The organism is Pseudomonas sp. 21LCFQ02 (assembly GCF_024129895.2).
Taxonomy (GTDB): domain Bacteria; phylum Pseudomonadota; class Gammaproteobacteria; order Pseudomonadales; family Pseudomonadaceae; genus Aquipseudomonas.
On sequence record NZ_CM178749.1, the window covers coordinates 5,149,178 to 5,482,500 of the forward strand.

At 61.4% G+C, this 333,323-nt stretch carries 296 protein-coding genes, 3 tRNA genes, 2 rRNA genes, 5 pseudogenes and 1 riboswitch (2 of these 307 running past the window's edge); of the genes and pseudogenes, 158 read left to right on the forward strand and 148 right to left on the reverse strand.

What is annotated here, in order from left to right; genetic code table 11:
* Together NJC40_RS23255 and NJC40_RS23260 are read right to left on the reverse strand one after the other, a co-directional pair.
* Positions 1-515 carry the 5' portion of a manganese/iron ABC transporter ATP-binding protein gene (locus NJC40_RS23255; protein ID WP_253142478.1) on the reverse strand. The gene continues 373 nt to the left of window position 1, outside the view, so 515 of the gene's 888 nt are visible here — the first part of the coding sequence; it begins with the start codon at positions 513-515; the stop codon falls past the left edge of the window.
* Positions 508-1,446, reverse strand: coding sequence for a metal ABC transporter substrate-binding protein (locus NJC40_RS23260; protein WP_253142479.1), 939 nt, complete (start codon positions 1,444-1,446; stop codon positions 508-510). Before NJC40_RS23260 ends, NJC40_RS23255 begins: the two co-directional genes overlap by 8 nt.
* On the opposite strand from NJC40_RS23260, the gene NJC40_RS23265 reads away from it, so the two are divergent.
* Positions 1,445-1,648, forward strand: coding sequence for a DUF1073 domain-containing protein (locus tag NJC40_RS23265; protein ID WP_253142480.1), 204 nt, complete (start codon positions 1,445-1,447; stop codon positions 1,646-1,648). The two genes, NJC40_RS23260 and NJC40_RS23265, sit on opposite strands and share 2 nt — an antisense overlap.
* A gap of 10 nt (positions 1,649-1,658) precedes the next feature.
* Here the strand turns inward: NJC40_RS23265 and NJC40_RS23270 are convergent.
* Positions 1,659-2,099, reverse strand: a pseudogene (locus NJC40_RS23270) (methyl-accepting chemotaxis protein); the annotation flags it as partial.
* A gap of 17 nt (positions 2,100-2,116) precedes the next feature.
* Entirely contained in the window at positions 2,117-2,323 is a 207-nt protein-coding gene (locus NJC40_RS23275) for a hypothetical protein (protein ID WP_253142482.1), read from the reverse strand.
* A gap of 102 nt (positions 2,324-2,425) precedes the next feature.
* On the opposite strand from NJC40_RS23275, the gene yghU reads away from it, so the two are divergent.
* Both yghU and NJC40_RS23285 read left to right on the forward strand, forming a co-directional pair.
* Positions 2,426-3,265 (forward strand): glutathione-dependent disulfide-bond oxidoreductase, encoded by an 840-nt coding sequence (gene yghU, locus NJC40_RS23280; RefSeq protein WP_045492329.1) that lies wholly within the window; start codon positions 2,426-2,428, stop codon positions 3,263-3,265.
* A 251-nt stretch (positions 3,266-3,516) separates the two neighbouring features.
* Complete coding sequence (locus NJC40_RS23285; protein ID WP_045492330.1) at positions 3,517-4,068, forward strand: ATP-dependent Clp protease proteolytic subunit; 552 nt, start codon at positions 3,517-3,519, stop codon at positions 4,066-4,068.
* Positions 4,069-4,120: 52 nt separating this feature from the next.
* Here the strand turns inward: NJC40_RS23285 and NJC40_RS23290 are convergent, their stop codons facing one another.
* From NJC40_RS23290 to NJC40_RS23305, 4 genes and pseudogenes are all read right to left on the reverse strand, one after another.
* Positions 4,121-5,077, reverse strand: coding sequence for a GGDEF domain-containing response regulator (locus NJC40_RS23290; RefSeq protein ID WP_253142483.1), 957 nt, complete (start codon positions 5,075-5,077; stop codon positions 4,121-4,123).
* 17 nt (positions 5,078-5,094) lie between these two features.
* A complete protein-coding gene (locus NJC40_RS23295; RefSeq protein WP_253142484.1) occupies positions 5,095-9,150 on the reverse strand; it encodes a CHASE domain-containing protein in 4,056 nt (1,351 codons plus the stop codon).
* Between the two features lie 174 nt (positions 9,151-9,324).
* Positions 9,325-10,272, reverse strand: a complete 948-nt coding sequence (locus NJC40_RS23300; RefSeq protein ID WP_231906511.1) for a LysR substrate-binding domain-containing protein — start codon at positions 10,270-10,272, stop codon at positions 9,325-9,327.
* A 57-nt stretch (positions 10,273-10,329) separates the two neighbouring features.
* Positions 10,330-11,003, reverse strand: a pseudogene (locus tag NJC40_RS23305) (proline racemase family protein).
* 369 nt (positions 11,004-11,372) lie between these two features.
* Between NJC40_RS23305 and NJC40_RS23310 the strand changes: the two are divergent.
* From NJC40_RS23310 to NJC40_RS23320, 3 genes are read left to right on the forward strand one after another with little or no spacing between them, the layout of a single operon-like run.
* The gene (locus tag NJC40_RS23310) at positions 11,373-13,622 is read left to right on the forward strand and encodes an ATP-binding protein (protein ID WP_253142485.1); all 2,250 of its coding nucleotides are present in this window, start codon (positions 11,373-11,375) and stop codon (positions 13,620-13,622) included.
* Positions 13,623-13,634: 12 nt separating this feature from the next.
* Positions 13,635-14,093, forward strand: coding sequence for a response regulator (locus tag NJC40_RS23315; protein WP_045492339.1), 459 nt, complete (start codon positions 13,635-13,637; stop codon positions 14,091-14,093).
* Positions 14,094-14,106: 13 nt separating this feature from the next.
* Positions 14,107-16,473, forward strand: a complete 2,367-nt coding sequence (locus NJC40_RS23320) for a hybrid sensor histidine kinase/response regulator (protein ID WP_253142486.1) — start codon at positions 14,107-14,109, stop codon at positions 16,471-16,473.
* 159 nt (positions 16,474-16,632) lie between these two features.
* Here NJC40_RS23320 and NJC40_RS23325 read toward each other — a convergent pair whose 3' ends face one another.
* A complete protein-coding gene (locus NJC40_RS23325) occupies positions 16,633-17,562 on the reverse strand; it encodes an IS110 family transposase (RefSeq protein ID WP_253143071.1) in 930 nt (309 codons plus the stop codon).
* A gap of 305 nt (positions 17,563-17,867) precedes the next feature.
* Positions 17,868-18,248 carry a RidA family protein gene (locus NJC40_RS23330; RefSeq protein ID WP_045492343.1) on the reverse strand — a complete coding sequence of 127 codons (381 nt, stop codon included), beginning with the start codon at positions 18,246-18,248 and terminating at the stop codon, positions 17,868-17,870.
* A gap of 154 nt (positions 18,249-18,402) precedes the next feature.
* Here NJC40_RS23330 and NJC40_RS23335 point away from each other — a divergent pair, with 154 nt between their 5' ends.
* Positions 18,403-18,930 carry a peroxiredoxin gene (locus tag NJC40_RS23335; protein WP_253141859.1) on the forward strand — a complete coding sequence of 176 codons (528 nt, stop codon included), beginning with the start codon at positions 18,403-18,405 and terminating at the stop codon, positions 18,928-18,930.
* Between the two features lie 14 nt (positions 18,931-18,944).
* Here NJC40_RS23335 and NJC40_RS23340 read toward each other — a convergent pair whose 3' ends face one another.
* The 9 genes from NJC40_RS23340 to pdxY form a co-directional block, all read right to left on the reverse strand.
* Positions 18,945-19,406: a nuclear transport factor 2 family protein gene (locus NJC40_RS23340; protein WP_253141856.1), complete on the reverse strand. Its 462-nt coding sequence runs from the start codon at positions 19,404-19,406 to the stop codon at positions 18,945-18,947.
* A 141-nt stretch (positions 19,407-19,547) separates the two neighbouring features.
* Entirely contained in the window at positions 19,548-21,272 is a 1,725-nt protein-coding gene (gene ggt / locus NJC40_RS23345) for a gamma-glutamyltransferase (protein ID WP_492180588.1), read from the reverse strand.
* A 114-nt stretch (positions 21,273-21,386) separates the two neighbouring features.
* Positions 21,387-22,100, reverse strand: coding sequence for a histidine utilization transcriptional repressor HutC (hutC, locus tag NJC40_RS23350; RefSeq protein ID WP_045492348.1), 714 nt, complete (start codon positions 22,098-22,100; stop codon positions 21,387-21,389).
* Positions 22,101-22,166: 66 nt separating this feature from the next.
* Positions 22,167-23,549 carry an amino acid permease gene (locus NJC40_RS23355; protein WP_253141853.1) on the reverse strand — a complete coding sequence of 461 codons (1,383 nt, stop codon included), beginning with the start codon at positions 23,547-23,549 and terminating at the stop codon, positions 22,167-22,169.
* 76 nt (positions 23,550-23,625) lie between these two features.
* Entirely contained in the window at positions 23,626-25,158 is a 1,533-nt protein-coding gene (hutH, locus tag NJC40_RS23360) for a histidine ammonia-lyase (protein WP_045492352.1), read from the reverse strand.
* Positions 25,159-25,161: 3 nt separating this feature from the next.
* Positions 25,162-26,844 carry a urocanate hydratase gene (gene hutU / locus NJC40_RS23365; protein WP_253141850.1) on the reverse strand — a complete coding sequence of 561 codons (1,683 nt, stop codon included), beginning with the start codon at positions 26,842-26,844 and terminating at the stop codon, positions 25,162-25,164.
* Between the two features lie 67 nt (positions 26,845-26,911).
* Positions 26,912-27,856, reverse strand: coding sequence for a formimidoylglutamase (gene hutG / locus NJC40_RS23370; protein ID WP_253141848.1), 945 nt, complete (start codon positions 27,854-27,856; stop codon positions 26,912-26,914).
* Positions 27,846-29,063 carry an imidazolonepropionase gene (hutI, locus tag NJC40_RS23375; protein ID WP_253141847.1) on the reverse strand — a complete coding sequence of 406 codons (1,218 nt, stop codon included), beginning with the start codon at positions 29,061-29,063 and terminating at the stop codon, positions 27,846-27,848. The genes hutG and hutI overlap by 11 nt, the downstream gene beginning before the upstream one ends.
* A gap of 175 nt (positions 29,064-29,238) precedes the next feature.
* A complete protein-coding gene (gene pdxY / locus NJC40_RS23380; RefSeq protein ID WP_253116004.1) occupies positions 29,239-30,108 on the reverse strand; it encodes a pyridoxal kinase PdxY in 870 nt (289 codons plus the stop codon).
* Positions 30,109-30,324: 216 nt separating this feature from the next.
* Between pdxY and NJC40_RS23385 the strand changes: the two genes are divergently transcribed.
* Complete coding sequence (locus NJC40_RS23385; protein WP_253141845.1) at positions 30,325-30,741, forward strand: carboxymuconolactone decarboxylase family protein; 417 nt, start codon at positions 30,325-30,327, stop codon at positions 30,739-30,741.
* 56 nt (positions 30,742-30,797) lie between these two features.
* On the opposite strand, the gene NJC40_RS23390 is transcribed toward NJC40_RS23385, so the two are convergent.
* The 3 genes and pseudogenes from NJC40_RS23390 to NJC40_RS23400 all read right to left on the reverse strand — a co-directional run bounded on the left by NJC40_RS23390 (position 30,798) and on the right by NJC40_RS23400 (position 34,639).
* The gene (locus tag NJC40_RS23390; protein WP_492180589.1) at positions 30,798-31,511 is read right to left on the reverse strand and encodes a methyl-accepting chemotaxis protein; all 714 of its coding nucleotides are present in this window, start codon (positions 31,509-31,511) and stop codon (positions 30,798-30,800) included.
* Positions 31,512-31,703: 192 nt separating this feature from the next.
* Positions 31,704-32,657, reverse strand: a pseudogene (locus tag NJC40_RS23395) (cache domain-containing protein); the annotation flags it as partial.
* Between the two features lie 401 nt (positions 32,658-33,058).
* Positions 33,059-34,639, reverse strand: a complete 1,581-nt coding sequence (locus NJC40_RS23400; protein ID WP_253141842.1) for a phage tail sheath family protein — start codon at positions 34,637-34,639, stop codon at positions 33,059-33,061.
* Positions 34,640-34,792: 153 nt separating this feature from the next.
* On the opposite strand from NJC40_RS23400, the gene NJC40_RS23405 reads away from it, so the two are divergent.
* Positions 34,793-35,545, forward strand: a complete 753-nt coding sequence (locus tag NJC40_RS23405) for a hypothetical protein (protein WP_253116014.1) — start codon at positions 34,793-34,795, stop codon at positions 35,543-35,545.
* 154 nt (positions 35,546-35,699) lie between these two features.
* Here the strand turns inward: NJC40_RS23405 and NJC40_RS23410 are convergent.
* Positions 35,700-35,775: transfer RNA gene (locus NJC40_RS23410), tRNA-Asn, on the reverse strand.
* Positions 35,776-35,948: 173 nt separating this feature from the next.
* Positions 35,949-36,024: transfer RNA gene (locus NJC40_RS23415), tRNA-Asn, on the reverse strand.
* 162 nt (positions 36,025-36,186) lie between these two features.
* Between NJC40_RS23415 and NJC40_RS23420 the strand changes: the two genes are divergently transcribed.
* The 3 genes from NJC40_RS23420 (at position 36,187) to NJC40_RS23430 (ending at position 39,647) form a co-directional block, all read left to right on the forward strand.
* Complete coding sequence (locus tag NJC40_RS23420; protein WP_253141840.1) at positions 36,187-37,812, forward strand: NADP-dependent glyceraldehyde-3-phosphate dehydrogenase; 1,626 nt, start codon at positions 36,187-36,189, stop codon at positions 37,810-37,812.
* A gap of 196 nt (positions 37,813-38,008) precedes the next feature.
* Positions 38,009-38,521, forward strand: coding sequence for a sigma-70 family RNA polymerase sigma factor (locus NJC40_RS23425; RefSeq protein ID WP_253141837.1), 513 nt, complete (start codon positions 38,009-38,011; stop codon positions 38,519-38,521).
* Positions 38,522-38,630: 109 nt separating this feature from the next.
* Positions 38,631-39,647, forward strand: coding sequence for a FecR family protein (locus tag NJC40_RS23430; protein ID WP_253141834.1), 1,017 nt, complete (start codon positions 38,631-38,633; stop codon positions 39,645-39,647).
* Here NJC40_RS23430 and cuyB read toward each other — a convergent pair.
* Both cuyB and NJC40_RS23440 read right to left on the reverse strand, forming a co-directional pair.
* Positions 39,573-41,090: a cysteate racemase gene (gene cuyB / locus NJC40_RS23435; protein WP_253141831.1), complete on the reverse strand. Its 1,518-nt coding sequence runs from the start codon at positions 41,088-41,090 to the stop codon at positions 39,573-39,575. The genes NJC40_RS23430 and cuyB overlap by 75 nt on opposite strands.
* Positions 41,091-41,102: 12 nt before the next feature.
* Entirely contained in the window at positions 41,103-42,383 is a 1,281-nt protein-coding gene (locus NJC40_RS23440) for a dicarboxylate/amino acid:cation symporter (protein ID WP_253141829.1), read from the reverse strand.
* A 209-nt stretch (positions 42,384-42,592) separates the two neighbouring features.
* On the opposite strand from NJC40_RS23440, the gene NJC40_RS23445 reads away from it, so the two are divergent.
* On the forward strand, positions 42,593-43,528 hold the full coding sequence (locus NJC40_RS23445) for a LysR substrate-binding domain-containing protein (RefSeq protein ID WP_253141827.1): 936 nt from the start codon (positions 42,593-42,595) through the stop codon (positions 43,526-43,528).
* Between the two features lie 81 nt (positions 43,529-43,609).
* Here NJC40_RS23445 and dctA read toward each other — a convergent pair whose 3' ends face one another.
* Together dctA and NJC40_RS23455 are read right to left on the reverse strand one after the other, a co-directional pair.
* Positions 43,610-44,911, reverse strand: coding sequence for a C4-dicarboxylate transporter DctA (gene dctA / locus NJC40_RS23450; protein WP_045494962.1), 1,302 nt, complete (start codon positions 44,909-44,911; stop codon positions 43,610-43,612).
* A 70-nt stretch (positions 44,912-44,981) separates the two neighbouring features.
* Positions 44,982-46,337: a class-II fumarase/aspartase family protein gene (locus NJC40_RS23455; RefSeq protein ID WP_253141825.1), complete on the reverse strand. Its 1,356-nt coding sequence runs from the start codon at positions 46,335-46,337 to the stop codon at positions 44,982-44,984.
* Between the two features lie 117 nt (positions 46,338-46,454).
* On the opposite strand from NJC40_RS23455, the gene NJC40_RS23460 reads away from it, so the two are divergent.
* The 6 genes from NJC40_RS23460 to NJC40_RS23485 all read left to right on the forward strand — a co-directional run bounded on the left by NJC40_RS23460 (position 46,455) and on the right by NJC40_RS23485 (position 52,138).
* Positions 46,455-47,186 carry a GntR family transcriptional regulator gene (locus tag NJC40_RS23460; protein WP_045492381.1) on the forward strand — a complete coding sequence of 244 codons (732 nt, stop codon included), beginning with the start codon at positions 46,455-46,457 and terminating at the stop codon, positions 47,184-47,186.
* Positions 47,187-47,357: 171 nt separating this feature from the next.
* On the forward strand, positions 47,358-48,251 hold the full coding sequence (locus NJC40_RS23465) for an ABC transporter substrate-binding protein (protein ID WP_253141823.1): 894 nt from the start codon (positions 47,358-47,360) through the stop codon (positions 48,249-48,251).
* Between the two features lie 119 nt (positions 48,252-48,370).
* Positions 48,371-49,372 carry a FecCD family ABC transporter permease gene (locus tag NJC40_RS23470; RefSeq protein WP_253141821.1) on the forward strand — a complete coding sequence of 334 codons (1,002 nt, stop codon included), beginning with the start codon at positions 48,371-48,373 and terminating at the stop codon, positions 49,370-49,372.
* Positions 49,369-50,412 (forward strand): FecCD family ABC transporter permease, encoded by a 1,044-nt coding sequence (locus NJC40_RS23475; RefSeq protein WP_253141819.1) that lies wholly within the window; start codon positions 49,369-49,371, stop codon positions 50,410-50,412. Before NJC40_RS23470 ends, NJC40_RS23475 begins: the two co-directional genes overlap by 4 nt.
* A complete protein-coding gene (locus NJC40_RS23480) occupies positions 50,409-51,239 on the forward strand; it encodes an ABC transporter ATP-binding protein (RefSeq protein ID WP_045492389.1) in 831 nt (276 codons plus the stop codon). The genes NJC40_RS23475 and NJC40_RS23480 overlap by 4 nt, the downstream gene beginning before the upstream one ends.
* Before the next feature lie 80 nt (positions 51,240-51,319).
* On the forward strand, positions 51,320-52,138 hold the full coding sequence (locus tag NJC40_RS23485) for a class I SAM-dependent methyltransferase (protein WP_253141817.1): 819 nt from the start codon (positions 51,320-51,322) through the stop codon (positions 52,136-52,138).
* A 367-nt stretch (positions 52,139-52,505) separates the two neighbouring features.
* On the opposite strand, the gene NJC40_RS23490 is transcribed toward NJC40_RS23485, so the two are convergent.
* The 4 genes from NJC40_RS23490 to NJC40_RS23505 form a co-directional block, all read right to left on the reverse strand.
* Entirely contained in the window at positions 52,506-52,655 is a 150-nt protein-coding gene (locus NJC40_RS23490; protein WP_253141815.1) for a DUF2790 domain-containing protein, read from the reverse strand.
* Positions 52,656-53,241: 586 nt separating this feature from the next.
* Positions 53,242-56,385, reverse strand: coding sequence for a CusA/CzcA family heavy metal efflux RND transporter (locus NJC40_RS23495; RefSeq protein ID WP_253141812.1), 3,144 nt, complete (start codon positions 56,383-56,385; stop codon positions 53,242-53,244).
* A gap of 20 nt (positions 56,386-56,405) precedes the next feature.
* Positions 56,406-57,743: an efflux RND transporter periplasmic adaptor subunit gene (locus NJC40_RS23500; protein WP_253141809.1), complete on the reverse strand. Its 1,338-nt coding sequence runs from the start codon at positions 57,741-57,743 to the stop codon at positions 56,406-56,408.
* A gap of 57 nt (positions 57,744-57,800) precedes the next feature.
* Positions 57,801-59,003: a TolC family protein gene (locus tag NJC40_RS23505; RefSeq protein WP_253141866.1), complete on the reverse strand. Its 1,203-nt coding sequence runs from the start codon at positions 59,001-59,003 to the stop codon at positions 57,801-57,803.
* A gap of 246 nt (positions 59,004-59,249) precedes the next feature.
* Here NJC40_RS23505 and NJC40_RS23510 point away from each other — a divergent pair, with 246 nt between their 5' ends.
* The 3 genes from NJC40_RS23510 to NJC40_RS23520 are packed head-to-tail and all read left to right on the forward strand — an operon-like array spanning position 59,250 to position 61,817.
* Positions 59,250-59,924 carry a heavy metal response regulator transcription factor gene (locus NJC40_RS23510; RefSeq protein WP_045492402.1) on the forward strand — a complete coding sequence of 225 codons (675 nt, stop codon included), beginning with the start codon at positions 59,250-59,252 and terminating at the stop codon, positions 59,922-59,924.
* A complete protein-coding gene (locus NJC40_RS23515) occupies positions 59,921-61,381 on the forward strand; it encodes a heavy metal sensor histidine kinase (protein ID WP_253141807.1) in 1,461 nt (486 codons plus the stop codon). The genes NJC40_RS23510 and NJC40_RS23515 overlap by 4 nt, the downstream gene beginning before the upstream one ends.
* 4 nt (positions 61,382-61,385) lie before the next feature.
* Positions 61,386-61,817: a DUF411 domain-containing protein gene (locus NJC40_RS23520; protein ID WP_492180590.1), complete on the forward strand. Its 432-nt coding sequence runs from the start codon at positions 61,386-61,388 to the stop codon at positions 61,815-61,817.
* A gap of 30 nt (positions 61,818-61,847) precedes the next feature.
* On the opposite strand, the gene NJC40_RS23525 is transcribed toward NJC40_RS23520, so the two are convergent.
* Together NJC40_RS23525 and NJC40_RS23530 are read right to left on the reverse strand one after the other, a co-directional pair.
* Positions 61,848-63,326 (reverse strand): MFS transporter, encoded by a 1,479-nt coding sequence (locus tag NJC40_RS23525; protein WP_253141804.1) that lies wholly within the window; start codon positions 63,324-63,326, stop codon positions 61,848-61,850.
* Between the two features lie 66 nt (positions 63,327-63,392).
* Complete coding sequence (locus NJC40_RS23530) at positions 63,393-65,417, reverse strand: ATP-binding protein (RefSeq protein WP_253141801.1); 2,025 nt, start codon at positions 65,415-65,417, stop codon at positions 63,393-63,395.
* A 219-nt stretch (positions 65,418-65,636) separates the two neighbouring features.
* Between NJC40_RS23530 and NJC40_RS23535 the strand changes: the two genes are divergently transcribed.
* From NJC40_RS23535 to NJC40_RS23550, 4 genes are read left to right on the forward strand one after another with little or no spacing between them, the layout of a single operon-like run.
* Positions 65,637-68,465 carry a TonB-dependent receptor gene (locus tag NJC40_RS23535; protein ID WP_253141797.1) on the forward strand — a complete coding sequence of 943 codons (2,829 nt, stop codon included), beginning with the start codon at positions 65,637-65,639 and terminating at the stop codon, positions 68,463-68,465.
* 60 nt (positions 68,466-68,525) lie between these two features.
* Positions 68,526-71,345: a M16 family metallopeptidase gene (locus NJC40_RS23540; protein ID WP_253141793.1), complete on the forward strand. Its 2,820-nt coding sequence runs from the start codon at positions 68,526-68,528 to the stop codon at positions 71,343-71,345.
* Positions 71,342-71,881 (forward strand): ATP-binding cassette domain-containing protein, encoded by a 540-nt coding sequence (locus NJC40_RS23545; protein ID WP_253141790.1) that lies wholly within the window; start codon positions 71,342-71,344, stop codon positions 71,879-71,881. Before NJC40_RS23540 ends, NJC40_RS23545 begins: the two co-directional genes overlap by 4 nt.
* 40 nt (positions 71,882-71,921) lie before the next feature.
* Positions 71,922-72,062 carry a hypothetical protein gene (locus NJC40_RS23550; RefSeq protein ID WP_253141787.1) on the forward strand — a complete coding sequence of 47 codons (141 nt, stop codon included), beginning with the start codon at positions 71,922-71,924 and terminating at the stop codon, positions 72,060-72,062.
* On the opposite strand, the gene NJC40_RS23555 is transcribed toward NJC40_RS23550, so the two are convergent.
* The 4 genes from NJC40_RS23555 to NJC40_RS23570 all read right to left on the reverse strand — a co-directional run bounded on the left by NJC40_RS23555 (position 72,053) and on the right by NJC40_RS23570 (position 77,393).
* Positions 72,053-74,440, reverse strand: coding sequence for a TonB-dependent receptor (locus tag NJC40_RS23555; protein WP_253141861.1), 2,388 nt, complete (start codon positions 74,438-74,440; stop codon positions 72,053-72,055). The two genes, NJC40_RS23550 and NJC40_RS23555, sit on opposite strands and share 10 nt — an antisense overlap.
* A gap of 120 nt (positions 74,441-74,560) precedes the next feature.
* Positions 74,561-75,400 carry a FecR family protein gene (locus NJC40_RS23560; RefSeq protein ID WP_253141784.1) on the reverse strand — a complete coding sequence of 280 codons (840 nt, stop codon included), beginning with the start codon at positions 75,398-75,400 and terminating at the stop codon, positions 74,561-74,563.
* Entirely contained in the window at positions 75,397-75,921 is a 525-nt protein-coding gene (locus NJC40_RS23565; protein ID WP_045492420.1) for an RNA polymerase sigma factor, read from the reverse strand. The genes NJC40_RS23560 and NJC40_RS23565 overlap by 4 nt, the downstream gene beginning before the upstream one ends.
* 737 nt (positions 75,922-76,658) lie before the next feature.
* On the reverse strand, positions 76,659-77,393 hold the full coding sequence (locus NJC40_RS23570; RefSeq protein WP_045494978.1) for a FadR/GntR family transcriptional regulator: 735 nt from the start codon (positions 77,391-77,393) through the stop codon (positions 76,659-76,661).
* A 149-nt stretch (positions 77,394-77,542) separates the two neighbouring features.
* Here NJC40_RS23570 and NJC40_RS23575 point away from each other — a divergent pair, with 149 nt between their 5' ends.
* From NJC40_RS23575 to NJC40_RS23585, 3 genes are all read left to right on the forward strand, one after another.
* Positions 77,543-78,268 (forward strand): FadR/GntR family transcriptional regulator, encoded by a 726-nt coding sequence (locus tag NJC40_RS23575; RefSeq protein WP_253141781.1) that lies wholly within the window; start codon positions 77,543-77,545, stop codon positions 78,266-78,268.
* Between the two features lie 177 nt (positions 78,269-78,445).
* Complete coding sequence (locus tag NJC40_RS23580; RefSeq protein ID WP_253141779.1) at positions 78,446-79,468, forward strand: FecCD family ABC transporter permease; 1,023 nt, start codon at positions 78,446-78,448, stop codon at positions 79,466-79,468.
* The gene (locus NJC40_RS23585; protein ID WP_253111695.1) at positions 79,465-80,256 is read left to right on the forward strand and encodes an ABC transporter ATP-binding protein; all 792 of its coding nucleotides are present in this window, start codon (positions 79,465-79,467) and stop codon (positions 80,254-80,256) included. Before NJC40_RS23580 ends, NJC40_RS23585 begins: the two co-directional genes overlap by 4 nt.
* Here NJC40_RS23585 and NJC40_RS23590 read toward each other — a convergent pair.
* Entirely contained in the window at positions 80,253-80,927 is a 675-nt protein-coding gene (locus tag NJC40_RS23590; RefSeq protein ID WP_045492429.1) for an RraA family protein, read from the reverse strand. The two genes, NJC40_RS23585 and NJC40_RS23590, sit on opposite strands and share 4 nt — an antisense overlap.
* Positions 80,928-81,157: 230 nt before the next feature.
* Here NJC40_RS23590 and NJC40_RS23595 point away from each other — a divergent pair, with 230 nt between their 5' ends.
* Both NJC40_RS23595 and NJC40_RS23600 read left to right on the forward strand, forming a co-directional pair.
* A complete protein-coding gene (locus NJC40_RS23595; protein WP_253141778.1) occupies positions 81,158-82,132 on the forward strand; it encodes a hydroxyacid dehydrogenase in 975 nt (324 codons plus the stop codon).
* 83 nt (positions 82,133-82,215) lie between these two features.
* A complete protein-coding gene (locus NJC40_RS23600) occupies positions 82,216-83,544 on the forward strand; it encodes an MFS transporter (protein ID WP_045492433.1) in 1,329 nt (442 codons plus the stop codon).
* 42 nt (positions 83,545-83,586) lie between these two features.
* On the opposite strand, the gene NJC40_RS23605 is transcribed toward NJC40_RS23600, so the two are convergent.
* Together NJC40_RS23605 and NJC40_RS23610 are read right to left on the reverse strand one after the other, a co-directional pair.
* Complete coding sequence (locus NJC40_RS23605; RefSeq protein ID WP_045494983.1) at positions 83,587-84,276, reverse strand: IclR family transcriptional regulator; 690 nt, start codon at positions 84,274-84,276, stop codon at positions 83,587-83,589.
* Positions 84,277-84,521: 245 nt separating this feature from the next.
* Positions 84,522-85,532 carry an AraC family transcriptional regulator gene (locus NJC40_RS23610; RefSeq protein ID WP_253141777.1) on the reverse strand — a complete coding sequence of 337 codons (1,011 nt, stop codon included), beginning with the start codon at positions 85,530-85,532 and terminating at the stop codon, positions 84,522-84,524.
* Positions 85,533-86,091: 559 nt separating this feature from the next.
* Between NJC40_RS23610 and antA the strand changes: the two genes are divergently transcribed.
* The 4 genes from antA (at position 86,092) to NJC40_RS23630 (ending at position 91,317) form a co-directional block, all read left to right on the forward strand.
* Complete coding sequence (gene antA / locus NJC40_RS23615) at positions 86,092-87,492, forward strand: anthranilate 1,2-dioxygenase large subunit (protein WP_253141775.1); 1,401 nt, start codon at positions 86,092-86,094, stop codon at positions 87,490-87,492.
* Between the two features lie 2 nt (positions 87,493-87,494).
* Positions 87,495-87,986 carry an anthranilate 1,2-dioxygenase small subunit gene (gene antB / locus NJC40_RS23620; protein ID WP_253141774.1) on the forward strand — a complete coding sequence of 164 codons (492 nt, stop codon included), beginning with the start codon at positions 87,495-87,497 and terminating at the stop codon, positions 87,984-87,986.
* Between the two features lie 19 nt (positions 87,987-88,005).
* Positions 88,006-89,031 carry an anthranilate 1,2-dioxygenase electron transfer component AntC gene (gene antC / locus NJC40_RS23625; protein ID WP_253141772.1) on the forward strand — a complete coding sequence of 342 codons (1,026 nt, stop codon included), beginning with the start codon at positions 88,006-88,008 and terminating at the stop codon, positions 89,029-89,031.
* Positions 89,032-89,307: 276 nt separating this feature from the next.
* Complete coding sequence (locus tag NJC40_RS23630) at positions 89,308-91,317, forward strand: peptidase U32 family protein (protein WP_253141771.1); 2,010 nt, start codon at positions 89,308-89,310, stop codon at positions 91,315-91,317.
* A gap of 168 nt (positions 91,318-91,485) precedes the next feature.
* Here the strand turns inward: NJC40_RS23630 and NJC40_RS23635 are convergent, their stop codons facing one another.
* Both NJC40_RS23635 and NJC40_RS23640 read right to left on the reverse strand, forming a co-directional pair.
* Positions 91,486-92,118, reverse strand: a complete 633-nt coding sequence (locus tag NJC40_RS23635; RefSeq protein ID WP_253141769.1) for an HD domain-containing protein — start codon at positions 92,116-92,118, stop codon at positions 91,486-91,488.
* Positions 92,105-92,620, reverse strand: a complete 516-nt coding sequence (locus tag NJC40_RS23640) for a GNAT family N-acetyltransferase (protein WP_253141764.1) — start codon at positions 92,618-92,620, stop codon at positions 92,105-92,107. Before NJC40_RS23640 ends, NJC40_RS23635 begins: the two co-directional genes overlap by 14 nt.
* Before the next feature lie 377 nt (positions 92,621-92,997).
* On the opposite strand from NJC40_RS23640, the gene nirB reads away from it, so the two are divergent.
* From nirB to NJC40_RS23655, 3 genes are all read left to right on the forward strand, one after another.
* Positions 92,998-95,559 carry a nitrite reductase large subunit NirB gene (gene nirB / locus NJC40_RS23645; RefSeq protein ID WP_253141753.1) on the forward strand — a complete coding sequence of 854 codons (2,562 nt, stop codon included), beginning with the start codon at positions 92,998-93,000 and terminating at the stop codon, positions 95,557-95,559.
* Positions 95,559-95,942 carry a nitrite reductase small subunit NirD gene (gene nirD, locus NJC40_RS23650; protein WP_045492451.1) on the forward strand — a complete coding sequence of 128 codons (384 nt, stop codon included), beginning with the start codon at positions 95,559-95,561 and terminating at the stop codon, positions 95,940-95,942. Before nirB ends, nirD begins: the two co-directional genes overlap by 1 nt.
* A 415-nt stretch (positions 95,943-96,357) precedes the next feature.
* Entirely contained in the window at positions 96,358-97,683 is a 1,326-nt protein-coding gene (locus NJC40_RS23655; RefSeq protein WP_253141743.1) for an OprD family porin, read from the forward strand.
* A 5-nt stretch (positions 97,684-97,688) separates the two neighbouring features.
* Here the strand turns inward: NJC40_RS23655 and NJC40_RS23660 are convergent, their stop codons facing one another.
* Positions 97,689-99,029 carry a sensor histidine kinase gene (locus tag NJC40_RS23660; RefSeq protein WP_052483537.1) on the reverse strand — a complete coding sequence of 447 codons (1,341 nt, stop codon included), beginning with the start codon at positions 99,027-99,029 and terminating at the stop codon, positions 97,689-97,691.
* 1 nt (position 99,030) lies between these two features.
* A complete protein-coding gene (locus tag NJC40_RS23665; protein ID WP_045492457.1) occupies positions 99,031-99,720 on the reverse strand; it encodes a response regulator transcription factor in 690 nt (229 codons plus the stop codon).
* 402 nt (positions 99,721-100,122) lie between these two features.
* Between NJC40_RS23665 and NJC40_RS23670 the strand changes: the two genes are divergently transcribed.
* Both NJC40_RS23670 and NJC40_RS23675 read left to right on the forward strand, forming a co-directional pair.
* Positions 100,123-101,448 (forward strand): OprD family porin, encoded by a 1,326-nt coding sequence (locus tag NJC40_RS23670; RefSeq protein ID WP_253141735.1) that lies wholly within the window; start codon positions 100,123-100,125, stop codon positions 101,446-101,448.
* A 190-nt stretch (positions 101,449-101,638) separates the two neighbouring features.
* Positions 101,639-103,642 carry a DNA topoisomerase III gene (locus tag NJC40_RS23675; protein WP_253141728.1) on the forward strand — a complete coding sequence of 668 codons (2,004 nt, stop codon included), beginning with the start codon at positions 101,639-101,641 and terminating at the stop codon, positions 103,640-103,642.
* A 26-nt stretch (positions 103,643-103,668) separates the two neighbouring features.
* Here the strand turns inward: NJC40_RS23675 and NJC40_RS23680 are convergent, their stop codons facing one another.
* The gene (locus tag NJC40_RS23680) at positions 103,669-105,693 is read right to left on the reverse strand and encodes a sigma-54 interaction domain-containing protein (RefSeq protein WP_045492465.1); all 2,025 of its coding nucleotides are present in this window, start codon (positions 105,691-105,693) and stop codon (positions 103,669-103,671) included.
* 194 nt (positions 105,694-105,887) lie between these two features.
* Between NJC40_RS23680 and NJC40_RS23685 the strand changes: the two genes are divergently transcribed.
* The 5 genes from NJC40_RS23685 to NJC40_RS23705 all read left to right on the forward strand — a co-directional run bounded on the left by NJC40_RS23685 (position 105,888) and on the right by NJC40_RS23705 (position 109,291).
* On the forward strand, positions 105,888-106,910 hold the full coding sequence (locus NJC40_RS23685; RefSeq protein WP_045492467.1) for a Gfo/Idh/MocA family oxidoreductase: 1,023 nt from the start codon (positions 105,888-105,890) through the stop codon (positions 106,908-106,910).
* A complete protein-coding gene (locus NJC40_RS23690) occupies positions 106,907-107,692 on the forward strand; it encodes a TIM barrel protein (protein ID WP_045492470.1) in 786 nt (261 codons plus the stop codon). Before NJC40_RS23685 ends, NJC40_RS23690 begins: the two co-directional genes overlap by 4 nt.
* A 44-nt stretch (positions 107,693-107,736) precedes the next feature.
* Entirely contained in the window at positions 107,737-108,663 is a 927-nt protein-coding gene (locus NJC40_RS23695) for a sugar ABC transporter substrate-binding protein (protein WP_045492473.1), read from the forward strand.
* A 72-nt stretch (positions 108,664-108,735) separates the two neighbouring features.
* Positions 108,736-109,104, forward strand: a complete 369-nt coding sequence (locus tag NJC40_RS23700) for a hypothetical protein (protein ID WP_045492476.1) — start codon at positions 108,736-108,738, stop codon at positions 109,102-109,104.
* A 1-nt stretch (position 109,105) separates the two neighbouring features.
* Complete coding sequence (locus NJC40_RS23705) at positions 109,106-109,291, forward strand: DUF1289 domain-containing protein (RefSeq protein ID WP_045492479.1); 186 nt, start codon at positions 109,106-109,108, stop codon at positions 109,289-109,291.
* Between the two features lie 211 nt (positions 109,292-109,502).
* Here the strand turns inward: NJC40_RS23705 and yghX are convergent, their stop codons facing one another.
* The 4 genes from yghX to NJC40_RS23725 all read right to left on the reverse strand — a co-directional run bounded on the left by yghX (position 109,503) and on the right by NJC40_RS23725 (position 114,422).
* A complete protein-coding gene (gene yghX, locus NJC40_RS23710) occupies positions 109,503-110,390 on the reverse strand; it encodes a YghX family hydrolase (protein WP_045492481.1) in 888 nt (295 codons plus the stop codon).
* A gap of 55 nt (positions 110,391-110,445) precedes the next feature.
* Positions 110,446-112,830 (reverse strand): TonB-dependent siderophore receptor, encoded by a 2,385-nt coding sequence (locus NJC40_RS23715; protein ID WP_253141726.1) that lies wholly within the window; start codon positions 112,828-112,830, stop codon positions 110,446-110,448.
* Between the two features lie 109 nt (positions 112,831-112,939).
* On the reverse strand, positions 112,940-113,896 hold the full coding sequence (locus NJC40_RS23720; protein WP_253141723.1) for a FecR family protein: 957 nt from the start codon (positions 113,894-113,896) through the stop codon (positions 112,940-112,942).
* Positions 113,886-114,422: a sigma-70 family RNA polymerase sigma factor gene (locus NJC40_RS23725; protein WP_045492486.1), complete on the reverse strand. Its 537-nt coding sequence runs from the start codon at positions 114,420-114,422 to the stop codon at positions 113,886-113,888. The genes NJC40_RS23720 and NJC40_RS23725 overlap by 11 nt, the downstream gene beginning before the upstream one ends.
* A gap of 197 nt (positions 114,423-114,619) precedes the next feature.
* Here NJC40_RS23725 and NJC40_RS23730 point away from each other — a divergent pair, with 197 nt between their 5' ends.
* From NJC40_RS23730 to NJC40_RS23740, 3 genes are all read left to right on the forward strand, one after another.
* Complete coding sequence (locus tag NJC40_RS23730) at positions 114,620-116,722, forward strand: TonB-dependent siderophore receptor (protein WP_045492489.1); 2,103 nt, start codon at positions 114,620-114,622, stop codon at positions 116,720-116,722.
* Positions 116,723-116,746: 24 nt separating this feature from the next.
* On the forward strand, positions 116,747-117,478 hold the full coding sequence (locus NJC40_RS23735) for a DUF4198 domain-containing protein (RefSeq protein WP_253141720.1): 732 nt from the start codon (positions 116,747-116,749) through the stop codon (positions 117,476-117,478).
* Positions 117,479-117,717: 239 nt separating this feature from the next.
* Positions 117,718-118,446 (forward strand): DUF4198 domain-containing protein, encoded by a 729-nt coding sequence (locus NJC40_RS23740; protein ID WP_253141716.1) that lies wholly within the window; start codon positions 117,718-117,720, stop codon positions 118,444-118,446.
* A 259-nt stretch (positions 118,447-118,705) separates the two neighbouring features.
* On the opposite strand, the gene NJC40_RS23745 is transcribed toward NJC40_RS23740, so the two are convergent.
* The gene (locus tag NJC40_RS23745; protein WP_045492498.1) at positions 118,706-119,146 is read right to left on the reverse strand and encodes a thiol-disulfide oxidoreductase DCC family protein; all 441 of its coding nucleotides are present in this window, start codon (positions 119,144-119,146) and stop codon (positions 118,706-118,708) included.
* Between the two features lie 139 nt (positions 119,147-119,285).
* Here NJC40_RS23745 and NJC40_RS23750 point away from each other — a divergent pair, with 139 nt between their 5' ends.
* The 3 genes from NJC40_RS23750 to NJC40_RS23760 are packed head-to-tail and all read left to right on the forward strand — an operon-like array spanning position 119,286 to position 121,374.
* Positions 119,286-119,780: a MarR family winged helix-turn-helix transcriptional regulator gene (locus NJC40_RS23750; protein ID WP_253141713.1), complete on the forward strand. Its 495-nt coding sequence runs from the start codon at positions 119,286-119,288 to the stop codon at positions 119,778-119,780.
* A complete protein-coding gene (locus tag NJC40_RS23755; RefSeq protein ID WP_253141701.1) occupies positions 119,770-120,516 on the forward strand; it encodes a class I SAM-dependent methyltransferase in 747 nt (248 codons plus the stop codon). The genes NJC40_RS23750 and NJC40_RS23755 overlap by 11 nt, the downstream gene beginning before the upstream one ends.
* Before the next feature lie 51 nt (positions 120,517-120,567).
* Positions 120,568-121,374: an AraC family transcriptional regulator gene (locus NJC40_RS23760; protein WP_253141698.1), complete on the forward strand. Its 807-nt coding sequence runs from the start codon at positions 120,568-120,570 to the stop codon at positions 121,372-121,374.
* Here NJC40_RS23760 and NJC40_RS23765 read toward each other — a convergent pair.
* The 3 genes from NJC40_RS23765 to NJC40_RS23775 all read right to left on the reverse strand — a co-directional run bounded on the left by NJC40_RS23765 (position 121,326) and on the right by NJC40_RS23775 (position 124,213).
* On the reverse strand, positions 121,326-121,985 hold the full coding sequence (locus NJC40_RS23765; RefSeq protein ID WP_144403339.1) for a LysE family translocator: 660 nt from the start codon (positions 121,983-121,985) through the stop codon (positions 121,326-121,328). The genes NJC40_RS23760 and NJC40_RS23765 overlap by 49 nt on opposite strands.
* Before the next feature lie 131 nt (positions 121,986-122,116).
* Positions 122,117-122,974: a transporter gene (locus tag NJC40_RS23770; RefSeq protein ID WP_253141695.1), complete on the reverse strand. Its 858-nt coding sequence runs from the start codon at positions 122,972-122,974 to the stop codon at positions 122,117-122,119.
* Between the two features lie 279 nt (positions 122,975-123,253).
* Positions 123,254-124,213, reverse strand: a complete 960-nt coding sequence (locus tag NJC40_RS23775; RefSeq protein ID WP_253141689.1) for an AraC family transcriptional regulator — start codon at positions 124,211-124,213, stop codon at positions 123,254-123,256.
* Positions 124,214-124,523: 310 nt separating this feature from the next.
* On the opposite strand from NJC40_RS23775, the gene NJC40_RS23780 reads away from it, so the two are divergent.
* The 4 genes from NJC40_RS23780 to NJC40_RS23795 all read left to right on the forward strand — a co-directional run bounded on the left by NJC40_RS23780 (position 124,524) and on the right by NJC40_RS23795 (position 129,821).
* Positions 124,524-125,783 carry an MFS transporter gene (locus tag NJC40_RS23780; RefSeq protein WP_253141685.1) on the forward strand — a complete coding sequence of 420 codons (1,260 nt, stop codon included), beginning with the start codon at positions 124,524-124,526 and terminating at the stop codon, positions 125,781-125,783.
* 82 nt (positions 125,784-125,865) lie between these two features.
* A complete protein-coding gene (locus NJC40_RS23785) occupies positions 125,866-127,491 on the forward strand; it encodes a GMC family oxidoreductase (protein WP_253141680.1) in 1,626 nt (541 codons plus the stop codon).
* 162 nt (positions 127,492-127,653) lie between these two features.
* Positions 127,654-128,469, forward strand: a complete 816-nt coding sequence (locus tag NJC40_RS23790) for a hypothetical protein (RefSeq protein WP_253141677.1) — start codon at positions 127,654-127,656, stop codon at positions 128,467-128,469.
* A gap of 338 nt (positions 128,470-128,807) precedes the next feature.
* Positions 128,808-129,821, forward strand: a complete 1,014-nt coding sequence (locus NJC40_RS23795; protein WP_253111855.1) for an alpha/beta hydrolase — start codon at positions 128,808-128,810, stop codon at positions 129,819-129,821.
* A gap of 52 nt (positions 129,822-129,873) precedes the next feature.
* Here the strand turns inward: NJC40_RS23795 and NJC40_RS23800 are convergent, their stop codons facing one another.
* Positions 129,874-130,767: a LysR family transcriptional regulator gene (locus tag NJC40_RS23800; RefSeq protein ID WP_045492527.1), complete on the reverse strand. Its 894-nt coding sequence runs from the start codon at positions 130,765-130,767 to the stop codon at positions 129,874-129,876.
* 156 nt (positions 130,768-130,923) lie between these two features.
* On the opposite strand from NJC40_RS23800, the gene NJC40_RS23805 reads away from it, so the two are divergent.
* Positions 130,924-132,162, forward strand: coding sequence for an MFS transporter (locus NJC40_RS23805; RefSeq protein ID WP_253141674.1), 1,239 nt, complete (start codon positions 130,924-130,926; stop codon positions 132,160-132,162).
* Here the strand turns inward: NJC40_RS23805 and NJC40_RS23810 are convergent.
* Together NJC40_RS23810 and NJC40_RS23815 are read right to left on the reverse strand one after the other, a co-directional pair.
* The gene (locus NJC40_RS23810) at positions 132,133-132,459 is read right to left on the reverse strand and encodes an AzlD domain-containing protein (RefSeq protein WP_045492533.1); all 327 of its coding nucleotides are present in this window, start codon (positions 132,457-132,459) and stop codon (positions 132,133-132,135) included. The genes NJC40_RS23805 and NJC40_RS23810 overlap by 30 nt on opposite strands.
* Positions 132,456-133,190: an AzlC family ABC transporter permease gene (locus tag NJC40_RS23815; protein ID WP_253141671.1), complete on the reverse strand. Its 735-nt coding sequence runs from the start codon at positions 133,188-133,190 to the stop codon at positions 132,456-132,458. The genes NJC40_RS23810 and NJC40_RS23815 overlap by 4 nt, the downstream gene beginning before the upstream one ends.
* Positions 133,191-133,368: 178 nt before the next feature.
* On the opposite strand from NJC40_RS23815, the gene NJC40_RS23820 reads away from it, so the two are divergent.
* Positions 133,369-134,322, forward strand: coding sequence for a LysR substrate-binding domain-containing protein (locus NJC40_RS23820; protein WP_045492539.1), 954 nt, complete (start codon positions 133,369-133,371; stop codon positions 134,320-134,322).
* Between the two features lie 21 nt (positions 134,323-134,343).
* Here NJC40_RS23820 and NJC40_RS23825 read toward each other — a convergent pair whose 3' ends face one another.
* Together NJC40_RS23825 and NJC40_RS23830 are read right to left on the reverse strand one after the other, a co-directional pair.
* Positions 134,344-135,159, reverse strand: coding sequence for a protein phosphatase 2C domain-containing protein (locus NJC40_RS23825; RefSeq protein ID WP_253141668.1), 816 nt, complete (start codon positions 135,157-135,159; stop codon positions 134,344-134,346).
* Positions 135,160-135,225: 66 nt separating this feature from the next.
* The gene (locus NJC40_RS23830) at positions 135,226-136,044 is read right to left on the reverse strand and encodes an isocitrate lyase/PEP mutase family protein (protein WP_253141666.1); all 819 of its coding nucleotides are present in this window, start codon (positions 136,042-136,044) and stop codon (positions 135,226-135,228) included.
* A 297-nt stretch (positions 136,045-136,341) separates the two neighbouring features.
* On the opposite strand from NJC40_RS23830, the gene NJC40_RS23835 reads away from it, so the two are divergent.
* From NJC40_RS23835 to NJC40_RS23850, 4 genes are all read left to right on the forward strand, one after another.
* Positions 136,342-137,037, forward strand: a complete 696-nt coding sequence (locus tag NJC40_RS23835; RefSeq protein WP_253141663.1) for a hypothetical protein — start codon at positions 136,342-136,344, stop codon at positions 137,035-137,037.
* Between the two features lie 203 nt (positions 137,038-137,240).
* A complete protein-coding gene (locus NJC40_RS23840) occupies positions 137,241-137,669 on the forward strand; it encodes a DUF2231 domain-containing protein (RefSeq protein WP_045492549.1) in 429 nt (142 codons plus the stop codon).
* Complete coding sequence (locus tag NJC40_RS23845; RefSeq protein ID WP_253111651.1) at positions 137,666-138,958, forward strand: PQQ-dependent sugar dehydrogenase; 1,293 nt, start codon at positions 137,666-137,668, stop codon at positions 138,956-138,958. Before NJC40_RS23840 ends, NJC40_RS23845 begins: the two co-directional genes overlap by 4 nt.
* Before the next feature lie 373 nt (positions 138,959-139,331).
* Positions 139,332-140,261, forward strand: a complete 930-nt coding sequence (locus NJC40_RS23850; RefSeq protein ID WP_253143071.1) for an IS110 family transposase — start codon at positions 139,332-139,334, stop codon at positions 140,259-140,261.
* 295 nt (positions 140,262-140,556) lie between these two features.
* Here NJC40_RS23850 and NJC40_RS23855 read toward each other — a convergent pair whose 3' ends face one another.
* The 6 genes from NJC40_RS23855 to NJC40_RS23880 all read right to left on the reverse strand — a co-directional run bounded on the left by NJC40_RS23855 (position 140,557) and on the right by NJC40_RS23880 (position 146,863).
* A complete protein-coding gene (locus NJC40_RS23855; RefSeq protein WP_253111649.1) occupies positions 140,557-141,306 on the reverse strand; it encodes a CerR family C-terminal domain-containing protein in 750 nt (249 codons plus the stop codon).
* A 287-nt stretch (positions 141,307-141,593) separates the two neighbouring features.
* Positions 141,594-143,432: a hypothetical protein gene (locus tag NJC40_RS23860; protein WP_253141138.1), complete on the reverse strand. Its 1,839-nt coding sequence runs from the start codon at positions 143,430-143,432 to the stop codon at positions 141,594-141,596.
* Between the two features lie 118 nt (positions 143,433-143,550).
* On the reverse strand, positions 143,551-144,501 hold the full coding sequence (gene lhpI, locus NJC40_RS23865) for a bifunctional Delta(1)-pyrroline-2-carboxylate/Delta(1)-piperideine-2-carboxylate reductase (RefSeq protein WP_253141137.1): 951 nt from the start codon (positions 144,499-144,501) through the stop codon (positions 143,551-143,553).
* Between the two features lie 51 nt (positions 144,502-144,552).
* Complete coding sequence (locus NJC40_RS23870; RefSeq protein WP_052483541.1) at positions 144,553-145,113, reverse strand: pyridoxamine 5'-phosphate oxidase family protein; 561 nt, start codon at positions 145,111-145,113, stop codon at positions 144,553-144,555.
* A gap of 46 nt (positions 145,114-145,159) precedes the next feature.
* On the reverse strand, positions 145,160-145,864 hold the full coding sequence (locus tag NJC40_RS23875; protein WP_045492563.1) for an SDR family oxidoreductase: 705 nt from the start codon (positions 145,862-145,864) through the stop codon (positions 145,160-145,162).
* A gap of 99 nt (positions 145,865-145,963) precedes the next feature.
* Positions 145,964-146,863, reverse strand: a complete 900-nt coding sequence (locus NJC40_RS23880; protein WP_253141136.1) for a LysR substrate-binding domain-containing protein — start codon at positions 146,861-146,863, stop codon at positions 145,964-145,966.
* On the opposite strand from NJC40_RS23880, the gene NJC40_RS23885 reads away from it, so the two are divergent.
* The 6 genes from NJC40_RS23885 (at position 146,862) to NJC40_RS23910 (ending at position 153,336) form a co-directional block, all read left to right on the forward strand.
* Complete coding sequence (locus tag NJC40_RS23885; protein WP_253141135.1) at positions 146,862-147,239, forward strand: hypothetical protein; 378 nt, start codon at positions 146,862-146,864, stop codon at positions 147,237-147,239. The genes NJC40_RS23880 and NJC40_RS23885 overlap by 2 nt on opposite strands.
* Before the next feature lie 70 nt (positions 147,240-147,309).
* A complete protein-coding gene (locus NJC40_RS23890) occupies positions 147,310-147,927 on the forward strand; it encodes a glutathione S-transferase family protein (RefSeq protein WP_253141134.1) in 618 nt (205 codons plus the stop codon).
* A 32-nt stretch (positions 147,928-147,959) separates the two neighbouring features.
* A complete protein-coding gene (locus tag NJC40_RS23895) occupies positions 147,960-150,011 on the forward strand; it encodes a 2Fe-2S iron-sulfur cluster-binding protein (protein ID WP_253141133.1) in 2,052 nt (683 codons plus the stop codon).
* Positions 150,012-150,039: 28 nt separating this feature from the next.
* A complete protein-coding gene (locus NJC40_RS23900; protein ID WP_045492576.1) occupies positions 150,040-150,504 on the forward strand; it encodes a nuclear transport factor 2 family protein in 465 nt (154 codons plus the stop codon).
* 37 nt (positions 150,505-150,541) lie between these two features.
* Entirely contained in the window at positions 150,542-151,432 is an 891-nt protein-coding gene (locus tag NJC40_RS23905; RefSeq protein ID WP_253141132.1) for a LysR family transcriptional regulator, read from the forward strand.
* Positions 151,433-152,034: 602 nt separating this feature from the next.
* On the forward strand, positions 152,035-153,336 hold the full coding sequence (locus NJC40_RS23910) for an MATE family efflux transporter (protein WP_253141131.1): 1,302 nt from the start codon (positions 152,035-152,037) through the stop codon (positions 153,334-153,336).
* Positions 153,337-153,450: 114 nt separating this feature from the next.
* Here the strand turns inward: NJC40_RS23910 and NJC40_RS23915 are convergent, their stop codons facing one another.
* The 4 genes from NJC40_RS23915 to folE2 all read right to left on the reverse strand — a co-directional run bounded on the left by NJC40_RS23915 (position 153,451) and on the right by folE2 (position 156,611).
* On the reverse strand, positions 153,451-154,611 hold the full coding sequence (locus tag NJC40_RS23915; RefSeq protein WP_253141130.1) for an acetyltransferase domain-containing protein: 1,161 nt from the start codon (positions 154,609-154,611) through the stop codon (positions 153,451-153,453).
* A gap of 97 nt (positions 154,612-154,708) precedes the next feature.
* Positions 154,709-155,116: an RNA polymerase-binding protein DksA gene (gene dksA / locus NJC40_RS23920; RefSeq protein ID WP_253141129.1), complete on the reverse strand. Its 408-nt coding sequence runs from the start codon at positions 155,114-155,116 to the stop codon at positions 154,709-154,711.
* 18 nt (positions 155,117-155,134) lie between these two features.
* Positions 155,135-155,695 (reverse strand): gamma carbonic anhydrase family protein, encoded by a 561-nt coding sequence (locus tag NJC40_RS23925; protein WP_253141128.1) that lies wholly within the window; start codon positions 155,693-155,695, stop codon positions 155,135-155,137.
* Positions 155,696-155,705: 10 nt separating this feature from the next.
* Positions 155,706-156,611 (reverse strand): GTP cyclohydrolase FolE2, encoded by a 906-nt coding sequence (gene folE2 / locus NJC40_RS23930; protein ID WP_253141127.1) that lies wholly within the window; start codon positions 156,609-156,611, stop codon positions 155,706-155,708.
* Positions 156,612-156,835: 224 nt separating this feature from the next.
* Between folE2 and NJC40_RS23935 the strand changes: the two genes are divergently transcribed.
* Entirely contained in the window at positions 156,836-157,735 is a 900-nt protein-coding gene (locus tag NJC40_RS23935) for an AEC family transporter (protein WP_253141126.1), read from the forward strand.
* A 182-nt stretch (positions 157,736-157,917) separates the two neighbouring features.
* Here NJC40_RS23935 and phnN read toward each other — a convergent pair whose 3' ends face one another.
* The 4 genes and pseudogenes from phnN to NJC40_RS23955 form a co-directional block, all read right to left on the reverse strand.
* Positions 157,918-158,469 carry a phosphonate metabolism protein/1,5-bisphosphokinase (PRPP-forming) PhnN gene (gene phnN, locus NJC40_RS23940; protein ID WP_253141125.1) on the reverse strand — a complete coding sequence of 184 codons (552 nt, stop codon included), beginning with the start codon at positions 158,467-158,469 and terminating at the stop codon, positions 157,918-157,920.
* Positions 158,470-158,552: 83 nt separating this feature from the next.
* Positions 158,553-159,545, reverse strand: a complete 993-nt coding sequence (gene phnD, locus NJC40_RS23945) for a phosphonate ABC transporter substrate-binding protein (RefSeq protein WP_253111607.1) — start codon at positions 159,543-159,545, stop codon at positions 158,553-158,555.
* Positions 159,546-159,710: 165 nt separating this feature from the next.
* On the reverse strand, positions 159,711-160,541 hold the full coding sequence (locus NJC40_RS23950; protein WP_492180591.1) for a methyl-accepting chemotaxis protein: 831 nt from the start codon (positions 160,539-160,541) through the stop codon (positions 159,711-159,713).
* A gap of 75 nt (positions 160,542-160,616) precedes the next feature.
* A pseudogene (locus NJC40_RS23955) lies at positions 160,617-161,603 on the reverse strand (cache domain-containing protein); the annotation flags it as partial.
* A 343-nt stretch (positions 161,604-161,946) separates the two neighbouring features.
* On the opposite strand from NJC40_RS23955, the gene NJC40_RS23960 reads away from it, so the two are divergent.
* The 3 genes from NJC40_RS23960 to NJC40_RS23970 all read left to right on the forward strand — a co-directional run bounded on the left by NJC40_RS23960 (position 161,947) and on the right by NJC40_RS23970 (position 165,209).
* Complete coding sequence (locus NJC40_RS23960) at positions 161,947-162,771, forward strand: HDOD domain-containing protein (RefSeq protein ID WP_253111603.1); 825 nt, start codon at positions 161,947-161,949, stop codon at positions 162,769-162,771.
* 173 nt (positions 162,772-162,944) lie between these two features.
* Positions 162,945-163,877, forward strand: a complete 933-nt coding sequence (locus NJC40_RS23965) for an aldo/keto reductase (RefSeq protein WP_253141123.1) — start codon at positions 162,945-162,947, stop codon at positions 163,875-163,877.
* A 3-nt stretch (positions 163,878-163,880) separates the two neighbouring features.
* Positions 163,881-165,209 carry an NTP/NDP exchange transporter gene (locus NJC40_RS23970; protein WP_253141122.1) on the forward strand — a complete coding sequence of 443 codons (1,329 nt, stop codon included), beginning with the start codon at positions 163,881-163,883 and terminating at the stop codon, positions 165,207-165,209.
* Here NJC40_RS23970 and NJC40_RS23975 read toward each other — a convergent pair.
* Both NJC40_RS23975 and NJC40_RS23980 read right to left on the reverse strand, forming a co-directional pair.
* Positions 165,160-166,317 carry an HPP family protein gene (locus NJC40_RS23975; protein WP_084710143.1) on the reverse strand — a complete coding sequence of 386 codons (1,158 nt, stop codon included), beginning with the start codon at positions 166,315-166,317 and terminating at the stop codon, positions 165,160-165,162. The two genes, NJC40_RS23970 and NJC40_RS23975, sit on opposite strands and share 50 nt — an antisense overlap.
* 187 nt (positions 166,318-166,504) lie before the next feature.
* Positions 166,505-167,509: an alpha/beta hydrolase gene (locus NJC40_RS23980; protein WP_045492617.1), complete on the reverse strand. Its 1,005-nt coding sequence runs from the start codon at positions 167,507-167,509 to the stop codon at positions 166,505-166,507.
* Between the two features lie 242 nt (positions 167,510-167,751).
* On the opposite strand from NJC40_RS23980, the gene NJC40_RS23985 reads away from it, so the two are divergent.
* Complete coding sequence (locus tag NJC40_RS23985; RefSeq protein WP_045492620.1) at positions 167,752-168,660, forward strand: LysR substrate-binding domain-containing protein; 909 nt, start codon at positions 167,752-167,754, stop codon at positions 168,658-168,660.
* 105 nt (positions 168,661-168,765) lie between these two features.
* Here the strand turns inward: NJC40_RS23985 and pstB are convergent, their stop codons facing one another.
* The 4 genes from pstB to pstS form a co-directional block, all read right to left on the reverse strand.
* Positions 168,766-169,545: a phosphate ABC transporter ATP-binding protein PstB gene (gene pstB / locus NJC40_RS23990; protein ID WP_045492623.1), complete on the reverse strand. Its 780-nt coding sequence runs from the start codon at positions 169,543-169,545 to the stop codon at positions 168,766-168,768.
* Positions 169,545-170,426, reverse strand: a complete 882-nt coding sequence (gene pstA / locus NJC40_RS23995; RefSeq protein WP_045492626.1) for a phosphate ABC transporter permease PstA — start codon at positions 170,424-170,426, stop codon at positions 169,545-169,547. Before pstA ends, pstB begins: the two co-directional genes overlap by 1 nt.
* On the reverse strand, positions 170,423-171,418 hold the full coding sequence (gene pstC / locus NJC40_RS24000; RefSeq protein WP_045492629.1) for a phosphate ABC transporter permease subunit PstC: 996 nt from the start codon (positions 171,416-171,418) through the stop codon (positions 170,423-170,425). Before pstC ends, pstA begins: the two co-directional genes overlap by 4 nt.
* A gap of 81 nt (positions 171,419-171,499) precedes the next feature.
* Complete coding sequence (gene pstS, locus NJC40_RS24005; protein WP_045492632.1) at positions 171,500-172,516, reverse strand: phosphate ABC transporter substrate-binding protein PstS; 1,017 nt, start codon at positions 172,514-172,516, stop codon at positions 171,500-171,502.
* Between the two features lie 453 nt (positions 172,517-172,969).
* Between pstS and NJC40_RS24010 the strand changes: the two genes are divergently transcribed.
* Positions 172,970-173,284 (forward strand): hypothetical protein, encoded by a 315-nt coding sequence (locus NJC40_RS24010; protein WP_052483543.1) that lies wholly within the window; start codon positions 172,970-172,972, stop codon positions 173,282-173,284.
* A gap of 102 nt (positions 173,285-173,386) precedes the next feature.
* Here NJC40_RS24010 and NJC40_RS24015 read toward each other — a convergent pair whose 3' ends face one another.
* Complete coding sequence (locus NJC40_RS24015; RefSeq protein ID WP_253141121.1) at positions 173,387-175,105, reverse strand: VRR-NUC domain-containing protein; 1,719 nt, start codon at positions 175,103-175,105, stop codon at positions 173,387-173,389.
* Between the two features lie 146 nt (positions 175,106-175,251).
* Between NJC40_RS24015 and NJC40_RS24020 the strand changes: the two genes are divergently transcribed.
* A complete protein-coding gene (locus NJC40_RS24020) occupies positions 175,252-175,761 on the forward strand; it encodes a nucleoside 2-deoxyribosyltransferase (RefSeq protein ID WP_045492638.1) in 510 nt (169 codons plus the stop codon).
* On the opposite strand, the gene NJC40_RS24025 is transcribed toward NJC40_RS24020, so the two are convergent.
* Together NJC40_RS24025 and NJC40_RS24030 are read right to left on the reverse strand one after the other, a co-directional pair.
* Positions 175,754-175,984, reverse strand: coding sequence for a hypothetical protein (locus tag NJC40_RS24025; RefSeq protein ID WP_257105274.1), 231 nt, complete (start codon positions 175,982-175,984; stop codon positions 175,754-175,756). The genes NJC40_RS24020 and NJC40_RS24025 overlap by 8 nt on opposite strands.
* A gap of 115 nt (positions 175,985-176,099) precedes the next feature.
* Positions 176,100-177,002 (reverse strand): LysR family transcriptional regulator, encoded by a 903-nt coding sequence (locus NJC40_RS24030; RefSeq protein WP_253141120.1) that lies wholly within the window; start codon positions 177,000-177,002, stop codon positions 176,100-176,102.
* A 120-nt stretch (positions 177,003-177,122) separates the two neighbouring features.
* On the opposite strand from NJC40_RS24030, the gene NJC40_RS24035 reads away from it, so the two are divergent.
* Entirely contained in the window at positions 177,123-178,199 is a 1,077-nt protein-coding gene (locus tag NJC40_RS24035; RefSeq protein ID WP_253141119.1) for an AbrB family transcriptional regulator, read from the forward strand.
* A gap of 104 nt (positions 178,200-178,303) precedes the next feature.
* Here the strand turns inward: NJC40_RS24035 and NJC40_RS24040 are convergent, their stop codons facing one another.
* From NJC40_RS24040 to NJC40_RS24060, 5 genes and pseudogenes are all read right to left on the reverse strand, one after another.
* The gene (locus NJC40_RS24040; RefSeq protein WP_253141118.1) at positions 178,304-179,560 is read right to left on the reverse strand and encodes a D-mannose isomerase; all 1,257 of its coding nucleotides are present in this window, start codon (positions 179,558-179,560) and stop codon (positions 178,304-178,306) included.
* 282 nt (positions 179,561-179,842) lie between these two features.
* Positions 179,843-180,706: a methyl-accepting chemotaxis protein gene (locus NJC40_RS24045; protein ID WP_442965485.1), complete on the reverse strand. Its 864-nt coding sequence runs from the start codon at positions 180,704-180,706 to the stop codon at positions 179,843-179,845.
* 42 nt (positions 180,707-180,748) lie between these two features.
* Positions 180,749-181,468, reverse strand: a pseudogene (locus NJC40_RS24050) (MCP four helix bundle domain-containing protein); the annotation flags it as partial.
* 181 nt (positions 181,469-181,649) lie between these two features.
* Entirely contained in the window at positions 181,650-182,786 is a 1,137-nt protein-coding gene (locus NJC40_RS24055; RefSeq protein WP_253141116.1) for a glycerate kinase, read from the reverse strand.
* Positions 182,787-182,876: 90 nt separating this feature from the next.
* Positions 182,877-183,956, reverse strand: a complete 1,080-nt coding sequence (locus tag NJC40_RS24060; RefSeq protein WP_253141115.1) for a CdaR family transcriptional regulator — start codon at positions 183,954-183,956, stop codon at positions 182,877-182,879.
* Positions 183,957-184,115: 159 nt separating this feature from the next.
* Here NJC40_RS24060 and NJC40_RS24065 point away from each other — a divergent pair, with 159 nt between their 5' ends.
* Positions 184,116-185,258 (forward strand): alpha/beta hydrolase, encoded by a 1,143-nt coding sequence (locus tag NJC40_RS24065; protein WP_253141114.1) that lies wholly within the window; start codon positions 184,116-184,118, stop codon positions 185,256-185,258.
* A 5-nt stretch (positions 185,259-185,263) separates the two neighbouring features.
* On the opposite strand, the gene NJC40_RS24070 is transcribed toward NJC40_RS24065, so the two are convergent.
* On the reverse strand, positions 185,264-185,977 hold the full coding sequence (locus tag NJC40_RS24070) for a FadR/GntR family transcriptional regulator (RefSeq protein WP_045492662.1): 714 nt from the start codon (positions 185,975-185,977) through the stop codon (positions 185,264-185,266).
* Between the two features lie 434 nt (positions 185,978-186,411).
* Here NJC40_RS24070 and NJC40_RS24075 point away from each other — a divergent pair, with 434 nt between their 5' ends.
* The 6 genes from NJC40_RS24075 to NJC40_RS24100 all read left to right on the forward strand — a co-directional run bounded on the left by NJC40_RS24075 (position 186,412) and on the right by NJC40_RS24100 (position 193,315).
* Complete coding sequence (locus NJC40_RS24075; RefSeq protein ID WP_253141113.1) at positions 186,412-187,758, forward strand: MFS transporter; 1,347 nt, start codon at positions 186,412-186,414, stop codon at positions 187,756-187,758.
* A 47-nt stretch (positions 187,759-187,805) separates the two neighbouring features.
* On the forward strand, positions 187,806-189,149 hold the full coding sequence (gene gudD / locus NJC40_RS24080; RefSeq protein WP_045492666.1) for a glucarate dehydratase: 1,344 nt from the start codon (positions 187,806-187,808) through the stop codon (positions 189,147-189,149).
* Between the two features lie 481 nt (positions 189,150-189,630).
* On the forward strand, positions 189,631-190,602 hold the full coding sequence (locus NJC40_RS24085; RefSeq protein WP_253141112.1) for a DUF1852 domain-containing protein: 972 nt from the start codon (positions 189,631-189,633) through the stop codon (positions 190,600-190,602).
* A 191-nt stretch (positions 190,603-190,793) separates the two neighbouring features.
* The gene (locus NJC40_RS24090) at positions 190,794-191,828 is read left to right on the forward strand and encodes a methionine synthase (RefSeq protein WP_253141111.1); all 1,035 of its coding nucleotides are present in this window, start codon (positions 190,794-190,796) and stop codon (positions 191,826-191,828) included.
* Positions 191,829-191,920: 92 nt separating this feature from the next.
* The gene (locus NJC40_RS24095; RefSeq protein ID WP_253141110.1) at positions 191,921-192,856 is read left to right on the forward strand and encodes a LysR family transcriptional regulator; all 936 of its coding nucleotides are present in this window, start codon (positions 191,921-191,923) and stop codon (positions 192,854-192,856) included.
* A 129-nt stretch (positions 192,857-192,985) separates the two neighbouring features.
* Positions 192,986-193,315, forward strand: coding sequence for a DHCW motif cupin fold protein (locus NJC40_RS24100; RefSeq protein ID WP_045492678.1), 330 nt, complete (start codon positions 192,986-192,988; stop codon positions 193,313-193,315).
* A gap of 180 nt (positions 193,316-193,495) precedes the next feature.
* Here the strand turns inward: NJC40_RS24100 and NJC40_RS24105 are convergent, their stop codons facing one another.
* The 3 genes from NJC40_RS24105 to NJC40_RS24115 form a co-directional block, all read right to left on the reverse strand.
* Positions 193,496-193,777, reverse strand: a complete 282-nt coding sequence (locus tag NJC40_RS24105) for a hypothetical protein (RefSeq protein WP_045492681.1) — start codon at positions 193,775-193,777, stop codon at positions 193,496-193,498.
* A gap of 150 nt (positions 193,778-193,927) precedes the next feature.
* The gene (tenA, locus tag NJC40_RS24110; protein WP_045492690.1) at positions 193,928-194,593 is read right to left on the reverse strand and encodes a thiaminase II; all 666 of its coding nucleotides are present in this window, start codon (positions 194,591-194,593) and stop codon (positions 193,928-193,930) included.
* Positions 194,594-194,596: 3 nt separating this feature from the next.
* On the reverse strand, positions 194,597-195,244 hold the full coding sequence (locus NJC40_RS24115; protein WP_253141109.1) for a TenA family protein: 648 nt from the start codon (positions 195,242-195,244) through the stop codon (positions 194,597-194,599).
* A gap of 89 nt (positions 195,245-195,333) precedes the next feature.
* Positions 195,334-195,444, reverse strand: a riboswitch (TPP riboswitch).
* Positions 195,445-195,672: 228 nt separating this feature from the next.
* Between NJC40_RS24115 and NJC40_RS24120 the strand changes: the two genes are divergently transcribed.
* Both NJC40_RS24120 and NJC40_RS24125 read left to right on the forward strand, forming a co-directional pair.
* Positions 195,673-196,524, forward strand: a complete 852-nt coding sequence (locus tag NJC40_RS24120) for an urea carboxylase-associated family protein (RefSeq protein WP_253141108.1) — start codon at positions 195,673-195,675, stop codon at positions 196,522-196,524.
* A 263-nt stretch (positions 196,525-196,787) separates the two neighbouring features.
* Positions 196,788-197,534: a 5-oxoprolinase subunit PxpA gene (locus NJC40_RS24125; protein WP_253141107.1), complete on the forward strand. Its 747-nt coding sequence runs from the start codon at positions 196,788-196,790 to the stop codon at positions 197,532-197,534.
* Positions 197,535-197,543: 9 nt separating this feature from the next.
* Here NJC40_RS24125 and NJC40_RS24130 read toward each other — a convergent pair whose 3' ends face one another.
* The 4 genes from NJC40_RS24130 to NJC40_RS24145 all read right to left on the reverse strand — a co-directional run bounded on the left by NJC40_RS24130 (position 197,544) and on the right by NJC40_RS24145 (position 202,758).
* The gene (locus NJC40_RS24130; protein WP_045492701.1) at positions 197,544-198,797 is read right to left on the reverse strand and encodes an OprD family porin; all 1,254 of its coding nucleotides are present in this window, start codon (positions 198,795-198,797) and stop codon (positions 197,544-197,546) included.
* A 92-nt stretch (positions 198,798-198,889) separates the two neighbouring features.
* Positions 198,890-200,194, reverse strand: a complete 1,305-nt coding sequence (locus tag NJC40_RS24135; RefSeq protein WP_045492706.1) for a CitMHS family transporter — start codon at positions 200,192-200,194, stop codon at positions 198,890-198,892.
* A gap of 120 nt (positions 200,195-200,314) precedes the next feature.
* Positions 200,315-201,622 (reverse strand): dicarboxylate/amino acid:cation symporter, encoded by a 1,308-nt coding sequence (locus NJC40_RS24140; protein ID WP_253141106.1) that lies wholly within the window; start codon positions 201,620-201,622, stop codon positions 200,315-200,317.
* A 59-nt stretch (positions 201,623-201,681) separates the two neighbouring features.
* Positions 201,682-202,758, reverse strand: a complete 1,077-nt coding sequence (locus NJC40_RS24145; protein WP_253141105.1) for a 4-oxalomesaconate tautomerase — start codon at positions 202,756-202,758, stop codon at positions 201,682-201,684.
* Here NJC40_RS24145 and NJC40_RS24150 point away from each other — a divergent pair.
* Together NJC40_RS24150 and NJC40_RS24155 are read left to right on the forward strand one after the other, a co-directional pair.
* Positions 202,757-202,942 carry a hypothetical protein gene (locus tag NJC40_RS24150; protein WP_253141141.1) on the forward strand — a complete coding sequence of 62 codons (186 nt, stop codon included), beginning with the start codon at positions 202,757-202,759 and terminating at the stop codon, positions 202,940-202,942. The two genes, NJC40_RS24145 and NJC40_RS24150, sit on opposite strands and share 2 nt — an antisense overlap.
* Positions 202,906-203,796, forward strand: a complete 891-nt coding sequence (locus NJC40_RS24155) for a LysR family transcriptional regulator (RefSeq protein WP_045492714.1) — start codon at positions 202,906-202,908, stop codon at positions 203,794-203,796. The genes NJC40_RS24150 and NJC40_RS24155 overlap by 37 nt, the downstream gene beginning before the upstream one ends.
* Before the next feature lie 4 nt (positions 203,797-203,800).
* Here the strand turns inward: NJC40_RS24155 and NJC40_RS24160 are convergent, their stop codons facing one another.
* On the reverse strand, positions 203,801-204,712 hold the full coding sequence (locus NJC40_RS24160; protein ID WP_253141104.1) for a LysR family transcriptional regulator: 912 nt from the start codon (positions 204,710-204,712) through the stop codon (positions 203,801-203,803).
* 116 nt (positions 204,713-204,828) lie between these two features.
* On the opposite strand from NJC40_RS24160, the gene NJC40_RS24165 reads away from it, so the two are divergent.
* The 5 genes from NJC40_RS24165 to NJC40_RS24185 all read left to right on the forward strand — a co-directional run bounded on the left by NJC40_RS24165 (position 204,829) and on the right by NJC40_RS24185 (position 208,849).
* Entirely contained in the window at positions 204,829-205,749 is a 921-nt protein-coding gene (locus NJC40_RS24165; protein WP_253141103.1) for a carbon-nitrogen hydrolase family protein, read from the forward strand.
* A 115-nt stretch (positions 205,750-205,864) separates the two neighbouring features.
* Positions 205,865-206,446 carry a hypothetical protein gene (locus tag NJC40_RS24170; RefSeq protein WP_253141102.1) on the forward strand — a complete coding sequence of 194 codons (582 nt, stop codon included), beginning with the start codon at positions 205,865-205,867 and terminating at the stop codon, positions 206,444-206,446.
* Between the two features lie 283 nt (positions 206,447-206,729).
* The gene (locus NJC40_RS24175) at positions 206,730-207,383 is read left to right on the forward strand and encodes a DUF1345 domain-containing protein (RefSeq protein ID WP_253141101.1); all 654 of its coding nucleotides are present in this window, start codon (positions 206,730-206,732) and stop codon (positions 207,381-207,383) included.
* A 67-nt stretch (positions 207,384-207,450) separates the two neighbouring features.
* Positions 207,451-207,816, forward strand: a complete 366-nt coding sequence (locus NJC40_RS24180) for a hypothetical protein (protein WP_253141100.1) — start codon at positions 207,451-207,453, stop codon at positions 207,814-207,816.
* 76 nt (positions 207,817-207,892) lie between these two features.
* Complete coding sequence (locus tag NJC40_RS24185) at positions 207,893-208,849, forward strand: D-2-hydroxyacid dehydrogenase family protein (RefSeq protein ID WP_253141099.1); 957 nt, start codon at positions 207,893-207,895, stop codon at positions 208,847-208,849.
* A gap of 86 nt (positions 208,850-208,935) precedes the next feature.
* Here NJC40_RS24185 and NJC40_RS24190 read toward each other — a convergent pair whose 3' ends face one another.
* Positions 208,936-211,068, reverse strand: a complete 2,133-nt coding sequence (locus NJC40_RS24190; RefSeq protein WP_253141098.1) for a TonB-dependent siderophore receptor — start codon at positions 211,066-211,068, stop codon at positions 208,936-208,938.
* A 244-nt stretch (positions 211,069-211,312) separates the two neighbouring features.
* Between NJC40_RS24190 and pncA the strand changes: the two genes are divergently transcribed.
* The 4 genes from pncA (at position 211,313) to NJC40_RS24210 (ending at position 215,180) form a co-directional block, all read left to right on the forward strand.
* The gene (pncA, locus tag NJC40_RS24195; protein WP_253141097.1) at positions 211,313-211,960 is read left to right on the forward strand and encodes a bifunctional nicotinamidase/pyrazinamidase; all 648 of its coding nucleotides are present in this window, start codon (positions 211,313-211,315) and stop codon (positions 211,958-211,960) included.
* Between the two features lie 91 nt (positions 211,961-212,051).
* Positions 212,052-212,957 (forward strand): formate/nitrite transporter family protein, encoded by a 906-nt coding sequence (locus tag NJC40_RS24200; RefSeq protein WP_253141096.1) that lies wholly within the window; start codon positions 212,052-212,054, stop codon positions 212,955-212,957.
* 439 nt (positions 212,958-213,396) lie between these two features.
* Entirely contained in the window at positions 213,397-214,299 is a 903-nt protein-coding gene (locus tag NJC40_RS24205) for an aspartyl/asparaginyl beta-hydroxylase domain-containing protein (protein ID WP_253141095.1), read from the forward strand.
* Between the two features lie 14 nt (positions 214,300-214,313).
* Complete coding sequence (locus NJC40_RS24210; protein WP_253141094.1) at positions 214,314-215,180, forward strand: DMT family transporter; 867 nt, start codon at positions 214,314-214,316, stop codon at positions 215,178-215,180.
* Positions 215,181-215,189: 9 nt separating this feature from the next.
* Here the strand turns inward: NJC40_RS24210 and NJC40_RS24215 are convergent, their stop codons facing one another.
* Positions 215,190-215,966 (reverse strand): NYN domain-containing protein, encoded by a 777-nt coding sequence (locus tag NJC40_RS24215; protein WP_253141093.1) that lies wholly within the window; start codon positions 215,964-215,966, stop codon positions 215,190-215,192.
* 129 nt (positions 215,967-216,095) lie between these two features.
* Here NJC40_RS24215 and NJC40_RS24220 point away from each other — a divergent pair, with 129 nt between their 5' ends.
* From NJC40_RS24220 to NJC40_RS24230, 3 genes are all read left to right on the forward strand, one after another.
* On the forward strand, positions 216,096-216,779 hold the full coding sequence (locus tag NJC40_RS24220) for a response regulator transcription factor (RefSeq protein WP_045492740.1): 684 nt from the start codon (positions 216,096-216,098) through the stop codon (positions 216,777-216,779).
* Entirely contained in the window at positions 216,757-218,142 is a 1,386-nt protein-coding gene (locus NJC40_RS24225; RefSeq protein WP_253141092.1) for a sensor histidine kinase, read from the forward strand. Before NJC40_RS24220 ends, NJC40_RS24225 begins: the two co-directional genes overlap by 23 nt.
* Before the next feature lie 113 nt (positions 218,143-218,255).
* On the forward strand, positions 218,256-219,458 hold the full coding sequence (locus NJC40_RS24230; protein ID WP_045492746.1) for an MFS transporter: 1,203 nt from the start codon (positions 218,256-218,258) through the stop codon (positions 219,456-219,458).
* 15 nt (positions 219,459-219,473) lie between these two features.
* Here NJC40_RS24230 and NJC40_RS24235 read toward each other — a convergent pair whose 3' ends face one another.
* Genes NJC40_RS24235 through hpxX form a run of 4 tightly spaced genes read right to left on the reverse strand, consistent with a single transcriptional unit; the run spans position 219,474 to position 223,088 of the window.
* Positions 219,474-221,075 (reverse strand): gamma-glutamyltransferase family protein, encoded by a 1,602-nt coding sequence (locus NJC40_RS24235; protein WP_253141091.1) that lies wholly within the window; start codon positions 221,073-221,075, stop codon positions 219,474-219,476.
* Positions 221,076-221,125: 50 nt separating this feature from the next.
* Complete coding sequence (gene hpxZ, locus NJC40_RS24240; RefSeq protein WP_045492751.1) at positions 221,126-221,509, reverse strand: oxalurate catabolism protein HpxZ; 384 nt, start codon at positions 221,507-221,509, stop codon at positions 221,126-221,128.
* Positions 221,506-222,903: an AtzE family amidohydrolase gene (locus NJC40_RS24245; protein ID WP_253141090.1), complete on the reverse strand. Its 1,398-nt coding sequence runs from the start codon at positions 222,901-222,903 to the stop codon at positions 221,506-221,508. The genes hpxZ and NJC40_RS24245 overlap by 4 nt, the downstream gene beginning before the upstream one ends.
* A complete protein-coding gene (gene hpxX, locus NJC40_RS24250; RefSeq protein WP_045492757.1) occupies positions 222,900-223,088 on the reverse strand; it encodes an oxalurate catabolism protein HpxX in 189 nt (62 codons plus the stop codon). Before hpxX ends, NJC40_RS24245 begins: the two co-directional genes overlap by 4 nt.
* A gap of 95 nt (positions 223,089-223,183) precedes the next feature.
* Between hpxX and NJC40_RS24255 the strand changes: the two genes are divergently transcribed.
* The 7 genes from NJC40_RS24255 (at position 223,184) to hpxK (ending at position 229,601) form a co-directional block, all read left to right on the forward strand.
* Entirely contained in the window at positions 223,184-224,023 is an 840-nt protein-coding gene (locus NJC40_RS24255) for a MurR/RpiR family transcriptional regulator (protein WP_253141089.1), read from the forward strand.
* 217 nt (positions 224,024-224,240) lie between these two features.
* The gene (locus tag NJC40_RS24260; protein WP_373568417.1) at positions 224,241-225,035 is read left to right on the forward strand and encodes a transporter substrate-binding domain-containing protein; all 795 of its coding nucleotides are present in this window, start codon (positions 224,241-224,243) and stop codon (positions 225,033-225,035) included.
* Positions 225,036-225,045: 10 nt separating this feature from the next.
* On the forward strand, positions 225,046-225,711 hold the full coding sequence (locus tag NJC40_RS24265) for an amino acid ABC transporter permease (protein ID WP_253141088.1): 666 nt from the start codon (positions 225,046-225,048) through the stop codon (positions 225,709-225,711).
* A complete protein-coding gene (locus NJC40_RS24270) occupies positions 225,711-226,367 on the forward strand; it encodes an amino acid ABC transporter permease (protein ID WP_045495024.1) in 657 nt (218 codons plus the stop codon). The genes NJC40_RS24265 and NJC40_RS24270 overlap by 1 nt, the downstream gene beginning before the upstream one ends.
* Positions 226,348-227,085 carry an amino acid ABC transporter ATP-binding protein gene (locus tag NJC40_RS24275; RefSeq protein ID WP_253141087.1) on the forward strand — a complete coding sequence of 246 codons (738 nt, stop codon included), beginning with the start codon at positions 226,348-226,350 and terminating at the stop codon, positions 227,083-227,085. The genes NJC40_RS24270 and NJC40_RS24275 overlap by 20 nt, the downstream gene beginning before the upstream one ends.
* A gap of 33 nt (positions 227,086-227,118) precedes the next feature.
* A complete protein-coding gene (locus tag NJC40_RS24280) occupies positions 227,119-228,357 on the forward strand; it encodes a pyridoxal-phosphate-dependent aminotransferase family protein (protein ID WP_253111477.1) in 1,239 nt (412 codons plus the stop codon).
* The gene (gene hpxK / locus NJC40_RS24285; RefSeq protein ID WP_253141086.1) at positions 228,354-229,601 is read left to right on the forward strand and encodes an allantoate amidohydrolase; all 1,248 of its coding nucleotides are present in this window, start codon (positions 228,354-228,356) and stop codon (positions 229,599-229,601) included. The genes NJC40_RS24280 and hpxK overlap by 4 nt, the downstream gene beginning before the upstream one ends.
* Positions 229,602-229,761: 160 nt before the next feature.
* Here hpxK and NJC40_RS24290 read toward each other — a convergent pair whose 3' ends face one another.
* Entirely contained in the window at positions 229,762-230,490 is a 729-nt protein-coding gene (locus NJC40_RS24290) for a glycine-rich domain-containing protein (RefSeq protein WP_253141085.1), read from the reverse strand.
* Positions 230,491-230,677: 187 nt separating this feature from the next.
* On the opposite strand from NJC40_RS24290, the gene NJC40_RS24295 reads away from it, so the two are divergent.
* Positions 230,678-232,261 carry an aldehyde dehydrogenase (NADP(+)) gene (locus NJC40_RS24295; protein ID WP_253111469.1) on the forward strand — a complete coding sequence of 528 codons (1,584 nt, stop codon included), beginning with the start codon at positions 230,678-230,680 and terminating at the stop codon, positions 232,259-232,261.
* A gap of 50 nt (positions 232,262-232,311) precedes the next feature.
* Here the strand turns inward: NJC40_RS24295 and NJC40_RS24300 are convergent, their stop codons facing one another.
* From NJC40_RS24300 to NJC40_RS24350, 11 genes are all read right to left on the reverse strand, one after another.
* On the reverse strand, positions 232,312-232,611 hold the full coding sequence (locus NJC40_RS24300) for a DUF971 domain-containing protein (protein ID WP_253141084.1): 300 nt from the start codon (positions 232,609-232,611) through the stop codon (positions 232,312-232,314).
* Entirely contained in the window at positions 232,608-233,600 is a 993-nt protein-coding gene (locus NJC40_RS24305) for a HEAT repeat domain-containing protein (RefSeq protein ID WP_253141083.1), read from the reverse strand. The genes NJC40_RS24300 and NJC40_RS24305 overlap by 4 nt, the downstream gene beginning before the upstream one ends.
* On the reverse strand, positions 233,597-234,457 hold the full coding sequence (locus NJC40_RS24310; RefSeq protein WP_253141082.1) for an ABC transporter ATP-binding protein: 861 nt from the start codon (positions 234,455-234,457) through the stop codon (positions 233,597-233,599). The genes NJC40_RS24305 and NJC40_RS24310 overlap by 4 nt, the downstream gene beginning before the upstream one ends.
* Positions 234,457-235,239, reverse strand: coding sequence for an ABC transporter permease (locus NJC40_RS24315; RefSeq protein WP_253141081.1), 783 nt, complete (start codon positions 235,237-235,239; stop codon positions 234,457-234,459). Before NJC40_RS24315 ends, NJC40_RS24310 begins: the two co-directional genes overlap by 1 nt.
* A gap of 48 nt (positions 235,240-235,287) precedes the next feature.
* Positions 235,288-236,694 (reverse strand): ABC transporter substrate-binding protein, encoded by a 1,407-nt coding sequence (locus tag NJC40_RS24320; RefSeq protein ID WP_253141080.1) that lies wholly within the window; start codon positions 236,692-236,694, stop codon positions 235,288-235,290.
* 130 nt (positions 236,695-236,824) lie between these two features.
* Positions 236,825-237,070 carry a 4Fe-4S dicluster domain-containing protein gene (locus tag NJC40_RS24325; protein ID WP_253141079.1) on the reverse strand — a complete coding sequence of 82 codons (246 nt, stop codon included), beginning with the start codon at positions 237,068-237,070 and terminating at the stop codon, positions 236,825-236,827.
* Between the two features lie 103 nt (positions 237,071-237,173).
* Entirely contained in the window at positions 237,174-238,904 is a 1,731-nt protein-coding gene (locus NJC40_RS24330; RefSeq protein ID WP_253141078.1) for a fumarate reductase/succinate dehydrogenase flavoprotein subunit, read from the reverse strand.
* Positions 238,901-239,659 carry a GntR family transcriptional regulator gene (locus tag NJC40_RS24335; protein WP_253141077.1) on the reverse strand — a complete coding sequence of 253 codons (759 nt, stop codon included), beginning with the start codon at positions 239,657-239,659 and terminating at the stop codon, positions 238,901-238,903. The genes NJC40_RS24330 and NJC40_RS24335 overlap by 4 nt, the downstream gene beginning before the upstream one ends.
* Before the next feature lie 165 nt (positions 239,660-239,824).
* Positions 239,825-240,388, reverse strand: a complete 564-nt coding sequence (locus tag NJC40_RS24340; RefSeq protein ID WP_253141076.1) for a GNAT family N-acetyltransferase — start codon at positions 240,386-240,388, stop codon at positions 239,825-239,827.
* Positions 240,388-240,942 carry an RNA polymerase sigma factor gene (locus tag NJC40_RS24345; RefSeq protein WP_253141075.1) on the reverse strand — a complete coding sequence of 185 codons (555 nt, stop codon included), beginning with the start codon at positions 240,940-240,942 and terminating at the stop codon, positions 240,388-240,390. Before NJC40_RS24345 ends, NJC40_RS24340 begins: the two co-directional genes overlap by 1 nt.
* Positions 240,917-241,120: a hypothetical protein gene (locus NJC40_RS24350; RefSeq protein ID WP_253111467.1), complete on the reverse strand. Its 204-nt coding sequence runs from the start codon at positions 241,118-241,120 to the stop codon at positions 240,917-240,919. The genes NJC40_RS24345 and NJC40_RS24350 overlap by 26 nt, the downstream gene beginning before the upstream one ends.
* Before the next feature lie 82 nt (positions 241,121-241,202).
* On the opposite strand from NJC40_RS24350, the gene sctW reads away from it, so the two are divergent.
* From sctW to NJC40_RS24415, 13 genes are all read left to right on the forward strand, one after another.
* Complete coding sequence (gene sctW / locus NJC40_RS24355; RefSeq protein WP_253141074.1) at positions 241,203-242,312, forward strand: type III secretion system gatekeeper subunit SctW; 1,110 nt, start codon at positions 241,203-241,205, stop codon at positions 242,310-242,312.
* Positions 242,309-244,402, forward strand: a complete 2,094-nt coding sequence (gene sctV / locus NJC40_RS24360; protein ID WP_253141073.1) for a type III secretion system export apparatus subunit SctV — start codon at positions 242,309-242,311, stop codon at positions 244,400-244,402. Before sctW ends, sctV begins: the two co-directional genes overlap by 4 nt.
* A gap of 13 nt (positions 244,403-244,415) precedes the next feature.
* Positions 244,416-245,345, forward strand: a complete 930-nt coding sequence (locus tag NJC40_RS24365) for an FHA domain-containing protein (RefSeq protein WP_045493020.1) — start codon at positions 244,416-244,418, stop codon at positions 245,343-245,345.
* Positions 245,342-246,700 (forward strand): FliI/YscN family ATPase, encoded by a 1,359-nt coding sequence (locus NJC40_RS24370; protein ID WP_363321689.1) that lies wholly within the window; start codon positions 245,342-245,344, stop codon positions 246,698-246,700. The genes NJC40_RS24365 and NJC40_RS24370 overlap by 4 nt, the downstream gene beginning before the upstream one ends.
* Positions 246,687-247,151: a type III secretion protein gene (locus tag NJC40_RS24375; protein ID WP_045493024.1), complete on the forward strand. Its 465-nt coding sequence runs from the start codon at positions 246,687-246,689 to the stop codon at positions 247,149-247,151. Before NJC40_RS24370 ends, NJC40_RS24375 begins: the two co-directional genes overlap by 14 nt.
* Positions 247,148-247,705 carry a type III secretion system HrpP C-terminal domain-containing protein gene (locus NJC40_RS24380; protein ID WP_253141072.1) on the forward strand — a complete coding sequence of 186 codons (558 nt, stop codon included), beginning with the start codon at positions 247,148-247,150 and terminating at the stop codon, positions 247,703-247,705. The genes NJC40_RS24375 and NJC40_RS24380 overlap by 4 nt, the downstream gene beginning before the upstream one ends.
* Before the next feature lies 1 nt (position 247,706).
* A complete protein-coding gene (locus tag NJC40_RS24385; protein ID WP_253141071.1) occupies positions 247,707-248,765 on the forward strand; it encodes a FliM/FliN family flagellar motor switch protein in 1,059 nt (352 codons plus the stop codon).
* A gap of 26 nt (positions 248,766-248,791) precedes the next feature.
* Positions 248,792-249,415 (forward strand): type III secretion system export apparatus subunit SctR, encoded by a 624-nt coding sequence (sctR, locus tag NJC40_RS24390; RefSeq protein WP_373568421.1) that lies wholly within the window; start codon positions 248,792-248,794, stop codon positions 249,413-249,415.
* A 12-nt stretch (positions 249,416-249,427) separates the two neighbouring features.
* On the forward strand, positions 249,428-249,688 hold the full coding sequence (sctS, locus tag NJC40_RS24395) for a type III secretion system export apparatus subunit SctS (RefSeq protein ID WP_045493033.1): 261 nt from the start codon (positions 249,428-249,430) through the stop codon (positions 249,686-249,688).
* A gap of 1 nt (position 249,689) precedes the next feature.
* Positions 249,690-250,487 (forward strand): type III secretion system export apparatus subunit SctT, encoded by a 798-nt coding sequence (gene sctT, locus NJC40_RS24400; protein WP_045493034.1) that lies wholly within the window; start codon positions 249,690-249,692, stop codon positions 250,485-250,487.
* A gap of 18 nt (positions 250,488-250,505) precedes the next feature.
* Positions 250,506-251,600, forward strand: coding sequence for a type III secretion system export apparatus subunit SctU (gene sctU, locus NJC40_RS24405; RefSeq protein WP_253141070.1), 1,095 nt, complete (start codon positions 250,506-250,508; stop codon positions 251,598-251,600).
* A gap of 413 nt (positions 251,601-252,013) precedes the next feature.
* On the forward strand, positions 252,014-257,056 hold the full coding sequence (locus NJC40_RS24410) for an AvrE-family type 3 secretion system effector (RefSeq protein ID WP_253141069.1): 5,043 nt from the start codon (positions 252,014-252,016) through the stop codon (positions 257,054-257,056).
* Between the two features lie 77 nt (positions 257,057-257,133).
* Positions 257,134-257,739, forward strand: coding sequence for an aspartyl/asparaginyl beta-hydroxylase domain-containing protein (locus NJC40_RS24415; RefSeq protein WP_045493037.1), 606 nt, complete (start codon positions 257,134-257,136; stop codon positions 257,737-257,739).
* Positions 257,740-257,830: 91 nt separating this feature from the next.
* Here the strand turns inward: NJC40_RS24415 and NJC40_RS24420 are convergent, their stop codons facing one another.
* The 14 genes from NJC40_RS24420 to NJC40_RS24485 all read right to left on the reverse strand — a co-directional run bounded on the left by NJC40_RS24420 (position 257,831) and on the right by NJC40_RS24485 (position 268,793).
* Positions 257,831-258,160 carry an HrpW-specific chaperone gene (locus NJC40_RS24420; protein ID WP_253111450.1) on the reverse strand — a complete coding sequence of 110 codons (330 nt, stop codon included), beginning with the start codon at positions 258,158-258,160 and terminating at the stop codon, positions 257,831-257,833.
* 1 nt (position 258,161) lies between these two features.
* Positions 258,162-259,775: a pectate lyase gene (locus tag NJC40_RS24425; RefSeq protein ID WP_290447674.1), complete on the reverse strand. Its 1,614-nt coding sequence runs from the start codon at positions 259,773-259,775 to the stop codon at positions 258,162-258,164.
* Between the two features lie 262 nt (positions 259,776-260,037).
* Positions 260,038-260,436 (reverse strand): type III secretion system chaperone, encoded by a 399-nt coding sequence (locus tag NJC40_RS24430; protein WP_045493042.1) that lies wholly within the window; start codon positions 260,434-260,436, stop codon positions 260,038-260,040.
* A 95-nt stretch (positions 260,437-260,531) separates the two neighbouring features.
* Positions 260,532-260,885 (reverse strand): hypothetical protein, encoded by a 354-nt coding sequence (locus NJC40_RS24435; RefSeq protein ID WP_045493044.1) that lies wholly within the window; start codon positions 260,883-260,885, stop codon positions 260,532-260,534.
* A 449-nt stretch (positions 260,886-261,334) separates the two neighbouring features.
* Positions 261,335-263,356, reverse strand: coding sequence for a type III secretion system outer membrane ring subunit SctC (sctC, locus tag NJC40_RS24440; protein ID WP_253141068.1), 2,022 nt, complete (start codon positions 263,354-263,356; stop codon positions 261,335-261,337).
* The gene (locus NJC40_RS24445) at positions 263,338-263,772 is read right to left on the reverse strand and encodes a type III secretion system chaperone (RefSeq protein WP_253141067.1); all 435 of its coding nucleotides are present in this window, start codon (positions 263,770-263,772) and stop codon (positions 263,338-263,340) included. The genes sctC and NJC40_RS24445 overlap by 19 nt, the downstream gene beginning before the upstream one ends.
* Positions 263,759-263,980 carry a serine kinase gene (locus NJC40_RS24450; protein WP_045493049.1) on the reverse strand — a complete coding sequence of 74 codons (222 nt, stop codon included), beginning with the start codon at positions 263,978-263,980 and terminating at the stop codon, positions 263,759-263,761. Before NJC40_RS24450 ends, NJC40_RS24445 begins: the two co-directional genes overlap by 14 nt.
* Positions 263,981-264,083: 103 nt before the next feature.
* Positions 264,084-264,662: a type III secretion system stator protein SctL gene (gene sctL, locus NJC40_RS24455; protein ID WP_253141066.1), complete on the reverse strand. Its 579-nt coding sequence runs from the start codon at positions 264,660-264,662 to the stop codon at positions 264,084-264,086.
* A 14-nt stretch (positions 264,663-264,676) separates the two neighbouring features.
* Complete coding sequence (locus NJC40_RS24460) at positions 264,677-265,255, reverse strand: hypothetical protein (RefSeq protein WP_045493053.1); 579 nt, start codon at positions 265,253-265,255, stop codon at positions 264,677-264,679.
* On the reverse strand, positions 265,252-266,046 hold the full coding sequence (gene sctJ / locus NJC40_RS24465) for a type III secretion system inner membrane ring lipoprotein SctJ (protein ID WP_045493056.1): 795 nt from the start codon (positions 266,044-266,046) through the stop codon (positions 265,252-265,254). The genes NJC40_RS24460 and sctJ overlap by 4 nt, the downstream gene beginning before the upstream one ends.
* A gap of 9 nt (positions 266,047-266,055) precedes the next feature.
* A complete protein-coding gene (gene sctI, locus NJC40_RS24470) occupies positions 266,056-266,415 on the reverse strand; it encodes a type III secretion system inner rod subunit SctI (protein ID WP_253141065.1) in 360 nt (119 codons plus the stop codon).
* Positions 266,416-266,463: 48 nt separating this feature from the next.
* Complete coding sequence (locus tag NJC40_RS24475) at positions 266,464-267,498, reverse strand: DNA-binding protein (RefSeq protein ID WP_084710168.1); 1,035 nt, start codon at positions 267,496-267,498, stop codon at positions 266,464-266,466.
* Positions 267,499-267,562: 64 nt separating this feature from the next.
* A complete protein-coding gene (locus NJC40_RS24480) occupies positions 267,563-267,769 on the reverse strand; it encodes a type III secretion system major pilin HrpA (RefSeq protein ID WP_045493062.1) in 207 nt (68 codons plus the stop codon).
* Between the two features lie 97 nt (positions 267,770-267,866).
* Positions 267,867-268,793 (reverse strand): sigma 54-interacting transcriptional regulator, encoded by a 927-nt coding sequence (locus NJC40_RS24485; protein WP_045493065.1) that lies wholly within the window; start codon positions 268,791-268,793, stop codon positions 267,867-267,869.
* Positions 268,794-269,980: 1,187 nt separating this feature from the next.
* Here NJC40_RS24485 and solA point away from each other — a divergent pair.
* Positions 269,981-271,150 carry an N-methyl-L-tryptophan oxidase gene (gene solA / locus NJC40_RS24490; protein WP_253141064.1) on the forward strand — a complete coding sequence of 390 codons (1,170 nt, stop codon included), beginning with the start codon at positions 269,981-269,983 and terminating at the stop codon, positions 271,148-271,150.
* Between the two features lie 51 nt (positions 271,151-271,201).
* Here the strand turns inward: solA and NJC40_RS24495 are convergent, their stop codons facing one another.
* Entirely contained in the window at positions 271,202-271,876 is a 675-nt protein-coding gene (locus NJC40_RS24495) for a Bax inhibitor-1/YccA family protein (RefSeq protein ID WP_045493070.1), read from the reverse strand.
* Positions 271,877-272,009: 133 nt separating this feature from the next.
* Here NJC40_RS24495 and NJC40_RS24500 point away from each other — a divergent pair.
* Positions 272,010-272,097, forward strand: a tRNA-Ser gene (locus NJC40_RS24500).
* A 123-nt stretch (positions 272,098-272,220) separates the two neighbouring features.
* Here the strand turns inward: NJC40_RS24500 and NJC40_RS24505 are convergent.
* A complete protein-coding gene (locus NJC40_RS24505; protein WP_253141063.1) occupies positions 272,221-272,943 on the reverse strand; it encodes a DUF4198 domain-containing protein in 723 nt (240 codons plus the stop codon).
* Between the two features lie 167 nt (positions 272,944-273,110).
* Here NJC40_RS24505 and NJC40_RS24510 point away from each other — a divergent pair, with 167 nt between their 5' ends.
* Positions 273,111-275,216 (forward strand): TonB-dependent receptor, encoded by a 2,106-nt coding sequence (locus tag NJC40_RS24510; protein WP_253141062.1) that lies wholly within the window; start codon positions 273,111-273,113, stop codon positions 275,214-275,216.
* Positions 275,217-275,498: 282 nt separating this feature from the next.
* Positions 275,499-277,331: a bifunctional diguanylate cyclase/phosphodiesterase gene (locus NJC40_RS24515; RefSeq protein WP_253141061.1), complete on the forward strand. Its 1,833-nt coding sequence runs from the start codon at positions 275,499-275,501 to the stop codon at positions 277,329-277,331.
* 9 nt (positions 277,332-277,340) lie between these two features.
* Here NJC40_RS24515 and NJC40_RS24520 read toward each other — a convergent pair whose 3' ends face one another.
* The gene (locus tag NJC40_RS24520) at positions 277,341-277,958 is read right to left on the reverse strand and encodes a LysE family transporter (protein WP_253141060.1); all 618 of its coding nucleotides are present in this window, start codon (positions 277,956-277,958) and stop codon (positions 277,341-277,343) included.
* Positions 277,959-278,131: 173 nt separating this feature from the next.
* Here NJC40_RS24520 and NJC40_RS24525 point away from each other — a divergent pair, with 173 nt between their 5' ends.
* From NJC40_RS24525 to NJC40_RS24560, 8 genes are all read left to right on the forward strand, one after another.
* Positions 278,132-278,845, forward strand: coding sequence for a response regulator transcription factor (locus NJC40_RS24525; RefSeq protein ID WP_253141059.1), 714 nt, complete (start codon positions 278,132-278,134; stop codon positions 278,843-278,845).
* Entirely contained in the window at positions 278,842-280,179 is a 1,338-nt protein-coding gene (locus NJC40_RS24530; protein ID WP_253141058.1) for a HAMP domain-containing sensor histidine kinase, read from the forward strand. Before NJC40_RS24525 ends, NJC40_RS24530 begins: the two co-directional genes overlap by 4 nt.
* A gap of 67 nt (positions 280,180-280,246) precedes the next feature.
* Positions 280,247-280,639, forward strand: coding sequence for a sulfurtransferase complex subunit TusD (gene tusD / locus NJC40_RS24535; RefSeq protein WP_253141057.1), 393 nt, complete (start codon positions 280,247-280,249; stop codon positions 280,637-280,639).
* Position 280,640: 1 nt separating this feature from the next.
* Positions 280,641-280,997: a sulfurtransferase complex subunit TusC gene (gene tusC, locus NJC40_RS24540; protein WP_253141056.1), complete on the forward strand. Its 357-nt coding sequence runs from the start codon at positions 280,641-280,643 to the stop codon at positions 280,995-280,997.
* Positions 280,997-281,281, forward strand: a complete 285-nt coding sequence (gene tusB, locus NJC40_RS24545; RefSeq protein ID WP_045493088.1) for a sulfurtransferase complex subunit TusB — start codon at positions 280,997-280,999, stop codon at positions 281,279-281,281. Before tusC ends, tusB begins: the two co-directional genes overlap by 1 nt.
* Positions 281,278-281,613: a TusE/DsrC/DsvC family sulfur relay protein gene (locus NJC40_RS24550; protein WP_253141055.1), complete on the forward strand. Its 336-nt coding sequence runs from the start codon at positions 281,278-281,280 to the stop codon at positions 281,611-281,613. The genes tusB and NJC40_RS24550 overlap by 4 nt, the downstream gene beginning before the upstream one ends.
* The gene (locus tag NJC40_RS24555; protein WP_253141054.1) at positions 281,610-282,611 is read left to right on the forward strand and encodes a glycosyl transferase family protein; all 1,002 of its coding nucleotides are present in this window, start codon (positions 281,610-281,612) and stop codon (positions 282,609-282,611) included. Before NJC40_RS24550 ends, NJC40_RS24555 begins: the two co-directional genes overlap by 4 nt.
* A gap of 104 nt (positions 282,612-282,715) precedes the next feature.
* Positions 282,716-283,708: a glutathione S-transferase family protein gene (locus tag NJC40_RS24560; protein WP_253141053.1), complete on the forward strand. Its 993-nt coding sequence runs from the start codon at positions 282,716-282,718 to the stop codon at positions 283,706-283,708.
* 120 nt (positions 283,709-283,828) lie between these two features.
* Here the strand turns inward: NJC40_RS24560 and cysG are convergent, their stop codons facing one another.
* The 6 genes from cysG to NJC40_RS24590 form a co-directional block, all read right to left on the reverse strand.
* Positions 283,829-285,223: a siroheme synthase CysG gene (gene cysG, locus NJC40_RS24565; protein ID WP_045493098.1), complete on the reverse strand. Its 1,395-nt coding sequence runs from the start codon at positions 285,221-285,223 to the stop codon at positions 283,829-283,831.
* Entirely contained in the window at positions 285,224-286,504 is a 1,281-nt protein-coding gene (serS, locus tag NJC40_RS24570) for a serine--tRNA ligase (RefSeq protein ID WP_045493100.1), read from the reverse strand. It abuts the gene before it with no gap.
* A 16-nt stretch (positions 286,505-286,520) separates the two neighbouring features.
* Entirely contained in the window at positions 286,521-286,895 is a 375-nt protein-coding gene (crcB, locus tag NJC40_RS24575) for a fluoride efflux transporter CrcB (RefSeq protein ID WP_045493103.1), read from the reverse strand.
* Positions 286,892-288,217, reverse strand: coding sequence for a replication-associated recombination protein A (locus NJC40_RS24580; RefSeq protein ID WP_045493106.1), 1,326 nt, complete (start codon positions 288,215-288,217; stop codon positions 286,892-286,894). Before NJC40_RS24580 ends, crcB begins: the two co-directional genes overlap by 4 nt.
* A gap of 25 nt (positions 288,218-288,242) precedes the next feature.
* The gene (lolA, locus tag NJC40_RS24585; RefSeq protein ID WP_253141052.1) at positions 288,243-288,866 is read right to left on the reverse strand and encodes an outer membrane lipoprotein periplasmic chaperone LolA; all 624 of its coding nucleotides are present in this window, start codon (positions 288,864-288,866) and stop codon (positions 288,243-288,245) included.
* 73 nt (positions 288,867-288,939) lie between these two features.
* Positions 288,940-291,423, reverse strand: a complete 2,484-nt coding sequence (locus tag NJC40_RS24590) for a DNA translocase FtsK (protein WP_045493112.1) — start codon at positions 291,421-291,423, stop codon at positions 288,940-288,942.
* A gap of 410 nt (positions 291,424-291,833) precedes the next feature.
* On the opposite strand from NJC40_RS24590, the gene aat reads away from it, so the two are divergent.
* The 3 genes from aat (at position 291,834) to infA (ending at position 293,601) form a co-directional block, all read left to right on the forward strand.
* Positions 291,834-292,523 carry a leucyl/phenylalanyl-tRNA--protein transferase gene (aat, locus tag NJC40_RS24595; RefSeq protein ID WP_045493114.1) on the forward strand — a complete coding sequence of 230 codons (690 nt, stop codon included), beginning with the start codon at positions 291,834-291,836 and terminating at the stop codon, positions 292,521-292,523.
* A 50-nt stretch (positions 292,524-292,573) separates the two neighbouring features.
* Positions 292,574-293,281: an arginyltransferase gene (locus tag NJC40_RS24600; protein ID WP_045493118.1), complete on the forward strand. Its 708-nt coding sequence runs from the start codon at positions 292,574-292,576 to the stop codon at positions 293,279-293,281.
* Between the two features lie 101 nt (positions 293,282-293,382).
* Positions 293,383-293,601, forward strand: a complete 219-nt coding sequence (gene infA / locus NJC40_RS24605; protein WP_002553999.1) for a translation initiation factor IF-1 — start codon at positions 293,383-293,385, stop codon at positions 293,599-293,601.
* Between the two features lie 131 nt (positions 293,602-293,732).
* Here infA and clpA read toward each other — a convergent pair whose 3' ends face one another.
* Together clpA and clpS are read right to left on the reverse strand one after the other, a co-directional pair.
* Positions 293,733-296,006: an ATP-dependent Clp protease ATP-binding subunit ClpA gene (gene clpA / locus NJC40_RS24610; protein WP_045493120.1), complete on the reverse strand. Its 2,274-nt coding sequence runs from the start codon at positions 296,004-296,006 to the stop codon at positions 293,733-293,735.
* 30 nt (positions 296,007-296,036) lie between these two features.
* On the reverse strand, positions 296,037-296,399 hold the full coding sequence (clpS, locus tag NJC40_RS24615) for an ATP-dependent Clp protease adapter ClpS (RefSeq protein ID WP_045493123.1): 363 nt from the start codon (positions 296,397-296,399) through the stop codon (positions 296,037-296,039).
* Positions 296,400-296,639: 240 nt separating this feature from the next.
* On the opposite strand from clpS, the gene cspD reads away from it, so the two are divergent.
* Positions 296,640-296,918 (forward strand): cold shock domain-containing protein CspD, encoded by a 279-nt coding sequence (gene cspD, locus NJC40_RS24620; RefSeq protein WP_045493125.1) that lies wholly within the window; start codon positions 296,640-296,642, stop codon positions 296,916-296,918.
* A gap of 83 nt (positions 296,919-297,001) precedes the next feature.
* Here cspD and icd read toward each other — a convergent pair whose 3' ends face one another.
* Positions 297,002-298,264, reverse strand: a complete 1,263-nt coding sequence (icd, locus tag NJC40_RS24625) for an NADP-dependent isocitrate dehydrogenase (RefSeq protein ID WP_253141051.1) — start codon at positions 298,262-298,264, stop codon at positions 297,002-297,004.
* A 602-nt stretch (positions 298,265-298,866) separates the two neighbouring features.
* Between icd and NJC40_RS24630 the strand changes: the two genes are divergently transcribed.
* From NJC40_RS24630 to nuoN, 22 genes are all read left to right on the forward strand, one after another.
* Positions 298,867-301,092, forward strand: coding sequence for an NADP-dependent isocitrate dehydrogenase (locus tag NJC40_RS24630; RefSeq protein WP_045493129.1), 2,226 nt, complete (start codon positions 298,867-298,869; stop codon positions 301,090-301,092).
* Positions 301,093-301,333: 241 nt separating this feature from the next.
* Positions 301,334-301,780 carry an NUDIX hydrolase gene (locus tag NJC40_RS24635; protein WP_253141050.1) on the forward strand — a complete coding sequence of 149 codons (447 nt, stop codon included), beginning with the start codon at positions 301,334-301,336 and terminating at the stop codon, positions 301,778-301,780.
* Positions 301,781-301,840: 60 nt separating this feature from the next.
* A complete protein-coding gene (gene mnmA / locus NJC40_RS24640) occupies positions 301,841-302,971 on the forward strand; it encodes a tRNA 2-thiouridine(34) synthase MnmA (protein ID WP_045493133.1) in 1,131 nt (376 codons plus the stop codon).
* A complete protein-coding gene (hflD, locus tag NJC40_RS24645; protein WP_045493135.1) occupies positions 302,971-303,591 on the forward strand; it encodes a high frequency lysogenization protein HflD in 621 nt (206 codons plus the stop codon). The genes mnmA and hflD overlap by 1 nt, the downstream gene beginning before the upstream one ends.
* 117 nt (positions 303,592-303,708) lie before the next feature.
* Complete coding sequence (purB, locus tag NJC40_RS24650; RefSeq protein WP_045493138.1) at positions 303,709-305,079, forward strand: adenylosuccinate lyase; 1,371 nt, start codon at positions 303,709-303,711, stop codon at positions 305,077-305,079.
* 81 nt (positions 305,080-305,160) lie between these two features.
* Positions 305,161-306,327 (forward strand): ribosomal protein uL16 3-hydroxylase, encoded by a 1,167-nt coding sequence (locus NJC40_RS24655; RefSeq protein ID WP_253141049.1) that lies wholly within the window; start codon positions 305,161-305,163, stop codon positions 306,325-306,327.
* The gene (locus tag NJC40_RS24660; RefSeq protein ID WP_045493144.1) at positions 306,320-306,745 is read left to right on the forward strand and encodes a GNAT family N-acetyltransferase; all 426 of its coding nucleotides are present in this window, start codon (positions 306,320-306,322) and stop codon (positions 306,743-306,745) included. The genes NJC40_RS24655 and NJC40_RS24660 overlap by 8 nt, the downstream gene beginning before the upstream one ends.
* 260 nt (positions 306,746-307,005) lie before the next feature.
* Positions 307,006-307,746 (forward strand): secretin N-terminal domain-containing protein, encoded by a 741-nt coding sequence (locus NJC40_RS24665; protein WP_253141048.1) that lies wholly within the window; start codon positions 307,006-307,008, stop codon positions 307,744-307,746.
* A gap of 573 nt (positions 307,747-308,319) precedes the next feature.
* Positions 308,320-309,645: an isocitrate lyase gene (gene aceA, locus NJC40_RS24670; protein ID WP_045493151.1), complete on the forward strand. Its 1,326-nt coding sequence runs from the start codon at positions 308,320-308,322 to the stop codon at positions 309,643-309,645.
* Between the two features lie 462 nt (positions 309,646-310,107).
* The gene (locus NJC40_RS24675; protein WP_045493154.1) at positions 310,108-310,521 is read left to right on the forward strand and encodes an NADH-quinone oxidoreductase subunit A; all 414 of its coding nucleotides are present in this window, start codon (positions 310,108-310,110) and stop codon (positions 310,519-310,521) included.
* A gap of 10 nt (positions 310,522-310,531) precedes the next feature.
* Positions 310,532-311,206 (forward strand): NuoB/complex I 20 kDa subunit family protein, encoded by a 675-nt coding sequence (locus NJC40_RS24680; RefSeq protein WP_045493157.1) that lies wholly within the window; start codon positions 310,532-310,534, stop codon positions 311,204-311,206.
* Positions 311,207-311,279: 73 nt separating this feature from the next.
* Positions 311,280-313,061 carry an NADH-quinone oxidoreductase subunit C/D gene (gene nuoC / locus NJC40_RS24685; RefSeq protein ID WP_253141047.1) on the forward strand — a complete coding sequence of 594 codons (1,782 nt, stop codon included), beginning with the start codon at positions 311,280-311,282 and terminating at the stop codon, positions 313,059-313,061.
* Positions 313,062-313,063: 2 nt separating this feature from the next.
* The gene (nuoE, locus tag NJC40_RS24690) at positions 313,064-313,561 is read left to right on the forward strand and encodes an NADH-quinone oxidoreductase subunit NuoE (RefSeq protein WP_253117534.1); all 498 of its coding nucleotides are present in this window, start codon (positions 313,064-313,066) and stop codon (positions 313,559-313,561) included.
* The gene (nuoF, locus tag NJC40_RS24695) at positions 313,558-314,916 is read left to right on the forward strand and encodes an NADH-quinone oxidoreductase subunit NuoF (RefSeq protein WP_045493166.1); all 1,359 of its coding nucleotides are present in this window, start codon (positions 313,558-313,560) and stop codon (positions 314,914-314,916) included. The genes nuoE and nuoF overlap by 4 nt, the downstream gene beginning before the upstream one ends.
* Positions 314,917-315,062: 146 nt before the next feature.
* Positions 315,063-317,786: an NADH-quinone oxidoreductase subunit NuoG gene (nuoG, locus tag NJC40_RS24700; protein ID WP_253141046.1), complete on the forward strand. Its 2,724-nt coding sequence runs from the start codon at positions 315,063-315,065 to the stop codon at positions 317,784-317,786.
* Positions 317,783-318,790 (forward strand): NADH-quinone oxidoreductase subunit NuoH, encoded by a 1,008-nt coding sequence (gene nuoH, locus NJC40_RS24705; protein WP_045493172.1) that lies wholly within the window; start codon positions 317,783-317,785, stop codon positions 318,788-318,790. Before nuoG ends, nuoH begins: the two co-directional genes overlap by 4 nt.
* 12 nt (positions 318,791-318,802) lie before the next feature.
* Positions 318,803-319,351, forward strand: coding sequence for an NADH-quinone oxidoreductase subunit NuoI (nuoI, locus tag NJC40_RS24710; RefSeq protein WP_045493175.1), 549 nt, complete (start codon positions 318,803-318,805; stop codon positions 319,349-319,351).
* 10 nt (positions 319,352-319,361) lie between these two features.
* Positions 319,362-319,877, forward strand: coding sequence for an NADH-quinone oxidoreductase subunit J (nuoJ, locus tag NJC40_RS24715; RefSeq protein WP_045493178.1), 516 nt, complete (start codon positions 319,362-319,364; stop codon positions 319,875-319,877).
* The gene (gene nuoK / locus NJC40_RS24720) at positions 319,874-320,182 is read left to right on the forward strand and encodes an NADH-quinone oxidoreductase subunit NuoK (RefSeq protein ID WP_003317980.1); all 309 of its coding nucleotides are present in this window, start codon (positions 319,874-319,876) and stop codon (positions 320,180-320,182) included. The genes nuoJ and nuoK overlap by 4 nt, the downstream gene beginning before the upstream one ends.
* On the forward strand, positions 320,179-322,029 hold the full coding sequence (nuoL, locus tag NJC40_RS24725; RefSeq protein WP_045493186.1) for an NADH-quinone oxidoreductase subunit L: 1,851 nt from the start codon (positions 320,179-320,181) through the stop codon (positions 322,027-322,029). The genes nuoK and nuoL overlap by 4 nt, the downstream gene beginning before the upstream one ends.
* Positions 322,030-322,068: 39 nt before the next feature.
* Positions 322,069-323,601, forward strand: a complete 1,533-nt coding sequence (gene nuoM, locus NJC40_RS24730) for an NADH-quinone oxidoreductase subunit M (protein WP_045493189.1) — start codon at positions 322,069-322,071, stop codon at positions 323,599-323,601.
* Positions 323,602-323,608: 7 nt separating this feature from the next.
* Positions 323,609-325,078, forward strand: a complete 1,470-nt coding sequence (gene nuoN / locus NJC40_RS24735; protein ID WP_045493192.1) for an NADH-quinone oxidoreductase subunit NuoN — start codon at positions 323,609-323,611, stop codon at positions 325,076-325,078.
* Positions 325,079-325,134: 56 nt separating this feature from the next.
* On the opposite strand, the gene NJC40_RS24740 is transcribed toward nuoN, so the two are convergent.
* The 6 genes from NJC40_RS24740 to NJC40_RS24765 all read right to left on the reverse strand — a co-directional run bounded on the left by NJC40_RS24740 (position 325,135) and on the right by NJC40_RS24765 (position 330,662).
* On the reverse strand, positions 325,135-326,199 hold the full coding sequence (locus tag NJC40_RS24740; protein WP_045493195.1) for an AI-2E family transporter: 1,065 nt from the start codon (positions 326,197-326,199) through the stop codon (positions 325,135-325,137).
* Positions 326,200-326,292: 93 nt separating this feature from the next.
* On the reverse strand, positions 326,293-327,972 hold the full coding sequence (ctpM, locus tag NJC40_RS24745; protein WP_045493198.1) for a methyl-accepting chemotaxis protein CtpM: 1,680 nt from the start codon (positions 327,970-327,972) through the stop codon (positions 326,293-326,295).
* A 92-nt stretch (positions 327,973-328,064) separates the two neighbouring features.
* Positions 328,065-329,381 carry a sensor histidine kinase gene (locus tag NJC40_RS24750; protein ID WP_253141045.1) on the reverse strand — a complete coding sequence of 439 codons (1,317 nt, stop codon included), beginning with the start codon at positions 329,379-329,381 and terminating at the stop codon, positions 328,065-328,067.
* Positions 329,378-330,046, reverse strand: a complete 669-nt coding sequence (locus tag NJC40_RS24755; RefSeq protein ID WP_045493204.1) for a response regulator transcription factor — start codon at positions 330,044-330,046, stop codon at positions 329,378-329,380. The genes NJC40_RS24750 and NJC40_RS24755 overlap by 4 nt, the downstream gene beginning before the upstream one ends.
* Positions 330,046-330,354 carry a PepSY domain-containing protein gene (locus NJC40_RS24760; protein WP_253141044.1) on the reverse strand — a complete coding sequence of 103 codons (309 nt, stop codon included), beginning with the start codon at positions 330,352-330,354 and terminating at the stop codon, positions 330,046-330,048. Before NJC40_RS24760 ends, NJC40_RS24755 begins: the two co-directional genes overlap by 1 nt.
* Positions 330,354-330,662 (reverse strand): PepSY domain-containing protein, encoded by a 309-nt coding sequence (locus NJC40_RS24765; RefSeq protein WP_253141043.1) that lies wholly within the window; start codon positions 330,660-330,662, stop codon positions 330,354-330,356. Before NJC40_RS24765 ends, NJC40_RS24760 begins: the two co-directional genes overlap by 1 nt.
* 171 nt (positions 330,663-330,833) lie before the next feature.
* Here NJC40_RS24765 and queD point away from each other — a divergent pair, with 171 nt between their 5' ends.
* Positions 330,834-331,190, forward strand: coding sequence for a 6-carboxytetrahydropterin synthase QueD (gene queD / locus NJC40_RS24770; RefSeq protein WP_144403353.1), 357 nt, complete (start codon positions 330,834-330,836; stop codon positions 331,188-331,190).
* Positions 331,191-331,315: 125 nt separating this feature from the next.
* Here the strand turns inward: queD and rrf are convergent.
* Positions 331,316-331,431: ribosomal RNA gene (gene rrf / locus NJC40_RS24775) — 5S ribosomal RNA — on the reverse strand.
* A 133-nt stretch (positions 331,432-331,564) separates the two neighbouring features.
* Positions 331,565-333,323 (reverse strand): 23S ribosomal RNA (locus NJC40_RS24780); it runs 1,133 nt beyond the window's last position.

Sequence of the window (333,323 nt, forward strand, 5' to 3'; positions counted from 1 at the left end):
TTGCTGTCCTGAGCCAGCGCACGGGCAAGGAACACGCGTTTTTTCTGGCCACCGGACAACTCGCCGATCTGACGCTTGGCCAGGCGGGTCATGTCGACCCGCGCCAGTGCTGCTTCGACGGCCAGCCGATCGGCCTTGCGCGGGATGCGCAGCATGCCCATGTGACCGTAGCGGCCCATCATCACCACATCTTCGACCAGCACCGGAAAGGTCCAGTCGACCTCCTCGGCCTGCGGCACATAAGCCACCATATTGCGCTTGAGCACCTGGGCCACCGGCAGCCCCATGACCCGGATCTCGCCCTTGGCCAGCCTGACAAAGCCCATCAAGGCCTTGAACAAAGTGGACTTGCCAGCACCATTGACGCCGACCAGTGCGGTGATGGTGCCAGCTGGAATGCGAAAGCTGGCATCGTGTAATGCCGTGTGTCCATTGCGATAGGTGACCGTGACATCGGTCACCTCAATACCCCAGTGCTGCGGGGCCGGGTCCGCTACGGCGGTCGATTCAGTCATGGCTCAGCCCGGCCTGCAGGCCTTTGGTCAGGGTGTCGGTGGTCACGCGCAGCAGATCGAGATACGTCGGCACCGGGCCATCAGGCTCACTGAGCGAATCAACATAAAGCACTCCACCGTAATGCGCCCCGGTCTCGCGGGCAACCTGGCGAGCCGGTTTGTCCGACACAGTGCTCTCACTGAACACCGCCGGAATCTGCTGCGCCTTGACCTGATCGATGACGTTGCGCACTTGTTGCGGCGTGCCCTGTTGATCGGCGTTGATCGGCCACAGGTACAGCTCTTTGAGGCCCAGATCGCGAGCCAGATAGGAGAACGCGCCTTCGCTGGTGACCAGCCAGCGCTGCTGCGGGGCAATCTGCTCAAGCTGGGCGTGCAGCGGCGCGACCGTGGCCTGAATGCTGGCCTTGTAAGTCTCGGCATTGCGACGATAGGTGTCGGCATTGGCCGGGTCGTATTTGACCAGCGCATCGCGGATGTTATCGACGTAGATCTGCGCATTGGCCGAGGACATCCAGGCATGGGGGTTGGGCTTGCCGGTGTAAGGCCCTTCACCGATGCTCATCGGCTGCACGCCGTCGGAAACCGTCACACTGGGCACATCCTTGAGGTTCTGGAAAAACTTCTGGAACCACAACTCAAGATTCAGGCCGTTCCACAGAATCAACTGCGCGCCCTGAGCCCGACGCAGGTCGCCAGGGGTTGGCGAATAGTTGTGGATCTCGGCACCGGGCTTGGTGATCGACTCGACCGTAGCGGCATCACCGGCGACATTGCGCGCCATGTCGGCGATCACCGTGAAGGTGGTGACCACCTTGAATTTTTCTTGCGCCGGATCTTGAGCAAAGGCCGTAACGCTGCAGCTTAAGGCCAGCAACGTGCCCGCTAAATGGGCTGACAGGCGGCTCCATCGAGTGTCGCGTTTTCGCATGTACAGCACCTCCGGACAACAGGGCCAAGACGGCTTGCACGGTGATCGCCTGACAAATCAACAACCTGCGACGACCGGCAAGGTAGATAAGATTGATTTGCATTATGATTTCATCCGTCGCATCCAGCAAGACGAGTTTACTCCCGGCCTCGCAGCCAGACAGCTTGCAGACAGTAAAGGCCAGGTTCGGGAGTCGCGCTGAAGAGGCCGGGTTACATACCGAACGCTCCGACCAACCGGTGCAGCTCACGCGATGACTCGGCCACTTCGTTGCTGGCGGTGACCATATGACCGGCAGATTCGGCGGTCGATGCACTCAAGGTACGAATCTGCCGGGTGTTGCGCTCGACGCTCTCGACCACGCTGGTCTGCTGTGCGGCTGCAGTAGCGATCTGCACGTTGTGCTGGACGGTCTCGCCCATGCCTTGGGTGATTGCTTCGAATGCCCCGACAGCCAGGCGTACTTCGCACATGACGTCTTCGGCGCTGACATGGATGGCTTGCATGCGCTGCGCCGCGTTGTCGACTTCCAGGCGCAACCGCTCGATGGTGTTGTGCATCTTGCCGGTCAGCCCCTGCGAGTGAGTGGCCAGGCTGCGCACCTCGTCGGCAACCACGGCAAAGCCCCTGCCCTGCTCGCCGGCCCGTAACGCCGGTGCACAATGGCGGGTCATCGATCGGTCTCTTTGAGCGCGTTGTTTTTACAGGCAGATGAGCTCGGCGGAACAGCATTTTCGACGAAATTGTATTCAGCCTGTATACAGGTCAGGCGCAACGAATTATTCATTTCAACAAGACATAGCCGGCTGCCTTGGGTCGTCTGCCTTAATATCTGTATCGCCAATTGGGCCTGCAATCGGGAGGGGATCTGGGTCATGATGCGCGTCTGTCCAGACCGCCATACGGTTTGATCCTGACCCTGAACATTTTGGTTTTGCGCCCGGCAAAGGGCGCTGCATCGCTCCAGGAGGTTATCCGCATGACCCAGGCTGCATACGTTCCGCCCAAGGTATGGACCCACGAAGCCCCGTCCGGCGGCGAGTTCGCCAATATCAACCGTCCGGTGGCCGGTCCGACCCATGACAAGGCCCTGCCGGTCGGCCAGCATCCGCTCCAGCTGTACTCGCTGGCCACGCCCAATGGTGTCAAGGTCACCATCCTGCTAGAAGAACTGCTGGCGCTGGGCATCCACGAGGTCGAGTACGACGCCTGGCTTATCCGTATCAATCAGGGCGAGCAGTTCTCCAGCGGCTTCGTCGAGGTCAATCCCAACTCCAAGATCCCGGCCTTGCTCGACCGCAGTGTCGAACCGCCAATCCGGGTGTTCGAGTCGGGCTCGATCCTGCTGTACCTGGCAGAAAAATTCGGCCACTTCATTCCGGCCGATCCTGCCGGCCGCGCCGAGACACTGAACTGGCTGTTCTGGCAAATGGGCTCGGCGCCTTATCTGGGCGGTGGCTTCGGGCATTTCTACGCTTATGCACCGGAAAAACTCGAATACCCGATCAATCGCTTCACCATGGAAGCCAAGCGCCAGCTGGATGTGCTGAATCGGCGCCTGGCCGAGAGCCCTTTCCTGGCGGGCGAGCAGTACAGCATTGCCGATATCGCGGTCTGGCCATGGTACGGTCAGCTGGTGCGCGGCAATCTGTACTCGGCAGCAGAGTTCCTCGCGGCACACGAGTACCCGCATGTCCAGCGCTGGGCTGAAGTTATCGCCCAGCGCCCGGCGGTCCAACGCGGCCAGCGGGTCAACCGGACCTGGGGGGAAGAAGCCAGCCAGTTGCCAGAGCGTCATCAGGCCAGCGATCTGGATTGAATCCAGGCTTCAGCAGGGGGCTCACCGCCCCCTGTAGGGTGACTCTAAAAACGCAGGCGATGGCAACGCAGCTCGTTTTTTTCCTGATAACGCATCAATCAAGCGCTGATCCGCGCGTCACGATAACGCCCGTGAATCATAAAGGCTTGTCTACCGATCGACGGCTATAGTTAAGTCACCCGGTATCGATACAAGATACCTACCCCGTCTGTAAGCCTTATGTTTACGTCAGCGTTCAAGAGGTGCTGAACATGGCGACCCACGTGATCAACTTCACCGCCCCGGTCAACTCCACCACCTGCGGCCAGCTCATCGAAAAGGCCTCACTCGCAGCCCAACAGCAAGCTTCCAGCCTGATTCTCAATATCGCCACCATGGGCGGCGAATGCAGCTATGGCTTCACCCTGTACAACTTTTTACTGACCCTGCCGATGCCGGTGCATACCCATAATCTGGGTACGGTCGAGTCAATGGGCAACGTAATTTTTCTTGCCGGCGAACGGCGCACCGCCTGCCCGCACAGCAAATTTCTGTTCCATCCCTTTCACTGGCACCTCAACGGCGCAGTGGACCACTCGCGAATGTCCGAATACGCCATGAGCCTGGACCACGACATGCACCTGTATTGCCGCATTGTCGCCGAACGCACTCAAGGGGCAGCACAGGCCCTGGAAACAGAAAAGTACCTGACCGCCGCGCCGCGCATTCTCGAACCCGACCAGGCGCTGGAGTGCGGAGTGATTCATGCGGTGGAATCGCCAGGGTTGAGTGGTGAGTTCGTGACCCATTGCGTGCACTCCTAGCGCCTGCTGCTCAGCCGACAGCACACACCTGAGACCACGCTGCCCGGAACGTCTAAAGGCCCAACTGAATCGGCACAAAGCGGCTGCAATTGCGGCCGTCATGTTTAGCCTGATACAACGCGCGGTCGGCTTCGGCCAGCAGTGCCTGGGCTAGCACCGGGGCGCCTTTTGCGCCAGTAGCGCCTGACTGCGCGTGTGGCAGCGCACCAGCCTCCAGGCTCGCCACGCCCACCGAAACCGTCACCCGGCCGTAGTCGCTGGTTTCATGCGGACGGTTTTGCGCCCGCACATGCTGGACTATCTCTTCGCCGAGTTGGCAGGCGCCTTGTGCTCCGGTGCCTGGAACAAGCACGGCAAACTCTTCGCCACCATAACGGGCAACCAGATCGGTAGAGCGCTGCACGCACGCCTTTACGGCATGGGCCACAGCGATCAGGCATTCATCGCCTTGCAGATGCCCATAACAGTCGTTGTAGCGCTTGAAGAAATCGATATCGAGCATTAACAACGAGAAAGCCTCTTGGTTGCGCCGCGCGCGCGACCACTCACGCTCGATGTTCTGGTCCAGGAAACGGCGATTGGCCAGGCCGGTCAGGCCATCGGTCTGAGCCAGCAGGCTGAGCTGGTCGATGGCCATTTTCAGGCGCAGGTGGGTCTTGACCCGGGCAGTGACAATCGCCGGCTGCACCGGCTTGCCAATGAAGTCTACCGCGCCCAGCGCCAATCCGGCCTCCTCCACGCGGGCCTCGGTGTGGCTGGTGATGAAAATGACCGGCACATCCTTGAGCAGCGGGTCGGCCTTGATCGCCTCACACACTTCAAAGCCGCCCAGATCAGGCATTTCAGCGTCGAGCAAGATCAGGTCCGGGCGCATCTGCTGAATCATCTTCAACGCTTGGGTACCGCCGGTGGCAAAGCGGATTTGCCCCAGGCCATGCAGGATCTTGCTCAGCACGCGGATAGCGGAAATATCATCATCGACAATCAACAAGCTGGGTATCGGTTGCATCGCGCACGGTTCTCCGTTCATAAATCGGCGCGTTCGAGCAGTTGTAAGGCGCGCTCGAACTCCAGCCCTTCAATGGCCTGCCAAAGCTGCTCGACCAGTACCTGGCCGGCAGCCGCCTGAAGCGCTGGCGCGGCCAGTGCAAAATGGTTAAGCGCATCAATGTCATGGTTTTCCAGCAGCCGGTGCAGGCTCGCAAGAGCCTGACGAGCCGTCGTCGGATCAGTATCGGCACAAGGCACTGGAGCAGTTGAGGCCTGTACGCTGGCAGCCTGTTGCTGCAGGGCGACGAATGCTTCGCTCAATTTACCCAGCGTCTGCCTGGCATCACCGCCATTGCACAACATGGTCTCGGCCTGCCCGGCCAGTTGCGCCAGCGCCTGGGCGCCCAACAGGCTGGCGACACCGCGCAGCTTGTGCAGCTCGGCGATCAATGGGTCACATGGCAAGTCTGTACGTCGTACCACCGCATCCGCCTCGGCAAAGGTGCCAAATTCTGAAAAAAACCGCCGCAGTGACGACAGGTACAACGCTTTGTCGTGACCAAACCGGCCGGCGGCCTCACGTACATCAATACCTTCGATCAGCGGCCAGTCCTCAGCATCCAGTGCCTGGGTCGACGCGATGTTGCTGACCGCCAGAGGCGATCCACGTACCCGCTCGACCGCCCTGCGGATCGCCCGGATCAGTGCCGTGGGTTCAAGCGGCTTGGTAAGGAAATCATCCATGCCGGCCAGTTCTGCCTGGCGGCGTTCCTCGGCCAGTGCCCCGGCGGTCAGGGCCAGCACCGGCAAAAGGGTCAGGCCCAGTTCGGTGCGTAACCGGCGCGTGGCTTCATAGCCATCCATTTCCGGCATTTGCACATCCATCAGTACCGCATCAAACAGCGCGGGCGCCTGCCGCAGCCGCTCCAGAGCCTGCAAACCCGTGGCACAGGTCTGCACGCTCGCCCCTTGCTGTTGCAGCAACAGGCTGGCTACCTCCAGATTGATTTCGCTGTCATCCACCAACAGCAGGTGCAGACCGCTCAGCCAGCGGGTCATGGCAGTATCCAGGCGCGTAGTGTGCAGGACCCGCTCGGTACTGCCGTGATAGCGGGCAATACAGGCATTGACTGCATTGAACAATGCCGAACTGTCGAGCGGCTTGAACAGCACATTGTCGACCGGCCATGATGGCTGGACTCCTTCTACCGGACCGGTCACCAGAATGACCGGCAACCGGGTAACCTCGCGCAAGCGGTGCAGGTCTTGCAGCGCCGGACGCTGCCAGTCCACCAGCAAGAGGTCGGGCAGCGGACTACCGGTTTGCTGGCGCTCCTGCACGATCAGACACAGTGCCTGCAGATCAGCACAGTTGGCCACCCGCCAGCCCAGACCACGGCACAGACGCTGCAGGTTCGGCACGCCTGACTCATCGCTGAGCACCAGTACTTCAAGGCTGCTACCCAGCGCAGAAGGCTCCAGTTCGCCAGGACACAACTGAAAAGGCAACGCTACCCAAAAATCGCTGCCCATGCCCGGTTCGCTGTGAACCCCCAACTGCCCATCCATCTGATCTACCAGCCCACGCACTACCGACAGCCCCAGCCCGGTGCCGCCAAACCGCCGGGTGGTGGAGGCATCAGCCTGGGTGAACGGCGAAAACAGCCGGTCGAGCACCTCGGCAGCAATACCGCAACCGGAGTCCTGCACAGAGAAGCGCAACCAGCAGCGCTCGGCGCTTTGTTCCTGGTGACTGACACTCACCTCAACACCGCCCTCGGTGGTGAACTTCAATGCGTTGCCCACCAGGTTCATAAGGATCTGATTGACCCGCAGGGCATCACCGATCAGCAGATCGGGCATCTGCATCGCACCATTGACGGCAAAACGCAGGCCTTTTTGCTGGGCCTGTGCGGCAAACAATTCGCCTAGCTCAGCAAGCAGTTGCCGAGGACTGAACGGCTTGTTTTCCAGACGCATCTCGCCGGCTTCGATTTTGGCGATATCGAGGATGTCGTTGATGATCCCCAGCAAGGTCCGACCGGCGATCTGCAACTTGGTCAGCAGTTGTCGCTGCTGCTCGTTCAAGGAGGAGTTCTGCAAGAGATGAGCGATGCCGATCACGGCATTCATGGGCGTACGGATTTCGTGGCTCATGTTCGCCAGGAACAGGCTCTTGGCGGCGTTGGCAGCCTCGGCACTGGCTTTGGCCGCCTGCATGTCAGCGCTGTGACGTAGCCGTTCGGTAATGTCCTGAGCAATCCCAAGGTGGCCGATAAGCTCACCATCGGTGGTGCGGATCGGTGTGATAACCATCGATATCGGCACCCGTGAGGCATCCTTGCGCACGTAGGTCCACTGCCGGGTTTCGGCGCCCTCCAGTGCCGCCTTGTAGCAAAATACGTCGATACCTTCGATGGGGATGCCATACTCGCGGCTCAGTTCGGCAGAGCGCAGATCGACTTCTTCGGGCAGGTGAAAATCCATCGGCGTCTTGCGCCTGACCATTTCGGCGTGACTGTAACCCAGCAGTATTTCGGCACCGCGGTTGAAGACCACGATCTGTCCGTCAGTGTCCGTGGCGATGATCGACACCTCCGATGATGCATCAAGCACCGCCTGCAGCAGCCCGGCAACTCTGGACAGCTCGGCAGTGCGCTCACTGACCTGTTGTTCGAGTTGCGCATTGAACTCCACCAGGTAGCGCTCGACCCGCTTGCGGTCGGTGATGTCGTGCATCATCTTTGCCGCCCCCAGAATGGAACCATCAGCCTCGCGGATCAGGCTGCAGGTAATAGTCACATCAATCAGTCGACTGTCTTTATGCAGACGCTGGGTTTCCAGGGTTGAACCACGCTCGCCACGTGCCACTCGCTCCAGCAGTTGCTCATCCTCATGAATCCGCTGCAACGGCACCAGCAAAGGAGCCAGCGGACGGCCCAGTACCTCATGTTCGGCATAGCCGAACATCTGCTCAGCGGCGCGGTTCCAGGTAATGATTCGGCCGTTCAGGGCTTCACCGATGATAGCGTCGCTGGAGTTTTCAACGATGGTTGCCAGCCGGGCCTGACCGGCAATCACCTCCTGCTGACGCTGGCGCGACAACAGCAAGGTGCCGACCATAGCGGTCAGCAACAGGCTGGCCAGCACGCCAATGACAAACACCCGGCTGGGCGACACTGGATCCAAAGCTTCGACGAACTGCGGATGGGCGCCGACTTCCATGCGCCAAATCCGGCCATAAATCTCGCGCTCGAAGGTGTGCACATGAAGAACTTCCGGATCAGGGCCGTTTTCCGGGGTCTGGTAGATCAGTTGCCGGGTATCACTGACGTCATAAAGCCGCAGATGCAAGCGGTGGTTGGCCGGGTCCAGACTGGACATCACCTCAAGCATGGTCAACGGCGCATAAGTCCAGCCGATCAGGTTGGTCTCTCGTTGTGTGGTGTCGGTCGGGGTTTCCGGGGTGTTGTAGACTGGCAGCAAAAACAGGAACGCCCGCAAACGCTCTTCGCTGCTCTGCTGCAGGGTGATCGGCGCAGACAGGGTTGCCGCACCGCTGCGCATGGCCTGGACGGCCGCTTCGCGGCGGCGCGGCTCCGAGGCGATATCCAGACCCACGGCCTGAGCATTACGCGCCGGCGGGTCGATGAACTGGATAATGTAGCGATCGCCCTGATTGACACTGAGCCGACTCAACGTGAACTCAGGCTTGCCGTCAGACCTGACCCGCCGCAGGAAATCAGCCTCATCAGCAATCGCTACCCGGCGGATGAAACCAAAGCCACGCGCACCGGGATACTCTTTCTCGATATTGCGCCCCTGACTGTAACGGCTCATCTGACTAATACTGATATAGCTCAGGTCAAGCATGTGAATGGCGCCGCGCAGACCGCGCAGCCGATACTCATAGACCCTCAACCGTGCTTGCAGACTGTCGCCGATGCCCTCCCCGGCATCCCTAAGCGCATCCTGGACGTGCCGGTCGATTGCCTTGCCCTGCTGGTAACTGGCCAGGTAGCTGACCATTAAACCGGCCAGCAGCACCAGCGCCATCCAGCCACCAAGCCCTGTCAGAGAATTCGTCTTCATCGCCCGCCCCGCTATCCCTGCCGCTCAAACGACCGCCACTGACTCTGTCGAAATCCGTTACACCCCGGCAGACCGCAGGACACACGAACCACACAGTATCAGGGTGATAGCACCGATCAGGGTTCCGTTTTCCAGCGTAGATCGTCCTGCCTTATATGCCAGCCAATATGAGGCTCAGGACTGGCTCAACACCCACTTCCTGAACTCGCTCACCACCGGTTCCTCGGCAATCTCTTCGCGAATGGCCAGGTAGTGAAAGGTCTGCGGCTGGACCACGTCGAAGCCCACCAGGCGCACCAATTGGCCTTGCCTGATCAGATCGCTGACCAGATGGTGCCAGCCCAGCGCCAGCCCTTGGTCGCGCAGGGCCATCTGGATCAGCATGCTGTAGTCGTTGGCCTTGACAATGCCGGGTGCACTGAGCGAACGCCCGTCCAAGGTCACGCCCTGCAGGGCGAACCAGATTTTCCAGTCAACATATTCGGCCAGCGAGGGTCGGCCGTAGGGGCTGAGATTGAGCAGTGCCAGGTCGCGCAGCCCTTCAAGGCTCATGTTCTGGGGCAACTGGCTGAAATAGCCGGGGCTGCACACCGGGTAGATCAATTCGCCGAACAACCGGGTGCTGACATACCCTTCGCGAATCCGCGCCGACTGGGTGATAAACGCATCCGGTCGCACATCGGCTTCCAGACGATGAAAATCATGGGTCGCGACCACGCTCAATTCGATGTCCGGGTACAAGCTGGAGAAATGCGCCAGGCGCGGCGCCAGCCACAGGTTAGCGGTGCCGGGCGAGCAGCAGATGGTCAGGCTTGGGCGCTGGTAATCCTGCTCGCGCAACCGCTCGGCGGCCTGGGCGATGTTCATGAACGACAACTGCGCCACGTTGAAAAACAGCGTGCCGGCGGTGGTCAGTTCCACCGCGCGGCCAGAACGGTTGAACAGCTCGGTGCCCAGCGCATCTTCGAGTTCCTTGATCTGTCGGCTGATGGCCGCAGGCGTTACGCACAATGAATCGGCAGCACGGGTGAAACTCAGGCACTTGGCCGCTGCTACAAAAGACCGCACCGCACGCAGTGATGGCATCTTGATCAGCAGTTGATCGGGTTCGGTCTTCTTCAATCTTGTGCCTTAGAGGTTGCAAGACCGCCCGGCCCAACCCGGGCGGCGACTGTATATTTATATCAGCAAGCCATGCGCCAGCGGGTCGTTGTCATCAACAAAAATGGTGTTATGACCAATGCCCCTGGCCCAACCGGTGACAGCGGGTTCGATGGCCTGGTCACCATGGAACACCGCGCAACGACCATCGATGTCAGGAGTCGGCAGCTGGTCGCACCAGATCCCATGATGAACACCGCGAATGCGCGAATCCTCCGGGTGCACCGGTTCAGGCAACTGTGCCAGAGCGCTGCGCAGGTTCTGGCTCAGTTCAACGATGCGTTTGGTCGGCATGCCGTCCAGACCGGCCCACGTCGCCTGAGGCTCGACCACTGCGTAATAGTTGCCGCCATAGGCGATGTCGGCACTCAAGCGACCGAGCCCCTCGACGTCCACGACCACGTCCTGGGCATGCAGGTAGCTGGCGACACTCAGCATCTTTACGCTGGTGACCTGGTCGCCTTCGCGGGTGTAGCGGATATCGACCCGGTCGGCGTCTCAATGCTCAACTGGCCTGGCACCTGCGGCGTGACCAGCCCCGCCTCCAGTGCCGAAGTCACCAGGCCAATGGTGCCGACGCCACACATCGGCAGGCAGTCGCTGACTTCGATGAACAGCACAGCGAAGTCGCAGTCTTGCCGGTAAGCCGGGTAAATGATGGCCCCGGACATCACGTCACAAGAGACTGGCATGCAGCAAGAGGCCCGTCAACGAATTGTATTCTTTATGTAGACACATTAAACCCATAAGAAATACATTTTTCCAGCGGCGTTATCCTTGTAAAACATGAGGTTAGAGGATTGAACGAAGCGGCCAATACGGTCGCAGGTAGATATGCAACTGTCGTATACAAGCAAATACTCACCCAATGTATGCGAACCTCAAAACCTGAGCGGCGCATCAAACCTTGCCTGAGTCGATGATTGACAAAAATACGGCGCAATTGACCCAGATTGCGATTACAAAGACGCGCAAGCAGTAACTTTCTGATACCGTTCGCTGATTCATCCTGTGCCCAAAAATCCGGCCTCGATAGAACGGACCCTACAGGAGAGCCACTTTTGCCTATTGCCGACAATGCCCTGGATCAAGCCATCGAGCGTTGCAGCCAGGAACCGATCCAGATCCCTGGCAGCATTCAGCCCCACGGGTTTTTGCTGGTGCTCGACGAACCCAGCCTGCAGATCCTGCAGGCCAGTGAAAATACCGAGCAGTGGCTGGGCGTGGCTGCTGGCGACCTGATCGGCAAGGATTTCCCCGGCTGGGTGGATGATAGCTTTGATCTGGCCGGCCATCTGCAGGAACTGCCGGCTGACGAAATCTTTCCGTTTCATATCGGCGACGTGCACCTGCGCCGGGGTCCTTGCAGCGACCAGCGCATGACCCTGCTGGTGCACCGTCATGATCAGGTACTGATCGCCGAATTCGAGCCTGTACCAGAGCAATCGGCCCGCCGCAGAAACGACTTCTATCCGTTGATCCGTGGTTTCGTCAGTGGCTTGCAGCAGATTACCGATATCGAAGAGCTGCTGCGCCGCTCCGTGCAGCAGATCAAACAGATCACCGGGTTTGGCCGGGTCAAGGCGTACCGCTTCGATGCCGATGGCAACGGCCTGGTACTGGCCGAGGCCGTCGACGCGGGTTATCCGCAATACCTGGGCCTGTGTTTTCCAGCCTCGGACATCCCGCGCCAGGCACGAGAGCTGTATCGCACCAATCGAATCCGGTTGATCCAGAGCGCCAGTTACCAGCCCTCGGCGCTCATACCTGCCAACAACCCGCGCACCGGTCAGCCGCTGGACCTGAGCTATGCCTCGTTGCGCAGCGTCTCGCCCGTGCACCTGCAGTACATGCGCAATATGGGCACACTGGCCTCGATGTCACTGTCGATCGTGGTCGACGGCAAACTCTGGGGGCTGATTTCCTGCCATCACCAACAGCCTCGCCCGGTGGACTTTCAGACCCGTACGGCCTGCGAACTGCTCAGCAGCCTGCTGTCGTTGCAGATCGAGTCTCTGGAGTCTCATGCCAGCACCCGGCAATTACTGGATTTGCGCAAACGCATCGTGCAGATGCTGTCGTCGATGGCCGATCATGACAGCGTCAGTGACGGCCTGCTGGAACTGCCTGAAGTGCTGCTGGCCTTCGCCGGCGCCCAGGGCGCGGCGATCATTTCTGCCGGGCGCTGCGAACTGATCGGCGCCACGCCGCCCGAGTCGATGGTCAATGCACTGGTGCACTGGCTGGGCCAGCAGGATGCCGAGCAAGTCTTCCACACCGACAACGTGCAGCGCGACATCGACGAACTCCCGGAGCTGGGCCAGTACGCCGCGGGGGTCATGGCGGTGGCCATCTCGCAAATTCACTCACACTATCTGGTGTGGTTCCGTCCTGAACAGGCGCGTACCGTGAACTGGGCCGGGCGCCCGGAAAAAGACATCAGCCCACAGGGCACTCTCAATCCCCGCCACAGCTTTGACCGCTGGCAACAGGACGTACGTGGTTTTTCCGCGCCCTGGAACCCGCTGATCATTGAAGGTGTGGTTGAGCTGCGCAGCGCGGTATTGGGTATCGTGATGCGCAAGGCCGAAGAGCTGGCGCAACTGTCTGGCGAGCTGCAGCGTTCCAACAAAGAGCTTGAAGCGTTCTCTTACAGTGTCTCCCACGACCTGCGCGCGCCGCTGCGACACATTGCCGGCTATACCGAATTGCTCAGTGAAATCGAAGGCTCGGTGCTCAGCGAGCGCGGCAAACGCTTTTTGCAGCACATCGAAGACGCCGCGCGCTTTGCCGGGACACTGGTCGATAATCTGCTGAATTTTTCCCAGATGGGCCGCTCTGCGCTGCGCTTGTCGGATGTCGACCTCAATGCCCTGATCGACAATATCCGCAGCGACCTGCAGCCTGATTATGCTGGCCGCGAGGTTGTCTGGGAAATTGCCCGGTTGCCTAAAGTGATTGGCGATCCGGCCTTCATTAACCTGGCCCTCAACAACCTGATTGCCAACGCGCTCAAATATACTCGTGGGCGCACCCCGGCGCGCATTGAAATCGGCGCCCGGCAGACCGAGAATGAAACCGAAGTGTGGATCCGCGATAACGGCGTGGGTTTCGACATGGCCTATGCCAACAAGCTGTTCGGGGTTTTCCAGCGTCTGCATCGCATGGAAGACTTCGAAGGCACCGGCATTGGCCTGGCCAGCGTGCGGCGCATTATCGAGCGCCACGACGGCGAAGTCCGCGCCGAGGGCGAAATCGACCGTGGCGCGACCTTCTACTTCACCCTTCCTCGTCACCTTTCGCATAGCTGAGAACCACCGATCATGCTCAAACCCATTCTGTTGGTCGAAGACAACCCCAGGGATCTGGAGTTGACCCTTGTCGCGCTGGAGCGCAGCCAGTTGGCCAACGAAGTCATTGTGCTGCGTGACGGTGCCGACGCTCTGGATTACCTGCTGCGCCGTAACGCCTTTGCCGAGCGTGACGACGGCAACCCGGCGGTGCTGCTGCTGGACCTGAAACTGCCCAAGGTCGATGGCCTGGAAGTCCTCAAAGTGGTGCGCGACACCCCGGAACTGCGCAGTATCCCCACGGTGATGCTGACCTCCTCGCGAGAAGAGCCAGACCTGCTGCGCGCCTACGAGCTGGGGGTCAACGCCTACGTGGTCAAACCCGTCGAGTTCAAGGAGTTTGTCGCGGCCATTTCCGACCTCGGGGTTTTCTGGGCCGTACTGAATGAACCTCCACCAGGTTCTCTGCGTCTGAACCGTCGACGCAATTAATGACGGAGCCCGGATGTTGGCCAAGCCAATGAATTTGCTGATGGTCGAAGACAGCTCGATGGACGCCGAGCTGACCCTGTTGAGACTTGAGCGCAGCGGCATGCTGATCCAGGCCCGGCAGGTGTTCGACCACTGGGGCGCGGAGCGCGCCCTGCAAGAGCAAAGTTTCGATCTGATCCTCTGCGACTGCGTACTGCCTGGCTCTTCAGGCAGCGACGTGCTGGCCATCGCGCGGCGCCTGGCCCCGGATACGCCCTTTATTTTCCTGTCCGGCATCTACGGCGAAGAACACGCGGTGGAAATGATCCGCCTGGGTGCGACCGACTACGTCCTGAAAAAGAACCTGTCATTGCTGCCCAAGGCGGTGGGCCGCGCGCTTACCGAAGTCCAGGAACGCCAGCGCCGGCGCCGGGCCGAAGAAGCACTGGCGGATGTAGAAGCGCGTGCGCGGATCGCGATTGACGCGGCAGGCATGGGCAGTTGGGACTTTCGCCCGCAGGACGGCCTGTTGCTCTGGGACGATCGCTGCAAGGCGCTGTTCAGCCTGCCCGCAGATACCGAGATGGATCTGCCATTGTTCTATGCCGGCCTGCATCCCGATGATCAGGGCGCTGTCCGTGAAGCCGTGGAACAGGCCATGGCACCGGACAGCGATGGCAGCTATCGCATGGAGTTTCGCTGTATCAATGGCAAAGAGCCGCGCTGGCTGCTGAGCAGTGGCCAGGCGCGGATCGTCGATGGCCAGTGCGTGCGTTTCTCCGGTGTATTACAAGACATCCATCAACAGCGTCAGGCCACCCAGGCACTTAAACAGCTCAATGAAATCCTTGGCGAACGGGTCGAGCGGCGCACCCGCGAGCGGGATCGTGCCTGGGAGTTGTCGCAAGACCTGCTGGGCGTATTCAATAAGGATCTGACGCCGGTGGCGCTCAACCCGGCCTGGGAACAGGCGCTGGGCTTTAACCGCCAGGCCCTGGCGCAGATTTCACTGATGCAATTGCTGCCCGAAGATGACCGCCAGGCGTTCTGCAGCGAGCTGGCGACCCTGGCGCGCAACGGCGCCAGCGTGCGTTTTACCGGCCGGATCCGCCATGCCAATGGTCAGCAGCGCTGGCTGTCATGGGTGGTGGTGCCGGAAGACACTCTGCTCTATGCGGTGGCGCGGGACATTACTGGCGAGCGTGAGGCGACCGAAAGCCTTGCCGAAGCCAATACCCGGCTGCGCGATCAGATTGCCGAGCGCGAGCGGATCGAAGCCGCCCTGCAACAGATGCAGCGCCTCGAAGCGGTCGGCCAATTGACCGCAGGCGTGGCCCACGACTTCAACAACCTGCTGACCGTGATCCTCACCGGCTCCAGCTTTCTTGAACGTGAGCTGGACAAACCAGATCTGGACAAGGCGCGGCGGCGCCTGAAGCACATCCGTGAAGCGGGCGAGCGCGGTGCCAAACTGACCTCACAGTTGCTGGCCTTCTCCCGGCGCCAGCGCCTGGAGCCGGTGCCGCTGAACCTCAACGACACCTTGAACGGCCTGGAAGAACTGCTGCGCCGCACCCTGGGCGGAAGCATTCTGGTTCGCCTGGATCTGCACGCTCAGTTGTGGCAGGCGCTGACCGATCCGACCCAGACCGAGATGATCATTCTCAACCTGGCGATCAACGCCCGCGACGCGATGCCGGCCGGCGGCCTGCTGATCCTGCGCACCCACAACACTCGCGTGCGGCAAGCCGCGCAACGGCCGGAAGATCCCGAGCCTGGCGACTACGTGATGCTGTCGATCCGCGACACCGGCTGCGGCATGAGCCAGGATGTGCTGGCCAAAGTGTTCGAGCCGTTCTTCACGACCAAGGACATCGGCAAAGGCTCCGGGCTGGGCCTGGCGCAAGTGTTCGGGTTTGCCAAACAGTCCGGAGGCGGCGTGCGCATCGACACCGAGCCGGGCCGTGGCACGGAAGTCAGCGTCTATCTGCCGGCGGTGCAGCAGACCGCAACACAGACCGAGCAGCCAGTGCCCGCTCAAGAGCCACAGAACAGCGGACATAACCGCTGCATCCTGGTGGTCGACGATGAACACCTGATCCGCGACATGCTCAGCGAAATGCTGGTGCTGCAAGGCTATCGGGTCCGTCAGGCCAACAGTGGCGAACAGGCGTTGCAATTGCTTGACGATCAGGTCGATCTGCTGCTCACCGACTTCGCCATGCCCGGCTTCAACGGCGCACAGTTGGCCCGCGCGGCGCGCGACCGTTATCCACAGTTGCCGGTGGTGTTTCTGACCGGCTATGCCGAACTGCAAGGCCTGGAATTGCCTGAAAGCCTGGTGCTGCAAAAGCCGGTCAAGCCTGATGAACTGTTCCGGGCGCTGAGCCAGATGCTCTGATGACGCTGGGGTGGCGGTCGCGGCCAAAGCCAATACTGTTCAGACAAGCACTGCGGACCAGGTGGGAGCCAACTGTCTTTCATCATCCCCCGATGAATGGGCATTTTATAATGCCATCGCGGATAGATTCCGCGATGGCGGGCAAAGCCCGCCCCCCATTCAAACCACGTGATCACGCCATGGTGTTCCGTCGCGCACCATGGCGTTCAGACGTATCAGCAGCACCCGCATGCAGGCCACCAGGGCCACTTTCGCGCACTTGCCTTTGGCACGCAGCCTCGCATAGCGCTCCTTGAAATCGGCGTTGTAGCGCACCATCACCAGCGCACACATGTAGGTCGCACGGCGCAGTTTCGTCCTCCCACCGTAGATCTGCCGCTTGCCGGCCTTGCTACCGCTGTCGTTGTTATACGGTGCCACACCGGCCAACGCTGCGATTTGTCCACGACTCAGATCACCCAGCTCTGGCAGGTAGCAGAACAGGCTGGCGATTGTCACTGGGCCTACGCCCTTTACGGCATGCAGCCGCTGCAGCAGTTCTGAGTCGACCTTGCGCGCTTGTGCATCGACAAGTTGATCTACCGCTTTGATCTGCACTTTGAGGCTGGCTTCCAACGCGAGGTAGATGTCCACCACGCTGGGCACTATGGTCTGTTTGATACGGCGCCGGTTGTCGTCACGTTGTTGAAGCAGATTGTTGCGCAAGTTGACCAGCTCAAGCAGGACTTCGCGCTCCTCGTCAGGCTTTGCGAAGCCCTTTGCCTCCAGGCTGGAGGCGAACATGGCCAGCATTTGCGCGTCGATTGGATCGGTCTTGGCACGCTTGCCCATGGCCAGAGCGAACTGACGTGAACGAACAGGGTTAATACGCTGGATCTTGAACCCGGCATTAGCCAGAAGCTTTACCGACAGTTTCTCGTAACCACCGGTGGCTTCAACAAGAACTCGTTCAACCTGATGGGCGCTGAGGTACTCAGCGATGCTGGCGAGACCTTCTTCAGTATTAGGCACACACAGCTCATCGGCTTTGGGAAACAGCGCAACCTGCAGCGTGGCCTTGGAAACATCAATACCGGCATAGGCGGACATGAGTAAAACCTCTAGGATAAAGAGTGAGAGGCGCTTTGGCCTGACTCACGCTTGTTGTTCGAGGTCGGACTCAGTCAACTGTTCGAGCTTTGAGCCAAAGCGGAAGAGTGGATGGCAGCTTGGCTCCCACACGTGCTCTAGGCACCGCGATTTGTCAGCTTGCCATCCACCCCTCTCACCCCAGACTTTACCTTGATCAAAGACACAAGCGAGCTTGCTCGCGAAGAGGCCGGTAAACGACCTCTGCTGCGGGCTATTTCTCAAGATTCAATAGCAACGGCGACCTTGCTCTGAGCGGCACACACTCAGCGTTTGGCCGCCATTGCGGTCACTTCCACGCGCATGCCCGGCACAGCCAGCGACGCAACGCCAACGGCGGCACGGACCGGCCAGGGCTTGCTGAAAAAGCGTTGATAGACCTCGTTGAAAGCGCCGCGCTCATTCATGTCGGTGAGGTAGATGGTCAGGTGCAACACGCGATCCAGCGAACTGCCGGCGTTTTCCAGGGCGACCTTGAGCGCCTGCAGGGTGCATTCGCTTTGCGCAGTGATGTCACCCAGTTCCAGGCTGCCATCGGCACGGGTCGGGATCTGGGTGGACACCAGCAAGCCAGCGAAACCGGCGACGTCGCTAGAGATGGACTCCGGGTCTGGATCGGGCAGGAAATCGATATCAGAATTGGCCATGTGAATCTCTGGTCAGGTGAATGAAGGCCGACCAGTGTAATGCCCTATCGCGGCTAAAGGCGAAAGCGATTTGCCGGTGAAGCGCCGCTGCCCGTTACGCCTGAACAATACCGCGAGCGCCTGGTTGGCGCTTGCCCCCTGAACCGGAGCCCTGATGAATACGCAAGACACCCTGCGCCAGCAACTGATTGGCCAACCCCTGCCCTCTTTGACCCTGACCGCCACTGACCACTCCAGTGTCGACCTCAGCACCCTGCCCGGCCTCAGCGTGGTGTTTATCTACCCGCGCAGCGGCAACCCCGAACTGCCCGCCCCGGCAGAAATGGCCAGTGTGCCTGGTGCCAAAGGCTGCACCCCGCAGGCCTGCGGCTTTCGTGATGCGTTCGATGAATTCGCCGCCTTGGGCGTACAGCGAATCTTCGGCCTCTCGTCGCAAGACACTGCCTACCAACAGGAACTCAAGGAGCGCACGCAACTGCCCTACCAGCTGTTGTCCGATCAGGACTGTGCATTAGGCAAAGCGTTGGGCCTGCCGGTGTATCAGGCCGGGCCGCTGCAAGTGTATGGCCGCGCCGCACTGGTGATCGACGACGGCCGGCTGGCGCAGCTGTACACCAAGATCCCGGAGCCGGCGCGCAATGCCGAGGACATTATTGGCTGGTTGCGCCAGGCACAGAGCTGACGCAAACCGCTGCTTCAGAACATGGTATTGGTGTTGGCCGCCTGCTGCGGGACGTTCTGGATCACGTCCCAGTGCTCGACGATCTTGCCATTGGCAACCCGAAAGATGTCCACCACGGCCTGACCCGGATCCTTGGCGCCATTGGTGGAGTGCACGTGCAGGTACACCAGGTCACCATCGGTGGCGCTGTGCACGACACGCGCCCTCGATTGCGGGTTTTCCTTGAAAAAGCCCGCAAAGAATTCCACGAACGGCGCCTTGCCATCCGGCACCTCAGGGTTGTGCTGCTTGTAGCTGTCCGCAACCAGCTGCGCGGCACCGGCTACGTCATGTTTGTTGAAGAAGCGTTCGTAAAAATCCAGCACCAGGGTGCGGTTGGCCTCTTCCGCTGCCAGGTTGCGCGGGGTAGCGGCGTGACTGGTCGCTGCCACAACAACGAGCAGCGCGGCCAGCGCCAGACCAGCCAGGGTTTTCAAGAAAGAGTCATAAGGCTTCCTGAGAGAATGAATGAGGCGCTGATAGTAGTCTGTTGGGCGGCTACGAAACTATCACCAGCCTGACATGTGAAACGATTGTCGAGGGGGCCGTATGCTCTCGCACCCGGCCCCGCTGCGGGATCAATAGCCCAGCGACAACCCGGTATTGCGCCGTGGATCGTTGGCGCCGTAGTACTTGTTGTTACCCACCGGTTTGCCGTCCAGCGAAGGCGCGCCGACCAGAATCGCCGCTACGTGATTGAGCGGTTGCGGCCCGGTGAACTTATGGCCCCAGCTTTCGAGGATCTTGCGCGTATCAGGGCTGATCGCGAAATCTTCCAGGTGGGTTTCCTCAGGCAGCCATTGCTGGTGGAAACGGGTCGCGTCGGTGGCTTCCTGGATGTTCATGCGGTAGTCGATGACGTTGAGCATGGTCAGCAGGGTCGCGGTAATGATCCGGCTGCCGCCGGGCGTACCCACCACCATGACAGTCTTGCCGTCCTTGGTGACGATGGTCGGGCTCATGGATGACAGCGGGGTTTTACCGGGGGCAATGGCGTTGGCTTCGCCCTGCACCAGGCCGTACATGTTCGGTACGCCGACCTTGGAAGTGAAGTCGTCCATCTCGTCGTTGAGGATCACACCGGTCTTGCTGGCCATCACCCCGGCACCGAACCAGTCGTTGAGGGTGTAGGTCACCGACACCGCATTGCCCCATTTGTCGACGATGGAGTAGTGCGTGGTGTTGTTGCCTTCATGGGGCGCGACGCCAGGTGCCAGGTCTTTGGAGACTGCGGCTTTCTGTGGGTCGATGGCAGCGCGCAGCTTGGCCGCGTAGTCCTTGTCGAGCAGCCGCTCGAGCGGGTTCTTGACGAAATCCGGGTCGCCCAGGTAGCTGTTGCGATCGACATAGGCATGGCGCATCGCTTCGATCTGGTAATGCATGGCCTGGGCGGAACGGAAGCCCAGATCCTTCATCGGATAGCCTTCGAGAATATTCAGGATCTGGCAGATCACTACCCCGCCAGAGCTCGGTGGGGGCGCCGAGACGATGTGGTAGCCGCGGTAATCGCATTCCACCGGCGCCAGTTCACGGGTCTTGTAGCGGTCCAGGTCGGCCTGGGTAATGATGCCCTTGCCGGCCTTGCTGGAACTGACCAGGGCATCGGCCACCCAGCCCTTGTAAAAGCCGTCCTCGCCCTTGGCGGAGATTTCCCGCAGGGTGCGCGCCAGGTCTTTCTGCACCAGCTTCTGGCCCACCTGCATTGGCTTGCCGTCATCGAGGAAGATCGAGCCGGAATCCTTGATGTCTTTCTTGAAGTCTTCGGTGGCGGTCCACAGCAGGTCCACATCGCCCTGCTCCAGCACAAAGCCGTCATCGGCCAGCTTGACCGCCGGGGCGATCATCTCGGCGCGCGGCTTGCTGCCGTACTTGCTCAGTGCATACTCCATCCCCGAGACCGTGCCCGGCACAGCAACCGCCAGGTGGCCGCGCGAACTCAGGCCAGGCACCACGTTACCGTCCTTGTCCAGGTACATATCGGCGGTGGCGGCCAGCGGCGCCTTTTCGCGGAAGTCGAGGAAGGTTTTCTTGCCGTCAGCCATCTGAATGGTCATGAAGCCGCCACCGCCCAGGTTGCCCGCCGCCGGGTAAACCACCGCCAGCGCGTAACCCACCGCCACCGCCGCATCCACGGCATTGCCACCGGCCTTGAGCACGTCCACGCCCACATGGGTGGCCAGATGCTGGGCAGTGACCACCATGCCGTTCTCGCCGGCCACCGGGGCTTGCGAAGCGGCCAGGGCCAGAGGGGTTTGGGTAAAACAGAAGGCGACAGCGACAAAGGCCGTCAGCTTGCGGTACATCATGAGCCAGATTCCTTGTTCAGTTTTCTGATTGTTTGCGGGTGTCTGCCACCCTTGGCATATGGCCTGCAAGAGCATAGCGCTAAATCAGCAAACGAAGCGAACCAGGCTCAATCAACGGTGGCGGGTGGTCGAGCGCAGCTTGTAACGCTCGCCGGGGTGAGTCAGGCGCACATAGCTGACCAGATTTTCGCTGGACCAGGTTCGCCGCACCATGCACAGGCAGGCCGCACCGGGGTCGATTTCCAGCCACTGAGCGGTCCGCGCATCGGCGTGGATGGCTTCGACCACATGCTCGATATCGCTGATCGGGCAACTGGCAACCAGCACCTCATTTGGGGTCTGCTTCGAGAAGTCGCTGGACAGGTAGTGCGGCACCCAGCGCGGGTTGACGTAGCGGTCTTCGAGCTGGATCGGCAAACCGTTCTCGCGATGCACCAGAATGCTGTGAAACACCGGGCTGCCGATGCGCAGGCCCAAACGCAGGGCCACTTCATCGTCGGCGGTAATGGCTTCACTGCGCAGCACATCGTTGGAGTAATGATGCCCGCGGGCGCGGACCTCTTCAGCGATGTTCATCACCTCCTGCAACGAAGACTCGGCGCGTGGGTCGGTGACGAAGGTGCCCAGCCCGGCCTGACGCACCAGGTAGCCCTGCTGCACCAGGTTGGTGATCGCCTTGTTGGCGGTCATACGGCTGACGGAAAAATCCCGGGCCAGTTGCTCTTCTGGCGGAATCTGGTGATTGACCGGGTAGTCGCCTTCGCGGATATGCGTCAGCAGGAACTCTTCGATCACTTTGTACCGAGGGGGTTTCGGGGTACTCACCAGTTCTCCGGAAGTGTGGGCAAGGAGTCGAATAATACCCCGCAGCCCACACCTTGCCACCCGTTTTCAGTCACTGCTGGCCAGTGCCCGGCCCTGTGCCTGCGGTTTGACCCAGATCCAGTACGCCAGGACCAGCAGGCCGAGCCACACCACCCCGACCCACATGGCCGGACGGCTGTTCGGGAACCAGGCCAGCACGCCGAACACGAACAGCATGAAACCGATGGCCGCCGCCGGGGCAACCGGCCAGAACGGTACCCGGAACTTCAACTGCGCAACCTCGGCGCTGCTCATGCGGCGGCGCATGCCCACCTGGGAAACCAGAATCATCAACCACACCCAGACAGTGGCGAAGGTGGCCAGTGAAGCGATGAGCAGGAAGATGTCTTCCGGGATCAGGTAATTGAGCACCACGCCGATCAGCAACGCAGCGGCCATCACCAGCGCCGTGAGCCACGGCACGCCATTGCTCGACACCTTGGCAAAGCCGGCCGGTGCCTGACCTTGCAGCGCCATGCCGTACAACATGCGCCCGGCACCGAAGACATCGCTGTTGATCGCCGAAATGGCCGCCGAGATCACCACGATATTAAGCAGCGCGGCAGCAAAGCCGATGCCCAGGTTATCGAAGATCTGCACGAACGGGCTGCCTTGGGTGCCGATCTGCGGCCACGGGAAAATCGACATCAGCACGAACAGGGTCAGCACGTAGAACAGCAGGATGCGCAGCGGCACGGCGTTGATCGCCTTGGGCAGCACCCGTTGCGGGTCCTTGGCTTCGCCGGCAGTGACGCCAATGATCTCGATACCGCCAAAGGCGAATACCACCACGGCAAAGCAGGCGATGAAGCCGCCAATGCCGTTGGGCATGAAGCCGCCGTGCTGCCACAGGTTGTGGATGCCGGTGCCGCCGTCACTCAGGCCGAAGCCGTAGAACATGATGCCCAGGCCGCCCAGAATCATCGCCACGATAGCGCTGACCTTGAGGATCGACAGCCAGAACTCCATTTCGCCGAAGACCTTGACCGTACACAGGTTCAGGGCGCCGATGAAACAGATGATCGACAGCACCCAGATCCAGCGTGGCACATCGGGAAACCAGAAGCCCATGTAGATGCCAAACGCGGTGACGTCCGCCAGGCAGACGATGATCATCTCGAAGGCGTAGGTCCAGCCGGTGATAAATCCGGCCAGCGGCCCGACATAGGAGGTGGCGTATTCACCGAACGAGCCGGACACCGGATTGTGTACGGCCATTTCGCCCAGGGCGCGCATGACGATGTACACCGCAGCTCCCGCGATCAGGTAGGCCAGCAGTACCGACGGGCCAGCCAGCTTGATGGCCGAGGCCGAACCGTAGAACAGCCCGGTGCCGATGGCCGACCCTAGCGCGATAAAACGAATATGACGGGCACTCAGACCCCGTTTGAGCCCAGTATGGGTACTCATGTCAGTGCATCTCCGATTGTTTTTATAGTGCAGAGATGGCCGCCCGCGTGCCGGGCGGCCTGTGCTCAATCGAGCGTCAGAGGCTAGGCAGCAGGCGCGGCGGCACCAGCGCATTGAGACAACCGCTGGCCAGCAGAGCACTGGCGGTCTCGATGTCAGGGGCGAAGAAGCGGTCTTCCTGATAGTAAGAAACTTCGGCGCGCAACAGGCTGCGGGCTTTTTCCAGCTTCTCGGAGCTCTTGAGGCCGTTACGGAAGTCCAGGCCCTGACAGGCACCCAGCCATTCGATAGCCAGGATGCCACGCACATTGTCGGCCATGGCCCACAGCCGCTTGCCGGCATTGGGCGCCATCGACACGTGGTCTTCCTGGTTGGCCGAGGTCGGCAGGCTGTCGACGCTGGCCGGGTGCGCCAGCGCCTTGTTGTCGCTGGCCAGGGCCGCTGCGGTGACCTGAGCGATCATGAAACCGGAGTTGACCCCGCCGTTTTCCACCAGGAACGGCGGCAACTGCGACATGTGGCGGTCCATCATCAGCGAGATGCGGCGCTCCGACAACGAGCCAATCTCGGCAATGGCCAGCGCCAGGTTGTCAGCGGCCATTGCCACGGGCTCGGCGTGGAAGTTACCGCCAGAGATCACATCGCCCTGCTCGGCGAACACCAGCGGGTTGTCCGACACGGCGTTGGATTCGACTTCCAGCACTTCGGCGGCCTGGCGCAACTGGGTCAGGCAGGCGCCCATCACTTGCGGCTGGCAGCGCAGCGAGTACGGGTCCTGGACCTTGTCGCAGTTGGCATGCGAGCGCGACACTTCGCTGCTGTCGGTAAGCAGGTCGCGGTAAGCGGCAGCCACGTCGATCTGCCCGCGCTGGCCACGCGCGGCATGAATGCGCGCATCGAACGGCGCCCGCGAACCCAGCATGGCTTCGACGCTCAGGCCGCCGCAAACAGTGGCGGCAGCAAACAGGTCTTCGCCTTCGAACAGCCCGCGCAGCGCATAGGCCGTGGACACCTGGGTGCCGTTGAGCAGCGCCAGGCCCTCCTTGGCGGCCAGGGTCAGCGGCTCAAGACCTGCCACCGCCAGCGCTTCGGCGGCTGGCAGCCACTGGCCTTTATAGCGCGCCTTGCTCTCGCCGATCAGTACCAGCGACATGTGCGCCAGCGGTGCCAGGTCGCCGGAGGCACCCACCGAGCCCTTGAGCGGGATGTGCGGGTAGACCTCAGCGTTGATCAGGGCGATCAGCGCGTCGATGACCTTGCGGCGAATCGCCGAGAAACCACGGGCCAGGCTGTTTACCTTGAGCAGCATGATCAGGCGCACCATCGCATCATCCAGCGCCTCGCCGACACCGGCGGCGTGAGACAGCACCAGCGAGCGTTGCAGCTTTTCAAGATCTTCAGGGGCGATGCGGGTCGAGGCCAACAGGCCAAAACCGGTGTTGATGCCATAGGCAGTACGGCCTTCGGCCAGGATACTCTCGACACAGGCGACGCTGGCGTCGATGGCGGCATGGGCGCCGGGGTCCAGCTCGACGCGCACCGGTTGCTGGTAGGCCTGACGCAACTGGGTCAGGTTCAAGGTGCCGGGTTTGAGGGTCAGGGCATTCATCAATCAGGCTCCTTTGTTGTTCTTGCTGCCGATCATCGGCAGGTTCAGGCCCTGTTCATGGGCGCAGTCGATTGCAATCTGGTAACCGGCATCGGCGTGACGCATCACCCCGGTGCCCGGGTCGTTGGTCAATACCCGGGCAATACGGGCCGCGGCATCGTCGGTGCCATCACAGACGATGACCATACCCGAATGTTGCGAAAAGCCCATGCCTACGCCGCCGCCATGGTGCAACGACACCCAGGTTGCGCCGCCGGCGGTGTTGAGCAGCGCGTTGAGCAGCGGCCAGTCCGATATAGCGTCGGAGCCGTCACGCATGGCTTCGGTCTCGCGGTTAGGGCTGGACACCGAACCGGAGTCCAGATGGTCACGCCCGATCACCACCGGCGCCGACAGTTCGCCAGAGCGGACCATTTCGTTGAACGCCAGCCCCAGCTTGGCACGCTGGCCCAGGCCGACCCAGCAGATCCGTGCTGGCAGGCCCTGGAAGGCAATGCGCTCACGGGCCATGTCCAGCCAGTGATGCAGGTGGGCGTCGTCAGGGATCAGTTCCTTGACCTTGGCGTCAGTCTTGTAGATGTCTTCAGGGTCACCGGACAGCGCCGCCCAGCGGAACGGGCCGATGCCGCGGCAGAACAGCGGACGAATGTAGGCCGGCACGAACCCCGGGAAGTCGAAGGCATTGGCTACGCCCTCTTCCTTGGCCATCTGGCGGATGTTGTTGCCGTAGTCGAAGGTTGGTACGCCGGCTTTCTGGAAGTCGAGCATCGCCTGTACGTGCACGGCCATCGATTGCTTGGCCGCCTTGATCACCGCTGCCGGGTCAGTCTTGGCACGGTCGCGGTACTGCTCCCAGCTCCAGCCGATCGGCAGGTAGCCATTGAGCGGGTCGTGGGCGCTGGTCTGGTCGGTGACCATGTCCGGACGTACCCCAAGACGGACCAGTTCAGGGAGGATTTCAGCCGCGTTGCCGTGCAGGGCGATCGACACCGCTTTGCCTTCGGCGGTGTATTTGGCGATGCGTGCCAGCGCGTCGTCCAGGTCAGTGGCCTGCTCATCGACATAACGGGTGCGCAGGCGGAAGTCGATGCTGGTCTGCTGGCATTCGATGTTCAGCGAGCAGGCACCGGCCAGCGTCGCCGCCAGTGGCTGCGCGCCGCCCATGCCGCCAAGACCGGCGGTCAGTACCCAGCGCCCGGTGAGGTTGCCGCCAAAGTGCTGGCGACCGGCCTCGACGAAAGTCTCGTAAGTGCCCTGAACGATGCCCTGGCTGCCGATGTAGATCCAGCTGCCAGCGGTCATCTGGCCGTACATGGCCAGGCCCTTGGCATCCAGTTCGTTGAAGTGCTCCCAACTGGCCCAGTGCGGCACCAGGTTGGAGTTGGCAATCAGTACCCGTGGCGCGTTGGAGTGGGTCTTGAACACCCCGACCGGCTTGCCGGACTGGACCAGCAGGGTTTCATCGTCGTTGAGTTCCTTGAGGGTCTCGACGATCTTGTCGTAGCACTCCCAATTGCGTGCCGCACGGCCAATGCCGCCATACACCACCAGCTCTTTCGGATTTTCCGCCACCTCGGGATCGAGGTTGTTCATCAACATGCGCAGCGGCGCCTCGGTCAACCAGCTCTTGGCGTTGAGGGTGGTGCCGCGGGGTGCACGGATTACGGTGTCACGAAACGTCGTCATGGTCAGGTCCTGATACAGGGTGTTGTTCTTGTTGAAAGGGTGTTCTTGAAAAACTTGCCGTCAGCGTTCAGCCGCCTAGCGCCAGGGTATGAATCAGCCGCGCCGCCGCCTTGGCGGTGTGGCTGTCGATATCGAACGTGGGGTTGAGCTCCGCCAGGTCGATCAGCCGCAACCGACCGCTGTCACGCAAGCGCTCGATCAGCGGTTCGAGCAGGTGCATGGGCACGCCCCGCGCCGCCGGCGCGCTGACGCCTGGCGCTTCGCTGGCCGGCAGTACATCGATGTCGATGGTCAGGTACAGCGCGTCACAGCTGCGGGCAAACGCGTGCAGCTCATCACCGATCACCTGCAGCGTGGCTTCGCGGATCTGGTGATCCTCACGGACCAGCACATCGAGCTCGGTTGCGCGGTTGAACAACGCCTGGGTATTGCTGGCGCGGCTTACACCGACACAGGCATACAAAAACGGCCAGCCACGCGCGGCGCATTGCTCGGCGATCTGTGAAAACGGCGTGCCAGAGGAACGGGTCTGGCTGAAATCTCGCAAGTCGAAGTGCGCATCGAAGTTGACGATGCCGATGCGTGGGGTGTCCGCCCGCCCGGCAAAGTGCTGCGCCAGTCCCGACCAACTGCCGTACGCCACTTCATGACCGCCACCGAGCACCACCGGCAGGTGGCCGTCGTCGAGCAGCCGGCACACACCGTCGGCCAAACGTTGCTGCGCGGCCTCCAGATCAGCGTCATCACAGACCACGTCACCGGCATCGTAAGCCGGCCCCTGGCGATGCCAGGCCAGATTGGCCAGCGCCTTGCGCATCGCCAGCGGCCCGGCCGCTGCGCCGGTACGGCCGTGGTTGCGGCGCACACCTTCGTCACAGGCAAAACCCAGCAGCGCCAGACCAGGGACCGCGCTCGCAGCCCAGGGCTGGATGCGCTGGTGCCAGCGCGCGCTGTCCTGCTCCGGATCGACGCGCCCGCTCCAGGCGTCCAGGCTCTGACGATCAGCGAACATAAGTAACGACTCCTGCAAAAACGCGCTGGCGCAGACGGCCAGCCTGAATGGCATAGGCAAGTTCGGCCGGGTGACGGACATCCCACAGGCACAAGTCGGCCGGTGCGCCCACGGCGATCCGACCCAGCTCCTTGTGGCCCAGCGCATAGGCCGCATGGGCGGTCATGCCGGCCAGGGCTTCGGTGGGGGTCAGACGGAAAAACGTGCAGGCCAGATTGGCCATCAGGGTCGGCAGGCAGATCGGCGAGGTGCCGGGGTTGGCATCGCTGGCCAGGGCCATAGGGATGCCGTACTGGCGCAACAGGGCAATCGGCGGCTGCTGGGTCTCGCGCAGTACATGGAAGGCACCCGGCAGCAGCACCGCAGCGGTGCCGGACTCGGCCATGGCACGTACGCCGGCCTCGTCGAGGTATTCGATATGGTCCACCGACAGGGCGCCATAGCGTGCGGCCAGCGCGCTGCCACCCAGGTTCGACAACTGCTCGGCATGCGCCTTGATCGCCAGGCCATGGGCGATGGCCGCCTGGAATACTCGCTCACATTGCGCCGGTGAAAAGGCGATACCTTCGCAGAACACATCGACGGCATCGGCCAGCCCCTGTTGCGCAGCGGCCGGGATCATCTGCTGGCAGACCAGATCAATGTAGCCGTCACTGTTGCCGGCATATTCGGGCGGCAAGGCATGGGCGCCGAGCAAGGTGGTGACGACCCGGACCGGTCGCAGCGTACCCAGGCGGCGCGCCACACGCAGCATCTTCAGTTCGTCTTCAAGGGTCAGGCCGTAGCCGGACTTGATCTCGACGGTGGTCACACCATCGGCCAGCAAGGCGTCCAGACGCGGCAGGCTGGCCGCGATCAGCTCATCTTCCGTGGCAGCGCGGGTGGCACGCACGGTGCTGAGAATCCCGCCACCGGCGCGGGCGATCTGCTCGTAACTGACGCCCTGCAAACGCTGCTCGAACTCCACTGCGCGATCACCGGCATACACCAGGTGGGTATGGCAGTCGACCAGCCCCGGCGTCATCACCCCGCCCCGCCCTGCCTCTTCGGTGCCTACAGCCAGCACAGGATCAAAGTCCTTCTCTGCCCAGAGCGCCGCAACGCGGCCTTGCTCGACCAGCACGGCCATGGGCTCAGGCAGTTGCTGCTGCCCGTCAAACAGGGTGACCTCGCGCCAGAGCAGGCGCCCGGATGCAGTGGAGAGCATTTGTCATGCCTTTTCTTGTTTAATGTATATACATTTAGCGCTCATCCCGCGAAAAGGTCAACCTCCAGACAAAAGAAAGCCCGATAACTGCCACATCAGGCACAGTTAACGGGCTTATTGTATATACATATCACTAGGCATGACGCTCAATCTGCCGCTGGTTGCGCTGTTTCGGCTAGAGCGCCACCGCCGGATAGGCCTCCAGCGGCGCCACGATCTGCTCTTGCGCCACCACCAGCGGCAAGTCACGCGAGCCTTCGGCGGTGGCCTTGACCAGCCCGAACAGCGTCGCGGTGGCCAATTCCAGCGCACGCGGCAGCGGCTGGCCGCTGAGCAGGCGCGCCAGCAAGGTCGCCGAGAACACGTCGCCCATGCCGTTGGGCAGTGGATGCAGGGCCAGACGCGGGGTGTTGACCAACCAGGCGCCCTCGCCGTTGACCGCCAGCGTACCGAGCTGATCGGCAGGAATATCCGGCGTGGCCAGGCTGGTGATCACCACCACATCCGGCCCACGGCCGCGCAGTTGCCGCGCGGTGCGCACTGCATCTTCAACACTGACAAGCCGGCTGCCGGTGAGCAGCTCGAACTCGAACTGATTGGGCGTGACAATCGTCGCGTGAGGTATGGCCAGGTTGCGCAGAAAATCCGGAATCGCCGGGTTGACGAACACCCCACGCCCCACGTCGCCCATCACCGGGTCACACAGATAACGCACCGCCGGGTTGTCGCGACGAATCTCGTCGACCGCCTCAAGGATCACTGCACCGATCCCCGCATCGCCCAGATAACCCGACAGCACCGCCGAGACCCTGGACAACACGCCCCGGTCACGCAACCCGGCGAGCACCTCGCGAATGTGCTCGGCATCGAACACCTGACCGCGAAACTGACCGTAACCGGTGTGATTGGAAAACTGCACGGTGTGCACCGGCAAGACTTCGAACCCCAGGCGCTGTAACGGAAATACGGCGGCGTCGTTGCCGACATGGCCTAGAGCGACATGGGACTGGATGGACAAAACGTACGGCGGATGACTATGGGGCATGGCAGCAAGTGGTCCTATTGTTCAGACGTGCGGTGAGCGCAATCAAGCCATCATACCGGCATGCCTGCCACTGACCACATTCCAGGCAGGAATGCACTGGATAAAAACTATGACTTTTTCGTCATTCGAAGAAGCGGCTAAAGTAGAGCCTGATGTCGCTGGTATACCAGCGACCGACCCACCGTGACCTGAAGCCGCCGAGAAGAGGACCGCACCATGCCGTTGCGCGATGAGTTCGATAACCCGCAATTCAAGAAAGGCCTGCAAGTACGCCGCGAAGTGCTGGGCGCTGAATATGTGGATCGCTCGGTCAATGAGGTTGAAGACTTCATGATTCCGATGCAGAAGATCACCACCGAATGGTGTTGGGGCGAGGTCTGGACCCGGCCGGGCCTTGAGCGCAAGACCCGCAGCATGCTCAACCTGGCCATGCTCACCGCCCTGAACCGCCCCAATGAAGTTCGCCTGCATGTGCTGGGCGCGCTGAACAACGGCGTCACCCCGGAGGAAATCCAGGAAATCCTCCTCCAGGCCTGCATCTATTGCGGCGTGCCTGCGGCGCTGGACAGCTTCAAGATCGCCCACGAAGTGGTGAAGAAGTTCCAGGCTGATCAGGCCAGCGAGCCGAAGTAACCGCTATGGCGCCGTTTACGCGCGGCGTCGCTCGCGCAGTGATTCAAGCCTAAGCGTCACACGTTGAAACGCCCCAACAACTGCCCCTGCTGCTGCACCTGCTCGACCATCATCGAGCACTGGCGCACCTGCTCTTCAGTACCGGCCGCCACTTCGTGGCTGAGGTCACGAATGTTGGTGGTGTTGCGGTTGATCTCTTCGGTGGTCGCGCTTTGCTCTTCGGCCGCCGTTGCGATCTGGGTGTTCATGTCGTTGATGCGCACAATCGCCTGACGGATTCGCACCAGCATCTGGTTGGCCGCACCGGCCTGTTCGGCGGTTCTGCTCGCGCTATCGCGGTTTTTTTGCATGCGTGACTCGGCTTGCTGCACGCCAGACTGCAACTGATCGATCATCTGGCGGATTTCCTCGGTCGATTGCTGGGTGCGCGACGCCAGGGTCCGCACCTCATCGGCCACCACGGCAAAACCACGTCCTGACTCACCGGCACGGGCGGCCTCAATCGCCGCGTTGAGCGCCAGCAGGTTAGTCTGCTCGGCGATGCTGGTAATGACCCCCAGAATCGACTCGATGTTGTCGCTGAACCGCGCCAGCTCCAGGATCGCCTGGCCGGTTTCCTCCATTTCGACCGCCAGATGTCGGATCGCCTCGGTTGAACGCTGCACCACGTGTTCGCCGCTTTCCGCTTCCTGGTTTGCCGCCAGTGCCGCCTGCGCGGCGGCCTGAGCGTTGTGGGCCACGTCATCGGCGGTCGAGGACATTTCCTGCATCGCAGTGGCCAACTGATCGAGCTCCTGCAACTGACGCTGCAAGCGGCTATCGGCCTGGGTCGCTTCGCGAGAGGTTGCTGCGGTGCTCTCGCGCACTTGGCGCGACGAGCCCAGCACCTGACCGATCAAGCCTTGCAGGGTTTCGAGAAACAGGTTGAATTCCCGAGACACACTCGCCACTTCATCGTTGCCATGGGCAGGCAAGCGGCGGGTCAGGTCGCCCTCGCCGCTATTGACCTCTTTGATCGAACGTTGAAGCAGGTCAAGCGGCTTGAGCAGCTGCTTCATGAAGGTACTCAACAGCAGCAGGCTGATGATGACCCCCAGCACGGTGGCGATGATCGCCCACTTGCTCAGGTTGTCGGCCTCGGCCATGACGATCTTTTCATCAAGCACAACCCCGATGTACCAGTCAGCACTGCGCAGGTTGGCCAACGGGGTGAAGGCCACCAGCAGGTCCTTGCCATCAACCTGAACCTCCTGAAGTTTGCCGGTCAACGTCGGCTGCTGGCCGGCAAACAGTTCACTGTAGTTTTTGGCGTTGAGCTCTGTGTTGGGGTGCGAAATGATATTGCCGTTCTTGCTGAGCAAAAACGCGTAGCCCGCCCCGTTGAAGTCCAGGGTGTTGACCGCATCACTGATCGCCTTCAAACGAATGTCACCGCCCATCACCCCCAGGAACTGGCCTTTATCACGCAGCGGCACCACGGCGGAAATCAGGGTTTCCTGGGTCGTTGAATCCACATAGGGATCGCTCAGCACGGCTTTGTCGGCTGCCTTGCCGGTTGCATACCAGGGCCGTGTGCGACCATCCCAGTCGGCCTTGGGCTTCCAGGACGAAAGGTTGGAAATGGGTTTGCCATCACTTTGCAGCGCGCCGAAGATCATGATGAATTCATCGCTGAGCATCGGGCTGTGGATGACGCGTAATACATGCGCGGGGCTGTAATCGCTGTCGATGTTCTGCGCCACCAGATCGATGAGTTTGAGCTTGGCTCCCAGCCAGTTTTCAATCTGCCGGGCCAGCGCACCACTGGACTCGGCAATGCTGGCAGAGACCTGACGATCCAGCGAACTGCGCACCTGGGTGACCTGAGAAACCGATAACAGACCGGTGGTGAGAAACAATACAGCTGCAGCGGCCATGCTGACTTTATGGACGATTTTCAACGGCACACTCCCTTGACTAGCCGGACAACAAAATCTGTCGCGCAAGGTAATGGCGATTTGAAATCAGCACAATCCACTTACAAACAAACTTAATGCTCACAAACGGTACTTTACACTTTCGTTACATTATGACGCGCAACGAATAGGATACCGTTGAAACGCAGCCAATAGCTGTTGGAACGCTCTGCGTCGCGGGTTACCGCGGCGCATGAGACGTTTGGAGGATGGACGCTGCGCGGCTGAGCCTGACAGTGCCGCGCATTGGCAGGACGAGTGATCAGATTTTTGAAACAGGCGCTTGTTGTGACATTTTGTAAAATCCAGGCTGAAAATCTGCTCACCACGCTCAGCGATTCAACCATCCGGACACCTTTGAGTCAGCCGGATTTGGCCTGTTGCTGCTGGAAGCTGATGACCAGAAACTCTGTCGGATGCACGACTGCGACCTTCACGGATACGTTCAGGTAGCCGTTGAGTAAATCGTCGGCGGTCATCGTGCTTCCCAAACCTACATCGACTTGAAATGCATCCGCTGGTGAGGCTCCTTGCAACCCGCCCTCCTGCCAGACCTGGGTCAGGAAACTGGTAATCATGGATTTCACTGCAGCCCAGGTGTTGGCATCGTTGGGCTGGAAAACATAGGACCTGACGGCCTGTTTTATCGATTGCTCCAGGAAAATCACGGTGCGCCGTACTGAAATGTAGCGCCAGTCCTGGCTGTTGCCGTCCAGCGTACGCGCGCCCCAGACCAGAATGCCCTGGCCGTTGAAAAAACGGATGGCATTGATCGACTCACCAGACACCGCGTCGATATTCAGATAGGCCTGCTGATCGTCCGTTAAGCAGATCGGCAGGTCGATGGCGCCCACGATCCCGACGTTGGCCGGCGCTTGCCACACTCCGTTGTTGTTATCGTTAACGGTGTAGACACCGGCCATCGCACCACTGGGCGGCAGCAGGTTGGCGCACGCCAGTACCTGAGTGACGATCTGGCTGTAGACCGCACTGGCACTGAGCAATGCGGCTTGCAACTGGCTATTGCTCATCGGGTTGGCCGGCGGATTTTGAATCATCTCCAACAGCTTGGCCGCCGCCGGATTGGGTGCCGAAGGCGGGTTGAGCAGCGCAGCCAACCGGCTGACATCACCACCGAACAGGTTGGTGAAGTCGATATCCGCCTGCTGCATGATGGTAGTGCCGATAAACGGATAGTAGGCCACGCCGTAGCTCAAGCCATTGCTGCCCGTATTATCGCGGAAGGTCTGGATGTCTTGTGTGTACAGAACCGGGTCCGGATTGGCGCCACCAATCACGTCGAAAACACACACTGCCGTGCCCATCTGCTGAGCCTGCAACAGCATCCCTTGCATCAGCGTGCCGTTGTCGGCAACCGACAGCAGTGTGGCTTCAGGGCAGATGTACAGGGTCGGTTCCGGTTCGTTGCGCAACAAGGCCAGACCGCGTTGCAGATCAGTCAGTTGCACATTGGGATTGACCACCGCAGCGGCCGGGGCTGCCAGCGGCTTGTGGCTGGCAGGGCCATAAGTGCCCACAGCCACGATGTAGGCATCGCCGCCACCATTCTGGTAAAACAACTGCACACTGTTGTACAGGTAATAAAGGGTGTTGGGGTCAGGCAACACCGCATAACACTGGCCGTTGAGGGTCAGGGCGTCTGCGGGCGCGGGTTCCGACGACTGCGGCACCAGATAGTACTGCGGGCTGTATTGCCGTGCCGGGTCCGCCGGTGGCGGCGGATTATCAAGCATGAACAACGCCTGAAACTCGGCGAACGAGGAAATTTTCTGCGCCTTGTTATAGAACGACTGGCCTTGATAGTCCGCCCGTGGCGTGTAACCGATGAACGCCGGTACCGCCGTGGCTACCGGCACCACAGAATTGGGGAAGGCGTTGACTTCATTGATGTACACGCCGGGTGTTGAGTAGCTGGTAGCCATTGCTCGTCCTTGAAAGGTCATGAATGGAGTGGACGTATGGGCGGAGTCGGTACGTGTGACTGCACATCAACTACAGACTTGCACACCCTTAAACACAATTTGAATGCCTTCGCTGTTTTTGATATTACGACAATATCACTCAGGACGCTGCGAATGGATAACACGCAACAACGCTTGGCCAGTGCCTACCACGAAATACTCAAAGGGCTGCCACAGCACTGGCTTGATCGTAGCCGATCCCACGAAGCGCAATACGCCAAGCTTTCTGGCCTGTTCCTGCCGGGCACCTCGCCTGACTACCAATGCGCACCGCAAAAAATTCTGGTGGTCGGGCGTGAAACCCGCCGCTGGGACGTGCTTAAAGGCGAAGAAACATTCGAGAGCCTGGAAACGTATATCTGCAAAGCCATGGCGACCCAGCAAGACCACCTTGCCAGGTTCATAACCCGCCCCAGAGACCGGGGCGAAAGTTTCTTCAATCTGCTGCGCGATCTGGCCGACCAACATGGTTCTGCAGCTATCGCCTGGGCAAACCTGTTCTGCTTCGCCTGGAACAAGAAGTCTCCGGTGCGCTGGGAGCACTTCAAAAAACTGTTGGCAATCTCAGAGCAGTTGCTTAAAGCCCAAGTAAAGATCCTGCAGCCCGACATCATTATTTTCGCGAACGGTGCCAGCAGTGCAAAGTTTCGCCAAGGCTACTTTCCTCACAAGGGCGAATCGAGTGTATGCAGCGAGCTGGGCGATTTCTGCGAGCAGGGAATCGCGCTTAATCAACTCTGGCGATTCAAGCTACAGCAGCGTATTCAATGCTATCGAATTCAGCATCCAAGCAGCATCAGCACGGCCTCTCGCGCTGCGCGTCGTTTTTTGCTGGAGCAGTTACGCATCAGTACAGAAGGCAGATGAACGCTATCGGGCACCATCAAGAACGTCAGCGAGGCAGTCAGCGCCAGACATCCAGACCAGCCCTGCGTGAATGCAGACATGAAGCGGTGAACGACAGAAACCTGCAAAAACGAAAAAGGGCGACTACCTCTCAGTAGTCGCCCTTCTCTTGGTCTGGCTCCACGACCTGGACTCGAACCAGGGACCCAGTGATTAACAGTCACTTGCTCTACCAACTGAGCTATCGCGGAATGGGTGCAATCATACTCCGCTCGTTTTACAAGTCAACACCCGGCCAGAAAAATTTCAGAAAAATCAGCAACTTCGCATCAAGGCCGTCAGACCTGTCTGCGCCGCTCACGCCCACAACGCGCTGAAACGAAAAAGGGCGATTGCCTCTCAGCAATCGCCCTTTTCTTTTATCTGGCTCCACGACCTGGACTCGAACCAGGGACCCAGTGATTAACAGTCACTTGCTCTACCAACTGAGCTATCGCGGAATGCGGGCTATCCTACTGATTTCAAAACGCAAGTCAACACGTCCCGAGAAAATTCCGGAAAAACTGCCAGCCAGCCCCAATCCGGGCTTCTTCCACTCAGCCAGCTGGCGTAGTGTGGCCTTGGCCCATCCCTTCCCAAACGATCACAGCGAGGTGAATGTCATGCCGCAGGATAGCCGTCTTCAATCCCTGTTCCCCACCGCCGAACAGATCCCGGAGGTCTGGCGTCCGGGCCCGGCCATTGAGCAGCGCGAGTATCTGGTCGATGGCATTCTGGAAACCTGGCCCGGCGTTCTGGCCCCGGTGCGCAGCCCGATTTCGGTGCACCGGGGCGACGCGCTGGAGCCGGTGATTCTCGGCAGTACCCCGCTGATGGATGCCGATACGGCGATGACGGCACTGAATGCCGCGGTGCGTGCCTATGACCGGGGTCAGGGCGCCTGGCCAACCATGCGGGTGGTCGAGCGGATCCAGCATGTAGAGCAGTTTCTCAAGCGCATGCGCGAGCAGCGTGAGCCGGTGGTACGGCTGCTGATGTGGGAAATCGGCAAGAATCTCAAAGACTCCGAGAAGGAGTTCGACCGTACCTGCGACTACATCACTGACACCATCAATGCCCTCAAGGAGCTCGACCGGCGTTCGAGCCGCTTCGAGCTGGAGCAGGACACGCTGGGCCAGATCCGCCGGGTACCGCTGGGCGTGACCCTGTGCATGGGGCCGTACAACTACCCGCTCAACGAAACCTTCACCACCCTGATTCCGGCATTGATCATGGGCAATACCGTGGTGTTCAAACCGGCCAAGTTCGGTGTGCTGCTGATCCGCCCGTTGCTGGAAGCGTTCCGCGACAGCTTCCCGGCCGGGGTGATCAACGTGATCTACGGCCGTGGCCGGGAAACGGTCAGCGCCTTGATGGCCAGCGGCAAGGTCGATGTGTTTGCCTTTATCGGCACCAACAAAGCCGCCAGCGATTTGAAAAAACTGCACCCGCGCCCGCACCGCCTGCGCGCGGTGCTGGGGCTGGACGCCAAGAACCCCGGGATCGTGCTGCCGGATGTGGATCTGGATAACGCGGTCAACGAGTCGATCACAGGCTCCCTGTCATTCAATGGCCAGCGCTGCACGGCTCTGAAGATCCTGTTCGTGCATGAGGACGTGGTCGAGGCGTTTCTCGACAAGTTCCAGAGCAAACTGGCCCAGCTCAAGCCCGGCATGCCCTGGGAGCCAGGGGTTTCGCTGACGCCGTTGCCGGAGCCAGGCAAGACCGAGTATTTGCAAGGTCTGGTCGCCGATGCCGTGGCCCAGGGTGCGCGGGTCATTAACGAGGGCGGTGGCGAAGTACTGGAGAATTTCTTCTACCCCGCCCTGCTCTACCCGGTGACCCCGGCCATGCGCGTCTATCACGAAGAGCAGTTCGGCCCGGTCGTGCCGGTGGTGGTCTACCGCGAGCTACAGACAGTGATCGACTACGTGCTGGACTCCGACTACGGCCAGCAGTTGAGCATTTTTGGCAACGACTCGGCGCAGGTCGGGCGGCTGGTGGATGCCTTTGCCAATCAGGTCGGGCGGATCAATATCAACGCCCAGTGCCAGCGCGGCCCTGACCAGTACCCGTTCAACGGGCGCAAGAACTCGGCCGAAGGCACGCTTTCGGTACACGATGCGTTACGGGTGTTCTCGATCCGTACCCTGGTGGCGACCAAATTCCTGGAAAGTAACAAGGCACTGGTCAGTGACATCATCCGTAACCGCGAGTCGAGCTTTTTGACCACCGATTACATTTTCTGATGGCAGGGGTCGGCATCGGCATTGCAGTGCCTGTGCCGGGCCGCTCACCTGCAAGCAGGCTCTCACGGGCCCGATGCGGCCTGCTGAGAGCAGCGACGACACCCCATAATTGATAATGATTATCGAAGACAGGTAGGATACGCCGCTCAAGGCAGGACATACCGCCACTTGCCCAGCTATTCGAGCACTCATCTTCGTGGATTCGTCCGCCAGCAAACTTGACCTCTACCTGACCCATCGCGCCGCGCTGGTCGATTACGCCGCGCCTATTGTCGGCTGCCGGGCGCGTGCCGAGGATGTGGTGCAGGAAGCCTGGCTGCGCTTCAATGCCCGGCAAACCGGCGATCTGGAGATCATCCATCCGTTAGGCTATCTGTATCGCATCGTGCGCAATCTGGCGCTGGATCAGACCCGCAGCCTGGCCACCGAACGGCGCCAGCCCGACGGTGATGCGCTGCTGGCCGACTTGCCAGCCAGTACCGCGTCGCCCGAGCAGCAGGTCGCCAGTCAGGATCAATTGCAGCGGCTGGCCGATGCGCTGTTGCAACTGCCTGAACGCACCCGCATCGCGTTCGAGATGCATCGCCTGGGCGGCTACACCTTGCAGCAGGTCGCGGCGGCGATGGGCATTTCAGTGGGCCTGGTCCATCAACTGGTTCATGACGCCTTGAGCCACTGCGCGACCCGTCTGGAACGTGGTCATGACTGAAGGCGCAGAAAAAAATCTGAAAAAAATCGCCGCACATCCGTCCTTTGCCTGCCAGGGTCACTCTGTGCCACCCTCGCCCACCCCGCCAACCGCTGGAGCCATGCCGGATATGTCCCACGCCGAACCTCGCCAGGCCCGTCTGGATATCGCTCTGGACTGGCTGCTGCGTGTCCGTCAGACACCGCAAGATGCCCAGTTGCAGGCGCAATTTCGCCAGTGGCAGCAAGCCGATGCGCAAAACGCCGAAGCCGCGCGCAAGGCTGAGCAGGTGTGGCAGTTGACCGGGCAAATGCAGGCGAGCACCGCGCATTTGTGGCCAGCAGTGCCGCCTGCTGCCAGTGCTGCGCCCATAACGCCGCTCTCTATTACGCCTGCCGCTCCATTGCCAGCCCGCCCGCGGCGCCGGCGCACGCTCGCCTGGGCCGCCAGCGCGGCATTGGCCGCGTGCCTGACGGTGATGATTGCGCCTGAGCTCGGTACCCGCCTGCAAGCCGATTACCTGACCGCCCAGGGCGAGCGCCGCGAGGTGCAATTGCCTGATGGCAGCCTGGCGGTGCTGGATTCGGGCAGCGCCCTGGCGGTGGACTATTCGGCTGAGCGGCGGAGTATTCACTTGCTCAGCGGCCAAGCGTTTTTTCAGGTCAGGCCCGACTCCGGCAAGCCCTTCACGGTGCACGCCAAAGACCTGGACGTGACCGTGACCGGCACGGCGTTCAATGTCGATGTGGACGGTAAGCACATCGAAGTCGCGGTCCAGCACGGCTCGGTCAAGGTCCAGGAGCCTGGCTCGCCGCGCCTGCTCAGCGCCGGCCTGACCGTGGGCCAGCGGCTGGTGTTCGACCGTGACAAGCATCTGGCCCAACTCGACACCCTGCCTGCCGGCCGGATCGCCAGTTGGCGCAACGGTCAGTTGATTGCCGAAAACGCCCGGCTGGGCGATGTCGTCGAGCAACTGCGCCGCTACCTGCCGGGCAAGGTCTGGTTACGAGATCAAGACTTGGCCGAACAACGCATCACCGGGGTTTACGACACCCGCAACCCGCACGCGGCGCTACGCGCCATGGCTCAGCCGCATGGTGCGCAATTGAGCCAATGGAGTCCCTGGCTGTTGGTGATCAGCCGCTAGTGCCACGCAGCGCCGGGCCAGCACCGTGGTCGGATCGACCAGCGCCACACTGACGCCGTCAATCAAGAAGTCATCAGCCTGGGGCAAAATCAGCGGCAGCTCAGTGCAGCCCAGAATCAGCACCCGCGCGCCCTGCTGCACCAGATGCGCGGCGGCCTGCAACAACTGTTCGCGACACACACCCAGGGTGTAACCGGCCTTGACCCCGGCCGGGCCGTATATCGCGTTCATCACCAGCGCCTGATGCGCCGGGTCGGGTAGCATCAGCGCCAACCCCAGACGCTCGGCGGCGTCATGGTAGACGCGGCTCTGGACCGTCCCGGAGGTCGCCAGCAGTCCGACCTTGGCGTCCAGCCCGCAGGTGCGGCCGATATGCCCGACGGTCTCGTCGAGCATGTTGATGATCGGCACCTGCAAGTGTTCCTGGATGCGCTGCACATAAGCGTGGGCGGTGTTGCACGGAATTGCGATGGCCTGGGCGCCCTCTTCCTGCAGGCGTTTGCAGGTGGCATACATTGCCACCGTCGGGTCAGTGTCCTGATGCAGCAGGTTGGCGGTGCGGTCCGGAATCTGCGGGTTCTGCTCCACGACCAGCTTGATGTGCTCCTGATCCTTGCCGGCCGGGGTATGGCGCACCACCTTGCCGATGAAGTCCACCGTGGCCGCCGGCCCGACGCCGCCGACAACCCCCAGCTTGAATGGCGCCCGGACTGAGACGGGTTCACTGCAAGCGGCAAAGTCGGCATACAGCCGGTTGATGTCCAGCAGTTGCAGGCCGCGCTGTTGTAGTGCTTCGCTGAGCAACGACAGCTCGGTCATGCCCGGCAACAACAGTTGTGCGCCCTGCCCGACCAGCTCCAGACCTGCCTGATACAGCAATTCCTGGGCGCTACCGTCCAGCTGTCCGGCCTTGATGCCGTTACGGCCATACACCGCCTCCATCAGCGCCGCCTGGCTCTGCACCGACGGATAGACAAGCACGTATTGCTCGCCCAGGAACCGCTCAAATAGCCCCGCAGCCCGCACATAATCGGAAGCCAATATCCCCAGGTGGCTGCCTGGGCTGAACTGGCGCGCCAGATACTGGCGCAGCGCATCGAACATATTGATCACCGGCACCTCCAGTTCGGCGGTCAGCTCATCGAGAAAGGTATGGCTGGCGAAACAGGGCACCAACACCGCGTCAGCCCCCTGTTCGGCGAAGCGCTGGCAGGCCTGGAACACATACAGCTTGCGTGAGGTCATGCTGGCCCCGGCATCCAGCGTGCGCTTGAGGTCCTTGAACGGGCGCTGCTCGAACAACAGGTGATAACGACCCTGATCGGCCAGCAGCGGCTGGCTCTTGAGCAGTTTGAAGAACAGGTCACCACCGGCCAGAGCACCCAGCCCGCCGATGATGCCCAGGGTGCGGCCCTTGCCGGCCGCCGGGTTCAGAGAAGTCATGATTAGCCTCGATCAGGCGCGGGCCGCGCCGGGTTGGGAGTCCGCTTGCGGTGGCGCTTGCAGGTCGCGGCGCTCTTCGAGTTTGGCGATCACCGCCGTGGCGATGCTATTGCCCACTACGTTGGTGGCGGTACGGCCCATGTCGAGAAACTGGTCGATGGCCAGAATCAACAGCAGGCCGGCTTCAGGCAGGTTGAACATCGGCAAGGTCGCCGCCACCACAACCACCGAAGCCCGCGCCACACCGGCCATCCCCTTGCTGGTGATCATCAGGGTCAGCAGGATCAACAACTGCTGGGTAAAGCTGAGGTCGATGTTGTAGGCCTGGGCGATGAACATGATGGCAAAGGCCTGATACATCATCGAACCATCAAGGTTGAACGAATAACCCAGCGGCAGCACGAAGCTCGACACCTTCTTGGACGCGCCGAATTTCTCTAGGGCATCAATGGTCTTCGGGTAGGCCGACTCGCTGCTCGCCGTCGAGAACGCCAGCAGCACCGGCTCGCGAATCAGCTTGCCGAGGGTCAGCACCGGCTTGCCCAGAAACACATACCCCACCGCGAACAGCGTCGCCCACAGAATCAGGATACCCAGGTAGAACTGGCCGATCAGCTTGCTGTAGTCCAGCAACAGACCAATCCCCTGAGTGGTGACTGCCGCTGCCAGTGCTGCAAACACGCCGACCGGTGCAAACAGCATCACATAATCGGTGATGCGGAACATCACCTTGGCCAGTTCATCCACCGCCTGACCGATGAACGAGTGGCCCTGGTTTTTCAGGTAGGCCAGGCCCAGACCGAAGAAGATCGAGAACACCACGATCTGCAGGATTTCGTTGTTGGCCATGGCTTCGGCAATGCTGCGCGGGAACACATGGCTGATAAAGGTCTTGAGGCTGAAGTCACCGGCATTGACCACTGCACCCGCCTGGCTGACCTGCGCGACGGTCATGTTCAGGCCCGCGCCAGGCTGGAAGACGTTGACCAGCAGCATGCCCAGTGCCAGCGAGAACACCGAGGCGCTGACAAACCAGAGCATTGAGCGCAGACCGATGCGGCCGACCGAGCCGGAACTGCCCAGGCTGCTGATGCCGCCCACCAGCGTGGCGAAAACCAGCGGTGCAATGATCATCTTGATCATGCGCAGGAAAATGTCAGTCACCAGGCTGAAGTAGCCGGCGATGCGTTTGGCGCTCTGCTCGTCCACCGCATAGCGGTTGCAGATCCAGCCCACGATGATGCCCAGCACAATGGCGGCGGCGATGTATTTCGGCAGATTCTTGTTGTTCATAGGCCCCTCGGTCGATGGCGGCGGCCCGTAAGGATCGCCGGATTGGACACAGGCTAAGGGCGCCGGCAAGGCGAGGTGATGAGATCGCACCATAACCTGATGCAAAATCGGAATAGTTGGCCAATGGCCGCAAATCGGAGGTCATAATCGTCAAGCCTGCCGGCATAACGCTGCCTCCCAAAAACGCTCCTGTACACAACGAGCCCACCATGCACACCAAATGGATCGACGACCTGCTGGCCGTGGCCGAGACCAAGAACTTCTCCCGCGCCGCCGACCAGCGCTGCATCACTCAATCGGCGTTGTCGCGGCGTATTCGTTCGCTGGAAGAATGGGTCGGTGTGGAACTGGTCGACCGCAGCACCTACCCGGTGCAGCTGACCCGCGCCGGGCGGACGTTCTGCGAGCAGGGCAAAGAAGCCCTGGCGCTGTTCATGGAACTGCGCTCGGACCTGCGCCGTGGCGACCGTATGCCGGGGCGCTCGCTGCAGGTAGTGGCCGGGCATACCCTGGCGATGACCTTTGTGCCCAAATGGCTGGTCAATCATCGCCAGCAACAACCGGCGCTGAACGCACGGGTGTTGTCGGCCAACGTCCACGATGCGGTGATTGCCCTGGCCGAAGGGCATTGCGACCTGATGCTCGGTTACAGCCACCCGCAGGCACCGATCTTTCTCGACCCGGACAAATTCGTCGGCCTGCGCCTGGGCCATGACGCGCTGGTGCCGATCTGCAGCCCGGACCGAAGCGGTCAGCCGCTGCATGCCCTGCCAGGCTCGGTAGAGGCGCCGCTGCCCTATCTGGCCTATACCGCGACGTCGTTATTGGGCAGGGTCACCGATCTGATCCTGCGCAACGCCGCAACCCCGGCGGCGCTTGAGCGTTGCCATGAAGCCGACATGGCCATGCACCTGGCAAAGATGGTGCACGGCGGCTATGGGGTGGCCTGGTTGCCGGAATCGGCGGTGGCGGACGAGTTGGCCAACGGTACGCTGGTGCGCGCCGGCGACCAACGCTGGAGCACCGAACTGGAGATTCATGCGTTTCGGCGTATTGGCAACCACAACCCGGCACTGCTGGAGTTGTGGCGTTCGCTTGAGCTGCCGCATTCGTCGGCCAAGCCAACTCCCAGCGTGTCTGCGTAGTGCTCAGCTATGTGAGCACTACGCAAATCCGCTGGGAGTGGCCGGCCGGCGCTCCGGTTGCTGACCAAGCTTTTAAGCTGACTACAAAGCGGCTTGCGGACTACGCCCCAGCACGCGGGTGTATTCAGCCCTGGCAGTGTCCTCGGCAAACTCGCCGGACCACTTGGCAACCACCACGGTGGCAACGCTGTTGCCGATGGTGTTGCAGGTTGCAATCGCCATGGACATGAAGCGGTACACACCAAACAGCAGCGCCAGACCCTCGGCCGGCAGCACGCCGATGGCGGTGACGGTGGCGGCGAACACCACGAAGCTGCCGCCCGATACCGCCGCCGCGCCCTTGGAGGTCACCAGCATGATGGCGAGAATCCCCAGTTGCTGCTCCCAGCTCAGCGGCACGCCGTAAGCGTTGGCGATGAACAGCACGCACAGCGACATGTAGATCGAGGTGCCGTCGAGGTTGAAGGCATAGCCGGTGGGCAGCACCAGGCCGACGCTCTGCTTGGAGCAACCGAATTTTTCCAGCTTCTGCAACAGGCGTGGCAGCGCGCTTTCCGAAGACGCCGTGCCCAGCACAATGAACACCTCATCCTTGATGTACTTGAGAAAACGCCACAGGCTAAAGCCTGACAACCGGCACACCGTGCCCAGCACCACGATGATGAAAAACGCCACACAGACGTAGAACATCAGCACTAGGTTGGCCAGTGACATCAGCACGGCGGTGCCGTTGCTGCCCACCGCGTAGGCCACCGAACCGAAGGCGCCCAGCGGGGCGAACTTCATGATCAGGTTGATGAATTCAAAGAACGCTTCGGAAACCCGGTTCAGGCCATCCTCAATGACTTCCCGGCGCTCTTGCTTCAGGGCCAACAGGGCAAAGCCGAAGAAGATCGAGATCACCAGCACCTGCAGCAATTGCCCGCCGGCGAATGCGCCGACGAAATTGTCCGGGAAGATGCCGTAAATAAAGTCCATGGTCGAGGTCGGCGCATGGCCCTTGGCAACCGCTGCCGCGGAGGCAGCCGCGGCGGCGCTACTCGGATGCGCATCGTGCATGCCCGACCCGATCTGCAGCAGGTTGCCCCAGATCAGACCAATGGCCAGAGCGACGGTCGAGACGATTTCAAAGTAGAGCAGCGCACGCCAGCCGACCTTGCCCACGCGCTTGATATCGCCGGCCGAAGCAATGCCATGCACCACGGTGAAAAACACCAGTGGCGCAACGGCGGTCTTGATCAGCTTGAGGAAAATGTCGCCAAGGATCTTGAACTTGGCTGCCAGCTCCGGTGCGATGAAGCCAAAGGCGATACCCAGGAACATAGCCGCGACGACCTGAAAGGTAAGGTCCTTGTACAGCGGTTTTTTCGCAGTTGCAGACATGATTGCGTTCTCGTTGTTGTTATAGATCGGCAATAAGTCGGGCCCCGCAGGCAGCAGGGCCCGCAAGGACTTAACGTGGCACGGCGCCGGGCCGCGCCAGGGCCAGGTCGACCATTTGTGGCGCCAGGCCCAGGTAGTTGGCCGGGTCGGTCAGGCGCTTGAGTTCTTCGACGTCCAGTTCGGCAGTGGCCTCGCCCTGGGCCAGCAAGGCATCGAGCAGGCTGATGCGCTGATCGTTGGCCAGGCGGCAGGCGGCGTACACCACATCGTGGGCAACCTGACGACCCAGTGCCGGGGCCAGGCCCATCATCACGGCTTCAGCGACGATCAGGCCCTGGGTCATGTCGAGGTTCTCGCGCATCCGCTCGGTGCGCACATCTAGCCCTGCCAGCATGAATCTGGCCTGGCCCAGCGAGGCGGCGCTCAGCGCGAAGGCTTCCGGAATGGCAATCCACTCGGCCTGCCAGGGACCTGTGGAGCGCTCGAAGTCCTGGATCATCGCATCGAGCATCAGCCCGGCCTGCTGGCGCACACCTTTGGCGGCGGCGTACATCAATTCGCAACTGATCGGGTTGCGCTTCTGCGGCATGGTGCTGCTGGCGCCACGGCCCTTGACGAACGGCTCATAGGCTTCGCCCAGCTCGCTGGTCATCATCATCATGATGTCCAGGGCGATCTTGCCCAGCGAGCCGGTAACCAGACCGAGGAAGTTCAGCGTCTCGGCCAGGCCGTCGCGGGCCACGTGCCAGGTCGCCTGCGGCACACCCAGCCCCAGTTCGGCCATCAGCGCCTCTTGCACTTCCAGGCCCTTGTCACCCAGCGAAGCCAGGGTGCCGGCGGCGCCGGCGAACTGCCCGACTTCAACCCGCGGACGCAGTTCCAGCAGGCGCTCGGCGTGACGGTCGAACATGCTCAGCCAGACTGCGCACTTGTAGCCGAAGGTGATCGGCAAGGCGTGCTGCAGGTGGGTACGGCCGGCCATCGGCGTGTCGCGATAGCGCTGCGCCAAACCGGCCAGCAGGCCTCGCACCGCCTGGATGTCGCGTTCGACGATGGCCAGCGCGGCGCGTACCTGCAACACCACGGCAGTATCCATGATGTCCTGGGTGGTCGCGCCCCAGTGCACGTAGCGGCCTGCCTCACCGCAGAGTTTCGACAGTTGCTCGACCAGCGGCAGGATCGGATAGCCGACGATCTCGGTCTCGTGCTGCATCAGTGCCAGGTCAAGGGACTCGTAGCGCGACAGCGCGGCGATCTGCTCGGCGGCTTCGACCGGCACTACGCCGCAACGCGCCTCGGCACGCGCCAGGGCCACTTCGACCTCGATGTAACGCTCGATCAACGCCTTGTCGGAGAACACCCCGCGCATCTCGGCAGTACCGAACATGTCGCGAAACAGAGTGGAGTCAAAAACGGTGGTGGACATGGGGCAGTATCCTGAAATGTTGTTATTGGCCGTACATATTTATTATGTCCGTACATAATTGTTGCCAGCACACTGATACACTGTCAACCGGTTGATCTGACGAGGCTGACAAAAGGCATGAACGAAACGCGCTATGCGGTGCTGGCAAGGGACTTGATGGAGGGCATCGGGTCAGGGAAATACCCGGTGGGCAGCCTGTTGCCGACCGAATTCGAGCTGTGTGAGCTCTATGAAGTCAGCCGTCATACAGTGCGGGCCGCGATCAACCAGTTGCAGACCCAGGGTCTGGTGTCACGGCGCAAACGGGTCGGCACCCGGGTCGAAGCCAGCTCGCCACGCGGCGGCTATTCGCACTCACTGGCCACGGTGTCGGACCTTGCCCATCTGGCCGAGACCCAGCAGCGCGATATTCAGGATGTCCGCCACTTTGTCGCCGACATTGCCCAGGCCAAGCGGCTTGGCCTGCAACCGGGCGAGCATTACTTTTGTGTGTCCAGTGTGCGGATCGACCGCGAGCACCCCAATGCGCCGTTGTGCTGGACCGATGTCTACGCCCAGGACGATTACGCCGACGTCATCGAGCAGGCCCGCGAGCAGCCCGGCGTGCTGATCGCCACCCTGATCGAGGCCGGTTTTGGCCGCTATATCGACGTCATCGACCAGCAGGTACGCGCGGTACTGCTTGACGCCGCGCTGGCGAAAAAACTCAACGCCGAACCGGGCTCGCCGGGGCTGAAGATTCTGCGCCAGTATCGCGATGATAGCGGCGAGTTGATTGTCGCTTCGGAGACGATCCACCCCGATGACCGCTTCACTCTGGTGTTGCAGATGAAGCGCGACCGCAGCTGACCCGGCCCGTAGCGGCCAATGTATAAAATGTAAAAACGCTTTACTCTCAAATGAGAAAAACTAGCATCCAGCGCCTGACTGATGCGTCAAGCGCTCTGGATTTGCTGTTTCTCCCTATCCTGTTGCAGCTATGGCGCCGACGTTTCTCTTTGCCTTGAAAGGACGCCCGCCATGCTCAAAACCCTCAGCCTGCTGATGCTTGCCTTTCTGGCTGGCCCGTTGCACGCCGCCGAGCGCATTGTCGACACCGCTTATGGGCCGATCAAACTGCAAGGCACCGCGCAGCGGGTCATCACCCTCGATGAGGACAGCTTCGATACCGCCCTGGCGCTGGGTATCCAGCCGGTCGGCACGGTCTCCACCCGTGGCAGTGACCAGGTCTCCAGCTACCTGAAAGACAAGGCCGGCAATCCAGCTATCGTCGGCACCAGCCGGGCGCCGAATATTGAAGCGATTTTCAAGCTCAAGCCGGACCTGATCCTGACCTCCAGCACCATCAACAAAGAGCTGTACGCCGCCTACAGCCGCATCGCGCCCACCGTGGTGGCCAAGGGCAACAGCAGCGCCGGCTGGCAGGACGGTACGCGGTTCTACGCCAAGGCACTGGACCGTGAAGCGCAAGGCAAGGCCGTGCTGCAGGCCATCGACACGCGCATCGAGGTACTCAAAGCCAACGTCCCGGCCGGGCAAAGCGTCTCGGTGGTGCGCTGGAACCCGCAGGGGCCGATGACCATGTCGAGCAAGATCTTTGCCGGTCAGTTGCTGAGCGCCGCCGGCTTCAAGAGCACTGAGCTGGCCAGCAGCCTGAGCAAGCCGCACAGCGACATCCTGAGCCTGGAGAACCTGAGCAAGATCGACGCCGACTGGCTGTTCGTCGCCAGCCTCAACAGCGATGGCGCCAAGACCCTGGCAACAGCACGTCAGCAACCGGCTTTCGAGCGTCTGGGCGCGGTGCGCAACAAGCAGGTGATCGATGTCGACGGCCAGGTCTGGTCCAGCGGGTCCGGCCCGCTGGCCGCCAATAAAGTGCTGGATGATCTGGAGAAGGTGTTCCTCAAGCCTTGATCTACAAGGCATAAGAAGCTTCGCGTAGGAGCAGCTTTAGCTGCGAAGCCTTTCGCGGCTAAAGCGGATCGCCGCCCGACCGCGCCTACGGGATAAAGACTCCCTCTTCAGACGTAACGATGACTGCAATCAACCCGCCCTACCGCACCACCCTCCTGGCCTGCGCCAGCTTGCTGGCGCTGGTCACCCTCGCCAGCCTGTTGTTCGGCGCGGGCGACACCAACCCGGCATCGGCCTTGCGAACCTTGCTTGGCCAAGGCAGCGCAGAACAACGCTTCGTGGTCTTCGAACTGCGCTGGCCACGCACCCTGCTCGGCCTGTTGGTCGGCGCAGCGCTGGGCGCGGCCGGGATCGTCTTGCAAGCCACCACCCGCAACCCGCTGGCCGAGCCGGGTCTGCTCGGCGTCAGTGCCGGGGCGTCGCTGGCGGTGGTGCTGGCGGTGGCCTGGGGCGCCAGCTCGGCGACGGTCAATCTGGGCGTGGCGGTCACAGGAGCACTGGTCGGCTGCCTGCTGGTGCTGCTGGTCAGCCGGGTCGCCACGCTGGGCAATGACCCGGTGCGGCTGGTGCTGGCCGGGGCGGCGTTCAGCAGCCTGCTGAGTGCCTTGACCGCGTTGATTCTGCTGCACGACCAACGCAGCGCCGATGAAATCCGTTTCTGGATCATCGGCGCCCTGGCCGGTCGCTCGGCCGATACGCTGCTGTGGAGCGTGCCGGGGGTGATCGCCGGGCTGTTGTTGCTGCTGCCGCTGATCCGCCCGCTGGCCAGCCTGGCACTGGGGGAACGCATGGCCAGCGGGCTCGGCCATCATCCGCAGTGGGTACGCTTCTGGGCGTTGATCGCCGTGGCGCTGTTGGTCGGCACTGCCACCTCGGCGGCCGGGCCGATCGGCTTCATTGGCCTGATTGTACCCTTCGTGGCGCGGCGTCTGGTCGGCCCGGACATCCGTCGCAGCCTGTTGCCTTCGCTATTGCTCGGCCCTTGTGTGCTGATTCTGGCCGACATCCTGTCGCGCCTGAGCGTACGCCCTTACGAACTGCCGATCGGGGTCATTACCGCCTTTATCGGCGCACCGATCCTGATTGCCGTGGTGCGTGGTCAGAGGATTCCCCGCCTATGAACCTGCCACCGCTTGCCGGCTACTGGCTGATCCGCACGGGTCGTTACTCGCTGCTGTTGCCCAAGCGCGCCACCGCCGCCACCTGCGGCCTGACGCTGGCGTTGCTGGTGGTTTGCGCGGTCAGCCTGGCCAGCGGCGCTGCCGGGCTCAGCCCGTGGGGCGCCGGGTTGGCACTGTTCGGCCAGGGCGACGCCCTGAATGTGTTCCTGATCCGCGAGCTGCGCCTGGAGCGCCTGCTCGCCGGGTTGCTGAGTGGCGCAGCACTGGGCGCGGCCGGCTGCCTGCTGCAAACCCTGGCGCGTAACCGCTTGGCCACCCCCGGCGTGATCGGCATCGACGACGGCGCAACCGCCTTCGCCGTGGCATCGATTGTCGCTATCCCTACCAGCCTGGCCCCTTCGGGGTTGGCGCTGTTCGGTGCACTGACCGCCGCCGCCCTGGCATTCGGGCTAGGCGGCAGCGGCTCGCGTGGCTATCGCTTTATCGTGGTCGGCATTGGCGTTGGCGCGGTGTTCGGCGCGCTGACCAACCTGATGCTGGCGCGCACCGACATCGACAGCGCCAACCTCGCCTACCCCTGGACCGTCGGCACCCTCAGCGCCCGGCCTTGGCTGGCGGTCCAGAGCCTGGGCATCGGCCTGTTGCTGGCGCTGCCCTGCTGCCTGGCCCTGACCCGTGCGCTGGCGACCCTGCGTTTCAACGACCAGGTGGCACAAGGGCTCGGCATCGCGCTGCGCCGGGTGCGGATCATGATCCTCGCCCTGACCGTGTTGCTCACCGGGCTGGCAGTCGCGGTGGTCGGCCCGGTTGGCCTGATAGCCCTGGCCGCACCGGAACTGGCCCGTTACCTGTCGGGCCATCGCGGCGTGCCGCTAGTCAATGCCGCACTGGCCGGCGCGCTGTTGATGGTCTGTGCCGACTGGAGCGGACGCACCCTGCTGGCACCGCTGGAAATTCCCGTGGGCATCGTCACCGCCATCGTTGGCGGCCCTTATCTGCTGTGGATCCTGACCCGCCAACCCGCACGGAGTACCCCATGAGCCTCAACCCTGCGCTACTGCACAGCGATGCCCCGGTTGCCGACCTGCAAGCCCGGGAGCTGAGCCTGGACTACGCCCGCACGCGGATCATTGAAGGGCTGTCGTTGCGCGTGCCGCAGCAGCAGGTCACCGCGATTGTCGGCCCCAACGGTTGCGGCAAGTCGACCTTGCTGGCCGGGCTCAGCCGTCTGCACAAGCCCAGTGCCGGTGCGGTGCTGCTCGATGGCAAAGCCATCAGCGAGCTGCCGACCCGCACTGTGGCCCGGCGTCTGGCACTGTTGCCCCAGGACGCCAGCGCCCCGGATGGCCTGACCGTCCATGAACTGGTGCGCTTCGGCCGTCAGCCGCATCAAGGTATGCTCAGTCAGTGGTCGGAGCAGGACCGGCTGATCGTCGATGCGGCGATTGCCGCCGCCGACCTGAGCGCGCTGGAGCACCGACCACTGGAGTCGATGTCCGGCGGCCAGCGCCAGCGCGCCTGGATCGCCATGGCTATCGCCCAGGCCACGCCGCTGTTGCTGCTCGACGAACCCACCTCGGCCCTGGACCTCGGCCATCAGATCGAGGTATTCGAGCTGATTGGCGCTCTGGCCAAAGCAGGCAAGACCATCGTCATGGTGGTTCACGACCTGTCCAGCGCCTGTCGTTATGCCGATTATCTGGTGGCGATGCAGGACGGCCGCATCGTGGCCGAAGGGGCGCCGGCCGAGGTGGTCACCGGCGATCTGGTCGAGCAATTGTACGGGGTCAAATGCGAGTTGCTGCGCGATCCGCATAGCGGTACGCCGATCATTGCTGGCGTGCAGCGCATTAGAACTGTCGGTTAGGTGCAGAGCAGAAAATGTTGCAAGGATGTTACACAGTCGCGTGTTAGGTTTCCTTCACAGTCACTTTTTTCAGGATGAATATGAAACCGACGCTCCTGGCTCTGACCCTCACGACCCTGCTCGCACCGTCTGTTACCCACGCGGCCAACCATCCCGTCACGATCAGCGACCAGCAATACACCGAGGTGCTGGCGGGCGACTGGCGCTCGAGAGACAACAGTGCCAGGGATGTCTATCGTCACCCCAAGGAGACTCTGCAATTCTTCGGCTTGCAGGCCAACCAGACGGTGATCGAGATCAGCCCAGGTGGCGGCTGGTACAGCGAGATCATCTCGCCGCTGGTCAAGGATCACGGGCATTACATCGCTGCGGTGCAGGATCCGGCCTCCGGCGAGTATTACCAGAAGGCGGCAGAGCGGATCAAAGCCCGGTTCAAGGATGACCCAAAGCGTTTTGCCAATGCCCAGGTGGTGGCGTTCGATCCCAAGGCGCCGGTATTCGGCCCGGCGGCTTCGGCAGACCGGGTGCTGACGTTCCGCAATGTGCATAACTGGACCGACGCGAACACCGCCGAGGCAACGTTTGCGGCGTTTTTCAAGGTGCTCAAGCCCGGTGGTGTTTTGGGTGTGGAGGATCATCGAGCCAAGGATGGGACGGATCTGGCGAGCAATAAGCAGACCGGTTATCTGCCGACGGATTACGTGGTGAAGCTGGCGCTGGATGCGGGGTTCAAGCTGGCTGACAAGAGTGAGGTCAATGCCAATCCCAAGGACACCAAGGACTACCCGGCCGGGGTCTGGAGCCTGCCGCCGACCTATAAGCTCGGCGAGCAGGACAAGGCGAAATATGCGGCGATTGGGGAGTCGGATCGGTTCACTTTGAAGTTTGTGAAGCCGTAGGAGCGGTTTTAACCGCGAAGGCCTTTCGCTTTATGCAAGGGTCTTTGCCGCGGTTGTCTGGGCTGCGGGTTTCGCCCCGACGGGCGAGTTACTTTGGTTTCGCCCAAAGTAACCAAAGGCATTGCTCCTGGCTTGGGTCCGCCCTGCGGGCGAACTTCCCTCCGTCCGGCATCGATTCGGGGGCCGGCGCGATGGGCATCCCTGCCCAGCGCACCTGAAACTGGCTTCCCTGCCAGTTTCTCCCCCGAATCGCCGCCTACCTTCGGCCAGCGCCCAAGTCGCGATTTGCGTCGTCTGTGCCATATCGGTACGAAGAGCAAGAACAGAGCAACAGCAGCCAGCCAACAGTGTGGGTCAGGCTGACGCCTTACTGATTAGACCGGCAATCACTCATCGCCTGGTAGCGCACGGCTTTGAGTGTGCCTTGGGTGTCTTCGTAGACCATCAGGCGCGAGACGACATCGCAGGTTTTGCCCAGCGGGCTCTGGAATTTGACCTGGGCAACATCCAGTGGCATGCCGTAGCGATACTCTTCGATCTGCGGTGCAGGCTGGCCGGCTTTGTCGGCGTATTGCTGTACGGTCTCGCGCCAGGCCTAGGCGGTTTTTTCCGAAAAGTTGTGGTTGGGGCTGTAGGCCTGGGCGGCCAGTGGCAGGGTCAGAACGAGGCCGGCGACAAGCATCTTGAACATACGCATGGTGGTTCTCCGTCAAAAGATGGCCTCAGGTTAACGAGGCGCGGATTAACCGGGCATTACCTGCGCATTACCATTTCGTCATCTGCAACTGCCTGACAGATAAACAAAAAACCCGCCATCTCACTAGGGGCTGTTGACGTTTCATCACAACCGCGCCGAGGTCTGTTTTGTCGGCCTGCATAGGCTTCACTCTGCTGAAGTGTGTGTGACAAAACAGCCACGGCCCTGCGGGTTGCGCCCCAAATCGCGCCAGCTCGGGCGGCGCTCCGCTCGTTGAAGAACTTGAAAAGGGAGCGACCATTTCCTGCGTCCTTCGCCTCGCCTGACACGATTTGGCGCTGCAACGCGGCCTGCGCTGAAACGTCAACAGCCCCTAGGGCGGGTTGTGTGATTCAGGGTTGCCGGATCAGTCCTGCTCGCGCCGGTGCGCCCACTGGTACAGCGCTGGCAGCACCAGCAGGGTCAGTGCGGTGGATGACAGGATGCCGCCGATCACCACAGTCGCCAGCGGCCGTTGCACTTCCGCGCCAGTGCCGGTGGCAAGTGCCATGGGGATGAAGCCCAACGACGCTACCAGGGCGGTCATCAATACCGGACGCAAGCGGGTCAAGGCGCCTTCGTTGATCGCATCGGCCAGTGAACGGCCTTCTTCGCGCAGGTTGCGGATGAACGAGATCATCACCAGACCGTTGAGTACCGCCACGCCCGACAAGGCGATAAAGCCCACCCCGGCAGAGATCGACAGCGGGATGTCGCGCAGCCACAGCGCCAGCACGCCGCCGGTCAACGCGAAGGGAATGCCGGTGAACACCAGCAGGCCGTCCTTGAGGTTGTTGAACATCATGAACAACAGGGTCAGCACCAGCAGCAAGGCGATCGGCACCACGATCTGCAAACGCTGCGCCGCCGATTGCAGTTGCTCGAATTGCCCACCCCAGGTGGTCCAGTAACCGGCCGGAATCCGTACCTGCTCTTGCAAGGTCTGCCCCGCCTCAGCAACAAATGAGCCCAGGTCACGCCCACGCACGTTGGCGCTGACCACCACCACCCGCTTGCCGTTTTCCCGGCTGATCTGGTTCGGCCCCAGTTCCAGATCCAGGCTGGCGACCTGGGCCAGGGTGATGAAGCCGATCTGCTGCCCGGCAGCACCCGCTCCAGCGATGCCTGGCACCGGTATCAGCAGACTGGCCAAGGCGTCGAGGTCTGTGCGCAGGTTTTCCGGCAGACGCACCACCATGTCGAAGCGGCGGTCGCCTTCGTACAAGGTGCCGGCCTCACTACCACCGACGGCAATCGCGATCGCGTCCTGCACATCACCGATATTGAGGCCGTAGCGCGCGGTCTTGTTGCGGTCGATGTTAATGGTCAGGATCGGCAGGCCGGTGGTCTGTTCGACTTTCACCTCGGAGGCGCCTGGCACGTTCTGCAGGCTGGCGGCGATTTGTGCAGCGGTCTGGTTCAGCACCTGCATGTCGTCGCCAAACACCTTGACCGCCACATCGCTGCGTACCCCGGAAATCAGCTCGTTGAAGCGCAACTGGATCGGCTGCGACAGTTCATAGTTGCTGCCCGGCACGCCGGCCGCTGCCGCTTGCAGTTCGGCAATCAGGGTTTCACGAGACTTGTCCGGGTCCGGCCATTCACTGCGGTCTTTGAGCATCACGTAGCTGTCAGAAATGTTCGGCGGCATCGGGTCGGCGGCGATTTCGGCGGTGCCGGTCCGGGCGAAGACCCGCTCGACTTCCGGCATTTTTTCCATCACGGCCTTTTCCAGACGCTGCTGCATGTCGACCGACTGGCTGAGGCTGGTGCCTGGCACCCGCAACGCCTGCAAGGCAAAGTCGCCTTCACTCAGGCTGGGAATGAACTCGCTGCCCATGCGGCTGGCGGTAAAGCCGGACAACACCACCAACAGCACCGCCACGGCAAAGGCAGCCGCGCGATGACCAAGCACCCAGCGCAATACCGGGGCATAGCCCTGACGCGCCTTGCGCATCACCAACCCCTCTTCTTCCTTGACCTTGCCGGTGACGAGCATGGCAATGGCCGCTGGCACGAAGGTCACCGACAGGATCATCGCGCCAAGCAGGGCGATCACCACGGTAAAGGCCATCGGGTGGAACATCTTGCCCTCGACCCCGGTGAGGGCAAAGATCGGCAGGTACACCACCATGATGATCAACTGACCAAAAATCAGCGGGCGGCGCGCCTCTTTCGCGGCGGCAAACACTTCATGGAAGCGCTCGCTGCGGGTCAGCAGGCGACCATGTTTGTGTTGCGCATGGGCCAGACGGCGGATCGAGTTCTCGACGATCACTACGGCGCCGTCGACGATGATGCCGAAGTCCAGCGCGCCCAGGCTCATCAGGTTGGCGCTGACCCGGTTGCTGAACATCCCGGTGAAAGTGAACAGCATCGACAACGGAATCACCATGGCGGTGATCAACGCGGCGCGGATATTACCGAGAAACAGAAACAGAATGACGATGACCAGGATCGCCCCTTCGATCAGGTTCTTCTTCACCGTGGCAATGGCCTTTTCGACCAGGTTGGTGCGGTCGTAGACAGTCACCGCCACCACGCCCTCAGGCAGGTTACGGTTGATCTCTGCCAGCTTTGCCGCCACGGCCTGCGAGACCGTGCGGCTATTCTCGCCGATCAGCATGAACACGGTGCCCAGCACCACTTCGCGGCCATTCTCGGTGGCGGCACCAGAGCGCAGCTCTTTGCCGATCATTACCTCAGCCACATCACTGACCCGCACCGGCGTGCCCTGGGCGCTGGTCACCACGACGTTGGCGATGTCTTGCAGGCTGCCCAACTGGCCGGGCGCACGAATCAGCAATTGCTCGCCGCCACGCTCCACATAACCGGCGCCAACGTTAGCGTTGTTGCGCTCAAGCGCAGTCAGCAGGTCAGCCAGGGTCAATTTGTAGGCCGCCAGCTTGCGCGGGTCCGGAGCGATCTGGAACTGCCGGGCGAAGCCGCCGATGGTATTGATCTCTGCCACCCCTGGCACATTGCGCAGTTGCGGCTTGATGATCCAGTCCTGGATCACCCGCAGGTCGGTGGGGGTATAGGCGGTGCCGTCTTCCTTGAGCGCACCGGGTTTGCTTTCCACCGTCCACAGGAAGATCTCCCCAAGCCCGGTGGACACCGGGCCCATGATCGCATCGGTCCCGGCCGGCAATTGCTGACGGGCATTCTGCAAGCGCTCGCTGACCCACTGGCGGGCGGCGAACAGGTCAGTGCCCTCTTTGAAAATCACCGTGACTTGCGACAGCCCCGAGCGCGACAGCGAACGGGTCTGCTGCAGGCCGGGCAGACCGGCCATTGCGGTTTCGATGGCAAAGGTGATGCGCTGCTCGGTTTCCAGTGGCGAAAAGCCCGGTGCAGCGGTGTTGATCTGCACCTGGACGTTGGTAATGTCCGGGACCGCGTCGATGGGCAGCTTCTGATAGCTGACGATCCCCAGACCGGCCATGAGCAAGACAGCGAGCATCACCACGATACGCTGCTCGATAGCGAATTGAATCAGGCGTTCAAACATGCGGATTTACTCATGGCCTGTTAGTGAGAGTGCTCAGCCGAGCCTTTGCCCAGCTCCGACTTCAAGACGAAACTGCCGGCAGCGGCGATCTGCGCACCGGCCTGCAAGCCACCGAGGACCTCCACATGGCCGTTGGCACGGCGCCCGGTCATTACCGGCTGGGCCTTGAAGCCCTCGGCATTGCGCAGGAACACCACGGTATTGTTTTCAACGGTCTGCAAGGCGGCCTCCGGCACGCTCAACGCCGCCTGACCGTCAGCCGTCGCCACCTCGATGTTGACCAGCAGTCCGGGGCGCCAGGCGCCTTGCGGGTTGGCCAGGGTCACCCGCACCTGGGCGGTGCGGCTCAGTTCACCGAGCAGGTTGCCGACATAACCGACCTTGCCCTGCACCTGGGCATTGAGGTCTGGCGCGGTGACCACCACCTCACGACCGATCATGACCTTGTCCAGGTCCTTGGCCGTGACACCAAACGTGGCCCAGACCCGCGACAGGTCCGACAACGTGAAGGCATTGCTGGCCTCGTTGACCACCTCACCGATGCTCAGGTGCTTCTCGACGATCATCGCGTCGAACGGGGCAACCAGTTCATAGCGGTTGCCGCCATCAGGGCTCAGCCCGGCGCCGATGACCGAGAGTTTCTGCCGGGCATTGGCGACATTGATCTGCGCCTCCTGATAGGCCTGACGGGCCAGTTGGTAGTCCTGTTCGGCAGAGATCTTGTCCTGCCAGAGGGTCTTTTCCCGCTGTAATGTGCTGCCGGCGGTTTCCAAGCGGCGCTGGGCGGCGCTCAGCTCACTGCGTTGGTCTGCGATCTGCGGGCTGGAGATCACTGCCAGCACCTGGCCTTTTTTGACTTGCTGGCCCAATTCGACCATCACTCGCTCTACCACCCCGCTGACCCGCGGCACGATGTGCGCGGTGCGGTCCTCATCAAACCGGATCTCGCCGGGAAAGCTGGCCGACAGGTTCAGCGGCCGGGTTGTGGCGACCGCCAGCTCGATGCCGGCGGCGCGAATCTGCTCGGCGGATAACTCGACCTGCCCTTGCTCTTCTTCGTGGCCGTGCTCATCAGCGCCTTGCTCTGCATTGCCATGTTCATCGGCCCCATGCGCCTGTTCATCCTTGTGCCCGTCATCGTCCTTGTGTCCCTCTTGCCGGGCATGAGCCTGCCCGTCAGGTTTGGGGGCGTCGGCGTTGGCCGGCTCGGGATGGTCATGGTCGTGCGCTTCGTGGCCCGCTGGCGCCGCCTGAGCACTGGCCAGCACTGCACCGCGTTCGTCGTTCAGGGTCAGACTGCCGATGCCGCCCAGGGCGACCAGCGCCACCGCAATGGCCAGGCTGCGTTTGTTGTTCATGAAAGCTCCTGCAAGGTCATGGCCTGCACTGCGCGCGCGGCGCAAGCCGGAATCGGATCAGAGGGGGTTGGCGCCGTAGATGCGCTCGATGGCGGCGCGGGCCTCACTGCCGGCGGCCAGGGCTTGGAGGTAACGGCCACGGGCGTCGATCAGGGTGCGTTGGGCATCGAGCACGTCGATGAAGCCGAACTTGCCCATTTCAAAACCGCGGGTGGCCGTGTCCAAGGCTTGCTGCGCGGCAGGCAGGATGATGCGGCTGAACGACGCCACCTCACTGCTGGCGGTGCTCCACTGCTCCAGGGCCGAACGGGTGCGGGTGCGCAGGTCCAGCTCGACGGCGTTGCGCAGATCGCGGGCCTGATCGGCGCGCCGGGATGCGGCCAGTACGTTGCCCTGGTTGCGATCGAACAGCGGCAACGGCATCGACATGCCAACCACATTGACCCGCTCGCGGTCTTCACGGCTGTACTGGCTGCCGACACTGACGGTCAGGTTGGGAACCCGCTGGGCACGCGCCGAACCGAGCATGGCTTCACGCTGCTGGATCTGCGCCTCGGCCAGGCGCAAGGCGGGGGCCTGCTCAAGCCGGTCGAACAATGCTGCCGCTGTCGGCGCCTGGCCGGGTGCCAGATCGGCGCTGTACAGGCTGTCGAACTCACCCTCCTGCGTCCCGATAACCCTGGCCAGCTGGCGCAGGCTGTCGGCCTGGGCGGTGCGGGCCTTGCGCAGTTGCAGTTCGGTTTCGGCCAGTTGCACCTGGGCGCGGGTTGCCTCGACCGGCGACACTTGGCCGGCCCGTACCCGGCCGTCAGCCACCCGCAAACCACGCTCGGCCAGTTGCAGCGACTGGCCGGCCAGTTCGACGGCGGTGTGCGCCCGCGCCGCGGCATGGAAAGCCAGCAGCACATCGGCGCGCAGCTCCAGGCTGCGCCGCTCCAGTTCCAGGCGCGCCGCGTCCTGGCCGCGTTCGGCTACATCGATGCGCGCACCACGCTTGCCCCCCAGTTCCAGCGCCTGGCTGAGCATCACCGTGGTGGTGCGGGTGTCGCGGCGGGTGTCTTCTGCCTCCCAGGACAGCTCGGGATTGGGCAACAGGCCAGCCTGACGCCGCTCGCCTTCGGCGATACCGATGTCCTGGCGGACTGCGGCAAGCTCCGGATTGCGCGCAAAGGCGGCATCGATTGCGGCCGCCAGGGTCAACGGCGCCGCATGCAGATGACTGGCCGGCAACAGCAGGGCACACAGCACCCCGGCGCGAATCATCAGTCGATATGGTTTACGATCCCCAGACACTTGACACCCCCGACGCAACACAAAAACAGCCCCGAAAGGGGCCGAAAAAGGAATGCGGGGGACTGTAGAAAAGCGGCGTTATCGACAAGATTGCCGGAAAATTACAATTCTGTTATCCGGCCGAAATGGCCAGCGATCTGTATTACAGTGCGGCAGCTTTTTACCCTGCGCTGAGCTTCCCGGCTCAAGCCGGTCCTACGAGGAACCTATTCGATGCGTATCCTGGTTGTCGACGACGAACCCAAAACCGCTGAATACATGCATCAGGGCCTGACCGAAAGCGGTTACGTGGTGGATGTCGCCGGCACCGGCATCGATGGCCTGCATCTGGCGCGTACCCAGGATTACGAGCTGATCATCCTCGACGTCAACCTGCCGCAGCTCGAAGGCTGGGAAGTGCTGGCAGCGATTCGTGCCAGCAGCCATACCCGGGTGATGATGGTCACCGCCCGCGGGCGCCTCGAAGACCGGGTCAAAGGCCTGGACATGGGCGCCGACGATTATCTGGTCAAGCCCTTCGAGTTTCCCGAGCTGCTCGCCCGGGTGCGGACCCTGCTGCGACGCAGCGATCAACCCGGCCTGCCCAGTGTATTGCGCATCGCCGATCTGGAACTGGACCATGGCCGGCACCGGGCATTTCGCGGCAACCGACGCATTGACCTGACCACCAAGGAATTCGCCCTGCTGCACCTGCTGATGCGCCACAGCGGCGAAGTGTTGTCGCGCACGCGGATCATCTCTCAGGTCTGGGACATGAATTTCGACTGCGACACCAACGTGGTGGAGGTCTCGATCCGTCGCCTGCGGGCCAAGATCGACGACCCCTTTGACTGCAAGCTGATCCACACCCTGCGCGGCGTGGGTTATGTGCTGGAAGCCCGGCAATGACCCTGGCACGCCCCACCATGCGGCTTTCCATGCGCCTGGGTCTGACCGTCAGCGCTCTGTGTGCGTTGCTGGTGCTGGGCATGGCGACGTTTTCCTGCCTGACCATTTCCCGGCAACTGGACATTCGTGCGCAGAACGAACTGACCGACAAGCTGCGCCAGATCCGGCACAGCCTGACCGAGAGTTCCTGGTCGGGCAATGACCGATCGCTGAACTCGCACAACCTGCGCGACCAGATTGTCGGCCATGACAATTTCACCCTGACCCTGCTCGACGCCAGCGTACCGCGTCGGCGCCTGCTGGTGATCGGCAAGGATGAAGGTGCGCCGCTACCGGAGTCGTTGTTCAATGACCAGGCGCAGGATTTTCAAGCGTTGCGCAGCGACACCGGCCATGGGCTGCTGGTCGCCGCCAGCCCGATGCAGTTGCGCAGCGGCCAGCAGGTGCTGGCCGTGCTGACACTGGACCGTAAGGATGACGACGAACTGCTGCGCGCCTACGTGCAATCGACCCTGATCGCCTTGCCAGTGATATTTTTGCTGGTCGGCGGGGGTGCCTGGTGGGTGGTGCGCCGCTCGCTGCGCCCGCTCAAGGCCTTTGGCAAAGTCGCTGCCCAGGTCTCGGCACGCGACCTGTCGCAGCGCCTGACCAGCAGCGGCTTACCTGATGAGCTTCAGGGGCTGGCCCGGGCGATCAACGTAATGCTCCAGCGTCTGGATGACGACATCAGCCAGCTGGCGCAGTTTTCCGACGACTTGGCTCACGAACTGCGCTCGCCGATCAATAATCTGATGGGCAAGGCGCAAGTCACGCTGTCTCGCGAACGTCCTGCAGAAGACTACAAACAGGCGCTGGAGTCATGCACCGAAGAACTCGAACGCCTGTCGCGCATGGTCAGCCAGATGCTGTTTCTGGCCAGCATCAACCAACCCGTTGCAGCGCTGGCAACTGACCCGGTCAACCTGCGCGAAGAAGCCGACAAAGTCGTCGAGCTGTTCGAGCTGACCGCCGAAGAACGCGACATCAAGCTGCAGGTCAACGGCACTGCCTGTACTCGGGGCGACCGGCTGATGATCCAGCGGGCAATCTCCAACCTGCTGTCCAACGCTATCCGCCATGCGCCGCCAGGAACCCGGGTAACGTTGCTGTTGTCGGTGCACAGCGAACAGGCCAGCCTCGCCATCAGTAACGCCGGTGAAGGGATTGCCGCCGAACACCTGCCACGCTTGTTCGACCGTTTCTACCGGGTTCACGCCAGCCGCGCCCGCCACCAGGGCGGTACCGGCCTGGGGCTGGCCATCGTGCGCTCGATCATGCAGATCCACGAAGGTGAGGTGACGGTGACCAGTGAACCGGGCGGCCTGACCACCTTCAGCCTGACCTTCCCCCATGGCGCTGCGCGCCTGAATTCAACGACCACCACGGGCAAGACTTATGCAATTGGCGAACCTGACTAAACCGCTGCGCACCCTGCTGCTGACCACCTTCGCCGCCAGCGCGGCCCTGGCTCAGGCTGCACCGACCATCGACGTGCATCGCGACGCCAACTGCGGCTGCTGCAAACAATGGATCAAGCACCTGCAAGACAACGGTTTTAGCGTCAATGATCACGTCGAAACCGATATGGCGGCCGTCAAACAACGCCTCGGGGTCCCCCACGGGCTGGGCTCGTGCCATACCGGTGTGATCGACAGCAAATTCGTCGAAGGCCATGTACCGGCCACACAGATCATCGACCTGAACAAACGCCCGGAACTGCTCGGCATCGCCGTACCGGGCATGCCCATCGGTTCGCCGGGCATGGAACACGGCGACCGCCAGGACGCCTATCAGGTGATCGGGGTTACGGCGTCAGGTGAGCGGCCGGTGGTGGCAGAGTATCCGGGGCGCTGACAGGCTGGCCAGACACCCGCTTGCCCGTCATCAGTCAGCCTGCGATAAGGGCCGCGCCACATGCTCCAGCGACTTGCGCTCTGCCGCCACCCCCCAGATCGCCTGGACCAGCGCGGCCATGATCATCAGCCCGGCGCCGATCAGGTAGCCGACCAGCACATGGCTGCGCTCGCCCGTTTCGATCAGGGCGCCGAACAGGGTCGGGCCGCTGATGCCGCCCAGCCCGGTGCCGAAGGCGTAGAACACGGCAATCGCCAGGGCGCGGATTTCCAGCGGGAAGGTTTCTGCCACGGTGAGGTAGGCCGAACTGGCGGCGGCTGAGGCAAAGAAGAAGATCACCATCCAGGCGATGGTCTGTTCGACTACATCCAGGGCGCCCTGCTCGAACAGGTAACCGCTGACAGCCAGCAAGGCACCGGAAATGAAATAGGTGGCGCTGATCATGATCCGCCGCCCCAGCACGTCGAACAGCCGGCCCAGCAGCAGCGGGCCGCAGAAATTGCCCAGTGCAAACGGCAGCACGTACCAGCCGACCTGCGCCGAGGGTACCTGGTAAAAATCGGTGAGCACCAGCGCGTAAGTGAAGAAGATCGCGTTGTAGAAAAACGCCTGGGCGGTAAGCAGACTCATACCCACCACCGCTCGTACGCGGTGCACCACAAACAGGCTACTGAACACTTCCTTGAGCGGCGTGTGGTCACGTGCCCGCAGGCGTAGCGGCTTGCCCTGCGGCGGCGGCAAAGCGATGCCGCGCTCGTGGTAGCGGCGTTCAATGGCCTCGACGATGCGCTGCGCGGCTTCGGGCTGATTATGAATCAACAGCCAGCGCGGGCTTTCCGGAATCCACAGGCGCATGAACACAATCAACAACCCCAGGATCGCGCCGATCCCGAAACACAGCCGCCAGCCAGTTTCGCTGCCGACAAAATCAGGGTCGAGCAGCATGATCGAACCTGCCGCGCCCAGTGCTGCGCCAATCCAGAAGGTGCCGTTGATGGTCAGGTCGACCCAGCCGCGAAAGCGCGCCGGCGTGAATTCCTGAATGGTCGAATTGATGGCCGTGTATTCACCGCCGATCCCCGCGCCGGTCAGAAAGCGAAACAACAGAAAGCTCCACAAATTCCAGGCAAATGCCGTGGCTGCGGTGGCGCCGATGTATACAAACAGGGTGATGAAGAACAGCTTGCGCCGACCCAGACGGTCGGTGAGCCAGCCAAAAAACAACGCCCCAAGCACCGCACCGGCAATGTACACCGCACCCGCCAGGCCAATGTCGGCATTGCTCATTTGCTGCACGGGGCTGTCTTTCAGGGCGCCGGCCACCGAGCCGGCCAGCGTCACCTCCAGCCCATCGAGCAGCCAGGCGATACCCAGCGCCAGCACCAGCAAGCTATGAAAACGGCTCCAGGGCAAACGGTCCAGGCGCGCCGGCAGGTCCGTCTCGTGGATTAGCGCCTGATTGTGTTCAGACACTCCAGCGCTGCCCTGCCCGTTGGTTCCCTGGCTCATCGAGTAACTCCTTGGCGATCGACCTCCACCTGTGATTCACAACGCTTGGCAGGGTTCAGCAAAGGTTCAACGATTGCGCTCAAGCATCTGTGCGACGCGGCTCGCCAGCAGGTCGAGGCTGAAGGGTTTGCTCAACAGTTGCATGTGCAGGCCGAGAAAATCGCCCCGATTGATCGCGCTTTCGGCGTAACCGGTGAGAAACAGCACGGGCAATCGGGCATGCAACTGCTGGATGATTTCCGCCAGTTGCCGGCCATTCATGCCCGGCAGGCCAACGTCAGTGATCAGCAGGTCCAGCGCCGTCATGCTGTCGAGCAGGCGCAAGGCCTCCTCAGCATGCTGCGCGACCACCACCTGATAACCCAGCTCCTGCAAAACTTCCTGATTGATCAGGCGCACCGAGTCGTCGTCTTCGACCAGCAGAATGGTCTGGCCATGGCCAGGCACCGCCACGCTGCTCAGTACCTCGCTTTGCGGTTCATGATTGGGGCATTGCGGCAGACTTATCGTTACCCGGGTGCCCTGGCCCTCGTGACTGTCGATGACCAGCCGACCACGGCTCTGGGTGGCGAAGCCGTAGACCATCGACAGCCCCAGCCCGGTGCCCTGGCCGATGGGTTTGGTGGTGAAAAACGGCTCCAGTACCTTGTCGAGCAAGCGCTTGGGAATGCCCACGCCGGTGTCGCTTATTTCAATGTGCGCCTCACCCTCGGACAGGTGGGTCGCAATGCTTAACAGGCCACCGTGGGGCATCGCATCGCAGGCGTTGATCACCAGATTGAGCACGGCATTTTCCAGCTGGTTGGCATCGGCCAGCACCCAGGGATCTTCGCTGCACAACTGGAAATCGACCCGTGTCTGCTCGGTCAGCATGCCTTGCAGCAATTGCCGCAGGGCGATGATCAGGGCATTGACCTGCAGGGGTTTGGCATCCAGCGATTGCCGCCTGGAGAACGCCAGCAGCCGCTGGGTCAGGGAGGCTGCACGCTGCGCAGAGTCGTAGGCGGCGTCCATGAAGCGCTCGACGCCGTCAATCCGGCCCTTGCCCAGCCGTAGACGAATCAGGTCCAGGGCGCTGATGACCCCGGTGAGCATGTTGTTGAAGTCGTGGGCGATACCGCCAGTCAACTGGCCGACCGCTTCCATTTTCAGCGACTGGCGCAGTTGCTCTTCGGCCTTGGCGCGCTCGCCGCTCTCGGCCTTGAGTTGCTCGATGGCGTTGTTGAGCGCCACAGTGCGGGCCTGGACCTGGATTTCCAGTTCATCGTTGAAGCGCCGAAGGGCCAGTTCGGCCTGCTTTTGCGCGTTGATATCGACAATCACCGAGGCCGCACCGATGATCTGCCGCGCCTCGCCAAACAGCGGAATGGCGCTGACCCGCATCCACGATTCGCTGCCATCTTCCAGGGTGTGACAAAAATCGATGCCGTTGACCGGCACGCCGCGCAGGGCCTGGGCGCCAGGGAACATCTGCGGTTCGATACGTCGGCCGGCGGCGTCGAAACCCAGCCAACGCACGGCGTTTTTCGCCGAACGTGACGGGATAACGTCATCAGGTACATAGCGGTGATACAACGGGTTGCGGATCAGGCTCTGGCCTTGCGCGTCCATGAAACAGACCCCGACCGGAATGTTCTCCAGCAGCGTATGCAGGCGCCCACGCTCACCGGCCAGCTCTGCCAGGCGATCACGCATCTGGTATTGCCGCTCGCGGCCGCGCCAGGCGGCGGCCACTACGCTGCGCAGGGTCACCAGGCTCAGCGGACGCTCGATCACCATCGCATTGGCGATCCAGACCGGCAGATCAAGCGGCGTGGCCGATTTACCGGCCGAGAGCAGGATGACCGGAATTTCCGACCAGTCAGGCTGGCCGGTCAGAGCCGCCGCGAGGGCTGTCACATCACCATGTAGCACCTGTTCGCCGAGCAACAGCAAACCGGTCCCGACACCGATTCGCGCGGCCGCCGCAGCGGCACTGTCGTGCAGCTCCAGCTCATAACGCTCGGCAAACAGCGTGCGCAGGTCGGCTGCCTCGACCGGGTCCGGGGCACAGATCAACAGGCGCGTAGCCTGTCCGGTTTCACAGACCAAGCGAGAGGTCCTCCATGCACTGCACCTCAAAAATCAATGATGCCGCCCTTTCGACTGGCTATTCGATCAGGAAAAAACCGATTGGTTGAGCGCGTAATGAAAATATTTTCAGTTTTTTCTGAAAATTCTTTTCGCTGCGCCGTCCTTTGCCTCGCAGCAACGACGAGATCAATTCTCATTCAGAAAAACAAGGCTCTCCGGAGCCTGTGGGGACATCGGATGAAACCGACTTATCAGCCAGCCCAGCGTCTGGCCCTGGCGATACGCAAGCACTTTAGCACTGGCGCACTGGGGCTGTGCCTGGCCGTGAGCAGCCAGTACCTGGCAGCCGCACCCGGCCAGGCAGCCCGCGAGCCCATGCTGCAGGCCCGGCACAGCTTCGACATCTCGGTGCAGGAGCTGGCCAGCGCGCTGATCAGCTTCGGTCAACAGAGCGGCTTGCAAGTCACGATGGACCCGGCCCTGCTCGGCCAGCGCTACAGCCAGTCGGTAGTCGGTGAGATGAGCGCCGAACAGGCCCTGCAAAGGCTGCTGCGTGGCAGCGGGATTGGCTGGCGCTTTGAGCAGGGTACGCTGGTGTTCAGCCTGGAGCCCGGCGCACGGTTCGATGCGCCCATGGAGCTTAACAGCACCGTGGTACTCGGCACCCCGCAAGACAACGCCTTTCAGGGTGAGACGGTGATCAACCGCAAGGCGATCAAGGCCTTTCCCGGTGCCAACGGCGATATCACCACATTGCTGCGCATGCACCCCAGCGTGCAGTTCAATAATGCCCAGCAAAGCTCCAATGCCCCCGGTGAAATCGACCCGGCCGATATCAGCATCAATGGTGCCAAGTACTACCAGAACAACTTCATGATCGACGGGATCTCGATCAATAACGATCTGGATCCCGGTGAACACAGTTACGGCTCGATCCGCCAGTTCGATTCACCGCCCAGCCGCTCCCATGGCATTGCCCTGGACGCTGACCTGCTTGAAGAGGTGCGGGTTTACGACAGCAACGTCCCCGCCGAATATGGCGGTTTCAACGGCGGTGTGATCGATGCCATTACCCGCAAACCGAGCCGTCAACTGCACGGCAAACTCTCGGCCTCGATGACCCGCTCGCAGTGGACCCGTTACCATATCAACGAGGCCGACCGGGAAAATTTCGCCTACTCGACCGACGAGCAGTATCAGCCAGACTTCGAAAAAACCACCGTGCGCGGCACGCTGGAAGGACACCTCACCGATGACTTCGGTGCCATCGTGAACTTCTCGCAAAAGCGCTCGACCATTGGCCTGAACGCCAATGACAACGGCTACAGCAGCAGTACCGCGATGGCCAATCAGGATCAGACCCGGCGCATCGACAACTACCTGATCAAGACTTACTGGAACGTCAGCGACCGGCTGAGCCTCGATACCTCGCTGACCTACGCCCCACAGGAGAACTATTACTTCTTTGCCAACCGTATCAATGGCGGCTTCGTCAATGAAAGCGGCGGCTGGCAAGGCAGCCTGAAATCGGTCTGGAGCGACGACACCTTCACCTGGACCAACAAGCTGGCGTTGACCAATGTCACCAGCTCGCGCGACTCCGATTCCGATTACTACATCAACTGGTACTACTCGGACGTGAAAAACTGGGGCAACCCCGACAGCAATACCGCCCGCAGTGCCGAAGGCAATTATGGCGATGTCGACCAGACCCAGCGTGGCGCTAGCTGGACCTCCAAGGTCGACTGGCAACCGCTGGAGTTCGCCGGGCTGGAGCATCACCTCACGGTGGGCATCGACCTGTCACACCAGACCGCGACCTGGGAGCGTCTCAACGACGCCATGTCCGTCGGCACGCTGATTCGCGACAACGGCACCCGTTGCGACAATAACGATAGCCTGTGCTCGATTGGCCACCTGATCAACGGAAATACCAGACAGTACGCCACCCGCAGGGTGGATTACAGCGCTGGCAAGATTGAAATCAGCGAAACCAAGTATGCGCTGTTCATGCAAGACACATTCTCGATCGGTGACCTGACCCTGCGCCCCGGTGTGCGCCTGGAAGGTGACGACTACATGGAAAAGAAGACCATCGCACCGCGCTTTTCCGGCGACTACGACATCTTCGGCGACCGCAGCAGCGTGCTGGTATTTGGCGCCAACCGCTATTACGGCCGCAACCTTTACAAGTATCGCCTGGCTGACGGACGCGGCGCCCTGCAAACCAGTTGGGCACGCAACAGCCAGACCGGCACCTGGACAGGTACTCGGTCACAGAACCTGAGCAAATTCTCGACCCTGGATATTCCCTATGACGATGAACTGACGCTGGGTCTTGAACAACGGTGGCTGAACAGCCAGTTCAGCCTCAAATACGTGTATCGCGAGGGTAAAGACAAGATCAACCGGGCCTATGGGCGCGTGCTGGGCGTGCCTGCCGAACCAGGCTATGACACCAACTACTTCAGTTACACCAACGAGGGGTCGAGCAAAAGCGACAACGTGACGCTGACAGTCACGCCCCTTGAAGAGCTCAAATGGCTGGGCAGCAGCACCAGCCTGCAACTGGCCTTGAACTGGCAGCGCACCCGAGATGCCTACGGCAACTACGACGACGCAATTACCGCCGAACTGCTTGACAACGACAAGGTGATGTATGAAGGCCGAGTGATCGACTATATCGATCTGCCGGCCAACAACTTCAACCGACCGTGGAGTGCGCGCCTGACCGCGATCACCGAAATCCCGCAATTGAACCTGACGTGGAGCAACTTCCTGCGTTACCGGGGGGCCTACGACCAACTGATCGCCACCGGCGACGATGTCACGGTCGACGGGCAAGCGTACCAGCTGTTCGAAACCGCCCGCGTCAAAGCCGCCCCGACCTGGGACATGCGAGTGGACTGGGAGCTGCCTACCGGCAAGGACCAGGCGCTGTTCATGGCGGTGGACATCACCAACGTGACCGACAAGGTCAACCCGATTATCAGCAGCGGGTCGTCCGCCAAGACCACCTATGAAGTCGGCCGCCAATACTGGCTTGAGGTCGGCTACCGCTTCTGATCGCCCGACCCTTTGCCCAAGCAGGGGCGCAAAGCCCCTGCCAAGACTGGAAATAACCTGATGAAAACAACAATCGCGAGCCTGTGCGGCTTGCTGTTGCTGGGCGGCTGCGCCCGGCTTGCGGTGGACGACCAGGCGCAGACCTGGGACCCACGTGTGGTACGCGGCCAGTTGCCCAACGGCCTGGAATACCGCCTGGTGCGCGAGACCTCGCAACCGGGGCGTATTGATGTGCGCCTGACCGTGCGCGCCGGCTCTGTGGATGAAAGCGCCCGGCAGGTCGGTGTTGCGCACCTGGTCGAGCATCTGAATTTCTATAACCACGGCAACGCCACTGACGACATTCGCCAGCGCATGAGCCAATGGGGCTGGGTCTCGGGCCGCCATTACAATGCCGTCACCAGCTACGACCGCACCCAGTACCTGCTCAGCCCAAGCGGCGGCGCGGCGCAAACCGAACAGGCCCTCCAGGCGCTGGCCACCCTGAGCCTGGCAGCCGATTACAACGCGGCCGATCTGGACCGCGAACGGCCCATCGTCATTGAAGAATGGCGCGGCGGCCTGGGCGTGGCGCAACGCATGAACGATCAGCGCACCGCTGCCCAGCGCATCGGCTCGCGCTACCCGCAGCATCGCACCATCGGCAACGAAGCGGCGATCCGCAGCGCCAGCCTGGAGCAGCTCAAGGCCTTCCAGCAGCGCTGGTATGCGCCCAACAACATGATTCTGACCATCGTCGGTGATATCGACCCGGCCGCCCTGCCCGCACGTATCAAGCACTGGTTCGGCAACGCTGCATCGGTGCCATTGCCTGACCGAACCTGGCGCGAACTGACGCTGGACGAGCAACTGAAGATCGTGCGCCTGCAAGACAGCCAGAGCGGCAGCAATCAGCTGGCCCTACTGTTTCGCCTGCATGAACCAGGCAGCCGCGCAATAACCCATAGCGGCGCACGCGAGCGGCTGGTCGACCGCCTGACCCTGGCGGTGCTGGTCGACCAGTTGCGCCGCCAGCCACGTGATGCGGGGGTACGCAGCCTCAGCGTGCAGAAGAACCAGATCGGCGAATACTCCAGCGTGCTGGGCATCGCCGCCGGCGTCGAGGCTCAGGGCCATGACAACGCCCTGCGTCAGCTGTTGAGTGAAATCGAGCGCCTGCGCCGTTTCGGCCTGTTTGAGGCGGACATGCAGCGCGAAAAGAGCCGCATCCGCGAAATTGCCCAGAGCATGCTGCGCAACGACCCGCAGCGCAGTTTCGAGCAGTGGGTCAACCACCTCAACGACGCGGCGGTCCAGGACCGTCTGGTGATGGACAAGCACCAGATTGCCCGGCAGTACCTGACGATGCTCGACACCGTCAGCCTCGATGACCTCAATCAGCGCTTCAAGCGCTGGACCGACAGCGCCGACCGGGTACTGCAGTTGACCGCACCCGCCGACCAGAACCTGCCGCTGCCAGGCCAGGCCGAGCTGCAGGCGCTGATGGCCGACGTGCGCAAGAGCACACTCCAGGCACCGCAACCGCTGCCGGCCCAGACCCATGAAGTGCAGGCCGCACTGCCGGCCCTGCCGGCGGTCGGCGCCAGCGGCAAGGTTGTCGAGCAACGCCGTTATGACGCAGAAAACGTCGAGTACTGGCGGCTGAGCAACGGCGACCGGCTGGTCTGGCTCAAACAGGCTGCCGCCGACGGCGGTATGCTCATGCAGGCCATGTCGGACGCCGGGTTTCACACTGGAGAGATTCCGGGCTGGCGCAGTCAGGTGGCGGCCCAACTGGGCCAGCAACAAGCACCGCAGGGCTGGAGCCAGGTGCAGTTCAAGCGCTGGCAGCGTGAACAGGGCATTCAGTTGACTCATGAACAGGCCGCCGATCATTGGCAGGTCAAGGTCTCGACCTTGGAACAAGCCAAAGACCTGCCAGCCGCCGAGCGTTTGCAGGCCATGCTACACAGTTACCACCTGAGCCAGGCTGCGCTGGTGGTCGATGAACAAGCGTTGCAACAGCCTCGTGAACAACTGATGGACCAGGCGGCGCCCAAACGCGAGAGCGTTCGCGCTCAGCAGCAACAGACCCTCAATGCCCTGCGCCATGCTGCCGGGCACGATCAAGTGCCCACTGTCAGCGAGCTGGAGCAGCTCAGTGCCGAGCAGCTTGCCAGCGACTGGCAGCGCCTGACCCAGGCGCCGGTCACCCATTACCTGTTGGCCGGTGTCGATGCTGCGGTCTTGCAGCCGCTGGTCGAGCAACACCTGGCCAGTATCCCGCGCGGCGCCGCGCTGCACAGCCAGCCGTTCAGGCAGCGCAGCGGCCGACACGTCAAAACCCTGGACATCGGTATCGAGCCACGCACCCAATGGCAGGCCTACAGCTACCGCGAACAACCCTGGACACCGGAGGACGCCGCACGCATCTCGGCCCTGCAACCCCTGGCCCAGGCAGCGTTGAAGCAGCAGCTGCGCAGTGAAGCAACGGGCGTCTATTCGCTGACCTTCGAAACCAGCCTGGACCCGCGCAGCCAGCGCATCGAAACACGGCTGAACTTCTACACCGACCCGGCACGGGCCGACGAGCTGTGGCAACGGGCGCGCCAGACCCTGGCCCAACTACCCGAAACCCTGGACCCACTGGCAGTGACCAAACTACGCAATGCTCTGCTACGCGACGAACGTGCCCGGCGCAGTGACGCCCAGACCCAGTTGCGCCGGCTGATCCTCAGCGATCAACAGTGGGGCGACCCGCGCTACCTGAGCCAGCAACAGCAACTGCCCGAAGCCCTGACCCACGCCGACCTCAAGCGTCTGGCCGGTCAGCTGTTCGATGAGCGCAATATGGTGCTGCTGCGCCTGAATCCGGCACCTGCCGGGGTGGCCGGGCGATGAAGACCCTGCGCATCTTTTGGACGCTGGCGCGCCCCTACTGGCTGGACCGCCGTCAGTGGCTGTCATGGGTGCTGTTGCTCAGCGTGATCGGCCTGGGCCTGATGGTGGTGCAGATCAACCTGTGGATCAACGCCTGGAGCAAGACCTTCTACGATGCGCTGGGCGAGTTCAACACCGCAGCGCTGTACGGGCTGATGCTGCAATACAGCCTGTACATCGGCCTGTACGTGATTGCAGTGGGCCAGTTTCAGCAAGCCATCGACGCGACCCGCGGTCAGAGCTGCGATTGCCCACGCGGCGCAGTGCTGCGGCTGGACAACCTGAGCGTGCAACTGCCCGATGGCCGGTCGTTGCTGAACAACCTCAATCTGGTCGCCGGCCCCGGCCAGTGGCTGCGTCTGGAAGGCCGCAGCGGGCTGGGCAAATCCACCTTGCTGCGCACCCTGCAAGGTTTGTGGCCCTGGTACCGCGGCCGCTGGCAACTGCCTGGGCATCGCCCGCGCCCTGCTCTACGCCCCCCAGACCCTGTACCTTGACGAAGCCACCAGCCAGCTTGACGAGCCAGCGGCCTGCCAGTTGCTGACCACCCTGCGCCAGGCACTGCCCGACACGCTGGTGGTCGGCATCAGCCATCAGCCCGGCGTGGCCCGGTTATTCACCCGCACCGTTGCCTTACAGGGACAATCCAGTTCGCAGCCAGCGCCGGCCTACCACTGATGGCTGTAGCCAACGGTCAGCACCGTACCCGGTGCTGGCAGGTGGCTGGTGTTGTTGCTGCTGCGCATCAACTGGCTGTACAGCGGGTAGTAGTCACGGTTGAACAGGTTCTGGATGCCAACGCTGATCTGATCGTCCGGGCTGAGTTTGTAACGGCTGATCAGGTCGACTGTGGTGTAGCTGTCCACCTCACGACGGCCAAAGCTGGCCTGACCGTTGAGGCGATAGTCTTGGCTGCCGATGTAGGTGGCCTGCAAGCGATTGCTCCATGCCTCGCCTGGCTGGTACTGCACGTAGGCGGTCAGCTTGACCGGCGGCACCCGGTAGCCGGTCATGTCCTGCCAGTCGCCGTTGGCCGGCTGCTCGCGGCCCTTCATCCAGGTAAAGGTGCCGCCCACACCCCAGACCTCATCGCTGGCCAGCCAGTCGGCGCTGGCCTCAACACCATGGATACGCTCTTTGGTGCGGGTCAGGATCAGACCATTGTTGAAGCTCTGCACATCGCCGAGTTTCGAGGTGGTATAGAACAGCGCCAGCGACGCCAGGGTCTGGCTGCCCAGCGCGCCACGCCAGCCCAGTTCATAATTGTTGGTCTTGACCGGCTCCAGATCGGAAGCACTGATATCGAAACCGCGCCGGGCGTTGCGCATCTGCACCCCGATATCCGGCAACTGGAAGCCCTGGCTGAACGCGGCGTAGATTTCCTGGCCGGCGACCGGCGAATAGACCACCCCGAGGTTGCCCAGCAAGTCGTCATAACGAATCTTGCCGCCATCGATGCTGGCCGGGCTGGCATTGCGGATTTCCGAGAGCGGTATGAAATCACTGAACTCGGCGGTGGCGTACTCGTAACGCAAGCCGCCATCGATGGACCAGTGGTCATTGAAGCGGTGCTGCAACTGAGCAAACGCGCCGGTACTGATGGTGGTCAGGTCAGGCATGTAGGTCAGCCGGCCGACCTTGTCGAAATGTCGCGCGCCGCTGGCGTCATAGGCGGCCGCGTCAAAGATATCCAGCGGCATGTCGCTGCGCTCATGGTTGAGGTCAGCGCCCCAGACCAGTTCGGTGCTTTCACCCAGCGGGGTGCGCAGGGTCAGGCGGCTGCCGAAGATCTCACTGTTCTGCATCACTTGGTCGACAAACCGCCCACGGGTCGCCACCGCCCGTGCATCGAAGGGGGTGAAGCGGGTGTAGTAGTCGCGGTAATAGACTTGCGCCGCCAGCCTGGAGCCCCACAGGTCATCATGCTCATAGCTGAGGTTGGCCAGGGTGTTGCGGATCTGGTTCTGCTCATCGAGCCGCAGGCCATCGAGCAACCGGGCCGGCACCGAGCCTGGCGGTAATGCCGCCACCGATGGATCGGAACCGTAGTCACTGTCCTGCTCAGCGTGGTAATGGCTGACCGCAAGTTGCAAACGCTGCTGCTCGTCCAGACGCAGGCCCAGTTTGCCGCCGATGTTCCAGGCATTGGAGTCAAACAGATCGCCCTGGCTCGGCTCCGGTGCGATCCGCCGGCCGTTGGCATCGAAGGCGCCACCGATATGCCGGGTACCAAAGTCCAGAGCGTAATCGACCACGCCCTGGGAACCGGCGACATAGTGCTGCAATTCGCCGCCCAGGCTGTCTTTGTCAAGCTGGCTCAGCGAAGCGTTGCCACTCAGGGTGGTCTGCGCACGGGGCTCGCCACCGGCCGGGCGAGTGGTGATATTGACGATCCCGCCAGTGGCACCGGCGCCGTAGATCGCGCTGCTGCCATGAATGACCTCGACCCGCTCGATCAGTGCCGGGTCAAGGCTGGCAAGGTTGCGCGAAGAATCACGGTTGGTATTGAGCGGCACACCATCGACCAGGACCAGCATGGTCCGGCCTCGCAAGGTCTGGCCGTAATCGGTGATGGTCCGGCTGGAGTCGGCCATGCCGGGAATGCTCTTGGCCAGGACACCGGCCAGGTTGTCGCTGCCGTGGCGCAAGGTCTGTAATTGCTCACCCTCAATGACGTTGACCTGCCGGGCCTGAGGCACCAGCTGGCTGGCGGTGCGCGAGGAAGTGACCTCCAGCGGGGCAAGCTCGACCTGGCGGGTGGCCGAGGGTGCGCCAGGCAGCGCGGCAGATGCTTGAGCCGGCACCACAATGTAGGTGTTGTCATCCTGCTGGCGGGCCTCAAGGCCGCTGTCACCGAGCAACTGCTGCAGGGCCTGGGCAGTGGTGTAGCGCCCGCGCAAGGCGGCGGCCTGCCGACCGCTGACCACGTCGCTGGACAACACGATCTGGGCACTGGACTGGCGGGCCAGAGCGTTAAGCGACTGCTCCAGCGAGGCGGCCGGCAGGTCGAAGCTGAGCGGCTCGCCAGCCTGGGCCAACGACGACAAGCCAAGCATCAGGCTGCTGGCCAACAGGGAAAGACGCAGGGTCGGGGTGGTCACAGGGGCTTCTCCAGAAAAGACAGGGTTCCTGAAGACAGCCGCCACAGCAGGCACGCAACCCTACCTGCAACGGATTTATTTTTTCACAGCGCGGCGGTTCAGCACTGGCGAGCCATCGGCGGCGCGGCTCAGCTCGACCGGCAGAACCTTGGGCAGCAGGCTCAGCAGAGAGTCCAGCCGTTGGCTGTCGAAGCTGCCGGTGACCGGCAGTTGCGCCAGGCCCGGGTCGCCAAGCGCAATTGGCAAGCCAGTGTGGCGTTCAATGGCATCGAGCACTTCGCCCAGCGGCGTGCGATCAAACACCAATCGGCCTTCAGTCCAGGCGCCGACTCCCTGGACATCGACTGCGCCGGGTGCAGTGACCCGGCCATGGCTGACCAGCACCTGCTGGCCCGCCACCAGTGCCACGGCGCTGTCTGCGCCTGCCACCCTGACCTTGCCCTGCTCAACGCTGACACGCGCATCATCGCCATGCCGGCTGACGTTGTAACGGGTGCCCAGCACGCTGATCTGCGCGGCACCGGCCTGTGTCTGGAATGGCCGGTAAGTGGCCGGCGCGACCTCGAACAGCGCCTGACCGGCCAGCAGCTGCACACGGCGGCTGCGCAGATGCCAGCCCACCGTGACCTGGCTGGCGCCATCAAGGGTCACGACGCTACCATCGGCCAGTGCCAGGCGCTGCACCTGGCCACGGGCAGTGGCGTACTGCTCGGTGCGATAGGCCGGGTCCAGCCACCACAGACCGGCGGCCAGACCGAGGATCATCAAGCCGATGCCAAGGGTGGCGGGCGCCGGCCGGCGGTTTTTCTTCACCGGTGAAGGCAGCGGGAAACGCTGCTTGAGTTGCTCGCGGTGGCGGGCGATGGCGTGCTCGGCAGCCGTCGGTTCAGCGGGTTGCGAAACGGGTCGGGTCATGAAGAGACGCTCGTCTGGTCCAGCCATTGCAGGCACTTGCGCATGCCCACCTTGAGATGCTTTTCCACCGCCTTGACGGAGATCCCCATCCGCTCGGCCACTTCCTGCTGCGACAGCTCATGGAGTTTGTGCATCACGAACACCTGCTGGCAACGCAGCGGCAAGCGTTCGATGGCCGCGCATAACTGTTCCAGTTCGACACCTGCCGCATGGTGACGCTCCGGCCCTGGCGCCTGGCTGTGAATGTCGGGCAACTGCGCCTGGTCGTCGACCCACGCCTGGCGCCGGCGCTCGCTGCGATAGTGGCTGACAGCGCGGTCATGGGTGATCTTGCGCAACAACGCCAAGGGTACTTTGACGCCGTCCTTTTCTGGCGCTTCGAGCAGTTGCAGGCACACATCGTGGACCACTTCACGCGCCGCATGCCGGTCACCGAAACGGCGGCGCAGCGAATCCACCAGATCGTCATAGTGATGAACCAGCCAGGCAACCAGAGTCGATGGGGTCGGTGTACGGGACACAATCGCAAGCCACGCAGTGAACGGCTCGCAAATATAAGTGAGAACTCTTTTCAATTGAAGCTTTAGTAGCGATTTGTAATCGCCACCGCAAAACCTTGTGTGGCGCGCTGGCTCTGATGAGCCAAGACACCGCCCGACAGCCTCGCAGGCCGCGCCAGAGCCTTTCACCTTTAAAAGTCATCATACAATCACGAGATCTTTATCCCTTTTTCTCCGCCCAAGCGACGAAAAAAGCATATTCACAGCGAGAAAAAATAGATTATTACAAATGTCATCACACAACACGGGTTGACATATCCCCTTTAAGACCCGAATAATCGGCCCACGTTGTATGACAACTTACGTTGCAAGGCCCCCAATAATTACAAGCAGGCCACCATGCCCCTTACCCGCATCTACATCGAGCAATGCATTTTTCGCAGCGTCATGCCTGTACTCGCGATCGCTCCTGCGCGGCCCCGGCTCGTCTCACGTGGACCTGTTTCCTTTTCGAGCAGTCGGGTGCCTCCTCGCACCCGTCACAGCGGATCAGTAGTGGCGACGCTATCCAGGCTGTTTTTGCTCGCTTTACCCACGGCACCTCTAAAAACTACCTGCTGGCTGGACGCCTGCGGCGCTACGCGCGCCATCGCTGCGCTGGCTGCCTCGCCCAGGTTTTTAGAGGCACCCTCGTTTTTAGAGGCACCCTCCAGCACCACCAGCAGCAGCCTGCCCTGTCAGGCGTGGTGTGCAGCCGCTTAAGGCGCGTACTGCGCCTGAGTCCTGCGCAGCCTCATGCGGCTGTTGTTCAAATGCAGGTACATCGCCGCACGGGCGGCATCGGCATCGCTGTTGGCGATGGCATCAAAGATTTGCCGATGCTCATCGTTGATCCCCTGCAGGTACGCACGCCGGTCGCTTTGCCCGGTGTAGGCGGAGTTCATCCGGGTTCGCGGAATCAGCTTGGTGCCCAGGTGCTTCATGATGTCGATCAGGTAAACATTGCCGCTGGCCTTGGCGATTTTCAGATGGAACTGGAAGTCGGCATTGATGGTGCTGCCGGATTTCTCCGGACCTTCGAGCAAGGCGTCGAAGGCGCGTTTGAGCTCCTGCAGGTCCTCGGGGCTGCGCCGCTCGGCAGCCATGCCGGCGGCTTCGACTTCAAGGCTGAGGCGAAACTCCAGAAGGTTGAGTACGTCAGCCAGGGTGGCGATGGTCGCCGGCCCCACGCTGAAGCCTTCCGGGGCCGGCATGTCCAGGACAAAGGTCCCGACCCCGTGACGGGTTTCGACCAGCCCGGCGGCCTGCAGGCGCGACAGGGCATCACGCACCACCGTGCGACTGACACCTTCGGCCTGCATGATATGGACTTCGGCGGGCAGTTTTTCCCCACGCTGCAGTTCGCCGCTGCGCATCCGCTGGGCGAAGCGGTCTACCAGGCTTTCGGCCAGGCGGCGATGGTTCTTTTGCGAGATCAGGAGGTTGTCGGACATTGCAGCCTCGTTTTTGTCGAATGCGCGAGTATAGGCCGGCATGCTGGCAAACATGTGAAAAGGTCGTCAGACCACCGGTCCTTCATTTAGCTAAAATACCTCATCAGTGCGGTTATAATCCGCTCCCCTACAGGATCCGACCCATAGACATGGACCACTCTTCTTCGCCTCCAGGGCAGCGCAAGAAAAACCTGACCCAGCAACTGGTTGCCGAGTTTTCCCGCAAAATCCGCGAAGGCGAGATCCAGAGCGGCGAAAAGCTGCCTACCGAGCAAGTCCTCACCCGCGAAAACGGGGTCAGCCGCACGGTAGTGCGCGAAGCCATGGCACGCTTGCAGGCCGAAGGGCTGGTAGAAACCCGCCACGGTATTGGCACGTTCGTGGTCGATGCCACGGCCCCGCGCAGCGCGCTGGCCGACGCGCCACCACAGGCCGCCGGCAGCCCTCTGGATGCGACCGCCATTCTTGAACTGCGCCTGAGCCTGGAGCCTGAAGCCGCCGCGCTCGCTGCCCGGCGGCGCAGCACCGAACAGCTGGCGAACATCGAACAGGCGCTCAGCGACCTGCAGAACTGCGCCGCGCGTGGCGCAGACACGGTAAAGGCCGACCATGAGTTTCATCGCAGCATCGCGCTGTGCACCGACAACAGCTTTTTCATTGATGTGATGAACCAGCTGGGCAGCAGTATCCTGCCACGTGTCGGCGTCGGTTTCGGCAATCTGCCGGTCGCGGCTGACAGCGGCGACCCCGGCGCCCAGACCCGCGAGCAAGAGCAGATCTACAGCGCCATTGCCCTGCAAGACCCGGAGGCCGCCAGGGCCGCCATGCGCCTGCATTTGCGCAACGGCCTGCTGCGGGTGTCGGGCAAACATTAGGCTGCCCATTAGCCACTCACTGGCAGATCGTTTACCATGCCAGCCCGCCGGTTCAGCCAAGGCTGACCGGCAGTCGTCTGGCTGCCTGCGCAAAGGCCATGTCCCTGCCCTCCCCCTCTGTGTGTCTGTACGTATGAGCTACCCACACCCTGTCGCCAGCTGCGCTGATTCGTGCCAATGAGGCTGTCGATTCTGGCGCTGCATGTCCTCTGGGTCAGCGCGTTGTTGCTGGCAGCCGTGATTGCCGGTGCCGCGATTGGCGAAACCCGCATCAGCCCCGAGGCGGTCAGTCAGATTCTGGCCAACAAGCTGTGGAATGCCGGTTACCCGGTGGACCCCATCGATGAAGGGATCATCTGGAACTACCGCCTGACCCGTGCGATTGTCGCCGCGGCCTGCGGTGCCGGGCTGGCTATCTCCGGGGTGGTATTGCAGTCGCTGCTGCGCAACCCGCTGGCCGAGCCCTACTTGCTGGGTATTTCCGCTGGCGCCTCGACCGGCGCAGTGCTGGTTGCCCTGCTCGGTATCGGTGCCGGGGCCATTTCACTGTCGGCCGGCGCATTTGTCGGCGCCATGGCCGCCTTCGCCATGGTCGCGTTGCTGGCTCGCGCCTCACAAGGCGCTGCGGCTGCCAGTCATATCATTCTTGCCGGGATCGCCGGCTCTCAGCTTTTCAATGCGCTGACCTCGTTCATGATCACCAAGTCGGCCAGTTCCGAGCAGGCCCGCGGCATCATGTTCTGGCTGCTGGGCAATCTCAGCGGCGTACGCTGGCACTCGGTGGCCCTGGCGGTGCCGGTGGTGCTGGTCGGGTTGCTGGTCTGCGTCTGGCATCGGCGGGCGCTGGATGCGTTCATGTTCGGCAGCGACTCGGCGGCCTCGCTGGGCATTGCGGTACGGCGGGTACAGATCATGCTGATTGGCTGCGCGGCGCTGGTGACCGCGGTGATGGTCTCGATCGTCGGCTCGATTGGCTTCGTCGGCCTGGTGATTCCCCACGCCATACGCATGCTGGTTGGCGTGCGCCACGCCCGGCTGATACCGCTCAGCGCCTTGTGCGGGGCGTTGTTTCTGATTGCCGCCGATGTCCTGTCGCGTACCCTGATCAAGGGCCAGACCCTGCCCATCGGGGTCATTACCGCACTGATCGGCGCACCGGTTTTTGCGCTGATTCTGATTCGCGGCAACCGCTCACGATGAACGCCTTTTCCACACCACTGGACACCCCGGCGCTGAGCTGCACGGCGCTGAGCTATGGCATCAAGGGCCAGCTGCTGTTGCAGGAGGTCAGCCTCAGTGTGATACCGGGAGAGACCCTGGGCCTGGTCGGCCCCAACGGCTCGGGAAAATCGACTCTGCTCAAGCTGTTGTCCGGCATCCAGGCGGCGTCAGCTGGCGACGTGCAGTTGGGCGGCGAGCCGCTGCAGAAGCTGGGACGACGCAACGTTGCCCAGCGCTTGGCGGTGGTCGAGCAACAGGCGCAAACCGCCGACCACATTACGGTGCGCGATGTCGTGGAACTGGGACGAACGCCCTGGCTGTCGGCACTGCAACCCTGGGGGGCTGATGACCAACGAATCGTCCAGCAAGCGATGACCGATGTAGATCTGCTGCATCTGGCCGGCCGCCAGTGGCAGACGCTGTCCGGCGGTGAACGCCAGCGCACGCATATCGCCCGTGCCCTGGCCCAGCAACCGCAAGTGCTGCTACTGGATGAGCCGACCAATCATCTGGACATCCAGCATCAGCTCAATATTCTCGGGCGGGTCAAGCGCTTGTCGCTGACCACCGTGATCGCCCTGCACGACCTGAATCAGGCCCTGGAATGCGACCGCCTGGCCCTGCTCCACAACGGACGGCTGGTGGCGCTGGGCAAACCACTTGACGTGTTGACCCCGGAACGCCTGCGCAGCGCCTTTGGCGTGCAGGGCCACTGGCTGACCGACCCGCTGGACGGCAGCCAGATCCTGCGTTTGCGCCCGCTTTAAGGCAGTTGGCAGCCCTTCTTCTTCAGGCTTTCGATCACCCAGGAACGGTCATTGGTGCCCTCGGCAATCTGCTCCAGCTGTTTTTGCTCGGCACCGTGTTTGGCCGCCGCACGCTCGTAGACCTCAGCGACCTGGTCGTAAGGTACACACAGCAGGCCGTCTTCATCACCGATCACCAGGTCACCGGCCTCGATCACCATGCCGTCGATGGCAATCGGCACGTTGATTTCGCCCGGCCCATCCTTGTAAGGACCGCGGTGCGAGATACCGGCAGCGAACATCGGGAAATCACCGGCACCGATGGCGCCTGCGTCACGAATCGCACCGTTGATCACGATACCCGCCACACCGCGCTTGACCGCGTAGGCCACCATCATTTCACCGATCAATGCGTTGCTCAGATCGCCGCCGGCATCGACAACGATCACGTCGCCTGGCTGGGCGATGTCGATTGCGTAATGCAGCATCAGGTTATCGCCCGGCCGCGCCTTGACGGTCAGCGCAGGACCGGCCAGCACGCCTTCGCGGTGCATGGGGCGCAGTCTGGCGCCACCGGCTGTCATGCGGTTCATCGAATCGCTGACATTGGCAACCGGCACCTCGCGATAGCGCTCAACCCATTCGGCACTGACTTTGCGGGCCTGCTCCAGCACTCTGAATCCAATGCTCATTCTGATGTTCCTCTGTTGGTCTTGTAAGGGAATCTTCGCGGGCAAGCGAAGCTATTTTCAGAATGTCATTTCATTTTTTATATTTCAATAGCGATAAAAGCAGAATATCGAGCTTTAAAAATAACAAAACAGGTTATATTGAAACGTCATTCTATTGTGTTAGGGTATTCATCGTCCGACCGTTGCCCACCGGCAGCGTCTGAAGACACCGACAACAACAAGGTGTAACCATGACCCGTACCATTGTGCTGACCGGCCCGGCACTCACTGCCGAAGCCATGAACCACGCTGCCGCCCATGGCGTCAGAGTGATCCCGACCACGCCGTATGCCGCCGACGAACTGCTCGCGGTGATCCGCGCCGAACAGCCGGATGCAATCATTGTTCGCCAGGGCAAACTGACCCGCGAAATGATCGAAGCGTCGAGCAAGCTGTCGATCATTGCCAAGCACGGCGTGGGCTACGACACCATCGATATCCAGGCAGCGGCCGACAACAAGGTGCCGGTCACCATCGCGCTGGGCGCCAATGCGCAATCGGTGGCCGAGCATGCCTTTGCCCTGATGTTCAGCGCGGCGCGCCAGACCGCGCTGCTCGATGCGCGGATGCGCGACGGTCATTGGGACAAAACCACAGCCAACGGCGTGGAGCTGTTCGGCAAGACCCTCGGCCTGGTGGGCCTGGGTTCGATCGGCGGGATCCTGATGGATCTGGTTGCACCGCTGCGCATCAAGGTCAAGGTCTATGACCCCTTCCTCAAACAGTTGCCCGAGCGCGAACATGTCGAACGCGAGGAAGACTTCGATCGCCTGCTGCAAGATTGCGACATCATCAGCCTGCACTGCCCGCTGACTGACCACAATCGCAAGTTGTTCGGTGCCGAGCAGTTCCAGCGCATGCGCCCCGCGAGCCTGTTGATCAACACCGCCCGTGGTGAGCTGATCGATACCGAGGCACTGATCCACGCCCTCAGCGAGCGGCAGATTGGCGGCGCCGGCCTGGACACCTTCCACCCCGAGCCATTACCGGCCGACAGCGCGCTGTTCGGCCTGCCGAATGTCGTGGTCACCCCGCACGTCGGTGCCAATACCACCGAGGCACGTGACCGGGTCGGCCTGCTGGCCCTGCAACAGATTATCGGCCTGTGGAACGGCAGCGCGCCCGAGCCACGTGCGGTGGTCAACCGTCACCTGCTTGACAACTGATTACCCGCAGCGTTAATGCGCTCCTGACGGCCGATGCCAGGGAGCGCCCGTGATACTCCATAAAAACAACAGCGGAGAGTCCCATGACCTCAGCCACTGATTCGCCAAGCGAGCTTGAACGCTCAACCATGCGCCGGGTTGCCTGGCGCATCCTGCCCTTCCTGATCGTTTGCTACCTGATCGCGATCATCGACCGCGGCAACATCGGCATGGCCGCGCTGCAGATGAACGAAGACCTGGCGCTGTCCGCCAAGGTGTTCGGTTTCGCCAGCAGCCTGTTCTTCTTCGCCTACTTCCTGGTTGAAGTGCCCAGCAACCTGGCCATGCAAAAGTTCGGCGCCAGGATCTGGATCGCCCGGATCATGATCACCTGGGGCCTGATCTCGGCCGGTACCGCCTTCGTCCAGGGCGCCAACTCACTGTACGTGATGCGTTTTCTGCTCGGCGCCGCCGAAGCGGGCTTCTTTCCCGGCGTGTTGCTGTACCTCACCTACTGGCTGCCATCGGCGTATCGCGGGCGCATGGTTGCGCTGTTCATGGTGGCGATTCCGGCCGCCAACTTCATCGGCTCACCGCTGTCAGGCCTGTTGCTGAGCCTCGATGGCTGGCTGGGCATGCGCGGCTGGCATTGGCTGTTCATCCTCGAAGGTATTCCGGCCGTGCTGCTGGGCATCGCCTGCCTGTTCGTGCTGACCGATAAACCCGAGCAGGCCAAATGGCTGACTGACGAGCAGCGCAACTGGCTGGTCCAGCGGATCGCGCAAGAGAACGCCGGAAAAAAAGCCATCGGCCACATGTCGCTGTGGAAACTGCTGCGCCACAAGGACATCTGGGTCATGGCGCTGATCTATTCCGGTGCGTCGGCAGCCGGCAGCACCCTTAGCGTATGGGGTCCGCAACTGCTCAAGTCGTTCGGGCTGACATCCATGGAAGTCGGCCTGGTCAACGCCATTCCTTATGGCCTGGCGTCGGTTCTGATGATCGTCTGGGGCCGCAGTTCGGACCGCTCCGGCGAGCGTCGCTGGCACACCGCGTGTACCCTGCTGCTGATCTCGGTCGGCTTGTTGATGACCCTGTTCACCACCAACCTGGCCTTGACTGTGTTGATGCTGAGCCTGGTACTGATCGGTGCCTACTCGATGAAAGGCCCGTTCTGGGCGTTGGCGTCGGGCTGGTTGTCGTCATCGACAGCGGCAGCGGGCCTGGCGGCCATCGGCGCAATGGCCAATCTGATCGGTGGCGGCATCATGGTCAACGTCTATGGCGCGATCCATGACGCGAGCGGCAGCCACTCGCTGGCACTGATGCCACTGGCGGCGCTGTGCGCGGTGGGTGCATTCCTGGTGGTGGTCATGGGCCGCAAGCGTCAGGCCGAAGCGGCTGCCCAGGACAAGGCAGCCACCAGCCACTAGCCAAGTGCAACAGCGAGCAGCCGCTATCGGCGCTGCTCGCGATCAGCCCTTGCAGCCCAGACTGCGCATCAGGGTCTGAGCCGCTTCATGCAACTGCCCCTGCACCGTGCGTGCATAGTCTTCGGTCAGCCGGCTGGCCGGGCCGGAGACCACCAGGGCGCCGACGATTTCATGTTGAGCGTCGTAGATCGGCAAGGCCATGGAGGCTGCATGCGGGTCGGTCATGCCACAGGAGTAGAATGCCACCTCCAGCGCAGCGCCTTTCTCGAACGGCGTGCGCAGCGCCTGGGCCCCGGCCGCGTTGTCCATCGGCCGCATGTCGCCCGGTTGCAGTTGCATGCGCAGGCGATGCGGTGAGTTGACCCGGTACTGGCACAAGCGATATGCGCCGTGGCGTACGTAGAAGGATGTGGTTTCGCCGATGGCGTCGGTCAACTGGTGCAGCAGCGGCATGATGTGCCGCTCCAGGTCCAGGGCGTCCTGATACACCGCATTCAGGCGCATGACTTCACTGGCCAGTTGATAGCGGCCGTCGGCCATGCGGTTGATCAGACCGTGGGTTTCCAGTGAGACCATCAGGCGCATGATGGTGCTTTTGTTCAGTGCGGTGCGGTCGGCGAGCTCGACCAGGCTCAATGCGCCATCCCCGATGCGAAAGGCCGTCAGCACGGTCAATACCCGGTCGGCCGATGCGACCCCGCTGACCGCCGGACGCGGTTTGACTTTTACCATCTTGCACACCTCGATTCTTGTGACCCGGCAGTCCAGCACGGGGCAATTTTGGCGGGGATTATCCGTCATGCGGCGTATCACCGCCATCGTCGGTGTGGCTTTGGCTATTACTGCGAACGCGCCGCCGTCTTCGCTAGCAACCGGAGCGCCGGCCGGCTGCTCCCACAAAGGTATGCAGCGCCTAACTGAACAGTATTGGCTGGGCTGCGATCAACGGCTACTGCGCTTTGTGGCCCAGCGTCAGCTCAATGCGCCCCAAACCTCTGTTGTTCAACCCGCTGCCGGGTCATGGTTGGGGTTTCGTTGAACAGTTTGCGGTATTCGCTAGAGAACCGGCCCAGGTGGCTGAAGCCCCATTCCATGGCGATGACCGAGATGTTGCGTGAGGCGCGGCTTTCCAGCAATTCCTGGCGTACGGCGCTGAGGCGGTATTTTTTCAGGTAGGCCATGGGCGAGAGTTCGAAGTGTCGGCGGAAGGCCTCGAACAGTTTGAAGCGTGACACCCCGGATGCCGCCTCGATGTGCTCCAGATGCAGTTCGTCGCGGGCATGGGCGTGGATGTAGTCGCGGGCGCGGATCAGGTAGTGCGGCAGGCGCACTTCCAGGTTTTCACGCAGTTGCGCTGAATAGTTGTTCGGCTGCGAGAGGATCAGGCCTTTGACCAGCGCGCTTTCCAGGTCGCGGCTGAACAGCGGCTGGCTATACAGATCACCGAGCTCCATTTCATCGATGAAGTGCCGGGCCATTCGCCACCAGGAGGCGGTCGCGCCGTTGACCGCGTCCATCCGGGCGCTGAAGCGCAGCGCTTCATGAAGCGGCCGCTGCAGCATGTCTTCCAGCGTCTTGTGCATCGCTGCGCGACTGATCACCACCTGCAACTTGCGACAGTCACCCGTGATGTTCAGCTCCTGGCTCTCGTTGGGGGCGACGATCAGGCCGTACTCACGGTCCGAATGCAGCCGTTCACCGGCCTTGAGCAGCTCCTGCTCACCACTGAGCGGCAGGCTGATGCTGAAGCTGTTAAAGCTGTCCGGGTCGGCGATGCCGACGGTGACATCGGTGCCGTACTCGATGATCCCCAGGGTGGTGGACATCGAACGCAGTACGCTGGCGCTGTGGCGGAACTGGATGCGCCCTGGCCGGCTGGCGACCAGTTGATGCGGCCCGCAGATGTTCGACATCCACGAACGGGCCCCGGCAAGATCGAAATGATCGGCATGGATACCACGTAACTGTGATTCAGGCTTCGGATTCATCACGGCACTCTCAGGCTTGTTTTTCTGATGCGCGCTCTGCGGCACGTCTGGCGTTTCTTTAATGCAAGCAATGCAAGGCCCAGGCCACGGGCAATGCTGATCTAACCATAACTGACTATCCGGATAATGTTCGCCAACATTGCGGATAGGCCCGCCTGATCGCAAAACCTTCAGGGCTTTTCCAGGCCCCCGCGTTAGAGCCGTTGCTGCGCCATAGAGCAGCACGCCAGGGCCTTCGCGCTGCAACAGCGTGCAGTGCCAACCAGAGACGCCCGCTCACTGGCAAATGGGTAAGACCGACACAGCACTGTTACCGCCGCCCTGCTGCCGAGTGGCAGGTGCTGATTTTACGGATAGCAATCGCCGACAAACCGGCCTGAACAACCCGTAGATTCGGTGCTATTCGCACCCGCCCGATATCCATTTGCCGCACAAATTTTATGGCCTGCGTTCGTGCACAAAGCGGATAGACCCTGTAGCGCGCTGATTCGTTAAATGGCCCCAACCGAGGGGCCTGAACCGCCCCTGCCGAATCGCCCGATGTGACAGGTACACCGCAATGAACCAGACAAGAAGCGTCGACCAGTGGAAAGCCTTCATCAATGGCTGCCTGGATTTTCGCCCCGTAGAGGGCGTGTTCCGCATCGCCCGTGACATGTTCACGGAACCGGAGTTGTTCGACCTGGAGATGGAACTGATCTTCGAGAAGAACTGGATCTACGCCTGCCACGAGAGCGAGATCGCCAACAAGCACGACTTCATGACCATGCGTGCCGGCCGCCAGCCGATGATCATCACCCGTGACGGTGAAGGTCAGTTGCACGCGCTGATCAACGCCTGCCAGCACCGCGGCACCACCCTGACCCGGGTGATGAAGGGCAACCAGAGCACCTTCACCTGCCCGTTCCACGCGTGGTGCTACAAGAGCGACGGCCGGCTGGTTAAGGTCAAGGCGCCCGGCGAATACCCGGAAGGCTTCGACAAGGCCACCCGCGGCCTGAAAAAGGCGCGCATCGAAAGCTACAAGGGCTTTATGTTCATCAGCCTAGACGCTCAGGGCACCGACAGCCTGGAGGATTTCCTCGGCGATTCGAAGGTGTTCTTCGACATGATGGTCGCTCAGTCGCCAAGCGGTGAGCTGGAAGTGCTGCCGGGCAAATCGACCTACAGCTATGACGGCAACTGGAAGCTGCAGAATGAGAACGGCCTGGACGGCTATCACGTCAGCACCGTGCACTACAACTACGTGGCCACCGTGCAGCACCGCCAGCAAGTCAATGCTGAAAAAGGCAACGCCAGCAGCACCCTGGACTACAGCAAGCTCGGCGCCGGCGATGCGCAGACCGACGACGGCTGGTTCTCGTTTCATAACGGCCACAGCCTGCTGTTCAGCGACATGCCCAACCCCACAGTGCGCCCCGGCTACGCCACGGTGATGCCACGTCTGGTCGAGGCCTACGGCCAGGCCAAAGCCGAGTGGATGATGCACCGCCTGCGCAATCTGAACATCTACCCAAGTCTGTTCTTCATGGACCAGATCAGCTCGCAGTTGCGCATCGTACGTCCAGTGGCCTGGAACAAGACCGAGATCATCAGCCAGTGCATCGGCGTGAAAGGCGAATCCGACGCCGATCGCGAGAGCCGGATTCGTCAATTCGAAGACTTTTTCAACGTATCGGGCATGGGCACGCCGGATGACCTGGTGGAGTTCCGTGAAGCCCAGCGCGGCTTCCAGGCGCGCCTGGAACGCTGGAGCGATATTTCCCGCGGCCACGGCAAATGGGTTGAAGGTCCGACCGCCAACAGCGAAGCGATCGGCATCCAGCCGGTGCTGACCGGCACCGAATTCACCCACGAGGGCCTGTACGTCAACCAGCACAACAACTGGCAGCGCTTTCTGCTTAAAGGTCTGGACAAGCAAGCCTGCGAACAAGACGCTTTGAAACTGCGCGAGGTGTGAACATGAATCCGCAATTGCATTACCAGATCGAGCAGTTTTTCTTCCGTAAATCCGAGCTGTGCGACGCCCAGGACTGGGACGCATACCTGGCGCTGTTCACTGAAGACAGCGAGTTCCACCTGCCGCAGTGGGAGTCCGAACACAGCTATACCAGCGACCCGAAAAAAGCCATGTCGCTGATCTACTACGCCAACCGCTCAGGCCTGGAAGACCGGGTGTTTCGTATCCGCACCGGCAAGGCGGCCTCGACCATCCCGATGCCACGTACGTTGCATAACGTCAGCAATATCCGGATTGCCGAACAGCCCGGCGGGCAACTGCAGGTCAGGCTCAACTGGCACACCCTGTACCACCGCCTGGGCCAGAGTGAGCAGTTTTTCGGCCACGCCACCTATCACCTGAAACCTGTGGCCGACAGCTTCCAGATCACCCGCAAACACGTGGTGCTGCTCAACGACACCATTAACTCGGTGCTCGATTTCTACCATCTCTGATGACGCGGATGCCCGAATCATGAGCCACAAAGTCGCGTTCAGTTTTGCCGATGGCAAAACCCTGTTTTTCCCGGTGCAGGGCAATGAAATCCTGCTCGATGCCGCACTGCGCAACGGTATCAATATCCCGCTCGATTGCCGCGAAGGCGTGTGCGCGACCTGCATGGGCCGCTGCGAATCCGGCCAGTACAGCCTTGATTATGTCGATGAAGAAGCGCTGTCAGCCCGCGACCTGGAACAACGCAAGGTACTGACCTGCCAGACCCGGGTGCAGTCCGATGCGTCGTTTTACTTCGACTTCGACTCCAGTTTGTGCAGCGCCGCAAAGCAGGTGCAGGAACGCGCGGTGGTGAGCCACGTCGAGCAGGTCTCACCCAGCACCGCGATCCTGCATCTGGACGCCGACATGGACGGCCGAACCCTGGACTTCCTGCCCGGTCAGTACGCCCGTCTGCAGATTCCCGGCAGCCAGGCCTGGCGCTCGTACTCATTCGCCAGCCAGCCCAACGCGAACAACCGCTTGCAATTTCTGATTCGTCTGCTGCCTGACGGGGTGATGAGCAATTACATCCGCGAACGCTGCCAGGTCGGCGACGAGATTCACTTTGAAGCGCCGCTGGGTACGTTTTACCTGCGCCAGATCGAACGCCCGCTGGTGATGGTGGCCGGTGGCACCGGGCTGTCGGCGTTTCTCGGCATGCTCGACCAACTCGCTGAGCGTGGCGGCTGCGGCCAGCCGGTAACGCTGTATTACGGCGTGCGTCAGCAGGCTGATCTGTGTGAACTGGCGCGCATCGAGGCGTATGCCGAGCGCATTCCCGGCTTCAGTTTCATTCCTGTGCTCAGCGAGGCCGGCGAGGCCTGGCCGGGCCGGCGCGGTTATCTGGCCGAGCACTTCGACGCTGCTGCACTGCGCGAGTCAGCGTTCGACATGTACCTGTGCGGCCCACCGCCGATGGTTGAGTCAGTCAAGACCTGGCTCGACGAGAACGCCCTGGACAACGGCCATCTGTATTTCGAGAAATTCACCGAGAGCAACACCTGAACCAGACCTGAGCCCAGACCGGCGGCGCCAGACCCGCCGGCTGCACCACCGAATCGGCACCACGTTTGACCACTGCCCACCCCCAACAACAACCAACAGGCCGCAGCAATGCGGCGCTGCCTATCTACAGGCGGCAAACAACACCGCAATAATGATAACCACTCGCATAAAGACGCCATTGGCTGCGATCCGGCAGCTATCCGACCGGCAAAGGGTGCAGTCCGGCCTGCGTGCCACTACAATGCGCGTTTTGCCCTGCGCCGGACTCCACCCGTCATGTCTTTACCCAAGCACCACCTGGAACTGCTCAGCCCCGCCCGTGATGTGAGCATCGCCCGCGAAGCCATCCTGCACGGCGCCGATGCCGTCTACATTGGCGGGCCGAGCTTCGGCGCACGGCACAACGCCTGCAACGAGGTCAGTGAAATCGCCGAACTGGTGAAGTTCGCCCGCCGCTATCACGCACGGATTTTCACCACCCTCAACACCATCCTGCATGACGACGAGCTGGAACCGGCGCGCAAGCTGATCCACCAGTTATACGACGCGGGTGTTGATGCGCTGATCGTTCAGGATCTGGGGGTGATGGAGCTGGACATTCCGCCCATCGAGCTGCACGCCAGCACCCAGACCGACATCCGCACCCTGGAGCGGGCGAAGTTCCTCGATCAGGCCGGGTTCTCGCAACTGGTTCTGGCCCGCGAACTGGATCTGGGCCAGATCCGCGAAATTGCCGACAACACTGACGCATCCATCGAGTTCTTTATCCATGGCGCGCTGTGCGTGGCGTTCTCCGGGCAGTGCAACATTTCCCAGGCGCAGAACGGCCGCAGCGCCAACCGTGGTGATTGCTCGCAGGCCTGCCGCCTGCCCTACACCCTCAAAGACGATCAGGGCCGCGTGGTGGCCTTCGACAAACACTTGCTGTCGATGAAAGACAATAACCAGAGCGCCAACCTGCGCGCGCTGGTCGAAGCCGGTGTGCGCTCGTTCAAGATCGAAGGCCGTTACAAGGACGTGAGCTATGTGAAGAACATCACCGCTCATTACCGCCAGATGCTCGACGCGATCCTCACAGAACGCCCCGACCTGGCCCGCGCCTCCAGCGGCCACACCGCGCATTTCTTCGTACCGGACCCGGACAAGACCTTCCATCGCGGCAGCACCGACTATTTCGTCACCGATCGCAAGATCGACATCGGCGCCTTTGACTCACCGACCTTTACCGGTCTGTTGGTGGGTAACGTGGAGAAGGTCAACAAGCGCGACCTGATCGCCGTGACCCACGAGCCGCTGTCCAACGGTGATGGCCTGAACGTGCTGGTCAAACGTGAAGTGGTGGGGTTCCGCGCCAACATTGCCGAGCTCAAGGGCGAGTTCGAAGAAGACGGCGAGAAGCGCTGGCGCTACCGGGTCGAGCCCAACGAGATGCCGGCCGCCCTGTCGCGCTTGCGTCCTGACCACCCGCTGAGCCGCAACCTCGACCATAACTGGCAGCAAGCACTGCTCAAGACCTCGGCCGAGCGGCGCATCGGGATCCGCTGGAATGCCGTTCTTCGCGAACAGCGCCTGAGCCTGGAAGCCACCAGCGAAGAAGGCGTGCAGGTCGCGGTCAGCCTCGACGGCCCGTTCGGTGCAGCCAATAAACCGGAACAGGCACTGGATCAGTTGCGTGATCTGCTGACCCAACTGGGCACCACGATCTATCACGCACAGGATGTGAAGCTCGACGCGCCGCAGGCGTTCTTCATCCCCAACTCGCAACTCAAGGCGCTGCGCCGCGAAGCCATCGAAGCGCTGGATGCCGCCCGTGTGGCCGCCCATCCGCGTGGCGCACGCAAGGCCGAGACCAGCCCGCCGCCGGTCTACCCCGAATCGCACCTGTCATTTCTGGCCAACGTTTACAACCAGAAGGCCCGTGACTTTTATCACCGCCACGGCGTGAAATTGATCGACGCCGCCTACGAGGCTCACGAAGAACCCGGTGAAGTGCCGGTGATGATCACCAAGCACTGCCTGCGCTTCTCGTTCAATCTGTGCCCGAAACAGGCCAAGGGCGTCACTGGCGTACGCACCAAGGTCGCGCCGATGCAACTGATTCAGGGTGACGAAGTGCTGACCCTGAAATTCGACTGCAAGCCATGCGAGATGCACATCATCGGCAAGATGAAGAGCCACATCCTCGACCTGCCGCAACCTGGCAGCAAAAAGGCCGGCATCGTTGGCCACATCAGCCCTGAAGAACTGCTCAAGACCGCCAAGCGCCCACCCCAGGCGCCGCATTGATGAAATGTCGGTAACGACCTTAGTGTGGGCGGCACTCCGATGAAGGCTAAGGGTCAGGCGCTGGACATGTTTTGTCTGGCCTGGCCCTTTCACGAGCAAGCTCGTTCCCACCTTATTTCAGGCCATAACCGGGTAAGGGCCAACCGGGCCCGCGTCACCCTGAACTGATCAGCATTGCTCCTGTAAGCCGTCGATCTCGGCCTGGATGTTTTCTCTGGCCCGCGCTTCCCAGCGGGCCTGTCCTGCGGGGCTGGTGAAAATCACTGGTCGCTGTAGAAACTTCTTCAACACCGCCACCCTCCCCGGCACATACAGCGCATCGGGAAAGCAACCGTATTCAAGGCGCACAGCTTTTGCGTAGGCGCTGTACTCGCTGGGTGTCGCAGCAAGAATCGACAAATCGATATCCACCAGCAGGCGCTGGTCGGCGCTGGTTGCAGGCTGACGATGGTCGGTGGCCATGATCAGCGCGTGTACGGCCTGCACCTGTGCGCCCAGCCCGTTAGCCTGTAGCACTTCGCTCGCCAGCTCGGCGCTGCGGGTTTCGTTATCCTGGCGGGCCGGGTCGTAGATTGCGTCGTGGTACCAGATGGCAAGCTCCAGCAGTTCCGGGGCCTGGGCATGATCGCGCAGCGTGTCGAAGGTTTGCAGCATGGCGTCGATATGCGCGGCGCTGTGGTAATGCCGGGCGGGCCCGGCGTACAACCGCTGCAAGTGCTCGAAAGCGTCCTGCGGCGGCTGCACGCCCAGCCGCTGCCAGAGCGACTGCCAGCGTTGCAGGTCGAGGTCAGGGGCGTTCATCCAGCGCTTTCTCCATATGGGTGGTGTGCCAGAGCGGATCGTCTTCCACATCGGTGATGGTGAAACCGTGCTTTTCCCAGAAAGCAATGGCGCCAGCCAGGAACGGATGGGTATGCAGGTACAGCACCTCGACGCCCTGCTGCTGCGCATGCTCGCTCAGCGCCCGGAACAAACGGCTCGCCAGGCCAGCGCCGCGAAAGGCCGGGGCGACGAACAGCCGGACGATTTCCACCGTGCGCCGGCCCCGGTAGTCCAGTTGCGCAAAGCGCTGGTCGTAAGGCAAATAGCCGATGGCCGCGACGATCTGGCCGGCTGCGCGGGCAATCAGAAAATGACCGTCCGGGCCGTTGAGGTAGACCTGCTCGAACCCGGCCAGGTCCGAGGGTATGGCAGCGGGGTCAAGCATCGGGAAGATCTGCGCCCGGGCCTGCATGACAAATGCAAGGGTGGCAGCAATGTCGGCCTGTTCGACAGCGGTGATCAGGATGGCCGGTTCTGACATGGTGCTCGCCTGGTTGCCCAAAGCTGCATGGTAGTCGATTACAGCTGGAGACGCGCCGTGCTGCTCCAACCTGGAACAACCTGCACCATTTAAATGCACCCATCACCTCACTCACGGCTCTGAAAACCGCAAAACCCCTCATTGCACGGGGCTTTCCGTGATCTGGCACAAGCCCTGCATTAACTCTGGCAAGCCCACCCACGCAGGTCGGGCAGCCCCTTGCAGTCGACGCAGATCAACGGGCTTAAAGGTACATCCGGCAACGTCGCCTGGGTAGCACCTCATAACCAGAACAGGCAAAGGCGCCTGGAACCTCACGGTTCCGGGCGCTTTTTTTTTGCTTCACGAAACCTGATTGGCCTAGGCCGGGATTTGCTATGAACACCACAGTCTTGCCTCACAACGATGTACAAACCCTGATCGTCGTCGGTAACGGCATGGTCGGTCATCATTGCGTCGAGCAGTTGATTGCGGGCGGTGCCCTTGAGCGCTATCGCATCCATGTCTTCGGTGAGGAGCAGCAGCGCGCCTATGACCGCGTGCATCTGTCCGAATACTTCAGCGGCCGCGATGCTGAATCGCTGGCGATGAGCGACGCTGCCCTCTACGAGCAACCCGGCCTCACCTTACACCTCGGTGTCCCGGTGCTGGAAATTGACCGCGTGCGCCGTGAGGTGATCACCGCCCAGGGCAGTTTCGCTTACGACAAACTGGTACTGGCCACCGGCTCTTATCCATTTGTACCGCCGATCGAAGGCGCCAGCGGTCACTCGAAACTGGTGTACCGCACCCTGGACGACCTGGACACCATTCGCGCCGCCGCCAATCAGGCGCGGCGCGGCGTGGTGGTCGGCGGCGGCCTGCTCGGTCTGGAAGCTGCCAACGCCCTCAAATCCCTGGGTCTGGAAGCCCACGTGGTGGAATTCGCGCCACGCCTGATGCCGGTGCAGCTTGACGAGCTCGGTGGCGCGGCGCTCAAGGCGCGCATCGAAGCGCTGGGCGTAGGTGTACATCTGTCACGCGCCACCCAATCGATCAGCGCCGGCAACCAATACCGCTACCGGATGAACTTTGCCGGCGACGAGTTTCTGGAAACCGACCTGATTGTGTTCTCCGCCGGTATCCGCCCGCAGGATGCCCTGGCCCGCCAATGCGAACTGGACCTGGGCCCGCGTGGCGGCGTAGCGATCGACGAACATTGCCGCAGCAGCGATGCCGATATCTTCGCCATCGGGGAATGTGCCTCGTGGAACGGCAGCGTGTTCGGTCTGGTTGCGCCGGGTTATCAGATGGCCCGCAGCGTCGCCGCGCAGTTGTGCGAGCAGGATGCCGAGTCGTTCTTCGGCGCCGATATGTCGACCAAGCTCAAATTGCTGGGCGTGGACGTCGGCTCGATCGGCGACGCCCATGGCGCACTGGCCGGGGCAGTGAGCTACCGCTATATCGATGAAGCCACCGCCAGCTATCGCCGGCTGGTGGTGTCCGCCGACCGCAAGCACGTGCTCGGTGCGGTGCTGGTCGGCGACAACAGCTACTACGACACCCTGCTGCAATATGCACAGAATGGCATCGCCCTGCCTGAAGACCCGGCCAGCCTGATCCTGCCGCACAGTGAAGGCGCACCGGCGCTCGGTGCCGATGCGCTGCCCGCCACCGCGACCATCTGTTCCTGCCACAACGTCAGCAAGGGCTCGATCTGCGCGGCCATCGACGAAGGTTGCACTGACCTGGCCGGCATCAAGGCCTGCACCAAGGCCGCTACCGGCTGCGGCGGCTGTGCGGCCTTGCTCAAGCAGGTCTTCGAGCATGAACTGATCGCCCGCGGTGTCAGTGTCGACAAGAGCCTGTGCGAGCATTTCGCCTATACCCGCCAGGAGCTGTACTCGATCGTGCGGGTGGAGAACATCGAGAGTTTCGAAGAACTGCTGCATCGCCATGGCAAGGGCGAGCACGGCTGCGACATCTGCAAGCCAGCAGTCGGTTCGATCCTGGCGTCATGCTGGAACCGGCCGATCACCGACCCGCTGCTGATTCCGCTGCAGGACACCAACGACACCTTTATGGCCAACATGCAGAAGAACGGCACCTACTCGGTGGTGCCGCGTATTCCCGGTGGCGAAATCACCCCGGACGGCCTGATCGCCATCGGCGCGGTGGCCAAGAAATATGACCTGTACACCAAGATCACCGGTGGTCAGCGGATCGACCTGTTTGGTGCGCAGTTGCACGAATTGCCAGAGATCTGGGGCGAACTGATTGAGGCCGGTTTCGAGACCGGGCATGCCTACGGCAAGTCGACCCGCACGGTGAAATCCTGCGTGGGTAGCACTTGGTGCCGCTACGGCGTGCAGGACAGCGTGGCCATGGCGTTGCGCATCGAGGATCGTTACAAGGGCCTGCGTTCACCGCACAAGCTCAAGTTTGCGGTGTCGGGCTGCACCCGTGAATGCGCCGAGGCGCAGAGCAAGGACGTCGGGATCATCGCCACCGAGAACGGCTGGAACCTGTATGTGTCCGGCAACGGCGGGATGCGTCCACGGCATGCCGAACTGTTCGCCACCGATCTGGATGACGAGACCCTGATCCGTTATATCGACCGCTTCCTGATGCTCTACATCCGCACCGCCGACAAGCTGCAACGCACCTCGGTATGGCGCGAATCGCTCGAAGGCGGCCTGGATTATCTCAAGGCGGTGATCATCGATGACAGCCTGGGCCTGGCGGCCGAGCTGGAATCGCAGATGCAACTGGTCGTCGACCGGTACGAATGCGAGTGGGCCAATGCCCTGAAGGACCCGGAAAAACTCAAGCGTTTCCGTACCTTCGTCAACGACAAGCGCAGCGACCCGGATGTGCATTTCGTGCGTGAACGTGAACAGCGCCGCCCGGCGCGAGCCGATGAACTCAAGCTGATTCCCCTGTTCAAGGAGGTGGTGTAATGAGCCAAACCAACGTGGCATTTGCCGAACGCCCCCAAGCCACGGCGACCTTGCACTGGCATAACCTCTGCCAGCATCAGGACCTGGTCGCCAACTCTGGCGTAGTGGCCTGGATCAATGATTGCCAAGTGGCGCTGTTCTATTTGCCTGGCAATGAACAGCCATTGTACGCCGTGGGCAACCGCGACCCGAAATCCGGGGCCAACGTGATCGGCCGTGGCCTGCTTGGCAAACTGGGCGACGACCTGGTCATTGCCTCGCCGCTGTATAAGCAGCACTTTCGCCTGCAAGACGGCAGTTGCCTGGAGTACCCCGAGCAGCGGCTGGATGTCTGGCCGGTACGAATCAATGGCAGCCAGGTAGAGATCGGCCTGCCAGGCTGATATATAAACCAATAAGTTGTAACAATGGCGGCAGCCGGCTCTTATTGACCGGCTGCCGCTTTGTTTTGCAGACTCGCTACAACATGAATGCTTGCAGAACCATGACAAAAACTTAATAAAGGAATTGGACTACAAACAATTCAGAACAAATAACACCCCCTCTCAGAACACCGAAATAACTTCAAACATCGCATCACTCATCGAAACAACATGCCCCGGACAACTAACTTCAACCATCAAAACTGCGTGATATAACTGTCTGCGTCGCCAACCACTGATCCCTGAATAATATTTGGCTGTTTGGCGACTCAATAAACCAGACTGATTTACATCAGCGCTCAATGACTGCTCGTCAGCGTTACAACCTCCACGGTTTGACACGACGACAGATTTGATGGATTCAAGGAGTTACACAATGCAAATAAAACACCTGAGCTATATTGCTTTGGCGGTTTCGGCTGCCCTGAGCCAGAGCGCAATGGGCGCACTGGTAGATGACCAGGCACAGGCCAAGGGCTTGCTCGAAGACAGCAGCCTCAATGTGCACCTGCGCAACTATTACTTCAACCGTGATGCCAAACAAGGCGAGCGCGATAACCGCGACTGGAGTCAGGGCGCAATCGCCCATTACAACTCGGGCTTTACTCAGGGCACGGTCGGTGTGGGGGTCGACGCCTGGGGCCAACTGGGCCTGAAGCTCGACGGCCAGAGCCGCTACGCCGGCACCGGCAACCTGCCGGTCGACCGCCACGGCCACCCGGACCGCAGCTCCGCCAGCGCAGGCGCAAGTATCAAGATGCGTGCCGGCCAGACCCAACTGCGTTACGGCAACATGCAAACCGAGGCTCCGGTATTTGCCACCAGCCACTCTCGCCTGCTGCCACAAACCGCTACCGGCTTCAGCCTGCAAAGCAGTGACCTGGATAACCTTGACCTCGACTTCGGACATTACACCGCGACCAATAGCGGCGTGACCACCAACGGCCGACATACCATCCACGCCAATAACGCCGGGGTCAGATCGGGCAGTGCCACATTTGCCGGTGCCACCTGGCAACTCAGCCCGGAGTGGAGCAGCACCTTGTATGGTGCCCGTCTGGATGATGTCTGGAACCAGTACTACTTCAATAACAACTATGTGCTCGGGCTCAGTGGCTCAGATAAGCTGGAGTTCGATGCCAACCTGTATCGCACGCTGGATCAGGGCCACGCCAAGGCTGGAGCCATCAATAACACCGCCTGGTCGATGGCCGGCACTTATTCATTCAATAGTGCCCATGCGCTGACATTGTCTTATCAGAAAATTCACGGCAACACGCCGTTTGATCTGATCGGCACGGGCAATAACCGCTCGGGTGAAGGCGGCAGCTCGATCAACCTGGCCAACGCCGCACAGTTCTCGGACTTCAACGGCCCGAACGAACGCTCGTGGGGGCTCACGTATAAACTGGACATGGCACCGTTGGGTGTACCGGGCCTGAGCTTCACGACCCGGCACATGCGCGGAACTGGCATTGATGGCAGCAAGACCCCGTATAACAGCGCCTACGCTGGCCTGTACGGAGAAAACGGTCGCCATCACGAGACCAACTTCGAAACCCGCTATATCGTCCAGAGTGGCGCCGCAAAAGACCTGTCAGTACGCCTGCGCCAGGCCTTCCATCGCGCCAACCTTGATCAGGGAGAGAAGAACGTCAATGAAGTACGGCTGATTCTCGACTACCCACTGAACCTGATCTGACCGCCTCAGCGACTCTGCAACACCACGCGCAGCCCCGGCTGCGCGTCCTCCAGCAGCAACTGATAGCCATGGGTTCTGGCCACGGCAGCAACGATGGCCAGCCCCAGCCCGCTGCCACTGGCTCTGGGTTCCTGCCGGCCACGGGCGAAGCGTTGCAAAACAGCCTGATGCTGGTCCGGGGTGATACCCGGACCATTGTCTTCAACCTCTATTCGTGTGCCCTGCTCACTGCGCAGCAGATTCAGACGAATCTGCCCGCCCGCAGGGGTGAACTTCAACGCGTTGTCCAGCACGTTCATCAGGGCTTCGGCCAGCAGCTCGCGATCCGCCAGCAACGGCGGAACCTGCTCGACATTCAACTGCAGCTCAATGCCCGCCTCTTCAGCCACTGGCTGATAGTCTTCAAACAATTGCGCCAGTAACGGTCCCACCATCAGGGTGGTCATGCCTGCGCGGCGCGAACGTGCGTCGATTTCCGCGATACGTTGCAATGCCCGAAACCGGCCAAGCAACACATCGGCGGCGTCCAGAGATTTCTCCAGACGCACTTTAAGCACCTCTGCAGGCGCCTGGTCGTATTCGATCAAGGCGCGATGCAACTGCGCCCGAAGCTTGTTCAGCGGTGTTCGCAAGTCATGTGCCGCGTTGTCTTCGAGGCTCTTGACCTCATCGAGCAAGCGCCCGACCTCACCCACCATCCGGTTGACCAGCGACGAGAGCATGTCCAGTTCATCGCCGCGCCGGCTGATGGGCAGCCGTTGGGTAAAATCGCCCTCGGCGATTCTGCGGCTGGCAGCCTGGACCTTGCGCATCCTGCGCAGTGGGCCCAAGCCCAGCAGTACGGCAAACAGCAGCCCGGCGATCAGGATCAGGCAGGCGCTCCAGCCCAGATAGCGCAACAGGATGTTACGCAGGCTTGCCAGGGTCTTGGCCTCGAAACCGACCACCAGAATCTGGCCATTTGGCAATTGCCGGGCCACGAACTTGGCTCCGTCAGCAAACCCCGAATCGTCCCAGTCATGCGGTTTGCCGTCCAGTACAAGCTCTTGTGGCGGCGTCTGCATCGTGCCATGCACATGTTGCCTCTGTGGGCTGAACAAGCCATAGGTCACGACCCCGCGCAGGTCGCCCTCTTGCAAGCGGGTGATTTCGTCAGGCAGGGACTCGACCGGGAGGTACGACAGTTGGCGCATTTCACCAAGGATGGTCTGGTCGCCCTGGCGCGACATGTAGCTGGCCACCTGCCAATAGATCAGACCATTGAGCAACAAGGCTCCCAGCGACAAGGCGATCGCATAGGTGACGGTCAGCCGGAATGCCGTGGTACGCAACAAGCGGATCCGCACGTCAATTGACTCCGGTGTCGACCAGCACAAACCCCGAGCCGCGCAAGGCGTTTACCACCACCTGACAGCCCACGGCATCCAGCTTGCGGCGTAGCCGGGTGAGGTGCACGTCGATCAGTTTGGTGCCCGGATCGAAGTGGTAGCCCCATACCGTTTCGAAAATCAACGCACGGGTGACCACGGAGCCGGCGTTGCGCATCAGAAACTCCAGCAGCTTGAACTCGATGGGCGACAGGTTAATGCGCTGCTCACCACATATCAGTTCACGGCTCAGCAGATCGAGACTGAGGTCAGCGACCTGCAACAGGGTTTCGCGCTCCAGTGGATCGATGTGCCGGCGCAGCAGCACATGGATACGGGTCGCCATTTCTTCGGAAACGAACGGTTTGACCAGATAGTCATCACCCCCGGCCCGCAGGCCGCGAATCCGGTCGTCGACATCGGTCAGGGCGCTGATCATCAAGACCGGAGTCTGCACGCCGGCGGCCCGTAACCGGGTAATCACCTGCAGGCCATCGAGCCCCGGCAGCATACGGTCAAGAGTGATCGCGTCAAACCCGCCAGCAAGCGCCAGTTCCAGGCCCCGCAGGCCGTCATCGGCGCACTCGACGACAAAGCCGACACGGCGTAATTCCGAGGCGATTTCCTGAGCGGTGTCGTGGTCGTCTTCAATGCACAAGACCTTTCGCATGAGGCTCCCCTAATCCTATGTGCCGCCATGGTAGCAAGCGGTGACAAACCCGCGCACGACACGCTGGCAATGATTCTGCCCATGGCTTGGCGGCTGCCCAAGGATGAGCAATAGCAGCAAAACGCCATTTGTGCGGCACGCTACAAGCCGGCAAGACCCCGACAAAGTTAAAAAATTGTAACCCGGCCTGTCACTGCTTCGTCTTAAGCCATTGAAATAGCGTGATATAAAAGCTTGGCGCGAGATAATGCATCGCCCACGTAGCGCATGCACCCTCATCTACTATCGCGCCCGCGATCCTTAGCTGGGCAATGCCCACCTGCCGTAAATGCCCGCCACCGATGACTGATCAACATGCCATCAATGGACACGCCGGGCCCTACCAATCAGGGGAATGATTCGATGAATGCAAAACAATGGAGCGCCATCGCACTGGCTGTTTCGGCCGCCGCGAGCCAGCTGGCTCACGCAGAAACAATCGAAGACCAGGCCGAGGCCAAAGGATTCGTCGAAGGCAGCAGCCTCTCGGTACTGGCTCGTAACCAGTACTTCAACCGTGACCGTCAGGATGGCGCCACCGACAACCGCGACTGGACCCAGGGGTTCATCGGCAACTACAGCTCCGGTTTCACCGAGGGCACCATTGGCGTGGGTATCGATGCCTTCGGCCACTTCGCCCTCAAGCTCGATGCCCAGGAAGGAGACAGCGGCACCGGCAACCTGCCACTGGACCGCAACGGCAAGGCTGAAGACAGTTTTGGTAGCGCCGGTGCCGCCGTAAAACTGCGCCTGTCCAAGACCCAGTTGCGCTACGGCAAGATGCAACCCACCGCGCCGGTGTTCGCTGTGGGCGGCACCCGCCTGCTGCCACAGACCGCCACCGGGTTCGAACTCAAAAGCAGCGAAATCGAAGGGCTGGATCTGGAAGCCGGCCGTTACACCAGCACCAACAGTAACGTGACCACCAACCAAGACCACGACATCTACGCGTTGTACGCCAATGTCACGGCGCGCAAAGCCACCTTCGCCGGCGCGGTCTACCAGCTCACGCCGAACTGGACCGCCAGCCTTTACGGTGCGCAGTTCGAAGATGTATGGAACCAGTACTACGCCAACACCAACTATGTGCTGGCGTTGTCCGGTGACCAGTCGCTGACCTTCGACGCCAACCTGTACCGCACCCTGGATGAGGGCCAGGCCAAAGCCGGCTCGATCAACAACACCACCGCATCGCTGTCGGCGACCTATGCGTTCCTGAGCGCCCATTCGATCACCCTGAGCGCGCAGAAAGTCCATGGCGACACGCCGTTCGACTATCTGGCCGTCGGCAATAACGGTAACGGCGAAGGGGGCGACTCGATCTTCCTCGCCAACTCGATCCAGTGGTCGGACTTCAACGGCCCGAACGAGAAATCCTTTGGCATTCGCTACAACCTCGACATGGCGACTTACGGCGTGCCCGGCCTGAGCTTCATGGCGCGCCATGTACGCGGCTATGACGTCGATGGCAGCAAGGTCTCGGCCGACAGCGCTTACGCGGGTTTGTACGGTGACGACGGCAAGCACAACGAAACCGATATCGAGGCCAAGTACGTGGTCCAGACCGGCCCGGCCAAGGATCTGTCGTTTCGTATCCGCCAGGCCTTCCACCGCGCCAACAGCGACCAGGGTGAAGGTGACCTGTCCGAGTTCCGCCTGATCGTTGACTACCCTATCAGCGTTCTCTAAGCGGCAAGTCATAAGCTGCAAGCGGCAAGCTGATTTGAGCCTGACTCACTTGCCGCTTATAGCTTGAAGCTTGCAGCTCCAGTAAGGCCGCCCAGCGGCATTTACTGTACGTCCATACAGATAAAACTTGATCTGCCCTCGCGCCTGACGCATTCTGTCGACCTCGACCGATCACAAGACTGCCCCGGCCATGCGCCTGTTTCTCTGCGAAAAGCCCTCTCAAGCCAAGGATATCGCCGCCGTGCTCGGCGCCACCCGACGTGGCGAAGGCTGTCTGGTCGGTCCCAATGCCACGGTCACCTGGTGTATTGGCCATCTGCTGGAAACCGCCCCGCCCGACGCCTACGACGCCCGCTACAAACGTTGGGCTCTGCAAGACCTGCCGATTGTCCCCGGCGCCTGGAAAATGCAGGTCAAACCCAAGACAGCCAGCCAGTACAAGGCCGTCAAGCGCTTGCTGGGCGAGGCCCGTGAGCTGGTGATCGCCACCGACGCCGACCGTGAAGGCGAGATGATCGCCCGTGAGCTGGTCGAACACTGTCGTTATCGCGGGCCGATTCAACGCTTATGGCTGTCGGCGCTCGATGATGCCTCGATCCGCAAGGCGCTTGCAGCGCTCAAGCCCGGGGCTGCCACATTCAGTCTTTACCACTCGGCACTGGGCCGCTCGCGCGCCGACTGGTTGATCGGCATGAACATGAGCCGGCTGTTTACTTTGCTCGGTCGGCAATCGGGCTACCAGGGCGTATTGCCCGTCGGTCGGGTCCAGACCCCTACCCTGCGCCTTGTCGTCGACCGTGACCGCAGCATCGCCGACTTCGTGCCGGTGCCTTATTGGGCGATTGAGGTCGGTCTGCGCCACGCCGGCCAGGATTTTACCGCCCAGTGGCGCGCCCCGGCCGATGCCTGCGACGAGCAGGACCGCTGCCTGAACCAGCCGTTGGCGCAACAGGCCGCGCGAGACATGCAGCAGGCTGGCCAGGCGACCGCCATCAGCGTGCGCACCGAGCGTATCCGCGAGGCGGCCCCGCTGCCGTTCGACCTCGGCACCTTGCAGGAGATCTGCTCAAAAAAACTCGGTCTCGGCGCCCAGGAAACCCTGGACATCGCCCAGTCGCTGTATGAAACCCACAAGCTGATCACCTACCCGCGCAGCGACTGCGGCTACCTGCCCAACAGTCAGCATGGCGAGGCCGCCGGGATCATTGCCGCCCTCGCGGCTGCCGACCCGTCGCTGCAGGCCTTGCGCGGCCATCTGGACCCGGCACGCCGCTCACGGGCCTGGAATGACGCAAAAGTCAGTGCTCACCACGGCATCATTCCCACCGCTGCCACCCGCGCCTTTGAGCGCCTCAGTGGCAAGCCACGGGCGGTGTACACGCTGATCCGCGCCCGTTACCTGGCGCAGTTCCTGCCCAACCACGAATACGACCGCACCCAGGCCGACTTCGATTGTGCCGGCCATGCGCTGCGCGCGGTCGGCAAGTGCATCATCGAGGCCGGCTGGAAACGCGCCCTGCCCGAAGCCCTGACCCCGGCCAAAGGTCGCGAGGCCGCGCCGCCCCAGGCCTTGCCGGCGCTGCACAAAGGCTGTGTCTGCCCGGTCACCGCCGTGCAGCTCAAGGACCTGTGGACCCAGCCGCCCAAGCCCTACACCGAGGGCGATCTGATCAAGGCGATGAAAAACGTCGCCCGCCTGGTGGAAGACCCGCTGCTCAAACAAAAGCTCAAGGAAACCACCGGCATTGGCACCGAAGCAACCCGCGCCGGAATCATTCAGGGCCTGCTCGACCGCGGTTACCTGAGCAAGAACGGCAAGGCGCTGTCGGCCACGCCACCGGCTTTCAGCCTGATCGACAATGTGCCAAGGGCCATCGCCGACCCCGGCACCACGGCAATCTGGGAGCAGGCTCTCGACATGGTGCAGAACGGCGAAATGAGCCTGGAAGAATTCGTCGCCAAGCAGGCCGCCTGGATGAGCAAGCAGGTCGAGCGTTGCCAGGGCCTGCGCCTGAACCTGCAAGGCATGCCCGCGCCGGCTGGCGCCGCGCCGTGGAAGAAATCGCGCAAAGGCAGCGGCAAAGGCACCACCAAACGCAAGAGCAGCAACGTGTCGCGCCCCGCCCAGGCTGAAGGTACAACAGCGGTGCGGCGCAAACCTGCCACCTCGCGCAAACCGCGTAGCCCCCGTTGAACACCCGGGCCTGGCCGGTCGCGAGTTCAGACTCTAAAGCTGTCCACTTCAAGCCCCAGCCGATGCATTTTGTTATACAACCCGCCCCGTGATACCCCCAGTTGCTGCGCTGCCAATCGCATGTTACCGCCCGTAGCCTGTAGCACCTCGATGATCGCTGCGGCCTGCCGGCTCTGTAGGTCCAGCGACCCGGCGCTTCTGGCTGCAGGACGGGCTTCGACGCGACCCCCCCCAATGGCAGGGCCTTGCTGCAGTTCGATCGGCAAATCTTCGACCTCGATCTGCGTCGTGGTCGCCAGGTTGGTGGCCCGCTCCAGGGTATTTTCCAGTTCGCGCACATTCCCCGGCCAGCCATAAGCTTCCAGCAGACGCAAGGTATCTGCCGAGAGGTCGCGGACATCCTTGCGCAGTGACCGCGCCACCCTGACCAGAAAATGCCGGGCCAGCAGAGCAATATCATCACGGCGCAGTCGTAACGGCGGCACGCTCAGATTTAGCACGTCGAGCCGGTAGTAAAGGTCTTCCCGGAACGCTCCCTGCGCCACCGCCTGGCTAAGGTTTCGATGCGTGGCAGCGATAATACGCACATCCACACGTTGGGATTTCTTGGCCCCGACCCGCGTCACCTCGCCTTCTTGCAACACCCGCAGCAAGCTGACCTGAGCATCAAAGGCCATGTCGCCGATTTCATCGAGAAAGATCGTGCCGCCGTCGGCCAGCTCGAATTTGCCCGCAGAACCGCCCCGTGTGGCGCCGGTAAAGGCACCTTCGACATGCCCGAACAACTCACTCTGCACCAGTTCACGGGGAATTGCGCCGCAGTTCACTGCCACGAAAGGACCGCCGCTACGGGCACTGGCATTGTGGATAGCCTGGGCGAACAGCTCTTTGCCTGTACCGCTTTCGCCGATAATCAAGGTGGTGGAGTCGCTGCGACTGGCAATCCGTGCAAGGCGCAGGGCGTCCTGTAGCGCCCGCGACCGGCCCTGTATGTTGTCGAAGGTATACTTGGCACGGGCACCAATCACGCGGCGGGTGATCTCACGAATGCGCAGGTTCTCGCGCAACGATAGAATCCAGCCGCCTTGGGCCAACGGGCAGACCGACACCAGGCAGGCCAGGGCGCTGCCATCGGCCAACTGGAAACTGCAATCGAGGTCGCGCAAGCCGTCACCGTCACGCAGCAGCACCTCCTGAGCGGGTTCACTGTGGGCCAACTGGCGCAGCGGCGCGCCGAGCGAGGTTTCATCTGCGTTGAACAATTGCCGCGCATAGCGGTTCAACGTCTTGATCCGGCCTTGTGAATCAAGCACCACCAGCCCCTCGTTGAGCACTTCCAGCACGGCGCGCTGTTCACTGAGCAGTGCTTGCAAGGCCATCTGCCGTGAAACAGCTTCGGCGGCCGCCTGCACCGTGCCCAGGGTGTGTAAATGAAACCAGCCCGGCTCAGCAGTAAGGGTCAAAATAGCCCGGGTGCGGCCTTCACTGTCGCGAATCGGCGCTGCCGCGCAATGCATGCGCCGCGCACGTAGACCACTGGCGAAGTTTTCTTCGGCCAGCACGTATACCAGACGATCTTCACGCAAAGCCAGGCCCGTGCAATTGGTGCCCTGCACCGACTCCAGCAAACGGCTCCCGATCGGCGTGATGTCCAGGCCACAGAAATGCAGGGTGGTGCCATGGGAATCGGTAAGGTTGATATGCCCCCGCGGGTTGTACGCCAACAACCCCTGCATCACCTGAGCCGCGGTGTGAATCAATTCACGGTGCTCGTGCAAAGTGGCCGCCAACATCTGTGAACTGACAAACCGATAGGCACTGTCATGCGGGTCGATACCGCTTGCCAGACTGCGTTGCCAAGAGGCCCAGATCAGCGCCCTCACCTGCTCAGGAGGCGACGAAATGCCCGCCTGACAGGCTTGCCAGGCCGCTTGCAACGCCGGTATGGGCCCGTCACTCAGATCGCCTGGATTCAAGGCGGTCAGATAATCCAGATCCTGAGGGGCAAGCAGTTGCGCCAAAGGCTCAACCCGGTCAGCAAAATCACGCATCGGCCACCTCTACGAATGTCTATTTTTATGACATGCCATTATAGACATGTCATTAAATTAGACATATTTGCCTTCATAATTCGAAATAAAGCCTTTATTTTCAATAAGTTAAAAATTGGCACAGGCGTTGCTCTCTTGCTGTCACGGACTGTCGTTCGACAACCGGCCCAGAAAAACAACAAGGAGTTTTATCGATGACCTCAAGCAAGACTCTTCGCCTCGGCCTGATTGGTGCTGGCCGCATGGGCAGCTTCCATGGCCTGACAGCAGCCCGGCATATTCCCGGTGCCACCTTGGCAGCCATCGCCGACCCAACCCCCGGCCAGGCAGCCCGGCTGGCCGTTGAATTGGGAGTAGACAGGGTCTATACCGACCCACAGCAACTGATTCTCGACCCGGACATTGATGGTGTACTGATCGCCTCGCCGGCGCGCAGCCACGCCGAACTGGTCGTCAGCGCCGCTCGCGCCGGCAAGGGCATCTTCTGCGAGAAACCGATGGCCATCACTCTCGACGAAGCCGACCGCGCCATCGAGGCAGCCAGGCAAGCCGGCGTGGTCTTGCAGGTGGGCTTCAACCGGCGGTTTTCCAAGAGCTTTCGTCAGGCCCATAAAGAAGTTCTGGCAGGCCACATCGGCACCCCGCAACTGCTGCGCTCACTGACCCGGGATCCGGCGCTGAGCAACCCTGCCGCGTCGCCGCAGTGGGTGATCTTTCTGGAAACCCTGATCCACGATTTCGACACCCTCAACTATCTCAACCCGGGCGCCTGTGCCGTGGAAGTCAATGTCATGGCCGATGCGCTGATCGCCCCGCAGTACAAAGCCAGCGGTCTGCTGGACACCGCGCTGGTGAGCATCCGTTACGACAACGGCGCCCTGGCCAGTGCCGAGGCCAGCTTCCAGGCGGTCTACGGTTACGACGTGCGCGGTGAGGTATTCGGCAGTGCCGGTATGCTGACCATGGGCGACATCAACTGCTCGGACCTGCGCCGTTACACAGCCGAAGGCATCAGTGCCGACAGCATGCGCATGGACACCGACCTGCTGCGCGATGCCTACATTGCCGAACTCAATCACTTTGCCGATTGCCTGCGCAATCGCAGCCAGCCGCTGGCCAGTGGCGAGGATGCCCGCGCCGCACTGGTGATCGCTCGCGCCTGTATCGACTCGGTACTGCAAAGCCGACCGATCCGCATCGAGGAGACCCGCTCATGAGCCGCTGCCCATTCAAACTCGCAGCCAGCGCTGAAATGCTGTTTGTCGACCAACCCTTCATCGAACGCGTGCGACGTATCCATGAGCTGGGCCTGAGTGTAGAGATCTGGAACTGGACGAACAAAGACATTGATGCGCTGATCGCCACCGGTGCCGACTTCACTTCCATGACCGGTTACATCGACGGCAACCTGACCGAAACCGATGGCATTGCCCGTCTGCTTGCCACTGCCCAACAGTCGCTGGCAGTAGCCGAACGTCTGGGCTGTCCGAGTCTCAACCTGCACGGTACCGGCCTGGACGACAAGGGCCTGCCGGTACGCCCGGTGCAGAAGGTCAGCGGGCGCATGTGGCTGAGCGCCTGCAAAACCCTGGAGAAAATCGCCCGCCTGGGTGAGGACGCAGGCAAGGTATTCCTGCTGGAAAACCTCAACACAGCGGTCGATCATCCTGGCACGCCCTTCGCCCGCGCCGAAGATACCCTGGCGCTGATCGAGGCGGTTGACAGTCCGTACCTGAAACTCAACCTCGACCTGTACCACGCCCAGATTGGCGAAGGTAACTTGATTGAACTGGTACAGCGCGCCGGCAGCGCGATTGGCGAGATCCAGGTGGCCGATGTGCCGGGGCGCCAGGAACCGGGCACCGGTGAAATCAACTACCCGGCCATTGCCCGCTCGCTTGATGCCATGGGCTATCGCGGCGTGATCGGCCTGGAAGGCTGGGCCTCGGGCGATCCGCTACTGGCCATCGAGCGCTTGCGCGAAGCGTTCAGCCTGTAAAACCCTGCGCACGTTTTCCGATAACAACAAAAAGGATACTCACCATGCGCTTTACCAAGCTTTTCGCAGTCACTGCCGGCTTGCTGTTCAGCTCCATGGCACTGGCCGAATACCGTATCGGGGTCAGCATCGCCAGGGTGGACGACAACTTCATGACTTACATCCGCAACGGCCTGAATGACGCCGCCCTCAAGGCCGGTGTGCAGATCCAGATCGAAGATGCTCAGGGCGACGTGGTACGCCAGCTTAACCAGGTGCAGAACTTTCTTACCCAGAAGGTCGATGCCGTCATTGTACTGCCGGCCGACACCGCCGGGGTCGCCCGGGTCACCGCGGCGGCGGTGCAGGCCAAGACCCCACTGGTATACGTCAATCGCCGCCCGGACCAGCCGGAGTTACCCAAGGGGGTGGTGGCCGTAGGGTCGCGTGAAGAAGAAGCCGGGCAACTGCAAATGGGCTTTCTGGCCGAGAAAATGGGTGGCAAGGGCAATCTGGCGATCATCATGGGTGACCTGGCACAGAATGCCACGCTGGGTCGTACCAACGGCGTGAAACAGGTGCTCAAGGATTACCCGGACATCAAGATCATCGAGCAACAGAGCGCTGAGTGGCAGCGCAGCCGCAGTATGGACCTGACCAGCAACTGGCTGTTGGCCGGAACCAAAATCGACGCCATCGTTGCCAACAACGATGAGATGGCCATCGGCGCGGCAATGGCACTGCAACAGGCGGGCAAGACCAAGGGATCGATACCGGTGGTGGGTATCGACGGGTTGCCCGATGGCCTGATCGCTATCAAGCGTGGCCAACTGGCAGCCTCGGTGTATCAGGATCCGAAAGCCCAGGCGGAAGGGGCAATGCAGGCCGCAGTGAAGCTGATCAAAGGCGAGCCGGTCGAAAGTGAAGTCTGGGTGCCCTTCCAGTTGATCAAGCCGGAACAGGTGGATCACTTCGCCCAACAAGCCAAATAAGGCGCGTCCACCTCTGCAAAAAGGCCGGTCCCGTGACACACTGGTCGGCCTTTTTCCACACTGCCACCTCGTATGTCCATATCCAAGCGCGAACAAGCGCACCTTGAACGCCTGCTGAGCCAGACCCTGACCGAAGCCTGCGAAACCGCCAAGGCCGAACTGCTCGGTTTCCAGTGGCTGACCCATGTGGTCGACTACGCCAACTTTCCGGACAGCCTGCAAGTCATCTGGGTGTTCGACAGCGAAGCCAACCGCCAGGCCGCATTGGCCGCCGGGCAGATGCAACGCATGAATGACTTTACCGCCATGGCCCTGAGTGAAGCCGGTGTGCGGCTGCAACAGATTGAACGGCATGTGTCCTGTGACAGCGAACAAGCCTGCCAGCACAGCCACGCCGGTGACTGGCAAAAACGCCTGGCGCGTCGTTCGAGACGCGCCTGAAATGGCCAAGGAAATCGACAACCCTTGCACGTCCCAATGCCAGCTCAGTGGCGAGCTGTGCGTCAGTTGCGGCCGGACCCGGCAAGACATCCGTAACTGGAAACGCATGAAACGCCCGGAAAAAATGGCCGCCGTACTGCGTGCCAGCCAGCAACTCAAAAACCTGCAAAAACGCAGCCGTAACTAATCCCCGGATAAGAGTGGTACCGATCAGTTAAGCGATTTCGGATCTGGCTCGGTCCCGGTGGGAGGGAGTTCTACTCGCGACGAGGCCCGTGAAATCGGCACATTGGCTTCGAATGTACCGCCGTCTTCGCCTGCAGAGCTGCCTCCCACCGGGCCGAGTGGGCCTTAACCCGTATTGGCCCGCGATAGCACGGCGGTCCCGCCGCGCGCCTTCAAGCAAGATAACGCTTGAACCACTCCAGCGTCCGTTCCCAGGCCAGCCTGGCCGCTGCTTCGTCGTAGCGCGGCGTGGAGTCGTTGTGGAAGCCGTGGTTGGCACCTTTGTAGATGTAAGTCTGGTAGGTGGTGCCGGCCGCTTGCAACGCTTGCTCATAGGCCGGCCAGCCCTCGTTGATGCGGGTGTCCAGTTCGCCGTAATGAATCATCACTGGCGCCTTGATCCGCGGCACATCTTCGGCCTTGGGCTGGCGACCGTAGAACGACACTGCCGCGCCCAGCTCCGGATAAGCCACGGCTGCCGCATTGGCGACCCCACCGCCATAACAGAACCCCGTGATGCCGACCTTGCCGGTCGTGGCGTCATGGGCCATCAACCATTCCAGGGCGGCAAAGAAATCGTTGAGCAGTTTTTCCGGGTTGACCTGCTGTTGCAGCTCGCGGCCCTTGTCGTCGTTGCCCGGATAACCGCCCACAGAGCTCAGGCCATCAGGGGCCAGGGCGATGAAGCCGGCCTTGGCGACGCGCCGCGCCACGTCTTCGATATACGGATTCAGGCCGCGGTTTTCATGGACCACCACCACGCCCGGCAGTTTGCCGCTGGCCTTGGCCGGACGTACCAGATAACCACGTACCTGACCGTGGCCATTGGGCGACGGGTAGCTCACGTATTCGGCCACGATGTCCGGGTCAGTGAACGGCACCTGCTCGGCCAGCGCATAGTCAGGACTGAGCGCTGCCAGTACGCCGACGGCGGTCAGGCCGCCGGCAGTGAACTTCGCCGCCCGGTCGAGAAACTCGCGGCGGTTGATCTGGCCGTGGGCGTAGTAGTCGTAGAGCTCCAGCAGTTGCGGGGCGAAGTCTTTGGCGGTCAGTCTTTGCATCGGTGTACATCCTGTAGGTCGGTGAGCGCCATTCAAGCATAGTCCGGCCAGCCTCTCAGTAACTCAAGCTCAGGCTGGCCAGCACATGGGCCGGCTCGCCATAGTAATTGCCATCGGTACCGGCCACCGTTTCGATGTATTTGCGGTCGGTGAGGTTGCGGCCATTGAGCGACACCCGCACGTGCTCATTGAGGTCATAGAACAGGCTGGCATCGAAACGCGCATAGCCGCCCACATCATAGCTATTGTCCAGATCACCCTCGCGCTGGCCGGCGAAGATCACTCCGCCAGCAAAACCCAGGCCGCGCAGACGGCCCTCTTGCAACTGGTAACTGGACCACAGCGAACCGCTGAGCGTCGGCACCCCGGTCAGGCGGTTGCCCTCATTGATCAGCGTGTCCTGGGTGACTTCGGCGTTCAGGGCGCTGAGGTTGCCAATAATCTGCCAGCCCGGCAGCGGGTTGCCGGTGACGTCCAGCTCGACACCGCGCACGCGCTGCTCGCCGGTCTGCACGGCGTATTCGCTGTCACTCGGGTCGCTGGCGGCAACGTTCTCGCGGACGATTTCAAAAGCGGCCAGGGTTGCGCTGAGCTGCTCGGGAATGATGTCGAATTTGGCGCCGACCTCATATTGCACGCCTTGTTCGGGGTCGAGCACCCGCCCCGTACGGGTCTTGGCGGTCTGTGGAGAGAATGAAGTGCTGTAGCTGGCATACAGGGCCAACCAGTGCTCAGGTTGCCAGACCACCCCGACACGCGGTGACAGTTGCTCCGGCTCAACGTCGGTGCGGGTAATGAGGTCGTCGGCATCCAGCGCCTTACTGGTCTGCCGGGTGTCATCGTAGCGGGCACCGAGCAGCAGCTTCCATTGCTCGTTGAACTCAATCTGGTCTTGCAGGTACAGGCTGTAGGACTGCAGGTCGTAGCGCACTCGCTCCTGGAAGGCAAAGCGCCCGGGCGTAGCGCCGTAGACCGGATTGAACACATCCAGTGATGCCAGCGAAGCCCGGTAACTGGACGTGTCGCGCTGACCATCGATGTACTCGAACCCGGCCAGCGCCGTGTGTTGCACGGCGCCGGTGGCGAAACGCGCAATGGCCTCGAACTGCATGTCCAGGGTGCGAATGCGTTCTTCACCATCCGTGGCGCGCCGGTTGAGCGTCCGGCCGTCACTGGCCAGGCCGCGCAGGTCGACCACATAGCGATCCTTGTGCGAGTCATCCCAGCGGGTCATCTGGCGCAAGCTCAGCCAGTCATTGAGGTCATGCTCGGCGCGGTACCAGAGCGAGAATTTGTCGGCCTTGTCCCGTGCCCACGGCTCGTGCAGATAGCGGTCGGCCGGCAGATTGATTTTGCCATTGATGGGAATCGCGCCGCGGTCAAACGGTGAGCTCTGGTCGATGTATTCCAGCCCCGTGTCGACCCGAGTGCTGTCGCTGGGCTGCCAACGCAGCGCCGGGGCGATGTAACTGTGTTTGCTGTCGCGCAAGGTATCGCGAAAGCCGCGATCGGTCTGGGTCGCGACGGTCAGCCGGCCGGCCAGTGTCTCGGCCGGGTTCAGTGCGCCGCTGGCGCTGGCTTGCAGACGATAGAAATCACCACTGCCGGCCTGGAGCTTGGCGCTGGCCTGCGCAGTGAAGGACGGCTTGCGGGTCACCAGATTGATCAGCCCGCCGGGGTTGCCGCGCCCGTACAGCACCGAGGCCGGCCCCTTGAGAACTTCGACCCGCTCGACATTGGCCAGGTCGCTGAGCGCTTCCGGGCGCGAGGCCAACGGATTGAGCGGCATGCCGTCAACCGCATAACCGGTGGCATGAAAACCGCGAATCACGAAGCTCTCCGACGAGCCGCCATGGCTGTTGCCGCGCTGCACACTGCTGACGTTGGCCAGCACATCGCCCAGGCGGTCAAGCTGTTGATCCTCGATGACCTGGCGTGGCACCACCTGCACTGACTGAGGAATATCGCGCAGCGCGGTATCGGTCTTGCTCGCCGTGGCGGTGCGCGTGGCGCGGTAGCCCTGCACCGGTCCTGCGGCGGTCTCGACCTGCGCGCTGCCATGAATGGTCGAAGGGGCCAGGTTCAGCGCCCCCTGCTCAGCCGGCTGGCGGAACAACAGCAGCGTACGCTCCGGGGTCAGGCTCCAGCCCAGCCCGCTATCTTGCAGCAGCTGGCGCAGCGCATCCTGTTCACTCATCACGCCCTTGAGCGCCGGGGCCCGCAGATCACGCGCCAACTCGGCATCAAAGCTGACCTGAATGCCACTTTGTGCCCCGAAGGCGCCCAACGCGCCAGCCAATGACTGGGCCGGCTGGTCATAACGCTGGCGCTGCTCGGCAACCACCTGGGCGGCCGTGCCCAGTAGCGCACAGCCCAACAACCAGCCCAGCGGCCAGCGGGATGAGGCGGGGCGAAACAGATGAACACGAGGCACGGGCATGGCAAAAATCCTTGATTACGTCTGGTTAGCATCCGAGATAAATTCTCAAATTCACCAGAAAGACGCCGTGCCCGGTATTTTTTTCCAGATTTCTGTTTTTGCGCTCAGATCACAACACCCGCAGCCACGGCGTAACGGTCTGCAGCGGCACGTTCAGCGAACGCGCCAGGGCCTGCAACGCCCGGTCCGGGTCGCGCAGATCGAACACCCCGCTGATGCGTCGACTGGCCAGTGCGGAATCGGCGACCACGATCCAGCCGGGCACATAGCGCTGCATGCGACCAACGACCTCTGCAACGCTCAGGTCTTCGACATACAGCATGTGTTGGCGCCAGGCCGCGACCCGGGCCGGGTCGAGTGTCGAGCGCTGCACCTTGCCGCTCGCCCAATCGACTTGTAGCCGCTCACCCGGCAGCAAGCGCTCACTGAGTTGCAGCGCAGACTGTTTACGGGCGTTTTCGACCTGCACCTGACCATGCTGCAAAGCGACCTCGCCGCGCTGGCCCTGCAGGTTCAGGTCAAACGCCGTGCCGAGCACCCGCACCGACATCTCTCCTGCGCTGGCAACAAAGGGCCGGGCAGGATCAGGCGCCACCTCGAAGTACGCCTGGCCCTTGAGCAGGGTGACCTGACGAGGCGACTCGGCCGACAGGCTGATGGCGCTGTCGGGAGCCAGCAGCACGCGGCTGCCGTCGCTCAAACGCACCTCACGGGTGACCGCAGTGGCGGTGCGGTAGTCAGCGCGCCAGGACAGGCTGGCCTGCGGCGCCACCGCAATGATCAAGGCCAGCACGGCACCGGCCAGCGCCGCCTGGGGCCAGCGCCGTCGGCGCCGGGACCCAGTGACAGGCCGTCTGGCAGTACGCAACGAGGGGTGAGCGACCGCCCGGGCCGGCACATCGCCCAACGCGCCCAGCATCGCCTGCATCTGTTGCCAGGCCTGCCGATGACGTTCGTCAGCGGCCAGCCAGGCCTCGAACTCGGCATGCGCCTGCGGCTCTTCAGCCAGGCGGATCTGCCAGTCGGCAGCCTGCTCCAGCGGATCGGTTTGCTGCTCAACGCTCATGTTTGCCTCCGTGCAGCGCCTGATCGTCACACTCCTGTACAAACGCGCGGGTCAGGCGCACCAGCGCATCGCGCAGCAGACGATGGGCACTGGTCACCGACACCCCAAGCTGCTCGGCAATCTGCGCCAGGGTGTAGCCGCCAAAGCGGTGCATCTCCAGGGCGCGCCGATTGGCGACCGGCATGCTGTCGAGCACGCTGGCAAGGCGTTCGAGGGCCATGCCGTGCTGCCAGGTGTCGGCCGGGTCGCTCAACACCGCCGGCAGCAGCCAGTCAGGCGGCGAAGCGTGCCGCGCCTGCTCGCGGGCGCGGCTGCGGATCAGGTCCAGAGCCAGATTACGTACCACCCGGTAAGCATAGGCTGCGGGTTGTTCGATGGGTTCGCCCTGCCCGGCAATCAGCCGCACATAAGCTTCCTGCACGATGTCTTCGGCCTGCATGCGGTCACCGGTAATGCCATTGGCATAGTTGACCAGCTCACGACGCAAGGCGAGCAGTGCATCGAGATCCTTTGCCGAATCTGCCATTGATCCGCTCCATTTACCCAGCCACCACGGCGCCATAGGAACGCTGTCGAAAAGTGCGCCAGCTTAATGGCAAACGATAAGCATTGCCAATTGCAATAATGGGCAGGTTCGAAATAGGCGGATCACTGCAAAAACAAATAGCAATAATTCCTGACGGAGATGTTATATTGTATCCATAACGATCAGGAACCCTCGCAATGTCCTCCCGCACACTCGCCTCTTTTGCCGGCTTCGCCTTTGGCGTGCTCGGCGCGCCGCTGTACGCCGCAGACCCCATTGAACTCGATAGCGTGACGGTCACCGCCGATCACGAATACGAAACCGCGACCAGTGCGGTGAAAGGCTATCGCGCCACGCGCTCAGCCACGGCGACCAAGACTGACACGGCGATCAAGGACATCCCGCAGTCGATCAGCGTGGTGCCGGCCAGCGTGCTCAAGGATTTGGGCACCACCCAGGTGGAGCGTGCGCTGGATTACGCCGGCGGTGTGTCGAAGCAGAACAACTTCGGCGGCCTGACCCTCTACGAGTACAGCATCCGCGGCTTTACCACCTCGGAGTTCTACAAGGATGGCTTCAGCGCCAACCGCGGCTACCCCGCCACCCCGGACGCCGCCAACATCGAGCGGATCGAAGTGCTCAAGGGGCCTGCGGCCAGCCTGTATGGCCGTGGCGATCCGGGCGGCACCGTGAACATGGTCACCAAGCAGCCGCAACAGCAAGCCTTCACCACCCTGCAGGCCAGCGCCGGCAGTTGGGATCGCTACCGCACCGCGCTGGACGTCAACACCCCGCTTGATGCCGACGGCAAACTGCTGAGCCGGGTCAACCTGGCGGTGGAAGACAATCACAGCTTCCGCGACCACGTCGAGAGCCATCGGGTATTCGTCGCCCCGTCGCTGCGCTGGGAGCTTGACCCTGACACCACGCTGCTGGTGCAGACCGAGTTCGTGCGCCACGACTCGATCTTCGACCGTGGCATTGTTGCGCCCAACAACCGCTGGAGCGGTGTATCGCGTTCGACCTTTCTGGGTGAACCGAACGACAAGATCGACAACGACAACAACATGATCCAGGCCGCGCTGGACCATAAGCTCAACGACAGTTGGTCGGTGCGCCTGGCCAGCCATTACAAGCAGGGTGAACTGTCAGGTTTCGCCAGTGAATCGCGGGCGCTGAACGCCGATGGCCGGACGGTCAACCGCCGTTACCGCGAGCGCGACATGAACTGGCACGACAGCATTACCCAACTGGAACTGCGCGGTTTCTTCGACACCGGTGCCCTGCAGCATGAAGTGCTGATCGGCACCGAATACGAGAATTACCGCAAGAACGAACGGGTCACCGCCATCGCCGGCAGCGCTTACGCGATCGACATCTACAACCCGGTCTACGGCCAGGCCAAACCGACGGGCGCGCGTTCCGGCACCGACTTTTTCGAGCACGTAGAAAGCCGCGCGCTGAACCTGCAAGACCAGATCATCTTCACCGACAAATTGCGCGGCATGATCGGCGCGCGCTACGAGCACTTCGACCAGCAGATCGACAACTACGCCGGCAACGCCACCCAGCAGCAACGCCATGACGCCTTCACTCAGCGCGCCGGCCTGCTCTACCAGCTGACCCCGCAAGTCGGTCTGTTCGCCAACGCCTCGACCTCGTTCAAGCCCAACAACGGGCTGGATGCGGCGGGCAAGAGCTTCGATCCGGAAGAAGGGGTCGGTTATGAGGCCGGGATCAAGGCTGAACTGTTCGACCAACGCCTGAGCACCACCCTGGCAGCGTTCCATATCGAGAAGGAAAACGTTCTGGCGCTGGACCCTGGCAGCGACACCAGCCGCGCCATTGGCAAGGCGCGCAGCCAGGGCCTGGACCTGCAATTGAGCGGCCAGCTTACCGACGCGATCCGGGTCATCGGCGCCTTGGCGTACGTGGATGCCGAGGTCACCAAAGGCGACCGCAGCATCCCGGCCGGCAGCCGCATTCTCGGGGTGGCCAAGCGCAGTGGCAGCCTGTTGGGGGTGTATGAGTTCCAGGAAGGCCTGCTGCGCGGTTCAGATGTCGGCGCCGCCTTCAGCTATGTGGGCGACCGCTCCGGTGAAGCGGGCACTTCGTTCGAGCTGCCGGCTTACCACACCGTTGACCTGCTGGCTCACTACAAGGCCACCGACAACGTCACTGTGGGCCTGAACCTGAACAACATCTTTGACGAAAAATATTACGAGCGCTCCTACAGCAACTACTGGATTGCCCCCGGCGAACCTCGTAATTTCACCGTCAGCCTCACCCTTAACCTCTGATCAACAACAAAAAAAGGATTCATCATGCGCGTGACTCACTCTCTGCTGGCCTTGAGCGTCATCAGTGCGGCGCTGTTTGCCGGGCAGGCTGGTGCCCATGGTATGTGGACCGAACAACGCCGCGGCAATATCGAAGTGGTCTACGGCCATGGCGCTGAAGACAACGCCTTCAAGGCGCAAAAAGTCGCCGGGGCCTGGGCGTACGACCTGGCCGGCAAGCAGATTCCGGTGACCGTCGAACGGCTGGACGACCACGCCCGCCTCAAGCCGCTCAAGCCTGCGGCGGTGGTGAGCGTGGCGCTGGACAACGGCATGTGGACGCGCAACAAGGACAAGAAATGGATCAACGAAGGCCGTAGCAAAGTGCCCGGCGGCACCGACTCGATTCACACCTTCAAGTACAGCCTGGCGATCTATGAGCATGACGCCAAACTGCCGAATCTGGACAAGCTGAAGATGGTCATCGTGCCGCAGGCCGACCCGCTGGAAGTTGGTCCGGGCAAGCCACTGGCGGTGCAGGTGCTGATCGACGGCAAGCCGGCCGCCGGTATCAAGCTGTTTGGTGACTACCGCAGCGAACCGGACACAGTCAGCGCTGAAACCGATGCTGAAGGCCGCGCCAACGTGATCATCCGCAATGAAGGCCTGAACATCATCGCCGCTGAAACGACCTTGCCGGTCAAGGGCGACGCGGATATCGAAGCACGCGGGCTGTTCACCTCCCTGACCTTCGTGGGTAAAGAGCACCACGACTGATTGACCCGCGTTATCTGCCCGGCGAACCTGCCGGGCAGCTTCTGCCTGTTGCTATCCCCTCCCCTGTGACAAGCGCTGCGCAGAGCCCTGACAGCCTTGAATCACCCTGTTACAAACAAGTAACAAGATATTGTTGTGCCTTGCTGCGATCACTGAGATAACGGGAATCATTTTCAGTTACACCATTCCACGAATGGCTCCACTGCCCGCTTTCTCAACCTGATCGACAAGGATCGACCATGCGCCTCAAACCCTCCCTGCTCGCCCTGAGCCTGATCGGCAGCACTCTGTTCACAGCCCAGGCCAGCGCCCACGGTCTGTGGACCGAGCAACGCCGTGGCAATATCGAAGTGGTCTTTGGCGAAGGCGCTGAAGACACCGCTTACAAGCCGGCACAAGTGACCGCTGGCTGGGCCTGGGACAAGACCGGCAAACCGGTTGCCGTGACCATCGAGCCGCAGGCTGACCACGCCCGCCTCAAGCCGGCTGGCGAAGCAGCCGCAGTGGCAGCTGAACTGGACCTGGGGGTGTACACCAAGGGCAAGGATGGCAAGTGGGTCAACCAGCCACTGTCCAAAGTCCCCGGCGGCAGCGACGCCGTGCAGGCCCGCAAGTACAGCCTGGCGATCAACGACCACGTGAAACTGCCGGCGCTGGACGCCCTGAAACTGGTCATCGTGCCCCAGGCCGACCCGCTGGAAATCGGCGTTGGCAAACCACTGCCGGTCAAAGTGCTGCTTGACGGTAAACCCGCCGCCGGCATCAAACTGATCCCGGACTACCGCAGCGCGCCGGATGAAACCAGCGGCGAAACCGACGCCCAGGGCAACGCTCAGGTGGTGGTGCGCAACGCCGGCCTCAACGTAATAGCGGCCCAGACCAGCGTTGAAGTCAAAGGCAACGCCGACTACAGCAAACGCGCGCTGTTCAGCTCGCTGACTTTTGTGGGTGAAGAGCACCACGATTGATGCCCGGGGCGCATTGATCGCGCCTGCGCGGGGTCACCCGCCGCGCGATCCTTGCAGGAGCGACCTTGGTCTGGGCGGCACTCCGACGAAGGTGGCGTGAAACCGACCGCTAATGTGTTGATTTCACCGGCCCTTTCGCGAGCAAGCTCGCTCCCACAGGGCAGCAACAAGGCAGTGAAGCATACCGCCTTAACTGATCGGCATTAGTCCTGCGGGGCCACTGTCTTCGCGAGCAACCGGAGCACCGGGGGCTGACGTGCTACAAAAACCGCTTTTGATGATCAGCCGTCGGCAACAGGCACTGGTCGTACTTGCCAAACCAGCGATAACGGTTGCGCGCTATCCAGGCGTAACCGGTGTCACGCAGCCGCACCGGCAGCCACCTGAACACCCCAAGCAGCGGCCAGCCACCCGGCAACTGCCGTAGAACCTCGAAAAACGCATCAGAGCGCAGCCAACAGTGCCGGTCGCGAATCACCGCCATGGTTTCAAAACGATCCAGCGGTAAACCGGCCCAGGCCAACAGCGCCTGCCCTTCGGGCGATTGTACGGTGGCCAGCCGCACACGCTGGTGCTGATCGTGGCGGATCAGAAACCTCGCCCAACCGTTGCACAGCTTGCACACCCCATCGAACAGCACGACGGTTTCTCCTGGCGCCAAGAGTGGCGCCGGTTCAGGACGCAGCAGAGCGTTGGGCATCGACAGATCCTTCACAAGATGATGCAGCGCCTCACCTTACTCCACGCGCCGCTTGCCAGGCCAGCACAGGTTCTGAAACAGCGCTTGCCAATTACATTAGCGCTAATGTAGTTTTCACGCATTGCCCAAGGAGGCCCGCATGTCCGAGAAAAAACAACCCGGCCTGGGTGAACTGCTGCGCTATGTCAACGAATTGGTAGAGCACGGCGCGCAACACCACTACCAGCAGATGGGCCTGGACTACCGGGCGCGCTTCACGCCGGTGCTGCGTACCATTCAGGCCGGCGCCAGCACCGTGACGCAGATCACCGCCCACAGTCACCTGACCCAGGGCGCGATCAGCCAGACGGTGGGTCAGATGGAGAGCGAGGGCCTGATTGCTCGCCAGCGTCAGGCAGATGCACGTATGAGCCGCATCGAGCTGACCGCCCACGGCCAGCAGTTGATCGCCCGCCTTGAGCAGCACTGGGCAACCACTTTTCAGGTGATCGAAAACCTCGAACAGGAGATCGGCTATCCGCTGTGTCAGGCACTGCAACACGCCGCTCGGGCGCTGGAGCAGAAAGGCTTTGCCCAGCGGCTGACAGAGCTGAAACTCAACCACTGCGCAGGAAAAACACTCAATGAGCAATAACTGGTTCGATCAGGGCGCGGCTGATTACTCGCGTTATCGGCCTCACTACCCTGCTGCACTGAGCGAATACCTGGCCAGCCTCGCGCCGAACCGGACCCTGGCGGTGGACGTCGGTTGCGGCAATGGCCAGCTCACTCAGCAACTGGCCGGGCATTTTTCGCAGGTCGCAGGGTTCGACCCCAGCGCCGAGCAGATCGCCCACACCGTGACGCATAGCAATATCACTTACCAATGCGCCCCGGCCGAAAGCATTCCGCTGCCCGACCACAGTGCCAGCCTGATCACTGCCGCCCAGGCCGCGCACTGGTTCGACCTGCCGGTGTTCTACAACGAGGTACGGCGCATTGCCGAGCGGGATGCGATGCTGGCGCTGATCAGCTATGGCGTGCTGGGTCTTGAAGGCGAATTGGGCAAGCGCTTTGCGCAGTTCTACTGGCAAGAGATCGGCCCGTACTGGCCGGCCGAGCGCAAGCTGGTCGACGAGGGTTACCAGACCCTGGCGTTTCCCTTCGAGCCGGTCACTACACCTGCCTTGAGCATCAAACTGGACTGGGACTTGCCCGCGTTTCTGGGCTATGTCTCGACCTGGTCGGCGGTGCGCAAGGCCCAACAGGACGCTCAACAGGACCTACTGCTGCGCTTTGCCCAAGACCTGGCGGCCATGTGGGGCGATGCAACCGACACCAGAACCATCAGTTGGCCGATCAATATGCGGGTGGGCAAGGTGTTGTCATAGAATCCGCACCTGCCAGATACTGGCTGCACGCACGTTTGAGACAGCCTGCCCATGCCTGTGACACTGGAACATCTGACCCGCATCGCGCACATCGAGTGCTCGAAGGTAACAGCGCAGAACACCGGCTACCCGAAACATACCCATGAAGAGTATGTCATCAGCGCCAACCTGCGCGGTCACGAACGGATCTGGTTCGACGGTCGCCAGCAGCAGGTCAGTCCGGGTCAGGTCACGTTGTACAACCCCATGACCATTCAGGCGTCGGAGTTTACCGCCGAGGGGGTGCAGTTCATCAGCCTGCACCTTGACGCACAGACGCTGCACTCGGCACTCAGCGAAACCGCCAGCACGCATGCCCTGCCGATTCTGCACGAAGGCGCGCTGAGCGATACCGCACTGTTCGGTGCCATCACCGGGCTTTATCAGTGCCTCGACACGCTTGATGTTGAAGAAGCGTTGCTGAGCCTGGTCAGCGAGCTGGCGCGGCTCACGACGTCGGCCGCCAGGCCTGCGGAGCCGGCGCGCGTCGGGCAGTTGATCCGCTTCATGCAGGCCAACCTCAATGAACCGCTTGAACTCGAAGACCTCTGCGCCGAAGCCAACGTGTCAAAGTTTCATCTGGTGCGCAGCTTCAAGGCCGCCGCGCAGTTGCCGCCCATGCAGTATTTCCAGCAGTTGCGCCTGATCGAAGCCCGCAAGCGTCTACGCCATGGCGAGCCGCCGGCACGGGTTGCCGCAGAGCTGGGCTTTTTCGATCAGGCCCATCTAAGCAACGCCTTCCGTAAAGTGATGGGCGCATCGCCGCTGGGCTACAGCTCGATGCTTGCTGGCGGTGAAGCCGGGAAAAACTCCAGGTAGCCGGTGAGCACGACGTAAACGGCAAAGTAAGCAAAGATCAGCGCCGAGCCGATGTAGGTGTACTTCATCAGCCGCGGCCCCAGCAGCCGCCCACCCTGTGCCGCCAGCAGGCACAACGCGCAGGCCCAGAACACCCCGGCAGTGAAGAACCCGCCGAGGAACAGGCCGGCGCCGGTCATGTCGGCGCCTTGCCGGGCGATGATTGCGCCGCCCACTGCAGCGAACCACAGGATTGCGCTGGGCGACGACATCGCCAGGATGATGCCGCGAGAAAACAGCGCCAGGTTGCTCCGGCCCCACTGATCACCCGCCGCCTGCAGGTTGTCTGCACGCACGTTCAGGGCGCTGCGCAGCATCTTCACACACAGGTAACCGAGCACCAGCGAACCACCGAGCCACAGCACCCAGCGCACCCACTCGATCTGCAACAGGACAGCCATCCCGGCCATGGCCAACACCGCGTAGAGCAGATCACCGACACAGGTGCCGATGCCCAGCCATACGCCCTGGGAAAAACCGCGCTGCATCGCCAGATTGATCATCGCCATATTGGCCAGGCCAATCTCCAGGCACAGCGAAAGGCTGAGCAAAAAACCGTTACCAAATTCCATCATCGTTTCCTTGAACAACTGCCAGACAGGCGCCCGCCGTGAACGTGCAGGATCAGCGCAGCGCCATCAAAACAGCCTGCCCAGGACAAGTCTTGGAAAAAATTGCTCAGTGAAACACGCAGGCGCTTGTATCAGTAGAAATAGGCCAGGCGAAACTGCAACGAATGGTCGATCTTGACCCCTTCACGAATCGAAGTATCCCGCTGCACTTGCCCCAACACCTGTAACTGATTACTGAGCATGGTCGCCACGGTAAAACCTACAGTGCCGTTATCGTGACGGCTTGCCAGTGTGCGCCCGTCCATTGTTTCCCTGGCGCCCCAGTTATGCCGGTAAGACAGCGCCGCGTAGGTTTGCGGGGTGAAGTTGTAGCGCAAGTGGTTGTGCAGTTGCAGCAACGGCTCTTTCTTTGCGTCAGTGGAACGCTGATTGTCATAGAACTCGGTCTCGGCGATCACGTCCCAGGTGATGCGGTCGGTCAGGCCCTTGATATAGCCGACCTGCAGGTCCAGTGCCCAGCGGTTATTGCTCAAGGCAAAGCCCTGGTCTTTGTCTGCACCGGTGGGGGCCGTGACAAACACCGACCAGCCCAGATGTTCATTACGCGCCTGATCAGCGATGGTCCATACCGTACCGCCGAAAGTGATGTCACCGATGCCGGTGTTCTTGCTGTCGATCAGACCTACCTCCTGACGCCCGAACGGGATCACGATCTGCGGATCCCAAGTGTAGCCAGTGCCAAAAAAATCCGTGAAGTGGATCAGGCGCAACACACCCACGGTCATTTTCAACCCCAGGTCATCGGCAACTTTTTCGCCACCGGAATACTGCGCCTCCCCCCGCGGATTCTGTTGATAGAGCACGACGGCGTTGGTGCCCTTCGGTAACGCGGTGTAATCACCGGGGTCGGGACGCACATCCGCCTGGGCGAACTGAGCCGCCATCAGCAAGCCAAAACTTGCACACGAGCAAGAGCCAATGTTTCTCATGACCAACCTCATTTATTGTTATGGTTAGTTGTCATCGCGCACACATACCCCGGCACGTTTACATGTACCAAGAGGCCATGAAGTTGCTTGATCAGTTATTTAAAATTTGACCGCCGTGACAGTGCGCTCAGGGAAACTGGCCATCACCCTGATAACAAGATGATGGTTATCCCCTGCTACACCGGCTTACCGTGATATTAAACAACCCATCAGAAGTGCCTGTTTGACCCGCGCGGCCACGATTGTTGGCATTTTCTGCCAATCCGGTGGCCAGCTACATCAACCCCGCCGTACTTCGCTGGGCGTCAGGCCATAACGCGCCTTGAAAGAGCGGGCAAAGTGCGCCTGGCTGGAGAACCCGTTGCAATAGGCAACTTCAGCCACGCCCAGGCGCGCGCCCATAGGCGAAGCGAGCATTTGCCGGGCACGCGCCAGGCGTTTTTCCAGCAAGTAACGGCCCGGCGCCCCGCCTTCCTGGGCGAACAACCGCGCCAGGTGGCGGCTGGAGACCCCGGTGGCCGCCGCGACCTGCTCGCAACTGAGCGCCGGGTCATCAAGGTGCTGCTGAATATACTGTTTGGCAGCCAGCAGGTAGGCCGCGCTCAGCGCGCTGGCCCGGTGCTCGCCGGCGTGGTCGCTGATGATGCTGGCCAGCAGGTCGTAAGTCTCAGTCTGGAAGCGAGCGGCCTGTTCATGACGGGGGGCATCGAAAAAGCCATCGACACGCTCACCCAATGAGCGAACCAGCAAGCGTTGCACCGGACTTTCGGCGCCCACTCTGACCGCGCCCTGCAAATCACGCAGGCAGTGTTCGGCAAAGTCACTGGCCGGCATATCGAAGATAAACAAACGCATCGGCCCGGAAAAACCAAACAGGTAAGGTTTGTCATTTCGATAAAGCAACAGGTCACCGGGCTGTAACAGCAGACAATTGTCGCCCTGGTAAAAGAACGACTGACTGTGCTGCACCAACGCGACAAAGATGGACTCGCTGGGCGTCGACCGAATCATCGGCAGGCTGCGTTCGACCACATGTTCATTGCCGTCGATGCGCGCCAGCCGTAATCGATCAAGACACAGGTTGTCTTGGGTGGCCGTCAATCCTGTCTGGGCAAAGGACGAACACTTCAGGCCAACCAGAATCGACGCATTGTAGTCATCCCAAAAAGCCAGGCGTTGCTCGACTGGTATATCGAGGGTGCTGGCTCGCCGTGTTTCAAGCACTGTCGTGGCAGGCATTTTATTGTTCTCTGTATGGCAGGGCATCGAAGCCGCAAACACATGATTAACATGTGAACATTCAAGCGTCAACGGTCGCACTTTTACCCTTTCCAGCCTTTGGGAAACCGATGTCAGGAAACCACAAACATCCTGACCGTTCAGATCAAACCCCGATTTCGGGCCGCAGATAGAGTTTGTCTGGCCCTGACAAGACCGGGGAAAACCATGCTCACCACCTTGCGACAGCGCGCTGCCCGGCCACCCTGAGCACGCCCTTGAACTAGACGATTTTCTGCCTCTGTGACTGGCCCCTGGCCTGGAGAACGACATGGCGTATAAAAATAATACCGCCCGCTATGAAAACACTTTGCTGTGCATCCTGTTCCTGACTTTCGGCTTCGTCTTTTTCGATCGTCTGGCGCTGTCTTTTCTGTTTCCGTTCATGCAGCAGGAGCTGCAACTGAACAACAGCCACTTGGGCATGCTGTCTTCGGTACTGGCGCTGGCCTGGGCGATTTCCGGGCTGGTGGTCGGTGCCTGGTCCGACCGCCACGGCAAGCGCAAGCCGGTGCTGATCGTGGCGGTTATTCTGTTTTCACTGTGTTCGGCAGTGTCCGGGCTGGTCGGAGGTTTCCTCAGCCTGCTGCTGTTTCGCGCCATCATGGGGCTGGCCGAAGGGCCGATCCTGCCGTTGTCGCAATCGCTGATGGTCGAGGCGTCATCGCCGCATCGGCGCGGCCTGAACATGGGCCTGCTGCAAGGCTCGGCCGCCGGCCTGCTCGGCGCAGTGGTCGGCCCGCCAGTGCTGGTGGCCCTGGCCGAGGCATTCGGCTGGCGTCACGCGTTCATCGTTTCGCTGCTGCCTGGGCTGCTGATCGCCTGGCTGATCTGGCGCTACGTAAAACCTGACGAACCACGCCCGGCGGCGCAGCCCACCAACAGCGAAACCGGCAAAGTCAGCATTTTTGCCCTGTTGAAGATCCGCAACATCATGCTCTGCACGTTGATCAGTTGCACCTTCGTCACTTGGTTTGTAGTGCTGATCTCTTTCACGCCGACCTTTCTGGTCAGCATCCGTGGCTTCAGTGCCAGCACCATGGGCACGCTGATGAGTTGCCTGGGCGTCGCCTGGGTGATCTGGGGCTTCGGCGTGGCGGCGATCTCCGACCGGCTCGGCCGTCGTCCGACCCTGGTGATTTTTTCGCTGCTGGCGGCAGCCTGCCCGATTGCGCTGCTGTATGCGCCCGATGCCATCAGTCTCGGTGCATTGCTGGTGCTGACCTACACAGGACTTGGCTGCTTCACCCTGTTCATGGCCACCATTCCGGCAGAGACCGTGGCCCGCGGCAACATCGCCACCGCGCTGGGCCTGATCATGGGCTTGGGCGAACTGATTGGCGGCTTCGTGGCCCCGACCATCGCCGGCTTTGCCGCTGACCGCTTCGGCCTGTCAATCATCATGTGGATCTCCTGCGGCGGCGCGCTGCTGGCCGGTTTGCTGTCGCTGTTTCTGCAAGAAACCGCACCGGCCGTGCTGGCCCGCAAAAACCTTGCGGGCGCTCTGCCCGCCAAGACAGGCCAGGCCTGATACCCGACCCAGACCAGAAAAAACGTGGAGCCCGCGCGCGTGCGCGGGCTCCACCAGCACTTGGCATTATGAGGTACACCCTATGACCACCCTCACTCAACGCAGCTTCGACTACATCGTGATCGGCGCAGGTTCCGCCGGCTGCGTGCTGGCCAACCGACTGTCAGCCGACCCATCGGTTTCAGTCTGCCTGGTGGAAGCCGGCCCCAGCGACCGCACTCCGCTGCCGGCCGGCTACATCCGCACACCCGCCGGGATCATCCGCCTGATCGCCAACCCGAAGTGGAACTGGATGCACCGCTTCGCGCCGCAGAACGGCGTCACCAACCCCGAAATCCCCTGCCCGCGCGGCAAGGTCTGGGGTGGCTCCAGCGCAATCAACGGGATGATCTACATCCGTGGTGACCGCAATGACTATGACCGCTGGGCCGCTGCGGGCAACCGTGGCTGGAGCTACGATGAGTTGCTGGCGTACTTTCGCCGCAGCGAACACTTCGAGCCGGGCGAGTCGCAATGGCATGGCCGTGGTGGCGAACTCAACGTCGCCGAGCAGCGCAGCCCAAGCCCGGTCAATCAGGTGTTCTATGAGGCCGCCGCCGAGCTGGGCTGGCCTTACAACGCCGACTTCAACGGCGAGCAACAGGAAGGCATCGGCCCGTTCCATGTCACCCAGATCAACGGCGAACGCTGCAGCGCCTCCAGAGCGTTTCTGCATCCGATCCTGCAACGCCGCAACCTGACCATTCTCAGTAGCACCCTGACCCATCGGGTACTGCTGGAGGGCAAACGGGCGACCGGCGTCGAAGTCAGCCACGACGGTGAGGTGATAAAACTGCTGGCCAACCGTGAAGTGATTCTCAGCGCCGGCGCGATCAACTCACCACAGTTGTTGCTGCTGTCCGGTATCGGCCCGGCTGCCGAACTGGCCCGTCACGGCATTGCGCAACAGCACGAACTGCCCGGTGTCGGGGAAAACCTGCAGGACCATCAGGACGTGGTGCTGATGTACCGCTCAGATGCCGAGCTGGGCTACGGGCTCAGCAGCAAAGGCATCGGCAGGCTCGCGCTGTCGCCATTGCAGTATCTGTTTGGCCGCCGTGGGCCGATGACTTCGAACACCGTAGAGTCCGGTGGTTTTCTGCGCCTGGACCCACAAGCCGACACACCGGAAATCGGCGTGATCGTCGCCCCGGCGCTGAAAAACCAGCCGCAGCGCGTCATCCCGGTCGGTCACGGTATCAGCCTGCATGTGGCAGTGATGCACCCGCGCAGCCGCGGGCGGATCGGCCTGAACTCACCAGACCCGCATGACAAACCGCTGATCGAAGCCAACTTCCTCAGCGACCCGGCAGACCTCGACACGCTGGTTCAGGGCGTGCAGTTGATCCGCAAACTGGTCGCCACCGAGAGTTTTGCCCGACACCTCAAGGGCGAACTGGTGCCCGGCCCGCAGGTCACCAGCCGCAGCCAGATCGAAACCTGGATTCGCGCCAACCTGGGCACGGTGTTCCACCCGGTCGGCACCTGCAAGATGGGCCACGACGACCTGGCGGTGGTCGACGATCAACTGCGCGTACACGGGCTTGAGGGCCTGCGGGTGGCCGATGCCTCGATCATGCCGACGCTGATCACCGGCAACACCAATGCCCCGGCGATCATGATCGGCGAGAAAGCGGCCGATCTGTTGTTGGGCAAGTCGATTGCTTGAGGCGATTTGGGCGGCGGGCACGTGTGTTCTGTTCAGCGCCGGCTTGCCTGCTGCCTGCACCTGGGGCGCTGGCGAGGCATATGCCGGACGCTATTGCAGGATAACGCTCAAGCCAGCCAACTCGTCGCCGATACTGTGCGCAACCTTGCAACTGTGACCAACATGCCCAAACGAACACGCCTGCTGCTGGTATTGCTCGGCCTCAGCGCAATGCTGTACATCGCCGTGCAAGTCGACTGGTCTGTGCCAGGCCGCTACTACCGCAATTACCAGCATGTCCAGGCGATGCTGGCCCGCAAAGATCAGCTCGACAGTGCAGTGGCCAGGTTGCGTGCGCGCTACGGCGAAAGCGCAAACATGAGTTTCGCTGTCAGCTTCGACTTGCAGGGCACCTTCACCCAGGTTGTCCAGGTCACTCGTGAATGCGGAGAACTGGACGACCACAGCTTCCTCGACGACGCCAGGCAGTTGTTCAAGGAAGCTGGACTCGGCAGGATCGACCGCCTCGAATACCGCTATGGCTGTGATCAGCCACTGAGCTTTGGCATGACCGCGCAAGCCTTCAATCAGAGCTTCATCAGCGCACTCAAAGAGCACAGTTGGTGTCGCGAGATCACGCCGTCGCAGGCCTTGAGCCAGGCCAGGCTGGACCAGCCGTCTCAGCTGTGGACAGACAAGAATGCAGCGATACAGGCGCAACTGGACTCAGACGGCGACGGTTCGATAACCCGTGGGCGCTGGTACAGTGCCTTGGCACCGCTCAACGATGGCCAAGCGCAATATCGGATGATGCTGTGCACCACCCGGGCTGTGATTCGGGTCCTGGAACCTGGGCTGGATAAAGCGCAGGTCCTTAAACTGATCAGCGAAGTGCATAGCGAAGGCCCAGACAGTCAGGCAGTCGAGGTGGGCCGCTATAGATTCTCCGGCGCTACCCGACCGACGGGGTTCAACGTCAGCCGGGTGCGCAAGGATTAGCCGCCGCATGAGCGGCATTGGCGACACCAGCGATCGCCATGCAAGACGCTAGCGCTGCGCCACGAACTACTGAGTTTTTTTCACAAAGACATGAAAACGCCCCCTACTAATCAGCAGACTCGCGGACAGTCAACATAGCGGTCACCGGGAACAGCAGCCACCACCGATAGCGGTTCTGGCTGGCCTGACCTTTGACTCCTGCTTGATAAGGTGCACTGACTGTGAGTAGTTCTTTAACGATTACCCAAGCCAACTCCAATCCCCTGCCTGTTGCCGGCAAACCCCGCGCGCGGCTGGCGGCCATCGGTATTTTTCTCGCCTCACTCGGCCTGCTTTCCCTGCCAGCCGGTTCCGCTCTTGCCGCGCAGGCACTGAAGGCCCCGGCGATCCCCGCAGGCGCTGATAACTTTTATAACAGCGCCAGCGTCACCGTGCAGAAAGTGACGTTCAAGAACCAGTACAACATGCAGGTCACCGGCAATCTGGTGACACCGAAAAACCTTGATCGCAAGGCCAAGGCACCCGCCATCATCGTCGGCCATCCCATGGGCGCGGTGAAAGAGCAAAGCGCCATGCTCTACGCGCAGAAACTGGCTGAGCAAGGCTTCGTAACCCTGGCTATTGATCTGCCGTTCTGGGGCGAAAGCGAGGGCCAGCCGCGCAATCTGGTGGCTCCCGAGCTGTACACCGAAGCGTTCAGCGCAGCGGTCGATTACCTGGGCACAAGTGACCTCGTTGACCGTGACCGTATCGGTGTATTAGGCATTTGTGGCAGTGGCAGTTTCTCGATCAGCGCGGCCAAACTCGACCCGCGCCTGAAAGCCGTTGCCACCGTCAGCATGTACGACATGGGTGCCGTTACCCGCCATGGCCTGCAGCACTCCGTGACCCTGGACCAGCGCAAGGCGTTGCTCGCCAAAGCGGCCGAACAGCGCTACACCGAGTACACCACCGGCAAGGGCATTTTCCTTGATTACCTGCCCGCGCAGGCGGATGCCGAGACCGACCCGATAACCCGCGAGTTCTGGGAGTTCTACCGCACGCCACGCGGGGCGGCCACCCCGCAAGGCATGACGCTGGAGCAAACCCAGAACCGCATGCTGAGCAGCGAAATCCGTTTCATGAATTTCTACCCGTTTAACGATATAGAAACGATTTCACCACGCCCGATGCTGTTCATCACAGGTGATCAGGCACACTCCAGGGAGTTCAGCGAAGACGCCTTCCAGCGCGCTGCCGAACCCAAGGAGCTTTACTACGTCAAGGGTGCCGGGCACGTCGATCTGTATGACCGTGCCGACCTGATTCCTTGGGAAAAACTGACCGGCTTTTATCAGCGCAATCTCAAGTGACCGCCTCGGTGCTCCGCTCGGGGCACCGTTGTACAGGGCTCGCCAGTGACGATCAGGGTGTGTAGCGCAACGCTTGCACCAGAGCCGCGAACGCTGGCGAGGCCTGCCTTCGATTCGGGTAATACAGGTGGAACCCCTGAAATGTCGGGCACCACTGCGGCAGCACTTCGATGAGTCGGCCATCGGCAAGGTAAGGCGCGACCAGCTCTTGCGGGACATAGCCGATGCCGATTCCATCCAGAGCTGCATTGAGTACGTGAACAATGCTGTTGAACACCAGCGGTCCTTCGCCCTTGACTGTGAAGGGCTTGCCGTCTCGCTCGAACTCCCAGGCGTAGATCGATCCGGACGGCCGGTGACGAATATTGATGCAGGTGTGCTTCATCAAGTCGTAGGGCGTGGCCGGCGCGGGGTTACGTTCGAAGTAAGCCGGCGTGGCGACCAGCGACAGTCGCCAGTCTGGCCCGATGCGCACCGCAATCATGTCCTTGCTGATGGCCTCCCCGAGGCGAATGCCAGCATCGAAGCGTTCTTCCACCACATTGGTGAAGCCATAGTCGACGAACAATTCCAGTACGATGTCCGGGTATTGCTCAGTGAACCGCTTGAGCTTCGACCTCACGCACAACTCAATCGAATCGTCCGTACAGGTGATACGGATGGTCCCGCGCGGCGTCTCGCGCAAATCGTTCAACGCCTCAACCTCGGCAGCGATCTGCTCGAACAGCGGTGCGACGGAACGCATCAACCTGTCACCGGCTTCGGTCGTCGAGACATTGCGCGTCGTACGCGACAACAGCCGCACGCCCAGCCGCTCTTCAAGCCCCCGCAACGTGTGGCTGAGCGCCGAAGGCGTGACACCCAGTTTGACCGCCGCTTTGGTAAAGCTCTGATCTCGGGCAACGGCCACGAAGGCTTGTAGATCGTTGATTTTGTGCCGGCTCATTCCTGAATTTTTCTCAGCAACTCATAAAAACCATACCTACTAATCATGCCAATGCCGATACGTCAATATGGTCTTGAACGATCAGTCGTGGCCTTGGCCGGCGGCTGAAAACTTTTCGGCAAGCCATTTCGTGAATAACGGTTACGAGTGACGTCAATGAACAACCCAAGCATCGAGCCGGTCCGCGAGGACCTGTGCGCCCCACAGACACCGGCACACTGGAGCGGCGTATGGGCCATGACCCTGTGCGTCTTTGCGCTGATCGCCTCAGAGTTCATGCCCGTGAGCCTGCTGACGCCCATCGCGACCGAACTGGGCGTCAGCGAGGGCCTGGCCGGTTATGGCATCGCCATTTCCGGCACCTTTGCGGTGCTGACCAGCCTGTCCATCTCATGGATCGCTGGCGCCATGAACCGCAAGACGCTGTTGCTGCTGCTGACCGCACTGATGTGTGTGTCAGGACTGGTGGTGGCGCTGGCCAGCAACTACATCATGTACATGGTCGGGCGCGCCCTGATCGGCGTGGTGATCGGCGGCTTCTGGTCGATGTCGGCAGCTGTCGCCATGCGTCTGGTGCCTGCCGAAAACGTGCCCCGTGCCTTGGCGATCTTCAACAGCGGCAATGCCCTGGCGACCATCGTCGCCGCCCCTCTGGGCAGCTATCTGGGCGGTATCATCGGTTGGCGCGGTGCGTTTTTCTGCCTTGTTCCGGTCGGGCTGATCGCCCTGATCTGGCAATGGATCAGCCTGCCAGCGATGCAGGCTGCGCCTCGGGCGAGAGGATCGGCCAATGTATTCACGCTGCTGGGCAATCCACTGGTGGCGCTGGGCATGCTCGCGGTGGGCCTGTTCTTTATGGGCCAGTTCGAACTGTTCACCTACATTCGTCCGTTCCTGGAAACCGTGCCCCGCGTTGATGTACCCACCTTGTCGACGATGTTGCTGGCACTGGGTATCGCCGGCTTCATAGGCACCCTGCTCATCGGTTCATTCATCAAACAAGGCCTGTATCGAACCCTGATCGTCATCCCTTTGCTGATGGCTGGACTGGGCATTGGCCTGGTGGCATTCGGGAATTCGGTTGCGATGGTCTTCGTGCTGCTCGCCTTATGGGGCCTGGTCGCCACCGCCGCGCCGGTGGGCTGGTGGTCATGGCTGGCTCAATCGGTACCGTTTGATGCCGAAGCAGGCGGCGGGCTGATGGTGGCGGTGATCCAGCTCTCTATTGCTCTGGGTTCCACGCTGGGGGGTGTGCTGTTCGATACCCAAGGCTATCAAACCACCTTCGTTGCCGCAGCCATTGTGCTGATTGCTTCGGCTGCCCTGACGTTGGCCACCGCCCGCATCAACGCCTCCCGAAATCCGCTACGCGGCCAGATACCTGATTGCCCATAACACCGCCATCCCGACCGCCAGGGTCAGCACCGTACTGCGGGTCTTCCAGGCCACCAGCGCAGCGATGACGGCGGCCGGGATTTGCGGGTTGCTGATATCGATGCTGCTCTGGCCTGCCGGGTAGACCACCGCTGGCAACGCCAGCGCGGCCATGACACTGGCGGGCACGTACAGCAGTGCCCGCGTGAACAGCGCCGGAACCTGCCAGCGGCCTTGCAGCTCGATGAAACACAGGCGGATGGCAAAGGTGCCGATACCGACGGCAGCAAACATCAACCACATGGTCAGCTCGCTCATTGAGCCTCCTCGGTCGCAGGCGCTGCGCTCTTGCCCGACGCATTGGTCAACCGCTCGATCCACAGCCCGGCCACGATGCCACCCAACGAGGCGACGATCAGCCCCAGGTTATACGGCAACCTCGCCAGCCACACCGCCAGCAGGCCACCAACCACCGCCGCGCCCAGGCTCGGTTTGCTGCGAATGCCGGGCACCAGCAGGGCCAGGAATGACAACGGGATTGCAAAGCCCAGCGACCAGTTTTCCGGAATGCTCGCGCCGACATACACCCCTGCTACCACCGAGAGCATCCAGGCCAGCCACATGGCGACCGCGGTGCCAGCGTAGAACGGAAACAGATAGGGCCCCAGTTCACCGGAAAAAGCCTTCAGGCTGCACAGCGCAAAAGACTGGTCAGACAAGAGATAAGCCGACGGCCAGGACCAGCGCCGCGGCAAATGCTGCAGGTGCGGTGCAAAGGTGGCGCCATACATGATGAAGCGCAGGTTAATGATCCACGCGGTGACCACGATGGCGATCGGCACCACCCCGCTGTGCATCAGTTGCAGCACTGCCATCTGTGCGGAACCGGAATAGAACATCGCGGCCATGCCCAGAGTGGTCGCCGGTGACAATCCCATATTGATCGCGGTCACGCCCGTCACCAGGCCAAAGGGAATCACCCCCGGCGTCAGTGGTAGCAGTACGCGCACCCCGTGCATGAAGGCATGTCTGGCCGAGGGATAAGGCATCGGGTTTTCCTTTTTATGTGGGCACAGTCACCCGCACCGGGTTATCGCGGCAGTTATAAGGCTGAACGTGAAATAGGCTGCAGGGCACCCTGTGCTGGGCGTGGTGCGTTAGAGTGTAGGGCCCGGCGGCTGGCCGGCGGAATCGACTTTTTATGCAGATAAACAGGTAGTTTTTGTTATGCGCGAAGGCTCTCAGACTGATCTGGCATTGCTGAAAATGCCCTCTTTCAAGGCCATGCGTTCGTTTGTCGCCGCCGCCCGGTATCGCAGTTTTACCCGCGCCGCCGATGCCCTGTGTGTGACCCAGGCGGCGATCAGTCGGCAGATTCGTGACCTTGAGCTGCACCTGGGCACTGACTTGTTCGTACGCAGCGGCCGGGACCTGCGCCTGACCCCTGCCGGCACGTTGCTGTTTGATTCGGCGCAGCTCTCGCTGCTCAATATCTTCCACACCACCGAGCGGATTCGTCGCCAGACCAGTGATAAAGACACCCTGACGCTGTGTTGCACCCATGCATTTTCATCGATGTTTTTGGCACACCGGCTCACGGATTTCCTCGCCAGCAATAACGACGTCGGCCTCAACGTCATCACCACCGAACGCTTCCAGGATATCGAGCCTGGGATCGAACCCGATGTTTTCGTCACCCAGGCGCTGGATGAGCGGCCGGGCTATCTGCGCGTGCCGCTGTTTCATGTCGTCGTTTACCCGGTCTGCAGCCCGGCCTACCTTGAAGCTCAACCGCAATTACCGACCTTGCAAGGCATGCGTGACAGTGCGTTGCTGGACCTTGACCCTTATGGCCGGTCACAGCTGACCGAGCAGTTCGACTGGAACGCCTGGTTTGCCTGGTTCGCGCAGGACCTGGCGGGTGCTGCGACGCCTCGGCCAGCGGCGTTCAGCAGCAATGACTACAACCTGCTGATCCAGATGGCCCTGAACGGCCAGGGGATTGCGCTGGGCTGGGATCACCTGGTCAAACCGCTGATTGCCCAGGGCCGCCTGGTCCGTCCGGTGAGCGAGCAAGTGGTGTTGCGCGATGAAGTCCACTATCTGGTGATCAACGAAAACAAAGCCCAGGTGCCGGCCTGTCAGCGGCTGACTGAGTGGTTGCTCGAACAATTCAAATGAGCGCGGTCATCCTCACCGGTTTCAGCCCACTCGTAACCATAGCCCGGTAGCGTCATCGCTGGCCTTGAAACGCGGATAGCGCAGGCAAGCCGCGTCTTGGCGTTCAATGTCGCGCAGTTGCCGGGCCAGAGGCGCCAGCCCGTGCTGCAGAACCTGAGCGACGAAGCCGGCAGGGTCATAAGCCTGGTAGGTATCGAACAATGCCGCGAAACCGTCGCTGAGCAGCAGCAGGTCGTCGCCCTGCGCCACCGGCACCCGTACATATTCAGTGTTGATCCGGGCATGCCCGGCATCGATACCCAGCACCGCCTTGGGCCGCTCGCGGGCCGCACGGCGGTCGGCCAGGACTTCGGGACTGCGCACCGCTGCGGCTCCGGTGCCCGGCCCCAGTGCTGCGGCCTCGGCGCGCTCGCGCTCGCGGTCGGGTTGCGGGGTCAGAAAGGCGATACCCGCGGCGCTGCGGTGCAGCACGATGCAGTCGGCCATGAAGCCACACACCAGCGAGTCGTCCTCGATGGCCACGGCGGCAAACGCTGCACGCGGCAGTTCCCAGCCGGCCAGCGGCTCGCGCCGCCGCTCACCTTCATAGGCGCCCGCCACGGTGTCGAACACCTGGGCGCAGATGTCGGTTAACGAGCCATTCGCCGCTGCGAACGCCCGATGCGCAGTACCCGCCAGCCAGGCGGCCCCGCCGCGCGCGCCCAGCAACCCGGCAGGACCAAGGTCGGTGGCACCGTCGATGACCCAGGCATGGCGCTCGGCGCTGCCGGCGCGGTCATCATTGGCGACGTTCAGCCTGCCAGCCAGGCTGATGGATTCGATCAGGTCCAGATGCATCGGGATGGGTCTCCGGAAAAACAAGGCGCGAGTCTAGACCACGCGATGGCCGGGATGTTCGAGGCGCTAGCCCTTCATCAAGTCATTCATGGCCTTGAACGCGATCGCGTCGCGGGCGAAGTTGAAGGTGCCTTGCTCTCTGACTTCTTGGGCCGCACGCAGCAGGCCGCCCAGCGCGGCTCTGGCAAAGGAGCTGCCCAGACTGATGCGGCGTACCCCCACCTCGGCCAACTGCGCCACGCTGTAGGCGGCGCCAGACAGGCCCATCACGACATTGACCGGTTTATTGACTGACTCGCAGAGGGTTTTGATCGATTGCAGATCAGGCAGGCACGGTGCATACAGCACATCGGCGCCGGCCTTTTCGAAGGCCTGTAGCCGGCGAATGGTGTCGTCCAGGTCCTGGATGCCGAAGCTGTAGTTCTCGGCGCGGGCCACCAGGGTGAACGGGAATGCCCTGGCGGCTTCGGCGGCGGCGCTGATGCGCTCTACCGCGTGGTTGAAGTCGTACACGGTTTGGCCCTTGCGCCCTGCGCCGTCTTCGATCGAGCCGCCCACCAGTCCGGCCTCGGCCGCCAGGCCGATGGTGCGCGCGACCGCGTCGGGCGAGTCAGCGAAGCCGTTTTCAAGGTCGGCGCTGACCGGCAGTTCAGTGGCCTGCACAATGGCCTTGGCGTTTTCCAGAATCTGCTCGCGCGACAACAAGCCCTCGGTATCGCGCACGCCCAGGCTGAAGGCAAGACCGGCGCTGCTGGTCGCCAGCGCCTCAAAGCCCAGCGAGGCCAGCAACCGTGCGCTGCCGGCGTCCCAGGGGTTGGCCAGAATCAGCGGCTCATTACGCTCGTGCAACCCCTTGAACAGCTGGGCTTTGGTTGATTGACACATGTTTGCCTCCTCCATTGATGAGCCGTCCCAGGGCGCAGGATAGCGCAGTGCCCAGCCGCGCTGGCTGACACTACGGCACTGATCGCCTTGGCGGTGGTCGAAACCGGGTTATTTGTTCCTGATCTGCCAACAGATCGGCCAGGCACCCCGGAGAATTTCGTGTCCAAACAGTCCAAAACACTCCTGTCCTTGTTGCTCGCCGTCAGCGTTCTGAGTGGCTGCGCACACTCTTCTAACGCGCCAAACGCCAGCGCGTTACCAAGCAGCGATAAACATGCGCTTGTCGGAATCTGGGCCATGCAGCCGTTGAACAACGGCATCGCCAACGTCACCGAATTCCGGGCTGACGGCAAAGCGCTGCTGTATCCGTTCAACTGCAGCGACAGGCAGGCGCAGCAGCCCGAGGTGTCCACTTACACGGTGGCGGACAACGGCCAGTCGATTCATATCGCATCAGCGCAAGAAAGCTTTGACCTTAAAGTTCTGGCCTTCGCCCCCAAGGCCATGCAGCTCGCCATGCAGGTTGCCGATCAGCAGTTGACGTTCGATTACGTCAAGGTCGACAAGGTCGCGCCACTGTGCGCGCTGCCGTCCGGGGCCGCCGCCGAACAGGCACGCCAGTCGCCCTACCAGGCCAGCGACTTTGTCGCCGCGCCGCAGTTGCCGGCGCACCCTCGCATGCAGCGCTACCTGGGCACGTGGGCAATCGGCGATGTCGTGGAGCTGGAGATCCGCCGCGACCCGCAAGGCAAGGCTTATCTGTATCACGCCAGCAACCCCAACTGGCACTACCTGTACAACGATGTGCGCTGGATCGGCGATGCCCTGCATTTTCAGAGCTACAGCTACTCGGACAAACCCGAGCTGTTCAGCCACCCCAGCCACAAGTCACCGACCCAGGTGATTCTGCAGCCAACGCCTGACGGCAAGCTGCGTTACCTGTTGACGATCGAAGGGCGGGTGTTCGAAGAGACGCTGACCCGGACCAAGTGAGCAACCGATGAGCTGGCCGGCCATGCCATGCTGGCGGGCATGGCCGGCCACACGATCCACAGCCGGCAGCTGGCTAAACTGGCTGTTACCGAATGTGTAATAGCGCCCATTGGGCTGAACTAAAGCAGCGCCCCGACGATCCATTCCCATGCCCGACGCTATCGAGCCCCGCCCTGGAATGTGAACGATAAGGAGCGCCACCCGTGACCGTACCCGACCATCCCCCGTACCACGCAACCCCCGGCCCGCTTCACGGCATCCTGCTGGGCGGCAGCGTTGCGCTGTTTCTCGGCGCCTTGCTCAACGATATCGCCTATTACAACACCACGCAGATCCAGTGGAGCAATTTCGCCGCCTGGCTGATTGCCGGTGGCTTGCTGTTCGCAGGTCTTGCCGGCCTGTTTGCCATTACCAACCTGCTACGCGCCCCGCACAAGGGCGGCCGACCGCTGGCTTACCTGCTGGTGCTGCTGGCCACCTGGCTGCTGGGCCTGCTCAATGCCTTCGAACACGCCAAGGATGCCTGGGCGGTCATGCCGACCGGGCTGGTACTGTCCGTGATTGTCACCCTGCTGGCCGTGGTATCGGCCTGGATTGCCTTCAGTAACCTGCGCACGGAGGTAGCACGATGAAACCGATGCCTGTCCTGACTATTCTCGGCATGACCGTGCTGCTCAGTGCCTGTGGCGGCGAAGCTGACAGCACCCAGGCCCGCGGCCCGGACCCGAAGCTGCCGGAGCCGCAGCGCGGCCTGCTGCCGAGCATGAAAATCGCCGAGCCAGCCGAATGGGGCAGCGAGAAGCCCACGGTGCCGGAAGGCTTCAGCATCACCGCGATTGCCACGGACCTGAAGATTCCGCGCCAGACGCTGGTACTGCCCAACGGCGATATCCTGATCGCCGAGGGCCGTGGCGGCAACGCCGCCAAACTCAAGCCCAAAGACGTGATCGCCGGCTACATCAAGGCCCAGGGCAATACCAAGGTCAAAGGCGGCAACCGGTTGACCCTGCTGCGCGATGCCGACGGTGACGGCCAGTTTGAGGTGCAGACGGTGTTTGCCGACAACCTCAACGCGCCCTACGGCCTGGCCTTTGCCGATGGCAAGCTGTACGTCGCCAACCAGGACGCGCTGGTGCGTTTCGACTATCAGGATGGCCAGACCAAAGCCAGCGGGGCGCCGGTCAAGCTCACCGACCTGCCCTCGGCGATCAACCATCACTGGACCAAAGCGATGACCATCAGCCCTGACGGGCGCTATCTGTACGTGGGCATCGGCTCGAACAGCAACGTGACCGAGCGCGGCATGGAAGTGGAGATCGACCGCGCCATGGTCTGGCAGATCGATGCTGAAACCGGCGCGCACAAACCCTACGCCACCGGCCTGCGCAACCCCACAGCCCTGGCCGTCCAGCCAGGCACCGGTAAACTCTGGACGGTGGTCAATGAGCGCGACGAACTTGGCCCGGACCTGGTTCCCGACTACCTGACCTCGGTACAGCAAGGCGGTTTCTACGGCTGGCCATGGAGCTACTGGGGCCAGAACGTCGACACCCGCGCCCAGCCACAGAACCCGGAAAAAGTCGCTGCGGCGATCAAACCCGACTACAGCCTGGGCTCACACGTCGCCGCGCTGGGCCTGGATTTTTCCATTGCAGCAATGGGCGAACGCTTTGCCAACGGCGTGTTCGTGGGCGAGCACGGCAGTTGGAACCGCGACAACCCGGTGGGCTACAAAGTGATCTTCGTGCCATTCAAGGACGGTCGTCCGGCCGGTGAACCGATAGACTTTGCCACCGGTTTCCGGGGTAACGACGGCAAGACCCGCGGCCGCCCGGTAGGTGTAACGGTAGACCCGCGCGGCGCACTGATCATTGCCGATGACCTGGCCAATACCGTGTGGCGGGTGACGCGTAATCAGTAGGGCCGACCGGGCTGCGACCCGCTTTAGCCGCAATACTGTCCACTTAGACCGGTGGGAGCAGCCGGCCGGCGCTCCGGTTGCTGTGGTCCGGCATCCCGGCGAAGGCAGCGGTACATTCGCAGCAGATGCGATGACTTTACCGGCCTCTTCGCGAGCAAGCTCGCTTGTGTCTTTGATCAAGGTAAAGTCTGGGGTGAGAGGGGTGGATGGCAAGCTGACAAATCGCGGTGCCTAGAGCACGTGTGGGAGCCAAGCTGCCATCCACTCTTCCCGCTTTGGCTCAAAGCTCGAACAGTTGACTGAGTCCGACCTCGAACAACAAGCGTGAGTCAGGCCAAAGCGCCTCTCACTCTTTATCCTAGAGGTTTTACTCATGTCCGCCTATGCCGGTATTGATGTTTCCAAGGCCACGCTGCAGGTTGCGCTGTTTCCCAAAGCCGATGAGCTGTGTGTGCCTAATACTGAAGAAGGTCTCGCCAGCATCGCTGAGTACCTCAGCGCCCATCAGGTTGAACGAGTTCTTGTTGAAGCCACCGGTGGTTACGAGAAACTGTCGGTAAAGCTTCTGGCTAATGCCGGGTTCAAGATCCAGCGTATTAACCCTGTTCGTTCACGTCAGTTCGCTCTGGCCATGGGCAAGCGTGCCAAGACCGATCCAATCGACGCGCAAATGCTGGCCATGTTCGCCTCCAGCCTGGAGGCAAAGGGCTTCGCAAAGCCTGACGAGGAGCGCGAAGTCCTGCTTGAGCTGGTCAACTTGCGCAACAATCTGCTTCAACAACGTGACGACAACCGGCGCCGTATCAAACAGACCATAGTGCCCAGCGTGGTGGACATCTACCTCGCGTTGGAAGCCAGCCTCAAAGTGCAGATCAAAGCGGTAGATCAACTTGTCGATGCACAAGCGCGCAAGGTCGACTCAGAACTGCTGCAGCGGCTGCATGCCGTAAAGGGCGTAGGCCCAGTGACAATCGCCAGCCTGTTCTGCTACCTGCCAGAGCTGGGTGATCTGAGTCGTGGACAAATCGCAGCGTTGGCCGGTGTGGCACCGTATAACAACGACAGCGGTAGCAAGGCCGGCAAGCGGCAGATCTACGGTGGGAGGACGAAACTGCGCCGTGCGACCTACATGTGTGCGCTGGTGATGGTGCGCTACAACGCCGATTTCAAGGAGCGCTATGCGAGGCTGCGTGCCAAAGGCAAGTGCGCGAAAGTGGCCCTGGTGGCCTGCATGCGGGTGCTGCTGATACGTCTGAACGCCATGGTGCGCGACGGAACACCATGGCGTGATCACGTGGTTTGAATGGGGGGCGGGCTTTGCCCGCCATCGCGGAATCTATCCGCGATGGCATTATAAAATGCCCATTCATCGGGGGATGATGAAAGACAGTTGGCTCCCACCGGGGGCATAAAGCACTTAACTGAACAGTATTGGCTTTAGCCGCAATACTGTTCAGATAAGCACTGCATGCCTTTGTGGGAGCGACCTTGGTCTGGGCGGCACTCCGACGAATAGGCTGGTAAAGCCACAGCAACTGCTGCGAACGCGCTGCCGTCTTCGCGAGCAAGCTCGCTCCTACAACTGACACGCCTCGGGCCTACGGACACAATGGCACCTCTTGCATGGATCGGCTGGCACCCAGCCTGCCCGCTTCGCGCTCCGAAACCCAGGATCGCAAGGTCAGGCGCATCTGCCCGAGCAATATTTCCCGTACCCGCTGCATGCGCTCAGAATCGACGCTGTCCCACTCCATGATGCCCAGCATCTGGCGACGCAGGGTACGCATGGCCATGCTCTGACTGTTGAGCGCAAACGCGCGCATCCGGGTGCGCTCGTCATCAACCGGCAAGCCGGTCAGACGCCCCACCAAACCAGTGGTGACGGCGTTCAGAGGCGCGTACAGCTTTTTGTGCATGATTGCATCGGTGTCGAACATGCCCAAGCCGACCACCTCTCTGGCCATGAACAGATACCAGGCTTCAGCTTGCGGGCTGTCCTGGACAAAGCCGATAAAGCCGCCCAACAGTTGCAGATAAGCCTCGATCAACTGCCCGTCACTGCTGGCACGATTGTGCAGTACAGCTTCGGCATGCTGCACCGCCCCTGCAAGCTGCTCGCGAATCTTCGTGATGATGTCCTCGATACAGGCGTGATACAGCCCTTCCTTGTTGTCGAAGTAATACTTCAGGGCCGGCGCATTGAGCCCGGCCTCACTGGCGATATCGCGGGTGGAGGCGCCTTCGAAGCCACGTTCGCCAAACAGCCGCAAGCCGGTTTCGATCAATCGGGCGCGAGTGTCCGTACCGCGTTGATAGCCGCCTCCAGCAGTGCTTTTGTGTCGGGGCATGAGCAATCCTTGTCTGAAAACCTCTTGGAAACATATCGACTGATATGAATGTGCTTGCCGATCATCCTGTCGACCGACCCAGCGCTTGGACTGCCTCGATTGCGCAAAGGTCCATCTGCGGCAAGCCCGGTCGACCGATCCGGCCGCAGAGCCCGATACTATGCGCGAATCATTACACCTCAGGCATGCTACAGGTCACTTCGACCTGCAGCAGTCGGCAAGTCTGACCGGCCTTCAACGGCTGCTGGCATTGCAGCGCGGGTTCCTTTTAGCAAGCCGGGCATGAATCAGTGCAGCTGCGCTTCAACCGCACTGACGTTCTTTCTCTGCAGCAAAATCCTCATCATGCGCCGCGCCCAGTGGGTTCCGGCGGCACGCCAGCGCAGCAACGAAAGCCCCAGCGCCAGCAGGTAGATCTGCGGCAACAGGTACAGGGCGTTGGTCACGGCGTGCAGAGTACCCTGGCGGTTGAACGCGAACTTCAGCCAGCGCCAGTCCGGCCACATTTCGGCCGTCGGATACAAGGCCATGAATACTGACAGCCACAGCATGCCGGGCACGCCCAGCGTCAGAATGCGCGCCCAGCGCCCCGCCGCCCAGGCCCATAACCGCGGGAACAACAGCGGCAGGCTAAAGCGGTTGAACACGATTGCAGCGCCGAACCACAGCAGCATCCCCACGCCCAATCCCTGATTGGCGGCCTGCACGAGTTGCATGTAGACCCGCTTGCCGACTGTTTGCGGCTCACCGAGCAGCGCCAGGATCCCCAGCTTGCCGGTGCCGGGCTCCGGCAGGCCGGTGAGATAGAAGCTCATCACCAGATACACAACAAACAGCACCGCCGTCAGCGGCAGCGACAGGCCCAGCACGGCAGCAGGCCGCAAGCGGTGGCGGGTGGCGACGATGTGCCGGAAGGTCTCGGCACGCTTGTGCAGAAACTCCAGCCCATCCTCCGGATCAATGATGCCTTGCAGCACCGGGGTGGTCTGGTCGATAGGCCGCTGTTGCTCGTTCTCGGCAATCAACTGGCGGGCGATCTTCGAACTGGAGGCCCGGTGGATGGCCTGGATGTCCGTCGTGTCCTGCATCGAGGCCAGCAGTTTCTTGAAATTGCCATTGAGCACGCCGTCGAGGTACAGCGGGATCGGCGGCAGCCCCACAAAGCGGCAGGTCCCGGTGCTGCCCTCATGGGACACCTCGGCCTCGGCGGCCGGTACGTGACCGGTCGCGGTGAATAGCCGTGGGTCCGGGTGATCCGCCTGGGCCTGGTCGACGACAAACACTGCCGCGTTGTTGGGGCCATTGACCGACTCGCCAATCACCGGCTCCAGCCAGTCGGCGCTGAGGTTGCGCCAAGCGTAATGGACCCGCAGATCGACATGCACCTCCAGGCGGGACTCGTGAATCAGTTCACCGGCCCCCTCGCACGGCGCGCAGCGCACCTGGCCCTGGTCGCACGCCGTGCAGCGCACCACGCCACGGGCATTGCAGTCCGGGCATGGCGTGGTGCGCTGGCCCTGGCATTTGTGGCAGCGATCGGCAGGCAGCAGCCCGCCCTGACAACTGCAACGGTGATTGTCGTACTGGCCGGTCCCGCCACAGTAACCACAGCGACGCCGCTCGGGCTCATGGCCGGTGCCGGAGCAATAGTGGCAATGCAGATGACAGCCGCCCCGGCAACGAGCGCAACGCACTTCGGCATGCCCGGCGCAGGCGCTGCAGTGCACCACGCCGTGGCCGTTGCAGTCAGTGCACTGCTCACGGGTGCAGAAACGCTCGGTATCGACCGTCAACAGGACTTGGCCTGGCCTGCGGTAGTGGTCGACGTCGTTGCTCAGATGCTGGTAGATCAGCGGCCGGAAATGGCCCGGGTTAGCCAGCAACCGTTCACGCCGGGCCTGCAGCACCTGGTCCAGATAATCACGGTTGCAGTGTTCGCCGGTCAGTTGCCGAACCCGCCGCGAGGCCACCTGGCAACTGAGGGTCGAGGTGATGGTGTAGGTGACATCGGCCCTGTGTGGCCGGACCGCTGCGACCGTGAAAGGGGCCGCTGGCGCGACCCCGAAAGCATCCTGCGCCCTGGCGCGCAGCGCTGCGGCAATGGCATTGTCCGTGATGACCTGCATATTCATCCTTGATCCCGGTTGACGGCCGCACACCTTCGGTACGCAATCCGGACGCTTTGTCACTTGGGCGTAGAAAAAATTCCCCGCAAGAGTGCCGACTGCTTCACATAACTGCCGGTCAGCCAGGCTTGCGCTCGCTCTGTTCAGTGTTAAGTGCCGCCAGCGCGACCCGGCCTGCGGCCAGATCCCAGGCACCGGTTCCGACACTCTTGAACACCGCCGGGCGGGTAACGGCTTGCGGGCTGCGCAACGCCGCAGCCAATGAAATGACGGCTGACCAGTCGACCCCCGCGCGCAGCAAATCACCTGCCTCGACATGCGCCCCTGCCGGCTCATCAACATAGATCGCACTGCCATCGAGCGTGAGCTTGCCGATTTCGGCCATTTCCGGCTTGAACGCCCCCACGCCAATGACCAACCGGCCAGCGCGGGCCACCTGGTTGTAGATCGGCTCCAGGCTGGTGGTCAGCGTAATCACGACCTGCACCTGGTCCGGTACATCGGCCGGGCAAGGCTCAAGGTTGGCGCCCTCACTGCAGAAGGCCAGGACCTGCCGGGCGTCACGCCCTTTAACCCGGATTCGCGCATCGGGATATACGGCATTGAGGGCTTGAACGTGATAGCGCGCCTGCACGCCGGTGCCGTACAGCAGAATATCGGTGGGCGGATCAGGCAACAGGGTACGGATCGCCAACAGGCTGACTGCCGCCGTGCGCCGCCCGGTGACCTCCGGGCCGTCGAGCAGGCAGCGGATACGCCCGGTCGCGGCGTCACACACACTCACCGTGCCATGAATCGACGGCAGTTGCTGCTGCGCGTTATTGGGGTGCACATTAACCAGTTTGTGAATACCGATATCGGCCGCCGTGGCCGGCATGCTCAGCATCACCCCGCTGCCCATCGGCACCACCAGACGTTCGGGGCTGAGAATCTGACCGGCCTCCAGCTGCTGCGCAGCCTGCGCAATGGCCTGGACCAATGCCGGGAAGGCCAGCAGTTGCGCCGTGCGCTCGCGGTCACAAACGATGACCGCGTTGCCATTGTCAGTTGCAGTTGCCGGGTTGCTCATCGAAATCCTCGTCGTCTGTGCCAATGGGGTGCCGATTACCGAAACCGGCCTTCAGGGTGCCAGCCACTCCTTGCGCCAGCCCCGCGCCAGCCGGCTGAACCGGGCGCGCTGGTGATAGCTGCCGGAAAGATCCAGCCACTCTACCCGGTCCACACTCACCGTCACGATACAGAAATGCTCGTCGCTGTCAGACTCTGGCTCTTCGCTCCAGGCTTCGGCGGGATCGTCCAGCACCGTGCCCGGCGGGCAAAAACGATTGAACAACTGTTTGCTCTGCGGCTTGAGGGTGTTCCAGATTTCGCGTTTGCGTTGCGGGTCAAACTGCACGCTGGCCCGGCCTTCCAGACGCAATTGCACATTGCGCTGGCCGTCGAAGGCCGATAACGCCACGAACGGATTGCGTAACAGCTCCTGGAATTTGTTCGAGCGGCGATCAATCCAGAACACCAGGGTTGCATTTTGACCGTCGGCTTCACGCAAGATGATGCTGCGCGAGCGGGGGCAGCCATCCACCCCCAGGGTCGCCAGTTGCAACAGCCGAAACGGCTGAGCACCCGCCTCCATGGGGGTGCTCAGTTCGCCCCAGATGCGATGTAGCAGGTCATAGAGCATCCATGGCCTCCACTGCGGGGGGTGGGCAGCCGCCACCCCGAGAAATTCAAATGCTGCGCATCAGCCCGCCATCCACCCGCAGGCTTTGTGCGGTGATATAGGCTGCACCCTCACTGGCCAGAAATGCAACGGTTGCGGCCACTTCTTCGCTTTTGCCGTAGCGTTGAAGGGGGACAGCGTCACGGCGTTCGTCGGTTTGCGGCAGGCTGTCGATCCAGCCCGGCAACACGTTGTTGATGCGAATATTGTCTTTGGCGTAGGTGTCGGCAAACAGCTTGGTGAACGCCGCAAGCCCTGCGCGCGCCACCGCCGATGTCGGGAACATCAACGCCGGCTCATCGACCCAGGCCGTGGAGATATTGATGATCGCGCCGTTGTGCTGTTGCTGCATGATCGGCGTCACCAGGCGAATGGCCCGCACGGCGTTGAGCAGATACACATCGACCCCCTTGTGCCAGTCCTCGTCGCTGATTTCCAGCAGCGGCGCGCGTGGGCCGTGGCCAGCGCTGTTAACCAGCACATCGATACGCCCCCACTGCTGCATCACCCGATCCACCAGGCGCTGCATGTCGGCGCTGGACTGGTTGCTGCCGGTCACGCCAACCCCGCCCAGCTCTTGCGCCAGCGCCTCGCCCTTGCCGGACGACGAGAGAATGCCGACCTTGAAACCATCGGCCGCCAGACGTCTGGCCGATGCCGCTCCCATACCGCTGCCGCCGGCCATGATGATTGCCACTTTCTGTTCAGTCATGCTGTCGCTCTCCGGATACTCATCAAACTCTGAGCGTCAGCCTAGCACCGCGCCTCGCCGGCAGAGAGTCAGCAGAACACGCACAAGCCGATAGTTTATCTACTGCCTTATCGCCCTGGCCTGCTCGCGCAACCAGGCCAGTACGGTCAGCAAGGTAGCGGGCTCACGCGCATGGCGCGGCCAGACCAGATAGAAACCAGTGTCCATCGGCAGGCTCTGTTCGAGCACCTGCACCAGCCTCCCGGCCTCCAGATCATCCTGAATGAACGCCCGGGTCACCAATGCCAGGCCCTGCCCGGCCAGCGCAGCATCCACTGCCAGCGAAGTGCTATTGAAGCGCAGGTTCTTCGCCGCGCCTTGCAGCGGCTGGGCAAACACATGGGCAATAAACTGCGGCCACAGGTTATGGCCGTCATGCAGCCACAGGTAACGCTGCAACTGCGCCAGGTCTGCCGGCTGGCCCAGTTTGTCGAGCAACGCCGGGCTGCCGACCACGATAATGCTCTGTGCCACCAGCAATTCGGTATTGAGCCCTGGCCCGAACGGTGGGCGTCCGTAACGCACCGCCACATCGACGCCATCAGTGTGAAAGCGCGACAACCGCTCGGTGGCCAGCACCCGCAGGTCGATATCCGGATACGCCTCAGTAAACAACGCAATGCGCGGGATCAGCCAGCGCGAAGCAAAACTCGGTGGCACGCTGACGGTGAGGTGGGCGGTGTCCGGGCACAGCGCGTGCGTGGCTTCGACAATCAGTTCCAGGGCGCGGCGGATACTGGCGCCATAGCGCCGTCCGCCATCGGTCAACGCCAGGCCACGCGGCAACCGGTCGAACAGTTTCACACCCAGGCTGGTTTCCAGACCACGAATCTGCTGCGCCACCGCCGCCTGGGTTACCCCCAGCTCATCGGCGGCCAGACGAAAATTCAAGTGCCGCGCCGCCACTTCGAAGGCACGCAGGGCATTGAGCGACGGTAGCGAGGACAAAGCATCCGACATGGTAGAAAAACGTTCTGCAGGGCGACTGCTGACACGCTACCACAACAGCCCGCCAGCGGAGTCTCTGGCCTTTGATTACATCCGTACAGCCAAAGGCTTACACGCGCTGGCGAATAATTGCTATTTGCCTGCCAGCGTGATGAGCCTATATTTGGATCCAACCACTGGCGAACAGGATGCTCGCCAGGATCAGGGAGGATCGACCGTGAAAGGATACTGCCGACAGGGAGTTGGAATGGTCTGGGACAAAAAACCCGCTTCGGCGGGTTTTTTATTGCCCGCAGAAAAGTGCCTGAAACAATCTGGCACTCCACCGCCATCGTTAATTATTCCACCTGACGCAATAAAGAACTGCCCACAACGCCTATTCCGCTAAAAACCCCGGTATTCCACACTGGCCACACGGCTCGGGACTCTCCCCGCCCCGCTCACTCAGGAACCGGACCATGAAAATCTATCACCACCCGCTGTCAGGCCATGCGCACCGCGCCGTATTGTTCGCCGCGCTGCTGGGCGTGCCCCACGAACTGGTCGAGGTCGATATCAAGGCTGGCGGCCTGCAGCATCCCGACTTCCTCGCCTTGAACCCGTTCGGCCAGATCCCGGTGCTGGTGGATGGCGAACGGGTGATTGCCGACTCCAATGCCATTCTGGTTTATCTCGCCAAGAAGGCCGGGCGCAGCGACTGGCTGCCGGAAGATGCGCTGGGCGCGGCGCGGGTGCAGCGCTGGCTGTCGGTGGCCGCCGGTGAGCTGGCCTACGGACCCTGTGCAGCGCGGCTGATCACGGTGTTTGGCGCCGCCTTCAATGCCGAAGAGGTCATCAACCGCGCCCATGTGTTGCTCAAGCGCCTGGAACAGCATCTGGCGACCCGCGACTGGCTGGCCGCCGAGCATCCGACCATTGCTGACGTTGCGATCTACAGTTATTTGGCCGGCGCACCGGAAGGCAACGTCGACCTGTCGGGCTACCCCGCCGTTGGTCGCCTGTTGCAGCGTATCGAAGCGTTGCCGGGCTTCGTGCCGTTCACGCAAAGCCCGATCGGGCTGCGCGCCAACGTTTGACCCTGCCTGCTGCGCCTATCGGAGACGCGATCATGACCACCACACCCACCTTGCCGACCTGGCACGCGGGCGAAAAACTCATCCAGCAGCAGCTGGGTGTTGCTGAACGCATGGAAGAAGTGGGACGTCGTGTGGTGCGCGACTTCATGCCGGACCAGCATCGCGCCTTCTATGCGCAGTTGCCCTTCGTGGTGCTGGGCAGCGTGGATGCTCAGGGCAATGCCTGGGCCACGATGCTGGAAGGTCAGCCGGGCTTCATGGGCTCGCCGTCCGCCAGCACACTGAACATCGCCGCACAACCCGCCGCCGCCGACCCGGCCGGCCAGGGCATGACCGACGGCGCAGCGGTGGGCCTGCTGGGCATCGAGCTGCACACGCGGCGGCGCAACCGGCTCAATGGCGTGCTCGGCACCACTGCTGCCGGCTTTCAACTGACGGTCGGCCAGAGCTTTGGTAACTGCCCGCGCTACATCCAGCTGCGCGATTTCAGCTTTGACCGTGATCCGGCAGCCGCCGATAGCGCTCAGGCCCAGCGGCTGACCGAACTGGACGTGGCGGCGCGCGCATTGATCGAGAATGCCGATACTTTTTTTGTCGCCTCCTACGCCGACCAGGACGGTCAACGCCAGGTCGATGTCTCGCACCGGGGTGGCAAGCCAGGCTTCGTGCACCTGGACGCTGACGGCACACTGACCATCCCGGACTTCAACGGCAACCTGTTTTTCTCCACCCTCGGCAACCTGTTGCTCAACCGCCAGGCCGGGCTGTTGTTCGTCGACTTTGCCAGCGGTGATGTGTTGCAAATGACCGGCGAGGCCGAGGTGATCTTCGACTCACCCCGGATTGCGGCCTTTCAGGGCGCCGAGCGGTTATGGACCTTTCGCCCCCGGCAGATCGTGCGCAGGGCCGCGGGCCTGGCGCTGCGCTGGAGGTTGCAGGATGACGCCTGGGCTGAGAGTTCGTTGCTGACCGGCGATTGGCAACAGACCGAACAACGCCTGCGCGCCGCCGAATACGCGACCCGCTGGCGAGCGCTGCGGGTGACGCGGGTGACTGACGAGAGCGCGTCGATCCGCTCGTTCGAGTTGCAACCGCTGGACGGTGGCGGGCTGTTGCCGCACCTGGCCGGCCAGTACCTGCCGATCCGGGTGCAGATACCGGGCACTGACGCACCGTTGATCCGCACCTATACCCTGTCGGTCGCGCCGTCGGACGGCCATTATCGGATCAGCGTCAAGCGCGATGGCCGGGTGTCGGGCTACCTGCATGATCATCTGCGCGAGGGCGACACCCTTGAAGCCCGCGCACCGGCTGGCGACTTCACGCTTGATCCAGCCAGCGAACAACCGCTGGTGCTGCTGGCCGCCGGGGTCGGTATCACGCCGATGCTGGCCATGCTCCGCCACCTGGTCTATGACGGGCTGCGTCGCCAGCGATTGCGCCCGGTCACGCTGCTCTATGCGGCGCGCAGCAAACACGATCGCGCCTTTGACCGCGAGCTGGCCGAATTGACCCACGCCGCGAAAGGCTCGGTAAAGCTGATCCGGGTGCTGAGCGATACCGGTGCTGCCCAAGCCGGCATCGACTATGAAGCCCATGGACGCATCGACATGGCGCTGCTCAGCCAGGTGTTGCCGTTCGGCGATTACCAGTTCTACCTGTGCGGCCCTGCCGGCTTTAGCCAGGCGCTGTATGACGGGCTGCGCGGCTATGGCATCGAGGATGAGCGCATCCATGCCGAAGCGTTCGGCCCCGGCTCGCTGCAGCGCAGCACACAGCAGTCTGCCAACGTCCCTGCCCGGCTGCCGCCGGCAACCACGCCGGTCAAGGTGATATTCATGAACTCACAAAAAGAAGCGCGCTGGCAGCCCGACTCCGGGACCTTGCTGGAGCTGGCCGAGGCACGTGGCCTGGCACCCGAGTTCAGTTGCCGTGAGGGGCATTGCGGGACCTGCCGCACCCGTGTGCTCAAGGGCGATGTCACGTATCTCAAGGAGCCTCAAGCAACACTCAAGGACGATGAAGTGCTGATCTGCTGTGCGGTTCCGGCAGATCAACACACCCCAATCCAGCTTGCGCTATGACCTGTTCCATCCCATCAGGAGTTCAACCATGTCCCGTCCACCCCTGCCACCGTTCAACGAACAGACCGCCATCGAGAAAGTCCGCCTGGCCGAAGATGGCTGGAACAGCCGCGACGCCGCCAAGGTCGCGCAGGCCTATACCCTCGACACCCGCTGGCGCAACCGCGTCGAGTTCGTCAGCAACCGCAGCGACGCCGAAGCCTTTCTGACCCGCAAGTGGAATCGCGAGCTGGAGTACCGGCTGATCAAGGAACTCTGGGCCTTCAGCGGCAACCGCATCGCGGTGCGCTATGCCTATGAGTACCGCGACGACAGCGGCCAATGGTTCCGCGCCTACGGCAACGAAAACTGGGAATTTGCCGAAGACGGTCTGATGCGCGAGCGCCATGCGAGCATCAACGAACAACCGATCAGCGAAGCCGAACGCAAATTCCGCTGGCCACTGGGACGCCGCCCGGACGATCATCAAGGTTTGAGCAGCTTTGGTTTCTGAGCCTGCTCGCCCCCCTGAGCTGCGATAAGGAAGACCGATGGACCGTTGGCAAGCGATGCGCGTTTTTGTCAAAGTGGCGGAAACTCAAAGCTTCGCCAAGGCCGCCCGCCTGGTGCACATGAGTGCACCGGCGGTGACCCGCAGTGTTGCGGCACTGGAAGAACTGATTGGCGCCCGGTTGTTCGTGCGCACCACCCGCTCGGTGAAAACCACCGAAGCGGGCCAGCGCTACCTGGACGATTGCCGCAGGATTCTCAGCGAGATTGCCGAAGCCGAGGCATCGGCCGCCGGGCACTACGCCGAACCTTCCGGCACCCTGGCAATCACTGCACCGGTGATGTTCGGCCAGATGCACGTATTGCCCATCGTGACCGACTACCTCGATACCTATCCCGGTATGCGCGCCAGAACCTTCTTCATCGACCGCCCGGTCAACATCGTCGATGAGGGCATGGACGTGGCGATCCGCATCGGCCACTTGCCCGATTCAGGCTTCACCGCGATCCAGGTCGGCACCATGCGCCGGGTCATCTGCGCGTCGCCCGCTTATCTGCAGCGCCACGGCACCCCGCTGACGCCTGCCGATCTGAAGGAGCACCGAATCGTCGTCTCCGACAGTGCCTGGTCGTCACCGGAATGGCGCTTCGCATCCGCACAGCGTCTGCTAGTCACGCCCGCCTTGCAATGCAACACCAACGAAGCAGCGATTGCCACGGCCAGGGCCGGCTGGGGCCTGACCAAGATCCTGCACTACCAGATCGGCCCGGCGCTGCGCGAAGGCAGCCTGGAGATCGTGCTGAGCGACTTCGAAGAACCGCCAGTGCCGGTCTATGTCCTTTACGCACAAGGCCGCCACGCACCGGCCAAGGTGCGGGCGTTCGTGGACATGGCGGTGGCGCAGTTGCGAGGTCATCCACTGTTCAACTGACTCTGCCAGGATCGCAAGACCGTGGCTGACAAACGGATAGCCAAAGGCTTACACGCGGCAGAGAACAATTGCCATTTGCTCCGCCCGACGACAAGCCTATATTTGGATCCAACCACTGGTGAACAGGGAGCTCACCAGGATCAAGGACGATCGACCGTGAAAGGATACTGCCGACAGGGAGTTGGAATGGTCTGGGACAAAAAACCCGCTTCGGCGGGTTTTTTATTGCCTGCATGATGGCGCGCAAGGCCATCCAAGAGGATCATCGGGCGCTGCGAGCAATAGGCTCGTCCGTCCGAATTGAAGTTGCCGGCCAGCCGATGTCCTCTAATGAGAGCCAGCAAGAAACGTGCTCATGTCCTGCGTCCCTTGTGCGATGTTCAGTCACGGCCTGCTAACTCTTCAGCAACTCAGACAGTGTTTTTAAATCACTGCATGTTTATCGATGTACGAAATTTCATACACATCGCTCAAAAAGCCCCTACATCACAGCGCGTCTCGCCCCCCTTTGCAGCGGCGTCGCTACCCAAAAAAATCGAACGTGCAGCACACCGCTGCCCAATGGAGGAAAACCACATACTTTCTATCCGGGAGGGTACGTCATGAACTACAGTGCATTCGCAGCGACCTCTCTGCCGTCTTTTGTGATTACCCGTGCGTTCCCTTTGCTCGGTATTTCCACACTTTTCTCGCTGATTGCTTATACCGCCCCCGACGCGCTGGCGATCGTTTCTTACACGATTGCATTTTTTTCTATTATTGCTGCGACGATACCGGTGCTGCTATCCACAGTCAGCAACACCGTAGCAAGGATCAAAATAGACGCTGAAAAAATGGATGAGTTTTTCTCAGGCGGTTTTACCCTTTCGCTGGCGTTGGGCTTCATCGCTTGTTTGCTGTGCACCATTGCCTTGGCGATCGTTCTTCAGCTGCCGAGCGCCGAGATTCTAGGCAGTGCAACCCTGGTAAATCTATCGATCATTTATATTCCGGCCGCCACGCTTCTGCCAATCAACATCTTCTTACAGTCATTTTCCGAGGCGACCGGCAAAGCTCAACAATCGGCCAAATTGAAAACCCTGATCACGATAACCGGCATCATTTATCTGACCGCATCATTTTCTTGCTGCCCGCCAGAGCATTTTAAATACTACGCACTCGCTTACTTTCTAGTTACAGAAACGCTGTCACTCATCAGCTTTTTGAGCATCAACAAGGGCTATCGTCGCTTTTCAGTAAGCAACGCAGCCTGTGTGGCCTCCCCATTACTAAAAAAAGGGGCGGCCATTGCCGGAGGAATGATCGGGCAAAAAATATATTTCTTTCTAGTCGTGGAGCGGCTTGCAGCTACAAACTTAAGCCTCAACAAAGAGCTATCCGTCACGATGAGCATCATCACTCTGCTGACCATTCCGTCTCTGGCATTCAGTCAGGTGCATAGCATTTACACAAGCTCAGAGCTTTCAGAGAAAAAAAGCAACTACCGTCACGGACTGATCTGGACCGCCGCGCTTAGCACGACAATCACAGTCATAATCATTTTTACCGGCGAAAAAATCTTCAGCCTCTACAGTAACAACTCCGTCATCTATGATAAAAGCCTTGCATGGAGCCTCATAACCTTCACGAACTGCAGCGCTTTCCTGGCACTTGCAACAGGACACTTAAGAGCATTGAACCGCACCACCGCTCCACAATTAATAATCAACGCTCTTATGCTGGGAATGTTGATACCCATCGTCTACGCCATTAACTGGGATTATGAAAAAATAACATTACTTCTTCACCTACAGGCCTCAACGCTGGCACTGGCTTTTTTCATCCTGCACAGCCGAATCATTTCATTACAGAAGGCTAAACCTGTCATTGCTCCAGTTCTCCCCCCTCAACGGACAGTCCCGTGATGCTCCCAACCATCCAGGCAAGAAGGCATTGGCTGGCGTGTTTTCATTGATTGCCCTGACATCTCTCCCGCCCGAATCCATGGGGCGGGAAAGACTCAAGGTGATAGTGCAATGTCAGAGGTACTTCAACCAGGCAATATCCCGGCGTCGCGCCTTGAGCGTCGCGAACCAGCGCACCGCCGGGAACAGCGCCACGGCCAGCAGCACTGAGGCCAGCCACACCGCGCCCATGCCGTCGAAACCGAAGTACTTGCCCTGATTGGTGCCCCATAGCGCCACGGCCATCAGGTAGAGGACTTTCAGCACGTACAGGTGCAGCAGGTAGAAGAACATGGGTGCCGCGCCAAAGATCACCAACGGCTTGAGCCAGGCGCGCTGCTGCCAGCGTTCGAAGGCGATCAGGATCAGCAGACCGATGCCCAGGGTCAGGCTGATGAACAATAGCGACGGCGGGTATTTGGTGATGTTGAAGAAGCTCATCAGCGTCTGCACGCCGGTTTCGCCAACGCTCCAGGGTTTCTCGCCATAACCGTTGAGCAGACGCAGCAGTACAAACACCGTCAACAGGCCCAGGCCTGAGAACAGCAGCTTGCTGCGCCGGCTGGCGGCGTCTGCCTGGCTGGCAAACCACGGGCCGGCGGCGTAGCCCAGCGCGATAACGCCAATCCACGGCAACACCGGATACGAGGTTCTCAGACGCAGGTCTTGGGCGACTTCGATCCAGCCACGATCATGCAGGATTGCCCACGGTACATGCAGGGCCGACTCGATACCGAAGTGCAGGCCGTCGAGCAGGTTGTGACCCGCGACAATCAGTACCCCGAGGCCGATCAGCGCGGCACGCGGCAGGTAGACCAGCGCTGACAGGGCAATCATGCTCAGGCCGATGGCCCAGATCACCTGCAGGTAGATGACCGAAAACGGGAACTGGAAGGTCCAGGCGAAGTTGACCAGGGTGAACTCCAGCACCACCAGAAACAGACCGCGCTTGAACAGAAACGCCGACACATCACCGCGCCCGCTGTATTTTTCACCGAACAGAAACGCTGACAGGCCGGTCAGAAACACAAACAACGGCGCACACAGGTGCGCCAGAGTCCGACTGAAGAACAGCTCCGGCGCGGTGGTGGCGACGTCCATCGGGTCGCCGACCTGGCGATGCAGAAAGAAGGTTTCGCGCACGTGGTCCAGAAGCATGAAGAGAATGATCAACCCGCGCAGGGCGTCGATCGAGCGCAGTCTTGAAGCTGGCTTGGGGGCAACAACGGTGGTCATGAAGCGGTGATGTCCGTGGTAAGGGGTGGTGTGTGATGCCGTGTGGTTTACCCAGGAGCAGCCGGGCGGCGTGAAGTTCTCGCGGCTCAAGCCGCAGCTACGAATGATCGCGCTGATGCCGCTCGCGCAGCTCCTGGCGCTCTTTGGCCTCAATGCACAAACTGGCCGTGGGACGCAGCAGCAGGCGTTTCAGACCGATCGGTTCACCGGTTTCGGCGCACCAGCCGAACTCGCCACGGGCCAGCCGCTCCAGTGCCTCGTCGATCTTGTCGAGCAGTTTTTTCTCGCGCTCCAGCACCCGCAGTTGCCACTGACGTTGTTCTTCGGCGGCGCCAATGTCGGCCAGGTCGCTGGCGGGTTCGTATTCTCGCAGGTCGATGAACTCGCTGGAAATCCGTGTTTGCAATTCAGTGCGCTGACTCATCAGCAGCTCACGAAAGAACGCCTGCTGAGTGTCATCCATGTAGCGCTCGGCCGGCTGGGCCAGCAGTTCCTGTTCGGTCATGGCAATGCCCCTCGGTATTCAGAATTCGTTTTGCAGCGCCTTGTAGCCGCGCACCAGGTCGATATTGGTCCGCGCTACGTCCTCCGAGAACTCCGAGGCCGACACGCTGACCGGCGGAAATTGACTGAGGTCGGTGGCCGGGCCGATCCGCGTGGTGGACGGCACGTAGAAGCTGGCCGGCAGGTCGCGGCCATCGACCACCGAGTTGTGACGCACCACACTGCCGTCGCCGACCTTGCAGTTAAACAGCACGCTGTTGAAGCCAATGAACACCCGGTCGCCGACTTCACAGGGGCCGTGAACAATCGAGCGATGGGCGATGGAGCTGTATTGGCCGATGGTCACCGCCGCACCGGACTTGGAGTGGATCACCACGCCGTCCTGAATGTTGGAATTGGCACCGATGACAATAGGCTCCATATCACCACTGGCATCCACCTCGTCGGCGCGGATGACCGCGTAAGGGCCGACGAACACGTTTTCGTGGATGATGACCTTGCCGCAGATAATCGCGGTCTTGTCGATGTAGGCTGACTCGGCAATGACCGGCAGGTGGCCGGACGGGTTCTTGCGGATCACGCGATTATCCTCAGGTCAGGTAGTTGGAGGTCTGGGCCACGGCATCGTGGGGATGCAGGCTTTCCAGATGGCGGACGCTGACGCTGGAGGCGGCAAAGCGCCCTTCCAGGGCCTGCTGGATCTTGCGCGCGGCGTCTTCGACGTACATCAGGTTCTGCCCGTTGAGGCGCGCAAAGGCCTGCTCGTCGGCCCGTTTGACGGCGGTCTGCACCGGGGTACCGAGGGCACGCTCGGTGGTGTCGATCAGTTCCATCAGGCGCAGGCCTTCAGCCTGTTCGGGAATACGCACCTGCACCCGCGCCACACTGCGCTGGCTGTGCGGGGTGGCGTGCGAGCCGTTCTCGCGCAGCCATACCGCCACCTCGCCCGGGTCCAGCGCGGTCTGGCCGGCAAAGCGGGTGCGAAACGCCTCTTCGAGCAACTGCCGCGACAGCGCCGCCGAGCACGGGCAGGTCGATGAATAGGTCACCTCCACGGTCACGTCCAATTGCAGACGGCCTTTGCTCCAGACCGCTTCGAGCGTGGCCGGATAGGACTTCCAGCCGCTCAGGCCCGCGGTCACCAGCGCCGGGCGGCGGCACAGCAGGCTGAAGGCCAGCCGCAACCGGGCGCGGCTGGAGCGGCAGTCGGCATGACTCTCGACCATCGCTTCGAGCAGCGCGTACACGCTTTGCACCGTCAGGGTCTGTTGCTCGGCAAAGCCATCGAGCAAGCGATACAGGCGCGACATGTGAATGCCTTTGACGCTCGGATCGGCAAGCTCGACCTGCACGTCGGCACTGGCATGCAGTGGGTACTTCTGGCCGGGTTCATCCAGGCGCAGGGGCAGTTCGATGCCCTGCATGCCGACCCAGTCCAGAGGCATCAGAGCGGCGGAGATTTCAGTGAGGGCTACGTCGGGGAGGGAGCTGGTCATGATGGCGTACGTCTCGTTCAGGCCAGAGTTTACTCGGGCATCGGCCTGGGCCTGGCAAATTTGAAACAATATAACATCAAATTTAACAACCAAGTCACGCACTATCTTTTTCGCCTTTTCCTGCTCTCGTTCGCAAACGACCGGGTTAGACAGGTGCGCTGCGAATCACAGCCCGGCATACTGCCCGCCCTCAGTGCCTGAAACTCACCAGAAGGAACCGTGCCGTGGCCGTTATCCAGGCGATCCTGCCCATTTTCCTGTTGATTGTACTCGGCTACGGGCTGGGCCTGCGCAAGGTGATCGCCGGTGAAAATGCCAAGGCGTTGAGCACCCTGGCGTTCAAGCTGTTCATGCCCATGGTGCTGTTTACCGGGATGATCAAGGCGCCGCTGCACGAGGGGCTGGACGTCGGCGTGCTGGCTGGGTATTTCGTGCCGGCGCTGCTGATCTTCATCCTGGTCAATCTGCTGACCCACCGCTGGAGCCAGCGCCCCACGCCATTCGGCCTGACCGCGAGCTTTTCCAACAACATCCTGATCGGCATTCCGTTGGTAGGCTCGCTGTTCGGCCCGCCGGGGCTGTTGCTGCTGTTCACGGTAATCTCGATCCACAGCCTGCTGCTGTTCAGCTTCCACAGCCTTTACGAAACCGTTACCGGCTCGGCGGCGTTCAACGCACGCTCGCTGATCGCCAGCCTGGCCAACCCGATCATCATCGGCCTGTTGGCCGGCATGGCGGTCAATCTGTCGGGTTTGCATCTGCCGCTGTGGGCCGATCAGCTAAGCAACTGGCTGGCCCAGGCCGCCCTGCCCTGCTCGTTGCTGGTGCTGGGCGCCAACCTGTCCGGCTACCGCCTGACCCCGACCCGTGAGGCGCTGAGCATCACCTTCGCCAAACTGGCGCTGATGCCGCTGCTGGTGCTGTTGGCCTGCGTAGTGCTGGGTATCACGGGCATGCCGCGTGCGGTGCTGGTGCTGATGGCCGCAGGACCCAGCGGGGTGAATGTGCTGGCCTTCGCCACGACCCAGCAAGACCGCCAGAAGACCAGCTCGGCGATTGCCCTGACCACACTGCTGTCGGTGGTGACCTTGCCGCTGTGGATGTGGGTGGCGCACGCGCTGTAAGGAGCCAGCTAGTGGCTCTGCATACAGATTCCGACCGGCTGAGCGCGACCGCCGCAGGAGCTGCTTTAGCAGCGAAGATGTGTAGAGCGACACATATGTTCGGCTGATATAGGTCAATTCGCGGCTAAAGCCGCTCCTACGGGCACCGTGATCAGTCCGTCAAAATCACCGTGCAGAGCCAGCTAGTGCGCAAGGTAGCCGATCAACCGGGCAACGCTGTCGTGCAGCGCCCCGGAATTATCCAATAACCGCACATCCGGCGCTTCGGCCAGCAGCTCACTGGCAAAGCGCGCATTGCGCTGCAAGCGCGCTTCGATTTCGGCCAGCGGCTCGCGGCCTCGGGCCAGCAGGCGCTGGCGCAGGATGTCAGGATCGACGGTAAGCAGGATCGCCAACAGATCGGGGTAGCGTTGCCGGGTGGCGTGCAGGTGGCCGCGTGAGCCATTGACCAGTACATCGTTGCCGGCCGCCAGCCACTGGTCTATTTCGATGGGGATGCCGTAATGCAACCCATTGGCTTGCCAATCCAGGGCAAACGCGCCTTGGGCCTTGAGGTGCTGGAACTGCTCGACACTGACTGCCTCGGCGGCCTCGCCCACCGCTTCGGCAGAACGGGTGATGACCCGGCGTACTACCTTACAGCCGCGTGCTGCCAGGCTATCGCGGGCGGCATCGAGCAAACTGTCCTTGCCGGAGCCGGACGGCCCGATGAGATAGATCAACCTGCCCGGCATGCCCTGTCCTCTTGTACGATGATTCGAACGCGGCGAATGATAATCGCTGCGCAGCAGAATCCATAGTGCCCTGCTACTGAAGGTCACGGCCCGCTTTGCTTGCCAGGCACACTGATACGATCCTGCAAACGGGCCAGCTCAGCGTCGATGGCGCGCAATCGGGCTTTTTTCTGATCAACGCTCAGCGTGCTGGCCGCCACTTCAGTGCGCTGCTTGAACAACAGCAACTGGCGGATCGGTAGCAACTGATCGTTGTCCGAGGCAATGAACGAGGTTTGCTGCAGCCCTTTGAGCACCGCTTTTTCATGCTCGTTAGCGCCATAGCTCAGCAGGAAGCTGCGAATTTTTGCTCGGCTCTGCTGGCTCAGCGACGTGCGCCACAGGACCGGGTCCGAAGGGATCAACCGGGATTTCCAGATGATCTTCAACTGGCTCAATTGCTCGGGATGGGTCAGTTGCAGGCGGTCCCAGTTTTCGCTGTTGAAGCTTGCGGCATCAAGTTTACCGTTGGCAACATCCAGCGCATTGGCTTCGTGGCTCTGATTGACGGTGCGCTTGAACGCCTTGGCCGGGTCAACCTGCTGGCGAGCGAAAACGTAGTAACCGGGCACCAGATAACCTGAAGTCGAATTCAGGTCGCCGTTACCAAAGGTCAGTTGCGGTGCAAGGCGCAGCAAGTCGCCGACGTTATTGACCGGGCTGTCTTTACGCGCGATCAGCAGACCGTAATAACCAGGCATACCGTGTTCCATGGCGGTCTGGGCGAAAACCTCGGCACCGGAATGATCCACCGCCTCCACCGCAGCCATGTTCCCCAACCAGGCAACATCGATGCGCTGCGCCCGCATGCCTTCGATCAAGTGGGCGTAGTCACTGGCAAACACCGCCTCCACCGGCAAGCCCGTCTGGCGCGTCATGTCGTCGAGCAACGGCTGCCAGATGGCGTGCAGGTTTTCTCTGGACTCGGTGGACAGCAGGCCGAAGCGGATGGCTTGCTCCTGGCCGTGAGCGCTGGTCAGCAGACACAATGCCAGGCTAACGACAGACACCAGCAGACGCACTAGGCGGTGCAACATGCAGAGGCTCCCAAAATGACCAGCAGACTTGATGCCGGGCAGCCTGGCGGATGACAGGCTGCGGCCGCGCGGTGCAACGCAGTGTACCGCACCGCGCTTGTATCACAATTTGTTGCCAATTCAATGACATGCGCCTGCGATCAGCAATCGTTCAGGCGCTGCGGTTCAGATGCGGAACGAGCCTACCAACTGCTGCAAACGACGGGTCTGCTGCTCCAGCGAGTTGCAGGCCTGCAAGGTCAGCTTGAGGTTATCAACGCCTTGCTGGTTGAGGCTGTTGATCTGGCTGATGTCCATGTTGATCGACTCGACCACCGCCGTCTGTTGTTCTGTGGCGGCGGCCACCGACTGGTTCATCTCATTGATCTCGTCGATTCGCTGAGTCACGCTGCCCAGACGTTCACCGGCGCGGTTGGTGATGTCGACACTGGACTCGCTGTGACGCTGGCTCGCCAGCATGGTCGTTACCGCGTCCCGGGCACCGGTCTGCAGTTCTTCGATCATGCCCTGCACTTGCTGCGCCGAGTCCTGGGTGCGGTGCGCCAGGTTGCGCACTTCATCGGCGACCACAGCAAAACCACGCCCGGCTTCACCGGCCCGCGCCGCTTCGATGGCGGCGTTGAGCGCCAGCAGGTTGGTCTGCTGGGAAATACCGGTGATCACTTCGAGAATCTGACCGATATTGGCGGTCTTGCCGTTAAGCGACTCGATGCGCGCGCAGGACTCACTGATCTTGGCTGATAGCTCGTTCATCGCGCCAATCGATTGCTGCACCACCTGACGGCCGTCACCGGCCAGTTGGCTGGCGTCGCCAGACTTCTGCGAGGTCTGCGCCGCATTGCGGGCGATTTCCTGGGCGGCAGCCCCCAGTTCATTGATTGCCGCCGCCACGCTTTCGGTACGGTGCGCCTGCTCGTCGGAACTGCCAATCGATGAGTTGGAAGCCTGGACCACCTGATTGGCCACATCGCCCAGTTGCGCGGCGGTCGACGCCACTTCCCGGATCGAGGTGTGGATCCGCTCGACGAACTGGTTGAACGAACGCGCCAGCTCGCCGAATTCATCCTGGGAGGTGATATTCAGGCGCTTGGTCAGGTCGCCCTCGCCCGCCGCAATGTCACGCATCGCACTGCCCATCTGGTGCAACGGCTGCATCAGCACGCGGATCAGCAGCCCCAGAATCAAGATCACCGCCAGCACCACCACCAGCATCGCAGTGATGGCTGAGCTGCGGAATTCGCCGAGCATCGCATAGGCCGCGTCACGCTCCAGCACCAAGGCCACATACCAGCGGCTCGATGTCGGCCCTTCGACCGGGGTAAAAGCAATGATCTCGGCCTTGTCGGCCGACTCGATTTCGCTGACACCTGCCGCGACCTTCGGGGTGTTGTCCGGGTAGACCTCGCTGAGCGGCTTGAGCACCCTATTGGCGTCCGGGTGAATCAGGATCTTGCCGTCGGCGCTGACAATAAACGCATAACCATGACCGCCAAAGTTCAGCGAATTGATGGTCTTGCTGATGCTCTCCAGGCTGATGTCGGCCGCTGCAACACCGATCATTTGCCCTTGCTGGCTGACCGGGGTCGCAACGGTGACTACCAGTTTTCCGCTGGAGCTGGCGATATAGGGTTCGGTCACGATGGTCTTGCCCGCGCCTTGCGCCGCCTTGTACCAACCCCGCGCACGTGGGTCATAGTCGGCCGGGCGGTTACCGGCGGGGATGGAGAACATCACGCCATCAGCGCCACCGAAGTAGCTCAACAGGAAGTTCTCGGTGTAGGCCGGCAGGTTGATTGCCCGGCGCAACTGCGCTTGTTCCTTGCCGTCAGCAGCGATCTGCTGGCCCATCGACTGCACCAGTTGGCCACGCCCCTCCAGCCAGGTCTGGATATTCTGGGTGGTCAATGTCCCCAACTGCTGCAATTCGCCCAGCACGTTGGTCTTCAATGTCTGCCGTTGCCGGTAGTCATTGACCACGATAAATACGGTAAACGCCACGCCCACGGTCAGTGCCGCCGCCAGCAGGATCTTCTTGCTGAAACCCAGACTTCTCATCATGTTGACTCTTTCCACAGGGCTGCATCAGGGAGGCAGGCACTTTTTTAAACAGGGGTGTTACCCGGCCAATCCTGCGGCACAAAAGGTATAGGTATAACCGGTATAGAGCCCATAACGGCCTCTTGATATCACAGCAACGGCTGTATTTCATGACAAAACGTCCATCGGTCATGAAAAAGCCGCATGGCCTGCCAGCGCGTATGTTGCCTACCGGATGTTATCGGCATTGAAGCTGGGTTCTGCACCCGCCTGTGGATTGTTTCTCAACCTGACGCACGACCCGTGCAAGCCTGGAAATACTGACTATCGTTGCAATCATCCCGACGTGATGAGGATGCGCCCCATGGAGATTGAAAAACTGTTTGCCGACCTGCAGAGCCTGCCCAGCATCCCCAAGGTTGCCCAGGATCTATTGCTGCAATTCGACAATCCTTCGTCCAACCTGGAAAGTGTTTCACGCAATATCGAAAAAGACCCGGTGATCTCCGCGAAGATCCTGCGGTTGGCCAACTCGGCACGGTTTCGCGGGTCGCGAGAATCGTCGAGCATCGAAGATGCTGCCATGCGCCTGGGCTTCAATACCCTGCGTACACTGGTGCTGGCTTCAGCGGTAACCGGCGCGTTCAAGGCAGTGCCCAACTTCGATCTCAAAGGTTTCTGGCTGACCAGCTTTCAGGTCGCGGGCGTGGCCCGGCTGCTGGCCAAGCAAAGCGGCGCCGACGCCGAAATAGCCTTCACGTGCGGGGTGATGCACAACATCGGCGAGCTGCTGATCCAGACCGGCGCTCCGGCGGTGGCTGAACGTCTGAACAGCGCTGCAAGATCCGGATCGTCCGGCCGGGTGGCCAACGAGACCCTGCAACTGGGCTTCGGCTATCCGGAGGTGGGCGCAGAGTTGGCCAAGCGCTGGAACCTGCCCAAGGTGATTCAACAAGCCATCGCTTTTCAGGCCCGGCCCATGCAGGCACCCGACAACGCCCCGCTGCCACGGATCATCGCCCAGTCCATCGTGATTTCCGATGCCCTGAACGAACATGGCGGCCCGACCCCGCAAGCCCGCGAAGCGATCAGCGGCCCACTGTTCGAAGGCGTCGATCTGGACCGGTTGTTCGACAGCCTGCCGGCTGTGCTGGAGGCAGACAAGGCATTCGAGCAGTTGTTGAGCTGAGGCGCCGCTGAAGGAGCAGCCGGGCGGCGATCCGCAAAAGGGTTCCCGGCTGAAGCCGGTCGTAGAGCTATCAGATTCAGGCCCCTGCGGTCGGAACATGGCCATCAATCGATGCACCAACGTATAGACTGTGACGAATGTAGTGAGCAGTTCTCATTCGCAGGAGGCTATGGATGGCGACTCGCAGAGCCGTATTGGGTGGCATGGCGGTATTAGGGGCGGGTTTTCTGGTCAGCGGTGCCGGGCGCTTTGCGACGCCGCTCAATCCACCGTTGAGCGGTGCCCCGCCGCAGACCCGCGCTGTCCCGTCCAGCGCCGAGCTGTTGCCGGTGATCGGCATGGGCACCTCGGGCAGTTTCGATGTCGGCACCAGCCAGGCTGAACGCGATCCGCTGCGTGAAGTGTTGAAGACTTTTTTCTCCGGCGGCTCGACCCTGATCGACACGGCGCCCGGCTATGGCCGCGCCGAAACAGTGCTGGGTGACCTGCTCGCCGAGCTGGGCCTGCGTGACAAGGCGTTTCTGGCCACCAAACTGGCCGCGCACGGCCGCCAGGCCGGGCTGGCGCAGTTTCAGCGCTCTCTGGACGCGCTGCGCACCGACAAGGTTGAGCTACTGCAGGTGCACACGCTGCAGGACTGGCAGACCCAACTGGCGCTGATCAATGACCTCAAGGCCGAGGGCAAGACCCGCTACAGCGGAGTGACCCACTATCTGGAACACGGCCATGCAGAACTGGCAGCCGTGCTGCGCCAGAGCCGTCCGGATTTTGTTCAGGTCAATTATTCAGTGTCGACTCGCGGCGCGGAAAAAACCGTATTTCCGGTCGCCCGCGAGCTGGGCGTCGCGGTGCTGGTCAATCGGGCCTTTGATGACGGCAAGTTGTTCGATCGCGTGCAGAACAAACCGCTGCCAGGCTGGGCCGCCGATGTCGGCATCATGTCCTGGGCCCAGGCGTTTCTGCGCTTTGCCCTGAGCGACCCGGCAGTCACTGCGGTGATTCCCGCCACTGGCCGACCGACTCGCCAGCGCGACAATTTGCTCGCCGGGTTTGGCGAGCCACTCAATGCTGCGCAGCGCCAGTCGCTCATTGACCTGATCGGCTGACCCATGCCCATCGCATTCGCTGCCCGCCTGCGCCGGCTATTGAATGTCAGCCCCGGTGAAGAACGAGTCGTCAGCCTGGGCCTGGCCATGTTCATGCTGCTGTTCACCGGCTATTTCATGTTGCGCCCAGTGCGCGAAGTGATGGGGCTGGCCGGCGGGGTCGATAACCTGCAATGGCTGTTTACCGCCACCTTCATCGCCACCCTGGCCGCCTTGCCGCTGTTCGGCCTGCTGGCTTCACGACTGAACCGCAGGTCGCTGCTCAGTGCGGTATTCGGTTTTTTCGTGCTCAACCTGTTGGTCTTTGCCCTGCTCATCCAACGCGATCCAGATAACGTCTGGACCGGGCGAACGTTCTATGTGTGGCTGTCGGTGTTCAACCTGCTGAGCATCTCGCTGGCCTGGAGCGTGCTGGCCGATGTGTTCAGCAGCGCGCAGGCCAGGCGGGTATTTGCCCTGATGGCCGGTGGCGCCAGTTTCGGCGGCCTGCTCGGGCCGCTGCTGGGCACTGTGCTGGTGGCGCCGCTGGGGCATGCCGGGTTATTGCTGCTGGCCGCCCTGCTCCTGGCTGGTAGCCTGCTGGCGGCCTTGAGCCTGCTGCGCTGGCGTGAGCGTGAGCCGTTGAACGAACAGCGCGCTGAGCAACGCGACAAACCGCTGGGCGGCAATCCGTTTGCCGGTGCCACGGCGGTGCTTCGCTCGCCGTTTCTGCTCGGCATTGCCCTGTTCGTGATCCTGCTGGCCAGCGCCAGCACCTTTCTGTACTTCGAGCAGGCGCGTATCGTTGCCAGCCATTTTCCTGACCGCACTACCCAGACCCAGGTGTTCGGCCTGCTCGACACGCTGGTGCAAAGCCTGGCGATCTTTACCCAGCTGTTTGTCACCGGGCGAATCGCCCAGAAGCTGGGGGTGACCGTCCTGCTGGTGGCGGTACCACTGCTGATCGCTGGCGGGTTCGTGCTGTTGGCGCTGTCGCCGGTGTTTGCGGTGTTCGCAGTGGTGATGGTGGTGCGCCGCGCCGGCGAGTACGCGCTGGTCCGGCCGGGCCGGGAAATGCTCTACACCGTGGTGTCTGCCGAGCAGAAATACAAGGCCAAGAACTTCATCGACACCGTGGTCTACCGCGGCGGCGACGCGCTCAGTGGCTGGCTCAAGCGCGGCCTGGACCTGCTCGGTGAACATCCGGCGCTGGCGATGTACATCGGCGCCGGGCTGGCATTGCTCTGGGCGTGGGTCGGGTTGCGCCTGGGTCAGGCCCAGCGTCAGCGCGAAAGCAGCAGCATCAGCTACGCACCGCGCGATACAAAGCCCGAATCAGATCCGACTGGGTGATGATGCCCACCAGGCGCTGCTTGTCGTCGATGATCGGAATGTGCCGGTGACCGTTGTCGGAGAACACCGGCACCAGATCCAGCAGCAGCCGGTCGCTGCTCGACACCCGCACGGTGCGGGTCATGATCTGCCCCACGGTACGGACCTCATCGTGCTTTTTCGGCCGCACCAGGGTGCGCAGGCGCCAGGCGATGCCATCGTGCACGTCCAGGTCGATCTGGCCCATGAAATCGGCAACCGTGACAATGCCCAGCAAATGCTGCTGACGGTCGATGACCGGCAAGGCCTTGATACGTCGTTCCCGCATCAACGCCCAGGCTTCGCGCAGCGAGGTTTCCTGGCCGACGCTCAGCGGGTTCTGGGTCATGACATCGCGGCACCGCAGATCACCGACCGAGCGCTGAAAGTTCAGCGCTTCGACCTGCTCAAGGAGCACTTCCAGATCGTCGCGGCTGACGTCGAGGATCTGGTTGTAGCGGTCCAGCACCGCATCCAGATCAGCGCGATGCAAATGGGTCGGCGCCGCCTTGGCCGGCAGCGGCAGATGCGGCCAACTGCGCCCGGTGAGGTTGTTGTAGACCAGCCCGGCCAGCACCATCAGCAACGAGTCGATCAGCACCGGGCTGAAGGCGAACTCGAAGCGGTCGCACCCCATCAGCACCATCAGCAAGGCCGAGGCGCCACCGGGCGGGTGCAGGCAGCGCATCAACAACATCACGGCGATTGCCAGCCCCACAGCCAGCGCCGCGGCCAGGCTGGCATCGGGAATCCACTTGCAGCAGGCAATGCCGACCAGCGCCGACAGGGTATTGCCGCCCACCACCGACCAAGGCTGCGCCAACGGGCTGGCGGGCACGGCAAACACCAGCACCGCACTGGCGCCCAACGGGGCGACCAGCGCCAGAGCCAGCAGGCCGTGTTCATGGGCGGCGTTGCCGTTGAGCCAGAACGCGGCACACACAGCAGCCAGCAGGATACCCAGCGCCGCACCGGTGCTGGCGCGCAGTCGTTCAAGGGCATCAATGGCATGGGGCGCAGGCCAGAATGCACGCAAAAAAGCGCTCAGACGGGCACGCAAACGGGGCTCGGAGGGTGTGGTTTCGGACATTGGGCTCGGCAGTCTGCAAAGTCGGAAAACAGCCGCCAGTGGACCTGACGGTCAGAATTTGAGCATCCGATGGTAACGCGGATTGCCTATGAGGGCGAATGGCAAGGGGAAATTCAATTCAAGTTGTGTAGCCCGCGCATTCGCTGGCAACCGGAGCGCCGGTTGCCGACGAATGCAGCACAGGCAGTTATTTCAACTGCAGCCCGGTCAGCAGGGCCTTGTGAAAGCGCTCTGGCTCTTCCATCTGCGGGGCATGGCCCAGGCCCTTGAATTCGACCAGTTCGGCATCGGGAATCAGTTTGGCCACATCCTTGCCCAGTTGCTCATACTTGCCAATCTTCGCCTTGACCTCAGGCGGCGCGATATCGCTACCGATGGCGGTGGTGTCGCGGTCGCCAATCATCAGCACGGTCGGCACCTTGAGGTTGGCAAACTCGTGGTACACCGGCTGGGTGTAGATCATGTCGTAGATCAGTGCCGAGTTCCACGCCACGGCCTGCTTGCCAGGGCCGTTGAACAGCCCGGCGAGCATGTCTACCCACTTGTCGTACTCCGGCTTCCAGCGCCCGTCGTAGTAGGTTTTCTGCTCGTACTGGCGAATGCCTTCGGCACTGACTTTCAATTCCCGCTCATACCACTGGTCTACGCTGCGGTACGGCACGCCGACGGCCTTCCAGTCTTCCAGGCCGATGGGGTTGACCATCACCAGTTTGTCGGTCTGCTCTGGATACATCAGGGCAAAGCGGGTGGCGAGCATGCCGCCGGTGGAGTGACCGACCAGCGCCACCTTGTCGATGCCCAGCTGATCGAGCAAGGCGCGGGTATTGAGCGCCAGTTGCTGAAAGCTGTACTGATAATGGCCAGGCTTGCTGGAGGTGCAGAAACCGATCTGGTCCGGGGCGATGACCCGATAACCGGCCTCGCTCAGGGTTTTGATGGTCGCCTCCCAGGTCGCGCCGCAGAAATTCTTGCCATGCATCAGCACTGCCGTGCGGCCATTGGCTTTGGCGCTCGGCGCGACGTCCATATAGCCCATTTCCAGTTTCTGGTTCTGCGACTCAAAGGCAAACTGCTTGAGCGGGTACGGGTAGCTGAAGCCTTCCAGACGTTCGCCGTAGCTTGGGGTGGCGGCCTGCACCACGCCGGGCAAGATGATGGCGGCCGCCAGGGCGGCGATCTTTGCAACCTGCATCGGACAACTCCTTTTTCTGGGCCTGGCGTTTGAGCGAAACCCGCACGCCAGACAGGTAGGTGAACCCGGCAATGTACCGGAGCAGGTCTGCACTGCGGCGGCAAAATGCCCTGCCATGCCGAAAAGTCCATTACAAAAGATTAATGCCCGATGCGGGCAGCCGCTGGACGCCGGGGCGGGTGGCTTCTTAGACTTGGCGGCGACTGACCGGCGTGTTGGGTCCGGCTGAAGGAATCCTCTCGATGAATCGTAACGAGCTGCGCAAGGCGGATATCAACCTGATGGTGGTATTCGAAACCCTGATGCAGGAACGCAATGTGACCCGTGCCGCCGAAAAGCTGTTTCTCGGCCAGCCGACGATCAGTGCCGCGCTCAACCGGCTGCGCAATCTGTTGGGCGACCCGCTGTTTGTCAGGGTCGGCCACCGTATGGAACCCACCGCCCGTGCCCACGAGATCCTCCGCCACCTGACCCCGGCACTGGACGCGATGTCCATGGCCTTGAGCCTGACCCGTGAGTTCGAGCCGGCGCAAAGCACCATGACCTTTCGTATCGGCCTGTCGGACGATGTGGAGTTCGGTCTGCTGCCTGCCCTGCTCCGCGCCCTGCGCCAGGAAGCGCCAAACGTCGTGCTGGTGGTCAAGCACGCTGACTACTGGAATATCTCCGAGCTGTTGATGTCCGGCGAAATCACCGTAGGCGTCTGCCTGACCCGCGATCTGCCGGCCAATGCCAAACGCAAGCGCCTGCGCAACTGCCAGCCAAGGGTGGTGCGCGCCGACTATTCGACCACGCCGATGAGCCTGGACGAATACTGTTCACGGCCACACGTGGTGGTCTCGCATGTAGCCAGTGTCAGCAGCTTCGCCGATGAGTGGCTGGAAGCCATCGGCCGCAAGCGCCGGGTGGTGATGTCGGTACCACGTTTTACCAGCCTGCCCGCACTGCTGGCCGGCACTGACCTGATTGCCAACCTGTCGGACTTTACCGCCACGGCGATGAGTGAACTGGGCTTGCTGCGGGATGAGGCGCTGCCCTTCGAGACACCAGGGCTGGACCTGTCGATGAGCTGGCTGAGCGTGATGGACAACGACCCGGCCGAACGCTGGCTGCGCGAGCGGATCGAGGCGTTTATGGGGGAGCGGGGATAAAAGCTTCGCGTAGAAATGCTTCGCGGCTGAAGCCGCTCCTACGGGGTCAACCCGTGTAGGAGCGGCTTCAGCCGCGAATGGGTACAGCGCTAATGACGCGATGAATCAGCCGAAGCGACCGGTGATGTAGTCTTCAGTCTGACTCTTGCTCGGCTTGGTGAACATGGTGTCGGTGTCGCCATGCTCGATCAGTTCACCCAGGAACATGAACGCGGTGTAGTCCGAGCAACGTGCTGCCTGTTGCATGTTGTGAGTCACGATGATCACGGTGAACTGCTCTTTGAGTTCGGTGATCAACTGCTCGATACGACCGGTAGAGATCGGGTCCAGCGCCGAGGTCGGTTCGTCCAGCAACAGCACCTGCGGACGCAGGGCGATGGTCCGGGCGATGCACAGACGCTGCTGCTGACCGCCGGACAAACCGGTGGCGCTCTGCTTGAGCTTGTCCTTGACCTCATCCCACAGCGCGGCGCCGCGCAGTGCCTGTTCCACCCGCTCTTCCATCTCGCGACGCGAGAGTTTCTCGTGGTGGCGGATGGCGTAGGCGATGTTGTCAAAGATCGACATCGGGAACGGCACCGGCTTCTGGAACACCATGCCGACGTGGCTGCGCAGGCGGTTCATCGAGTAGCCAGGGTCGAGGATGTTCTCACCGTTGAGCAAGACTTCGCCACGCGCTTCCTGCTTGGGGTACATCGAGTAGATACGGTTGAACACGCGCAACAGGGTCGACTTGCCGCAGCCGGACGGGCCGATGATCGAGGTGATGCGCTTCTCGGGGATCACCATGTCGATGGACTTGAGCGACTTGTGATCGTTGTAGAAGAATTCCAGGCCACGTACCTGAATCTTGGTTTTTTCGTTCGCAAGAGAAAGAGTGTTCATCAGGACGCCTTATTGCGCAGAAGAATTAAGCGAGAAGCGAGGCTCAGCAGCAGCACGAACAGGGTCATGATCAATGCGCCAGCCCAGGCCAGGGAGTGCCAGTCGTCGTACGGGCTCATCGCGTACTGGAAGACCACCACCGGAACGCTGGCGATCGGTTTGAGCAGGTCGCTGCTCCAGAACTGGTTACCGAACGCGGTGAACAGCAGCGGCGCGGTTTCACCGGTGATCCGCGCCAGCGCCAGCAGCACACCGGTGACCACACCGGCCTTGGCGGCACGCAGCACGATCTGCAGGGTCAGCTTCCATTGCGGCACACCCAGCGCCAGCGCGGCTTCACGCATGGTGGTCGGTTGCAGTTGCATCATTTCGTCGGTGGTCCGTACCACCACCGGGATCACCAGCAGCGCCAGGGCAATAGCACCGGCGATGGCCGAGAAACCGACGGTGTGGCCGCTGAATTTGTTGAGCGGCAGGATCACCACGGTGTAGACGAACAGGCCCAGAACGATCGACGGCGCCGACAACAGAATGTCGTTGATAAAGCGCACCGCGTTGCCCAGTTTGGAGTAACGGGCGAACTCGGCCAGCCAGACACCGGCCATCAGACCGATCGGAGTACCAATGACCAAGCCGATCAGCGACATCAGGATGCTGCCGTAGAAGGCGTTGGCCAGACCGCCTTCGACACCCGGCGGCGGGGTCATGCTGGTGAACAGTTGCAGGTTCAGAGCACTGACACCTTCAACGATGGTGGTAATCAGGATCCATACCAGCCACAGCAGGCCGAAGCCGGTCGCGGCGCAGCTGAGCACCATGGCGATGTTGTTCTTGAGCGCGCGAACCCGGTACAGGTTCTCGTTGGCTTTCTTGTCGCTCATAGGCCCTCCTTGCGCGACAGGCGAGACAGCATCAAGCGGGCCAGAGCCAGCACGATAAAGGTCACAACGAAGAGCAAAAAGCCCAGCGCGATCAGCGCCGAACGGTGCAGGTCGGTGTAGGACTCGTTGAATTCGTTGGCGATGACCGAAGCAATCGAGCTGCTTGGCATCATCAGCGATGGGGAGAACTGGATCGCGTTACCCAGTACAAAGGTTACCGCCATGGTTTCACCCAATGCGCGGCCCAGACCGAGGAAGACGCCGCCGACCACCGCCGAACGGGTGTAAGGCAGGACGATGTCCCAGACCACTTCCCAGGTGGTACCGCCCAACGCATAAGCCGACTCCTTGAGGGTGGTCGGTACGGTGCGGAACACTTCCTGCATTACCGAGGTAATGAACGGAATGATCATGATCGCCAGGACGATACCGGCGGTCAGCATGCCGATGCCCAGTGGCGGCCCCTGGAACAGCACACCGACCAGTGGCAGCGAGCCCAGTACGTCGTTGATCCAGGGAGAAATATGTGCGGCCATGAACGGGCCGAAAACGAACAGGCCCCACATGCCGTAGATGATCGAAGGAATACCGGCCAGCAGTTCGATAGCCGAGGCGATCGGCATGCGCAACCATGGCGGTGCAACTTCGGTCAGGAAGATGGCGATACCGAAACTTACCGGTACAGCGATCAACAAGGCCAGAAACGAGGTCACCAGGGTGCCGTAGATCGGTACCAGAGCGCCGAATTTGCCTTCGTTGACGTTCCATTCAGTGCTGGTCAGGAACCCGAAACCAAAAGTTTCGAAAGCCAGCTTTCCACCCCATAGAGTAGATGCCGCGATACAGCCCAGCAGTATCAGTACCAGCATCCCCGAAGCCTGCAGGGTACGCCGGAACCATACGTCATGGCGATGATCGCGCTGGGCGCGCTTTTCGCTGTCGGACTCGGCAGCGGTAAGCTCGGCGGACAGGTATTGGGTGTTTTCAGTCATTTCGATCCACTCGCAAGGGAAAGCCCCCGTCACCAGCTTGCATGGCTGATGACAGGGGTGAGCTACAAACTTGAAGCGCTGTTACTTGAACTCGGCTTTCCAGTAGTTCTCTACACGCTCAACCAGCGACTTTGGCAGAGCGACGTATTCCAGCTCTTCGGCTTGCTTCTGGCCGTTTTCCAGGGACCATTTGAAGAAGTCAAAAGCAGCTTTGCTCTTCTCTTCGTTCTTGGCCTGCTTGTACATGATGATCCAGGTGGTGGCAGTGATCGGCCATGCCGCTTCACCCGGTGCGTTGGTCATGATCAGACCGAAGTCCTTGGCGCTCGCCCAGTCAGCGGTGTCAGCAGCGGCAGCGAAAGCCTTGGCGTCTGGCGTGATGAACTTGCCAGCGGCGTTTTTCAGCTGGGTGTAGGCCAGCTTGTTGGTGGTGGCGTAGGAGTGCTCTACGTAACCGATCGAACCTTTGATCTGCTTGACGTAAGCAGAAACACCTTCGTTACCCTTGCCGCCCACGCCCACTGGCCATTGAACGGTAGAGCCGAACTTCAGCTTCTCGTTAAATTCCGGGCTGACTTTGCTCAGGTAGTTGGTGAAGTTGTAAGTGGTGCCCGAGCCGTCGGAGCGACGAACAACGGTGATGGCGGTGTCTGGCAGGGTCAGGCCAGGGTTCAGCGCGACCAGCGCCGGGTCGTTCCACTTCTTGATCTCACCCAGGAAGATCTTGGCCAGCGACGGGCCGTCGAGCTTGAGCTTGCCGCTCTCAACGCCTTCAACGTTGACGATTGGCACGATACCGCCGATCACGCTAGGGAACTGGCCCAGGCCGGCAGCAGCCAGGTCTTCAGCCGACATAGGGGCATCGGAAGCACCGAAGTCAACGGTCGCGGCCTTGATCTGAGCGATACCGCCGCCCGAACCGATCGACTGATAGTTGATGCGGTTCTCGGAGTTCTTGCTGTAGTCCTGGGACCACTTGGAAATCACCGGAAAAACGAAACTCGAACCTGCGCCCGTTACGTCGACCGCGTGAGCCATGCCACTCAGGCAAAGCGAAGCGAGCAGGACAGACAAGCGTGTTTTAGTCAGCAGTGTCACGGGAATACCTCGATCCAGGAGAAAGTTTGGTGGTTACCAAGAAGGCCCGATGCGGATTTAAAACCTGAAATGTTTCTGTTTAATGACAAACAGTCGACATCGCGTGCCGCGCCCCGCTTTTTACTGCTTTCAAAGGCTGAAAAAAACTGCTGAAAAGCGCGTATCACCCCGTGTTTACGGGGGGTTCATGAGCAGCAGTCAATTTAGTGGCAAACCGCCAATACTCAGCGATAGCCGATAGCCATCTCTGTAGCAGAACTGTCAAAAACCTGTTTTTCGAGCATTTTCAGGACGGCAGCGGAGAGAGAAAAAGCAACGCTACACGCCGCCATTTATGGGGTGGTATTAATGCAGGTGCGGAGATTGGTCTACCGTTTGTCGGCTGGCATGGCACCTGGACACGACTGCCCATGCCCAACACATGTACGCCCTACCCCTACAGGAGTTAACACCATGACCATGCGCACGAACCGCCTGACTGCTCTGGCCCTTGCCGGCTTGTTGACTGCTTTTACCGGAGCCGCCATGGCCGGTTCCACCGGCCCGACCAACCCGGTCAATCCGAACGCCACCAAGCTGCCAGGCACTGATGCGGCACCGACCACTGACCGCAACAGTTCCAATACGCAAGGTGCCAAGACCACCCCGCGTGAGTCCGGCACCGATGTGCAACACGGTTCGGATCACGGCAAAACCAGCCATGACAACCATGGCACCAGCACTCCGAAAGCCACCACGACGCCGTCCGGCAAACCTGTCGTGGAGTGACCTCTGGCCGGGCGAAGCACTGGCTTCGCCCGCCGCGTTGAAATACTGCGCACCTGGTACACAGATCGCTTGCCAAGCCTGCGTGACAGCCCTGCGTGATAGCTACGACAAACAGGGCGTTTGCAGCGCCCCTTCCATCACCGGGATAACGTCTGCCGCTTGTTGCACGTGTTCATCGGCATCGAGTGCCCATTGCACGTAACACACCTGCACCGGCATATCGTGGCCGGCACAGAACTCAAGCCAGCGCAGCTGGTTGTCCTGCAAGCGGTCGCCGGGGCCTTTGACCTCGATCATTCGGTAGCGGCGCTGGTCCGGATAAAACTGGATCAGGTCCGGCATGCCGGCACGATTGGCCTTGATATCTTGCAGCAAGCGCTGGAACCACTGGCGCAAATGCTCGGCGGGCAGGCATAGCAAGGCCAGCTCCAGCAGCTCCGGGGTCAGTACGTTCCAGAACACGAAGGGTGACTGCAGGCCAAACTTGCTGCGGTAGTGGTCACGAATGACGTCTTGCCAGGCATCGGAATCAAGCGCCGCCAGGCAGGCATCGAATAACGGCATGCGACGCGCATGAAAATCCGGGCTGTGCAGGTCGCTGGGGCCAGTATGGAAAGGATGAAAGAATGCGCCCGGCAGCGGCGCGAAGATCGCCGGCCAGCACAGCAGGCCAAACAATGAATTGATCAGGGTGTTCTCGACGTAATGCACCGAGGCGCCTTCCTCGGCCAGATGCCTGCCAGCCAGGTGCTCTACACTCAAACCGGGTTCCGGCGGCAGGTTCAAGTCGATACGCACTGGCTCACGCGCCTTGGTCCGGCGCTCGACGGTCAGCCCGAGCTTGCGCTGCAGGCGCGGCAGCACACGTTGCAGGTGCTGGACCTCGGCGTCACTTTCCGGCGCGCTGCGGGCCAGTTCGAGCAGCACCATGGCCTGACTGTACTCAGCGCTGCGCTCCAGCACCCGGATACGCCGCGAACGCGCACCGGGATAGTCACACCCGGCATATACCGCCAATGCCAGCGGCCAGTCTTGCAGGCGCTCGGCCTGCTGACCGATATGAAACAGCAACTTGTTGCGGCGCATGCGCAACCACGCATTGTCAGTGTCGATGGCCAGCGCGCGCTCAGCCAGATCAGCGAGCACCTCGCCCAGTTCCAGCGCTTCGCGGCAGGCATGCAGTTGCAGGCACACGTCGATATCGGCGCGGCAGACAATGCCGCGCGAGTCCTGGGAAAAATCCACCGTCTCGTAGCGATACACGCCCAGGTCGGCGAGTACGAACTCCGACCATTGCTGGTGCAGGTTGCCGAAGTACAGCAGCCGCAGGCGATCGCAGACCGGCATGATGGTCAGGCTCAAAACCTGGTCATCAAGCTGCGGATACCAGCAGGCCAGTGGTTGTGCCTGCGAATGAACCGGCAGCAGTTGCTCGAGCCACTGGCTCTTGCGCTGCGCGCCCTTGATGGCGTGGGCCTTGAAGCAATCCGCCAGTTCATCCTTGCGCAACAGGCCGAACACCTGCTGTAGATCCAGCGCAGGCTCAGCATCGATCCAGCCGAGCTCCAGTAGCGGCTGCACGGCCAGAAGCGTGTCACCCAGCTCGACATAATCGAGTTTGCTGGCGCGAAACAACACCCCTTTGCGCATCACCATGCGCACCAACAGCCCCTGAGCACTGACCGGCAAACGGGCAAAGGCTTCGATGAAATGGCGCTCCTGCTGATCAAGCAGGTCGTCATAGCGCAGTGCGATCCAACCCAGCACCTGCTGGAAGTTGACCAGGTAATACAGCGGATTATCGAGGGGCGAACTGTTCACAAGCGGTATCAGGCAACGATGGAAATGGCAGCAAGGATACTGGCTATTTATACACAATACAGCCCGCTACCACTCGGCCCGATCAGTGGCAAGACGCCCGTCAGCCTGTCATCCTTGAACGACACCCACCGTTGAGGAACGCCATCATGCCTGCACCGCTGATCTATCTGGCCGGCTTCGATGTGTTCCGGCGCAACCCGATTGAACACGGCCGCTACCTCAAGGATCTGTGCGCCGCCCACGGCATGCAGGGCTTGTACCCGTTCGACAACCAGGTCGAACCGGGGCTGGCGCCTCAGCAAACCGCCCAGCTGATCTATCAGCAGAACATCGGCATGCTGCAACGCTGCACCGCGGTGCTGGCCAACCTCAATGCCTTTCGCGGTCTGGAGCCGGACTCCGGCACCGTATTCGAGATCGGCATGGCGGTCGCGCTGGGCAAACCGGTGTGGGCGTATTGCAAGCCGCTGGTGCCCTTGCGCGAACAGGTTGCCCACGATCAACAAGGCTATGACCAGCAAGACCTGCTGGTCGAAGACTTCGGCCTGCCGCGTAACCTGATGCTGGCCTGCAGCTGGGTCGGCGTCAGCACCAGTGTCGAGCTGGGTGCTGAAGCGCTGGCCCGTTACCTGAGCCGGACCGGCAGCTTCAGTTGACTGAGGAGGAGCCGATATCGCCCGTGTCCAGCTTGTCAGCGTCAGCAAAATCGTCCAGGCCGAGCAAGTCTGGGTCGAGGTAGATTTCAGCGTCCGGGTCTTCGTCGGCGTCGGCATCGTTCAATGGCGAGCGGTCACCGCCGAAGTGCAGCTCAAGGCGAATCAGGGCCGGATGGGGAAATGGGCAGTCCATGGCGGGGCTGGCGTGGTACATCGTGTTCATGCTCCTGTGTGTAACGTCTCAAGCAATTGTTATATCAGCAAAATCAGGAGCGCGCGCGCGGCGCGGCGGCAAAATTTCGGGTAAATCTGTTCGATGCTCAGGATTCAGGTCCTGATCACGCCCAGCTGAGAAAATCCCGGCCATGGTCGCGCAACAGCGCCAGCATGTCCTGCGCCGCCGGCGTCTGATAAGCGCCACGCCGCACGGTCACCCCGACGGTACGCTTCATGGTCGCTTCGCTGATCGGCACCACCCGCAAGTGCTGCATGTTGTGGCCATATTCGACACTCTCCCGGGCAATGAAGCTGAGCAGGTGGCTCTGGGCAATCAGGCCGGGCAACAGTGAGATGGAGTTGGCCTCGATCTGGACCACCGGCAGCGGCAGGTTGTGGGCAGCGAACGTGGCGTCCAGCCATTTGCGCGACGACACGCCAATCGGCGGCAGGACCCAGCGGTAGTCACACAGGTCACGCATCTGCAAGGCACTGTCGAACACCGGATGCTGCGGGCTGGCAATCACCACCAGTTCGTCGTCGAACACCGGAAAACTGATGAGCTGCTCGCTGTCGGGAATCAGCGAGCAGATGATCATGTCCAGTTGCCCTTCGTTAAGCGCCTCGCGCTGCAGGTCGTCCTGGCCGATCACCAGCTTGAAGGTCAGGTCCGGGGCGCGCTGTAACAGCGCCTGGGTCAGCTTGGGCAACAGGTGTTCGGCCATGGTCGCCGCGCAACCTACGCGGATATTGCCAACCAGGCCGCTGGCAAAATCGCGCACTTCCCGTTGCGTCTGGGCGATGCTCAGTTGCAACTCCTTGCCGCGGGCCTTGAGCAGCTCACCGACCGGGGTGAGCTTGATGCGTCGCCCGTCACGCTGGAACAACCGGGTACCGAAGGACTCTTCGAGACGCTGGATGCTTTTGGTCAGTGCCGGCTGGCTGCGGTTGAGCTTCTCCGCCGCCCGGCCCAGATGCCCCAGCTCTGCAATGGTTTCGAAATACGTCAGGTCGCGCAGGTCCATAATCGATCAACAATAGTTATAGATTCATGATTATTAGAAAATAGACTTGATGATTTCAAGCCCGAATAATTGCCGTATCTGATCCGCAATGGATCACGTCATCTGCCTGGGAGAATCCTCTTGCCTCGCGCCGCCGCACTCGCTCTACCTGCCCTTCCCGCCCCGGCCCAATGGGTCGCCCTTATTCTTGCCGCCGGCCTGGCCGGTCAACTGTTCAGCGCCGCTCATGTGCCGGCCGCGTTGTTTCTCGGCCCGATGCTGGTTGCCATCGGCTTTGGCGTTGCCGGCGCCAGCATTCGCCTGCCCAAAGTGCTGTTCCAGCTCGGCCAGGGCACCGTCGGGGTGATGATCGCCCACGCCATGAGCCTCAGCGTGTTGCTGATGGTCTTGCAAGACTGGCACATCATGTTGCTGGGCACGCTGCTGACCGTGTCGCTGAGCGCCGTGGTGGGCCTGGTACTGGTGCGCTATGCCGGGATCCCGAGCCACACCGCCGCGTGGGGGACCTCACCCGGTGCGGCCTCGGTGATGGTTGCCATGTCGGAAGACCACGGGGCTGACCCGCGAGTCGTGGCGACCATGCAGTACGTGCGGGTGGTGCTGGTGGTGATGGTCGGTGCTCTGGTCAGCCACTGGTTGGGCGCTTCGGTGGGCGGTGCGCAACTGCAGGCCAGCGCCAGCCAGGCTCAAGGCCTGAACCTCACCGACATCGCGTTGAGCCTGGCGGTCATCGGTGCGGGGGTCTGGCTGGGCTCACGGCTGCCGGCCGGGGTGTTGCTGGTGCCGCTGCTGCTGGGGACCGCGTTGCAATTGTCCGGGGTGTTACAGATCGCCCTGCCCGGCTGGCTGGTTGCCTTCGGCTATGGCGCAATCGGCTGCTATGTCGGGCTGCGCTTTGACCGGCCAACGGTGCTGTATGTCTGGCGCCATCTGCCGATGATGTTGCTGGCTTCGCTGCTGCTGATTGCCCTTTGCGCCCTGTCGGCGTGGCTGATCGCCGTATGGCTGGACAAGGATTATCTGTCGGTGTACCTGGCGACCAGCCCCGGCGGGCTGGACGCCATGGCGATCATCGCCATCGATACCCATGCAGATGTGGGGTTCGTGCTGGCGATGCAGACACTGCGGTTGTTCGGCGTGATTCTGACCGGCAGTTTTCTGGCCAGACAGGTGATTCGCTGGAGTGGCCGGCCGTAGGAGCTGCTTCAGCAGCGAAGGCTTCCCGGCTAAAGCGGATCGCCGCCCGGCCGGTCCTACGAAATCCGTGTTTGCTGGGTGACAGCGAGGCGGCGGGCGATCTCCTACACCGCTCCCTTCCCTGCCAGCCCACTGGCCAGGCTCGGCGCCAGGGGCAATAGCGGCAGCAACACCGCCTGATAAGCGTGATACAGATCCGGTTTGCCCTCCCAGATGATCGCTGCCGGCCGGTTGCGCTCATCCAGTTCGTGATACCAGCTGCCGTGTTCATAATCGATGAAACGGGTTTCGTTGAACTCCCAGAACTGCCGATACCACTGCTCGAATACTTCCTCGCCAGTGTGTTGCAACAGCGCGGCGGCGGCGGCGACCGCTTCACAGTGGGTCCAGTGCAGACGCTGACGGATCACCGGGCGACGTTGTTCATCCAGGGTGTAAACGATGCCTGGTGCGCCATCGACCTGCCAGCCATGCCGGCAGGCACTGTCGAACAGTTCACGGGCATGTTTGGCCAGCCAGCCGGGGGCGTTACAGCGTTCGCGTAGCAACGCCGCCTCAAGGTGCAGCAACAGCCGCGCCCACTCGAAGCTGTGGCCCGGCGTGGTGCCATAGGGGCGAAACGGGTCGGCCGGGTTGTCGCGGTTGTAGTCCGGTAACGGCTGCCAGGTGCGGCTGAAATGCTCGATGACCTGAAAGTCATTGGCGCCAGCGTGCTGATGGATCAACCGCTCGACAATCCGCAGCGCACGATCAAGCCATTGCGCATTGCCCGTTACGTCGGCCAGGGCCAGAAACGCCTCCGTGCCGTGCATATTGCTGTTGGCACCGCGATAGTGCTCTTCATGCTGCCAGTCGCGGGAGAAGGATTCACGCAGCGCGCCCTCGTCTTCGCTCCAGAAGCGCTCAACGATCACCGCCTGCACCTCGTCGAACAATGCCTGGGCGGCAGGCCGGCCGGCGACAACCGCCGAGCTGCTCGCCAGCGCCACAAAGGCATGCAGGTAAGCCTGTTTGTCTGAGTTGCCGCCCTCGTCCAGCGGCGCATCGAACCAGCCGCCGTGCAATTCATCGCGCAGCGGCCCCAGCAACGCGGCCAGGCCGTGGTCGATGAGGTCGGCAAATCCGGGAATACCCTGGATATGCGCCAGCGAAAAGCAATGGACTAACCGGGCAGTATTGAGGGTCTGGGCACGGGCGCCGACCATCAGCCGGCCATAGTCGTCCAGATCACCGAAACCGTTTTCGAGCCGGGCCGCTCTGGCAAAGCCCAGCAGGCGCCTGCCTTCCTGGCCGAGCCACTGCTGATGGGTGGGGGTGTGCAGCCAACTGCTGAAGGTGTGCGCGGTGCGATGCTTGTCCATGACGCTGTGGCCCTCCTCAACCTGAGGGGCACCTCTAAAAACTACCCGCTGGCTGGACGCCTGCGGCGCTACGCGCGCCATCGCTGCGTTAAAACCAGGCTCAGGATGCTCATTTACAGCCGTAAAGTCGAGCGCGACTCCGACCGTTCCTCGCCTGTTTTTGCCTTGCGCTGACCGCCTCGCCTACGTTTTTAGAGGCACCCTGACGATGGTCAGGTTGGGGATGGATCACCTGACCGACCGGGGCCATCATGCGCGCCCTGGCCGGTCACGATCAAGCCGTCAGACTTTGAACCGCGCGACCACCTGACTGAGATCACCGGCCAGGCGCGACAGCTCGTTGCTCGACGCGCTGATCTGGTTGGCGCCCTGGGTCGATTGCATCGACAGGTCACGAATGTTGACGATGTTGCGGTCGACTTCGCGCGCCACTTGCGCCTGTTCTTCCGCAGCGCTGGCGATCACCAGGTTACGTTCGGAGATCTGATTGATCGATTGGGTAATCTCGCTCAGCGAGTCACCGGCGCCCTTGGCCATTTCCAGCGTGGTGCCGGCTCGCTCGCGACTGGTGAGCATCGACTCCAGCGCCTGGGCTGAACCATTGCGCATGGCGTTGACCATGGCGTCGATTTCCAGCGTCGACTGCTGGGTGCGATGGGCCAGTGCCCGCACTTCATCGGCAACCACCGCAAAACCACGGCCGGACTCACCGGCCCGCGCAGCTTCGATGGCCGCGTTGAGCGCCAACAGGTTGGTCTGTTCGGCGATCGAACGAATCACGTCCAGTACCTTGCCGATGTCCTGGGACTGATCAGCCAGGTTCTGCACCAGGGTCGAGGTGCTTTGCACGTTATCGGTCAGGGTCTGGATCGACTGCACGGTGTCCAGCACCCGTTGCTGACCGGCCTTGGCCGACGCGCTGGAATGGTTGGACGCATCGGAGGTGGACACCGCATTGCGCGCCACCTCTTCCACCGCCGAGGTCATCTCGTTGACCGCCGTGGCGGCCTGGTCGATCTCGGCATTCTGCTGATGCAGGCCGCGGTAGCTGTCTTCGGTCACCGAGTTCAGTTCGGTGGCCGCTGAAGCCAGTTGGGTGGCGGAGCTGTTGATATGCTGCATCGCCGAACGCAGGTTGTTCTGCATCTGCTGCAAGGCGCGCTGCAGACGAGTGACCTCGTCTTCGCCGTCGACCAGGATGTCATGGGTCAGATCGCCCTCAGCCACATGTTCGGCGGCACGCACCGCGCTTTCCAGCGGCCGGACGATGCCACGGGTCAGCCACAAGGCCAGGGCGATGGTGGCCAGTGCAGCGATCACCACGAAGAGGATGACGATATTGCGCGATCTGTAGTACTGAGCTTCGGCAGCCTGGCCTTCGGCTTCGATCTTTTTGGTGTAGTAGTCGCCAAGGTCGGCCAGTTGCTTGCCGGAACCATCAACGATGGTCTTCATGTCCACCTGCAGCAGCTTGTTCAGGCCAGCCAGGTCTTTCTGCGCGGCCAATACAAAGGAGCGGTCAAGCCCTTCGCGGTACTGGTTCTGGGTGGTGCGAAACTGGTCGGCGAGCACCTTTTCTTCAGGGGTGTCGACGAACTTGTTGAGTACCTCGAGCTTGCCGTCCAGATCTTTCAGGCGGGTGTCCATCTGGCCTTTGTAGGTACTGACATTGGCAGGATCCTGGTCCAGGGCCATGCGCAGGGAGATCGTGCGGATGCGCAGCATGATTTCACGGATGTCAGAGACCGCGCGCATGCTCGGCACCCAATTGGTTTCAACAGCAACTTCGCTTTCGCGGATGGTCTGCATCTGCGCCAGGGCAAACCAGCCAAGCAGAGCCACAAGCAGAGAAATCAAGGTAAAACCCAGTCCCGCACGGCGGGCGATGGTCAGATTGCGTAGATTCATGGCTACGGCTCTTTGTTATGGAATGGCAGGTCATTGGCGGTTGTCGGACAACCCCACCTCGCTATCGGCCTGCCGAACCGCATCTTGAGCGCTTTTTGCCATCATTTGTTACATGTGCTTCAGCCGCTGGACGCAGTATTGTTATCAGACCGCAGGGTGCGGCCGGCCGGCGGGCGATCTCCTACCGGCTTGCCAGGTTCCACAGCAGTGCCAGGTCACGTGCCCGATCATGCAGCAGGCCGGGGGCATTGCGGCAGGCTTCGTCCAGGCTCATGGGGCCGCTGGCCAAGGCGAATGCGGCATGAATGCCGTGCGCGTACAACTGCTCGTAGCCTTCACCGAGGGTGCCGGCCAAGACAATCACCGGTACGTTGTGGCGCGCCGCGAAACGCGCCACGCCCAGCGGTGTCTTGCCGCGCAGGGTCTGGGCATCGAACCGCCCTTCTCCGGTGATCACCAGGTCAGCGCCTTGCAGCGCCTGCTCCAGACCGGTCAGTTCCGCAACCACCTCGACCCCCGGGCGAAAGCTGGCCTGCAAGAATGCCTTGGCCGCAAACCCCATACCACCCGCCGCACCACTGCCGGGGCTGTCACGCAGGTCACGACCGAGCACCTGCGCACAGTGATCGGCGTAATGCCCCAGCGCGGCATCAAGTGCCAGCACCTGTTCAGCATCAGCGCCTTTTTGCGGGCCAAAGGTGTGCGACGCACCGTGCGGGCCGCACAGCGGGTTGTCGACATCAGCGGCAATCTCGAAACGCACCTCGGCCAGCCGTGGGTCCAGGCCGCTCAAGTCGATGCCGGCCAACTGCGCCAGCGCCAGACCGCCTGGCGGCAGCGGTTGCCCGGCCTGATCGACAAATGCCACCCCCAGCGCCGCCAGCATGCCGCTGCCGCCATCGTTGGTCGCGCTACCGCCAATGGCCAGAATCACCCGTTGCGCACCGGCATCCAGCGCCTGGGCAATCAACTGTCCGGTGCCGTAGGTGCTGGTAATGCGCGCATCACGCTGGGTCAGGCTCAGCAATTGCAGACCGCTGGCGGTAGCCATCTCGATGATCGCCGTGCGGCTTTCGGCCAGCCAGCCCCAGTGCGCCACCACCGGCTCACCGAGCGGGCCGCTTACCCGCGCGCTCATCAATTGCCCGTTGCACGCCTGCAGCACCGATTCAATGGTGCCCTCGCCACCATCGGCCATCGGGCAGATACGCAACCGGGCCTGCGGCCAGACCTCGCTCAGGCCAGCAGCGATGGACTGGGCGACGGCCTGGGCGTTGAGGCTGTCTTTGAACGAGTCGGGGGCAATGACGATTTTCATGAGGCAACTCCTGTTCTTGTGCACGCATCTTGGCATCCGGGCCGCGGCTTTACCCCGGTCCGGCGCACAACGCTGCGCGCGCCCGACCAGTCATTTGCACAACACCTGCACCTGACGGCCCAGATACAGGCGCAACAGGTCGTGGGTGCGATACGGGTCACAACCGGTCAGTTCGGCAATTTTGTCCAGCCGATAACGCAGGCTGTTGCGATGAATGCCCAGCGCTTCGGCACACACCTGGCTTTCTCCGCTGTGCTCGAACCAGCGATCCAGGGTGTCGAGCAACGCCGGTTGTTCGTGCAAGGGCGCGACCGTCTCTGCAATGCCCTGCGCCAGCCAGTCCTGCCGATGACGCCAGAACAGCAACGGCAGGCGCAGACTCTGCAACGGTAACAGCCGCTGGGTCGGACGAATCTGGCTGGCATAATCGAGCGACTCGTGCAGCGCGGCGCAGGCCTGGCGCAAGTCGGCCAGGTCCGGCGACAGCTCGGCATAGGCCAGGCGCTGGATCGGCCAATCCTGCTCCAGCCAGTGGCCAAACCCGGGATCACGCTCTGCCGGATGGCAGCAGTACAACAAGGTTGGCTCGCGCAGGCAGCACCAGCTGTGTGGGTAGCGGGCATGGAGCCGGGCGATCAACGGGTGGTGCAGCTCCAGCGGCTCACTCAGTTGCAGCAGCAGCGCCTGACGCGGCAGTTGCGGCTGCAGGCCCAACTGGCGGGCTTCGTCCACCAGGCTGTCAGGGCAGTCGCCCCATAACAGCCGGGCCAGCAATTGCTCGCTGCGTTGTTGACGCCATTGCCGGTCGGTCTGCTGGCGGCGCTGCTCCATCAGCATTTCGGCGGTCATTTTCACCAACTCGCCGTACACCCGGACCCGCTCCGGGTCACCCGTGATGCCCAATACCCCGACCAATTGATGGTCGAGCATCAGCGGCAGATTGACGCCCGGCTTCACCCCACCCAGGCGGCTGGCCGCGTCGCTGTCGATTTCCACCGTCTGGCGGCTGACCAGAACTTGTTGCGCGCCTTCATGGCGGGTACTGATGCGCTCGGGGTCACCACTGCCAATGATGATGCCCAGATAATCCATGACATTGACGTTATGCGGCAAAATCGCCATGGCCCGGTCGACAATGTCTTGGGCCAGGGCGCGATCAAGGGCGAACATGGCAGACTCCAGAATGGCGCCTACCAGAACGGCACCAAGGGGGGGTAGATACATTTTGTTGAATTTATTTCTGCCAATGAGTGTGCCTGAAACTGGAGCCCTGCGCGAAGGGCATGGCACAGTCGCGGTTGCACACCGCCCTGTTGAAGGTTGCCTGCCTTGATCCACTCTCACCTGCCCATTGTGCTTTGCGCCCTGGCGCTGCAGGCTTGCGCCTCCCGGCTCGACGAGCCGCCGGCGACCGGCTTCGACAGCTACCGCCAGCAGACCCTGCAACTGATCGAAAACCACCGGGTGTTCCAGACCGCCGACCGCACCGCCGAGCTGAACTGGAACGCTCCGCAACAGTGGCGCCCGAACGGCACGCCCAAAGGCGGTGTGCTGCTGGTGCACGGCCTGGGCGATTCTCCCTGGTCGTTCCACGACATTGACCGCACCCTGGCCGATCAGGGCTACATCGTGCGCACGGTGCTGCTGCCCGGCCACGGCACCCGCCCGCAAGACATGCTGAACGTCACCCTGGCGCAATGGCAGCAGGTGGTCCGCGAGCAGGCCGCGCAATTGTCGCGGGAGGTGCCCAAGGTGTACCTGGGCGGCTTCTCCACCGGCGCCAACCTGGTCCTGGACTACGCCTACCAACACGACGACATCGCAGGGCTGTTGCTGTTTTCTCCGGCGTTTCGCTCTGACAGCGCCTATGTGTGGGTGACGCCGTGGATCAGTTGGGTACGGCCGTGGCTGGCAGAACCCGACGACGGGGTACGACCGATGCAGACCCCGGTGCGTTACCTGAATGTGCCCACCAATGGCTTTGCCCAGTTCCATTACAGCAGCGTGCTGGCTCGCCAGCGTCTGGAGCAAAAGCCGTACGGCAAGCCGGTGTTCATGGTCATCACCGAACACGACTCAGTGCTCGACACCCGGTATGTGCTCGACAGTTTCAACCAGCGCTTCACCCATCCGGGCAGTCGCCTGGTGTGGTACGGGACAAGCCCGCAAGCCGCGCCGCAAAACCCACGGGTACTGGCGCGCAACGACTATTTGCCGGAACTGCACATCAGCCAGTTTTCTCACATGGGCCTGCTGTTTTCCCCCGACAACCCGCTCTACGGCCCGCAGGGCAGCCAGCGCATCTGCTGGAATGGTCAGCCACTGCCGGACATGGCCCGCTGTATGGCGGGCGAGCCGGTGTGGTATTCGGACTGGGGCTATCAAGAACCGGGCAAGGTCCACGCACGTTTGACGTTCAACCCGTACTACCAGTGGCAGTCGCAGGTGATGCTCGATGTGCTCGGCCAATAGGCTCGCTACTCCAGCGGCACCAGCCGCTCACGACTGTTGCTCAGGTGGGTCCACATCGCTGCGCGGGCGGCATCCGGATCCTTGCGGCGAATCGCACTGAGCAACGCTTCGTGCTCCAGGTTGGCCAGATAACCGTGGGGCACCAGCTTGTTGCCGGCACGCTCACTGCTGGCAATCCGGGTGCGCGGGATGATCGCACTGCCCAGATGCTGCATGATTTCGATGAAGTAAGGGTTGCCGGTGGCCTCGGCAATCAGCATATGAAAGCGCTTGTCGGCCTCGACGCAACTGTCGTCCTTGGCCAGCAGGTCCTGATAATCGTCCAGCGCCTGGCGCATCGCCGCCAGTTGCTCATCGGTACGGCGCAATGCCGCCAGCGCCACGGCCTGGGTCTCAAGGCCAATGCGCAGCTCGATGATGTCACGCACCCGTGAGGCGGTTTCGACCTTCAGGCGCAGCCCGGTCTGGTCTTCACGCTCCAGCACAAAAGTGCCCTTGCCCTGATGGGTAACCACCAGGCCTGAGGCCTGCAGCTTGGAAATCGCCTCGCGGACCACGGTGCGACTGACCCCGTGTTCGCGAACGATTTCGTTCTCCGATGGCAGCTTGTGCCCCGGCGGGATCTTGCCGAGCAGGATGCGCTGGCTCAACTCGGTGACCAGATCGGTGGCCAGACTGTGTTGCCGGCGCTTGGGCGCGGTCGCGTGATTTTCTTGCATTAAGCCATCCAGACACGGGTTGTACTTTTTCCGGCGTAAGCGACCGGGCGAACACGTCGATTACTTCAGTTTTGCACGCAGTAATCGGGCGGATGATACCACCGGGCCGTGGTCGGTGGTCGCCAACACGCCAAACTGAACTTGTTCAACTTGTTAGACAAGTTACTAGTAACGTGTTTTTCCGAAATTCCACAGCCTGAATTTTTTGTTATGCGACGAATTTTTTATCAGCGCCTAAAACCCGCAAAAATACTGATAAAACCAATAATTCACATACAAAAACCAGAAAAACACCGAAAACCCACTCATCACGATCAACAGATTCCGTTCACGACAGTGCTTGCGCGGCAAATTGCAGCTTGTATGATGACCGACAAAGCAGGCGACGACTTGCTCCAAACCCGCATAAAAATAACGAGTGGGAGAAAACTCAAGTGAGTACATCCAATCCCGGTGTGACCAGTGGCCTGGATCCGGTTCTGCAATCGGCCATATCCAAAGTCAAACGCCACGTGCTGCCGCTTTTCGTGATCATGTTCATCGTCAATTACATTGACCGGGTGAACATTGGCTTCGTGCGTTCGCACATGGAAACCGACCTGGGCATCGGCGCTGCCGCCTACGGTTTTGGTGCTGGCTTGTTCTTCATCGGCTACGCGCTGTTCGAAGTACCCTCTAACATGCTTCTGCAAAAAGTCGGCGCCCGTGTGTGGCTGACCCGCATCATGTTCACCTGGGGCATCATTGCCGCGTGCATGGCCTTCATCCAGAACGAAACCCACTTCTACATCCTGCGTTTCTTGCTGGGCGTGGCCGAGGCCGGCTTTTTCCCCGGCGTGATTTATTACTTCACCCGCTGGCTGCCGGGCGCCGAACGTGGCAAGGCGATTGCCATTTTCCTTAGCGGTTCGGCCATTGCATCACTGATTTCCGGCCCGCTGGCCGGCCTGCTGTTGCAGATCAACGGCCTTGGCATGAAAGGCTGGCAGTGGATGTATTTCATCGAGGGCATGTTCTCGGTGGTGCTGTGCTTCTTCGTCTGGTTCTGGCTGGACTCCAAACCACACGACGCCAAATGGCTGAGCCGTGAAGAACAGGATGCACTGGTGGGTGCCATTGACGCCGAGCAGAAAGCCCGCGAAGCCGCCACGCCCATCAAGCCGTCGCTGGGCCAGTTGCTCAAAGACAGCCAGATCGTGCTGTTCTGCCTGATCTACTTCCTGATCCAGCTGACCATCTACGCCGCGACCTTCTGGCTGCCGAGCATCATCAAGAAGATGGGCAGCCTCACCGACTTCGAGGTCGGGATGTTCAACTCGCTGCCATGGCTGCTGTCGATCGTCGGCATGTACGTCTTCGCCACCCTGGCCGGTAAATGGAAACGCCAGCAGGCCTGGGTGGCGGCCGCACTGCTGATCGCGGCAGCCGGCATGTTCATGTCCACCACCGGCGGGCCGATCTTCGCCTTCGTCGCCATCTGTTTTGCAGCGCTGGGCTTCAAGTCGGCATCGTCGCTGTTCTGGCCAATCCCGCAGGCGTATCTGGATGCCCGTATCGCCGCTGCGGTGATCGCGCTGATCAACTCGGTGGGCAACCTGGGCGGTTTCGTGGCACCGACCACCTTCGGCATTCTGGAACAGCAAACCGGCTCGATCCAGGGCGGGCTGTACGCCCTGACCTTCACCTCGATCCTGGCTGCCGTCATCGTATTCGCCGCCCGCAGCACACCCAAGCCCGGCGCCACGCCAGTGGCTGAAATCAAGCCCTCGGCCAGTCACTGACTGGCCTGCGCCACCCCGCACACCGACAAGAAACAGAGGACCCGACCATGACTCAGCAGACCTCCGGCAAAACCCCAGTCATCACCAGCCTGCAAGTGGTGCCCGTGGCCGGCCATGACGACATGCTGCTCAACCTGAGCGGTGCCCATGGCCCGTACTTCACCCGCAACATCCTGATTCTCAAGGACAGCGCCGGCAACACCGGCGTGGGTGAAGTACCCGGTGGTGAAGCCATTCGCCAGACCCTGGAAGATGCCCGCAGCCTGCTGGTGGGCAATGGCATCGGCACCTATCAGAAGATGCTCAACGACGTGCGCAAAGCCTTCGCCGAACGCGACGCGGGCGGCCGCGGCCTGCAGACCTTCGACCTGCGCATCACCATCCATGCCGTGACGGCACTGGAAGCCGCGCTGCTCGACCTGCTCGGCCAGCACCTGGAAGTGCCGGTCGCCGCCCTGCTGGGTGAAGGCCAGCAACGCGATGCGGTGGAAATGCTCGGTTATCTGTTCTATGTCGGTGATCAGGATCAGACCAACCTGCCCTACCGCCGTGAGCAAGACGCCGACAACGAGTGGTTTCGCGTGCGTCACGAAAAGGCCCTGACCCCTGAAGCGGTGGTGCGCCTGGCCGAAGCCGCCCACGCCCGCTATGGCTTCAAGGACTTCAAGCTCAAGGGCGGCGTGTTGCGCGGCGACGAGGAAATCGAAGCCGTTACCGCGCTGGCCGAACGCTTCCCTGATGCGCGCATCACCCTGGACCCGAACGGCGCCTGGTCACTCAAAGAAGCCATCCGCCTGTGCCGCGACCAGCATCACGTGCTGGCCTACGCCGAAGACCCGTGCGGCGCGGAAAACGGCTACTCCGGCCGCGAAGTGATGGCCGAGTTCCGCCGTGCCACGGGCCTGCGCACCGCCACCAACATGATCGCCACTGACTGGCGCCAGATGGGCCACACCATCCAGTTGCAATCGGTGGACATCCCGCTGGCCGACCCGCATTTCTGGACCATGCAAGGCTCGGTACGGGTCGCGCAGATGTGCCACGAATGGGGCCTGACCTGGGGCTCGCATTCCAACAACCACTTCGACATCTCGCTGGCCATGTTCACCCATGTCGGCGCGGCGGCCCCTGGCGAAATCACCGCGCTCGACACCCACTGGATCTGGCAGGACGGCCAGCGCCTGACCAAAGAGCCGTTCAAGATCGAAGGCGGCAAGGTCGCGGTACCGAACAAACCGGGCCTGGGCGTTGAGCTGGACATGGACCAACTGCAAAAAGCCCATGAGCTGTACAAAAACATGGGCCTGGGCGCCCGCGACGACGCGGCCGCCATGCAGTTCCTGATTCCGGGCTGGACGTTCAACAACAAACAGCCTTGTCTGGTGCGTTGATCGACATCGTTATCCTGTAAAACCCCTGGCCACACCGCTGGCAACCGGCGCACAACCCCCTTGTGCGCCGTTTTTTATTGCTCGGCAGGCCGGGCTCTTAAATCCAATACTGTTCGGTTAGGCGCTGTATACCTCTGTGGGAGCTACCCTGGTATGGGCGGCACTCCGACGAAGAGGCCTTTAAAGTTACAGCAACGGCTGCGAATGCACCGCCGTCTTCGCGAGCAAGCTCGCTCCCACCCTGGCTCCCACCCTCGCTCCCACCGGGGGCATAAAACACCTGATTGAATGGCCGTCTTGTTAAATCCCATCATGAAGATGGCTAAAGATTTTGTGAAATCAATTCACTGTCTTCCCCCGACCGACCGCCCTAGAATAATTATCGATTATTTATTCTTCTATCGCTCCTGCAAAACGGCTAGTCCCTGAACATCAGGAACCGGATTCAGGTTTGCGTCAGGCATCAGGACACCCGATCAAAATGAGTAACGCGCTGACATTTGCGATTAAAAGCACGTGTTTCGACGAGCATTATCAACCGTCGGACAACACCCGCATCACCACTAACTTTGCCAACCTGGCGAGAGGCAACAGCCGCCAGGAGAACTTGCGCAACACCCTGCAGATGATCGACAACCGTTTCAATGCGCTGGCGCACCGGGATAATCCTGCCGGCGATCGTTATGCTGTGGGGCTTGAGATCATTTCCGTTGAATTGAACCTCGGCATTGAAGTCAGCCCGCCTCTGCCGCTGATTGAAGTACTGAAAACAACCATCGTAGATCGGCATACTGGCGAGCGCATTGCAGGCATTACCGGCAATAACTTCTCCTCTTATGTTCGGGACTATGACTTCAGTGTCGTGCTACCGGAGCACAACAAACATCATCCCACCGCCAGCACACCCGATAACTTCGGCACGTTGCACGGGCAGTTATTCAAGTGTTTCATCAACTCGGACGCTTATAAGGAAAACTTCAACAAACCACCGGTCATCTGCCTGAGTGTATCAAGCAGCAGAACCTATCACCGAACTGAACACCAGCACCCGGTACTGGGTATTGAATATCAACAAGATGCCTATTCGTTGACGGATGAATACTTCAACAAAATGGGCTTGCAGGTGCGCTATTTCATGCCACCGAACAGCGCCGCGCCGTTGGCGTTCTATTTCACCGGTGACTTGCTGGGCGACTACACCGATCTGGAACTGATCAGCACCATCAGCACCATGGATACCTTCCAGAAAATCTACCGGCCTGAAATCTACAACGCCAACTCGGCCGCCGGTCAACACTACCAGCCAAGCCTCAAGCATCAGGATTACTCGCTGACCCGCATCGTGTATGACCGCGAAGAACGCAGCCGGCTGGCGATCGAGCAAGGACGGTTTGCCGAGGAGCACTTCATCAGGCCCTACCAGGCCGTGCTTGAGAGGGTGTTTACAAAATAGGCGAACGAAGGCAAGACAAGGCGAAATCGGGCGAAAAAGCGCAGTGTACACAAGTACATGAGCATTTTGAGGTCGATTTCAACGCAGTATTGCCGAGTGCAGCCATTTTGTAGACACCCTCTGAGCAGTGGTGCTCCCAGTACACGCTTTGACTCGCCCCCCTGCCGTTGAATAAAACAAGGTCATCCATCATGAAAAAGCTGCTCCCAACCTCAACCGCCGGCAGCCTGCCCAAACCCTCCTGGCTGGCCCAGCCCGAGACACTTTGGTCGCCCTGGAAACTCCAGGGTGATGAACTGAGCGAGGCCAAGCAGGATGCGTTGCGCTTGTCGCTGCATGAGCAACAGCAGGCCGGTATCGATATCGTCAGCGATGGCGAGCAAACCCGCCAACACTTCGTCACTACCTTTATCGAGCACCTCAGCGGTGTCGATTTCGAGAAGCGCGAGACGGTCAGAATCCGTGACCGTTATGACGCCAGCGTCCCCACGGTGATCGGTGCAGTGGAGCGGCAAAAGCCGGTGTTTGTCGAAGACGCCAGGTTCCTGCGCCAGCAAACCCGCCAGCCGATCAAATGGGCGCTGCCAGGCCCGATGACCATGATCGATACGCTTTATGACAACCACTATAAAAGCCGGGAAAAGCTGGCCTGGGAGTTCGCCAAAATTCTCAATCAGGAAGCCCGGGAACTGGAAGCGGCGGGGGTGGATATCATCCAGTTCGATGAGCCCGCCTTTAATGTGTTCTTTGACGAAGTCAATGACTGGGGCGTGGCCACTCTGGAGCGGGCCATTGAGGGCCTCAAGTGTGAAACAGCGGTGCATATCTGCTATGGCTACGGTATCAAAGCCAACACCGACTGGAAAAAGACCCTGGGCTCGGAATGGCGCCAATACGAAGAGGCTTTCCCCAAGCTGCAAAAGTCCGCTATCGATATCGTCTCGCTTGAATGCCACAACTCCAGGGTTCCCATGGATCTGATTGAACTGATTCGTGGCAAGAAGGTGATGGTCGGTGCCATCGATGTGGCCAACCATGCGATCGAACCCCCCGAAGCAGTCGCCGACACCCTGCGCAAGGCCCTGCAGTTTGTGGACCCCGACAAACTCTACCCGTGCACCAACTGCGGCATGGCTCCGCTGCCCCGCCAGGTCGCCCGAGGCAAGCTGCAAGCGTTGAGTGCCGGCGCAGAGCTTGTTCGAAAAGAACTGTCCGGCCTGTACTGAACTGCATCCGGACACGATGTCGGGTTGCAGCCTTTATGAAAGACGAAGCAGCGATCACGGCTTAACTCACTGCTCCCATTGTAGTTCTGCTCATGATCGATTTGAGACACCTGCGTACCCTTGATGCGCTGCGCGAAACCAACAGCATGCACAAAGCCGCCGAGCGCCTGCATCTGACCCAGTCAGCCCTGTCGCATCAGTTCAGGGAGATGCAAGAGCGCATTGGCGTGCCGCTGTTCGTGCGCAAGTCCAGGCCGGTGCGCTTCACCAGCGCCGGCCTTAAGCTGCTGCAACTGGCGGACCAGGTTCTGCCGTTGATCCGCACCACCGAGCGCGACCTGGCACGGCTGGCCGGAGGCACGGCCGGGCGGCTGCACATCGCGATTGAGTGCCACAGTTGTTACCAATGGCTGATGCCCTGCGTGGATGAGTTCCGCAGTGTCTGGCCGGAGGTTGAACTGGACCTGGCCTCGGGGTTTTCGTTTGCGCCGTTGCCGGCGCTGGAACGCGGCGATCTCGACCTAGTGGTGACCTCCGACCCGATAACCCTGCCCGGGATTACCTACGTGCCGCTGTTCGGCTACGAAGCCCTGCTGGCCATCGACAAGCACCATACCCTGCGCGAAAAGACCCATCTGGAACCTGACGACATCGCCAGCCAGACCCTGATTACCTACCCGGTCGAACGCAACCGTCTGGATATCTTTACCCGCTTCCTTGATCCGGCCGACGTCGAGCCTGCCCAAGTACGAATCTCAGAGCTGACCGTGATGATGATGCAGCTGGTTGCCAGCGGACGCGGTGTTTGCTGCCTGCCGAACTGGGCGGTACACGAGTACACCTCACGCGGCTATGTGATCGCCAAACGGCTGGGCAAGAAGGGCTTGCAGGCCAGTCTGTTTGCAGCCGTGCGCAGCGACATGCTCGAAGTGCCTTACGTGCGCGATTTTTTGCTCACCGCCAAAGATATTTCGTTTGCGACGCTGGAGGGGGTCAATGCGCTACCGGAAGCTCGCAGTGCCCCCTGATCGAAACCCGTCTGACCATTGTGTGGCAATGACCCAAGCGCTGTATGACGAAAACCAGAGTGATCTGTATCTATCAGCAAAGCGACCTGATCGTTACTGTGCAGCTCCCCCTGCATGAATGAGGTTGTCATGGAACTGAGTGCTATCGATTTTGGCACCACCGACTGGTCACGCATCGAAGCTACCGCACACCCGGGAGAAACCGGCACGGCGTACTGGCGCACCTGCCAGTTCGGCAGCGTCCGGGTCCGGATGGTCGAATACACAGCCAATTACCTGGCCGACCACTGGTGCAGCAAAGGGCATATCCTGCTGTGCCTTGAAGGTCAGTTGGAAACCGAACTGGAGGATGGCCGCACCTTCACCCTGTTGCCGGGCATGAGCTATCAGGTCGGCGACAATGCAGAAGCACACCGCTCTTCCACCACTGCCGGTGCCCGACTCTTCATCGTCGACTGAGCCAACGGGGGTTCAGACGGGTATTTCTAGCGATCCCTGAACCCGCCTCGCTGGTTGCAGAAGCTCTGGGCATAGATGATCAACATTGACGCCATGCACGGCAGCGCCGCATTGGGCTTTGGCATCAAGATGCAGACGCCTGGCCTTTAACGGGCGGCATAACCATTCAACACAGAAAACTCACACCGACGTCAAACGCGCCAGTTGCTCGGCTGTCGGAAAGCCCAACGTGCGGTAGCGCTCGGGATAGCCCTCTTCCAGCGCCAGCCATTCACTCAACTGCGCTTCGACATCATGCCAGGCGACGACTTTGGCGTTGGGTTCACCGTCCGCGACCGGCTCGACCAGTGCAACCCGATCAGTCTTGGGCAACAGGCTGGGTACGCCTTGGGTCCAACTGCACAGGGAGATGGTCTGGCCATCATCGGGCAGTTCGAAGATCTGGTAAGAGGCGACAAACACATCGTTGTGGGTCTATTGGCAGCGCTCTGCCAGGGTTGCCGGTCCGTTGCAGGGCTGGCCGGTTCAGCGGGCATGTCGACTTCCTGGATCATCGTCTATCTATAAAAAGACGAGTGAAACGCCCGCTCGCCGCCTACCGCCTGTCGATTTTCAGTGTTTCAGTACCTCCAGCCCCATCTGCCAGAAGTCCGCTTCCAGCCGCGAGGCGGTGGCAAAGATGCCGGTCAATTGAGCAAAACGCTGCTCGGTCATGCTCCGCGCCGCCAATTGATCGAGGTGACGGCGGGCATCAGCCGCGACCTGCTGATAACCCTGGCTGGCGTATTCACCGATCCAGTCGACATACGGATGCTCGCCCAACGCGTCGACACCCTGAGGCGCCAGGGCGCGGCCGATTTCTGCGTAGCCAATCACGCATGGCGCCAGGGCGACGTGCAGTTCCAGCAAGTCACCGGCGGCGCCGCAGTCGAGTACGTAACGGGTATAGGCCACGGTCGCCTGATGCTCGGGGGCGGCGTCCATAACCTGGCGGCTGATGCCCCAGCGGTCGCACAGGCGCACGTGCAGCTCGGTCTCGTTGAGAATCGCCGCCAGCCCGGCCTGGGCCGCACGAATGTCGTCGATGCTGCGGCTTTTATAAGCGGCCAGCGCCCAGGCGCGGGCGAACTGGATCAGGAACAGGTAATCCTGAATCAGGTACTGGCGAAAGGCAGCCTGGGGCAAGGTGCCGGCGCCCAGTTGCTGGACGAAGGCGTGTTCCACGTAGCTGCGCCATTCGGTGCAAGCCGCGGTTTTCAGGCGGGCGAAGATATCCATGGTTCAAGCCTCGGTGGCGTAAGCAGCGTCGAAGAATTCACGCTCCAGGCGCACCGCGCGCAGGAAGAAATCCCGGGTGACGGTTTGCTCGGCGGGACCGACGCGGTCCAGTTCGCTGCGCAGGAATGCGACGAAATCGCGGAAAAACGGGTTGTCGTGCAGGGTGATCCACTCAGCATGCACAAAGCGCGGCGGCAACGGTTGTTGTGCCCTGCTCGCCCAGTCCAGATACGACCACTCGGCAACGTTGAGCACCGCCAGCGCCGCCGCATAAGAACGGGTCGCCGCCGCTTCGCGCATGATTGCCTTGAAGCCCGCCGTGGCCGGCGCATCAGGCGGGTCCTGGCGCTGCTGTTCGGTGATGCCGAGGGCTTCGAAGCAGCGCAGGAAGTAGGTGTTTTCCTCACCCGAAATCATCCCGGCAAAACGCCCCAGGCGCAGGCGCGACTCGAAGCTGTCAGCCGTGGCAATGGCCGCACCGAGCAGGGTCAGGAAGCTGTCGAGAAAGCGATGGTCCTGGATCAGGTAACGACCCATGACCTGATCGTCGAGGGTGCCGCTGCACAGTTGCTGGACAAAGCGATGCTGCACAGTGGCAGACCAGTCAGGTTCGCTCTGCTGGCGCAGGGTTTCGGTAAAACGTTCGGTCATGGTGCTGGGCTCTCTGTGAAGGTAATGACAGTGAGCCGGCGTAAAGGCAGGAATTGATGGGCAGGTGGCAGACGTTTGAAAAGCCTGGCTCTGGCGCATCGGACCATCCCTTCGCCGGCATGATCCGGATCAGGTTCGAAGGGTCATCGCAGTGCATCAACGATTTCTCAGCCCGTGCCCGGGCTCCCCTTGGTGGTGAGCATCTATACAGGAGATGAGACTGGTTGTCATCCAGCTGGGCAAATGGCGTGGTTCATCTGCACTTGCGCGTACCGCAACGTAGCAGTTGGTAACGTCGCACCGCTCTATGGAACCGATCTGCCTGCCAGCACTTGGTGAACCGGGGCTCTCTCGAAACATGGCATGGTTATCGCTTTTCGAATAAAGACATTATTGTTGAACAATCAAGCCGTCCGCCGAGGTCCAGCATGTACAAGGATTACCCCGCCGCCTACCAGGTCAGCAAAGGCTCCGCGTTGCAGGTCGACAAACCGTTTTATGAGCGCATTCGTGACTGCACAGGCAGCCGCACGCTGATCGAACAGTTCGAGGTGCCGATCCGCACCGGTCGCGCCTGGAAGGTGCCGGCCGGTCATGTGTTTCGCATCACCACCCCGGTCGGCCCGCAGGTCGGCGACTTCAACGTATGGAACGCCAACGACCCGCGCGAGCGGATGTGGGCGGCGCGTACCCGTCAGTTGCAGGGCGCCCATGTGAGCACCCATGACCGGCTGTGGTCGAACCTGCCGTTTTTGCGGCCGCTGGTGACCATCACCGACGACAGCCTGGCCGGTTACGGTATCGACGAACACGGCGGGCGTCTGCACGATCTGCTCGGCACCCGCTGTGACCCTTATGTAAACCGCATGCTGACCGGCGAAGACTTTCATCACCATTGCCACTCCAACCTGACCCGCGCTGTGCTGCCCCACGGCCTGACCGAATTCGACGTGCATGACGTGCTGAACATCTTCCAGTGCACCGGCCTGAACCATGACGACATGTACTTCATGAAAGCCTGCCCGGCCAAACAGGGTGACTATCTGGAGTTGTTTGCCGAGATCGACCTGCTGTGCGCGCTGTCGACCTGTCCGGGTGGTGACCTGTCGCTACCGATGTGGGGCCCGGATGCCCAGGACCCGCTGAGCGTGTGCCGCCCGCTGGGGGTGGAGATCTATCGCCTGGACGCGGACTTGCTGGCAGGCTGGGAATCGCCAAAGCGCGCTGCCTATAACGGTAACCACGGCTTGCTGATTCCCAAGGCCGAGTGGGAAAAATAGCCTGTGGTCTGTCACAACCCCGCAGGAGCAATACCTATCGGTTAAGGGCGGTCATTGTGGGAGGCGCCGGCCGGCCCCTCCCACACGTCAGCATAAGGCAGGAAAAATCAAGTTATCCTCCTTAACTGATCGGCATTACCCCGTAGGAGCTGCTTCAGCAGCGAACAGCATTACAGTGTCCGCTTTCCCGACTGAAGCGGATCATCTCCCTGCCGGTCTACAGCAATGCCAGCACCCCATGCCTTCACCCAGGAACCCGCACCATGAACACTCCACTTTTAAACTGCGACATCGGCGAAAGCTTCGGCGCCTGGACCATGGGCCGTGACGCCGAGGTCATGCCGTGGATCGATTGCGCGAATATCGCTTGCGGTTTTCATGCCTCTGATCCTTCGACCATGCGCAAGACCGTGGCCCTGGCGCTGAGCCATGGGGTGACCATCGGCGCGCACCCGGCCTACCCTGACCTGGTCGGTTTCGGCCGCCGCTCGATGAGTTGCTCACCGCAGGAAATCGAAGACCTGCTGCTGTACCAGATCGGTGCGCTGGAAGGCATTTGCCGCGCTCAGGGTGGCCGGGTGCAGTACGTCAAACCCCACGGCGCGCTGTACAACGACATGATGCGTTCCGAGCCGCAATTGCGCGCGGTGTTCAAGGCGTTGGCCGGTTACGGTGGGGATCTGCGGCTGATGCTGATGGCCTCGCGCAACAACGACACGGCGTTGAACCTGAGCGCTGAGTACGGCGTGCCGCTGTGGTTTGAGGCGTTTGCCGACCGTGCCTATGATGCCGACGGGCACTTGGTGTCACGCAATCTGCCCGGTGCCGTCCATCACGAGGCAGAGAAAGTCATCGCTCAGGCCCTGACCCTGGCCCGTGGCGAGGCGCTGACCGCCAGTGACGGCAGCGCCTTGCAATTGCGGGTCGATACTCTGTGTGTGCATGGCGACAACGACAGCTCGATCAATGCCGTGCGGCGGATTCGCGAGGCCTTGCAGGCGCTGTCCTGACGCAACGGCTTACCAGAGCGCGATGTCGTAGGTCAGGTAAAGCCGATTGCTGTCGCGACCACGAGAAAAGTCGGCGCGGTACACATAGTTGCGCAGCTTCACACCCAGGCCTTTAAAGCTGCCGTCGGGCACGGTGTAGGCCAGCTCGATATCGCGCTCCCACTCGGCCTGCCCGGCACTGCCGGACTTACCGTTATCGCCGCTCAGGTAGCGGGTCATGAAGTTCAAGCCTTTGATGCCGGCAGCGCTGAAGTCGTAGGCATAGCTGAGCATCCAGGTCTTTTCATCTTCCTGGATGAACTTGCCGATGCCGACGTTACTGAACGAGTAGACGGTCGCGCCATTGACGAACGGCAGGCCGGCATCGCCGCTCAGTTTCTGATAGCCGGCCCCCACGGTGTGCCCGGAATGGCTGTAAGCCAGCTGCCCGCTGTACAGGCGATTATCGATCCGGCCCTTCCAGGCATGCCCGCTGTCACGGCTGTCGAACACCCGCAGATCAGTGTTCAGTGAGCCACCGGCCAGCGGCAACTGGTGCTGTACGCCGAAGAAATGCTGCTGGTAGAAATTCTCCAGCTCACCATGGAAGTAACTCAGCCGCCAGGCCTTGTCAGGGCTGTACTCGGCGCCCATGTAGCGAAACGCATCGGACTCAGCGCCGCTGTAGCCATCGGGTGTCAGCCCGTCACTGTTGGAGGAGTCGCGCAGTTTCTGGCGGTCGAGGTAACCGGCGGTCAGCGTCAGGTTGTCGATATCGCTGCTGACCACCTGCGCGCCTTGGTAGGTCTGTGGCAACAGCCGCGCATCGTTGTAGACCAGCACCGGGTTCTTGGGCAGCAAGGTGCCGTACTTGAGGGTGGTTTTCGCCAGCCGCGCCTTGGCCGTGGCGCCGAAGCTGGAAAACTCGTCGGCCGCGCGGCCATCGTCATGCACCGGCAGCAGGCCGGTGCCGCTGCGCCCGCGTCCGGAATCGAGCTTCATGCCCAGCAGGCCGATGGCATCCAGGCCGAAACCGACAGGGCCCTGGGTGAAACCGGATTGGTAATCGAGCAAAAAGCCCTGCGCCCATTCGGTTCGTTCGCTTTTGGCGGTGGCCGCAGCGCGGGCACTGAGGCCCTGTTCATCCCGAAAGTTTTCGTTGAAGTAGACGTTGCGCAGTTGCAACTTGAGTTTGCTGTCATCGACAAAGCCGGCGGCACCGGCCTGTGGCAAACCGGCAAACAGCAGGCCGCAAGCGGCCGCACGACTGATGAATCGGGTCATGATCAAAGTTCTCTTTTGTTGTTTTGGATGATCGAAAGCAAGCAGCCGGGCGCAGCGCAGTGCGCCCGGTTGGCCGGCTGGCTAGCCGGCGCTCAGACGAATAACGAGATCGCGCCGGTGAGCAACGCCAGCACGGTAATCACCAGCGAGGTGAGCACTGCCCACTTGACCGTGGCTTTCTGAAAGTCGCCGATATCGCGGTCGACCATGCCCACCAGCAGCAGGGTCGAAGCCACCAGCGGGCTCATCAGATGCACCGGCTGGCCCAGCACCGAAGCGCGGGCGATTTCCAGCGGCGAGATGCCATAGGCGGCTGCAGCGTTGGCCAGGATCGGCACCACGCCGAAGTAGTAGGCATCGTTGGACAGCACGAAGGTCAGCGGCATGCTGGTCAGCGCCACCACCAGCGGGAACCAGTGGCCCCAGGACGGCGGGATCCAGCTCACCAGGGTCTGGGCCATGGCATCGACCATCTTGGTGCCGGAGAAGATGCCGGCGAAGATACCGGCGGCGAACACCAGCAGCACCACGGTCATGGCATTGCCGGAGTGGGCCAGGATGCGCTCTTTTTGCTGGTCCAGTTTCGGGTAGTTGATCATCAATGCCGCGACAAAACCGACCATGAACAGGATCGCGGCATGCACCACGCCCATCACCAGGGCGACCATGACTGCAATCACCAGCACCAGATTGACGTAGGCCAGGCGCGGACGCTTGTGCGGGGTGTGTTCCAGGATGGCTTCGATGTAGCAGTTACCACCGCCGGACTCCAGGCGGATATTACCGATGCGTTTGCGTTCGGCGCGGCCCAGCAGGAATGCGGTGAACACCACCCACATGGCACCGCCGATCATGGTCGGCAACATCGGGATGAAGTACTCGGTGGCATCCAGACCCAGCGCCGCAATGGCACGGGTCGCCGGCCCGCCCCAAGGGCTCATGCCGCTCATGATGCTCAGCGACAGCATCGAGATGGTGGCAAGAATCATCGGGTTCATGCCGATGCGCTTGTACAACGGCAGCATGGCTGCGCAGGTAATCATGTAGGTGGTGGTGCCATCGCCGTCCAGCGCGACCAGCAGCGACAGCAAGGCGGTGCCGATGGCGATTTTCTGCGGGTCACCATTGACGCGCTTGAGAATCTTGCGGATCAGCGGGTCGAACAATCCGGCATCAATCATCAGGCCGAAGAACAGAATGGCGAACAACAGCAAGGCGGCCGAAGGGGCAACCATTTTCAGGCCGTCGAGCATCATCTTGCCGGTGGTCGGGGCAAAGCCACCGATGACGGCAAAGACTATGGGTACCAGGGTCAGGGCGACGATGGGCGAAAGCCGTTTACTCATGATCAGGTAGGTAAAAACCACGACCATGGCCAAGCCAAGTAATGCGAGCATGTTGTGTTCTCTTGTTGTTATATCGGCGCGGCCAATACGCAGACGCACGGCCTCCCTGCCCGCCTGGCGCTATCATGCGCCAGGCGGGGTGCTACGTTAAAGTCACTGGAAAACTGACGATCAGTTACGGTGTGGCGGGGTGTCTTTGGCCCATTGCACGGCAGGCTCTGGAGCCGGCGCCGGTGTGCCATTCAAGGCTCGCTGCAGGGTCTGCCGGTCACAGGCGCCTTCAGACAGGGAAATCACCACGGTGGCCACCGCGTTACTGGCCAGGCTGGTCAGCGCACGGGCTTCGGACATGAAGCGGTCGATGCCGATCAGCAATGCCAGGCCCGCCAGCGGGATGTCGTGGATCACGGTCAGGGTCGAGGCCAGGGCGACAAAGCCGCTACCCGTCACACCGGCCGCGCCTTTGGACGACAGCAGCATGATCGCCAGCATGGTCAGGGTCTGGCCGACGGTCAGGTCGATGTTGCAGGCCTGGGCAATGAACACCGCCGCCAGTGACAGGTAGATGGCCGTGCCGTCGAGGTTGAACGAGTAACCGGTGGGCAGCACCAGCCCTACCACGCCCTTCTTGCAGCCCAGCGCCTGGAGTTTTTCCAGCATGCGCGGCAGCACCGGCTCCGTGGACGAGGTGCCCAATACCACCAGAAACTCTTCGCGGAAGTAGCGCAGCAGTTTCCACAGGCTGAAACCATGCAGGCGGCACAGGCTGCCGAGCACCACCAGCACAAAGAAGGCGCAGGCGATGTACAGGGTCATGATCAGTTTGGCCAGTGCCCCCAGCGAGGTGATGCCGTACTGGCCAACCGTAAAGGCCAGCGCGCCAAAGGCGCCGACCGGGGCAAAGCGCATCAGGTAACCGAAGATCTTGAACACCATCTGCGATGCCGACTCCAGCACATCCAGCACCGGGCGGCCTTTATCACCCAGTGCCGACAGGGCAAAGCCACTGAGCACGGCGATGAACAGCACCGGCAGTACCTCTCCCTTGCTGAACGCGCCAATGAACGTGTCCGGGATGATGTGCATGAAAAAGTCGACAACACTGAGTTTGGCCGCCGAAGCCGTGTACTGGCTGAGGCCTTCAGTGCTCAAGGTCGAAGGGTCGATGTTCATGCCGACACCCGGCTTGAACAGGTAAACCGCTACCAGACCGATGACCAGGCTGATCACGGTCAGGACCAGAAACAGCAGCAGGGTCTTGCTCATCAGCCGGCCGAGCGAGCGCTTGTCGGTCATTCCGGCGATGCCGGTGACGATGGTGCAGAACACCACCGGCGCGATCATCATCTTGATCAGCTTGATGAAGGCATCACCCAGCGGCTTGAGAGCCACGGCCTGTTGCGCCCAGAGGTGGCCGACCAGTACGCCGAGGATGACGGCGCAGATGATCTGGAAGTACAGCGATTTGATGAGTCTCATGAGGCATCACCCATTGTTGAAATTGTGCGGATGCGCTTGGGCTAAACAGGCTGGCAGGATCAACCGGCCAGTCGTTGGGCGTTTGCAACGTAAACGAAACCGGAAAACAGCCGACGTGCGGTGCGCACCACCGAAGCCTGCAACGTACCGTCAGGACCACTGCGGCTCAGTGCCACGTCGATCGCCCCGCTTGGATGTTCCAGACGAACCTCGGTCAGTTGCAGCACCGATTCACCCAGCAACCTGGCCGCTACGCTGTCAGGGCTGACGCAGGCAGTCGCCAGGCCGATGGAACCGGTGATGGCCAGCGCACGATGGCAGTTGTGCGGCATGAAGTAGCGCACCTGCAGGGTGCCGCCGTGTTGCGGGCGGGAGATCAGCACCGGCTTGGGAATCACCTTGTCGCTGACATCGCCCAGCCCCATCGCCAGCCCGGCCTGGCGACGCAGGCTTTCCAGGCGTTGCAGCAGCTCGCTGTCAGCGTCCAGTTGTGCAGGCGTTTCGGCGCCGGTCTTGCCCAGGCTGGCCGCCTCGACCAGCATCATTGGCATGGCCATGTCGATGCAGGTCACCTCAATGCCATCAAACACATCGCGCACCTGGCCGGTAGGAAACAGCTGGCCGGTCTTGCTGCCCACCGCATCGAGAAAGGTCACATGGATGGGCGCGGCGCTGCCGGGCACGCCGTCGATGGTCGCATCGCCCTCGTAGTTGACGACGCCGTCGGGCGTATCCACCAGCGAAGTGACCAGGGTGTCGGTGTTGAGGTTGCGAATACGCACCAGGGTTTTGCCCTGCTGCGCCTTGACAAGCCCCTGCTCGATGGCGAACGGGCCGACGGCGCAGAGCATGTTGCCGCAGTTGGGCGCGGTGTCGACCCGGCGCTGGGCGACCATCACCTGGACAAACAGGTAGTCGACGTCGGCGTCAGGGTGCAGCGACGGGCTGACGATCGCCACCTTGCTGGTCTGCGGGCTGCCGCCGCCGATGCCGTCGATTTCCAGCTCATGGCCCGACCCCATCAGGTTGATCAACATTTCGTCGCGCTCTTCGACCTTCGGGGGCAGGTCCCAGGCATGAAAGACCGGTCCTTTGGAGGTACCGCCGCGCATGAGCACACAGGGAATTCGTTGCATGACTACTGACTCTTGTGGATCAATCGGTGTTATTGATGTTCTGGAAACAAGAGTGACAGGCCGGGAAAAATCAATCCAATGCAAAGATCGTAGCTATTATTGCGTCAGCGTTATCAATAAAAATAACTCGTCCAGCGGAGCATCGCCGTGGAATATGAGCTTCAAGACATTAGATCTTTCGTGAAAATCGCCGAACTTGGCAGTTTCCATGAGGCTGCCGACGCCTTGCACGTCTCGCAGCCGGCCTTGACCCGGCGCATCAAGAAACTTGAGGAAGGCTTGGGCACGCCGTTGCTGGAGCGCACCACCCGACGCGTGAGCCTGACCACCGTGGGGCGTGATTTCCTGCCCAAGGCGCGGCGCTTGCTTGATGATCTGGAGGACTCGATCCTGAGCATCCGCGAGCTGGCTGAACGGCAGACCGGCCAGGTGACGCTGGCCTGTATTCCGACGGCGGCGTTTTACTTTTTGCCTTCGGTCATCCGCCTGTACAACGAGCAATACCCGAAGATTCGCATCCGCCTGCTCGACCTGAGCGCCAACGACGGCCTGGAAGCGGTGCTGCGTGGCGAGGCGGATTTCGGCATCAACATGATGAGCGGCCAGCACCCGGATATCGACTTCACCGCGCTGGTCAACGAGCCATTCGTGTTGGCCTGCCGCCGCGACCACGAACTGGCCCAGCGCCGCTCAGTGAGGTGGTCGGAGCTGAGCGATTACCGGCTGATTGGCGTCGGACGGCTCAGCGGCAATCGGATGATTCTCGACCATGCCCTGGCCGGGTTGAGCTGGCGGCCCAAGTGGTTTTACGAAGTGCAGCATTTATCGACGTCGCTGGGGCTGGTCGAAGCCGGCCTGGGCGTCTCGGTGATGCCCAGCCTGGCGATGCCGGCGGCCGATCACCCGACCTTGGTCAGCGTGCCGCTCGAAGAGCCGGTGGTGAACCGCTCGCTGGGGCTGGTCTACCGGCGTGGTGCGTCACTGTCGCCAGCGGCCGAGAAGTTCGTCGCCATGCTGCTGGAGAAATGGCCGCAGTAAGGTATCAATCCGGCGGCGCAAAACAATCGGTGATGGCTTGCCGGACCCGCTGCACCGCCAGGTCTGGCTGGGTCACGCTGCGCCAGCCCAGTTCGATCGGGTAACGCGGCAGCGCCAGCGGGCATGGCAACGCCAGCAGCCCGGTCATGTCGGCAATGCTTTGGGCGGCGTGGGCGGGAATGGTCGCCACCGCCTGCGTGCCGCGCAGCAGCCACGCCAGCGCCGCAAAATGAGTGGTCGAAACCCGCACCCGGCGCTGCAGGTTGTCAGCCGCCAGCGCTTCGTCGACGATGCCGATAAAGCCGCCGGACGACACCAGAATGTGCTCGCGCCGGACGAACTCATCCAGGCTCAGCCCATCGTTTTTAAGGCTGGCCCCGTCCACCAGGCAGCTATAGCCGCCCTCGCCGAGAATCTGCCGGCCCAGCAACCGGGCATTGAAACCGCCCGCAGTGATCGCCAGATCGATGCGCCGCTCAAGCAGGTCACTGGCGACGATCTGGCTATGGGTCTGACGAAAGATCAGCCGCAGTCCCGCTGCACGCTGCGCCACGGCGGCGATCAAGCGCTGGCCGTAAGCGATCTCGAAATCATCCGACAAACCCAGCGTCACGCTGCGGCCCTGCAAGTCACTGGCCTTCGGATCAAGCAGGGTCAGGCTTTGCCGACACTTGGCGAGTGCTTCGCCAATCAGCGCACGCAATTGATTGGCGCGCAAGGTCGGCGCCAGACCGCGCCCGGTGCGCACGAACAACGGATCGCCGTAGACGTCACGCAGACGCCGCAAGGCCGCGCTCACCGCCGATTGAGTCACGCCCAGGCGTAGCGCAGCGCGACTGGCGCTGCTTTCCTCGAACAGCGCTTCGAAAACTTTCAGCAGGTTCAGGTCAATCTGCTCGATATTCATCTGGTTCATATCACATAGAAATGAACCGCTATTTATTCATAGTTCGGCTTGCAATGAAAATGGCCGCATGCCCTGGCAGGACCGGCTTGAGCCGGCAAAACCAACCACCAACGGAACCCACAGCCATGTCCAGATCCATCATCGCGGCGCTGCAAATCGGCTCGTTGCCTGACGGCAAAGCCGCCACCCTGGAACAAATCCTGTCCTATGAAACCGCCATCAGCGAATCCGGCGCCAGCCTGGTGGTGATGCCCGAAGCGCTGCTGGGTGGTTATCCCAAAGGGGAACGGTTCGGCACCCAGCTCGGCTACCGCCTGCCGGAGGGCCGTGAAGCTTTTGCCCGTTATCATGCCAACGCCATCGACGTGCCCGGCACCGAAACCGAAGCCCTGGCGGCCCTGTCAGCACGCACCGGTGCCGATCTGGTGATTGGTGTGATCGAGCGCAGCGGCCACAGCCTGTACTGCACTGCCCTGTTCTTCACCCCACAAGCCGGGCTGGCCGGCAAGCACCGCAAGCTGATGCCCACCGGCACCGAGCGGCTGATCTGGGCACAAGGCGACGGCTCGACGCTGCCGGTCATCGAGGGCCGTGCCGGGCGGCTGGGCACTGCAATTTGCTGGGAGAACTACATGCCGTTGCTGCGCACCGCGATGTACGCCAAGGGCGTGGACATCTGGTGTGCGCCAACCGTGGACGAGCGAGATATGTGGCAAGCAACCATGCGCCATGTGGCCTGTGAAGGCCGCTGCTTTGTGGTCAGCGCCTGCCAGGTCCAAGACTCACCGGCACAACTGGGCACCCAGGTGGAAAACTGGCCGCAGGACCGGCCGTTGATCAATGGCGGCAGCGTGATCGTCAGCCCGCTGGGCGAAGTGCTGGCCGGACCGTTACTGGGCGAGCGCGGCCTGCTGAGCGCCGAAATCGACACCGCCGAACTGGCCCGGGCGCGTTATGACTTTGACGTGACCGGGCATTACTCGCGCCCGGACGTGTTTGAACTGACGGTCGATGAACGTGAAAAGGCCGGGGTGCGGTTTGTCTGAAGTCCGGTGACGCCAGGCTTGGCTGAGGGCGGGCCACTGGTCAGGAAGTGTGAACAGACGCACGTTTCGGGTTTCAAGTCCTTCACAGGCACCGGCAATGTGAAGGAGATATGCCATGGCCACTCCCGGCCCAACCCGTAGCGCCAACACGATCCGGTTCTTCGAGTTGCTGCTCGGTCAGTTTCGTGGGGTCGAGGGCGAGTTGCCTTCAGCCATTCTCTACTTGCTCAACGCCACCGGCGAACCCGAACCAGACCGCAAGGCAATCCTCAGCCGGATTGCCAACGACAAGGTCGAGAACGCCGGGGTGCTGGCGGCGATGCTGGTGCATATCGCCAAAGGGCGTAAGGGACGCTTTTCAAGAAACCCGCCATTTGATGAATTGAATGCGCTGCTGACCCGCCAGCCCATCAAGACCAACAGCGGCAGCCTGGCCAGCGCCTACACCGACAAGGTGCGCGCGATAGAAGCCGACCAGCACTACCAGGAGCCCTACTGCGAAGCACCCGTCGCGTATCTGCGCCAATATGTCGGGCTCGAAGATCGCCAGATTGCCATGTACACGCAGTTGCTCGCACTGACCTCGACCCGATCATTCACTGATGCGCTGGTGTTAGCCCAGCGCAGGCAACTGGAACATCGCGACACCCTGGCAGGCCTGTTGCAAAAGGCTCTGGATGCGCAGGGGGTCCCGTAGGCGCGGCCGGCCGGCGCTCCGGTTGCTGTGGCCAGGCATCCCGGCGAAGGCTGCGGCACATTCGCTACAAATGCTGTGACTTTACCGGCCTCTTCACGAGCAAGCTCGTTGCCACAGAGATTTGCGGCGCCCATATGAGCAGTATTGGCTTTAGCCGGGAAGGCGAATCTTCGCCGCTAAAGCGGCTCCTACGAGGTGCCGTGTTTGTCAGGACAGCGCGGCGCCCAGCCATGCTCACAGAGATGCTATCGTTGTGCCAACCCTGCCCTTGCTGAGCACCGCCATGCCCCATGTCGTTCATACCCACCCGCGTCTGGCCGTGAGCGCTGCGCTGGGTTTGCTGGCCGGTATCGGCTCGGTGTTTATCGCCCCGCAACTAAGCGTCATCCAGCACGGGCTGGTGGGCTGGAATCTTGCCGTATGGGTGTTCCTGGCACTGATCCTTAGCCACACGCTGCGCAGCAGCGCTGATGATGTGAAGAAGGTCGCGATGATGGAGGACGAAAATGCTGGGGTGGTATTACTGGTGGTGTGCATCGGCGCGCTGGCCAGCCTCGCGGCGCTCATTGTCGAACTGGCCAACGGCAAAGCGGCGCCGGGCACCGGCGAGGTGCTGCGGCACAGTTTTACCGCCCTGACGATTGTCGGCTCCTGGTTGTTGACCGGGGTGATCTTCAGCCTGCACTACGCCAGGCTGTTCTACACCACTGGCGGCAAGCAACCGGCATTGAATTTTCCTGACGGTGAAAGGCATCCCGACTATTGGGACTTCCTGTACTTCTCCTTCACCCTGAACGTGGCGGTGCAAACTTCAGACGTGGGCGTGATGACCCGTGCAATGCGCAAGGTCGTGCTTGCTCACTGCTTGCTGGGGTTCGTGTTTAATACGGCGATTCTGGGCTTGACCATCAATCTGGCGGCGGGGCTGTTTGGCTGACAAATCTTTGTCGGCTCGTCAGTACCGGTTTAAAGTCTGCGTCTCTCGGCCTACGTCACGGACGCACATGAAATACCTGATCTTGCTGCTGCTCGCCGCCGGCGGCTACTACGCCTATTCGAGCTACACCAAAAGTACCCGGCAGGACATTCCGGTAGCCAGCTATCAGGCGCTATTGAGGAAGGCCGAGAAGACACCGGTGACCCAGCAAGAGGTTCGCTGGGGCGCCAAGTGGATGGCTGCCTATGTGTGCAAAGACCCGGACTTCCAGGCTTCCGGCGGGTCGAGTATCAGTAACTGCCACAGAAAGCTGGAGATCTATCGGGACATCTGTGAGTCACGCATCTTCGACGATGCGCCCGCCATCTTCGAACACATATCGCAAGTAAAGACCATCACCAAACGCTACCTGGCCTGCACCGGCAGCATGTAGGCCGCTCGCAGGCTGTCCGACCGGACCATTACGGCGTAAGGTGCGGACACATCCACAGACATGGAGACCCCCGACGATGGCGCTGCTCAACATTGCCGTACTGGACGACTGGCAGAACGTGGCCAGCGATGTAGTGGACTGGTCGGTGCTCGGCAGCATTGCCAGGGTCAGCTTCCTGCACGACTACCCCGCCGACACCGCGACCCTGGCCGAGCGCTTGCAGGGCTTCGAGGTGATCTGCGTGATGCGTGAGCGCACCCTGTTCGATCAGGCGCTGCTAAGCCGCTTGCCAAACCTCAGGCTGCTGGTCACCGGTGGCATGCGCAACGCTGCACTGGACGTCAAAGCCGCCCGTGAGCTGGGCATCGAGGTGTGTGGCACCGACAGCTACAAGCATGCCGCCCCGGAACTGACCTGGGCGCTGGTCATGGGCCTTACCCGCAATCTGGTGCAAGAGGCAAATTCGTTGCGTGGCGGGGGCTGGCAGATGGGGATTGGCGGCGACCTGTACGGCAAGACCCTGGGTCTGCTGGGTCTGGGTAGCATCGGCCAGAAAGTGGCCCGCTATGGGCAGGCGTTCGGCATGCGGGTGATTGCCTGGAGCCAGAACCTGACACCCGAGGCCGCGGCCGAGGTCGGCGTCAGCTGGGTCAGCAAGCAGGCGCTGTTCGAGCAGGCTGACGTGCTGTCGGTGCATCTGGTGCTCAGTGAGCGCAGTCGGGGGCTGGTGGATGCCCAGGCACTGGGCTGGATGAAGCGTCAGGCGTATCTGATCAACACTGCGCGCGGGCCGATCATCGATGAGCCAGCGCTGATCGAGGCACTGCGCCAGCGGCGCATTGCCGGGGCGGCGCTGGATGTCTTCGATCAGGAACCACTGGCCCAAGAGCACCCGTTTCGCAATCTGGACAACGTCCTGGCCACGCCGCACATTGGCTACGTGACCGGCAACAACTACCAGACTTTCTACGGCCAAATGATCGAAGACATTCAGGCCTGGCATGCCGGCCAGCCGATCAGGGTATTTGCCTGATAGAGAGGCAATATCCCCGTCGGCTTAAGTCATGCACATGTGGGAGCTCGCTCGCGAAGAAGCTGGCAAGCCCCCTTGGCGAAAGGTTACAACTTGTACGAGAAGCCCACCTGCACGGTGCGCGGTGCGCCCGGATAGGCGTAGATGTTGCCGAACGCGCCCTCTTCATATTCCTTGTCGAACAGGTTCTTCACGTCCAGGTTCAGGCGCAGGTTGTCGTTGACCTTGTAGTAGCTCAGCAGGTCGTAGACGGTGTAGCTGGCCATGCTGAAGTTCGGCACGTTGGCGGTCTGGCCGGCACGCTCGTCAACATAACGGGCGCCGCCACCCAGGCCCAGACCGCGCAATGCGCCGTCCTGGAACTCATACATGCTCAGCAGGCTGGCGCTCTGCTTGGGGATGTTGAGCAGGCGAGTGCCGTTACGCAGGGTGTTGTCCTTGGTCACTTCGGCGTCGGTGTAGGCGTAGCTGCCCATCACTTTCCAGGCCGGGGTGATGTTGCCCACCACGTTGAGATCGAAACCACGGCTGCGCACTTCGCCGGCCGCGATGCTGAAGGTCGAGTCGACCGGGTCAGTGGTCAGCACGTTCTTCTTGTCGATCTGGTAGATCGCCGCTTCCACACTCAGCTGCTTGTCCAGCGCCTGCCATTTGGCGCCCAGCTCGTAAGCCTTGCCTTCTTCAGGATCGAACCCGCCGCCCAGCCGCGCAGCACCGGAGTTGGGCTTGAATGAACGCGAGGCGCTGGCGTACAGGGCCAGGTCTTCGGTCAGGTCGAAAGTCAGCCCCAGCCGCGGCGTCACCGCATTATCGCTGTTGGTCCAGCTGCGGGTGCCGGCCAGGTAGGTGTCGTAGTCATGCTCGAAGCGTTCGAAGCGCGCGCCCACCAGCAACTTCAGGCGCTCGGTGAGGGTCACCTGATCCTGCAGGAACGCCGCCCAGGTCTTGAGGTTTTCCTTGTCATGAGTGGTGGTGCGGGTCAGCGCAGGACGGGCCTGGCCATACACCGGGTTGTAGATGTCGATGGCGTAGCTGCCCGCAGCACCGCTGGAGCGCATGATGATCGACTTGTAGTCGTAATCTTCATACTCGACGCCGGCCAGCAGCAGGTGCTCAAGGCTGCCGGTGTTGAAGCGGCCGGTGACGTTCAGTTGCACGTCGATATCGGTCCAGTCCAGTTTGCGCCAGTTGAAGTTGCGGCTCAGGGTGCGAGCATCGGCACCCAGGCTGTTGGCTTCGACACCGTTGCCCTTCATGGTGCCGTCCAGCGACTGCACGCCGCCGCCCAGGGTCCAGTTGTCGTTCAAATCATGCTCGAACCGCAACTGGGCCATGTTGGTGTCAGTGTGCAGCTTGCCGATGTCCTTCTCGCCCCAGAAGGTGTCTGGCGAGGCGGTGCGGGTTTGCGCCGGGTAACGGGTCAGGCCGCGATCCAGCGGTGCATTGTTGCGCATGAACTCACCTTCGAAGGTGATGCGCGTGGCATCGTTGAGCTGCCAGCTGAGCACCGGCGCCACCGAATAGCGCTCGGTCTCGACGTGGTCGCGGAAGGTTTCGCCGCCCTCGCCCAGAACATTCAGGCGATAGGCCAGACGGCCCTCTTCGTCGAGTGGGCCGGTGGCATCGAGGGTGCCACGGTACATGCCCTGATCGTTGATCTGGCTGCCCAGTGTCACCGAGCGGTCGCTGGACGGCTGTTTGGTCACCACGTTGAAGGTGCCGCCCGGGTCGCCGCGGCCGTACAGGGTGGTCGACGGGCCGCGCAGCACTTCAAGACGCTCGATGGTGTTGGCATCGGGCATGCTCGGGTAGCCGCGGTTGATCGGGAAACCGTTGCGGTAGAACTCACCGGTGGTGAAGCCGCGCACAGTAAACGTCGTCAGGCCCTGACCGCCGAAGTTGTTGGCCCGGCCAACGCCGCCCGCGTAGTCGAGTGCCTCTTGCAAGCGGGTAGCGCCCAGATCTTCTACCGCTTCGCGGGACACGACACTGACCGACTGCGGGGTTTCGTGGATCGAGGTATCGGTGCGGGTGGCGCTGGCAGACCGGGTGGCTTTATAGCCTTGTACGGGACCGGTGGCCTGCTCGCTGTCAGCAGCGGCGTTGATGTCGGTCACTTGCAGCTCGATGGAGGGCTTGCCGGCCGGGGCCTGCTCAGCCCAGGCCAGTGGGCTCAGCGCGGCTTGCACAGCGCAAAGCGAAATCAGAGTGCGACGCATGTGTGAATCCTGTTCTCTTTGATGATCCACGAGCTCATGACGGCCCGTTTTGAGATGTGAATTGTATAGATTTGTAACTACAAGTGAAACTTATTCCCAAATGTAACTTTGGGATCATGTCGGCGTGGATGGGTCATTGCTGGCAGCAATCCGCCTCGACGGTGAATATTCGCGGCTCACGCCGCGCCTACCGGGCCAGGCAGGCATACTGTGGCGGTGTTTCCCTGATCAGATCGGAGAGCTGATGAACCTGACCCATTCCCCCGGCGATCGCCGCAGTGCCCTGCTGGTGATCGACATGCAATACGACTTCATGCCCGGCGGTGCGCTGGCGGTGGCCGACGGCGATGCGCTGGTGCCGTTGATCAACCGCCTCGGCCGGCAGTTCGCCAGGGTCATCGTGACTCAGGACTGGCACCCGGCCGGGCATATCTCGTTCGCTGACAGTCATCCGGGCCATGTGCCCTTCCAGACCATCACCCTGCCCTACGGCCCGCAGACCCTGTGGCCGGTGCATTGCGTGCAAGGCAGCGATGGCGCGCAGTTGCATGAGGCGCTGGAGCTGCCCCATGCGCAGTTGATTCTGCGCAAGGGCTGCAATCCGGCGATCGACAGTTATTCCGCGTTTCTGGAAGCCGACCGCACCACCCGCACCGGCCTGAGCGGTTATTTGCGCGAGCACGGCATCGAGACGCTGTACGTGGTCGGCCTGGCGCTGGACTTCTGCGTGGCCTGGTCGGCCCAGGACGCGGCGCGTGAAGGGTTCAACACCTATGTGATCGAGGATGCCTGCCGGGCGATTGACCTGAACGGCTCTTTGCAGGCCGCCTGGCACGCGATGGGCGAGTTGGGTGTACAGCGCATCCAGAGCCAACAGCTACAGCACGCATAACGCCTTCATCACGGCAGAACGACGCCGGGCCGCGCAGGTCTGAATCTTCAGACAGACGGGCCTCCGTCGTTCCCCCATGAAGGTAACTGGTATGCAAGAACAAGCAGACGGCAAGACTCCCGGCCTGTCAGCCGAAGAAGAGCGCGAGATCGACGAGAAGCTGCCGCCGCGGGCGGTGGTGTTGCATGAAACCATCCGCATCCAGGGCGACCATGAGCTGGAGCGCAGTGTCGCAGCGCTGTGGTGGTCGGCGCTGGCCGCCGGGCTGACCATGGGTCTGTCGCTGATGGCCATGGGGCTGTTTCGCTCGCGGCTGGGGCCCGGCGATGAAAGCCACGTGATCGCCAGCCTGGGCTATTCGGCAGGCTTTCTGGCGGTGATCCTGGCCCGCCAGCAGCTGTTCACCGAGAACACCCTGACGGCCGTGCTGCCAGTGATGAGCAAGCTGACCCTGGGCAATTTCGGCCGGTTGCTGCGCCTGTGGGGTGTGGTGCTCGCCGGTAACCTGGCCGGCACCCTGCTGGTGGCCTGGGTGATGCTGCGCCTGCCGATCTTCGATACCCAGACCGACCTGGCGTTTCTGGAAATCGGCCGCAAAGTGATGGAAAACGACGCGACCAAGATGCTCGCCAAAGGCATCGTCTCGGGCTGGATGATCGCCACCATGGTGTGGATGATCGCCGGCATGGAAAACGCCAAGATCGCCATTATCGTGGTGATCACCTACCTGATGGCGCTGGGTGACTTCACCCACATCGTGGTCGGCTCGCTGGAGGTGTCGTACCTGGTGTTTGCCGGCGAGGTGAGCTGGGGCGATTTCTGGCTGGTGTTTGCAGCCCCGACCCTGGCCGGCAATATCATCGGCGGCAGCTTTATCTTCGGCCTGCTCAGCCATGCACAGATTCGCAGCGAGAACGACATGACCGCCAAGCGCGAGCGCGACAAACGCAAGCTGCTGGAGGAGTTGCGCAAAAGCCGAAAGCCGGAGCAACTTTAGCCACAAGGCTCCACGAACCGGTGGGAGGCAAGCTCTGCTGGCGACTAAGGCCACGAGATCACTGCAAATGGAGTGGTTTACGGGCCCTTTCGCCAGCCGACCTCGACGACAGCGCATAAGCGCTGGCGGTGACTTGCAGCGAATATATCGGCTTGCCCCTGGTATCCGAGTGCCCTCGCTCACACGCCCTGGATTTAGAGGCTATTTAGCGGCCATAAAATTCACCCTCCCAAAAAACCAAATAAATCTTAAAAGTTAACTCACCACTTCCTACAACACTCAGACTTTAGGACTACATATCAATCAACCAAACCCCGAAAACCAGCAATACTCATTCCGACAGCTCAGCCTCATTTTTCAGGCGACAAACACAAAACGTTACGCTCGGAAATATCCATTGCCAACTCACATCAACACAACATCAATATCCCGAAGTATCTTGGCCACCCCAAGCAAATTGAGCAAGCCAATGGCCTCCCAAATACTAGGCACCATAAACACCCAAAACTACAACTTCTCAGCCGACATAGAGCAACTAAACGCCATCACAAAAACCCCGGAAGAATACGATGAATTTGGCCAGGGCTACTGGAAAAATCTGTCTCTCTACAATGCCAGCGGCGAAGCCAACGATACCCAATATCGAAATACTGATAGGTGCATACCTACAGAATATGCCAAACGCTGCCCTATGATTCAGCGCTTCATATCAGATAACTTTAGATTTAACCATCTAAAAATGATCCGCGCTCGAAATCTGGTCGACGGGATGGTCATCCCTCATCGGGATTTCGTCGAACTTGACAAGTCAATAACTTATTTCAGAGTATTCATTGCCCTTGAGCACAACAAGGAATCATTCCACTCCGATGACTGTGGGGTCTTTCAAATGATGCCTGGAGAAGCATGGTTTCTGGACGCAGGAATAAATCACGCTGCCATAAACTTCGGCAACAAAAGCCGGATGTTCCTTTGCCTTGACTTCATGTTTGAGGGTGACTTCAATCCGGCTGATATATTCGCTGACAAAGACTCACTCCTGCCCTCCAGAAAGAAATTCCATATTGACCGAAAGCCTCTCGAAAGCGACGAAGCTCTCAACATTATCACTTCAACTTCCGCGCTCCTCGATCGCCATACATTCAAAGACTTGGTTTTTACTCTCTCCAAATTCCATTTCACCTACAACATCTCTGTAGCTTGCTGCTATGACTGGATCGTAAGCGCTGCTGAAATGGCGAAAAATCCGGAAGTCGCTCGAAAAGCTCGCTCACTACGACGCTATTTGATTGAGCAGCGGGCGATGGGTGAGCGATACGTCATTAACGACTGGAACGCATGATCATGAGCCCCGCGATGACTGCACTGGAAAAGTATTCGCCGTTACTGTTCCTGCTAATGTGGAGCAGCGGGGCTATTTTCGTGAAGCTTGGGCTTGAAGACGCTTCAGTGTCCGTATTCCTGACCCTTCGTTCTGTTGGCGCAGCGTTCGTACTCTTTATTGTCTGTACATTACTATCTGGCAAGACCGGCCTACTCAAAAGAATTGACTTGCCAAGGCATCTGCTACTACGCGTTATTATTATCGGCATGACATTGCAAGTTGGTTATCAAAGCGCGTTCTTTCTGGCACTCCATCATGACCTGACACCCGGAGCGCTTTCGATTCTGCTGGGCATCCAGCCGATCCTGACACCCCTGTTTGCCCGTGAAAAGATCGGCGTTTCAGGCTATCTGTATTTACTGCTTGGCTTATCAGGCCTCACCATCGCCATACTCGGAGCACGTGAAACCGGAGCGATGACGCCACTCGGCCTGATATTCGGAACCCTCTCGCTACTGGCGATAAGCACCGGTTCAGTGATGCAACAAAAACTGCCTGTCGACCCGCTGGTGTCCGCTTTTTATCAAAGTGTGAGCGCCGCCCTGGTGTTTCTCATCCTCCTTCCCGCCACCCCTCTTCACCTGAACCTTACACCCGCTTTCATCCTGTCTGCCGGCTGGATGATCTTCGTGGTATCCAGCGGCGCAGTGCTGCTCTTGTTCCATATGCTAAGCAAACACTCGGCAAGCACGGTTGGCATCCTTTTCTATCTGGTCCCCGTCATCACGCTGATGCTGGACTATGCAGTCTTTGGACATAGCCTCTCCTGGATAACAGCTGCCGGAGCGCTGCTTGTCATCATTGCCATAAGAGGGTTCAGCTCAAAACGAGCTGCATGACGCCAAGGCTCACTGTCTGTGCCTGGCATACAACACCGCCGTGCCTCCCGGACTGTTACGGGTCTGTAACTCGAAGGTCTTGGGATGCCCTTTGATCAGGTCGCTGAGCTTTTTGTAGCCATGGGTACGCGAGTCGAACTCCGGCCTGAGTTTGCTGATATTGGTGCCCAGTGCACTCAAGTGCGCCCAGCCATCTTCATCGGCGATGTCGTCCATGATCTTGGCGATGAACGCCAGAGGCACTTTGGGCTGGCGGGCGGCTTTGCCGTCATCTGCCACTTTTGCTGTTTCGCTGGCCGGACGATCCTCCACGCCGGTTGCGCCCGGCGGGTCACTTCTGAGCAGTTCGATATAAATGAACTTGTCACAGGCGGCGACGAAGGGCCGCGGTGTCTTCTGTTCGCCAAAACCGTAGACCAGCAATCCCTCTTCACGAATACGCGACGCCAGCCGGGTGAAATCGCTGTCGCTGGAAACCAGGCAAAAGCCCTCGAAGCGCCGGGTGTAGAGCAGGTCCATGGCGTCAATGATCAACGAGCTGTCAGTGGCATTCTTGCCCTTGGTGTAGGCAAATTGCTGGATAGGCACGATCGAGTGGTCGAGCAGAACGTTCTTCCAGCTCCCCAGTTGCGGGCCGGTCCAGTCACCGTAGATGCGTTTGACGCTGGCGACACCGTACCTTGCGATTTCTTCGAAAAGACCTTCAACAATCGCTGCGGGCGCATTGTCGGCATCGATGAGCACGGCAAGATGTTTTTGCGTGCGCGACGTGTTATTGGCAGCCATTGATTGTCCTTGGCAGTTTGGAGCCTTCATGGTGCCAGAACGTGATGGTTCGACATGATCTTTCTTTCAGGAAATTTTCAGGTTCCAACAGGCAAGATACGATTTTGTCCCACACCGCAGGCAGGCAAGATGACCCGAATCCTGGCAATCGAAGATGACGCCGTCACCGCAAGGGAGATCGTCGCGGAACTCAGCAGTCACGGGCTGGATGTGGACTGGGTAGACAACGGGCGTGACGGTCTGGACAAGGCCGTCAGTGGCGATTACGACCTGATTACCCTGGACCGCATGTTGCCGCAGGTCGACGGGCTGACCATCGTCACCCGCCTGCGCGCCCAGGGCATCAGCACGCCGATCCTGATGATCAGCGCGCTGTCAGACGTCGATGAGCGGGTTCGTGGCCTGCGCGCCGGGGGCGACGACTATCTGTCCAAGCCCTTTGCCTCCGACGAGATGGCCGCCCGGGTCGAGGTGCTGCTGCGCCGTAACAGCCCGGCCAGCGAGCAGAAAAGCCAGTTGCTGGTCGGTGACCTGGAACTGGACCTGATGACCCGCGAGGCGCGCCGTGGCGAGCGGACCCTGACCCTGCTGCCCACCGAGTACAAGCTGCTGGAATTTCTGATGCGCAACCATGGCCAGGTCATCACCCGGATGATGATCTTCCAGGAGGTCTGGGGCTATCACTTCGACCCTGGCACCAACCTGATCGACGTCCATATTGGCCGCCTGCGCAAGAAAATCGACCCACCGGGCAGTGCGCCGCTGATCCGTACCGTAAGGGGCACGGGGTATGTCATTAGCGAACCTGCCTAAGGGCTGGCGCTCCTCCAGCAGCCGTCTGCTGGCGCTCTACAGCACCCTGTTCGTGGCCTGGGGCAGCATCTTGCTGGGGGTCCTGTATTGGGAGGTCAAAGGTTATCTGGACCAGATGGCCCGCCACTCACTGATGCAGCGCCAGCAGCTGTTCGCCCGCTTCGAAGGCCAGGACCTGGTCGAAGCGCTGGTGGCCAGTATGGCCTTCGACAAACCCGCCGTGGATGCCTTCGGCCTGTTCGACGCCCGTCTGCGCCCGCTGTTCGGGCCGATCCGGCAGATCCCCGGCAACCTGCCGCTGGACGGCCAGATTCATGAACTGGGCAGTTGCATCGTCTCCACCGACCCGAACCTGCCGCGCAGCAGTTGCGCCGCGGTAGCGACTCGCACCCGCGCTGGCAACTGGCTGATCATCGTGCGCGACAATGGCTCGCTGTTCGCCGTCTCCAACCTGATTCTGCATGCGCTGCTATGGGGCATGTCGCTAACCATCATTCCCGGCGTGGCCGGCTGGTACTTGTTGCGGCGTCGCCCGTTACGCCGTATCCATGCCTTGCGTGCCAGTGCCGAGGCGATTGTCAGTGGCGACATGAGCAAGCGCCTGCCGGTTTCGGTGCGCCGTGACGAGCTGGACATGCTGGCGTTGATCGTCAATGACATGCTCGGCCAGATCGAGCGGCTGATGAACGAGGTCAAGGGCGTATGCGACAACATTGCCCATGACCTGCGCACCCCGTTGACCCGCCTGCGCGCCCGCCTGTACCGCATCCAGCAGCAAGCCCCGGACTCGCCGCACAGCCCGGAAATCGCCCAGGTCATCGCCGAAGCCGATGGCCTGATGGCGCGGTTTCGCGGGCTGTTGCGCATTTCCGAACTGCAGGACCAGCGCCGCCGCTCGGGCTTTCTGGAACTCGACCCGCACGCCTTGCTGCAGGAGTTGCACGACTTTTATCTGCCGCTGGCCGAGGAAGGCGACATCACCTTGCTGCTGGACGTCGACAGCCCGGTGCCGAGCATCACTGGCGACCGTGCGCTGCTGTTCGAGGCGCTGGCCAACCTGCTCGACAACGCGATCAAGTTCACCCCCGCCGGCGGTACGGTGCTGCTGCAGGCCAGCGCCTGGCAAGGCCAGTTGCGTATTGAGGTGCAAGACTCCGGCCCCGGCATTCCCGAAGCCGAGCGTCAGGCGGTGTTCCAGCGCTTTCATCGCAGCGAACACGACAACCCGCAAGGCTTCGGCCTGGGACTGTCGCTGGTGGCCGCGATTGTCGAGCTGCATGGCTTTACTTTGCGCATCGACAGCAGCCGCTATGGCGGCGCACGGCTGACGCTCGATTGTGCCGCCGACACTTTAGCGGCCTGAGCGGCGCATCATCAGTGACAGAAATATTCAGTATCAATTCAGTGTGGGTTCTGGCTGTCGGTGAATGCCTTTAACCTGCTGGCTATCTTCCTCAAGCCTGCCTGCGAGCCTTTATGAGCCTTCCCGCCACGCCTGTTGCCATGACCCGCGCTCTGGTGCTGCTGTTCGCTTTCTGCTGTGGCGCCATCGTCGCCAATATCTACTATGCCCAGCCGATCATCGGCCTGATTGCCCCGGACCTCGGGCTTTCAGAAACCCTGGCCAGCCTGATCGTATCGCTGACCCAGATCGGCTATGCCCTGGGCCTGTTGTTTCTGGTGCCACTGGGTGACCTGCTGGAAAACCGCCGACTCATGATCGCCACCGCCGTACTGGCGGTGCTGAGCCTGATCGGCGCGGCCGTGGTGGAGCAGCCCAACCTGTTCCTGCTGCTGTCGCTGTTGATCGGTTTCAGCTCAGTGTCGGTGCAAATCCTGATTCCGCTGGCGGCGCACCTGGCCCCGGAAGAATCCCGTGGCCGGGTGGTCGGCGGGATCATGGGCGGCTTGCTGCTGGGTATTCTGCTGGCCCGGCCGTTGTCGAGCCTGATCGCTGACCACTTCGGCTGGCGCGCGGTGTTTGCCATGGCGGCGCTGATCATGCTGCTGATCTGTGTGGTGCTGGCGACCACCATGCCCAAGCGGGTCCCGGCACATCGCGCCTCTTACGGACAACTGCTGGGCTCGTTGTGGAGCCTGTTGCGTGAACAACCGGTACTGCGCCAGCGGGCGTTTTATCAAGCCTGCATGTTTGCCACCTTCAGCCTGTTCTGGACCGCCGTACCGCTGGAACTGGCGCGCAATCATGGGCTGTCGCAAAGCCAGATCGCCCTGTTTGCCCTGGCCGGGGCGATCGGTGCCATTGCGGCGCCGATCAGCGGACGCCTGGCCGATGCCGGATACACCCGCCCGGCAAGCCTGTTTGCCTTGCTGCTGGCGGCAATCTGTTTCCTGCCGGGGCTGAGCGATGCCGGTGCCGGGGTCATTGGCCTGGCGCTGACCGGGGTGGTACTGGACTTCTGCGTCCAGGTGAACATGGTGCTTGGCCAGCGCGCCGTGTACGCACTGGATGCCGCCAGCCGTGGGCGCCTGAATGCGCTGTACATGACCAGCATCTTCATCGGCGGCGCAGTCGGCTCGGCGGTGGCCAGCCTGTTGTTCGATCGGGGTGGCTGGCACGCGATCATCCTGGTCGGCACCGCCTTGCCGCTGCTGGCCTTGCTGGTGTTTCTCAAGGACGCCCACGCCGCACGCCGGGCGTCTGGCCAGACGGCCTGATGATTAGCCGCCGGTTCAGAACCCGGCGGCTGCGCCGTTACCGCGCGGGTCATAGGCCCCTTCGAACGTGCCGTTGGGCAACTGCACCGCAGCCCCGGCGTGGCCCATGGTCTCACTGAACGCCTCCAGCACTTCGACGTCATGGCCCAGAGCGGCCAGTTGCTCAACCCGTTGCGGGTCGAAGCGTGATTCCAGCTTGAGCGACACGCTGCTGTCGCCCCAGGTGCGCCCCAGCAGCCAGCGCGGGGCGCTGACGGCCTGCTGCAACGGCTGATTGAACACGGCATAACGAGTGAAGACGGCCGCCTGGGTCTGCGGCTGGCCGTCACCGCCCATGGTGCCGTACACCATGCTGCGACCATCATGCAGCCGGGCGGCGGCCGGGTTGAGGGTGTGGAACGGCTGCTTGCCCGGTTGCAGCGCCAGCAAATGCTCAGGGTCAAGACTGAACGAAGCGCCGCGGTTCTGCCAGACCAGCCCGCTGTCGCTGAGCACCACGCCGCTGCCGAACTCGTGGTAGATGCTCTGGATAAACGACACCGCCAGACCATCGCTGTCGATCACGCCCATCCACACCGTATCACCCGGCCCCTTGTATTCGCCCCAACGCTGCGCTTGCTCGGGGTCAATCAGCGCGGCTTGCTCACGAAGAAAGTCGGGGGCCAGAAATGCCTGGGGATCGACCTTCATGTGCGCCGGGTCAGTGATATAGGCATCGCGCACCTTGAAGGCCAGTTTGGTGGCCTCGACCAACGTGTGCACGTAAGCCGCCGAGTCGACGGCGGTGTCTGCCAGGCCGGCCTGTTCAGCAATCCCCAGAATCAGCTGCGACACCACGCCCTGGGTCGGTGGCGGCAGGTTGTACACCGTGCCGCTGCCATGCTCCAGGGCCAGCGGCTTGACCCGTTTGGCCCGATAGGCCGCCAGATCAGCACGGGTGACCGGCGCACCGAGCTGTTGCAGGTCGGCGGCGATGCTGTCGCCCAGGCTGCCACGATAAAAATCATCCAGGCCGCAATCACTCAAGCGTTGCAGGGTTTGCGCCAGGCGTGGCTGGCGAAACAGACTGCCCGCCTCCGGGACCCGGTAGCGGCCTTCGCTGTGGCACAGGTAGGTGTCGGCGAACCCCGGAATATCCTGCAGTTGCGCAAGCTTGGCGGCGGTGGCGGCATGCTGCGAACGGGTCACCGGGATACCGGCACTGGCGTAATGGATGGCATCGGCCAGCAGCGCCGGCAGCGGCGTGCTGCCGCCCAGCCCGGCACTGACCGCCAACGCCTCCTGCCAGCCGCCGACCGTCCCGGCGACGGTCAATGCGGCAGCGGCGCCACGCAGCGGGATACTCGCTTGGCCACGGTAGCGCTCCAGGGTCGCCAGGCTGCCGGCCGGGCCGCTGGCATCGATGGCCAGCGGTTCGCCGTGTTTCGGCACGATGAGCCAGAAGCCATCGCCGCCAAGGCCGTTCATGTGCGGGTACACCACCGCGATGGTGGCGGCAGCGGCCACCATCGCTTCGATGGCGTTGCCGCCGTTACGCAGAATGGCCAGCGCCGATTGCGCGGCCAGGCTATGAGGTGCCACGGCAATGCCCCGGGCGGCCAGTGTGGTGTTGAGCATGATTTCTACCAAAGAAGCTTGCGACCAAAGAAACGTACGACCAAGCAGGTTTACGACATCAGGCTGACGTGCGCGGCGACGATCCGCCACTGCCCGTCCAGGCGTACCCAGCTCTGCTGCTGGCGACCGATGCGCTCGCTGCCGTCGCGGGTGAACTCGGTACTGCACACAGCAAAATCCTCGCCATAGCAGCTGATCACCGTATTGCGCAGGGTGCGTTGCAGCCCGGCCGACGGGCGCGCCGCACGAAAGGCGCGGATCGCTTCGATGCCATACAGGTTCTCCCCGGCGCCAAGCCGTACGGTGCGCGGGTCATGCCAGAACAGCTCATCGAGCACCTGAGTGTCATTGCTGACCAGCGCCTGCTCGTAGCGCTCAAACGCAGCGCGTACCTCGGCCAGCACCTCAGGGCGATCAATCGATTGCGGGTTCATTGCACGGCTCCCGGCACAGCGGCCTCAGTGATGCCCAACTGCTCCAGCCGACGCGCAGCACGCAGGCAGGCCTGTTCGTTGAACGGCGCGGCGATCAGCTGAACGCCGATCGGCAACCCATTGGCGGCGCGCAGCGGCACGCTGACCACCGGCAGGCCAAGGAAAGAGATCGGCTGGGCGAGCATGCCCATGCTGGCGCGAATCGGCAGATCAGTGCCATTGATACGCATGGTCTGCTGGCCAATGGTCGTGGCGCTGGTCGGCGTGGCCGGTGCAATCAGCACATCGACGCCGGCGAACAGCGGCAACACCTGCTGCTGGAAATGCCGACGAAAGCGCTGCGCCTGCACATACCAGGCAGCCGGAATCATCGCCCCGGCCAGCAGCCGTTCACGAGACAGCGGCTCGAAGGCGTCAGGCGCACGGCGCAGGGTTGGCAGGTAACTGTTGCCGCCCTCTGAGGCGCTGATGATGAAGGCAGCGGTGCGCGCCAGTTCGGCTTCAGCCAGCGTGATTTGCTGTTGCGCGTTCAACCCCTTGGCGACGCGCGCCACGGCATCACGTGCCGAATCATCGCACCATTGCTGGAAATAACCGCCCAGTACGGCGCAACGCAAACCGTCGCTGTCCTGCTCCAATCGGGGCATGACCGGTTGCAGATCCTGCGCCGCCTGAAAGCCGTCCGCCGGGTCATGACCCAGCAAGGCGTCATAGACTTCGGTCAGGTCGCTGACCCGCCGCGCCAGCGGGCCAATGTGATCGAGGCTGCCGACAAACGGGTGAGTACCGCTGCGTGACAGCCGGCCAAAGGTCGGCTTCATGCCAAACACGCCGCACAGCGAAGCCGGTACACGGATCGAGCCATTGGTATCGCTACCCAACGAAAAATGCACCAGCCCGGCCGCAACCGCTGCCGCCGAGCCGCCCGATGAGCCGCCAGCAATACGGCTCAGGTCATGGGGGTTGCAGGTGGCACCAAAATGGCTGTTTTCGGTCGTAAAGCCATAGGCATAGGCGTCCATGTTGAGCATGCCCGACAACAGCGCGCCACTGCCGGCCAGTTGCCGCACCGCCCAGGCATCCTGGGCCGCAGGCGCGCGGTCCTTGAAAATCTGTGCGCCGGCCAGGGTCGGGAAACCCGCCACATCGAACAGGTTCTTCACCGCATAGGGCACAGCCGCCAACGCGGGCAAGGCCTCACCCTGCTGGCGACGCCGATCGAGGGCCTGGGCCTCTTCGCGCATGCGCTGGTGAGTGATCCGGGTCCAGGCGTTGATTGCCCGATTGCGCTGTTCGATTGCGCCCAGGCTGTGCTCGGCGATTTCAGCGGCGCTGAACTCTCCGGCGGCCAGTGCCGACTTCAATTGGCTGATGCTCAGCGTGTCGAGATTCATGCCTTGTAGACTCCCGCCACTTCCAGCCGGTCATCCAGCGGGTAATCCATCAGTGGCGCGGCCATGGCTGCGATGCGGCTGAACTGCAACAGCAGTTCCTGACGTCGGGCGTCGTCCAGTTCCAGGCCCAGGACCTGTTCCATCTGCGCAATGTAGGCTGCCCAGTCGGGCGGGACCTGTGTCATGGTGAACTCCTCTGAACATCGAGGCCGGAACATTCCGGTGCCTGCGTGATTGCTATATCATTGGCTCAATGAAACGAAAGTTACAAGGGATTCCCGTGAATCAGTTAGACGAACGCCTGCGCAGCCAGTACTCGCACCTCACCCCTCAAGAGCAACGTCTCGCTGATTTCATGCTCGACCATTACGACGACCTGGTCAGCTACAACAGCGCCGAGCTGGCGCGGCTGACAGGGGTGTCGAAGGCCACCGTCAGCCGTCTGTTCAAGCGCCTGGGCTACGACAAGTACAAGGACATGCGCGACGAACAGCGCACCTTGCGGCAGACCGGCATGCCGGTGACCGACAACCGCGACGTGGTGCAGGGCAATACCTTGCTGGCGCGGCACTACAAGCAGGAAATGGCCAACCTGACCCAGTGGGTCAATGCGATTGACGGGCCAACCTTCACCGAGGTGGTGCACGCGCTGGGCAGTTGCCGACGGGTATTGATCGTCGGTCTGCGCAATGCTTATCCGGCCGCCCTGCACCTGCGCCAGCAACTGCTGCAGATTCGTCCCGGGGTGCAGATCCTGCCGCAGACTGGCCAGACCCTGGCCGAGGAACTGGTCGATGTTGCGGCCGACGATCTGGTGGTGGTGCTGGCTTTCCGTCGGCGGCCACGGATCATTCGTCCGCTGTTGCTGGCATTGCAGGCGCAGCAGGTGCCGACCCTGGTGATTTGCGAGCCCCAGGCTCAAGCAGTGATTGAACTGGGGCGCTGGCATCTGTGCGCGCCACTGGACAGCGTTTCAGCGTTCGATAGCTACGCCGGGGCCAACAGCCTGATCAACCTGCTGGTCAATGCCGTGCTGCACGAACAGCTGAGCGAAGGCCGCCAGCGCATTCACCAGATCGCCGCGCTGTACGGCGAGCTGGATGAGCTGGAACAACGCTGACGCACCTTAAAAGGGCAAAAAAGATCTGCAAGGCGCTTTTTTAGCGCCTTTTTTTATACCATCGACTCGGCTGCCCGCCTATCGTCACCCCCGAAACTCAAGCTAATGCCTTACATGTCCAGCGACAGGGAAAAAGTTTCGGTCATGAAACAAACTGGCACACACGTTGCAAAAACAAAAATAACGAATCTTTTGTTTCACAACCGAAGCGGATGGGGTGCCGAGTATGAAAAAGACGTTGATCGCGATTCTGGCGGGTGCGGCGCTGCTGTCTCAGGCGGCGGGTGTGCTGGCGGATCAGTTGCAGGACATCGAGAAGCGCGGCGTGATTCGCATCGCCGTACCGCAGGATTTTCCGCCATTCGGTTCGGTCGGCACCGATTTGCAGCCGCAGGGTTATGACATCGACATGGCCAAGTACGTGGCCAAGCAGATGAAACTAAAGTTGCAGCTCGTCCCGGTCACCAGCGCCAACCGCGTTCCTTACCTGCAAACCGACAAGGTCGACCTGGTGATCTCCAGCCTGGGCAAGAATGCCGAGCGTGAACAGGTGATTGATTTCAGCAAGGCCTATGCGCCGTTTTTCCTCGGTGTATTCGGTGCCAAGGACAGCACGCTGCAGGGTGCGGCCGAGTTGTCCGGGCAGTCGATCGGGGTGACCCGTGGTGCGGTGGAGGACATGGTGCTGACCGAAGTGGCACCGGCCGGCGCGCAGGTCAAGCGTTATGAAGACAACAACACCACGCTGTCGGCTTACCTGTCTGGCCAGGTGCAGTACGTGGCCACCGGCAACCTGGTGGTCGCGGCAATTACCCGGCAGAACGCCGACAAAGCCCCGGTGGCCAAGTTCATGCTCAAGGATTCGCCGTGCTTCATCGGCCTGCGCAAGAACGAAACCGCGCTCAAGGACAAGGTCAACGCCCTGATCGAACAGGCCCACGCCGACGGCACGCTGAACAAGCTGTCCGAGGAGTGGCTCAAGGCACCACTGCCTGCCAATCTGGGCGCGTAAGGGCCTGGTGATGATTGCACAGCTTAATTTCTCTGCCCTGCTGCCCTACTGGCCGGAACTGCTGGCCGGCTTGTGGGTGACCATCCAGCTCACGGTGCTGGCCACCGTGGGCGGGGTCAGCCTGGGGATTCTCGGTGCGGCGCTGCGCAGTGGCCGGTCGGGGCTGGCCAGCCGCCTGTGGGGCTGCTACGTCGAACTGATCCGCAACACGCCGTTTGTGGTGCAGTTGTTCTTCATTGTCTTCGGCCTGCCGGCGCTGGGCCTGAAGCTGACTGCCGGCGAAGCCGCGCTGCTGGCGATGCTGATCAACCTGGGCGCCTACAGCACCGAGATCATCCGCGCCGGCATCCAGGTCACCCCGCGTGGCCAGTGGGAAGCCGGCCGGGTGCTGGGCCTGAGCCGTTCGCAGACGTTCTTGCGGGTGGTGCTGCCACCGTCGCTCAAGCGCATTTATCCGGCGCTGGTCAGCCAGTGCATCATCGTCATGCTCGGCTCCTCGGTGGTTTCACAGGTGTCCCATGAAGAGCTGACCTTCGCCGCCAGCCTGATTCAGTCACGGACCTTCCTGAGTTTTGAGGTGTATCTGGTGACCGCGCTGATGTACCTGGCGCTGTCGATCGCCATGCGCCAACTGTTGCTGGCGATCGGCCGCAAATGCTTTGGAGACCAGCCATGATGGGCACCTTTACCGACTGGGACATCCTGCGCAACCTGCTGTTGGCAGCGCGCTGGACGGTCCTGCTGTCGCTCACCGCGTTCATCGGTGGCACCCTGGTAGCCAGTGTGCTGGTGATGATGCGCCTGTCCGGGCAGCGCTGGCTGCATTGGCTGATTCGCGGCTATACCGAGCTGTTTCAGGGCACGCCGCTGCTGATGCAGTTGTTTCTGGCATTTTTCGGTGTCGCGTTGCTGGGCATCGATGTTTCACCCTGGACCGCCGCCTCGCTGGCCCTGACTTTCTACACCAGTGCCTTTCTGGTCGACATCTGGCACGGCAGCATTCGTGCCCTGCCCCGCGGCCAGTGGGAAGCCTGCCGCTGCCTGGGCCTGGACTTCGGCCAGACCCTGTACCGGGTGGTGCTGCCCCAGGCGCTGCGCATCGGCATCGCGCCCACCGTCGGCTTCGCCGTGCAGGTGGTCAAGGGCACGGCGCTGGCCTCGATCATCGGTTTTATCGAGCTGACCAAAGCCGGCACCATCCTCAACAACGTCACCTACCAACCGTTCAAGGTGTTCGGCCTGGTGGCGCTCGGTTATTTCCTGATGTGCTACCCGCTGTCGCGCTACAGCCAGTTCCTGGAGAAGAAATTCAATGCCGCTCATCACCATTGATCAGGTACAGAAGTACTACGGCGATAACCACGTGCTCAAGGGCGTGGACCTGGACATCGAGATCGGCGAAGTGGTGTCGATCATCGGCCGCAGCGGCTCGGGCAAAAGCACCCTGCTGCGCTGCATCAACGGCCTGGAGGGTTATCAGCAAGGCAGCATCAAACTGGCCGGCATGACCGTCACCGACCGTGACTCCCAGGCGCGGGAAATTGCCCGTTCGGTGGGCATGGTGTTTCAGAGCTTCAACCTGTTCCCGCACATGACGGCGCTGGAGAACGTGATGCTCGCGCCGCGCCGGGTGCTGAAAAAAAGCGACGCCGAGTGCCGCGAACTGGCCGCGCAGATGCTGGAAAAGGTCGGTCTGGGTGAGCGTCTGGACTACTACCCCTCAAGCCTCTCCGGTGGTCAGCAACAGCGGGTGGCGATTGCCCGCGCCCTGGCCATGTCGCCCAAGGTACTGCTGTGCGACGAGATCACCTCGGCCCTCGATCCGGAACTGGTCGGTGAGGTATTGAAAGTGCTTGAACAACTGGCCAAAGAAGGCATGACCCTGATCCTGGTCACCCACGAAATGAACTTCGCCCGCGAGGTCGGCGACCGGGTGGTGTTCATGCACCAGGGCAAAGTCTGGGAACAGGGCGACAGCCGCGAGCTGTTTGCCAACCCGCAGACCGCTGAATTCAAACAGTTTATTTCCTCGGTACGTGGTCTGAACTGAACCCCTCTTATAAATGTGTAGAAGATCGTCCCCATGAATACTGCCCTCTATTCACCGGTCAACCCGCCACAACGCCTGCTCATGGGCCCCGGCCCGATCAACGCCGACCCGCGCGTGCTGCGCGCCATGTCCAGCCAGTTGGTCGGCCAGTACGACCCGGCCATGACCGGCTACATGAACGAGGTGATGGCGCTGTACCGCAGCGTGTTCGCCACCGCGAACCACTGGACGCTGCTGGTCGACGGCACCTCGCGGGCTGGCATCGAAGCGATTCTGGTGTCGGCGATCCGTCCCGGCGACAAGGTGCTGGTGCCGGTGTTTGGCCGCTTCGGCCACCTGCTGGTCGAGATCGCCCGCCGCTGCCGGGCCGAGGTGCATACCATCGAGGCACCATGGGGTGAAGTGTTCGAGCCGCAGCAGATCGAAGACGCGATCAAGCGGGTCAAGCCACGGCTGTTGTTGACGGTACAGGGCGACACCTCGACCACCATGCTCCAGCCGCTGGAACAACTGGGCGAAATCTGCCGCCGCCACGATGTGCTGTTCTACACCGATGCCACCGCCTCACTGGGCGGCAATGTGCTGCAAAGCGACCTGTGGGGCCTGGATGCAGTCTCCGCCGGCTTGCAGAAATGCCTGGGCGGGCCGTCGGGCACCGCGCCAATCACCTTGAGCGAACGCATGGAAGCGGTCATTCGCCGGCGCAAATGTGTCGAGGCTGGCATCCGCACGGCGGCGCATCAGGACGGCGACGACGAGATGATCTACTCCAATTATTTCGATCTGGGCATGATCCTCGATTATTGGGGGCCAGAGCGCCTCAACCACCACACCGAGGCCACCTCGGCACTGTTCGCCGCCCGTGAATGCGCCCGGTTGATCGTCGAAGAGGGCCTGGAGGCCGGTATCGCCCGCCACAAACTGCACGGCGATGCCTTGCTCAAGGGCATTGAGGGCATGGGCCTTGCGACCTTCGGCAACCTTGAGCACAAGATGAACAACGTGCTCGGCGTGGTGATTCCCGAGGCCGTGCATGGCGAGCAAGTGCGCAAGCTGCTGCTGGAAGACTTCGGCATCGAGATCGGCACCTCGTTCGGGCCGCTGGCCGGCAAGATCTGGCGCATCGGCACCATGGGCTACAACGCCCGCAAAGACTGCGTCATGCAGACCTTGAGCGCCCTGGAAGCGGTGCTCAATCATCTGGGCGTGCGCACCACCCAAGGCGCGGCCATGCAAGCCGCCTGGGATCACTACAGCGGCCAGCCAGCATGAGCCCGTTGCAGATGAACAACGATGCCGCTGCGCGGGTCATGGCGCGCTGCGACCAATTGGCACTGATCAGCGAGTCGGCGCCGTCGCTGACCCGGGTGTACCTGTCGACCGAGCACTTGCAAGCCAACGCGCTGGTCGGCCAGTGGATGCGCGAGGCCGGCATGCGCGTCTGGCAGGACAGCGTCGGCAATATCTGCGGCCGCTATGAAGGCCAGACGCCTGACGCCAAAGCGGTGCTGCTCGGCTCGCATCTGGACACCGTACGTGATGCCGGGCGCTACGACGGCATGCTTGGGGTCATCACGGCCATTGAGGTGGTTCAGCACTTGCACCAGCACGCTGTACACCTGCCGAACGCCATCGAGATCGTCGGCTTTGCCGATGAAGAAGGCACCCGCTTTGGCATTACCCTGCTCGGCAGCCGCGCCTTGACCGGCAGCTGGCCCGCCGAATGGGTCGACAAGCCCGATGCCAACGGCATCAGCGTCGCCCAGGCCATGACCGAGGCTGGCCTGGACGCCAGCGCCATCGGCCAGGCGGCGCGCCACCAGTCAGAGATTGCCGCTTATCTTGAGCTGCATATCGAACAGGGACCGTGCCTGGAAGGTGAGCAACTGGCGCTCGGCGTGGTGACCGCAATCAATGGCGCAAGACGTCTGAACTGCGCCTTTACCGGCCACGCCGGGCATGCCGGCACGGTGCCGATGGCGCATCGCAAAGACGCTCTGGCGGCGGCGGCGCAATGGATGGTGTGGATCGAGGAGCATACCCGGCAAACCGGTCCGCAACTGGTGGCCACGGTCGGCACCCTGCAATGTCACCCCGGTGCGGTCAACGTCATCCCTGGCGAGGTGAGCCTGACCCTGGATGTGCGCGGGCCGCAGGACGCGGCACTGGACGGCCTGCTGGAGCGGATTCTGCACCAGGGCCAGGCGATTGCCAGACAACGCGGCATTGCCTTCAGCGCCGAGACCTATTACTCGATTCCGGCCACCGACTGCGATGCGCAGCTGCAGGCTGCGCTGCAAGAAGTGCTGGTCAACGTCCAGGGCCGCAGCCTGGCACTGCCCAGCGGCGCCGGCCACGATGCCATCGCCATGGCAGAAAAATGGCCGGTGGGCATGCTGTTCGTGCGCTGCGCCGGTGGCATCAGCCACCACCCGGCCGAGTCAGTGACCCAGGCGGATGTCAGCCTGGCATTGCAAGCGCTCAGTCAATGGGTGGGAGCGGTTGCCACCAGGTAGACGTAATTGCCGGGGCAATGCGGTCCTTGTGGGAGCGACCTTGGTCGCGAAAGCTATCTGTCAGACCTTAAAAATACTGCGTCTGGCCTGGCCCTTTCGCGAGCGAGCTCGCGCCTACCCGAGGTCCGTCGTGCCTGATTGAGCTGCCTTACTGCAACGATCAGTCACCCCCGCCTCCGCCGCAGCCTCCACCGCCACAACCGCTGCTGTCGCCACTGCTGCTGTCGGAGCTGTCAGAACCATGGCTGCCGCCACCACAGCCCGAACCGCTATCGGAGGAGCCATGGCCAAGATCGCTGCCGCAATGCACCACGGTAGCGTTGGTATCGTTGCCGGCGCGGCGCATCCCGCTACAGTCCAGGGCATAGACAAAGCCACCGGCAATTGCCAGTTTGGCGTCAAGCGCGAACAGCAGCGGCAGGCGCAAGGCTGAGCGTGGGTTGATGTTTTCTTCGTGGCAGGCATACCACCAGGTACGGCGCAGACCGGCGTCACTCTGCGCAGCAGCCTTTACCCCCAACGCCGCTGCCGGGGTGTGATGAAAGAAACGGCCAAAGGCCTTGTGGCAGAACTCTTCGTAGGCACGGGTGTGGAGGATGAACTCATGCCACAGGTCATCGACCACCTGGGACGGCATCGACACGTAGCGGTAGCCACTCTTGTGATACGCGAGGAAAAACTGCCGCAAGCCTTGGGCAACCAGTTGGCAATCCTTGATCTGCAAATGCGGATGCTGCTGGCGCAAGGCATCGAATAAACCACCCGGCAACACATAATCGCGAATCACCCGCTCACGGCGCAGGCTGCGCATCCCCCGCAGGTGACCGCGTCCGCGCCACAGCGCCACCACGCACATAACCGCGCCCACCACCAGCCACACATAGTCCATGGCAACACTCCTGGTCAGAAAACGCCGACAGGTTACCACCGCCGATGGTTGCGTAGCCCACACGGTAGTTGTACGATGACTGCTGACCTACAGTGATACCGGTGCAGGCATGTGTGCAGACTGCCGGCTCCACCCCACTCCATCAGCCATTCGGCAACCCTCAGGGTCAAAACAACAGGAGATACCGATGTCCACCCTTCTCGGCCATAACTTCATCGGCGGCGCCCGCAGCGCCTTGGGTCAGAGCCAGCACCAGAGCCTGGACGCGACCACCGGTGAAGCCCTGCCTTACAGCTTTGTCCAGGCCACCGATGGCGAAATCGATGCCGCCGCCCAGGCAGCCAAGGCCGCCTTTCCCGAGTTCCGTCAACTGAGTCCGGCCCGCCGCGCCGAATTCCTCGACGCCATCGCTGATGAGCTGGACCAGTTGGGCGACGACTTCGTGGCCATCGTTTGCCAGGAAACTGCTCTGCCGCAAGCCCGTATCCAGGGTGAGCGCGGTCGTACCAGCGGCCAGATGCGTCTGTTCGCCCAGATCCTGCGCCGTGGCGACTACCTGGGTGCGCGCATCGACCTGCCGCTGCCAGACCGCAAGCCGCTGCCACGCGTGGACCTGCGTCAATACCGCATCGGCGTCGGCCCGGTGGCAGTATTCGGCGCCAGCAACTTCCCGCTGGCCTTCTCCACCGCCGGCGGTGACACCGCTGCGGCACTGGCTGCCGGTTGCCCGGTGGTGTTCAAAGCGCACAGCGGCCACATGGCCACTGCCGACCTGGTTGGCCAGGCGATCATCCGCGCCGCCGAGCGTACCGGCATGCCTAAAGGCGTGTTCAACATGATCTTCGGTAACGGCGTAGGCGAAGGCCTGGTCAAGCACCCGGCCATTCAGGCGGTAGGCTTCACCGGTTCCTTGGGCGGCGGTAATGCGCTGTGCAAAATGGCCGCCGAGCGCCCGCAGCCGATCCCGGTGTTCGCCGAAATGTCGAGCATCAACCCGGTGATCATCCTGCCGCAGGCGCTGGACGCCCGCAGCGAAACCATCGCCAAGGACCTGGCTGCTTCGGTCGCGATGGGTGGCGGTCAGTTCTGCACCAACCCGGGCCTGGTCATCGGCCTGCGCTCGCCGGCCTTCACCGCCTTCCTGGAGCAACTGGCCGGTCAGATCGACGGCCAGGGTCCACAGACCCTGCTCAACGCTGGCGGTCTGCGCAGCTACAGCAAGGGCGTCGAGCACCTGCTGGCGCATTCGGGCGTCACGCACCTGGCGGGCAAGGTTCAGGACGGCAAGCAGGCTCAGTCGCAACTGTTCAAGGCTGACGTCAGCCTGCTGCTGAACGGCGATGAGTTGCTGCAGGAAGAAGTGTTCGGTCCAACCACCATCGCCATCGAAGTGGCCGATGATGCCGAACTGCAAAACGCGCTGCTGGCCCTGCGTGGTCAGTTGACCGCAACACTGATCGGTGAGCCGGCTGACCTGTCGGGCTACCAGTGGCTGCTGCCGTTGCTGGAGGACAAGGTTGGCCGGATTCTGGTCAATGGCTACCCGACCGGTGTTGAAGTCTGCGATGCCATGGTTCACGGTGGTCCGTACCCGGCGACGTCCGATTCGCGCGGCACCTCGGTGGGTACGCTGGCGATCGACCGCTTCCTGCGTCCGGTCTGCTACCAGAACCACGCTGACGCCCTGCTGCCGCCTGCGCTGCAGAACGCCAACCCGCTGGGCCTGCGCCGCCTGGTCAATGGCGAGTGGAGCGACCAGCCTATCGCTTGATAAGGCCGGGCGGTAAGACAAAGGCGTGATCCGTGAGGGTCACGCCTTTTTTATTGGGCTACAGGAGCGGTCGGCAAGCCGGCCAGATACGCCCACGGATAAATCCCGCGCTCGTGCCCGTCGCTGAACACCAGTTGCAGACCGTACCCCTGGGGGTTGGCCTGCAACAGGCGGATATCGGCAGACACCAATGGCCGGGCGCCGCGCAGCCGAAAGGCGCGGCATTGCGAGCAGGGGCATTGGCGGCGCAGTTCGGCAAAGTCCAGGCATTGCTGGCGGCCGTCCTGCCAGGTCAGCTGCAACTGCCCTAGGCTCTGGCGGGCATTGATCGCCTGCGGCAGCACAGTCATGACGGCACCGCTGCGGCAATCTGCGCCAGGGCAATGCGCACTGCCTTGCGCACTTCCGGGTCGCCATCCTGCTCGGCAGCCTGTAGCGCGCCTATGGCATCAGGGTTGCCCAGTTCGCCCAGCGCCAGTGCTGCCTCTTTGCGCAGGTTGCTGATGCTGTGCTGCAAGGTCTCGATCAGCGCAGACAACGCCGCGCCGTAACGCAAACGGCCCAGGCTGCGGGTCGCACGCAGGCGTACCTGCCAATAACCATCGTGCAGCGCACCGAGCAAGCCGTCACCGGCCAACGCCTGAGCGGCCGTGTCGCCCGCCACTTTACCCAGTGTGGTGGCGGCTTCTTCGCGCACTTGCCAGGCCGCGTCGTGCAGCGCCTGGCACAGCGCCGGAATCACCGCCGCTTCGCTGGCCATGCCCAACGCACCGGCAGCGGCGCGGCGCACTTCGGTGTCCGGGTCGTGGGCCAGCAGCCTCGACAATGTAGTCAAGGCCTGGGTCTGTTTCAGCCAGCCCAGCACCGCCACGGCCTCGCGGCGCACGCCCGCCTCGGGGTCATCCAGGGCCAGCAGCGCGGCCTCGGCGGCGCGCTGATCACGCAGTTCACGCAGGGCCCGAAATGCCGCACAACGCACCCGGGCGTCGGCATGCGAGGTCCATGGCAGAATCACCCGGCCCATCGCCACGTCTTTGAGCAGGCTCAGGCTTTGCGCTGCGGCGCCATGCACTTCGGGCTGCGGGTCGGTCAGGGCCAGGCACAGCGCCTGGACCACCTCAGGTTCTTCCCAGGCTTCCAGCAATCGTGCGGCTTCGGCGCGCACGCTGGCAGCCGGGTCATGGCCCAGCCGGTCGGTCAGCCAGCCAAGGCCGTCGGGGTCTTCCAGGTCGGCCAGGTCGATCAGGGCGATGCGCCGTACCTGGGCGTCGGCATCCTCCAGGCGCGGGCGCAGGGCAAGGATGTCGGGGTTGTCGAGGTCTTCGAAGCAATAGGTCATAGGGCAAATCGCGGTTGGCTGTTTTCGAAAGGGTTATCCAGCGGCAGCCCCAGCGGATTCAGCCGCGGCAACGGCTGGCCTTCTTCGTGGCTGAGCAGTTCCAGACAATGGCGCTTGAGCCGGCTGAATTGCGCGCTGGTGACCAGCGAGGTGTGACGCGGCCGGGCGAAGTCCAGGCGCAGGTCTTCGATAAAGCGGCCTGGGCGCGGGCTCATGATCAGGATCCGGTCGGCAAGGAACAGCGCCTCATCGATGTCGTGGGTGACAAACACCACGGTGGTGCGGATGCGCGTCCAGATATCGAGCAGCAGTTCCTGCATCTTCAGCCGGGTCAGGGCATCCAGCGCACCGAAGGGTTCGTCCATCAGCAACAGGCGCGGATGATTGATCAGCACCCGGGCGATTTCGACCCGCTGCTGCATGCCGCCAGATAACTGGTCGGGCCAGCGCCCGGCAAAGTCCTGGAGCCCCACCAGCGCTAGCATCCGTTCGGCAGCCGCGTTGCGCTCGGCCTTGCTCTGGCCGTGCATTTTCAGGCCGAAGGCGACGTTGTCGCGCACCGAGCGCCAGGGCAACAGGGTGTGGTGCTGGAACACCATGCCGCGCTGCGGCGACGGGCCGCTGACGGTCTGGCCATCGACTTCCAGTTGGCCTGTGTGACTGTGCAGGTGGCCGGCCAACGCACCGAGCAAGGTCGACTTGCCGCAGCCCGAAGGGCCGAGAATACAGACGAATTCGCCCGGTTCGATCTGGCAATCCAGGTCCTGCACGGCCTGGAACGCCTGGGCCTGTTCGCCCAGGGTAATGGTCAGGCCGCGCACATTGATGCGCCCGGCCTGGGCAGTTGTCTGGCTCATCAGGCATTACCTCGCGAACGTTGCCAAGGGGTCAGCAGGCCACCCAGACGCTTGACCAGCAGACTGCTGCCCATCCCGAGCAGACCGATCAGCAACATGCCGACCACGATGTCCGGGTAGTTCTGGATGGTGTAGGACTCCCAGGTGTAGTAGCCGATGCCGAACTGTCCGGAGATCATCTCGGCGGTGACCAGGCAAAACCACGACGTGCCCATGCCGATGGCAAGGCCGGTGATGATGCTTGGCGCCGCACCGGGCAACACCACTTCCAGCAGAATCGCCCGGCGCCCTGCCCCCAGGCTTCTGGCCGAGGCGATCAGCCGGCGGTCGACGGCTTCGACGCCATGTACGGTGTTGAGCAGGATCGGAAACAGCGCGCCGGTGAAGGTGATGAACACCATCGACAGCTCCGACGAGGGGAACATCAGGATCGCCAGCGGAATCCAGGCCACCGCCGGAATCGGCCGCAGCACTTCCAGCGGCGGCAGCAGCAGGTCTTCGGCCCAGCGCGAACGGCCGATGGCCACCCCCAGAGCAATCCCGACAATGATCGCCGCCAGGTAGCCGGAGAACACCCGGCCCAGGCTGGCAACAAGGTGCTGCAGCAGCTTGCCCGAATCAATCAGGTCAACTGCGGCCTGGACCACTGCCAACGGCGTGGGCACGTTGGCAAAGGTCACCAGCAGCAGGTTCCACTGCTGGCTGGCGGCGACTTGCCAGAACAGCAGGCACAGCAATACCGAGCCGGCACGCAGGGTCGAGCGTTTCAAGGATGCAGACATCGAGACTCCTCCGGGTCAATGCGCAGGCGAACCTGCGCACGGCGGCTGTCAGCGGCTGGCCACGGCCTGGCTGCTGGCACTGTTGAAGTCCAGGACCTTGCCGCCCTGGGCGCTGGCGAAGGTCTGTGCCTGGCCCTGGAGCAGGAAGGCTTTGAGCTGGCCCTTGGCATCGGTGGCGAACCAGGCCTGGTCGGCCAGCAGTTTGATGCCGCTGTCATTGGCCTGGGCGTAAATCGCGCGGATTTCTTTACCGTCTTTTTTCAATTGCGCCAGGGCGCTGAAGGCCGACTCCGGGCTCTGGTAATGGCGCACTTTGGCTTCGCCCCTGACCCAGATCTGCGCCACGTTGCGCGGGTCGCTGATCGGTTTGCCGGTCAGCGCATCGTTGGCCTGCAGCGGCTGCTGGGCGTAGTTGGCCAGTTGCGCGCTGTAATCCACGCCCGACGCCTTGTAGGCGGCGCGCAGGTACTGGTCATCAATGAAGGTGTCGAGGTTCAGGCCCCGGTCAGCCTTTTTCAGCAGTTTGAGGGTGTCGATGGCGGTGCCGACTGCCTGACGGTACTCGGGCTTCCAGCTCAGGTCGCGAGTCTGCAGGCCCAGCGGGCCGTAGAACAGGTAATTGACCTGGGCCTCGATGCCGGTGACCTTCTCGACCAGCTCGCTGTATTTTTCCGGGTCGGCCGAAAGCAACTGGTTGGCCTCGATGCTGGCGCGCAGGTAGGCGACCACCACTTCGGGGTACTTCTTGGCGTAGTCTTCATCGACCAGTGCACCGTGGAAAGTCGGCGCACCGGACTGCGAACCGTCATAGATCTTGCGGGCGAAACCGCGGCTTGGGAACAGTTCGGCGAACGGTACAAAATCGGCGTGGGCCTCGATCTTGTTGGCCTGCAAGGCGGAGCCTGCGACTTCCGGGGCCTGGGCAATGATGTTGACGTCCTTGAGCGGGTCCCAGCCCTGGGCGGCGACGGCGCGCAACAGCATGCCATGGGAGGTGGAAGCGAACGGCACCGAGATGGTTTTGCCCTTGAGCTCGCTGATGTCCTGCACCTTCGAGGCACTCGGTACCACGATGCCGTTGCCGCTGCCCTGGATGCTGCCCGACAGCACGCTGATGAACTTGCTGTGCTTGCCGGCCGCTTCGAAGGCCACGCCATTGAAACTGCCAGGGAAGTCGGCCATGGCGCCCAGATCGAGCTTGCCGGCCACCATCTCGTTGGTCAGCGGCGCGCCGCTGGTGAAGTTCTTCCACTGCACGTCGTAAGTGACGTCTTTGTACTTGCCATCGCGCGGCAGGTATTTGTCCAGCAGACCCAGTTCGCGGATCAGCAGGCCACCGGCGGCGCAGTTGATGGTGGTGTCCTGGGTGCCGATGGCGACCCGGATGGTTTCGGCCTGCACGGACAGGCTCAGGGAGGTCAGCACGAAGCCGGCAAAAGCTGCACGCAATAGCATGGGTAGTTCCCCTCGAATCATTAAAAAGTTGTTCGTCTCCGCCGCGATCAGGCGCGGTGGGAAACGAGGGGGTGGGTCTCTCAGGCGTCCGGCTGAAACCGGATGGCGTCACTCACGATGAGTGATTGACTCAGCGCAGCAGGTAAGGAATCTCGACCTTCACCGCACCCGTCGGGCAGTCCTTTTCGCAGGGCATGCAGTACCAGCATTCGTCGAAAGCCATATAAGCCTTCTGCGTTGCCGGGTTGATGGCCAGCAGGTCCATCGGGCACACGTCGACGCAGACCGTGCAGCCCTTGTGGGCGATGCATTTGTCTTCGTCCACCGTCACCGGGGCATTGGAGCGAAACAGGATTTCCTGAGGCTGGTAGGCCATTTCACGGTGTCCTCGGCGCCTTTGGCGCTCTCTGATCATTCGTTTTGCAGGGACGCGAGGCGGCGATGCCACGGGATCTTGTGTCTGTTGTTCGACGCGGCTGTCAGGCCGCGTGGGCACCAACCCGCAAGCGGTCGTAGGCCTGCAACTCATCGGCGTCCAGGGCGATGATGTAGGGCTCTACCGGTTTCTTGAAGCTGACCATCTGGCCGTGCCGGTCTTTTTTCAGGTGGCAGTGGCAGAACCAGTCGGCGTCGTTGCGCTGCGGATGGTCGACCCGGTGGTGGTACAGGCCCCAGCGGCTTTCGGCGCGGTACAACGATGCGCGGGCGGCCATTTCTGCGCAGTCGCGGATCACGCTGACTTCCATGGCGCGCATCAGTTCGTGGGCGTTATGCGCCTTGATCTGCTCCAGGTCCTGCTCGATGAAGGCAAAGCGCTGCAGGCCGATCTGCATTTTTTTGGTCACTTTCGGCGGTTGCAGGTAGTCATTGACGAAGCGCCGCAGCTTGTATTCGACCTGGGCCGGCGGCAGGCCGTGCTCACGATCCAGCGGTGCGTAGACCCGCGCTTGCTCGCGCTCGACCTGAGCGGCATCAAGCGGCGGATGTTCGCGGCTGGCGACATAGTCGGCCGCGTTGACCCCGGCGAACCAGCCATAGGTAAAAGCCCCGAGCATGTAGTTGTGCGGCACCGCCGCCATGTCACCAGCCGAGTACAGGCCCTTGACCGAGGTCTCGGCGCGCTCGTTGACCCATACCCCGGAAGCCGAGTGGCCGCTGCAAAAACCGATTTCCGAAATGTGCATCTCGACCATCTGGCTGCGATAGTCGGTGCCGCGGTTGGCGTGGAACTGGCCACGGCTGGGACGTTCGTTGCTGTGCAGGATCTCTTCGATGTTCTGGATGGTTTCTTCGGCCAGATGGTCGAGTTTGAGGAACACCGGGCCGTTGCCGCTTTCCAGCTCCTGATGAAACTCCCACATCATCTGCCCGCTCCAGTAGTCGCACTCGATGAAGCGTTCACCCTTGTTGTTGGCGGTGTAGCCGCCCAACGGGCCGGTGACGTAGGCGCAGGCCGGGCCGTTGTAATCCTTGATCAGCGGGTTGATCTGGAAGCATTCCAGGTTGGCCAGTTCGGCACCGGCATGGTAGGCCATGGCATAGCCGTCACCGGCGTTGGTCGGGTTTTCGTAGGTACCCATCAGGTAGCCCGAGGACGGCAGGCCCAGCCGGCCGGCTGCGCCGCAGCAGAGGATCACCGCCTTGGCCTTGATCACATGAAAGTCCGCCGTGCGGCAGTCGAACCCCATCACCCCGCTGACCGTACCTTCAACATCGGTGAGTAGCCGGGTGCACACCAGCCGGTTGGTGATTTCGACCCGTGCCCGCTTGAGCTGGCGGTACAGCACCTTCTTGATGTCGTGGCCCTCGGGCATCGGCAACACATAGGCGCCCATGTGATGGACCTTTTTCACCGCGTAGTCGCCGGTCTCGTCCTTCTCGAACTTCACCCCCCAGCGATCCAGTTGCTCGATGGTCGCGTAACTGTGGGTGGCATAGGCATGCACCGCCGCCTGGTTGACGATGCCGTCGTTGGCGATGGTGATTTCCTTGGTGTATTGCTCCGGGGTGGAATGGCCGGGAATCACCGCGTTGTTCAGGCCGTCCATGCCCATGCTGATCGCCCCGCTGCGTTTGACGTTGGCCTTGTCGACCAGCAACACGCGCAACTCGCGGTTATGTTCCTTGGCTTTGATCGCCGCCATGGGGCCGGCGGTGCCGCCGCCGATCACGACGATATCGTACTCCTGCTGCAACACTGCCCGGCTCATGCCTGGTCCTCCCGCTGACGGTCGATGCGCAGGCGATACTGGAAAGCATCGCCCCGGTAATACAGGTATTCGAAGTCCACTGGCTGGCCGGCAGCGCTATGGGTCAGGCGCTCAATGCGCATGATCGGCGAGCCGGCCTCAACGTTCAGCGCCTGGGTCAGGTCGCTATCGGCCAGCACCGCGTCGATCGCAAGGTCGGCATGACCCAGCGGCAGCGCGCAGTCGTTTTCCAGAATCAGAAAGATGTCGCGGGTCACCAGGTCGGCGCCTTCGAGGCGCTCACCGATGACCTTGGGCAGGTAGGTGATTTCCAGTGACACCGGCTCGCGATTGATCAGCCGCACGCGCTTGATCTGCACCACTTGTTCGCCTTCGCTCAGTTGCAGGCGCTCGGCCACCGGCCGGGGGGCCGGCACATAGCGAAAGCTGCGCAGCCGGTTGACCACTTCGTAACCGCGCCCGGCCATCGACTCGGCCAGGCCCTGCAAGGTGCTGACATTCTGGAACGCCTTGGGCCGGGCAACGAAGGTGCCCTTGCCGTGGATCTTGAAGATCAGCCCTTCCTTCTGCAGGTCACCCAGTGCCTGGCGCACAGTGATCCGGCTGACCTTGAACGTAGCGCCCAACTCGCTCTCCGAGGGCATCTGGCTGCCGGGGGCGTATTCGCCGTCGAGAATTCTGGCGCGCAGCAGTTCGCGCAGTTGTGAGTGCAGCGGCACACTGGAAAGCGGCAGGAGGACCTTGTTGTCTTGCATTGCGAAATCACTTGTCATAACGAGTCATGACAAGAAGATAAGGATTCAGCCACAGCGACGGAAATACCGTTTGAGCATATGGTTAGAAGCCATCTCTGAGGACGCCGGAACAGAGACCTTCAAGGTCGCTGCTCCATGCGTCTGGCTCAGTGTTGCAGCCTCCGGTCAGTCAGGTGCGGCGGCGCTGAGCGGCACACTCAACGGCAACCCGAACAGCAGCACGTCGGCCCGCTGCTCCCCGAAACGGGCAATGTTGGGCAGCCGCGCCCACAGGGTGGCACCGATGGCAGTGACGATGCGCTGGCTCGGCACGTTGGCCGCCATGATCCAGGCCACCAGATTTTCAAGCCCCGCCTGGCGACCGAGGGCCACCGCACCGCGCCCCAGTGCCACGCCGATGCCACTGCCGTAGTGGTCGCGCCGGACGTAGATGGCCGCTTCACCGGTCTGGTAGCAGGCCTGGGTGCCCCAGCTGAAGCGGTTGATCGACAGCCAGCCCAGCACTTCGCCGCGCCGCTCAAAGACATACACCGGCAAACCGTCACGCTTGTAGAGGTTGATGTAGAACGTGACCTCTTCAAGGGTCATGGGCCGCACCACCGGCGAGTTGGCGCCGCTGGCGGCGGTTTCGTTGAAGATCTGCATCATCGCCGGCAGGTCGCTGTCACGTGATTCACGCAAACCTTTGGCCAGACGTGGCATGGCCGCTGCGTCGACAAAACTGTTCATCAGTGCATCCTCCGCGCATAAACCGAATGTTTGAGTTGCCCGCGCGCCCGTGCCAGGCGTGAGCGCACCGTGCCGATCGGCACCGCCAGGTGGCGGGCGGCGTCCTGATAGCTGATGTCCGAGTCGACCACCAGCTGGATCACCGTGCGCATGTCGGTGGACAGCTCATCAATGGCTTGCAGGGTGCGACCGAGGATGCGCTGATGGTCACTGACCTGGCTGGGGTCGTGGCCCTGCTCCAGGTGTTCCAGGTCCAGATCCGTCAGTTCCGTGGGCTGCGGCTGGTTGTAGAGGGTTTTGAAGTGGTTCCTGACCAGGTTTGCGGCAATGCCGAACAGCCATGTCTCGGGCCGGGAATGGCCCTGGTATTTGTGCTGATTGCGCCAGGCTTCCAGGTAGGTCATCTGCATCAGGTCATCGACATCGGCCTGGTTGAACACCCGCTTGCTGATGAACCCGCGCAGTTTCTTGGCGCTGCTTCTGGCCAGCCCTGCCACATCCACCGCGATGACCCCGATGACCTTTGCTTCACACATCTCGTTGTTGGCTTGCACGCTTGTATCCCTCATCCGTTAGACGGTTGCCGTTAGTGGCCCCAGAGGGAGAGCAGCGAACGTACCAGCTTTTATAAATTTTCAACTTGTTGATTTTTAAGGAAATAAACCTCGATAAAACAGCGTTTTGTGCCATTTGTGGCATTGCTGATACAAAACCGCGTGCCAGTTGTTGCACGACTTTCCTGGCTGCCGACCGGGGAACCCTTTGCTGCGTTGTGCCACTCAAGGCACATCCCTTTCTGGCGATAGCGCAGCCCATGAAAATCAACTCCTTTAGCGACCCCCGGCCCGACCTGGACCTGATTGCGCGGCCCGCGCCCGCAGAAGTGCGCACCCCGACGCTGCGCAATCCGCTGTTCGACTCCATGGAAGAAGTGGCGCTGAAATTCACCGAAAGCGTCGAGCGCCACAGCAAGTCGCTGGACGAGCGTCAGGTGCGCGAAAGCAGCACCGCCCAGCGTGTCGAACGGGTCGAAAAACTCACCCAGCTGTACCGCCTGCTCGACAACGCCGAACAGCCGGCCCTGGAACAACTGGCGCGGCGCATGCAGATCCAGATGCAGCAGCAGGCCGCGCTGGGCGGCATCCTGAATCTGGCCGACAACGACCCGACCCGGGCCGACCTGGCCCTGCAGCAGGCGGTGCGCATGGCCGCCGCCGAGGGCCGCCAGTCGCTGGCCGACCAGGCCCATGGGCTGCTCGACGAGTTGCGTCAAACCCACGGCGACAAGATTCGCGCCGGGCTCAACACCGCCAGTGCCATCGCCCTGTTCAGCAGCGATCCGGAACAACGCAGCGCCATGCGCCAGCTCTACTACGCCGCCATCGTCGCCCAGCAGCCGCTGGCCGCGCTGCTCGAAGCGCTGCTGGAGCGCTTCAACGAGGAACAGTTCACCCGTGGCCTGCGCACCCTGCAACGCGCCCTGGCCGACGACATCGCCGCCCTGGCCCCATCAATACCCGGCCCGGTGTTGCGCTCGATGCTGCGCGGGCTGGGTGCCGGCGGGCAGATCAACAACCTGCTCAAGAGCTGCCTGGCGCTGCTCGAACGCCTGGCGCACAAGAACCCCGGCAGCAGCATGACGGCGCTGGGCATGAGCAAGCGGGTGCTGCGCTTTTGTGCCAACGGCTTTTTCGCCCGTGACCTGACCCTGCTGGCCGAAGACACCCTGGGTCGTCAGCCTGAGCTGCAACCGGTGTTTTTCAACAGCCTGTACTCCTTGCTCCAGACCCTGCCGCTGGCAATCTGGAAAGACCTCAAGACCCGCCAGAACGGCCTGCGCCTGCTGATGGGCCTGATGGAGGAACTGGCCCGTCATGAACGCAAGGCGCTGGGCCTGGACGAAACCGCGAGGGTCGTGCAATGAGCTGGCTGATCCAGGCACTCAATCGGCTGGCCCTGGCGTTGACCGGGCGCAGCGAAATCATTGGTGCGGTGATGGTCATGGCCATCGTGTTCATGATGATCCTGCCCTTGCCCACCGCGCTGGTGGACGTGCTGATCGCCCTGAACATCTGCGTTTCGTCACTGTTGATCGTGCTGGCCATGTACCTGCCCAGGCCGCTGGCGTTCTCGACCTTTCCGGCGGTACTGCTGCTGACCACCATGTTCCGGTTGTCGCTGTCGATCGCCACCACCCGGCTGATCCTGTTGCAACAGGACGCCGGGCATATCGTCGAGGCGTTCGGCAGCTTCGTGGTCGGCGGCAACCTGGCAGTCGGCCTGGTGATTTTCCTGATCCTGACCATCGTCAACTTCCTGGTCATCACCAAGGGTTCAGAACGGGTCGCGGAAGTGGCAGCGCGCTTTACCCTCGATGCCATGCCGGGCAAGCAGATGTCGATCGACAGCGATTTGCGCGCCAACCTGATCACCGTGCGCGAGGCGCGTCAGCGCCGCGAAGAGCTGTCCAAGGAAAGCCAGCTGTTCGGCGCCATGGACGGCGCGATGAAGTTCGTCAAGGGCGACGCCATTGCCGGCCTGGTGATCGTGTTCATCAACCTGATTGGCGGTTTTTCCATTGGCGTGCTGCAAAACGGCATGGAAGCCGGTGCGGCCATGCACCTGTATTCGGTCCTGACCATCGGTGACGGCCTGATCGCACAGATTCCCGCGCTGCTGATCTCGCTGACCGCCGGCATGATCATCACTCGGGTCGCGCCCGACAACCAGAGCGCCGATATCAACATCGGCCATGAAATTGCCGACCAGTTGACCAGCCAGCCCAAAGCCTGGGTGATTTCCTCGCTGGGCATGCTCGGCTTTGCCGCCATCCCCGGCATGCCCACCGGGGTCTTTGTGTGCATCAGTCTGGTGTGCCTGTCCAGCGGCCTGTACCAGCTTTGGCGGGCCCGCCAGCGGCAGACGCAACAGGACAACCTCAACGCCGCCGGGCAGAGCGCACCGGAACTCAATGGCCGCGATGACATTCGCCGCTTCAACCCCTCGCGGGCCTACCTGCTGCAGTTCAACCCGGCCCGCCAGGACAGTGCCGAGACCGACGCGCTGTTGCAGGCGATCCGCCAGCGGCGCAACTCGCTGGTCCATAACTACGGCCTGACCCTGCCGTCGTTCGATATCGAGTTCACCGACCGCTGCGCAGACGACGAGTTTCGCTTCTGCGTGTATGAAGTACCGGTGATCCGTGCCACCTGCTTCAGTCCCCGCCTGGCGGTGGAGCAGCATTACCAGCACCAGGCCCGCGACGCCGAACCGGGCCAGCCCGAGCGCGACGAGCAACAGTGGATCTGGCTGGCGGCCGAAGACCCGCTGCTGAGCGACAGCGAGATCAGCCGCTTCAGCGCCCAAGAGTTAATAGTCGAGCGCATGCAGCGCGCCTTTCAGGCCACCGGGCCGCAGTTCATCGGCCTGCAGGAAAGCAAGGCGATCCTTGGCTGGCTGGAAAGCGAACAGCCCGAGCTTGCCCAGGAGCTGCAACGCACCCTGCCACTGGCGCGCTTCGCCGCCATCTTGCAGCGCCTGTCGGCCGAACTGGTGTCGCTGCGCTCGGTACGACCGATTGCCGAAACGCTGATCGAGCAAGGCCAGCATGAGCGTGACCTCAATGCCCTGACCGACCATGTGCGCATCGCCCTCAAGGCGCAGATCTGCCATCAGCACAGCGAAAACAACACCCTGCACACCTGGCTGATGACCCCGGAAACCGAGGTACTGCTGCGCGATGCGCTGCGCCAGACCCAGAACGAATCGTACTTTGCCCTGGACCCGGAGCTGGGCGGTGCGCTGCTCGAACAACTGCGCCAAGCCTTTACCGTGCAAGCCCGGCCAAGGCCGGTGCTGCTGGTCGCCCAGGACCTGCGCAGCCCGCTGCGCAGCCTGCTCAACGAAGAATTCAACCATGTCCCGGTACTGTCTTTCGCCGAACTGCTGTCAACGGTGCAAGTGCAGGTGCTGGGGCGTCTCGATCTGGAAGAAGCACAGGTCCTGATGGCCTGATGGAGCATGCCCGATGCAACAGCGAAACCTCTATGAACTGCGGGTCCTGACCGGCCTGCACCGCGGCGCCGCGCTGCCGCTGAGCGGCGACCAATGGTCGATCGGCTCGTCCAGCGGCTCGGACCTGGCGCTCTACGATCCAGGTATCAAAGACCGCCATTGCCTGCTGCGCCTGGTCGACGACACCTGGTCGCTGGCACGTGATGACGGCCCGGTGACCGACAGCGAAGGCCATAAGGTCGATGCCATCGAGCGCCTGGAACCCGGCACCCCGTTTGCGCTCAACGGGGTCTGGTTGTCGGTGACCAGCGCCAACACCGACTGGCCCACCGAAGACGAAGAACAGGACGCCGCACTGTTCGCCGACAGCCTGCTGGCCGCCGAACCCGAAACCCGGCCGCTGCCTGCCAGCGCGTTGCCCGCACGGCGTCCCCTGCTCGGGCCATTGCTGCTGATCGGCGCACTGCTGGTGTTCCTGGGTGTGGTGCTGTGGCTGTTCAACCAGCAGCCGCCGTTGCCGCCACCGGTCCAGACGCCGCACAAAACCGTGCTCAAGGACGCCGCAGCGGTTGAGAGCGTGCTGCACGGCATGCTCCGCGAACGCGAATTGCAAGACCGCATCAGCCTCAGTCAGGAGCAAGGCAAGATTCTGCTTAACGGCCGGTTCGACGAAGACGACCTGCTGCAGAGTGCATCGCGCCTGCTGCTCAACTTCGAACGTCAGTACAAGAGCCCGCTGCCGGTGCTCACCGCCCTGCCCTCGGCCACCGACAAGCTGCCGTTCAGCATCGTGCAGATCAGCAACAACCGCCTGCCCAACGTGCTGACCAATACCGGCCGGCGGATGTTCCTCGGGGATGAGGTCGATGGCGTGCGGCTGGTGGACATCAGCGAGAGCAAGCTGGTGTTCGAAGGTGAGCGGCGGGTCGAGGTGAGCTGGTGAACCCGGCGCTTCAGGCGCGTCTGGACGACTGGCGCAACAGCCGGCTGGCACGCATCGCCAGCCCTCCACCGGTGGAAATTCTCGGTCGCATCGCCGGGGTCAGCGGCATCCTGCTGCACAGCAGCATGCCCCGCGCGCGGATCGGCGACCTGTGCCAGATCCGCCGCGCCGACGGCAGCGAAGTGATGGCCGAAATCGTCGGTTTCGACCGCCAGTACACCCTGCTCGCCGCACTGGGCGCGCTGGACGGGATCGCCATCGGCGCGCCGGTCAGGCCGTTGTTCCAGCCGCACAGCCTGATCGTCGGCGAGCACCTGCTCGGCGCGGTGCTCGATGGCTTTGGCCGCTCGCTTGACGGTGACGGCCCGTCGGCCTTCGCGCTGGCCGGCGCACAGGGCGCATTGCCGGTGATCCGCGACGCCCCGGCCGCCACCGAACGGCCACGCATCGAGGCACCGCTGAGCACCGGCCTACGCTCGATCGACGGCCTGCTGACCCTGGGCGAAGGCCAGCGGGTCGGGGTGTTCGCCGGGGCCGGCTGCGGCAAGACCACCCTGCTCGCGGAGCTGGCGCGCAATACCCCGTGCCAGGCCATCGTGTTCGGCCTGATCGGCGAACGGGGCCGGGAGCTGCGCGAGTTTCTTGACCATGAGCTGGACGATGAACTGCGCGCCCGCACGGTGCTGGTGTGTTCCACCTCCGACCGCAGCAGCATGGAGCGCGCCCGTGCAGCGTTCACCGCCACCACCATTGCCGAGGGCTTTCGCCAACAGGGCCAGTCGACCCTGCTGATCATCGACTCGCTGACCCGCTTTGCCAGGGCCCAGCGCGAGATCGGCCTGGCCAGCGGCGAGCCGGCCGGGCGCGGCGGTTTGCCGCCTTCGGTGTACAGCCTGTTGCCACGCCTGGTCGAGCGGGCCGGGCGCACCCGTGGCGCGGCGATCACCGCACTGTATTCGGTGCTGATCGAGCAGGACTCGATGAACGACCCGGTGGCCGATGAAGTGCGCTCGCTGCTCGACGGCCACATCGTGCTGTCGCGCCGGCTGGCCGAGGCCGGGCACTACCCGGCGGTGGACGTGCTGGCCAGCCTGAGCCGGACCATGAGCAATGTCTCGGGAACCGAACAGCTGCACGGTGCCACACAGTTGCGCAGGCTACTGGCCGCTTATCAGCAAGTGGAGATGCTGATCAAGCTGGGCGAGTACCAGCCGGGCAACGATCCGCTGACCGACTTCGCCGTGCAGTCCCGTGACCGGGTCATGGCGTTTCTCCAGCAATCGCTGCGTGACCCGGTGTCGCTGGACGACACCCTGGACCACTTGATGCAGGTAATTGCCGATGTCCCACTCTGAATCCGATAGCCACGACCCGGCCAGCGATCCGCAACTGCAAAGCCTTGGCCAGACCCTCGACGTACTGGCGCCGATCCGCCGCCACCGGCTGACCCTCGCCGAGCAGGCCTGGCGTCGGCACCGGCAGGTGCTCGAAGCCCTGCGCCAGCGCCTGGACAGCCTGCACGCCGGCCTGCAACGACTGCAGCACGAGTTTCGCCAGTCGCGCCAGGAGCAGCGCGAGCAGCATGCCAACCGGCCGCTGCCGCTCAGTGAGATGAACGACTGGCTGGCCGCCGAGCGCCAGGCCATGCGCCAGATCGAAGAACACCAGCGGCGGGTGAATAACCTGCAAGACGAACACCGCCAGCAACAGCAGTGGACCGAGGACAGCCACCAGGAACTGCGGCGCCGCCAGCGCGACGTGGAGAAGCTTGATTACCTGCTCGATATGACCCGGAAGGCCTCATGAACAGCCGCCCGGCCCTGCACAAGCCACAACCGCCGCGCACGCCCGAGCCGCGTGCCCGGCAGCCTGACAACAGCGCCCCCGCTACACCGCCAGCGTCACGCCACGAGCGCAACGGGCCGGCGCACAGCGATACCCGCCTGGACAGCGAGCTGTTCGAAAGCCTGCTCGACGCCTCGCCCGCCACCGCGACCTGGCTGGGCAGCGAAACAGCGCAAGGGTTCAACGAGCCCTGGCAAGACCACGAACGACAAGGTGGCGGCGCCCCCGGTGCCGAACCTGCCCTGGCGTACTGGTGGGAGAGCCTGCTGGAAACCATCGAAACCCAACTGACTGCGCAGCAGCAGATCCCGGTCGAGGCGGTGCTGGAACTGCCGGTGCTCGGCCAGGTGCGCGTCCAGGTGGCTGACGATCGTGAAGGTCTGGCGATCACCTTGCGCTTCGACGACCCCGCCGCCTGGCGACACTGCCGCGAGACCGCCGAACACAGCCGCACCTGCCTCAGCGAGCGATTGTCACGCCCGGTGCGGCTCACCCTTGAACAGGCGGGCCAATGACATGAATGCCCATGTTCTGCACCTGCCGACCATGAGCCAGGCCGAAGCCTGCGTGCGCCAGCGGATCGGCGCCGGCCTGAGCCTGGCGTTCAACCTTGAAAGCCAGCCGGGCAGGCTTGACCTGCATCTGCTGCACGGGCCGGTTCAGGACCGTGACTACGCAGGTTTCGAGTGCGCCAGCGGCGCCCTGCGCCTGAGCGAGGCGCAAGCCCTGCTCGGGCTGCTGTCCAGTTGTCCGGCCCTGCTGCCGCCCAGTGACAGCGACGCCCAAGAGCATCACTGGTACTGGCAACTCTACAACCACTACCTCAGCGCCGAACTGCAAGCGCTGTTCGGCGCCCTGCAACCGCAGCCTGTGACGAGCCAGACCGGACAGCTGTGCGCGGTGCTGCAGGTGCGCTGCAACGGCTTGCAGGTCTGCGCCCGGCTGCAGGCCTCGGCGCCGACCCTGCTGGGCCTGCTTGAGCGCGGCCAGTGGCAACCGGCAAGCCCGGCGGCGGACTTCAACCTGCCGCTGGTCACCGCGCTGACCCTTGGCCAGTTACGCCTGACCCGCGCCGAGCTGGCCGGCCTGCGCCGCGGTGATGTGCTGCTCCCCGAGCAAGCGCTGTTCAGCCCCGAAGGCCGCGGCACGCTGCAACTTGGCAACTGGCGTCTGGGCCTGGCCCAGACTCCCGACCACCCGCTGTGTTTCACCCTGACCCAGATGGAGAGCCACCCCATGAACGCCCCGATCGACCACTTCTCTGCCGGCGACGCCGACCATCCGATGCATTTTGAGCAACTCGACGAGATGCTCCACGACCACGAGGCGGCGCCCCAGCACGACATGGCGCTGTTCGACGACCTGGCCCTCAACCTGAGCCTGCGCGCCGGGCACCTGTCGTTGAGTCTGGGCCAGATGCGCAGCCTGGCGGTGGGTTCGGTGCTGACCTTCAGCGGCTGCGCACCCGGCCAGGCGATGCTGTACTACGGCGAGCGGGTGCTGGGGCACGGCGAGCTGGTTAATGTCGAAGGCCGCCTGGGTCTGCAAATTACCCGGCTGGAAGCACTGCGGTGAATCTGCAGAATCTTGATCCGTTGACGATGGCGCTGTTTCTCGGCGCCTTGTCACTGGTGCCGTTGCTGATGATCATCTGCACGGCATTCCTGAAAATCGCCATGGTGCTGCTGATTACCCGCAACGCCATCGGCGTGCAGCAGGCGCCGCCGAACATGGCGCTGTACGGCATTGCCCTGGCGGCGACACTGTTCATCATGGCCCCGGTGTTCAACGAGATGGGCCAAAGGATCAAGAAACTGCCCGAGCGCCTGGACAGCCTCAGCGCCATGGAGCATTCGGCGCGCCACGTGATCGAGCCGCTGCGCCAATTCATGCAGCGCAACATCGACCCCGATATCCAGACTCACCTGCTGGACAACACCCAGCGCCTGTGGCCCAGCGAGATGGCCAGCCAGGTCAAGCGCGACGACCTGCTGCTGATCATTCCGGCGTTCGTGCTCTCGGAGCTACAGGCCGGGTTTCAGATCGGTTTTCTGATCTACGTGCCGTTTATCGTCATCGACCTGATCGTGTCGAACATCCTGCTGGCCCTGGGCATGCAGATGGTCGCGCCGATGACCATTTCGCTGCCGCTGAAAATTCTGTTGTTCGTTCTGGTGGACGGCTGGACCCGCCTGCTCGACGGGCTTTTCTACAGTTACCTGTGACAGCGAGGCCGCATGGATACCCTGACACTGTTCAAACAGGCCATGCTGCTGGTGGTGGTGCTGTCTGCCCCGCCGCTGATCGTGGCGGTGATCGTCGGCATCATCACCTCGCTGCTGCAAGCGGTGATGCAACTGCAGGACCAGACCCTGCCGTTCGCCATCAAGCTGGTCGCGGTCGGCGTCGCCCTGGCCCTGACCGGGCGCTGGATCGGTGTGGAACTCATTCAACTGACGCAACTGGCGTTCAGCATGATCCCCATGACGAGGCACTGAGATGTTCGAGCCCGCCTTCAAGGAGCTGAGCGAGTCGGTGCTGGCCCTGACCATCGGCATGGCCCGTTTGTACCCTTGCCTGTTCCTGATCCCGGCCTTCGCCTTCACTGAACTCAAGGGCATGTTGCGCCATGCCATCGTGCTGGCGCTATCGCTGATGGCCATGCCCGGTATCCGCCATGTGCTGCAAGGCCAGCAACTGGACTGGCTGGACCTGACCGCGCTGATGATCAAGGAAAGCGCGATCGGCCTGCTGCTGGGGGTGCTGCTGGCCATGCCGTTCTGGCTGTTCGAGGCAATCGGCTGCCTGTTCGACAACCAGCGCGGTGCGCTGATCGGCGGGCAGATCAACCCGGCACTGGGCGACAACACCTCGGAACTGGGGCACATGCTCAAGCAGGTGATGATCCTGCTGATGGTCATGGGCGGCGGCTACGCCAGCCTGACCCAGATCATGTGGGACAGCTACCTGGTCTGGCCGGCCACCCAGTGGGCGCCGCTGACCGGCGCTGAAGGCTTCGAAGTGTTCCTTACGCTGGTGGCCAGCACCTTGCGCTACATGGTGCTGTACGCCGCCCCCTTGGTGGGGCTGTTGCTGCTGATCGAATTCGGCATGGCGATCCTCAGCCTCTACAGCCCGCAACTGCAGGTCTCGACCCTGGCGATGCCGGCCAAGAGCCTGATCGGCCTGCTGTTTCTGGTGATTTACCTGCCGATGCTGATGTCGCTGGGCGAAGGCCGCCTGGCTGAGCTGAGCGACTTGCGCCACCTGCTGCCGGTGCTGCTCAAAGCCCCCTGACCCCGGAACACGCCCGCCATGAGCGAAAAAACCGAACAGCCCACCCAGAAAAAACTCCAGGACGCGCGCAAGAAAGGTCAGGTCGGACAAAGCCAGGACGTACCCAAATTGCTGATTTTCGCCGCCTTGATAGAGCTGATCCTGGCCTTGGTCGACAGCGGCATGCCGCGCCTGAAGGGCCTGATGCTGCTGCCGCTGAGCCAACTGGACCGGCCCTTCGCGGCCGCCAATGCCGAGGTGTGGAGCAAGGCGGCGCTGGAGCTGTTGCTGTTCATGCTGCCGGTGCTGGGTCTTGCGGTGGTGATGCGGCTGGTCGGCGGCTGGATTCAGTTCGGCCCGCTGTTCGCCCCCGAAGCGCTGAAACTGGATTTCGAGCGCATCAACCCGATTGGCCAGTTCAAGCAGATGTTTTCCGGCCGCAACCTGTTCAACCTGCTCAACAGCCTGTGCAAGGCGATCTTCATCGGCCTGGTGCTGTACTGGGTGCTGCCGCCGGCGCTGGGTGACCTGATCGGCCTGGCCCGTACCGATCTGGACAGTTACTGGCGCGCGCTGGTCGAGCTGTTCACCCGCCTGTCGCGGATCTGTCTCGGCCTGCTGCTGGTGCTGGCGGTGGTGGATTTTGCCTTGCAGAAGTACTTCTTCATCAAGGGCCAGCGCATGAGCCACGAAGACATCCGCAAGGAACACAAAGAGGTCGAAGGCGACCCGCACATGAAGTTCCACCGCAAATCGCTGGCCCGCGAGCTGGTCCAGCAGCCCGCGACTGCGGCACCGGCCAGAGCGCCGGTCGAAGAAGCCGACATGCTGCTGGTCAACCCCACCCACTTTGCCGTGGCGCTGTACTACCGCCCCGAAAAAACCCCGTTGCCGCGCATCCTGTGCAAGGGCCACGACGCCGACGCCCGCGAACTGATCGAACGCGCCCGCAAGGCCGGCGTGCCGGTGGTGCGCTTCGTCTGGCTGGCCCGCACCCTGTACCGCGAGCAAGTCGGCCAGTTCATCCCGCGCCCGACCCTGCAGGCCGTTGCCCAGGTGTACCGCTTGTTGCGGGAACTGGACGAACAGGCCAAGGGGGAATTGATTGATATGGCGCAGCATCCGCAACCGTAATGCCGATCAGTCCAGGCCAACGCGGTCCGGTGAGAGGCCCCCCTTACTGAGGCCCCGTCAGGCACAAATCCTGAAGTTGGCCGATACCTCGATGGGAGATTTTATGGTCTTGGGCAAGCGCTGCACATTGTCTATGGCTGTTGCACAACAGCAGATTCAGTGGTCTTACCGGCCCCTTCGCCAGCAAGCTGGCTCGCACCGGATCAGAGTCATGCCGGCTACTTGAGCCCGACCCGTACCCGGTGGGCTCAGCCGACGAAAGCGTCAGTACCTTCTCAAGCGAATTTGAGTCGCGCTCAATGACCGCTTGAATGATCGACAGCAGGGCCTGGCAACCTGCGGGAACCAGCCAGCCGGGGGCGCCACTCAGGCTCAGGAAAATTCCTTGTTTTTCCTCTGAACCGGAGAGCCACATGCCCCCATCAATCCAGAACACCCCGACGGCTGCCCAGCTCCATGGCCCGCAGACGGTCGGCCATAACCCGCAAGGTCTGCAACAGCAGGCCAACCAGCCAGCGACCCAGCGCGCGTCCACCTCGCTGGCTCAGCTCATGCGCCAGTCATCAGGGCCGCTGCCGTCCTTGACTCAGGATGTGCAGGCGACGCCACGCCAAGGTCCGGCGGCCAGCCCCGGAGCCCTGCTCACGGCAGCGCTCGACCCGGAAGATGCGGCGGTGCGCGCCGCCGTGCAGGCAACCCGTGGTCCGGGAGCCAAGCTGCGTGGCGCCGATGGCTTTGGCCGCTCGCTACCGGGCAGTGAACGCAAATCCTCGGCCTCGCCTGGCGATGCCGGCGCCAGCACATCGCGCAGCGAAGCCAGCGCCGCACTCCCCGCCAATGCGGTACTCGATCGCAGCCAGGCCGGGCGTTTTGTCGGCCTCGATGGCCAGATCGAGCGTATCAAGCTGCCGCCGTTGCCGGTCAGTGATGTAAGCCTGGATGCCAAGGGCCATGCCAGCTTCGAGCACTTTGACCCGCCGGCACTCAAGGACCTGTTGCAAAACACGCTGGGGCAGGAAGGCAAGACGTATCTGGCCCACAACCGCACCGAACAAGGCAACAAGCAGGTACTGCTGGAAGCCGATGGTCACCTGTTGCACCTGGAGCAGTCAGATACCGCCTTGGTGGTGATGCGCAGCAGTGACGGCCTGGCTCTGCCGGCTGGCAGCAAGCCCGGCAGCGTCGAGTTGTTCGGCAAGGACCAGAGCATGGGCCTGAAGGGCGATGAAGGCCCTGGCAAGACACTGCCGGACAAAGCCCTGCTGGCGCAGGTCAGCGGTGTCTATCAGGACCGCGACGGTCAGCAACTGCGCCTGCACGATGACAAACTGCAACAGCTGCACCCCGCCACCCGCAGCTGGAGCCCGGTGCCGCAAAGCGCCGGGCAGAAATTCAGCGAGCTGACCCACGGCGGCAATGGCCAGGTCTACGGGCGCAACAGCGACACCTTGATCGAGCTGTCCGGCGACAAGGGCCGGCATATGCATCTGCCGGGGCTGACCGCGCACTCGGTGGCCGCCGACGGCAGCGTGGCCATGCTGGCTGGCAAGGACACCCAGACCGTGCAAATTGGCAAGATGGGCGATGCCCAGCCGCTGCAAGTGACACTGCAACTGGACGGTGGCAAGGCCGAAGCCGCCCATGTCGGCCTGAGCCGCGACCGGCTGTTCGTCACTGACACCGAAGGCCGGCTGTACAGTGCCTCTCGCGAAGTGCTCAAGAACACCGACGGCGCTTTAAAGCTGCAACCGGAAACCGGCTACCAGCCGGCTGGCGGCAAGCTGGGCGCCCAGCACCAGGTGACCGGGTTCATGAGCGGCGCTGACGGCCAGTTGCATGTGCAGGTCAAGAACAATGCCGGGCAGACCCACTCGCACACGCTCGATGAGCAGAGCGCCAGCCTCAAGGGCGGCTGGAACCTCAGTGACGTGATCGTCATCGAGAACAAGCGCGGCCTGCCGGTTGCCAAGACGCCGCCCAACGAGAGCATTCACAACCTTGAACGCGGCGGCAGTATCGGTCTGGTCGATGGGCGCATTCAGAAATGGGACACCACTACCCAGGACTGGAAAGACACCGGCCTCAAGGACATCGACCGTCTGCAGCGCGGCACCAACGGCAGTGCCTTCGTGCTCAAGGAGGGCAAGCTCTCGCACCTGAAGGTCGAGCCGGACTACGCGAAAAACCCGTTCAATTCCCAGCACCAACTGACCCAGGCACCGCGCTCGACCAAGGTCGAAGTGGGTGATGAGCTCAAGGGCCTCGATGACCGAGTGATCAAGGCGTTTGCCGCCGTCACCGACAAGCAGTTCGTCGCCATGGATGACAGCGGGCGCATGACCGCTCACCAGGACAAACAGGACCCCAAAGAGCTGACCCGTCAGGGGCTCAACGGCGAGGTGGCCCACCTGGCGCTGGACGCCGACGGCACCCTGCATGCCCAAACCAGCAACGGCGAGCTGTACTTCATGGCCAAGGACGACTGGCAGGCCAAACCGCAGGAACGTCCCGACGCCAAGTGGACGCGGATGCCGGTACCGGGCAAGGTCGAGACCCTGCGCACCGAGGACGACAACAGCATCAGCGTCAAGCTCAAGGAGAGCCCGCTCAGCAACGGCCAGGACACCTTCAATCTCAAGGGCAAAACCTGGTCGCCGATGGACCCGCGCCCGGTCGATCCCAATGCCCTGCGCGAACTGTTCGACCGTCTCGACAATGGCACCACGCGCTGGAAAATTCCGTTTACCGGCGGGACCGCCACCGCATCAGTCAATCTGCTGGGGCGCAATGGCATGGAGCAGTCGCACAAGTCTGGCACCATGGACTTCATCCGCGCCCATGTGTTCAAGCCGAGCCTGGAAATACCGCGCCCGCTGCAGAACATGGGTGACTATGCCCAGCACCTGTGGCAGGGCCGCGAGGGGCTGGGCGATGTGTATAAGGCCCAGGCACCGCTGTTCAAGCAATTGAGCGAGATCGACACATCGACCAGCGCGCCCGCCGCCGGCCACAACCTTAAAGACCGCATCGCCAGTCTGGAGCTGGGCAGCGAAGGCAAAACCCTGGTTGACGAGTTGCAGACCTTCCGTGAAGACCTGGAAAAGAGCGCCCACGGTACGGTCATGCATATGGGCCGGGAGAAGAAGCTGCTCAACCTGCACGGCGAGTTCAAAGAGGGCCTCAAGGACAAGCCGCCGTCTGCGCCGCGTGACAACGATTTGATCACTCTGGCGAGCACCACCCTCGACAAGCTCGCGCCATCGCAGGACAACCCGACCGGCAAGCTGCTGCAAGACTTGAAGGGCAAGGGTATGACCCTGTCGCACATGGCCGTCGACACCCCGGCCGATCAGCGCCGCGACGGCGGTAACCATCTGCAATTAAGCAAGGCCCGCCTGGCGCTGGACATCGTGACGCTCAAGGGGCTCGATGAGCTGGTCGACAAGGCGCAGAACCCGCCACCCGGCACCGACCCGGCCGCGCATGCCAAAACCCTCAAGGCCGGGCTGGAGCAGTTGCGCGACAAGACCTACGGCGAGAACCCGATCAAGCAGGTCACCGACATGGGCTTTTCCGGCCACCGCGAGCTGGAAAAAACCTATAACGGGATCAAGGCATTCCTCAATGGTTTCAACGACCCGCAGCACGCCATCAGCGTCAATATGCGCGCCGCCACCGGCAGCGCCGACCAGGCCCAGTTGGCCGCCACCCTCAAGGATTCGCTCAAGCGCCTGGAGCACCCTGACGATGAGCTGGCGATTTCGCGCAATTACGGCATGACCGTCAGTACGCCGTTCTTCAACCTGGCGAAACTGGCCCCTGGTCCCTGGCCCGCAGGCTCTGTGGACGGCACCCGCAATTACGCGCTGATGGCCGAGCGTGGCGAGAAAGGCGTCGAGGTGTACATGTTTCACGAAGGCGCTGGCACGCTCAATGCCGGGGTCGGGGGCGGGGAAAACTTCCTGCCCAATATCACCAGCGCCGACCAGCTCGCCAAAATGACTGCAATAGACACTGGCAATGACCGGCGTGGCGCGTTTGCCTTTCGGTTCGGCGGCGATGTGACGCTGTCCGACAGCAAGACCCAGCGCACCGGGGTGGCCTTCACGGTGCCTGACGAGAAGATTGATCGGTTTGTCGACGATCTGTTCGGCGGCAAGCTCAAGCCCATGGATATCCTTAAAGAGGCCAGCAACCACAAGTCGCACCACATGAGCCGCAACAACTTCGAGGTCAACGCCAGCGCCACCCTGGAGGCCCGTCTGCAACTGGGCATTACCGACAAGGACAGCAAACCGCTGACCGCCGCGGCGCGCTTTGGGGCCGGGGTCACGGTCAACGTCAACCTGGCGACCCACACCAAACAGACCCTGAGCCAGGAAAACCCCAAGGAACGCCTGGATGAAGAGTCAAAAAACCGCATGCGGTTTTTCAACAGCCTCAAGGGCAATGTCTTCGGCCGCGCCCAGCTGGCCGGCAGTAACACCCAGGCCGCCCCAGCCCCCGGCGCGGCCCCGTCATCCCAGGCAATCAACAACAGCATGGGCCTGACCGCCACGCTGGCGGCAGACTCCAAGACCACCAAACGGGTCAAGTTCAAGTACGAAGAGGCCACGCCACTGAGCACCGAGGACGTGACCAAGCTCTCGACCAGTCTGGAAAAGGCGTTCAAGGACAAGGCTTCGCAAACTGAACTGACCCGTCTGGCCGACGGCAAGCAGCCGATGTACTCAGGCGCTGACGACAAGGACAAGGCCCGCTTGCAACTCAAGGGGCTCAATGATTTCTTCGCAAGCAAACCGGCGCACAACGACGATCAATACGCGGCCCTGCGTGACCTCAAGCGCGCCGTGGCGCGCCAGGATGCCTCGCTGGAGCGCCATAGCGTGCTGGCCAACGCACGCTTCGAGAGCAGCTACACCAACCTTTCGCGGCTCGACGAACAGAGCGTGGCGTCGAAGATCCTCAGCGTGGTCAATCCCCATCACGCACCGAGCAACGCCGAGAACGTTGCCAAACTGCTCGATCAGGACCCGACCCTCAAGTCGATCCTCAAGGACCTGCAGAACAGCAAAGGCACCCTGGCCCGCGTGCGCCTGGAGCCCAAGGACTCGGTGATCGACCGGATCGACCAGGGCAGCCGCGACGGCAGCCTGACCCAGAAAGAACTGAGCAAGCTGCTCGAAGACCGCGACAACATGCGGATCAAGGCCATCACGGTGTTCAAGTCCGCCGCGCAAACAGATGGCTTCACCACGCCGCTGCCGATCTTGAGCGGCACCAGCAGCACCTCGGTGGGGGTGACCAAGGTGGTCGGCAAGATCAACTTCAACTACGGCGAAGATCAGGACAAACCGAAAAACTACTTCGTCGACGGTGACCTGGCCCGGCCCTCGAAAACCCAAAGCGACCTGGCCCAGGCGCTGAAGAAGGAGGGGCTTGAACTCAAGAGCTGACCCGGCTGTGCATCCCTTGTTCGCGGCATCGGCCGCGAACAAGGCTTTACCCCCCGACATCCTCTGGAGCTTTCGCAATGAACGCTGCTTTTTACCCCCTCGACGACTTCCCTCCCCTGGCCAGGCTGGCCGATCACTGCGCGCTGATCCAGCGCGAAGTGGCGGCGCTGCAGGCCCCGCTGCTGGACATCGACCGCACCGACAAACCTCACCAGCAAGTGCACGCCGAACTGGACGAACATCTGCGCCAGGGCGGCAGCTACGGCTGGCTCAAGGGCTGGGGCGCGGCCGGCGGCAATCGGGACTGGACCCAGTACCCGCTGCTGTTTCAGGACACCCCGCTGGCGCCGGCGCTGGCCGCCCTGCCGCAGACCCTGGCCTTGCTGCAGACCCTGGACGGCATCAAGGTGGCGTCGCTGGCCCGGCTCGCGCCGCACAGTTTTCTCAGCACCCATCGCCACCCGGAGATTCGCGCCGAGGGGCTGCTGCAGATGCACCTGACCCTCAGCGCCGCCAGCGAGGCCAACTATGCCTACCTCAACGTCGCCGGCCAGTTTCATCAGCACCAGGCAGGCAGTGCGGTGATCTTCGACGGCTCGCAGGATCACTTCGTGGTCAATGCCAGCCAGGCGCCACGGACCATTTTGTACCTGGAGTTCAACAAGGCCCGCGCCGGCCGCTGAAGGAGGTCGCCGGTTAGCGCTGGCGACAGATCCACAACAAAAAAAACGGGCTCATCCGAGCCCGTTTTGCTGTTGCCTGGCTGCCTGGCCGCTAGCCTTGGCGCTTTGCCGACGCTTCCAGCAAGCGGTCAGTCAGCAAGCGGACGATCCAGAACGCGGTCAGCGAAGCATCGCCGCGCAAAGGGTCGGTTCCGGCACTGCGTTTGAAATCCGGCTCCAGGCTGTCGATGTAGTGGTCCAGATCGAAGCGCTCGCTGGCCCGTTGACCCGGCCGGTCAAGCGCTGCCTGCAGGCGTTGGCTGACCAGCCCGATGGCGTTTTCCAGAGCCTGGCGCTGGTGCGCGGTGACGTAACCGCCACCGCGTACCAGTGCAGCCCAGGAGTTCGGGGTCGACAACTCGCGTGGCTGCGCTGGGGTCATCTTAAAGCTCCTTGTGGTTGGTCGATCCTGGCAGTTTGCTGAAGGCATTCTGCACGTTGTTCAGATCGATGTTCTTGGTGGTCAGGTTCAGGCCTTCGCTGTCGCTCTTGACGAAGGAGAACTTGCCGTTCTCGGCGCTGATGTTGCTCAGGTCCAGGTTCCAGTTGCCCTGCTGGCCACCGTTGGTGCGCATGAAGGTGCCGAAGTCATTGACCTTGAAGTTGTCGACCTTCACGTTGGCGTCGGCATTGAGCTGGAAGACCTTGTCGTTGGCGCCCTGGGCACTGCTGTTGGTGATGTTCAGATTAGTCACCTTGGCACCGCCCTCACCCTTGACGGTCAGGGCATCCTCACCGACGTTGGTCCAGTGCACGTTGTCGACGTTCACGGCTTTCTCGTTGCCGGCCCGTACATGCACGCCGTCGGCGGCATTGTCACCGAACACGACGTTCTTCAGGGTGGCGCCCTCGGCCAGCTCGAAGATCGGCTTCTGGCCTTCGCCTTGTCCGCCATCACCCAGGCTTGGCCCGGCGGTGAAGGTCTTGCCCTGGCCATCGAAGACTTCGCCCGGACCAACCTTGATAGTCTGGTTGACCACGGTCGGGCTGCCCGAAGCGGTCGGGAAGCTGACCGGACCGGCCGCGCTGCTGCCGCCGGCGGCAGGTGCGCCCGGTGTAGCGGTGGCGCCCGGCGTGGCCGTTGCACCTGGGGTTACGCTGGCGCCTGGAGCAGCGGGCGCGGCTGGAGCGGCGACACTGCCACCGCCGCCGCCCCCTTCACCACCGCCACCACCAGCGCCCGCAGGAGCCGCCGGCATCGATGGCGTGCTGACCGGCGCAGCACCACCGCCACCGCCCGCGCCGACCGGCGAAGCCGAACCACCACCACCGCCGCCCGCGCCGCTGGCTGGCTGGCCGAAGGTTTCCGGATGGCTGTCCATGAACTGGCCAATCATCTCCAGCAGTTCCTTGAGGCGGTCATCCTTGGAGATCTGCCCGCCGCCATCGGCGGTCGGCGAAATCGAACCGTTCAGCGAACCGCCACCGAGGCTTTGCATCAGGGTATTGACCAGATCCTCGATACTGCCCGAACCTGAACCGCCACCTTGCGCACCGCCCAGACCCTGGCCACCGCCAAGTCCCTGCCCGCCACCGATGCCCCCCGCGCCCTGGCCACCACCGCCCTGGCCAGAACCACCCAGGCCGCCTTCGCCGCCCTTGGCCGAATCACCGGAGCCGCCGAGGATTTTTTCGAACAGCGCCATCAGGATCTGGGTCAGCAGTTCCTTGGCCGAGTCACCGCCTTCGGCAGCCGGGCCTTTACTGTCGCTGCCACCACCGGCACCGCCTGCGCCCTTGCCGCCTTGCAGCGACTCCAGCAACGAGCTGATGTCGCTCTGATTCGACTGGCTGGCCGAACCGCCGCCCTTGCTGCCGCTGAGCAACGCCTCGGCCAGAAAACCGGCCAGGTCTTCCAGCGACGACTGGCCGCCCTTGCCCGCCCCGGCAATACCGGTGGAGGCCAGTGACTGCGAACCGCCGATGCCGCTCAGCCCACCCAGTGCTCCTAGCCCGCCGCCTTGGGAGAATCCTGCAATGCTTGATAAATCTGCCATGTGCTGCCTCGCTCCATCGTTGAATGTGACCGGGGGCGTCAACCTGCCGCCTTGCCGGTAGCCCCGCCCCGAACCCTGCTGCGGGTTCTGCTGTAGAGGGGCTTGCGGCTATGTGGCAAACCGCCCCTGAGCAGTTCCCGCAAAATTTCGGCACCTCTAAAAACCTGGGCGAGGCCGTCAACGCGAGCCGGCTTTCTACGCAGCGAAGACGCGCGTAGCGCCATAGGCGCCCAGCCAGCAGCCAGTTTTTAGAGGTGCCCTTTCACGCCAGCAAGGACGCGTACTGGCTGCGGGTCTGGCGCAACTGTTCGGTAAAGCCGGTGACCAGGTCACAGAACTGTTTTTCGTCGAGCGTGGAGAGTTCACGTTGGGTGCACAGGCAGACGTTCTGCTGGTCCAGAGACAGCCAGCAGCCGCGCAATTTCGACACATCGAAGTTGATGTTCAAAAGATGTTGCAAGTTTTGCGGACTATTACGCAACAGGCCCAGGCGGGCATGAATGATCACATTATCCGAGTGGTCAGGAACTTCAATGATCGCCGCCTGGCGGCGATCATTGTCGTACAACGCGCAAACCCCGTTGTTGAGGGTCAGCGCGATACCGAGCATTTCACTTAAACGCGCCAGATACAATTGCACGTTACGTTGAGCGTGGGTCATTGGAGTGTCCTTCTGTCAGACGCAGCGCATAAAGGCGCCACAGCAAACAGTGCGTGGACAATTAGCGGTTAAAGTTCCAGCGCAACAGAACGCGGTCAGTGCCTGAAACCCGCCAATACCAATAATCGGTCGATCAGCCGTTGCAAATCATTGTCACTGCGATAATCACCCGCCAGTTCGTGCCAGACCACAAAGCGCTGCTGGCTGTCGAGGCACACGTAATAGCCTTCGTACGCCTCAATGCTCTCGAAACGGCGCCTGAGCGTGTCGGAAAACAGATTGGGACGCTGCGCCCGGCGCTCGATCGATAGCGCCAGCCCCCAGCCAACACTGGCGTCGTCATGGATGAAATCAACACCTGGCGACCATTGCCAGGTACTTGAGCGACCTTCCCGAATGGTCACGAAGAAGTCCCGTTGATCGGCGCTACGCAAAATCGTTTCAGTCATTCACAGGCACCGTGCTATAGGCAGCCGCGCCGTTGCGCAGTGCAGGCGACCACCAGACTTTCAGTTCAGAACTATTGGCGTCAACCCGCTGACAAGCCTCCGTTAAACAGGACTTTTCGGTTGACGCACACGCACTAATAAACACCGTGATAATAAACAAGGCAAGTCGTCGCACGTTGTTCATTGTCATTCCTCCCTTTTTTCCGACAGTGAGCCTATGCAGGTTAACGATAGGGTGACTCTAAAAATCAGGCGAGGCCGTCAGTACCAGGCAAACAATGGTCGGCGCGCGCTGGACTTTACCGGTTGTAAATGAGCATCACGCACGTGCCTGTTTTAACCCGGCGCTGACAACGCCGGTAGTTTTAGAGCTGCCCGCTAGTTCCGAGCCATCCTTGATAAAAACCTTGCAACAGTAACGTCATTACCGCACGCGGCTTCAGCCCCCCTCAGGGCGGGAGTATTGAAACTCTCACCGGTTTTTCAGGTACTGCAATCGTGGCCGCCGGCCGCGTGGCGACAAAGACTTCAACCGACTCACCGGGCTGCAGACTGGAGGCAGGCCATGCGCTGGCAGCGAGTGCCTGACTCGCTGAACATGAAGCCAGAGAAAACACCTGGGGTCTTGTACCGATGTTGCGTACCACGCCGACGCTGATTTCGAAACCGTTACCGGAAAACCACTGGCCGCGGGCGGTGTCGATCGCAAACGAAGCGTCCACTGTACACAGGTCGCGCAAGGCGGCACCAGATGATGACGATTTGACACCATCGGGAATACGTCCTTTCACCAGCTCAGCGAACGTCGTCGAGAGCGTCGCACGCATCTGTTCCCGACTGTCTGGGCGCTGGCGCCCGAGCGCCTTGTCCAGCGTGGGGCGATCCTGGCTGGCCACATAGCGGCCCGGGTCGACCTGGTCGCCGACCAGTCTCGGGGTGAGGATAAACAACCGCTCGCGGCGCGAGACCGACTGCCGGGTCGATGAGAACAACTTGCCCAGCACCGGCAGATCACCGAGCACCGGCACCTTGTCGTGCTGCTCGCCGTTTTCATCGACATGAAAGCCGCCAATCACCAACGAACGGTTTTCGGCCACCACAGCCTGCGTGCTGACCGTGCCGCGTTTGACATCCGGCGTCCGATCATCGCGCACCCGCTCCAGTTGCCCGTCTTCGATATCGACAATCAACTGAAAGCGCTGGCCGGTGCCGCCGGAGATGGTCCGCGGCACCACTTGCAGGCTGGTGCCGGCCGTCACCGGCTGGACATTGGCAACCCGCTCACCGGTGGTGGTGATGTAGGCGGTGCGGCTGAAATCGATCACCGCCGGCTGGTTCTCCAGGGTCAGCACCGATGGCCGGGCGATCACCGAAGCGGCGCCCTGGCCTTCGAGCGCACGAATATCGGCAAAGAAGCGCTGGAAATCATTGATGAACAGGGTTGAGGAACCACTGGTCAACAACGAACTGCCGAAGTTTACGGCTCCCGCCTGAGCCGACCAGTTCGACTCCAGGGCTGACAGCTGGGTACGGTCGATGTCGAGAATGATCGCATCGATCTCGACCAGGTTACTGGGCCGGTCAAGCTGCTCGATCAGTTGCTGATACATCTCCCGCTTGTCCGGGTCGTCGTAGATCAGCACCGCGTTGTTGCGCACATCGGCCACCACCCGACGATTGCCGACCGCTTTGGCCGGACGGCTGCGCGAGGGCTCGGCGGTGCGCTCGCTGGCCAGGTTGACGATCTTGCTGCGGGCCAGATCGGCCATGCCCTGCATGGACTGAATATTGGTCATCGGGTCGGCCGACACCGGCCCACCCGCTGGCATGCGCTGGGTATCGAGCATCTGTTCAAGCAGGGCCGCGACGCCGGGAATGCTCACCGACTCGTCGCGGTAGCGGATCTGCCGGTCAGCCACAGCGGCGTAGCGCAAGGGAAACATCATGACCTGGTGTTTTTCTTCGGTCTTGCGCTTTTCCTTGCTGAAGCTGCGGATCAATTCGATATAGCGCGGCGGACCGCTGACCAGCACCACCCCTTCGTCGGGCATCTCGCCCCAGCCGAAGCGTTTGTCGAGCAGGCCGATATCGGTCAGCGCCTGTTTGAGGTCTGGCGCGGCATCGGCCGACACTTCCAGCCGTTCGGACAACTGCGCCGATTGGGCACTGACATACAGCTTGCCGTTATAGAAAAACCACTGGAACTGGTGCTCGAGCGCCAGTCGGTCGAGAAATTCCTGGGCATTGGCCGAGCGTATCCGCGCATCCACCACGCCACTGACGCCACGGATATCCAGGCCCACACCGAACGAGCCGGCGAAGTCATTGAGCACCTTCGACAGCGGCGTCTGGCTCGCCTCATAAGCATAGGAGGCCTCGCGCCACTCCTCCGGTACCGCAGCGAGCGCTGCCGGTGCCTGACCGAACCACAGCGCCGTACACAACAACGGTTTTATCCAATGCCTGAACACAGGTTGGCTCCCAGTGAGAATGGATGGGCAACACGTCGTGGCGCAGCCGGAGTGCGCGGCAGCGCAGCCTCGAGCATCGAGGCCCAGACGTCGCGCTGATTGGCCAGCGCTTCAATGACCGCAAGCAGCGCCGGCGAGTCAAGCTGGCGCTGATGCTGGACCAGGCACAGGCCACGGGTTTCAGGGTCCAGCGCCAACGCCCCGCGAAAACGCATGCGGCTGGCGGCCGACAGCTTCAAGGCACTGACCAGCCCGGCCTCGTCACCGCGCCACGCCGTAGCCAGAGGCGCAATGAACGCCAGCCCGCTGCCACAGCGGCGCACCCGCATCAGCTGCTCATCAACCTGCAAGGCGAGCTCAGCATCACCACCGTCCAGCCAGCGCTCGACAGTGGCAATCAGCTCAGCGGATTTCATTCAGGATCGCCTTGGCCAAGTTGTGCTTGACCACGATCTCCTGGTTAGCCGCCCAACTGGCGGTGGACGCCTGACGCATGGCCGAGTTGAAGGCATGCCAGTCATCAGGCGAGAAAGCATCCAGATTCAGCGCGGCTGTATCCAGGTCTTTCTGGGTATGTTCAAAGTTGGCATCCAGGCGACGCCGCAGTGCATCGGAAGACAGCATGGCAATACTCCTTGATCCGGGTAACTGGGCAGTGAGTGGCGCAAGACCGGGTTTGGTTCCATGCCCGGCCGATGACCGGTCAGCACAGCGCCCTGCCGACGGGTCAAGGCAGGACGTGTTGCACCAGGCTGTGCCAGTCCAGATTGAATTCGCCGCGCTCGGTGCGCAGGCTCAACGCATCGGCGGCCAGACGCGGATCGCCCTGCAGGCTCCAGCCCTCACGGCCGCCGTGCTGCAGGCAGGTCGCCAATTCCTCAAGCCGCTCGGGGTGACAATGCAGACGCGCCAAAGGCTCGTCCGGCTGGGCGCTGAGCAGATGCCCCAGCACCGCCTCGATCCGTTGCAGCGGCGGCTGCTCGTTCAATACCTGCTGCACAGCGGCGCTGACCAGTTCGCGAGCGACCTCCAGCATCGCGGCTTCGCGACGCTGATGCTGGTCGCGCAAGTCTTCAAGCAGTGCCAGGGATTGGTCGAGCACTTCGGCCCGCGCCTGCTCCTCGGCCTGACGGCCCAGCAGCAACGCTTCGCTGCGCGCCTGGTCGAGGATTTGCCGGGCCTGGGCCTGGGCCTGCTGCACCAGTTGTTCGGCCAGCCGACAGTCATCGAACAGTTCACGAGGCAGCAGTGACCCGGTCACCGTATGCCGGTCGCCGGGAAAAGTCAGGGTACGGCGGGTCAGCATGACCATCTCCTCAATCAGTCAGTTGCCCTGGATACCTGCCAGCTCAGCGCATGCCACAAGGCCCGCAGGCGTGCATGCGGAATCTGCTCGACCGCCAGTTGTTCGGCTGCCTGCACGGCGTCACGGGCAAATTGCAGGCGCAGACGTGACCACAGGGTTTCTCCGGCCCAGGCACGCAACAGGCAAAGGCCGGCGGCTTCGGGCCCTGCGCCATACCACTGGGCCGGCAGCCATTGCCCCGGCTGCAACGCCTGGCCCAGCCGCTGACACCAGCGTTGCGTGCGCTCATCCAGTCGATGACGTCGACCACCGCTGGCACCGGCACACACTGCCACGCACAGTTCGAACACCCGCTGCCACTGCTCGGCATCGAACGGTAACAAAGGCAGCAGCAGTTCATCCGGTGGCGGAGGAACACTGGCGGTCATGCCCATGCAACGGTCAGCCAGCGCCGCATCGCGTTGCAGCATCAGTGTCAGGGTTGGCTGGTCGAAATCAGCCGTGGCGGGCAGTTGCCAGGTTTCATGGGCTTGTCGCCAGCCCTGGGCCCACCAGCGAACCCAGCTCAGCGCCTGTGGCGCATCCGGGGTCATCGCTCAGCCCCTTGAGTGGCGCCAGCCGCTTCGGGACGTCGCGACAGCCGCTGCAACCAGCGCGGGTTGAGAGCAAACAGGCCGCCAAGCAGCAACGCGATACCGAACGCTGACAGACCAAGAATCCATTGCCAGAACTCCAGGCGCTCACGGGTCAGCTCAAACGGCCCGAGGCTGACCCGTTCGACGGTCTGCCGGTACTCCTGAGAAGGCACGAAGACCACCGCAAGTTTCTTGTCATCAGCGCCGGCCATGCCCGGAATACTGCTGGCGACCATGCGCCGGATACGCGGCAAGACGCTGTCGGGTTCCATGCCGTCGCGGTGCTTGATAAACACCGCGGCCGAGGCTGGCTGTACAGGTTCGCCAGGGGCGATGCGTTCGGGCAACACCACATGCACCCGGGCCACCACCACGCCGTCGATCTGCGAGAGTGTCTGTTCCAGCTCCTGGGACAACGCATAGATGTAGCGGGCACGCTCTTCGAGCGGCGAAGAGATTACCCCCTCCTTGCGAAACACCTCACCCAGGCTCGAACGCGAGCGGCGCGGCAGACCGACCGCCTCCAGCGCGCGTACCGCCCGGGAAATGTCCTGCGCCGCCACCAGTACCGACACCGAGCTTTTGTCCAGGCGCTTGTAGGCACTGATGTTCTTGTCGGCCAACTCGGCCATGATCTCGTTGGCATCCTGCTCGGTCAGGTCGCGATGCAGTTCCATACGGTCACCACAGCCGGCCAGCGCCAGCACTACCGATAACAGGGCGAGCAGCCTGATTACCTTGGGATACATAGCCCCGCCCTATTGCAGACTGGTCAGTTTTTCCACGCTTTGCGCCGCCTTGCTGACCAGTTTGGCGCTGAGCATGCTTTCAAGGTAGAACGACGACAGCGAACGGTTGGCCTGCATCATCTGCTGCGGGTCGACCGAGCCGGAGACACGCTGCAACTGCCGGTTGATCCGTTCGGCGTCTTTCTGAAATGCGGAGGTGGCCTGCAATACCGGCGACACCTCACTGGCCGGTGACGCCGCCGAACGTGGCGCGGCGGGCTGCATGGCCGCACTGAACCAGGCGATATCCGCCGAGGCAGGCGCAACATTCGATGTCAGCTCGGTATCCACAAGATTTGCGGAATGGGTTGATACACGGTTAACAGCCATGTTTTGCTCTCCTGCCTGGACGAAAAGGCACCTGAAAAGTCGTGCGGATCAGCCGCGTGATTCGGTCACGCTCTGCTGCACCAACACAGACAGAATGTTGCCGGCCGCGATACTGGCGTCGGTTTTCAGGGTGTTGCCAGCCCCGCCATTCTGAAAGTTCTGTTGCGCATCAGGAAACAGGCCACCCAGCGAGTTGCCCTCGGCACTGCCTTTGATTTCGCCCTTGATCATGTCAATGGCCTTCATGTACTGCTGGCTCTCGGCCTTGGACATCACGAAGTCGCCCTCGGACAGCTCACCCATCCAGTCCTTGGATTTGCCGTCCGGCTTGCCGAACTCCTCAGGGTGCATGTCCATGAAGCGCGAGATTTCCTTGAGGACATCTTTATCTTCAGGGTTGAAGCTCATCATGCCGTTAGTGTTGCCCTTGACCAAGGCACCGATCGAGGCAGGCTGCGAGGCGACCGGCTTGAGCAGGTTGTCGAGTTTTTCCTCGCCAAGACTGCCCAGCAACGAGCTCAGCAGACTCTGCAGGCCACCGCCGGCACCAGCACCGCCAGCCCCCGCCAGGGAATTGCCGCCCCAGCCCTGATTGCAGCCCGCCGAAGGGCTCGCGGCGCCGCGCGAACCGCCCAGGCCACCCTGGCCCAACGAGCCTTGTCCAAAGGCGCCCTGGCCGCTGGTGCCTTGACCGATGGAGCTTTGGCCCGAAGAGCCGCCACTGAGGAATTCACTGATCAGCCCTTCCAGGCCTTTGGTGAAGGCGGCCTTTTCCCGGCCGTCGAGGTAATTGTCTTCGCTGAGCTCATCGCGCCAGCCGTCGACCCGGCCATTGGCATCGTGCGGTTTGCCGTACTTTTCAGGGTTGCGGTCCATGTGATCGGCAACCATGCCGATCAACGGGTTGTCAGCGTTGCGGATATTGGCACCGCTGCCGCTCTTTTCCAGCAGCGCGTCGCTGAGCAGCGAGGCGATCTGACCCGCCGCCTCACTGGAGCTCGATTGCAGGGCGCTGGTCTGGGTGCTGGCGAAGGTGCTCTGAAATGCACCGGCCTGTGGCCCGCCTATTGAAGAAGAAAACATAGTCCACTCCTTGAATGCACTGGGGTAACCCCTCCCGACGCGGGCCGGGAGGGGAACACGACGATCAGTAGTTGATCGCCTTACCGGTTTGCTGAGCGGCGTTCTGCGCCTTGGTGGCCGAGTCCTGGTAAGCGCTGGCGATACCGTTGACGGTATCGGTCATCATCTTGTTGGATTGGGCTTCGGCGTTCATGGTGGTGGTTGCCGCAGCGGTGGCATCCATTTTGGTCATTGCAGCCATCGAAGCGCCGAGGGAAGCGGTACCAGCCATAGTGATTACTCCTGATCATCGAAAGTGTTGAACACCGGATGTGATGTTCGAACAGTGAGTGGCCGATTTTCAGAAGCGGTTCCACATGACCCCGCATTCAGGATTCAGAAGCGTTGATGCTCAGGCTCTTCATGCGGTGATAGAGGGTGCGTTTGGGAATACCCAGTTCAGTGATTACCGACTCGATATTGTTGGGATGACGTGCCAGGCATTCCTGGATTACCGCCTTTTCCAGCGCCCGCAGGTAATCACGCAGGCGTGCCGAGGACTCATCGAGCAAGCCGCCAGCCAGCCCCTGCAGCGCCGGCATGCCCAACACGAAGCGCTCGGCGGCGCATTTGAGTTCGCGGATATTACCCGGCCAACGGTGGCCGAGCAGGCTTTTGAGCAGGTGCGGATCGCGCTCCGGAACCGGCAGGCGATGCCGGCTCGCCGCTTCACCGACAAATTGCTCGAACAACCGATGCAAGTGCTCAAGCCGCGAACGCAGTGTCGGTAACTGGATCTTGATGACGTTAAGACGAAAGAACAGATCGCGCCGGAACTTGCCTTCCTCGACCAGTTTCTCAAGGGGGGTCTGAGTGGCGACAATCACTCGTAAGTCAAGCTCGACAAAACGCGTCGACCCCAAACGCTCTATTCCACGCATCTCCAGAACACGCAGCAACTTGGCCTGGAGTAACAGCGGCATGCTGTCGATCTCGTCAAGATACAACGTGCCATGATTAGACGCTTCGATATAACCGGCACGCGATTTAGAGGCGCCGGTGTAAGCGCCCGCCATCACCCCGAACAATTCGCTCTCGGCCAGTTGCTCGGGAACCGCTGCGCAGTTGAGTGCCACCAACGGACCGGGACGCCCTGATAGTTGATGAATGCGCCGCGCCAGCGTGTCTTTGCCAGTGCCCGTCTCGCCTTCAAGCACCATGTCGACATTAAGCGGCGCGGCCTTGCGGATGAACGACTGCAGGGTACCAAATATGTCGAGGACCTCGTGCTCCATCTTCGAAGCGTCATTGCTCATAGAGTCCCCGTTTCATCCAAGCCCCTTACTGATGATCAGCAATTCCATTGAACAACAGGACAGCGTCAGCCGTACTTTTGCATGCAAAAGCAGACCGTCACCTAACCTCTGTTTACGATCACCCGCCCGGAACAGCCCGGCTTCGCGAAAGGATTCAAGGGTGCAGACTGCCCCGGTTCCAGAGACACAGAGGGCCACCTTCCCTCATTGTGTTGCGGACCACTGTCAGCAGGACAATTGCCTGTTGGCCGGGCGTCTGCGGCGTTATGCGCGCCAGCGCTACGTTGACTGCCTCGCCCAGTTTTTAGAGGCACCCTATTACATCCAGACACTACTGCAAGCCGGTTGGCTGTCAGGCACAAGTAAGCCGCAGGGTATATACACGGCCAATCAGAATCGCGTGAACATTTTCTATTGCGTCGATAAATTTTTCCACTCATGAACGGCCCGAGTCACAATATATAAAGCTTTTGCAATGCTGATGGCAACCGGGACCAAAGCATTGACCAACGCCAATGACCAGGGCCTCTCTAAAAACCCGGGCCAGGCCAGCAGTACAAGGTAAAAACAGGCCAGCAACGATCTCCGGCATTGCGGGCAGCACTGGCGATAACTTGCGCAGTTAACCCCCCCATATTGCAGCGCCTGACGCAGCCGTGTGGCGGACTAATGCACAGCACTAACGGTACTTGTCAACAACGTCCAGAGCGGCAAATACCGGAAACAAAGTGGTGAATCCAATCAAGATTACCAAGTTGTTCGGAAAACCGAATACACATCCGGTTTTCCGAACAAAGTTAAAGAATTATTAATTACCGCCTGACGGCCTGCCCACCGGGGCCAGCGTATGCGAAGCTGGCGTCAGGTGCGTGATTTGCCAAATCGGTCGCATTTTCAGATCAGCGGGCGCGGCACGGAACGGCGGCAGCACCCTGCCTCGGAAAAACTGGTCATAAATCAACCACACAAACCAAAGCCTCTGAAAATAAAGCATTCAGCGAGTTATCCACAGACATACCCACGATTTTCGTGGACAACTTTTGACAGTTTTCGCAAACCCATATGACCAAAAAAAGCAAGCGCCACCCTCGCGCCTGCTGCCGCCGGCACTGTGCATATCACCCCCATGGGTTGATTTTGTCGGTGGCTGGCGTTGCAATGGCGTATTTGCGGACAATCCACCCAGCATGCGAGAACATTATCAGGTGGCCGTGCTCGGCCTGGGCGCGATGGGCGCTGCAACCCTTTATCAACTGAGCAAGGCCGGCGCCAACGTCATCGGCGTGGACCGCCATGCGCCGCCCCATACTCAGGGCTCCAGCCATGGCGATACGCGCATCACTCGCCTGTCCAACGGGGAAGGTCCGCAGTACCTGCCGCTGGTGCGCAGCTCTCATCGGATCTGGCGGGAACTCGAAGCACTGTCGGGTGAGGCATTGTTCGAGCAGTGCGGCGTGCTGGTGATGACCTCAAGCAGCGTATACGACCCGCACGATCCTGCAGATTTCACCCACCGCACCATCGAACTGGCCAAAACTTACGGCATCGAGCACCAGGTGCTGGACGCGGCACAGATTCGCCAGCGCTTCGGCCAGTTCAGCCCGGTGCTGGACAGCGCCATTGGCTACTTCGAACCGCAAGGCGGTTTTCTGCGCCCGGAACGCTGCATTGCCGTGCAGCTGCAACTGGCCGCGCAGCAAGGTGCGCAACTGCGCCTGAACGAGACCGTGCTGGCGCTTGAGAATGAAGGCATAGCGGTCAGGATCAGTACCGATCAGGGAGTGATTTATGCCGACAAGGTAATCGTCAGTGCCGGCATGTGGTCGGCCGGGCTGCTGGGCGCGCCCTTTGATGCTCTGCTGCGGGTCTGTCGCCAGACGCTTTACTGGTTTGAAGTCAGCGAACCGGCACGCTTCGCGGCGCAGTCACCGAGTTTCATCCTCACCCACGGACCGGCATTCAATGATGTGAGTTACGGCTTCCCGCCCCTGCCCGGCGAAGGCAGCATGAAAATTGCCACCGAGCAGTACGAGACAGCATGCGATCCATACTGTCTGGATCGTAATGTCAGCGACCAACAGATCGAGCAGATGTACCGCACTCAAGTTGCCGGGCGTTTTAGGGGGGTGGGTAGCCGGGCACTGAAGACCTCGGTGTGCGCCTACACCGTGACGCCCGATTACCACTTCATCATCGACGAGCACCCCTGCCTGCCTAACGTGACGGTGGTCTCGGCTTGCTCGGGGCATGGTTTCAAGCATTCGGCGGGGCTGGGCGAGGCGCTGGCTCAGCGCTGCATGAGCGGACGCAGCGAAACGGACCTGTCGGCGTTCAGCCTGCAACGTTTCAAGCGTTGAAAAAGCACAAAGCCCGCACGAGGCGGGCTTTGTTTTTTACGCGACAAACGATCAGTCGTCGCGGCTCATGATGCCGAAGATCTGCAACAGGCTGATGAACAGGTTGTAGATCGATACATACAGGCTGATGGTCGCCATGATGTAGTTACGCTCACCACCGTGGATGATCGCACTGGTCTGGAACAGGATGCAGGCCGAGGAGAACAGCACGAAACCTGCGCTGATCGCCAGTTGCAGACCGCTGATCTCGAAGAACAGACCGGCCACGACCGCTGCCAGCAGGACGAAGAAGCCTGCGGTGATGAAGCCGCCCAGGAAGCTCATGTCCTTGCGGGTGGTCAGCACGTAAGCCGACAGGCCGCCGAACACCAGTGCAGTCATGGCAAACGCCGAGCTGACCACTTCTGCGCCGCCGCTCATGCCCAGGTAACGGTTGAGGATCGGGCCCAGGATAAAGCCCATGAAACCGGTCAGGGCGAAGGTCGAAACCAGGCCCCAGACCGAATCACGCAGCTTGGCGGTCAGGAAGAACAGGCCATAGAAGCCGATCAGCACGACGAAGATGTTCGGGTAGCCAACACGCATTTGCTGGGCCACGAACGCCATGACGCCGCTGAAAGCGAGGGTGAGGGCCAGAAGGCCATAGGTATTGCGCAGGACACGACTGACTTCGAGCTGGTCGGCTTCCTGCACGCCGGTTTTAAGTAGGTAATCCTGTTCGCGCATCGCGAAGCTCCTCACTGTTGATAGCTTGCTGAAATGACAAGTTGCAAAGATCATATCAGAGGCGCCGCTCATCACCACCGGCAGAGTTTGACAGCTTGTTACATTCGGGTATTATGGCGCCCGCAACACATGTGGAGGTATGGCCGAGTGGTTTAAGGCAGCAGTCTTGAAAACTGCCGACTGTAACAGGTCCTAGAGTTCGAATCTCTATGCCTCCGCCATATTCGATAGCACAAAGCCCTGATCATTCAGGGCTTTGTCGTTTCTGGATGACGGGTTTTTCTTCCCGCCAGCTTGCCAGCTAAATTGCCTGGAACAGAAACCACGTAATGCCACGGCACCTCTCAGTGATGATGGCCTTCACCGACAAAGGTCAGGGATGTGAACAGGCTACGTTCCGAAATGGATTTTTCTTCAGTCGTCGGCACCCTGGCCTGGGCTGCGATGATGTTCAGTCCGGCATTACGAATGACGATACTGGCGCGCCCGTTTGCGTCGGTTTTAACGCTGCTTGCGTCCGGCATCCCGCGGTAATCATCGTAAAGGGCGATGTTTGCAGCAGGCTTACCATCGATAGTCACCTCCACCGGCAGAGGGTTACCAACCCCCACTTCCAGCGGGTCTTTCAACGGACGGATGACCATCGCCAATTTCAAGTTACCAGGCACCCGCGCGTGCGGTTCTAAAATTGCCAAGCTGTACTTGGCGCTGCGGCTGGAACTGATCGCACCCGGCACATCGGCCATCGGTGCATTGACAGACTTGCCTTGCTTGTCCTTGCTCCATACGCCGTTGTCGAGGGCCACGGTCACGATTGCCGGTCGTGCGATAGGCTGCAAACGTGCATGGTCGGCCAGTCGCTCGACGGTCATCGGTATCCCATTACCCCTCTCATCGTAGGCCCATACGCCTTTGATCTTTTCGGGTGCATAAGCTTCATCCTCTGCGCCATGGCCATAAACCACATCAAGGTGACCGTAGCGTTTTTCCGTCCAGATCCCGTGTGCGTGAGCGACGCCAGTGGCGAACACGCCCACGGCAACGGCTAGCGAAAGTGCAAGTTTCATGCGTTTTCCTGATCCCGTGAAAAAGAAAGTCTGGAGAGCTGCGGTGCTGTCTCAGCCTCTTGCCGATGCTCTGGCATGAGACAACACTTCAACACAAAGATATTGTTACGATATAACATATGCAATTCATTATGTTACCTCATAACACATTTAAGGAAGATCGCTTCATGTACAGATCGGCACAGCGCGGCAGGGTTGGAACTCTCACGGGAGCAGCACTGAGCGGCCTGTTCTCGTGTGCATCGGTTTCGGCTGCGCCACTGCAAGCACCAGGCGTCACCGAACTGGAGGCCATTGAAGTCGTCGGTGAAGGCACCAATAGCAGCCGAATCGAGCCGCTGACACGCAGCAAAGTCAGCAATGCACCGCAAAGCTTGCCGGCTGCCGTATCTACGATCACAGAAGAAGAAATTCGCACGCTTAACGTTGATCGGGATATCTCGAATATTTATCGCCGTGTGCCGGGTGTGGTGGCCAACAACATTGACCAAGGTGACACCGGTAACGGCTTTCGCATGCGCGGCTTCACCACTAACGGCACGCATGGGGCTGATGTGGCGGTGTACGTCGACGGTGTGCCACAGAACATCCCGTCCAGCCAGGGTGGCGCCGGTCACGGCCCGGTGTTTATGGAGTGGCTGACGCCGCAGATGATCAAGCGTGTCGATGTCATCAAGGGCCCTATCTCGGCCCTGTACGGTGACCAGAACCGCGCAGGTTCTGTGAACATCGAAACACTCGATGGCGGTGACGTGGCGTCAAGCATCGGTATGGACATCGCCAGCTTCGATGGACGCCGTGCCAACCTGGTGTTGGGCGGCGAGCATGATGGCTTCGAATCACTGTTCGTAGCCGACACTTACAAAACCAACGGCTACCGCAAAGCCGCCGAGACCAACCGCGATAACTACTTCTGGAAACTGACCAAAGTCATCGGCGATGCCAAGTATTCGGCGCGTTTCAGTCACTATGAATCAGACTTCAAAAACGATGGTTACCTGAACCTTCCCGCTCTGAAAGCCGACACCATCAGCCGTCGCGACACCGACAACCTGTACGGCTTCGGTAACGCCAACCGCAACACCTACGTGCTCAACCGTACCCCTGCCGAGGGCGAGGAAGGCCTGTACTACACCGCCTACTTTGAAGATTTCAAGCGTGTACGCGGCATCGCCAACGGCACCAACACACACAATTATGGCAAGGATGATCGCGACATCTACGGCGGTCGCCTGGCCTACAACTTCGTCTATCAGGACTCCGCAGCGCTGATGGTCGGCGCGGACGTGCGCCGCGACAAAGGCATTGCCTATCGTCAGCAGTACCGCAACTTCGAGCCGACGCCTAATTACTACTTCGACTTTGACATGGATCTGATCACCTATGGCGTATTCGCGCAGGGTCAGTACAAGCCCATCGACTCGTTGAAAGTGCTCGCAGGCATCCGCTACGACCGCTTTGACTACGACATCGAAAACCTGAAGTTCCGCAATGCCGACACTGGTTACAACAGCTCAGTGACTACACCCAAGCTCGGCCTGGTGTGGACCCCCGTCCAGCAGCTGGAGCTGTTCACCAACGCGGCACAGGGCTTCCGCTCACCGGCGGCGGAATACATCAGTGCCGGCAGCACCGGCGCGCTGCCGCTGAGCGAAACGGGTGGCCGCATCAACAGCAGTGTCCGCCCGAGCAAGGTCACCTCGTACGATGCCGGTTTCACGGTGCGCCCGAGCGAGCGCTTCTCCAGCACCACCGAGTTTTACTACATCCAGAACGACAGCGAGACACTGCAGACCTCACCCGGGGTCTTTGAACAGGTCAGCAATACAACCCGAAAAGGCGTGGAGACCAGCTTCAACTACCAGCTCACCTCCACCGTCAGTGCCTACGCCAGCTATGGCCGGATCATCGACGCGGTCATCGACAACCCGACACCGGGCACCGGTGAAAAACTTGTGGTGCCCGAACACACCTACAAGGCCGGCATGCAGTACCGTAATGCGTTCATGGGCGGGCAACTGACACTGAACGCCGATGCCTATCACCTGGCGGGCATCCCCTACTACGTCGGCACCGAGGAGCGGGAAATGCCGCTCTACACCCGCTATGACCTGCGCGCGTCGTACGATTACAGCGACTACCAGTTCAGCGTGTACGGCACCTTCCAGCCCCACCGTTATGGCAGTGAAGTCGCCTACGGCACCACCAGTGGACTGGTGACGGTGCCACAGCCTTCCACAACGCTGGGTGCGTCGTTCAGGTATTTCTTCTGATCGCTGAAGCACTATTGAACATACCCGCCTGGGTCATCCAGGGAATCGCCGAGTTGATCGCTTAGGCCGTGAAAAGCGATCAGCCCGGAGTTTTCCACATCCACACAAGAGTTGGGTGACCTGCCAAATCCCCCTCCTGCTTCTGCCCTGACTGCCGTGTTGCGGCAGATCGACCGACAACAGCTATTCTCCAGTGGGGTACGCCAGCCCGCACACGCCTTGTACAAAACATTGCTGTGCGGGCTTGCAACATCAAGCGCCCTCCAGTCAGCCGAGGTCACTTTGCAGTCAGCTCCCGACCCGCTCAACGAAGCCGCCAGAGTCAGCTTTCTCGAACGTTTGCGGATTCTCGACACGCCTCGCGAGCAAGCCTTCGACCGGGTAACCCGGATCGCCGCCACCCTGCTCGATGCCCCCATTGCCCTGGTATCGCTGGTCGACCGCGAGCGCCAGTGGTTCAAGTCCGCAGTGGGCCTGGAAGCCACACAGACACCGCGCAACGTCGCCTTCTGCGCCCACGCACTGTTGGTCGAAGAAGCGCTGGTGATTCCCGACACCCTGACGGACGAACGCTTTGCCGACAATCCGCTGGTCAGCGGCCCGCCCTTTATCAGATTCTATGCCGGCATCCCGCTGCGGCTTGGCAACGACCTGACCCTGGGCACACTGTGCGTCATTGACAGCCGCCCGCGGCAGCTGGCCCCGGAACAGCTCGCTGCGCTCAGCGACCTGGCGCGCATTGTCGAGAGCGAAATCAACCAGCGCAATCTGGTCACCGATGCGGCCAGCCTGCACCAGCAGGAACGCAACGCCAGGATTCTCAGCGAAACCCAGTTCCAGACGGTGTTCCAGCAAACCCCGACCGGCAAAGCGATCGTCGGACTGGACGGGCGCTTCATCGAGGTCAATCCCAGGTTTTGCGCGCTCATCGGTTACTCTCACGATGAACTGATCAATCGCACCTTCCAGCAAATCACCCTGCCCGCCGACCTGGACCGTGACCTGCAACTGCTTGAGGAGCTGGTGCACGACCGGCGCCAAAGCTACAGCCTGGAAAAACGCTACATCCACAAAAATGGCGCCGTGATATGGGTCGAGATCAGCGTCGCAGCTGTCCGGGATGAATATAGAAATCCGCTGCATTATGTCGTGGTGGTGATCGACATCTCGCAGCGCAAAAGCACCGAAGACCTTATGCAGCGCTACCAGGAAACCCTGGAATCTCAGGTTCACGAACGTACCCAGCAATTGCTCGAAAGCCAGCAGACCCTCAAATCCATCGCTGACAACCTGCCCATCCTGATCGCCCATATTGGTGCGGACCTGCGCTATCGCTTCAACAACGAGATGTACCGCAGCCTGCTCGGCCTGGCTCCGCAAGACCTGCAAGGCAAGAGCGTGTCACAGGCGCTGCGCCCCGACGTCTATGCGCAGTTGCTGCCGCACTTCGAGCAGGCCCTGAGCGGTCAGCGAGTCACGGTCGACAATATTCGTTACAGCGCAACCGACCCCAGAGTCTGGTGTGCGACGTACGTACCCGACATCCGCCATGGCCAGGTCGATGGTTTTTTTGTCATGTCGCAGGATGTCACCGAGCGCAAGCTGGCCGAGAAATCCCTGTTTGACAGAGCCACCCGCGATGCCCTGACCGGGCTGCCCAACCGCACGACCCTGCATGCCCACATGCAGCAGGCCATTGATGCCGGGCAAGCGTTTCACCTGTTTTTTCTGGATCTGGACGGTTTCAAATCGGTCAACGACGAACACGGCCATGAAACCGGCGATGCCCTGCTGGTTGCAGCCGCGCAGCGACTGCTGAGCTGCGCAGGCGCAGGCGACTTGGTCGGGCGCCTGGCGGGGGACGAGTTCGTGATCATCGCCACGACCTTGAGCTCGACCGAAGCGGCGGAGAATCGGGGCGAGCAACTCTGCCGGGCCTTGGCCGAGCCGTTCACCCTCAACGGCCATACCGGTATCAGGATTGGCGCAAGTGTCGGCATCGCCTTCAGCCAGCCTTCGGAGCCGATCACCCCTGAGGCCGTGCTGGCCAAGGCCGACCACGCCATGTACGAGGCCAAGCGCAAAGGCCGCAGCCATTATCGGTTTGCGATTTAGTGATGACGCTTAACGCATCGCTGCCAGCTTGATCCCGAAGCCCAGCAGGCAGGCGCCTGCCAGCCGTTCAAGCAGATTGGCGGTGCGCGGGTTGGCACGCATGCGCTCGGCCAGGTGCTGGGTCAGCAGTACCGCAATCAGCCCATAAAGGAATGTCACCACCGCCACCGTGGCGGCCAGAAAGCCAAAGGTCAGTAGGCCCTGATGGCGGACCGGATCGACGAACAGCGGAAAGAACGCCATGTAAAACATGATCGCCTTGGGGTTGAGCAAGGTGATCATCATGGTCTGGCGCAGGTACTGGCCGTTGTCCATACGGCTTTTGCGCGGGGCGCCGCCTGGCTTGCTCAGCAGCATGCGCAGGCCCAGATAAGCCAGGTACGCCGCCCCCGCCCACTGCACGACATGAAAGGCGGCCGGGTAAGCCGCCAGCAGCGTAGCGACCCCGGCCACCGCCAGCCACAGCAGGACCTGATCGCCAAGAATGACCCCGCAAGTGGCCGCCAGCCCGGCCTTGACCCCACCTTTGCCGGTCGCGGTGATCAGTGCGAAATTGCCTGGGCCGGGAATGGCCAGGACGATGATGAACGCAATGACGAAAGCGCCGTAGTCAGTCACGCCTAGCATGGATCCAGCTCCTTGAGGGTGTAGAGCGCGCAGTCTATCCGGTTTTGCCGAAATGCTGTGCTGAGGCTTGGGCTTGCTCCCTATGCAAGCAACGTATAAATACGCCGGTATGAATCTTCAGCGGCTTTCGTCAGAATAGCCAACGTAGAATCATTCTCATAAAAGGCACTGTCATGCACCACCTGCCCGCCTCCGCTGCGCCGCCAAGGATTCTGGCCATCGAGGACGATCCCTTGCTGGCCAGCCACCTGGAAGCTCATCTGCTCCAGCGTGGCTTTGCCGTGACCTTGCGACTGCATGCTGAAACCATTATTGAGCTGGTGACCCAGGAACACTTCGATCTGATTCTGATGGACATCATGCTGCCTGACGGCAACGGCCTGGCACTGTTGAGCGAACTGCGTGAGCACCAGCGGGTGCCGGTGATCCTGATGTCGGCGCTGGGTGCCGAGCAGGATCGCATTCTCGGCTTCAGCCAGGGCGCCGACGATTATTTGCCCAAGCCGTTCAGCATGCGCGAAATGGACGTGCGCATTGATGCAGTATTACGCCGCGTGGCTTATGAGCACGAAGCCAAGACGCGGCATGATGACCTGCAACTGATCGTCGATAATCGGCGTTGCGATGTTTGCCATGCGCAGCAGTGGGCCGATCTGAGCGGCATGGAATTTCGCGTCCTGCAAGTGCTGCTCGACCATAGCGGCGAGGTGCTGAGCAAAGCGTTTCTGTATCAGCAGGCGATGCATCGTGCCTGGTCGCTGCATGATCGCAGCCTGGACATGCATGTCAGCCGGATCCGTCGCAAGTTGCTGGCCATCGGTTATAACAGCCGCTGCATCGAGACCGTGCGCGGCACCGGTTATGTGCTGAGCCCGACCAAAGCATGAGCCTGCCTGATCGTCATTCGTTGCTGTGGAAGCTGGTTGCGGCCCTGGCATTGCTGTGTCTGCTGGTGGTGATCCTTGAAGAGGACCTGGCCGAGCGGGTGGAAAATGCCACTTCACGTTTGCCTGAAGAAACCCAGCAGGTGCTCAAAGGGTACGCCGCTCAGGCGCAGCGCGCCTGGGAGCAGCAGGGTGCGGCCGGCGTCGATGCGTTTCTCGAGCAACTGCAAGAGCACGAACAGGTCTGGGCGGTGGTCGTCAGTGCCCAGCGCGAATCACTGGCGTCGCAGCCGTTGTCGGAAGACAAGCACACCAGACTCAACTTCATCCGTCCCATTGATGGTCTGATCGGCAGGCCGGGCGCGCGACCGAGTTTCTATATTCCTTTCGAAGGCAGTGACGCGCGGCTGGTGATGGAGCTGCCGTTGCGCCTGAATCCACGCCAGCATAACCGCCTTTGGGAGATCCTCGCCCAGCAGGTGTTGCCCGCCAGCCTGGCTGTGCTACTGGGCGCGCTGCTGTATCGCATGCTGATTGCGCCAATGGCCAGCCTGCGTCGCCAGGCCATTGCGCTGGGCAGCGGCGATCTGTCGGCGCGCATCGAGCCGCGGATTGCCGAGCGCCGCGACGAACTGGGCGAACTAGCGCGCACCGTCAATCACATGGCTGCACGCCTGGAGTCCACCGTCGACTTCCAGCGCCGGCTGTTGCGCGCGCTGTCCCATGAGCTGCGCACGCCGTTGAGCCGCCTGCGGGTGGCTGGCGAGCGTGAACTGGATATCGCCACGTTGCGTCAGCGTCAGGAGCGTGAAGTGCTGGCCATGGAGCGTTTGATCGACGACACCCTGGAGCTGGTCTGGCTCGACACCGAGCGCCCCCAGTTGCCCACAGAACCCGTGGAAGTGGCGGAGCTTTGGAATATCCTGCGCGAAGACTGCTGCTTTGAAACCGGCTGGCCGGTCGAGCGCCTGCCCTGCGAGCTACCGGCCGACTGCCGGGTGTCAGGCAACCTCAATGGCCTGGCCCAGGTGCTGGAGAACATCCTGCGCAACGCGGTACGCCACTCTGCGGAGCACGGCATCGTGCGCCTGAGCGGCCAGCGCGAGGACGCCCACTGGCATTTGTGGATCGAGGACCAGGGGCCGGGGGTCGCGCCGGAACAACTGCAACAGATTTTCAAGCCGTTTACCCGGCTCGGCGCCGACCGGCCTGGCGGCGACGGCTTTGGCCTGGGGCTGTCGATCGCCCAGAGCGTGGTGCATTCACAAAGCGGCGATATCTGGGCCGAGAACGCCGATCCTGGGCTGCGGGTGCATGTACGCTTGCCAGCCGCCTGAGCGGGTTGCTCACACTCAGGCGTCTTAATTCTTTATCATTGCGCCTGTCACGCTGATCGAGCCGAGCATGAAATTCGCCCTTTGTCTGTTTTCCGCCCCCCATGCACCCTCCTCGCGCCGCGCCCTGCTGTTCGCCCAGGCATTGCTGGCCGGCGGGCATGAAATCGTGCGGCTGTTCTTTTATCAGGATGGTGTGCACAGCGCCTGCGGCAGTGTGGTTACGCCGCAGGACGAGCAGGACCTGCCGCAACAATGGCGCGCCTTCATCAGCGAACACCAGCTCGATGGCGTGGTGTGCATTGCGGCGGCATTGCGCCGTGGCGTACTGAACGCCGAAGAGGCTGCACGCTATCAGCGCAGTGCGGCCAGCCTGCTGGCGCCCTGGGAGCTGTCCGGGTTGGGCCAGTTGCACGATGCGGCGCAGGCAGCCGACCGGGTGATCTGTTTTGGAGGGCCATAAGATGAGCAAATCGCTATTGATTATCAGCCGTCAGGCACCGTGGTCCGGGCCTGGAGCACGCGAAGCGCTGGACATCGTCCTGGCCGGCGGCGCCTTCGACCTGCCGGTCGGCCTGCTGTTTCTCGACGATGGGGTATTTCAGTTGCAGGCCGGGCAGCACGCCAGCGCCGTGCAGCAGAAAGACATCATCGCCAACCTCAAGGCCTTGCCGATGTTCGGTATCGAAGACTTGTATGCCTGTGGCCACAGCCTTGAGCAACGTGGCGTCCAGGCTGACAATCCGGATGTCCAGACCTTGGCCAGCGGTGCCGATATCGCCGCGCTTATCGACCGTTACGACCAGGTGATCACGATCTGATGGCGACCTTGCACGTTGTATCCCACTCCCCGTTCGCCGACAGCCGCCTGAGCAGTTGCCTGCGTGTGCTTGGCGAACATGACGCGCTGCTGCTGTGCGGCGACGCCACCTATGCGCTGCGCCAGCCCGATGCTGCGCTCAGTGCGCTGGGTGAGCGGCTGTTCGCGCTCGAAGAAGACCTGCTCGCCCGACACCTGGCACTGCCCGCTAGCGCCCGTGCGGTGGACTATCCAGGTTTCGTCGAGTTGTCGGTACGCTTCGACAAGGTGAACACCTGGCTATGACCCATCTGAGCGTAGACGGCCGCCAGATCCCGCTGGACAGCGATGGATTTCTGCAGAACCTCGGCGACTGGTCGCTGGCGGTTGCCCAGGCACTGGCCGCCGAAGAAGACATCGATTTCGGCGACGAGCATGTGGAAATACTCCATCTGCTGCGCGCGTTCTACAGCGAATTCCAGCTGTCGCCCGCCACCCGGCCGCTGATCAAGTACACGGCACTCAAGCTGGGCCCGGAAAAGGGCAACAGCATGCACCTCAACCGCCTGTTCAACGGCCGGCCCGCCAAGCTGGCGGCCCGTCTGGCAGGCCTGCCCAAGCCGACCAATTGCATATGACCGACTACCGCCCGCTGGTTACCGAAACACCAGCAGAACACCCCTTCGCCCAGTTCGTACGCATCCTGGGCAAGGGCAAACGCGGCGCTCGCGGCCTGACCCGCGAAGAAGCCCGCCAGGCCATGGGCATGCTGCTCGATGAACAGGTCGAGGACACCCAGCTCGGCGCGTTTCTGATGCTGCTGCGCCACAAGGAAGAAAGCCCCGAAGAGCTGGCCGGTTTTACCGAAGCGGTGCGTGAGCGGGTCAAGGCGCCGGCCATTGAGGTGGATATCGACTGGCCGAGCTACGCCGGCAAGAAACGCCACCTGCCGTGGTTTCTGCTGGCCGCCAAATGCCTGGCCAACAACGGTATCCGTGTCCTGCTGCACGGTGGCGGGGCGCACACCGCCGGGCGCCTGTACACCGAACAACTGCTGGAGCTGCTGAATATTCCGCTGTGCCGCAACTGGCAGAGCGTCGACAGCGCGCTGCAACAACGCCACCTGGCGTTCATCCCGCTGGCCGACTGGGCACCGCAGTTGCAGCGCATGATCGACCTGCGCAACACCCTGGGGCTGCGCTCGCCGATCCATTCCCTGGCGCGGGTGCTCAATCCGCTCAAGGCCCGCTGCGGCCTGCAGAGCATCTTCCACCCCGGCTACCAGGCGGTGCACCGTGAAGCCAGCCGCCTGCTGGGCGACCATGCGATTGTGATCAAGGGTGATGGCGGCGAGATCGAGGTCAACCCTGACACCATCAGCCATCTGTACGGTGCCACGGCCGGCGTCGAGTGGGATGAAGAATGGCCTGCATTGTCCGAGCGCCGCCACGTCAAGCCTGCGAGCCTGGAGCCGACACATCTGGTGGCCTACTGGCGCGGTGAAGTCGAAGACAGTTATGGACAACTGGCGCTGCTGTCGAGCATGGCGCTGGCGCTGCGTGGCCTCGGTGTCGAGCGTGAAGCGGCGTTCGAACAGGCCAGGCAGTTCTGGGACAAGCGTGATCGCAACCTTTGATTAATCGAACTGCTCGATAATTAAGGGCCTATATTTGCGCTTTTAGTTCGAACCAATACCGATAGACTGACTCCAATTTCCAACTACGGACCTGGAGCCAGGACATGGGTTTGCTTGTCGAAGGACGCTGGCACGACCAGTGGTACGAAACCAAGGAAGGCGCGTTTCAGCGCGAGAACGCCCAGCGCCGCAACTGGGTGACGGCTGACGGCGGGCCCGGCCCGTCCGGCGAGGGTGGCTTTGCGGCACAAGCCGGTCGCTACCACTTGTATGTGTCGCTGGCCTGCCCGTGGGCGCACCGTACGCTGATCGTGCGCCAGCTCAAAGGTCTGGAAAAGCTCATCGACGTCTCGGTGGTCAGCTGGCTGATGCTGGAAAACGGCTGGACCTTCGACCCGCAGACCGGCTCGACCGGCGATGCGCTCGACGGCTTGGAATTCATGCACCAGCGCTACACCAAAGATGACCCGAACTACACTGGCCGGGTCACGGTGCCGGTGCTGTGGGACAAGAAGCTCAAGCGCATCGTCAGCAACGAGTCGGCGGAGATCATCCGCATGTTCAACTCGGCGTTCAACGAATTGACCGGCAACCCGCTGGACCTGTATCCCGAGCACTTACGGGCGCAGATTGATGAGCTGAACGAGCAGATCTACCCGAATGTGAACAATGGCGTATACCGCGCCGGCTTCGCCACCTCACAGGCGGCGTACGAGCAAGCCTTCGACGCGCTGTTCAGCAAACTTGATGAGCTGGAGCACTTGCTGGGAGAAAACCGCTACCTCAGCGGTGAATACCTGACCGAAGCCGACGTGCGCCTGTTCACCACACTGATTCGCTTCGATGCCGTGTACCACGGCCACTTCAAGTGCAACCTGCGGCGCTTGAGCGATTATCCGAACCTGAGCAATTGGCTGCGTGAGCTGTACCAGTGGCCGGGCATTGCCCAGACTGTGGATTTCCAGCATATCAAGCATCACTACTACGCCAGCCACCGCACCATCAACCCGACCGGGGTGGTGCCTAAAGGTCCTTTACAGGACTTCAGCGTGGCGCATGATCGGCAGCGCTTGGCAGGCAACGGGATATGGCAGTAACTGCCGCAAGCGTGCAGGAGCGGCCTTGGTCGCGAAGAGGCCAGATCAGTCGGCGCATCACCTGTGACTGAAATATTGCATTCGCGAGCAAGCTCGCTCCTACCCGGTCAGACCGAAGGCTCAGAGTGTCCCCTGAGCCCCTTCAAACCACGCCAGCTTGTTGCGCAACACCACCACTTCCCCCACGATCACCAGAGTCGGGGCATGGACTTCATGCTCGGCTACCAGCTGCGGCAGGTTGGCCAGGGTGCCGGTGAACACCCGCTGACCGGTGGTGGTGCCCTGCTGGACCAAAGCTGCCGGGGTGCTGGCAGCGCGGCCGTGTTTGATCAACTGCTCGCAGATGGTCGGTAGCCCCACCAGGCCCATGTAGAACACCAGAGTCTGCGCCGGCGCGACCAGGTCGCTCCAGGGCAGGTCACTGCTGCCGTCTTTCAGGTGCCCGGTGATGAACCGCACCGACTGCGCATAATCACGGTGGGTCAGCGGAATCCCGGCATAAGCCGCGCAACCGCTGGCTGCAGTAATGCCCGGCACGACCTGGAACGGGATGCCATGGGCGGCCAGTTCTTCGATTTCTTCACCGCCACGACCGAAGATGAACGGGTCACCACCCTTCAGGCGCACGACCCGCTTGCCCTGTTTCGCCAGATCGACCAATTGCTGGTTGATCTGGTCCTGCGGCACGGCATGCTCGGCACGGCGCTTGCCGACGTAAATGCGTTCGGCATCCCGGCGGCACAGCTCAAGAATGGTTGGTGCCACCAGACGGTCGTAAAGCACCACATCAGCCTGCTGCATCAGCCGCAGCGCCTTGAAGGTCAGCAGGTCAGGATCGCCGGGGCCGGCGCCGACCAGATACACCTCACCCGGCGCATGCGGTGGTTCGCCGTCGACCTTGGCCTGCAACAGACGTTCGGCTTCGGCGCCCTGCCCGGCCAGTTGCCGGTCGGCGATAGGCCCCTGAAACACCTCTTCCCAGAAAGCGCGGCGCTGCTGCACATCCGGATAAAGGCTTTTCACCTGGCTGCGAAACCGCGCCGCCAGCCCGGCCAACTGACCATAAGTAGCGGGAATCCAGGCTTCCAGTTTGGCGCGAATCAGGCGCGCCAGCACCGGCGCATCGCCGCCACTGGACACCGCAATGACCAATGGCGAGCGATCGACGATGGCTGGAAAGATCACACTGCATAGCGCCGGCGCATCGACCACGTTGACCGGCATGCCACGGCTGCGGGCATCGGCGGATACCTGGGCATTGAGCGGTTCGTCATCGGTGGCGGCGATCACCAGCACACAACCGTCCAGGTCGTTCGGCACATAGCCGCGCAGGCGCTGCTCACCGCCACTGCGCTCGATCAGCTCACTCAACTGCGGCTCGATATGCGGGGCGACGACCCGCAACAACGCACCGGCATCGGCCAGCAGGCGTGACTTGCGCAAGGCAATCTCGCCGCCGCCGACCACCAGCACCCAGCTGCCACGCAGGTTGTGGAACAGTGGCAGAAATTCCATTTAGCCGATGACCTCAAGGCCGCCCATGTACGGTTTGAGCACTTGCGGCACACGAATCGAACCGTCGGCCTGCTGGTAGTTCTCCAGCACGGCAACCAGGGTACGGCCCACCGCCAGACCCGAACCGTTCAAGGTGTGCACCAGCTCAGGCTTGCCGGTTTCCGGGTTGCGCCAGCGCGCCTGCATGCGGCGGGCCTGGAAGTCGCCACAGTTGGAGCACGAGGAAATCTCGCGGTACTTGTCCTGGCTCGGCACCCAGACTTCCAGATCGTAGGTCTTGACCGCGCTGAAACCCATGTCGCCGGTGCACAGCGCCAGAACGCGATAAGGCAATTCCAGCAGTTGCAGAACGCGCTCGGCGTTGGCCGTCAGGGATTCGAGCTCATTCATCGATTCGGCCGGGGCCACGACCTTGACCATCTCGACCTTGTCGAACTGGTGCTGGCGGATCATGCCGCGAGTGTCACGACCCGAGGCACCGGCCTCGCTGCGAAAGCACGGCGTGTGAGCGACGAACTTCAGCGGCAGCTCCTTGGCATCGAGGATCTGCCCGGACACGATATTGGTCAGCGACACTTCGGCGGTCGGGATCAGGTACAGGTCGGCTTCGCCATCGCGGCTGATCTTGAACAGGTCTTCTTCGAACTTCGGCAACTGGCCAGTGCCCTGCAAGGCAGGCGCCTGGACCAGATACGGGGTGTAGGTTTCCTCGTAGCCGTGTTCGTTGATGTGCAGGTTGATCATGAACTGCGCCAGAGCGCGGTGCAGGCGGGCAATCGGGCCGCGCAGCAGGGCGAAACGCGCGCCGGACAGTTTGGCGGCGGTCTCGAAGTCCAGCCAGCCGAACTTCTCGCCCAGTGCGACGTGATCCTGTACCTGGAAATCGAACGCGGTCGGCGTGCCCCAGCGGCGCACTTCAAGGTTGCCGTCTTCGTCTTCACCGACCGGCACAGAGGCGTCCGGCAGGTTGGGGATGGTCAGCAGGATGGCGTCCAGCTCGGCCTGCAGCTTGTCCAGCTCAAGCTTGCCTTCGGAGAGCTCGTTACCCATACGCTCGACGTCAGCCATCAGCGGTGCGATGTCTTCGCCGCGCTGCTTGGCCTGTCCAATCGTCTTGGAACGGGCGTTACGCTCGGCCTGCAGCTGTTCGGTGCGGGTCTGTACCACCTTGCGCTGGGCTTCGAGTGCCTCGATGCGGGCCACATCCAGGGTGTAGCCACGCGAAGCCAGGCGGTCCGCTACGTCCTGAAGTTGAGTACGTAACAGTTTGGAATCGAGCATATCGGTCTCTCGTCTATCAAAGTCGGGTCAATGTCAGGCCCACCCAGGTTGCGAGCAGGCCGCCGAACACGCTGATGCCGGCATAGCCCAGGGCCAGTGGCAGTTGCCCGCTTTCCAGCAGGCGCAGCGTATCCAGTGAAAAGGATGAAAAGGTCGTCAGACCACCTACAAAACCGACGATCAGGCCGGCGCGAATCTCGATCGGCACTTCCGGACGAATCAGGAACAGGCCGTACAGCACGCCAATGATCAGACAACCGATCAGGTTGACCGCCAATGTGGCTGTGTAAAAGTGCCGTGGCCAGTGGGCGCTTACCCAGTTGCCAGTGGCGAAACGCAGTAATGTACCAGCGATGCCGGCAATCGACACCGCAAGAATGGTCTGAATCAAGACTTTCTCCGTTGAAGAGGGCTGGCAGCATCCAGCGCATGCAGATGACGCAGCTTTTCGCCGATCTTCATTTCCAGGCCTCGGGGCACCGGATGATAGTACTGGCGCGGCTCCAGGTCGTCGGGAAAATAGTCTTCGCCGGCGGCGTAGGCGTCCGGCTCGTCGTGAGCATAACGATACTGCTCGCCATAACCCAGTTGCTTCATCAGTTTGGTGGGGGCATTGCGCAGGTGCAACGGCACTTCCCGCGAACCATTGGCCGCCACGTCAGCCATGGCAGCCTTGTAGGCCATGTACACCGCATTGCTTTTCGGCGCACAGGCCAGATAAACAATCGCCTGGGCAACGGCCAGCTCGCCTTCAGGACTGCCGAGGCGCTCCTGAACGTCCCAGGCCGACATGCACAGCGGCAAGGCACGCGGGTCGGCATTACCGATGTCTTCGCTGGCCATGCGCACTACCCGTCGCGCCAGATACAGCGGGTCACAGCCGCCGTCGATCATCCGCGCGAACCAGTAAAGCGCCGCATCGGGATTTGAGCCTCGAATCGACTTGTGCAACGCCGAAATCTGGTCGTAAAAGGCTTCGCCGCCCTTGTCGAAGCGTCGGCGGGTGTCGCCCAGCAGGCTGTTGAGCAGCTCGCTGCCGATTTCGCTGCCGTCTTCGGCGAGGTCCGAGGCATTTTCCAGCAGGTTGAGCATGCGCCGGCCATCGCCGTCGGCGGCCGCCATCAGGGTGGCAAAGCCTTCGTCACTCAGGCTCAACTGACGCCGCCCCAGGCCACGCTCTTCGGTGAGGGCACGCTGTACCAGCTTGCGCAAGGCAGCTTCGTCCAGGCTTTTGAGCACATAGACCCGCGCCCGCGATAGCAAGGCATTGTTCAGTTCGAACGAGGGGTTTTCGGTGGTCGCACCGATGAAGATCAGCGTGCCGTCTTCAACATAGGGCAAGAAGGCGTCTTGCTGGGACTTGTTGAAGCGGTGCACTTCGTCGACGAACAGGATGGTACGCCGCCCGTACTGGGCCGCCTGCTGCCGGGCGACTTCAACGGCCTGACGGATCTCCTTGACCCCGGCCAGCACTGCCGAGACGGTTTCGAAATGCGCATCCGAGACCTTGGCCAGCAACTTCGCCAGGGTGGTCTTGCCCACCCCCGGCGGGCCCCAGAAGATCATCGAATGCAGCGCCCCCTGCTCCAGGGCTTCACGCAGGGGCTTGCCATGGGCCAGGACGTGCTCCTGGCCCACGTATTCGTCCAGGTTAGTGGCACGCAGGCGCGCCGCCAGGGGCTGGGCAATGGGTTCACGGCTGAACAGGTCCATGATTCGGGCGCCTTGTGTCGGCTACTTACTCTTGGATCACGTCCGCGCCCTTGGGAATCTGGAACTGGAACTTGTCCTTGGCTACGGGCTGGTTGGCAGTAACCCCGGTGAACAGGATATTGGTGCGCTGGCCGACGTTATCCACCAGTTGCATGTCGTTGATCAAGCCATTGCGAAACGACAGGCGCAGGTTATCGAACAGCGTGTCCTTGGTCTTGGGCTTGAGCACGAAATCCACTACACCACCGGCCTCTTTCGAGGTGATATCGAAGCTTTCGCTGATTTTCGATACATCGCCGGACAGCAGCAGCGCCGGGGTCTGGGTCAGGCGCTGGTCGAGGGTCTTGATCGTCACCTGTTGCAGGTCCGGGTCCCAGAGGGTGACCTTCTTGCCATCGGAAACCATCAGTTGCTCCTGAGGCGGATCGATGTGCCAGTTGAACAGCCCTGGACGTTGCAGGGTCATGCTGCCCTGCGACTCCTGCAACTGGGTGCCACTGCCGTCGAGGGTCATCTGCGAAAAGCGGCCGTTGAGGGTCTGGGACTTCTCCAGCAACTGGGTCAGGCGCGCCACGTCCTTGCTGTCGGCATGGGCGGTCAGCGCGGAAAAGGTCAGAGCAGTAGCCAGAAACATGCGGATCAGACGCATGGGATTCCTCTTTAAATTCACTGAAAGTGCGGCAGCGCGACACACACGCTGCCAACAGGGTTGCTCTGCGGGATCAGTCGCGCATCGGTGCCGGCGCGATGACCTCACGTGAGCCATTGGTGTTCATCGGGGTGACCACGCCTGCGTTTTCCATCGCCTCGATCATACGTGCGGCGCGGTTGTAACCGATCTTGAGTTTGCGCTGCACCGCCGAAATCGACGCCCGACGGCTTTCCAGCACAAACTTGACCGCTTCGTCGTAAAGCGCATCGCTTTCGCTGTCTTCACCGTCGCCACCCCCACTACCGCCATCGAACCCGCTACCGGCCTCTTCGACGCCGGCCAGAATATCGTCGTTGTAGTCAGGGGTGCCACGCATTTTCCAGGCCTCAACGACCCGATGGACCTCATCATCGGACACGAAGGCACCATGGACCCGGATCGGCAGGCTGGTGCCTGGTGGCATGTAGAGCATGTCACCGTGCCCCAGCAGTTGCTCGGCACCGCCCTGGTCGATGATGGTCCGCGAGTCAATCTTGCTCGACACCTGAAACGCCATACGGGTCGGGATGTTGGCCTTGATCAGACCGGTAATCACATCCACCGACGGCCGCTGGGTGGCAAGAATCAGGTGAATACCGGCGGCACGGGCTTTCTGGGCGATACGCGCGATCAACTCTTCGACCTTCTTGCCGACGATCATCATCATGTCGGCAAATTCGTCGACCACCACCACGATGGTCGGCAGGGTACTGAGCAACGGCGCCTCATCGTGAATGCTTTCACGGCGATACAGCGGGTCGCTGACCGGTGTACCGGCCTCTTCGGCATCCTTGATCTTGCGGTTGAAGCCGGCCAGGTTACGCACGCCCATGGCCGCCATCAGCTTGTAGCGCCGCTCCATCTCGGCAACGCTCCAGCGCAGGGCGTTGGCCGCGTCCTTCATGTCGGTGACCACCGGGCACAGCAGATGCGGAATGCCCTCATAGATCGACAGCTCAAGCATTTTCGGGTCGATCATGATCAAGCGGGCATCTTGCGGACCGGACTTGAACAGGATCGACAGGATCATGGCGTTGACCCCCACCGACTTACCGGAACCGGTGGTACCGGCGACCAGCAGGTGCGGCATCTTGGCCAGATCGGTAATTACCGGGCGGCCACCGATGTCATGCCCCAGCGCCAGGGTGACTGGCGATTTGGCGGTATCGAATTCGGGGGTCGACAATACTTCCGAGAAACGCACGATCTGCCGGTCTTCGTTGGGGATCTCGATACCCACGGTGGTTTTGCCGGGAATCACCTCGACCACCCGCACACTGGTCACCGCCAGTGAACGAGCAAGGTCTTTGGCCAGGTTGGCAATCCGACTGACCTTGACCCCGGCCGCTGGCTGGATTTCGTAGCGGGTAATCACCGGCCCCGGATGAATCGAGTCCACCGTAACCTCGACACCAAACTCCTTGAGCTTGATTTCCAGCAGCTTGCCCACCGCGTCCAGCGATTCGGGTGAATAACTAAGGGCTTTCTTTTCCACCGGATCAAGAATCGACAGCGGCGGCAATGTGCCTTCGATGGCGCTGTCGACAAACAGCGGCGCCTGTTTTTCCTTCATCACCCGGTTGCTCGGCTCCGGCGCTTTGGCCGGAGTCGGCGGAATGATCGCCGGCATCGGCTTGCCCGGTTGCGCAGGTGTTGCCAGCGGCGCCACAGCAGCACTGGCGGCGGGCACCACAGGCGCGGCGACAGGCGCCGGTTTGCCGGCGGCAGGCTGCTCACGCTCAAACACCTTGTCGCGGGCGCCGAGTGCCGGCTCACGGCGACTGGCGGGTCTGGGCGCCTGCTTCTCGTCTTCCAGATGCAGGTCGACCTCGCGCAACTTGACCACCATGCTGCGCCGCTCGGCACGGGCGGCCCACCAGCGGCTGACCGCGCCTTGCAGCAATTCGACCAGATCCAGGGTGATCTTACCGGTGACATCCATGACCTTGAACCACGACAGGTCAGTGAACACGGTCAGCCCGAACAGGAACAGGGCAATGAACAGCAGCGTGCTGCCCTGAATATTCAGCGCCCGCTTGGCAAGGTCACCGAGCACCTCACCCAGCACTCCGCCTGCCGAACCCGGAAAGCCGGCTGTGAAATGAAAGTGGATGTGCGCCAGGGCCGCGCCGGCCAGGACCAGAAACACCAGACCGATCAGGCGCCAGGAGAACAGCCAGCCGCTCCATTGCCAGGGTTCATGCCGCTGACGGAACACCTGCCAGGCCTTGATCCCCAGCAACAGCGGAAAGATATAGGCGAAGTAGCCCAGAACCATGAACAGGATGTCGGCACTGAATGCTCCGGCCCGGCCAGCGGCATTCTGTACCTGGCCGCCACTGCTGCTGGTATGGCTCCAGCCGGGGTCGCTCTGGTCGTAGGTCAGCAAGGCCATGATCAGATACAGGCACAGGAAGCCGAAGGCGATCAATGCCCCTTCCTTGAGCCGATAGTGCAACTGCTGCCGCCATAGGGGTACAGCTGCGGGTGCGGGTGCTGGAGTGGATTTCTTCAAAACGCTTTAATTCCTGCGCAGGAGCGCGAACAACTCATTGAACGACCAGGTGTGGCGACGGCGCGAGACAAGCGCGAACGGTGACATTGACATTGCACTACGGATGAACGCCTCCTGAAACACTCGGCTTGAATGATAACGCGCAACGTTGGCATTGTACGGTTTTGTAGCGGTACCGGTCTGTACTGGCACGCGACAAGTCTGGCGCGCCGGTCTGCTCTGTTCAAGCAGCACTGACGATAGCCCAATTTGAGCATGCATTGTCTTGCGTGACAAAGGCTTATGACATGACGTTGATCCTGTATCGGCAGCAGCTCAGGGGTACGACAACCTGACTCAGACCTGCTTGAGCGTATAGAGTTGCAAAATGACTGACGCCCTCCCCTCCCCTGCTGAGACCCATTGATCCCATGCTGACCTGGTTACGACGTGACAGCCTCGACTTCCCGCCTCTGGACAAGGCCCTGCGCGAGCCCAACGGGTTACTGGCCGCCGGCGGCGACCTGTCTGCCGACCGCCTGGTGCAGGCTTATCGCCACGGCTGCTTTCCGTGGTTTCAGGACGGCCAGCCCATTCTCTGGTGGTCCCCCGACCCACGCACCGTTCTGCCCCCGGCAGAGCTGCATGTTTCCCGCAGCCTCGCCAAGCTGCTGCGCCAACAGAAGTACCGGGTCACCTTCGACCAGGACTTTGCCGCGGTCATTGAGGCCTGTGCAGCCCCGCGCAGCTATGCGCAGGGCACCTGGATCACCGCCAGCATGCAGGACGCTTACCTTGAGTTGCATCAACGCGGCCATGCTCACAGCGTCGAAGTCTGGCTGGGCGACGAACTGGTCGGCGGCCTGTATGGCTTGGCCATGGGACGCCTGTTCTTTGGCGAATCGATGTTCAGCCGCGCCGACAATGCTTCAAAGGTCGGCTTTGCGACTCTGGTGGAGCACCTCAAGGCCTGGGACTTCGTGCTGATCGATTGCCAGATGCCTACCCAGCACCTGCACAGCTTCGGCGCCCGCTCGATCCCGCGCCAGGCATTTGCCCAATACTTGAACCAATACCTCGACTCGGCCAATAAGGCTGACTGGTCAGCTAGTCGAGTCTGACATGCTGGCTTACACTGATAGCTACAAGGTTTTCGAGAACGGGGGCAATCATGACAGAGCTGGCGCGCCTCAAGTTTTATGCCACTCAACCCCACTCCTGCAGCTACCTGCCCGATGAACAGGCGACCACGCTGTTCCTCGATCCCAGCCAGCCCATGGACGTACAGGTCTATGCCGACCTGTCTGACATGGGGTTTCGCCGTAGCGGTGACCACCTGTACCGCCCGCACTGCCAGAACTGCAGCGCATGCATCCCGGCGCGCATTCCGGTGGCATTGTTTGAACCTGACCGCCAGCAAAAGCGCATCATCAAGCGCAATGCCGACCTGGTGGTACGCAGCGTCAAGCCGGTGTTCACCCAGGAATACTTCGATCTTTATCAGCGCTACATCGAACAACGCCACGCCGATGGCGACATGTACCCACCCAGCCGTGAGCAGTTCAGCACGTTTCTGGTTCGCGACCTGCCGTTTACCCGCTTCTACGAATTCCGCGCCGAAGGCCGACTGATGGCAGTGGCGGTTACCGACCTGCTGCCCAATGGCCTGTCGGCGGTTTATACCTTCTATGAGCCTGACGAAGAACGCCGCAGCCTGGGGCGTTACGCGATCCTCTGGCAGATCGCCGAAACGGCACGTTTGCACCTGCACTCGGTCTATCTCGGCTATTGGATCAAGAACTGCAAAAAGATGAATTACAAGACCCAATATCGGCCCATTGAGCTGCTAACCAATCAAAGATGGGTCACTCTGTACTGAACTGCTTGGCTTGAAACACATTTTTCGGGCACAATGCACGCCGCTTTTGCCTGGCGCCACTTGCACCGGGCCACTCATTTGATTCCCGAGGGCTTTACTGCATGTCGAAAGAAGACAGCTTCGAAATGGAAGGCACTGTCGTCGACACCCTGCCCAACACCATGTTTCGTGTGGAGTTGGAAAATGGGCACGTCGTAACCGCGCACATCTCCGGCAAGATGCGCAAGAACTACATCCGCATTCTGACTGGTGACAAGGTACGCGTTGAACTGACGCCATACGACCTGAGCAAAGGCCGTATCACCTACCGCGCACGCTGATCGCACAAGCTTTAAACGACAAAGCCCGGCAGTGCCGGGCTTTGTCGTTTTTGCTTGCCTGAAGCATTTGTTTACCTGAATAAACACCTGCTCGCCCACTGCCATAATGGCAGCGGGCGAAGCAAGTGGGATCAGGCCATTTCTGCCGTGGTTTCGTAGTCGAAGGTAATCTCGCCATCCTTGACATCGATATGCACGACACCGCCATGCTCGGACAACTCGCCGAACAGGATCTCTTCGGCCAGCGGCCGCTTGATCCGGTCCTGGATGAGTCGAGCCATCGGCCGCGCGCCCATTGCTGCATCGTAACCGCCCTGAGCCAGCCAGCTGCGCGCCGCATCCGACACTTCAAGCTGGACACGCTTGTCCTCAAGCTGCGCCTGCAGTTCGGTGAGGAACTTGTCGACGACGCTCTTGATGACTTCGTGACTGAGCCGGCCGAACTGGATGATGGTATCCAGACGGTTGCGGAACTCTGGCGTGAAGCTCTTCTTGATCACTTCCATGGCATCGGAGGAGTGGTCCTGATGCGTGAAGCCGATCGAGGCCCGCGAAGCGGTCTCGGCACCGGCGTTGGTGGTCATGATCAGGATCACATTGCGGAAGTCCGCCTTGCGCCCGTTGTTGTCGGTCAGGGTACCGTGGTCCATGACCTGCAGCAGCAGGTTGAAGACTTCCGGGTGAGCCTTCTCGATTTCATCGAGCAGCAATACGCAATGCGGCTGCTTGGTGATCGCCTCGGTCAACAGACCGCCCTGGTCGAAGCCGACATAACCCGGTGGCGCACCGATCAGCCGCGAGACGGTGTGGCGCTCCATGTACTCGGACATGTCGAACCTGACCAACTCGACGCCCAGCGCTTTGGCCAACTGGCGTGCCGCCTCGGTCTTGCCAACCCCGGTAGGACCGGCAAACAGGAACGAGCCTACTGGCTTGTCGGGTGACTTCAAGCCGGCCCGGGACAGCTTGATGGCGGTCGACAGCGAGTCGATGGCCGCATCCTGACCGAATACGGTGAGCTTGAGGTCACGCTCCAGATTGCGCAGCAATTCCTTGTCGGAGCTGTTGACGTGCTTGGGCGGAATGCGCGCGATCTTGGCAACGATGTCCTCGACCTGAGCAACCTCGATGCGCTTGACCCGCTGCTCGACCGGCCGCAGGCGCTGGTAGGCACCGGCCTCGTCGATCACATCGATGGCCTTGTCAGGCATGTGCCGGTCGTTGATATAGCGTGAAGCCAGCTCGGCGGCGGCACGCAGGGCTTCGTCGCTGTACTCGATGTTGTGGTGTTGCTCGAAGCGACCCTTGAGCCCCTTGAGAATGCCAATAGTGTCTTCAACCGACGGCTCAGACACGTCAACCTTCTGGAAGCGCCGTGCCAGGGCACGATCCTTCTCGAAAATACCGCGAAATTCCTGGAAGGTAGTGGAACCGATGCAGCGGATCTCGCCTGAGGACAACAGCGGCTTGAGCAGGTTGGAGGCATCCATCACGCCACCGGAGGCAGCACCGGCACCGATGATGGTGTGAATCTCGTCGATGAACAGGATCGCATGCGGGCGTTTGCGCAATTCGTTGAGCAGCGCCTTGAAGCGCTTCTCGAAGTCACCGCGGTACTTGGTGCCCGCCAGCAGCGCGCCCAGGTCCAGCGAGTAGACGACACTGCTGGCCAGCAGGTCAGGCACCTGATTGTCGACAATACGCTTGGCCAGGCCCTCGGCAATGGCTGTCTTGCCCACACCGGCCTCGCCGACCAGTAGCGGGTTGTTCTTGCGACGACGGGCCAGGATCTGCGCCACGCGCTCGACTTCCTGCTCGCGACCGACCAGCGGGTCGATACGCCCCTGGCGGGCCTGGTCGTTAAGGTTACTGGCATAGGCATCCAGAGGATTGCCAGAGGAAGAAGCCTCACCACCCTCGTCGTCCTGCATATCTTGCTCACCTTCGGAAGAGTGTTCGCCGTGCCCGGGGACCTTGGAAATCCCGTGGGCAATGTAATTGACGACATCGATCCGGGCCACGCTCTGCTGCTTGAGCAGAAAGACGGCCTGGCTTTCCTGTTCGCTGAAGATTGCAACCAGTACATTGGCGCCGGTCACTTCACGCTTGCCGGAGCTCTGTACATGAAAGACTGCGCGCTGCAGAACGCGCTGGAAGCCCAGCGTCGGCTGGGTTTCCCGATCTTCGTCATGCACGGGGATCAGTGGCGTAGTGGAGTCGATGAACTCCTGCAGATCATGCTTGAGCTTATCGAGGTTCGCGCCGCATGCCCGCAAAACGGTGGCAGCGGCCTCGTTGTCCAATAAGGCCAGAAGCAGATGCTCGACGGTCATGAACTCATGACGCTTCGAGCGCGCCTCCTTGAAGGCCAGATTGAGGGTGACTTCGAGCTCACGGTTTAACATAGCTTCACCTCATAACCCAAGTGGTCGGCGTTAACCGTCCTTCTCGATCTCACAGAGTAGTGGATGCTGACTTTCCCTGGCGTACTGATTGACCTGCATGGCCTTGGTCTCGGCGATGTCACGGGTAAACAATCCGCATACTGCCCGCCCCTCTGTATGGACAGTCAGCATGATCTTGGTTGCCAGCTCACGATTCAGATTGAAGAACACCTCCAGCACTTCGATGACGAAATCCATCGGCGTGTAATCATCGTTGAACAAAACCACCTTATACATCGGTGGGGCCTGCAGAGTCGGCTGAGCGTCCTGCACTGCAACACCGGCCGAGTCATCCTCGTAAGGCTGCTGATCGTCCTGATTGAAGGTTAGTCGAATCTTGCTGATTGCATGCATGGGAAAACGTTCGAAATTTGCGTAGGTCGGATTGAACTAATAGCAATTGGCCGCTGTCAGAACGCCCATTCATTGAAATGGACTGCCGCATGACCTTGACTATCAGCTAAACGGTGTTACAAACAATAGAGCCCACATTGGGTAAAAAGGGTCCGCGCAGTCAACCAAAATTTTATTTCAGGTATGGCGGATTGAGGTGGATGATACTCCAGACGGAGTCCTTTGCAGAGGGATATGGCTATGCTCAGTGGTAAAGTCAAGTGGTTCAATAATGCAAAAGGCTATGGATTTATCCTTGCCGACGGCCGGGATGAAGATCTGTTCGCGCATTATTCAGCTATTCAGATGGACGGTTACAAGACACTCAAAGCCGGCCAGCCGGTCAACTTCGAGATTATTCAGGGCCCCAAGGGTCTGCACGCCGTTAACATTTCGCCCGCTGCGGCCACTGCCGCCAAGCCGATCGAAGCGTCCAGTGCAGCGACCTTGACCTTGAAAACCTCCAATGTGCCAGCCTGAGGCGAACCACCACAAACCCCAGCCATGATGTGATGTAAAGCACGCCGGTTCAGCAGTTCGAACCGGCCGCTCGTGACCCCTCTTTACGCCTGCATGTGCGCAATCAGCGCATCACCAAACCCCGAGCAGGACACCCGGTTGGCCCCCTCCATCAGCCGTGCGAAATCATAGGTAACGGTTTTCTCAGCCATTGCCGCTTCGATCCCCTGAACGATCAGCCCTGCCGCCTGAACCCAGCCCAGATGGCGCAGCATCATTTCTGCCGACAGAATCAGAGATCCCGGATTGACCTGGTCCTTGCCCGCATAACGCGGCGCCGTACCATGGGTTGCTTCGAACACCGCAACGTCATCAGACAGATTGGCGCCCGGAGCAATACCGATACCACCGACCTGAGCGGCCAGCGCATCGGACAGGTAGTCGCCATTGAGATTCAGGGTTGCAATCACGTCGTACTCAGCCGGGCGCAACAGCACCTGCTGCAACATCGCATCGGCGATGACGTCCTTGACGACCACCTCATTACCGGTCCTGGGATTGATGAACCGCATCCAGGGCCCGCCGTCGAGCAGCGTCGCACCAAACTCCGCCGAGGCCACCTCATAACCCCACTCCTTGAAGGCGCCTTCGGTGTATTTCATGATGTTGCCCTTGTGCACAATGGTCAGCGAACGCCGGTCATGATCCACCACATATTGCAGAGCCTTACGCACCAGCCGCCGGGTGCCATCACGGGAAACCGGCTTGATACCGATTCCGCAGTCGTGGTCGAAGCGCAGGCGCGTCACTCCCATTTGCTCTTTCAGAAAATCGATGACCCGCTGCGCCTCGGGTGAACCCGCCGCCCACTCGATACCGGCGTAAATGTCTTCGCAATTCTCACGAAAGATCACCATATCGACATCACCCGGCTTGTTGACCGGGCTGGGCACCCCGGCAAACCAGCGCACCGGACGCAGGCAGACGTACAGATCCAGTTGCTGGCGCAGAGCAACGTTCAGCGAACGGATTCCGCCGCCAACCGGTGTAGTCAGCGGCCCCTTGATCGACACCACGTAGCGCTGCAGTGCATCCAGGGTTTCATCGGGCAACCATATGTCCGGGGCATAGACCTGGGTGGCCTTTTCTCCGGCATAGACCTCCATCCAGGCGATTTTTCGGCTTCCGGCGTAAGCCTTGGCGACTGCAGCATCGACGACCTTGAGCATGACAGGCGTGATATCGACGCCCACGCCATCGCCTTCTATATAAGGAATAATCGGTTGCTCGGGGACATTGAGCGAGTGATCCGGGTTGACGGTGATCTGCTCACCAATGGCGGGGATTGTGATCTTTGCGTATTTCATGCTGAACTCCAATACGTGTTTGATTGGACAGCCTGACCGCAATGAAGCCTAGCACTTGTGCCGCTTCTGACAATCACGGCCACTGGACACCATCGCGCAATCTTTTGCAAAATCCCGAAAAGCATTGATCCAGAGCGCTTGCGTTCGACCAAGGCCGTATTGGCATGCGCCAATTGGCCGCATAGCATTAATGCTTGCGTTTCAGGGTTTGATATACTCCGGCGTGACTGCCGAGTCATAGGGGCTCCAGTCACTGGAACTGGCCCGTCCGGATACACGACACCAGCTCCGATCTGCGTTGGGACTTATGGGCGCCTTTAAAAACGTAGGCGAGGCAGCCAGTGCAAGGCAAAAACAGGCGAGAACGCGGAGTTTACGGGTTGTAAATGAGCATTTTGAGCCTGTTTTTAACGCAGCGATGGCAACGCAGGTAGTTTTTAGAGGTGCCGTTATGGTGCCCGATTGCTTGACGCTCGACTGATGCACCCAACATCACCGCGAATCAATCCCGACCCGAGCCCGTGGCACGAACCCGGGTCAAGCGCCTACTCAGCGCGTATCGGGATTTTGTGCATGCTCAGCAAAACAGAGAGTTAATACGAATGTCCAACCGCTCGAAGATCATCTACACCTTCACCGACGAAGCTCCGGCCCTCGCCACTTATTCCCTGCTGCCCATCATCGAAGCGTTCACGGCTTCGTCCGACATCGACGTCGAGACCCGTGACATTTCCCTGGCGGGCCGTGTATTGGCCAGCTTCCCGGAGTCGCTGCGCGCCGACCAGCAAATCCCGGATCATCTTGCCGAGTTGGGCAAACTGGCTACCACACCAGAAGCCAACATCATCAAACTGCCGAACATCAGTGCTTCGGTTCCGCAACTCAAAGCCACCATCAAAGAGCTGCAGGAACAGGGCTACGCCATTCCTGACTACCCTGAAGCGCCGTCCACTGACGCCGAGAAAGACGCCCGCGCCCGCTACGACAAGGTCAAGGGCAGTGCCGTGAACCCGGTCCTGCGCGAAGGCAACTCCGACCGTCGCGCACCGCTGTCGGTCAAGAACTACGCGCGCAAGCACCCGCACAAGATGGGCGCCTGGGCAGCAGACTCCAAGGCCCATGTAGCCCACATGAGCAGTGGCGATTTCTACGGCAGCGAAAAAGGCGCCCTGATCGAAGCCGACGACAGCCTGAAGATCGAACTGATCGCCAAGGACGGCACTGCCACCGTCCTGAAAGAGAAAACCGCCGTCAAGGCCGGTGAAATCATTGACAGCTCGGTACTGAGCAAAAAGGCCCTGCGCAGCTTCATCGCGGCCGAGATCGACGACGCCAAGAAACAAGGCGTACTGTTCTCGGTGCACCTCAAAGCCACCATGATGAAGATCTCCGATCCGATCATCTTCGGCCAGATCGTCGAAGAGTTCTATCAGGACGCCCTGACCAAGCACGCCGACGTGCTCAAGGAAATCGGCTTTGACCTGAACAACGGTATCGGTGACCTGTACAACCGTATCGGCAGCCTGCCGGCCGACAAGCAAGCCGCAATCAAGGCTGACATCGACGCCGTGTACGCTGCTCGCCCACAACTGGCGATGGTCAACTCCGACAAGGGCATCACCAACCTGCACGTACCAAGCGACGTGATCGTCGATGCTTCGATGCCAGCCATGATCCGTGACTCGGGCAAGATGTGGGGCACCGATGGCCAACTGCACGACGCCAAGGCCGTGATCCCGGATCGCAGCTACGCCACCATCTACCAGGCGGTTATCGAAGACTGCAAAAAGCACGGTGCATTCGATCCGACCACCATGGGCAGCGTGCCGAACGTCGGCCTGATGGCCCAGAAAGCCGAAGAGTACGGCTCTCACGACAAGACCTTCCAGGTCAAGACTGACGGCGTTGTACGTGTATCCAACAGCAAGGGTGAAGTCCTGCTGGAGCAGAACGTCGAAGCGGGCGATATCTTCCGCGCCTGCCAGACCAAAGACGCACCGATCCAGGACTGGGTCAAACTCGCCGTCAACCGCGCTCGCGCCAGCAGCACGCCTGCGCTGTTCTGGCTGGACCCGGCACGTGGTCACGACGCACTGGTGATCGACAAGGTCAAGAAGTACCTGGGCGACCACGACACTTCGGGCCTGGACATCCAGATCCTGACCCCGGTCGAGGCGATGAAGCTGACCCTGGAGCGCACCCGCGCCGGCAAAGACACCATCTCGGCCACCGGTAACGTACTGCGCGACTACCTGACCGACCTGTTCCCGATCATGGAGCTGGGCACCAGCGCCAAGATGCTGTCGATCGTGCCGCTGATGAACGGTGGCGGCCTGTTCGAAACCGGTGCTGGCGGTTCGGCGCCAAAGCACGTGCAGCAGTTCGTCGAAGAGAACTTCCTGCGCTGGGACTCGCTGGGCGAATTCCTGGCTCTGGCGGCTTCTCTGGAGCACCTGGGCAATGCCTACAACAACCCGAAAGCACTGGTACTGTCCAAGACTCTGGACCAGGCGACCGGTGAGTTCCTGGACCGCAACAAGTCGCCATCGCGCAAAGTCGGCAGCATCGACAACCGCGGCAGCCATTTCTACCTGACCCTGTTCTGGGCTCAGGCACTGGCAGCACAGAATGACGACGCGGCCCTGAAGGCCCAGTTCGCGCCACTGGCCAAGACCCTGACCGACAACGAAGAGAAAATCGTTGCCGAGCTCAATGCGGTACAAGGCAAGCCGGTTGAGATTGGCGGTTACTACTTCGCCAAGCCGGAGCTGGCCAGCAAGGCCATGCGTCCTAGCGAGACCCTGAACGCGGCAATCGCTGCACTGTAAGGTTCAAGCTGCTGTAAACAACAACCCCGGCCCACGCAGCCGGGGTTGTTGTTTTTTGAGTCACCGAAGTTTCCAGCTTTTTTGTAGGAGCGACTTCAGTCGTGAAAGCCTTCTAAAAGCGCAAAGGTGACTAAAACCCGACACATCAGTTGAGGATGCACACTACACGACACCCCCTCAAACCACCCGCTCCCCGCCTTTACGTATACTGCCACCCACCAAGACTCTTAAGGATTCGCCCATGACCTGGCAAGCCCACGTAACCGTCGCCACTATCGTTGAAGATCAGGGCCGCTTCCTGTTCGTCGAGGAGCTGCAAAGCGGCCAGCCGGTACTGAATCAGCCGGCCGGACATCTGGATCCGAATGAAAGCCTGCAGCGCGCGGCAGTGCGCGAAACCCTGGAAGAAACCGGCTGGGATGTGGAGCTGACCGGGGTGGTCGGCATTTACCTGTACACCGCACCCAGCAATGGCGTCACATATCAGCGAATCTGCTTTGCCGCCAAGCCACTCAAGTACAACCCCGACTATCAACTGGACGACGGCATCATCGGCCCGGTCTGGCTGAATCGCGATGAACTGGTTACCCAACAGGCACGATGGCGCAGTGAGCTGGTGCTGCGCTGTGTCGATGATTACCTGCAAGGCGAGCGTTTCAGTCTTGAGCTGCTGCGCGACAAGGCATGAGACGCAACAGCCCGCGCCTGATAGAATCGCGTCCTTTTCACCCATAGCTGTTGAATGCCCATGTCTGATTCTGCCCTTCCAAACACCGATAAACCCCGTGTCATCGTCGGCATGTCCGGCGGCGTGGATTCCTCCGTATCCGCCGTTCTGCTGCTGGAACAGGGCTATCAGGTGGAAGGTCTGTTCATGAAGAACTGGGAAGAAGACGACGGCACCGAATACTGCACCGCGAAAGAAGACCTGGCCGACGCCCAGGCCGTTTGCGACCGCATCGGCATCAAGCTGCACACGGCCAACTTCGCTGCCGAGTACTGGGATCACGTGTTCGAACACTTCCTGGAAGAGTACAAGGCCGGCCGCACGCCCAACCCCGACATCCTGTGCAACCGGGAAATCAAGTTCAAGGCATTCCTTGACTATGCGCTGAGCCTGGGCGCCGACCTGATTGCCACCGGCCATTATGTGCGTCGCCGCGACACCGCCACCCACACTGAGCTGCTCAAGGGCCTGGACCCGAACAAGGACCAGAGCTATTTCCTGCATGCCGTCGGCGGCGAGCAGATCGCCCGCACCCTGTTTCCGGTCGGTGAACTGGAAAAACCCGAAGTGCGGGCGATTGCCGAGAAACACGGCCTGATTACCGCCCGCAAGAAAGACTCGACCGGGATCTGTTTCATCGGCGAGCGACGCTTCACCGACTTTCTGCGCCAGTACCTGCCTGCCCAGCCCGGCGAGATCAAGACCACTGAAGGCGAAGTCATCGGCCAGCATGCCGGGCTGATGTACCACACCATTGGCCAGCGCCAGGGCCTGGGCATTGGCGGTCTGAAAGACGCCGGCGACGAGCCCTGGTACGTGCTGGAAAAAGACCTGACCCACAACGAGCTGATCGTCGGTCAGGGCAACGATCATCCATGGCTGTTCTCGCGTGCCCTGCTGGCTTCGCAAATTTACTGGGTCAACCCGATTGACCTGCACAGCCCGCGACGACTGACTGCCAAGGTCCGCTATCGCCAGGCCGACCAGGCCTGCACCCTGGAGAAAACCGCCAACGGTTACCGTGCAGTGTTTGACGAGCCGCAACGCGCTGTCACACCAGGGCAATCGGTGGTGTTCTATGACGGTGAAATCTGCCTGGGCGGCGGCGTGATTGAAACTGCCGAACCCTGGCACAGCAAGGACATGGTTTGATGACTCCGATTCAGGAACAATTGACCGCCCTGGGCGGTGTATTCCAGACCGCTGTGCTGGTCGACCGCATCGCCAAGACCGGCCAGGTCAGCGAGGCCGAACTGGGCTGCATGCTTGGCAGCCTGCTGGTACTTGACCCGAAGGACACTCTGGAGGTGTACGGCGGCAGCGATCAGTACCTGCGCGAAGGCTTGCGCGCCCTGGCCAGCGCCCTGGAGCGCGACCCCGGCACATTGCAGCGCGAGCCGCTGCGCTATGCGCTGTCGATGCTGGGCCTGGAGCGTCAATTGGCCAAGCGCAACGACATGCTGGAAGTGATTGGCCGGCGGCTGCCGCAGATCCAGTCTCAGGTTGAGCATTTCGGCATCACTCACGAAAACGTGATCGCCGCCAGCGGTGCGCTGTACCAGGACACCCTGAGCACCCTGCGCCAGCGTATTCAGGTGCAAGGCGACATGCGCAATCTGCAGCAGCCCAGCAACGCCTCGAAGATTCGCGCCCTGTTGCTGGCCGGCATTCGCTCGGCGCGCCTGTGGCGGCAAGTTGGCGGCCATCGCTGGCAACTGGTGTTCAGCCGCCGCAAGTTGTTGAATGAACTCTATACCATGATGCACGGCTGAAACGCCGCGCGTCGACTGCACGCGACGCTATCTACGCTGGTCAGCCCGCTCCAGATGAGCGGTGATTTCGTGTATGATGTGCGCCCTTTTCAAAGCCAGACTGTACGAGAGCACCCCATGCAGCTTTCTTCGCTCACCGCGGTTTCCCCTGTCGACGGCCGCTACGGTGGCAAAACCCAGGCCCTGCGCCCTATCTTCAGCGAATACGGCCTGATCCGTTTCCGTGTTCTGGTCGAAGTACGCTGGTTGCAGCGTCTGGCGGCGCACCCGCAAATCACCGAAGTACCGGCCTTCAGCGCCGAAGCCAACGCCATTCTCGACACCCTGGCAGACAATTTCCTGCTGGAGCACGCCGAGCGCGTCAAGGAAATCGAGCGCACCACCAACCACGACGTGAAAGCCGTGGAGTACCTGCTCAAGGAACAGGCCGCCAAGCTGCCTGAACTGAACAAGGTCAGCGAGTTCATCCATTTCGCCTGCACCAGTGAAGACATCAACAACCTGTCCCACGCACTGATGCTGCGCGAGGGCCGCGACACCGTGGTACTGCCGCTGATGCGCCAGATCGCCGACGCCATCCGCGAACTGGCCCAGCGCTTTGCCAGCGTGCCGATGCTGTCGCGCACCCACGGCCAGCCGGCTTCGCCAACCACCCTGGGCAAAGAACTGGCCAACGTCGTCTACCGCCTCGAGCGGCAGATCGCCCAGGTCGCAGCCGTACCGCTGCTGGGCAAGATCAACGGCGCCGTGGGCAACTACAACGCCCACCTGTCGGCTTACCCGGACATCGACTGGGAAGCCAACGCCCGCGCCTTCATCGAAGACGAGCTGGGCCTGGAGTTCAATCCGTACACCACCCAGATCGAGCCGCACGACTACATTGCCGAGCTGTTCGATGCGGTTGCCCGCTTCAACACCATCCTGATCGACTTCGACCGCGATATCTGGGGCTACATTTCCCTGGGCTACTTCAAGCAGAAGACTGTCGCTGGCGAAATCGGCTCCTCGACCATGCCGCACAAGGTCAACCCGATCGACTTCGAAAACTCCGAAGGCAACCTGGGTATCGCCAATGCGCTGTTCCAGCATCTGGCCAGCAAACTGCCGATCTCGCGCTGGCAGCGCGACCTGACCGACTCTACTGTACTGCGCAACCTGGGCGTGGGCTTTGCACACAGCGTCATCGCCTACGAAGCCAGCCTCAAGGGCATCGGCAAACTGGAGCTGAACGAGCAACGCATCGCCGCCGACCTAGACGCCTGCTGGGAAGTGCTGGCCGAGCCGATCCAGACCGTCATGCGCCGCTACAACATCGAGAACCCGTACGAGAAGCTCAAGGAGCTGACTCGCGGCAAAGGCATCAGCCCTGAAGCGCTGCTGACCTTCATTGATGGCCTGGACATGCCGGGCGACGCGAAGGCCGAACTCAAGAAACTGACGCCAGCCAACTACATCGGCAATGCCGTGGCCCAGGCCAAACGCATCTGACCTGCGCCCCGCGAATAACGCCCGGCCCAGCCGGGCGTTTTTATTCGCGAACGAAAACCACCTTATTTCAATGGTTTGAACATGAATCCTGATATTCCTCTGCAACTTCTGGGCGGCATAAGTGCACGCGTCTTCCTGCGTGACTACTGGCAGAAGAAGCCTTTGCTGATCCGTCAGGCCATCAGTGACTTCCAGAGCCCTATCGAGCCTGACGAACTGGCCGGCCTGGCGCTTGAAGAAGAAATCGAATCGCGCCTGATCATCGAGAACGGCGAGCGCCCATGGGAGCTGCGTCGCGGCCCGTTCGCAGAGGACGAGTTCAGCAAGCTGCCAGAGCGTGACTGGACCCTGCTGGTGCAGTCGGTTGATCAGTTCGTGCCGGAAGTCGCCGAACTGCTGGAGAACTTCCGTTTCCTGCCAAGCTGGCGCATCGACGACGTGATGATCAGCTTCGCCGCACCGGGCGGCAGCGTTGGCCCGCATTTCGACAACTACGACGTATTCCTGCTGCAAGGCCACGGCAAACGCAACTGGAAAGTGGGCCAGCTGTGCAACACCGAAAGCGAGCTGATCCAGCACGCTGACCTGCGCATCCTGGCAGACTTCGAAGGTACTGATGAGTGGACTCTGGAGCCTGGCGACATGCTCTATCTGCCACCGCGCCTGGCCCACTGGGGCGTGGCGGTAGACGACTGCCTGACCTATTCGGTAGGTTTCCGCGCGCCAAGCGCCGCTGAAGTTCTGACACACTTTACCGACTTCCTCAGCCAGTTCATTCCTGACGAAGAGCGTTACACTGACGCCAACCTTCAGCCCGCTGCAGATCCACACCAGATCCAGCACGACGCGCTGGACCGTCTCAAGAGCCTGCTCGCCGAGCACATGGGCGATGAGCGGCTGCTACTGACCTGGTTCGGCCAGTTCATGACCGAGCCACGCCACCCGGAACTGGTCAGCGGCGAAGAGTTGCAAGAAGAAGACCTGCTGGACAGCCTGGAACAAGGTGCCATCATCATTCGCAACCCAAGCGCGCGTCTGGCCTGGTCGAATGTCGATGAAGACCTGCTGCTGTTCGCCAGCGGCCAGAGCCGCTTGCTGCCGGGCAAGCTGCGCGATCTGCTCAAACTGATCTGCGCCGCCGACGCCCTGCACATCGAGAACCTCGGACCCTGGCTGGCGGACGAGGACGGACGCACACTGCTTTGCGAGCTGGTAAAACAAGGAAGCCTGGGATTTGCCGATGAATAAAATCAGCGTATCGGTTGCAGACTGGCACAAGGACAACGCCGCCATACGGCGTATCCGTGAAAGCGTGTTCATCTTCGAACAGGCGGTTCCTCCAGAGCTGGAATGGGATGCCGAAGATGCCGACGCCGTACACTTCCTGGCCAACGAAGGCGACTATCCGATAGGCACCGCACGTTTGCTGCCGGACGGTGAAATCGGTCGTCTGTCGGTACTCAAGGACTGGCGTGGCCTGAAGGTTGGCGAAGCCCTGCTCGGCGCGGTGCTGAGCGAGGCCGAAAAGCGCGGCCTGCAACAGCAGAAGCTCAGCGCACAGGTTCATGCCGCGCCCTTCTATGAGCGCTTTGGCTTTCGCGTGGTCAGCGACGAGTTCCTCGAAGCCGGCCTGCCGCATGTGGATATGCTCCGCGAGGCGGTGTAGTTTAAAAACTGCACACCTGCGATCAACGCCCCGCTCGACCCGCCGTTACCGGCCGGTTGATCGGGGCGTTTTGCTATCGCTCGGCAAAGTGGCACACTCAAGCCTTCAGGGCACCTCTAAAACGTAGGCGAGGCAGCCAGCGCAAGGCAAAAACAGGCGAGCAACGGTCGGACTCGCGCACAAGCCTGTTTTTAACCCAGCGATGGCACGCAGGTAGTTTTTAGCGGCGCCCTTCTGGAAGCTCTTCGCGGAGAAAGGACATGTCTGTACGCCCCTTGCTGGTTTCACTGCTGCTGGCTGTAAGCACCCCGGTACTGGCTGCCACGGAAGTGGTGCCGCTCAATTACCGCACCAGTGACGAAATGCTGCCGGTAGCACGCAACTTCCTTGGCCAGGACGGCACGGTCAGCGCCTATGGCAACCAGTTGATCGTCAACGCCGAGTCGCGCAGGATCGAAGAACTGCGCGCCCTGCTCGCCCAACTCGATGTAGCCGCCAGACGCCTGCTGATCAGTGTCGACACCAGCGACAGTGCTGCACACAGCCAGAACGGCGCCAGCAGCGGCCGGGTGATCAGCTACGGCACCAGCAGCCGTGAGGGCGGCGTGCAGCAGGTGCAGACCAGCGAAGGCACCCCGGCGCTGATTCAAGTCGGCCAGAGTGTTCCGCTGACCACCTCACGCACCGACAGTTACGGTTATAGCCAGAGCGAAACCCAGTATCGCAACGTGACCCAGGGCTTCTATGTCACCGCCAGCGTGACCGGCGATATCGTGCACCTGAGCATCAGCACCAACCGTGACCGCCTCAGCCAGGAGCGCCCGGACGCAATCAAGGTGCAGAGTACCGATAGCAAGGTCAGCGGCCGGCTTGGCGAATGGATCACCCTGGCAGGCAACCAGAGCCAGTCGATAGCCGATCGTCAGGGCAATGCCCTGTACTACTCGACCCAGGGCCGCGACGACATGCTGCTACGCGTCAAGGTCGATGCCCTCGACTAACCCGGCCTCTGGCGCAAAGCCAGAACCTACGGGCCTTTTGGTGACCCACCAGTCGTATTAGACCAAAGATGTAGTGACACCATAAAAGCACTACAAAACGTTTGACGGAGCAAAAACGGCGCGGCATGATGGCCTCGCTCCCGCTGATCAGAGGCTTGAATAGAGCCTTCGAAGCACGTCCGTCGCCACTGCATGGACCGTTTCGTGTCTTGACCGCCCAAAAGGCAGTTTGACGAGGTTGCGACTGGAACGAAGTTGTCCTGAGGGACGGTAGCCCTGTTCGGCAGTCAGATAAAATGTAGTGAGCTTCGCACTGTGCAACATCGTTCTGTGCGTACTTTTCGACAGCACCTGAATGCCCGCTCGACACCCCGAGCCATTCGTTCATCCGTCGCAACCCGATGCAAATGCGGTTCGCCGCAAGTTTTCCGATCAGTGAGCTAATCGTGCCTTCGATAAACGAGGCGTTTTGGCGGAGCAGGACACTCCAACCGCATCAGACTGCTGAAACGTAGCGAGTCATCGACGCGACGCTTCACAGCCTGAAAAACCCAGGAACTGAGGTTTATCAACATGGCACTGACACGCGAACAACAAATAGCGGCTCTTGAAAAAGACTGGGCTGAAAATCCGCGCTGGAACAATGTGACCCGAACCTATTCTGCTGCTGATGTCGTCCGCCTGCGTGGCTCGGTACAACCGGAACACACGTTTGCAAAACTGGGCGCCGAAAAACTGTGGAACCTGATTACCCAGGGTGCGCGACCGTCGTTTCGTCCCGACAAAGACTTCGTCAACTGCATGGGGGCACTGACCGGCGGACAAGCCGTCCAGCAGGTCAAGGCGGGTATCCAGGCCATTTACCTGTCCGGCTGGCAGGTCGCTGCCGACAACAACTCGGCCGAGTCCATGTACCCCGACCAATCACTGTACCCGGTCGACTCGGTGCCCACCGTCGTGCGACGGATCAACAACGCCTTCACCAGGGCCGACCAGATTCAATGGAAAACCGGCAAGAATCCCGGCGATGAAGGCTACATCGATTACTTTGCCCCTATCGTGGCGGACGCCGAGGCCGGCTTTGGCGGTGTGCTCAATGCTTATGAGCTGATGAAAAGCATGATTGAAGCCGGCGCCGCCGGGGTGCATTTCGAAGACCAGCTGGCCTCGGTTAAAAAGTGCGGTCATATGGGCGGCAAGGTACTGGTGCCGACCCAGGAAGCGGTGCAGAAGCTGGTTGCCGCACGTCTGGCTGCCGACGTGGCCGGGGTGCCGACCATTATCCTGGCGCGCACCGACGCCAACGCTGCCGACCTGCTGACCTCTGACTGCGACCCTTATGATCAGCCATTCGTGACCGGGACCCGCACCCAGGAAGGCTTCTACAAGGTGCGCGCCGGCCTCGATCAGGCGATCGCCCGGGGCCTGGCCTACGCACCTTATGCCGACCTGGTGTGGTGCGAGACCGCCAAGCCGGATCTGGACGAGGCTCGCCGGTTTGCCGAGGCAATCAAGAAGGAATACCCGGACCAGCTGCTGTCGTACAACTGCTCGCCATCCTTCAACTGGAAGAAGAACCTGGACGATGCCACCATCGCCAAATTCCAGCGCGAGCTGTCTGCGATGGGCTACAAACATCAGTTCATCACCCTGGCCGGCATCCACAACATGTGGCATGGCATGTTCAGCCTGGCGCATGACTACGCCCGCAATGACATGACCGCCTACGTCAAGCTGCAGGAACAGGAGTTTGCCGACGCCGCCAAGGGTTACACCTTCGTCGCCCACCAACAGGAAGTCGGTACCGGCTATTTCGACGACATGACCACAGTGATTCAGGGTGGCAGTTCGTCGGTCACCGCCCTCACCGGCTCCACCGAGCAGGAGCAGTTTCACTGAAACTGAGCGCAGTTGAGTAACCATGAGCCACTTTTACCAGTGGCTCATCTTTTACACCCCGAGTAACGTTACTTTCCGCAACATTGACCTCAAGCAAGGTGGCATTCTCGCAATTGTGCTACTTGTAAGATGAGTTAAATCACTTTCTTTCAGCAGCAGCAAACCAATGAAACTGATTACCGGATGATATCAATTATCATTAAGATTTTCTTCGTTCGCTTTTCGATACGATAAACATACTTGACTAAAACAGTAGTAATACACGGTTTACGTGGCCTGCAGCGCCATGCAAGCCATTACTGCGACCAACCGGTCGAATAATTTTCATGTAGAAAATTTACTTGCCCTCTATTTGCACATAAAATCAGTGTTATTGATTTCGTTGCGACATTTCGTCACGGCCTACACTCTTAAATATTTCAAGCTCAGAGCCCTTTCGCGCTCTGATTAAGGATTGCCAGCATGTCCGAATCGACAGGTTTGATCGCCCACAACTGGGCCCTCGCCATCTTCCTTTTGGGCGTCGTCGGCCTCTGTGCCTTCATGCTTGGCCTGTCCAGCCTGCTCGGCAGCCGCGCCTGGGGGCGCAGCAAGAACGAACCTTTCGAGTCTGGCATGTTGCCCACCGGCGGCGCCCGGCTGCGACTCTCCGCAAAATTCTATCTGGTCGCGATGCTGTTCGTGATCTTCGATATCGAAGCCCTCTTTCTCTTTGCATGGTCTGTGTCGGTACGCGAAAGCGGCTGGGCCGGATTCGTCGAAGCTCTCGTTTTCATAGCAATTCTGTTGGCAGGTCTTGTCTACCTTTGGCGAGTGGGGGCGCTCGATTGGGCACCCGAAGGTCGTCGTAAGCGGCAGGCGAAGCTAAAACAATGAGGCTTTGGCAATGCAATACAATCTCACCAGGATCGACCCGGATGCGCCTAACGAGCAGTATCCAATCGGTGAACGGGAAACCGTTTCCGACCCGTTAGAAGACCAGGTTCACAAGAACATCTTCATGGGCAAGCTCGAAGATGTTCTGAGCAACGCAGTCAACTGGGGGCGCAAAAACTCCCTGTGGCCGTATAACTTCGGCCTTTCGTGCTGCTACGTGGAAATGACCACCGCCTTCACGGCGCCCCACGACATCGCGCGCTTCGGCGCCGAAGTCATCCGGGCATCGCCGCGTCAGGCGGATTTCATGGTTATTGCCGGGACCTGCTTTATCAAGATGGCTCCGATCATCCAGCGTCTCTACGAGCAAATGCTCGAACCCAAGTGGGTCATTTCCATGGGCTCGTGCGCTAACTCCGGCGGCATGTATGACATTTACTCCGTGGTTCAGGGCGTGGACAAGTTCCTGCCTGTGGATGTCTACGTGCCAGGCTGCCCGCCCCGCCCCGAAGCGTTCCTGCAAGGCTTGATGCTGCTGCAGGAGTCGATCGGCAAAGAGCGGCGCCCGCTTTCCTGGGTTGTCGGCGATCAAGGCATCTACCGTGCCGAAATGCCGTCGACCAAGGTTCAGCGCCGCGAACAGCGTATTCAGGTCACCAACCTGCGCAGCCCCGACGAAGTCTGATACGCCCCGTTGTTCTTATAACAAAGACAAGAACGGGGTTGACTCTGTACGTTGACCGAAGTGATTGAGACCTATGACTGCAGGCACCGCTCTGTACATCCCGCCGTACAAGGCTGACGACCAAGATGTCGTCAATGAACTGAATTCCCGCTTCGGCGCCGAGGCCTTCACGGCCCAGCCGACCCGTACCGGCATGCCGGTGCTGTGGGTCGAACGCGCCCGGCTGATCGAAATACTGACGTTCCTGCGCAATGTCGCCAAACCGTACTCCATGCTCTATGACCTGCATGGTGTCGACGAGCGTCTGCGCACCCATCGCCGCGGCTTGCCGGGCGCTGACTTCACGGTGTTCTACCACCTGATGTCGGTTGAACGTAATAGTGACGTAATGATCAAGGTCGCGCTGTCCGAAAGCGACCTGAGCGTACCTACCGTCACCCGTATCTGGCCTAACGCCAACTGGTACGAGCGTGAAGTGTGGGACATGTTCGGCATCGATTTCCCGGGCCACCCGCACCTGTCGCGCATCATGATGCCGCCGACCTGGGAAGGTCACCCGCTGCGCAAGGACTTCCCGGCCCGCGCCACCGAGTTCGACCCGTACAGCCTGAACCTTGCCAAGCAGCAGCTTGAAGAAGAAGCCGCGCGCTTCAACCCCGAAGACTGGGGCATGAAGCGTTCTGGGGCGAACGAGGACTACATGTTCCTCAACCTCGGCCCCAACCACCCGTCTGCGCACGGTGCTTTCCGTATCGTGCTGCAACTGGACGGTGAAGAGATCGTCGACTGCGTTCCGGACATCGGCTACCACCACCGTGGTGCAGAGAAGATGGGCGAGCGTCAGTCCTGGCACAGTTACATCCCCTACACCGACCGTATCGACTACCTCGGCGGGGTGATGAACAACCTGCCGTACGTGCTGGCGGTGGAAAAACTCGCCGGTATCAAGGTGCCGGACCGGGTCGACACCATCCGCATCATGATGGCCGAGTTCTTCCGCATCACCAGCCACCTGCTGTTCCTGGGTACCTATATCCAGGACGTCGGCGCCATGACCCCGGTGTTCTTCACCTTTACCGACCGCCAGCGCGCCTACACCGTGATCGAGGCGATCACCGGTTTCCGCCTGCACCCGGCCTGGTACCGCATCGGTGGCGTGGCTCACGACCTGCCGCGCGGCTGGGAGAAACTGGTCAAGGACTTCGTCGACTGGCTGCCCAAGCGCCTCGACGAGTACACCAAAGCCGCCTTGCAGAACAGCATTCTCAAGGGCCGGACCATCGGTGTGGCCGCCTACAACACCAAAGAGGCGCTGGAATGGGGCGTCACAGGTGCTGGCCTGCGTTCCACCGGCTGTGATTTCGACCTGCGCAAGGCGCGTCCGTACTCGGGCTACGAGAACTTCGAATTTGAAGTGCCACTGGCCCACAACGGCGACGCCTACGACCGCTGCATGGTTCGTGTCGAGGAGATGCGTCAGAGTATCCGCATCATCGACCAGTGCCTGCGCAACATGCCTGAAGGCCCGTACAAGGCGGATCACCCGCTGACCACGCCGCCACCAAAAGAGCGCACCCTGCAGCACATCGAAACCTTGATCACCCACTTCCTGCAGGTTTCGTGGGGTCCGGTCATGCCGGCCAACGAATCATTGCAGATGATCGAAGCGACCAAGGGTATCAACAGTTATTACCTGACGAGCGACGGCGGCACCATGAGCTACCGTACCCGGATCCGTACTCCGAGCTATCCGCACCTGCAACAGATCCCTTCGGTGATCAAAGGCAGCATGGTCGCGGACCTGATTGCGTACCTGGGTAGTATCGACTTCGTTATGGCCGACGTGGACCGCTAAGAATGAACAGCCCACTTATCCAGACAGACCGTTTCGTTCTCAGCGAAACAGAGCGCTCGGCCATCGAGCACGAAATGCATCACTACGAGGACCCGCGTGCGGCGTCCATCGAAGCCTTGAAAATTGTCCAGAAGCAGCGCGGCTGGGTGCCGGACGGCGCGATCTATGCGATCAGCGACATCCTCGGCATCCCTGCCAGCGACGTCGAAGGCGTAGCCACCTTCTACAGCCAGATCTTCCGTCAGCCGGTCGGCCGGCACATCATCCGCGTCTGCAACAGCATGGTGTGCTTCATTGCCGGTCACGAGTCGATCGTCGAAGAAATCCAGAGCTCGCTGGGCATCGCTCCGGGCCAGACCACCGCCGACGGCCGCTTTACCCTGCTGCCGGTGTGCTGCCTGGGCAACTGCGACAAGGCGCCAGCGGTAATGGTCGATGACGATACATTCGGCAATCTGCAGCCCGGCGGCGTTGCCAAGATGCTGGAGGCTTACCCATGACCCTGACTTCCTTCGGTCCGGCCAACCGCATTGCGCGCACGGCTGAAACCCACCCGCTGACCTGGCGTCTGCGTGACGACGGCGAGCCGGTGTGGCTCGACGAGTACCAGAGCAAGGACGGCTACGCTGCGGCGCGCAAGGCGCTGACCCAGCAATCGCCCGATGACATCGTCCAATCGGTCAAGGACTCCGGTCTCAAAGGTCGTGGTGGCGCAGGCTTCCCCACCGGCGTGAAGTGGGGTCTGATGCCTAAAGACGAGTCCATGAACATCCGTTACCTGCTGTGTAACGCCGATGAAATGGAACCCAACACCTGGAAAGACCGCATGCTGATGGAGCAACTGCCCCATCTGCTGATCGAAGGCATGCTGATCAGTGCCCGTGCACTGAAAGCCTACCGCGGCTACATCTTCCTGCGCGGTGAGTACGTCACCGCCGCCCGCCACCTCAACCGTGCGGTCGAAGAAGCCAAGGCTGCCGGCCTGCTGGGCAAGAACATTCTTGGCAGCGGTTTTGATTTCGAGCTGTTCGTGCACACCGGCGCCGGCCGTTACATCTGCGGTGAAGAAACCGCACTGATCAACTCGTTGGAAGGCCGCCGCGCCAACCCGCGCTCCAAGCCGCCCTTCCCTGCCGCCGTAGGCGTGTGGGGCAAGCCGACGTGCGTGAACAACGTCGAAACCCTGTGCAACGTGCCGGCCATCGTCAACAACGGCAACGACTGGTACAAGTCGCTGGCCCGCGAAGGCAGTGAAGACCATGGCACCAAGCTGATGGGCTTTTCCGGTAAGGTCAAGAACCCGGGCCTGTGGGAGCTGCCGTTCGGCGTGCCGGCCCGCGAGCTGTTCGAAGACTACGCCGGCGGCATGCGCGACGGCTTCAAGCTCAAGTGCTGGCAGCCAGGCGGCGCCGGTACCGGCTTTTTGCTTCCGGAACATCTGGACGCGCAAATGTACGCCGGCGGCATCGCCAAGGTCGGTACCCGGATGGGTACGGGCCTGGCCATGGCGGTGGACGACAAGGTCAACATGGTTTCCTTGCTGCGCAACATGGAAGAGTTCTTTGCCCAGGAGTCCTGTGGCTTCTGTACTCCGTGCCGCGATGGCCTGCCCTGGAGCGTGAAGATGCTGCGCGCCCTGGAAAAAGGCCAGGGCCGTGCCGAAGACATCGAGACGCTGCTGGGCCTGGTCAACTTCCTCGGCCCTGGCCGGACCTTCTGTGCTCACGCACCGGGTGCGGTCGAGCCGCTGGGTAGCGCGATCAAGTACTTCAGGCCGGAATTCGAGGCCGGTGTCGCGCCAGCAAGCGCGGGCCTGCCCATCCCCGGCAAGATCCCGACCACAGTCGGGGCATAAACAAGACTGACCGGTCGCCAATGCCTGGCATGGCGACCCTGTACCGGCTGACGCCGCCCCTTCCATGAAGGGGCCGAGCGAAGCAGGTACCACCGGATTCCATTAGCCACGCCCGCTGACAACGGGCCAACGAAGAACTTTGAACCATGGCCACTATCCACGTAGACGGCAAAGCGCTCGAAGTCAACGGTGCGGACAACCTGCTACAGGCTTGTCTGTCCCTGGGCCTCGACATTCCGTATTTCTGCTGGCACCCCGCGCTGGGTAGCGTCGGTGCCTGCCGCCAGTGCGCGGTCAAGCAGTACAACGATGAAAACGATACCCGCGGCCGGATCGTCATGTCCTGCATGACCCCTGCCACCGACAACACCTGGATCTCCATCGAAGATGAAGAGTCCAAGGCGTTCCGCGCCAGTGTCGTCGAATGGCTGATGACCAACCACCCGCATGACTGCCCGGTCTGCGAGGAAGGCGGTCACTGCCACCTGCAAGACATGACCGTGATGACCGGCCACAACGAGCGCCGCTATCGCTTTACCAAGCGCACGCACCAGAATCAGGACCTGGGGCCGTTCGTCGCTCACGAGATGAACCGCTGCATCGCCTGCTACCGCTGCGTGCGTTACTACAAGGACTACGCCGGCGGCACCGACCTGGGCGTGTATGGCGCTCACGACAACGTGTACTTCGGTCGCGTTGAAGACGGCGTGCTGGAGAGCGAGTTTTCCGGCAACCTGACCGAGGTCTGCCCGACCGGCGTGTTCACCGACAAGACCCACTCCGAGCGCTACAACCGCAAGTGGGACATGCAGTTTGCCCCGAGCATCTGCCATGGCTGCTCCAGCGGCTGCAACATCAGCCCCGGTGAGCGTTATGGCGAACTGCGGCGCATCGAAAACCGTTTCAACGGATCGGTGAACCAGTACTTTCTGTGCGACCGTGGCCGTTTCGGCTATGGCTACGTCAACCGCAAGGATCGTCCGCGCCAGCCGCTGCTGAACAAGGGCCAGGAGCAGCTGAAACTGAGCCTGGACGACGCGCTGGACACCGCCGCCGACCTGCTGCGCGGGCGTAACATCGTTGGTATCGGCTCGCCACGCGCCAGCCTGGAAGGCAACTACGCGCTGCGCGAACTGGTCGGTGCCGAGCACTTCTACAGCGGTATTGAAGCCGGTGAGCTTGAGCGCGTGCGCCTGATCGCCCAGGTATTGAGCGACAGCCCGCTGCCGGTGCCGAACATGCGTGACATCGAAGATCACGACGCGATCTTCATTCTTGGCGAAGACCTGACCCAGACGGCTGCCCGGGTCGCCCTGGCCGTGCGTCAGGCGGTCAAGGGCAAGGCCCGCGACATGGCCGCCGCCATGAAGGTCCAGCCATGGCTTGATGCTGCGGTGCGTAACATTGCCCAGCACGAACTGAACCCGCTGTTCATTGCCAGCCTGACAGACACCCGTCTGGACGACGTGGCCGAGCACTGCGTGCACGCCGCGCCAGACGACCTCGCCCGTCTCGGCTTTGCCGTGGCCCACGCCATCGACGCCAGCGCCCCGGCTGTTGCTGGCCTGGACGCCGAAGCGCTGGAACTGGTGAAAACCATCGCCGATGCGTTGCTGGCCGCCAAACGCCCACTGATCATCTCCGGCGGTTCGCTGGGCTCCAAGGCCATGATCGAAGCCGCCGCCAACATCGCCAAGGCACTGAAACTGCGCGAGAAAGAAGGCTCGCTGAGCCTGGTGGTGCCGGAAGCCAACAGCATGGGCCTGGCCCTGCTCGGTGGTGATTCGCTCGATGCTGCGCTGCAGCAGGTGATCTCGGGTCAGGCCGACGCCATCGTGGTGCTGGAAAACGACCTGTACAGCCGTACCGATGCCGCCACCGTGGACGCCGCACTGAACGCGGCCAAGGTAGTGATCGTTGCCGATCACCAGAAGACCGCGACCGCCGACCGTGCCCATCTGGTCCTGCCAGCGGCCAGCTTCGCTGAAGGCGATGGCACCCTGGTCAGCCAGGAAGGCCGCGCCCAGCGTTTCTTCCAGGTGTTCGATCCGACCTATCTGGACGCCAGCATTCTGGTCCACGAAGGCTGGCGCTGGCTGCACGCGCTGCGTTCGACCCTGCTCAATCAGCCGGTGGACTGGACCCAGCTCGACCAGGTCACCGAAGCCTGCGCCGCGGCCAACCCCCGCCTGGCAGGTATTGTCGATGCCGCACCGTCCGCGTCGTTCCGTATCAAAGGTCTGAAGCTGGCTCGCGAACCGCTGCGTTACAGCGGCCGGACCTCGATGCGCGCCAATATCAGCGTGCACGAGCCGCGCACGCCACAAGACAAGGACACGGCGTTCTCGTTCTCGATGGAAGGTTATTCGGGCTCGGTCGAACCACGCCAGCAGGTGCCATTCGCCTGGTCACCGGGCTGGAACTCACCGCAGGCCTGGAACAAGTTCCAGGACGAGGTCGGCGGTCATCTGCGTGCCGGTGACCCGGGCGTGCGTCTGATCGAAAGCACCGGCGACAAGCTGAGCTGGTTTGCCAGCGTGCCACGCGCCTTCGCTCCGGCGCAGGGTAGCTGGCAAGCGGTGCCGTTCTACCACCTGTTCGGCAGCGAAGAGAATTCTTCGAAAGCCGCACCGGTGCAAGAGCGCATCCCGGCTGCTTACGTTGCACTGGCCAAAGCAGAAGCCGATCGTCTGGGCGTCAACGAGGGCGCGCTGGTCAGCCTGGAGGTGGCCGGCCAGACCCTGCGTCTGCCGCTGCGCATCAATGAAGAACTGGGCGCTGGCCTGGTCGCCCTGCCGGTCGGTCTGGCAGGCATTCCGCCGGCGTTTTCCGGCAAATCCGTGGCCGGTCTGCAGGAGGCAGCGCAATGAGCTGGTTCACCCCTGAAGTGATCGATGTGATCATTGCGGTCCTCAAGGCCATCGTCATCCTGCTTGCCGTGGTCATCAGCGGCGCGTTGCTCAGCTTCGTCGAGCGACGCCTGCTGGGCTGGTGGCAGGACCGCTATGGCCCGAACCGGGTTGGCCCGTTCGGTATGTTCCAGATCGCTGCCGACATGCTGAAGATGTTCTTCAAAGAAGACTGGATGCCGCCGTTTGCCGACAAGGTGATCTTCACCCTGGCACCGGTGGTGGCCATGAGCGCCTTGCTGATCTCGTTCATCGTCATCCCGATCACCCCGACCTGGGGTGTCGCAGACCTGAACATCGGCCTGCTGTTCTTCTTCGCGATGGCGGGTCTGTCGGTGTACGCAGTGCTGTTCGCCGGTTGGTCGAGTAACAACAAGTACGCCTTGCTGGGCAGCCTGCGGGCCTCGGCCCAGACCGTGTCGTACGAAGTGTTCATGGGTCTTGCGCTGATGGGCGTGGTGGTTCAGGCCGGCTCGTTCAACATGCGCGACATCGTCGAGTATCAGGCGCAGAACCTGTGGTTCATCATTCCACAGTTCCTCGGCTTCTGTACGTTCTTCGTCGCTGGCGTCGCCGTGACTCACCGTCACCCGTTCGACCAGCCCGAAGCCGAGCAAGAACTGGCCGACGGTTACCACATTGAATATGCCGGCATGAAATGGGGCATGTTCTTCGTCGGCGAGTACATCGGCATCGTGCTGATCTCGGCGCTGCTGGTCACCCTGTTCTTCGGTGGCTGGCATGGTCCGTTCGGTATCCTGCCGCAGATCCCCTTCATCTGGTTCGCTTTGAAGACCGCGTTCTTCATCATGCTGTTCATCCTGCTGCGCGCTTCGATTCCGCGCCCGCGCTATGACCAGGTGATGGATTTCAGCTGGAAATTCTGCCTGCCGCTGACCCTGATCAATTTGCTGGTGACTGCCGCGATCGTGTTGCTCAACACGCCGGCAGGCGCGGTTCAGTGAGGTAACTGACCCATGTTCAAATATATTGGCGACATCGTTAAGGGTACCGGTACCCAGTTGCGCAGCCTGGTGATGATTTTCGGTCACGGCTTTCGCAAGCGCGACACCCTGCAATACCCGGAAGAACCGGTTTATCTGGCACCACGCTATCGCGGCCGGATCGTCCTGACCCGCGACCCCGACGGTGAAGAACGCTGCGTGGCCTGCAACCTGTGCGCCGTGGCCTGCCCGGTCGGCTGCATCGCCTTGCAGAAGACCGAGGCCGAAGACGGTCGCTGGTACCCGGAGTTCTTCCGCATCAACTTCTCGCGCTGCATTTTCTGCGGCCTGTGCGAAGAAGCCTGCCCGACTACCGCGATCCAGTTGACCCCGGATTTCGAAATGGCTGACTTCAAGCGCCAAGACCTGGTGTACGAGAAAGAAGACCTGCTGATTTCCGGCCCCGGCAAGAACCCCGACTATAACTTCTATCGCGTTGCCGGCATGGCAATCTCCGGCAAGCCCAAAGGCGCCGCGCAGAGTGAAGCCGAACCGATCAACGTCAAGAGCTTGCTGCCTTAAGGAAGTCCAGATGGAATTCGCTTTCTACTTTGCATCCGGCATTGCTGTCGTGTCGACCTTACGGGTCATCACGAACACCAATCCCGTGCATGCCCTGCTCTACCTGATCATCTCACTGATCGCCGTGGCTATGACCTTCTTCAGCCTCGGCGCACCATTTGCCGGGGTGCTGGAAATCATCGCCTACGCTGGCGCGATCATGGTTCTGTTCGTGTTCGTGGTCATGATGCTCAATCTGGGCCCTGCCTCGGTGCAGCAAGAACGTAACTGGTTCAAGCCTGGGATCTGGGCGGGACCTGTGTTCCTGGGCGGCATGCTGCTGTTCCAACTGCTGTATGTGCTGTTTGCCAACCCGAGCGGTGCCGGCCTGGGCCACACCACAGTGGACGCCAAGGCCGTCGGCATCAGCCTGTTCGGTCCTTACCTGCTGGTGGTGGAACTGGCCTCGATGCTGCTGCTGGCGGCTGCCGTGACCGCATTCCACCTTGGCCGTACCGATACCAAGGAAGAAGGAGCCCAGCCATGAATGCAATTCCTCTCGAACACGGCCTGGCGGTTGCCGGGGTGCTGTTCTGCCTTGGCCTGGTCGGCCTGATGGTGCGCCGCAACATCCTTTTCGTGCTGATGAGCCTGGAAATCATGATGAATGCCGCCGCCCTGGCATTCGTGGTAGCCGGTAGCCGCTGGGGTCAACCGGATGGACAGGTAATGTTCATTCTGGTGATCAGCCTTGCAGCTGCCGAGGCCAGTATCGGCCTGGCGATCCTGATGCAGCTGTATCGCCGCTTCCACACTCTCGATATCGATGCTGCCAGCGAGATGCGCGGATGAACCTTCTCTTTCTGACTTTTGTATTTCCCCTGATCGGTTGGCTGCTGCTGTCGTTCTCCCGTGGCCGTATCTCGGAGAACCTCGCGGCACTGATCGGCGTCGGCTCGGTCGGCCTGTCGGCCATTGTCACTGCCTGGATCATCTGGCAGTTCAACGTCGCACCACCCGAAGGCGGCCACTACACCCAGGTGCTGTGGCGCTGGATGGACGTGGACGGCTTCAGCCCCAACTTCGCCCTGTACCTGGACGGCCTGTCGGTCACCATGCTCGGCGTGGTGGTCGGGGTGGGCTTTCTGATCCATCTGTTCGCCTCCTGGTACATGCGCGGCGAAGAGGGCTACTCGCGCTTCTTCTCCTACACCAACCTGTTTATTGCCAGCATGTTGTTCCTGATCCTGGGCGACAACCTGCTGTTCATCTACTTCGGTTGGGAAGGCGTGGGCCTGTGCAGCTACCTGCTGATCGGTTTCTACTATGGCCAGCGCAAGAATGGCGATGCCGCACTGAAAGCCTTCATCGTCACCCGGATCGGCGACGTGTTCATGGCGATCGGTCTGTTCATCCTGTTCCAGCAACTGGGCACCCTGAATATCCAGGAACTGCTGGTGCGTGCGCCTGAGCACTTCAAGGCCGGCGACTTCTGGATCGTGCTGGCGACCCTGATGCTGCTTGGCGGTGCCGTAGGTAAATCCGCGCAACTGCCGCTGCAGACCTGGCTGGCTGATGCAATGGCCGGTCCTACTCCGGTTTCGGCACTGATTCACGCCGCGACCATGGTCACCGCCGGCGTGTACCTGATCGCCCGTACCCACGGTCTGTTCGTCCTGGCGCCGGATATCCTGCATCTGGTCGGCGTCGTCGGTGGTGTGACGCTAGTACTGGCCGGCTTCGCCGCGCTGGTACAGACCGACATCAAGCGGATTCTCGCCTACTCGACCATGAGCCAGATCGGCTACATGTTCCTGGCCCTGGGCGTCGGTGCCTGGGAAGGTGCGATCTTCCACCTGATGACCCACGCGTTCTTCAAGGCCCTGCTGTTCCTTGCCTCCGGTGCGGTGATCGTCGCCTGCCACCACGAGCAGAACATCTTCAAGATGGGTGGCTTGTGGAAGAAACTGCCTCTGGCCTACGCCAGCTTCATCGTCGGCGGCGCCGCCCTGGCCGCCCTGCCGCTGCTGACCGCCGGTTTCTATTCCAAGGACGAGATCCTCTGGGAGGCTTTCGCCAGCGGCCATACCGGCCTGCTGTATGCCGGTCTTGCCGGTGCGTTCATGACCTCGATCTACACCTTCCGGCTGATCTTCATCGCCTTCCACGGCGAGGCCAAGACCGAAGCTCATGCAGGCCATGGCATCTCGCACTGGCTGCCACTGTCGGTGCTGATCGTGCTGTCGACCTTCATCGGTGCCTGGATCACTCCACCACTGGCAGGCGTGCTGCCGCAAAGCGTCGGCCATGCCGGCGGCGATGCCAAGCACAGTCTGGAGATCGCTTCGGGGGCCATTGCCATTGCCGGTATCGTGCTCGCCGCGCTGCTGTTCCTGGGCAAACGCACTCTGGCTACCGCCATCGCCAACAGCCGTATCGGCCGTTTGCTCTCGGCTTGGTGGTTCGCCGCCTGGGGCTTCGACTGGATCTACGACAAACTGTTCGTCAAGCCATACCTGGCGATCAGTCACTTGCTGCGCAGTGATCCGTTCGACCGTCTCATTGGTGTGATCCCGCGTCTGGTCAAAGGCGGTCATGTTTCCATGAGCCGCACCGAGACTGGTCAGCTTCGTTGGTACGCTGCCTCGATCGCGTTTGGTGCCGTTCTGGTACTGGGCGGCATTCTGGTTGCGGTCTGACATGAACCTTGCGAATTTGCGAAAGGAATTGAGCCCGTCATGATTCTGCCTTGGCTAATCCTGATCCCCTTTATCGGCGGCCTGCTCTGCTGGCAGTTCGAGCGCGTCAGCGCGACAATGCCACGCTGGATCGCGCTGGCGACCATGTCCCTGCTGCTGGGCCTCGGCCTGTGGCTGTGGGCTGTCGGCAACTACACCCTGGCCCCTGCGCCGGGCGGTAATCCTGCCTGGGCCCTGGAATTCCAGGCCCAGTGGATCACCCGCTTCGGTATCAGCCTGCACCTGGCGCTCGATGGCCTGTCGCTGCTGATGATCATGCTCACCGGCCTGCTCGGTGTGCTGTCGGTGCTGTGTTCGTGGAAAGAGATCGACCGCAAGGTCGGCTTCTTCCACCTCAACCTGATGTGGATCCTCGGTGGCGTGGTCGGTGTGTTCCTGGCCATCGACCTGTTCCTGTTCTTCTTCTTCTGGGAAATGATGCTGGTGCCGATGTATTTCCTCATCGCACTCTGGGGTCACAGCTCCTCGGACGGCAAGAAGACCCGGATTTACGCCGCGACCAAGTTCTTCATCTTCACCCAGGCCAGCGGCCTGATCATGCTGGTGGCGATCCTTGGTCTGGTTCTGGTGCATTACAACCAGACCGGCACCCTGACCTTCGCCTATGCCGAGCTGCTCAAAACGCAACTGGCACCTGGCACCGAGTACATCCTGATGCTGGGCTTCTTCATCGCTTTCGCGGTGAAGCTGCCGGTGGTGCCGCTGCACTCGTGGCTGCCTGACGCTCACGCCCAGGCGCCGACCGCAGGTTCCGTGGACCTGGCCGGTATCCTGCTGAAAACTGCTGCATACGGCCTGTTGCGCTTTGCTCTGCCGCTGTTTCCGAATGCTTCGGCAGAGTTCGCGCCGATTGCCATGACCCTGGGTCTGGTCGGGATTTTCTACGGTGCCTTCCTGGCGTTCGCCCAGAGCGACATCAAGCGCCTGATCGCGTTCTCCAGCGTCTCGCACATGGGCTTCGTGCTGATCGGTATCTACTCGGGCAGCCAGCAAGCCCTGCAGGGCGTGGTGATCCAGATGATCGCCCACGGCCTGTCGGCAGCGGCACTGTTCATCCTCAGCGGCCAGTTGTACGAGCGTCTGCACACCCGTGACATGCGCCAGATGGGTGGCCTGTGGTCGCGCATTCCTTACCTGCCGGCAATCAGCCTGTTCTTCGCAGCCGCGTCGCTGGGCCTGCCCGGCACCGGTAACTTCGTCGGTGAGTTCCTGATCCTGCTGGGTGCCTTCGTCAGCTCGCCATGGGTCACTGCCATCGCCACCTCCGGTCTGGTGTTCGGTTCGGTCTATTCGCTGATCATGATCCACCGCGCCTACTTCGGCCCGTCGCAGTCCGATGCGGTCTACAAGGGCCTGGATGCACGGGAAATGATCATGGTGCTGGGTCTTGCCGTCCTGCTGATCGTGCTCGGGGTCTACCCGCAGCCGTTCCTGGACACTTCGGCGTCGACCATGCACGGCGTGCAGCAATGGCTAGGCACTGCCTTCACTCAACTCGCTTCGGCCCGGTAAGAGCGCTATGGACCTGACGATTCAACACTTTATTGCGCTAGGCCCTCTGCTGATCACCAGTATCACCCTTGTGGTGGTGATGCTGGCCATCGCATGGCGCCGCAATCACTCGCAAACCTTCCTGCTCAGCGTGGCCGGCCTGAACCTGGCCCTGCTGTCGGTTTACCCGGCCCTGAAGGTCGCGCCACTGGTGGTCACCCCACTGCTGCTGGTCGATCCGTTCGCCTGCTTCTACATGGCGCTGATCCTCGCTTCGACCCTGGCTTGCGTGACCATGGCTCATGCCTATCTGGGTGATGACAAGACCGGCTATCCAGGCAACCGCGAAGAACTGTACCTGCTGATTCTGCTGGCGGCAGCCGGCGGCATGGTGCTGGTCTGCGCGCAGAACCTGGCCGGCCTGTTCATCGGCCTGGAATTGCTCTCGGTACCGGTCTATGGCCTGGTAGCCTATGCGTTCTTCAACAAGCGTTCGCTGGAAGCCGGTATCAAGTACATGGTGCTGTCGGCAGCCGGCTCAGCGTTCCTGCTGTTCGGCATGGCACTGCTGTACGCCGAAGCCGGCAGCCTGAGCTTCGACGCGATCGGCAAGGCGCTGGAGGCCACAGGCTTGCCTAGCCCGATTGCCAGCATGGGTCTGGGCATGATGGTCATCGGCCTGGGCTTCAAGCTCTCGCTGGTGCCGTTCCACCTCTGGACGCCAGACGTTTATGAAGGTGCTCCGGCGCCGGTCGCGGCCTTCCTGGCCACTGCCAGCAAGGTGGCGGTGTTCGCGGTGCTGGTGCGGCTGTTCCAGATGTCGCCGGCGGCAAGCGGCGGTGTGGTGCTGGACGTGCTGGCGGTTGTGGCCGTGGCATCCATCCTGGTCGGCAACCTGCTGGCACTGGTGCAGAACAACCTCAAGCGGCTGCTGGGTTACTCCTCGATCGCCCACTTCGGTTACCTGATGATCGCGCTGGTGGCAAGCAAGGGCATGGCGGTAGAAGCCATCGGCGTGTACCTGACCACCTATGTGCTGACCTCGCTGGGCAGCTTCGGTGTGATCACCATGATGTCCTCGCCGTACAGCGGCCGTGACGCTGATGCCATGTTCGAGTACCGCGGCCTGTTCTGGCGTCGTCCATACCTGACCGCAGTGATGACCCTGATGATGCTGTCGCTGGCGGGTATTCCGCTCACTGCAGGCTTCATCGGCAAGTTCTACATCATCGCTGCCGGTGTCGAGTCGCACCTGTGGTGGCTGATCGGTACGCTGGTGCTGGGTAGCGCCATCGGCGTGTTCTACTACCTGCGGGTGATGGTCACCATGTACCTGGTCGACAACAAGCTGCCGCGTCATGACGCCGCCTTCAACTGGGCACAGCGTACCGGCGGTGTGATGCTGCTGGCCGTGGCGATCCTGACCTTCGTGCTGGGTGTGTACCCGCAGCCGTTGCTGGATCTGGTACTTAGTACCGGCCTGCAAGTACCGAGCTGATTCACTGCGCATAAAAAAACCCTGCCTCGGCAGGGTTTTTTATTGCCTGGGTTTTTTTAACCCGGCAGGCGTACCGGGCGTTTATTGCTGCTGAACAGTGCCCAGGACGACATGAACAGGGCAGCGATCAACGGCCCGATGACAAAGCCATTGAGGCCAAATACCGACATGCCGCCCAGGGTGCTGATCAGGATCAGGTAGTCCGGCATCCGAGTGTCCTTGCCGACCAGTACCGGGCGCAGCACGTTATCTACCAGGCCGATCACAAACACGCCGAACAAGGCCAGTACCACACCTTGCCAGATCATCCCGCTGAGCAGGAAGTACACTGCCACCGGCGCCCAGACAATCCCTGCACCCACCGCCGGCAACAGCGACAGGAAGGCCATGATCACTGCCCAGAGCAACGCACTGGGAATATCGAGGAACCAGAAGATAAGGCCACCCAGCGCGCCCTGGGTGACCGCAACCACCAGGTTGCCCTTGACCGTGGCGCGCACCACGCGGGTGAACTTCAATTGCAGGCGGCGCTTGTGCTGGTCTGCCAATGGCGCTGCATTGCGCATCTTGCGGACCAGTTCCTGACCGTCACGCAGGAAAAAGAACAGCAGGTAAAGCATGATGAAGAAGCTGACCACAAAATCGAAAGTGCCCTGACCAAAACTGAACGCCTGGCCGGCCAGGTATTGGCTGCCTTGCATGGCCCCCTTGGAGATTTTGTCGCGCAAGCCGTTGAAATCGCCCATGCCCATCCGGTCCAGCAGACGCTGCCCTGAGGCCGGCAACAGTTCCTTGTACTCGGTCAGGTACTGCGCGACATCCAGCTTGCCGCTCTCGACATTCTTGTACAGCAGCGCGCCTTCCTGAACCAACATGGCGCTGATCACGATCACCGGCAAAATGGCGATGACCAGACAGATTCCCAAGGTCAGCAACGAGATACGGTTACGTGGCCAGCCCAGCTTGAGTTGCAGGCGACGCTGCATGGGGGAAAAGATAATGGCCAGGATCACCGCCCAGAATACCGCGCCATAGAACGGCAGCAGGATCCAGATAAAAGCGATGCTGACCAGCACCAACAGGAGCAGAAAGGTCTTGTAATGCAGGGAGGTTTCGTTCATGTCTCATCCGTGTCGTCAGGCTGGCTAGATGCCCGCTCAGAGCATTAGTCAGCCACGACACGCAGGAGTGCCCCGAAGCCTTCGGGCAATGGTTCAGACGCGAAATTGTGCCGCCAGCCCTCCCAGCCGCTGGCCGAGATCGGACAGGCTGCGTGAAGTGATCGCGCTCTGGCGGGTTTCCTCAGCAACGCTGTCCACTGCTACGGCGATCTGGTGCACGCTGCGGTTGATCTCTTCGGCCACGGCAGTCTGCTCCTCTGCGGCGCTGGCAATCTGCGCGTTCATCGCGTTGATGGTGGCGATCAGTTCACCAATGGTGACCAGCGAACGGCCGGCTTCGTTGGCCTGCACCGAGGTGCCCTCCCCCGCCTCACTGGAACGCCGCATGGCACTGACTGCCTCTTGAGTGCCAGACTGCAGACGGTCGATCATGCCCTGGATTTCCTGAGTGCTCTGCTGGGTTCGGCTAGCCAGCGCCCGAACCTCATCGGCAACCACGGCAAAGCCACGTCCCGCCTCGCCGGCCCGCGCCGCTTCGATGGCTGCGTTGAGCGCCAACAGGTTGGTCTGCTCGGCAATCGAACGAATCACCCCCAGAACGCTGACAATCGACCCGACGTCTTGCTGCAGGCTGTCGAGCGACACACCACTTTTGCGAATGTCTTCGACCAGCGAATGGATCTGCACAATGCTGCCGTCCACCACCCGCTTGGCAGTACGCCCCTGCTCGTCGGTCTGCTGCGCGGCGTTCGAGGCATTTTGCGCGCTGCTGGCCACCTCGTGGGCAGCTGCAGACATCTGGTTGATGGCAGTGGCCACCTGATCGGTTTCGTAGCGCTGGCGCTCCATGGCCTGCTCAGAGCGCTGAGCCTGGGAGGACACCTCAGCCACCAGCCCGGTGAGTTGCGAGGTCACTTCGGTCATTTGCCGCACCAACGAATGGATCTTGTCGACAAAGCGATTGAAAGAACCGGCAAGCTCGCCCAACTCGTCCTGACTGGTGACAGGCAGACGGCGGGTCAGGTCGCCTTCGCCGGCGGCAATATCGTCAAGGCTGGCTTTCATCAGGCGCAGTGGGCGCAGCAGCGTGCCTGTCACCAGCACGCCAATCACGCTGATGATGACCAGCACCACCAAAGTAATGCCGACAATGCTGTAGAGCATGTCCTGCAGGCGAGCATCGACATTCTTGCGCACCTGTTCGACCTGGGCCTCGATGCCATCAAGGTTGACCGCGCTGCCAACCACCAGGTCCCACTTGGGCAGGTATTCGGTGTAACCCACTTTAGGTACCGGTTCGCTCTTGCCCGGCAATGCCGAGGCGTAGCGCACGTAGTGAGTACCGTTTTTAGCCACCGCCACCAGTTCGCGGTTCAGGTAGATGCCGTTGGGGTCCTTGGTGTCCTTGAAGCTCTTGCCCAGACCATCGGTGCTGTTACTGCGAAAGATCCGGATAATCTCCGAATCATAGCCGAACAGATAACCGTCTTTGCCGTAGCTGACAGAGGCAAACTGCTTGATCGCAGCGGCGCGGGGCGCTTCATCGCCAGGCGCGGCAGCATCGTAAAGGGGTTTGATCGCACTGATGGCGACGGAGACGTGATCCTTGAGATTGCTTTTGGCTTCTTCAAGCAGACGTTCACGGGTCTCGTTGACCTCTATATCAGCCTGTTGGTGGAGGATATAGATCGTCGAGGCACTGACGACCAGGGCGAATAACAGAACCGGCGCAATCGCCAGTGACAGCACTTTGGCCTTGAGATTGGGTCGCATGATCTTTGCCTTATCGTTATTGTCGTTCTTGAAACAAGCGCTCTTGATCAGCTATCGACTGATAGCCAGGAAACTGATGCCCCTTTGGCAATTCATTTACGTTCTGGCAAATCGATACGGACGCGTAGCCCGTCTGCCGGGCTCACCAGCAGTTGCAATGTGCCACCCCATGTTTCCACGATATCACGAACAATGCCCAAGCCAAGCCCGTGGCCGCTAATCTGTTCATCCAGACGGGTTCCTCGGCTGAAAACCCCTTCACGGCGTGACTCAGGAATACCCGGACCGTCGTCATCAATCAACAGGCATGTTCCTGCTGCGCTGACACTGATGCTCAGGCTCACCTCGCTGTCGGCCCATTTGCAGGCGTTGTCCAGCAGATTGCCGAGCAGCTCGAGCAAATCCTCGCGATCCCAGGGCAGCGTCAGCCCGGTTGGGGTGTCGTTGATCAGTTGCAAGTGTTCGCCATGGATCATATTCAGGGTGCTGAACAGTGCCGGAAGCTCCACATCGCAATCAAAGCGTGCCCCCGGTAACGCATCTCCCGACAGGCGTGCACGATTAAGCTCACGTTCAAGACGCTGCTGAATCTGTTGCAGTTGCTCATGCAAGGTCTTGCGCAGCGCAGGCTGGGACTCCAGCGCCGGGCTGGACGCAATGCTGAGCAGCACCGCCAACGGAGTCTTGAGTGCATGGCCAAGATTGCCCAAGGCATTGCGCGAACGTTTGAGGCTGTCTTCAGTGTGGGCAAGCAGATGGTTGATCTGGTCGACCAAGGGCTCAAGCTCACGAGGCACCTGATCATCAAGTTGCGAACGCTGGCCCTGCTGCAACTGAAAGATCTGTTCACGTACGGTATTGAGAGGCCGCAGTGCCCTGCGCACAGTAACCCGCTGCAAGCCCAAAACCAGTAACAACGCCGCCAGCCCCAGCCCCATGCCAATCTGCTGCACGCGCTTGAAGGTCTGGCGTACTGGCGTGTAGTCCTGCGCGACGCTGATGGAGAACTGCTGGCCGAACTTGCGGTAATCGGCTGTCAGGACCAATAACGACTGGCCAGTCTCGCCCAGTTCGAGGTCGCTGTGCAGCCCTGTGCTCTGTGGCTTGGGCAGCTCGAAATCCCACAAGGATCGCGAGCGCCAGTGGCCATCGGCAAAATCGACGCGAAAGTAGTGCCCCGAGAAAGGCCGATGGTAGGCGCCGGACAACCGCTGCTCGTCAAGCTGCAAGCCCACCGGGCCGCGCACGATAGCGACCAGCAGGTTCTCACTCTCGTTGCGCAGTCCTGACTCCAGATAACGCTGCAGGCCCAGCTCGAACAACCACAGACTGGTCTGCGCCATGACCAGGCCGATCACCAGCATGATCGCGACCAGCCCCAGGCTCAGACGTCGCTGGATGGACCTCAACCGCCAGCCCCACCATACAGATAACCCTGACCGCGGCGGGTTTCGATCACTGAGCGGCCCAGCTTGCGGCGCAAGTGATTGACGTGAACCTCGATGACATTGGAATCACGCTCGCTCTCGCCGTCGTAGAGATGCTCGGCCAGATGACTCTTGGAAAGGATCTGCTCCGGGTGCAGCATGAAGTAGCGCAGCAAGCGGAACTCTGCGGAAGTCAGCTGGATATCGACGCCGTCGCGTGCCACCGATTGCCGTCCCTCATCCAGGTGCAAGCCGGCCGACTCCAGTTTCGGCTGATTAGCCAGGCCCCGGGCGCGGCGCAGCAGGCCCTGAATGCGCAATTGCAGTTCTTCAGGATGAAAAGGCTTGGTCAGGTAATCGTCTGCACCGGCCTTGAGCCCCTCTATGCGCTCTGACCAGGAGCCGCGCGCGGTCAACACCAGCACCGGCGTCGCCAGACCGTTGCTGCGCCAGTGCGCCAGAACTTCCAGGCCGGGTATGCCCGGCAATCCCAAATCAAGCACGATGAGGTCATAGGGCTCGCTCAGGCCCTGATACTGCGCATCCCGGCCATCTGCCAACCAGTCAACCGCATAACCCTGGCGGGCCAGGGTCGCCATTAGCTCATCAGCCAGAGATACATGGTCTTCAACCAGCAACAGACGCATCAGTCATCTTCCTCGTCTTTGAGTAACCGACTGTCACGGGCATCGAACTTGAGTTCACGTACCACGCCTTCAGGAGTAACCAATTCAACCTCATAGACATACACATCGTTCTTTTCTTCGAGTTCGGCCTCAAGCAACCTGGCGCCGGGATACCGCGCCAAGGCCTGCCCGATGAACTGTTCGAGTGGCAGAATAACGCCACGCTGGCGCAGTTGCAGGGCTTCATCCTGGTCAAGGTCGCGGGCCTGAACCAAGGCGCAGGTAAACAGCAGACCCAGTAATGCGATACGACGCTTAGCAGCAGTCATCAATTATCCTGATGGTTCTTGTAGATCTGCCCGGTTACCGCATCGAGTTCCAGATCCCATTCAATGCCCTTAGTATCGCGCAATTCCACCTGGTAAACATATTTGCCGTATTCACTTTCGAGCTCAGTATCGGTAATGCTCGAACCAGGATGAGCGGCCAGCGCAACGGCATTGAGTTTCTCGAACGACTGGATAACACCGGTATCTCTGAGTCGCAGGGCTTCATCCGGACCCAGGTCCCTGGCCTGTGCCAGATTGGCCGTCATGGCCCAGGCAAGGGCAGTTGTAAAGGTCAGCAAAGCTTTCATTGTTGGCTCCATGGTCAGCTAATGTTGATGCCGTCACCATACCTTCAGGAACTTAATTCAAACTGAATGACTCTGGCCACATGCCATTAGCTTTGCAATGGTACTGATCATGCCGTGTTGAGTGTATTGCTGTTACACTCGTGTGCTGTATCTCGTTTCAGAGTCAAGATTTTGGAAATTTTCAAGGAATTCACTTTTGAGTCCGCGCATCGCCTTCCCCACGTGCCGGAAGGCCACAAGTGCGGTCGCCTGCATGGCCACTCATTTCGCGTAGGTATCCATCTGTCCGGCCCGGTCGACCCCCATACCGGCTGGATCCGGGACTTCTCAGAGATCAAGGCGATATTCAAGCCGCTGTACGAGCGACTGGATCACAACTACCTCAATGACATTCCCGGCCTGGAGAACCCGACCAGCGAAAATCTGGCCAAGTGGATCTGGAATGAGTTGAAGCCGCTGTTACCTGAGCTGTCTGCCATTCGTATTCACGAGACCTGCACCAGCGGGTGTGAATACCGAGGCGACTGAAACAGAATTGACGTTGTTGACCGCCCTCTGAGGCGGTCTTTTTTTGCCCGGCAGGAGCGGCCGACTTTTCTTTCACGCAAAGCAAAACCCCCGATCGCAGAGCGATCAGGGGTTCTGTGTTTGAATCTTGACGATGACCTACTCTCACATGGGGAAGCCCCACACTACCATCGGCGATGTATCGTTTCACTACTGAGTTCGGGATGGGATCAGGTGGTTCCAACACTCTATGGTCGTCAAGAAATTCGGTAGCCAGTGCGTTTTCACACGCTGGCAAATTCGGTTATGTGAACATTTTTCGGCGTTTGCTGATCAGCTTTCGGCTGTATCGTCTTCACACACCGCCACTGCTGTGCAGATGGCTTGGGTGTTATATGGTCAAGCCTCACGGGCAATTAGTATGGGTTAGCTCAACGCCTCACAGCGCTTACACACCCCACCTATCAACGTCGTAGTCTTCGACGGCCCTTTAGGGGATTCAAGATCCCAGTGAGATCTCATCTTGAGGCAAGTTTCCCGCTTAGATGCTTTCAGCGGTTATCTTTTCCGAACATAGCTACCCGGCAATGCCACTGGCGTGACAACCGGAACACCAGAGGTTCGTCCACTCCGGTCCTCTCGTACTAGGAGCAGCCCCTCTCAAATCTCAAACGTCCACGGCAGATAGGGACCGAACTGTCTCACGACGTTCTAAACCCAGCTCGCGTACCACTTTAAATGGCGAACAGCCATACCCTTGGGACCGGCTTCAGCCCCAGGATGTGATGAGCCGACATCGAGGTGCCAAACACCGCCGTCGATATGAACTCTTGGGCGGTATCAGCCTGTTATCCCCGGAGTACCTTTTATCCGTTGAGCGATGGCCCTTCCATACAGAACCACCGGATCACTAAGACCTACTTTCGTACCTGCTCGACGTGTGGGTCTCGCAGTCAAGCGCGCTTTTGCCTTTATACTCTACGACCGATTTCCGACCGGTCTGAGCGCACCTTCGTACTCCTCCGTTACTCTTTGGGAGGAGACCGCCCCAGTCAAACTACCCACCATACACTGTCCTCGATCCGGATAACGGACCTGAGTTAGAACCTCAAAGTTGCCAGGGTGGTATTTCAAGGATGGCTCCACGCAGACTGGCGTCCACGCTTCATAGCCTCCCACCTATCCTACACAAGCAAATTCAAAGTCCAGTGCAAAGCTATAGTAAAGGTTCACGGGGTCTTTCCGTCTAGCCGCGGATACACTGCATCTTCACAGCGATTTCAATTTCACTGAGTCTCGGGTGGAGACAGCGCCGCCATCGTTACGCCATTCGTGCAGGTCGGAACTTACCCGACAAGGAATTTCGCTACCTTAGGACCGTTATAGTTACGGCCGCCGTTTACCGGGGCTTCGATCAAGAGCTTCGCTTGCGCTAACCCCATCAATTAACCTTCCGGCACCGGGCAGGCGTCACACCCTATACGTCCACTTTCGTGTTTGCAGAGTGCTGTGTTTTTAATAAACAGTCGCAGCGGCCTGGTATCTTCGACCGGCATGGGCTTACGGAGCAAGTCCTTCACCCTCACCGGCGCACCTTCTCCCGAAGTTACGGTGCCATTTTGCCTAGTTCCTTCACCCGAGTTCTCTCAAGCGCCTTGGTATTCTCTACCTAACCACCTGTGTCGGTTTGGGGTACGGTTCCCGATTATCTGAAGCTTAGGAGCTTTTCCTGGAAGCATGGCATCAACCACTTCATGTTCTAAAGAACACTCGTCATCAGCTCTCGGCCTTGGGATCCCGGATTTGCCTAAGATCCCAGCCTACCACCTTAAACCTGGACAACCAACGCCAGGCTGGCCTAGCCTTCTCCGTCCCTCCATCGCAATAACCGGAAGTACAGGAATATTAACCTGTTTTCCATCGACTACGCTTTTCAGCCTCGCCTTAGGGACCGACTAACCCTGCGTCGATTAACGTTGCGCAGGAAACCTTGGTCTTTCGGCGTGGGAGTTTTTCACTCCCATTGTCGTTACTCATGTCAGCATTCGCACTTCTGATACCTCCAGCAAGCTTCTCAACTCACCTTCACAGGCTTACAGAACGCTCCTCTACCGCATCACCAAAAGGTGATACCCGTAGCTTCGGTGCATGGTT

Excerpts from the sequence above, each read along its gene's own strand:
- NJC40_RS23265 (WP_253142480.1), top strand. The coding sequence starts at position 1,445 with ATGTACAGCACCTCCGGACAACAGGGCCAAGACGGCTTGCACGGTGAT.
- NJC40_RS23260 (WP_253142479.1), bottom strand. The coding sequence starts at position 1,446 with ATGCGAAAACGCGACACTCGATGGAGCCGCCTGTCAGCCCATTTAGCG.
- NJC40_RS23275 (WP_253142482.1), bottom strand. The coding sequence starts at position 2,323 with ATGACCCAGATCCCCTCCCGATTGCAGGCCCAATTGGCGATACAGATA.
- yghU (WP_045492329.1), top strand. The coding sequence starts at position 2,426 with ATGACCCAGGCTGCATACGTTCCGCCCAAGGTATGGACCCACGAAGCC.
- NJC40_RS23285 (WP_045492330.1), top strand. The coding sequence starts at position 3,517 with ATGGCGACCCACGTGATCAACTTCACCGCCCCGGTCAACTCCACCACC.
- NJC40_RS23290 (WP_253142483.1), bottom strand. The coding sequence starts at position 5,077 with ATGCAACCGATACCCAGCTTGTTGATTGTCGATGATGATATTTCCGCT.
- NJC40_RS23295 (WP_253142484.1), bottom strand. The coding sequence starts at position 9,150 with ATGAAGACGAATTCTCTGACAGGGCTTGGTGGCTGGATGGCGCTGGTG.
- NJC40_RS23315 (WP_045492339.1), top strand. The coding sequence starts at position 13,635 with ATGCTCAAACCCATTCTGTTGGTCGAAGACAACCCCAGGGATCTGGAG.
- NJC40_RS23320 (WP_253142486.1), top strand. The coding sequence starts at position 14,107 with ATGTTGGCCAAGCCAATGAATTTGCTGATGGTCGAAGACAGCTCGATG.
- NJC40_RS23325 (WP_253143071.1), bottom strand. The coding sequence starts at position 17,562 with ATGTCCGCCTATGCCGGTATTGATGTTTCCAAGGCCACGCTGCAGGTT.
- NJC40_RS23330 (WP_045492343.1), bottom strand. The coding sequence starts at position 18,248 with ATGGCCAATTCTGATATCGATTTCCTGCCCGATCCAGACCCGGAGTCC.
- NJC40_RS23335 (WP_253141859.1), top strand. The coding sequence starts at position 18,403 with ATGAATACGCAAGACACCCTGCGCCAGCAACTGATTGGCCAACCCCTG.
- ggt (WP_492180588.1), bottom strand. The coding sequence starts at position 21,272 with ATGTACCGCAAGCTGACGGCCTTTGTCGCTGTCGCCTTCTGTTTTACC.
- NJC40_RS23355 (WP_253141853.1), bottom strand. The coding sequence starts at position 23,549 with ATGAGTACCCATACTGGGCTCAAACGGGGTCTGAGTGCCCGTCATATT.
- hutH (WP_045492352.1), bottom strand. The coding sequence starts at position 25,158 with ATGAATGCCCTGACCCTCAAACCCGGCACCTTGAACCTGACCCAGTTG.
- hutU (WP_253141850.1), bottom strand. The coding sequence starts at position 26,844 with ATGACGACGTTTCGTGACACCGTAATCCGTGCACCCCGCGGCACCACC.
- hutG (WP_253141848.1), bottom strand. The coding sequence starts at position 27,856 with ATGTTCGCTGATCGTCAGAGCCTGGACGCCTGGAGCGGGCGCGTCGAT.
- hutI (WP_253141847.1), bottom strand. The coding sequence starts at position 29,063 with ATGCTCTCCACTGCATCCGGGCGCCTGCTCTGGCGCGAGGTCACCCTG.
- pdxY (WP_253116004.1), bottom strand. The coding sequence starts at position 30,108 with ATGCCCCATAGTCATCCGCCGTACGTTTTGTCCATCCAGTCCCATGTC.
- NJC40_RS23385 (WP_253141845.1), top strand. The coding sequence starts at position 30,325 with ATGCCGTTGCGCGATGAGTTCGATAACCCGCAATTCAAGAAAGGCCTG.
- NJC40_RS23390 (WP_492180589.1), bottom strand. The coding sequence starts at position 31,511 with ATGCAGGAAATGTCCTCGACCGCCGATGACGTGGCCCACAACGCTCAG.
- NJC40_RS23400 (WP_253141842.1), bottom strand. The coding sequence starts at position 34,639 with ATGGCTACCAGCTACTCAACACCCGGCGTGTACATCAATGAAGTCAAC.
- NJC40_RS23405 (WP_253116014.1), top strand. The coding sequence starts at position 34,793 with ATGGATAACACGCAACAACGCTTGGCCAGTGCCTACCACGAAATACTC.
- NJC40_RS23420 (WP_253141840.1), top strand. The coding sequence starts at position 36,187 with ATGCCGCAGGATAGCCGTCTTCAATCCCTGTTCCCCACCGCCGAACAG.
- NJC40_RS23430 (WP_253141834.1), top strand. The coding sequence starts at position 38,631 with ATGTCCCACGCCGAACCTCGCCAGGCCCGTCTGGATATCGCTCTGGAC.
- cuyB (WP_253141831.1), bottom strand. The coding sequence starts at position 41,090 with ATGACTTCTCTGAACCCGGCGGCCGGCAAGGGCCGCACCCTGGGCATC.
- NJC40_RS23440 (WP_253141829.1), bottom strand. The coding sequence starts at position 42,383 with ATGAACAACAAGAATCTGCCGAAATACATCGCCGCCGCCATTGTGCTG.
- NJC40_RS23445 (WP_253141827.1), top strand. The coding sequence starts at position 42,593 with ATGCACACCAAATGGATCGACGACCTGCTGGCCGTGGCCGAGACCAAG.
- dctA (WP_045494962.1), bottom strand. The coding sequence starts at position 44,911 with ATGTCTGCAACTGCGAAAAAACCGCTGTACAAGGACCTTACCTTTCAG.
- NJC40_RS23455 (WP_253141825.1), bottom strand. The coding sequence starts at position 46,337 with ATGTCCACCACCGTTTTTGACTCCACTCTGTTTCGCGACATGTTCGGT.
- NJC40_RS23460 (WP_045492381.1), top strand. The coding sequence starts at position 46,455 with ATGAACGAAACGCGCTATGCGGTGCTGGCAAGGGACTTGATGGAGGGC.
- NJC40_RS23465 (WP_253141823.1), top strand. The coding sequence starts at position 47,358 with ATGCTCAAAACCCTCAGCCTGCTGATGCTTGCCTTTCTGGCTGGCCCG.
- NJC40_RS23470 (WP_253141821.1), top strand. The coding sequence starts at position 48,371 with ATGACTGCAATCAACCCGCCCTACCGCACCACCCTCCTGGCCTGCGCC.
- NJC40_RS23475 (WP_253141819.1), top strand. The coding sequence starts at position 49,369 with ATGAACCTGCCACCGCTTGCCGGCTACTGGCTGATCCGCACGGGTCGT.
- NJC40_RS23480 (WP_045492389.1), top strand. The coding sequence starts at position 50,409 with ATGAGCCTCAACCCTGCGCTACTGCACAGCGATGCCCCGGTTGCCGAC.
- NJC40_RS23485 (WP_253141817.1), top strand. The coding sequence starts at position 51,320 with ATGAAACCGACGCTCCTGGCTCTGACCCTCACGACCCTGCTCGCACCG.
- NJC40_RS23490 (WP_253141815.1), bottom strand. The coding sequence starts at position 52,655 with ATGCCACTGGATGTTGCCCAGGTCAAATTCCAGAGCCCGCTGGGCAAA.
- NJC40_RS23495 (WP_253141812.1), bottom strand. The coding sequence starts at position 56,385 with ATGTTTGAACGCCTGATTCAATTCGCTATCGAGCAGCGTATCGTGGTG.
- NJC40_RS23500 (WP_253141809.1), bottom strand. The coding sequence starts at position 57,743 with ATGAACAACAAACGCAGCCTGGCCATTGCGGTGGCGCTGGTCGCCCTG.
- NJC40_RS23510 (WP_045492402.1), top strand. The coding sequence starts at position 59,250 with ATGCGTATCCTGGTTGTCGACGACGAACCCAAAACCGCTGAATACATG.
- NJC40_RS23515 (WP_253141807.1), top strand. The coding sequence starts at position 59,921 with ATGACCCTGGCACGCCCCACCATGCGGCTTTCCATGCGCCTGGGTCTG.
- NJC40_RS23525 (WP_253141804.1), bottom strand. The coding sequence starts at position 63,326 with ATGAGCCAGGGAACCAACGGGCAGGGCAGCGCTGGAGTGTCTGAACAC.
- NJC40_RS23535 (WP_253141797.1), top strand. The coding sequence starts at position 65,637 with ATGAAACCGACTTATCAGCCAGCCCAGCGTCTGGCCCTGGCGATACGC.
- NJC40_RS23540 (WP_253141793.1), top strand. The coding sequence starts at position 68,526 with ATGAAAACAACAATCGCGAGCCTGTGCGGCTTGCTGTTGCTGGGCGGC.
- NJC40_RS23545 (WP_253141790.1), top strand. The coding sequence starts at position 71,342 with ATGAAGACCCTGCGCATCTTTTGGACGCTGGCGCGCCCCTACTGGCTG.
- NJC40_RS23555 (WP_253141861.1), bottom strand. The coding sequence starts at position 74,440 with ATGCTTGGCTTGTCGTCGTTGGCCCAGGCTGGCGAGCCGCTCAGCTTC.
- NJC40_RS23560 (WP_253141784.1), bottom strand. The coding sequence starts at position 75,400 with ATGACCCGACCCGTTTCGCAACCCGCTGAACCGACGGCTGCCGAGCAC.
- NJC40_RS23570 (WP_045494978.1), bottom strand. The coding sequence starts at position 77,393 with ATGTCCGACAACCTCCTGATCTCGCAAAAGAACCATCGCCGCCTGGCC.
- NJC40_RS23575 (WP_253141781.1), top strand. The coding sequence starts at position 77,543 with ATGGACCACTCTTCTTCGCCTCCAGGGCAGCGCAAGAAAAACCTGACC.
- NJC40_RS23580 (WP_253141779.1), top strand. The coding sequence starts at position 78,446 with ATGAGGCTGTCGATTCTGGCGCTGCATGTCCTCTGGGTCAGCGCGTTG.
- NJC40_RS23585 (WP_253111695.1), top strand. The coding sequence starts at position 79,465 with ATGAACGCCTTTTCCACACCACTGGACACCCCGGCGCTGAGCTGCACG.
- NJC40_RS23590 (WP_045492429.1), bottom strand. The coding sequence starts at position 80,927 with ATGAGCATTGGATTCAGAGTGCTGGAGCAGGCCCGCAAAGTCAGTGCC.
- NJC40_RS23595 (WP_253141778.1), top strand. The coding sequence starts at position 81,158 with ATGACCCGTACCATTGTGCTGACCGGCCCGGCACTCACTGCCGAAGCC.
- NJC40_RS23600 (WP_045492433.1), top strand. The coding sequence starts at position 82,216 with ATGACCTCAGCCACTGATTCGCCAAGCGAGCTTGAACGCTCAACCATG.
- NJC40_RS23605 (WP_045494983.1), bottom strand. The coding sequence starts at position 84,276 with ATGGTAAAAGTCAAACCGCGTCCGGCGGTCAGCGGGGTCGCATCGGCC.
- NJC40_RS23610 (WP_253141777.1), bottom strand. The coding sequence starts at position 85,532 with ATGAATCCGAAGCCTGAATCACAGTTACGTGGTATCCATGCCGATCAT.
- antA (WP_253141775.1), top strand. The coding sequence starts at position 86,092 with ATGAACCAGACAAGAAGCGTCGACCAGTGGAAAGCCTTCATCAATGGC.
- antB (WP_253141774.1), top strand. The coding sequence starts at position 87,495 with ATGAATCCGCAATTGCATTACCAGATCGAGCAGTTTTTCTTCCGTAAA.
- antC (WP_253141772.1), top strand. The coding sequence starts at position 88,006 with ATGAGCCACAAAGTCGCGTTCAGTTTTGCCGATGGCAAAACCCTGTTT.
- NJC40_RS23630 (WP_253141771.1), top strand. The coding sequence starts at position 89,308 with ATGTCTTTACCCAAGCACCACCTGGAACTGCTCAGCCCCGCCCGTGAT.
- NJC40_RS23635 (WP_253141769.1), bottom strand. The coding sequence starts at position 92,118 with ATGAACGCCCCTGACCTCGACCTGCAACGCTGGCAGTCGCTCTGGCAG.
- NJC40_RS23640 (WP_253141764.1), bottom strand. The coding sequence starts at position 92,620 with ATGTCAGAACCGGCCATCCTGATCACCGCTGTCGAACAGGCCGACATT.
- nirB (WP_253141753.1), top strand. The coding sequence starts at position 92,998 with ATGAACACCACAGTCTTGCCTCACAACGATGTACAAACCCTGATCGTC.
- nirD (WP_045492451.1), top strand. The coding sequence starts at position 95,559 with ATGAGCCAAACCAACGTGGCATTTGCCGAACGCCCCCAAGCCACGGCG.
- NJC40_RS23655 (WP_253141743.1), top strand. The coding sequence starts at position 96,358 with ATGCAAATAAAACACCTGAGCTATATTGCTTTGGCGGTTTCGGCTGCC.
- NJC40_RS23665 (WP_045492457.1), bottom strand. The coding sequence starts at position 99,720 with ATGCGAAAGGTCTTGTGCATTGAAGACGACCACGACACCGCTCAGGAA.
- NJC40_RS23670 (WP_253141735.1), top strand. The coding sequence starts at position 100,123 with ATGAATGCAAAACAATGGAGCGCCATCGCACTGGCTGTTTCGGCCGCC.
- NJC40_RS23675 (WP_253141728.1), top strand. The coding sequence starts at position 101,639 with ATGCGCCTGTTTCTCTGCGAAAAGCCCTCTCAAGCCAAGGATATCGCC.
- NJC40_RS23680 (WP_045492465.1), bottom strand. The coding sequence starts at position 105,693 with ATGCGTGATTTTGCTGACCGGGTTGAGCCTTTGGCGCAACTGCTTGCC.
- NJC40_RS23685 (WP_045492467.1), top strand. The coding sequence starts at position 105,888 with ATGACCTCAAGCAAGACTCTTCGCCTCGGCCTGATTGGTGCTGGCCGC.
- NJC40_RS23690 (WP_045492470.1), top strand. The coding sequence starts at position 106,907 with ATGAGCCGCTGCCCATTCAAACTCGCAGCCAGCGCTGAAATGCTGTTT.
- NJC40_RS23695 (WP_045492473.1), top strand. The coding sequence starts at position 107,737 with ATGCGCTTTACCAAGCTTTTCGCAGTCACTGCCGGCTTGCTGTTCAGC.
- NJC40_RS23700 (WP_045492476.1), top strand. The coding sequence starts at position 108,736 with ATGTCCATATCCAAGCGCGAACAAGCGCACCTTGAACGCCTGCTGAGC.
- NJC40_RS23705 (WP_045492479.1), top strand. The coding sequence starts at position 109,106 with ATGGCCAAGGAAATCGACAACCCTTGCACGTCCCAATGCCAGCTCAGT.
- yghX (WP_045492481.1), bottom strand. The coding sequence starts at position 110,390 with ATGCAAAGACTGACCGCCAAAGACTTCGCCCCGCAACTGCTGGAGCTC.
- NJC40_RS23715 (WP_253141726.1), bottom strand. The coding sequence starts at position 112,830 with ATGCCCGTGCCTCGTGTTCATCTGTTTCGCCCCGCCTCATCCCGCTGG.
- NJC40_RS23720 (WP_253141723.1), bottom strand. The coding sequence starts at position 113,896 with ATGAGCGTTGAGCAGCAAACCGATCCGCTGGAGCAGGCTGCCGACTGG.
- NJC40_RS23725 (WP_045492486.1), bottom strand. The coding sequence starts at position 114,422 with ATGGCAGATTCGGCAAAGGATCTCGATGCACTGCTCGCCTTGCGTCGT.
- NJC40_RS23730 (WP_045492489.1), top strand. The coding sequence starts at position 114,620 with ATGTCCTCCCGCACACTCGCCTCTTTTGCCGGCTTCGCCTTTGGCGTG.
- NJC40_RS23735 (WP_253141720.1), top strand. The coding sequence starts at position 116,747 with ATGCGCGTGACTCACTCTCTGCTGGCCTTGAGCGTCATCAGTGCGGCG.
- NJC40_RS23740 (WP_253141716.1), top strand. The coding sequence starts at position 117,718 with ATGCGCCTCAAACCCTCCCTGCTCGCCCTGAGCCTGATCGGCAGCACT.
- NJC40_RS23745 (WP_045492498.1), bottom strand. The coding sequence starts at position 119,146 with ATGCCCAACGCTCTGCTGCGTCCTGAACCGGCGCCACTCTTGGCGCCA.
- NJC40_RS23750 (WP_253141713.1), top strand. The coding sequence starts at position 119,286 with ATGTCCGAGAAAAAACAACCCGGCCTGGGTGAACTGCTGCGCTATGTC.
- NJC40_RS23755 (WP_253141701.1), top strand. The coding sequence starts at position 119,770 with ATGAGCAATAACTGGTTCGATCAGGGCGCGGCTGATTACTCGCGTTAT.
- NJC40_RS23760 (WP_253141698.1), top strand. The coding sequence starts at position 120,568 with ATGCCTGTGACACTGGAACATCTGACCCGCATCGCGCACATCGAGTGC.
- NJC40_RS23765 (WP_144403339.1), bottom strand. The coding sequence starts at position 121,985 with ATGGAATTTGGTAACGGTTTTTTGCTCAGCCTTTCGCTGTGCCTGGAG.
- NJC40_RS23770 (WP_253141695.1), bottom strand. The coding sequence starts at position 122,974 with ATGAGAAACATTGGCTCTTGCTCGTGTGCAAGTTTTGGCTTGCTGATG.
- NJC40_RS23775 (WP_253141689.1), bottom strand. The coding sequence starts at position 124,213 with ATGCCTGCCACGACAGTGCTTGAAACACGGCGAGCCAGCACCCTCGAT.
- NJC40_RS23780 (WP_253141685.1), top strand. The coding sequence starts at position 124,524 with ATGGCGTATAAAAATAATACCGCCCGCTATGAAAACACTTTGCTGTGC.
- NJC40_RS23785 (WP_253141680.1), top strand. The coding sequence starts at position 125,866 with ATGACCACCCTCACTCAACGCAGCTTCGACTACATCGTGATCGGCGCA.
- NJC40_RS23790 (WP_253141677.1), top strand. The coding sequence starts at position 127,654 with ATGCCCAAACGAACACGCCTGCTGCTGGTATTGCTCGGCCTCAGCGCA.
- NJC40_RS23800 (WP_045492527.1), bottom strand. The coding sequence starts at position 130,767 with ATGAGCCGGCACAAAATCAACGATCTACAAGCCTTCGTGGCCGTTGCC.
- NJC40_RS23805 (WP_253141674.1), top strand. The coding sequence starts at position 130,924 with ATGAACAACCCAAGCATCGAGCCGGTCCGCGAGGACCTGTGCGCCCCA.
- NJC40_RS23810 (WP_045492533.1), bottom strand. The coding sequence starts at position 132,459 with ATGAGCGAGCTGACCATGTGGTTGATGTTTGCTGCCGTCGGTATCGGC.
- NJC40_RS23815 (WP_253141671.1), bottom strand. The coding sequence starts at position 133,190 with ATGCCTTATCCCTCGGCCAGACATGCCTTCATGCACGGGGTGCGCGTA.
- NJC40_RS23820 (WP_045492539.1), top strand. The coding sequence starts at position 133,369 with ATGCGCGAAGGCTCTCAGACTGATCTGGCATTGCTGAAAATGCCCTCT.
- NJC40_RS23825 (WP_253141668.1), bottom strand. The coding sequence starts at position 135,159 with ATGCATCTGGACCTGATCGAATCCATCAGCCTGGCTGGCAGGCTGAAC.
- NJC40_RS23830 (WP_253141666.1), bottom strand. The coding sequence starts at position 136,044 with ATGTGTCAATCAACCAAAGCCCAGCTGTTCAAGGGGTTGCACGAGCGT.
- NJC40_RS23835 (WP_253141663.1), top strand. The coding sequence starts at position 136,342 with ATGCAGCCGTTGAACAACGGCATCGCCAACGTCACCGAATTCCGGGCT.
- NJC40_RS23845 (WP_253111651.1), top strand. The coding sequence starts at position 137,666 with ATGAAACCGATGCCTGTCCTGACTATTCTCGGCATGACCGTGCTGCTC.
- NJC40_RS23850 (WP_253143071.1), top strand. The coding sequence starts at position 139,332 with ATGTCCGCCTATGCCGGTATTGATGTTTCCAAGGCCACGCTGCAGGTT.
- NJC40_RS23855 (WP_253111649.1), bottom strand. The coding sequence starts at position 141,306 with ATGCCCCGACACAAAAGCACTGCTGGAGGCGGCTATCAACGCGGTACG.
- NJC40_RS23860 (WP_253141138.1), bottom strand. The coding sequence starts at position 143,432 with ATGCAGGTCATCACGGACAATGCCATTGCCGCAGCGCTGCGCGCCAGG.
- lhpI (WP_253141137.1), bottom strand. The coding sequence starts at position 144,501 with ATGAGCAACCCGGCAACTGCAACTGACAATGGCAACGCGGTCATCGTT.
- NJC40_RS23870 (WP_052483541.1), bottom strand. The coding sequence starts at position 145,113 with ATGCTCTATGACCTGCTACATCGCATCTGGGGCGAACTGAGCACCCCC.
- NJC40_RS23875 (WP_045492563.1), bottom strand. The coding sequence starts at position 145,864 with ATGACTGAACAGAAAGTGGCAATCATCATGGCCGGCGGCAGCGGTATG.
- NJC40_RS23885 (WP_253141135.1), top strand. The coding sequence starts at position 146,862 with ATGGTAGAAAAACGTTCTGCAGGGCGACTGCTGACACGCTACCACAAC.
- NJC40_RS23880 (WP_253141136.1), bottom strand. The coding sequence starts at position 146,863 with ATGTCGGATGCTTTGTCCTCGCTACCGTCGCTCAATGCCCTGCGTGCC.
- NJC40_RS23890 (WP_253141134.1), top strand. The coding sequence starts at position 147,310 with ATGAAAATCTATCACCACCCGCTGTCAGGCCATGCGCACCGCGCCGTA.
- NJC40_RS23895 (WP_253141133.1), top strand. The coding sequence starts at position 147,960 with ATGACCACCACACCCACCTTGCCGACCTGGCACGCGGGCGAAAAACTC.
- NJC40_RS23900 (WP_045492576.1), top strand. The coding sequence starts at position 150,040 with ATGTCCCGTCCACCCCTGCCACCGTTCAACGAACAGACCGCCATCGAG.
- NJC40_RS23905 (WP_253141132.1), top strand. The coding sequence starts at position 150,542 with ATGGACCGTTGGCAAGCGATGCGCGTTTTTGTCAAAGTGGCGGAAACT.
- NJC40_RS23910 (WP_253141131.1), top strand. The coding sequence starts at position 152,035 with ATGAACTACAGTGCATTCGCAGCGACCTCTCTGCCGTCTTTTGTGATT.
- NJC40_RS23915 (WP_253141130.1), bottom strand. The coding sequence starts at position 154,611 with ATGACCACCGTTGTTGCCCCCAAGCCAGCTTCAAGACTGCGCTCGATC.
- dksA (WP_253141129.1), bottom strand. The coding sequence starts at position 155,116 with ATGACCGAACAGGAACTGCTGGCCCAGCCGGCCGAGCGCTACATGGAT.
- folE2 (WP_253141127.1), bottom strand. The coding sequence starts at position 156,611 with ATGACCAGCTCCCTCCCCGACGTAGCCCTCACTGAAATCTCCGCCGCT.
- phnN (WP_253141125.1), bottom strand. The coding sequence starts at position 158,469 with ATGCCGGGCAGGTTGATCTATCTCATCGGGCCGTCCGGCTCCGGCAAG.
- phnD (WP_253111607.1), bottom strand. The coding sequence starts at position 159,545 with ATGTTGCACCGCCTAGTGCGTCTGCTGGTGTCTGTCGTTAGCCTGGCA.
- NJC40_RS23960 (WP_253111603.1), top strand. The coding sequence starts at position 161,947 with ATGGAGATTGAAAAACTGTTTGCCGACCTGCAGAGCCTGCCCAGCATC.
- NJC40_RS23965 (WP_253141123.1), top strand. The coding sequence starts at position 162,945 with ATGGCGACTCGCAGAGCCGTATTGGGTGGCATGGCGGTATTAGGGGCG.
- NJC40_RS23970 (WP_253141122.1), top strand. The coding sequence starts at position 163,881 with ATGCCCATCGCATTCGCTGCCCGCCTGCGCCGGCTATTGAATGTCAGC.
- NJC40_RS23975 (WP_084710143.1), bottom strand. The coding sequence starts at position 166,317 with ATGTCCGAAACCACACCCTCCGAGCCCCGTTTGCGTGCCCGTCTGAGC.
- NJC40_RS23980 (WP_045492617.1), bottom strand. The coding sequence starts at position 167,509 with ATGCAGGTTGCAAAGATCGCCGCCCTGGCGGCCGCCATCATCTTGCCC.
- NJC40_RS23985 (WP_045492620.1), top strand. The coding sequence starts at position 167,752 with ATGAATCGTAACGAGCTGCGCAAGGCGGATATCAACCTGATGGTGGTA.
- pstB (WP_045492623.1), bottom strand. The coding sequence starts at position 169,545 with ATGAACACTCTTTCTCTTGCGAACGAAAAAACCAAGATTCAGGTACGT.
- pstA (WP_045492626.1), bottom strand. The coding sequence starts at position 170,426 with ATGAGCGACAAGAAAGCCAACGAGAACCTGTACCGGGTTCGCGCGCTC.
- pstC (WP_045492629.1), bottom strand. The coding sequence starts at position 171,418 with ATGACTGAAAACACCCAATACCTGTCCGCCGAGCTTACCGCTGCCGAG.
- NJC40_RS24010 (WP_052483543.1), top strand. The coding sequence starts at position 172,970 with ATGACCATGCGCACGAACCGCCTGACTGCTCTGGCCCTTGCCGGCTTG.
- NJC40_RS24020 (WP_045492638.1), top strand. The coding sequence starts at position 175,252 with ATGCCTGCACCGCTGATCTATCTGGCCGGCTTCGATGTGTTCCGGCGC.
- NJC40_RS24025 (WP_257105274.1), bottom strand. The coding sequence starts at position 175,984 with ATGAACACGATGTACCACGCCAGCCCCGCCATGGACTGCCCATTTCCC.
- NJC40_RS24030 (WP_253141120.1), bottom strand. The coding sequence starts at position 177,002 with ATGGACCTGCGCGACCTGACGTATTTCGAAACCATTGCAGAGCTGGGG.
- NJC40_RS24040 (WP_253141118.1), bottom strand. The coding sequence starts at position 179,560 with ATGGACAAGCATCGCACCGCGCACACCTTCAGCAGTTGGCTGCACACC.
- NJC40_RS24045 (WP_442965485.1), bottom strand. The coding sequence starts at position 180,706 with ATGCAGAACAACCTGCGTTCGGCGATGCAGCATATCAACAGCTCCGCC.
- NJC40_RS24055 (WP_253141116.1), bottom strand. The coding sequence starts at position 182,786 with ATGAAAATCGTCATTGCCCCCGACTCGTTCAAAGACAGCCTCAACGCC.
- NJC40_RS24060 (WP_253141115.1), bottom strand. The coding sequence starts at position 183,956 with ATGTTCGCCCTTGATCGCGCCCTGGCCCAAGACATTGTCGACCGGGCC.
- NJC40_RS24070 (WP_045492662.1), bottom strand. The coding sequence starts at position 185,977 with ATGCAAGAAAATCACGCGACCGCGCCCAAGCGCCGGCAACACAGTCTG.
- gudD (WP_045492666.1), top strand. The coding sequence starts at position 187,806 with ATGACTCAGCAGACCTCCGGCAAAACCCCAGTCATCACCAGCCTGCAA.
- NJC40_RS24085 (WP_253141112.1), top strand. The coding sequence starts at position 189,631 with ATGAGTAACGCGCTGACATTTGCGATTAAAAGCACGTGTTTCGACGAG.
- NJC40_RS24090 (WP_253141111.1), top strand. The coding sequence starts at position 190,794 with ATGAAAAAGCTGCTCCCAACCTCAACCGCCGGCAGCCTGCCCAAACCC.
- NJC40_RS24095 (WP_253141110.1), top strand. The coding sequence starts at position 191,921 with ATGATCGATTTGAGACACCTGCGTACCCTTGATGCGCTGCGCGAAACC.
- NJC40_RS24100 (WP_045492678.1), top strand. The coding sequence starts at position 192,986 with ATGGAACTGAGTGCTATCGATTTTGGCACCACCGACTGGTCACGCATC.
- tenA (WP_045492690.1), bottom strand. The coding sequence starts at position 194,593 with ATGGATATCTTCGCCCGCCTGAAAACCGCGGCTTGCACCGAATGGCGC.
- NJC40_RS24115 (WP_253141109.1), bottom strand. The coding sequence starts at position 195,244 with ATGACCGAACGTTTTACCGAAACCCTGCGCCAGCAGAGCGAACCTGAC.
- NJC40_RS24120 (WP_253141108.1), top strand. The coding sequence starts at position 195,673 with ATGTACAAGGATTACCCCGCCGCCTACCAGGTCAGCAAAGGCTCCGCG.
- NJC40_RS24125 (WP_253141107.1), top strand. The coding sequence starts at position 196,788 with ATGAACACTCCACTTTTAAACTGCGACATCGGCGAAAGCTTCGGCGCC.
- NJC40_RS24130 (WP_045492701.1), bottom strand. The coding sequence starts at position 198,797 with ATGACCCGATTCATCAGTCGTGCGGCCGCTTGCGGCCTGCTGTTTGCC.
- NJC40_RS24135 (WP_045492706.1), bottom strand. The coding sequence starts at position 200,194 with ATGCTCGCATTACTTGGCTTGGCCATGGTCGTGGTTTTTACCTACCTG.
- NJC40_RS24140 (WP_253141106.1), bottom strand. The coding sequence starts at position 201,622 with ATGAGACTCATCAAATCGCTGTACTTCCAGATCATCTGCGCCGTCATC.
- NJC40_RS24150 (WP_253141141.1), top strand. The coding sequence starts at position 202,757 with ATGACTACTGACTCTTGTGGATCAATCGGTGTTATTGATGTTCTGGAA.
- NJC40_RS24145 (WP_253141105.1), bottom strand. The coding sequence starts at position 202,758 with ATGCAACGAATTCCCTGTGTGCTCATGCGCGGCGGTACCTCCAAAGGA.
- NJC40_RS24160 (WP_253141104.1), bottom strand. The coding sequence starts at position 204,712 with ATGAACCAGATGAATATCGAGCAGATTGACCTGAACCTGCTGAAAGTT.
- NJC40_RS24165 (WP_253141103.1), top strand. The coding sequence starts at position 204,829 with ATGTCCAGATCCATCATCGCGGCGCTGCAAATCGGCTCGTTGCCTGAC.
- NJC40_RS24170 (WP_253141102.1), top strand. The coding sequence starts at position 205,865 with ATGGCCACTCCCGGCCCAACCCGTAGCGCCAACACGATCCGGTTCTTC.
- NJC40_RS24175 (WP_253141101.1), top strand. The coding sequence starts at position 206,730 with ATGCCCCATGTCGTTCATACCCACCCGCGTCTGGCCGTGAGCGCTGCG.
- NJC40_RS24180 (WP_253141100.1), top strand. The coding sequence starts at position 207,451 with ATGAAATACCTGATCTTGCTGCTGCTCGCCGCCGGCGGCTACTACGCC.
- NJC40_RS24185 (WP_253141099.1), top strand. The coding sequence starts at position 207,893 with ATGGCGCTGCTCAACATTGCCGTACTGGACGACTGGCAGAACGTGGCC.
- NJC40_RS24190 (WP_253141098.1), bottom strand. The coding sequence starts at position 211,068 with ATGCGTCGCACTCTGATTTCGCTTTGCGCTGTGCAAGCCGCGCTGAGC.
- pncA (WP_253141097.1), top strand. The coding sequence starts at position 211,313 with ATGAACCTGACCCATTCCCCCGGCGATCGCCGCAGTGCCCTGCTGGTG.
- NJC40_RS24200 (WP_253141096.1), top strand. The coding sequence starts at position 212,052 with ATGCAAGAACAAGCAGACGGCAAGACTCCCGGCCTGTCAGCCGAAGAA.
- NJC40_RS24210 (WP_253141094.1), top strand. The coding sequence starts at position 214,314 with ATGACTGCACTGGAAAAGTATTCGCCGTTACTGTTCCTGCTAATGTGG.
- NJC40_RS24215 (WP_253141093.1), bottom strand. The coding sequence starts at position 215,966 with ATGGCTGCCAATAACACGTCGCGCACGCAAAAACATCTTGCCGTGCTC.
- NJC40_RS24220 (WP_045492740.1), top strand. The coding sequence starts at position 216,096 with ATGACCCGAATCCTGGCAATCGAAGATGACGCCGTCACCGCAAGGGAG.
- NJC40_RS24225 (WP_253141092.1), top strand. The coding sequence starts at position 216,757 with ATGTCATTAGCGAACCTGCCTAAGGGCTGGCGCTCCTCCAGCAGCCGT.
- NJC40_RS24230 (WP_045492746.1), top strand. The coding sequence starts at position 218,256 with ATGAGCCTTCCCGCCACGCCTGTTGCCATGACCCGCGCTCTGGTGCTG.
- NJC40_RS24235 (WP_253141091.1), bottom strand. The coding sequence starts at position 221,075 with ATGCTCAACACCACACTGGCCGCCCGGGGCATTGCCGTGGCACCTCAT.
- hpxZ (WP_045492751.1), bottom strand. The coding sequence starts at position 221,509 with ATGAACCCGCAATCGATTGATCGCCCTGAGGTGCTGGCCGAGGTACGC.
- NJC40_RS24245 (WP_253141090.1), bottom strand. The coding sequence starts at position 222,903 with ATGAATCTCGACACGCTGAGCATCAGCCAATTGAAGTCGGCACTGGCC.
- hpxX (WP_045492757.1), bottom strand. The coding sequence starts at position 223,088 with ATGACACAGGTCCCGCCCGACTGGGCAGCCTACATTGCGCAGATGGAA.
- NJC40_RS24265 (WP_253141088.1), top strand. The coding sequence starts at position 225,046 with ATGATTGCACAGCTTAATTTCTCTGCCCTGCTGCCCTACTGGCCGGAA.
- NJC40_RS24270 (WP_045495024.1), top strand. The coding sequence starts at position 225,711 with ATGGGCACCTTTACCGACTGGGACATCCTGCGCAACCTGCTGTTGGCA.
- NJC40_RS24275 (WP_253141087.1), top strand. The coding sequence starts at position 226,348 with ATGCCGCTCATCACCATTGATCAGGTACAGAAGTACTACGGCGATAAC.
- NJC40_RS24280 (WP_253111477.1), top strand. The coding sequence starts at position 227,119 with ATGAATACTGCCCTCTATTCACCGGTCAACCCGCCACAACGCCTGCTC.
- hpxK (WP_253141086.1), top strand. The coding sequence starts at position 228,354 with ATGAGCCCGTTGCAGATGAACAACGATGCCGCTGCGCGGGTCATGGCG.
- NJC40_RS24290 (WP_253141085.1), bottom strand. The coding sequence starts at position 230,490 with ATGGACTATGTGTGGCTGGTGGTGGGCGCGGTTATGTGCGTGGTGGCG.
- NJC40_RS24295 (WP_253111469.1), top strand. The coding sequence starts at position 230,678 with ATGTCCACCCTTCTCGGCCATAACTTCATCGGCGGCGCCCGCAGCGCC.
- NJC40_RS24300 (WP_253141084.1), bottom strand. The coding sequence starts at position 232,611 with ATGACTGTGCTGCCGCAGGCGATCAATGCCCGCCAGAGCCTAGGGCAG.
- NJC40_RS24305 (WP_253141083.1), bottom strand. The coding sequence starts at position 233,600 with ATGACCTATTGCTTCGAAGACCTCGACAACCCCGACATCCTTGCCCTG.
- NJC40_RS24310 (WP_253141082.1), bottom strand. The coding sequence starts at position 234,457 with ATGAGCCAGACAACTGCCCAGGCCGGGCGCATCAATGTGCGCGGCCTG.
- NJC40_RS24315 (WP_253141081.1), bottom strand. The coding sequence starts at position 235,239 with ATGTCTGCATCCTTGAAACGCTCGACCCTGCGTGCCGGCTCGGTATTG.
- NJC40_RS24320 (WP_253141080.1), bottom strand. The coding sequence starts at position 236,694 with ATGCTATTGCGTGCAGCTTTTGCCGGCTTCGTGCTGACCTCCCTGAGC.
- NJC40_RS24325 (WP_253141079.1), bottom strand. The coding sequence starts at position 237,070 with ATGGCCTACCAGCCTCAGGAAATCCTGTTTCGCTCCAATGCCCCGGTG.
- NJC40_RS24330 (WP_253141078.1), bottom strand. The coding sequence starts at position 238,904 with ATGAGCCGGGCAGTGTTGCAGCAGGAGTACGATATCGTCGTGATCGGC.
- NJC40_RS24335 (WP_253141077.1), bottom strand. The coding sequence starts at position 239,659 with ATGCAAGACAACAAGGTCCTCCTGCCGCTTTCCAGTGTGCCGCTGCAC.
- NJC40_RS24340 (WP_253141076.1), bottom strand. The coding sequence starts at position 240,388 with ATGAACAGTTTTGTCGACGCAGCGGCCATGCCACGTCTGGCCAAAGGT.
- sctW (WP_253141074.1), top strand. The coding sequence starts at position 241,203 with ATGAAAATCAACTCCTTTAGCGACCCCCGGCCCGACCTGGACCTGATT.
- sctV (WP_253141073.1), top strand. The coding sequence starts at position 242,309 with ATGAGCTGGCTGATCCAGGCACTCAATCGGCTGGCCCTGGCGTTGACC.
- NJC40_RS24365 (WP_045493020.1), top strand. The coding sequence starts at position 244,416 with ATGCAACAGCGAAACCTCTATGAACTGCGGGTCCTGACCGGCCTGCAC.
- NJC40_RS24375 (WP_045493024.1), top strand. The coding sequence starts at position 246,687 with ATGTCCCACTCTGAATCCGATAGCCACGACCCGGCCAGCGATCCGCAA.
- NJC40_RS24380 (WP_253141072.1), top strand. The coding sequence starts at position 247,148 with ATGAACAGCCGCCCGGCCCTGCACAAGCCACAACCGCCGCGCACGCCC.
- NJC40_RS24385 (WP_253141071.1), top strand. The coding sequence starts at position 247,707 with ATGAATGCCCATGTTCTGCACCTGCCGACCATGAGCCAGGCCGAAGCC.
- sctR (WP_373568421.1), top strand. The coding sequence starts at position 248,792 with ATGGCGCTGTTTCTCGGCGCCTTGTCACTGGTGCCGTTGCTGATGATC.
- sctS (WP_045493033.1), top strand. The coding sequence starts at position 249,428 with ATGGATACCCTGACACTGTTCAAACAGGCCATGCTGCTGGTGGTGGTG.
- sctT (WP_045493034.1), top strand. The coding sequence starts at position 249,690 with ATGTTCGAGCCCGCCTTCAAGGAGCTGAGCGAGTCGGTGCTGGCCCTG.
- sctU (WP_253141070.1), top strand. The coding sequence starts at position 250,506 with ATGAGCGAAAAAACCGAACAGCCCACCCAGAAAAAACTCCAGGACGCG.
- NJC40_RS24410 (WP_253141069.1), top strand. The coding sequence starts at position 252,014 with ATGCCCCCATCAATCCAGAACACCCCGACGGCTGCCCAGCTCCATGGC.
- NJC40_RS24415 (WP_045493037.1), top strand. The coding sequence starts at position 257,134 with ATGAACGCTGCTTTTTACCCCCTCGACGACTTCCCTCCCCTGGCCAGG.
- NJC40_RS24420 (WP_253111450.1), bottom strand. The coding sequence starts at position 258,160 with ATGACCCCAGCGCAGCCACGCGAGTTGTCGACCCCGAACTCCTGGGCT.
- NJC40_RS24425 (WP_290447674.1), bottom strand. The coding sequence starts at position 259,775 with ATGGCAGATTTATCAAGCATTGCAGGATTCTCCCAAGGCGGCGGGCTA.
- NJC40_RS24430 (WP_045493042.1), bottom strand. The coding sequence starts at position 260,436 with ATGACCCACGCTCAACGTAACGTGCAATTGTATCTGGCGCGTTTAAGT.
- NJC40_RS24435 (WP_045493044.1), bottom strand. The coding sequence starts at position 260,885 with ATGACTGAAACGATTTTGCGTAGCGCCGATCAACGGGACTTCTTCGTG.
- NJC40_RS24445 (WP_253141067.1), bottom strand. The coding sequence starts at position 263,772 with ATGAAATCCGCTGAGCTGATTGCCACTGTCGAGCGCTGGCTGGACGGT.
- NJC40_RS24450 (WP_045493049.1), bottom strand. The coding sequence starts at position 263,980 with ATGCTGTCTTCCGATGCACTGCGGCGTCGCCTGGATGCCAACTTTGAA.
- sctL (WP_253141066.1), bottom strand. The coding sequence starts at position 264,662 with ATGCTGACCCGCCGTACCCTGACTTTTCCCGGCGACCGGCATACGGTG.
- NJC40_RS24460 (WP_045493053.1), bottom strand. The coding sequence starts at position 265,255 with ATGACCCCGGATGCGCCACAGGCGCTGAGCTGGGTTCGCTGGTGGGCC.
- sctJ (WP_045493056.1), bottom strand. The coding sequence starts at position 266,046 with ATGTATCCCAAGGTAATCAGGCTGCTCGCCCTGTTATCGGTAGTGCTG.
- sctI (WP_253141065.1), bottom strand. The coding sequence starts at position 266,415 with ATGGCTGTTAACCGTGTATCAACCCATTCCGCAAATCTTGTGGATACC.
- NJC40_RS24475 (WP_084710168.1), bottom strand. The coding sequence starts at position 267,498 with ATGTTTTCTTCTTCAATAGGCGGGCCACAGGCCGGTGCATTTCAGAGC.
- NJC40_RS24480 (WP_045493062.1), bottom strand. The coding sequence starts at position 267,769 with ATGGCTGGTACCGCTTCCCTCGGCGCTTCGATGGCTGCAATGACCAAA.
- NJC40_RS24485 (WP_045493065.1), bottom strand. The coding sequence starts at position 268,793 with ATGAGCAATGACGCTTCGAAGATGGAGCACGAGGTCCTCGACATATTT.
- solA (WP_253141064.1), top strand. The coding sequence starts at position 269,981 with ATGCGAGAACATTATCAGGTGGCCGTGCTCGGCCTGGGCGCGATGGGC.
- NJC40_RS24495 (WP_045493070.1), bottom strand. The coding sequence starts at position 271,876 with ATGCGCGAACAGGATTACCTACTTAAAACCGGCGTGCAGGAAGCCGAC.
- NJC40_RS24505 (WP_253141063.1), bottom strand. The coding sequence starts at position 272,943 with ATGAAACTTGCACTTTCGCTAGCCGTTGCCGTGGGCGTGTTCGCCACT.
- NJC40_RS24510 (WP_253141062.1), top strand. The coding sequence starts at position 273,111 with ATGTACAGATCGGCACAGCGCGGCAGGGTTGGAACTCTCACGGGAGCA.
- NJC40_RS24520 (WP_253141060.1), bottom strand. The coding sequence starts at position 277,958 with ATGCTAGGCGTGACTGACTACGGCGCTTTCGTCATTGCGTTCATCATC.
- NJC40_RS24525 (WP_253141059.1), top strand. The coding sequence starts at position 278,132 with ATGCACCACCTGCCCGCCTCCGCTGCGCCGCCAAGGATTCTGGCCATC.
- NJC40_RS24530 (WP_253141058.1), top strand. The coding sequence starts at position 278,842 with ATGAGCCTGCCTGATCGTCATTCGTTGCTGTGGAAGCTGGTTGCGGCC.
- tusD (WP_253141057.1), top strand. The coding sequence starts at position 280,247 with ATGAAATTCGCCCTTTGTCTGTTTTCCGCCCCCCATGCACCCTCCTCG.
- tusC (WP_253141056.1), top strand. The coding sequence starts at position 280,641 with ATGAGCAAATCGCTATTGATTATCAGCCGTCAGGCACCGTGGTCCGGG.
- tusB (WP_045493088.1), top strand. The coding sequence starts at position 280,997 with ATGGCGACCTTGCACGTTGTATCCCACTCCCCGTTCGCCGACAGCCGC.
- NJC40_RS24550 (WP_253141055.1), top strand. The coding sequence starts at position 281,278 with ATGACCCATCTGAGCGTAGACGGCCGCCAGATCCCGCTGGACAGCGAT.
- NJC40_RS24555 (WP_253141054.1), top strand. The coding sequence starts at position 281,610 with ATGACCGACTACCGCCCGCTGGTTACCGAAACACCAGCAGAACACCCC.
- NJC40_RS24560 (WP_253141053.1), top strand. The coding sequence starts at position 282,716 with ATGGGTTTGCTTGTCGAAGGACGCTGGCACGACCAGTGGTACGAAACC.
- cysG (WP_045493098.1), bottom strand. The coding sequence starts at position 285,223 with ATGGAATTTCTGCCACTGTTCCACAACCTGCGTGGCAGCTGGGTGCTG.
- serS (WP_045493100.1), bottom strand. The coding sequence starts at position 286,504 with ATGCTCGATTCCAAACTGTTACGTACTCAACTTCAGGACGTAGCGGAC.
- NJC40_RS24580 (WP_045493106.1), bottom strand. The coding sequence starts at position 288,217 with ATGGACCTGTTCAGCCGTGAACCCATTGCCCAGCCCCTGGCGGCGCGC.
- lolA (WP_253141052.1), bottom strand. The coding sequence starts at position 288,866 with ATGCGTCTGATCCGCATGTTTCTGGCTACTGCTCTGACCTTTTCCGCG.
- aat (WP_045493114.1), top strand. The coding sequence starts at position 291,834 with ATGCTGACCTGGTTACGACGTGACAGCCTCGACTTCCCGCCTCTGGAC.
- NJC40_RS24600 (WP_045493118.1), top strand. The coding sequence starts at position 292,574 with ATGACAGAGCTGGCGCGCCTCAAGTTTTATGCCACTCAACCCCACTCC.
- infA (WP_002553999.1), top strand. The coding sequence starts at position 293,383 with ATGTCGAAAGAAGACAGCTTCGAAATGGAAGGCACTGTCGTCGACACC.
- clpA (WP_045493120.1), bottom strand. The coding sequence starts at position 296,006 with ATGTTAAACCGTGAGCTCGAAGTCACCCTCAATCTGGCCTTCAAGGAG.
- clpS (WP_045493123.1), bottom strand. The coding sequence starts at position 296,399 with ATGCATGCAATCAGCAAGATTCGACTAACCTTCAATCAGGACGATCAG.
- cspD (WP_045493125.1), top strand. The coding sequence starts at position 296,640 with ATGCTCAGTGGTAAAGTCAAGTGGTTCAATAATGCAAAAGGCTATGGA.
- icd (WP_253141051.1), bottom strand. The coding sequence starts at position 298,264 with ATGAAATACGCAAAGATCACAATCCCCGCCATTGGTGAGCAGATCACC.
- NJC40_RS24630 (WP_045493129.1), top strand. The coding sequence starts at position 298,867 with ATGTCCAACCGCTCGAAGATCATCTACACCTTCACCGACGAAGCTCCG.
- NJC40_RS24635 (WP_253141050.1), top strand. The coding sequence starts at position 301,334 with ATGACCTGGCAAGCCCACGTAACCGTCGCCACTATCGTTGAAGATCAG.
- mnmA (WP_045493133.1), top strand. The coding sequence starts at position 301,841 with ATGTCTGATTCTGCCCTTCCAAACACCGATAAACCCCGTGTCATCGTC.
- hflD (WP_045493135.1), top strand. The coding sequence starts at position 302,971 with ATGACTCCGATTCAGGAACAATTGACCGCCCTGGGCGGTGTATTCCAG.
- purB (WP_045493138.1), top strand. The coding sequence starts at position 303,709 with ATGCAGCTTTCTTCGCTCACCGCGGTTTCCCCTGTCGACGGCCGCTAC.
- NJC40_RS24655 (WP_253141049.1), top strand. The coding sequence starts at position 305,161 with ATGAATCCTGATATTCCTCTGCAACTTCTGGGCGGCATAAGTGCACGC.
- NJC40_RS24660 (WP_045493144.1), top strand. The coding sequence starts at position 306,320 with ATGAATAAAATCAGCGTATCGGTTGCAGACTGGCACAAGGACAACGCC.
- NJC40_RS24665 (WP_253141048.1), top strand. The coding sequence starts at position 307,006 with ATGTCTGTACGCCCCTTGCTGGTTTCACTGCTGCTGGCTGTAAGCACC.
- aceA (WP_045493151.1), top strand. The coding sequence starts at position 308,320 with ATGGCACTGACACGCGAACAACAAATAGCGGCTCTTGAAAAAGACTGG.
- NJC40_RS24675 (WP_045493154.1), top strand. The coding sequence starts at position 310,108 with ATGTCCGAATCGACAGGTTTGATCGCCCACAACTGGGCCCTCGCCATC.
- NJC40_RS24680 (WP_045493157.1), top strand. The coding sequence starts at position 310,532 with ATGCAATACAATCTCACCAGGATCGACCCGGATGCGCCTAACGAGCAG.
- nuoC (WP_253141047.1), top strand. The coding sequence starts at position 311,280 with ATGACTGCAGGCACCGCTCTGTACATCCCGCCGTACAAGGCTGACGAC.
- nuoE (WP_253117534.1), top strand. The coding sequence starts at position 313,064 with ATGAACAGCCCACTTATCCAGACAGACCGTTTCGTTCTCAGCGAAACA.
- nuoF (WP_045493166.1), top strand. The coding sequence starts at position 313,558 with ATGACCCTGACTTCCTTCGGTCCGGCCAACCGCATTGCGCGCACGGCT.
- nuoG (WP_253141046.1), top strand. The coding sequence starts at position 315,063 with ATGGCCACTATCCACGTAGACGGCAAAGCGCTCGAAGTCAACGGTGCG.
- nuoH (WP_045493172.1), top strand. The coding sequence starts at position 317,783 with ATGAGCTGGTTCACCCCTGAAGTGATCGATGTGATCATTGCGGTCCTC.
- nuoI (WP_045493175.1), top strand. The coding sequence starts at position 318,803 with ATGTTCAAATATATTGGCGACATCGTTAAGGGTACCGGTACCCAGTTG.
- nuoJ (WP_045493178.1), top strand. The coding sequence starts at position 319,362 with ATGGAATTCGCTTTCTACTTTGCATCCGGCATTGCTGTCGTGTCGACC.
- nuoK (WP_003317980.1), top strand. The coding sequence starts at position 319,874 with ATGAATGCAATTCCTCTCGAACACGGCCTGGCGGTTGCCGGGGTGCTG.
- nuoL (WP_045493186.1), top strand. The coding sequence starts at position 320,179 with ATGAACCTTCTCTTTCTGACTTTTGTATTTCCCCTGATCGGTTGGCTG.
- nuoM (WP_045493189.1), top strand. The coding sequence starts at position 322,069 with ATGATTCTGCCTTGGCTAATCCTGATCCCCTTTATCGGCGGCCTGCTC.
- nuoN (WP_045493192.1), top strand. The coding sequence starts at position 323,609 with ATGGACCTGACGATTCAACACTTTATTGCGCTAGGCCCTCTGCTGATC.
- NJC40_RS24740 (WP_045493195.1), bottom strand. The coding sequence starts at position 326,199 with ATGAACGAAACCTCCCTGCATTACAAGACCTTTCTGCTCCTGTTGGTG.
- ctpM (WP_045493198.1), bottom strand. The coding sequence starts at position 327,972 with ATGCGACCCAATCTCAAGGCCAAAGTGCTGTCACTGGCGATTGCGCCG.
- NJC40_RS24755 (WP_045493204.1), bottom strand. The coding sequence starts at position 330,046 with ATGCGTCTGTTGCTGGTTGAAGACCATGTATCTCTGGCTGATGAGCTA.
- NJC40_RS24760 (WP_253141044.1), bottom strand. The coding sequence starts at position 330,354 with ATGACTGCTGCTAAGCGTCGTATCGCATTACTGGGTCTGCTGTTTACC.
- NJC40_RS24765 (WP_253141043.1), bottom strand. The coding sequence starts at position 330,662 with ATGAAAGCTTTGCTGACCTTTACAACTGCCCTTGCCTGGGCCATGACG.